366 protein-coding genes, 20 tRNA genes, 4 rRNA genes, 2 other RNA genes, 1 pseudogene and 1 riboswitch (2 of these 394 running past the window's edge) are annotated in these 461,373 nt (G+C 29.0%); of the genes and pseudogenes, 174 read left to right on the plus strand and 219 right to left on the minus strand.

Features of this window, described 5'->3' with window-relative positions:
* The 19 genes from H9M94_RS01030 to H9M94_RS01120 form a co-directional block, all read left to right on the plus strand.
* Positions 1 to 840: the 3' portion of a hypothetical protein gene (locus tag H9M94_RS01030; RefSeq protein WP_187469748.1), read on the plus strand. Its footprint begins 66 nt before the window's first position; 840 of the gene's 906 nt are visible here — the last part of the coding sequence; its start codon lies off the left edge, out of view; the stop codon is at positions 838 to 840.
* Positions 841 to 1,674, plus strand: a complete 834-nt coding sequence (gene fmt / locus H9M94_RS01035; protein ID WP_187469749.1) for a methionyl-tRNA formyltransferase — start codon at positions 841 to 843, stop codon at positions 1,672 to 1,674.
* Between the two features lie 221 nt (positions 1,675 to 1,895).
* A complete protein-coding gene (locus H9M94_RS01040; protein ID WP_187469750.1) occupies positions 1,896 to 2,108 on the plus strand; it encodes a TM2 domain-containing protein in 213 nt (70 codons plus the stop codon).
* Between the two features lie 423 nt (positions 2,109 to 2,531).
* Complete coding sequence (locus H9M94_RS01045; protein WP_187469658.1) at positions 2,532 to 3,434, plus strand: hypothetical protein; 903 nt, start codon at positions 2,532 to 2,534, stop codon at positions 3,432 to 3,434.
* A gap of 109 nt (positions 3,435 to 3,543) precedes the next feature.
* On the plus strand, positions 3,544 to 3,882 hold the full coding sequence (locus H9M94_RS01050; protein WP_187469659.1) for a hypothetical protein: 339 nt from the start codon (positions 3,544 to 3,546) through the stop codon (positions 3,880 to 3,882).
* A gap of 8 nt (positions 3,883 to 3,890) precedes the next feature.
* Complete coding sequence (locus H9M94_RS01055) at positions 3,891 to 4,796, plus strand: relaxase MobL (RefSeq protein ID WP_187469751.1); 906 nt, start codon at positions 3,891 to 3,893, stop codon at positions 4,794 to 4,796.
* Positions 4,797 to 4,836: 40 nt separating this feature from the next.
* Positions 4,837 to 5,739, plus strand: coding sequence for a hypothetical protein (locus tag H9M94_RS01060; protein ID WP_187469658.1), 903 nt, complete (start codon positions 4,837 to 4,839; stop codon positions 5,737 to 5,739).
* A gap of 109 nt (positions 5,740 to 5,848) precedes the next feature.
* Positions 5,849 to 6,187, plus strand: a complete 339-nt coding sequence (locus tag H9M94_RS01065) for a hypothetical protein (protein ID WP_187469659.1) — start codon at positions 5,849 to 5,851, stop codon at positions 6,185 to 6,187.
* Between the two features lie 8 nt (positions 6,188 to 6,195).
* A complete protein-coding gene (locus tag H9M94_RS01070) occupies positions 6,196 to 7,458 on the plus strand; it encodes a hypothetical protein (RefSeq protein ID WP_187469660.1) in 1,263 nt (420 codons plus the stop codon).
* A 419-nt stretch (positions 7,459 to 7,877) separates the two neighbouring features.
* The gene (locus H9M94_RS01075) at positions 7,878 to 9,554 is read left to right on the plus strand and encodes a type IV secretory system conjugative DNA transfer family protein (RefSeq protein ID WP_255483483.1); all 1,677 of its coding nucleotides are present in this window, start codon (positions 7,878 to 7,880) and stop codon (positions 9,552 to 9,554) included.
* On the plus strand, positions 9,547 to 10,374 hold the full coding sequence (locus H9M94_RS01080) for a hypothetical protein (protein ID WP_187469662.1): 828 nt from the start codon (positions 9,547 to 9,549) through the stop codon (positions 10,372 to 10,374). Before H9M94_RS01075 ends, H9M94_RS01080 begins: the two co-directional genes overlap by 8 nt.
* A 22-nt stretch (positions 10,375 to 10,396) precedes the next feature.
* Positions 10,397 to 10,969 (plus strand): Mbov_0392 family ICE element protein, encoded by a 573-nt coding sequence (locus tag H9M94_RS01085; protein WP_187469663.1) that lies wholly within the window; start codon positions 10,397 to 10,399, stop codon positions 10,967 to 10,969.
* A 10-nt stretch (positions 10,970 to 10,979) separates the two neighbouring features.
* Positions 10,980 to 11,630, plus strand: coding sequence for a hypothetical protein (locus tag H9M94_RS01090; protein WP_187469664.1), 651 nt, complete (start codon positions 10,980 to 10,982; stop codon positions 11,628 to 11,630).
* A gap of 2 nt (positions 11,631 to 11,632) precedes the next feature.
* Positions 11,633 to 12,022 (plus strand): hypothetical protein, encoded by a 390-nt coding sequence (locus H9M94_RS01095; protein WP_187469665.1) that lies wholly within the window; start codon positions 11,633 to 11,635, stop codon positions 12,020 to 12,022.
* Positions 12,015 to 14,345, plus strand: a complete 2,331-nt coding sequence (locus H9M94_RS01100; RefSeq protein WP_187469666.1) for a DNA topoisomerase — start codon at positions 12,015 to 12,017, stop codon at positions 14,343 to 14,345. Before H9M94_RS01095 ends, H9M94_RS01100 begins: the two co-directional genes overlap by 8 nt.
* Positions 14,346 to 14,996, plus strand: a complete 651-nt coding sequence (locus H9M94_RS01105) for an Mbov_0398 family ICE element protein (RefSeq protein ID WP_187469667.1) — start codon at positions 14,346 to 14,348, stop codon at positions 14,994 to 14,996. It abuts the gene before it with no gap.
* Positions 14,974 to 20,292: an Mbov_0399 family ICE element protein gene (locus tag H9M94_RS01110; RefSeq protein ID WP_187469668.1), complete on the plus strand. Its 5,319-nt coding sequence runs from the start codon at positions 14,974 to 14,976 to the stop codon at positions 20,290 to 20,292. The genes H9M94_RS01105 and H9M94_RS01110 overlap by 23 nt, the downstream gene beginning before the upstream one ends.
* A gap of 116 nt (positions 20,293 to 20,408) precedes the next feature.
* A complete protein-coding gene (locus H9M94_RS01115; protein ID WP_187469669.1) occupies positions 20,409 to 21,611 on the plus strand; it encodes an Mbov_0400 family ICE element protein in 1,203 nt (400 codons plus the stop codon).
* 150 nt (positions 21,612 to 21,761) lie between these two features.
* Entirely contained in the window at positions 21,762 to 23,012 is a 1,251-nt protein-coding gene (locus tag H9M94_RS01120; protein WP_187469670.1) for an Mbov_0401 family ICE element transposase-like protein, read from the plus strand.
* Between the two features lie 322 nt (positions 23,013 to 23,334).
* On the opposite strand, the gene H9M94_RS01125 is transcribed toward H9M94_RS01120, so the two are convergent.
* Both H9M94_RS01125 and H9M94_RS01130 read right to left on the minus strand, forming a co-directional pair.
* The gene (locus H9M94_RS01125) at positions 23,335 to 23,661 is read right to left on the minus strand and encodes a hypothetical protein (protein ID WP_187469752.1); all 327 of its coding nucleotides are present in this window, start codon (positions 23,659 to 23,661) and stop codon (positions 23,335 to 23,337) included.
* A 518-nt stretch (positions 23,662 to 24,179) separates the two neighbouring features.
* Positions 24,180 to 24,323, minus strand: a complete 144-nt coding sequence (locus H9M94_RS01130; RefSeq protein WP_187469753.1) for a hypothetical protein — start codon at positions 24,321 to 24,323, stop codon at positions 24,180 to 24,182.
* A 408-nt stretch (positions 24,324 to 24,731) separates the two neighbouring features.
* Here H9M94_RS01130 and H9M94_RS01135 point away from each other — a divergent pair, with 408 nt between their 5' ends.
* From H9M94_RS01135 to H9M94_RS01150, 4 genes are read left to right on the plus strand one after another with little or no spacing between them, the layout of a single operon-like run.
* Positions 24,732 to 25,928: an acetate/propionate family kinase gene (locus H9M94_RS01135; RefSeq protein ID WP_187469754.1), complete on the plus strand. Its 1,197-nt coding sequence runs from the start codon at positions 24,732 to 24,734 to the stop codon at positions 25,926 to 25,928.
* Positions 25,918 to 26,346 (plus strand): pantetheine-phosphate adenylyltransferase, encoded by a 429-nt coding sequence (coaD, locus tag H9M94_RS01140; protein WP_187469755.1) that lies wholly within the window; start codon positions 25,918 to 25,920, stop codon positions 26,344 to 26,346. The genes H9M94_RS01135 and coaD overlap by 11 nt, the downstream gene beginning before the upstream one ends.
* Position 26,347: 1 nt before the next feature.
* On the plus strand, positions 26,348 to 26,923 hold the full coding sequence (gene yihA, locus H9M94_RS01145) for a ribosome biogenesis GTP-binding protein YihA/YsxC (RefSeq protein ID WP_187469756.1): 576 nt from the start codon (positions 26,348 to 26,350) through the stop codon (positions 26,921 to 26,923).
* Between the two features lie 8 nt (positions 26,924 to 26,931).
* Positions 26,932 to 27,840: an MAG1430 family protein gene (locus tag H9M94_RS01150; RefSeq protein WP_187469757.1), complete on the plus strand. Its 909-nt coding sequence runs from the start codon at positions 26,932 to 26,934 to the stop codon at positions 27,838 to 27,840.
* Between the two features lie 119 nt (positions 27,841 to 27,959).
* Here H9M94_RS01150 and H9M94_RS01155 read toward each other — a convergent pair whose 3' ends face one another.
* Both H9M94_RS01155 and H9M94_RS01160 read right to left on the minus strand, forming a co-directional pair.
* Positions 27,960 to 28,634, minus strand: a complete 675-nt coding sequence (locus tag H9M94_RS01155; protein ID WP_187469758.1) for a LemA family protein — start codon at positions 28,632 to 28,634, stop codon at positions 27,960 to 27,962.
* 60 nt (positions 28,635 to 28,694) lie between these two features.
* Positions 28,695 to 30,560 carry an MAG1210 family protein gene (locus tag H9M94_RS01160; RefSeq protein ID WP_187469759.1) on the minus strand — a complete coding sequence of 622 codons (1,866 nt, stop codon included), beginning with the start codon at positions 30,558 to 30,560 and terminating at the stop codon, positions 28,695 to 28,697.
* Between the two features lie 393 nt (positions 30,561 to 30,953).
* On the opposite strand from H9M94_RS01160, the gene H9M94_RS01165 reads away from it, so the two are divergent.
* From H9M94_RS01165 to glyA, 5 genes are read left to right on the plus strand one after another with little or no spacing between them, the layout of a single operon-like run.
* On the plus strand, positions 30,954 to 32,165 hold the full coding sequence (locus H9M94_RS01165) for a replication-associated recombination protein A (RefSeq protein WP_187469760.1): 1,212 nt from the start codon (positions 30,954 to 30,956) through the stop codon (positions 32,163 to 32,165).
* Positions 32,166 to 32,175: 10 nt separating this feature from the next.
* Positions 32,176 to 33,129 carry a phenylalanine--tRNA ligase subunit alpha gene (gene pheS / locus H9M94_RS01170; RefSeq protein ID WP_187469761.1) on the plus strand — a complete coding sequence of 318 codons (954 nt, stop codon included), beginning with the start codon at positions 32,176 to 32,178 and terminating at the stop codon, positions 33,127 to 33,129.
* Positions 33,119 to 33,784: a uracil-DNA glycosylase gene (locus H9M94_RS01175; protein WP_187469762.1), complete on the plus strand. Its 666-nt coding sequence runs from the start codon at positions 33,119 to 33,121 to the stop codon at positions 33,782 to 33,784. The genes pheS and H9M94_RS01175 overlap by 11 nt, the downstream gene beginning before the upstream one ends.
* The gene (locus H9M94_RS01180) at positions 33,785 to 35,941 is read left to right on the plus strand and encodes a phenylalanine--tRNA ligase subunit beta (RefSeq protein WP_187469763.1); all 2,157 of its coding nucleotides are present in this window, start codon (positions 33,785 to 33,787) and stop codon (positions 35,939 to 35,941) included. It begins immediately after the preceding gene.
* Between the two features lie 7 nt (positions 35,942 to 35,948).
* A complete protein-coding gene (gene glyA, locus H9M94_RS01185; RefSeq protein ID WP_187469764.1) occupies positions 35,949 to 37,205 on the plus strand; it encodes a serine hydroxymethyltransferase in 1,257 nt (418 codons plus the stop codon).
* Between the two features lie 98 nt (positions 37,206 to 37,303).
* On the opposite strand, the gene H9M94_RS01190 is transcribed toward glyA, so the two are convergent.
* From H9M94_RS01190 to H9M94_RS01210, 5 genes are all read right to left on the minus strand, one after another.
* A complete protein-coding gene (locus H9M94_RS01190; protein ID WP_255483472.1) occupies positions 37,304 to 38,098 on the minus strand; it encodes a Nif3-like dinuclear metal center hexameric protein in 795 nt (264 codons plus the stop codon).
* 2 nt (positions 38,099 to 38,100) lie between these two features.
* Positions 38,101 to 39,549: an RNA polymerase sigma factor gene (locus tag H9M94_RS01195; protein ID WP_187469765.1), complete on the minus strand. Its 1,449-nt coding sequence runs from the start codon at positions 39,547 to 39,549 to the stop codon at positions 38,101 to 38,103.
* Positions 39,550 to 39,563: 14 nt separating this feature from the next.
* Positions 39,564 to 41,492, minus strand: a complete 1,929-nt coding sequence (gene dnaG, locus H9M94_RS01200) for a DNA primase (RefSeq protein WP_187469766.1) — start codon at positions 41,490 to 41,492, stop codon at positions 39,564 to 39,566.
* A gap of 27 nt (positions 41,493 to 41,519) precedes the next feature.
* On the minus strand, positions 41,520 to 42,893 hold the full coding sequence (locus tag H9M94_RS01205; RefSeq protein WP_370576689.1) for a glycine--tRNA ligase: 1,374 nt from the start codon (positions 42,891 to 42,893) through the stop codon (positions 41,520 to 41,522).
* 126 nt (positions 42,894 to 43,019) lie between these two features.
* Positions 43,020 to 44,402 carry an MAG3090 family protein gene (locus H9M94_RS01210; protein ID WP_187469767.1) on the minus strand — a complete coding sequence of 461 codons (1,383 nt, stop codon included), beginning with the start codon at positions 44,400 to 44,402 and terminating at the stop codon, positions 43,020 to 43,022.
* Positions 44,403 to 44,692: 290 nt separating this feature from the next.
* Between H9M94_RS01210 and H9M94_RS01215 the strand changes: the two genes are divergently transcribed.
* Both H9M94_RS01215 and H9M94_RS01220 read left to right on the plus strand, forming a co-directional pair.
* Positions 44,693 to 45,106 carry an RNA-binding protein gene (locus H9M94_RS01215; RefSeq protein WP_187469768.1) on the plus strand — a complete coding sequence of 138 codons (414 nt, stop codon included), beginning with the start codon at positions 44,693 to 44,695 and terminating at the stop codon, positions 45,104 to 45,106.
* 20 nt (positions 45,107 to 45,126) lie between these two features.
* Positions 45,127 to 46,389 carry a hypothetical protein gene (locus tag H9M94_RS01220; RefSeq protein ID WP_187469769.1) on the plus strand — a complete coding sequence of 421 codons (1,263 nt, stop codon included), beginning with the start codon at positions 45,127 to 45,129 and terminating at the stop codon, positions 46,387 to 46,389.
* A 27-nt stretch (positions 46,390 to 46,416) separates the two neighbouring features.
* Here H9M94_RS01220 and H9M94_RS01225 read toward each other — a convergent pair whose 3' ends face one another.
* From H9M94_RS01225 to H9M94_RS01245, 5 genes are read right to left on the minus strand one after another with little or no spacing between them, the layout of a single operon-like run.
* Positions 46,417 to 48,363 carry an ABC transporter ATP-binding protein gene (locus tag H9M94_RS01225; protein ID WP_187469770.1) on the minus strand — a complete coding sequence of 649 codons (1,947 nt, stop codon included), beginning with the start codon at positions 48,361 to 48,363 and terminating at the stop codon, positions 46,417 to 46,419.
* Positions 48,344 to 50,110 (minus strand): ABC transporter ATP-binding protein, encoded by a 1,767-nt coding sequence (locus H9M94_RS01230; RefSeq protein ID WP_187469771.1) that lies wholly within the window; start codon positions 50,108 to 50,110, stop codon positions 48,344 to 48,346. The genes H9M94_RS01225 and H9M94_RS01230 overlap by 20 nt, the downstream gene beginning before the upstream one ends.
* Before the next feature lie 35 nt (positions 50,111 to 50,145).
* A complete protein-coding gene (locus H9M94_RS01235) occupies positions 50,146 to 50,514 on the minus strand; it encodes a helix-turn-helix transcriptional regulator (protein WP_187469772.1) in 369 nt (122 codons plus the stop codon).
* 11 nt (positions 50,515 to 50,525) lie between these two features.
* A complete protein-coding gene (locus H9M94_RS01240; RefSeq protein WP_187469773.1) occupies positions 50,526 to 54,875 on the minus strand; it encodes an AAA domain-containing protein in 4,350 nt (1,449 codons plus the stop codon).
* A gap of 14 nt (positions 54,876 to 54,889) precedes the next feature.
* A complete protein-coding gene (locus H9M94_RS01245; protein ID WP_255483474.1) occupies positions 54,890 to 55,240 on the minus strand; it encodes a PTS sugar transporter subunit IIABC in 351 nt (116 codons plus the stop codon).
* Between the two features lie 257 nt (positions 55,241 to 55,497).
* Here H9M94_RS01245 and H9M94_RS01250 point away from each other — a divergent pair, with 257 nt between their 5' ends.
* Both H9M94_RS01250 and H9M94_RS01255 read left to right on the plus strand, forming a co-directional pair.
* Entirely contained in the window at positions 55,498 to 56,340 is an 843-nt protein-coding gene (locus H9M94_RS01250) for a DegV family protein (protein ID WP_187469775.1), read from the plus strand.
* A gap of 17 nt (positions 56,341 to 56,357) precedes the next feature.
* On the plus strand, positions 56,358 to 56,678 hold the full coding sequence (locus H9M94_RS01255; RefSeq protein WP_187469776.1) for a hypothetical protein: 321 nt from the start codon (positions 56,358 to 56,360) through the stop codon (positions 56,676 to 56,678).
* A gap of 7 nt (positions 56,679 to 56,685) precedes the next feature.
* Here H9M94_RS01255 and H9M94_RS01260 read toward each other — a convergent pair whose 3' ends face one another.
* The 10 genes from H9M94_RS01260 to H9M94_RS01305 form a co-directional block, all read right to left on the minus strand.
* Complete coding sequence (locus tag H9M94_RS01260) at positions 56,686 to 57,492, minus strand: hypothetical protein (RefSeq protein ID WP_187469777.1); 807 nt, start codon at positions 57,490 to 57,492, stop codon at positions 56,686 to 56,688.
* Between the two features lie 3 nt (positions 57,493 to 57,495).
* Positions 57,496 to 58,170 carry a CDP-diacylglycerol--glycerol-3-phosphate 3-phosphatidyltransferase gene (pgsA, locus tag H9M94_RS01265; RefSeq protein WP_187469778.1) on the minus strand — a complete coding sequence of 225 codons (675 nt, stop codon included), beginning with the start codon at positions 58,168 to 58,170 and terminating at the stop codon, positions 57,496 to 57,498.
* Entirely contained in the window at positions 58,136 to 58,771 is a 636-nt protein-coding gene (locus H9M94_RS01270; RefSeq protein ID WP_187469779.1) for an MHJ_0274 family protein, read from the minus strand. Before H9M94_RS01270 ends, pgsA begins: the two co-directional genes overlap by 35 nt.
* A 23-nt stretch (positions 58,772 to 58,794) precedes the next feature.
* The gene (locus H9M94_RS01275; protein WP_187469780.1) at positions 58,795 to 59,124 is read right to left on the minus strand and encodes a hypothetical protein; all 330 of its coding nucleotides are present in this window, start codon (positions 59,122 to 59,124) and stop codon (positions 58,795 to 58,797) included.
* A gap of 43 nt (positions 59,125 to 59,167) precedes the next feature.
* Positions 59,168 to 60,631 carry a magnesium transporter gene (mgtE, locus tag H9M94_RS01280; protein WP_187469781.1) on the minus strand — a complete coding sequence of 488 codons (1,464 nt, stop codon included), beginning with the start codon at positions 60,629 to 60,631 and terminating at the stop codon, positions 59,168 to 59,170.
* Between the two features lies 1 nt (position 60,632).
* Positions 60,633 to 61,214: a DNA integrity scanning protein DisA nucleotide-binding domain protein gene (locus tag H9M94_RS01285; protein WP_187469782.1), complete on the minus strand. Its 582-nt coding sequence runs from the start codon at positions 61,212 to 61,214 to the stop codon at positions 60,633 to 60,635.
* Positions 61,214 to 61,450: a hypothetical protein gene (locus H9M94_RS01290; RefSeq protein ID WP_187469783.1), complete on the minus strand. Its 237-nt coding sequence runs from the start codon at positions 61,448 to 61,450 to the stop codon at positions 61,214 to 61,216. Before H9M94_RS01290 ends, H9M94_RS01285 begins: the two co-directional genes overlap by 1 nt.
* Positions 61,451 to 61,588: 138 nt before the next feature.
* A complete protein-coding gene (locus tag H9M94_RS01295) occupies positions 61,589 to 67,591 on the minus strand; it encodes a hypothetical protein (protein WP_187469784.1) in 6,003 nt (2,000 codons plus the stop codon).
* 163 nt (positions 67,592 to 67,754) lie between these two features.
* On the minus strand, positions 67,755 to 78,692 hold the full coding sequence (locus tag H9M94_RS01300; RefSeq protein ID WP_187469785.1) for a hypothetical protein: 10,938 nt from the start codon (positions 78,690 to 78,692) through the stop codon (positions 67,755 to 67,757).
* Positions 78,693 to 78,921: 229 nt separating this feature from the next.
* Complete coding sequence (locus tag H9M94_RS01305) at positions 78,922 to 89,892, minus strand: hypothetical protein (RefSeq protein ID WP_187469786.1); 10,971 nt, start codon at positions 89,890 to 89,892, stop codon at positions 78,922 to 78,924.
* A 414-nt stretch (positions 89,893 to 90,306) separates the two neighbouring features.
* On the opposite strand from H9M94_RS01305, the gene H9M94_RS01310 reads away from it, so the two are divergent.
* Positions 90,307 to 91,272, plus strand: a complete 966-nt coding sequence (locus H9M94_RS01310) for a YwaF family protein (RefSeq protein ID WP_187469787.1) — start codon at positions 90,307 to 90,309, stop codon at positions 91,270 to 91,272.
* Positions 91,273 to 91,337: 65 nt separating this feature from the next.
* On the opposite strand, the gene H9M94_RS01315 is transcribed toward H9M94_RS01310, so the two are convergent.
* The 11 genes from H9M94_RS01315 to H9M94_RS01365 form a co-directional block, all read right to left on the minus strand.
* On the minus strand, positions 91,338 to 91,766 hold the full coding sequence (locus H9M94_RS01315) for an MscL family protein (RefSeq protein ID WP_255483475.1): 429 nt from the start codon (positions 91,764 to 91,766) through the stop codon (positions 91,338 to 91,340).
* 54 nt (positions 91,767 to 91,820) lie between these two features.
* Positions 91,821 to 94,454 carry a DNA gyrase subunit A gene (gene gyrA, locus H9M94_RS01320; protein ID WP_187469788.1) on the minus strand — a complete coding sequence of 878 codons (2,634 nt, stop codon included), beginning with the start codon at positions 94,452 to 94,454 and terminating at the stop codon, positions 91,821 to 91,823.
* A 197-nt stretch (positions 94,455 to 94,651) separates the two neighbouring features.
* A complete protein-coding gene (locus H9M94_RS01325) occupies positions 94,652 to 95,371 on the minus strand; it encodes a pseudouridine synthase (protein ID WP_187469789.1) in 720 nt (239 codons plus the stop codon).
* 2 nt (positions 95,372 to 95,373) lie between these two features.
* Complete coding sequence (locus tag H9M94_RS01330; protein ID WP_187469790.1) at positions 95,374 to 96,471, minus strand: nicotinate-nucleotide adenylyltransferase; 1,098 nt, start codon at positions 96,469 to 96,471, stop codon at positions 95,374 to 95,376.
* Between the two features lie 6 nt (positions 96,472 to 96,477).
* On the minus strand, positions 96,478 to 97,725 hold the full coding sequence (locus H9M94_RS01335) for a DNA polymerase IV (RefSeq protein WP_187469791.1): 1,248 nt from the start codon (positions 97,723 to 97,725) through the stop codon (positions 96,478 to 96,480).
* A 2-nt stretch (positions 97,726 to 97,727) separates the two neighbouring features.
* A complete protein-coding gene (locus tag H9M94_RS01340; protein ID WP_187469792.1) occupies positions 97,728 to 98,144 on the minus strand; it encodes an iron-sulfur cluster assembly scaffold protein in 417 nt (138 codons plus the stop codon).
* Complete coding sequence (locus H9M94_RS01345; protein WP_187469793.1) at positions 98,134 to 99,285, minus strand: aminotransferase class V-fold PLP-dependent enzyme; 1,152 nt, start codon at positions 99,283 to 99,285, stop codon at positions 98,134 to 98,136. The genes H9M94_RS01340 and H9M94_RS01345 overlap by 11 nt, the downstream gene beginning before the upstream one ends.
* A complete protein-coding gene (locus tag H9M94_RS01350; protein WP_187469794.1) occupies positions 99,285 to 99,788 on the minus strand; it encodes a hypothetical protein in 504 nt (167 codons plus the stop codon). Before H9M94_RS01350 ends, H9M94_RS01345 begins: the two co-directional genes overlap by 1 nt.
* Positions 99,772 to 100,242 (minus strand): transcription antitermination protein NusB, encoded by a 471-nt coding sequence (locus tag H9M94_RS01355; RefSeq protein ID WP_187469795.1) that lies wholly within the window; start codon positions 100,240 to 100,242, stop codon positions 99,772 to 99,774. The genes H9M94_RS01350 and H9M94_RS01355 overlap by 17 nt, the downstream gene beginning before the upstream one ends.
* Positions 100,243 to 100,343: 101 nt before the next feature.
* Complete coding sequence (locus H9M94_RS01360) at positions 100,344 to 101,708, minus strand: hypothetical protein (RefSeq protein ID WP_187469796.1); 1,365 nt, start codon at positions 101,706 to 101,708, stop codon at positions 100,344 to 100,346.
* A 78-nt stretch (positions 101,709 to 101,786) separates the two neighbouring features.
* A complete protein-coding gene (locus H9M94_RS01365; RefSeq protein WP_187469797.1) occupies positions 101,787 to 102,221 on the minus strand; it encodes a hypothetical protein in 435 nt (144 codons plus the stop codon).
* Between the two features lie 175 nt (positions 102,222 to 102,396).
* On the opposite strand from H9M94_RS01365, the gene efp reads away from it, so the two are divergent.
* The 11 genes from efp (at position 102,397) to H9M94_RS01420 (ending at position 109,020) form a co-directional block, all read left to right on the plus strand.
* A complete protein-coding gene (efp, locus tag H9M94_RS01370) occupies positions 102,397 to 102,960 on the plus strand; it encodes an elongation factor P (protein ID WP_187469798.1) in 564 nt (187 codons plus the stop codon).
* Positions 102,960 to 103,274 (plus strand): MMB_0454 family protein, encoded by a 315-nt coding sequence (locus tag H9M94_RS01375; protein WP_255483476.1) that lies wholly within the window; start codon positions 102,960 to 102,962, stop codon positions 103,272 to 103,274. The genes efp and H9M94_RS01375 overlap by 1 nt, the downstream gene beginning before the upstream one ends.
* Positions 103,275 to 103,276: 2 nt before the next feature.
* Positions 103,277 to 103,603, plus strand: a complete 327-nt coding sequence (locus H9M94_RS01380) for a hypothetical protein (protein ID WP_187469799.1) — start codon at positions 103,277 to 103,279, stop codon at positions 103,601 to 103,603.
* Between the two features lie 7 nt (positions 103,604 to 103,610).
* Positions 103,611 to 104,537 (plus strand): MAGa3780 family membrane protein, encoded by a 927-nt coding sequence (locus H9M94_RS01385; protein WP_187469800.1) that lies wholly within the window; start codon positions 103,611 to 103,613, stop codon positions 104,535 to 104,537.
* Positions 104,538 to 104,609: 72 nt separating this feature from the next.
* The gene (gene rbfA, locus H9M94_RS01390) at positions 104,610 to 104,948 is read left to right on the plus strand and encodes a 30S ribosome-binding factor RbfA (protein WP_187469801.1); all 339 of its coding nucleotides are present in this window, start codon (positions 104,610 to 104,612) and stop codon (positions 104,946 to 104,948) included.
* A 15-nt stretch (positions 104,949 to 104,963) separates the two neighbouring features.
* Positions 104,964 to 105,572: a hypothetical protein gene (locus tag H9M94_RS01395; protein ID WP_187469802.1), complete on the plus strand. Its 609-nt coding sequence runs from the start codon at positions 104,964 to 104,966 to the stop codon at positions 105,570 to 105,572.
* 220 nt (positions 105,573 to 105,792) lie between these two features.
* Entirely contained in the window at positions 105,793 to 107,043 is a 1,251-nt protein-coding gene (metK, locus tag H9M94_RS01400) for a methionine adenosyltransferase (protein WP_187469803.1), read from the plus strand.
* 26 nt (positions 107,044 to 107,069) lie between these two features.
* Positions 107,070 to 107,462 carry an NUDIX domain-containing protein gene (locus tag H9M94_RS01405; protein WP_255483485.1) on the plus strand — a complete coding sequence of 131 codons (393 nt, stop codon included), beginning with the start codon at positions 107,070 to 107,072 and terminating at the stop codon, positions 107,460 to 107,462.
* A gap of 97 nt (positions 107,463 to 107,559) precedes the next feature.
* Positions 107,560 to 108,069 (plus strand): hypothetical protein, encoded by a 510-nt coding sequence (locus H9M94_RS01410; RefSeq protein WP_187469804.1) that lies wholly within the window; start codon positions 107,560 to 107,562, stop codon positions 108,067 to 108,069.
* A complete protein-coding gene (locus tag H9M94_RS01415) occupies positions 108,069 to 108,626 on the plus strand; it encodes a DUF4231 domain-containing protein (RefSeq protein ID WP_187469805.1) in 558 nt (185 codons plus the stop codon). The genes H9M94_RS01410 and H9M94_RS01415 overlap by 1 nt, the downstream gene beginning before the upstream one ends.
* The gene (locus tag H9M94_RS01420) at positions 108,616 to 109,020 is read left to right on the plus strand and encodes a hypothetical protein (RefSeq protein WP_187469806.1); all 405 of its coding nucleotides are present in this window, start codon (positions 108,616 to 108,618) and stop codon (positions 109,018 to 109,020) included. The genes H9M94_RS01415 and H9M94_RS01420 overlap by 11 nt, the downstream gene beginning before the upstream one ends.
* 45 nt (positions 109,021 to 109,065) lie before the next feature.
* On the opposite strand, the gene H9M94_RS01425 is transcribed toward H9M94_RS01420, so the two are convergent.
* From H9M94_RS01425 to rpsD, 3 genes are all read right to left on the minus strand, one after another.
* Complete coding sequence (locus H9M94_RS01425) at positions 109,066 to 116,841, minus strand: lipoprotein 17-related variable surface protein (protein ID WP_187469807.1); 7,776 nt, start codon at positions 116,839 to 116,841, stop codon at positions 109,066 to 109,068.
* Between the two features lie 180 nt (positions 116,842 to 117,021).
* Complete coding sequence (gene rpmE / locus H9M94_RS01430) at positions 117,022 to 117,231, minus strand: 50S ribosomal protein L31 (protein WP_187469808.1); 210 nt, start codon at positions 117,229 to 117,231, stop codon at positions 117,022 to 117,024.
* Positions 117,232 to 117,256: 25 nt separating this feature from the next.
* Positions 117,257 to 117,856, minus strand: a complete 600-nt coding sequence (gene rpsD / locus H9M94_RS01435; RefSeq protein WP_187469809.1) for a 30S ribosomal protein S4 — start codon at positions 117,854 to 117,856, stop codon at positions 117,257 to 117,259.
* Positions 117,857 to 118,429: 573 nt separating this feature from the next.
* On the opposite strand from rpsD, the gene trpS reads away from it, so the two are divergent.
* From trpS to H9M94_RS01465, 6 genes are all read left to right on the plus strand, one after another.
* Positions 118,430 to 119,431, plus strand: a complete 1,002-nt coding sequence (trpS, locus tag H9M94_RS01440) for a tryptophan--tRNA ligase (protein WP_187469810.1) — start codon at positions 118,430 to 118,432, stop codon at positions 119,429 to 119,431.
* Between the two features lie 14 nt (positions 119,432 to 119,445).
* Positions 119,446 to 121,200 carry a threonine--tRNA ligase gene (gene thrS, locus H9M94_RS01445; protein WP_255483481.1) on the plus strand — a complete coding sequence of 585 codons (1,755 nt, stop codon included), beginning with the start codon at positions 119,446 to 119,448 and terminating at the stop codon, positions 121,198 to 121,200.
* Positions 121,193 to 121,750, plus strand: coding sequence for a hypothetical protein (locus H9M94_RS01450; RefSeq protein ID WP_187469811.1), 558 nt, complete (start codon positions 121,193 to 121,195; stop codon positions 121,748 to 121,750). The genes thrS and H9M94_RS01450 overlap by 8 nt, the downstream gene beginning before the upstream one ends.
* Before the next feature lie 223 nt (positions 121,751 to 121,973).
* Positions 121,974 to 123,047 (plus strand): DNA (cytosine-5-)-methyltransferase, encoded by a 1,074-nt coding sequence (gene dcm, locus H9M94_RS01455; RefSeq protein ID WP_370576693.1) that lies wholly within the window; start codon positions 121,974 to 121,976, stop codon positions 123,045 to 123,047.
* Entirely contained in the window at positions 123,035 to 124,222 is a 1,188-nt protein-coding gene (locus H9M94_RS01460) for an MAG4270 family putative restriction endonuclease (protein ID WP_187469812.1), read from the plus strand. The genes dcm and H9M94_RS01460 overlap by 13 nt, the downstream gene beginning before the upstream one ends.
* Before the next feature lie 84 nt (positions 124,223 to 124,306).
* Complete coding sequence (locus tag H9M94_RS01465) at positions 124,307 to 125,311, plus strand: nicotinate phosphoribosyltransferase (RefSeq protein WP_187469813.1); 1,005 nt, start codon at positions 124,307 to 124,309, stop codon at positions 125,309 to 125,311.
* A 748-nt stretch (positions 125,312 to 126,059) separates the two neighbouring features.
* On the opposite strand, the gene rplL is transcribed toward H9M94_RS01465, so the two are convergent.
* From rplL to H9M94_RS01480, 3 genes are all read right to left on the minus strand, one after another.
* Positions 126,060 to 126,431 carry a 50S ribosomal protein L7/L12 gene (gene rplL / locus H9M94_RS01470; RefSeq protein ID WP_187469814.1) on the minus strand — a complete coding sequence of 124 codons (372 nt, stop codon included), beginning with the start codon at positions 126,429 to 126,431 and terminating at the stop codon, positions 126,060 to 126,062.
* A gap of 29 nt (positions 126,432 to 126,460) precedes the next feature.
* A complete protein-coding gene (rplJ, locus tag H9M94_RS01475) occupies positions 126,461 to 126,958 on the minus strand; it encodes a 50S ribosomal protein L10 (protein ID WP_187469815.1) in 498 nt (165 codons plus the stop codon).
* A 213-nt stretch (positions 126,959 to 127,171) separates the two neighbouring features.
* On the minus strand, positions 127,172 to 137,737 hold the full coding sequence (locus H9M94_RS01480; RefSeq protein ID WP_187469816.1) for a GDSL-type esterase/lipase family protein: 10,566 nt from the start codon (positions 137,735 to 137,737) through the stop codon (positions 127,172 to 127,174).
* A gap of 345 nt (positions 137,738 to 138,082) precedes the next feature.
* Between H9M94_RS01480 and recO the strand changes: the two genes are divergently transcribed.
* Positions 138,083 to 138,772 (plus strand): DNA repair protein RecO, encoded by a 690-nt coding sequence (recO, locus tag H9M94_RS01485; RefSeq protein ID WP_187469817.1) that lies wholly within the window; start codon positions 138,083 to 138,085, stop codon positions 138,770 to 138,772.
* A 15-nt stretch (positions 138,773 to 138,787) separates the two neighbouring features.
* Here the strand turns inward: recO and H9M94_RS01490 are convergent, their stop codons facing one another.
* Positions 138,788 to 139,645, minus strand: coding sequence for an ABC transporter permease (locus H9M94_RS01490; RefSeq protein WP_187469818.1), 858 nt, complete (start codon positions 139,643 to 139,645; stop codon positions 138,788 to 138,790).
* The gene (locus H9M94_RS01495; RefSeq protein WP_187469819.1) at positions 139,645 to 140,604 is read right to left on the minus strand and encodes an ABC transporter ATP-binding protein; all 960 of its coding nucleotides are present in this window, start codon (positions 140,602 to 140,604) and stop codon (positions 139,645 to 139,647) included. Before H9M94_RS01495 ends, H9M94_RS01490 begins: the two co-directional genes overlap by 1 nt.
* 162 nt (positions 140,605 to 140,766) lie before the next feature.
* Between H9M94_RS01495 and H9M94_RS01500 the strand changes: the two genes are divergently transcribed.
* The 6 genes from H9M94_RS01500 to H9M94_RS01525 all read left to right on the plus strand — a co-directional run bounded on the left by H9M94_RS01500 (position 140,767) and on the right by H9M94_RS01525 (position 146,725).
* Positions 140,767 to 141,900, plus strand: coding sequence for a DnaJ domain-containing protein (locus H9M94_RS01500; RefSeq protein WP_187469820.1), 1,134 nt, complete (start codon positions 140,767 to 140,769; stop codon positions 141,898 to 141,900).
* 21 nt (positions 141,901 to 141,921) lie between these two features.
* Positions 141,922 to 142,302, plus strand: coding sequence for a YigZ family protein (locus H9M94_RS01505; RefSeq protein WP_187469821.1), 381 nt, complete (start codon positions 141,922 to 141,924; stop codon positions 142,300 to 142,302).
* Positions 142,295 to 143,686 carry a M17 family metallopeptidase gene (locus H9M94_RS01510; protein ID WP_187469822.1) on the plus strand — a complete coding sequence of 464 codons (1,392 nt, stop codon included), beginning with the start codon at positions 142,295 to 142,297 and terminating at the stop codon, positions 143,684 to 143,686. Before H9M94_RS01505 ends, H9M94_RS01510 begins: the two co-directional genes overlap by 8 nt.
* A 3-nt stretch (positions 143,687 to 143,689) precedes the next feature.
* Positions 143,690 to 144,379 (plus strand): PQ-loop domain-containing transporter, encoded by a 690-nt coding sequence (locus H9M94_RS01515; RefSeq protein WP_187469823.1) that lies wholly within the window; start codon positions 143,690 to 143,692, stop codon positions 144,377 to 144,379.
* A gap of 61 nt (positions 144,380 to 144,440) precedes the next feature.
* On the plus strand, positions 144,441 to 145,814 hold the full coding sequence (locus H9M94_RS01520; protein ID WP_187469824.1) for a M17 family metallopeptidase: 1,374 nt from the start codon (positions 144,441 to 144,443) through the stop codon (positions 145,812 to 145,814).
* Between the two features lie 170 nt (positions 145,815 to 145,984).
* The gene (locus H9M94_RS01525) at positions 145,985 to 146,725 is read left to right on the plus strand and encodes a hypothetical protein (protein WP_187469825.1); all 741 of its coding nucleotides are present in this window, start codon (positions 145,985 to 145,987) and stop codon (positions 146,723 to 146,725) included.
* A 95-nt stretch (positions 146,726 to 146,820) separates the two neighbouring features.
* On the opposite strand, the gene der is transcribed toward H9M94_RS01525, so the two are convergent.
* The 4 genes from der to H9M94_RS01545 form a co-directional block, all read right to left on the minus strand.
* Complete coding sequence (der, locus tag H9M94_RS01530) at positions 146,821 to 148,131, minus strand: ribosome biogenesis GTPase Der (protein WP_187469826.1); 1,311 nt, start codon at positions 148,129 to 148,131, stop codon at positions 146,821 to 146,823.
* Entirely contained in the window at positions 148,131 to 148,817 is a 687-nt protein-coding gene (gene cmk, locus H9M94_RS01535) for a (d)CMP kinase (RefSeq protein ID WP_187469827.1), read from the minus strand. The genes der and cmk overlap by 1 nt, the downstream gene beginning before the upstream one ends.
* A gap of 51 nt (positions 148,818 to 148,868) precedes the next feature.
* Positions 148,869 to 149,306 carry a hypothetical protein gene (locus tag H9M94_RS01540; RefSeq protein WP_187469828.1) on the minus strand — a complete coding sequence of 146 codons (438 nt, stop codon included), beginning with the start codon at positions 149,304 to 149,306 and terminating at the stop codon, positions 148,869 to 148,871.
* Positions 149,307 to 149,405: 99 nt separating this feature from the next.
* The gene (locus H9M94_RS01545) at positions 149,406 to 150,305 is read right to left on the minus strand and encodes a hypothetical protein (RefSeq protein ID WP_187469829.1); all 900 of its coding nucleotides are present in this window, start codon (positions 150,303 to 150,305) and stop codon (positions 149,406 to 149,408) included.
* Between the two features lie 115 nt (positions 150,306 to 150,420).
* Here H9M94_RS01545 and ftsY point away from each other — a divergent pair, with 115 nt between their 5' ends.
* The 7 genes from ftsY (at position 150,421) to H9M94_RS01580 (ending at position 158,441) form a co-directional block, all read left to right on the plus strand.
* The gene (ftsY, locus tag H9M94_RS01550; protein ID WP_187469830.1) at positions 150,421 to 151,467 is read left to right on the plus strand and encodes a signal recognition particle-docking protein FtsY; all 1,047 of its coding nucleotides are present in this window, start codon (positions 150,421 to 150,423) and stop codon (positions 151,465 to 151,467) included.
* The gene (locus H9M94_RS01555) at positions 151,460 to 151,687 is read left to right on the plus strand and encodes a sigma factor-like helix-turn-helix DNA-binding protein (protein ID WP_187469831.1); all 228 of its coding nucleotides are present in this window, start codon (positions 151,460 to 151,462) and stop codon (positions 151,685 to 151,687) included. The genes ftsY and H9M94_RS01555 overlap by 8 nt, the downstream gene beginning before the upstream one ends.
* Before the next feature lie 145 nt (positions 151,688 to 151,832).
* On the plus strand, positions 151,833 to 152,150 hold the full coding sequence (locus tag H9M94_RS01560; RefSeq protein WP_187469832.1) for a hypothetical protein: 318 nt from the start codon (positions 151,833 to 151,835) through the stop codon (positions 152,148 to 152,150).
* Positions 152,150 to 153,790 carry a DAK2 domain-containing protein gene (locus H9M94_RS01565; protein ID WP_187469833.1) on the plus strand — a complete coding sequence of 547 codons (1,641 nt, stop codon included), beginning with the start codon at positions 152,150 to 152,152 and terminating at the stop codon, positions 153,788 to 153,790. Before H9M94_RS01560 ends, H9M94_RS01565 begins: the two co-directional genes overlap by 1 nt.
* Positions 153,790 to 154,803, plus strand: a complete 1,014-nt coding sequence (plsX, locus tag H9M94_RS01570) for a phosphate acyltransferase PlsX (RefSeq protein ID WP_187469834.1) — start codon at positions 153,790 to 153,792, stop codon at positions 154,801 to 154,803. Before H9M94_RS01565 ends, plsX begins: the two co-directional genes overlap by 1 nt.
* A complete protein-coding gene (gene rnc, locus H9M94_RS01575) occupies positions 154,803 to 155,495 on the plus strand; it encodes a ribonuclease III (RefSeq protein WP_187469835.1) in 693 nt (230 codons plus the stop codon). Before plsX ends, rnc begins: the two co-directional genes overlap by 1 nt.
* Before the next feature lie 9 nt (positions 155,496 to 155,504).
* On the plus strand, positions 155,505 to 158,441 hold the full coding sequence (locus tag H9M94_RS01580; RefSeq protein WP_187469836.1) for an AAA family ATPase: 2,937 nt from the start codon (positions 155,505 to 155,507) through the stop codon (positions 158,439 to 158,441).
* Between the two features lie 52 nt (positions 158,442 to 158,493).
* Here H9M94_RS01580 and tsaD read toward each other — a convergent pair whose 3' ends face one another.
* From tsaD to H9M94_RS01600, 4 genes are read right to left on the minus strand one after another with little or no spacing between them, the layout of a single operon-like run.
* Positions 158,494 to 159,438, minus strand: a complete 945-nt coding sequence (gene tsaD / locus H9M94_RS01585) for a tRNA (adenosine(37)-N6)-threonylcarbamoyltransferase complex transferase subunit TsaD (protein WP_187469837.1) — start codon at positions 159,436 to 159,438, stop codon at positions 158,494 to 158,496.
* Positions 159,438 to 160,001 (minus strand): hypothetical protein, encoded by a 564-nt coding sequence (locus H9M94_RS01590; RefSeq protein ID WP_187469838.1) that lies wholly within the window; start codon positions 159,999 to 160,001, stop codon positions 159,438 to 159,440. The genes tsaD and H9M94_RS01590 overlap by 1 nt, the downstream gene beginning before the upstream one ends.
* A complete protein-coding gene (gene tsaE / locus H9M94_RS01595) occupies positions 160,001 to 160,393 on the minus strand; it encodes a tRNA (adenosine(37)-N6)-threonylcarbamoyltransferase complex ATPase subunit type 1 TsaE (RefSeq protein ID WP_187469839.1) in 393 nt (130 codons plus the stop codon). The genes H9M94_RS01590 and tsaE overlap by 1 nt, the downstream gene beginning before the upstream one ends.
* Positions 160,386 to 161,252, minus strand: a complete 867-nt coding sequence (locus tag H9M94_RS01600) for a DegV family protein (RefSeq protein WP_187469840.1) — start codon at positions 161,250 to 161,252, stop codon at positions 160,386 to 160,388. Before H9M94_RS01600 ends, tsaE begins: the two co-directional genes overlap by 8 nt.
* A 39-nt stretch (positions 161,253 to 161,291) precedes the next feature.
* Here H9M94_RS01600 and tapR point away from each other — a divergent pair, with 39 nt between their 5' ends.
* From tapR to H9M94_RS01630, 6 genes are all read left to right on the plus strand, one after another.
* On the plus strand, positions 161,292 to 161,870 hold the full coding sequence (gene tapR / locus H9M94_RS01605) for a TyrS-associated PheT N-terminal domain-related protein TapR (protein WP_187469841.1): 579 nt from the start codon (positions 161,292 to 161,294) through the stop codon (positions 161,868 to 161,870).
* Position 161,871: 1 nt separating this feature from the next.
* Positions 161,872 to 163,104, plus strand: coding sequence for a tyrosine--tRNA ligase (gene tyrS, locus H9M94_RS01610; protein WP_187469842.1), 1,233 nt, complete (start codon positions 161,872 to 161,874; stop codon positions 163,102 to 163,104).
* A gap of 363 nt (positions 163,105 to 163,467) precedes the next feature.
* On the plus strand, positions 163,468 to 163,965 hold the full coding sequence (locus tag H9M94_RS01615) for an MAG0490 family ComEA-like DNA-binding protein (RefSeq protein WP_187469236.1): 498 nt from the start codon (positions 163,468 to 163,470) through the stop codon (positions 163,963 to 163,965).
* A 242-nt stretch (positions 163,966 to 164,207) separates the two neighbouring features.
* Positions 164,208 to 165,260, plus strand: coding sequence for a ComEC/Rec2 family competence protein (locus tag H9M94_RS01620; RefSeq protein ID WP_187469237.1), 1,053 nt, complete (start codon positions 164,208 to 164,210; stop codon positions 165,258 to 165,260).
* The gene (holA, locus tag H9M94_RS01625) at positions 165,251 to 166,198 is read left to right on the plus strand and encodes a DNA polymerase III subunit delta (RefSeq protein ID WP_187469238.1); all 948 of its coding nucleotides are present in this window, start codon (positions 165,251 to 165,253) and stop codon (positions 166,196 to 166,198) included. Before H9M94_RS01620 ends, holA begins: the two co-directional genes overlap by 10 nt.
* Positions 166,146 to 167,402 (plus strand): hypothetical protein, encoded by a 1,257-nt coding sequence (locus H9M94_RS01630; RefSeq protein ID WP_187469239.1) that lies wholly within the window; start codon positions 166,146 to 166,148, stop codon positions 167,400 to 167,402. Before holA ends, H9M94_RS01630 begins: the two co-directional genes overlap by 53 nt.
* Here the strand turns inward: H9M94_RS01630 and H9M94_RS01635 are convergent.
* Positions 167,380 to 168,339, minus strand: coding sequence for a nucleotidyltransferase (locus H9M94_RS01635; RefSeq protein WP_187469240.1), 960 nt, complete (start codon positions 168,337 to 168,339; stop codon positions 167,380 to 167,382). The genes H9M94_RS01630 and H9M94_RS01635 overlap by 23 nt on opposite strands.
* Positions 168,340 to 168,523: 184 nt before the next feature.
* On the opposite strand from H9M94_RS01635, the gene rpmF reads away from it, so the two are divergent.
* The 13 genes from rpmF to H9M94_RS01700 all read left to right on the plus strand — a co-directional run bounded on the left by rpmF (position 168,524) and on the right by H9M94_RS01700 (position 184,131).
* The gene (rpmF, locus tag H9M94_RS01640; RefSeq protein WP_187469241.1) at positions 168,524 to 168,724 is read left to right on the plus strand and encodes a 50S ribosomal protein L32; all 201 of its coding nucleotides are present in this window, start codon (positions 168,524 to 168,526) and stop codon (positions 168,722 to 168,724) included.
* 103 nt (positions 168,725 to 168,827) lie between these two features.
* Complete coding sequence (gene ruvA, locus H9M94_RS01645; protein ID WP_187469242.1) at positions 168,828 to 169,430, plus strand: Holliday junction branch migration protein RuvA; 603 nt, start codon at positions 168,828 to 168,830, stop codon at positions 169,428 to 169,430.
* The gene (gene ruvB, locus H9M94_RS01650) at positions 169,402 to 170,358 is read left to right on the plus strand and encodes a Holliday junction branch migration DNA helicase RuvB (RefSeq protein ID WP_187469243.1); all 957 of its coding nucleotides are present in this window, start codon (positions 169,402 to 169,404) and stop codon (positions 170,356 to 170,358) included. The genes ruvA and ruvB overlap by 29 nt, the downstream gene beginning before the upstream one ends.
* Positions 170,359 to 170,585: 227 nt before the next feature.
* Positions 170,586 to 171,479, plus strand: coding sequence for a hypothetical protein (locus tag H9M94_RS01655; protein ID WP_187469244.1), 894 nt, complete (start codon positions 170,586 to 170,588; stop codon positions 171,477 to 171,479).
* 32 nt (positions 171,480 to 171,511) lie between these two features.
* A complete protein-coding gene (locus H9M94_RS01660; protein ID WP_187469245.1) occupies positions 171,512 to 171,877 on the plus strand; it encodes a hypothetical protein in 366 nt (121 codons plus the stop codon).
* Positions 171,878 to 171,913: 36 nt separating this feature from the next.
* Positions 171,914 to 173,173 (plus strand): Mbov_0396 family ICE element transmembrane protein, encoded by a 1,260-nt coding sequence (locus H9M94_RS01665; protein WP_187469246.1) that lies wholly within the window; start codon positions 171,914 to 171,916, stop codon positions 173,171 to 173,173.
* Positions 173,174 to 176,008, plus strand: a complete 2,835-nt coding sequence (locus H9M94_RS01670; protein ID WP_187469247.1) for an Mbov_0397 family ICE element conjugal transfer ATPase — start codon at positions 173,174 to 173,176, stop codon at positions 176,006 to 176,008.
* Between the two features lie 25 nt (positions 176,009 to 176,033).
* Positions 176,034 to 176,675 (plus strand): hypothetical protein, encoded by a 642-nt coding sequence (locus H9M94_RS01675; RefSeq protein WP_187469248.1) that lies wholly within the window; start codon positions 176,034 to 176,036, stop codon positions 176,673 to 176,675.
* Between the two features lie 21 nt (positions 176,676 to 176,696).
* A complete protein-coding gene (locus H9M94_RS01680) occupies positions 176,697 to 177,293 on the plus strand; it encodes a hypothetical protein (RefSeq protein ID WP_187469249.1) in 597 nt (198 codons plus the stop codon).
* Positions 177,275 to 177,883: a hypothetical protein gene (locus H9M94_RS01685; RefSeq protein WP_187469250.1), complete on the plus strand. Its 609-nt coding sequence runs from the start codon at positions 177,275 to 177,277 to the stop codon at positions 177,881 to 177,883. Before H9M94_RS01680 ends, H9M94_RS01685 begins: the two co-directional genes overlap by 19 nt.
* A 78-nt stretch (positions 177,884 to 177,961) precedes the next feature.
* Positions 177,962 to 183,304: a hypothetical protein gene (locus tag H9M94_RS01690; RefSeq protein ID WP_187469251.1), complete on the plus strand. Its 5,343-nt coding sequence runs from the start codon at positions 177,962 to 177,964 to the stop codon at positions 183,302 to 183,304.
* Complete coding sequence (locus H9M94_RS01695) at positions 183,304 to 183,648, plus strand: hypothetical protein (protein WP_187469252.1); 345 nt, start codon at positions 183,304 to 183,306, stop codon at positions 183,646 to 183,648. Before H9M94_RS01690 ends, H9M94_RS01695 begins: the two co-directional genes overlap by 1 nt.
* A 9-nt stretch (positions 183,649 to 183,657) precedes the next feature.
* Positions 183,658 to 184,131: a hypothetical protein gene (locus H9M94_RS01700; protein ID WP_187469253.1), complete on the plus strand. Its 474-nt coding sequence runs from the start codon at positions 183,658 to 183,660 to the stop codon at positions 184,129 to 184,131.
* Between the two features lie 654 nt (positions 184,132 to 184,785).
* On the opposite strand, the gene H9M94_RS01705 is transcribed toward H9M94_RS01700, so the two are convergent.
* Positions 184,786 to 184,941, minus strand: a complete 156-nt coding sequence (locus H9M94_RS01705) for a hypothetical protein (RefSeq protein ID WP_187469254.1) — start codon at positions 184,939 to 184,941, stop codon at positions 184,786 to 184,788.
* A gap of 192 nt (positions 184,942 to 185,133) precedes the next feature.
* On the opposite strand from H9M94_RS01705, the gene H9M94_RS01710 reads away from it, so the two are divergent.
* From H9M94_RS01710 to obgE, 5 genes are all read left to right on the plus strand, one after another.
* Positions 185,134 to 187,032, plus strand: coding sequence for a hypothetical protein (locus tag H9M94_RS01710; RefSeq protein ID WP_187469255.1), 1,899 nt, complete (start codon positions 185,134 to 185,136; stop codon positions 187,030 to 187,032).
* 121 nt (positions 187,033 to 187,153) lie between these two features.
* A complete protein-coding gene (locus H9M94_RS01715) occupies positions 187,154 to 188,377 on the plus strand; it encodes an Mbov_0401 family ICE element transposase-like protein (protein WP_187469256.1) in 1,224 nt (407 codons plus the stop codon).
* A 422-nt stretch (positions 188,378 to 188,799) separates the two neighbouring features.
* Positions 188,800 to 189,036 (plus strand): hypothetical protein, encoded by a 237-nt coding sequence (locus H9M94_RS01720; protein WP_187469257.1) that lies wholly within the window; start codon positions 188,800 to 188,802, stop codon positions 189,034 to 189,036.
* 74 nt (positions 189,037 to 189,110) lie between these two features.
* Positions 189,111 to 191,735, plus strand: coding sequence for a protein translocase subunit SecDF (gene secDF / locus H9M94_RS01725; RefSeq protein WP_187469258.1), 2,625 nt, complete (start codon positions 189,111 to 189,113; stop codon positions 191,733 to 191,735).
* 94 nt (positions 191,736 to 191,829) lie between these two features.
* Positions 191,830 to 193,098, plus strand: coding sequence for a GTPase ObgE (gene obgE, locus H9M94_RS01730; RefSeq protein ID WP_187469259.1), 1,269 nt, complete (start codon positions 191,830 to 191,832; stop codon positions 193,096 to 193,098).
* 82 nt (positions 193,099 to 193,180) lie between these two features.
* On the opposite strand, the gene H9M94_RS01735 is transcribed toward obgE, so the two are convergent.
* The 3 genes from H9M94_RS01735 to H9M94_RS01745 all read right to left on the minus strand — a co-directional run bounded on the left by H9M94_RS01735 (position 193,181) and on the right by H9M94_RS01745 (position 196,477).
* Positions 193,181 to 193,271: transfer RNA gene (locus tag H9M94_RS01735), tRNA-Ser, on the minus strand.
* A 99-nt stretch (positions 193,272 to 193,370) separates the two neighbouring features.
* Positions 193,371 to 194,123 carry a phosphotransferase gene (locus tag H9M94_RS01740; RefSeq protein ID WP_187469260.1) on the minus strand — a complete coding sequence of 251 codons (753 nt, stop codon included), beginning with the start codon at positions 194,121 to 194,123 and terminating at the stop codon, positions 193,371 to 193,373.
* A 107-nt stretch (positions 194,124 to 194,230) separates the two neighbouring features.
* Positions 194,231 to 196,477 carry an MIP family Ig-specific serine endopeptidase gene (locus H9M94_RS01745; protein WP_187469261.1) on the minus strand — a complete coding sequence of 749 codons (2,247 nt, stop codon included), beginning with the start codon at positions 196,475 to 196,477 and terminating at the stop codon, positions 194,231 to 194,233.
* 78 nt (positions 196,478 to 196,555) lie between these two features.
* Here H9M94_RS01745 and H9M94_RS01750 point away from each other — a divergent pair, with 78 nt between their 5' ends.
* A complete protein-coding gene (locus H9M94_RS01750) occupies positions 196,556 to 197,674 on the plus strand; it encodes a hypothetical protein (protein ID WP_187469262.1) in 1,119 nt (372 codons plus the stop codon).
* Positions 197,675 to 197,713: 39 nt separating this feature from the next.
* On the opposite strand, the gene mip is transcribed toward H9M94_RS01750, so the two are convergent.
* From mip to lepA, 12 genes are all read right to left on the minus strand, one after another.
* The gene (mip, locus tag H9M94_RS01755) at positions 197,714 to 200,098 is read right to left on the minus strand and encodes an Ig-specific serine endopeptidase MIP (protein ID WP_187469263.1); all 2,385 of its coding nucleotides are present in this window, start codon (positions 200,096 to 200,098) and stop codon (positions 197,714 to 197,716) included.
* A gap of 2 nt (positions 200,099 to 200,100) precedes the next feature.
* Positions 200,101 to 201,468: an MSC_0618 family F1-like ATPase beta subunit gene (locus H9M94_RS01760; RefSeq protein WP_187469264.1), complete on the minus strand. Its 1,368-nt coding sequence runs from the start codon at positions 201,466 to 201,468 to the stop codon at positions 200,101 to 200,103.
* On the minus strand, positions 201,468 to 203,009 hold the full coding sequence (locus tag H9M94_RS01765) for an MSC_0619 family F1-like ATPase alpha subunit (protein WP_187469265.1): 1,542 nt from the start codon (positions 203,007 to 203,009) through the stop codon (positions 201,468 to 201,470). Before H9M94_RS01765 ends, H9M94_RS01760 begins: the two co-directional genes overlap by 1 nt.
* Positions 203,009 to 205,288, minus strand: coding sequence for an MSC_0620 family F1-like ATPase-associated subunit (locus H9M94_RS01770; RefSeq protein WP_187469266.1), 2,280 nt, complete (start codon positions 205,286 to 205,288; stop codon positions 203,009 to 203,011). The genes H9M94_RS01765 and H9M94_RS01770 overlap by 1 nt, the downstream gene beginning before the upstream one ends.
* Positions 205,289 to 205,290: 2 nt before the next feature.
* A complete protein-coding gene (locus H9M94_RS01775) occupies positions 205,291 to 205,755 on the minus strand; it encodes an MSC_0621 family F1-like ATPase epsilon subunit (RefSeq protein WP_187469267.1) in 465 nt (154 codons plus the stop codon).
* Positions 205,756 to 205,764: 9 nt separating this feature from the next.
* Positions 205,765 to 206,679, minus strand: coding sequence for an MSC_0622 family F1-like ATPase gamma subunit (locus H9M94_RS01780; RefSeq protein ID WP_187469268.1), 915 nt, complete (start codon positions 206,677 to 206,679; stop codon positions 205,765 to 205,767).
* A gap of 2 nt (positions 206,680 to 206,681) precedes the next feature.
* Positions 206,682 to 207,242: an MSC_0623 family F1-like ATPase-associated protein gene (locus H9M94_RS01785; RefSeq protein WP_187469269.1), complete on the minus strand. Its 561-nt coding sequence runs from the start codon at positions 207,240 to 207,242 to the stop codon at positions 206,682 to 206,684.
* Position 207,243: 1 nt separating this feature from the next.
* Positions 207,244 to 208,680 (minus strand): MSC_0624 family F1-like ATPase-associated membrane protein, encoded by a 1,437-nt coding sequence (locus H9M94_RS01790; RefSeq protein ID WP_187469270.1) that lies wholly within the window; start codon positions 208,678 to 208,680, stop codon positions 207,244 to 207,246.
* A gap of 15 nt (positions 208,681 to 208,695) precedes the next feature.
* Positions 208,696 to 212,541: a putative immunoglobulin-blocking virulence protein gene (locus tag H9M94_RS01795; protein WP_187469271.1), complete on the minus strand. Its 3,846-nt coding sequence runs from the start codon at positions 212,539 to 212,541 to the stop codon at positions 208,696 to 208,698.
* A gap of 395 nt (positions 212,542 to 212,936) precedes the next feature.
* Positions 212,937 to 214,850 carry a M13 family metallopeptidase gene (locus H9M94_RS01800; RefSeq protein ID WP_187469272.1) on the minus strand — a complete coding sequence of 638 codons (1,914 nt, stop codon included), beginning with the start codon at positions 214,848 to 214,850 and terminating at the stop codon, positions 212,937 to 212,939.
* Between the two features lie 228 nt (positions 214,851 to 215,078).
* On the minus strand, positions 215,079 to 215,528 hold the full coding sequence (locus tag H9M94_RS01805) for a GAF domain-containing protein (protein ID WP_187469273.1): 450 nt from the start codon (positions 215,526 to 215,528) through the stop codon (positions 215,079 to 215,081).
* 102 nt (positions 215,529 to 215,630) lie between these two features.
* Positions 215,631 to 217,439: a translation elongation factor 4 gene (gene lepA / locus H9M94_RS01810; protein WP_187469274.1), complete on the minus strand. Its 1,809-nt coding sequence runs from the start codon at positions 217,437 to 217,439 to the stop codon at positions 215,631 to 215,633.
* A gap of 424 nt (positions 217,440 to 217,863) precedes the next feature.
* Between lepA and H9M94_RS01815 the strand changes: the two genes are divergently transcribed.
* The 6 genes from H9M94_RS01815 (at position 217,864) to pip (ending at position 223,283) form a co-directional block, all read left to right on the plus strand.
* Positions 217,864 to 218,841, plus strand: coding sequence for a LacI family DNA-binding transcriptional regulator (locus H9M94_RS01815; protein WP_187469275.1), 978 nt, complete (start codon positions 217,864 to 217,866; stop codon positions 218,839 to 218,841).
* Positions 218,842 to 218,928: 87 nt separating this feature from the next.
* Complete coding sequence (locus H9M94_RS01820; protein ID WP_222931573.1) at positions 218,929 to 220,128, plus strand: potassium channel family protein; 1,200 nt, start codon at positions 218,929 to 218,931, stop codon at positions 220,126 to 220,128.
* On the plus strand, positions 220,121 to 220,948 hold the full coding sequence (locus H9M94_RS01825; RefSeq protein WP_187469276.1) for a deoxyribonuclease IV: 828 nt from the start codon (positions 220,121 to 220,123) through the stop codon (positions 220,946 to 220,948). Before H9M94_RS01820 ends, H9M94_RS01825 begins: the two co-directional genes overlap by 8 nt.
* A gap of 92 nt (positions 220,949 to 221,040) precedes the next feature.
* Positions 221,041 to 221,193 (plus strand): 50S ribosomal protein L33, encoded by a 153-nt coding sequence (gene rpmG, locus H9M94_RS01830; protein WP_187469277.1) that lies wholly within the window; start codon positions 221,041 to 221,043, stop codon positions 221,191 to 221,193.
* Positions 221,194 to 221,298: 105 nt separating this feature from the next.
* Positions 221,299 to 222,342, plus strand: coding sequence for a M24 family metallopeptidase (locus H9M94_RS01835; protein ID WP_187469278.1), 1,044 nt, complete (start codon positions 221,299 to 221,301; stop codon positions 222,340 to 222,342).
* 5 nt (positions 222,343 to 222,347) lie between these two features.
* Positions 222,348 to 223,283 carry a prolyl aminopeptidase gene (pip, locus tag H9M94_RS01840; protein WP_187469279.1) on the plus strand — a complete coding sequence of 312 codons (936 nt, stop codon included), beginning with the start codon at positions 222,348 to 222,350 and terminating at the stop codon, positions 223,281 to 223,283.
* Between the two features lie 86 nt (positions 223,284 to 223,369).
* Here pip and nusG read toward each other — a convergent pair whose 3' ends face one another.
* The 6 genes from nusG to H9M94_RS01870 form a co-directional block, all read right to left on the minus strand.
* Positions 223,370 to 223,972 (minus strand): transcription termination/antitermination protein NusG, encoded by a 603-nt coding sequence (gene nusG / locus H9M94_RS01845; RefSeq protein WP_187469280.1) that lies wholly within the window; start codon positions 223,970 to 223,972, stop codon positions 223,370 to 223,372.
* A 24-nt stretch (positions 223,973 to 223,996) separates the two neighbouring features.
* Positions 223,997 to 224,239: a preprotein translocase subunit SecE gene (gene secE / locus H9M94_RS01850; protein WP_187469281.1), complete on the minus strand. Its 243-nt coding sequence runs from the start codon at positions 224,237 to 224,239 to the stop codon at positions 223,997 to 223,999.
* On the minus strand, positions 224,239 to 224,388 hold the full coding sequence (gene rpmG, locus H9M94_RS01855) for a 50S ribosomal protein L33 (RefSeq protein WP_187469282.1): 150 nt from the start codon (positions 224,386 to 224,388) through the stop codon (positions 224,239 to 224,241). The genes secE and rpmG (H9M94_RS01855) overlap by 1 nt, the downstream gene beginning before the upstream one ends.
* A gap of 67 nt (positions 224,389 to 224,455) precedes the next feature.
* Entirely contained in the window at positions 224,456 to 225,094 is a 639-nt protein-coding gene (locus H9M94_RS01860) for a hypothetical protein (protein WP_187469283.1), read from the minus strand.
* Positions 225,072 to 225,869, minus strand: a complete 798-nt coding sequence (gene rlmB, locus H9M94_RS01865; protein WP_187469284.1) for a 23S rRNA (guanosine(2251)-2'-O)-methyltransferase RlmB — start codon at positions 225,867 to 225,869, stop codon at positions 225,072 to 225,074. Before rlmB ends, H9M94_RS01860 begins: the two co-directional genes overlap by 23 nt.
* A gap of 7 nt (positions 225,870 to 225,876) precedes the next feature.
* Positions 225,877 to 227,100, minus strand: coding sequence for a class I tRNA ligase family protein (locus H9M94_RS01870; RefSeq protein ID WP_187469285.1), 1,224 nt, complete (start codon positions 227,098 to 227,100; stop codon positions 225,877 to 225,879).
* Between the two features lie 157 nt (positions 227,101 to 227,257).
* On the opposite strand from H9M94_RS01870, the gene argS reads away from it, so the two are divergent.
* The 5 genes from argS (at position 227,258) to H9M94_RS01895 (ending at position 233,482) form a co-directional block, all read left to right on the plus strand.
* Positions 227,258 to 228,910: an arginine--tRNA ligase gene (gene argS, locus H9M94_RS01875; RefSeq protein ID WP_187469286.1), complete on the plus strand. Its 1,653-nt coding sequence runs from the start codon at positions 227,258 to 227,260 to the stop codon at positions 228,908 to 228,910.
* Positions 228,911 to 228,959: 49 nt separating this feature from the next.
* Complete coding sequence (locus H9M94_RS01880; protein WP_255483436.1) at positions 228,960 to 229,238, plus strand: hypothetical protein; 279 nt, start codon at positions 228,960 to 228,962, stop codon at positions 229,236 to 229,238.
* Between the two features lie 11 nt (positions 229,239 to 229,249).
* A complete protein-coding gene (gene fba / locus H9M94_RS01885) occupies positions 229,250 to 230,119 on the plus strand; it encodes a class II fructose-1,6-bisphosphate aldolase (protein ID WP_187469287.1) in 870 nt (289 codons plus the stop codon).
* A 102-nt stretch (positions 230,120 to 230,221) separates the two neighbouring features.
* Positions 230,222 to 231,412 (plus strand): thermonuclease family protein, encoded by a 1,191-nt coding sequence (locus H9M94_RS01890; protein WP_187469288.1) that lies wholly within the window; start codon positions 230,222 to 230,224, stop codon positions 231,410 to 231,412.
* Between the two features lie 123 nt (positions 231,413 to 231,535).
* Positions 231,536 to 233,482 carry a DNA topoisomerase subunit B gene (locus H9M94_RS01895; RefSeq protein ID WP_187469289.1) on the plus strand — a complete coding sequence of 649 codons (1,947 nt, stop codon included), beginning with the start codon at positions 231,536 to 231,538 and terminating at the stop codon, positions 233,480 to 233,482.
* 91 nt (positions 233,483 to 233,573) lie between these two features.
* On the opposite strand, the gene H9M94_RS01900 is transcribed toward H9M94_RS01895, so the two are convergent.
* From H9M94_RS01900 to H9M94_RS01910, 3 genes are all read right to left on the minus strand, one after another.
* Positions 233,574 to 234,404, minus strand: coding sequence for a bifunctional 5,10-methylenetetrahydrofolate dehydrogenase/5,10-methenyltetrahydrofolate cyclohydrolase (locus H9M94_RS01900; protein WP_187469290.1), 831 nt, complete (start codon positions 234,402 to 234,404; stop codon positions 233,574 to 233,576).
* Complete coding sequence (locus tag H9M94_RS01905) at positions 234,392 to 236,878, minus strand: valine--tRNA ligase (RefSeq protein WP_187469291.1); 2,487 nt, start codon at positions 236,876 to 236,878, stop codon at positions 234,392 to 234,394. Before H9M94_RS01905 ends, H9M94_RS01900 begins: the two co-directional genes overlap by 13 nt.
* Positions 236,879 to 237,103: 225 nt before the next feature.
* A complete protein-coding gene (locus H9M94_RS01910) occupies positions 237,104 to 237,985 on the minus strand; it encodes a hypothetical protein (protein ID WP_187469292.1) in 882 nt (293 codons plus the stop codon).
* Between the two features lies 1 nt (position 237,986).
* On the opposite strand from H9M94_RS01910, the gene H9M94_RS01915 reads away from it, so the two are divergent.
* The 5 genes from H9M94_RS01915 to H9M94_RS01935 all read left to right on the plus strand — a co-directional run bounded on the left by H9M94_RS01915 (position 237,987) and on the right by H9M94_RS01935 (position 239,701).
* A complete protein-coding gene (locus H9M94_RS01915) occupies positions 237,987 to 238,154 on the plus strand; it encodes a hypothetical protein (RefSeq protein ID WP_187469293.1) in 168 nt (55 codons plus the stop codon).
* Positions 238,155 to 238,346: 192 nt separating this feature from the next.
* Positions 238,347 to 238,493 (plus strand): hypothetical protein, encoded by a 147-nt coding sequence (locus H9M94_RS01920; RefSeq protein ID WP_187469294.1) that lies wholly within the window; start codon positions 238,347 to 238,349, stop codon positions 238,491 to 238,493.
* Between the two features lie 312 nt (positions 238,494 to 238,805).
* Positions 238,806 to 239,243 (plus strand): SsrA-binding protein, encoded by a 438-nt coding sequence (gene smpB, locus H9M94_RS01925; protein WP_187469295.1) that lies wholly within the window; start codon positions 238,806 to 238,808, stop codon positions 239,241 to 239,243.
* Positions 239,243 to 239,624: a transfer-messenger RNA gene (gene ssrA, locus H9M94_RS01930) on the plus strand. The genes smpB and ssrA overlap by 1 nt, the downstream gene beginning before the upstream one ends.
* A gap of 2 nt (positions 239,625 to 239,626) precedes the next feature.
* Positions 239,627 to 239,701: transfer RNA gene (locus H9M94_RS01935), tRNA-Thr, on the plus strand.
* 104 nt (positions 239,702 to 239,805) lie between these two features.
* On the opposite strand, the gene H9M94_RS03615 is transcribed toward H9M94_RS01935, so the two are convergent.
* The 3 genes from H9M94_RS03615 to H9M94_RS01950 form a co-directional block, all read right to left on the minus strand.
* Positions 239,806 to 241,332 (minus strand): YitT family protein, encoded by a 1,527-nt coding sequence (locus H9M94_RS03615; RefSeq protein WP_255483437.1) that lies wholly within the window; start codon positions 241,330 to 241,332, stop codon positions 239,806 to 239,808.
* A gap of 179 nt (positions 241,333 to 241,511) precedes the next feature.
* Positions 241,512 to 242,828 (minus strand): amidohydrolase, encoded by a 1,317-nt coding sequence (locus tag H9M94_RS01945; RefSeq protein WP_187469296.1) that lies wholly within the window; start codon positions 242,826 to 242,828, stop codon positions 241,512 to 241,514.
* 60 nt (positions 242,829 to 242,888) lie between these two features.
* A tRNA-Lys gene (locus tag H9M94_RS01950) sits at positions 242,889 to 242,964 on the minus strand.
* Positions 242,965 to 243,054: 90 nt separating this feature from the next.
* Between H9M94_RS01950 and gltX the strand changes: the two genes are divergently transcribed.
* The gene (gene gltX, locus H9M94_RS01955; RefSeq protein ID WP_187469297.1) at positions 243,055 to 244,470 is read left to right on the plus strand and encodes a glutamate--tRNA ligase; all 1,416 of its coding nucleotides are present in this window, start codon (positions 243,055 to 243,057) and stop codon (positions 244,468 to 244,470) included.
* Positions 244,460 to 244,879 (plus strand): hypothetical protein, encoded by a 420-nt coding sequence (locus H9M94_RS01960; protein WP_187469298.1) that lies wholly within the window; start codon positions 244,460 to 244,462, stop codon positions 244,877 to 244,879. The genes gltX and H9M94_RS01960 overlap by 11 nt, the downstream gene beginning before the upstream one ends.
* A gap of 312 nt (positions 244,880 to 245,191) precedes the next feature.
* On the opposite strand, the gene H9M94_RS01965 is transcribed toward H9M94_RS01960, so the two are convergent.
* The 13 genes from H9M94_RS01965 to H9M94_RS02025 all read right to left on the minus strand — a co-directional run bounded on the left by H9M94_RS01965 (position 245,192) and on the right by H9M94_RS02025 (position 259,308).
* Positions 245,192 to 245,268, minus strand: a tRNA-Ile gene (locus H9M94_RS01965).
* Positions 245,269 to 245,328: 60 nt separating this feature from the next.
* A complete protein-coding gene (rpsI, locus tag H9M94_RS01970) occupies positions 245,329 to 245,721 on the minus strand; it encodes a 30S ribosomal protein S9 (protein ID WP_187469299.1) in 393 nt (130 codons plus the stop codon).
* Positions 245,722 to 245,723: 2 nt separating this feature from the next.
* The gene (gene rplM / locus H9M94_RS01975; RefSeq protein WP_187469300.1) at positions 245,724 to 246,158 is read right to left on the minus strand and encodes a 50S ribosomal protein L13; all 435 of its coding nucleotides are present in this window, start codon (positions 246,156 to 246,158) and stop codon (positions 245,724 to 245,726) included.
* Positions 246,159 to 246,320: 162 nt separating this feature from the next.
* The gene (locus tag H9M94_RS01980) at positions 246,321 to 247,001 is read right to left on the minus strand and encodes a 16S rRNA (uracil(1498)-N(3))-methyltransferase (RefSeq protein ID WP_187469301.1); all 681 of its coding nucleotides are present in this window, start codon (positions 246,999 to 247,001) and stop codon (positions 246,321 to 246,323) included.
* The gene (locus tag H9M94_RS01985) at positions 247,001 to 248,626 is read right to left on the minus strand and encodes an ABC-F family ATP-binding cassette domain-containing protein (protein WP_187469302.1); all 1,626 of its coding nucleotides are present in this window, start codon (positions 248,624 to 248,626) and stop codon (positions 247,001 to 247,003) included. Before H9M94_RS01985 ends, H9M94_RS01980 begins: the two co-directional genes overlap by 1 nt.
* Before the next feature lie 220 nt (positions 248,627 to 248,846).
* On the minus strand, positions 248,847 to 249,500 hold the full coding sequence (locus H9M94_RS01990) for a hypothetical protein (protein WP_187469303.1): 654 nt from the start codon (positions 249,498 to 249,500) through the stop codon (positions 248,847 to 248,849).
* A gap of 35 nt (positions 249,501 to 249,535) precedes the next feature.
* Complete coding sequence (secA, locus tag H9M94_RS01995; RefSeq protein ID WP_187469304.1) at positions 249,536 to 252,334, minus strand: preprotein translocase subunit SecA; 2,799 nt, start codon at positions 252,332 to 252,334, stop codon at positions 249,536 to 249,538.
* A 102-nt stretch (positions 252,335 to 252,436) separates the two neighbouring features.
* Positions 252,437 to 252,928: a transcription elongation factor GreA gene (gene greA, locus H9M94_RS02000; RefSeq protein ID WP_187469305.1), complete on the minus strand. Its 492-nt coding sequence runs from the start codon at positions 252,926 to 252,928 to the stop codon at positions 252,437 to 252,439.
* A gap of 32 nt (positions 252,929 to 252,960) precedes the next feature.
* Positions 252,961 to 253,704, minus strand: coding sequence for a BC85_0335 family putative methyltransferase (locus tag H9M94_RS02005; RefSeq protein WP_187469306.1), 744 nt, complete (start codon positions 253,702 to 253,704; stop codon positions 252,961 to 252,963).
* Positions 253,704 to 254,141, minus strand: coding sequence for a Holliday junction resolvase RuvX (gene ruvX, locus H9M94_RS02010; RefSeq protein WP_187469307.1), 438 nt, complete (start codon positions 254,139 to 254,141; stop codon positions 253,704 to 253,706). Before ruvX ends, H9M94_RS02005 begins: the two co-directional genes overlap by 1 nt.
* Positions 254,129 to 256,753 carry an alanine--tRNA ligase gene (gene alaS / locus H9M94_RS02015; protein WP_187469308.1) on the minus strand — a complete coding sequence of 875 codons (2,625 nt, stop codon included), beginning with the start codon at positions 256,751 to 256,753 and terminating at the stop codon, positions 254,129 to 254,131. Before alaS ends, ruvX begins: the two co-directional genes overlap by 13 nt.
* An 11-nt stretch (positions 256,754 to 256,764) precedes the next feature.
* A complete protein-coding gene (gene mnmA / locus H9M94_RS02020) occupies positions 256,765 to 257,880 on the minus strand; it encodes a tRNA 2-thiouridine(34) synthase MnmA (protein WP_187469309.1) in 1,116 nt (371 codons plus the stop codon).
* A gap of 114 nt (positions 257,881 to 257,994) precedes the next feature.
* The gene (locus H9M94_RS02025; RefSeq protein ID WP_187469310.1) at positions 257,995 to 259,308 is read right to left on the minus strand and encodes an aminopeptidase C; all 1,314 of its coding nucleotides are present in this window, start codon (positions 259,306 to 259,308) and stop codon (positions 257,995 to 257,997) included.
* Positions 259,309 to 259,422: 114 nt separating this feature from the next.
* Here H9M94_RS02025 and H9M94_RS02030 point away from each other — a divergent pair, with 114 nt between their 5' ends.
* Complete coding sequence (locus H9M94_RS02030; RefSeq protein WP_187469311.1) at positions 259,423 to 260,226, plus strand: MAG0110 family membrane protein; 804 nt, start codon at positions 259,423 to 259,425, stop codon at positions 260,224 to 260,226.
* A 31-nt stretch (positions 260,227 to 260,257) separates the two neighbouring features.
* Here H9M94_RS02030 and H9M94_RS02035 read toward each other — a convergent pair whose 3' ends face one another.
* From H9M94_RS02035 to H9M94_RS02055, 5 genes are all read right to left on the minus strand, one after another.
* Positions 260,258 to 260,794, minus strand: a complete 537-nt coding sequence (locus H9M94_RS02035; RefSeq protein ID WP_187469312.1) for an NUDIX hydrolase — start codon at positions 260,792 to 260,794, stop codon at positions 260,258 to 260,260.
* Positions 260,795 to 260,831: 37 nt separating this feature from the next.
* Positions 260,832 to 262,970, minus strand: a complete 2,139-nt coding sequence (locus H9M94_RS02040) for a Tex-like N-terminal domain-containing protein (RefSeq protein ID WP_187469313.1) — start codon at positions 262,968 to 262,970, stop codon at positions 260,832 to 260,834.
* A gap of 2 nt (positions 262,971 to 262,972) precedes the next feature.
* Entirely contained in the window at positions 262,973 to 263,668 is a 696-nt protein-coding gene (locus H9M94_RS02045; RefSeq protein WP_187469314.1) for a nuclease-related domain-containing protein, read from the minus strand.
* A gap of 100 nt (positions 263,669 to 263,768) precedes the next feature.
* Entirely contained in the window at positions 263,769 to 264,869 is a 1,101-nt protein-coding gene (locus H9M94_RS02050) for an aquaporin (RefSeq protein WP_187469315.1), read from the minus strand.
* Positions 264,862 to 265,899: an NAD(P)-dependent oxidoreductase gene (locus tag H9M94_RS02055; protein ID WP_187469316.1), complete on the minus strand. Its 1,038-nt coding sequence runs from the start codon at positions 265,897 to 265,899 to the stop codon at positions 264,862 to 264,864. Before H9M94_RS02055 ends, H9M94_RS02050 begins: the two co-directional genes overlap by 8 nt.
* A gap of 284 nt (positions 265,900 to 266,183) precedes the next feature.
* Here H9M94_RS02055 and H9M94_RS02060 point away from each other — a divergent pair, with 284 nt between their 5' ends.
* On the plus strand, positions 266,184 to 266,876 hold the full coding sequence (locus tag H9M94_RS02060) for a DNA-processing protein DprA (RefSeq protein WP_187469317.1): 693 nt from the start codon (positions 266,184 to 266,186) through the stop codon (positions 266,874 to 266,876).
* A 37-nt stretch (positions 266,877 to 266,913) separates the two neighbouring features.
* Here H9M94_RS02060 and rpmA read toward each other — a convergent pair whose 3' ends face one another.
* The 22 genes from rpmA to truB form a co-directional block, all read right to left on the minus strand.
* On the minus strand, positions 266,914 to 267,174 hold the full coding sequence (gene rpmA / locus H9M94_RS02065) for a 50S ribosomal protein L27 (RefSeq protein WP_187469318.1): 261 nt from the start codon (positions 267,172 to 267,174) through the stop codon (positions 266,914 to 266,916).
* Positions 267,175 to 267,181: 7 nt separating this feature from the next.
* Positions 267,182 to 267,481, minus strand: a complete 300-nt coding sequence (gene rplU, locus H9M94_RS02070; RefSeq protein ID WP_187469319.1) for a 50S ribosomal protein L21 — start codon at positions 267,479 to 267,481, stop codon at positions 267,182 to 267,184.
* 117 nt (positions 267,482 to 267,598) lie between these two features.
* Positions 267,599 to 267,850, minus strand: a complete 252-nt coding sequence (locus H9M94_RS02075) for a hypothetical protein (protein ID WP_187469320.1) — start codon at positions 267,848 to 267,850, stop codon at positions 267,599 to 267,601.
* A gap of 82 nt (positions 267,851 to 267,932) precedes the next feature.
* Entirely contained in the window at positions 267,933 to 269,351 is a 1,419-nt protein-coding gene (locus H9M94_RS02080) for a YitT family protein (RefSeq protein WP_187469321.1), read from the minus strand.
* Between the two features lie 132 nt (positions 269,352 to 269,483).
* Positions 269,484 to 270,170 (minus strand): signal peptidase II, encoded by a 687-nt coding sequence (locus H9M94_RS02085; RefSeq protein ID WP_187469322.1) that lies wholly within the window; start codon positions 270,168 to 270,170, stop codon positions 269,484 to 269,486.
* Positions 270,171 to 270,172: 2 nt separating this feature from the next.
* Positions 270,173 to 272,836: an isoleucine--tRNA ligase gene (gene ileS / locus H9M94_RS02090; RefSeq protein WP_187469323.1), complete on the minus strand. Its 2,664-nt coding sequence runs from the start codon at positions 272,834 to 272,836 to the stop codon at positions 270,173 to 270,175.
* A 93-nt stretch (positions 272,837 to 272,929) separates the two neighbouring features.
* Positions 272,930 to 273,005 (minus strand) — tRNA-Phe (locus tag H9M94_RS02095).
* 3 nt (positions 273,006 to 273,008) lie between these two features.
* Positions 273,009 to 273,085 (minus strand) — tRNA-Asp (locus tag H9M94_RS02100).
* Positions 273,086 to 273,087: 2 nt separating this feature from the next.
* A tRNA-Met gene (locus tag H9M94_RS02105) sits at positions 273,088 to 273,162 on the minus strand.
* A gap of 33 nt (positions 273,163 to 273,195) precedes the next feature.
* Positions 273,196 to 273,288, minus strand: a tRNA-Ser gene (locus H9M94_RS02110).
* 2 nt (positions 273,289 to 273,290) lie between these two features.
* A tRNA-Ile gene (locus H9M94_RS02115) sits at positions 273,291 to 273,366 on the minus strand.
* Positions 273,367 to 273,398: 32 nt separating this feature from the next.
* Positions 273,399 to 273,475 (minus strand) — tRNA-Met (locus tag H9M94_RS02120).
* Positions 273,476 to 273,480: 5 nt separating this feature from the next.
* Positions 273,481 to 273,557 (minus strand) — tRNA-Ala (locus tag H9M94_RS02125).
* A 6-nt stretch (positions 273,558 to 273,563) separates the two neighbouring features.
* Positions 273,564 to 273,640 (minus strand) — tRNA-Pro (locus H9M94_RS02130).
* Positions 273,641 to 273,765: 125 nt separating this feature from the next.
* Positions 273,766 to 276,655, minus strand: a 23S ribosomal RNA gene (locus tag H9M94_RS02135).
* Positions 276,656 to 276,957: 302 nt separating this feature from the next.
* Positions 276,958 to 278,465, minus strand: a 16S ribosomal RNA gene (locus tag H9M94_RS02140).
* The 16S and 23S rRNA genes sit together here with 8 tRNA genes alongside, the layout of an rRNA operon.
* Positions 278,466 to 278,749: 284 nt before the next feature.
* Positions 278,750 to 279,598 (minus strand): TIGR00282 family metallophosphoesterase, encoded by an 849-nt coding sequence (locus tag H9M94_RS02145; RefSeq protein ID WP_255483438.1) that lies wholly within the window; start codon positions 279,596 to 279,598, stop codon positions 278,750 to 278,752.
* A gap of 102 nt (positions 279,599 to 279,700) precedes the next feature.
* Complete coding sequence (gene recA, locus H9M94_RS02150; protein WP_370576694.1) at positions 279,701 to 280,717, minus strand: recombinase RecA; 1,017 nt, start codon at positions 280,715 to 280,717, stop codon at positions 279,701 to 279,703.
* Between the two features lie 191 nt (positions 280,718 to 280,908).
* Positions 280,909 to 281,175: a 30S ribosomal protein S15 gene (rpsO, locus tag H9M94_RS02155; RefSeq protein ID WP_187469325.1), complete on the minus strand. Its 267-nt coding sequence runs from the start codon at positions 281,173 to 281,175 to the stop codon at positions 280,909 to 280,911.
* A 121-nt stretch (positions 281,176 to 281,296) separates the two neighbouring features.
* Positions 281,297 to 282,139, minus strand: coding sequence for an FAD synthase (locus H9M94_RS02160; RefSeq protein WP_187469326.1), 843 nt, complete (start codon positions 282,137 to 282,139; stop codon positions 281,297 to 281,299).
* Positions 282,140 to 282,141: 2 nt separating this feature from the next.
* Positions 282,142 to 282,954 carry a YcsE-related riboflavin metabolism phosphatase gene (locus tag H9M94_RS02165; protein WP_187469327.1) on the minus strand — a complete coding sequence of 271 codons (813 nt, stop codon included), beginning with the start codon at positions 282,952 to 282,954 and terminating at the stop codon, positions 282,142 to 282,144.
* Positions 282,942 to 283,790 carry a tRNA pseudouridine(55) synthase TruB gene (gene truB / locus H9M94_RS02170; RefSeq protein WP_187469328.1) on the minus strand — a complete coding sequence of 283 codons (849 nt, stop codon included), beginning with the start codon at positions 283,788 to 283,790 and terminating at the stop codon, positions 282,942 to 282,944. The genes H9M94_RS02165 and truB overlap by 13 nt, the downstream gene beginning before the upstream one ends.
* Positions 283,791 to 283,975: 185 nt before the next feature.
* Between truB and gmk the strand changes: the two genes are divergently transcribed.
* The 17 genes from gmk (at position 283,976) to tig (ending at position 298,286) form a co-directional block, all read left to right on the plus strand.
* The gene (gmk, locus tag H9M94_RS02175) at positions 283,976 to 284,581 is read left to right on the plus strand and encodes a guanylate kinase (protein WP_187469329.1); all 606 of its coding nucleotides are present in this window, start codon (positions 283,976 to 283,978) and stop codon (positions 284,579 to 284,581) included.
* Entirely contained in the window at positions 284,574 to 285,341 is a 768-nt protein-coding gene (locus H9M94_RS02180) for a PP2C family serine/threonine-protein phosphatase (protein ID WP_187469330.1), read from the plus strand. The genes gmk and H9M94_RS02180 overlap by 8 nt, the downstream gene beginning before the upstream one ends.
* Complete coding sequence (locus H9M94_RS02185; RefSeq protein WP_255483439.1) at positions 285,334 to 286,329, plus strand: serine/threonine-protein kinase; 996 nt, start codon at positions 285,334 to 285,336, stop codon at positions 286,327 to 286,329. Before H9M94_RS02180 ends, H9M94_RS02185 begins: the two co-directional genes overlap by 8 nt.
* Positions 286,329 to 287,177 (plus strand): ribosome small subunit-dependent GTPase A, encoded by an 849-nt coding sequence (gene rsgA, locus H9M94_RS02190; protein ID WP_187469331.1) that lies wholly within the window; start codon positions 286,329 to 286,331, stop codon positions 287,175 to 287,177. Before H9M94_RS02185 ends, rsgA begins: the two co-directional genes overlap by 1 nt.
* Positions 287,178 to 287,192: 15 nt before the next feature.
* Complete coding sequence (locus H9M94_RS02195) at positions 287,193 to 287,858, plus strand: ribulose-phosphate 3-epimerase (protein WP_187469332.1); 666 nt, start codon at positions 287,193 to 287,195, stop codon at positions 287,856 to 287,858.
* Between the two features lie 106 nt (positions 287,859 to 287,964).
* Positions 287,965 to 288,048, plus strand: a tRNA-Tyr gene (locus tag H9M94_RS02200).
* Between the two features lie 4 nt (positions 288,049 to 288,052).
* Positions 288,053 to 288,127: transfer RNA gene (locus tag H9M94_RS02205), tRNA-Gln, on the plus strand.
* Positions 288,128 to 288,228: 101 nt separating this feature from the next.
* Positions 288,229 to 289,671, plus strand: coding sequence for a proline--tRNA ligase (gene proS / locus H9M94_RS02210; protein ID WP_187469333.1), 1,443 nt, complete (start codon positions 288,229 to 288,231; stop codon positions 289,669 to 289,671).
* A 298-nt stretch (positions 289,672 to 289,969) separates the two neighbouring features.
* Positions 289,970 to 290,362 (plus strand): MG284/MPN403 family protein, encoded by a 393-nt coding sequence (locus H9M94_RS02215; protein ID WP_187469334.1) that lies wholly within the window; start codon positions 289,970 to 289,972, stop codon positions 290,360 to 290,362.
* 9 nt (positions 290,363 to 290,371) lie between these two features.
* Complete coding sequence (locus H9M94_RS02220) at positions 290,372 to 291,646, plus strand: MHO_1580 family protein (RefSeq protein ID WP_187469335.1); 1,275 nt, start codon at positions 290,372 to 290,374, stop codon at positions 291,644 to 291,646.
* Entirely contained in the window at positions 291,615 to 292,064 is a 450-nt protein-coding gene (locus H9M94_RS02225; RefSeq protein WP_187469336.1) for an MHO_1590 family protein, read from the plus strand. Before H9M94_RS02220 ends, H9M94_RS02225 begins: the two co-directional genes overlap by 32 nt.
* 29 nt (positions 292,065 to 292,093) lie before the next feature.
* Complete coding sequence (locus H9M94_RS02230) at positions 292,094 to 292,309, plus strand: phosphopantetheine-binding protein (RefSeq protein ID WP_187469337.1); 216 nt, start codon at positions 292,094 to 292,096, stop codon at positions 292,307 to 292,309.
* A 116-nt stretch (positions 292,310 to 292,425) separates the two neighbouring features.
* Positions 292,426 to 292,500: transfer RNA gene (locus H9M94_RS02235), tRNA-Trp, on the plus strand.
* 88 nt (positions 292,501 to 292,588) lie between these two features.
* On the plus strand, positions 292,589 to 293,029 hold the full coding sequence (locus H9M94_RS02240) for a hypothetical protein (RefSeq protein ID WP_187469338.1): 441 nt from the start codon (positions 292,589 to 292,591) through the stop codon (positions 293,027 to 293,029).
* Positions 293,029 to 295,776, plus strand: coding sequence for an ATP-binding protein (locus H9M94_RS02245; protein ID WP_187469339.1), 2,748 nt, complete (start codon positions 293,029 to 293,031; stop codon positions 295,774 to 295,776). The genes H9M94_RS02240 and H9M94_RS02245 overlap by 1 nt, the downstream gene beginning before the upstream one ends.
* Before the next feature lie 95 nt (positions 295,777 to 295,871).
* Positions 295,872 to 296,879 (plus strand): NAD(P)H-dependent glycerol-3-phosphate dehydrogenase, encoded by a 1,008-nt coding sequence (locus tag H9M94_RS02250; RefSeq protein ID WP_187469340.1) that lies wholly within the window; start codon positions 295,872 to 295,874, stop codon positions 296,877 to 296,879.
* 87 nt (positions 296,880 to 296,966) lie between these two features.
* Complete coding sequence (gene tig / locus H9M94_RS02255) at positions 296,967 to 298,286, plus strand: trigger factor (RefSeq protein WP_187469341.1); 1,320 nt, start codon at positions 296,967 to 296,969, stop codon at positions 298,284 to 298,286.
* Positions 298,287 to 298,800: 514 nt separating this feature from the next.
* Here the strand turns inward: tig and rplO are convergent.
* From rplO to H9M94_RS02460, 41 genes and pseudogenes are all read right to left on the minus strand, one after another.
* Complete coding sequence (gene rplO / locus H9M94_RS02260) at positions 298,801 to 299,235, minus strand: 50S ribosomal protein L15 (protein WP_187469861.1); 435 nt, start codon at positions 299,233 to 299,235, stop codon at positions 298,801 to 298,803.
* Between the two features lie 7 nt (positions 299,236 to 299,242).
* Complete coding sequence (rpsE, locus tag H9M94_RS02265; protein WP_187469342.1) at positions 299,243 to 299,875, minus strand: 30S ribosomal protein S5; 633 nt, start codon at positions 299,873 to 299,875, stop codon at positions 299,243 to 299,245.
* 1 nt (position 299,876) lies between these two features.
* Complete coding sequence (rplR, locus tag H9M94_RS02270) at positions 299,877 to 300,230, minus strand: 50S ribosomal protein L18 (RefSeq protein WP_187469343.1); 354 nt, start codon at positions 300,228 to 300,230, stop codon at positions 299,877 to 299,879.
* Between the two features lie 27 nt (positions 300,231 to 300,257).
* Complete coding sequence (gene rplF / locus H9M94_RS02275) at positions 300,258 to 300,797, minus strand: 50S ribosomal protein L6 (protein WP_187469344.1); 540 nt, start codon at positions 300,795 to 300,797, stop codon at positions 300,258 to 300,260.
* Positions 300,798 to 300,807: 10 nt separating this feature from the next.
* The gene (gene rpsH, locus H9M94_RS02280; protein WP_187469345.1) at positions 300,808 to 301,203 is read right to left on the minus strand and encodes a 30S ribosomal protein S8; all 396 of its coding nucleotides are present in this window, start codon (positions 301,201 to 301,203) and stop codon (positions 300,808 to 300,810) included.
* 2 nt (positions 301,204 to 301,205) lie between these two features.
* Entirely contained in the window at positions 301,206 to 301,391 is a 186-nt protein-coding gene (locus H9M94_RS02285; RefSeq protein ID WP_187469346.1) for a type Z 30S ribosomal protein S14, read from the minus strand.
* Entirely contained in the window at positions 301,391 to 301,936 is a 546-nt protein-coding gene (gene rplE, locus H9M94_RS02290; RefSeq protein WP_187469347.1) for a 50S ribosomal protein L5, read from the minus strand. The genes H9M94_RS02285 and rplE overlap by 1 nt, the downstream gene beginning before the upstream one ends.
* Position 301,937: 1 nt before the next feature.
* Complete coding sequence (gene rplX, locus H9M94_RS02295) at positions 301,938 to 302,270, minus strand: 50S ribosomal protein L24 (RefSeq protein ID WP_222931575.1); 333 nt, start codon at positions 302,268 to 302,270, stop codon at positions 301,938 to 301,940.
* 17 nt (positions 302,271 to 302,287) lie between these two features.
* Positions 302,288 to 302,653, minus strand: a complete 366-nt coding sequence (rplN, locus tag H9M94_RS02300) for a 50S ribosomal protein L14 (protein ID WP_187469348.1) — start codon at positions 302,651 to 302,653, stop codon at positions 302,288 to 302,290.
* Between the two features lies 1 nt (position 302,654).
* Complete coding sequence (gene rpsQ, locus H9M94_RS02305; protein WP_370576695.1) at positions 302,655 to 302,927, minus strand: 30S ribosomal protein S17; 273 nt, start codon at positions 302,925 to 302,927, stop codon at positions 302,655 to 302,657.
* Complete coding sequence (gene rpmC, locus H9M94_RS02310; RefSeq protein ID WP_187469350.1) at positions 302,927 to 303,118, minus strand: 50S ribosomal protein L29; 192 nt, start codon at positions 303,116 to 303,118, stop codon at positions 302,927 to 302,929. The genes rpsQ and rpmC overlap by 1 nt, the downstream gene beginning before the upstream one ends.
* Positions 303,118 to 303,537, minus strand: coding sequence for a 50S ribosomal protein L16 (rplP, locus tag H9M94_RS02315; protein ID WP_187469351.1), 420 nt, complete (start codon positions 303,535 to 303,537; stop codon positions 303,118 to 303,120). The genes rpmC and rplP overlap by 1 nt, the downstream gene beginning before the upstream one ends.
* The gene (rpsC, locus tag H9M94_RS02320) at positions 303,537 to 304,190 is read right to left on the minus strand and encodes a 30S ribosomal protein S3 (RefSeq protein ID WP_187469352.1); all 654 of its coding nucleotides are present in this window, start codon (positions 304,188 to 304,190) and stop codon (positions 303,537 to 303,539) included. The genes rplP and rpsC overlap by 1 nt, the downstream gene beginning before the upstream one ends.
* Before the next feature lies 1 nt (position 304,191).
* Positions 304,192 to 304,536 (minus strand): 50S ribosomal protein L22, encoded by a 345-nt coding sequence (rplV, locus tag H9M94_RS02325; RefSeq protein WP_187469353.1) that lies wholly within the window; start codon positions 304,534 to 304,536, stop codon positions 304,192 to 304,194.
* Entirely contained in the window at positions 304,536 to 304,814 is a 279-nt protein-coding gene (gene rpsS, locus H9M94_RS02330) for a 30S ribosomal protein S19 (protein WP_187469354.1), read from the minus strand. Before rpsS ends, rplV begins: the two co-directional genes overlap by 1 nt.
* Positions 304,814 to 305,659, minus strand: coding sequence for a 50S ribosomal protein L2 (gene rplB, locus H9M94_RS02335; RefSeq protein WP_187469355.1), 846 nt, complete (start codon positions 305,657 to 305,659; stop codon positions 304,814 to 304,816). Before rplB ends, rpsS begins: the two co-directional genes overlap by 1 nt.
* Before the next feature lie 131 nt (positions 305,660 to 305,790).
* Positions 305,791 to 306,264 (minus strand): 50S ribosomal protein L23, encoded by a 474-nt coding sequence (gene rplW, locus H9M94_RS02340; RefSeq protein ID WP_187469356.1) that lies wholly within the window; start codon positions 306,262 to 306,264, stop codon positions 305,791 to 305,793.
* On the minus strand, positions 306,264 to 306,941 hold the full coding sequence (gene rplD / locus H9M94_RS02345; RefSeq protein ID WP_187469357.1) for a 50S ribosomal protein L4: 678 nt from the start codon (positions 306,939 to 306,941) through the stop codon (positions 306,264 to 306,266). Before rplD ends, rplW begins: the two co-directional genes overlap by 1 nt.
* Positions 306,942 to 307,111: 170 nt before the next feature.
* Positions 307,112 to 307,735, minus strand: a pseudogene (gene rplC, locus H9M94_RS02350) (50S ribosomal protein L3); the annotation flags it as partial.
* 29 nt (positions 307,736 to 307,764) lie between these two features.
* A complete protein-coding gene (gene rpsJ / locus H9M94_RS02355; RefSeq protein ID WP_187469863.1) occupies positions 307,765 to 308,079 on the minus strand; it encodes a 30S ribosomal protein S10 in 315 nt (104 codons plus the stop codon).
* A 203-nt stretch (positions 308,080 to 308,282) separates the two neighbouring features.
* Positions 308,283 to 308,624, minus strand: coding sequence for a thioredoxin family protein (locus H9M94_RS02360; RefSeq protein ID WP_187469359.1), 342 nt, complete (start codon positions 308,622 to 308,624; stop codon positions 308,283 to 308,285).
* Between the two features lie 30 nt (positions 308,625 to 308,654).
* Positions 308,655 to 309,572, minus strand: a complete 918-nt coding sequence (locus H9M94_RS02365) for a hypothetical protein (protein WP_187469360.1) — start codon at positions 309,570 to 309,572, stop codon at positions 308,655 to 308,657.
* A 2-nt stretch (positions 309,573 to 309,574) separates the two neighbouring features.
* Entirely contained in the window at positions 309,575 to 311,227 is a 1,653-nt protein-coding gene (locus H9M94_RS02370) for a ribonuclease J (protein ID WP_187469361.1), read from the minus strand.
* 165 nt (positions 311,228 to 311,392) lie between these two features.
* Complete coding sequence (gene pyk, locus H9M94_RS02375; RefSeq protein ID WP_187469362.1) at positions 311,393 to 312,826, minus strand: pyruvate kinase; 1,434 nt, start codon at positions 312,824 to 312,826, stop codon at positions 311,393 to 311,395.
* A gap of 194 nt (positions 312,827 to 313,020) precedes the next feature.
* Entirely contained in the window at positions 313,021 to 313,383 is a 363-nt protein-coding gene (rplQ, locus tag H9M94_RS02380) for a 50S ribosomal protein L17 (RefSeq protein WP_187469363.1), read from the minus strand.
* 1 nt (position 313,384) lies between these two features.
* The gene (locus tag H9M94_RS02385; protein ID WP_187469364.1) at positions 313,385 to 314,395 is read right to left on the minus strand and encodes a DNA-directed RNA polymerase subunit alpha; all 1,011 of its coding nucleotides are present in this window, start codon (positions 314,393 to 314,395) and stop codon (positions 313,385 to 313,387) included.
* Between the two features lie 23 nt (positions 314,396 to 314,418).
* Positions 314,419 to 314,808 (minus strand): 30S ribosomal protein S11, encoded by a 390-nt coding sequence (gene rpsK / locus H9M94_RS02390; RefSeq protein ID WP_187469365.1) that lies wholly within the window; start codon positions 314,806 to 314,808, stop codon positions 314,419 to 314,421.
* 2 nt (positions 314,809 to 314,810) lie between these two features.
* A complete protein-coding gene (rpsM, locus tag H9M94_RS02395; RefSeq protein WP_187469366.1) occupies positions 314,811 to 315,179 on the minus strand; it encodes a 30S ribosomal protein S13 in 369 nt (122 codons plus the stop codon).
* Between the two features lie 22 nt (positions 315,180 to 315,201).
* Positions 315,202 to 315,315 carry a 50S ribosomal protein L36 gene (gene rpmJ / locus H9M94_RS02400; RefSeq protein ID WP_187469367.1) on the minus strand — a complete coding sequence of 38 codons (114 nt, stop codon included), beginning with the start codon at positions 315,313 to 315,315 and terminating at the stop codon, positions 315,202 to 315,204.
* A 16-nt stretch (positions 315,316 to 315,331) separates the two neighbouring features.
* Complete coding sequence (gene infA / locus H9M94_RS02405; protein ID WP_370576696.1) at positions 315,332 to 315,532, minus strand: translation initiation factor IF-1; 201 nt, start codon at positions 315,530 to 315,532, stop codon at positions 315,332 to 315,334.
* Positions 315,533 to 315,547: 15 nt separating this feature from the next.
* Positions 315,548 to 316,294, minus strand: a complete 747-nt coding sequence (gene map / locus H9M94_RS02410) for a type I methionyl aminopeptidase (RefSeq protein ID WP_187469369.1) — start codon at positions 316,292 to 316,294, stop codon at positions 315,548 to 315,550.
* Positions 316,295 to 316,326: 32 nt separating this feature from the next.
* Positions 316,327 to 316,992: a nucleoside monophosphate kinase gene (locus tag H9M94_RS02415; protein ID WP_187469370.1), complete on the minus strand. Its 666-nt coding sequence runs from the start codon at positions 316,990 to 316,992 to the stop codon at positions 316,327 to 316,329.
* Complete coding sequence (gene secY, locus H9M94_RS02420) at positions 316,986 to 318,374, minus strand: preprotein translocase subunit SecY (RefSeq protein WP_255483441.1); 1,389 nt, start codon at positions 318,372 to 318,374, stop codon at positions 316,986 to 316,988. Before secY ends, H9M94_RS02415 begins: the two co-directional genes overlap by 7 nt.
* A 162-nt stretch (positions 318,375 to 318,536) precedes the next feature.
* Positions 318,537 to 321,426, minus strand: a 23S ribosomal RNA gene (locus tag H9M94_RS02425).
* Positions 321,427 to 321,728: 302 nt separating this feature from the next.
* Positions 321,729 to 323,236, minus strand: a 16S ribosomal RNA gene (locus H9M94_RS02430).
* Positions 323,237 to 323,558: 322 nt separating this feature from the next.
* Complete coding sequence (locus tag H9M94_RS02435) at positions 323,559 to 324,029, minus strand: hypothetical protein (protein ID WP_187469372.1); 471 nt, start codon at positions 324,027 to 324,029, stop codon at positions 323,559 to 323,561.
* 23 nt (positions 324,030 to 324,052) lie between these two features.
* The gene (locus tag H9M94_RS02440; protein ID WP_187469373.1) at positions 324,053 to 326,437 is read right to left on the minus strand and encodes an ATP-binding cassette domain-containing protein; all 2,385 of its coding nucleotides are present in this window, start codon (positions 326,435 to 326,437) and stop codon (positions 324,053 to 324,055) included.
* Positions 326,424 to 327,659 carry an ABC transporter ATP-binding protein gene (locus tag H9M94_RS02445; protein ID WP_255483442.1) on the minus strand — a complete coding sequence of 412 codons (1,236 nt, stop codon included), beginning with the start codon at positions 327,657 to 327,659 and terminating at the stop codon, positions 326,424 to 326,426. Before H9M94_RS02445 ends, H9M94_RS02440 begins: the two co-directional genes overlap by 14 nt.
* A 14-nt stretch (positions 327,660 to 327,673) precedes the next feature.
* Positions 327,674 to 329,017: an ABC transporter permease gene (locus H9M94_RS02450; protein ID WP_187469374.1), complete on the minus strand. Its 1,344-nt coding sequence runs from the start codon at positions 329,015 to 329,017 to the stop codon at positions 327,674 to 327,676.
* A gap of 2 nt (positions 329,018 to 329,019) precedes the next feature.
* The gene (locus tag H9M94_RS02455; protein ID WP_187469375.1) at positions 329,020 to 330,207 is read right to left on the minus strand and encodes an ABC transporter permease; all 1,188 of its coding nucleotides are present in this window, start codon (positions 330,205 to 330,207) and stop codon (positions 329,020 to 329,022) included.
* Positions 330,208 to 330,249: 42 nt separating this feature from the next.
* Positions 330,250 to 333,288 carry an OppA family ABC transporter substrate-binding lipoprotein gene (locus H9M94_RS02460; RefSeq protein WP_187469376.1) on the minus strand — a complete coding sequence of 1,013 codons (3,039 nt, stop codon included), beginning with the start codon at positions 333,286 to 333,288 and terminating at the stop codon, positions 330,250 to 330,252.
* 116 nt (positions 333,289 to 333,404) lie between these two features.
* Positions 333,405 to 333,569: riboswitch (Lysine riboswitch) on the minus strand.
* 267 nt (positions 333,570 to 333,836) lie between these two features.
* Here H9M94_RS02460 and H9M94_RS02465 point away from each other — a divergent pair.
* The gene (locus tag H9M94_RS02465) at positions 333,837 to 334,613 is read left to right on the plus strand and encodes a chromate transporter (protein ID WP_222931576.1); all 777 of its coding nucleotides are present in this window, start codon (positions 333,837 to 333,839) and stop codon (positions 334,611 to 334,613) included.
* Positions 334,613 to 335,302, plus strand: coding sequence for a chromate transporter (locus H9M94_RS02470; protein ID WP_187469377.1), 690 nt, complete (start codon positions 334,613 to 334,615; stop codon positions 335,300 to 335,302). The genes H9M94_RS02465 and H9M94_RS02470 overlap by 1 nt, the downstream gene beginning before the upstream one ends.
* Positions 335,303 to 335,334: 32 nt before the next feature.
* On the opposite strand, the gene thiI is transcribed toward H9M94_RS02470, so the two are convergent.
* From thiI to H9M94_RS02495, 5 genes are all read right to left on the minus strand, one after another.
* The gene (thiI, locus tag H9M94_RS02475) at positions 335,335 to 336,477 is read right to left on the minus strand and encodes a tRNA uracil 4-sulfurtransferase ThiI (RefSeq protein WP_187469378.1); all 1,143 of its coding nucleotides are present in this window, start codon (positions 336,475 to 336,477) and stop codon (positions 335,335 to 335,337) included.
* Positions 336,470 to 338,128: a hypothetical protein gene (locus H9M94_RS02480; protein ID WP_187469379.1), complete on the minus strand. Its 1,659-nt coding sequence runs from the start codon at positions 338,126 to 338,128 to the stop codon at positions 336,470 to 336,472. Before H9M94_RS02480 ends, thiI begins: the two co-directional genes overlap by 8 nt.
* A gap of 80 nt (positions 338,129 to 338,208) precedes the next feature.
* Positions 338,209 to 339,063 (minus strand): HAD family hydrolase, encoded by an 855-nt coding sequence (locus H9M94_RS02485; protein WP_187469380.1) that lies wholly within the window; start codon positions 339,061 to 339,063, stop codon positions 338,209 to 338,211.
* Between the two features lie 441 nt (positions 339,064 to 339,504).
* Positions 339,505 to 340,728 carry an Mbov_0401 family ICE element transposase-like protein gene (locus tag H9M94_RS02490; RefSeq protein ID WP_187469381.1) on the minus strand — a complete coding sequence of 408 codons (1,224 nt, stop codon included), beginning with the start codon at positions 340,726 to 340,728 and terminating at the stop codon, positions 339,505 to 339,507.
* Positions 340,729 to 340,850: 122 nt separating this feature from the next.
* Positions 340,851 to 342,743: a hypothetical protein gene (locus tag H9M94_RS02495; RefSeq protein WP_187469382.1), complete on the minus strand. Its 1,893-nt coding sequence runs from the start codon at positions 342,741 to 342,743 to the stop codon at positions 340,851 to 340,853.
* Between the two features lie 193 nt (positions 342,744 to 342,936).
* Between H9M94_RS02495 and H9M94_RS02500 the strand changes: the two genes are divergently transcribed.
* The gene (locus H9M94_RS02500; RefSeq protein ID WP_187469383.1) at positions 342,937 to 343,092 is read left to right on the plus strand and encodes a hypothetical protein; all 156 of its coding nucleotides are present in this window, start codon (positions 342,937 to 342,939) and stop codon (positions 343,090 to 343,092) included.
* 646 nt (positions 343,093 to 343,738) lie between these two features.
* Here the strand turns inward: H9M94_RS02500 and H9M94_RS02505 are convergent.
* From H9M94_RS02505 to H9M94_RS02575, 15 genes are all read right to left on the minus strand, one after another.
* The gene (locus H9M94_RS02505) at positions 343,739 to 344,212 is read right to left on the minus strand and encodes a hypothetical protein (RefSeq protein WP_187469253.1); all 474 of its coding nucleotides are present in this window, start codon (positions 344,210 to 344,212) and stop codon (positions 343,739 to 343,741) included.
* Positions 344,213 to 344,221: 9 nt separating this feature from the next.
* Positions 344,222 to 344,566 carry a hypothetical protein gene (locus H9M94_RS02510; RefSeq protein WP_187469252.1) on the minus strand — a complete coding sequence of 115 codons (345 nt, stop codon included), beginning with the start codon at positions 344,564 to 344,566 and terminating at the stop codon, positions 344,222 to 344,224.
* On the minus strand, positions 344,566 to 349,908 hold the full coding sequence (locus H9M94_RS02515; protein WP_187469384.1) for a hypothetical protein: 5,343 nt from the start codon (positions 349,906 to 349,908) through the stop codon (positions 344,566 to 344,568). Before H9M94_RS02515 ends, H9M94_RS02510 begins: the two co-directional genes overlap by 1 nt.
* 78 nt (positions 349,909 to 349,986) lie before the next feature.
* The gene (locus tag H9M94_RS02520; RefSeq protein ID WP_187469385.1) at positions 349,987 to 350,499 is read right to left on the minus strand and encodes a hypothetical protein; all 513 of its coding nucleotides are present in this window, start codon (positions 350,497 to 350,499) and stop codon (positions 349,987 to 349,989) included.
* A gap of 78 nt (positions 350,500 to 350,577) precedes the next feature.
* On the minus strand, positions 350,578 to 351,174 hold the full coding sequence (locus H9M94_RS02525; protein WP_187469386.1) for a hypothetical protein: 597 nt from the start codon (positions 351,172 to 351,174) through the stop codon (positions 350,578 to 350,580).
* A gap of 21 nt (positions 351,175 to 351,195) precedes the next feature.
* Entirely contained in the window at positions 351,196 to 351,837 is a 642-nt protein-coding gene (locus tag H9M94_RS02530; protein ID WP_187469387.1) for a hypothetical protein, read from the minus strand.
* A 25-nt stretch (positions 351,838 to 351,862) separates the two neighbouring features.
* On the minus strand, positions 351,863 to 354,697 hold the full coding sequence (locus H9M94_RS02535; RefSeq protein ID WP_187469388.1) for an Mbov_0397 family ICE element conjugal transfer ATPase: 2,835 nt from the start codon (positions 354,695 to 354,697) through the stop codon (positions 351,863 to 351,865).
* Positions 354,698 to 355,957, minus strand: coding sequence for an Mbov_0396 family ICE element transmembrane protein (locus H9M94_RS02540; RefSeq protein ID WP_187469246.1), 1,260 nt, complete (start codon positions 355,955 to 355,957; stop codon positions 354,698 to 354,700). It lies immediately after the preceding gene.
* Between the two features lie 36 nt (positions 355,958 to 355,993).
* Complete coding sequence (locus tag H9M94_RS02545; protein ID WP_187469245.1) at positions 355,994 to 356,359, minus strand: hypothetical protein; 366 nt, start codon at positions 356,357 to 356,359, stop codon at positions 355,994 to 355,996.
* A 32-nt stretch (positions 356,360 to 356,391) separates the two neighbouring features.
* Entirely contained in the window at positions 356,392 to 357,285 is an 894-nt protein-coding gene (locus tag H9M94_RS02550) for a hypothetical protein (RefSeq protein WP_187469244.1), read from the minus strand.
* 84 nt (positions 357,286 to 357,369) lie between these two features.
* Complete coding sequence (locus tag H9M94_RS03620; RefSeq protein ID WP_187469389.1) at positions 357,370 to 358,350, minus strand: DNA methyltransferase; 981 nt, start codon at positions 358,348 to 358,350, stop codon at positions 357,370 to 357,372.
* 11 nt (positions 358,351 to 358,361) lie between these two features.
* Positions 358,362 to 360,737 (minus strand): DEAD/DEAH box helicase family protein, encoded by a 2,376-nt coding sequence (locus H9M94_RS02560; RefSeq protein WP_187469390.1) that lies wholly within the window; start codon positions 360,735 to 360,737, stop codon positions 358,362 to 358,364.
* Positions 360,737 to 362,023 (minus strand): site-specific DNA-methyltransferase, encoded by a 1,287-nt coding sequence (locus tag H9M94_RS02565; RefSeq protein ID WP_222931581.1) that lies wholly within the window; start codon positions 362,021 to 362,023, stop codon positions 360,737 to 360,739. Before H9M94_RS02565 ends, H9M94_RS02560 begins: the two co-directional genes overlap by 1 nt.
* 22 nt (positions 362,024 to 362,045) lie before the next feature.
* On the minus strand, positions 362,046 to 362,426 hold the full coding sequence (locus H9M94_RS02570) for a type III restriction endonuclease subunit M (protein ID WP_187469392.1): 381 nt from the start codon (positions 362,424 to 362,426) through the stop codon (positions 362,046 to 362,048).
* Between the two features lie 153 nt (positions 362,427 to 362,579).
* Positions 362,580 to 363,296 (minus strand): AbiJ-NTD4 domain-containing protein, encoded by a 717-nt coding sequence (locus H9M94_RS02575; RefSeq protein WP_187469393.1) that lies wholly within the window; start codon positions 363,294 to 363,296, stop codon positions 362,580 to 362,582.
* Positions 363,297 to 363,870: 574 nt separating this feature from the next.
* Here H9M94_RS02575 and rpsT point away from each other — a divergent pair.
* Entirely contained in the window at positions 363,871 to 364,131 is a 261-nt protein-coding gene (gene rpsT, locus H9M94_RS02580) for a 30S ribosomal protein S20 (protein ID WP_187469394.1), read from the plus strand.
* A 77-nt stretch (positions 364,132 to 364,208) separates the two neighbouring features.
* Here the strand turns inward: rpsT and whiA are convergent, their stop codons facing one another.
* Positions 364,209 to 365,078 (minus strand): DNA-binding protein WhiA, encoded by an 870-nt coding sequence (whiA, locus tag H9M94_RS02585; RefSeq protein WP_187469395.1) that lies wholly within the window; start codon positions 365,076 to 365,078, stop codon positions 364,209 to 364,211.
* A 374-nt stretch (positions 365,079 to 365,452) separates the two neighbouring features.
* On the opposite strand from whiA, the gene infC reads away from it, so the two are divergent.
* From infC to rplT, 3 genes are all read left to right on the plus strand, one after another.
* Complete coding sequence (gene infC, locus H9M94_RS02590; RefSeq protein ID WP_370576697.1) at positions 365,453 to 366,034, plus strand: translation initiation factor IF-3; 582 nt, start codon at positions 365,453 to 365,455, stop codon at positions 366,032 to 366,034.
* Entirely contained in the window at positions 366,015 to 366,203 is a 189-nt protein-coding gene (gene rpmI, locus H9M94_RS02595; RefSeq protein ID WP_187469396.1) for a 50S ribosomal protein L35, read from the plus strand. The genes infC and rpmI overlap by 20 nt, the downstream gene beginning before the upstream one ends.
* Before the next feature lie 68 nt (positions 366,204 to 366,271).
* Positions 366,272 to 366,622 carry a 50S ribosomal protein L20 gene (gene rplT / locus H9M94_RS02600; RefSeq protein ID WP_187469397.1) on the plus strand — a complete coding sequence of 117 codons (351 nt, stop codon included), beginning with the start codon at positions 366,272 to 366,274 and terminating at the stop codon, positions 366,620 to 366,622.
* 98 nt (positions 366,623 to 366,720) lie between these two features.
* On the opposite strand, the gene H9M94_RS02605 is transcribed toward rplT, so the two are convergent.
* The 13 genes from H9M94_RS02605 to H9M94_RS02665 all read right to left on the minus strand — a co-directional run bounded on the left by H9M94_RS02605 (position 366,721) and on the right by H9M94_RS02665 (position 383,552).
* Positions 366,721 to 368,490 (minus strand): hypothetical protein, encoded by a 1,770-nt coding sequence (locus H9M94_RS02605; protein ID WP_187469398.1) that lies wholly within the window; start codon positions 368,488 to 368,490, stop codon positions 366,721 to 366,723.
* A 137-nt stretch (positions 368,491 to 368,627) separates the two neighbouring features.
* Complete coding sequence (locus H9M94_RS02610; protein WP_187469399.1) at positions 368,628 to 369,113, minus strand: hypothetical protein; 486 nt, start codon at positions 369,111 to 369,113, stop codon at positions 368,628 to 368,630.
* A 199-nt stretch (positions 369,114 to 369,312) separates the two neighbouring features.
* Entirely contained in the window at positions 369,313 to 370,239 is a 927-nt protein-coding gene (locus tag H9M94_RS02615) for an SPFH domain-containing protein (protein ID WP_187469400.1), read from the minus strand.
* Between the two features lie 105 nt (positions 370,240 to 370,344).
* Entirely contained in the window at positions 370,345 to 371,316 is a 972-nt protein-coding gene (locus tag H9M94_RS02620) for a bifunctional oligoribonuclease/PAP phosphatase NrnA (protein WP_187469401.1), read from the minus strand.
* 3 nt (positions 371,317 to 371,319) lie between these two features.
* Positions 371,320 to 372,285 (minus strand): bifunctional oligoribonuclease/PAP phosphatase NrnA, encoded by a 966-nt coding sequence (locus H9M94_RS02625; RefSeq protein ID WP_187469402.1) that lies wholly within the window; start codon positions 372,283 to 372,285, stop codon positions 371,320 to 371,322.
* A 53-nt stretch (positions 372,286 to 372,338) separates the two neighbouring features.
* A complete protein-coding gene (locus H9M94_RS02630; RefSeq protein ID WP_187469403.1) occupies positions 372,339 to 373,517 on the minus strand; it encodes a hypothetical protein in 1,179 nt (392 codons plus the stop codon).
* 158 nt (positions 373,518 to 373,675) lie between these two features.
* Positions 373,676 to 374,860 (minus strand): HAD family acid phosphatase, encoded by a 1,185-nt coding sequence (locus H9M94_RS02635; RefSeq protein ID WP_187469404.1) that lies wholly within the window; start codon positions 374,858 to 374,860, stop codon positions 373,676 to 373,678.
* A 144-nt stretch (positions 374,861 to 375,004) separates the two neighbouring features.
* Entirely contained in the window at positions 375,005 to 376,285 is a 1,281-nt protein-coding gene (locus tag H9M94_RS02640; protein WP_187469405.1) for an HAD family acid phosphatase, read from the minus strand.
* A 195-nt stretch (positions 376,286 to 376,480) separates the two neighbouring features.
* Entirely contained in the window at positions 376,481 to 377,461 is a 981-nt protein-coding gene (gene asnA, locus H9M94_RS02645; protein ID WP_187469406.1) for an aspartate--ammonia ligase, read from the minus strand.
* A gap of 11 nt (positions 377,462 to 377,472) precedes the next feature.
* On the minus strand, positions 377,473 to 377,778 hold the full coding sequence (locus H9M94_RS02650; RefSeq protein ID WP_187469407.1) for a Smr/MutS family protein: 306 nt from the start codon (positions 377,776 to 377,778) through the stop codon (positions 377,473 to 377,475).
* Positions 377,766 to 378,305 carry a cysteine hydrolase family protein gene (locus H9M94_RS02655; RefSeq protein ID WP_187469408.1) on the minus strand — a complete coding sequence of 180 codons (540 nt, stop codon included), beginning with the start codon at positions 378,303 to 378,305 and terminating at the stop codon, positions 377,766 to 377,768. Before H9M94_RS02655 ends, H9M94_RS02650 begins: the two co-directional genes overlap by 13 nt.
* The gene (gene mutM / locus H9M94_RS02660; protein ID WP_187469409.1) at positions 378,298 to 379,161 is read right to left on the minus strand and encodes a bifunctional DNA-formamidopyrimidine glycosylase/DNA-(apurinic or apyrimidinic site) lyase; all 864 of its coding nucleotides are present in this window, start codon (positions 379,159 to 379,161) and stop codon (positions 378,298 to 378,300) included. Before mutM ends, H9M94_RS02655 begins: the two co-directional genes overlap by 8 nt.
* Positions 379,162 to 379,169: 8 nt before the next feature.
* A complete protein-coding gene (locus H9M94_RS02665) occupies positions 379,170 to 383,552 on the minus strand; it encodes an AAA domain-containing protein (protein ID WP_187469410.1) in 4,383 nt (1,460 codons plus the stop codon).
* 70 nt (positions 383,553 to 383,622) lie between these two features.
* Here H9M94_RS02665 and H9M94_RS02670 point away from each other — a divergent pair, with 70 nt between their 5' ends.
* The 4 genes from H9M94_RS02670 (at position 383,623) to deoC (ending at position 386,984) form a co-directional block, all read left to right on the plus strand.
* Positions 383,623 to 384,087, plus strand: coding sequence for an L-threonylcarbamoyladenylate synthase (locus tag H9M94_RS02670; protein WP_187469411.1), 465 nt, complete (start codon positions 383,623 to 383,625; stop codon positions 384,085 to 384,087).
* A gap of 213 nt (positions 384,088 to 384,300) precedes the next feature.
* Positions 384,301 to 385,005: a purine-nucleoside phosphorylase gene (deoD, locus tag H9M94_RS02675; protein ID WP_187469412.1), complete on the plus strand. Its 705-nt coding sequence runs from the start codon at positions 384,301 to 384,303 to the stop codon at positions 385,003 to 385,005.
* 4 nt (positions 385,006 to 385,009) lie between these two features.
* A complete protein-coding gene (locus H9M94_RS02680; protein WP_187469413.1) occupies positions 385,010 to 386,305 on the plus strand; it encodes a pyrimidine-nucleoside phosphorylase in 1,296 nt (431 codons plus the stop codon).
* A gap of 16 nt (positions 386,306 to 386,321) precedes the next feature.
* Positions 386,322 to 386,984 (plus strand): deoxyribose-phosphate aldolase, encoded by a 663-nt coding sequence (gene deoC, locus H9M94_RS02685; RefSeq protein ID WP_187469414.1) that lies wholly within the window; start codon positions 386,322 to 386,324, stop codon positions 386,982 to 386,984.
* Between the two features lie 158 nt (positions 386,985 to 387,142).
* On the opposite strand, the gene H9M94_RS02690 is transcribed toward deoC, so the two are convergent.
* Both H9M94_RS02690 and ychF read right to left on the minus strand, forming a co-directional pair.
* Positions 387,143 to 387,216, minus strand: a tRNA-Trp gene (locus H9M94_RS02690).
* Positions 387,217 to 387,421: 205 nt separating this feature from the next.
* On the minus strand, positions 387,422 to 388,522 hold the full coding sequence (gene ychF, locus H9M94_RS02695) for a redox-regulated ATPase YchF (RefSeq protein WP_187469415.1): 1,101 nt from the start codon (positions 388,520 to 388,522) through the stop codon (positions 387,422 to 387,424).
* A 108-nt stretch (positions 388,523 to 388,630) separates the two neighbouring features.
* Here ychF and H9M94_RS02700 point away from each other — a divergent pair, with 108 nt between their 5' ends.
* The 4 genes from H9M94_RS02700 to H9M94_RS02715 all read left to right on the plus strand — a co-directional run bounded on the left by H9M94_RS02700 (position 388,631) and on the right by H9M94_RS02715 (position 395,288).
* Positions 388,631 to 390,262 (plus strand): MAG5620 family putative phospho-sugar mutase, encoded by a 1,632-nt coding sequence (locus H9M94_RS02700; RefSeq protein WP_187469416.1) that lies wholly within the window; start codon positions 388,631 to 388,633, stop codon positions 390,260 to 390,262.
* Positions 390,263 to 390,338: 76 nt separating this feature from the next.
* Entirely contained in the window at positions 390,339 to 391,691 is a 1,353-nt protein-coding gene (gene hisS / locus H9M94_RS02705) for a histidine--tRNA ligase (RefSeq protein WP_187469417.1), read from the plus strand.
* The gene (aspS, locus tag H9M94_RS02710; RefSeq protein WP_187469418.1) at positions 391,684 to 393,396 is read left to right on the plus strand and encodes an aspartate--tRNA ligase; all 1,713 of its coding nucleotides are present in this window, start codon (positions 391,684 to 391,686) and stop codon (positions 393,394 to 393,396) included. Before hisS ends, aspS begins: the two co-directional genes overlap by 8 nt.
* Positions 393,397 to 393,572: 176 nt before the next feature.
* The gene (locus H9M94_RS02715) at positions 393,573 to 395,288 is read left to right on the plus strand and encodes a hypothetical protein (protein ID WP_187469419.1); all 1,716 of its coding nucleotides are present in this window, start codon (positions 393,573 to 393,575) and stop codon (positions 395,286 to 395,288) included.
* A gap of 66 nt (positions 395,289 to 395,354) precedes the next feature.
* Here the strand turns inward: H9M94_RS02715 and H9M94_RS02720 are convergent, their stop codons facing one another.
* Positions 395,355 to 396,509, minus strand: coding sequence for a YitT family protein (locus H9M94_RS02720; protein ID WP_187469420.1), 1,155 nt, complete (start codon positions 396,507 to 396,509; stop codon positions 395,355 to 395,357).
* Between the two features lie 275 nt (positions 396,510 to 396,784).
* Between H9M94_RS02720 and H9M94_RS02725 the strand changes: the two genes are divergently transcribed.
* Complete coding sequence (locus tag H9M94_RS02725) at positions 396,785 to 400,186, plus strand: hypothetical protein (protein WP_187469421.1); 3,402 nt, start codon at positions 396,785 to 396,787, stop codon at positions 400,184 to 400,186.
* A gap of 43 nt (positions 400,187 to 400,229) precedes the next feature.
* Here the strand turns inward: H9M94_RS02725 and H9M94_RS02730 are convergent, their stop codons facing one another.
* The 6 genes from H9M94_RS02730 to H9M94_RS02755 all read right to left on the minus strand — a co-directional run bounded on the left by H9M94_RS02730 (position 400,230) and on the right by H9M94_RS02755 (position 407,114).
* A complete protein-coding gene (locus H9M94_RS02730) occupies positions 400,230 to 400,739 on the minus strand; it encodes an adenine phosphoribosyltransferase (protein WP_187469422.1) in 510 nt (169 codons plus the stop codon).
* Positions 400,740 to 400,746: 7 nt separating this feature from the next.
* On the minus strand, positions 400,747 to 402,552 hold the full coding sequence (gene infB / locus H9M94_RS02735) for a translation initiation factor IF-2 (protein WP_187469423.1): 1,806 nt from the start codon (positions 402,550 to 402,552) through the stop codon (positions 400,747 to 400,749).
* Positions 402,533 to 402,808: a YlxR family protein gene (locus H9M94_RS02740; protein ID WP_187469424.1), complete on the minus strand. Its 276-nt coding sequence runs from the start codon at positions 402,806 to 402,808 to the stop codon at positions 402,533 to 402,535. The genes infB and H9M94_RS02740 overlap by 20 nt, the downstream gene beginning before the upstream one ends.
* A 4-nt stretch (positions 402,809 to 402,812) precedes the next feature.
* Entirely contained in the window at positions 402,813 to 404,480 is a 1,668-nt protein-coding gene (locus H9M94_RS02745; RefSeq protein WP_187469425.1) for a NusA N-terminal domain-containing protein, read from the minus strand.
* A 236-nt stretch (positions 404,481 to 404,716) separates the two neighbouring features.
* Positions 404,717 to 405,019, minus strand: coding sequence for a hypothetical protein (locus H9M94_RS02750; RefSeq protein ID WP_187469426.1), 303 nt, complete (start codon positions 405,017 to 405,019; stop codon positions 404,717 to 404,719).
* Positions 405,020 to 405,089: 70 nt separating this feature from the next.
* On the minus strand, positions 405,090 to 407,114 hold the full coding sequence (locus tag H9M94_RS02755) for an Mbov_0121 family peptidase domain-containing ABC transporter (RefSeq protein WP_187469427.1): 2,025 nt from the start codon (positions 407,112 to 407,114) through the stop codon (positions 405,090 to 405,092).
* Between the two features lie 164 nt (positions 407,115 to 407,278).
* Between H9M94_RS02755 and H9M94_RS02760 the strand changes: the two genes are divergently transcribed.
* Positions 407,279 to 407,575 carry an HU family DNA-binding protein gene (locus tag H9M94_RS02760; protein ID WP_187469428.1) on the plus strand — a complete coding sequence of 99 codons (297 nt, stop codon included), beginning with the start codon at positions 407,279 to 407,281 and terminating at the stop codon, positions 407,573 to 407,575.
* Here H9M94_RS02760 and recU read toward each other — a convergent pair.
* Positions 407,572 to 408,069: a Holliday junction resolvase RecU gene (gene recU / locus H9M94_RS02765; RefSeq protein WP_187469429.1), complete on the minus strand. Its 498-nt coding sequence runs from the start codon at positions 408,067 to 408,069 to the stop codon at positions 407,572 to 407,574. The two genes, H9M94_RS02760 and recU, sit on opposite strands and share 4 nt — an antisense overlap.
* Positions 408,070 to 408,338: 269 nt before the next feature.
* Between recU and tpiA the strand changes: the two genes are divergently transcribed.
* The 14 genes from tpiA to H9M94_RS02835 all read left to right on the plus strand — a co-directional run bounded on the left by tpiA (position 408,339) and on the right by H9M94_RS02835 (position 425,313).
* Positions 408,339 to 409,076, plus strand: a complete 738-nt coding sequence (gene tpiA / locus H9M94_RS02770) for a triose-phosphate isomerase (RefSeq protein WP_187469430.1) — start codon at positions 408,339 to 408,341, stop codon at positions 409,074 to 409,076.
* Positions 409,076 to 410,074, plus strand: a complete 999-nt coding sequence (locus tag H9M94_RS02775) for a hypothetical protein (RefSeq protein WP_187469431.1) — start codon at positions 409,076 to 409,078, stop codon at positions 410,072 to 410,074. The genes tpiA and H9M94_RS02775 overlap by 1 nt, the downstream gene beginning before the upstream one ends.
* A 185-nt stretch (positions 410,075 to 410,259) precedes the next feature.
* Positions 410,260 to 410,853, plus strand: coding sequence for a 50S ribosomal protein L11 (gene rplK / locus H9M94_RS02780; protein WP_187469432.1), 594 nt, complete (start codon positions 410,260 to 410,262; stop codon positions 410,851 to 410,853).
* Between the two features lie 2 nt (positions 410,854 to 410,855).
* Complete coding sequence (gene rplA / locus H9M94_RS02785) at positions 410,856 to 411,551, plus strand: 50S ribosomal protein L1 (protein WP_187469433.1); 696 nt, start codon at positions 410,856 to 410,858, stop codon at positions 411,549 to 411,551.
* 216 nt (positions 411,552 to 411,767) lie between these two features.
* A complete protein-coding gene (locus tag H9M94_RS02790) occupies positions 411,768 to 412,661 on the plus strand; it encodes a hypothetical protein (RefSeq protein ID WP_187469434.1) in 894 nt (297 codons plus the stop codon).
* A 32-nt stretch (positions 412,662 to 412,693) separates the two neighbouring features.
* Complete coding sequence (locus H9M94_RS02795) at positions 412,694 to 413,059, plus strand: hypothetical protein (protein ID WP_187469245.1); 366 nt, start codon at positions 412,694 to 412,696, stop codon at positions 413,057 to 413,059.
* A 36-nt stretch (positions 413,060 to 413,095) separates the two neighbouring features.
* Complete coding sequence (locus H9M94_RS02800; protein ID WP_187469435.1) at positions 413,096 to 414,355, plus strand: Mbov_0396 family ICE element transmembrane protein; 1,260 nt, start codon at positions 413,096 to 413,098, stop codon at positions 414,353 to 414,355.
* Positions 414,356 to 417,190: an Mbov_0397 family ICE element conjugal transfer ATPase gene (locus H9M94_RS02805; RefSeq protein ID WP_187469388.1), complete on the plus strand. Its 2,835-nt coding sequence runs from the start codon at positions 414,356 to 414,358 to the stop codon at positions 417,188 to 417,190.
* A 25-nt stretch (positions 417,191 to 417,215) separates the two neighbouring features.
* Positions 417,216 to 417,857 carry a hypothetical protein gene (locus tag H9M94_RS02810; RefSeq protein WP_187469387.1) on the plus strand — a complete coding sequence of 214 codons (642 nt, stop codon included), beginning with the start codon at positions 417,216 to 417,218 and terminating at the stop codon, positions 417,855 to 417,857.
* Between the two features lie 21 nt (positions 417,858 to 417,878).
* Entirely contained in the window at positions 417,879 to 418,475 is a 597-nt protein-coding gene (locus tag H9M94_RS02815; protein WP_187469386.1) for a hypothetical protein, read from the plus strand.
* Complete coding sequence (locus tag H9M94_RS02820) at positions 418,457 to 419,065, plus strand: hypothetical protein (protein WP_187469436.1); 609 nt, start codon at positions 418,457 to 418,459, stop codon at positions 419,063 to 419,065. The genes H9M94_RS02815 and H9M94_RS02820 overlap by 19 nt, the downstream gene beginning before the upstream one ends.
* 78 nt (positions 419,066 to 419,143) lie before the next feature.
* Complete coding sequence (locus H9M94_RS02825) at positions 419,144 to 424,486, plus strand: hypothetical protein (protein WP_187469384.1); 5,343 nt, start codon at positions 419,144 to 419,146, stop codon at positions 424,484 to 424,486.
* On the plus strand, positions 424,486 to 424,830 hold the full coding sequence (locus H9M94_RS02830; RefSeq protein WP_187469437.1) for a hypothetical protein: 345 nt from the start codon (positions 424,486 to 424,488) through the stop codon (positions 424,828 to 424,830). Before H9M94_RS02825 ends, H9M94_RS02830 begins: the two co-directional genes overlap by 1 nt.
* A gap of 9 nt (positions 424,831 to 424,839) precedes the next feature.
* Complete coding sequence (locus H9M94_RS02835) at positions 424,840 to 425,313, plus strand: hypothetical protein (RefSeq protein WP_187469438.1); 474 nt, start codon at positions 424,840 to 424,842, stop codon at positions 425,311 to 425,313.
* A 650-nt stretch (positions 425,314 to 425,963) separates the two neighbouring features.
* On the opposite strand, the gene H9M94_RS02840 is transcribed toward H9M94_RS02835, so the two are convergent.
* Positions 425,964 to 426,119: a hypothetical protein gene (locus H9M94_RS02840; protein WP_187469439.1), complete on the minus strand. Its 156-nt coding sequence runs from the start codon at positions 426,117 to 426,119 to the stop codon at positions 425,964 to 425,966.
* A 41-nt stretch (positions 426,120 to 426,160) separates the two neighbouring features.
* Entirely contained in the window at positions 426,161 to 426,919 is a 759-nt protein-coding gene (locus tag H9M94_RS02845; protein ID WP_187469440.1) for a type II toxin-antitoxin system death-on-curing family toxin, read from the minus strand.
* Between the two features lie 255 nt (positions 426,920 to 427,174).
* Here H9M94_RS02845 and H9M94_RS02850 point away from each other — a divergent pair, with 255 nt between their 5' ends.
* The 9 genes from H9M94_RS02850 (at position 427,175) to H9M94_RS02890 (ending at position 440,754) form a co-directional block, all read left to right on the plus strand.
* Positions 427,175 to 429,067 carry a hypothetical protein gene (locus H9M94_RS02850; protein WP_187469441.1) on the plus strand — a complete coding sequence of 631 codons (1,893 nt, stop codon included), beginning with the start codon at positions 427,175 to 427,177 and terminating at the stop codon, positions 429,065 to 429,067.
* 122 nt (positions 429,068 to 429,189) lie between these two features.
* A complete protein-coding gene (locus H9M94_RS02855) occupies positions 429,190 to 430,413 on the plus strand; it encodes an Mbov_0401 family ICE element transposase-like protein (protein WP_187469442.1) in 1,224 nt (407 codons plus the stop codon).
* 712 nt (positions 430,414 to 431,125) lie between these two features.
* On the plus strand, positions 431,126 to 431,905 hold the full coding sequence (locus H9M94_RS02860) for a hypothetical protein (RefSeq protein ID WP_187469443.1): 780 nt from the start codon (positions 431,126 to 431,128) through the stop codon (positions 431,903 to 431,905).
* Positions 431,906 to 432,045: 140 nt separating this feature from the next.
* Positions 432,046 to 432,480, plus strand: coding sequence for a hypothetical protein (locus H9M94_RS02865; RefSeq protein WP_187469444.1), 435 nt, complete (start codon positions 432,046 to 432,048; stop codon positions 432,478 to 432,480).
* Between the two features lie 119 nt (positions 432,481 to 432,599).
* On the plus strand, positions 432,600 to 433,154 hold the full coding sequence (locus H9M94_RS02870) for an inorganic diphosphatase (RefSeq protein ID WP_187469445.1): 555 nt from the start codon (positions 432,600 to 432,602) through the stop codon (positions 433,152 to 433,154).
* A 264-nt stretch (positions 433,155 to 433,418) separates the two neighbouring features.
* Positions 433,419 to 434,783 carry a BMP family ABC transporter substrate-binding protein gene (locus H9M94_RS02875; RefSeq protein ID WP_187469446.1) on the plus strand — a complete coding sequence of 455 codons (1,365 nt, stop codon included), beginning with the start codon at positions 433,419 to 433,421 and terminating at the stop codon, positions 434,781 to 434,783.
* A gap of 460 nt (positions 434,784 to 435,243) precedes the next feature.
* On the plus strand, positions 435,244 to 437,580 hold the full coding sequence (locus tag H9M94_RS02880; RefSeq protein ID WP_187469447.1) for an ATP-binding cassette domain-containing protein: 2,337 nt from the start codon (positions 435,244 to 435,246) through the stop codon (positions 437,578 to 437,580).
* Entirely contained in the window at positions 437,580 to 439,766 is a 2,187-nt protein-coding gene (locus H9M94_RS02885) for an ABC transporter permease (protein ID WP_187469448.1), read from the plus strand. The genes H9M94_RS02880 and H9M94_RS02885 overlap by 1 nt, the downstream gene beginning before the upstream one ends.
* A 1-nt stretch (position 439,767) precedes the next feature.
* Entirely contained in the window at positions 439,768 to 440,754 is a 987-nt protein-coding gene (locus tag H9M94_RS02890) for an ABC transporter permease (RefSeq protein WP_187469449.1), read from the plus strand.
* Positions 440,755 to 440,973: 219 nt separating this feature from the next.
* Here H9M94_RS02890 and H9M94_RS02895 read toward each other — a convergent pair whose 3' ends face one another.
* The 5 genes from H9M94_RS02895 to H9M94_RS02915 are packed head-to-tail and all read right to left on the minus strand — an operon-like array spanning position 440,974 to position 444,502.
* Positions 440,974 to 441,330: a hypothetical protein gene (locus tag H9M94_RS02895; protein WP_187469450.1), complete on the minus strand. Its 357-nt coding sequence runs from the start codon at positions 441,328 to 441,330 to the stop codon at positions 440,974 to 440,976.
* Positions 441,314 to 442,264, minus strand: coding sequence for a hypothetical protein (locus tag H9M94_RS02900; protein ID WP_187469451.1), 951 nt, complete (start codon positions 442,262 to 442,264; stop codon positions 441,314 to 441,316). The genes H9M94_RS02895 and H9M94_RS02900 overlap by 17 nt, the downstream gene beginning before the upstream one ends.
* Before the next feature lie 20 nt (positions 442,265 to 442,284).
* Entirely contained in the window at positions 442,285 to 442,593 is a 309-nt protein-coding gene (locus H9M94_RS02905) for a hypothetical protein (protein WP_187469452.1), read from the minus strand.
* 24 nt (positions 442,594 to 442,617) lie between these two features.
* On the minus strand, positions 442,618 to 443,550 hold the full coding sequence (locus H9M94_RS02910; RefSeq protein ID WP_187469453.1) for a hypothetical protein: 933 nt from the start codon (positions 443,548 to 443,550) through the stop codon (positions 442,618 to 442,620).
* A 1-nt stretch (position 443,551) separates the two neighbouring features.
* Complete coding sequence (locus tag H9M94_RS02915; RefSeq protein WP_187469454.1) at positions 443,552 to 444,502, minus strand: hypothetical protein; 951 nt, start codon at positions 444,500 to 444,502, stop codon at positions 443,552 to 443,554.
* Between the two features lie 1,371 nt (positions 444,503 to 445,873).
* Between H9M94_RS02915 and H9M94_RS02920 the strand changes: the two genes are divergently transcribed.
* Complete coding sequence (locus H9M94_RS02920; RefSeq protein WP_187469455.1) at positions 445,874 to 447,229, plus strand: APC family permease; 1,356 nt, start codon at positions 445,874 to 445,876, stop codon at positions 447,227 to 447,229.
* 64 nt (positions 447,230 to 447,293) lie between these two features.
* On the opposite strand, the gene gpmI is transcribed toward H9M94_RS02920, so the two are convergent.
* A complete protein-coding gene (gene gpmI / locus H9M94_RS02925; RefSeq protein ID WP_187469456.1) occupies positions 447,294 to 448,799 on the minus strand; it encodes a 2,3-bisphosphoglycerate-independent phosphoglycerate mutase in 1,506 nt (501 codons plus the stop codon).
* Between the two features lie 138 nt (positions 448,800 to 448,937).
* Here gpmI and ffs point away from each other — a divergent pair.
* The 7 genes from ffs (at position 448,938) to H9M94_RS02960 (ending at position 453,428) form a co-directional block, all read left to right on the plus strand.
* An RNA gene (gene ffs, locus H9M94_RS02930) (signal recognition particle sRNA small type) lies at positions 448,938 to 449,022 on the plus strand.
* Positions 449,023 to 449,073: 51 nt separating this feature from the next.
* Positions 449,074 to 449,150: transfer RNA gene (locus H9M94_RS02935), tRNA-Arg, on the plus strand.
* A 108-nt stretch (positions 449,151 to 449,258) separates the two neighbouring features.
* Positions 449,259 to 451,076 carry an ABC transporter ATP-binding protein gene (locus H9M94_RS02940; RefSeq protein WP_187469457.1) on the plus strand — a complete coding sequence of 606 codons (1,818 nt, stop codon included), beginning with the start codon at positions 449,259 to 449,261 and terminating at the stop codon, positions 451,074 to 451,076.
* Positions 451,077 to 451,089: 13 nt separating this feature from the next.
* Positions 451,090 to 452,970, plus strand: a complete 1,881-nt coding sequence (locus tag H9M94_RS02945; RefSeq protein ID WP_187469458.1) for an ABC transporter ATP-binding protein — start codon at positions 451,090 to 451,092, stop codon at positions 452,968 to 452,970.
* A gap of 132 nt (positions 452,971 to 453,102) precedes the next feature.
* Positions 453,103 to 453,177: transfer RNA gene (locus H9M94_RS02950), tRNA-Cys, on the plus strand.
* A gap of 7 nt (positions 453,178 to 453,184) precedes the next feature.
* A tRNA-Arg gene (locus tag H9M94_RS02955) sits at positions 453,185 to 453,261 on the plus strand.
* 93 nt (positions 453,262 to 453,354) lie between these two features.
* A tRNA-Gly gene (locus tag H9M94_RS02960) sits at positions 453,355 to 453,428 on the plus strand.
* A gap of 149 nt (positions 453,429 to 453,577) precedes the next feature.
* Here H9M94_RS02960 and H9M94_RS02965 read toward each other — a convergent pair.
* From H9M94_RS02965 to H9M94_RS02990, 6 genes are all read right to left on the minus strand, one after another.
* Complete coding sequence (locus tag H9M94_RS02965; RefSeq protein WP_187469459.1) at positions 453,578 to 454,591, minus strand: ABC transporter permease; 1,014 nt, start codon at positions 454,589 to 454,591, stop codon at positions 453,578 to 453,580.
* A complete protein-coding gene (locus H9M94_RS02970) occupies positions 454,591 to 455,526 on the minus strand; it encodes an ABC transporter ATP-binding protein (RefSeq protein ID WP_187469460.1) in 936 nt (311 codons plus the stop codon). Before H9M94_RS02970 ends, H9M94_RS02965 begins: the two co-directional genes overlap by 1 nt.
* Positions 455,527 to 455,634: 108 nt before the next feature.
* Positions 455,635 to 458,385, minus strand: a complete 2,751-nt coding sequence (locus tag H9M94_RS02975; RefSeq protein WP_187469461.1) for a cation-translocating P-type ATPase — start codon at positions 458,383 to 458,385, stop codon at positions 455,635 to 455,637.
* Between the two features lie 150 nt (positions 458,386 to 458,535).
* On the minus strand, positions 458,536 to 459,249 hold the full coding sequence (gene prmC, locus H9M94_RS02980; RefSeq protein WP_187469462.1) for a peptide chain release factor N(5)-glutamine methyltransferase: 714 nt from the start codon (positions 459,247 to 459,249) through the stop codon (positions 458,536 to 458,538).
* 4 nt (positions 459,250 to 459,253) lie between these two features.
* Positions 459,254 to 460,330 (minus strand): peptide chain release factor 1, encoded by a 1,077-nt coding sequence (prfA, locus tag H9M94_RS02985; RefSeq protein WP_187469463.1) that lies wholly within the window; start codon positions 460,328 to 460,330, stop codon positions 459,254 to 459,256.
* 194 nt (positions 460,331 to 460,524) lie between these two features.
* Positions 460,525 to 461,373 carry the 3' portion of an APC family permease gene (locus H9M94_RS02990; protein WP_187469464.1) on the minus strand. 696 nt of this gene lie beyond the right edge of the window, so 849 of the gene's 1,545 nt are visible here — the last part of the coding sequence; the start codon falls outside the window, past its right edge; the stop codon is at positions 460,525 to 460,527.

Raw genomic sequence — 461,373 nt, forward strand, 5'->3', positions numbered from 1 at the left:
AACTCAATTAAAGAAGAAAAAATTATTAAACCATTAATTAAAAGTTTAAAAATCTCAGATGAAGAAATTTGAGATTCTTTTAATAACTTAATTGACTACAAAATTCACCGTGAAAAACCAGATGAATTCCCTTATCACTTGCATGCAAAACGTAATGAAGAAGGTAAATTAGTCTTTTGAAGCAAATTAGCAGATAATCAAAAAGCAAATCAACTTCGTTTAATGAATAATATGTTGCTTCAAGATGTATCAAGTCCAATTCATGATGAAACATTGAGAGACTACTTTATTGATGAAAACAAATATTATGAGCTCAACAGCATGCGTCAAGAAGTATTAAATGTAGTTGATAAAAAACTACCTTTAAGTGATTTATATGGTGTATTTTTCTATGGACCGGCAAATAGCGAACGTAGTGAATACTTATATCGTTTTGCAAATACACTTGCACTAACAGATAATAAAGTTGCATACATTAATATCAATGATTTAAACAATGAAGCTAAAAAAACAATCGAAAATAGTGAAACTTCTTTTGAATCAAGAAAGTATTTAATTGATACACTTTCAAATGTTGATATCTTAATCTTAGATGAAATCGGATTAAATAAATATACACAATGATTCCTTGAAACATTCATGATTAAAATATTAGAAAATAGAATTCGACTTAAAAAAATAACTTATTTTGGAAGTTACTACCCATTGAATATCTTAAAAAATAATTTAATTAATGAGCGTAAGTCTCAAAATGGTTCACAATTAACAAAACCATTAATTGATAAAATAATAAAACTTATTATTTCGCTTACTAAAGTCGAAGTCTTTATAGGAGAATAAATGAAAATAGTTTTAGCAGGTACTCCAGAATTTGCTGTTCCAGCATTTCGTGAAGTAATTGAAAACTTCGAAGTTGTTGCAATTATCTCACAACCAGATCGTCCAGCAAATCGTGGATATAAAGTAATACCAACACCAGTTAGTTTATTAGCAAAAGAATACAATATACCTTTATTCCAACCTAATAAAATTTCAGAAGTATATGATGAATTAGCAAAACTTGATTTTGGTATCTTTCTTACTTGTGCTTTTGGTCAATTCATTCCAAATAAAATTCTTGCATTACCTAAAAAAGCAGCAATTAATATTCATGGATCATTATTACCAAAATATCGTGGTGCAGCACCAATTCAATATTCATTATTAAATGGTGATAAACAAACAGGTTTATCACTTATCTATATGATTGATAAAATGGATGCAGGTAATATTTTAAAAACCGCAGCAATTGATATTGAAGAAACCGATACTTCAGATACATTATTTGCTAAACTTTCAGCGCTTGCTGCAAGTAAAATTACATCATGATTACATGATGTTGAAACTAACAACATTGACAATATTATTCAAGATGAAGAACAAGTTGTTTTATCACCTAAATTACTCAAAGAAAATGCTTTTTTAGACCCTAATTCAACACGTGAAGAAGCATTTAATAAAATTAGAGCATTTAGCTCTAATCCTGGCGCTTATACATTTGTTAATGACAAACGTTTAAAAGTATATTATGCAACAAAAAACGTTGTTAAAAATGGTATTAAATTAAGTTTTTCTGATGGGGATTTATATGCAATTGACTATCAGTTTGAAACTAAAAAAAGAGTAAAATTATAAAAAATGTATTGTTATGCATTCATAACAGCAAAACAAAATTAATGCTTTGCATTTTTATACCTTGCTTATTGTTTTTAATAACATTGAAGTTTGAGCATGCCTGGTTTTCCACATTATTGCACACTATTCCATAAAAAAGTAGAAATTATTTGACTAATATATATATATATATATATATATATATAATAAATTATCTAAATAATTAAATTTTAAGGAGAAACATGGAATCATCAAAAAGTAGAACAGTGTTAACACTTTTATCTTTCTTTTTTGGAGCATTAGGTGTTGATAGATTTTACGCAGGTAACGTAATGTTAGGTATTATAAAATTCTTAACATTTGGTGGATGAGGAATTTGAGCACTTGTAGACTTTATTTTAGCTGTTGCCGGAAAAATGAAAGATGGCAGTGGCGCAGTAATTTCTAAATGATAATATTTACAAAATAGTGTAATATCACATTGAAAGCACCCTTGATGGGTGTTTTTGATTCATAAAATAGTATTTTTAGTGTTTGCTTTATGCAGTAAACTTAATAGTTGTTTTTAAATTTTATAATTCATACTCTTAACTTGGATTTATTAATTGAAACTAATAAAGTGTGTCTTGTGATTGATATTAATAATATGTAGTCACTTAAACTTAGGTAATTATAAAAAAACACTCTTAATCGAGTGTCTTAAAATGCAATAAGCAAGTTGCTGTTTTACATTTTAGAATGTGCTAAAGACACATTTTTTTATAATGAGGGGGGTTAAGATGCTTTGTTTAAAATATTTTGGAACCGAGAAATGTTGGTGTGTAGCGATACACACTAACATTTTTTTATACTTGCTGCTTCTAAAAAAGGAGAAGGCAATGCAAGATAAATTGTGAGAAGCGTTAGCAACTGTTGATTTTAAAATTAGCAAACATTTAATGAAAAGAATTGGTAGAAGCAAAATAATGATTATTATGTTTGCTTTAATGCTCCATATGAAAGAGAAAGGTATCACCATAACTTTACAAGCATTTATGGAGTTCGGTTTAAAGTATGACAGTACACAAAAAAATATGAAGAAACTCGAAAAGATGAACTTTGTTAGAAAAACAAGAAGAGTTAAAAATCTTTACTGAGAATACAAGGTAGTTAGAGCATCAAGAATTAAAGGACAAACTAACGATTGACTAGAACTTAAAACTAAAACAGATTGAGTGCTATTTTTGCAAGGAAATCTAACTACTGTTAAACTGTATCAATTCATAATTTCAAGCGCTAAAAAATCTCACAATAAAATCACATTAAATCTCTCAAATAAAAAACTACAAAAATACACTGATGAAATCTCAAGAAAGACAATTTATAACCACTTGAAAATCATCGCTAAATTTGTTTTTAAAGATAAGTACAAAAATATTTTTAATATAAACAAAAAATCATTTTTAAAGAGAGCAAGAATAACAAAAAATTTCCTAACCTTACAAGAATATAAAAATGCAATTATTTCAAGAAGCACACCAACTTCACAAAGAAATTTATTATCGAATATTAGTTATTTAAATTGCATTAAATGTTCTTCAAAAAAACTTTCATTACAAAATAATCACTATCAACACTTTTTCTCAAGAGATGGTAAGTGCATTTGATGAACCAAAAATAAAAGTTGCAAAACATACATTCATCAACCATCAATGGAACACTACAACTACGAACCAAGTTCTATTCGTTGAACTAGAAAGCGTTCAATAGATGTAAATACTTTTTTAAATAGTGTTGCTTAGCAAATTATTACCCATTATAAATATATAAATATATTTATATAATACGTGCTTTGCACATATTATGCTTTGTTTTGTTGCGGAACCACTAAAAAAAGAAAGGAATTAGACTATGTTTGACATTTCAAATAGAAAAGATGATGTTTTTTGTTGAATAAATTTCGAAAAATTTAATTTCAATGCTTTTGATAAGGTTTTACCTCCTTGCGATGATATAGAATGCAAAATATCTGGTTTTCAACATTTATGCATCGAAAACAACATAGAACTTTTGGAAAATAGATTTGGAAACAATAACAAATCATTGCACTTAAAATTCAAAAATCAAAAAGATTTATCAAAACTATTAAAACTTTTTTACAAACTAGACAATAACACCATTTTGAATAGTGTTATTAAAGTTAATATGGTTAAGACTAAAGAATACACCTTATCTTGAAAAGATAATTAGACATTAAAATGAGTAATTCTAATGACGCTGTTTTTGTTCAATTTGAATTCACTAAATTTGGTGTTGATAAAAAACAAAAAGTAGGACAAAAAGGTGTTCACGACTTTGAATTTTATACATCTGGTAATTACCTAAATTACATTTCTCGTGAAGAAGCTGTTTATATTCAAGATAACAATTCATCAACAGAAGAATTGAAAAGAAATTACCTAACATCAAATTTAACTTTTGATGAATGATATAAATCAAAAACAAAAGCAGCAAGCAAGAGTGATAAAAGTGGTGTTTATAAACTGTTTAGCGATCGTGCTGATGATTTAAATGAAAAAGAAATTAAAGAATTAAATAATCACGTTAAAAAATTGAGCAAAGAACAAAATATCTGAGAAATGATAATCAACCTTGGAGATGTTGATGGCGAGAAATATTTCTTTGTAGATAAAAACCAATGAAATGATGTTTTGTCGAGAACATTAAGTGGTTTGTTAAAAAACAATGGACTTAAACCAAAAGACATTGATGGTTTTTACACTTTACACGCTAATACCGGTAAACCGCATCTACATTTGTGTTTTTATGAAAACAAACCATCATTTAGAAATGGCACATATCGTCCAAAAGGGGCATTTAAAAAAGAAAGCATTAGTCATTTTGCACAAATGTTTAAAGCTGAAGTTACTAACCCCACCGAGTTAGCGAAACTTCAAAATATTAAATCAACGATTTGAAATGATAAAAAAATGATTAAAGCTGATTTAAAAAATAGATTAAATGATTTCTCAAGCGACTTTAATGTTCTTAGCAAAATTAGACAAATTAAACACGAGTATTACAAAGAACAAGGAGAACATAAAACAAGTTATGATTGATTTTTATGGAACCGAGAAATGTTGGTGTGTAGCGATACACACTAACATTTTTTTATACTTGCTGCTTCTAAAAAAGGAGAAGGCAATGCAAGATAAATTGTGAGAAGCGTTAGCAACTGTTGATTTTAAAATTAGCAAACATTTAATGAAAAGAATTGGTAGAAGCAAAATAATGATTATTATGTTTGCTTTAATGCTCCATATGAAAGAGAAAGGTATCACCATAACTTTACAAGCATTTATGGAGTTCGGTTTAAAGTATGACAGTACACAAAAAAATATGAAGAAACTCGAAAAGATGAACTTTGTTAGAAAAACAAGAAGAGTTAAAAATCTTTACTGAGAATACAAGGTAGTTAGAGCATCAAGAATTAAAGGACAAACTAACGATTGACTAGAACTTAAAACTAAAACAGATTGAGTGCTATTTTTGCAAGGAAATCTAACTACTGTTAAACTGTATCAATTCATAATTTCAAGCGCTAAAAAATCTCACAATAAAATCACATTAAATCTCTCAAATAAAAAACTACAAAAATACACTGATGAAATCTCAAGAAAGACAATTTATAACCACTTGAAAATCATCGCTAAATTTGTTTTTAAAGATAAGTACAAAAATATTTTTAATATAAACAAAAAATCATTTTTAAAGAGAGCAAGAATAACAAAAAATTTCCTAACCTTACAAGAATATAAAAATGCAATTATTTCAAGAAGCACACCAACTTCACAAAGAAATTTATTATCGAATATTAGTTATTTAAATTGCATTAAATGTTCTTCAAAAAAACTTTCATTACAAAATAATCACTATCAACACTTTTTCTCAAGAGATGGTAAGTGCATTTGATGAACCAAAAATAAAAGTTGCAAAACATACATTCATCAACCATCAATGGAACACTACAACTACGAACCAAGTTCTATTCGTTGAACTAGAAAGCGTTCAATAGATGTAAATACTTTTTTAAATAGTGTTGCTTAGCAAATTATTACCCATTATAAATATATAAATATATTTATATAATACGTGCTTTGCACATATTATGCTTTGTTTTGTTGCGGAACCACTAAAAAAAGAAAGGAATTAGACTATGTTTGACATTTCAAATAGAAAAGATGATGTTTTTTGTTGAATAAATTTCGAAAAATTTAATTTCAATGCTTTTGATAAGGTTTTACCTCCTTGCGATGATATAGAATGCAAAATATCTGGTTTTCAACATTTATGCATCGAAAACAACATAGAACTTTTGGAAAATAGATTTGGAAACAATAACAAATCATTGCACTTAAAATTCAAAAATCAAAAAGATTTATCAAAACTATTAAAACTTTTTTACAAACTAGACAATAACACCATTTTGAATAGTGTTATTAAAGTTAATATGGTTAAGACTAAAGAATACACCTTATCTTGAAAAGATAATTAGACATTAAAATGAGTAATTCTAATGACGCTGTTTTTGTTCAATTTGAATTCACTAAATTTGGTGTTGATAAAAAACAAAAAGTAGGACAAAAAGGTGTTCACGACTTTGAATTTTATACATCTGGTAATTACCTAAATTACATTTCTCGTGAAGAAGCTGTTTATATTCAAGATAACAATTCATCAACAGAAGAATTGAAAAGAAATTACCTAACATCAAATTTAACTTTTGATGAATGATATAAATCAAAAACAAAAGCAGCAAGCAAGAGTGATAAAAGTGGTGTTTATAAACTGTTTAGCGATCGTGCTGATGATTTAAATGAAAAAGAAATTAAAGAATTAAATAATCACGTTAAAAAATTGAGCAAAGAACAAAATATCTGAGAAATGATAATCAACCTTGGAGATGTTGATGGCGAGAAATATTTCTTTGTAGATAAAAACCAATGAAATGATGTTTTGTCGAGAACATTAAGTGGTTTGTTAAAAAACAATGGACTTAAACCAAAAGACATTGATGGTTTTTACACTTTACACGCTAATACCGGTAAACCGCATCTACATTTGTGTTTTTATGAAAACAAACCATCATTTAGAAATGGCACATATCGTCCAAAAGGGGCATTTAAAAAAGAAAGCATTAGTCATTTTGCACAAATGTTTAAAGCTGAAGTTACTAACCCCACCGAGTTAGCGAAACTTCAAAATATTAAATCAACGATTTGAAATGATAAAAAAATGATTAAAGCTGATTTAAAAAATAGATTAAATGATTTCTCAAGCGACTTTAATGTTCTTAGCAAAATTAGACAAATTAAACACGAGTATTACAAAGAACAAGGAGAACATAAAACAAGTTATGGTTGATTAAATAAAAATCAATCATCTAATTCACAAAAACTTATCAAAGAACTTGCTTATTGACTTTTAGAAACTGATACTTCCCTTTCAAATAAATATAAAAGTTTCAAAAACCAAATCTTTCAGTTAATTAATTTAAAAACCAATAATCAGTTTTTAGAAAAGCAAAAACAAGATTTCTTAGAAAGTGAATTTAATGAGTTAGAAAGCGCTTTATGTAATCTAGTCTTGAATTTAGTTGTTAATACACCAACTCAACAATTATCAGACTGGTTTAACCCTAATAAACGCAAAAATACACTCGATTATTTAATTAAAAAATGAATTTATCAAGCAAACAGAGTTCTAGATGAGAAAGAATATCAAGCAAAACAAAATTATAAGCACAACATAGCACAAGGTAGATAAAGGAGTTATGAAATATGACGTTTAAAAAAGATTCGATACTTTGAATTGTATTAAAAGCACTTCTTTGTTTTATTATTCTTCCTACACTTGCTTTCATAATTGTCTCGTTGACTTTGCATATTGTTCATTTTGGTTCAAAAGTTTTATCTAATGTTCTTAATAAACACATTTCATTAAAATAAACTCATTTCATTTTATGAGAAACTGCTAAAAACCATTCTTATTATCGTTGATACCTTATCGGCATTCCATTAGCAATAGCAATCATTTCTTTCTTATATTTCTTTACAACTGGAAAAGGAAACAAAAAAACAAAAAGTAAATGTGGTTGATTATGAAATCAAGTTAAACATTTAGGTTCTTGAAAAAAATTCCACAAAACATTTAAAGAACCAACCGATAACTTTTGTTTTGGTGTATTAAATAAAAAATTCTATTCTGATAAAAAAGATAATCACGCAATTGTTCTTGGTACTTCAGGTAGTGGTAAGACACAAAAGGTTTTATTACCCAATATCGAGTATATGGCGACACATCATAAACCTAACTTAGTTTTAACCGACCCGAAAGGCGAAATTCTAAGTCTTAGTGGAAATATTTTAAAAGAAAACGGTTATGACATCAAGGTGCTTGATTTAATGAATATCAAAGATAGTATTCTCTGAAACCCTTTATTCCCCGCCTGAGAAGCAATTCATAAGTCGCCAAAAAATCTAAACCTAACTTTAAAAGAACAAGAAAATGAGAATGCTGATGAAGAAATTACAATGAAAGTATCTGAATGAGAAATTGCGGAAGCATTTAAAGAAATAGAAACTTTAGTTGATGCAATTGCAATCGGTATATCTGATGGTGGAAGTAAAAGAGATATTTGAGAACGTAATGGAAAGGTAACTGTAAATATTATTCTTAAATTTATGTTGCTCTACTCAATTCAAGAAGCAAGTTTTAAACTTGAAAACTTCAATTTATCATCAGTTCTTGAATTTTTAGAATTGCAACAATTTAAAAATGGTGCTTGAACAAAAATACTTCAACAAAATAAAGAACAACAATATTGAAAAAGTCTTTTTGATATATGAAAAACACAAGCATCAATCAATGATGATACATTGACTTCTACGTTATTTAATGCAACAGATATTATTGGGCCGTTTTCAAAAAACCCTGAACTAGTAACACTAACAAGTAGAAACAACTTTGTTTTATCGGAATTATTCAAAGAAAGTCCTGAGAAACCTTTTGCACTTTATATTCGTTATAACGATGCAGAAGCATCAACTAAATTCTTGATAACAATATTTGTTACTCAAGTTTATAATGCTGCAATTAAATTTACAAGAACAATTAAGAATAATCAATTACCAAGATCGCTTTATTTCTTATTGGAAGAATTTAACACTTTAGCAAATATAGATATTGCTGATTGAATGGCGATATCACGTTCAAGAAAAATATTCTTTATGTTAATCTTGCAAGATTTTGAACAATTAGCAAAATATGCAAATGGTCGCAAAGGAGATGAATTAATTAAAAATCAAGCACAAATACTTTATTACTTGCATACTAATTCAGTCGATTCGATGAATACAATTTCTAAACTTCTAGGAAAGGTTGAAGTTGAAAAAGTTTCAACAACCGCATCTAAGAATGGAACATCAGAAAGTACATCAATCATAGAAAAAGATTTAATGTCTGTTGATGAACTTAAAACAAAAGATACTGATGAGATGATAGTTTTTACTGCTGGTTATAAACCATTCTTATTTAAACCAAAACCCTTTTATAAGATGCACGATTTAAGCAAATTAGAAAAATATGTTGTTGAAAGACAATGAAATGAAAATAAAGATAATTCAATATTTAGTTTCGATTACTCATCAATGCTAAAAAAGAAAGTTAAAAAAGAATTACCAACTCAAGAAAATAAAAATTCCCCATCACATTATGATGAAGAAATCGCTAAAAACACTTCAGATAATCGAATTAAATTGCCAGAAGTTGCACTTCCAAAACAACAAGATACCCCACCTGAACTACTTGCACAACAAAATTATAGTTATGCAAAAGTTCTTTTAAGAAGCATTGATGAATAACGAACAATATAAATCATCTGAAGGTATCTTTAATACGATTATAGAAAATGCTGAATATGTTTTAAATACTTTTATTGCTTCAAATTTTATTTTCAATGCATTTATTCAATTTGTTAAACTGCAAGTTAATCAATTTGACTTATTCACTCTTTTACACTTATTCTACATATCACAAATTGTTAATAATAATCAAAATGAAGTATTTTTATATGAATGACAAGCAAAAGAAATTGGTTCAGAGTACGAAACTTCAACCAAAGAACAAATAATTGGTGTTTGTACATTGAAAAATAACACTACTAAGAAGTTTTACAAGTATCAAATAATAGGCGTGATACCTAAAAGAACTAGACAAAATTCATATCGTATGATAATGCAACAAGCAAAATTAAGAAATATTTGAGATGTACTAAAAGAACATTTATCAAAGTATTACAACTTTTTTGAGTGCTCGTCTCCCCAAAAACAAGCGATTGATTTAGACAATAGAAAAATTTACGTATTTGAAAAAACAAAAACTATAGAGCTGTTGCTTTTAGCTGAGATTGCATTAAATTTCAAAAATAATCAAGACTTTTGAAATGCTAATAATCAAGAAACAACTACCATGACATTAATTTGATTACATTCATTCTATAATGCGCACCTAAAAAATAGTGCAAAGTTATCAAAATTAACAAAATTATTAAATTTTTTAAATAATGATGAATTGAATTCCATCAAAATTGAAATCTTGCAAAAAACTTTTGATTTAGCATTGAAAATTTTTAACAAGATTGGACATAGTGATGAAACATTCAAGTTAATGACTGAAAAATAATAAATAAAACCAAGGAGATACTATGGAATTAACAAAAGAATTAAAAGATGCATTGTGACTTTATACTGGTTATTTACAATATGGCTTAGATGATGAAGTTTTATATGAAGCAATAGAAAATACAAATCAAGTAGCTGATATTAATTCATTCCTTAAATTACTTAATACTATGCGTGATACTTGTAGTGATTATACACTTACCGATTTTACATCATTGTGTTGCTCTGGTAAATTAACCGATGAAAACGTAAGTGATTTACTTGAAATCATTAATACTGAAGATAAAACCACCTTTGTTCTTGAACACGATGAAGACATTATTTCATATGATGGTTTATTAGAAATAGTTGATATTGATTTAAAAGAAAATGGACTAGAAAGTCAATATAGATATTTAATAAACCCATTAACAAGAAATGTTAGTGAAAACGTTGAGTATGTCAAAGTAAATGTTTATTTAAATGATTTAAAAGAAATTGATATTGATGAAGAATTTTGAAATTTAAGAGATGATGCAATATCTGATTATGTTAATGAAACTTTTAAAATCATAGAAGAAGCAAGACAAAAATCAAGTTCAACAACCAAAATATAAGGAGATTAATATGAATAATATTAACGAAAAACTAAACCCGAAATTTATTATTGAAGAATTAACTTCATTTATGGAAAAACTCAAAAATGCAGATGTAGATTTGATAATTGAAGCACTTAAACAGACACAACTAACAAATGATGTTGTTCCTAATTTAAAGAAAATATTTAAAAACTTTGAACAAGAAGAAGCAAAAGAAACAGCAAGAGAAGCGTTTATTAATGTTTTAAAAAATAAAGAACTCACAAACAATGACATAAATGAGATTTTAGAAGCAACAAATGTTTTTAATATTAGTGATACATATGAAAAATTTACTTATTTATCTGAACCTAAGAATGGAGGATGGTATGGTGCTGAATTTATTTTATGTGAAACACTAAAAGAAGTAATTGATGATGATTTTGCTAGAAACGGAATTAAATCTGAGTATGTGAATTTAGCATATCGCTTAAAAAACGAATTAACCGAATTAATTGAAGATGCTCACTATATTATGTTAAACGATGTAGATTGCAAAACTCTTGAAGGTATCGAACCCACTGCTCTAAGTGATGATGATGTTAACGATTACTTCCGAGAAGTAGCAAATTGAAATGTTGAGTACTTTCTTGAAAAATGAACTAAAAAACAAACATCAAGTTCAACATCAAAAATGTAGTAATGAAAAAACAAGTTAAAAAAGATGCATTAAATCACTATTTGCAATCAATGCAATGACCTGGTTATGATGATTTTATAAATTCTCACGACATAAAATACTCATTTGATAGCGAATGCAAGTTAATCAATAAAGTCAATTCAGATGTAGATGAATGAGTTAAGAGTTTAACCGCTCAGCAAATATATCAATTATTAGATACATATTGTAAAGAAGACTTATATCTAGCAAAATATCATCTAACAATCATCATCAAAAACGAAATTGTTAAAATCGCAAAACAACTAGAAAAAGAAAAAGAAATTAACAAATGAAATTTATTTAAACCTAATGAATTTGATGATTTCAGGAATGAAATTAAAAGACTAAAAAAGGAGATTAAAGATGAGTAAGAAACTTTTCATCATCGAAAGTCCGAACAAAATTAAAAAACTAAGAGAAATCTTGGGACCTGGTTATGATGTGAAAGCAACAGTTGGACACTTTAGAGAACTATCGAATAAAGGTGAAGCAAATATTGGAGTTGATGCAAGCTTTAACCCTGATTTTGTCATTAGCGACAACAAAAAAGAAAATTGAAACAACATTATTCAAAATGTAGATAAATGGTATGACGAAATTTTCATTGCTACTGACCCGGACCGTGAAGGTGAAGCAATTGCTTTTCACGTTTGATGATGCTTGCCAAAGAAAGTTAAAGATAAAGGAATTGTCAAAAGAATTACATTTAATGAAATTACTTCATCTGCTGTAGAAAGCGCGATTGCTAACCCTAGAGAATTAGATAAAAATCTTATAAATTCTCAATTTTTGAGACAAATAGGAGACAAACTTATTGGTTATAAAGGAAGTAGAGCTGTAAGAAAAGTTGCAAATGTGCCAAGCACTGGTAGAGTGCAAGGTGTTGCATTAAAATTGGTTATTGATCGAGAAAAAGAAATTAAAAACCACATTGAAATCATCAAAAAGAAATATCAAGCAATTTTCAAAGATGATATTTCAAATAATGTAACAGCATCACACGTAAATGATGATTTAAAGGAAATCATTTATGAATTGAATGAACAACCCTGTCCTGTCGGAATTAATCTTAAATTGATTAATCAAATTACAAAAGATGAGACTATCACAGAACCGCCTAAACCTTTCATTACAAGTACATTGCTTAAGAAAGGTATTTCATTAGGAATGAAGACTGATGAAACTCAAAAGGCAATGCAAGAGTTATACGAAAAAGGACTGTATGATTTGCATTTCCTAGTTATTAATCAAGCAGAAACAATAGAAGAATTAAAAGAAATAGAGAATAAAAACTATAGATTATGTAGAAAATATAAGATTAATCTTAACCCCTTACCGTTTAAACAATTTGATGCTTTTGCACAGATGTGTCTAATTACAACAAATAATTTAAAAGAACAACTTGAAATTAGTAGTTATAACCTAACACACGGTTGAGCATTTGATAATGCATTAAATAATGATGGTAATTTAAATTTACAAAGTTTAACTAAAGAAACTGGTGAACCATTAATCATTAATAGGTTCTTCAAAAATTCATCTAAGAGAAGTAATTACAATTCATTTACACTTGGTAGTTCAGGACGTGGTAAAAGTACGTTCTTAGGTAAAGAAATTTTAAGTTTACTTGCGGAAAACCAAAGAGTTTATGTAATTGATATTCAAGGTGAATATACAAAATTAGCATCACAATTTGGTGGTGATGTATTAGATTTAGGAAGTGGTAAAGAAACTACTGTAAACCCACTCCAAATTAGAGTGCAATTATATGATGAAGATGAAATTGATGAAACGAGTGTAAAACTCATCATAAATAAACACATTGAGTGATTAGAACAATACTTTAGATTAGTTGCTCCAGAATGGAATAATTCATACATTATGATGCTTATTAAGGTAATCAAAGCATTGTATAAAGAGTTTGGAATTTATAATTTCAAAACTATAAATGATGTTATTGATTTTGACTACCCAACAATTTCTGAACTGATTGCTTTCGCACATAATTATCAGATTGATGATGCTATAAATTCAAAAACAAAAGAAATAATGTTGGTTGATATTATCGAAACATTGGAATATTTATTTGAAAATAATGGTAAATATCAATATTTATATAATGGTAAAACAAATTTAGATTTAGATGGCGACTTCTTAGTCTTTAATATTTCTAAATTAGCAATTGCTGATGAAGAATTATCTGCTGTTGGTATCTTTGTTTTACTTAGTTATTTACAAACTAAAATATTTAACAATTTTATTCTTGATAAAGAAGTTAATACAACAATATTGGTAGATGAATTCCATAGATTTAAAGACAATAAATTAACACTAGATGCTTTATTCTTTATGACAAAAACAGTAAGAAAATATAATGCTGGAATGTTATTTGCTACACAAAATCCTTCAGATTTCTTATCAAGTGCTGATGCATCTAAAAAGTCTGAAGCAATTATGATGAACTCACAATATTCATATTTCTTTGGACTTAGAGCAAATGACTTAAATGCTGTACAAGAATTATTTAAAAACTCTGGTGGACTTAACAATTCAACAACAAGATTTTTAGCTGAAGCTGAAATAGGTGATTGCTTAGCATCACTTCACGAATTCTCTAAAATACAAGCTGAAGTTTATTACAATGAATTTGAAAAGTCAATCTTATTTAGACAAGGAAGTTTCGGAAAGGAATAGATGGAAAAAGAATTAAAAAATGAACTTGAGACAAGTTCGAAAATGAGCGAAACAATTCTTAATGACGCTATTAAAATTGAAAAAGCGAAAAAGAAGGTAGAAACTAAAAAGAAACGTAAGAAAACAAGTTTATCAACAACAGTTCGTTTCTATAATGCAAGTGATATTGTAAGACTTAAACAATTACAAATTGAACTTAAAAAGAAAGGTGAAACACTTTCTAACTTTATTTCCGAAGCTGCAATTAATGCGGTTGATGAAATAGATAAAGAAGCATTGTTAAAGACTTTTAAAAATGATATGTTTTACTCATTTAGAAAAGCATTTTATGCTTCATTGGTGCCTTTTTCCAAAAGTATTACACAACAAGTGTTTATCAATCAAGATAAACTAACGATTATTGAATCGAAACTAGACTTGATTTTAGATGCATTAACAGGTAAAGAAATTACATCAGATGCAATTCAAAATATCAATAACAAAGTTAATGAACTAAAAGAATTAAGAGAACAATTAGAAAAAAACGATAGCAAAGCAATCAAACAAGTAGAAACTAGATATCAAAAGTTTGTTGAATATGATAATAGTCAATCTAGTGATACCGAAACTTATAGAGACGAGGTAGACGATGAAATTATTGAATTTGAATAAAAAGAAAATCTTAACAACATTATTATTAGGTGGTACTCTTGTAGTACCACTTACTACTATATCTGCAACACTTTGAAGACAAGATCGCGACGGAGATGATGAAGCGTATAAATTTTCAACATATTATTATTTAGATTCTGAACATTTAAGCAGAAACTTATATTATGTTGGTGATTCTGCACCTTCCTATGATAAATTTGATAAATGAAGATATAATGGTTTTTCTCGTGAAAACTTTAATTATGAATTAAATAAAGATTTAAATGAATTAGATTATAGAATTCTTAACCCAAGTGACAATGGTGGTGTTTTGGTTGTTTCTGGTTCTGAGCAAATTAAATTACCAAGACTTACTGGTAGAAATAGCATCAAAACAACTAGACTACCCCAAACACTAGGAAGAGATTTTGAAAATAGTGCTAATTATGATTTTTTAAGAAAAAAAGCAATATACAAGATGTCTGATTTAATTCAAAATGAGACTGATAAAGAAAAATGAGTAAATTTACTCATAACATCTGCAAAAAATAATTATGGGAATATTTCTATTAGTTTAAACAATAGAAATGGTAGACGTATATCAACGAAATACTTAAAATTACCTAAGGTTTTTGTTTCAAAACTCTTACAAGAAGAAATAAAAGGTAATAAAGAGAAAATGAAAAGATTTTTTGATGTTTATTTCAGAGATTTAAGCATTGAACTATCATTCGATGCTGCAACATATGATGATGGTCGTTCTAGTGATTTAAACAGTATTGTTTTTTCTGGTGCTACATTTAAAACTGATTTTCAAATTCCAAGTAATGAGAAAATAACAAGAAAATATGATGAACAAGTGGTTCAATGAATTAGTGAATTAAAAGAACTAGAAACAAATAGAACTTTAATTCAAACAAATGGTTCTTCAAGTGTCCCAATTATTCAAAGGCAATCTGGTTCAAGAGATAGATATAGATTGAATTTAATTTCAGATACTGGCGGTGATTTAAACACAATAAATGATGGAACTTTATTTCAAAGTAATCGCGAAAAACTTGATAAATTATTTCAAAGTTTAAACACAATTCAAGCAAAAATTAAGTCAAACTTGAGCATTCAAAATGACGATGATATCTTAGAAGTTGTTTACAAAACCATTCCAAACAAAAATGACTTAATCGATATCTATCTACGTAGCAAAACAAACAATGAATATGAATTCCCGATTTATAGAATGATGTCTATAAACTTTATTGCATCAACAGCAGCATTAGATCAGGGAATGAACGAAAGAATTAACATTGAATATGGTAGATGAGTAGATTTTGAGAGCGGAACCACTGAATTAGTTGCTGATACACCTGTTCGTGTTCCAAATGATAAACCAATTGGAACAAAAGGAAAAGATGTTTATTTAGGTAAATGAGAAGTTCACACACCATTAAAAATATCATTCATTGGTAAACCTACTGAAAACGAAGTTTTGGTTATTAATGGTAAAAAGATCGATGTTTTAAATCAAAGATTTAATGAGATATTAACTGATAACAGAACAAGCGCAGATGATAATGAAAGAGTTTTTAATGAAGGTGTAAGCACTACTGATAGTGATGGTAATGAAGTTACAAAAACCGAAGAAAATTCACACCCTAAAAACCAATATACAATTGAAGTTTATGAATACAACAATAATGGTAAAGGGAATTTAGAATCTGATTTAGTGAAAAAATATACCAAAATTCTTGTTATCAACTCAAGAGCAATTCAAGAAGACTTTAAATGATATGCTTGAAAACCGGAAGAAAACTTCCATCAAAGAATTTTAATTGAACCATTTTTAATTGATGAACAAGGCAATGTCATTAAAGACGAAAATGGAAATAGCATTCCTAACCCAAAATACGATTCGAGCATTGACCCGAAAACAGGTACTAAAAAACAAGTTCTTTGATTGAATTTGAGTGGTTTTAGTACATTACAAGATTTTCTTGACATTTGAAAAACAAACCCAGGCAATCAAATTGAAAATATACCTGCAAGAGCAAGATGAAGTGATGACGAAGATAATTATTATTACAAAACATTTTTACCACAAGATACAAAAACACTTTTGGTACCATTCACCGAAATAAATGATGAAGTTGGAATTCCGGTTGAAGCTGTAGTTCTTGGTAAAGGTGGTTTAAGACAATTTGTAGGAAACATATCTAATGCGAAAATATTCAAAATAAGTGTAGGAGACCAGAGTTTAGATAGAATGCTTGAAGCAAAAGCTGATTATCTTGCTTATTTAGGTTCACCAATAAATTTAACAACTGTTAGTGGTGATTCGTCTTACTTTTCTGACGAAGGTTTATATTTATTTGCTATTAGCGGCGAAAAAACTATATCACAATATAAATTAGTTTATGTCACTCCAAACACTTCACCACAAACTTTATTCGCAGATGTTATACATAACACTAACTTAACGCCATTTTGAAAGACTTCAATTGGTGCTCAAGTTTATAATTTCATTATTGATAGATTTCATTTAAAAGAGCAAGATATTTATAACTTGTCATATGAAAATCTCAATGAATATTACAAACTATTTATGGACGCAATATGAAGAAATCATAAATTTGATAATAAAATCAATGCATCATTGAGATTGAAAGATAGATTTGGAAGATTAACAGAAAAAGAATTCAAGAGAAATTTCTTTAATCTGGAAACATCAAAATGAAATTTTGATGATATTAAAGAATACTATTTTGTAAAAAATAATTCTTACAAAATTATCGATGTTGAAAACGTTGAATTCATACACACAATAGAAGGTGTTGAAAGTGATTCAGATGTAGAACACGATACAGTTAAACTTACATTAGTTTTAAATTCATACAATATAAATCATAAATTGACTACAAATACCATTTATATTCCGCTTTCAAAATTAGATAGCAACGGAATACAAATTTATACTGCAAATTGAAATGAAGATTATTTTACATCAGTAGCAAAACAAACTAGAACTTATGATGAATTTATAGAACAAATTAATAGTAATCGTAATAATTGATTTATTGAACCTAGTGAAGAATTCTTGAATTCAATTCAAAGTGGCGATATTGAAGTTAATTTAAGTAGATTGAATGATACATTAACAATTCATTTAATTCCATCTAATACATGAATTAGAATATTTCCTACAACTATATTTAGATTTGATGTTTCATCATTTTGAAGACAACAAAACTCAAGAAATCACAAAAATACAAAGAACATTTTTGACGGAATTAAACCATTCGAGATACATATACCAGGTATCAAAGATAATGATGATTATGTAGAAGATGCTATAACTGAAGAATTAGAAAAGCATTTAGAAAACATTCCTAACCCACTTAGACTAGATGAAGACTACGAAATTAGCAACATTGAAGAAGTGTTGAAACAATTAAGGGAACCAGAATATATACTTTCTGAAAAATTTAAACCAACTAATAAAGCATATTTAATCTTAACTGCTAAATCACCTAATATTGGTGTTCTTCAAATTCCAGTTTTCAACTGAACAAAAACTCTTATCAAAGATAAAATAGATTTATCAACCATCACTATTCCACCAATTAAAATTGAAAATAGTGATGAAGCAACAATGCGTAATGCTATTTACACACACATTAATAATGAATTTTCAAGTAGAAATCTTGGTATTTCTATTCCCAAAGATGTTTTATTAAGAAATGATATTAATCTTCAAATTTCTATTTTAAAACGCAAAACAAAAGTTAAACTAACAGTTATTCCAAATAGAAATGGACAAATAGTTGGTGAAACAAGTTTTAATGTCGAAACTGATTTCGATGCAACGAAATTAGTAAGAATTCCATTGAATTTAATTAAAGATTGAACAACCACTAAGTTTAACGAAAACATCTTATCAATACTTAGACAAAAAGTAGTAGATAAAGCAGTTAAATTTTTAAGAGATGAATATCAATTAGATTTTCTATTAGATTACAATATTGATTTCAAAGATTTAAATGAGATTATTAGAGGAATTTCTATTTCTGATAATCTAGAACGCTTTGGTGCAATTAGAATTTTAGGAGATAATCGTACAACTGAAGGCACTAAAGAATTACCATTTAGTAATCAAACAGATAAACAAATAACTGATGATTTAGATACAACTGATTTAGTTGTTGATGGTATAAAAATTAGAAATTTAGCACTTATTCCTGATTGAGAAACAAGAGATTATACAGAAAATAGAATAAGCATAATTGAAACAAAAATAATCAATTCTGCTATTAGTTATATGACTGATAACAACTATGTTTTTGGTATTGATTATTTAATTGATAATCAAGAACTAAGAAACACTCTTAGAAATATTTCAAAAAATGATGGTTTAAAACACGAAGGTGTTATAACATTGATATCTGTTTTTGGTAAAACCATCGGGAAGAAACAACTAAAATTTACAAACACAATAAGTTCTGAATTGAATGTAATTGATGACTTAAAAGAACCTGTAGATTTATCTATTATTCCTGATTGAGAAAATGCAAATTATTCAGAAAATTCAAAACAAGAATTAAGAAACAAATTAATTCAAGCAATAACAACATATCTTGAAAAACATAATTTGACTTTATTCAAAGATTATAAATTCAATGCAAACGAAATCAATCAAGTAATAAATGAAGTAATGATTAGTGATAATCAAATACATAATGGTACAATAACCATTTACCCAATTCAAGGTAAGAGCATTAACACTAAAAGTTTTACTTTTACTAACCAAACCGATAAGCAAATAATTGATGATTTAGATGAAACAATAGATTATGGAAATAGTCTTAAAAAAGCAACTTTAAGTGCAATTAATGGTGATTTATTTGTGTTTAGAGAAAATGATAAGGAACGCATAAAAAGACTTTTCTTAGAGCGTTTATCATCTCATATTAAAAACATTTATAAACTAGATTTAAATGTGCATTATGAAGTTGATGATACACAATTAAACAATGCTATTGAAGCAATAGCAATACCTGATGATTTAGTTCATACAAGTAGAGTTATTTTACATTCAAAAGATAATAAAGCTGATGAAAATGGTTATGTATTAATTGCTAACAAAACAAGTATTCCATTTATTAATAAAAATAACATAACATCAACAGAAACAAATAGAGAAAAAGAAGCTTTCAAAAAAGCAGTTTCATATTTCCTTATACCTGTTGGAATTCTTAGTTTTATATCGTTAGCATTACTTGGTTGATTTGTATATATGAAAAAATATAAGAACAAAGTTCAATAAAATAAGTCTCAACGTAAAAGTTGAGATTTTATTTGCGGAACAAAATAACAATAATTATTTTTAATAATTATTGTTGTATAATATTTATAAGAAAATATGATTAAGGTGGTGAATATATGTTTAATTTATTAAAACGCAAAAATACATTAAAAGAATTTATATCTGGTAAAGATGATAAGGGAATGATATTCAATGTTCTTGGAGAAAAAATCTCTGAACACCCATTAGTGATTTATTACGATGTTGATTCGAGACAAGTTTTTTATTTAAAAATGCGTTCTAAGAAGTCGAATGAATTAAAAAGTCGTAATGCATTTGATTGAGAAGAAGAAATTAAAATTAACGGTACATCTAAATTTAGTTTTATTAAGCATACATCATATGTAGATTGTGCACAAATTTTTGTAATGTCTGAAGATGATTTTCAAAAATTACACCCTGATAATGATTATTTAGATTTAAATTCATTAGGTTTTCAAACATCAAAGAAAATTTTAGATAAGGTAATCAGCAATTTAAATCACACACCACCAAAAGTAAGTATTACAGAAGTTAGTGTTAAAGAAGAAAATAACGAACTTAAAACAGTTCCAAATATTTTATATTGTTGAGAAACATTAGAAAATATTGAATCTGTAGCAGCAACCAAAAATATAGACAATGAAAAAGATATAAAAACTAAAACAAAATTAATGAAGCAATATATAACAGCAATTGACAAAATAAACTTTATAAACAAAAATAAGAATTTTGTTAGTGTTGAAATGGTTTCTGCTTCATTACGAGAAGCGCAAAAGTATCTAAACGAAGACATTGATTTATATAAGACAGAGAAGAATAAGAATTTTGTTTTTGATGCATTAGAAAACAAAATTAAAGACACTACATTACCATATATTAGAACTGCAATTTATATAAGAAATTATAGAAGTCAAAACAAACAAAAAGATGATATATATGATGTTATGAAATATATCAAAAAGCATATGTACAATGAGAAGAAAAATGCTCTTAGAGTTGATATAGACAAAGCAGAAGAAAAATGAATGGAATATATAAGTTCAAGTGAAAGAGATGAAATTGTAAGTACATTCTATAAAACAAATCAAATCAAATTACCAGATTGTTTTAATAAACCTGAGTTTTTAAAACAACAAAAGAAACAAGTACAAGAATTAAAAGTGCAACAATATTGTGCAGAACAAAGGAAAACAGAAGCCGAAAATAAAATAGATGTAAATCTTTTTGATGAAGAATATCTAGATGAAACTAATCAAACCATTACTAGTCAAACAAAAAAATCTACTTCTATAATGTAGGAAATAGATTATAATATATGTACTGCTTTAGTGCTCCCAAAATTTAAGGAGCACTTTTTTTATGCAAAAATTTAATAAAAATGTGGAAAATTACTTGAAATGCGGAAATGTTTTTCTACTGAAAAAACACTAAAATATAATATTTTTGTTATGAGAAATATTATAGAAATCGAAGAAAATAAAAATCACATTAAACAAGCATTAGAAGAAAAGATTGCTAAAATCAATGAATTAGAAAAACATTTTAGAGAAGTAATTCGTAAAAAAGAACACCCAAATTGAAAAATTTGTAGATATAAGAAAAGAAAATATATCACTAAATTTGGTGTTTTTGAACTGAACATTACTATGTATGAAAAGAAACAAGAGAATGGAAAATTAAAGAGATTTGTTTATTATCATCACGATTTATTAAAGCAATTATCACGCCAAAAATATGATTTTACAATAATAGAAGAAACAATAGAAGCGATATTAAAAAATGATAGTTTGCCAACCGTTAATGGTAAAAGAATAGAACCAAGCACAGCAAGATTTTGAATGAAAAAATATGCAATAGAAGAAAAGATAATTAATGAAAATAACAAGTTAATCGAGCACTTTCAAAAGGAAAAAATCAATAAGAAAAACGAGCAAATTAACATTGAAATTGATGATACGTACCACAAGATAAATTATGGAAAATCAAAGGAAAAAGTACGCTTTAGAACGGCTGTTTTTCACACTGATTTTACCAATAAAGATATTAAGAAAAAAGGTGTCGTTTTACTTGAAATTAATGAGTTCATCAAAGGTAAAGAACACACTAAAAAATCATCACAATATTACGATATTTTAGCCGAAAAAACATCTGAATTTGTACACGAAGAATCGCAAATTTTAGTGAAAGGTGATGGCGCAAGATGAATAAAAAATTCGATTTTATTGTGAGAGAATTCATCATTTTACCTTGATAAATTTCATCTCATAAAGAAAATAAAAGGTGCAATCGGACACCAAAGAAATGTATCAAACCCATTCAAAAAAGTCTTTCAAAATCTCAAAGTTGAACATCATAATCAGTATTGATATGATGTATTTTTGTATGTTCTGGAAAACAAAAATAAAGATGATTTTATGAAATTGAAAGATGATTTTTTAGCTGTATTAGAAGAAAAATTCAATGATAAAAAATTGTTAAATCACGTAAAAGAATTATTTAGATACATCAAAAATAATGAAAACGGAATATGAGATTTAGATGGAAAAAGAAAAATTGTAAGATGTTATACTGAACATTTTATGTATTACAAATGCAAAAAGAACATCAAAAAATCACATAGTTTCTTTGGTTTAAATCTAACAAAATTAAAGATTATGTACAATAACTTGGTAAATGGTTTTGCAACTATTTTTGCATAGTGGTGCAAATTTGGTGCGCATTTTTAAGATATGTATATACATAGTATATAAAAAATGTGTTGGTGCAAAAGTGATGCAAATTTGATAATACTGATGCAAATTTCAAAAAGAAAAATCTTGAATTTTTTACCAAAGTAATTATTTATAAAATAAATAATTAAAAAACAAGATAATGCGCCATACAGTAAGTATGTGGTGCGCACCTTATCTTGCCTTTAAAGGACGCGCATATGCGTGCGCGTTATTTTTGCTGAAGCAAAAATGCGGAAAATTTTGTGGAAATTTTCAAAAAATAACGAAAAAAAGCGAAAATGATGTAACATTAGAATGAAGCAGGAAATATATACGTTCCTACACACCTTAATTTCACCCTTCCAATATTTTTATAAACCTCTTGAAGAGCTTCTTGTCTTAATATATATGAGGATTTTTTAGAAATAATGTCACCTTCTTCACAATTGATTAGATTTTGATTCTTTTTATTTATGTAAACTTTTCTAAATTTCTCTCAAGCTCCAGGAGTTCTTTTAAGTTCGTGAACAATATCAACCTTATTATTTGCACGAACTTTCTTAGAAAATATGTTTAATACAACATTATTATTTTTTAAAAAAGCAATGTAAGAATCTTTTTGCTTTCATGTGATCATAATATCAGCTTTAACAAATTGACTTGTATCATCATTTTTAATTCTTTTAACTGAAAAAACTTTATTACTACGAGATAAATTAAGTCTTTCATTCTTTATTTTTAGCTGATCGTTATAGTTGTTTAAGTTTTTTAAAATTTCTGATAATTGATTTTGACAAACATCAAAAATTGATTTTTGAATTTTTCGAATAATTTTTTTGTTTTCTTTATTTTTATCTAATAATGACTCATCTATAACATGAAAATTTATGTTGTAATCAATATCGAAAATATTATTTTTTTCTTTTTGGGTTACAATATTTAATTTAGCTGAACCAACTTTTTCAATATGATCAAATTTTAAATGGTGTTGTAAAAATTTGTCATTATTAAGTTTTTTTAATAAAGGTTGAATTATTTCATTAACAAAAAATTCATTATATTCTTTGACTTTACTGTATTATACAAATTTGTATTTGTTTTGTGACATATATTCCTTTCTTTAGCATTCTTAATTATTTAATATGTAAAATTATTTTACTTTTTATTATTTGGGTTCAATTGACTTCCACGGTTTCCATGAACTTGTGAATTTTGTCTATTTGAACCATTTGTCCCTTTGTTTGAATTCTTCATATTTGAAGAATTGTTTTTAGGACTAATTTTATTTTTATTAGACATTTTCCCTCCTTTCATTTTAAAATTATATATATATATATATATATATATATAAGTCAAGTGAATAGCTAAAGATTAGAAATCTTCTTTCAGATTTTTTTAGTTTGTTTTTCTGTTACAAATTCATATTTCATTATTTCCCCCTTTTTAAACAAAACACCCCCATCCAAATTTAAGCGCACTTAAAAAAGGGAGGGGGGTGTTATTTCATTTTTATGTTATTAATGTAGCACAGTTTTTTATCTTATGCAAAATTATAAATTCAAAAAACCTGATTTTGGGTTTGAAAATTAGTTCAATGTTTTGAATTTATTAGCTACATTTTTCAGTTATCAAACCCAACATTTTTATATTAAAAATGTATAATTTACATAATAATTAGAAAAACAAAATACTAGACTAGGAGACAAAATGAACAATCAAAAAGTTTTAGTTATTAATGCTGGAAGTAGTTCAATCAAATTAAGTCTTTTTGCTAAAGACACATTAGAATTACTTGCAAGTGGTATTGCTGAAAGAATCACTTTACCTATGGGAAATATTGCAATTAAATACCAAGGACAAAAACATGAAGTTGAAGTAGTAATGCCAAACCATGAAGTTGCAGTTCAAGAAGTTTATAAATTAATGCAACAAATTAACTTAGTTACTAAACCAGAAGAAATTGAATACATCGGATTTAGAGTTGTACAAGGTGGAACATACTTTGATAAAACAATTCAAGTAACAGATAAGGAAATTGCTTTAATTGACAAATGTTCAATTTATGCACCATTACACAATCCTGGAGCAGTACAAGCAATGCTTGGATTCAAAAAAGTTTTCCCTGCTGCTAAATTATCAGCAGATTTTGATACTGCATTCCACACAACAATCAACAGAGTTAACTCAACATATGCTATTCCAAAAGAATTAACCGAAAAATACCAAATCAAACGTTATGGAGCACACGGAATTAGCCACGATTTCATTACTGAAAAATTATCAGAAATCTTAAACAAAGACAAAGTTACATTTGTTAACTTACACCTTGGGAACGGTGGAAGTTTATGTGCTGTTAAAGATTCAAAATCATTTGATACAACAATGGGACTTACACCACTTGCTGGAATCATGATGGGGACACGTTCAGGAGATATCGATCCATCAATTCACCAATTTGTTATGAACCAAGAAAACATCTCAATTGATGAATTCACAAACATTTTAAACAAAGAAAGTGGATTATATGGTGTATCAGGAGTTTCATCAGATATGCGTGATGTAACTGCTGCTGCTAAAAACGGGAATGAAGATGCTGCATTTGCATTAGATTTATTTGCACAAAGAGTTGCAGATTACACAGCATTATATTCAAACAAAATCGGTGGAAATCCAGATGCAATCGTATTCACAGCTGGTATCGGTGAAAACGTAGCATTTATGCGTAAAATGATTATTGATAAATTATTCTTTAAAAACATTAAAATTGATGATTCAATTAATGAAGGTCAAATCGGTGATTACCAATTAATTTCAACACCAGATAGTGAAGTTAAAGTTTATGTAATCAGAACTAATGAAGAATTAGTTATCGCAAGAAATGCATTAAAAGTTTATGCAAAATAAAAAAAATGCACTTTATCCTGGTTCATTTAACCCAATACACAAGGGACATTTGTCAATCATTGATAAAGCAAGCAAATTATTTGATACTTTATATGTAGTTGTATCATTTAATCCAGATAAAAATAACTTAGAAGATATCGAAAAGAACTATGAGATAGTATTAAATCTTTTAAGTGATAAAGAAAATATTAAAGTTATAAAAAATAAAAATCAACTAACTGCAGAATTAGCAAAAGAGTTAAACGCAACTTATCTAATTCGTAGTGCCAGAAACATTCAAGACTATGAGTATGAATTAGAATTAGCAGCAGGTAATAAATACCTTAATGAAAATTTAGAAACAATTCTCATAATGCCAGACTATGAAAATATTGAATTTTCATCAACTTTACAAAGACACAAAGAAAGATTAAAATAATATGTTTAAATTTATAAAATCAGCAACCAAAAAAGAAAATTGATACGAACACAATAATAAAGAAGTTGCTTTTTGGGGACGTTCTAATGTTGGTAAAAGTTCATTAATCAATGCAATAGTTTCAAACGGAAAATTAGCACGTGTGTCAAAAACACCAGGTAGAACACAATTGCTTAACTTCTTTGAAAACGAACACAATGCAGTATTAGTTGACTTACCAGGTTATGGTTATGCTAAAATGTCTGAAACTAAACGTATTGAAATGATGAAAATGATTGAAGAATACTTACTTAACCGTAAAAATCTTGAATCATTATACTTACTAATTGATTCACGGCACGGAATAACTGGTACAGATTTTCCGATTCTAGAATTCTTGGTTGAAAACAAAATTCCATTTGCAATTGTTTTCACTAAGGCTGATAAATTAAAACAAAAAGACAAAGCACAATTAGCTAAAAAGATTAAACAATATTATCAAGAATTTGGTGAATTTGACTACTTCATAGTTTCAAGTGAAAGTAAAATGAATATCCATAAATTAATAGAAGACTTAAATGAAATCTTAGGTGAATAAGGAGAAATATGAAAGCAAAATTATTATCAATAGCATTTGCACTTGCTGGAGCAAGTACTGTAATTGGTTTATCAACAGGAATTGCTGTAATTGCTAATAAACAAAAAACACAAGTAACAAAAGAAGAAAAATTAGCGCAATATGAATTGATTGTCTCAAATAATTTTAAGAAAAACATGTTAAAACGTTTAGCTAGTGAATTTGCTACACAACCACTTGCTAGAATAAGTTCAGTCCCAACGCTTTGAAATAATGAAAAATGAAGTAAAGAAATCTTTTACAAAACTCAAATTACAAAACAAGAATTTGAAAGTGATAACAACTACAATCACGACTTCCTTCTAGTAAATAAAAATACAGGTGCATTATTTAATGTTGAAAGATCATCATTCCAAAGCATAACTTTCAAATCATTTGCTAATGATTTAACTGGTACTTTATACCTTCAAGTCACACTTGAAAACAAAGATGAAAAAGATCAAACTAAGAACGAACAAATTATTCATGTTTATGAACTTTCGGGATTTGCAACAATTAATCAAATCAACAAATATGACCAATTCATTGATGTTGAAGTTACAAAAATTAAAGATAAAGACGCATTTAAAAAAGAATTTACAAGATTCTCAGAATTCTATGCAGCATATAGTTCTTTAGGTGTTTCTGAAAGACCTGCATTTATTCAAAAATGATTTACTCTTCCATCAAACAACTTAGTTGAATATGATCTTTCAAATGCAACATTAACAACAGAAACAAATGAACAAAATCAAGATATTATTAAATTAGTAATTCCATATAAAATTAAAGTTCTTGCAGCAGAGAATAAACCTGATCAATTAAATAAAATTGATTTATATTCACCAAATGATCAAGAATTAGTTTCTTCAAACACAATTGTAATTAACTTCTATTAATACTAATTAGAAAAGTCTTATCGGCTTTTCTTTTTTTATATCTAGGAATAAGTTACAAAAGTCTAAAAAGTTAATAAGAAAACACAGTTTTAAAACTGTGTCTTTTATTCAAGTTATTCTTAGAAAAATACTTCTCTTGATCTTTGTTTAACTTCTTTTGAAGTTGTAAATGGAATTCTTGTTGTATATCCTGCTTTAGCAGCAACAATCATTTTTGTAGGTCATCTGAAAAGATCTTGGTTTCATTGAAGCACTCTATCATTGTAAATTTCACGAGCTGCTGTAATTTCTTTTTGTAGATATGAATTTTGTTGCATTGCTTGTGTTAATGATTCATGTGCTTTTAATTCTGGATATCTTTCTACTTGAACTTTAATATTTCCAAGTAATGCATCAACTTGTGAGTTGATTTCTGATCTAACTGCATCATTATTACCACCAGGAACAATTCCTGATCTTAATCCAGCTACACCAAGCATTACGTCTTTATCTAACTGAATTGATTGTCTTACGATTGCAGCAACATTTTCTAAAATAACAACTCTTTGTTCAATAAAGTTATCAATTTGTGATGCATTGTGCTGAATATTTTGTTGTAATCTTCTGAAGTGGTTTCTTGCCCCTATTTTCATAAATAAGAAAATAAGTCCTGGAATAATTAATGGGAATCATAAAAAGATTTGAAATACTAATGAACCCCTACCTACTTCAACTTTTAATTGCTTTTCAATAACATTGATGTCACGTCCATTTTCGTTTACTGTACCTGTTAATTCATCTAATTCGTTTGCCATGTTATCTCCTTTTTCTATATATAAATATTATAAAAGATTTTTAAACTTATGTATTAAGTATTAAATGTGACCTTCATCATCTTTGATATATAATGAGTCACTAAATAAATTAAATTTAAAATGATCAACTCATCTTGTTTGAAGTTCAGTTTCTGGTTTTTCTTCTTTTGCATCAAGTGTATCCAAAACATCATCAAAGTAATCTACAAATGAGTCATTAAACTCACCGTTAAAGTACTTAATATCAGTATCAGCAACACTTTCAAGGTTAGTCTTGAATGAACCGATAGTTGTTCTTGTAACTGGTAAATACTCAATTCAAGGAACAGGAATGGTGTGTATATTACCATCACCACCTTTTTGCATTATGTAATCAACTCTTTCTTCGGTACGATATCCATATGATTTTATTTGAACTAATTCATGACCATTATGTGATTTTATAGCATTAGTTTTATTAATTACTTCAGTTTGACACAATGGGTGCATAATAGTTCCTAAATGTGCGGCATTAACTATTTTTTCTGCCTCAAATTCAGAAACATATCTAAATGTTGAATCAAATTCATCATCAAATTTAGTTTGTGTGTAAATTGGAATTGATAAAAATGGTGCAAGTGAGAAATAAATTGTTTTAAAGTAATAAATTTGATATTTAATAAAGTCTTCTTTAAGTTTTTCAAAATCAAAGTGAGTTAAATATCTTAAAAATTCATTATCTAAAAACGGAAATTCAGATAATCTATCTGATTGTAAAATATTGGTTTTCTTTTGTTTAATTCAAGTGAAATCATCACCAAAACTTTCTGTTCTGTCCGTAATGATTTCTTGCATTTTACGTTGTGCCAAAGGCGTAAACATCATTCTGTATTCTGCTTCATTATCTCTATCAGTACAATTGAATAATGACTCAAACTCTAAATTACCTGAAATAGATTTAAAAGTAGAATTGTTTTTTAGTGCATGTTCATCTAAACTTATAAAGTGTTTTGAACGTTTTTTGATTAATTTCTTTAATTGGCTTTCTGTTTTTAAATGTGCATCAGAAGCTTGACGTGAGAATGATAAATTAGGTACAGCATTATTAAGATAAACTAAATCAATAGTTTTGTAATATTCTGGAAATGGTTTTGTTACTGATGCAGTAAGAACTTGTGATCTTTGTACCGTTTTAAAATGACCTTCACTATCTCTTACTGTTTCTGATCAAAAAATAGTAATTGAACCTGTATATGTTTTTTTACCCATAATGTGATTTTTAGAAACTTTGTAGATAAATGGTGATGAGTAAATTTCACCTGATTGTAAATATAATGTTGATGTTCTATCGTCAATTCCTTGAAGATAATCATATGCATTACCATCATCAACATTTATAAATTGATTTATTCTAGTCTGATTTGTAAATTTATCCAATGTAATTTGTGGAAAAGTTTTTTGCATTAAATTTTCTTTAATATCTAGACCAAAACGTCCAAAAATAGGGGAAAGTTGTTCTTTTGCTTCTGCTTTTATTTTTTCCATAACATTACGGAAACCTTTTGCAATTTTCTTGTATTTTAAATACTTAGGTAGCAATCATGCAAAAGATATAATTAGTAATAAAATTGCTAAAACCACCATAGGTATAAATGCTTCAAGTTGTTTATATACTAAAGGTGAAAACAATCCAAGTAGAACGGCTGCAACAAGTGTCACGATGAAACCTATCATATAACCCACTTCTACGGAGTGAGCGTCATTATACTTCTTTTCCTCTTTATAATATGATTTGCAAGTTGATCTATGTTGATCTAGATCTATTTCGGCTTTTTTAGCTAATTCATCAATAAAGTTAGAACAATTCTCAATGTGTAATGGTTTATATTTATTTTTGTAATCATTAATTAGTTCATAACTTGTATCAAATAATACTTTTTCTGACATAAATTCCTTATTTCTAGTTTAATTTGTTTTATTCTATTTAATATTTATATTAAATATCTAACTAATAAAATTATAAACTAATCGCAAAACTAGTGGATAAATTTCCGCATTTATAACCGTATAAATACCACAAGAATATTGAATATTTTTGAGTTTTATTTAAATCAAGCATGTGCTTAAAAAGTTGTTTAAAAATAAAACTCAGATAAAGTTGATATAATATTGAAAAATATTCAAAATTTCAGAATATTTATCCTTAATTACTAATTCATTTAAACCTTAAACATTGATGTTTTAGTCTTAAAATAATCAAATAAACTTCTGCATTTTAATGCAAGTTCAAAAAATAAAAAAATGTATAATTTAATAAAATATTAAAATATTTTATTTATTATGAAAAATTTAGCAAATTTAGTTAGACCGTCAACCCTAAATGATATCGTTGGTCAATATCATGTAATTAATTTACTGAAAGAAGTTGTTAAAAATAATGTAACAGCTAGTTTTTTGTTTTTTGGTGAAGCAGGAACAGGTAAAACATCAACAGCATTTTGCTTGGCTAACGATTTAGGTTTAAAAAGCGGTTACTTTAATGCATCAGTTGATTCAAAAGCAGATTTAACTAAATTACTTAAAGAATGTGAAGTAATTATCATTGATGAGATTCATCGACTTAATAAAGATAAACAAGATATTCTGCTCTCATATTTAGAGTTTGACAAAATTATTGTTTATGCAACTACTACTGAAAACCCATATTTTAGAGTTAACCCTGCTGTTAGAAGCAGAATGCAAATACTGCAATTTAACAAAATTTCAGAGCAAGATATCGTTAAAAAATTAAGACAAATAATTAATGATCATTATAAAAATCTAAATATTAGCGATAACTTATTGTTAGATTTATCACGTTTTTCATCAGGAGATCTAAGATCAAGTATTAACAATTTACAAATGTTAGCATTTTGTAAAAATGATAATGAACCAGTGACAAAAGATGATTTAAAAACCATTGTGCCAAATATCAATTTTTATAGTGATTTAAATTCATCAGCGCATTATAATAATCTCTCTGCATTCCACAAATCACTAAGAGGTTCAGATGTCGATGCGGCATTGTATTATGGTTTATTAATTTTAAAATCAGGTGATTATGATGGACTTTTTAGAAGAATGCAATGCGTTGCTTACGAAGATATCGGACATTCATCACCAAATGTTTCGTTAAGAGTTAATGCAGCAATTCAAGCATATGAAAGACTCGGAATGCCTGAAGGAGGCTTACCAATTGCATTTGCAATTATTGATTTAGCGCTAGCACCTAAGAGTAATTCGGTAATCGAAGCAATTGAGCGTACTAACTCATTACTTGATGCAGGGAAAATTTATGAAATACCAAAACATCTTCGTGATGCTCATTATGCATCTGCTGCAAAATTGGGTGATGGTAAGGGTTATAAATATCCACACGATTACAAAAACAATTGAGTTGAGCAACAATATTTACCAAGACAACTTAAAGATGTCAATTTATATCAACCTGGTGATAATGATAATGAACAAAAATACCAAAAATATTGAGAGATAATAAAACAATTTAAATAAGGAGTTAAATATGGAATTAAAATTAGAATTAATTAATAATTTAGAAGACCTAAAACAAGCAAAAGCTAAAGTGTTTTCTAATGAAGGTGAAATTTTTAAACTTCAACAAGAACTTAAAGCAGCACCCGTTGAACAAAAGAAAGAACTTGGACAAAAAATTACACAATTAAAAAATAAATATAATGAATTCTTTGCAGCAGCAGAAGCAAGAATTGCAAGATTAAAAATCGAAAATAAAATCAATTCAGAATTTATTGATGTTACAAAGCCGGTTTCTCAAGTTGGTTCATTGCACCCAATCACAATCGTTGAAGAAAGATTAAAAGATTGATTCATTCAACATGGATACTACCAACAAGAAGAAGGTGAAATTGTATCTGATATGTACAATTTTGAGCGCCTAAACATACCAAGTGACCACCCAGCAAGAGCAATGCACGACTCACTTTATTTAAATGCAACCACATTATTAAGAACACATAACACAGGTATTACAGCTAAAGTTCTTGAAGAAAATAAAAATCAAGAAATTTCAACATTTGCAATCGGTAAAGTCTACCGTAATGATGAAGATGATGCAACTCACTCACACCAATTTACACAAGTTGATTTCGTTTCAGTTGGTCATGTAAGTTTTTCTAACTTAATTTGAACACTTAAAAGTTTACTTAGTTATGTACTTGAAGAAGAAGTTGAAATCAGACTGCGTCCAAGTTATTTCCCATTCACTGAACCATCTGTAGAAGTTGATGTTTTCTACAAAAATCGTTGAATCGAGATCCTTGGAGCCGGAATGTTACATCCAAGAGTTTTAGAATTAGCAGGATATAACAATGATTTTAATGGTTTTGCAGCCGGAATTGGAATTGAAAGAATCACAATGATTAAATATGGATTTAACGACATTCGGGACTTATACCGTAATGATTTAAGAGTATTGGAGCAATTTAAAAATGAAAAATAGTTTTATTGAAATTTTACAAAGCGAGGGTAAAAAACCTTACTTTGACAACATTATTAACGGTTTAAGAGAAGAAGGTAAAAAAACAGTTATTTATCCAGAACAAGTCCAAATTTTCCGTCCATTTGACTACTTCCAAGTTGCAGAAACGAAAGTAATTATTCTTGGTCAAGATCCATACCACACATATGGTTATGCTGATGGTCTTGCATTTTCAACAGGTAATAATAAACTTTCACCATCATTAAGAAACATCTTTAAAGAACTTAAAAAAGATTATCCTAAAATAAAATTAGATTCAACAGACTTAACTCCATGAGCAAAACAAGGTGTTTTACTCTTAAATACAGTCCTAACAGTATCTCATGGTGAGCCAAACTCACATAAAAACTTTGGTTGACAATCATTTACCAAAAAAGTTATTCAAGAAGTTGTTAAAGTCAACCCTAATGTGATTTTAGTTCTCTTAGGTAAAGAAGCGCAAAAATTTGCTAAAGATATTGAAATCAACCCGGACAATGTTATTGCGACATCTCACCCAAGTCCATACTCTTACAAAAAAGGATTTGAAAACTCAGGTATTTTTAAATTAATCAACAAAAAACTTAAAAAACACAATGAGCAACCAATTGATTGAAATTTAGAAGGAGGTAAATAAATGTATTTATCATTAAATCACTTAAATACTTACTTTAAAAATAGGAAAGTCAGTGCCGAAGAAGTATCAAACGCTTTAAATGCACTTGGTTTAGAAGTTGAAGAAATTAAACAATTCAGCGATGTTAAAGGACTTTTATTTGCTGAAGTTTTAAAAGTTTGTGACAACCCAAAACAACCACGTCTTGATATTGTTGAAATTAAAACAAAAGACGGTAATAAAACCATCCAAACCAATAACAAAGTGTTAAAACCAGGTGATATTACAATTTGCTTCCCAGTTGGCGCTTCAAAAGGTGATATGGTATTTGGTGCGGTTGAATTACAAGGACATATTTCTGAAGGTATGTTCGCATCATGATCTGAAATCGGATATGATTGAACATTATTATCTGAAAAAGATCAAGTTTTAGTATTACCAAATGGTTTTGCAACAATCAATGATGATCCAATGCAAAAATTAGGTTTAGATGATACTATAATCGAAATCTCAACAACAGCAAACCGTAATGATGCAAACTCATATTATGTTATTGCACAAGAAATCGCTGCATACTATGGTGATTTAGGTTTAGCATTCCACATTAAAGATACTAAATCAACTTTTAATAGCGACGTCAAGGCAACAAACGGAATTGCTAAAGCATTAACTTTCACAGAAATTAAAGGTAAAAAAGCATCAACATTAGAAGATAAAATGCTTTTAGCAAAACATGGTATTGATGCAAAATTTGATTGAGCAGTAAACTTAACAAATTTAACATTATTAAACATTGGTGTGCCTGCACACGTTTATGATAGAACTAAAATTGCTAATAACTTAACTACTTCAACATACACTGGTAAATTAACAATCCTTGGTGAAAAAGAAGTTGAATTAAATAATGTACTAGTTGTAAACGATGATAAAGAACCTATTTCAATTGCATGTGCAATGGGGCTTGAAAAATCAAAAACAACATTAGAGACAAATGATTATCTTTTTGAAGTTGGAGTTTTTGATCATTCACAAGTACGTCATAGTGCTAAAGAATTAAAAATGATCTCTAATTCAGCATCACAAGGTTCAAGAGTTATCACACCACAATTAGCTAATTTAGCTATGCAATACATTCGTATGAACGCAGAAGGTTTAGAAATCTCTCAAATTATTAACCCTGTTGATTACCGCTCACATAAAAAGATTGCATTTGATGCAAGTAAATTACAAAAATATACAAACTCACACGATATTACTAAATTTGATGAAGCTAAATCACAATTATCAAACTTAGGTTACATTTTCGAAAACGACTATGTGCTAGTTCCAAACTATAGATATGATGTTAATATCTTTGAAGATATTATTGAAGAATTATTCAGATATTACTCATACGATAAATTTGAACCACAAGCAGTTAAATCTGTTCCATTAATCACACAAAATAGAGATATTTCAAAGAATTTAATTCAAGCACAAGGTTATTCAGAAGCAAGAACATTTACACTTGTTTCACGAGAAAAAGCTCAATTAAACCCATTTAATTTTGCAAACGATATTAACCTAATGACATTCGTTTCAAAAGAAAGAGAAACAATCAGAAATTCAATCATCACTTCATTATCTGAAGTTGTTGAATATAACCAAAAACGTAAAATTACAAACATTAATATTTTCGAAAAAGGAATGATTAATAATAATGTCTTAGTTTATGGTTTTGCAACTACAACAAAAGACTTTTACGCCTTAAAACAAGATATTTTAAACTTTACTAAACTTGATTTAGAATTCATTCCATTTAAAGATAATGAATTCATCCACCCTAATGTTTCAGCTAAAATCCTTTACGACGGCGAAATGATTGGATGAATTGGTAAATTACACCCAGGTTATGATCAAACTGATGCATTCTATGCTGAAATTCTTGTTAAAAATATCGAACCTGTTATCACATTTGAAGCAATTGATTCAGAACCTTTAAAAACAATTGACTTAACATTCGAATTAGACAAAAAAGACTATATCGCAGATAAAATTAATAAAATTAAAGCAACTGCAAAAGTATTTGATATTCAACAAATTGATGATTATCACAAAGAAACAACACACAATGTAACTTTAAGAGTTACTGCTACATCAGACAATATTGAATTAATCGACAAAGAATTCAATAAGTAGGAGGAATATGTATTCAAAAATTAAATTACATGACACAATTGTTCAAGATGCAATTAATAATGAATTACATCGTCAAGAAGATCACATCGAACTTATTGCTTCAGAAAACTATGTATCAGAAGATGTTTTAAAAGCACAAGGTAGTGTTCTAACAAACAAATATGGAGAAGGTTATCCAGGTAGAAGATACTACGGAAGCTGTGAAAACGTTGATATTGTTGAACAAGCAGCAATCGATCGTTTAAGAGAAATTTTCGGAGTTAAATATGCTAATGTTCAACCATATTCAGGTTCAGTGGCAAATGCAGCTGCTATTGCATCAGTTGTGCCTAGTGGCGGGAAAATCATGGGACTTGCTTTAAACTGTGGGGGTCACTTAACACACGGTTATAAAATTAGTTTTAGTGGTATTTTTTACCAATCAGTTTCATATGCCCTTTCTGAAGAAGGTGTTTTAGATTATGATACTATTGAGAAAATGGCAATGGAAGAAAAACCAGATTTAATTATTTGTGGTTATTCAGCTTACTCACGTACAATTGACTTCAAGCGTTTTAGAGAAATCGCCGATAAATGCGGTGCTAAATTAATGGCAGACATTGCTCACATTGCAGGTTTAATCGCAGGTGGACAACATCCATCGCCAGTTGGACACGCACACATTATTACATCTACCACACATAAAACACTACGTGGTGGGCGTGGTGGCATCATCATGACAGATGATGAAGAGATTGCTAAAAAAGTGGATCGTTGAGTATTCCCAGGATATCAAGGTGGTCCATTATTCCACGCTATTGCTGGTAAAGCAGTTGCTTTCTATGAAGTTTTACAACCAATGTGAAAAGAATATGCCAAAAACATTAAAGACAATGCAACAAAATTCTGTGACGCATTTAAAGCAAAAGGTGCAACCATTGTTTCAAACGGTACAGATAACCACTTATTCATGGTAGATGTCTTAAAAACTTACAATATTAATGGTAAACAAGCAGAAACCATTCTTGAAAAAATCAACATCACAATTAATAAAAATACAATTCCATTCGATACACTTTCACCTATGTTAGGTAGCGGTATTCGTCTTGGTACTGCAGCAATGACAAGTAGAGACTTTACAAAATGAGATGAACTTTGTGAAATTATTCACTATACACTTTCAAACCATGATAAATTAGTTGATAATCAAGAAGAATTACAAGAACTTAAAAACAAAGTTCTTGTTCTTACAAAAGAATTCCCAATTAAAAAATCATACTTATAATAAGTAGAACATCCTAACATCTAGGATGTTTTTAATATTTTTTGACTATGTGCAAGCATTAAAAAACGAACACCAATTGTTGTGTTCGTTAAATGTTATTATAAATTTTTATATGGAACAGGAATTTCTTTAAGTACAAATTTCTTGTCAGGTAATTCTTGAGTTAATCTTTCAAACATATGTCATGCAAAGACTTGTTCATCTAAGTGTGGTACTTCTAAAATGCTAATGTTGCATTGATCAAACACAATTCAATCACTTCAACGAAAATCACTACTTACAATAAGATCGATACTCTTTGATAAATCAACAATTTGTCCAATGTAACCCGAACCACTTAAGAAAGCAATAGTTGCTTGTTTCTTGTCTAATTGATCATCTTTAACATTAGTTCTAAATGAATCTAATTTTAAGTTTGATTTAAGTAATTGAGCTAATTCTCTAACTGATAAATTAGCATCAATTACTGCTGAATATTTTTGTGTTAATTCTTTGTTTAATTTATCTTGAATTCCTAAATATCTAGCAATTTGGTATGATGTTCCTTCTTCATTGCAATCGTAGTTTGTATGCATTGAATAAGATGTAATTTGGTGTTGACGTAATTTCTTTAAGATTTCACGTTTGTATGGTGCTTTGTAATCTTCTGTTTTTCACATTGCTTCAAACTTGAATGGATGGTGAGTTAAGATAACATTACATCCATTTTCAATTGCTTCATTTAATACTTCTTCTGTTAAGTCGATTGCAAGTACTGCACCAGTAAATTTTTTCGCTTGAACTGTTTTAACTGAGTATCCCGATGGATCTCAAATTTCTTTTAATTCATTTGGATATCATGAATTTACTAATTCAATAAAATCCTTAATTTTCATTGATCTTTTTACTGCCATAATTATGATTTAATAAAGTCCTTTAAATTTTTACCGTGTTTTGAGTTTGTTTTTAATTTACGTAAGATTTTATTTTCAATTTGACGAATACGTTCTTTTGAAACACCACCACGATCTTGCGCTAATTCATCTAATGAGTGCACTCTGTAACGTTCACCAAATTCATCTGTACCTACACCAAAACGTTTACAGATTAACTTACGGTCTTCTGGATCTAAAGTATCAATCATATCCATTAAAACTTCAGTTAATTCTTCTTGTGAAGCAAATTCAACTGGTGAAATGATATTGTCATCTTTAACAAAATCAGAGAATGCTGAATCGTTTTCTTTACCAACCTGTTTATCTAAAGAAATTGGGTCAATGTTGATTTTACGGATGTATCTAACTTTTTCAGCATTATATCCGTTTCCGTATTTTTCTGCGATTTCCTCGTCACTTGGTTCTCTACCTAATTCTTGTTGAAGTTCGCGTTCAATTTTTGAAATCTTGTTGATTGTTTCAACCATGTGAACTGGCACACGAATTGTTCTAGCTTGATCCGCTACAGCACGTGTAATTGCTTGACGAATTCATCATGTTGCATATGTTGAGAATTTAAATCCTTTATTAACGTCGTATTTTTGAACTGCTTTTAAAATACCTGAGTTACCTTCAGAAATTAAATCAATAAATGAAAGTCCTCTGTTTTTGTATTTTTTAGCATTATTAATAACTAAACGTAGGTTTCTTTGGATAAGTTTATCTCTTGCACGTTTTCCTCTGAAACCACCAAGTTCCATTTGTTCTGCAAGTTTCTTTTCTTCATCAACTGTAAGCAATTCACCATACTTACCAATTCAACGCATGTATCATTTAACAATATCGTTTGTTTCTGTAAGTTTGTTTGTAAGGTTAAGTTTTTTGTTTGTGTCTTCACCTAAGTCAACAGTATCATTGAAGTCAAATGAAAGTTTATCTAAGTCTAAATCTAAGTCGTCTTCATCAGAGTGATCAGCAAACATATCATCATCATCTGATTCTTCTTCATCTTCATCAGAATCATCTTCTTCTGTCTCATCATCTTTAGCTAAGTAGTGTTCATCTTCAATATCATCATCGATGAAATCGTCTTCGTCACTATCGTCATCATCAACTAATAATTCTTCATAATCTGGCTCTTCATCTTCATCAATAACTTCTTCAGTTTTCTTAGATTTTTTAGTAGATTTTTTTGAACCTGATAAATCAAAATCATCTTCGGTGTAATCATCATCGTCACCAAAGTCAACATCATCGACAATAATATCTGAGTCTTTTAACTCCAACATTAAGTCATCTGTACTATCTTCATCAACGAAAAAGTTCTTTTTCAAGATAATGTCAAAAACTTCTTCTTGTGTGAAGTGGTCTTTTTTGCTTTTATTTAATTCCTTTTTCAGGAAGTTAATTAAAGTTTCGAATTTTTGCATATTTCTTACTCCTTTTAAGGTTTTAATTTAATGGTTCTATTTTTTCAAAAGTCATTGATTTTTTTAATAATTTCATAACGATATGGCGGAACCACAATGTTTTTTGCTTGATTGTTTGTTGGATAGTTAATATCCAATCATTTTGCTCATTCTTGATTTAACTCATTGAGCATTGCTTTTACAGGAAGTGTTTTACCTGTCTCAAATGCTTGGTTAAATGATTCAATGGCATTGTTTATAAAGATATTAGTAAACTCTTCTTGAATTGCTTGGTTATTAATATCTGAGAAGTAATCACTTAATGCTTCACTTGATATTTCAAGAGCTTTATCAGGAGAAATTTGATTTTCATCCATAGCGACTAACTCATCAAAAAGTTTTTTAACATTCTCTGGATAGATAAATAAACTTTGAATATTTTCTATTTGTTTAAATAACTTTAATGCTTGTGGGTTAGATAAAATACCAATTAGAACATTAATTCTTGTGATCTTTTTATCAAATCAGAATTTATCATATGCACGTTGATATGCTACTGGTTCTTGAGTTTGATAAGTCGGTGTGTCAATTTGAGTTTCAAAATCATAACTCGGAATATAACTTGGTTCATAATTTTGAAATTCATTTTCATAACTTGTTTTTGTGTATTGTTTATTTTTTGCTTGTGCTAATTTAAGAATTGAATCAATTTTGAGTTTATAGTTAAAATCTTTTTCGAGACGAAGCGCAATATATTGAATTTGTTCTTCAGTCATAAGAACTAAATATTGATCTAATTCTTTAATAAAATCATTTAAATGTTGAAAGTCAACGTTTGTGTTTAAATTATGAATTTTCTTAAGTTGTTCATAAACAAAATCGACAGATGATTGTGTGCTTTGAGTAACAAGATTTTGTAATGTCTCTGCACCATATTCTTTTAAGATTTCATCAGCATCTTTAAGGAATTTGTTAAGCACAACAACAGTTTCAACATTGTTTTCTAAAAGAGTTTTAATGCTACGTAACGATGCATTAATACCTGCATTATCATTATCTAAGAATAATGTAACTTTATTATTTCTAATCAATTGAACATGATCTTTAGTTAATGCAGTACCCATAATAGCAACTGTATTGGTGATATTTGCTTTATAGCAAGCAATAACGTCCATGTAACCTTCAACAATTACTACTTCTTTTTTATTAGCAATGCTTTCTTTAGCATTGTGGTAGTTGTATAAAATTTTAGACTTATGGAACAACTCTGTTTCAGGTGAGTTGATGTATTTGGCTTGTGTATCTTTAGTTAAAGCACGTGCTGAGAAAGCAACTAATTCACCTTTTGCATTTTTGATACCAAAAGTAATCCGATCTCAAAACATTTCATTATGATCTTGGTTTAATAAACCTGCTTTTACAAGAATGTTATTGTCAGCGGTTAATGCTTTAAGAGCATCTTTTAATCTACCCTTTGGAGCAAAACCGATATCAAACATATCACGGATATCTGGATCATCTAAACCACGTTGTTTAATATAATCACTTGCAGCTTGATTTGCTCAGATTTGAGTTTTATAGTAAGCATTAACGAGCTCTAGTGAGTCTAAAATTTGAATTTCTTCTTCTGTATAGTTATTTATTTCTTGGTTTTGATGTTGACTAAAATCGTAGTCAATGTTTTGTTTTTGAGCTAAATATTCAATTGCTTGAATAAAATTAAGATTTTTAAATCTTCTAATGAAACTAGCAACATTTCCACCAGCACCACAAGGAAAACATTTGAAAATTTGTTTTATTGGTGAGACTGTAAAACTTGGTGTTGAGTCTTGGTGAAACGGACAAAGGCCAACATAGTTGTTACCCTTTTTGTTTAAATTAACAAATTCAGATATTATCTCAACTATGTCGGCTTGTTTTATTATTTGTTCGGATAGTTCTATTGGAAAATGTTTTTTTACCATTTAACTCTCCTTGCGTGAATTAAAAAATTATTTGTGTGTTGCTAAAAAATGCGGAACTTCTTCAATTGGAATTCTAACTTGTTCCATTGTATCTCTATGACGTAATGTTACATTACCATCTTCTAATGTGTCATAATCAACTGTTAAACATCAGAATGTACCAATAGCATCTTGACGACGGTAACGTTTACCAATTGTACCTGCTTCATCGTAAGTTGTTGCAATACCTAAATCTAATAATTTATTAAACACTTCACGAGATTTCTCTGAAAGTTTTTTAACCAATGGAAGTACAGCAACTTTATATGGAGCAACGTCATAAGGGAATGAAAGAACGATTCTTTGATCATTTTCTGCTAATTGTTCTTCTTTGTAACAATCAGCGATTACAGCTAACATTAAACGATCAAGTCCAATTGATGGTTCGATAACATATGGAACAATCTTTTTGTTTGTCTCGGGATCTAAGTAATCAAGAGATTCTCCAGTGGCAGCCATATGTGATTTTAAATCGTAATCTGTACGATTAGCAATCCCAAGAAGTTCACCTCATCCAAATGGGAATTGGAATTCGATGTCGCTTGTACCCGCAGAGTAGTGTGCTAATTCTTCTTGATCATGTGCTCTGATTCTAATGCTATCTTTTTGAATACCTAAAGCTTGAACGAAATTATAAGCTTTATCAACGTAGTAGTCAAATCATTGGTTTGCTTCTTCTGGTTTTGTAAAGAATTCTAATTCCATTTGTTCGAATTCTCTAGTTCTAAAAATAAAATTACCAGGTGTTACTTCATTACGGAAACTTTTACCAACTTGTGCAATACCAAATGGTAATTTAGCACGTGTTGCACGGTGTACATTTTTGAAGTTAACAAAAATACCTTGTGCAGTTTCTGGACGAAGATAAACTTTTGATTTAGCTCCTTCAACAACACCTTGACTTGTTTCAAACATTAAATTGAATTGTTTGATTTCTGATCAATCTGTTTTATCACCTTCATACTTAGTAACATGGTCTCTTAAAAATTGAGCCATTTCTGCATGAGTCATTTTTTCGGGGATGATTGTTTCATCGTATTCTTGAATAAGTTTGTCAGCACGATATCTTTTTCCATTAACTTTGTTTTCGATTAATGGGTCTGAAAAATTAGAAACGTGACCACTTGTTACTCAAACTTGAGGGTTCATTAAAATTTTTGAATCAATTAAAAAATTATTTCCTTCTTTTGTTACAAATTCTCTTTTTCATAAATTTTCGATATTGTCTTTAAGTAAAGCTCCAACAGGCCCATAATCTCATGTGTTTGATAAACCACCATAGATTTCGCTTCCTGCGAAAACAAAACCACTTACTTTTAAATGGTTAACAATATTTTGCATTTTTTCTTTGTTATTTAGCATATTGCTATTTTACTACTTTTTACTTTTTTAAAAAATATTATTTTTTAATGATGGAAAAATTCATGAAAACAAAAACGCACTTGAAAATAAGTGCATTTTTTGAGTGGTCAAATTTTAGTTAAATTCTTATTTAATTGGGTCGATAATTCCGAATGCAAATAAGATTACAAGTGCTACTAAAATTCCATATGCAAGTGCTAATAAGAACACTGCTAATCAGCTAATTGGAGTTGCTTCTTTAACAACAACTGGTTGTGTTTCAGCTGGTACTTCTTTTTCAACTGTTACAACTTCTTTATCGAATGGTGTATCAAATACTAAGAAGTGTTGTCTACGTGCATCGTATCCTAAGAAAATTGCATATATGTATGCTTCTTGTGGAACAAATCCAACATGCATGTGGTTGAATAATACGTATGATGTTCTTTGTGAAACTTTGATGTTTCCAACTAAACAACATTCTGAATATAATGCTGTTTCTGCAGAATATTCAATGTCTTTTTTACCAATAATTCTTTCTGATAATTCACCAATTGATTTTGTTAATGAATATGTAATTCCTGCAAGTAATTTTGAGTAGTAAACATCATCTTTGAACTCTTCTCTTAAGTATTTTGCTTCTTCTAATACGTGTTCAAAGTTAGCTTCGATATCTTTAACATCTTGTACTGATGTAAATGTTTCTTCAGTGATTTTTGTTGTTAATTTTTCAAGTTTTCTTGCATAAATTGCTAATACTTTAATTTGTTCTAATAATGGTAATTCACGAACATATTTATATTCTGTAATTTTGTCTTCAACAACAACTGGAATAACTTCTGGTTGAACTTCTTCAACCACTTCAACAACTGGTTGTTCTACAACTTCTTCTACCACAACTGGTTGTTCTTGTGATCTTCTCTTAAGTTCTTCAATTTCTTTAAGTAATTCTTCTTTATCTGAGTTTGAATCTTGTAATTTTTGGTAGAGTTGTTGAATTTCTTGTGAATAATCTTGGTCTGTTCTGTCTTTTAATAATGTTGTTAATTCAAGAATTTGTGCATTTAATTTTTCAATTAATAAGTCTTTGGCAGATTTTTTTCTTTCAATTTTGAAATCATCTTCTACTGGGAAGTATGTTTCGTGATCTCTTAAGATTTTAAAGTCAACAACTGCTTTTAAATCTTTGTTTGCTTGTTTTGTTTTTCTTAATCCTGTTTCTGGGTCGATGTTTAATTCTTCTGCAGTTTCGTTGTGATCTAAGTTTCCGTCGAATTTATCAACGTTGAATTCATAAACTCTAACTTCTTTTCCGTCTCTTACTTCTGCTTCATCAATTAAAAGTCCACCTCAGATTTTCTTATCTGTTTGGAATCATGTTGCACAATCATAACCAAGTGATAAGAATCATGTCATTGCATCTTTACGTGTTTTGAATAATGCAAGAGGACTGTCTACCTTAGGGTGTTTTAAAGCTCAAGGATAGTTCTTGTCTTTATTAGGTCTGTATAAACATTGTAAACGTTTCATAATTTTAATTCCTCTTTCAGTTAATGTAACTATCTAATAGGCTCAAATAGTTATTTTTAGATATATATACATAATTATAAATTATTTAATGACATTTTTATTATATGTAGTGTAAAAAAACCTTTTTTAACTACTGTGTAGGCATAAAAATATGTGAAATAATATAAAAACGACTGAAAAAAATGATGTTTTTTACCTTTTAATTCCTAAAATAAGGAATAAAAATATTCAGAGCTATTGGTTATTTACTTGATAATACAAATATTTGTAAAATGATTTATAATAAATATATGATAAAAAACATTAACTATAAACAAGGTGATGTAGCAACTGGAAAGGTTATTAAAACCGGTTTAAAATTCATCGTAGTTCAAGATAGATTTAGTAATGAATTTATAATTTATAAAAAAGAAGTTACAGATTATATTAAAAACAAGTTAACAGACATTTTCACTCAAGGTGAAATAATTAACTTTATAGTACTATCATATAATCCTAAAAAATCTCAAGGACAAGGATCATTTAAACGTAATCACCCAAATCACGTTAAACGTGATGTTATCTGCAATATTAAAAAATGTGCAGAACTTAAAGAAACATCTAGTGGATTTGCTAATTTGTACACTCATATGATGAGTTCATTAGAAGAAAATAACGAATCAAACAATAAAATAGAACTAGAAATATCAAACGAAGTAGAATAAAATAATTAAAATGGAGCAAAATGTCATTAATAACTCTAAGAAAGAATTACTTTCAAAATAATGCTGAAAAAGAAAAAGAATCAAATAAAGCTAATGAAATAATCGAGCAAATTAAATCATTAAATTTCAAAGGTTCTTCTTTTTTGGGTTTCGATGATATTGCAATCAACTTCACCTTAAATGGTGTTGATCAAATATTAAGCTTCGTTGATAAACTTTATAAAAGAAATATTGACATCTTAATAATCTGAACTAAAAAAGAAATTCAAATTGGAATTGAAGCAGCATTAGAATTTATTTTTGGTAAATACGACTATAATCAAGATAAAAAAATCCAATTAGTGTTTATCAATGAACAACAAACACCTGAGTATATTGATAAAGAAATAACATATCAATTAAATAAAAATCAAGACAAAAATATCTCATTATTATTTTTAGATAGTTTTGGGAACAATGAATCACAAAAATATTCTATTGAAACATTTATCTCAAAATTCAATCATCAAGCGAGTGAGTTCTTAATTCAAAAATCAATTTACTACATCGGAAGCAGAAAAACATACACAAGCATAACAAATGTAAATGTTCCATATGAAAACATCTTCTTTGTCTCAGATGATATTCATAGTGAATATTCGCTTGTATCTGAACTTAGTATGATTTTATTAGCAACTCAAGGCGTAAATATTCAAAACATGATCGATGGATATGCAAATATGAGTCAAAAGATTCTTAATCCAGATATTTACTTCAACGTTGCACTTGATTTAGCAATGGTATTCAATGCTAATTTAAGCAAAAAAGAACATCATGGAGTTAATAATATTTTTATTGCATATGATGTCTTTGCTAAAAAACTTGCAAAACTTTTCTCATATATGTTTAATAAAACAACCTTAGAACTAGGTGTATTAAATTCAGCTCTAGATTTTCCAACACAAATTTCAACCTATGGCCAAACACTATTGACTAGTGATGATTCAATTTTTGTTAACTTTATTACAATTAAAGAAAAACTATTTGATTATCAAACTTCATCGAACTTAGAAAATGATGATTTAATTGATCAATTAAAACCATTAACAATTAATCAATTTAATGCTGAGAGTTTCACAACGTTTAATAACTACTTAACAAGTTATAATAGTGACTTAAAATCAATACAAATCGAAATCCAAAACAACTCTGAACAGGCATTAGGTGAATTAATTTCATTGTTATATTGAAGCAGAATTTTCTATTGTGTTTTAAACGATTTAGATTCATTCAAAATCAATTAAAAAATCCACGATAACGTGGATTTTATTTTACTTTTGTTTATTGTTTTCTCAAAGTTTTCAATATGCACCTTTTGAATTCATTAATTCATCATGTGAACCATTTTCAATGATTTCACCTTCTTTTAAAACTAGAATTTTATCAGCATGAACAATTGTGCTCAAACGGTGTGCAATAATGAATGAAGTACGATTTTCAATTAATCTATTCATTGCATTATTCACGATATGTTCTGTGTGCGTATCGATATTTGATGTCGCTTCATCAAGAATTAAAACAGGTGGGTTCTTGTAATTTGCTCTTGCTATTGCAACAAGTTGTTTTTGACCTTGAGATAGGTTCGAACCTGAATTTACTAATATTGTTTCATATTCATCTTGCATCTTGTTGATGTGTGTGTTTAAATTAGCTGCTTCAGTTACATTTTTAAGTAAATAATCATCAATTCCTTCTGTACCATAGATAATGTTGTTTTTAACGGTATCAGTGAATAAATGTGCTTCTTGAAGTATATAACCAATTGATTTTCTTAATGATGCTTTTTCAATATCTTTGATATTGATATCATCATAGAAAATATCTCCTTTAGAGACCTCATAAAAACGAGTTATTAAGTTAACGATTGTTGTTTTACCAGCACCGGTTGCTCCAACAAGTGCAACTTTTTCACCAGCGTTTGCAATAAATGAAATATCTCTTAAGGTTCAATGATCTTGATATTTAAATCAAACATTTCTAAATTCAATTTTACCTTCAACAAATTTATATTGACATTTTCTATCACTCGATTTAGGGAATTTTCATGCATATTTACCATAATTTTCGCTCATTGGTATTTCAATGTAATGATTATTTGCTTCTTCAACTTTTACAAGTTTAATCTTACCTTCATCAATTTCAACTGGTACATCAAGTAAGTCAAAAACACGTTTTGTTCCAGCAAGAGCAAGAATAATGATATTTGCATTTTGCGTCATGGTTGAAATTGGACCTGAGAAACTTTTAGCAAATTGTGTGAATGAAATAATTGTCCCAATTGTTAATCCAATAATGCTTCATAAATTAGCTTGTGCAGTTGGTGAGACATAAATCGTTATTAATGCACCAACTAAAACCACTATGGCATAGGCAATATTACCTATATTTTGTGCAACTGGGAAAATAATATTTGAGAAGAATTCTGAACGGAAGTTTTGTTTCGCTAGTTCAGCATTATGGTTCTGATATTGTTGAATAGCGTCATTTTCTTGATTAAACATTTTAATAGTTTTTAAACCAGCAATATTTTCATCTGCAAAACCAGTGATTTCACCAATTTTTTGTTGTTTATTTCTAAATGCTTTTGATGATTGTTTACCAATGAAATAAGCTGATAAAAATATAAATATAACTGATACTAACATAATCAATGCTAATATTCAACTAAATACAAACATAACAATTACAGCTACAAAAATAACTATTGAAGACTGTATCATAGATGGAAATGATTTTGACAAGAATTGTTTCAGTGTATCAATATCCGAAGTGAAATGAGCTAAAAGTTTTCCTTTTGCAGTTCCATCAAAAGTTTGAACTGCTAAGTTTTGAACATGTTTATATAAGTCATTACGAAGCTTTGTGATAACTTTATATGTCACATTGATCATTATTCTATTGGCAGCAAAACCAGAGAGTACAGCAACTAAAAATAGTGTTGCAGATCCAAAGATAATCAATTGGAATTTTTGATAATCAAAGGCGCTAGTGCGATCTGCTGCATCATTAACTTTTACTAATAAACCTTGGTAGATGATTTGACCTATAAATACTTGATTGTATAACATACCGCTAGTACTCAAAATAATTAAGAATCCAACAAGCAATAAACTTAATTTGTGTTCTGCTCAAATGATCCTAAAAAGTCTTTTAAAAGTGCTTTTTTTGTCTTTGCTAGAGAGTTGTTCAAACTTAGCATTAGTCGATTGTATTCTCATCTAAACCTCCCGCATTTTGTTGGATTTCATATAACTCTTTGTAGAATTCGTTAGTTTCAAATAATTGGCTATGCGTTCCTATTTGTTCAATTTTTCCATCTTTAAAAATTACAATTCTGTCACAATTTTTAATTGATGAAACCTTTTGAGCGATGATAATTTTTGTACATGAATTAATTTTATTTAATGCTTGTTTTATTTCTGCTTCGGTTTTAAAATCAACTGCCGAAGTAGCGTCATCTAAAATTAAGATTTTAGGCTGTTTGATTAAAGCACGTGCAATACATAATCTTTGACGTTGTCCACCCGAGAAGTTTGAACCTTTTTGTGTAACGACAGAATCAAGCTTTTCTGGAAGGTTTATTACATAATCATAGATGTTTGCGTATTTTAATGCTTGATAAATTTCTTCATCTGTTGCATCAGGTTTACCAAATTTCATATTGCTTCTAATTGTTCCAGAGAATAAAATATTATCTTGGAAAACAGTTGCTATTTGAGAAGTTGTGTTTTGGATATCAAGATCTTTGAGATCAATATCATTGAATAATACTGTTCCATTATCAGGATCATAAAATCTATTGATTAAATTGATAAATGTTGTCTTACCAGAACCAGTTTCACCAATAATTCCAATTGTTTCACTTGGTAAGATATCAATATTGATATCATTTAAAGCCTTTGCAGTTGTATTATGATATGAAAAATTAACGTTTTTAAATTCAATACTTCCATCTAAATCTACCACTAAGGCATTTTCATTATTTTTAATACTTGGGTCACGTTTGATAATTTCATCAATTCTTTTCTTAGTAGGTATTGCCATTAAGACAAATCCCATAACATTCATTAACCCCATTAATGAACCCGAAACCATTCAAATGTATGAACTAAAAGCAATAATTGAACCAATTTGAATTTTTTTAGATAAATATAAATTAGTACCAATTACAGCAAGCGCAATAACACTCATGAAAATTGCTCCCATAATTACTAATGTACTTCATGTAATGTTTTTTTCTGCTTCAGTATTTGTATCTCTTAGCTTGTTTGTAATTTCTTTCATACGTTTGAATTCAAACTCTTCTGTAACATATGATTTAATCGTTCTAATTCCATAAAGGTTTTCTTGAACTTTTTGGTTATATTTGTCATATTGTCTATAAAGACGCTTAAATTTAGGGTTAGTTGTTTTTCATATGAAAAGTGTTGATATAGCAATAAATGGTATTGTAACTAAGAATATACCAGACAATTCTACCGATTCGTGAATTGAGAAAACAAGTGCAACAACAAACATAATTGGTAGTCTTATAAGTGTTCTAATGAGTAAGTTAAAAGACATCTGAATGTTGTTTACATCATTATTTAAGCGGTTTAAGATTGCGCCACTGCTAAAATAATCTATGTCATTAAATGAAAAAATCTGAACTTTTGCAAAAATATGATTCCTAATGTTTTGTGCATATCTCGACGAGGCTTTTGCCGACATAAATGAACTTAATATACCTGTGGTTAAGGCGCCAAAGGCAAAAACAATTAATAAAATTGCATTTTTTCAAATGTGTTTCATCACAATTTGGTCAGATGGTTTTCGTATTTCATCAATAATTTGACCTGCTAAACCAGGCATAGCAACTTGTGAAATAACTTCAATGATTCCAATGATAATAGTTATTGCCGCAAATAATCTAACACCTTTAGTTAGCGTCCAAAATGAGACTTCCTTATTTTTAGTTGTTTTCATTTTTATTCCTTTTTAATTTAGAAAAAAGAAAGTAATTATTTATTACCTTCTATGTTACATTTATTTTCATGCACATGCGTTTGTTGCTCATGTCCATCATTAATACATTTACACAATATTTTATCAAATGATTCAAGATCAATTATTTCTTCAATTAAGACACCATATTTTTTTACGAATTCTGGTGAAATATAGTAATAACTAAATAAACCATCTTTTTTAACAGCTACTATACCTTCTGTTCTTAAATTTGATAAGTGTTTTGAAATATTAGCTTGTTTTCCACCAATTAGCTCAACTAATTCATGAACATCACATTCACGTTCGTGACATGTATATAGGTGAATTATTAATTTAAGTTTTATTGGTGATGATAATATTTTTAATAATTTACTTAATTTCATATTTTCCTCCATTAAAACTCGTCATCAAGTGATGAGTCAAAGATTCATTCTTTTGTTGCATCACTCATTGATGGCACATTTTGGTTAACTGTTTGTTTTGAATTTTTAACATTTAATTTTTCTAAAACTTCTTGTTCTTTTTGTGCATCTATTTCAGTTGTTTCTTTGTTGGTTTGAATTTCTTTTGTACTTTTACCTCAATTTAAGACAAATTCATCATCTGCTTCATCTTCTTCATCATTGAATAGAATTTCTTCTTGTCCTTCATTTTGCTCTTGATTTTCTTCACTAGATTCTTCATCTGAATCTGGAGCAACTAACTCATCATCAACCACAAATTGTTCTTCATTTTCAGCAATAACAGTTTCTTTGTCTAATTCAGTTTCTAATGAAGTAGTTTGATTTTGATTATCTAATTCATCAATGTTTTTAGTTCTGCCTTCTTCGTCTTCATAAGCACTAAAACCAAAGATATTTTCTGAAGTATTTAAGATTTCATCATCAAATCAATTATCAATATTTTGTTCTTCTTGAACTTTGCTTGATTCAGGATTTTCAACGTTATCAATTTCAACTTCTTTTTCATATACTTCAATGTTGTTTGTTTCATCCATTTCTAATGGTGTTTCCATGTTTTCGTTTTCATTAAAATTATTAATTAACTCTTCAATACCATCAGTGCTGTCTAAATGATCTTCAACGAATTCATCTTGCTCATTAATTTGTTCATCATTTTCTACATCTAAATTTTCTTGAGTTGGAGCAATCGTTGTTTGATCTACTAAAAATTCTTCTTCAATAAGTTTTTCTTCACTATTTTCAAAAAATTCAGGTGTTTCTTGGACTTCTGCGCCTTTGTCTAAGTCTGATAAGTCAAATTCATTAAATAAATGAGTTTCAATAGTTTTATCATTAATTTCAATTTCAGAAGTTTCAACTAATTCAGCTTGTTTTTCAATTTCTTGAGTAGTTTCATGAGTGACTTCTTTAGTTTCAATTGGATTGAAAACATTATCTAAAGTATCAGCTGCATCGTTATGATTTGTTTCTTTTGTGAATTCTAATTCTGTTGAATCATCAGCGAAGTGACTTGAAAAGAATTTATCATCTTGTTTTACAAGTTCAATTTGACTTGTGATTTCTGCAGTTGCATCTTGAATTGTTTCTGTTTGTTCATACTTGTTAATAATGTATGTATGTGTTTTATTATTGATTGAATCCTCTTGGAATCTAACAAGATTATCAACATTAAATCATTCTTTAACATCGTTTTGAATATCGATTCAATTTAATGGGTTAACAATAACTAAATCGTACTGCTTAGATTTTAAGAACTTCATTGCATCATATAATTTCGCATATTGTTCAATTGAATTTGCGTAATTAAATGTATCAAAACAAATACATTTAAATGGGATTTTGTTGAATGTAACAACTAAATCAATATCGTTTGAACCAACAGTGTAGTTTTTAAAGATTTCAAAACGAATATCATCTTGAATTCTTTCTTTAATTTTGTTGAAAACAAGATCTTTAAATCATTCATCTTTTGCAATTGTGTTAGAGATAACATTATGATTATTAGCAAATGATTTTTGTAATAATTTCATTCTATCTAATGTAGTCATTTCTAAATATTCAAGTCATTTTTTGAATATTTTCATATCATCTGACATATCTCCATTTGATGTTACGTCATCCGACATAATTGTTTTGACAATAATCATCTTGTCTTTTGCTCTTGATATCGTTACGTTTAAGGCGTTTTTACCACCTGGACGACAAACGTATGTTGAATTTAATTTTGTATCTTTATCATATGCGACAGTAGCAACAACTAAATCAGCTTCATCACCTTGAATATTTTCGATATTTCTGATTAAAAGTTTTTTATCATGAATTGCTTCTTCAAGTTGTGGATGGTGACGATAAATTAAATTAGTTATATATTCTGCTTGTTTGGAGTTGAATGATAAAAGAATAATTTTGTTGTATTTATCTAAGTTTTCAATTACTTTATCAATTGCTAATTTAGCTTCAGCGATATTTTGTGTATTTTCTCACTTACCATCAACTTGGAAAACTTCAATTGGTTCATCATTTCAAACTGATGCAGAATCAAGCACATCTAATTTACCATCGTAGAAGTATTTGCTTGAATAAGTCATTAATGCAGCATGATTTGAACGATAGTTTTTATCAAGCATAACATTATGTACACCTAATGAAAGCGCATAATCTAAGACAGATTCAACTTGACCAAAGATAGAATCATCAGTATATCTGATTCCAAATCAGTTACTTGGCTTCATTTGTTCAGTATCACCAGCAAGAATCTTGATTTTTGCTAAGTATAAAATTGGTAAAGCATTTTCAATGAAAATTTGACTTGATTCATCAAGGATCGCATAATCAAATTCATTTTTTGATCAACCTGATAAATCAGTATTTGGAGTTGCAATAATAATTGGATAAATTAATTTAATAATCTGTGAGTACTTTTTAACAAAACGATATGGTTCAAGATTGTTAATACGAACAGATTGTGCAAACTCACGGTAAAGTCTCTTTTGCTCTTCATTAAAATTGTTAATTCTTTCGAAAATCATTTCAGTGATAATTAAACGAAGGTTTTCTTGGTTTGAAACAATTGGTTTGTGTGCTAATTCTTTATTTAACTTAATTAAATTATTAAGTTTTTTGAATGGACTATATTCTGAATCAACATTATTGAATCCAATTGTTTTAATAAAGTTCATTAAGTCCGCAAATGATCCATCGAAATTAGGCATTTCGTGATCGATTTGTTGACCGATTTTTTTGATTTCATAATACTTCTTAATAAATGGGAAAAATTGCAATTTAGCAAGTCTTAACATTTCTTTTGAAGTGTTTGTTGTAGGTTTGTCTGGATATTTTAAATCACGTGGTAATTTAAGTAAAAAGTCCATTTGTTTTTGTAAATCAAAGTTTGGTTGGTGTTCTTTGATATAGAAGTATGCTTTTAAAACATTTTGCGAAAGTGAATCATTAAGATATTCTGATGCTTTTGAGATGAATTCGATTTCTTTCTTAGAAACAATTCCAAATGTTTCGATTTTACGTTGATCATTGAAGTTTTCAAGCATATCTAAGTATTCTTTGATTGGTTTATAGAATGTCTTACGTTTCATTTCTTTAGAGTTTAAAATGAATAAACAAAATGGAGCAAGTGATTCCATACGATGACGAATAACTTCTAATGCTGCTTTCTTTTGCGATGCAACAATAGCTGTTTTTCCATAGAATAAAATGTTTGTAAGAATATTAACAATTGTTTGTGATTTTCCAGTTCCGGGTGGACCTCAAATAACTGTGTTTTGATTAAGTGCAGATAAAATTGCCTTATCTTGTGAAAGGTTTGATGGGGTAATTCTAAATAATTTTAAATCTGGATTAAAGACTAATGAATTAACAACATTTTTATAAACATTCTTATTGAATTCAACTTTGATAATATCATCCATTTCATCATTTAAGATGATATCTTTCATACGATTACGTGAGTAACCACCTCATGGTTGATAAATACCTAAAACTGAACCAGGGTAGAAACGAAGGTTTTCATTTTGAATTTCGTCAATTGTTAAACTATTAAATGGTTCAGCAAGTGTTTTTGGAAGTTCATAAAGGTTTTCTCAATCTTCTTTAAGTTTTGACATTAAACTCTCGATTTTATAATCTTTGAAGTCTGTGTCTATGTTGATATTGAATTCGTTATTGTTAAGGAAGAATAATAATTTTTCATTAACTTTAATATCACCTTCTGATTTAATATTTGGTTTACCATTTGAAAATGTGATTGTAGCTTCTTTTAAGAATAATGGTGCATAAATTGCTTTATCATCTTTTCTAAAGCTTACAAATAAGAAACCAATGTGTAATGGTCAAATATTTGTTTCATCTAAAATGTTTGTTACTTTATCATTTAATAATTTTCATTTTAAAAGTGACTTTTGAAGTTTGAGTTCAAGTTGATTAAGAATCTTTTCACGGTTATATTCATAATCTTCTCTAATATTTTCAGCATTATATTTAATTCCTAATGCTTTAGCAACTTCATCGTTCTTTTCCATGTATAAAGCAAGATTCTCACCATTTGTAATATTCTTAACTCTCTTGATGAATTCAACAATTCTATTATCAAGAGCAGAAATTTCAAATGTGTCTGATTTATACATTTTCTCAAAATTATTCTCGCCAACTAATGAGTATAAATCGATAAAGTATTTGTTGTTAATCTTAGTGAAAATCGATGAATCATTTTGTGATACATCAAGTAAGTTATCTAGGATTACTTTGTATTTTGAATTTTCATTCATTTTATCCACCTTTCTTAAAGCGTTTTTATTAACGCATTATTAATCGCTTCAGTATATTCACCAAAAATGATTGATACTGAATTTGATTTAGCAAAAACTCCTTTTACTCCATTGAGTGTTTTTAAAGAATCTAATTTCACTTTTTTAATCTCTTTAACAAAAACTGTTAAGCGGTTTAATTTCACTTCTGTTTTTTCAATGTTATCTTTCTCAAAAATGCTAATTAATTCTGAGATGTTAAAAGGTAACTTATCGATTTGATAAATTGTGTTCTTTTGTTTTTGGGTTTGTTTATTTCACTTAATTCAAATAAGTCCGAATGTAATTATCGTTAAAAAAACAATTGTAAATCTATTTCTCTTCATATGTAAATTATACTTTTTTACTAAAATCTGTCCTTGATTTTTTAAAGTTTTATTCATAGAATAAAAAAATATTGATTTTTTGCCTAAAAAAGAGTTTTTTGCTGATGAAACACATTTTTCAAGCAGCTAATTGAATAAAATGCTTTTTACGACTTGGAGATAGTGATAAAAGGTTAAATTTATTCTTCAAAAACAAGGTAGGGAAATAATGGCATATTAAAGCATATATTTTATAAACTTTTGTTTATAATTCTAATATGAAAAAATTAGGAATTATTATCGACTCATTTTCAGGTTATACTGAAAAACAAGCTAAAGAAGAAGGGTTTAAATTCTTACCACTACAAGTTGAAATTGATGGTGTGGTTTACCAAGACGGAATTGACAACCACAAAGAAATTTTAGAAAAATTAAGTAGTTCAACAAACTTTAAATCTTCATCTCCAAGATTAGAAATTATCAATGAAGTAGTTAGACAAGCAGCAGAAGAATTCGAAGAAGTTATTTTTCTTGGAATTAGTTCAAAACTTTCATCAACTTCAAACCACGTAAGAACTGTTGCAAGTGATTTTAAAAATGTTTTTGTTTTTGAAAATCACTTTAGTGGAATTCAATTAATCAATGCAGCAAAATATGCACGTAGATTATATGAAGAAGATGGTTTAAGCATGAGAGAAGTATTTGAATTACTTGAAAAACTTAACTCTGAATCAGCTACATTTTTAGTACCAAAAACATTAAACTACATGATTAAAGGTGGGCGTTTAACAGGTATTAAAAAATTCTTAATGTCTAAAATCTCAATGCTTCCAGTGCTTGAATACTCAGTTGATGGAAGTGTTTCATCAACAGGATTAAAAAGAACAGTCCCTGGAGCAGTTGCTAAGGCAGTTGAAAAAGCTTGTTACTTTACAGAAGATATTGATAAATATGAATTTAATTGAATGCATGGTATCGATAAAGAAATTAATGAAATGGTTTTAGAAAACGCTAATTCATTTGATATCTCATTTAACACAGAACAAATTACATCAAGTGTTATTGCTATACATACGGGACCAGAAGCTTTTGCTGTGACCGTTATGCCTAAATTAAAATAATTAATTGTGAGGTAAATATGGCTACTACAACTAATAAAAAAACTACGAAAAAGAAAAAAACGACAACCACAACTAAAAGAAAAACAAAAAAATCTGCACCATTAGAAATGGATGCTAATCTTGGAACATTATCAGATAAAAGATTTACAAAATTAATTGATAACATCATCTTAGAAAATGAGCAAGATAAAATGATAGTAAAAAAATATCGCACGAATAAATTAGCTTATATCCTTGCGATAATTGTAATTATTTTAATAATCGCTGCAATTAGCATCCTTATTGTAGGTTTAGTTGATAATTGATTTGGCACAACTGTCGAATCAACCACAACATAAACTAGCACTAGTTCACAATAACCGAACTATATATCCCAACTGCAACTAATGCAGTTATCACATATGTAAATACAGTATATCCTAGGAGTACTGTATTATTTTTTCAACTTTTACGATTGTGATATAGAACTGTTAAATATGAGCCAAAAGTGACAAAAATATTTGTTGGAAAATTCATATCTCCCAATCATCTAGTAGTTAATAGTAACGTTAATGTGATCAAAGCACCTGAGGCACTGATAAAAATAAAGTTTTGTGTTAGGTTATCATTATAGATCACAAATTGTGTAATGAATAATAATGAAACTAAGATGATAATACCTATGTTATTGATTGATATGTTTTTAAGTGTTGTTGTTTTGCAATTAACATAATAATTGTTGAAGTGTGGTCATTTTTTATTGATAAAGATAAATAATACAACAGCACTAAATGCACCTAATAAATGTGCGAATAACACTAGGAATAAGTTTCCAACGTAAAAACTGTTTGTTACTTCTGTGTTACTAAAACCTCATTGCAATAAATAAAATATTGTTCCAAGTGGATTGACAACGGGTGGTAGATCAGTGTTTACTTTTTGATATAAATTGTTTGATTCAAATAAGAAAACTAGCAACCTTAGGACCGCGAAAGAAACTAATGCTGATCCAAAAATTGCTAGTGAATATATTAATGCATAAATGTATTTAATACGAGGTTTTTTATTTGCAACATATGTCGATACAAATGACATTGATACTAAGAAGAAAACTGCTAAGTATTCTGCTATAAAAAACTCTCATAAAAAATTATTATGTAAAACAAATTGCATTTGTTATTTTTTATCAACTACTTTGATGTATCCACGTGAGATAATGTAGTATTGAATTCCAGAAATAACTGCTAACACTCCAGCTGCAATAATTGGTGCATCGACGATTAATACTCAGTATCTAATTCCTGATTGAAAGTTGCTTGATATTTTTGCTAAAAGCGGAACAAGAATTAATGCTATTAAAATACCAATTGATAAAAGAAGTGTTTTTATTTTTCCTAATTTGTTTGCTGCAATAACTTGTCCGTTACTTGAAGCTGTTGCTCTTAATGAGCTTACTGTAATGTCTCTTAAAATGAATAATGCTGTAAGTCAAAATGGAACAATTTCAACTGATGCTGCATAAATTAATACTAAGTTTGTCATTAATTTATCAGCTGTTTGGTCTCAAATTTTACCTCATTTTGAAACTGTGTTTGTTTGACGAGCAATTTTGCCATCAAAATAATCTGTTGCCATTGCTAATCCAAATAGTAAAGCAATTGCAAGGTTTAATCCAAAGAAAGCTCAACCAAAGTCTGTGCTACCACTTCATCCGTGGTAGTAGTATGTTGCTCCTGTTAAAAAGATCATTGGAATAATTAAGATTAATCTAAATAAAGTTAAAGTATTTGCGGAAACAAATCCTTTTCTTTGTTTTCTAACCTTCTTGGTTTTTTGTGAATTGTTTTTCATATGAATTCCTCATTTCGTTTTTTAATTGTTCTTCATCATTATAAAGGTTTTCAATTGTAATGTCTTGATATTTTTTAAGATCATCATTTGCTTTTTGAATATTTTTGTCAAAAAACTCAATAACCATAGGTGCTTTAGTATCTCATAAGTTTGCATTTAAATCTTTAAGTGCAATTAAATTAGTAACTAATTCACCATATTTTGGATTTTCATGTAAATATGAACGATATTGTGGGCTTTTAAGTATTTCAACAATAATTGCTTTTGTATTTTGATTAATTTCAGACATTTTATACTCACCAATACTTGGAACAAACTTTTCTAATTGTTCTCTATTTAAAACGAATAACTCGTTGATTTTAATTGTTAAATCACGAACAAATACTGCTGCATCACGTGCTAATTCAAGTGCCGCTTGCTTAGAACGTTTGTGTGCAAGTTTATCTTTAATGTACTGGTATAAAATAAATACACTAAATGCTAAGACAATTACACCGAATAAAATTCAAACAATAACACTCGAATTAATACCAGTTCCAATTGAACTAGATGCTTGTGCGTTGTTCTCGGCAAATAATTTTGTAACTTTGACTGTTGTCATTCTTAAAACCTCCTTTCCATTGCTTATTTAGTAATTTTTAAAACTCATTTAGGTTCTTTTTGAACAATGAATTCTTCCATGATTTGGACTAATTCATCTTCTGTATAACTAATATTTTTAACCACTGCAGTTTGAAGGTATGCACTATACCCTTTAAAATCCATACGTGGTTTTGGAGCAACTTGTGTATAAGATAATTTTCCACCTTCACTAAGTGCCTCTGATACTGATACTGTTGTGTCAGCAAATTCCTCTTTAATCATTTTTAATAATTCTTGAGATTCTTTTTTGTGATGTAAATAACTTTCTGCAAGTAATTTTACTTTTTCTAAATCTACTGCTTTATTATTCATTAATTCCTTTCCAACACAACAAAAATAAATTTGACATGTTTATTTAAATTCAGCCAAAGTGGCTTGCTAGTGTTAAAACTCCAATATTTAATGCAAAGAATATCAATGTTGATAAAGCATCAGAAAGTGTAGTTAATATCGGAGCAGACATAACTGCCGGATCTTTTTTCATTCTAATAGCAACAATCGGGATAATTGTACCTAAGAATTTCGAGAATATAACAACTATAAATAATGAAAACGAACTTGCTATAATCACGAATGATAATGGGCCTCATTCAGTATCACCATCTTTAAATGATGGTATTGCAAAGTATATATATAACCTTGCTATGTTGATGATAAACATAATAACACCAATTATAGTTCCAACTGATATCTCCTTGAAAATAACTTTCTTAACATCTTTTCTTTCTATCTCACCTAGTGCAGCTGCACGAGTGATTGTTGTGGAACTTTGCGATCCCGCATTACCTGCAGAACCAGAGATAATCGGAATAAGAGAAACAATAATTGCAGTTGAAATTGTAACTCCTAAACCTTTAATAACATCTTCGCTGATGTCTGTAAATTTTTGAATAACGAACTGCGACATTGTTGCAGATAACATAAGAATAATTAATCATAAAACACGACTTTTAACAATCGACATAATTGTTGTTTTAAGATAATTTTCTTCTGCAGCATCAGGGTTAATTCCGGCCATTTTATACATATCTTCTGTTGCTTCTTCTTGAATAACGTCAATAACATCATCGGCAGTAATCATACCAATTAAACGTTTTTCTTTCGAAACAACTGGTAATGACGATCTATCGTGATCAGCAAAAACTCTTGCTGCTTCTTCTTTATCATCAACTGTATATACAGAGGCAACCACGTTATAAATTTCTTCTAATTTAGCATCTTCATCATTAGCGAATATAAGTTCTTCTAATGTGATATCTCCTAATAAGATACCATTTTCATCTACGATATAGAAGTTATGAGCTAATTCAATTTTTTTCTGATAATCTCGTTTGATTTTTGCTATCGCTTTTTTAGTTGTTCATTTTCCATGCAATGTTGAAATATCAACACTCATAATGCTTCCAACTTGATCGTCATTGTAAGCAAGTAAACTGTTGATTTTATCTCTTTTTTCAACTGGTGTTTCAGAGATAATGCGTTTCATAATGTTGACAGGTAATTCTTCAAGCACATCTACAAGTTCATCTGTTTGTAGATTTTGAAGGATATTCATAATATCTTCATCATTACTTAAACTTTCAACTAATTTTGTTTTAACATCATCTTCAAAGTATGAGAATACCTCTGCAGCTTCAGCAGTTTTAAGTACACGTAGAACATAAATTTGTTCAGTAGTACTTAAAGTTTCAATTGCTTCTGCAAAGTCTGCAACCGGGTATTCTTCTTGCAATTCACGAACTGCAATAATTTTTTGTTGACCAATTAAATCACGTAATTTTGAAATTAAATCATCTTTAATTTTTTCTGTAAATTCCATCTTAATCCCTTAAGTATTTAATTAATTGTTCTTGGAATTGATCTAATTTAACTGGTTGAATGATGCTTCCTTTGAGAATTTTGATGCTTCCATCTTCTTCTGAAACAACTACTGTTGTTGCATCACATTGCTCACTAATTCCCATAGCGGCACGGTGACGTGAACCAAATTTTGAATCGACACTTTTACGAGTTATTTTGTAGAAAGTAGCTGCGTAATAGATTTTATTATCTCTAATCACTACAGCTCCATCATGTAAAGGTGATGTTTTATTAAAGATAGCAATAAGTAAACTACTTGAAATATTTGCGTTTAAGACAACTCCATCAGTACGTAAGTTGTCAATATTATCATTGTTTTCAATTGTTATTAATGCGCCTATCTTGTGTTTCGATAAATATTCAACACTTTCACGTAATTGGTTAATTAAACGAATTTGTGAACTTTTACCTAATTTTTCATACTTATTCTTTTTAAATTTGTTTGAGATAAATCCAGAAAGAATAGGTCATAATATATAAATAGATAATAAAATAAGTGCAAATAATGTAATTGATGAAATCACAATAATTGCTTGAATCATTATTGGTTTCCAACTAAAAATGCGACTAAAATTATTAATCCCATAATTAATAGTGAAAATACTGTTCCAAAAATATTTCTTGTAAGTTCTCTTTTAAATCAAGGAAGATTACTTTGTTCTTCTTTGAATTCTGCTTTTTTAACTTTTATTTCATAATTAACTCTAGCTCTGGCTATTTCTTCTTGTCTAAATTTAATTAAATCAATAAATGGTTTTTTTTCTGATTCTTTTGCCATAAGCCCTCCATTTGTTTTATTTATGTCTATATTTTAATTTTTTTTAACAAAAACTTAATTAATTAAATTAAATAAATTTAATTAGTTCGAATTTTTTCAGAAAAAAACACCAATTTTAAAATTGGCGTTTTATAAAATTTACTTATGAATATCAATTTCTTTATTGAAGAAATCAACTAATGTTTCATTTATTGTATCGTAATCATTAAATATAAAAGATGTTTCGGAATATATTTTATATTGTTGATCATTTTTTACATATTCACCAACAGCATAGTAAATTCCAGGTTCATTAGCATTAATATCTATAGTTCCTAATTTTGTTATCGTTGAGGAAATATTATTTATTGAAGCTATTTCTTTTACTTCCATTGGGTTAGCAAATGATCTAAATAATATTTTATAGTTAAATGATGAAACCCCTTCCTCATCAAGGACAACTGTTGGTTTGAATGCAACAGATCTGGTTTCGACTGAGTTAATAAATTCATTCGGAACTTCTTGGCGAACCTTAATACTATCTCTTTGAATATTAGTAACGAAAACACCTTCTCTCTCTCCGTTGAGCGCAACTTTTAATGAATTAAGGTGTGACTCATTAGCATATAATCCATTGGTACTATAAACATATGCAATATTAGATTTAACTTTTTGATCTTCTTTTCCTTGCTTATAGACTTCAATGTAATAATATCCCTCTGGATCATCCTTCCCAAGTTCATCTCTTGAGATTTTAAGACTATCAAAGAATACATTTCTTTTAATGAGTTTATAGTTAGGATTTTCCTTTGTTTCTGAATAATAAATATCATATTTAAAAGTTTCATTTTTGGTTAATAAATTATCAGCATTTTCTAAAACATTAAATGATGTAAGTGAGGTAAGACCATATTTTTTGAAATTATCCAATGTAATACCATATCTATCATCTAGATCTTTTGATATGAAAAACTTATTATCATCTCGAATTATATTATTCATTATCATTGAATTATATTTATTTATTACCTCATTAATAAGTTCTTTATTATCATCTGAGGTTTTTGATAAACTAATTCTTGCTCTTATATCATCTAACACTTTATAGTAACTCTCTTTATATGAAGGTTTTTCATGAGTTGGGGATGGTAAATTATCACGTGAATTATCTTCTAATAAAACTCCTATAATAGCACTATATTTATTAATTACATTTTCAACATCTTGTTGATTATAAAGTCTACTATTAATAAATTCTTGTTGCTCTGAAGTTAAACTAATTTTTTCATGCCTATCTGTTTCATCATAAAATACTCATAATTCATTATTATGATCAAGATAAAAATTAGATATCAACTTACGCTTTGTACTGTTTTGAGGTAATGGAAGTTTTATTTCTAATGGGTCTTTATCTAAATTATCTAAGTCAAATACAAATATACTTGGTGTTGGTTTATTTGTTGAGTCTCACTCAGAGAAATTATATGTTGGTATAAATAGTTTATTGTTGCGTTCAAAAATATTTGGATTAGAATAAGCACTGTTATTTTGCGCACTAATCAATCATTCATATTTTGTAAGCACTTGATACAATTTGTATAATTTAGATTTTTGATTTAAAGGTGGATTAAATTTCAATGATTTAGGTTCATTTGAATCAATGAATTTACGATATTTAAATTTAAACTCAATTGGACCAAGTAAACCACTACTTTTTGTCTCTCTTTCATTCTCGACATAAAGTCAATATCCGTCAAAGAAGATTGGAGTAGAAACACTCTTTTTCTCTTTATTAATATAATTTTGTAAATATAAAAATAAATTGTCATTATTATCAAAACCAAGCTCAGTTTTATTCTCATCGTATAAACCACGTATTTCGCTATCATCTAAAATTGGTTCGGTATATGGTAAACCTCAAAAGTTATTTCAATTATATTGTGTTCTTTCTGAATATGAATTATCTCTTGGTTCAAATTTATTTTTACCAAGAACTTCAAAAAAGTTATTTTTCATATCCCACCTACCAATGTAATGTGAATATGGATATTTCTTTCATTGTGTTGCTAAATCATCTGCTCAAGTTGGATCAAACTTCATTCAATAATACTTTCCACTAGTTGCTTTAATTTTAACTCAAGCAATCTCATGAAGCTCAGCATTTGCTTCACTCTTAATATCGTCTTGATTGCCTTCTTCTTTATTATCACTATCAGTAATATTTGTTTTGATTGTTCTTTTGCTTTCAAAACCAACACTCATTGGAAGCGCCTCAAGACCAGCTATGTTGCATATTAATGCAAAAAATGAACCATAGTCAGCACAAACACCACCATAATTAAAGTAAGCTAAATCCGATGACATATTTGCTTTAAATGTATATGAATAATGTTGTAATGTAAACATAAACAATGCGGCCGCTTTTTCGTAATCAGTCATTCCCTCTTTAATTAAAGAGGTTACTTTTTCTGTTAAATCTTTAAAATTTTCGCGGAAAATAGTGTCCTTTAGTCATGAATTTGCATATCTACCATTTTCAAGTTTATCAACATATAATGGCTTTCCATTTAAAAGATATTCTGCTGTATTAGGGAAAATAATTTGTTCATTACCTTTAATACTAAAAATGAATAAACCATTAGTCATGCTTAAGTATGGATATTTAACTCAATGTGTTCTAAATCAAATCCCATAAGCTTTACCCAAGGCATCTGCTCGAACTTTTGCATTACCAAATGTAATTGGTCCAATTATTCGGTTCGAGACAATATAATCAAAGAATTTAACAAGTTCTCTAACATCTTCTTCGTTACTTGCTACATATTCTTTATCTTCGAGTTTATAAGGTAAAGTATCATTTGTAATTATTTTTTGAAGTTGTTGAACAATTATTTTGGCTTTTTTATAATAATTTCTTAAGTAAGTAAGCGATTCTCGTTTAGCCTCTTCGGTAGTTGCATTATTATATATGTTCATTTCATTATTTATATTGTGCGAAATGATCATTTTGGCAGTTTGGTAATCTCTTAAATACTCTGGATGTAATTCCATTTCTTTATCAATAGTTTTTTCAAGAATTGTTTTATTTATGACTATAGCGTTATGTTTCTCTTCTAAACTTGCAGACTCTGAAACAACAACTTCTTCATCAATAATTGGTGTTTTGATATATTTGTTGTCAATCTGTTTTTTTAACTCTTCACATTCTTGTAAACCATTTGTAATTCCTATTTTAGCACTTCTTAATTCGTTAATTGTAGAATTACCATTAATTGTGTTGATTGATTTAATTTCAGTAGCTTTTTCGATTACTTCTTGATATTTAGATGTTTCCAAATTAATATAAGTTTGTAATTGCGTAATCAATTCATTAACTTCTTCAAAAACTTTTTGTTTTTCCACTCTTAATCGTTCATTAATTTGATTAACTTTTTGTCTTAACTCATTTTCACGCATTCTAATAAATTCTAAATTATTTTCCAATGTTGCAATTGTATCAGTATCTGAAATATTAATCTTAGCTAAGGCGTTTTCAATTTCATCTTTAACATTAGAATATGCATTATCCTTATCTAATGAGGACTTCAAATTATCTAATTCATCAACAATCGAAACTATTGCATTTAAAATTTGTTGCTTCTTAGCGTGATCTTTTATTTCCTTTTCTTCTTGCATATAATTTGGTAACGCCATAATTAAAGCATTATTAATTGCTTCTAACTCTTGTTTAGTTAAATCTAATGAGGGTTCTGTTATAGACTTTAAATATTGTTCTATTTTTTCTTTAAGTTGATCAAAATCAAAATCTGTTAAATTATTCTTATAGACATTAATCGCATTTTTATTCTTTGCTATTTCATTGATTAATTGATTTTTTTCTTTAACTTCAAAATCAATATCTATTTTTTGATTTTTTAGAATACTTAACTCGCTAACAAATGTTTTATTGATAGCATCCAACACATCAAATTCATCTGTATTTTTAAATATATTTGCTGCTAAAACAGATTCTGCCCTAGATATTAGTGATCGATAATATAATTCTGTTAATCTTGTATAGTAACTGATTTTTTCTTTATTTCTTTTTACTTCGGCTAATTTGAGTTGTCTTGCTGATTCCATTTCATTTAATTGGAGCTTAATATTCTGAATCATTAAATTTGCTATTTCAATAATTTCATCAAATGCCGCTTTTGTGTCATTTAATTTTTCAACAGTATCAGTATTTAAATATGTGTGTTTTTCTTTTTCGTTTCTTAAGAATTCTTTAACACTTTCATATTTAGAGTCATAAGTTTGAATTATATTTGTAATTATTGATTCTTTAGTTTGGATTTCGTTAATTATTTGATTCTTTTGTGTTTCAAGGTGATCAATATTACTTATGGCAAGTAGTATATTTGTTTTTTTATTATCAATTGATGTTAAAACTATCTTTAATTCAGTTAATGGTTTAGTATCGTCATAACTTATTCCATTAATAAATATCTTTGAGTCTTCAACAATTGTTTGATATTCTGGTTTTATAAGTGTAGCAATATATTGATTAAATTCAGCAATTTTGTCTTTTATACTTGAAATAGTTGCAATTATGCTTGTTGTTATGCTGCTAATTTCACGATTTATATTAGTTGACTCTGCTTCAATTTGATTTAATTTAGAATTTAATTCATTAATTGATGTAGTTAAATTTAAATTAGCAAATGTGATTTCAATTTGTGTTTTTCTTTGTCTAATAGACTCATAATCGGGATTTGAATTTAAATTAGAAATGAAAGTTATTATTTCACTTTTCTTTTTATTAATAGTGTTAATAATTTGATTTTTTCTTGAAAGTTCATCTGTTGTTCTAATTCTTTCCACTTCTGTTTTAAAATCTGTTAACTTTTTATCTAACTCATTTTTCATAATTTCTAAACGTTCTTTAGTGTTAGATAAAACAGGATTGATTAAAGATAGATATGTATCGATGTTTCTTTTAACTTCATCAAAAACAGAATTTGTTAATGTTTCTTTATAAAATTGAATTAAAGTCTTTTTAGAATTAATTTCATTAAGAATATTTTCTTTCTCTTTTATTTCAATATCAATAACTTTTTTATCTTTTTCCAATTCATCTAGTTTCGAATCAAAATTGACTTCAATTACTTTTAAGGTTGAAAGTGGTGTTTTGGTTTCGAAAAAATTCATATTCAAAGTTTCTTGGGCTTTTCTTTTAAGATTTGAATACTTTTTCTCTGTTTTATCTGCAAAATCTTTAATTTTATCTTTTTTAATTTTTACTATTTGCAATTTAAGTAATCTTTGTGCCTCTGCAAGATCATTAGTTTCATCTACGATTCTAATACCTTCAGTAATACTTTGTTGCAATATGTTAAGTTGTTTCTGGATTGCACTTAATTCATCAATAGACAATTTTTTTAAATATGAATATTTGCTTAATTCTGTATTTATATATTTCTTTATATCATCATACTTGCTTGATAATTGATTAGCATTCTTTTGAACTTCTTTGAAGTTTTCATCAACCTGTCTAAATAGTGTCTCTTTTTTTAGAATTTCTTTATCAATTTTATCTACTTCTTCTTTTGTGGAATTATATTTTGTTTCAATTAAATTTAAAAACACATTCAAATCATTTTTTGACATAGTATTATTAAAATTTAAATTTGATACAAATATTTGTGCATTATCAATAATGTTTTTATATTCAATTTTATCTAAAGTCGCTATATATCTCTTGAAACTTTGCATTTTATTATTTACTTCATCAAATTCTTTTTCATTTAAAACAATAATAGGAGTTGTAATTGAAGGCTCTTTATCAATGTTTTGTTTCATTTGAGATAAATGTGCTAAAAATGACTTGAGTTCTTCAAGAACTTGAGTTAATTTTTGTTTTTTGTCAAAAATTGAATATTCAATAACTTTATTAATTGCTAACTTTTTAATATCTTTATACTTTGCATCATTTAGAGTTTTATAATTGTTAATTTTATTTTTGTAGTTATTTATTTGAGTAATTAATGCTTCTTTTTCTTTTGGATCATCTTTATCCATATTTTTAACATTGGGTTCCGAGCAACTCATTGCTAAAAAAGTTAAAGACGACGTTAAAATTAATGGTGATAACCATATTTTCTTTTTTGTTTTTTTGTTCATATTAGTTCCTTGTTTTCTTTGCTCATATAAATTATAAAAAATATTTTTATAAATGTTAGAAAGGAACTAAAAAAGAACAAAACATGTCTTTCGATTATTCACAAACAAAAAACCAACATTTTCATGTTGATTTTTTGTTAATTATTATTAAATTTTGGGTTGATTATTTTCTTTTGAAAACAAGAATAGCCATACCAATAATTCATAAAATACCTGAGGCAATCATTGCTCATGCTCATCATGGTAGTAATGAAGTATCTGTTACTTCAACTGTTTCAACAACAGCTGATTTAAGAACGCTTGGAAGGTTATTAATGCTATTGATTGATCTAAAGGCATCATCAATTGCTTTTTTGTCTTCTTCAGTTACAACTTGATCTTCTTTTCCAACTTTATTTAAGATTTCAAAATATCTATTGTTGTTTAATGCATCTTTGAATTCTGTAATATCGTCAAGATATTTAGCAAGTTGGTTTGCGTCATTATCAAAGTTTGCTTGGTCTTTGTTTTGAATTGCTTCAACAAGTGATTTTAATGACATTGCTTTTTCAGTTAATTTATCAACTGCTTGGTTGAATTTAGCTTCATTTGAATCTGCTGTTGTAGCATTTTCAAATTTAGCATCTTTAGCAGCTTGAATAGCGTTGTCCAATGCTTCTTTGATATCGTCGTAATTTGCATCTTTTACATTAGCATTTGAGTAGTTTTCTAATGCTTTGTTTAAGTCAAATAATTTATCCATTTTGTCTGTAATTGCTTTTGCTTCAAGAAGTTTAGCATTTTCAGTGTTTGCACCTTTGTTTGTGATTTCATCAACTTTTGCTTTGTTTGCAACATTGTCTTTTTGTGTTGTATCACTAAAGTCTAAGTTAAGTGCTTTATTAACTTCTTTTGTAATTTCATTTGATAAGTTAACAATATCATTTGCAATTTCTGCATTTAAGTTTTCAGCAGCTTTTTCAATTTCTTTAGCAACTACTGGTTCAGTAGCATTATTAAAGTTTTGACGTACTTCATTAATTTTTTCTGGACTTAAGTTTCCTAAATCATTGTTTGTAAAGTTATCGATGAATGGTACTTGGTTATCTTGAGCATCTTTGTACTCTTGATCTTTGAATTGATCGATTTTATCTTTTAATTCTTTAAGTTTAGCTAAGTTTGGTGCTACTTTAGCCTTTTCTTCATCTGTAACTGCTTGGTTATTGTTAATTTTGTCAAGGATTGCTTGTGTTTCATCAAATGTTCTTGTGAAGTCATCTTTAATTGCAGTAGGTGAGTTAATGAATTTATTTGTATCTTTAACATCTTTGAATTGGTCTAATGTGCCAGCATTTTCTAATGCTGTTACAGCATCTTGTAATTCTTTAAGTGCGGCTTCTGGTGTAGTTGTTGTATCTGTACCATTGTACACATTGTTTGCTTTTTCTAATGCAGCTTCTAAGTTTGGTGATTTAGGATCAATTGCTTTATCTTTATTAATTTCTTTTAATAATTCTTTTTTATCTAAAGCATTTTGAATTTTTGCAGCAGCAGCGTTGTAATCAGCGATTGATTTATCGTTGTTTGCAGCAGTTTCTTTAGCCGGAGTTAATGTATTAGCGATAAAGTCTGGATCAGATGCAATCTCTGGAGCTTCTGTTTCTAATTTAGTAATTAAATTATTAAGATCATTTTGAGCGATTGCTTTGTCTAATTCATCTTTTGCGGCATTTATTTCGGTTAATTTGTTATTTGTATCCTTATCTTTAGCGGCTGTAATAGCGTCTTGTAATCTTTGTGTTTGTGGTGTGACATCTTCTTGAGTTGCAACTGTCTTATCTAATTCGCTAAGAGCGTTTGCAACAACATCATTTCCATTATCAACGGCATTGTTAAGTGCTTCTGTTAATAGATTAATTAATTCATCTTTTTCAGCTTTTGTACCTTTGTTGTAAGCTTCTTTTAATCCATTTTCAAGGTTTGTGATTGCTTCATTGATTGCATCTTTAGCTATGTTTGCAGCATCAGAGTTATCATCTAATTGAGTAACAACTGCTTTAGCATTTGTGATTGCTTTGTAATCATCTTGTGCAGCTAATGCATCTTCTAATTTAGCAAGTTCATCTTTGTAATCTTGTGTTGTAGAATCTACGTCATCTTTAACTGCTTCAGCAGCATCTAAAGCAACTTCTTTGAATAATGGGTTTTCAGCAATTTCAGTGTTGTTTGCTTTAATATCGGCAATTTTGTTTGCTAAGTTATCTTTTGCTGTTGCTTTTTCAATAGCAGCAATAGCAGCATCAAGTTCTGATACTTTCTTATCATCAGCAGCATCTTTAACTTCTTGTGCAGCAGTAATAGCGGCAGTAAGTTCTTGTGATTTAGGTGTTACAGCATTTGCTGCGGCAATGGCATCATCAAGTTTTGCTTTAGTAGCATCAAGAACTGTGTTTCCTTGAGTTGTAGCATTTGTTAATGCTTGAGCTTTATCAGCAAGATCATCTGCATTATCTGCTAATGCAGGTTTAAGAGCGGCAATAGCATTATCGATAGTTTCTTTTGCTCCAGCAACATTTGTTGCTTGAGTATCTAATTTATCGGCTAATGCTTGTGCATCTTTGATTTGGTTATAGATTGCTTCATTTGCAACTTGTTTCTTAATCTTATCAATTGCATTGTTGTAGTCTTCTAATGATGCAGCATCATCATTTGATGTTGTTTCAGCATCAGTTAAGACATTTTCTTTGAATAATGGATCATTTGATAAATCTTCATGATCTGTTTTTGTACTTGCAATTAAGTTTTTAAGCTCATTTTGTGCAATAGCTTTCTTCAAGTCAGCAATATTATTTCTAATTGTTTCGACATCGTTGTTGTCTGGATTGTCAATAATTGCTTTTGCAGCTTCAATAGCTTTTGTTAATCTATCTGATTTAGGATCAACATTTTCTTGTGATTTAACTAATGCATCAAGAGCATCTACTTCACCGTTAACTAATTCGTTTACAGCTTCAATAGCTTTATCTAATGCTGTTTTCTTAGGTTCTAAGATTTCAGGTTTTCTAGCTTTATCAGTTTCTGCAGCAGCATCTGTTAATGCTTGTTTCATATCGTTGATTGCTTGTTCAAGGTTTTGTTTTGCAGTTGTAACTGCAACATCATCTAAATTATCTAACTTTTCTAATGCTTCATTACCTTTTGCAATTGCATCATAGATTTCTTTGTTTGCAAGTTGTTCATTTAACTTATCAAGTGCATCTTTGTAATCATCAGTAGTTTTATCTGCGCCGTTAAGTACATCTTCTGCTGGTGTTAATGCATTTGTGTTGAATAAGTCATTTTTTGCTAATTCAGGGTGTTTTGCTTTAATATCGTCAATTGCATTTTTAAGAGCATTTTTAGCAATGGCTTTTTGTAATTCTGCCATTTTTACTTCGTATTCACTTACTTTTGAAGTTGGACTAGCAATTGCTGTTTTAGCAGCTTCAATTGCAGCAGTTAACTCAGCAGATTTAGGATTAATATCATCTGTATTTGTTACAAGTTCTTGTAATTCATTTTTCTTAGCATCAATTGCAGCGTTAGCAGCAGCAATTTGTTCTACTAATGCAGCATCTTTAACACTTAATCTATTTGTTGTGTCTGTTTTGTTTAAGATTGCTTCAACTTCATTAATTGCTGTGTTAAGTGATTCTTTAGTATCTGATACTGAATTTGCATCAAGTCTTGCAAGTAAGTCTTTTGCTTTTGGAACTTCTAAGTATACATTTTTGTTTGCAACATCTTCTTTAAGTGCATTTAATGTATCTCTGTATTGTTCTCTTGTAGCATCATTTTTATTTGACATTGCTTCAGCAGGTGCTAATGCATTTGTGCTAAATAATTCATTTGCAACTAAATCTGGTTCATTAGTTTTCAATGTACTGATGTAGTTTTTAAGTTCATTTTGTGCAATAGTTTTTCTAAGTGCATCTGTAGCAGATTGAATTTCTGAAGTTGTTGCTGTTGCTTCTTTGGCAATAACATCATTTGCAGCTTGGATTGCGGCTTCTAATTCTGGTGATTTAGGATTTACATCTTGTTGTGATTCAACTAATTCTTTAAGTGCATCCATACCTTGTGAAATTAAGTCTTTAGCCGCTTCAATAGATGTTTCTAATTGATTATTGAATGGTTTAAGAAGTTCATTTCTTTCTGTAGTTGATTTGTCTTTAGAATTTTCTAACTCATCTTTTGCAGCATCAACTGTAGTTTGAAGTTGGTTTTTAGATTCTTCAATTTGTTTTTTGATTTCTTCTGCTAATTTAGCAACTTCTGGTGAGTTAGCGTCCATTTTTTCAAGAAGTTTTTCAGCTTCATCAATGTTTTTATAGATATCTTTAACTTCATATTCTTTAGTTAATCTATCTAATGCATTGTTGTAGTCATCAAGAGTTCCAGCAGCATCACCAGCAGCTGTTTCAGCCGGATCTAATGCTTTTTCTTTGAATAATTTGTTTGTTTCTAAATCTGGATCTTTTTGTTTGATTTCAGCAATCTTGTTAATAAGGTTGTTTTGTGCTTCAGCTAATTTAACTTCATTTAATGCAGCATCTAATTCTGATGCTTTTGCATCTTGATTAACAACAAGTTGCTCCGCTTTAGTAATTGCAGTTTCTAATCTTTGCGATTTTGTTGTAGCAGTTTTTGCTTGATCAGCTGCTTCATTTAATTTTGCTTTTTTATCAGTAAGTGCTTTATTACCTTTTGCAATTTCAACATCTAATTCAGCGATTTTTGTTGCCAATGTATCAGCATCAGTGTTTTCGCCTTTTAATATTGGTTCAATTGCTGATTTTAATGATTCTAATGCTGTTTTTATTGGTTCAACATCTGTTGTATCTAATTTATCAACAAGTGGTTTAATGCTTGCATATTTATCATAATCATCTTTGTGTGCGATAGCAAAGTCAACTAATGCTTTTTTATCATTGAATGTTGTCGGATTATTGCTAATTGGGTTAGCAACAACAACTGCTTCAGCACCAGCGAGAATATTATCTTTGAAAATCGGATTTTCATCTAATTTAACATTATCTGCTTTTGCTTTTGCTATGGCAGCAACTAATTCATTACGAGCATCATTTGCAGCTTTGTTTTTAGCAATAGCTGTTTCTAATACAATAATGTCTGCAGGATAATCTGTTACTGTATTACTATCTAAATCTTCTTTGGCAGCAGCAACTGCATCTTTTAATTCTTGTGTAGGTGTTACATCTTGCATTGCAAGATATGTTTCTTGCTCATTAACAAGAGTTTGAAGTTTTGCTTTATTACTTGCGTTTTGTAATTTAGTAATCATTGCATTTTGCTTATCTATTGTTCAATCATCTGAATTTAATAAGTTTTGTGCTTCGTTTTTAACTGATTCTAAAACATTTGTGTAAAAAGAATTATCTGGATTTGCTTTTATTTCTGTGTTTGCAGTATTTATTGCTCTTTGAAGCGGATCTCTTGCAATTGCTTTCTCAAGTTCATTCTTTGCGTTTGTTAATTCTTCAACAGTTGCATTCGGTTTGTCTAATAATCTTTTTCCTCTTGCTTTAAGAATTCTAAGTTGAGGTGAAACATCTGAACCGATTGATTCTAATTTTGCTTCAAGCTCTGCTCTAACAGAGTCTTTAATGAATTCAGTAATTGCATTTTCTAATGCTTCGGCTTTAGATGTAATTGTTGTAGCATCTGCAATACCGGCATCTGATGAATTAACTTTTCCAATTGTTTTAATATTATTTGCTTCTGCTAATAAATTATCTAGATTTGTTTTTGCGTCAGATGTACCACTTGTTGTGTAAAGTGGTGTTTCTTTTAATGCGTTTGCTTTTGTTATAGCAGTATCTAATTTTGTATCTGCAGTTGTTATATCACCTAACTTATTAATTACACCAATAGCAGATGTTTGTGCTTCTACAAAATTATCTGCAGTAGCATTAATGTTAGTGATTTCCGCTTTTAATTGAGCTTTTTGTGCTTGGTTTAAGGTTGGTGCTGAATCGATCTTAGTTTTAATTGCTTCTAATACTTTTGCAAGTAATTGAGCTTTCTTAGTATTAAATTCTTGTTCTGTTCTAATTAATGGTGATTTTGCTTCATTAGCGATTGTTGTTAATGTATCAGGTGTAATGAAGTTTTTAATTACATCATTCATTCCATTAATTTCAGATACCAATTTATTATTGAATCCTAATTTATCGTATGCAGCTTTAATTGCATTGTATTTTGCTTCAATGCTTGTTGGAACAATATCATTGAATGTTGTAGCAAATGTTGCTGAACCAGGAACTGCAGCAATTGCAGTTTTTAATTCATTTTGAATTGCTTCTTGTGAGTATTTGAATAAATCAGATTCATTTGTTTTTCCAATGTTAAGTGGATCAATTGTTGATGAAATGTAATCTTTAAGTTTCTTAGTTACTGTTGCAACTGATGTAACGTCTGTTGCAATGAAGTTAGTAGTCGGGTTAGAAACTGTACCGTCAGCAGCAAAGTGGTTTAATGTTTTAACTTTATTTGCTAATAATGTTTTTTGAGGTGTAGCAAGATCTGTATTAGAATTGATTCTTGAAATTACATCACCATTTTGTGTATTTGCTTCTTCTAAGTTTGATTTAAGTGTTGCAAGTTGTGCAAGGTTTTGTAACTTGTTATTTCTAAATGTTGCAACCTTACCTTTTGCATAAGCTTTATCTGAATCTGATAAATTTGAATATTGATCAACATTAATTGCAGGAACTACAACTTCATCAAATGCTTTTTGGTAGTATTCATCAAGTTTTGCAGGGTTATAATTTGTATTAAGTGAATTTACAAATTTTTCAATATTTGCATCTGTAACACTTGGAATTACATTTTTAAGTGCTTTAACATCTGCAATTAATTTATTCTTTTCACCATCTAATGCATTGTATGTTGTTTCAAGATTTGCTTTTAAAGCATCAATAGCTACGGCATTTAAGAACTTATTACTTAATGATGTTTGATTATTGTATTTCGCTTTATCCTTTTCACGAGTAGTTCTAGCTGCCACAATCGCTTGGACAACACTTTGTGGAATTTTATTTTCAGCAGTAGGAGTTGCAAGTGAAACATTAAGTGCTTCAGCTGCTTTTTCTATAGCTTGATTAAAGTTATTTTGTGCTGGTGTTGAAGCAAATTGATATTTATCACGACTATATGCAAAACTTGAGCCTGATGGCGATGCATATTTATCTAAAGTAGTTTTAAGATTGCTCATCGCAGTCTTAAGAGTTCTTTCTTCATTTAAAATCTCTTGAGCCTTATCATTTACATTTGTTGTTTTATTGCTAATAAATGTTTTAACAAGTGAATCTAATTTATCAATAAAAGTTGCATATTGAGCATAGTTAATTGAACCTTCTGATAAATCATTTTCTAAGATAGTTGTTTTAGGGGCAATGTTATTTATAATTTGTTCTCAAGGAACGTTTACATTTGTATTAAATGAAGAATCGGTTTGATTTCTTTCAAGATCCGTTTTAAATCCTTCAATAATTGTATTTTTAAGATTTACAACTTGAGTAGTAATTGAACCATTATTATTGTATTTTTTATGATCTTTCTTAGATAATTCACCAATTCTTGTATTAACTTTAACAGTAAACATTAAAAGACGATCTATATCTTGAACTCTTTTCTTTCTTGTTGAGTAATTTTGAATTAATGTAAGATTTGGGTTTCCTGTATCATTTAAAACTTGATCAGCAGCATCAATTAACGATTCAATTTCCTCATCTGTAAGATGTTCTTCATTATCATTAATTGCTGTAACTAATTTATTAATGTCGGTATCTAATTTCGAATATGTGCTAATAATAGTTTTTTTCTTAGAATTAAGATCAGCTATATTGGTGTCTAATGATGTATTTTTAACATTATTAGGGTTTACACCAGTATTAGAACCATAAATCGTATTTTTTAATGAATTTAATAAGTTTTCGGTAGAATTTAATGAATCTTTGAATTTTGTATATTTTTCGTCATCTTCTGTAGGTCTTAGAGCGGCATATGTTGCATTATTTGTATCTATAACTAATTTATGTTGATCATATACATCTTTTGTAGCTTTATAATCTTCAACTAATTTACGTAATTTTGTAATATATGCTTCTACTTCTGCACGTGATGACATTTTAAGAATATTTTCTTTAATAAATGTTTTATTTGTATCACTAAAAAGTTCTAATTTATCAACCATTCTAAATCTATTATCAACAAAATCTGTTGCTGATTCATCCCCATTATATAAAGAACCTTGTTCTCTAAAAGCACGATTGATACGCAAGTCTGAAGAAGTAATTGCATTTGTAATCGTTTGATATCTATCAGTAACTTTTCTAGTTGATCCTTGATAATCAGTATTTGAATATGTAGGTATTACATGATTTTCTCAACCATTAAGGTTATTAACATTTGTTCTAATACTTTGTAATTCTGTTTTAACACCAAATGCACCTTTAATTGTTGCTTCAACTTTTGGATAATCTTGTGAACGACGATTTTTATAATTTTCTAATGTCATGAAATCAAGATTATTTTGTGGATTATCAATAATAGGTTTATAGTTTTTTCCTACAATAAGACTTGTGTTGATTTTGTAGTTTGTTTCTAATAATTCATTAACGATTTTACCTCATACAGGATTATCATATGAGAAATTATTAATATTGAAATCATTATTTATAGCATTTTTAACTGCTGTTTTTTGCGCTTCTAAAAGATTAGTTGGAGTTCTAAAAAATCCACTTCCTGTAATTGTATCTTCACCTCATGGCATAGTGTTGTATGTAAAACCACTTCCTGTTGTAACTTTGTCAAGAATTTGGAATTTTCTATAAAGATTTTTAAGTGTTCTTTCATCTGTTTTATAATTAAAGTTTGTCGCAAAAGTGAGGATACCACTATATCTAGTTTTATTTAAATCAACATATTTATTATTTGGTCCTGATGGTGTTGCGGCATATCAATTTTCTAATCCATTTGAAAGTTTAGGTATGAATTTTAATTCATTACCATTTTCATTAAATAAAATGTTTGGGTCTGATAATTTTGAGGCATCATTATTTACTCAATCAGATACTACTGTATTTCATAAGTAATCAATTGTAATGTTCTTTGTACCTTTTCCGATTTCACCAGTAATAACCTTACTAATAACTTCTTTTGGAATTGTTCCAAGGACTTTATTACCACGCTTGATTTCAAAATCTGTTAATGGTAATGCCCCATATTTTTCATATAAATCATTAAAACCACTAAGTGCAGTGTTACCAACTCTATTATTTGTAACCTCAATAGGTTTTGACATTGAAATTTTATTTGTTGTATGAATATTGTTTTTGTTTGTTTTTTTGAAAACCATCGAATCAACAGCTAATGTTGTATCTTTGTTTGGATTACGGCTTCCCACTAAAATATTATTTGCATCATAAAATGATGTAATGGCAGTAATAGCAGAATCTTTATTTTTGTATTGTGAGAATGGGAAGTATTTACCGCCATTATCACCTGATCTACCTCAATAGTTATCAATAACATCGAATTGAAGAACAACCATAGGTCTTCTAAGTGATGATCCGTAACCACCAAGTTTATCTAAACCACCAACGTTTGGTTTTGGACCACCAACGTACACTTCAAAGTAAAGTAGTGAACCAACATCATTTTTAATCGGATTAAGTCCGCCCCTTTGATTTTGAGGTAGCTTATCGTTTAAAACACTAATATCAAGTGTATTACCAAACCTTGAACCATCGATACTATTAAAATCACCACGATTTCCTAGTACTGGTCCTCCGTTTAATCTAAATTCATTAAAAATTTTACTTTTAATTTTATCCTTAGTAATTGAGTCATTATTTGTTGTTAAGTAAACAAATCTATTGAATTCTTGATTATCAACTCCTGCTTTAGGTTGAACAAAATTTCAAAATGCATTATAACCAAAACCTGGATTTAATTTTCTTGATGTTAAACCAACTTGTAGCATATTAAACTTATTACCTCATGCATATGAGTAATAATTTTTTGTGTCAATTCAAGAATTATCGGTTCCTGAAGGAACTGAAGTTGCTAATGGTTGATTAACAGAACTTAAACTTCTTGAATTACCTTGTCATGTTCTATGATCTCTAATGAGATTTGTGTCTGGAACGATAAATCTATTTTTATCACCTTGGAATTTGTTTATAAAGAAATTATCTGGTAAAACTGTATAGTTTTTACCTGCTTCACCATGTATATCATTTGAATTTCAACTTTGTGAGTTGTAGAAATAGAATTGATTTCCGGCTTTTCCAGATCACCATTGGAAAGTATCATCATCTCTAAAAACAATTGTGGCTTTTAAAGTGTCAGGCTTAATAAGTAAATCTTCTGTTAAGGCTAAACCAAAACGAAGATATCCATCCGATGGCGGTATATATAAGTTTCCATAGTTTCCTCTTCCTCACTTATCTTTTTGAAGTCATGAGGCATTGTTATTGGCATCACCTGGATAAAGTTGAGGAAGAGATGCATTATAAACAACAGCAATACGTCTTGCTTTAGCCTTTGATGCATCGTATGCATATCCATTGTTATCTTCTCCAGGATTTTGATATGAACCATATTGTTGTCCTGTAAGATCATAAATACCAACTAAGTTATCTTTGTATTGACTTTTAAATGTTGCACTATTGGGATCTTTTGAATTTCAATAGTACGCAATACGGTCATTTTCGCTAGAGTGAGCATATCCAGCTGCACGTCTATCTCATCTATGTGCTTCATCAGCAACTGCATTATTTACGTTTGAGTAAATATACTTATATTTTCTAAAATCATTGTATTGGAATGAATTCACATCACTTCGGTTGAAAATGCTGTTTGTCGCAGAATCATGTCCATTACCTGTTTTACTAAACGAAATTGTATGTGTTGCTGCATCAAATGAACCTGAGTAATTGTAATCACTCAAGTTATCGAAACTTGTGCTTGTAGCAACGGTTGCAACAGCCGCTGTTGAAGCGATTGATGTAATACCTGCTACTGGGAGCACAAATCTCTTAATATTTTTTTTGGGCATTTTATCTCCTTTGAGTTTCATTTAATATTGCTATTAAATTTTCACTTATCCATATAACTCGGCTTTATGTACATAAATAAGTTATCTAATATTGTATCAGAAAAATCAAAATAACAAAATTTGCATTTTTATCAGATTTTTTGCATTGATTTAATTTTTTTGAAAAATGGATAAAACAAAAAGCCAAGATTATAAATCTTGACTCTTTGAAATTCTATTAAATTTGGAATTATTTTCTCTTACGTTTCAACATAAGAATGAACATTCCAAAAACTCATAAACCGCCTGAAGCAGTTAATGCTCATGCTCATCATGGCATTAATTCTGTATTAGTTACAGCAACAGTATTTGCTACTGATGTTTTAATAATTTCAGGAATTGTTGTGTCATTATTAATTACTTTGAATGCTTTTTCAATGTCTTGTTTATCTTGTTCTGTAATAGGACCTTTTTCTGGGTTTTTGTTAAGAATATCGAAGTAGTGATTATTAATTAATGCATCTTTAACTGTCTCAAGACCAGGTAATGAATCTTTAAGTTCATTAAGTGCATTTTCAAATTCTTGTTTATCTTTGTTTGTGATTGCATCAACAAGTTTTTTAGCACTTGTTGCTTTATCAACTAATTTATCAATTGCATTATTAAATTTACTTTGGTTAGAGCTATCTGCAACTTCACCTTTGAATTTAGCAGCTTGTGCAGCATTAATTGCAACATCTAAGTTTGCTTTATTTACATCAAGTGTTGCTGTATCTTTAGCATTTGCATCTAAGAAATTATTAAGTGCTTTGTTTAATGTATCTAACTCGTTAAATTTGTTTGTAATATCTTGTGCTTCGATAACTTTGTCGTTTGTTGGGTTTCCACCTTTATCAATAATCTTTTGCACAGCATCTTTATTAGCTTTGTTATCAATATTTGTTAAAGGTTGGTTGTTGTTAATTGCATCAATGATTGCATTAACTTCAGCATCGATATTTGTATTTAATTTAACTATATCACTTGCAATTTGATCATTTAATATCTTAGCGTCTGTAACAACTTTGTTTGCATCAATTGGAATTGTTGCATCATTATATGCTTTAACAATTTCTTGTTTCTTAGCATCACTTAAGTTTGCTAATTCATTTCCTGTTACATTATCAATGAATGGAATTTGTTTTCCATTTTCAGTGAATTTTTGGTTAGAGAATTGATCAATCTTGTCTTTAATATTTGCAAGTTTTTCAAGTTCAGCTACTGCTTTTGCTTTATCAACATCTGTAACAGTTTCACCATTATTGATTTTATCAATAATTGGTTTTGCAATATTTAATGCATCATTAAATTCATTTTGGATTGCTGTTGGCGAGTTAATGAAGCTATTTGTATCTTTAACCGCTTCCATTGCTTTAAGAGTTTCACCTTGTTGATTTGCTAAAACAGCATCTTCTAATTCTTTAAGTGCTTCTGCTGGTTTAGTTGTTGTATCTGTACCATTGTATACATTATTTGCTTTTGCTAATGTATTAGTTAAGTTTTCTGATTTAGGTGTGATTTTTTCTACATTTTGAATTGCTTTTAATAAATCTTTCTTATCTAAAGCATTTTGGATTTTTGCAGCTTGATCATTGTAATTTGCAACTGTTTCATCATTGTTTGCAGCAACTTCTTCAGCAGGATCTAATGTACTTGTTTTAAATTCAGGGTTATTTGCAATTGTAGGTGCTTCTGTTTTTAACTTATTAATTAAATTGTTAAGGTTATTTTGTGCAATGGCTTTACTTAATTCTTCATCAGCAGCTTTAATTGCTGATAAATCATTATCTGCACCTTTAGCAACAATTGCATTTGCTGCAGTAATTGCATCTTGTAATCTTTGTGATTTTGGATCAATGTTATTTTGACCTTGAACTTTATCTTTTAAGTTTTCAACTTGTGCACTAATATATTTATTTGCACTTGAGATCTTATCATCAAGTAAGTTAGATGGTGCTGTAAGATTATCTTTTGTACCATCTTTAACTGCTTCTTTTAATGCATTTGTGTATTGTGTAACTTGCTCTGTGATGTTTGTTTTTATTTCTTTTGCAACTTCATCACCTGGAACATTTAATCTATCTTTAACGGCGTTTGCATTTTTAATTAAATCAAATCCATCTTTTAGATTTTCTGCATTAGTTAATTTAGCAAGTGCATCATTGTAGTTTGCAGTTGTAGATGCAGGATCGTTTGCAACTGTTTCAGCAGGTGTTAATCCAATTTCTTTGAATAATGGATCATTTGCTGAATCAGTATTGTTTGCTTTGATATCTGCAATTTTGTTTTCAAGCCTAGCTTTTGCAATTGCTTTATTAAGTGTATCAATTGCATCATCAATTTTTGATACTTTCTTGTTATCAATATCTGTATTAACTGCTTCAGCAGCAGTAATAGCATCTGTAAGATCACTTGAAGCAGGTGTGATTGCTTTTGCTGTAGCAACAGCATCAGTAAGTTTTGCCTTAACAGCATCAATTGCATTATCTGCTTGTTTTGTTGCATTTGTTAATTCTTGTGCTTTTGTTGCAAGGTCATCAGCATTATTTGCTAATGCAGGTTTAAGTGCATTAATTGCATTATCAATTGCTTCTTTTGCTGATGTAACATCTGGTGTTGATGTATCTAATTTACTTGCTAAATCTTGAGCATCTTTGATTTGATTGTAAATATATTTATTAGCAACTTGTTTATTGATTTTATTGATTGCATTGTTGAAGTCTTGTATTGAAGCATCATCATTATTTGCAACTGTTTCAGCAGGTGTTAAAGCATTTTCTTTGAATAATGGATCATTTGATAACTCTGGTTCATTTGCTTTAGTGTCAGTGATTGCGTTCTTAAGATTGTTTTGAACAATCGCTTTCATAAGTTCATCAAGAGTTTTCTTAAGTTCGGTTGCATCAATTGCAGTTGGATCATTTAATGCATTTTCTGCATCAACAAGAGCATTTTCTAATCTTGTTGTTTTAGCTGCGATATTTTCTTGTGATTTAACTAAAGCTTTAAGCATATCAATATCATTTGCAATAAGATCTTTTGCTCCAACAATTGCTTTATCTAAAGCATCTTTAAGTGGATCTAACACTTTTGCTTTTTCTTCAGGTGTTGTTAAAGCATTTGCATCTTTAAGACCTTGTTTCATTGCTGAAACAGCATCTTCAATAACTTTTTTAGCTGCAACAACTTTAGGATCTGTTGAGTTTAATTTAGGAATTACATTATCTTCAGCATTCTTAATTGCATCATAAATTGGCTTGTTCTTAATTTGTTCATTAAGTTTGTTTAATGCATTGTTGTAATCTTCTGTTGAAGCAGTATCATTTGCTGCAGTTGTTTCTGCTGGTGTTAATCCAAGTTCTTTGAATAATGGATCATTTGCTAATTCAGGGTTTTTAGCCTTAACATCAGCAATTTTGTTTACAAGATCATTTTGTGCTTTAATGTTTTCTAAGAATGATAATCCTGATTCATAATCGTATGAAGTTGAATTTGGATTTGCGACAACATTTTTAAGACGTGGAAGCATATCTTGCATTCTTGTTGTTTGAGGTGTAATTGCTTCTGCTGCCGTAATAGCATTTTGTAATACAACTTTTTCATCATCAAGGAAATCATTTGCATCAACAATTTTTTCACTTAATGTAGCTAATTTTCTACTGTAATCTTCTGTTGAAGTTGGGTTAGCAAGATTTTCTTTTAATGCTGCAACTGCTTCGCTAAGTGCTTGTTTATCTGGTGTTGCATTTGCTGTGTTAAGTTTGAATGCAACACGAGCAGCTTCTTCAATATCTTCATATGCTTTTGCTTTTGAAACTTGTTTGTTAAGTGCGTTTAAAGCATTTGTATAGTCAATAGCAGGTTTTGTATCATCATTTGCAATTGTTTCAGTTGGAGTTAAAACATTTGTGTTGAATAAAGTATTGTTTACTAATTCAGTATTATCTGTTTTAAGTGCAGAAATTGCATTTTGAAGTTCATTTTGTGCAATTGCATTTTTAAGGTTTTGAATTGCTGTTTCAATTTCAGCAGCAGATACCGTTGATTCATTTGCTACAACACCATTACCAGCGCTAATTGCATCTTGTAATCTTTGTGTTTTGTCAGCAACATTTTCTTGAGATTTAATTAATTCCTTAAGTTTATCAATTCCAGAAGTTAATAAGTTGTTTGCTGCTTCTGTTGATATATTAAGTGCATCATTAAATGGTTTAAGTTCCCTAATTCTTTCTCCAATTGGTTTTCCAATTGAGTTATTTAATGCATCTGTAGTTGCTGTAACTTGATTTTGAAGGTTTTCTTTAGCAGTTTGAATTTTTTCTCTTAATTCTTTTGCTAATTTTTGAACTTCAGGTGAGTTAGCATCCATTTTTTCAAGTGCTTTTTCAGCATCTGAAATAGCATCATATGTATCTTTTAAGTCTTGTTCATCACTTAATGCTTTTTCTGCATTATTGTAATCTTCAACTGTAGCATCAGGTTTATTGAATGCTGTTTCAGCTGGTGTTAATGCATTTTTCTCGAATAATAGGTTATTTGCTAATTTTGTATCGGTTTTAACTTCATTAATCTTATTATTAAGTGCATTTTGTGCTTTAGCTAAGGCAAGTTCATTTTTAGTTGCATCTAAGTCGCTTAAAGTAGATGTTGGACTTGCAATAAGATCTTCAGCATTTGTGATTGCAGTTTGTAATCTTTGCATCTTAGGTGTAGCAGTTTTAGCATTTGCAACCGCTGTTTCTAAACCATCAATTGCTTCAGCAACTTTTGCTTCACCTTGTGTAATTGCAGTTGTTAAGTTTTGAATATTTGTATTAAATGTTGTATCAGCTGGTGTTGTACCTTTTAATACTGGTTCAATAGCAGTTTTAATTGTTGCTAATTCATTCTGAATTGTTGAGACATCATTTGTATCTAATCTATCAATAAGTGGTTGAATTTTGCTGTATTTAGCATAATCATCTTTGTGTGCAATAGCAAAGTCAACTAATGCTTTAGGTGTGTTGTACGTTGCTACATCTGAACTTACTGGCATTGTTTTAATTACTTCTTCTGCTTTAGCAAGAATGTTATCTCTGAAAATTGGGTTTTCATCAAGGTTAACATCATCTGCTTTTGCATTGTTTACTGCTGCAATTAAAGCATCACGTGCACTATTTGCTGCTTGATTTCTTGAAATAGCGGTTTTTAACGCTTCGATGTCTGAAACATAATTGTCTTTATTATCACTTGTTAAATCTGCTTCAGCTTTTGCTACAGCTGCTGTTAATTCACTTGTTGGTGTTGAATTTGCTGCTGTAATATATTCTTTTTGTTCATTAACAAGAGTTTGAAGTTTTGCTTTATTACTTGCATTTTGCAACTTAGCAATCATTGCATTTTGCTTATCCATTGTTCAATCAGCTGAATTTAATAAGTTTTGTGCTTCATTCTTTACTGGATCTAAAACATTTGGGTAAACAGAATTATCTGGGTTAGCTTTTATTTCCATTCTTGCAGCATTTATCGCTTTTTGAAGTGGATCTCTTGTAATTGCTTTTTCAAGTTCATTCTTAGCATTTGTTAATTGTTCAACTGTTGCACTTGGATTGTCTAATAATCTTTTTTCTCTTGCTTTAAGAGTTTTAAGTTGAGGTGAAACATCTGAACCAATTGAATCTAATTTGGCTTTAAGTTCTGCTCTAACTGTATCTTTAGTGAATTCAGCAATTGCATTTTCTAATGCTGCAGCTTTAGATGTAATTGTTGCAGCATCTGCAATAGCGGTATCTGATGAATTAACTTTTCCAGTTGTTTTAATATTATTTGCTTCTGCTAATAAATTATCTAGATTTGTCTTTGCATCAGATGTACTGCTTGTTGTATAAAGCGGTGTTTCTTTTAATGCATTTGCCTTTGTTATTGCAGTATCTAATTTTGTATCTGCGGTTGTTATATCACCTAACTTATTAATTACACCAATAGCAGATGTTTGTGCTCCTGCAAAATTATCTGTAGTAGTACTAATGTTAGTAATTTCTGCCTTTAATTGATCTTTTTGTGCTTGGTTTAAGGTTGGTGCAGAATCAATCTTAGTTTTAATTGCTTCTAATACTTTTGCAAGTAATTGAGCTTTCTTAGTATTGAATTCTTGTTCTGTTCTAATTAATGGTGATTTTGCTTCATTAGCAATTGTTGTTAATGTATCAGGTGTAATGAAGTTTTTAATTGCTTCATTCATTCCATTAATTTCAGATACTAATTTATTGTTGAATCCTAATTTATCGTATGCAGCTTTAATTGCATTGTATTTTGCTTCAATGCTTGTTGGAACAATATCATTGAATGTTGTTGCAAATGTTACTGAACTAGGAACTGCTGCAATTGCAGTTTTTAATTCATTTTGAATTGCTTCTTGTGAGTATTTGAATAAATCGGATTCATTTGTTTTTCCAATGTTAAGTGGATCAATTGTTGATATAATGTAATCTTTAAGTTTCTTAGTTACTGTTGCAACTGGTGTAACTTCTGTCGCAATGAAGTTAGTAGTTGGGTTAGAAACTGCACCATTAGCAGCAAAGTGGTTTAATGTTTTAACTTTATTTGCTAATAATGTTTTTTGAGGTGTAGCAAGATCTGCATTAGAGTTGATTGTTGAAATCACATCACCATTTTGTGTATTTGCTGTATCTAAGTTTGATTTAAGAGTTGCAAGTTGTGCAAGATTTTGTAATTTTCCATTTACTAATGAATCAATCTTGTTAGTTGCATATTGTATATCATCATTAGATAAGTATTGGTATGAATTTAAGTTAAATGCAGGTTTAACAATTTGGTTATACGCATTTTCATAATATCTATCTAAATCATTTACACTAAATGGATCAATTGTTTCTAAGAATGCTGTAATTTTGTTTTCATCAACAAATGGTAATGTTGTTTTAATTGCTTTAACATCAGCAATTAATTTGTTTTTATCACCATCTAAAGCATTGTATGCATTTACTAATGTATCTTTTAATGCATTAACTGCTTGAGCATCAAGGAATTTATTACTTAATGTTGTTTGGTTATGGTGATTTGCTTTATCAGCTTCACGTGCTGCGATTGCATCATTAATACTTGATCTAAGAGCATTTGGTAATGATGAATCAGCAAGCATTGCTTTAACATTGCTACTGCTCGATATTGCTTCTGCAACATTTGCAATAGCATTATCAAATGCTGTTTTATTTGTTTGTGTAGCATAAGAGTATTTATTTGTTGAAAACACATCTTTTTCTGATCCTAATGCTCCATTTAATGCTGTCATTGCAGCAATAATGCCGTCAAGTTCTGTTTTAATAGAATCTAATTTTGCATTATTTGGCATTTCACTTTCAAATGCACCATTAAGTTCTGCAATTATATGAGCATATTGAGCATAGTTAATTGGGTTTGTTGCAACACCAAGTTTATCTTCTGCTGCTTGTGCAATATCTGCAACTTTTTTAATTACATCATTGATGTTATTGTATGCATCGTTGTATCATCTTCAGTTGATATTGTTATCAGTTATAAGGTTAGATGAAAGATATTTCTTAAATGTGTTAAGCATTGATGCTCTTAAATCAACAACAGGATTTGCTGTAGAAATTGTTCCATCTGCATTATAAACTTTGTGTGCTTCTTTTGCTAATAATGGTAATGAACCATTAATATTATTGTTAACAAGTGCAGTAGTTGAAATTGTAGTTAATGCCGCAGATCTAAGTGTGTAGTTGCTTAATTTTTTGTAATCTGGTTCATTGGATGTAAGAATAGCGTTTGCTTCTTCAACATATTTATCAATTTCTTCTGAACTAAGGTGATTTGATGTATCAGGTTTTTCAATTTCATCAATTGTTTTAATAATGTCGTAATCTAAGAATGCGTATGCTTCATAAACTGCATTTGTTTTATCTGTTAAAATTTGGATTTCTTTATTTAAACCATCAAGAGATACATTTGTTGGATCTGCAGATGGTGTATTATTGAAATATTTTGATTTAGCAGAATTAATTGCAGATAAATCATTTGCTAATGCAGTTTTGTATGCATTTCAGTTATCCATATCAGAATCAGCAACAGGTTGAATATCTGAATAACCACCAGGGTTTGCCACAACTTCATTATATGCATTATAGACTTTCAATGCTTCGTTGTAAGTTTTTTCTAATTCTTTGATCTTAGAAATGTATGTTTCAACTTCAGCACGGCTAGCCATCTTAAGAATTGCATTCTTCATGAAAACTTTTTGTTTTTCCGAGAAGAAAGCAGGATTAAGATCATTAATCATATTAAATCTGTTTGTTACAAAGTCTGGAGCACTTTCAGCAAGAGTATTAAGTGAATTTTCATGTTTGTATTCTTCTTTCATACGTCCAGGAGCAACGCCAATTGCATGAATGTGTGGTTGAACCGTTGTAATAAGGTTGTCTACTATACCGTTAATATTATTTGATGTAAAGTTTGGTACAAATGTTGTTTTTCAATTTGCTAATGCATTTTTAGCATTTTTCATTGGCATAACAGCTTCTGGTTTACCGAATACAACATTAATTGTTGCTTCGACTTTTCCATGATCTACTGCTTTGTTATTGTTGTAGTTATCTAAAGTCATGAAATCAAGATTATTTACACGTGTTTCTTGACTTAAGATAGGTTCATAATCTGCCGCAATATCTAAATGTTGTTCGATACGGAAGTTTGTACCAAGAATTTTATTAATATTTGTAGCTCAAACAGGTTGATTTCCGGTAAAGTTTGATTTAGTGAAATCTGCATACATTTTGTTTGAAAATACTGTTTTTTGAGCTTGAGTTAATTTTGTGTTTCTAATGATTTGACCACTATCAAAACCTCAAGGCATTCTGTTTTCATTGTATGCTTGATCTTTTAGAACTTCATCAATGTATTTCAATTTATTGTAAAGCGCTTGTTTTGTTGTGTCATCATTTTTATAATCAAGATTTGCATTAAAATTAAGAATACCAGTATATCTAGTCTTATTTAAATCAACATATTTATTATTCGGTGAAGCCGGAACAATGTCAAATCATGAACTTAAATCACCATCTAAAACAGGGACAAATTTTAATTCTTGACCATCTTCATTAAATAATAATGTTGGATTAGATAATTTTCTATTATCATTGCTTACTCAATCTGATACTACAGTATTTCATAAGTAATCAATTGAAATATTTTTTGTACCACGACCAATTTCTTGACTTACAATTTTTCCAATTATATTACTTGGAATTGTTCCTAATTCTTTGGTTCCGCGGTAGATTTTATAATCAGTTAATGGTAATGAACCATATTTATTAAATAATGATTCAAAGTCTGATTGTGATAAATTAGGTTTGCTTAATTTAATATTAGTAGTTGTATTAATATTATTATTTGATGTTCTATCAAACATAAGTGTATCAACTGCTACAGTTGAATCGTAATCATAGTGGTGGTCTGTAGCAATATTATTTGGATCACCATATGAAGCGAATGCTGAAATAGCAGATTTTTTGTTCTTGAATTGAGAAAATGGGAAGTAATTATCTCTACGACCACTTTCAATTGTGTCATCATTTTTACTTCAAAAGTTATCAATTACCTCGAATTCTGCAACAATTAGAGGTCTACGTTTCGTTTTATTATAAGTACCAAAACCTCTATAATCACCGGCATTTGGTGCTTCCCCACCTAGATACATTTCTAAATATAACAATGAACCCACATTGTCACTAATAGCATTAAGACCATCACGTGCGTATCCTTCTGGTATATATTGTCTTAGTACATCTAAATTCAGTGTAGAACCTATTACATTACCATTTAAACTGTTATTATCGTTGTGATTACCGATATTTCCGCTACTTCTTGAAAAAGGTTCAAATATTTTTTTATTAATATTTTGTTTGCTTGTTGAGTTATTATTTGTAGTTAAATAAACAACTCTATTTCATTCTTGACTACCTTGGGTAGGTTGTTCTTGATTTCAAAAAGCATTGTAACCAAAACCTGGATTCTTTCTATTAGCATATGGTGTTAATCCAAAGGTTCTTTGATTGAATTTATTAGTTCATGCATATACATAATGATTTCTTGTATCAAAAAGAAATGGTGATCTATTATTAAAGTCTGGATTTGTTGGGTCCTTAGGTAAATCACTAACTTTGGTTAAGGAGCTACTTATTAAATCTGATTTATTACCAGTTGGCGTTCCATTTCCTTTAAGTGATATATCATCACTCAAAATAGTAAAACTATATTTATCACCTTGGAAACGATCCAAGAGTTCATCCTTAAGCAATGAGTTAGCAATCGCAGAAGGACTAGGTATTAAATCCGATTCTGTTCAACTTCCAGAATTTAAAAATTCTGTAACATGACCAGTAAATTGATCTTTTTTATATCAATCGAATTTTTCATCACGGTAAATTGTGGTAAGTTTTAACGTGTCTGGCTTAATTAATAAATCTTGTGTTAACGCAATACCAAATTTAAGATAATTTGTTGCAGTTGGAACATATACATCTCGGTAAGCATATTTATTAGTACCTGGTGTCCGTGTAGATGTTGAATCAGGTCCTCCTGGATAAATTTGTGGCAAGAATTCATTAAATACTATCTTAATTTTTCTGCTTTTTGCCTTTGTTGCATCATATGCATAACCATTTGCATTGTTTGGGTTACTATAAGTACCAAATTGTTGGCCAGTTGTGTCGAAAATAGCAACCAAATTATCTTTGTACTTACTTTTGTATGTTGATTCATCTTTATGTTTTGAATCATAAAAGTAACCTCTACGACGTCGTGTATTATCTCCTCAACCTGGAGCATATGCGATTGTAGGATTTCCTTGAGCTTCAGCCGCTACTTGACCGTTAACATGAGAATAGAAATATTTAAATCTTCTGAAATTATTGTATTGAAATGTTTCTGGGTTATTTTGATTTAAAAAGTTATTTGTAGAACTATTATTTCCATTGCCCGTTTTACTAAATGAAATCTTGAAAGCATTAGCATCAAAAGATCCTGAATACTGATAAGAACTTTCATTAGTGAAGTTCGTGCTTGTTGCAACAAGTGCTATAGCGGAACCGGAAGTGATCGATACAACACCTGTTACAGGCAAGACAAACCTTTTAATTGTCTTTCTAGGCATAATTATTCCTTTCATAACATTAGTTTTTAATTTTATATTTTATAATATCTACTTTCATTACACTTATGCATAAAGTAACTTATACATAAGTTATCTTTATTTTACATCTTTTATTTTTACGATTTTTGCCAGATCAATTTATGTTAGATTTACTGTGAAAATTGTGAAAATTAAGAACCTTTAAAAACCATTATCACAACCATATAGTGATAAAAAAATGTACGATTTTGTATGAAATTAATACCAAAAATCGCTAAAAAATAGTAATTTTGAGCTAAAATTTTCAAAATTTTTCAAAAAGAGAAAGTTTTTAAGCAAAATTATTGCAAAAATTAAGCAGTCAAAAATCACGAAAACTCTGGATTTTTAAGAGAGTTTAGCATTAATTATTTGTATAATTAAACATATAAATTAAACGAAAGGAGCGTTATGAAATTTGGTTTTTTTAGATGAATTGGAACTAATGAAAAAGCTATTTATGATAATAAAGATCTAGTACCATCAACCACAAATATTATTTTTATTGTTACATTATCACTCGTACTTTTAACATCATTATTACTATGAATATTCAAAAGACAAATACATCAAATTTTTGTTAAAAGAAACTTGAGTTTAAAAACTCAAGCTATTATTACTAGATCAATAGGTGCCTTTATGGTTACACTAATGATTATCAGAATTGTTATGTTGGGTATCACAGATTACCCAAGACCATGAGAGTTGATTCCATTGCATTTTTGTAGGTTAATCGCATTATTTGTTGGAGTTATTCTATTAATGAATAAACCACAATGATTGAAATACTTTGTGGCAATGGCATTCCTTGGAGCAATTATTGCGTTTGGAACACCTGATACAAAAATAGCATTTGTACCAAAAGAAAATATTACTTTAAGTGATCAAACACTTCAAGCAGGTAAAACATACTATGCATGAATTTCATATAATAACTTTTCGTTCTGAGACTTTATTATAATTCACTCATTAATCATATTAATACCAGTTATCTTTGGTATCTTATATCCATATAATATAACATTTAAAGACTCACTCATTACAATTGCAATTTTCTCAGGATTATTAATTTTCACATTTATTATTAACTGAACAACAGATAGCATTGCAACTGATGGTGATTTCACATGAAAAACAAACTTCTTCTACACAGCAAGAGACACAAATGTAAATGCTTTTGTAATTAAACCATGACCAATTGTGTTATTAATATCAATTATCTTTGGTGCACTTTATGTCTTTCTTGCAAGTGGAATCTTCTATGTACAAGATAAACTTGTTTTTGGTAAATGATTTGTAAGAAAACAAGAATCAAGCAAAGTATTTAGAGATGATTTATACGAAAGGCTTGTTGTTAAGTTCAAAAAACAAAAATAATAAAATTGTAAGAAAAAAATATCCACTCCTAAGCGAATGGATATTTTTCATAATCTAAAAATGAATTATTTTAATCTGTTTGAATTAAATTCATTCATTTTACGTAATTCAGCAAGAATAAGTTCTTCTGTTGTAGGCGCAGCTGGTGCTGGCGCAGGTGTAGGGTTTTTCTTTTCTTTGTATTGTTTAATTAAGTTTCTAATTAAGAAGTAACCAAATAATAATACAAATACAAATGTTGTTGTAATAACGAAGTCGATAATTGCAGCAATGAAGTTTCCAATTTTAATTCCATTTGATAAAACTCATTCTTTATCTGTTCCATTTGTAAAGTTATGTGCAATGTACGCTCCAATAACGTCTTTCGCTAATGAACCTACTAAAGCACCAAATACAGCACCTAATAAAAGTCCAATAGCTAACATTAACATATTACCCTTTTTAATTGAAGAACCAGCATCTTTAGCTGATTTAGCAAAAATATTATTTTTCATATGTGAACCTTTCTTCTAATTAATAGGTTCATTATATCATAAATTGATATCTTACTATAATTTAATAATATCGGCAGCAACGATGTAATCGTTATCCTTTAAATTGATAATTTTAACACCTTTAGTTTTACGGCTTGCTTCTGAAATTTGATCAATGCGTGTACGAATTGTTGTACCTGATGATGTAATAACAAGTAACTCATCATCTAAATCAACATAACGTGCAAAGATTAAGTCTCCAGCTTTAGTATTTTCAATACCAGCAACTCCTTTTGCGCCACGTCTTGTAAGTCTGAATAAATCTTCTTTAGTGAGTTTACCAAAACCTTTGTTTCCTAAGGTTAAGACGTATTCACCTTCATTGCTTGCTGATGCTGAGATAACTTCTTGTCCGTCTTGAAGTGAAATACCTTTAACTCCAAGTGATGAACGACCCAATGGACGAACATCATCTGATTTGAATAAAACAACATTTTTCTTGTTATTTGCAATTAATACAGTGTCATTATTATTAATAATAAATGCACGAACTAATTGATCATCATCACGTAATTTAAAGGCTTTAAGGCCATTTTTACGGATGCTTTGGAATAATGAAAGATCAGTCTTTTTAAATAAACCTTGTTTTGTAACTGTAACAAGATATTGATCTTCTTGATATTCATCTACATTAAGAATTGAAACAATTTTTTCACCATTTTCGATATCAAGACCACTAATTATATTGATAATAGGAAGTCCTTTTGATTGTTTTGAACCAGATGGAATTTGGTGTCCACGTAATGTATATGCTTTACCTAAATTTGAGAATAATAATAAATCTGTATGTGTTGATGCTTGTAAAATGATGTTAATATCATCGTCATCATATGTTTTCATTGAGACCGAACCTGTACCACCACGACGTTGTGTGTTGTATTCTTCTAAATCAACACGTTTTACATAACCATTTGAGCTCATTGTGATAACAATTGGACGTTCTGGGATTAAATCTTCATCTGTGATTTCTCCAACACCAGATTCATCAATTACAGTTCTACGAGGATCGTTATATTTATTCTTGATTTCTTCAAGTTCTAAAATGATTTGGTTAATTAATTTTTCTTCTGATGAAAGAATTTCTTTGTAATGAGCAATTTCAACTTGTAAGTCTTTGATTTCATTGTCCATTTTTTCAATGCTTAATCCAGTTAAACGTGATAAACGCATTTCTAAAATAGCTTTTGTTTGTCTTTCAGTTAAATTAAATCTTGTAGATAATTTTTCTTGAGCTTCTGCATCATTTTTAGATTTTTTAATGATAGCAACAACTTCATCAATATTTGAAACAGCGATTTTTAAACCATCTAAAATATGTGCACGTTCTTCTGCTTTGTTTAAATCGAATTTTAATCTACGTGTAACAACTTCTTTTTGGTGCTCAATAAATACTTCTAAAGCACTCTTTAAGTTAAGTTTACGTGGTTCATTATTAACGATTGCAATAAGGTTAAAGTTGAATTGTGATTGTAAGTTTGACTTTTGGTATAACTTGTTTAATAAAATGTGTGGGTTTACACCTTTTTTAACATCAATTACAAGTCTAATACCTTCCCGGTTAGACTCGTCACGTAAATCTGTAATTCCTTCAATAACTTTTGCTTTATGTAATTCAGCAATTTTTTCAATGATTGTTGTTTTCTTAATCGCATAAGGAATTTCTCTAACAATGATTTTTGATTTTCCATTTGGTTGTTCAATAACTTCACACTTAGAACGAACAGGAATGCTTCCACGTCCTGTTTCATATGCTTCTAAAATACCTTTTGTACCAAGAATGATTGCACCAGTTGGGAAATCAGGTCCTTTAATGTGTTGCATTAATTCTCTAACTGTAATTTCAGGATTTCTTGCAAGCGCTATTGTTGCATCAATAGTTTCGCCAAGGTTATGTGGTGGAATTTCAGTTGCCATACCAACAGCAATCCCTGAAGCACCAGAAACAAGTAAGTTAGGGAAACGACAAGGTAAAACAGTTGGTTCTTGTTCTGAACCATCGTAGTTATCTACAAAGTCGACTGTATCCTTTTTAATACCTTCAATCATCTCAGCAGAAATCTTAGACATTCTCGCTTCAGTATAACGCATAGCAGCAGCTCCATCACCATCGATAGAACCAAAGTTACCATGACCATCAACAAGTGGATAACGCATTGAGAAATCTTGCGCCATTCTAACCATCGCTTCATAAACAGATGAATCACCATGTGGGTGGTACTTCCCAAGTACATCCCCAACAATACGTGCTGATTTACGGTGTTGTGAACTTGGTGTAATACCTAATTCTGACATATCGTAAATAATTCTACGGTGAACTGGTTTTAACCCATCACGAGCATCAGGTAATGCACGAGAGATGATAACACTCATTGAATATTCTAAGAATGATGTTTTCATTTCATTGTCAATAACAACTGGATATAAACCACCAACTGGTTCATCAATTAATTGAGATTGAATTACATACTCATCACTATCTTGTGGAACAACTTCTTCATCGTCTTCTTCTTTAGTTGCTAGAATATCTTTCTTTCTAAAAATCATTGTGTTTTCTTCTTCATACTCATACTGAGCATCTTCAGAATCCAACATGACATCGATTTTTTTATCATCTTCTAATATTTTTTCTTTTTTGTCTTTTTCAATCATTACAAGCCTTTCTAAATAAAATTATATTTTATTTAATTATACAATATTCCACATTTTATACTAGTTTTGAGCAGTAAAACCAAGGATTATGAAAAAATACTTTTACACCATTGTCCTAGGTATAAAAGTATAAAAACATCATTTATATGACAAAAATATTAAAAAACATTCACAAAGCGTGAATGTAATTAGAAAAATTATTGATTTTCTGGTTTTTTAGGCTCTTTAACTCATTGACGTAATGTTTTAATTTCTTTAAGTGTTAAAGGACGGTATTTACCCACTGGGATGTTATTAACTGTAACACCACCATACTCAACACGTTTAAGGTTAATAACTTCTTTATTAACAGCTTTAAATAACTCTTTAACATGGTGATAAGTACCTTGTGTTAAAACAACAAAATAACTCTTTGTATCGGCTGGAATAACAGTTTGATTTGATCATTTTTTATTAACCATAACAGGTTTGTTTAACTTAGCTAATTCACGCGTTGCTAAAGGCTCATTTAAACGTGCACGGTAGACACGAACAACTTGATATGATGGGTGCATTAACTTGTTAGCTAAATCACCATCATTAGTTAAAATAAGCACTCCTGTTGTATCATAATCTAGTCTTCCAACAGGGAAAATTTTATATGGTGTGTCAATTAAATCTGTCACTATTGTACGGTTAAAGTTATCTTTTAATGTACATACTGTTTTAGGTGGTTTGTTTAAAACAAAATAAACTTTGTTTTCTTCTTCAATTGGGATATTGTCAACTAAAATGTCATCACTAAATGTTGCTTTATCACCTAGTGTCGCAACCTTTCCGTTTACTTTAACTCTACCTTGTTTAATAATGTTTTCTGCTTCACGTCTTGAAGCAATACCTGCTTGTGAAAGGATTTTTTGTAGTCTTTCTTTTTGCATAATTATTCTCCTTCCTTACGGTATTTATTGTATAACTCTAATTGATCTGGTGTGAATTTTACACCTTTGTCAATGTTGTATTCGTATGTTTTTTGCACTACTGTTGCAAAACCTTTTTCTAAGTCTTCAAAGCATAATTCTCTAACTTTTTGGATTCCAGGAAATCTACGACCATCACAAATTTTATCTGCAATAAATAAAATTTTATCAAGTGGTTGCATTTCAGAGTCCATTGATGTATGAATTGAAATCGCTCTAAGAACATCTTGGTCTTGTAATTTATATAAGTTTTTTAATCATAAATATGCTGCTGTTTGATGATATTTATAATGTGGTAATGGATTATTTGAATCTAATAATTCTGGTTGATATTTTTCAAATAATCATTGATATTCAATTTCATTGAATTCCTTACAAATATCATGGAAGATACCTGCTACGTATGCTTGACGAGCACTATATCCATGTTTTTTAGCTAATTCTGCTGCAAAATTACCTGTTGACATACAGTGTTTTGCACGTTTAGCAGATAACATATTATGAATTAATTCTTTTGCATAAAAAGTATGCTCTTGAATATAATTTTGAACTTTTTCATCTACGATTAAGACATTTCCTTGTTTGTATGCAGTTGATGATGCATCAAATAATGGGTTGTTTAATAAAATTCCATTGAATTTCTTAATATTAGTTTTGTTGATTTTTTCACTACGTCTAAAAACAACTATTTTAGCAAGTTCCGCAATCTCGCTTATACCTTCTCATTTATGTAATGTAGGTAAGTTATCACTTCCTAAGATGAAAAATAACTCATCATTAGGGTATTTATGTGCAAAATATTTGATTGTATCAATTGTGTAACTAACACCATTGCGTTTAATTTCAAAATCTGATACTTCCATTTTGTCTTCTAAAACCAATTTAATCATATTGTAACGATCAATACCAGAAACATATTGTTTTGCTGATTTAAATGGATTTATGTTTGCTGGTACAAAAATCAATTTATCAAGATCTAATTCTTTAATTGCAAATCTTGCAATTTTCAAATGCGCCTTGTGAATCGGGTTAAATGAACCACCGAAAATTCCTATTTTCATAATTCTCTACTTTCTATAAACAGCATGTGCTACTGAATATTTACCTTTTATTTTTTCTTTTTTCTGTTTTTGAGCATATTCGCTCAGTGTCATAACTGAGTTATTATGCATTTTTTGATTAATCTTAGTTATTAATTTGTCTACTCTGGAAATTTCTTTCTTTGAATTTGTTTCAAACAATGAGATAGGCCTAAAAATATCAAAAACACTTTTAAGTCCTGATAATCTCACTCCAACGCCAATAAAATTGCGTTCATCAAACTGGTTTTCATTAAATATTTTTAATGCTATTTTAGTTATTGAACCAACATCATTGATATAGTCGGATATTTTATGTTGTTTACTAATTCATCTTTTGTCTCTAAATCTAATAGTTAAAGTTACTACATTACCTGCTAAATTATCTACATCAGCACGTAAGGCGACTTTTTTGCACATTTCTTTTAATTTATTAATCTTTTCATTCATATCTAGATCATAGTCATCAAAAGTTATCTCATTACCAATTCCTGCTGGTTGAGTTTCTTTGAAAACTACATGCTCATAGATATTTGGATCTAACTTAGATAAGTATTCTCTTGTTGTGCGTCCAAAAATAGCATTAAGTTGCATATCAGTTTGATCTCTTAGCGATAAATCACCAATCGTATTAATATTAACTTCACGCAGTTTCTTTGCTATTTTTTTACCAATTCCGTGAAATTGCTCTATGTCTAAGTTAAAAAAGTGCTCTTTGTAATTTTTCTCATCTGTATAACCAATACCAAATGGTTTTGATATATTAGTTGTCATTTTAGCTAAAAATCTATTGTGTGAAATACCAATTGTAATAGGAATGCTAAAAATATTAAGTATTTGACTTTGAACAATTGCGGCTAGTTTTCTAGGTTCAATGTTTTGTGTGTATACAATTTCTGATACATCTAAAAAACACTCATCAATTGATGAAATTGAAATATTACCCGAAAACTCACTCGCAATATATGTAAAAATTTGATTCGATAATTGTACATAATAATCCATATCTGAATTAACAAAGATTGTGCGTGGTTCAATTGAGCGAATCTCATAAACTTTCATCCCCGCTTTAACTCCGGATCTTTTAAGTTCATAAGAAACAGAAACAGCAATAGCATGGGCACTTGAACGTGCTATTGCAATTGGTTTATTGTTTAAATTAGGATCTTTTGCACGCGAAGCGCTAACAAAATAACTATCAAAATCAATGTGAAAAATTACTGGTTTTTGTTGCATAACTAGTTGTTTTTAATTGCATTTGTCGCTAATAAAGCACATGCAACTCTATTTAAATGTGTTTTTACATTGTAAAAAGCTTGTAAATCACCTAATGAAGCTATTTCATCATCAGTTAAAGTTGAATCTTGATTTACGAAACGTTCAAATAAATTAATTAAGTTAATTGCTTCGTCTTTGCTTTTTTGGTTGATTTCTTGTAAAAGAATATCGGTTGAAGCAATAAAGACAGCGCAACCATGACCGTCAAACTCTGGATTTTGATAAATTCCATCAATATAATTTAAATTTAATTTTAAATCATCTGAACAAACGTCACTATAAAATGTTTTTTCAATTGCACCCAAATCCACTTTGTGTGTTGGTTTAGTGTAGTGATTCATAATTAATTCTCTTGATACGTCACGATTAAAATGCATAAAAATCCCCGCCTTCTTTTAATTCTTTTACTAATTTATCAATATCTTCATATGTGTTGTAAATACCTAATGAAATTCTTAGGAATGAATGATGTGGTTGAATATTTCTAAGATATGGAGCACAGAAAATACCTGCAATTGTGTAAATATTTTTTGAACCTAAATATGTTGCAACATCTTGTGCATTAATTCCTTTAACATTGATTAAAGCAATATAATCACCTGCTTTTGATGAAACTTCAATATTATCTAACTCACTTAATTTTGCGTGTAAGTAATTTGATAGGTCATCTAAAATTTCTTGAGTTTTTTCATAACCAATTTGATTAAAGAAATCTAATGAAGCATTGAACATATATATTCCAGCTAAATTCGGAGTTCCTGGTTCATGAATTCCAATGTTGTTTCTAGGACTTCAGGTGTTATCGGTATTAATAGCACTAACTGATCCCCCACCAAAACGAACTGGTTTGATATCTTTTAGAATTGATTCTTTAACGGCTAAAACACCTAAACCAGTTGGTCCATAAAATTTATTAGTACTAAAGACAATTACATCTGCCTGCTTTAAAGATACTTTTTGATGTGCAATAGCTTGTGCTGCATCATCAACTAAAATTGCTCCAACTTCATGTGCCTTTTGAGCAATTGCTTTGATATCAAAAGATTGATTAAAATTATTTGTTTCATGACTAAGTGAAACAATTTTTACACCTGGTTTAATATCTTGCATGATATCAAGTGAAATCACCAATTCTGATTTTGTTGCTTCAACAATTTCCATTCAAGGAATAATGTTTGATGAATGATTGTGTGCACTTAACAAAATAACATCACCCGGCTTTAAAATTTGTTTAGCCATTTCAGCAAAAATATTCAATGATTCTGTTGTGCCACTTGTAAAAATAATCTCATTATCTTGAGCATCAATAAGATGTGCAACTTTATGACGAAGTTGTTTAATAGTTTGATTAATATGATTACCTAAAGGAGTATCGGCTGTACGACTTGAAATTGATTTGTATGTATAAAAATCTGTAACTGCATCAATTGCGCTTTGAGGTTTTAAAACTAATGCAGCAGAATCAAAATATGTAATGTTCTGTAAAATTGGAAATTGTTGTTTAATACTTTTTTCCATTATAAAACCTCCTTAAGTAATCTTTTAAGAATTGGATTGTATCCTTCTATTTTTTGAAATTCATCTAAGAAATCATAATAATAACTTCTTTTTACGTTGTTTAAGTTAATATCACAAATAAGTTGATTATTTTTTCTTGGATTACAAAGTACTTGCTCACTGTTGTTGATAATTTTGAAATCCAATTCAAATTCAGTGTCATTGTAATATTTAGCAAATAGATTGTAAAAAAAGAAATAGTAAAAATCATAAAGCATTTGTTTTTGCTCTACGCTTACGTTTTCAGTGAAAAGTAATTTTGAGTTGAAGTATTGAATAAAACACTTAATACTCTCATTACGAACTGAATATTCTTTCGATAATTCATTTGATAACGTTGGTTGTTGTAAAAGACCTAAATTATAAAATTCTCTAATTGTAAAATTAATTTTTCTTTCAATATAAGTTTTATATCCTGAACGATATGTTAACCCTTTTCAAAAGATATTAATCTTGTTTTTCATTATTTGTTCTTTCGTTAATTACATCTAATGTTTTAATTAACTTGAAGTAGTTTTCTAATAATGCATTAACGAATCTGTAAAACTTACTATCATTTGTTGGTGTTTCATCAACTCCTGGTTTTGGAAAGTAAATTTTAGTAATTTCGATTGACTCGTTAATTACAATTTTTGGATCAACACTATAAAGCTCAAAAGCACCATTTAATAAAATTGCTCTTAGTAATGGTGAAATTCTTTTTCAGCTTCAGTCCTTGTTTAATAATGAAGAAATTGTTTTAACTAAGAATTTATAGTTCTTAGCAATAAGTTCTAATTTCTTTAATTGTTCTTTGTTTAAATGTGGGTATTCATCGAAAATTTGAGAAACGTCAATTTGACGATCTAATAACTCAAATTTATATAAAACTTCGATAATTTCAATTCTCGCTTGTCTTCTTGATTTATTGTTTTTCATACAGCCTCCATATGTTTTTTAAATTATATAATAATTTACCAATTTCCTCTCTGGTACTTCATAGATAAAGAAAAAACATCTAGATGTATGTGCTAGATGTTTTAGTACGTTGTGTATTTTTTATGACTTAAAAAATGATCTTTTATTTTATTTAACACACCATTTAGTGATGATAATACAAGTGTGTAGATTGGTATTGAAATTAATGATCTCATGACAATTGGAATCATGATTGTAGTGTAGTTATTAGAAATTGTATAGTTTCTCTTTAGGTATAAATTAGCATATTTAATAAATACATATGGTCCATAAATTCAACGTCCAATAACGATTGTAATTACAACTAAAGCAAATGATGTGAGAATTGTGTAATATGCTTTTTGTTTTTTTGAAGTTAGAATATCTTGATCATTATTTTTTCATATTACTAATGATATAAAACTAAATATTAGCAATGTTAAGAAACCAATAGATGAGAGTGAAATTACAACTGATAAATCAAGCCTGCTTAACCCGAAAGTTTTAGTAATTCTAATTCCTGTTTTTTCATTAAATAATCTAGTATTTCCAGATTGCACAACTAAGAATATCGCTATGATTAAGGCAACAAAAGATAAAAAGATTGCTAAATTACTAAACAATAAACCTTTTGAATATTTTCTTCTGATTAAGAAAAGAAAAGCTTTTGTTATAATCACAACTCCAATTGGTACAATTGCATACATTCAGAATCATGATCATAATTTTCCTGAAAATAATAACGAAACAAAGTCAGCAATAATCCCTAAAACACTGGCTTTAAAGGTTGAAAAGAAAATTGCAAAAACAATATAAAATACATATTCAAAATTTAAACCAGCATATTTAAGACCAGTGTATCTTGCAAATAAATTAATTATTAAGAATAATCCAATAATAATTCCTGCACTCGAGATTTCTGTGATGTTAAATCTAAAAACTTTATCATTAAAATCACCAATTCGTGAGTCAGTGTGAATATTTACAAACTTTCTCATTCCAAATTCATCATAATCTAAGACATATTCATATTTTTTATTCAATTCATGTTGACTAAAAATAACTATTTTGTAAACCATGCTTAATAAAGCAAATGGAGAAGTTAGTCAAAATAAAATATTTATCATTTTACTATGACTAAATAAAAAGTATTTTTTCGTTTGATACTTGTATCTAAGTGTTTTGATTGTTTGATATGTTTCGGCAAATGCTCAATATAACGTTAATAAAAGTATTGCTAATGCCATAATGAAATAAATAATTATATCATTCCAAGTAGTTTTATCATCTGGATTAGCTGTCTCAACATTAACATTAAAACTAAAGACAATTCCTAAAGTTAAAAAAGTAATAAATATCAATTCATAAAAGAATTGGTTTATACCAAATGAAATGCTTTTATGTTTTAAAATACGTTTAAAAGTATTTGTTTTGTTTGCGATTTCCATTTAACCTCCTTATTTTGTATAAAAATAATAATGGAAAAATGAAAATTTGTATGTTTTTTATTAACTATTTTAATCTTTTTAGGTAAATGATGTAGATATAATTGGTTTTTTAGCTATATGAATTAACTTAATATTCTCATCTTTAATCTCAATACATTTATGTAATTTAGATAAAATCACAATTTTATAAATATCATTTATGGAGTTAAATTTCTCATTTTTGACCAATAATGCATGATCTAAAAATATTGATTGATTTGTTTCGAAAATTTCATTTAAATCAACCACATGGTTTTGAATGGTGTTATCTATTTTGATTTCAATACAATTTAAATCATCAATAAATAAATCTGATTGCAATTTAAATGATGCAAAAAACACTTTATCTCTGATTTTTAAAATTGGCATTGCTAAATACGGTGGTTTAAGAATATCTTTTCATAATAAATCACCTAAAATTGCATTGATTTGATATATTTTAAAAATTTGAATTTCATTATTTGTTGTACTCATTTTTATCTCCTAACTATTAAATAAAATAGTCGTGAAATGAACCTAAAATAAACTTAAAATGATGAATTTTTAAAATGTCTTTTCTATAAGAAAAGGAGAATATAAATATCAAAATTTGTAATATAATTTAAACACAAATAAATAACATTAGAAAAGTTAAAAAAGGAGAGCAATTATGATTAATGTTAACGAATTTAAACCAGGTATCACATTCCAAGATGAAGGAGATATCTTTGTTGTTTTAGAAGCAGTTCACTCAAAACAAGGACGTGGACAAGCTAACGTTAAAGCAAAAGTTAAGAACTTACGTACAGGTTCAACTACAATCAAATCTTACACAGGAGGAGATAAAGTTAAACCAGCTCACATTGATAAGAGAAAAATGAACTACTTATACTCAGATGGAGAAAACATTATTTTAATGGACAACGAAACATACGAACAAATCGAAATTCCAGTTCAAAATGTAACATGAGAATTAAACTTCTTAAAAGAAGGTAGAGATGTTCAAATTAGAATGTTCCAAAGTGAAGTGTTAGACGTTGAATTACCAGCTAACGTGGAATTAACTGTTACAGAAGCACCAGATGCTGTTAAAGGTAACACAACAACAAACCCTCAAAAGAAAGTTATTGTTGAAACAGGTTTTGAACTTGAAACACCAATGTTCATTAAAGAAGGAGACGTAATTTCAGTTTCAACAGAAACAGGAAAATACGTTGGAAAAGCTAACAAATAATGAATTGAATTAATGTCTCATATAATTCAAACCAAAATTACATCGTACAAGAAAGTGCTATTCTTGATGTAATTAACAACTCTATTTCAACAATTAAATCTGTTAAATTAGCAAATGCACCAAGATTAAGTTTTGATGAAAAACACTCAAATGTGCATATTTACATTGATATTAAAATTAAAAATTCTAATTCTAATAAAGTGCAACCAACTAACATTATTAAAGAACTTGTTGGTTTAATCGAAGAAGACGTTCGTGCTTTAATCGATAAAAAACCTAAAAACGTTCAAGTTGTACTACTTGATTTCTACTAGTGATGAAAAAAAGTAATTTTAATTATGGTGTTTACCGTCAAATGTTTATTAATGATGTTAAAAAACAAATTAATAAGTTTTCAAAACCAAGAAAATTGACAGGTAAAATACCAAAAGAAACACAAGATTACTTGGTAAAAATTAAAAAACTACTAAATCAACTAGAAAATCACAAAATTAAAAACGAAGACTTGCCAGAACACAAACAAATCTTTGTTAATATGAGATCAAGACACCAATTCTATCGTATGGGATGAATGAGTGCCGGTTTAATATTAGCAACTATTGCATTTATTGTTGCGGTTTGTTTAGTAGTTTTTCTAAACTAAGGAATAAATGTTTGCAAAAGGTAAAAATAGATTTAGTGGTTTCACTTGAAAAGAATGAATTACATTTATTATTGGTCTAACACTACTTATAACTTACATTGTTGTAACACTTTTAGAATGACATTTTAGAAGTAACAAAGTATATAAAGTTTTCACAGAAGTTCAAAATCAACTTGATAAGACAAATATCTTAAGAGATCATCCAGATTGACAAAAAGTAATTTATCCTAATGCTACTTTAATTTTCTGAGGTGGGTCAACATACTGATTTACATTCATGACTAATGTACTTATGGGTGTAACATTATTCTTATTCCCATTCTATAGAAAATCAAATCGTGCTCAAAGATTTTACTTTGCATCTATGGCATACATAATTATTGTAGTTGCAGCTTATTGATCTGGAGTGGGTTTAGATCCAAAAATATTCACTGATAGTGATAAATTTGAATTTAGTAAAACATTAATCATGCATGGTGTAGCACCATTTCTTGGTTTAATCACATTATTCTGAGAACGTAAAAATATCCGTATTAGTAATAAGGCAGTTTGATCATTCTCAATTTATCCAATGGTATATCTTCTCTTTACTGTAGCTATTTATACATTTGGACATAAATTTATTAAATTTGGTGGTACTGAATTAGATCGTGGGATTGTGATTTATGAAGTTGTATCATTCCTACAACCACTTGGTTACAAAGGTGGTGATACATTCCTTATCGTCTTATTTGACATCATTTTAGTTTTAATGGCATTCTTGTCTGCACCAGTAATTGGATTTACATTACGTAAATTCTTTAGAATTTTAAAACCAGGTCAAAGAAAATTAAAACCAATTTACTTTATTCACCCTACAATCAAGCATGAAAAAGAGAAACAACAAAAACAAAAAATAAAATCTAAAATAGAATTAGTTAAAGAAGAAAAATAAAATTATTGTTGAAAATGGTAACTTTTTTATATCGTTATTAATATTTAATAATAAAACGTTTATAATAGATATATGAATAATATAAACTTAAAACGGAAAGAAGCACAAATTCACAGATTAATTGCAGATATTGTTACAAACGATATCACAAACGCCAATGTAATTGATCCCGTAGTTATGGATGTACAATTATCATCCGATTTATCACACGTAAAAGTATTTGTATCATTAAGCAATAACGAACACAAGGGTATTGAAGCTTTAAACGCAACAAGCGGTTTTGTTCGTTCAGTACTATCAAGATCATTAAATTGAAGAAAAGTACCAGCAGTTCACTTTTACATTGATGAAGTTTCAAAAACAGGTCATCGTATTGATGAAATATTACAACAAATAAAAACAGAAAAATAAAGTGAGGAAATATATATGTCAAAAATTGGTAGATTTCTTTTAGTAGTAGTTGGTGGTCTTGCCCTTGGTGGTGGATTAGTTGCTGCTCCTGCATTCTTAATCAACTCACGTCAACAAGTTAAAGACGAAGCAAACCAAAGTTTAGCTAACTATGAAAATGCACTTGATTCACAAGAATTCAAACAAATGTTAGAAACTGAAGATCAAAAATTTGAAGTATTAAATTATGTAAAAACAAAATTCGTAGTAATGTCAAGAGTTCTTGGAAGAGGACAAGAAGTTTCACAAGAAATGAAACAAGAAGTTATGACAAAATTAGGTATTGATCAATGAAATTGAACATTAATCAAAGATAAATTAGAAACACTTATTAATGAAATGGTTAGCGCATTTATGCCTTACTACAAATTAGCATCAAAAACTGCTCAATACCTTGATTTAAAAAGACTTGAAGCAACAGATAACTTAAAAGCATATAGAAATGTTTTAGAAGGTAAATTTGCTGACTTAGGAATCAAATTATCAGATAAATTAAACCCTGAAACAGATTCTTATGATCTTGTAAATACAGATGAAATTTTATACAACAAATACGAAAAAGTTCTTCAACCAGCTTTTAAATAATATAATAATGAACGCCAGAAAAATGGCGTTTTTTATATTCAACAGCATATGCTGTTATGTTATAATAATAGCGCTTATTTGCATCAAGAGTATGGTAGCTTGACAGCTGTGACCATTGCCAACCTGCGCTAGGACGCAAGGTGGATAGTTAGGGTATAACCAACATGCAAAATACCTTAATATCAATCTCCTAAGTAAATAAGCAAAAGGAGATTTTTTTATGAAAAAAGAGAATAGTAAAATTTTATTTTCAAGTGAATCAGTAGGTAGAGGTCACCCAGATAAAGTATGTGACCAGATATCAGACGCAATTTTAGATGCCTACTTAAACTTAGATCCACAATCAAAAGTTGCCATTGAAACAATGGCAAGCGGACACAATATAATTATTGCTGGTGAAGTAAAATCAAAAGCTAATGTTGATGTGCTCGAAATTGCAAGAAACATCCTAAAAGAATTAGGATACTACACAACAGAAACAAACTTCATCACAGATATTAGACGTCAAAGTGATGATATTGCTATGGGAGTTGAACTATCTGATGGACAAATCGGTGCAGGTGACCAAGGTATAATGTTTGGTTTTGCAACTGATGAAACACCAGAATATATGCCATTAGCAATTACACTTGCAAATGAATTAGTTAAATTAGCTGAAAAATTAAGAATATCAAAAGAATTTAAATGAGCTAAAGCTGATATGAAATCTCAAGTTACTGTTGATTACACAAATGAAAAAACAAAAATCGATACAGTTTTAATGAGCATTCAACACTCTGCAAGCTACAATGAAGAAGAATTCAAAACATTTATCAAAAACGATATCATCAAACCAGTTTTAAGCAAATATGGTTTTGAAATGCCTGAAAGAATTTTAATTAACCCAACTGGTCAATTTGTTTTAGGTGGTCCATTATGTGATACTGGATTAACAGGCAGAAAAATAATTGTAGATACATATGGTGGTTATGCAAGACATGGTGGCGGGGCTTTTAGCGGTAAAGATGCTACTAAAGTTGACCGTTCTGCAGCATATGCAGCTAGATGAATTGCTAAAAACCTTGTAGCAGCAGGAGTTGCTAAAAAAGTTGAAGTACAAATTGCTTACGCAATTGGTGTAGCAGAACCTGTTTCAATTAACGTTGAAACATTTGCTACACACTTAGATAAAATTGGTGGTATTTCAGGATCTGATTTAGTTGATATAATCAAAGTTATTTTTGATTTAACACCAAAAGGAATTATCAATGATCTTGGATTAACAAAACCAATTTTCCAACAAACAGCATTTTTTGGACACTTTGGTCGTAATGATTTAGACTTACCATGAGAAAAATTAAACAAAGTTGACGCAATTAAAGATCTTGTTTACCAAGTAAACAAGTGATGTAGCGATAAAAAACAATCAATGCCAATTGAAATTATTGAAGAAATTTACACAACAAATCACAAAAACGCAACAAAAAAGTAATTCGTGAATATTCAGCCGGGGCCATTATTTTTAAAAAATTCAAGAAACAAACTAAAGTCCTTTTAGTTAAACAAATAAATAATGTCTGAGTTTTTCCAAAAGGTCATCTTGAAGCTGGTGAAACACCATTAGAAGCAGCTTATCGTGAAATTCTTGAAGAAACATCATTATCAAATGTTTCTATTGATAAAAAGCATTTTTGAGAGACACATTACAACTTATTTAATGGCAACCATAAAAGTGTGAGATTCTATCTTGCAAGAACAAATACAACAGAAATTCCAAAAAAACAAAATGCGGAATTACAAAAATTAGGTTGGTTCCCCATTAAAAGAGCAATGAATATTCTAACAAATAATGAAACAAAACAATTTCTTAAAGAGGCATTTAAGAAATACAACAACATTAACAAGGCATAGTCCTTGTTTTTTGATTCAAGTATTATTAAACCAAGAATTTAAGAAATTTAATTTAACGATCAAGTAAACTAAATTTATATATTGGTAAAATTGTTATATGAACGAAATTAAATCAATTATTAATAAACTAGACGAGAAAATGTCTAAAGATAAAAAAACATTAAAAATATATAACTGAGTTGATAATATATTTTCAATTTTAATAATGTTATTGAACATAGCTACAATTGCAATTGCAATCACTGCATTAGTAATTTTAGTAGAACTAAGAAACAATAATATTGATATACCAAAAAGCAGTTCAGAAAAGATATCTGATAAATTTATATCAAGTGCTTTTGACTTGGTTGTAGCACTAACGGTATTTATTTTACTGTCATTCTGTTTGAATATATCTTTAGCAATTTGAAAAGCTAATAGTAAACAAAATTTATACAAAAAAATAAGCAACACACTGAATTATATTCAATACAAATATGAAGCAGGTTTAATCTCAGATGAACAACTTGAACAATTATTAGAAGTGATTGCTAATAAGTCTAAAATTAAGTCAAAAATAGTTATTTTGGATATTGTAAAAAATGAATTAAGTAAGAAAGGAAAATAATGTTTATAACTAAGAAAAAATATGATTCATACATTGGTTTATATCAAAAACTCGCAAAAGAAACTAAAACTAAAATGTATATCTTTGGTTCATTGTTTTACTTCTTTAATTCACTAATCTTATTAACAACATTTTTTAATGGTCTAATCGCAGTTTTATTCCTTGCTGGTACATTAAAAGGCGAATATTTTGACAGTGGAATTAACCCGTATAAAACAGCACTTAACGAAAGCAGTATGTACGTTATTATCACCACAATCTTAAACTCATTTATTACTTTCTTATCTGCTTTATTATCACTCTTTGTATTTAATAAGAAATACGCTTTTTACAAAACTAAATTACAAGTTATGGAATTTGAATATGCATACTTTCAAAACAAACTTTACTTATACAAAGACAAAAACGACTTTAATGCAGAGTTTTTATTGTATGCTCGCATTATTAAAATTTTAGAAGTTGAAAGATTTAGAACAATCGAATTAATTCAACCTGAAGAAAAACTTGAAACTGAAAATAACGAATTAACAAACGAAGGAGAGAAAAATGGAAAATAAAGAAAAAACAAAAAACATCCCTTCGAGATCTAATTTAATTAAAATCAAAAATGCTAGTGTTGATTTCTTTAGAAAATATATTTTCAGTAAAGCATTCTTTATATTCTTTAATATCCTTGCAATTTTAATTAGTTCATCAATAATTATTCTTAACTTGTTCTCCATTCGTTTTAACCCATTTCCAAAGGAAACTTTAACCTTATTTGTCTTAATTGCAGTGTTTTCCGTATTTATTACACTACTCATTGGTATCAATACATTACTTGCAATTCAAGACAAAAAATCAATTTTAAACAATAACATTCAAAGAGCACAAGAAATCATTGATACTATTTCAGAAAAAGATGATTTGGATAATGAAGATGTTGAAGCAATAAATGAAATACTAAATTAAAACAAAAAAATTCAAGTACACAATACTTGAATTTTTGTTTTGCTGTTATTTAGCTGATTTACGACGTTTTAATATAAAGAAGTAAATTGCAGCTCCAATTACTGGGATTAATAATAGAAGTGATAAGTAACCTAAACCACTTGATGAATCATCTTTATGATCATTGATTAAGTTTCTTTTTTCTTGAATTTCTTTGTCAAGTAAAGATAATGAAGCGCGCAATTGTGAGATTTCATCAGGATTTTTAGCCGCTTTTAATTTTGCATATAATGATTGGTATTCATTATTATAAAGATTCTTAATATCGTGAATATATGATGTGATGTTTGTGTTATTTTCATCATATTGATCAGCGTCATTAAGACCTTCTTTAATTGATGAATCAATTTGTTTTTTAAGATCATCTTTATCTTGCACAAAGTGGATTTCATCTTTAATTTTTTGGATTTCTTGATCTAAATGAGTAGTTTGATCAAGGTTATCTTCGTTAAGATTTGAAATAATTTTCTTCATTGATCAAATATGATCATTAATTGATTTTGTTTCTTTTCATTCTAAAAGATTTTCACGAAGAGTTTGTGATAACTCTTCAAGTTGATTGTTGTAGTTATCTTTAAGATCTTGCATTTCTTTTTCTTTTGATTCAGTTGCGAGACGTTCTTTAATTACTCTAATGTTATTTACAATTGTTTGAAGTTTAGATTTTAATGAATCTAATCCACTATTATAACCTTGAATTTCTGTATCATCATTTGCATTTGATACTTTTGTTTTTAATGCTGAGATTTCTTTATATAAGGCATCAATGTTATGCACTTGAACTAAGAAACCTTCTTGGTTAGGAATTTGATCATGAACTTCATTTACTTCATTTTCAAATTGATTAATTTTAGCATTCATTTCTTGCTTAATTTGTGAATTTGTATTAAGAGTAAATGTTTTTTCAACTTCTCTTCTTAATGAATCTGCATTTGGGTCAGTTACAGTTAAAGTAAGTGTAATATTTCCGTTTGCATCATCTGCTGCTTTATTTGTAATAGCAACATTATATTTATCACTTGGTGGTGTGATTTGGAAGTCTTGATCAGTTAATGTAGAAGCTTTTTTATTAAGAGTATCAATTAATTCAACATTAATATTATTTGCATAATCACTAAAGTTTTGAACATTTGTATCAATTTCTTGTTTTTTGGTTTTTGCTTGAGTAATTAATGTTGTGATATCTGCAATGGCTTTTTGATATGCAGAGATAGTTGCATCATTGTTTGAACTTGCTTTAGCTGCATCAACTTTTTTAGTGATTTGAGATAAATTAAATGGTAATGAAACACGTAACATTGAGTAGTGATCTTCATTTAAGTTTTCTCTTATATATGAAGTTAACTCTTTTTGTTTTGCATTATATTCTCTATTTAATTGGTTGATTTGTGTTAATTTAGCATTGTCGGTTGGATTGATAAAATCAGTAATTGTTTTTGAATATTCCTTACTTACTCCTTGATATGTAAGTGTGAAACGAACAACTAATGATAAATCAATATCATTTGGTTCAAGAGTAACATTTGAATATACCACTGTGCTAGGGATATTTGTAATATTTAGTTGATTTTCTAAAACATGAGAAGGCATTTGAACTTTATTTGCAACATCAACATTCGCATCTGCCGCATAGGCATCTAATGCTTTTGTGTTTTGGTCATTTAAGATAATTTGTTGCGCTTCATTATCAATTAGTTCTAATCTTTCAGATAATAATCTGATTTTTTCATCTTTATTACCTAAATCGGTAATTTGTGAAGCATTTGTTATTGCTAATTTAAGGTTAGTAATTTCATCTCTGAGACCTTTAATTAAACCTAATTGTGCTGATATTAAGTTATTATCTTGATATTTAGCAATAACTGCAGCAACATGTCTTTCAAGTGGTTTTACTTTTTCTAGTAATGGCGTTTTTGCTTGCACTAATTCCGTGTACTGTTGTATTTTTATTTCAATTATAGTGTTTTGCATTCCAACTAATGTTCTGATATTACTATATTGTTCTTCCGTTGTAACATTATTTAATTCACTTAATTTCTCTGATAATGTATTTTTATATGTTTGAATATCTGTAAAAATACCAGGATAATTTCAAGTATTTGCTATCGTAATTTTTTGATTAATTTCAGTTTTGAGTAAATTAATTTGATCTTGTAAAGCTACTTTAGAATTATTTTCTTCAATTGCTTGTGCAATTTCTTGTTTAATGGCTTGTAATTCAGATGTGTAAGTATTGAGTTTTTCTCTTGATGCAGGTAATAAACTATCATCATGGAATGGTGTAATTTCATCATTAATTAATACTTCTATTTTAGACGATAATGAATTTAATTTTGATTTTTCTGCTTCTAAGAATGAGTGTGATTGGTATTTAAGAATTGTGTTTAATACATCATTTTTAAGAGTATCAACATCATTTAATAAAGCAGTTTTTAAAGCAGAATCAGGAATATTGAATCCTGTGATTGTTTTAACAATAGTTCTTTGTTTATTATATATTGGTGCAGTAATTACAAGATTGAATGTAACTGTACCAGTTTGATTATTTGCGTGATAACTATTAATCGTATATGTGTAATTCTCGTTTTTAGGTGAAATTACAACATCATTTTTAGTTGTAGTATTTGCAAATCTTGCTTTGTTTTCAATATCTGCCATGATTGCCATATTTTCTAATTCAGCAACTGCAGCATCAATTTCTTGACGTTGGTATGGAATTAATTCAATTAAAGTGTCTAAATTTAAATTAATTGATGTTAAAGTTGAGATTGCCTCATCTTTTTCTTCTTCATTAATTGCAGATTTTTCAAGTGCAAGATCAACAAGAACTTGTTGATTTGCAAGAGAAGCACTTTTGTAAGTTTCACCTCCAAGATATTGGGTGATTAATTCATTTACTTTAGCAACTTTTGCTTCATAATCTGTTTTAAGAGTTTTAATTTTATTATTTTTTTTATCAATAGTAAGACTAATAAAACCATCAATTCTTTGTGTAAGACGTCTTGATAAATTTTTGTATGAAATTGTATAAGAAACTTCAATGTACATTTCAGAGTCATGTGGAACAATATCAACTTGACTAAGTGTTGCATTGTTTGATAAGTTATTAAATGTAAGGAATGATAATCTAACCTCTGATGGTAAAACTGATTTATTTGTAACTGTTAATGATATTCCGTCAATAATTTTATTTAATTCAACTTTATCTTTTTCGGTTTGGATTTTTGCATTTAAATCAGCTATTTTGGTATCTACATCAGAACTAATTGTTGCAATTTCTTCTCTAGTTAATTGATCATTATTTAATGAATTTTTGTATGCAGTAAATTGAGTTTGTAATAATTCGATATCTGAAAGAATATTTGGATAACTAATTGTGCTGATTTCATTTAAATAATCAGTGATTTTTTGAATTGTATTATTTTTAGCCTTAGTTGCTTCAAGATCAATTGTTGATTTAGCGATATTTGTACTTGTAATTAATGCTTTTAATTTTTCATTAATACCTGTAATATCATCAAGACTTGATGACGCAGAAATGCTATTAGCTTCATTAATTTTGCTTTGTAATTCTGTAGCAAGTTCTAAATAATCATTATTATTTTGAAGTGTTAAAAGTAATTCTTTTGCTTTATTAACTGTTGAAGAAAGTTCTAAATTAGCATTTAGAATTGCAAGTTGATTTGCAGTTGCTAAGCCTTCAATAACTTGGTTTTTATTTTTTGATAAACCAGCCTTATTATATGTATAAGAAATAGTTAATGTACCAGTTTCATCATTTGGTGTAAATGTTAAATTAGTAATTTCTTTATCTGTTATAGGGCGTAAATCTGTACCAACTGAAATTGTATTTGTAATAAGGTTGATATGATCTTTTATTCCTTCTAATAAGTCTGATTTTTGAACCATTGAAGGTGAGTGAGTGAAACCGAATGTTATTGGTAAGAAGTAAACAAATTTTTCAGCATCTTCTTCAAAATTATGAACATTAATTTCATGAAGTCTTGATTTTTCATCATATGGTTGTGCTAGGTTATCTAAATTATTAACGAAACTTGTAATATCGTCTAATGCAACTTGTAATTGTTCATTAGTTGAATTATCATCAGAAATAACTGCATCATTTGTAAGAATTTTGCTATCAATTTGGGAGATTAATTCGCTATATATTAGAGTTGTTCCGCTTTTTCTCATATATTTTGCTTTAGCAGCAGTTAATGTTTGTTTTTGATTATTATATGCGCTAATAATACGTTGTCTTGCAGATTCTAATTGATACTCACTACTTGATTGTTTTGCTTTTTCAATAGCATCATTAAATGCTAAATTTGCCTTAGCAATTGTATCTGGATCAACGCTTGTGTTGATTACATTTGTGAAAGCAGTTAAAGCATTATCAATTTTAGTTTGTTCTTCTGTTGAATTATTTACATAGAAGTCACGAGTAATAAGATTGTTATATTGATTTAATACAGTTTTTGCATTTGCAATTGCTGTTTTTAAACTATCAAATTTGGTTTTTAATGCTGAATATGCATCTCTTGTGGTTGATGATTCTAATTGAGTTGAAACATTTATTCTTTGTGTTTCGGTAAAATCTGAATATAAATTAGCATCGCTTGTTTTAATTGAGGTAGTAATTGCGTCTAAGATTTTAGTATCAAGAGCATTTCTTTCTTCTTCTGTTGATGCATTAGCAATTTCTGCAAATAGTTCATTCTTTTCGAATGTATATAACTTGTCAGAAGATGCAACTAAATTATTTAATTTATTTTTTGAAACAACGAATAAGTCAACATATTGATCAAGTGTAACTTTAGCCGCATTTACTTGTTCTGTTGATGCGCCTAAATTAGTTAAAACATTATTTGCGTTTTCATAAGCGCTCATAATATTTGCTTGCATTTCTTGTGTTTGAACTAAGAATGCTGGGTTACTTGAATAATTTGCAAAGACTTCAAAAGTTTGTTTTAATTCTTGCATTGCGGAATTTGTTTCTTTGAAGTCATTTATAATTTGCGACATTTCTTCAACATTAATTGTTGTATCTATTTGTTCAATTAATAATGCTTTTTGTTGTTGGTTTAATTCAGTTAATAATTCGACTTTTGCTTTTGGTTCATAAGCATCAGCAATTTGAATATTATTAACTAATTCAGTTACTTTGTCAGCACTTAATAGTAATGGGTGTTTTAAAATATCTTTAACATTTTCTTTTTGTTTATCATAAAGATGTGTTGCGTTATTTAAAACATTTTCAATTTGTAAAGTTCAATCAGTAATATTGGGAACAATATCGTTAAGAGCACGATCAAAATCATCAACCGCTCGTTCAATAGAATCAATATATCCGTCTTCAACAGGTTCAGTGCTTTTTGAGAATTTCTCCAACTCATCATGTAATTTTTCTACTTCAGTTCAAAGATACCCTTGTTGATTTGAACTTCTTCTAAATCTATGATATGCTCTTGAAATAGGTTTTCTTCGGTTAAGAATTTCATTTTTAACCTTAGAAATGAGGCCATTATATGTTTGAATTGTTTCAAATAATGCATCAGTATTTTCTAAGTTTACAACATAATATGCAATTTCTTTACTAAATACGGTTGCAGTTATAACATTGATATCTTTAATATTTTCAAGAATTTCTAATAACCTAGGTAGTTGATCTTTTAATTCTTCTGTTTCAGCGGTATAGGTTGTAATACTTTGTTGTGTGGTTGTTTCTAAGTCATCCAAATCAGTTGCATTAAATATTTTGTTAATGATATTAGAAGGAAATTCAACATTATCTACTATTCTTTTTCTTCAATATCTTTTTGCATTATCATCATTAACATTTGGCATTGCAGCAATTGCACCATCTGCTGCTAACTGAATTATTTGGTTATAAGCTGGATTAATATCATAACTTTTTAAAGTAGAAAATAATGATGGCAATGCACCAAGAACTAATTTAACTTTGATTGTATCAGTTATTAATTCATCAAGTTTTATTGAACTAAGGTTATCATAAGTAATTGTTGTAAATGCATTTGTCGCATTTGTTATAGTATTAGTTTTTAAACTCTTAACTTTATCAACAAGTGCTGTATTTGTCTTAAAAAGACTATATAACTCATTGTCGCTATCAAATGATGGTTCTTGTGCTTTTTCAAGGAATGCTTGATATTCGGCTGATAATTTAACAAGTTTGTTTGAACTATCATTATATTTATCGATTAATGCAGTTAATTTTGCATTTCCTTCTGGATCTGTATCGGCAATTGCGTTTGTTTTATTAATTAAATCTGTTACATAATTTTGAATAAAGTTAGTTTGTGACACTAAACCTAATAATGCATTTAATTTAATTAAGAATTGTTGCTTTTTGAAATAAATACCACGATATGTTACACGTACATCGTTAAAGTTGTGTTCATCATAATTACGTGAAACATAAAATTGATTAGATGGTGTTGTTTTATGAGTTTCAATTCTAAATACTTCATTATCTGAAATTTCTTTCGAACCTGTGTAAAGTGGAATTGTATACGTATTATTTGAATAATTACTTGGAATGGTTAATGTTTTAATTAAAACGTTATTTGAGAATACTTTAACATACAAGTTTTTTAATTGGTTTTGACCATTCGTTATTAGTGTAATACCTTTATCACCTGTTGAGATAGGTTCAATTCTAAGATTTTGTGTCAATGGACCCAAACCACCAGATTGTAAGTATGGTTCTGAATAGTAGTAATTTCTTTTGTAAATATTTTGAATTAAAGTGGGACCCGGAAAATCCATATACACAATCCCTAATTTAGTAAACTGTGGATTATCTTGAAGGTATTTGTGAATTTTTGCGTTTACCTCTGGCGAATTTAAATATGGTTTACTTTTTCAAGATTGAAAAAGATCATAACTATTGCTTCATGATAAAAAATTTACATAAAATGCTTGAGAATTATATGGACTAGCGTTTGTTTTTTGAATCATTTCTTTTACAAGTTCAGCTTTGTGACTTGTGCTATTAATACTATTAAATTGATCTTGTTCAGTCGCTCCTGAAGTAATGAAATCATAATATAAGAAACCACCTTTTCTACTATTATTAATACGTGAATTCATCTTATTAAGAATTATGATTTTCCCTCTAAATTCACCAACAGTAAAATTATTAAATGCTCAACGACTTCTACCATCAGGGTTATAAATTGAATCTCTATATTTGTCTAAAATACTGAAATATTTTTTATTAGCCTTTTTAATTTGGTTTGCATCAGAAAGATTTCAATTTTCTGTTTCATCTTTAATCCGCATAATTACGAATTCAGATGGATTTTCTTTAAGGAATTTAGATGTTTCAGCCAAAACTTTGTCTAAATCACCATCTCCGTATGTTGGACCGTGTCTGATAATCATGTCAGAATCAACGCGAATATCATAAGCTCTAATCCCTAGTTTTAATTGATTGTAATAACTAAATGCTTGTGTTCTTGCATAATTACCTGGAGCACCACCAACAGATTGAGTCCCTGTGTCGTGTGTCGCAGGAATACTTAATGAAAATATGCTTCTGTTATCTGGTAGATCTCTCATCCATTTTGCAGCGCTATAATAATCAGAATTAATTTCTGAAGGATTAATGATAGTTATCTTATCATTTCTTTTTCATAAATTCGGATTACCACTATTTGTTCCTTGTGTATCTGCCGAGCTTCTTGTACCACTAACAGCGGCAAGTGCAACTACTGAGAAAGCAGGTAAAAAAAGTAGTTTTTTATTGTTTTTTTTCATAGCAAATTATCTCCCTCTTTCTATGTACTTTATTTTACTCTTATATTGAATTTATATATTTATATAAATTCTAGCAAATAAAGTTTAATTCTAGTGTTAAAAGTAATTCTTTGAATTAAATTTAAACTAAAATTGTAAAAAGTTCGCGGTTTTTCGCGAACTTTTTTAGCTTTAAAATTATTATTTTTGAGCTTTTTCAAGTCTTCTGTTAAATCTGTCGATTCTTCCTGTTGCTTTAACTTGTGCTCTGTTTCCTGTGTAAACAGGGTGACATCCTGAACATACGTCTACTGAAAATGAAGGTTTAACTGATTTAAATGAAAATTCTTTTTGACATGTTGAACAAACTGCTTTAACTGTGTGGTACTCAGGGTGAATATTTTTTTTCATAATTTAATTCTCCTTTTAACTCTTACTATTTTGAGTAGAACTCAACTACTAAAGCGTCTTTGATTTCTGAGTGTACTTCGTTACGTTCTGGTAAACGGTCGTATTTAACAGTAAAGTCTTTTCTTGTTAATCATGCTGATGCAGCTTTTTCTTGCATAGCGTCTAAAATTTGTTTGTTTTGTCTTGATTTTTCTTTTAAAGTAATTTCTGATCCTAAAGTAATTGACATAGATGGAATGTTTGCTTTTTTACCATTAACTGTAAAGTGTCCGTGGTTAACTAATTGACGTGCTTGTCTTCTTGTTGTAGCAAATCCAGCTCTATAAACTAAGTTATCTAAACGTGATTCAAGTAATTGAAGCATGTTTGTACCAGTAATTCCTTTAATTTTAAGTGCTTTTTGGAACACTTTTTGTAATTGTTTTTCATTTATACCGAATAAGTGTTTAACTTTTTGTTTTTCGTATAAGTGTAAACCATATTCTGAAAGTTTAACTCTTTTGTTTCCGTGTTGTCCTGGAGCATATGTTCTCTTTTTACCTTTAGAAAATTCTTTTCCTGTTTCAAGAATAGAAAATCCTAAACGACGTGATTTTTTAAATACAGGTCCTGTATATCTTGACATGTTTTTTCCTCTTTTCCGCATAATCAGAGGGTTTATTTCTATTTAGGTAAATTTAACTTAATGTGTTCGATATTAAGCAGCTAATCTACTAACAAATTGTTATGCGCAAGTTAAATTTAAAATCTCAATATAATAAACTGCTGTTTTTTATGCATTTATATTTTATCAAAGATTGCAAGTTGTTACACTTTGGATCAAATATTTTTTTGAACCTTAAACATAGTAAAAAATGGAAAAATTAGTTGAAAAAAGTTTTTTATCATTTTTTAATCAAGAAAATATTAATCTTTTAACAATTCCATTTTCATTAAAAATGTTTTTTAGTTGTAAAAATTCAAAAATCATCAATAAATAATGAAACTGCAATTGTTTTGTTCTTACAAATTTAATCATTCAAAATCTATTATTTAAACATTAAAAAAGTGACAAAATCGGTGATATTAAGACATTTAAAAGATGTTTAATTATTAAAACTAAATCCTTATTTTAAATTGCAAAAATATGTATTTTTTAAGGGGTATATAACAATAAAAAAGTATTATAATTTTTAAAATTATAAAAATAGGAGGTTCAATGAAAAAGAGACTATTAAGTGGGATTAAACCAACTGGAGATTTAACATTAGGAAATTATATTGGTGCAATTCGTAATTTTGTTGAGTTACAAGATAATTATGAATCGTTCTTATTTGTTGCTGATTTACATGCGTTATCAACAGGAGCAGTTAATGCAACAGAATTAAGAAAAGCGCGTAAAACAATTGTTGCATTATACCTTGCATGTGGTTTAAATCCTGAAAATACAACCATTTTCTACCAATCACAAGTTGCCGCACACGGTCAAATGCAATGATTATGTACTTGTGAGACTACAACTGGTGAGTTACAAAGAATGACTCAATTTAAAGATAAAGCAACAAAATTAAAACAAGCTAATGGAACAAGTAAAATTCCAAGTGGTTTATTAATGTATCCAACTCTTATGGCGGGAGATATCTTACTTTATAATCCAGATATCGTTCCAATTGGAGAAGATCAAAAGCAACACCTTGAACTTACAAGAAATATTGCACAAAGATTCAACGCTAGATACAATATGAATTTCCAAATCCCAGAAGGTTTTGTACCACCCGTTGGTGCAAGAATTAAATCTTTAACAGACCCAACTGTCAAAATGTCAAAAAGTGAACACGGAACTAAATCTACTATCTATTTATTAGAAGATCCAAAACAAGCTTATAACAAGATTCTTAAAGCAGTCACTGATTCTGAAGGTAAAATTTACATCTCAAATGAGAAACCAGGTATCTTAAACTTACTTAACATTTATGCTGCATTAACAAATATTTCACTTGAAGATGCTGCGGAAAAATTCAAAGATACAAATTACAAAGAATTCAAAGAAGCAGTTGCAACTGAAGTAATGAACCTACTTATTAAAATTCAATCTAACTATAAAAAAGCACTTGAGATTGCTGATCAAATTACAGATGCAGGGGCTGAAAAAGCATCAAAAGTTGCTGATTATCATTTAAATAAACTCATGAAAAAAATGGGTTTATATGCTAAAAAATAATTCAGGAGATAATTATGAACATAATAAAAGCAAATAAAGCATTAAATCATACAACAAGCCATTTACTTGGTGCTGCTGTTGAAAAATTATATCCAAATGTAAAATTAGGATTTGGACCAGCAACAGATGAAGGATTCTACTATGATTTTGAATTCGAAACACCATTAAGTGATACAGAATTACCAAAGATTGAAAGAATGATGAAAAAACTTGCTTCAAGAAACTTAGTTATGAAACGAGTATCAATTAATGAATATGATTTTACAAACAAACCTTATAAACAAGAGTTATATGATGAATTAGTTTCTCAAGGTAAAGAAATCACTTTCTATGCACTTGTTGATCCACTTAGCAATGAAACAATTTTTGTTGACTTATGTGCTGGTGGTCACGTTGATGATACAAAACACATTAAAAATTTCAAACTTTTAAACCTTGCAGGTGCATACTGAAGAGGAAACTCAGATAATATTCAATTAACTAGAATCTATGGAACTTCATGAGAAACAAAAGAAGAATTAGATAACTACCTTGAAATCTTAAAAGAACGTAAAGAAAGAGATCACCGTAAAATTGGTAAAGAATTAAAATTATTCACATTCAATAGATTAGGTGGTCAAGGTATGCCATTCTGATTAGAAGATGGAATGTACATTCACAACGAAATTCGTAACCTTGTACTTAAAATGGACCGTAAATATGGTTTCACAGAAGTTTTAACACCACACTTTGGAGAAGAAGAACTTTACAAAATTTCAGGTCACTTAGCTCACTACCAAGAAGATATGTTTAGACCAATTATTGTGGAAAATGAGCGCTTAATTCCACGTCCTATGACATGTCCACACCACATTTTATGCTACAACACAGAAAAACGTTCATACCGTGATTTACCAATTCGTTATTCTGAACAATCACAACTTTACCGTTATGAAAAATCAGGAGCATTAACTGGTTTAGAACGTGTTAGAGGAATGCTTTTAACTGAAGGCCACTTATTTGTTAGAAAAGATCAAATTGCTGAAGAATTCAAATCAATGTACAAATTAATTAAAGAAACTTTAGAAATTTTCAAAATTCAAATTAGTTATGTTTCATTATCATTACGTGATCCAGAAAACAAAGAAAAATACTATGACAATGATGTAATGTGAAACGAAGCTGAAGCACAACTTAGAGACGTTTTAGATGAACTTGGTGTTAAATATGAAGAAAAAACAGGTGAAGCTGCATTCTATGGACCTAAAATGGACATCCAAATCTTTACAGCTTTAGGTCATGAAGTCACAGTTTCAACATTACAACTTGATTTCTTATTACCAGAACGTTTTGATATCACATTTACTAACCAAAACAATGAAGAAGAACGTCCAGTTATGATTCACCGTGGTCTTATCGGAACATATGAACGTTTTGTTGCTATTATGTTAGAACAAACAAAAGGTGTTTTACCATTCTGACTTGCACCAAAACAATTTACAGTAATTCCTGCAACAAATCATGAAGATGATATTGAATATGCAAAATCAGTAAATAAAATTCTTTTTGATGCAGACTTTAGGTCTAAAGTTGACTTACGTGATGAACGTTTAGGAAAAAAAGTTCGTGAAGCACAAATGTCAAAATCAAAAATTCAAATTATTTTAGGTGAAAAAGAAAGATTAACAGAAACTGTTTCATATCGTGAATATGGTTCACAAGAAACAACAACAATGCCATTAGCAGAGTTTATTCTTAAAATGCTTAGATTGAGAGATTCACGTGAATAATTCAAATCAAGACACTTCAATTGAAAAAACAAAAATGACTATGAAAAAGAAGAAAAAGAATCCTTATTACTTAGTATTCAACATTTCTTTTTGATTAATAACAATCGCATTAGTGCTTATAAGTAGCACTATAATTCCATGAGATAAAGTTGTTCCGGGAAGCGAATATAACTTTCCATTATGATTAAGAATTACTTTATCAGCTTTATACCCAATTATCATTTTAGGACTAGCATCATTATTCTTATTCTATAAGCAAATATCAATCTATTATTTCACAATGTATATCTTTTTAGTGGGTTTAGGTGCAACACTTATGTGACTACCACAATACATTGATAATGAAGTAAAATGACTACTTTTCCCTGGTGATGTTGCTGTTGTCTTTGGTATTTATGCAACAATGTACTTTATTGCTACTTTTACACTTACAAACGTTCGTGTTCAAACTATTCGTAATTACTTTTTAAATAAAAAAATACAAAAAAACCACCTTACACAAAACAATGAAGCAATTCAAAATATCCCAGAAGATGATCAAATACTTTAACCATGCAACCGCATGGTTATTTTATTGCCTTTTACTTACTAGTAAGTAAAACGCGCTATAATAAATTCACTATGAAAAACATTAAACTTTTTGAAGCTTTTGCTGGTATTGGTTCACAATATAAAGCATTAAAAAACATTATAAAAATAGAGCAGAGAGAGAGAGAGAGAGAAACTTATCCACAATAACTAGTCTTGGAAGCGTTGATTGATACATTGACGCAATCATCTCATATCAACTTATTCATTACGGCAAGATAAAACCCGAAACAAAACTCACAATTAAACAAATGTGTGATTTACTTAATCAATACACCTTTAGTACAGACTCAAAAGTTCCTGTTTCAAGTAATTATTTTGTTAGAATGAAGGAAGAAAAATTAAGACAGATTTTTCCTTATCTTTATTCATATGTAAATAATGATTATTTCAATCAAACACATAAAACACAAAAAGATCCAAATTCAATTAGTTCAACAGATATCACAAAATTTACAACATTACCAAACAATATAGATATCTTTACTTATTCATTCCCTTGTCAAGATTTATCTCAACAAGGAAAACAAAAAGGACTTGCAATAGGAACTAGAAGTGGTTTATTGTATGAAATCGAAAGAATCTTAAAAACAAATAAAGATAGATTACCAAAAGTTTTATTACTTGAAAATGTCAAAGCATTAACAACTAAAAAATTTATTGAATCATTTAATCAATGAATTCAAACATTAGAATCACTTGGTTATAAATCATATACAAAAGTTTTAAACTCAAGTGACTATGGATCGGCACAAAATAGAGAAAGAGTATTTTGTGTCTCGATTTTAAAAGACTCATTACTTAAAGATTTTGAATGAAACAACCTAGAAATAAGACATAATCGTAAATTAGAAAATATAATTAAACTTGATGAAGAATCAAAATATCTTGATTTAAATAAGAAATACAAATTTGATGCATTTAAAACGACATCAAACAATATATCTAAAAGTAAGTTGATAAACTATACAAATTTCAATTCAGAAGCTTATATTTATCTTCCAAAGGGAACTGGTCCAACATTAACTGCATCAGGTGCTAATTCTAGAATTAAATTCTATTTTGAAGCAGAAGATAAACTAAAAGCAATTAATTCAAAAGAAGCATACTTGTATATGGGTTTTGAAAAGAATGATTGAAAAGCAGTTAAAGAAACAGAAATAGTAACTGAAACTAAAATGATTTACACATGCGGTAATTCTATAAGTGTAGAAGTATTAGAAGCAATATTTAAAGAGATATTAAAATGTCTAAAATAAATATCTATAAAATACCATTTACTACAAAGAATTACCAATCAAATTCAAATTCTGCAAAACTTAAATTTGACTTATATATTGCTATGGCAAGTGATAAATCATACATTAGAGATATTTATTTTGACTTTAGCGAAATACATGTTGATTTAATGCAAACCGCAAGTCACTTTAAAGGAAAACATAAATTCTTAATTCAAAGACAAGAACTATTTGAAAAAGAAATGAATTTAAAAATTGAAAAAAGACCCGAAAGATCAGCGCATAAAATTCATAATTTAAATGAAGAACAAATAAGACTAGTTGAAAATTATGTTAATGTTTCGTATTTCCAAGATGGTTATACTTTTAAAGGTTTAATCAGTCTATTTAAGGGTAATAATCCTGGTGGATCAATGTCAAAACCAAGTAGTTCTGAAATCATAATTGATAAAGCAAAAAATAATGGTTCAACATGTTTCAATTTACCATTATTAATTGATTCAATTTATTTACGTACAGTTAATGGAAACTCATCCCTTAGTGATTTTTTGATACAAAATAACTATAACAAAGATGAAAAAGCTTTTTATTCATTGAATGATTTTATTAAAAATATTAAAAATCGAGATGGTAAAATTTACAAATTGTTTCTAGAATTAGAGAGATCATCAAATAAAAATGATGAACATAAGAGTAACCTATTAAAAGAAATTAGAAACCTAAGAGATAATTACAAAGAAGAAACATACATAATTAACAGAATCAATGCCTACACTCAAAAAATGAGAAATCAGTTTAGAAAAAATATTAAACAAAAACGTATTGAGATTTTTAAAATTCCAAAATACTCAAATGAAGAAAAAGCACATATTTATGCAGTTGAATGAATAAAAGATGAAGCTATGAAATCCTGAAAGATCAATAAAGAAATCCTAACTCAAAAGGAAATTGATGATCAGGTAAGTATAATCTTAAAGCAAATAAGTGATGTAAATAATTATTTAAACCTTGAACCAAATTGTCATACAATATTTGACAAAAAACTTTTTACTTATAACAAAAATGGTGAATTAGTTGTTCTAAAACAAGAAGTAAATATTCCTGAATATTATTGACAAATTCCAAAGGATAAACTTAACAGTGAAATGGTTGAATATATTCAAAAACGAAATAAAGTTTTAGAACATCATAATTAAGAAGTCAAATGATTTAAACTCCTTAAATATAGCAAAATACAAACTTTTTAAATTTGTTATAATTTAATAACTTTAAGGAGAGAAATGCTAGAAAAAGAAAAATATATCGCATCATACTTTGGTAAATGCAAAGAAATATTAGCAACAAAATTACCAAATAACAAAATTGTACTTCAATTCTTTCAACGTAAAGATGATTCAATTCTTTGTGGGATGAATGAAGTTTTAAAATTACTTGAAGAAGTTACTGATACATCAAAATATACTATTAGATATTTACCAGAAGGATCAAAAATTAATGCATTAGATATTTGTTTAGAATTAGAAGGTCATTATCAAGATTTTGGTATCTGAGAAGGTATGATTGATGGAATTTTAGCTCGTTCAACATCAATTGCAACTAATGCTTATCATTGCGTACATGCAGCTAATGGTAAGGAAGTGATTTTTATGGGGGATCGCGCAGATCACTATATTAATCAAGAAATAGATGGGCATGCTGCTAGAGTTGGTGAAATTAAAAGTATGTCAACACAAGCACAAAAAGATCCAAATGACACTGATGAAGCAATCTTCGGAAGTATGCCGCATATTTTAATCCAAGGTTTTAATGGTGATGTCGTAGCAGCAACAAAAGCATATCATGAGTTATTTCCTAATAACAAATTAATTGCATTAGTTGATTATCACAATAATATCATTCGTGAATCATTAAGTGTTTGAGAAGTACTAGGAGATAAAGTTTGAGGTATTAGAATTGATACTTCAAAGAATATGGTTGATCATATGTTTGATGGTGAAGAACCACAATATGGTGTTAATCCAGAGCAAATTATTCGTCTTAGAAATGCACTTGATCAAGCAGGTGCAACAAATTATAAAATCGTTGTCTCAAGCGGATTTAATGCAGATAAAATCAAGTTATTTGAAGACTTAAAAGTGCCAGTTGATTATTATGGTGTCGGACAAAGTATCTTTAAATTAAACAACTCTTTTTCAGCAGATGCAACTATATTAAATGGCAAACCACAAGCTAAAGAGGGTCGTGGTTACCGTCATAATCCAAATTTAATTGAATACAAGAAATAATGAAAAAGAAAGTAGTCAACCAAGCCGATGGATTGACTACTTTTTTCATTTTTTAAAACTAATCATTGTAATCTTCAAACTGTCAACATTATTCTATAGCAGTTTAAGATTTTACCTTTTTCACCACAAAACTAAAATGGTGAAAACTTATATTCATGTACATATTAAGGGCTGTGTGTTGTGTTTAACCATAATATAAAATAAGATATAAATATATAAATAAAGGATTATTTTATGTATAAAACATGAACAACACATTATAGAAAGCGTATTTGTATAATCTAATGATCAAAATGTATTTATACCAAAAATAAATTTTAGTACCAAAATGAGTTTGATTTTAGAATAATAAATAAACTATATAAAAGAATGATATTTAAATAGAATTTATAAGAATATGAGATTTTTCTAACCGTACTTATATTCATGACTTGGTTTGTTTCTGACTAATATTTAAAGCATAAATGTCATACTATAAAAAATTATCTAATAATGAGTGAAAGATTTATTTTAAATTTGTCTTTTGTGTTTTTGAGTTTGAGTTTTCTAATTGATTTTAATGAATAATTCTAGAGGTTCCTTGTAACCAAACTACTTAAAAATAATCTGATTACACACATATTCTAATATTTATTCACTCACAGTTTATAAAAATTTTGAATTTTTTTCAGAAATTTCCACATTTACAAAAAATATGAAAAAATCCGCATTTTTGAATACGGATTTTCTTTATTATAATGTTATGAAATTATTCAATTGTAACTTCAGCACCAGCTTCAACAAGTTGTGATTTAAGTTGTTCTGCTTCTTCTGGTTTGATGTTTTCTTTAATAACAGCTGGTAATGCATCAACGATTTTTTTAGCGTCCATTAATGAAAGACCTAAAATGTCTTTAACTACTTTGATAATAGCAACTTTTTTACCATTGTCTGATTTTAATACTACTTTAACGCTTGATTTTTCTTCTGATCCACCTTCTGCAGGAGCAGCAGCAACTGCAACAGCGGCTGTTGGGTCGATTCCGAATTCTTCTTTCATTGCGTCTACAAGTTCCATAACTTCTTTAATTGTCATTTCTTTTAATGATTCGATGAATGTTTCTTTTGTTAATTTTGCCATAATATTTTTTCCTTTCTAATTATGTTTAATTATTCTGATTTACCTTCACTTACAAGTTTAAGTGATAATGAGATTTGTTGTAATGGTGCCATCATTGAACGAGCAAGAATTCCAAGTGCTTCTTCGTATGTAGGAAGAGCAGCAACTTCTTTAACACCTTGTGCATCAATAGCTTTACCTTCAAATGTTCCGGCTTTAATAACCATTAATTTGTGAGCTTTGGCGAATTTTACTAATAATTTAGCTGCTGACATATCGTCATTGTTTGAGAATGCGAAAATGTTAGGTCCAACTAAGTGGTCTGCTAAATCAGCGTATCCTAATTCGTTTGCTGCTAATTTGAATAAACGATTTTTGTAAACTTTGATTTCAACACCAAGTTTTTTAGCTTCTTTTCTGAATTCTTGTAATTCAGCAACTGTTAATCCACGGTATTCAGCAAATGCCACAGCGTGTGAATTTTTGATTTTGTCAACGATTTCTAAAACAACTTCTTTTTTAGCTGCTTTAAATTTTGATTCTGACATAAATATGCCTCCTTTCAAAATTATTGCAATACAATTGAACTTAAAGTGATACACTCGGTAACTTGATTAAGCTAAGTGCCGTTACTGTCTTTATGTATTGCTTATGTATTATAATATAAATTTTCAATTTATGAAATTAATTTTTAACTTATAAAAATTGGTGTAAAACAAAATATCTCGAAGTAAATTCCGAGATATTTTTGATTAAATTAACTATCTTCTTGGGGCCATTCCATCTACCAACATATCAAGCAATACATCTGTTTTTGTTTTTGCTGTATGTCTATCCTGTGGACGAGATTTTCTATAGTAAAGATATGCGAGAACTTGGTCCCTTCAATAGTTGTTGTTGTTTGTTGAATTTGATCTATTTCCAGTAAGGAATTCATAGTTATATCAATCACCACCGTCTGATCCCATTGCTCTCTTTTGTTGAGAATTGAATCTAGCAAATTGCCCCCCAATTCTTCAATCATCTCTAACTTCAGTAAATGCTCCTGATGTACCATCGAGGAAGAGGTTTTCGGCTTCTAGTGTTGAACCATTTCAAAATAAGAAATCACTAATTCCAGCCTTATCCTTAAGAATTCAAAGCATCACTGTTGTAATTCTAAACATTGCTTTATATTCATCATTTTGACGATAATCATTAATGTTATAGTCGTTATTTCTAATCTTACGTTTCATTTCGCTAAAGATTGGCTTGTAAATAATTCTAACAATGTCTTTAAATTGCGAAACAACGTCGAAAATGTTTGTCCCTAATTCAAAACCATGGTTAAGAAGTTTCTTCTCTGCAGGATTATTAGCATCACTATCAGTTGTACGTACTGGAATTGTATGTGTTTTTAAATCTGATTGTTGAATATCAAACGCACTAATAATTACATCATAAATACCGGTTACATTTTCAATACTACTTGCAGTGAATAAACGGTTGATGAATTTTACATAAGATTCATCTCCCATAGTTGCAATTCATGTTTGAAGCAATCCTTTTTTAGCAAGGATTTTTGCAAATGAAATGTTTTTCTTATTATCTGAAAGAATAATGCTTAATGAACCATCTACGATTGCTTTAAGCGCAGAGTGAATACGGTTTTCTGTAGTTTCGAAGTCAATTGCTTTTAAGTTATCATAAACTGCATTAATAATATCTGATAAGACATTTTGAGATGTTGCAGCAGCTAAAAGCCCTTTAATTACATTATTTAACATTGGTAAATCTTCATTTGTAAATGCAAAACCAAGATTGTTGAATGTTTTCTTAGCAATTAAAGCAACTCCTTGTGAGATTTCATCATCTTTGTTTTGGAATACCGAAACAAGTCATTGTCTTAAACTGTTTTTAATTGCGTCTGAGTTTGGTGATCTAAATAACTCATTCATTGCAGATAAGTAAGTTGTTTTGCTTGCAAATGCTTCGGTTCTAGAAATACCATCATCAACAATTGTATTAAGTAATGATCTTAAGTTTTCACTATTTAAAATACCTAAAACCATTTTGTTGAATTTCTCAGGATCATTATCATTACCAAGAACTAAATATCCTGGGTTTAATGTTGTAACAATTTCACTAATTTTATCTTTTTTAGATAATAAAGCATTAATTATATCTTTAAGAAGTTGTGAAATTGTGTCTTTATTTTCTGTAAAGACTGGATCACGAAGGATTGCAGCAATAGTTCTTCATTCATCAAGTTGAACCGATTTGAATGCAGTTGCACCTAATTGTGAGAAGAATTGTGTATCATTTTCTGATTTTTCAATTAAACCAATAACAGCATCTAATATTCAATCAAATACACCAATACGATCTGCAACTTCTGCAAGTTTAGTCGACATAACTCCAATGAATTTTTCCATTGCTGTAGTTTTTTCAATTTCAAGGAATTTTAAGAACTTATTAACCGCAGTTGATACAAGTGTATTTCCTTCATCTGAGACAAAAGCTGATTTAATTGTATCTTTAATAAGTTGTTTCATCTTTGTTTTGTTTGCAGGCACTTTAATGTAAGTTTGCACAAGTCCAAAGAAACTTGTTACATTATCAAGATCAGTTGGGTGTGCAATGTAATAGTCAACTACTGCTCCAACAATTGAAGAAATGTTTGGATCTTGAATAACTCTATTTACAAATGCTGCAAATTGATCTGCAGAGAATAAGTTTTTCTCAATTCAATTTTGTGTTTTTTCAGGCAAGAAGTTTCAAGCAATATTACCTGGATTTTTATGTTGCGCAAAGTAATTAATTGCATTAACAATAAACTGAACTAAGTTATTTCTTTGATTATCTGCAATTGTATTTTGTGTGTTAAGTTTAAGAACTGTAATGATCTTAGATTGGAAATCATCTTGTTTAAATAAGTTTACAAATAATTCTTTAAGTTTTGGAAGAATAACATCTGCTTGTGGTTTAAGACCATTGATTGCCATGTCATTGATTACAATATCAAGAATTCCTGTAATAACATCAAAGTTTTGATCAAGGTTTAAGAATAATCTTGAAAGATGTTTGAATAATAATTCTGGTTGATCAATGTCTTTTAATAATGAACTATATTCACTATTTTTAAGGAATGCAGTTGCTAATTTACCAAATGTAGTTCTAAATTGTTCTGATTGTAATACTTTATGAGCTACACCCTTAACTGTTTGGAATCATTTTGTTCTAAATGCATTGTCTTCAAATGCTTTTCTAAAGAATTGTGAGTATCTATATGGTTCTTTAAGTGCATCTCAATTATCAAAGATGTGATCTAATAATTGAATTACAACATCTTTTGTTTCAGGAACGTTTGCAATGAATTTAACTAAACCAATTACATCATCTTTCTCTATACCGTAGGTCTTAAATGTTTCATCAAGTCCAATTAGGTTATAAAGGTTGTTGTAGAAGTCGTCATTATTTTTAAATGCATCTAATAAACTTGAGAACAATTTGTAAATTGTGTCACGGTTTTGTGGTATTGCATCACCCTTAACAATTAATGCTCTAAAGATCTTGTAATCATATCTAAAGATTGCTTTCTTAAGAATATTTACAAAGCTTGTAGGGAATTGTGCAATACCATCAGTTACTAATGTATTTGCTGAATTTACAACTAAATCATTGTATAGCTCTGATGATTTTAATCATGGAACAATCATTGATAATACAGCTTTTGTAAGACCTGCGCGGTCAATTCCGGTCATATCAAGTGATAATGATTCAATAAAGTAATTTGTTACATCTAAAACAATGTTTGTAGCAGCATCCGATTTAAGAAATTCATCCATAATTGTAAGGATGTTATCTTTTTGATCTGTTAAGAACATTGTTGATTTTAAGAATTTATCAATTAATAATAATGGATTATCAATATCTTCAACTCATGCATGTCTTTCAACGAAGTATGGAACAATTTCTTTTACTAATTCATCCATTTCTGGACGACTTAAAATGAAGATAAGTCCATCATTTAAGTGTTTTCTTGTTACATATTTAAGAATTGGTGATTCATCTTTAATTACAGCATCAGTAACTAATTTAACTAATCCTGCTAGATCACCTGTTGTTCTTAATCCAGAGTAAAGTTTCTTAACAATTTTTGAAATTGCTGCTGAATTATTTTGGATCGCAGGAACATTAATAATCTTTTTAATAAATGCTTTTGGGTTTGAAGTAATCTTATCTGAAAGAATTGTTTTAACAACATCTGGAATTTCTTGGATTTTTGCAAGAATTTCTTCATCTGGTAATTTTGATGCTTCGATAAGTTTATCAAACACAGCGCCAATAATGTCATTTCCAACTTCAACTGCATCAAAAATACGTTTAAGTCCACCAGATAGATCTGTAATTGCTCTAGCAACATCTTCATCTTCAATATCAATACCATATTTAGCCAATGTACTACTTAATAAGTCTTTGATAAATTGGTTTGTATCGTTTGATGTAAGAATATCTTCAATTAATCCTACGACATGAGCTTTTATGGTTTCTGGATTATTTATTTTAAATGCAATTTTGATAATATCAGCATATTTCTCAACTGAATTAAATTCATCTAAATGATTAAGTGAGTTTTTAACTGATTCAACAAAGATACTGTTGAAATGTCGGTTTCTAAGGATGAATGTAGCAACTTTTTTAATCGTATCAATAGAGGTGAATTCATTAATTTTTGCAGTTTGTTCAGCACTTAATGAACTGAATATTTGATCAACTAATGAATCTACCGGAACGTTTTGGAAGACATTATCAATAAGTGTAATAATATCTTGTTTATTAGTTGTGAATAATGGTGATTGGATTAAATCTTTGAATGTAGCAATAAATTTCTTTTCAAATTCAGTTGCATCATCACCAACTGTAAGTTTAAATGCTTTACCAATTGATGAAATAATCCCTGAAGTATTAATTATTGTACCATTTTCAGCTAAATAGTTAACAAGCCCATTGAATAATACTTCTGAAATATTAAAGTGTTTATCAACTATGTTATAGATACCAACGATATTTGTAGCAAATGATTCTACATCTGCAATACCTTGGAAGTAAGGTGCAAGAGTTTCTTTTTTCATTACTTCAATTAGCAATGATTTAGCAAGTGAGATAACACCTGATTTTGAAAGTGCTTGGTTGATTAAGTTAATGAATTTTGGACGAACTTCATCAACAAAAACTTTATTCTTAGCAAATACTTTAACTAAATCACTGTAACTTGTTGCACTTGCAAATGATTCATGATTATTAACAACAAATTTTGAAATTGTTTTAATAATTGCTTTAAGATCATCTGAAGTTACTAATTCAGTGATTGAATTACGTAATTCATCTTCAGTTAAATGAAGTTTTGCAGCGATATTTGCTAATGAAACTTTGTCTTGTAATAATTTATTAATATTGTCTAAAATTAAGAATTTGTTTAAAAGATTTGTAACTAATTCTTCGAATGCTTCACGATCATTTTCGAGTAAGTTTGCACTTATTGCAGCTTTAAGATATTTGAAATCTGTAAAGTCAATAATTGTTGTAATTTTAGCAACAAACTTAGTAATAAATTCTGTATTATTTTGTGCCTCTTTTGCAGCTTCATTTGCAATGTTAACGAATTTGCTAATTAAGTCAATTTGTGGATCGATTGAAATTACTTTCTTAGCAACGTCTATAAGTTTGTTGTAGAAGTTTTGACTAAATCCATTTTGTAATAATAAGTTATCTTTAAGAACTGCATCAATTGCTGTTTTAAGGATTTTTGGTGTTTCTTGGTTATATAAAACAGTTGATGTGAATCTTACTAATTCAAAACGTTTGCTTTCTAAAACGTTTGATGACTTGATTAATTGGAAAATAGTTTCAACAGGGTTATTGATTAAATCAGGTAATTTATCTTGTTCAATTACTTGGTCTAAAACCGGTTTTAAAATTAATGGTAAGTATGTGTTAGATAATAATGAATTTACTAACGATTTAAGTGCATCCTTATTAAGATATTTACTTACATTTTCATCACTAATTCCATCAATTTGGTTTGCAATGAATGCTTTAACTTGTTCATTGTCTACTAAACTAGTAATTGCAAAGTTTAATGCAAATTTAAGATATTCTTTGTTGTTTGCGTAAATTAGTGAAGCAATGATTTTATTAATGAAAGCAACTTTATCTTTGTTGAATTCATTTTTAATTAACTCAAGAATTCCATCGCCAATTCCATTTAAAACTTCAAGTGAGTTTTGTGCAGTTTTTGCTTTTTCAATGTATCCTGAAACAACATCAATCACTTGTGGGTAGATGTTTAATGACTTAGCAAGCGGAATAATATTATTTACAAAATCAGTAATGAATTGATCTGTTATTTCACCATTGTAAAGTCCGTTAACATGTAATAAGATAGCATTTTTAATCACTTCAATAATTGATGTAGTTGTTTCAGAGTCTGATGTAACTTCTGTAATTAAACCATCAATTTGATTTTTGATACTTTGTAAGTCAATTTTTGATAAGTAAAGTTTTAATAAATCATTAAATGAATTTACGTTTTGAATTTCACTAATTGAACCTAAAATTGCATCAACTTGTGTCGAGAACATTTCTCTAAAGTTATTTGAATTTAAGATAAAACTAAATGCTTTTTGAAGTTTATCTTTACTTGTGTAATGTAAGATTTGTGTATTTAAATCACTTGTTACAACTGCATCATAAATACTATTGAATAACTCAGGTGTTGATGAAAGTTTATTGTAAATATTAAAGATAATTGTTTTAATATTTACTGCTTCATCATTAATTAAATTGCTTGAAGCTAATTTAAGAAGTTGAATTACATTAGTTTCTAAATTAGCACCACTAAAGTCTTGTTTAAATTCATTACCAATAATTGAGATGATATCCGTAATGTTTGTGTAGTTTCCATTTTGTGCATAAGCATTTAATGAATTAATAAGTTTTTGAATTATGTTGAATTGATCAATATTTGCATCAACAAGATCAAATACTCTTGAAATAAATTGATCTAAGTTTGTAACATTTTCAAATACTCAGCTAATATTTTCATTATTTTTAATTAAAGTTGTAACTCCCTTAACAAGAATTGCCTTAAATGTAGGGTTACTAATTACACTTGAAAGAATTATCTTAAGTTGTGGTGTTACATTTGTGATGAATTCACTATCTTTAAGCACTTTATTAATGAAGTCAAGAACTGATGTGGATGATGCTAAAAGATTACGTTTTGTTGTGATTAAATCTAATGCATTTCCAACTAAAGTATCAAAGTCCGGTGTAGATATAACTGTTTTAATTAATGTAATTACATCACTATTTTCAACACCAAATTCTTGTGCCTTATCGCCTAAGTTGATTTTGTTGATTAAGAAATCAAAAACTTGTTCATTTTTAAGTGTTTGATATGTATTTTTTGCAAGTTCTTTTAATAATTCAAGGTGTTGTTCAGGAATTTCAACTGCAAAAATCTTTTTAACAAAGTCTCAACGAGCAAGATCAAATGAAGCTTTGAGTTTTGTTGGGATATCTTGAACAAATTTATCAAGTGTTGTAAATCCAACTAATGCATTTGTTATAAAGTCGTCAATACCATTAACAACATCAGCATCAACTTTAAGTGCATTAAACACTGCACCTAATGAACTTTCTAATGCTTGATCATATTTATTTGTTGTTATTGGTGCATTTAATTCTGATGCAGCAAATTTAACAACTTTAACTAATGTTTTAGCTAATCTTGCTTGTGGTATGCTTCTTAAAATTATTGGTTTTATTGTATTAGTTACTAAATTTTTAACTTCATCTTTTGCAAAGAAATATTCAGCAAGTGCTTTTGGTTGTGCAATTAAATCAATTCAACCTAGATCATTTGAAAGAATCGGAACTAGAGCAGGAATAATCTCATTAAATGTTTCATCTGAGGCAATAGTATTTATAAGTGCTTTAATTTCGTTTTTATCAACGAATTGTTCAATTGCAGTATTACCATCAACTAAGTTGATTAAAGCATTTTTAACTAAGTTACTAATTGTATGAGTTTTTTCTAATTCATTAATTGCATAAACCGCAATTTGAGCAATGATGTTTTTATGGTTTGTAACTACTGGTTTATTGATTAATGAACCAATTAAACCTGTTATATCATTGTTGAATGTGTCTAATAAAACAGTTTTAAGTGATGTAGGAATCTTAGTGATAAGAACACTTGGATCACTTGCTGCTTTAGCTTCATTAAATACTTCAATTACTTTGTCTATTAAATTATTTAATAGGTTGTTTTCTGTTAAAAGCGAACGCATTGCTACAACAAAATCATCAGCAAAACTATCAATGTCATCATTTGTTGCATTTAAGTTAATTTCTTTAACAATTGCAAGAACTACATTTTTAAGAATATCTTTAGTTTGTTCTGAAGTTAAAAGATCATTTGCAAGTTTTTTAAGTGATGCAGAAATTGAATCGGCGTCAAAAATACTAAATAATTTTTCAAATAGTTCTCTAAATGTTGTAAGACCTTCAAACTCATTTAAATAATTTACTAAATTATTAAATACAGAATTGAAAATGTCTTGTGTATTTTGATTTACTAAAATGTGGTTTACAAGTTTTGCTAATTGCTTTTTAGGAATAATTCCTTCGACTTTTGCAAGAGTATCTGCTGGAATTGCATTAATTATTCCACCACCAATGTTCAATCTATCTGCTGCTGCAAAAATATTTTTAATTAATTGAACAATAAAATCACTATTATCTTGAATAATATTTGTTTTAACAAAAATGTTTAATAATGTAAATGCAACCGGATTATCTTGTGCAGTTGGAGCAGGTGTACTTGATGTTGGGTTTGACTCATCACCAGATGGTGCAGCTGTACCTTCAAGAATTGCAGTAGCTTCATCAGGATTCATTGTTGATTCAGATGAAATACCTGCTTTTGCTTTTTTGTATTTGTCTAATGCTTTTTCAAATGCGTCTGTAGCACTTAATTGTGGGTTTGAAGTACCATTTTGATTAATATTTTTGATGAATTCTTTAATAAATGATGTGATAAAGTCATTTGCTTCATCTGTTTTTAATAATGAAATTTTTCCTATGATTGAATCAATTAACTTATCTGATTGATCTTTAGTTAAATTAGTTTGAAGCTCATTTGTAGTAATGATGTTTCATAATAAGTTTTTAAGTGCATTTTTAACTGCTGGTTTTTCAACAATATCTCAGAAGAATTTGGCAACAGTTTGTGCAATTGTATCAATTGCATTTTCATCATGGAAAAATACAGAAATTAAATCGTCAATTGTTTGAAGATCTTGCAATTGTTCTGAATTATTAATGAAAGCACTAACTAATGAATTTACCAATTCACTAAAGTTTGAATTTTTAAGTATGCTTGTAATTAAATCTTTTGCATCTTCAGGTGAAATGCTTAAGAAATCTAATTTTTTCACTAAATATGAACTTAGTTGTCCTGAAATAATTTCAGCATTATTTTTAAATAAGTTTGTGAAAACTGTGTTTAATGCGTCAATTAATTTCGCTTTATTATGGTTAATGAAATTTGATTTAGCAATTGCTGAGATGAATTTTAATAAGTTTTCAGTTGTTAAGAATTTTTCTTTAATAATTTGTGGAATATCTTCTAATTTAAGAATTCCTTCTTGTTGTCTACGAGATAATTCCATTTGGAAATCATAGATTCCTTGTTGGATAATCTCAGAATCAATAACAGATGAAATAATTGAGTAAATTCCATTTTGACCATTATTTTCAGTGTCTAAAATTAATTCTTTTAATTTACCTTCTGGGTCAATTTGATTATAAAATTCGTTATTTGTTGCAAAGTTAATAACTTCTTTTACAACATGTTGGAATGTTTTAGAAAGTTCTAAAAGACGTCTTCCATAGTGCATTGGTGTTCTTAATTTATCAACTTCATCAACAAAAGGTATATGTTTTTCTAAATATGCTTGTGTTGAATCTCCTAATACATCTTCGTTTGAACTAAGTGGTTCAATTTGGTATGTAGATTTACCGTCGCTTAATAAGTATTTTTGTGTAAAGTTATACTTTTCAGGATTGTAGTCAGCTACATTAAATGTTGGAGTTGTAAGTTTTAAATAAATGTCCATTGCCATTTTCTTGTATCCTGACATGTTTGGGTGAATGTCAAAATATACATCAGAAAGTGCTGGTGCATTATTTTTTCAGTATTGTGGGTTGTATGGGTTGATAATGTTTATACGACCAGTGTATTGATTAGCAACATCGTAAAGTCCTTTGTTTACATAATCTAAAACAAGATCTAATGGTTCAATTCCAAGGTTACCAAGTTTGTTTTTAAAGTAGTTTGAAAACACTTGAATGAAACCAGTCATTGCCATTGGGTATGCAACAATATCAATATTTGCTTCAGGTGCTAATGTTGAAATTGCAGCAATTAAAGTTGTTAATCTATCTTTGATTACTGGAATTGTGTTGTTGAGTACATTAGTAATGAACTCAATTGTTTTTTCATAATTTGGATTATCTGAATTTAAATTTTTAAGTTGTGCAAAGATGTTTTGTCTTGAAATTGCTTTGAATGCTAAAAAGAAGAAATCATTTGCACCTAATGTTAAAGTAACAAGGTTTGATTTTGCAAGTCTTGCCTTAAATTCATTTCTAAATGCTTCATGATCTTCACCAAACATTTTGTTTAATGTCGCTTCATTTGCATCATCTCCATAAGTGTTGTTGTAGTCAATGTCTAAAATCTTAATTCAGTCAATAATTCTTGAACCAGAATAAGCATAGTTTTTGAAACTTTCAACACGGTTATTATCATCAAGTAATCTTGCTAGGAAAGCAGGTCATGATGCACCAGTAATTTCACCATCAGGTGTTTTTTCACCTAGATAGTCTTTTGGTAATGCTGCATCAAAACCAGCTGAAATCGAATCACCAAATGCAACATAGTTAATTTTCATTGATTTATCAATGAATTTCGGTGATACCTTTCTTGTTAAACTTTTATCTAAATCATCTTTAAATGATGTTTCAGAATTTTTCTCTTTTGAACCATCAAGAATAGATGTATTAACATTTTCATCAACTTTAATTTCACTATCATCAACGTTTTTATTAATTTGAACGTTTGAAGTAGTTCTTGTTTTTGTAGATGTAATGTCTTTTTCGTCACCAGATTCAATTGGTTTTGAAGAACCAGGTGCTCTAAATGAACACGAAGCTAAAAACGCAGTTGAACCTACGAATGCTAATATACTAGCTAATATCTGTTTTGGTTTTTTCATAAAAACCTCCATTTTTTGCATATTTAGTTTGTATGTTTTATATAAATTATTTATATAAAAAAATACTACCATAATTTCTTTCAATGAAACCATTTGCCAGTTACGTCCCGTATTTAAGGGATTTTTTATCATTTTTATGCGTTTATATCTATTTTATAGATATAAAAGAATTTTGCAATGTGGAATGAAAAATCTAAATCATTTAATTTTGAAAACTTTTTTTATTTATTTTTCAAATAAATACCTTATTTTTGAATTTTTCACATTTTTTAACTGGTGCGAATTTTGCGTGGTTTTTGTATGTTTTTATTTAGATCTGGAATGCAAAAATATTACAATTAAATTATGGCTGAAAGCATTACAAGAGCATTAGTTTTGGATATTAAAAAACATGAAGAAAATGAATTTATTGTCACTTTTTTTAATCAAAAAGGTGTATTTTCATTGTTTGCTAAAGGCTTAGAAAAACCAACTTCTAAGAACAAAAGTAATTTAATTTTGGGTGGAATTGTAGATATTGAATATTTCGCTGCACGTTCAAAAGAAAAAGTGGGAAGACTCAAAAAAGCAACATTAGAAACTGCATTAGATATTACAAATCGAAGTAATTCAACTTTATTCATTGAGTTAAGAAAATTATTTTTAAGAATCCAAAATAACAACCATTTATTTTTAGAATATCAAAGATACATGGATGATTTCAATGAGAAAAATAATCAATATGTTTTGACTTATTTTTATGCCCAAGTAATGCCGCACTTTGGTATTTCACCTTCATTCAACAAATGTTTTGCGTGCGGATCAACTAGAAATTTTGTAAACTTCGAAATTAACAATGGTGGGTTTATTTGCAACCAACATGGTCAAAAAAGTTTTTTAAGTCCATACGTTTTACATAGTATTTGAGCATCTTTTCACAATCTACTTTCATACATCGAAATCACAGATATAAAACTTAATTATGAATTACAAATGTTATACAAAAACACCTTGCAGGAAGCGGGAATCGTAAATTTAAAAGCCGGAACTTTATAATTCCGACTTTTTTATTTATCTTGATTCTTTAGCATTATATCTTAGTGTTATTGTTAAAATTCCCACTATGCTTGCAAATGATAATGCATAAATTAAGGAACCATATCATGGCATATCAAGTGATGCTCATGTAATATTGAATTGTGATGCAAAACCGTTAAATTGACTAATATCACTAAATACTAGATATCTAAGTAATGAAGTAGTTTGTGTAGCAGGAATAATTGTTGCAAAACCTTGAATAGCAACAGGTAAAACTGTTAATGGTATAAATGCACCAATGAAAAATCCTGAAATTGATGACAATGCACCTGATAATGCTGAGAAAATTGAAACATTTTTAATATAACTAAATACGAAACCGAAAAAGATTGAATTCATCATTGCAGCAAGAACAATTATTGCAAAAATTTCTAAACCTTTTAACGCTGAAATAATCGAAACAGTTCCTCTAATTGCCATATAAATTAAAACCAAAAAGTACAATAGTGTAGTTATAAAAATATTCAAAAGCACATTAACAATTAAGTAACTTGCACGAATTAAAGAAGGTTTGATTGGTGTTGTAATTAAATCGTTAAAAATTTTCTTTTCAGCATCTTTGACCATAAAAATTGAAAGTGATATCGCACTTGTTAAAGTTGTAATACCTAATAAACCAACTAGTAACGAACCATCAATAAATTGATTTTTAATTTCTCTTAAATTAGGTGTGTCTGATGGTAAATTTACTTGATTTTCAAATAAATAGTAGCCAAATAAAACGAATAAAAAAATTGTAATAATTGGTGAGAAAAAAGTTGTAACCATACTTCTTTTATCTTTTAAAAAGAGTTTGATATTTCTCTTGACTAATCAACATAATTCAAACATTATTTACTTACCTCAACATTTCTTTTTAACTCGGTTACATTGAGAAAAACATCATCCATTGTACCTTTTACTAATTCAAAATCACCTAAAATTCTTGAATGTTTTAAAGCAAAATTTATTGCTGTTTCATAATTAGTAAATTTAAGTGTGTAACAATTATCTTCATAGCAATAATTAATTCTTTCTTGCTCTAAAAATAAGCTATTTTCTTGTGTTTTTGATTTGAATCAATATATCTTACCGAAGCTGTATTTTGTTTTTAATTCACTTGGAGTTCCTTGAACTAATTTATTACCTTTGTCAATAATAATTACATAATTGCAATTATTTGCTTCTTCCATGTAATGTGTAGTTAATAATATTGTTAATTTACGTTCCTTCTGAATTTTATGCAATGTTTCTCAAACTAGTTTTCTAGCTGATGGATCAAGTCCAGTAGTAGGTTCATCTAGAAACAAAATTTCTGGTTTATGAATTAAAGCACGAGCTATATCAACACGTCTACGTTGACCACCCGATAAGCTCGCATAACTTTGGTTTAAGATGTCTTGTAATTTAAAATCATCAACAACACTTTTAACTAATGCTTCTGGTTTTGAATCACTAAAATACCTATGATATAGTGCTGCACGTGTTAAAAGATTATCATAGACTGATAATTTATCATCAAGAATTGATTCTTGAAAAACTATTCCAATCTTTCTTTTGATTAAATTAATATCTTTTATCTGATCAATATCAGCTCCATAAATTTTAAGAAGCCCCGAGTCCTTTTTAACAAGATCTAAAATAATATTTAATGTTGTTGTTTTACCAGCCCCATTAACTCCTAAAAAACCAAAAAGTTCACCTTTTTTCACCTTAAAACTAAGGTTATTAAGTGCTTTTTTGTCTTTAAAACTTTTATTTAAATTTTCAATTTCAATGACATATTCATTGTTTTGTTCTATTGTCTTCATGTTTTATCCTTTTATACAATAATTTTATACTTTTTAACTCACTGCATGAATAATTAAAAAATTAACAAAATACCTTATATTATTGTGATGTAGGTCTATAAAATCAATATTAATATTTTTTAATATTTAGCAAATTAACTATAAATATGCTAAAATTTAAATATGTCTAAAAAAAGAGATTATTATGAGGTTTTAGGAGTGCCTAAAACTGCTACAGAAAAAGAAATAAAAACAGCATATCGTTCACTTGCTAAAAAATATCACCCAGATGTTGTAAAAGATGGAAGTAGCGATGAAAAAATGCGTGAAATAAATGAGGCATATGATATTTTATCTGATGCTCAAAAACGTAAAATATATGACACACACGGACATGATGCAGCCAACAATATGGGAGGGGGTTACTCAGCATCAGACGGACAAGGCTTTGAAGGTTTTGGTGGATTTGGAGGTGGCTTCAATTTCCACGATATCTTTGATTCGATTTTTAGTGGCATGGGTGGCGGATCGTCAAGATCAGGTTATTCTACCGAAGACTTCAATATCGTTGAAAACATCGAAATTAAATTTATGGACGGTGTAAATGGTATTGACATCACTAAAAAATTAAATAAATATGAAGCATGTTTAGATTGTCATGCAAAAGGTGCTAAAACCGGAGATTACATTCAGTGTTCTTCATGTAAGGGACAAGGTTATGTACTTCAACAAGCCAGAACATTCTTTGGTGTATCACAACAACAAGTATTATGTCCGAGCTGTAAAGGCAGTGGAATTACTATTGTTAAAAAATGTACAACATGTGATGGACAAAGATTTAATAAAGTTCAAAAGAATGTTTTATTAAAGGTTCCAAAAGGTACAAACACAGATGGTGTAACACTTAGACTTAAAGGTTTTGGTAGACCAATTCCAAACACTAACAAAGTTGGTGATTACAAATGCCACATTATTGTAAGACCACATAAATATTGAAAATATGTTTCAAGTGTTGATTTAGCAATGGAATATCAAGTTTCTATATTTGACATTATTAAAGAAGCAAATATTGAAATCCCTACACCACTTGGTCGAAAAACAATCAAACTTAAAAGTAGTTACAAAACCGGAACAAAAATTAAGATTCGTGGGGGTGGTGTAGATAACAGTTATAGACAAGGTGATTTATACCTTCATTTAGACGTTATTGTTCCACACCTTTCAAGAGCAGATAAGAAAACAATTTTAACTGCAGCAGAATCGATTACAGATGAAACAAATAATGAATTCATAAAAGAGATTGAAAAAGCAAAATAAATAATAAAATTATTTAAATATATGATTAAACAAGAATTAATAATTAAAAAATCAACATTCGTTTCATACGTATACGAGATCAATGATAAAAAAGAAGTAAAACATATCATTGAAAAACTCAGAAAAGAACATAAAAAAGCACGGCATGTTTGTTACGGATACCTAATCAATAATGGTTCAGAAACAGCAGGTTTTTCTGATGATGGTGAACCAAAAAACACAGCAGGTAGACCAATCTATGAAATTATTAAATTAAAAAACCAAACTAACATTTTAGTTGTAGTTGTTAGATATTTTGGTGGTATTCTACTTGGAGCTGGTGGTTTAATTAGAGCATATCGCCAAGGAGCAGCTGATGCAATTAATTCTTATATATTAGAAAAGGAAAAACAAAATGATTAAAGTTTTATTTAAAGAAAGAAATGCACATGCACTTTTAAAAGCAGCATACGAAAACACAGCATTTCCAAACTATGTAGCAAGAAAAAATGGAAAAATCACAGATAACTTATCAGAAAATGTTTCATACATTTATATTGATAAAAAACATCAATCACTTGATGAATTAAAAAGTATTTTTGAAGATTTACCTTCAAGATTGAACCGTTCATACCAAATTGATGTTGAATCATTTGCAGAAGTATTTGATTTTGAAAAAGAAGAAGTTTTAAGAGTGATCTTATCAAAACTTATCTTTGGTAGTGCACAATTATTCAAAAAATCAATTGATGATACAAAAAGCAAAAAAGATAGCAAAGAAAAAGAAAATGAAATTTCATTATTAGTAAACAATGATGATAATGAAACAAAAGAATTAGTTAATAAAATCACTTTAATTGCTGAAGCAGTTAATAAAACAAGAGATTTCCAAATTAGACCAGAAAACTTCTTAAATTCAGAAATGTTAGCCGCAGAAGTTGCAGAAGATTTTTCAGGAATTAAAAACTTAACAGTAAAAACATTAACTAAAAAAGAAATTAAAGAACTTGGTATGGGACTTCTTTTATCAGTTAACCAAGGAAGCACACACGAACCAAGAGTTGTTGTAATTTCATATAATGGTGATAAACGTTCTAAAGAACACATTTCAATCGTTGGTAAAGGTATTACATTTGATACTGGTGGTGTTAATACAAAAGGTTACCACATGGAAGGTATGAAATACGATATGTCAGGTTCTGTAATTGCTGCTTATGCAATTAAGGTACTTGCAGAATTAAAAGCAAAAGTAAATGTTTCAGCAGTTATGTGTATTACAGATAACAGAATCAATGCTGATGCTTCATTACCGGAAAACATTTACCAATCAATGTCAGGTAAATGAGTTGAAGTAGTTGATACTGATGCTGAAGGTCGTTTAGTACTTGCTGATGGAATTTACTATGCAGCAGATAAATTAAAAGCAACAACAATTATTGATGTTGCAACATTAACAGGTTCAATGCTTGTGGCTTTAGGAAACACATTCACAGGTATTTGATCAACAAATGATGAAAAATGAGAAACATTCAACAAAGCCGCTAACACAGCGCAAGAAAAAGTTTGAAGAATGCCAATGCACGAAGTTTACAACAAAGGTAATAAATCTTCAAAAGTTGCCGATTTAGCTAACTGATCTTCAAAAGTTAGACCAGATTCTTCACAAGCAGCTATGTTCTTAAAAGAATTTACAAAAGATGTTGATTTTATTCACTGTGATGTTGCTGGAACAGCAGATGTTCAAGGTGAACCACAAGGTGCTCTTATTGCAACATTAGTTGAATTCGCATTATTAAATCAAAAATAGTTTATGCTCTACTACGCCTTAATCTTAGGGATATTAGCACCATTCCCAACTATTTTTGGTATTTGAAAATTACTAAAAAATAAAAATGTCGATGGATTTTCAGTTCAATCAATCATGATTGCTGAATGAGGTTCTGTCTTTTTCACAATATTTGGTTTCAATGACAAAGCATCAGGTTTTGACTTACTAGCATTAAAAATAGCTGGTGCAACAGTATATTTTGCCAATGTAATTTTAATGAGTGTTTATTTCTATTATTCAAAGAAAGAAATATTAGGTTTAAGTAATTATGCCCAACTCATTATTAATGCATTGTTTTGAACAATCTTATACATTGGAATTGTTGTTGGATTTTCATTATCACCAGAAATTGAAAACCAAATTTTCAAATCAATCGTTTCATTCCTTGCGCCAATGTTTATTGTGGTTGCAATATCGCCTCAAATTTATAAAACATTAAAAACAAGGGATGTAGCAAACTTATCACTAATTATGTTCTTATTTAGCCAAGGACTATGCGCCGGATGAATGGTATATTGAGCAATTCTATTTTCAAAAGAATTAGGTGCACCAACTGCAATTGGTTTATCAGCACAAATACTATTCTTTATTATTAATCTTATTCAAATAATTTTAATAATTTGACAAAGATACTTTGCTCACAACGAAAGAAGAACAAACAATATTAAATAACTTAAAATAAAAAAGAGTAAAATACATGTATTAAATTACTATATTAAAGAAAGAAGGTAATATGTTTATTAAAAATATTGATAAAACAAGAAATCAATCAATGCTTTTAAAAGCAGTATTCAAAGGTGATGAATACCCAAAAACATTAATTGAAAAAAATAATGTTGTAACTGAATACTTTGACAAAAACGAAGCATTAGTTTACTTAGGAGAAGCAGATAAATTAAAATACAACTCAGTATTTGGATTTGCAAAATCATTCTTTGCTTCACAAGGTAGAGATGTACAAATCGACCTTGATACATTTGTTAAAAACGACTTAACAATCGCTGATGTTGTACGTGCATTTGTTGATGCATACAACTATGTAAATGCTGATATTTACTCAGCTAAAACAGCTAAAAAAGATGAAAAATTCGCAGTTTCATTATTCACAACAAAAGATGAAAACGAATATGCTGAAGCTTTAAAAGAAGCAGTGGTTCTTTCTGAAGCAGTTAACTTCGCAAGAAACTTACAAGTTACACCACCTAACATTTGTAACTCAGAATGACTTGCAGATAAAATCGTTGAAGATTTAGCACAATACGATAACTTAAAAGTTACAGTATTAAACAAAAAACAAATCGAAGAACAAAAAATGGGACTTCTTTTATCAGTTAACCGTGGAAGTATGTTTGAACCTAGAGTTGTTGTTATTGAATACAACGGAAACCCAGATTCAACAGAAAAAACAGTTTATGTTGGTAAAGGTATCACATTTGACTCAGGTGGATACAGCCTTAAACCAGGTCGTTCAATGTTAGGAATGAAATACGATATGTCAGGTTCAGCATTTGTTGCTGCATCATTAAAAGCTATCGCACAATTAAAACCAAAAGCTAATGTTGCTGCAATTATGTGTGTTACAGATAACCGTGTAAATGGTGATGCATCATTACCTGATTCAGTATGAACAAGTATGAATGGTAAAACAGTTGAAATCAACAACACAGATGCTGAAGGTCGTTTAGTTATGGCAGATGGACTTACATATGCTGTAAGAAACTTAAAAGCTACAAGACTTGTTGATGTTGCTACATTAACTGGTGCTATCTTAGTTGCATTAGGACACACATACACAGGTGTTTGAGCAACAACAGAAGAAGCATGAAAAGACTTATCAGATGCTGCTAAATCAGCAAATGAATTAGTATGAAGAATGCCATTAGATGAAGCATTTGCTAAAGAAATCCGTAACTCAGTAGTTGCTGACTTAAAAAACACTGATTTATCAGGTGTTGGTGGTGGATCATCATCAGCTGCTATGTTCTTAAAGGAATTTACAGAAGATGTTGAATACATTCACTTAGATGTTGCCGGAACAGCAGATGTTGCCGCTAGACCAACAGGTGTTATGGTTAAAACATTAACACACCTTGCAATGAAAAAATAATAATTCAAATTAAATTGGGGTATATTCCTCAATTTTTTTGTTCTTAAAATGTGGATAATTTGTGGAAAATAATGGAAATTTTATCAATTTCTTTGGTTATTTAACCAACTTGTAGTAATCTAAAAATAGAAAGTGATAGGAAATTTACACTTTAACCAAGGAGAAAATTTATGAAATTAAAGAAATGACTTATGTTATTACCAACAGGATTTGCAGCATCATTATTACCATTAGCTGCAATTTCATGTGGAACAAAAACAGAAGAGAAAACTGATAATAAAAACAAAGAAGGAGAAAAAACAACAGAAGTTGTAACAACTCCAGGAACAGATGCAACAAAGCCTGTAACTGAAACTACAAATCCAGAAACACCAACCGTTGATGAAGCTGAAAGAGATAGAGCAGCAAAAGAAGCTGAACTTGATTTATTAGTTGATGATTTAAAAGCTGCTAAAAACTTTGGATTTGAACTTTTAGGTGAAGATTACTACTCATCTCAAGAAGGAACATATGGAATTTTAGTTGGTGACTTAGAACATCGTAAAAATGTATCATATGATTTCAAAAATTACTCAATTACTACACAATGAAGCAGTAAAAGAAACATGTTAAACTGAACAGGTGAAAACAGTTTATTAAAACAAGGTAGTGCACAACTTGCGCCTGCAGATGATAATAATGCATGATACAACGAGAATCCTAACGGACGAATTCCTGCAACATTTGATAAAGCAACAAACACATTAACATTAGAAGTAAAACTTGTTGCGAAAGTTGCAAAAGATTCAAAATACACAACACACAAAGGATTCGTTCGTTCATCTAAAGCATTAACAATTAAATTAGTAATTCCTACATTCGAAGGTTTCGATAAAGAAGCACAAGAATACAAACCAACACAAAACAAATAATATAATTAACTTTACAATACTGCACGTTATAATCGTGTGGTATTTTTAATTACAGAAAACAAAAAAACCACTTTGTGCAAGTGATTTTAGTAATATTATTCCATAGTACCTTGTTTATTTTTAAAATTCATTTTAATTGGACAACCACGGAAATCAAATGTTTGACGTAGTTGATTTTCAAGGAATCTTTGGTATGAAAAGTGAAGTCATTTTTTGTTATTAACAAAGAAAGTAAATGTTGGAATTTTTGCTTTTTCTTGACGTGCAAAATAAATATGTAATCTACCACCATTACATGACTGTGCTGGTTGAATTAACTGCGTTTCCATAATTAAACTTGAAAGAAGGGATGGTTTAATTTCACGTTCAAGATTTTGTCTTACAAGGTTAATTGCGTCATATAACTTTTGAAGTCTTTGATTGTACTTAGCAGATATAAAAATAATTGGAACTCAAGGAACAAAGTGGAATTTGTTTCTAAGTTTCTTTTCATAATCTGACATTGTATTTGTCGATTTTTCAATTAAGTCTCATTTGTTTACTACTATAATAACTGGTTTTTCATTTTCTAAAGCGTAACCAATGATACGTGAATCAAAGTGTGAAACTTCTTCTTGTGTGGCATCTAAAACAATTAATGATAAATCTGCTTCTGCAAGTGAGTTCATAGCTCTCATTAATGCATAATGATCAACAGACTCAACAAGTTTTGATTTCTTTGTAATACCAGCAGTATCCACAACATTATAAATACGATCATCAATTTGAATTAATGATTTAACACTATCTCTAGTTGTTCCTGCTAAATCAGAAACAATAGAACGCTCTTCTTTAGCCAAGTTATTTAAAAGAGATGATTTACCAGCGTTTGGTCTACCGATGATAGCTAAATTAAATTGATCTTCATCAGCTTGACTTGAAAAATCAAGATATTCTAAACAACAATTTAAAACATCTCCAATTCCTTCTCCGTGTAATGCCGAAATAGGAAAAATATGATCAACTCCTAATGAGTATCATGAATAATCAAATTGTTGCGTACCTTCAAGTTTATTAGCTACAGCAATAACAGGTTTTCCTGAACGACGAAGAATATTCATAATGAATAAATCGTCATTTGTAATTTCGCTAGTTCCATCAAATAAAAAGATAATTACATCAGCTTCTTCAATAGCAACTTTTGCTTGAATTTGAATTTGTTCTTGAAAAGGACGGTTTTCAATTTCAATACCACCAGTATCGATGATTTTCATTTCTTTACCAAGTCATTTAATTTTTTCGTATAAACGATCACGAGTTACTCCAGGTTCATCATGAACAATAGAAACTTTTTTACCAATTAATTTATTGAAAAAAGTTGATTTACCAACATTTGGTTTTCCGATAATTGCAACTGTATTATGCATTATTCCTCCTTAATAGAATGGATTTGCTTAACAGTATCATCAACAAGTTTTAAAATGTGATCTACCACTTCTTCAAATTCCATATTTGTACAATCGATATATGTTGAGTCTTCTGTTTTATGTAATGGATCAACTTTACGATTCATATCTTGTGCATCTCTGAGCTTAACTTCATATAAAACTTCATCAAAGTCAGTGTTATAACCTAAAGCGTGATTTTGTTCAAGTCTTCTACGTGCTCTTTCTTCTTCGCTTGCTCATAAGAAAATTTTAACTTCAGCATGTGGCATGATTTTAAAAGTTGTATCACGTCCATCAATAATGTAACCTTTGTTTTTTAGTGTCATATGTTGAATTAAATCAACTACATAGTTTCTAACTTCAGGTATTTTAGCAATTGTAGGTGTAATTTTTGAGATGTAATCTGCACGAATTTCATGTGAGATATCTTGACCTCTAAGTAATGTAACATCTCCAAGTAATAATTTAATCATTCCAATTTCGAGGCTATCGATAATCTTTTCAGTTTCATGTGATTCAATACCTTTTTTATTGGCATTATAAGCAATAGCACGATAAACACTACCTGAGTTAATAAACATATAACCTAAGCGCTTTGCAATCTCTTTTGAGATTGTTGATTTTCCTGCCCCACTTGGGCCGTCAATAGCAATATTTACTTTCATAATAACCTTCCTTTTCTAAATTAAAATAATAAACAAAAAAGCAAACACCAATTAAATGTCTATCTTATTGATAATAACCCTGGTGGTTTGCGACATATCTATAATTTCATCATCATTAGTTTCTTTTTCTTCAAGTTGAAAAGCCGACACAAAACGAGTCAAAAACTTGTTTTGCTCTGTAATTTCAAATAAGTTATATTGGTCAATAAAGTAACTATTAAGTTCTAATGCATCTAAATTCAAGGCTTTTAAGTTCTTTTCTAATTGGTTGATTTGTTCAAAGTTAGATGTTGAAAAATCACCTTCATATCATTCTTGTGGTGCCTTGGTTTCAAACTTTGTGTATTTAAAGTCTTTGTCTCTAAAAGTTTTATCAAGTCAATTTAATTCTTTTTGAATTTCTTTATCTGAATTTAGAGCTAAAAACTTTAATCTGTCAAATGTTGCATTTTGCATTGTTTCATTCAACTTTATTGCCTTTTTACTCATAGTTAAATTTTAACAAGAAAACTCATATTTTTTATTAAAAAATATAATTTAGATAAATTGATAAAAATAAGCAAAAGAAAAAGCCATTAGATGACTTTTTTAATTAAAATATTGTTCGAATTTTCTTTCGAATAAACCTTTGTCATAGTTATAAAGAGTTGAAATGTTAGTTTGCATTGAAGCAATAACAAACATCATATATTCTTTATTATTACTAAATTTTGAAGCCAAAGTTACATTATCAGAAACCATCATTTTAGATTTATCATCATTAAAGATAATTTCAGAGAATTGTGGTGAGTTATAAACATATGTAAAAGCTCTTAAAAATATTCTTTTAATAAAGAAACCATCACCAAATCTTTTGTATGACATAACTCCATTTACATAATCTTTATATTGAATTGTAACTCCAGCAGTTAAATTCTTTTTAGTTATATAAGTTTTAGAAATATCAATGTCTAATTTTAAGTCTTCAAAACGAGTTTCAACAAACTCTTTATATTCTTTGTAAGAAATAGTTAATGTATCATGTTTTTTATAATTTAATAAGATATTAACCACTGAAATTAAGGCAATTATAAATGGTAATAAACCAAAACAAAACATGATAAATGGTAATGATGTGTATCATTCCGTTACTTCAACATATTTAGGTTCTTTTTTATCTGCAATTGGTTCTAAATTTGAAGAATTTTCCATATGGAATGTTGCAACTGAAGTGATTTCATTTTTTGAAACCATTTCTTGATTGTTTGCATTGTTATTTTCGGGAATTAGCAATTTTATTACTCCTGTTTGAAAAAGAATAAATGCAATCATTACAATCATTAATAAAACAAAGATGATAGCGATGTTTTTGTAACTACTTTTTAATCCTATTTTTAAGGTAAAACCTGATTTACTCATTTTCCGAAACTTTTCTAATTTGAACATTAAGACTCAAATGAAAATAAGTTCTGGAATAATGAAAAATCCATAATAAACTATTTGATTCATATAAAAATTATACATTTTTGTGCCTATATGACTTAATTAAATGTTGGATTATCAACACAATCATCCCGGTTAAATAAAAAATACTATATTTTAGTTATTAAAGTAAAATATAAGTATGGGATTTTTTAAGAAATTAGTAAATAAAGTCTTTAACAAAAAAGACAATGAAGACGTAAAAGAACTAGAAGCAAAACTAGACGAAAAAGAGACAAAAGAAATTGTTAAATCTGAAAAATTCAAGAAATATGAAACAGGTTTAAATGCATCTTCTTCATTTGGAAAACAGCTTTTAGAAATTCAAAATAGACATAAAAAAATTGATGAAGAATTCTTTGATGAATTTGAAGAACTTTTAATTATGTCAGACATTAACACCTCACTTGTAGATGTAATGATCGAAAAAATCAAACAAGAAGTAAGAACAAATAATATCGATGATCCAAAATTAATTGGTGAATTAGTTGCAGATCAAATGTTTGCAATTTATACAAATAACTCAATCGTTAATACAAATTTAAACTTTGAAGATAGTAGAGTTAACGTATTTGTTTTTGTTGGTGTAAATGGTTCTGGTAAAACAACATCAATTGCTAAAATTGCTCATAAATACATTAAGCAAGGTAAAAAAGTTTTAATTGCTGCTGCTGACACATTCCGTGCTGGTGCAGTAAATCAACTTGGAGTATGAGCTGAACGTATTGGCGCAGAAATTGTTAAACCAGACAAAGAAGGAGCAGATCCTTCAAGTGTTGTTTATAAAGCAATAGCAAAAGCAACCGAAGAAAACTATGATTTAGTTATCATTGATACTGCAGGTAGATTACAAAATAAAATTAACTTAATGAAAGAACTTGAAAAAATGATTGGTGTTATTCATAAATTCATTGATGATGCACCACATGAATCATTACTTGTTCTTGATGCAACTACTGGTCAAAACGGTTTATCACAAGCACGTAGCTTTAAAGAGATTGCAAACCTTACCGGAATCATTCTTACAAAAATGGATGGTACATCAAAAGGTGGTATCGTGCTTTCAATTAAAGATGAATATGATATCGATGTTAAATATGTTGGTTTAGGCGAAAAACTTGATGACTTACAAGAATTTGATCTAGAATTATTCATCTACCAAATGACAAAGGATTTAATTAATGAATAAGAAAAACATTGAAAATGTTGATAAATACATCTCACTTTATGAGAAATATGGGAGTTTATTGACACAAAATCAATCTCAAGTTTTTCAACTTTACTTCTATCAAGATCTTTCATATGCTGAAGTAGCAGAAATAATGGCAACAACTCGTGCTGCTGCTTATGACGCAGTTAATAAAGCTTGTTCAAATCTTGAAAAATATGAAGCAAAACTTAAAATTTAACGCCAAAAATTTGGCGTTTTTTTATGCACTTTTACAAATCAAAACCAAATGTGAAACTTATAAATATATATATTTATAAATATCGTTAAAATGTTAAAATATATACACTATACACTAAAATAACTTTTTATTGCAAGAAGGTACTATGACAATACAAGAAATTAAAACAATTTTTATTGACACATTATCAGCTACTACAGGTATCGTTAAGTTAGAAAATCCTGTTTTAGATATAGATATTGACAAAGTGTCAAAAGATAATGAAGAAAAACCATTAGAAGATTATATTTCTGTAACAGAAATGAATGGTGGTTACAGTTTCGTTATTGCAGTTACATTACTTGAAGGAGTATCTGCTAAATTTATCAGTTCACAATTGTTTAAGCAATTATCTCTTGTGTTACGTAAGAAAAAAATCAAATTGATTAATTTAACAATTATATTTAAAGGAGTAACTAAATAATGAAGCAAACAGTAATTTTAGATTCCAAGACGTTAGCGAAAGCATTCTTATCAGGAGCTAATGCTTTAATTAATGCAAAAAATAAAATTGATGCGCTTAACGTTTTCCCAGTTCCAGATGGAGACACAGGAACAAACATGGCGTCTACAATAGCCGCAACAATTACAAACTTACAAAAACCAGAAACTGAAACTAAAACCGTCGCTCAATTAACTGCTACAATGTCACACGACATGATTTATGAAGCAAGAGGAAATTCAGGTGTTATTTTGTCACAAATTTTCAAAGGATTCGCAATTGGTTGTGATGGTAAAAATACTCTTGATACCGCTGGATTAATTTTAGCATTCCAAAAAGCAACAGAAAGAGCTTATAAATCAGTTTTCAAACCAGTTGAAGGAACAATTCTTACAGTTATTCGTGAAACTTCTGAAAATTTAACAAAAGAATTTGACGGCAAAGAAGTTCCATATTTAGAATTTTGAGCAAAGGTAGTTGAATTTGCGCGTAAAAGTTGTGATGAAACACCAAACAAATTAAAAACACTTCGTGAAGTTGGTGTAACTGACAGTGGGGGTGAAGGACTTTACAATATTCTTTGAGGAATCAATGAAGCACTTAATGGACGTTTTGTTGAGGAAAATAAAGATCTTCAAGAAATTGACACTTTCATTAGTGATGGTGAAGTTTACGAAGGTGAATTCGGTTATTGTACAGAAGTTTTAATTGATTTAGCAAATCCAGAAGAATTTAATAAAGATAAATTTACACAAAGACTTATGAAAATCGCAAACTCACTTGTGGTTGTATCAGATGAAAATATCGTTAAGGTTCATGGTCACGCAATTAAACCAGGTAAATTACTTAACCTTGCACAAGAATATGGTGAATTTATCAAAATCAAATCAGAGAACATGACACTTCAAGCTAATAACTCAAAAGCAAATGCAGAAAAATTAAAAGCAAATAGCGAAACTAAGAAAACACCTTGTGGGGTTGTTTCATGTAACTTAGGTCCTGGAATTATTCAACGAATGAAAGATCTTGGATGTGACTTCATTGTTGAATCAGGACAAACACAAAACCCATCAGCACAAGACTTAATTAACGCAGTTAATAACGTTAATGCTGACACAGTATTTATTCTTACAAATAATAAAAATATTATTTTAGTTGCACAACAAGTAGCACAAGTTATTGATGATAAAAACATCATTGTAATTCCAACAAAATCACAAATTCAAGGTATTACAGCAATGCTTAACTTTAACCACGAATCAAGTGCAGAAGAAAACAAAGAAATGATTCTTGAATGTGTTGCAGATGTACAAACCGGAGAAGTTACAAAAGCAGTAAGAAACACAAAATTAAACAATGTATCAATCAAAGAAGGACAATTCTTATCAATTTTAGACGGTAAGATTATCGCTGCTGAAGATGATGTTTTAGATGCTGCAAAACAAATTTGTGCCAAAGCTATTAAACCAGGCAAAGAGATTGTTTCAATTTACTATGGAGATGAATCGGATTTATCTACCGCAGAAGAATTAAGCAATTACATTAATGCTACTTATGACATTGAAGTAGAAATCATTGAAGGAAACCAACCTTCATACCACTTCATTATAGGAGTTGAATAATGGATTTTAAACACACAATTGTTTTTGATGTTAACGGAAATGATAAAGGTGTACTTGAATGTTTTTTAGCAGCACAAGAATTCGCAAATAATAATCCAACTTACAAAATCAAACTTGTTGGTGATGTTGCAGAATTAAAAGAACTTAATAATTTTGCAAATATCGAATTAATTGAAAATAAAAATAAACCAACTGATCCAAAAAACATCAGAAAAACTTTGCAAGAAAACACTTCAATGAATCAAGCAATTGAAATCCTTAAAAACAATGAAGCGGACGGAATCATTTCAAGTGGGGATAGTGGAAGTTACTTATCTGCTTTAACACTTAAAATGAAGCGTCTTCAAAATGTATCACGTCCAGCGTTTATGCCCGTTGCAAATGCAATTAACGGACAAAAATTTGTTTTTATGGATGTTGGAGCAAATTTAGAAACAAAACCAGAATACTTAATTGAATGAGCAAAATTGGCTTCAGCATTTTATCAAACAATGTTTGCTACAAATTATCCAAGAGTAGCATTATTAAACATTGGAACCGAAGATTACAAAGGACCTGAAGCAACAAAAAAAGCACATCAATATTTAACAAATGATAAGTCAATTAATTATGTTGGTTTTCACGAAACTAGAGATGTTTTTAGAGGACACTATGATGTAGCTATTATCGATGGTTATGCCGGTAATATTATGCTTAAAAGTTATGAAGGTGCAATCTCTACTTTTAAAGACACTTTAAAAACTTCAATTATGTCTAAATTAAAATATAAACTTGGTGCACTTTTATTAAAAGGAGCATTTAAAGAAGTTGCTGCAACACTTGACTATCGTTCAGTTGGTTCTGCATGAGTAGTTGGAGTTAATGCGCTTGCTGTTAAAACCCACGGAGCAAGTGATAAAAAAGCATATTTAAGTGGTTTAAACTCACTTAAAAATGCAATTGAAAACAACTTACTTAATAAACTCCAAAAAGCAACTGAAAATCTAGAAATCAACCTAGAGGAAAGTGAATAATGTCAAACACAAATCATCATTTAACATTAAAATCTTTTCTTGAGCAACATGATATTGAACCTAACAACATTGATATATATTTCACTGCAGTTAAGCACTCATCATATACAAGAATCGAAAGAGATAACTATGAGCAACTTGAATTTTTAGGTGATGCAATCCTACAATTTTTAAGTTCTTCATATATATTTAAAAAATACCCAACTTTAACACAAGGTTACCAAACAAGACTTAGATCTAAAGCGGTTTGTACAAAAACTCTAAGTGAAATCACCAATCAATTAGGGTTACTTGATTTACTCAAAACAGGACCAGGTAAAATGCGTGATACAGTAATTAGTTCACAAAAAGTTCAAGCCGACTTATTTGAATCACTTACTGGTGCAATTTATATTGATCAAGGTTTACAAAAAACATATGATTTTGTCAAACAATACGTTTTTCCATTAATTGACGATGTTCATAATGAAGAAAACAAAGACCCAAAAGGAAGATTACAAGAATACTTCCAAAGCATCTCGAAAGAAAACATCACCTATGTTACTGAATGAGATGAAAAGAGAGAACAATTTTATTCCAAAGCAAAACATGATAATCAATTCTACGGCCAAGGTTTTGGACTAAGCAAAAAAGAAGCCGAAGTTAATGCAGCAACCGATGCATTAGAAAAATTAAAGGTTAATGAACAATAGGAGGATAAAATGAAACTAATTAAGATTGAAGCACATGGTTTTAAATCATTTGCCGAACCCATCGTTTTACGTTTTGATGGTGGTGTAGCAGGAATTATCGGACCTAATGGTTCAGGTAAAAGTAATATTAACGATGCCATCAAATGAGTATTAGGAGAACAAAGTTCAAAGGAAATGCGTGGGGATACTATGCAAGACCTTATTTTTGCAGGATCTAAAACTGTTAAACCAATGGACTTCGCCAAAGTAACTTTAACATTTGACAACAAAGGTGCAGACAACTCAATTGATAGTGATACTGTTGAAATCACACGTATGATTGAACGTGGAAAGGGAATGAATAGTTACTTTTTAAATGGTCAACCATGTCGTTATAAAGACATTAAATCAATTGCAATGGAAACTGGTATTGGTAAAAGTTCACTTGCTATTATCTCTCAAGGTACTGTTTCAGATATTGCAGAATCAAGTGACGATGACCGTCGTGGAATTTTTGAAGAAGCAGCCGGTGTTTCTAAATTCAAATTCAAAAAGACTGAATCACTCAGATTATTAGAAAGCACATCAAACTCATTAAAACAATTAGAACCAACAATTAATGAGCTTGAAAAACAACTTGTTCCATTAAGAAAACAAGCTGAAAAAGCGTTAATCTATAGAGATAAAGCAAAAGCATTAAAAGAAGTTGAAGTCGCTTTCTTAGCACACGAAATCAGAAAATACGAAAAGCTTTATGATGAGCTTTCAGAAGAACTTAATGGTGTTGAAGAAACAAAAAACAACTACGAAACTCAAATTGGTAAAATCAAAACACAAATTAATGAAAAAAATCTTGAAAAAAGAACTGTTGATAATGAAATTGCATCATTACGTGGTAAATTAGGTTCAATCAAAGAAAAACTTGATGCCATTACAGTTACCCTTGCTAGAGAAAATGAACGTTTAAACCTTATTGCAAGTGGGGAATTAGCAGTTAATGATGAAGAAAAAACTCGTGCATATGCACTTAAAGTTCTTGAACTTGAACAAAACATTTCATATACAAAACAATCATTAGAAATTATTAATAACACTGTTGCACAGGAGCAAAACTTATTATCTGAAACTTCTTCAAAAGTTAATAAATTACGTTTCGAAGTTCAAGCAGCTATTAATAAACGTACTGAAGTAAACACAAATTTACAAATCTTACTTGAAACAAAGAACAAACGTACAAACTTATTTAAAGGTACAAAAACAATCCTTGAAAATAAATCACACTTTAGAGGATTTAAAGGACTTGTTCGTGACTTAATTCACGTGCAACCTGATTACATTAGAGCGATTGAAACTATTCTTTCAAATGCATCACAACACATTGTTGTTGATATTCCTAATACAGCTGTTAAAGCAGTTGAATTCCTTAAGAAAAACAATGGTGGTCGTGCAACTTTCATTCCATTAACATCTATTAAAGAAAAATTTGTTAGAGATGATTATTTACTTGTTGCATCTAACCACGTTGGATTTATCGGAATTGCCTCAGACTTAGTAGAATTCGATCCACAATATGAAGTTTTAGCTAAATTCTTATTAGGTAATGTTGTTGTAGTTGATAACATCGATGCAGCAAACCAAATTTCTAATATTTTAGAAAGAAAATACATGGTTGTGACACTTGATGGTGACGTTATCCGTGTTGGTGGGGTTATCGTTGGTGGTACTGCACAAGATACAGATAACATTATTGGACTTGATGATAAAATCAAGAAACTTCAAGATGTTATTCCAGGACTTAATTCAATTATTCAAAATAATGAAGCTTTAATTACAAAATATGAAACTGAAATTTCAAGAATTAACACTTCATTACAAGAACACATTTATGAACAACGTATTACAGGATCTCAAATCTCTCGTACAGAGCAAGAGTTAATTGAATACAAATCAAAAGCAGATATTAACAATCAAAACAGTGAAAATCAAGGTTCTCCTTCATCTATGAATGCAAGAAGAAATGAATTATTCAATGATTACAAAATTCTTAAAAACGAATTAACAATTAAATCTCAAATCAAGGAAGCACTTGATGCTGAGTTATATCATTTAAATGAAACATGACAACAAACACAAACTAATTTAAATGAGTTAAATAATTCATTTACAAACAAAATTGGTTTACATAAAACGGCAGAAAATAAACTTGCTAACTACCGTGAAAGACTTTCAAGTCACTATAATTTCACTGTAGAATATGCTGAACAAAATTTCAAGTTAAATATGCCACCTGAAAAAGCATCAGAATATGTTGCTGAACTTAGAGAGCAAATTAATGAACTTGGTAATGTTAACCACGAATCAATTGAACAACTTGAATTAGTGGAAACACGTTACGATAGATATGTTGCTGATCGTGATGAATTACAAGAAGCATACAACCTTTTAATGCAAGGTATTGCTGAATTAGATAAAATCATCATCACAAGAATGACAAATGTTGTAAATGATGTTAACGATCAATTTAGCAATGTTTTCCGTTCAATGTTCGGTGGTGGTAGCGCAGAAGTTAAATTTGTTGATCCTAATAATGTTTTAGAATCAGGAATTACAATTTATGCACAACCTCCTGGTAAAAGTGTTAAAAATCTTAGATTATTCTCAGGTGGTGAAAAAGCACTTATTGCTATCTCATTATTATTTGCAATCCTACGTGCTAGACCTTTACCATTATGTATCCTTGATGAGGTTGAAGCAGCACTTGATGAAGCTAACGTTATTAGATATGCTGAATACTTACAAGAACTTAAAAAACAAACTCAATTCCTTGTTATCACACACCGTACAGGTACAATGACAAGACTTGATGCATTATTCGGTGCAACAATGCAAACAAGAGGGGTTACAAGTTTCTTTAGTGTTCAACATAAAGATGCTGAAAAATACATTCAAGAGCCTGAAACAAATTAATAATTTAAAAATCCTTCCACGCCTATGTGAAAGGATTTTTTATATACTTTTATTATTTATTATCTTCTTCAAATTTTAACTTAAGATATGCAGCTTGCGCAATCATTGCACCATTATCTGTTGCATATTTCAATGAAGGCACTATTGTGTTTGGATGTAATTTAACAAACTCATTTCGGAGCATTGTATTTGCACTAACACCCCCACCAAGCACAAGTGTTTTAATGTTTGGATATTGTTCTAAAGCTAACTTAGTTTTATCAATTAAATATTCAACTGCAGTACTTTGGAAACTAACAGCAAGTTTAATTGGGTCAATTGTTTCATTTTTCATAGCAGCTTTATTTACTCGATTTAAAACTTGTGTTTTTAATCCTGAAAAAGAAAAATCAAGTAAATTAGTGGTATGTGGTTTTGTGAAAGTTTCATAATCACCTTGGTAAGTTTGTGACAACTTATCAATCAATGGACCACCCGGGAAACCTAAACCTAATCTAGAAGAAACTTTATCAAATGCCTCACCAACTGCATCGTCTAGAGTTTCACCAATTATTTCTAAATCCGCTACATTTTTAGCATAAATAAGTTGTGTGTGGCCACCAGAAACAAGTAAACACAATGCTGGAAACTCAATGTTTTCTGTTAATGTCGAAGATAAAAAATGTCCAACTAAATGATTAACAGGAATTAATGGTTTTTTGCAAACTTTTGAAATTGCGTATGCAAATAAATACCCAACTTGAAGTGTTCCTATTAAACCTGGTTCAGTTGTATATGCAATATAATCAAAATCATCCTTGTTATATTTAGAAAAAACCATTTCTTGAATAATAGCAATGTTCTTAACGTGTTCACGTGAAGAGATTTCAGGAATAGTTCCACCATATTTTTTAAAAATATCAATTTGACTTATAGTCCATAAATCAAGCACTTTTCCATCTAGAACCACTGCTATTGATGTATCATCATGTGATGTTTCAATTCCTAAGATTGTCATTATTTTTGACCTCCTATTTGTGGTTCTTTAATGTAAAGCGGTTCAATTTCCATTGATGGCATTTCGATAAAACAATTTTTGTAGTTAGCAAAATTATTAATTACTTCTTGATAATCAACTTTATCTAAAGCAATTTCATCACTTGCATGAATAACTTTTATAGCTTCTGCATAGTTGTTCTCATCAAAAATATCTAAATTATATTCATAGATTTTTTTACCTTGAGCATCAGTGTGAAATTTACTATTACTTGGGTATTGTTGTCTTAATAAATCCAATGTGGTAGTGATGAACATCTTGTTGTGATTAACTAATGCAATAGTTCTTAAAAATACAAGAGAACTTCTAACTCCAGTAAAAAAACCAGGACCAATATTTGTGTACAATGAACCCAATTTATCTATGTCTAAGTTATTTTTATCTAAAATCTTGCTAAACTCTGCAGTTATTAAATTGACTTTTTTCTTATAACCTTGAAGCAAAATATAATCAACGACTTTGAAATTATTATCAAATAAAACTAATACAAAATCTTCATATGATGTATCTAAATATAAATTCATTATTTCACCTCTTCAATTTCAAAACAGTGTTGATCATTTTCATTGATATAAGCTTTGATTTTGATGAAATTATCTAAATCTAAATTATGCTTTGAAGGTCATTCTATAGCAACTATATTGTCATCAAAATAATCCTCAAATTCTTCGATGCTTCCCTTGTAATTGTAAAGGTCAATATGAATTAAACCAGGATAGTCTTTCATATATAAAAAACTAGGAGAAGTAATATTTTCACTTATCCCAATAAATTTTGCAAGTCTTTTAACAAAAGTTGTCTTACCAGCTCCTAATTCACCTTCTAATAAAACAAATTGTTTTTCTTTAAATAAATTTAAATTCGCTTCAATAAATTTATCTAAATCATCAATTGAATTGCAATTAATTTTAAGCATTAATAACCTTCTTAAGACTGTCGTGTAATTTCTTAGTTGATTTAATTATTACTATTGCTTCTGGACCAGTATGAATTGAAATACAGTTAGGTAGATTGCTTGTGTAAACATCATTTGGAAAATTACTTTCAACAAATGACTTAATTGTTGCATAATCAGGAGAATCATTGTGAAGGATAATGATATCACTTGTATTGTTGTCGTTTTCTAACTTAGCAGTGATATTGTTGCAAATTGCTTTTGTAAATATTCTTCCTTTTCCTTCTTTTTCTAACTTACCTTTATCAAACGCAATAATAGGTACAATTTTAAGAAGTTTAGCAACTGTTGCAGCTGAAGGTGATAATCTACCACCTTTAACTAAATAATCATTATATTTTGGTACTAATGAAACTGATAATTCACCTGTTCATTCAGCAGATTTTTCCAATGCTTGATCAATGCTAAAACCTTCTTTTTCAACTAAATCAATGAAGTAGAAAATTCTCATTAATGTAAGAATTGAAATGTATTGTGAATCAAAAACCTTAAGTTTTGCAAAAACACTTTCCATAACTTTTAAATTTTGATATTGACTTGATAAGTGTTTTGAAATTGGAAATACAACTATATTTTCATATTCTGCAGATAATTTTTCAATCATTTCTTCAACATGACCAATTGGAGTACATGATGTTTTATATGTCTTTGTATCTAGACTAAAATGATTAAATAATTCTGTAGATAATAAGTTATCTCCATCATCATAAATTTTTCCATCTAATTCTATTTTTAAGGGTAAAAAGTATCACCCTAATTCCTCAATTTGTTTCCTTGATAACCCACATGATGAGTCAACTACAATAGCCATTTTTTTCATATGCTAATTATATATTAAATTATGTATAATTTTACTAATATGATAGTATTCAATAATTTAAATAATGCATTCAAAAATACATCAATTATTTTTATAGATGCACAAGTAAAAACAACTAAATTTGTAGGTAATAATGACCTTTTATTTTTAGTTGATGATAACAATAAAGTTGGTTCAGTAAATGTTTTAAATAACGAAATTTTCAACATTGATCCAAACTCTAAATATGGAGCATTAAATCAATTGCAAAAAGATATTTTAACTCAACGTGCAAGTGATTTAGGTCTTACAATAAGTGATGAACCCAAATTTATTTATGGAAAAATAATCGCTCGTGATAATCACCCAAAATCAGAAAAACTTTTTGTTCTACAAATTGAGATAGCTCAAGATAAAGCGATTCAACTTGTAACTAATACACTTGATTCAGAGGTTAATAAGGTGGTTGTGCTAGCTCTGCCTGGATCAACAACTTTTGCTGGGACAAATGTTTTATCAGGTGAATTATTAGGTGTAAAAAGTTTTGGTATGTTAACGGGACATCGTACACTTGATTTTGACAAAGATGGCTTAATCTTTGGTACAGATGACAAAATTGGAAAGGATTTTGAATTTTAAAATGAATATATTAGACGAATTAAGATCTCGTGGGATCTTAAAACAAATTAGTAATGAGGAAAAATTCTTAGCTTTACCTGAAGGAGCGGGAGTATACTGTGGTTTTGATCCAACTGCTACATCTTTACACTTAGGAAACTACATTCAAATAGCAAACTTATTAAGATTTAAAGAAAAAGGTTTCAATGCGTTTGCAATTTTAGGCGGTGCAACAGGGATGATTGGTGATCCATCTTTCAAGGATTCTGAAAGACAACTTTTAGATGATGAAACAGTTAAAGAAAATAAGTCAAAAATTAGAAAGCAATTAGAATCATTTGGTTTAACAGTTATTGACAACTATGACTTCTACAAAGACATGAACGTTTTAATGTTCCTTCGTGATGTTGGTAAATTAGTTAACATTTCATACATGCTTGCAAAAGATTCAGTTGCTTCAAGAATTCAAAACGGTTTAAGTTTTACTGAGTTCACATATCAATTAATTCAAGGTTGAGACTTCTTATCACTTTATAAAAATAATGGTGTTAGAGTTCAATTTGGTGGTTCAGATCAATGAGGAAACATCACAACTGGACTTGACATGATTTCAACCGTTATTGGAAATGAACACCAAGCAGTTGCTATTACAGCTGATTTATTAACAGACTCAAATGGTAATAAATTCGGAAAATCAACAGGTGGTGGTAGTTTATGACTTGATAAGTACAAAACAACACCATATCAAATGTATCAATTCCTTTTAAACCAACCAGATAACGAAATTGAGAAATTATTAAAATGATTAACATTCATTGAAGTTGATGAAATAAATGAAATAATTAAGCAACACAACGAAAATCCTGCAGCTAGATATGCACAAAAAAGATTAGCAAAGCAAATCATTAAACAAGTTCACTCTGAAAGAGATGCTGAACAAGCAAAATTAATATCTAACATATTATTCAATAAAAAGTTTGATGTAACTACAGTTTCATACACAGAAATTGCAGAAATCCAAAATGACCTACCTTCAATTGAAATAACCGAAAAAGAAAACATTATTACAACATTAATCGAACAAAAAATAATTAAATCAAAAAGAGAAGCAAGAGAATTTATTGAAAAAGGTGCTCTTAAATGAAACTTACAACCAATTAATGAAGAAACAACTGCAGTTAGTGCATTATTCAACGGTAAATTTGCTTTATTAAACATTGGTAAAAAAACCTTCTATCTTGCAAAAATTAAATAGTCACTATGACTATTTTTTTATGCTTTTTAATTAAAAAAGTAGGAATTCTCGAAAAAAATGTAAAATATGAAACGGGACATGAAAAATGTCCCAGTTCATATAAAAGTATTGTTTATGTTATTAGATAGTGGTAACATAAAATGTATATTAAATTAACTTGTTTTTTATTTCTTATAAAGCATTATTATGCTTAATTCTTACAAATATATTGCTATTAACAATTTTTGTTTTTATTTAACCTTGTTAACAAAGGTTAGTTACCGAGTATAAAAATTTATAATAAATAATATGGCTCTCGTTCCCCGCGGGAGCTTCTTTTTTGTTTATTTTTAGTTCACTGAACAATATTTTTATTTAATAGATGTGAAGAAGGCATTTTTATTAAAAATTTTAGCAATAGCATCACTGCTTACAATTGGAGGTTACTATGTTTTTCTTAACATTAATAAAACAACTCAGAATCCGGAGATTAAGAATTTAGAAAATCAAATAAATACATATTATCTAACTGGTGCAGTTTTAAATCCGTATCCAGTGGAAACAGAGAGAAAACTCACATATCAAGAATTATTTTTCATTGTTGGAGTAAAATCTGAAGCAGATTTAAGTGCATTTAATCTTAAAAGCAAACCAAAACCAGATCAGGAAATTTTTGTACCATACAAACAAGCAATGTTGAAATGAAGTGATTTAAATAATACTGACCAATTAACACAACTAAGTTTATCTAAAAAAGATGCAAGAAAAATACTTGCATATAGACGCAAACACAAAACAATATCATGAGATGACTTATATGAAATAAAAAATTTATCTGAGATAAGTTACGTGAAGCTAAAAAACATTTTAATATTGATTTAGTTTGATTCAATAACTTCTTAATCATAGGAGTATTTGGTTGATTTAATCACACTTTTAATTTTGTTTATTTGTTAATAATTGTCCTACTTATATCTTTCAATCTATATATTGATTGAAAAAGATCTAGTGTGGTAGTTTTTGCAATATGATTTTATTTAATATTTCTATACATTAATCAATACATTCATTTCGTTGCATGACACGACAAGACAAAGATAAATTCACATTTTCAAATTGTCGGTATGAATGATAAAACCATTGTTGCTGAAGACTGATTACTAAGAAAAGTAACAATACACCGAAAGAATATAAATTTCAATCCTGTATTTTTCCAATGAATCAATCTCAAAGGAATATTATCAAGATCAACTGGTTTTGATGAAGGTTCATATTTAGTCAATTTACCCTATTTTGTCAATTCACCAAATGTAACGGTTAGTTCAATAAGTAATTATGATTTAAGAGTTTTATTTTTCTCACATTATTGAAATAAAACTCCAGAATATCACAAACTTGTAATTCCTTTAATTTTTGGTTTTGCAGAAAATAGTAGTAATGCTCTTGCTATGAAATTATCAGAAATGGGTGTTGTTCATCTAATCGTTGTTAGTTCATTACACTTTATGACTATTTTTACCATTATATACATGTTGTTTTCTAAAATTGATAAACGTTGTTTCCTTGTTTTTATATTTATTACAATTTACTTTTTATTCACTAAAAAAGGAATATCAGTAATTAGGAGTTATTTCATGCTGACATTATTACTTTTTCCAAAAATGATAAATAAACCAATCAAAATAAATTTTCAAATGTGATTGTTTATCTTTGGAGTGGTTTACTTGTGCGCTTTTCCATATGCTTTTATGTCACTGGGTTTTTGAATTTCAGTTGTTTTATCCTTTATTACAAAAAAATACTTCTCAGGGACACCTGATAAAAAACCAAAGATTCAAATATTTAAGGATTACCTCTTTATTTGATTTATCACAAGTTCTTTAATTTATATTTTGAAGCAACAAATAAGTTTATTATCTTTATTATTCAATATTGTTTTTATCCCTTATTTTGAGGTACTAATTGTATTAATGTTGCTATTCTTTCCTTTCGTAGAAATAAACAATCTCTTAACAAATTTAACAATACATATTATTGATTTCGCATATAATGGAAACATTTTATTGATGTTCGATGTCAAAATATTTTCGGTAATTTTAGGTTTATTTTCATACAGATGAATCATTAGTATTTATAAGAAAAAAACCAATTATTGTATAATTAAATTATGAAATTAATATACGGTGATGAACAATACTTTATCAAAGCAGAACTAGATAAAATTAAAGAACATTTTGATGATGAAAATGTCTATGTAATAGACGCAGAAGCAAAATATGAAGAATTAGAGCAATTACTTTTAGAACAAAGTTTATTTGCTAAAACAAAATTAATTATCATCAATAATTTACCTTTCTTAGTTCAAGAAAAACAAAACAAGAATAATAAAGCAAAATATAGCAACTTTTTAGAGATTTTGCAAAGTAATCAAATCAATGAAATTGTCTTTGTGGTAAATAAAACTACACTTCCTAAAAATGATGTTTCAGACTTTATTGTTAAGAATTCAGAGATTGTTGAAGTGCAAAAAATCTCTAAAAAAGATATGGTTAGTTTTGTTTCAGATAGACTTAATAAATCACAAGTAAGTCATAACTATAACGAATTAATCTATCTATTAGATAAATTGCCCGATAATCTAGAAATAATTATGAATGAATTAGATAAGTTATCTATCTTAAAACAACCATTGACTATTGATTTGATCGACACTTTTATTACATCTTGTCCCGCTGATGATCCTTTTTCATTTTCAAATGCGATATCAAAAAACGATTTCACTTTAATATATAAAAAGTATTTAGAAAAAAAACTCAGTGGTTTTGATGCTTTAAGTTTAATTCACCAAATATCATCAACATTTTGTTTAGTTAATCAAATATATTGATATAAACAATTAGGTTTAACCTACACAAAAATTGCTCAAATGTTAAATATGAATGAAAAACGTATTAAAGTTCATGTTTGAATTTTAGACAAATATGGCTATGGTAGAGTTAAAAAAATAATCCAAAATCTTGCTAAAGCAGATAAAGAATGTAAAAGTTTAGGAGTTGACAATTATGATATTTTCGAGACGTTCTTGGTCACAAACTTCGCCAGAGATAAAGAATAATTATATTTTTATCGATGAAAAAATAATTTCTGACACAAACCTAAATAACACAATTAAATATTACGAATCAATTTTAAAAAACCTTTATCAAATTAAAGACTTTGGATACCAAATTTATATTGTTCTTCCTGATTTATATCACTTATACAACTATAATTTACTATTAAATGATCAAACAGATGAAACATTAGCTAGAAAGAGAATTTCTAATTTAGGTTTTTTTGCCAAAAAAGCCAACAAGCTAGGTGCTTCAATAATAACAACATTAAATTTTAATAACATTTCTTCTTTATCACAACTTCTTAGACATGAAAATGAAACAAATTCTAATGAAGAGAATTATCACGAAACCGATAAACAGATAACTTATAACGACTTACTTTATACACAAAATGTTATTTTATTTCCCGATGACAACGGAGATAACGCTTTATTAGAGGATTTGAAAGCTCTAGAATCATTCTTTCAAAAAGAATTAAATTCAACAGGTATTTTTATCGAAGCATTATCATCGTATTTATCTAATGAACAAAATATGATTAATGATGAAAAAATTAAGTTTTTAAAAGAAACATTAAACTCATTTAAAGAACAAAAAGGGTTTGAAATTAAGTTTTACGAAACTAACGAAAGATACTTGCCTATAATTAAAAAAATAATTTCACCTGATAAAGTATTTGTAAAATTTTGAATCGATAAGCAATTTAAAAAAATAACAAAAAAGGTTGTCGACTTATCTTCTCAAAATTACAATGTAGTTGTTGATACAAATATTTTTATTAAAAAAGATACTAATACAAAGTTATTTAAACTAACTCAATTTAAAAACTTAATGGATCATTTATCTTTTGAAACTACAGCATTGTCATTTAAGTATTGTTTTTCAAATGAAACACACCATTTTACCGATGTTGAATATGCTGATTTATTTAACAATTATATTCATGGAATTATGTACAGAAGAAATGGTTTAATAAAACTTTCAAGCCTTGATTTAAGCAAAATTAAAAAACACAAAATTAAGTTATTTAATAATGTTGAGATAATAAAATTCAATTATGAAGCACAACAATACATTATGCTTTTTAACAATTCAAACAGAGTGAAGAAAAATTATATTATCAATAAAATAAACAAAAAAAATGATCTCAACATTGATGATCATTTAATGCCATATCAATCTATTTTCAAGAAAGTCGCTTAGACTTTTCTTTTTTATTCTTGGTAAGAATACTTAAATATGCACGTTTTATTCGACTAGATGTGTAACGTCTACTTGTACAATTTTGGATAAAATCTTCATAATTTTCAGACAACATAACTTGTTTTTTAAATAAGTTTTCCATACCTTCATCAACCATTTTATATCTAGCAATTTTATCTGAAGTTGATTTAAGTATAAATTTTTTAAATTTTGGGTAAGTGTTAGCAATATCATTTTTATCACTATACTCTAGTTTCATTGGTGTATATTTAGAAACATCTTCATTATTTTTAACCATATTTCTAATTTTTGTTGCACTGGCAAAGTTGTTTTCAGTTTCTTGTGAGTGAAATGGAATTGTTCTTTGTATTGAAACTGGAATGATATCTAATTCATTATTTACAATTGTTTTCACATACTCTAAACCTAAAATATCATTTGGAAGCGAAATATCTTCACCGAGTAAATCCTGTAATGCAAGATTAGTTGCTCTCGGAAAACTGTTAGCACCTTTTTTAAGATATTGTTTAACTAATTTATTATATTCACTTGGATTGTTTTTAATTGTTTGAGCAATTTTAATAAATAAATCCACATTATTAGTTTCAGAACCAAAAACAAGGTGTGTTATTTTATGTTTATTTAATTCAATTACACCATGATTTGCAAAAATATGAGCTGCTTGTGTAGCTATTTTATCATCTAGTTTAATAACCTTTGACACACCATATTTTTTAGCTATTCTTTTTCTTTCTTTAAACGTCGTAATATGTTTTTCACCACGCTGTGTGTAGTTATTGGTTAAAGCAACGATAATATATGGATTATTAAAATTCTCTTTAATTCAATTTAATTGATATATATGTCCATTATGGAATGGATTATATTCGGCAATAATGCCGATAATATTCTTTGTTTTTTGATTTTCTTTTTTCATAAATTACAATATAATACTAACATTAATTAATAGAATGTGTTTAAAATAAATTTTAATTCAATTTTCTAAATAGTTAATTTTTGAGAATTATGTTTTTTGTATTATAATTTATAAGCATTATAATATTTATAAAAACGCGTTTAAAATAAAAATATATAACATTCAGAAAGTAAAGGGGTAGATTATGGCTATTGTTCCAAAACGTAAAACGTCTAAACAACGTAAACACAAAAGAAACACACACGCTGCTTTAGATATGCCTAACCTTGTTTCATGTTCAAATTGCAGTAATAAAATTGAACAACACGTTGCATGTAGATTCTGTGGTTTCTACAAAGGCAAAAAAGTTCAAGGCTTTAAAGCATTACAAGACCAAAACAAATAATTTAAGTTATTACAATCAGTATTTACTGGTTGTATTTTTTATGCCTTTTGTTTATTTTTAGTTCACTCACATCAAAAATGTATTTATTAGATGGAGGAATAAAATGAAAATTTACATAATAGGTGAAATAGTATATAAAAACAAAAATAACATTATCCTCGAATCGAAAGGCGAGGGTTATTGATTAACTGTTGCTGACGATTGAAGATATCAAGTAAATCAAAAAGCTAAAATCTTTATTTATGAACATCAAACTGATTATCAAAAAAATACATATGGTTTTAAAGATTTTAAAGAAAGATTACTTTTCATTGATTTAGTATCGATTGAAAAAATAGGTCCAAGAATAGCTATGAATATTCTTAATAAAGGTTGAGAATACATTGCAAGATTAATTGCAACAAATAATACAACTGAATTATCAACAATTCCGTTTGTAACTGAAAAAGTCGCAAACATAATTTGTGTACAGTTGAATACTAAATGATCAAAAATTTTAACAAACTCAGACAATAAAAAAGCTGAAACAGCACAAATCAGAGATGAAGTTGCTAAAACATTGCAAACTCTTGGATTTAAAAAGGCACAAATTGACTATGCCTTAAAACAAATTAAATATACAAATAACATGGACGAGATGATTGAAAATAGTATTCAATTAATCGCAGCACAACAAAATGAACAACAAAGATCTACGGCCAACTAGTTTTAAAGATTTCATTGGTCAAACAAAGTTAACTAAAACATTGCAAATAATGATTGAAAGTGCTAAAAATCAAAATAAGGTACTTGATCACATTTTGTTTTACGGTATGCCGGGTATGGGTAAAACAACTTTAGCAACCGTGATAGCAAACAGTTTAGACACTAGAATTCACTACGTACAAGGTTCAAACATCGAAAAGAAGGCAGATCTAATAAGCATTTTATCTGTAATAAACGAAAATGATATTGTATTTATAGATGAAATTCATAGTGTAAACAAAAATGTAGTTGAGTTTCTTTATAGTGCAATGGAAGATTTTGTTTTCGACTTAATCATAGGTGTAGATGGCAATGCGCGTGCTATGAGAATGAAATTAAAACCATTCACATTAATTGGAGCTACAACTAAATTAAGTGAAATATCACAACCATTAATTGATAGATTTGGATACGTTGCAAGGCTAGTTAATTATACTAATGAAGACATTTTTAAAATCCTTAAAATAAGTGCTAAAAAAATGAATTTAGAAATTGAGGATGAATTATTAAAATACATTGCATCATATTCTAGATCAACTCCCAGATTATCGAATCATTTACTAAACAGAGTTAATGACTTTGCCATCGCAAATAAGACTTTTATATCTAAACCATTGATAAAAAAGACTTTTAAATATTTAGATTTATATCAATTTGGTTTAACAAAAGATCACATTGAATATTTACAAGTTCTAAAAGAAGGTTTTGAAGAAAAATGCGTATCACTTGATGTTATTTGCGGCTTACTTTTACACACAAAAGAAAGCATAGTTAATGAAATCGAACCACCGTTATTACTATTAAAATTGATCGAAAAAACTTCGAGAGGAAGAAGAATTTCTTCCTTAGGAATTGATTACTTAATTAGACAAAAAATTAAAGATATTTAGGAGATAAAATGAAACCAGATTCCCACATATTTGATGGTTACAATTTTAAATTAGAATTTATTTTCTTAACTAAAAACTTAACCCCACTTTTTAAAAAATTTGTCACACAATATCTTGTTTATGATTGGAGGATAGAAAATTAAATAGGTTGATACCTATTTTTTATTTTTAGCACTTTTGCTTTTTTGGAAAAATAACAAAACAAAATGAATTAAAGGTGGTTAGTTATGCTTTACAGAATGTGAGATCAAGATAAATATTGTTCTAATTTCTTTATCTTCTACAAAAGACATAATTCAAAACCATCAGCTTATCATGCTTCAAAAATGAATGGTTTATTTCATAAAACTGTTATAGAACAAGATAAGAAACTGCAAACAATGAAAATTTCATCATTGATAGATGCAATTTCTCAAAATAAAAGTTATATTTGCTCTACTGGTACAACAACAAGATTTATCAATATTGATATTGATGAAAAAGCAAATAGAATTTTTTCAACTCTTTTGAAGTACAACAATAAATTTTTCACAAAAAGTGATTTAAACAACAAAAATGATAAAGAAATGTTGTTTTTAAGGTATTTTTTACCTACTTTTTACTATGAAACTAATTCATCAACTGATACAAAAGCAAGAATTAGATTAGTTTATGCATTAGATCAAAATGTAAGTAAAGAATTAGCAACAAAAATTGTTGAAAAATTAATAATTGTGATTGAAAGCATTTTTAATTCAAAAATTGATACAGCATCTAAAAACATTAAGCAAATATTCTATGGTACATTGAAAAATGTCTTTTCAAACAAGAATATTAGAGTGTATAGTGCAGAAAAGTTATTAGAAATTTTGAATTATGTATTCAAACTTTTAAATTTAAGTGAAAAACACAGAAATTCTAGTTTTGGAATTACATATGATTTCAATAATTCTTTTGTATCTAACAACTATGATGAAGCATTATGAATTTATGTTGCATTATCAAAGCACAATAAAGAACATTTATTGATAACAAAGAAAAAATGAATAAAGAAATTTGAAGATACAATGAATCGCAGACCATACTTTAAAGTAAAACATAATACAAAAGGTTATGAATTATTAAATACTTACAAGAAATAAATTTAAAACAAAACAATTAAAGGAGATAAAGAGTGGAAATAACAAAAATAACACAATTTTTTGCAGAAAATGTTTCAGCAAGTGCTTCTGCAGTAAATGATAATCTTGCTTCTTCTATTTCATCATCTGTTTCAGGTGGGTTTAAGTCCTTACTTTCTGCAATTACAATACCTGTAATTATTGCATTAGTGGTATTTATTCTTTCTGGTGCTGTTTTATTGGCTAAAAAATTTATGAGAATATCCAAAACAGATCCAGAAAATTATAAAATGGAAATCAAAAAACTTTATTGATATATTGGTGGAATAATGGCTCTTTTCTTTTCACTAATATTCTTTATAGTAATGCAATCTAACAATTGATCAATTTTAGCAGATTACACTCCAAAAGCATTGTAAGTAATTTAACAAAACATCTTATTTTAGGTATAAAAAGTGTTTGCCTGACTAATTAATTCCATTGGTTATGCGATTTTCTCAGGATTGTGATACATACTTGTATTTCTTCCTGGTTGAATTCTTCATATCATTTACACAACACTAGAATTTGTTGCTTTAAAACTACCAATTTACATTTTATTTGGTGGTTATGAAATAAACTTCTCAACTGGTTTCTTTATAAGGTTCTTTGGTATTGCACTGATATGTCTTTTCTTTGTAGTTGGTATAGTCTTTTATAGATTTATACAAGCAAGAAAAGATGTAGAAAACCAACAATTATTCAAAGAATCAATAAAGCGTGGGACATTATCATTTTTAATGGTAGTTGGAATACCAATATTAATGTGATTAATGATGATCTTTTTTGTAATTATTTATCAGTTAGTTAAAAATTCAATCTTTAACCAAGATACATCTCTATCACAATACATATTTAAAGTATTAGAACCAAAATGAACTGAAACATCAGAAGGACACAAAGCATGAATTCAAGTGCAAAATACATTTCAACCTTTAAGTTATAATGAATGATTTTACATAGATGGTAGTGGTATTTTACTTATCATCAAACTTGCAATTGCAATTTTTGCAATTGTAGTTGTGATCTTTGGACTTTTTATACGTGTTATCAAAGCAATTGCTTATGAATTTGTTTATTTCTTATGATTACCAGTTGCTATAACACAAGGGACTAATGATGCAGGAGAAACATTAAAGAAATGATTTGCTAAATTCACAGAGAGTGTATTAAGTATTTTCATTATATTAATTTGTCTTCTCTTATACATTATGTTGCTTCAAACTACTTTTGAACAAGTACCATCATTGATTGATGAGATTTTAGGTGATAATTCAACAGCACTTTCTGGTGAATGAACTACATCAATTTTATCAATTGCAATCATCTTAGGTATGACTTATGGAATTAATGGTATGATAACCAGATTAATGTATTTCTTTAATCTAGATCAGTTTGCTGAATCATCAATCAGACTAAGACGCAACAAGAACAAAACAGCAAATAACACAGCAAATACAAAAGAAACCAAAGCTGAAGCTAACAAAACAATTAGCTATGAAAAAAACACATTAAAAAGAAATAATGATTTAGGTGTAAGAGCAAAAACAAGTGCTAGAAATGCTAAAAACACTATGAGTAAGGAAAAAACAGCAGAACAAGCAATTAACAATGCTCTTAAACCTTGATTTATTAAGATATTTAACAAGTTGCAAGAAGGAGATAAGGTGAAATAGATGCTACAAGCAAAACCACTAAAAAGAAACCAATTCAAAATTTTTAGAAATATGTCTTGGTTTGATATGATTGTATTTCTGATTTTTGCTTTATCTGACTTTATAATTTGTTTCTTTGGTTTCCCACATTTAAACATTGCATATAGAGTATTAATTTCAGTAATGTTTATACCACTGATTATGTCGTTGTTTTTAACAGTTAAAGATACATCATATAAGGTTTATCAAATGCTTTGAATTTGAATTAAGTATGAATCATCTAAAAAGAAATTTAAAGATGATGAGATAAATGACTTAATGGTATTCACTGAAATAGATAATGATGGAGTTCTTGCTACAAACAAACTAAGCAAAAATAAAGAATTTTATGCTAGATTATTGAAATTGCATGGTAATTCCATTTTTAAATATGATAAATACAACCAAGAACAACTTTTAGAAGAGCTAACAAAAGGCATTAGTACTATCAAAACGCCAATTAACATCATTAAAATTAACAGTAAAAATGATTTTAAGGAAAATATATTCTATGCTGATGAAGCACTTAAAAAATTCAAAGACAAGAAATCACAAATTTATTTAAATGCTTTAAAAAGTGATTTAGAGTTGTTTGAAAACCAAAAATACCAAGTCTATTACATTTTAGTTTATGGTGAAAGTGAAACTGCATTAATTGAAAACACCCAAAATGTTAAAACTGCTTTTGAGAATGTTAATTTCTTAATTGAAGAACAAGATCAAATTCAAACATTGCTTTTTTATAGTAATTTCTATGATCTTGATAAATCACAACCAGAAATTGAATTAAAAACATTAAATGCAAGAACAGATAGAGTAAATATTAGAGAAATATTAGACATAAACTCTATTGAGTTTTCTTCAAATAACTTTAAGGTAAATGATAAATACCACTCTATGCAAGGAATAAAAGAATTTGATTATGAAGTAGATAATGGTTGACTTAATACTATTTATGATAGTGATTCAAATGTTTTTATCAGCATTAGTCCTTTATCACAAACTGTTGCAGAAAAACTTCTTGAAAGTTCCAACAGAAAAATTGGAGCACAAGCTTATGAAAGAACACAACACTTTTTAAGAGATAAGAAAAACCAGTATGAGTATGAAATTTTTAATCAATTGACTGAAAACATTGTTAAAAATCAAACAAAACCACTATTAGATGTTGGGGTTTATCTATTAAATACAGCATTAAAAGAAAATGATTTAAATGAAATTGAAAAAGTAAATGAATCAAATGCTAAAAAAGAAAACATTAAGTTGGGAAAATTTAATTTCGAACAGTTTAAATGTTGAAATCAATCACAAATTCCCCCAACAGATTTCTTAAACACCTCAATTCAAGCATTACCAGAATTAATTGCTTTTGGTTGACCTTGAAATTTAGAATTATTGAATGATCATAATAACTTTATTTTAGGAACCCAAAAGAATGATGGTTCCCCAGTATTCTTTGATCTATTCCATAGAGATGGGTACAGGAGAAATAGTAATGCAATTATTATTGGAACATCAGGTAGTGGTAAATCCACTTTCAGTATGAAACTTTTAAATTATATGCATTATGCAAAATCACAAATTATCATCATTGATCCACAAGATGAATATGTTGATTTATGTAAAAATGTTTCAGGTCAGTATATTGATATAAAAAATGACTCTAAAACAATTATTAATCCACTTGAAATCCAAATAAACAAAGTAAATAGTGATAATACCACTGTATTTAACATAATTGATAATCACATTGACTTTGTTTCAAAATGATTCCAAATTCTTTTTGAGAGCATTTCTAATACAGAGAAAATTCTAATCAAAACTGCTTTAAAAACTCTTTATATTAAATGAAATTTTTATCACCAAAAAACAATTAAAGATCTTAAAAGACAGAAAAATTGACCTATTATTGATGACTTTATTAAAGAACTGGAAAACACTCAATTCAACAATGAATTAGAGAAAGAAATTTACCAAAAACCATTAATTAAACTTGTTAAAGAGTTTAAATTCTTTTTCCAAGAACAAATTTCTAATAAAAACATCTTTAATAAACCATCAAACATCAATTTAGACAACAAGTTTATTGTATTTAATGTTAAAAAACTGCTAGCACAACAAAATCAAGGTTCAGCACAAGCACAAATTTATTTACTATTGAATATCATTAACACAAAAATTTATATGAACTCAATCAATAATTCAAAAAATAATACAATTCTTTTTATTGATGAAGCACACTTTGCTTTAAAAGATAACACACCAGTAATTAGAGAGTTTATTATTGATACAACCAAAACAATTCGTAAATATAATGGTTCTATTGTTTTAGCAACTCAAAATGTAAATGATATTTCACAAAATGCAGCAAAAATACTTGGAAATATTCAATATTCATTTTTCTTTAATTGTAAGCAACTTGATATTGATTCAATTAAAGCATTATATGAAACCAACCAAACTTTAACAGATCAAGATCTAAAATTCATTTCAAATGCTAAAACAGGTGAATGTTTAATGCTTTTAACTGAAAAGAAACACTACCAGATTAAAGCAAATTACAACAATTTAGAAAAAGACTTATTCTTTAAAGATTTCACAATTATAGAGAAATACACTAAGTCTCTTAAATTTGAAATAACAGCTTTATTTAAAAAGTTATCTGATTCAGAGTTGAAAGATGAATTATTAACAGAATACAACAAGGAAATAGCAATGTTTGAATCTAATTTATCTTTATATTCTAAAAATCAGGAATTTTTAAGTTTCCTAGTTGCATTTAAAGAAAACTTAATTAAAGTAATCAGAAACATTTAATTTAAATATTTTAAAAGGAGAATGAATGAATTCAGAAACATTTTTTTACAGTTTGAGATTACTAAATGGTGAAAGAGTGGAAAACTTACCTTATGATAAAAAAGTAGATCATATTTATTATCAAAACAAAATTAAAACAGGTGAATGATACTTTTCATTAGATAGAGAAACTAACTATTATCATTTAAAGAACAAAAATGGTGATTGAATTAAAACTGATCACTCACCTGATAGATCAGATTTTGAAATAAATAGATTTAAACTTTTAGAACACCTTTTAACAAAAGATACCAAATATTATGATAGTAGATATGGATACACAAGATCAGTTAAAAAAGAAACATTGCAGGTTGAAAAAGCATATCTAGCAAAAAGAATGTGTTTTATTGAAATGCAAGGAAAAATGCTTAATAATGGTGAATATGATGTTTATCAAATTAATCAAATATATCATTCAACATATGGAGAACCAAGAATTACAAAAATTAACAAAGAACAAGTCTCACATATTTATACGTATGATGATATAAAACTAGGTTATTACTTTATTAAAAAGGGAGTAAATAGTAATCCTTTTGCAAAAGAAGTAGTTGAAAAAGTTTTATCAGATGTTAAAGAACTTATAGAATTTGAAGATGATTTTGAAGACGAAAGTGAAACTGATTAAAAATCAGTTCAAGGAGTAAATGTGGAATTAGAAAAAGAATTAAAAGATGAACTAAAAACCTTTATAAAACATTTCAAAATAAATATGAATGAAAATGCTGTTTTTGAAGCAATAGAGAACAATATTGATACAAGTGATAGAAAATTATTACTCAATGTTTTAAGTTTCTTTAAAAGCAATTTTAAAGGTCATTCAAATGAAAATATTGCAAATTTATTATGACCTTCTATAAATAATCCTGAAAAGTTAAGAGAAATTTATCAAGAAATCTGAAAATATTCAATATTTTTGAAAAAACAAGATGATGATTGAAAACTTGCTTATTTAGAAAACAAAGCACAAGATATTTCAGAGAGAGTATTTACATTTGATGAATTACAAAGTTTAATAAATATTGATCTGAAAGAAAAAGGTTTAGAAAGTCAATATATTAACTTAGTTAGTGAAATTAAAGATCTTTCTACAAATGATTTTCTTTCAATTAATGATTCAATAAACAAAATTGAGATTATTAATTCAAAAAAATTAGATGAATTATTTAAAGAGAAACTTAATGAAATTACTGAAGATTACATTATTAGCATATTAGATAGAAAAAAATGAGTAAAACAAGTTTAAAAAAAGATACTGAAACATGAATTAAAAACCAGCAAATTCCATGTTGTAATCATAGAAAACATAATATTTATCAAACAATGAAGTATGCTAGAAAACATAATAAAGTTGTTTTTGATACTGTATATTGATTATTGAATACACAAAAAGTGAATTTAACACATAAAAATTTAGCAATAGTTTGTAAAACTTTATGTACGCCACTCAAAAAACTTAAAAAAGTGAGAATAGTCAATTTTTACAATAAATTATTCCATAGCACAACTAGCAAATATATTGTATTCACAAAACCAGAGTATAAAGAAACTATCTGAAACTTAATTGATAAAGATATCAAAAGAAAAGGTAAAAGTTCTGAGTTATTAGAATATAAAAACACATTATTCAAAGAATACACAGATGAAATACTTAAAAATAACTATTTAGCAGTTTGTGTAATTACTGATGGTATTGATGAAGCAATTTATACACTCTTTGAAAATTTTGATGAAATCAAAAACTCACTTAGATTTGCTATTGAAAAGGATTTATTAGATTGCTGATATAGAGAATTTAAGGATAATCCTAAAAATATCCAAGGAAAGCGTTTTTAAAAGGTAAGAAAATAAGAAACTATGCAAGTAGTTTTTTATTTAAAAATAAAAGAAATTTACTAATTTTAAGGAGTAAAAATGAAAAACAAAAAGTTAATTTTAACTTCATTATTACAAATTCCTATAATAACAGCTATCAGTACAATTTCATATGTTCCAACTGATACATTTAGTCCTAAAACACCTGATGATATAGAATTTACAAAAGATTTTACTTATGATAGTTTGTTAAAAATGTTTCATGATGCTTTTCCTGAAAATGTTATTTTAGGACCAAGAGAAAATGAATATAAGTTAATTAATGAAAATCATATTTCAACTGAAAACACAGATGCTACACCATACATTAATACAAGTAATGAGATTGACTTTGTAAATCCAAGGTATTTTGATTTAGATGAAGAAAGAGACAAAATATATTCATTATTGAATGATAATGCAGAAGTATTATCTTTTGATAGTTTTTGACTTAATTTCAAAGGAAACTTAAAGTTTTATGATGTTTCCAACCAAGACATTTTCAATGTTGCTAATAATAAACTTAAAAAAGCATTAAATTTAAGTAATATTCCAGAATTATCTGAAAAAATAAGATCAGAACAAATCAGAGCAACAGCATTTAGTGTAAATTTCAATGAGACAAACAACAAATTCACTTCATCATATATACCAAAATACCTAACATATAGTTATAAACAAAATTCCGCAAATAATCAATGAAAGTTATTTTCAAAGCAAACAAACCCAGATTGAAGCAGAAATAATACACCAGAAAATGCAACAATTACCATTCAAAACAATGAGTTTTGACCTTCAATAAGACCTTTTTATCCATCAGGTGGATTAGTAATTACTTCTGATGGATCTGAAAATTTTAGTTTTCTACAAAATGATGAAGTACATGATTTAAAAGATGCTATGCTTAATAGTTTCTACAAATTAAACTTATACAATAATCTAAAAACAGCATACAGACATAAACAAAATCAATATTTAGTGCAATCTAATAATCCTATAACAATGAAGGTTGAAAGACCTTTACCTAATAGTTTATGAATTACACCTAGTGCAAGAGAAAGAAAACTTAGAAACCTAGAATTCACTACAACAATAAACTACATTGATGAAGCAGATATGAAAGAATATGCATTTAATCAATTCTTTAATGCAAGGGGACTTAATAAAATCAATAATGAATGATACTTTCAGGTAGATTATGATGCATTTGTTGATTATGTTTCTAATTTTGGTAAAAATGTTAATCAATTAAAAATATATGAAATTCTAAAAGAGACTTTTGGAACAGCAAATTTTGAATTCAAGTTCCAGAAGGAACCAGAAGTTATTGTTAAATACAATTATTACAATAATGAAAGTGGTGTAAGAGTTCATTTAGTACCTAATTACTCATACTATGATACCAATTGATGAGAAAGATTAACTATTAATGTACCAAAAATAGTGAATAATGAAACATCATTACAAAAGATATTTTCACTGAATGTTCTTGCTCCTAAAAGTGATGATCAAGTTTCAGGTGGTGAAAAACCATCAGATCAATATCAAATCTCACAGTTAGAACAACCATCAATAACATTTTTCTCACAAGCAGTTATAAACCTACCATTAAGTGTTAAAAGAAATGAAGAATTGCTTATCAATGATAAAGTAATACCAGTTTCATTAACAGGTTTTACATATAATGTTTTACCAAATGATAAGAAATTAAAGATACAAGTTAAGGTATATCATAGAGAAGAGAATGGTGAAATTAATAGAGATAATTTTAAAATTTACACCATTACTGAAGACTTGTTTAAATCAGCAAAAGTAAATACAGTTTTTGATGAGATTGAATTTAAATTGCATAGTTGAGATCCAGCAGTTAATTTAAATCAAGCACAAAAGATAAATCCATACATAATTGATGCTAATTTCAAGGAAATTCAAGATGTAGATGGTAATTTAATACCAAACCCTGATTATGACCCTAAAATTAATGCTAAAACAGGTACATACGAACAAATCTGGACTTTAAATAGTTCTTTTTACAAACACATTCAAGACCTAAATTTATGACCTACAATTACAAAATTAGAAGAAAACAAACTTTCAGAATACTTTGCAGAAGAAAGGAATTCCATCATAGCAAAAACAATCTTTGCTGATAATGGTTTAGTTCTCAATTTTGGAGAAGGTTTTGATAGAATTGATGGTTTTTACTTAGGGAATAATTTAAGTGAATTAAATGATAGTAAAATAAGGAATTCTAAATTTTCATTACCTAATGAAAGTGAAAAGATATTATATTTTACAAGTCCAAGAGCAAATGGTTGATATCTTTTAAGTGCAACACAAAAAACAGGACTAACTAAATATTATTTAATTTACCAAACAAACCAAAAATTCAAGCAAAGAGAACAGCAAAACATTCTAGATAAAGCATTTAATGAATTAAGAAATGCAAAATTAGTAAATAATTTAGCAAATTCAAAATTCCTTACTCCTTTTAGAGAATATACAAAAAATAAGTCATTAGATATTGAAAGTATGAGTTATTCAGACTTAGTAATTGAATATGAAAACTTCTTATTCTACAATAATGTAGTCTTTAATGTTAATTTTAAAGAGTTAAACACATCAGAATTATTAAGAGAATTCTTCTTTGATGAGTTGATTAAAAACAATAAGCTTATTTTAAGAGATCAGCCATTATTCAAGGAGCAAACAAATAGTGAATTACCAATAGATAATTGAAATTTATCTACTCCTTTAAGGAGTGTTTTAAGGAATTTAACACCTAATAACTTATCATCAAAACCAGAACTTAATGAATTTTTAGAATTATTTAAGCAATTTCTAGAAACAAAAATTCAAAACAACAAGGAAGTTAAGAATATTTATAGTTATTTTTCATCTGAACCTATTTCAAATGAAATATTAAAACCAGAAACTTTTGAATATTTAAATAATGTTAATGATAAAAATATTGAAGTAAGACAACCAAATGAAAGCATTTATACATATGACTTTTCATTCAAATATAATCTAGATCCAAACCAAACTGTTATTAGATTTAATATGAATAGAAATAATCATACTGTTGATTTAACACCATTCCTTTCAGCACTTGGTTATAAGGTTAAATGACCTATAAAAGTAGAAATTGATAAAGGTAAAATTAAAGAGTTTTTGGAAAACAAAACTTTTAATGATTGAAACAATGAAACTGGTTTGAAGGAAATTGTTGATTATATTAAAGAGAACATCTTAAACATAACAATTAATGGTGAAACATATCAACAAAATGCATTTGATACAACAGAAATACACCTTGGAACCAAGGACATTCAACTTAGAGATATTATTAATGCATTAAAACCAGAAATTAATTTAACAGCAAAGAGTATTTATATTTATCTTAATAATGAAATTGAAGTAGAAAATGAAAATATGGTGTTTTATCAATCTGATTCAAGAATTGATTTAGAACTACCAAACTTCTCAAACCCATTTGCATTTTTAAAAAGCATTAAGAACTTATCATATGATAATTTAACCAGAGATGAACTTGTTGCAAAATTGAATGATCCTGCATTGTTTAATAACTTTGTAATGAATACATATATTGATAACAAGTCATATAACTTTAACCTTAACTATTTAAGAGACTTTTACATACAAAATATCAATGATAATTTAAGTCTTTTAACAACTGATGAATACACAAAATATTTATCAGATGATGAAATAAAAGATGAAGGGGTTAAAACATTGCTTAAAAACCTTGTTTTAAGGCCTTTAAATGCAATAAACAGAGATGATATATTAATAGAACAACTTAAATATATCTTTGCTAATAAGAGCAAAATAAATGCTAATAGTAATAAAACCAATTTACCTAACTTTAATTTACCTAAACCTGAATTAATCAACCAATTCAAAACACCTGAATTCAAAGTTGAATATCAAGAAGCAATGAAAAATTATGAAGTATTAGAAAGAATTTTTAAGTACTGAGTACCAAAAGCAAGAAAGAGTTTCACTATTTCTAACCATAGAAAGACAATTTATGATGGAACATTATCAGAATTACTTTCTGATATGAAACCATTTAAGATTATTTTAAGTGATGAAAATAATTTATTTACCTGAGAAAAAATAAATGATTTCTTTCGTGCAAAAATAAGAGAATACAACAAAATTTCACTGCAACCAGATAAATTTAGGTTTTTAAATAATTCATTAGACAAATTTAAAGAGTGATTAGAATATGCTAAAAAACTTAAAAATAGTCATAGAAAGAAAATTTTATATTACTTATGAAGTTTTTTAGATCAACAAGCATTAAAAATAAGCAAAAATAAAGTTGAAAGCATAAAACTATTTTCACACTTTTTCCCAAATGCTACCATTGATAACATAATACAAGGTATTTATGATGGTTTAAAACTCACAAATAAATATCAGGGACAAGATAGAGAAACATTAAAAGAAGGTATTTTTAATAAGGAAACAAGTTTAAATGAAAGTTTCTACCTATTAAAAACATCAACCAACTTTGTTTCACCATTTAGATCAATAACTGGTACTTGTAATTTACCAATTTATGTTTTTAGTAATATTGATCCAGAAAGTTTAAATGATAACACATTTAAAACTGCACCAGATGATGATTTTACAGATGATTCTAGTACAACAAATACCAATGGTGATGATGAAGAAGATGAAGAAACAGCTAATGGAAATTCAGGAAAAAATGGTGATAGTGGAATAAATAATGGTGATGATAATCACTCAAACACCAATAATAATGACGCTGGAAACGGCAATGAAAATAACCAAAACCCCAATGATAAAGGGACAAAAGAAAAAAACAATGATGCGGAAACACCAAATGGTGGTGATAAAGACCCGATTCATTTAGCTAACAAAATTGACTTATCAAAATATAAGTTTAAAAATATTCAGTTTTTTATAAATAATGAATATTTAGATGATATTAAAGTTGAAATTGTTAAAGAAATTGTGAAAAATATTGTTGAAGTATTTAATTTTGATGAAAAAATAAAGTCAGAAATTATCAATCAAATTGAACTACCTAAATTTGATGATGAGTTTTTCAAAGTTATCATCAAAAAAGAGAAACATAAATTAATTAATGGTAAAGATTACTATGAAAATACCAAACTAATTAATTTTAGAGCAAAGAAAAACTCAACTATATTAACAGGTGGGAATAACTTTACAATAGATTTTTACACTAGCAAAGATTTTAATCCATTCAAAAAGCAGGAAGAAGCAGCAAAAGAAAGGATTATATGAATTTCATCTGTTGTACTTGGAATAATAATGCTATCAGGTGGAATAGCAACAGTATTTACACTAAATAAAAGACAAAGAAAGGTAAAGGTATTCTAATGAATAAATGAAAAAAACCTATGAGAATGAAATTCTTTTGGTTATGAATTGTAGGTGCAATTTTTATGATGTTTATACCATATTCAATCATTGACTTAGTTAATAGTTGATACCTATTTGATACAGCACAAATTGTTATTGTGATAAGTATTATTACAATTGCTACAATCTTTTCTTTTGTATCAATAATCTATTTATTCTTACAATTGAAAATAATCAAAAAGAAACGTAAATTAACAAAGAAATTAATTGCAATTCAAAAGGAAAATAACCCAGAAAATGCAAAAACAATTAAACAAATTGAAAATGAAATTGAAGTTTTAAATAAAACCTACTTTAAATAAAGGAAAAACATGAAAATATACTACAAAGGAACAGTATTTCCATCAAAACACAACAAAATTACAATGGATGTTAATAATGTTGGTTATGTAATTAATGTAATTAATTCAGAACATTTTATACCATGAGAGAAACAAAAAGTATATATTACTGAAATTCAAAAGGACATATATGGTTTCAGAACATTTAATGAAAACATAATGTTTCAGCAATTAACTCAACCAAAAGACATCTCACCATACAAAGCACTAACAATACTTAGAGATAATGATTTAATTGATTTATGCAAAGCAATAGTAAATGAAGACTATAATAAATTACTTGAATTAAAACTAAGTGAGATGACCTTAAATAGAATTTTTAGAACAATGAAAAAGACAGCATTATATGTTCTGGATTCATTAAGAGAAAAAACACCAATTCAAAATTTTGATGGAATAATTCAAGCAGAAACAGAAACCATTCAAAATGATGAAAAACTCTAAGAAATAGCATTAAAAATAAACTCACTACACATTTATGTAGTGAGTATTCTTTTATATATTTAAATTTATATCTTAATATATTATAAAAAATGATGAGTGTATATTGCTAACAACAGCACCCCATACTTGATGCAATGCAACCTTATTTTATTAATGTGTGGCGATGCTTGCAAACAGGTTGTTCCATTTAATTTTCATGTTTTAAAACACTACTAATTCACACATAAATATTGTATCATTATTTTTATATCTTGATTTATTAATTTCTGATATCATTTCCACAAAAACATCTCAGTTATATAAATTAAAAAGGTTTTTAAATTAAGGAATTATCAAATAAGACAAATGCAACATTAAAATGTTGTTTTTTTAATCTAAATTCAGTTTGTAATTTCCAAAATTTTATAAAAAAAATGATGGGTTATGGTTCACAATAACCCCCCCCACCTTAAAATATAGCAACCTTATTTTATTAATGTGTGGCGATGCTAGCAAGTATAATGTGCTACTTATTGATTTCTCAATCACACATAAGTATTGTAGCATAAAAGACATTTATTGTTTATATTAAAAATTCATAAAAAAAAGATGGATTATGCTTAGTGAAAAAGGATCCATCTTATATTAAATACTTAGTTAAATAATTATTTTAAATTACATTTTTGATAATCTTTGCATTAAATCAACAAATGCAGCATATTCTTCTGGTCTTTCTCTTTTTTCTCTTTCTAATCTTTCATCTAATTCTTCAGGTGTAGTTCAACCTGAATTAATAGTGATGATAATTTTGTTTTTCATCTTTGGTTTCATATTAACTTCTTTCTTATAAATAAATTTTATCTTTTTATAATTAATAACCAAAAAATATGGAAAACATAAAGTCAAAGCTTATGCAAAATGTAAAATGAAATCTATGTAATTTGTAAAGTGAATGATGTTTAAAATGTGGAAATTGAAACTGGAAAAACTCACAATTCCTTTGAATTTAATATAATTTATATTATGAAAAGAAATAAAAAATGATTAAAATTTATCAGTTTAGGAGCACCTGTTGTGCTTCTTCCATTGATATCAGTGTCTTGTGAAACACTTAATAAGTACTTTTTAAAATATAGAAAAGAACCAAAAGATAAACAAGACCCCAAATCACCTTCAACACCCCCAGAAACAAAAAAGGAGACACCTTCAACACCACCTGAACCAAATTCAAACACAACAAATCAGGTAAACCCAATTGATGTAATTAACAATTTCAATAGTATTTATACATCAGCAAATCAATTTGATGTAAATCCTCAAGCATTTCATGCTGCTGGTACATTTTTAGCACATATTATACCCGCTGAACCCCCAACACCACAAGAAACATGGAAGTTCATCTTAAAACATGCACCTACTATTTGATATTATTCAGGAATTAGCAAATATTATGATTACATATTACAAGCAGATAACTTACCAAATAGTGTTGAAACCATTCAAAAAAGATTACTTAAATTAAAATCAGGACAAAGTAGTTATGAAACTATAAACATTGAACCACCAAGAACTAGATTAGGTATAGAATGAGTTAATGCTAGAACATATGACTTAGACACAATTATTCAAGTATTTGGTGATTTCTATACATTTACTTCAGCTTATGCTTCAATGTATCATGGAATTGTTCCATTAGAACGTGATAGCAAAGAGACAGAAATCAAAAAAGATGTCTCAGATCGTGCTGCAAACTGACATAAATATAGAGATGCTGACTTAACAGAAGAAGAAGGAAGTTATAAAAGAATTTCATATTATGATATGTATAAAGTTTCAAGAAACTTCTATGAAAGACAAGATAGACACTTCATACAAGATAGAGTTAAAATAAGTCCAAGTGATAGTTCAAGAGAAAGAAGATTACTTTCACTTGATCCAGTTCCAGGAGTTGCACCTTCTGATTATCTTTATGTTAATAAATGATACAACTATAAATACCCTTATTCATCATTAACAAAAATAGATAACAGAAATTATATTGGTGTATTCCCACAGGAATATCAAACAGAAACAAAAGAATGATCTCCAATGCTATTTTACAATTCAACACTTGTTTTAGCACCATTTAAGGCCATTTTAAACTCAAATGTAATGAGTAAAGGTCTTACACTATTAAAACACTATGTAGACTTCAAAATAGTGCTCTCAATGCTTAAAAAAGACCAAACAAAAACCTTTATTGAGTTATTAGATGATCAAACAAACACAAAATTACAAGAATTCTATGCTAAAAACAATTATACAAGAGGTTTCAGATCGCTTTTATCAGCATTAATTGGAGCAGTTTCTAATGTAATTGACCCAACTATCTATTTAAACTACATTAATGAAGATGGTAAAAAATACTTCTTCTATGATGAATGACCTGATTCATATGAAATAGCATTACATGGTCGTAAAGACTACTTACAACCTTCAAATCAGCGTGCAATTTATACTTTTGGTATAAATCTATACAACAAGTTTTTAATGCCTTTAAATTACATTTTAAATGGTAAAGATGAATTTAAATTCATTAACTCTAAACTATATTCAACACAAGATGAAGCAGAAACTGCACTAGAATTTAAAACAGCATTATTTAATGAATTCTATAAACCAGTATTTGGAGCAATTGAAACACTACCGAAAGATGCAAATGATGATGCTAAATTAATGGTGGCAAGACAAAAAGTTAAAAACTTCCTTGAAAATTCTATTGTTAAAATTGTTTCAGCAGCACCAGATTCTAATGAAAATAACCATAAATATATTCAAAAAGATAAGAATTTACTTTTAATTTACAATATTACATCAAAAGATATTGAATCAAATCACTTCAACAGACTTTGATTAAAACCTGAAACAACAACAGGAGAATAACTTAATATCACATGCATAAGATTATTAATTCTTATGCATTTTTTAATCTTATTTATGTGAAAATAGTTTCACAAAATGTGGAACAGCACTTATTTTAAGGTTTATTTAGTAAAATTTGAATATGAATGAAAGAAATATAAAAGAAATAGAATACATTAACAAATTATCTTGTGATGAGATAACAGAATTATCTGAAAAGTTCAAAAACTCAGATGAAAGAAGGGAACAAAAACTAAATATTAACAAAAGAATAGTAAGAAAGATAATAGGACAAAATAACAATGTATATGAATTTGTAATTTATGAGTATTACTACTATATTAATGGTAAAAAGCACTTCAAGAGATATTATCCAGAAAAATATATACATCTATTTCATAGAACTTATGATACCAAACTAGTTATTGATAGTTTTTATCAATACTGTGGTTTAATCAGAAACAAATTTGTTAAGATCAGTTGAAATTTATGTAAATATTATGCAAACAAATATGACTTATTTAACCAAACAAGCAATATAGAGATAAAAAAACAATATGCAAATACAATTTATATCTCAATTGATGATTGTTATGGTAAAGCAAGGGGAAATAATAAGATCAGCAAAACAAATAGTAAGATCATAAAAATATTCTCTGATAAAAATGAAAGTCCAATTTATACATATGAAACATACACTTCACAAGACAAAGAGAAGCTTACAAACAAATCAAGAGCAGAATTAATAATGACTATTATTCAAAAGTACTATGTTATAGACACAAACACCAAATTATACCTTTTAAGTGATGGTGCAGTTTACTTCAAAAATTTAGCAAAATTATTGAATGCAGAACATATTTATGATCACTTTCACTTTATTAAACATTTCAATTTCATATTCAAAAAACCAATATTTATCATTAAGAATGATGTTAAAGAAAAACTCTTAATTGATAATCAACCAGTATGGAAATGATTGCAAAATTCAATTGAAAACAAAGATGAATTCATAGACAAATTGCTACAACTATTAACTTATGAATTTAACAATAAGAACACAAAAAATAACATAAAAGCATTCTTGAAATTCATAAATAACAATTGCAAAGACTTAAAATTCAATGTAAATAACATTACAGCACAGTCAGAATCATCTGTGAGTTTATTTAAATCATTATACAAAAAGAGATATTCAACATTTTCATTAAATACAATATTTAATTTAATCAATATCAATAAAAGTGATAAATGCAACTTCTTGAATTTTAAATCACTAGTTAATGAAATCAGGGAAACAGCAGAAATCACTTATGAACCAATTCTTTGAAATGAGATAAATTACAATCATTATTGAAATAATTAATTTGAATATTTAAGGAATTGTGGTATCACGCGTGCATTATGCGCGATAAATATATTTAGAATAAATATATTGCTCTTGTCTTTAATATCATCCCTGATTATTTCAAATTAGGGGGTTAGCAATAAATAGCAGGTATTGCTTTATATAACAGAGTATATTCAATTAGTCATAGTAAATGACGCACTAATGAATAGAATATATTCAATACAACATGTAGTACATGACGCATTAAAGAGTAAATAAGAAAATACACATCATTTATAATGATGTGTAGGTTTAATTACAACCTTTAATAAAGTATGTTCCACATTCTAGTTAATTTTGCATTTTTTGCAAACAGGTGCTAATTTTGATATAATATTTAAAAATGTAAAACCTACATTATTTTCCTTCCCCCTTATGATTTTGTTTATGAGAATAAATTGTTACGTTCTATTTTAGAACAAAAATACTCAAAATCATACACTGATACTATTTTTAAAACTATGAGAGAGACTCAAAAGGAATTTTATTCGTTAAAGAACGATAAAATTTGAGATGAAAATGAAATGATTAGAAGTTTTTATGAAAGCTTAAGCAATGCAAATAAAAACCTATTTATTGAAGAGTTTCTCACTATTTCGAAAAATAATAATTCACAAAGTCATTTAACACAATAATCAAGTCTAATATGTAAATATTAGAGTTTCTCGTTTTCCTTTACTTTTAATTGTATTTTGTTAAAATTGTTTATATGAAAAATAAGATAGCACAGTTTTTTAAATTAAATAATTGAAAACGAGCAATAATCAGTTTCATAACTATAATTTCTGCTTTATTAGCAATTGTTTTTGGTAGTGTCTACTACATTGGAAACAACGTTAATAAATCAATCGATTATGGTGGTGGGATTGAAGTTCTATTACAAGTTAAAAAAGACGGAAAGGTAGCAGATCCAAAACTCACTGAGATAGTTAACAAATCTTTAACTGAGCGTTTAACTGGTGGGGTTTCTATTAACGGAATCTCGGTCTCAAGTGAGGGTGATGGAAAAATTCGTATTACCAAAAGTGGAAAGATATCTGAAAAAGAGAAAAATGAGTTTATTGACACAATTACAAATAAACCAATCTTAACACTCACTAATACAAATATTCAACCAATCTTCTATGATGGAAAATTCGTAGCAGATGGAAGTTTAGAAAAAGGTAATGCTTCAAATTGAATACCACCAATCGAGATAGATTCAGCCAATGTTATAACAAATCCTTCAAACGGACAACCAGCAGTTGAATTATCACTTAAACCAGGTGGTGCAGTTCAATGAACAGAAGCTACAAAATATATTTCTGAACAACCACAAGGACAAAATAGAATTTTAATGTGATTAAACATTGAAAAACTATTAGAACTTGCCAAAACAAAATATACAACTGATTGAGATGCATCAGGACAAAACTTATGAAATTTCATTCACGTTGGGAATAAAGCATTTGTTCAAACAACTAATGCACTAGGTCAACCAGAATTTAAACCAAGTGTATTAAAAGAAAAAGAATTTAACGCATCTAATTACTTAATTAGTGATGCACAAGTAAATGGAGCCTTAACAGGTGATAAAATTCAAATTTCTGGTAATTTCACACCTGCTAAAGCAGCAGAATTAGCCGGAAAAATTAACTATGGTATTAGTAATTATGATCTTGACATCATTTCTAGTGCATACATTGATCAATCATTACAAAACGATGCATTCTACTATGCAATGATCGCAGGTATTGTAATCTTTAGTTTAATTTCATTATTCATGATCGTTAACTATGGATTATTAGGTGCATTAAGTACAATTTCAATTGCACTTTATGTATTCTTAACATTACTTATCTTTACAGCGCTTAGAGGTGAATACTCACCAGCAACTATAGCCGCATTAATCATTGGAATTGGTATTTCGGTTGATGCTAACGTTATTACATATGAACGTCTAAAAAGACACATATACGAAGGAGAAGCACTTAAGAAATCATACAGAAATGCCAATAGATTATCACTATCATCCATCATCGATGCCAATTTAACAACAATTATTGTTGGTTTCATACTTTTCTACTTTGGCACAAAAGATGTAAGAGGATTTAGTGTTACTTTAGTTTTATCAGTTCTATTTACATTACTAGTAATGTTAGTATTTTCAAGATTCTTAGCAACTTTATTAGTTAGTTCGGGATTATTTGAAAATAGACTTTGATTACTAGGAATTAGAAAAAGATATATAAATCACAAAACAAAATTAGGAATTTTAGTTGATAAAAACAACTATCTAAAACAAGCAAAATGATTTGCTTTAGGGTCGATAATTTTCATTCTTATTGGAATTATTGTCTTTACATCAATATCTGCTTCAAATAAAGAATTATGAGCAGGATTTAATCGTTCAATTGAATTTTCAGGTGGTATTAATATTGCTATTAGACCAGACGCAATATCTAATATGACAAAAGCTCAAGCAAGTGAAATACTACAAGCACTTGAAAAAGCAAATAACAACGGTCAATTACCGATTAAAATAGAAAACTTTAATGATGTTGTTTACCTTGTTTCATTAAGTTCTGGTGAAGCAACATTAGAGAATTGATCAGTTGTTATTAGAACACAACAAGACTTCTCTGTTCAAGCAAAAGCTCAAATGGAAGCAATTAAACAAATTGCAGAAACAACTGCTCCATCATTAAGTTTAAACATTATCGATTACTTAGTTTCAACATCAGAAGCTCACAAATTAGTATTAAATGCAATTATAGCTACTTCAATTAGTTTTATTGGAATTGTTCTATACTTACTTGTTAGAATGAATTGAACATACTCAATTGCGGCAATCATTGGTTTATTACACGACTTCTTAATGGTTATTGCATTCATTGTAATCAGCAGATTACAAGTCTCACCAATCATAGTTGCAGCATTACTTTCAATCCTTGGATTAAGTATTAATGATACAGTTGTTACATTTGACAAAATCAGAGAAACAATTCATACAAAATATCCAGCAAAAATACTTTCAAAAGATGATATTACTCACATAGTTAATTCATCTATTGCTGAAACATTAAAACGTAGTTTATATACATCAGGAACTACAATTACAGCTATCTTAGTTTTACTTTCATTCCACAATGCAACAAACTTTACATTTAATGTAGTTATGTTATTCGGAATAACAATCGGAGTTTATTCATCAATTTTTATCTGTTCATGAATATGAGCAAAAATTGAATACAAACGTCAAAGAAGCATTGAACGTAAAATTAACTCAGGTTATTGAAATATAAACAATCCAGATGAACAAACATTTTCTGGTGTTAATGATTACTTATTCTAAAATAGAGCTTATGCTCTATTTTATTTTGCAAAAATAGTGCTTTTTTATGGTAAGATTATGAAAATTAAATATTACATATTTAAAAGGAGGAATTATGGCAAAATTCATAGATGAAGTAAAAGTAAGCATTCAAGCCGGTAAGGGTGGTGACGGAATGATTTCATTCCGTAGAGAAGCTCACGTTGATAAAGGTGGTCCCGATGGTGGCGATGGTGGACGTGGTGGAAACATCTATTTCGTTGGAGACGAAGGTAAAAATACACTTCTTGCATTTTACAAAAACAAACACATCGTTGCTGCAGACGGAGTCAAAGGTGGTCCAAAAAACCTTTATGGTGCAAATGCCGCAGATACAATCATCAAAGTACCCGTAGGAACACTTGTATACAATGATAAAAAATTAATCGCCGATGTTATCGAACCAAACATTCCATACTTAATTGCTAAAGGTGGAAAAGGTGGCCGTGGAAATAATAAATTCAAAACATCTAAAAACACTGCGCCAAGAATTTGCGAAAACGGTATGCCTGGTGAAAAATTTGAAGCTCACATTGTGCTTAAAATTCTTTCAGATGTCGGCGTTGTTGGTAAACCTTCTGCAGGTAAATCTACATTCTTAAATGCAGTTTCAAATGCTAAAGCAAAAGTCGCTGAATATGAATTCACCACATTAGTTCCTCAATTAGGAATGGTTGAGTATCATGATAATTCATTCACAGTTGCAGATTTACCTGGTTTAATTAAGGGGGCAGCTTTAGGAAAAGGTCTTGGAATTCAATTCTTAAAACACATTGAACGTTGTCGTGTTATTGCTCACATAATTGACTTTGGTTCAGAAGAAAAAAATCCAATTGAAGATTATGAAGTTATTAACAATGAACTTAAATCTTACAACCTTAAATTAGAAAATAAACCACAAATTGTTATTGCAAATAAATCAGATTTAGAATCTTTTGATAATCATTTCAAAGAGTTTAAAGCAAAATACCCAGATATTGAAGTTATTCCAATTTGTGCTGTATTAAGAGAAAACTTAGACCCTGTTAAAGCAGCATTATGAAAAGCAATTGAAACAAACGATATTCAAACAATTGATGATGATGACAAAGATGAAGTAAAAGTTATTGAATATGAACCAGATTATATAATTGATAATCCATATAAAGGTTATTGAGAAATTCATGGAAAGAAAATTGAAGAGTTATATAACAAAATTCCAATTAATACTTTTGACAATTTAGTTCGTTTTAATAACATTCTTAAGAAAATGGGCGTGTGAGAAGAACTTGTTCGTAGAGGTATTGAAGTTGGAGATGAAGTTTCAATTTATGGTTTCCAATTTGAATGAACAGATCAAAATTAATAGCATTAAATTGCTATTTTTTTATTAAAGTTGAACAAAAAAACTTACTCATTTAGAGTAAGCTTGGTGATATTAAATCAAATGGCGTGGCAGAGAGGATTTGAACCTCCGCGGGAGTTGCCTCCCCTATCGCCTTAGCAGGGCGACCTCTTCAGCCTCTTGAGTACTGCCACAAGTCAAAAATATTATACCATCAATTCAATGCCACCATAACAAAAAATAGCCACTAAGTGCTATTTTTTTATTTTTTCTATTATTTAATCATTGAGCAATTAATCACGGAATGTTTTTGTTTCTTTTTTGTAATTAAATAATTCAATTGTTTCATTTAATTTTTGAATCAATGGAGCATCATCGAAGTGTTTAACATCTTGTGCATTAACTCAAAGAATTGTTAAATAGTAAACAAGAATTTTTTGTTGAATTAAATATTCTTCTCAATAAGTATCATATCTATCTAAAAAGATTTTTTCTTGTTTTGGTGTTAAAAATGAACCACAAATAAAGTAGGCGAGATCAAAGTGCTTATCACCCATTGATGCATATTCTCAATCAATAAAGAACACCTTACCATTCTTATCTAAAAGAATATTATCTTTGTATAAATCATTGTGTAAGGGTCTATTATTTTCAGAATTTTTAAGAATTGAATTAATACGTTTAAAGTTATCATTAATTGCGTCTATTTTAATTCCTTTATCTTGTAAAACTTTTCTATATTCTCTAACTCTTGCTGCAACATTCGTTGGTGGAAATTTCAATTTAGAATCATGGAGAGTTTTAAAATTATCAGCAATTTGAATTAAAACATCTTCAGAGAACTCAAGTGGTTTTGTATCGATTCATTGATATTCTAATGTGTTTTCTGTTTCATTAATTAATTCAGGTACAAAATCAAAATTTTCAAGCAATGTATAATCAATTTTATGATTAAATTTATTGAATATCTTTTCTTGAAACATATGATTCTTATCAGTTTTGTAAGTTTTATTTGTAAAACCAATTTTTACTAATTCTTTCTTCATAAGGCTCCTTTTTGTTTTAAATGAAGTTTAATTTTGATTAAAACAATTATATTTTATTTGCAAATTTATTTAAATAAAATGAATTGGTAGAAAAAAACAGCAAGCTGTTAAAACCCATTAGGGAATAGTGCTGTTTTTCTGTTTCCGTTACCATCAAAACCATTAGGATATAAAATTGAAAGGTTTGAACGGTATGAATGTGTTTGATGTGTAAATCCTGTTTTATCAATTAAATTGTAGCCATAGATTTTCTTACTTGGATCAAATATTACATTAATATCTGCTGTTTGAAGTAAAGGAGTAAATCCTGATACATCTAATAAATCACCAAAACTTGCATTTGATCTAATTAAGCTATAAATACCAATAATTTCTCCGAATTCATTGTAGACTACTGAACCACTTGCTCCATAGAAAAGAGATGAAAATTTAATATTATAGTTAAAACCATAGTTATCAATGAAAGGTCTATTTCATAAACTACTATAAATACTTAAGTTTCCATTATCCATTCTACTTTCAACATCATTTGTTGAATATCCAAAATATTGACTATTTGGTACTTTAGTTCCTCTTCTATTGTAGAAAGGAGTAACTATATCTTGATCACGTTCTATTGGATTGTTTTGCATGAATACAGTGCGTTTTGAGCCATTGTTTTGACTTGGATAACCAGCAACATAAACATTCTTTGCGTTTGATAAACCAAATTCATATGCTGGATTGTTTTGAGATAATTCTTTACCTTTTGAAAGCATATCAAGTGTAGGGAACATTGAATTAGTTGAATTTGTGTAATTTGGTAATTTCGCGTCACGGTTAGACATTCTTGCAACATATTTATCAACCGCATGTATTGCATCTAAAATTCAACCACGTAAAGTATCATCAGCGTTCGCTAAATTAACATCCATTTCTAAAACTCCAAAATCTGTATAGAATGGAATTTTATCATATTGAGTGTTAATAAATGTTTCTATTTCACTAGCTGCTTCAGTTTCTCTTAATCTCTTTAATCTTTCGATTTCTTCTCTTTGTCTTTGTTTATATGATTCTCATACTTCATTGATATTATCTTTATATTGATTGTATGTTTCATCATCCATAAAATCTACACCGGCAAATATAACTCTTGGTGTTGAAAATGCCTGTGTCATAGTTGTAATAGCACCATTTCTATAATCACGGCTTGTTAGTCTTTGATTATTAGCATAGTATTTTACACCTGCACCACGTGCATTTGGTTGTACATAATTATAGTTATTAGGCAATGGTGAGAAATCAGTTGGTTTTATTGCTTTCCCCAAAGCAAAACCACTTGCAACTGTATTGTTTTGATTTACATAACCAAGTGTGTTTAATTTTTCATCACTTGAATCATTACCATATTGTCCAATTATGTGCATGTTTGTAGCGATAAACAATTTATAGTTATTGTCATCAACTTTATGATAGTCTAACAATCATCCTGTCCCTTGGAAAGCTAATAATGATTGCGGATCATTGGCATAAGCGTTTGCTGGAATAATTGAGAATGTACGGTCATAAATTTCACTATAAAGATCATTTGGATTCACTACAGAATCATTGTACATACTTGCATATGATGCGTATGAATTGTTCTTTTTAATTATTTCATTTTGATCCGGTATCATAGGTATAAAAGGTATTCTCGGTGGTTGAATTGTAGGTAGTTGTGGTTGTTCGGTATTGCCCCCCCCTGGATTAGAATCCGGGTCTGGTTGTGGTTGCATTGCATCATTTCCTGATGTAGAACTTGAACCTTGATCTGAATTACTTGTTCCAAAGTTTGAATCTGGTTGTGGTTCACTTGTGTCTGTTCCTGAAGCATTATCAGTTCCACTTGGATTTGGTTCTGGTTGAGGTTCGGGTTCTACAGGATTAGTCGGAGTCTTTGGTTCAGTTTCTTTACCGTTATTGATTTTTGGAATCTCTGTTGGTATATAACCGATTGGTTTGCTTGTAGAAACACTATTATTTTCTAATTGTTGCTGTAACTCTTGAAATTTATTTTTTATTAAATAAATAGCATATTCTACGTAATCACTTGTTTTTTCAATCTCATTATTTGAAAGCTCAAAATAATAACGAGTAATTAATTGATCAAACACTTTTTCTGCATCTAAATTTTCTGGTGTTTGAGGATAGTTGTTTTTAAGTTGATTAAATTTTTGTTCATATTTTTTTATCTCATCTGAAAGTTTAGCTTTGTTGTTCATTTCAACTTCATCATTTGTTTCATTTAATCGAGCACATGAAGTTAAAATACCAACTGAAAGCGAAATTGGAACGATCATAGATGGTAAAATAACTGTTTTTATTTTTCTTTTCATACTTAAATTATATTTTATTTTTTCATATAAATAAATTTATATGAAAATTGTATATAATATCAATAACAGGAGCATAAAATGTTAAAAACAATCAAAAAATACTCAATATTTTTAGCAGTTAGTGCATTTAGTGCAACAACTTTTTTTGCAGTATCATGTAATCAAAATTTTGATTATTCAAAAAATGACAAAAATGATACAACAAATCCAAACCAAAGAAAGTTACAAGAACTAGCTGCGAAATTAAAGCAAATTGATAGCAAAATAGAAAAAACACTTAATGAAACAGCAAGATTAACAAAAGAAAACAAGTCAATTGAAGAACAAATTAAAACACTTCAACCACAAATTGAAGCAGCAAAGACAAAAGAACAAGAAACAAGAACCGCATTTGAAGAAATATCATCACGTTTAGAAATTTTACGGGGAAAAAAGGATAAATTAGTTGATGGTTTAAAACAAGAAAGAATTCAAATTGAAGCTCAAAAAATCAGTTCTGAAAAACGTATAACCACACTTGAAGAAGAAACAAAAACAAAAGAAACACAAATTCAAGCGCTTAGACCTGAAGTTTCAGGTTATGAAGGAAGCATTGAAAATTACGGTTATGTAATTGCAAATAAAACACAAGAATCACAGCGTCTTGAAGCGAATATTGTAGATCTTGAGGATGAGATTAGAACGCTAAAATCACAAGGTAAAGATGATTCTGATTCAGAAGTTCATGCTAAACAATTAGAATTAAATGATTTAACACGTGAAAAAGACGAATTACTTTCTTTCATCAGAGATGTTGAAACCAAAAAACAACAGCTTCAAGAAACTAAAAAACAAAAAGAAGCGCAAATCAAACAACTAGAACAAGAAATCACCGATTCAGGTAGAGAAATTTTTGATCTCAAAAATTCTCTTGAAGAAATCACAAACAAAATTGAAGCATTAAAAAACCCAAACACTTACGAAGATGTTGTTGCTGTGGATAATGAAATCAAACAATTTAACGATGAATTCAATACAAAAGAAGAAGCACACAAGCATGCTACTTTAGATTACAGAAATCTTAATGTTCAATACGAACAACTAAGAAGACAATACAATGGTAATACAACTCAAATAACCGTTATTTCTAATGACCAAATGAAAGAATTAACTTTAGAAAAAAACAAAATTAAACAAGAAATTAGTGAACTACAATAATTAAAAAACCTTTAAGCTTTAAACTTAAAGGTTTTAATTTTATGAATTTTTGAATCTGTATTCTTCAGGAATATTTTCAGGTCCGTTAGGAAATAATTTTGTCTTATATGTATTTCCATAAATTCTTTGTAATGCTTGACGATATGAAGTTCTTTGGTTTCTTCCGCCTCCATAAATCAAGTCATATTGTTCAAGATTATAGTCACCATATAATCCATTATAGTTATATCCAGGACTACGTAATGCTTGTGAAAGTGAAATAAGTGATGTTAAACCTGAATCTGCTGCAGCAAATGTGATTCCAAGAATATTTCCATCAATATCTCTAACTGATGAACCAGAAGCTCCTTGACCAGGTTGTCATGCTTCTAATACATATGCAAGTCCATAGTTTAAGTAACGTTTACCAGAATATGTTCCATCTTTTTCACTTAAGTGTTCAAATGGGAATCCTTGTTTTTCTGCTGTATAGATTAATGGGTTTGAAATCATTAAATCAGTTACACCAGGCTTATCAATAAATGTTCTAAGTCCAAGGTTTTTTGATAAACCATATCCATATTCAGAAGCATTAAGACCATTATCTCTATAAATGCTTGGTTTATTAACTCATAATGAAGCATAAAGTTTTAATGCATCTTTATCAATTGCAGATTTTTCATTATCAACTAATTCTGGATCTGTATATGAATTAGGGAATCCCAATGCAATAAAGTCATAGTTAATTTTACTTGTTTCTTTACCTTCAACAGTAAGTGCTTCATCGCTAATTTTTTGATAATCGCTTAATAAATCAAATGATGCGGGTTGTGATTTCAATTCAGAATCTTTATTTGCAAAACCAGATGTAAATGCAATTGAATATGCACTAGCATAATCTGCAGGATTTAAGTTAGTATTGTCTTTGATATAAGTGTATTTGTATTTTGTTTCATCTGTATAATCAGTTGAATAATACATATAATCATCTACATTGTTTTTAGTTAAATCAACTTCTAAAATTGCAAAATCAGCCATTTCTTGTAGATCTTTATATGGCGAGTTTTCTGTTAAGTATTCGCTTGGTGATGTAGTTAAGAAGTCAGTAGCCGCATAAACTAATTTAATTTTTGATAAATCATTAATACTGAATATTTGACCATTAGGATCTTTAATTGTTTGTTTTAATTCAGTCTTAAGTGGTGTGTCTCAATCAAAGTGGATAAAGTCAATAGCTGTTGTATATCCTTTAATTTTGTCTTCAGCTTGATTGTAGGCTTTTTTATCTGAATTGTATTTTGGTAATACTTCATAGTATTTTGCAAGCACTTCTTTAGCTTTTGGATCATTTTCACCAAATTGGTTTTTAAGATCAATGTATTCTGATTCATACTTCATTTTTTCAGCTTCACTTGCTTTAAATGCATCAAATTTTTCAATTAAGTTTTGCGCATTTGTTCGCATTTCAGCTTCAGTTATTACATTGGTATAAACTGAATCATCTGCTTGTTTTTTAAGAATAGCAGCCGCAACGTGTAAGTTTGTTGCTAAATAGAATTTAGTTGGGTAACCTGTATCACTTAATTGATAATCAATAATTCATGCAGTACCTTGATCAAGGCGTAAATCAGTGATTGAACGGGTACCACGTAAACTTTTTATGAATGGGTTTTCATTTCTAATTCTAAGTGAATATGTTTGTAATAAAGTATTTTTGTACAACTGGTTTGGCAATTGTCTTGCTGTTCCACGATCACCGTTTGGTGTATCTCAGTATCATGTTCTACGTGTAGCACCAATTGTTTGAGTTTTTGCTTCATCGGTATAAATTTCACCAAATGGGTTAACAATTAATTTATTGTTTTCATTAACTAATGTGAAGTTTTTAACTAATGAATCACGGTATTCTGGTTGATTAAGCTCTTTTGCTCTTGCATCAAAGTTAACGATGAATTCTGAACTAACACCAATGTATTTTTTAATGTCATTATTTAGATCATTTGCATCGGCAAATAAGTTTCTAGATAATGAGTCATAATATGGTTTTTCATCTATGTAGTAACGCTCTGTGATACTTTTTGCATTATATGCATCAATATCATCAATCGCTTCTTTGGGTTTTGTACCATTTTGAATTCTTGTGTTACCACCTGATGTTGAACCTGGGAATGATGGTGTTCTCCCTCCATCATCTACATCAACATTACCTTCTTTTGGTTTATTACCTTCAGTTGGTGGTTGTTGTGGGTTTGTTACAGGTGGTTTTTCAGGTTGAGTTTTATTATCATTTTCTTTTTTATCTTTGTTTTCTGTATCATCTTTTGGTTTTTCTTTTTCAGGTTCATCCTTTTTAATATTTACAAATGATGGATGTAAACATGAAACAGTAGAAAATGGAATTAATAATGAAACTGCACCTAATATAATGTTTTTAAATTTTCTCATGATTAATCAATCTTAAGATCGTTTACTGAACCAATGTATAAGAATTTGTATGGTGGAACATCAATAAATTCATCATTAACAATTCTTTCAACTGATTCAACTGTGTCTTCTAATGGTACAAAAACTCCTTTTTCTTGTGTAAAGTGTTCTGTTGTGTGGAAGTATTGTGAGAAGAAGTTTTGAAGTTGTAAAGCTTTTTTAACAACATTTTTAGATTCATCATCTAATTCATCAACCCCAAGGATTAAGATAACATCTTCAAGTTCTTTGTGTCTTTGAAGAATCTTTTTAACTTGTAGGATTGCATTATAGTGACGTTCACCAATGATCTTTGGATCAACAGTTGATGAAGAAGATGCAAGTGGATCAAAAGCAGGATAAATATTTTTAGCTGTAATTTCACGAGATAAAACAAGTGATGAGTTTAAGTGGTTAAATACTGCAACAGCAGATGGATCTGATAAATCATCCATTGGTAAGAAAACTGTTTGGAATGATGTAATTGAACCATTTTCATTACTGAATAAACGGTTTTCAATTGCAGAAATATCTGTGTTTAAAGTTGCTTGATATCCACCAAGAGATGGTTTTTTATCGAGTGAAGCAGAAATCTCATTTCCAGCTTGAAGGAAACGGAAAATGTTATCGATGAATAAAAGAACATTTTCTTTTTCTTTATCTCTTAAGTACTCAGCTGCAGTAATTCCAACAGGAACAATACTCATTCTAGCTCCAGCACTTTCATTCATTTTTGAAATGTACATAATTGAATCTTTCATTAAGTTAGAAACTTTAAGATCATTATATAATTCAACCCCTTCACGAGAACGTTCTCCAGCACCAATGAAGATTGATGATGTTTTCTTTTCACGTTTTGATAAGTTGAAGATCATTTCTTTCATAACCACAGTTTTTCCAACTCCGGCTCCACCAAAAATCCCAACTTTTGAACCTTTAAGAATTGGAATAAAGAAGTCAATTGCTTTAATTCCTGTTTGCATAAGAACTGGTTCAGAAGAGTAATCTGTATTTTGAATAATCGTTGAATCCATTTCAACCTTAATTTGTGGGTGAGTTGGATTGTTTAATGAAGTTCCCATAACATCAAAAATGTTATTTTTAGCTGCTTGACCAATTGGAACCATAAATGATGAACCAGTATCAAAAACGATTTGATCAATTGCGATTTTTTCTGTTGAAGCAATGATGATTGCATAAACAGTTCTTTCATCAACAATCTTTTTAACTAGGAATTTTGAATCTTTTGTTTCAGAAATTAAAACGTTATTCATTTTTGGTAATGATTTTGAATCGAAGTTAATTTCTACAACATCAGTTCAAATTTTAGTAATTCTACCTGTTCCGTTCATTATTTTTCCTCCGTAATGTAGTCTAAGTATTTAAGTTCGTCAGCGCTAAATGGAACGAATTTTGAGTTATCTTTAATTTTTCAATCTAAACCTTTGTATGTCGCATATTGTTTTAATGCAAATCCAAAGAAATCTTTAACTAATTCATCATCTGTATTTGTTTGTGTTGTTAAACGTTTAAATAAAGATTGAGCAAGTTCATTTTTCTCAATTAAAACATTAATGAATTTTAATGCTAATTGAATGTTATCTACACCTTTAAGTAATCCTCATGCGATTAATTTTGAAGTCATGAACATAACTTCTTCAGTGTATACTGAGATACCTTTTTGAATAAACATGTTTTCAACAATGGCACCATTATTAATTAATTCACTAATTTCATCATTTAAGTCATATTTAAGTGATGAAAGTTTCATTTGACGTCTATATAATTTATAAATTTTTGCAATTTCACCAGCAACTTTTGAAATGAATGGTTTTTGAACTGAACCACCAATACGTGAAACTGATAAATCGATATCGATTGCAGGGATTTTACCTGATGCAAAAAGTTCTGAGTTTGTAACAATTTGACCATCTGTAATAGAAATATCGTTTGATGATACTAATGAAGTCATATCATTTTCAACTGTTTGTAAGATTGGTAAAGCTGTAATTGATTTTCTTCCAACAAATTTACCACTACGTTCAAGGAGTTTTGAGTGAGCAAAGAACATGTCTCCTGGGAACGCTTCTTTTCCAACTGGTTTATTTGTTAATAATGCAATTTCACGATAAATGTTTGCGTGTGCTGATAAATCATCAAAAATAATTAATACATCATATAAATGTGAAAGGTTTTCTGCATGTGCCATACCAATGTATGGTGCTAAATATTGATCAAAAGGTTTATCTGATGGAGCATTAATAATCATTGTGTAATCTAATGCACCATTATCTTGTAAGGTTTTATAAACATTTGCAACTTGTGAGTGTTGTTGTCCAATTGCTACATAAATACATTTTACATTTTTACCTTTTTGGTTAATGATTGTATTTAATGCAATATGAGTTTTACCTGTTTTTCTATCACCGATAATTAATTCACGTTGACCTTTACCAATTGGAACAAGTAAGTCAATAGAAATGTATCCTGTGCTTAATTGTTCTTCAAGTGGTAAGTAGTCTAATAATGCATTTGGTTTATTAAATGCTTGTGATTCGTATGATAAGAATGTATCACTAGTTGCAACATGACGTTGTGGGAATAAAATCTTGTTGTTAATATCAATGATTTTTCGAAAGAATGCATTTGAAGTTTTAACGATTTGTTTGTCGTTAATTGGTGTAACTTCAGTACCTACAAGAAACTCACCAATTCCACCATCTGTTAAGCAATATGCCTTATTTGTAGATGCAGAAATTAAAAGTAATTGTAAATCTTTTTTGTCTTCGTTTTCAATCTTGAAAAGTTGATTTAAATGGTAATCAAATTCTCCAGATATTTCAACCACATAGTCGAATATGGCTGTTATTTTAGGTTTTTTTGTAATTGGCATTATAATAATCCTCCTAATCCTAGAATAAATAAAGCTATTGCAGCAATAATTGATACTGCTGAGATAATTGAAATTGTAATTGTTTTATTTTTAATATTTGTGAGTTTTCACTTCTTGCGCATTGATATAAATATTCCAACAATAGCAGCAAGTATTATTCCTCAAATCGAGAATATTGAACCAAGAATATAAAGTAGTTTTTGACTGGTTTGTGGTTGTCTATATGGTGTGTATTCAAGATTGTTAAATGAATCTCTTAAAACATTTTTATATTCTTCTAATTTTGCTGGTTCTGATTCTTTAATTTGGTCTAATGAATCCATTTTTAGAATGTTAAATAGATTTCTTATTTGTCTTGTGACATCACTTAAAACTTCATTGTATGTTATATATCTACCATAAACATCTGAAGTAGGTACATTTACAAGTCCTAAAAGATAGTTTATGTTTGTTCTAAGTGTTTCTAATGCTTTATCTAAGGCTAATAAGCTAATTGGCGAAACTTCATTATCTTTAAGTTTGCTAATTTCATCATTAAAGAAAGCAATATTTGATTTAATAATTTCTAATTTATTTTTGAAACCGGTTACTAAATCATCATTGTAGTAGGTAGATAATGTGTTTGGTATTACTGTAAAGTAAGGTATTTCATTAATTGTTGCACCTCAAAGTGTTTTTTCTAAAATAAGGTTTGCAATTGAAAGACCTAAATTAGTTGAAACCTTTTCATTATTTAATTTTTCATCTGTAGCACCGTTTGTTTCATCATTTGCAGGTTGTGCACTAGAGTTAGAAACATTGCTTAATGGGTCATATGCAGATGAAACTGTGTTTTGATCTCTTTGAATAATTTCTGAAAACATTTTTTGGAATTCTTCAGAGTTATCAAAGATGTATACAGTTCTTGAAACAATATTAAACAATGAATTTGCAATTCTTTGACTTGGTAATAATTTGTAATTAATGTGTTTACCAACTCCCATTGCAATATAGAATTGTTCAAATAATTTTCTAGAAGTATTTACGGCTGCATTAGTTGCTAATGCAAGTTGTTTTGATTCTGCTTTTACAACTTTTTCAGTGTAAACTTTTGTTTTATCTGGGTTGAGAACATCTTGAATTTGCACTTGCGCTTGCAATTCGTTATTAGGTGTTAAAGTCAATTTAAGAACACTATATTTAAATCTTGTATTAACTAGGTTTTTAAAAAAGAAATAAGTGTCTGATGTTCCTTTTGTTGCTACGTTATTGTTATATTCGGAAGCAAATGCATTTAAATCAGAATTATATCTATCATAAACTGTAGCAGTGATGTATGGTTTTAAGTTTGGAATAAGTTGAATTTCTTCATTTTGAACTGAAGGATCAACAATATCCGGTAATAATGGTGGGAAGATTGGGTTTTTAGGTTGATCTTCCTTCTCTTCATCAGGTTTTGAGTTTTGAGTTAAATCAAAATATAAAACACGTGAGGCAATTTTTGATTTAATGTACTGTTCTCAACTATCAAAACCTGATGGAACTGTCATTGATAATGTACGAGTTTCTGAGTTGTAATCATATTGTGTTGACTTATTATTAGGTGTGTCTTCATTGTTGATAACTATATCTTCAAAGTTAACATTGAATTCATCATAGTATTTTTCAACAAGTTTAACAAGTTCATCTTTAGTGATTTTGTTTACTTCTGGTTTTTCACCATCAATCTCTTCTTTTGTTGATGTAACTTCAATTTTATCTGTGATATCTTTTGGATAATCTTTTGCATAAATTGTTGTTCCATCGTTGGCATCAGATGATAAAACTTTTACTTCATCAAATGTTCTATCTAAGAAATTAATTGAGACATTTTTTAATGTTTTATCAGTTGAAGCAATTCTTGGGTAGAAAAATGGTAAACCAAATTTAATAGGGTTTTTAATGATTTCAGCTTTATTGTCTTCAAGGAAAGCAGCTACCTTGTGATAATAGTTTGCTTTAATGATATTATTCGTATCATTTGTCGTTGAGTCTAAATAACTTTTAGCTCTTTGACGTAGTTTTTTAATTCTTTCATCTAAAATTTCTTTTAATTTTTCTGATTGAACTTTATCAACAAGTTTTTTGAATGAATCAAAATCTGGAGCATTTATTTCAACAACATCTGTGTCACTGCCATTTCCATCAGGTTGAGCATTTGTTTCTTCAGATGTTGTAGATGCTGAGATTAAACTTAAAGGAGCGACTGTACTAGTTGCAGCTAGAGTAAGAAATAAGTGTTTAAATTTTCATTTTTTCATTTTTATTCCTCACCATTAAAAGTTGAAGGCATAAGAGAGAATAATGTGATTGCTTTTAACTCAAACAAATCATTCTCCAAACCTTTAATTTTTGCTTTCTTAGTAATATCTACATCTAATGAATCCATTAATTTTAAATATGTAATTTCTTTCATTAGATCTTTATATTCATTTTCTTTAAGTTTTAAAAACTCATTGTCGTATGTTTGTTGTTTGTAGAAATTAAGTAATTGACCACTATGTTTAATTGAAACAGTGTTATTTTTATAACTGAAAAATGCGTTTTCAATTATGACATAGATATAATCGCTATTTGGAAGTTGATATCTGAAAAATACTTTTTTGAAACTAGCCACAGAATTAGGAATGAATTCTATTCAACTGTCACGAAAATTATCATTTAATTCACAGTTTAAAACTTCAATTTTAGTTTCAGTTCCAAGACCGTCTGAAAATTTTATTCTCATGGTATCTCCTTAATCTTTTTTAGTGTGTAAAAGTATTTTCTTTTTAGAAAGAATTGAAATTTCTTCAACTTCTCTTTCTCTTTTAGCTCTTAAAATTTCTAGTCTTAATTTTCTACCTTTTTTCTCTAGGTCATTGATCTTTTTGTTTTCTGCAACTAATTTATACTTTTGGTAAATTAATCCAGATTCACTAAGTAATGTTAATGTGATGTATGTTAAATAACTTCTAATTTCTGAGTCAATAAATGTATCAACATCAGGATAAATTTTTAACTTATCAATATCAACAAATTCTTCATATTTAGATTTCTTAATATTTAAGTTGAAATTCATTTTTTGCAATGGAATAACATCCAAATATTCTTGTTTGATTTTTGATGAGTTAATAACGAATTTAACATTATGATAACCATTAAAGTTAATAAAGTTCTCAATAAAGTTAACTATTTCTTGTGCTGTTGAAATAATTTCATTTTGCATTGATGAATACACAACATTAAAGTTATTTTCTTGACAGAATTTATTTGCTGATTCACCTATTGCAATGAAATAATCATCTTTGTCAGCATTTTTTAAAATATTCTTTTCATGCTTTGAATATGAGTTAGTTTCATATTGTTCTGTTTCTGTAACATAAACTCATATTGTTTTACTTAATAATTTTTGAGTTGTTTTTGATTTAAATAATTTATTTAAAATCGAAAAATTAATATCTAATTCAGGTTGAATTAATGGGTTTGAAATCGCATATTTTGCTTCAAGTGTTTCAATGAATTTTTTAGATTGATTAGCACGCTCAAAGTAGAATGCAATTTGTTTTGATAATTTAAGAATATTAATTAAAGTAATATTCTTTTTAGATTCAACTATTGTAGTGATCTTAGATAAACTCTCAGATTTTTCTTTAATCTTTTTGATGTGCATTTTTACTTACTTCCATCTGTTGTGTTATTAAGTAACTTATCAGAAAAGTAAAGTTTGAATAAGCGATTTAATTTATCAAATGAAATAACGATTCCAGGCATTATCTCAACTGGTTTTTCTTGTGTCATAAGTAATTTTTCAACTAATGCATTGAATGCTGTAAGCATTTTCTCAATTCTTGGATCTTCACTTTTGACAAAGCTAAATGTTTGAATATTTGGATCATTATTTAATTTAATTGTTGGAATTAAATCAGTTGTGCTAAAACGTGTATTCATTGTAAAAGTAATTACAAAACGTGGGAAAAGAATTTGATTTTTATCTGCAAAATTCTTATCTCTTTGAACTGTAACTTTATTTCACAATGGGTTAGATTTAGAAATGTTGTTATCAATAAAGAATTGATTGCTTAAAACATCGTATGAAATGAAGTCCGGACCACTAGTAATGTCTTTGTAATTTTTAAATACTTGTTGTTTAAACTTCATCTTATTTAAAATCATTTGGTCTAATTCACTAGTATTACGTTGAAATTTTGACTTTAATAAAGAAAGTAATTTCATATTAAGCCTCGCTTTCGTTATTTTGTTTATTTGTTTCTTGCATTTGATATTTTGAGCCTAATTTATAAACAATTACGGTTTCAAGTAATCATTTAATAAAGATGTAACTTAAGTTTAAAACAGTTGTTACAACAGCTAATATTAAGAAGATATCTGAGAATTTAAATGTAAATGGAAATGCTTGTAAGTGATAATTGTTTGTTTGTGTTAAATATGCATCGAATACTTCGAAGTAAATTGAAGCAATTAACATCGAATAAACCACAACCATAGTGATATTTGAAAATACATTGTATTTATTAACTTGTAATTTTCAAATCACTGAAATTATCATGATTGAAAGCACTGTTCCCATAATTAACATATAGTTATTGAATTTGTCCACATTTGGAATACGTAAAATTAATGTTGTCACTAAGATAAATAATATTGAGACAATTAATGTTAAAGATTTTGTTGAATTGTTAATCTTTTTGACATTTTTAAGTCTATTAATAAATCCATAAACAACAATGACTAAGGCAAATCCAACAAATGATAATGCTCAATAAATATGTGCTGGTTCACGGTAGTTTAAAATACCATCTTTAGTTTGAATTAAGAACATATTAATGAACATTCAAGCCATAAAGATACTTAAACTTACAATGTTAAATGTTTTAGCATTATTAAATAATGTTTTTAAGTAGTCTTTTCTATTAGGAATTAATGTCAACATTGAAATGCGACCATATGCATAAATGATTAATAGTGTTAAAGCAATTATTAATAGGAAAATTGATAGTGCTGTATTTTCCTCGAAGAAGTGCTTAACGTTGTTCATATTATTATTATTATTATTATTGAACAGGTCATTTGTATCAATGTTATTAACGAATAGAATCAATACAATATATGATCCAATCAATAAGATTAGTTTTGCTAAATCACTGATTATTAAATCACGACTGAATTTACGACTATTTGAATTAATTTTTCTAAAGAAAATTAAATATTTAACATCGTATAAGACATTTCATAAAACTAATACTAAAAACGGAATTGTCTTATATACAAGTGATATTGGTGTTAAAGTTTGTGTACTTAATAATAAATAAGTAGATGTTGCTACAATTGCTAAGTAACCAACATATCAGAGTGTCGATCATGCTTGATTTTGTTGATACCTATTTAAATTTCGATAAGCAAAATAGCTACTAAAGACAATTGGAAGAATCAGAATTATGAAGTTATAAATAACTACAAAATTTTGACCTTGCAATGAAATTGTTGTTGTATCAAATATTTTTGCATAACCTAAATCACTAGCACCAATTATGCTTTCCATGTTGAATAACACAAGAAGAAGCATAACAGTCAATGAAATGAAATTAATAAAAACTTTGATATTTTTAATGGCCATTTGCGATAACTTAAAAGTTGATTTTGTTATTTTCATATTAACCTTTTTCTCCTATTTTTTGACTATTATTCTTCCACCATAGCTTGATCCGAATCTTCCTCAAGCTTGTGTTCTACTTAAGAAATCAGCGTCTTCTTGTGAATCTACAATAATAGAATTGAATGTTTCTCTACCTGCTTCAAGTAATCCATAAAGACTTAAACCGAAGTTGTCTCCAATATCTCTAAAGCTACCTGTAAGGTGTAAAATGTTTGTGTCGTCATTATCAAATACTAATTTTGCACGATCTGGACCCCTTAGAACTAATGCCCCAAATTGACCAGGAACGATTTCTCCAAATGGTAATTGGAATTCTTGACCATCGTTGTGTAATTTAAGTTCACGGAAAACACGACGGTTTAATGGAATATCTTTAAGTGATTTTAAAGTTGGATTAAGACTTAAGTCAATGTATTTTGGTCATCCTTGATCACCTCATGAACCGTTGAATACTTTTCAATCTTGGTGAACTCTTAAGATAATGTCAAATCCTTCTTTAATATCTTCAAAATTATCATGTCTTGAAGGTCTAATTGTATCAAATTGAATTGATGCACCACGTTTAGCTGGCGATGTATCTTCTCAACCTTTATTTAAACCACCTTCGTAAGGTACGAATGCTGTATTTTTGAATCCAACACCATCAATTCCTCAACGTTGTCTTCCTCTTATATCTGTATTTTGCATTGTTGTATAAACAGCAACTTCTTGTAAGTGAATATCTTTTAATCCCGCAATCGCAGAAGTATCTGTTGTTTCAAAGAACAATGTTACTTGTTGAATATTGCTTGGTATTTGAGATAAAAGATTTCTTAATGATTCGTTTTTGTCTCTAAGACCAATGTTGTTTACTCTAAGAATTGTAACTTCTGGGTGTGCTTTAAGGATTTCAATAAATTTGTTGTATCCTTTTAAGTTTGAAGCATCTACTTCAAGTAAGAATTGATCTGGTTGACCCCTTGAAACATCATCTTTACCATTTGGTACATATTGGTAAACTCTTAAACCATCATCTTTTGAAGTTTGACGTCCTGTTCTAGGATCAAACTCATTTTGATTACGTTCATAACTCTTAGTGATTTCATTAAATGTATCTGAGGCATCATATTTATTTCATCCAGGGAAATTGTTTTTAAGAATTTGTTCTGGATTACGGTCTCATTTTGAGTTGAATTTAAGAACACGTTTTTTGTTATTTGAAATTGTACGGTTAAAGACTGGGTTGTCACCTTCATTTATGTAAGTGAAATGGAAACCAATATCAAATCCTCATCCATTTCCGCTTACTTCGAAACTGATTTTTCTACCTTTTTGAGCTTCACTCTTAGCGATTTCTAATGCAGCTTCCATTTGTCTTTTCATAATTTCTCTAAGTTGTTCTCTAGTGTATTGTGGTCCATCAAATTTAATTGTTGATTTACCATTTAATCATTTAGCGAACACTTCAAGTCATTCTGGATTACGTTTATAAACTTCTTTATAAACATCTTTTAAGTTTTCTGCAGTGAAATCAACATTAGAATCAATTAATTTATTTAATTTATCAAATCTTTCTTGTTGATCTTGAAGAATGAATTCTGATGGATTTACATCTTTTGGTTCTGGATATGAAGATTTCTTATCTGGAATATCTAGTGTGTCAGGATTAACATATGCACCTTGTTGACGTAAAACTTCAGAAACAGTTTTTTCATCTTTAGGTGTAACAGGTTCAGGTGTTACTTCAGGTTGTTTTGGTTTTTCAACTTGTTTTGGAACAACTTGAATAATAGCACTTGAATCAATTGGGAATGTTTGTGCTTGACTTTTTGAACGTAATACATATCCATTTGGTACTAATTCTTGGATTTTTGGAACATTATTGTCTGCAAAAGTACCATTTTTTGTTTCAACAACTTTTCCATCATACATAAATGTAATGCTATAGTAGTGAATTACACTATCTTTTTCAACAATAATATCAATTGTTTTACCCAATTCAATAAGTGGTAATCCCCCACTTACATGGTAGCCTTTAGGTAGAAAATCTCTTCACTTAATTTCTTCAGTTGAGTTTTCTACAGTTCTAAAGGTATGGCTTGCAATTTCGGTTCCATTGATAGTTTTAAAGATAATTTTTGTATCAACATATTTAACAATTTTTGAAACTAAAATTTTAGTAGTTTCACCTGGATTGTAAACAAATGGTCTGTCAGGATAAGCTAATTGATATCCTTTAGGTAAAATTGCAATTATGTCTTCTTTTGTAATTGTTTCATTGCTTAGTTTTGCAATAGAACGGTCTTGACCAACTTTTTCATTTGTTGCTACGTTAATGAACTCAAAAGTTGAAACAATGTTTAATTTATTAACATTAATTTGATATGTATGATTGTTTTCATCTAATGTAATTACAGTATCTTGTGCTTGTGCGCCATCTTCAGGTTCAGCAATCACATATCCAGCTGGTAATAATGTTCTTTTAGCAGCGTCAATAGTTTGTCCTTTTTCCCCTGTAACTTGTCTTGTTGAAACGATTCTACCATTTCATAAGTAGTTAATTGTAATTGAAATAGGTTCTGAAATTTGAATTACAAATATCTTATTTGTCTTACCTGGTTGAATTGTTGGATTTTCTTTTGAAGCTAATTTATAACCTTTAGGAAGTCAATCTGGATCATAATCAATTGCATCACCTTCATATGATTCAAAATTAACTGGTGTTCCAACCGATTGAGCTGTAACTTTATCAATAAATTCAATAAATGTTCTAACTAACTTTTTAATTGGTTTAACATAAATATCTGTGACACCACCAAGCGTTACTGTTACTTGTGAGTCTGGATCAGCTAATTCATAATTATCAGGCATGTAATTTGTATAATCAATTGTTGCACCTTCTTCAGTAATAACTTTTTGACTTTTTACAATAACTTTTTCATTTGATTGTTTAATTTCAATAAAGTTAATTGTTGATGTAACTTTTTGTTTGATTTTTTCAATAGTTATTTCTATATTTTTTGAATCTTCAGCAATTGGATATTCAAATTGTGCACCATCAGGTAATTTGTAACCTTCTGGTATATATTTAATAATATTAAGGTTTTCACCTTCTTTAGTTTTAACTTCAACTGGTTTATCAATAATTGCACCGCTTGAATCTTTAAAACTTAAAGTTACATTTACTTCTTTATGAACTTTAGCTACAAAGTATCTATTTGTAAAACCAATTTTGATACTTGTGTTTTGAGAATCTACCATTTCATAACCTTCTGGCACGATAGCAGATAAATCAAATGTTGATGTAATTTCTGAATTTTGTTTTGTAACAGTCCCAACAACTGTTTCATCTGAATTGTTACCACTTAAATCAGTTGTAAAGAATACAAAACTAGTTTCACTATTTTGTTTCTCTGGTACAACTCAGATAATATTTTCTGGTGATCCTAATTGAGCATCTATTTTTTGACCATTTGGATATCTTTCAGGGTCAAAATTATAACCATTTGGAATTAGGTTTTGAATTTGCATTTGTAGCGCTTCATCAGATTGTGAATAAAACTCAATTTTCTTAACAACTTCTTTTGTCCCCGAGTTTTTAAAAATTAAAGTTGTTTTAACTTGAGAATCATCTTTTTTCGCTTTACCCTTATCCGCATTAACGTCAGTGTTCGATGAATAAGACGGTTGAAACGTTACAACTACTTTGCTAATTGTAGATTGCTTGTTGTCATTGTCATCAAGAACCTTCGTGTTATTTCTTTGTATATATTTATTCTTGATACTATACACAGTCAATCCGGCAGCAGCAAGCGCAAGAATTCCACCAGATATTATGATAGCAGTTTTGATATATTTGAGTTTCTTAGCCTTAATCATATTATTGCTCTCCTTGTATTGTGTAGTTTGGTCTAATGTATATTAGATTACCTTGTTATTTATTTCTTTGAATTCTTACATAATTATTTTACTTAATACAAAAAAGAATTTTTTTCTTTATTATTAAAATTTAATATATATACTTTAAGTATATATATTAACATTTAAAACATTTTAATTTTGAATATCTTTAAAAAGTTGTATATATATACTTAAAGTATATATATACAAAGAATATAAGAAAGATGGTGTGGTTTCTTATTAGTTATGGGTATTTATAAGTTAAAGAAAAACTTTTGTATCTATTTTGTAGGGTTAAACAGAATATGTTCTTTTCAATAAATCTGGATAATAAAAAAACAACATCTTTTACAATGTTGTTTAAAAATTCTAAATTATCAAATTTTAATTCTTTTATCTTTCGGTAAGAACATCTTATCTTCTTCTTGGATTTCGTATGTTTCTTGGAATAAATCTGAGTTCATTAATAATACATTTGCACGTTCTTTAGCAGGTGCATGAACATCTTGCTCTAATTGAATTTTAGCTGATGAATCTGACTGAATTTGTCTTCAGCATGTTGCTCAGTTTTCAAAGAAATCTTTTGGATTGAAATCTTTTTCTCTTGAAGCCGCTTCTAATGCACATGAGAACCCACCAATATCAGCAATGTTTTCTGAAACAGTTAATGTACCATTTACTTTTCCGTTTGGTGTAATTCTTGAATCATATAATGCAATAACGTCTTTTGTTTTTTCTTCAAATCTTGCTCTATCTTCATCTGTTCATCAATTGTTTAAACTTCCATTTTCATCAAATTGTGAACCATTGTTATCAAATGCGTGAGAAATCTCATGAGCGATAACTGCTCCAATTGCTCCATAGTTAGCTGATGATGATTGATTTAAGCTATAGAATGGTTTTTGTAAGATTGCTGCTGGGAAAACAATGTGATTTGCGAATGGATGGAAGTATGCATTAACCATAGCAGGTGACATACCTCAGAATTTAGGATTTGTTTCTTTTAAGTATAATGAGAAATTATATTCAGTCATAATACGACCAAAGTTTTTAACATTTTCAAATAAGTTTGAACCATCTTCGTATGTTTTAACAATTAATTTTTCGTAGTATGGTCTGATTTCTTCAGGGTAACCAACCATTACACCTAATTTATTAAGTTTTGTAATTGCTTTTTGTTTTGTTGCTGGTGAAAGTCATGTATTTTCTTGTAAACGTTCTCTGTAAATGTCAATCATGCTATAAATCATGTGTTCAACATCTTTTTTAGCTTCTTCACCGAAGTATGTGTGAGCATAGTAAAGACCTAATGGCATACCATAGTAACGTTCTGCAACATCATATGCATATAAATCTAATTTACGTGCTTCTTTAATTTCATATAAAGCTTGTCTATATTTGAAAGCAGTTAATCTAATATCTTCAGATAAGTAACCTGTAAGTGCTAACATGTTTTTAATAAAGCATAATGCTTTGTATCCTTCAAAGTTTTCATCACTATAAAGTTTATCTACCGCTTCAATATATCTTACATTTGTACATGCAATTTGTTTAACATCATCTTTAACTAATGAATTGGCAATTTCTGAGATGTTAAATTGTTTTACAGTGTCTTTGTATCACTCGATGTCTTTTAAGTTGTATAAAGCCACGTAATCGGCCTTCTCAACGCTTGAAAGAACATATTCAACCACCTTAGCATCAAATTTGATTGCTTTTTTAATTAAATCTTGTGCTTCAGCTTGAGTTTTTCCGTATGAAACAAGTAATTCTTCAACTACATCACTTCAAACTTTTAATAATTTTTCTTTTTGTTCTTGATCTTGATATTTTTCTTTACTTGGAAGGATTAATGATTGATCATCTAATCATAAAATTTTAATTTTGTTGTTTACAAAATCTTCATCACATCCAAAAGATAAAGGCAAGTATGTATAACCTTCTTCAATTTCATATTTGTAGTAATTTTCTGAAATGTTTTTGAATGATGGAATTGCTAAAATATTATCTAAGAATTTTCTAACTGGTTCTCATCCAAGTTTTTTTCTAGTACCAGCATCTGCAACCATTTGATATAACTTTACATATTCATGAATAAGTTTATCTTTTGGTAATTCTCTTTTACCTGATGCTCATTCAATAGTTAATGTTTTAAGTAATTTTTCTGTGTGTAAATCTATTTCACCAAATGCAGAAATACCTGAACGATCAGCAGGAATTTTTGTTGTTTGTAATCAATCATGATTTATGTAATCATGAAAGTCATCTTGTAATCTTGGTTTATTCATATTTCTCCTTGTTTAAGTTTAATAATTAAATTATATTAGAAAAGCTATAACATTGCATAAAAGTAATAAATGTGGAATGAAATCCGAGCAATCATATCTATAATTGTTTTTTATACTTTTGAAATTAACCTTTTATAACTTGAGCATAGTTTTATAAGTATCCGCAAACAACAAAAAACACATCACTTAATAACTAAAGCAATGTGTTAATATTTTTCTCATTTTAGATTATTTGTTTAATAAACTTGCAAGTTTATTTTCTAATCATTCTACTAATTCTTTTAGATCATTTGTGAGTTGCTCATCAAATCTACTTAAAACTGGGGCATCAATATCTAAAACACCAAAAACTTGATCATTAATAATGATTGGTAAAACTATTTCTGATTTACTATTTGCATCACATGCAATATGATCACTAAATGTGTGCACATCATCAACAACTACTGTTTTTCTAGTTGTAGCAGCATATCCGCAAACACCACGTGAAAATGGAATCATTGAGCAAGCAATTTTACCTTGGAATGTGTGTAGATATAATGTTTCTCCTTCTGCTAAATAAAATCCAACTCAATTTAAGTTATCTACTGTATCGTTTATGTATGCAGTTGTATTTGATAAAAGAGCATTAACTCTATTTTCTGCATCTAATAAGCTAATATATTCTTGTTTTTTCATGCAAATATTATAATTAAAAACTCACTTTTTCAATTTTAAAAAAGTTTAAATATTAACTTTTGCATCAAAAAACACATTTAAGATAAATGTGCCTTTTAGTAATTATTTTTTAGGTTCAATATTGGTTTTTAAAACTGATAAAAATGCTTCTTGTGGGACTTCGATTGAACCAAGTTTTTTCATTCTTTTCTTACCTTCTTTTTGTTTTTTAAGAAGTTTTTGTCTACGTGTAGGGTCCCCACCATAAAGTTTCGCAGTAACATCTTTACGGAAAGCTTTAATTGTTTCACGTGCAATAATTTTTCCACCAATTGCTGCTTGCACAGGGACTTCGAAATTTTGACGAGGAATTGCATCTTTTAATTTAATACATAATTCACGTGATTGTTCTTGTGCTTTATCACGGTGACAAATAATTGAGAAAGCATCAACTTTATCTCCATTTAAGAGAATATCAACTTTTACTAAATCACTTTCTCTGTATCCGATTCATTCATACTCAAATGACGCATATCCCTTTGTGGTAGATTTTAAACGATCGAAGAAGTCAAATACAGTTTCTGCTAATGGTAATTCATAAACAACCATTGTACGTTTTTGATCAACTGCTTCAAGTGTTTTGTAAATTCCACGTTTATTTTGACAAAGTTCCATAACATTACCAATAAATTCATTTGGAACAAAGATTGATGCTTCAACATAAGGTTCTTCAATTTTCTCGATAAATGTTCTATCTGGGAATAATGTTGGATTTGAAATCATTTCAATTGGTCCCTTTGTTGTAGTAACTTTGTACTCAACAGAAGGTGAAGTTGCAATGATACCAACTTTATACTCACGGTCTAATCTTTCTTGAAGAATTTCCATGTGTAACATTCCTAAGAATCCAACACGGAAACCAAAACCTAATGCTTTTGATGTTTCTTGTTCTCAAACAATTGATGAATCACTAAGTGAAATCTTTTCAAGACTTTCTTTTAGATCCATATAATCACGTGTGTCAATTGGATAAAATCCTGTAAAGACAACTGGCTTCATCTTTTTGTAACCAGGTAATGCTTTGTCAGTTGGTTTTTCAATTAAAGTAATTGTATCCCCAACATTAACCTCTTTAGCATCTCTGATTGCTGCAGAAACTCATCCAACTTCACCAGCAACTAATTTATCTTTCTTGGTTTCATGTGGGTTTCTTACCCCTAAATCAATTACGTGGTAGTGGTTATCTTCATCAGTACGTGACATGAATTTGAAACGATCTCCAGTTTTTAATTCACCTTCAAAAACACGAATCAACATAACAACACCACGATATGGATCAAAGTAACTATCAAAGATTAATGCTTTTAATGGTTTTGTATCATCTGCATCCTTTGGAGCAGGAATATATTCAACAATAGCATCAAGCAACTCTGGAACCCCTAATCCTGTTTTAGCCGATACTAAAATAGCATTATCAGTTGGAATACCAATAACTTCTTCGATATCTGCTTTTACTCTTTCGACATCAGCACTTGGTAAGTCGATTTTATTAATAACAGGTAAAATCTCTAAATTGTTTTCTAAAGCTAAATAAACATTAGCTAAAGTTTGTGCTTCAATACCTTGAGTTGCATCTACTAATAATAATGCACCTTCAGAAGCAGCAAGTGAACGAGATACCTCATATGTAAAGTCGACGTGACCAGGAGTGTCAATTAAGTGAAAAATATAATCCTTGTACTTAATTTGTACTGCATTTAATTTAATTGTAATTCCACGCTCTTGTTCTAAATCCATTGAATCAAGGAACTGAGCCTTAAGATCTCTATTCGCAACTGTGTTTGTAAGTTCCAAAATACGATCTGCTAATGTACTCTTTCCGTGATCGATGTGAGCGATAATTGAAAAGTTTCTAATCTTTGATTTATTCATGATTTAAATTATATATAAAAAAATTTTGCATTCTTTAAAAATGTCTTATAATGTTATCAGTGCTTTAGGAAACTAAAGAATGAGATATCTACAAGATATCGCTGCTTGCGGAATATAAAATCGCCTTTCACGTAATAATTTAAAAGCTCTTCGGAGCTTTTTCTTTTATTTTGAAATTAAGGTGTAATTTGTCGTTTTTTGCTTAAAAAGCATTTTTTGAGAAAAAATGTGGAAATCAAAAACATCTATTATTATGGTTTTTTGGTTAAAATGTGGAATTTTTATGTTAATTTTTCAACGTTATTTGTAGCACAAAATAATATTTTTTGTTGCATTTCCATAATAAAAAATGAATAAAAAAATATTAAAAAACTTTTTTGACTATGTGCAAAACGTTTTTGCATAAATTTAATATAATTAAATTATGAAAAAACCAATATCATACAAAGATATTTCAGTTCTTGCTGGAGTTTCTATATCGACAATTAGTCGTTTCTACAATAATGGTTACGTTTCTAAAAAAACTAGACAAAAAATCAGCGCCATTATTGATCAAAACGAATATGTTCCTAACCATGGTGCTCGTATCATCAAAGGTAAGGATACTTCAGTTTTTGTTATTTCACCAATTTATGGACATAATTACTATAACCAAATCATCAACGGTATTATCGCTGCATGTATGAAATCAGGTCGTAGAGTGACTACAACCTACACAAAGGACGAAACAAGAGATTATATAGAAACTGTTAGGTACGTTTTATCATGAAAACCAACATCTATCGTGTTGTTTGTTAATAAATATGATCGTGAATTATTCACATATTTACGTAATGTTACAGATGTTTCAATTGTTGTATATGGACATGAAGTTCCTGGAGTTTCATGAATCACAACAGATGAAAAGAAAGCATTCTATGAGTTAACTAAGACTTTCATTGCTAAAACACCTATGGATCAAAAAGAAAAGAAATATATCTTTTTAGAAGATCAAAAGTTAACCGATATTCAAAAAACAGAACGTTACGAAGGGTTTGAACAAGCTTGTCGTGATTTACAAGTTAATCATGCTAAATGTCAAGTTCATCCAAAAAGAAAACCAGAAGATATTAGTAACATTATTACTTATGCAAAAAACAACAAATATTGAAATGTAGTGTGTTCATCACATGAAACATTTGTTTCTTTATCAAACCGTTCAACTAAAAATACTTTACGTTTAACTGACATCGGTTATCAGTCAATTTATGACAATCTTAAAACATATGCAAGTAAAATTTTTATCGATTATCCACTAATCGGATTAGAAATTGAAAGAATGATTGAAACACAATTAAAAGATAATGAAGTTCAAACCAAAGTTGTTGAACTTGAATTAATTGATGGTGAGCAATCAAAATAGTGAGAAAGAACCAAAAGCGCTTAATCCAAGCGTTTTTTGTTTTGATAAAACTATAAAATCTACCTTAGAATTAAATATAATATAGTTATGAAGAAATTTTTTAATAAAAACGATGCAATTAATGACATTTTTTTAAACAGAAAAAACTTTTTAACTGCTTTGTCATTGGTTGTTTGATCAAAACGGGATGTGCCTAGTGATCTTGAAAAACATAAAAGAGGGATTACATTTTGAACATTTGCATATGCTATTGCAGTTTCAATTGCATGTTTTGCTTCATTTGTTTTCTTGATTGAAATACCTACTACTGCACTAGGTTACATTCACTGAGAACGCTTTATTGTAGCGTTACAAATCATTACACTACTATTATTTATTATTGACTATGGACTACATATGGCAACATATAAATATCGCCATACTGAAATACAAAAACCACTGTGAAAAATGACTTTAAAATACATTTTTTCATTCAAAGGTATCATTATACTTTTATGTATTTTATCTTCATTAAATGCTGTGACTTATTTCTTAAGCAATAATGAATTAGATAATTATAGAAAGACACCAATTTACAATTTCTTTAATGGTTTTAAAACTCTTAATGCCTTAAAGGTAGTTAGATTCTTCTTTATATTAACCTTATTCACACCATTCAAAATCATTTCAGGTGTCTTTGAAAAACAAAAATCAACTTTATCTTATATCTTTCTTTTAATTGTTGTTGTTATCTTCATTTTTGCATTATTAATTTGAAATAATGAATTAGAATATCTTAAACAACAACAAGTTTCATGAATTAAAGAAAACATCGCTCCAGCGACAATTTTAAATGATCCAAATTATAGTTCATATACTAAAGTTGCTGACTGAAACAAAATTCAAAATAATAATATTGACATCATCAAAGCATTTAATGATTTCATGAATAATTGAAAACCTGCTGATAATGATGTTCAAGCATGAACTCAAAAAACTAATTGAGAAAATGAATTTAACTCAATTTCAAATGGATACGTACAAAGTTTCATGGATTCAATTTACTTTGCTACAATTACACTAACAACAATTGGATATGGTGATTATGTACCACATGCACCAATAGCACGTGCTTTAGTGGCTTTAATGTCATTGTTAGGTATCGCAATTATTGCCATTCCTTCTGGGGTTATTGCTGGGTCTTTCTTAACACAAATCCAAAAACAAGTTTCAGATAAAAAACAATCTAAAAATAAAGCTAAAAATATAAACAATAATGACACAATTTCAAAGGAGGAAAATGATTAAATTAGGTTCACACGTTTCATTTAAAGCTCCAAATTATCTAGTTGGCGCAGTTGAAGAATCACTTTCATATAATGCTAATGCTATGATGATTTATTTAGGAGCACCACAAAACGCAAGACGTGTTGATGTATCGAAATATAAATTAGAAGAATATTTATCAAAATATCAAGACAAAATGCCACTTGAAAACATTGTTGTGCATGCTCCATACATTATTAACCCATCTAATCCTGATAAAGCAAGATTTGCAATTGATTTCTTAATCGAAGAAATTAATAGAATGAATTATATTGGGTTAAAGTGATTAGTTCTACACCCTGGTGCATCAGTTGGTTATGAAACTGAAGAAGCATTAGACACATTAGTTGATAGTCTAAATGAAGTATTGGCAAACACCAAAGATGTTGTGATTTGTATTGAAACAATGTCTGGTAAAGGTACAGAAGTTGGAATTAATTTAGAGCAAATTTCTCATATTCTTAAATGAACAAACTCAGATCGTATTAAAGTTTGTCTTGATACATGTCACATTTGAGATGCAGGATATGATATTAAAGATTATGAGAATTTTAAAAACGAATTGAAGCAATGAGATTTACTAAAAGAAATTAAAGTTATTCACTTGAATGATTCTAAAAACGAAATTATGTCGCACAAAGATAGACACGCAAATATTGGTACAGGATGTATTGGTACAGAAGCTTTAAAAAGATTTGTTCATGATCCAGATTTTGAAAACATGCCAATAATTCTTGAAACACCAGTTCCGGAAACTGGTCCAATCTACAAAGAAGAAATTGAACTTTTATTAAACAAATAGACTGCACTAAAAAAATTTAGAAAAATGCATTTTTTGTTTATAATATAAAAGACTTATTTAAATATATTTAAAAATCAAGTAAAGGAGCTATTATGGCAAGAGAAGGTTACACATTAGTTTGTGCTGAATGCAAAATGGAAAACTACATTTCTAAGAAAAACAAAAAGAACCACCCAGAAAAAGTGGAACTTAACAAATACTGCGCTAAATGCAACGCACACACAAACCATAAAGAAAAGAAATAAGCATAGCTCTTTTCAATAAAATTAATAATAATATTAACTTAGGCATTTGTCTAGGTTTTTTTATAAAGGTTTATAATATATATAAATTTATTTATAGGAGACGAAATGAACAGAATTAAATTAGATGAAATGTTTGAAAAAACAGGAGTAGAAGTTTTAATTTCTGAAGCCCCTCAAACTAGATTATGATATGCTGATGTTCAAACATCAGATGGTTTTATTGCCATTGAAAAAGACAAAGCAACATTATTTGTTGATGGACGTTACATTGAATACGCACAAAACAATGCCAAAAATGTTGATATCGTTTTAATCAAAGGCAATTCACTTGCTGAATGATTTAAAAATAAAGGATTCAAAAAAATCGCTTTAGAAAAAAACTACTTAACAAAAGAAGTCGAAAATAGAATTGTTAAAATGGTAAACCCAGAGCACATTGAATGAGTTGATGCACAAGCATTAAGAGTTCTTAAATCAGAAAAAGAAATCGAAACATTACAAAAAGCTATTGATATCTCACTTACAGCATTAGCAGAATTTAAAGAATGAGTTAAACCTGGCATTACTGAAAAAGAAGCAGGTGCATGACTTAACTATTTAATGAAGAAACATGGTGCTGAAAAAGAAGGTTTTGATGAAATTATTGCAACTGCAGCTTCATCAGCAGAGCCACACCACCACACAACAGATAAAAAACTTGTTGCAGGTTCATTATTAAAAGTTGATTTTGGAGCACAATATCACGGATACACAGCAGACATCACAAGAACATTTATTTTAGGTGATGAAAAAGATGCCGATCCTAAAATGCTTGAAATTTTAAACATTGTAAAAGAAGCAGCTGCTGAAGGAAGAAAAATTGTTCGTCCTGGAATTAAAGCTTCAGAAGTTGATAAAGCTTGTCGTGATTACATTAAAGCAAAAGGTTATGGTGAATATTTTGTTCACTCAACAGGTCATGGACTTGGTATTGATGTTCATGAATGACCTTCTATCTCACCTATGTCAGAGTGAGTGTTAGAACCAGGAATGGTATTAACTGTTGAACCAGGAATTTACATCGAAGGATTCGGTGGAGCAAGAATCGAAGATGATGTTTTAGTTACAGAAGACGGACACATTGTTTTATCAAGAAGAAACGAAAAATAATAAATATGAAACTTTATAATGAAATTGAACCTTATGTTCAAGATTATTTAAAAGTTGATTCACTACATCAAATATATTATGAAGTTAGCGGTAACCCAAATGGTGTTCCCGTTTTCTTTATACATGGTGGCCCAGGTGGATCAACAAACCCAAAGTGCCGTCGTTTCTTTGATCCTAATTATTACAAAATTATACTTTTAGATCAACGTGGTTGTGGTAAAAGTTTACCAACAGCAGAATTAACAAATAATACTACTTGAGATTTAGTAGAAGATATTGAAAAATTAAGAAAACATTTAAACCTTAATAAAATCATTTTATTTGGTGGTAGTTGAGGTACAACATTATCTTTATGTTACGCCATCAAATATCCACAAAATGTCTTACATTTAGTGTTGAGAGGTATTTTCTTAGCTCGTCAAGAGGATGTTGACTTTTTATATGAAAAAGGTGCTAGTTTCTTTTATCCAGAAGCATTTGAAAAATATGCAAATTATATTAAAGGTTTCCCTGGTAATTCAATACTAGAAAAATACTATAATGTTCTAATTAAAAGAGATGAAAATGCCTATGTTGCAGCTAAATACTTCTCTGAATGGGAGTCATCACTAGTTAGTGTTCATAAACCTAAACCTTTTAAATCTGATAAAATTGCAGATTATCAAATCGCCATTATGGAATCGCATTACTTTATAAATAAATCATTCTTACCTGAAGATAATTTTATTTTAAACAATGCACACATAATTAAAGATATTCCTACTCACATTGTGCACGGTCGTTGCGATGTTGATACACGTCCGGTTGGAGCATATTTATTAGCTAAACAATTAAATAATTGCAAGCTTAATTTTGTTGCCACAGCAGGTCACACACAATGAGACAGGTATAATCAATCTAAACTTATTTCAGTCATGGAAGAAATTAAAAAATTATATTAAAATCAAACCTTATACATCTATGGTATAGGGTTTTTTCTTTTGCATAAAAAAATCATGCTTTGCAACATGATTATCATTATTTAATATTAATATTCATCAGTTTGTTTTAAAACGTCTAAACTTAATTCAATTGGTGTTTTCTTACCGAATGATTCGATTTCAACAACTGCTTCGTTCTTTTCAACATCTAAAACTTTAATAACACCGATTTCACCTTTGAATGGTCCATCAATAATTTCAACAAGATCATTAATTTTAAGACCAAGTAAGTTTTTACCAAGGTTGAATAATTCTAATGCTTCTTCTTCAGTTCTAATCATTTTCTTGATTTCACGTAATGAAACTGGTGTTGGTTTAGCTCCCTTACCTGATGATCCGATGATCCCTGTAACATTTTGTGTGTTACGTACAACATATCAAGCTTCATCTGTAATATCCATATTTGCGAAAATATATCCTGGGTAGATATTTACATATTTAATTTTGTATGGTTCACCTAAACGTTTTTTCTCAATTTCTTTAGCTGTTAATGTAGGTTTTTTAAAGATTTTAAAAGCACCTGTTTCACATGCTTCTGCATTAAAACAATCTGCAACATTTTCAGCAATAATACGGTTGTTTAAAGCTTCTAAAACTTGATCTTCTTTTCCTCTAACAGTTGAGATCATATATCATTTAAAATTAGTCATATTTAATCCTTTCAGAATTTAAATTTAATTTGTTGGCGTTGATCCTAAAATAGATCATAAGTGAGTGAAACCAATTGAAACACCATAAACAAATAAAGTAAATAAGATTGTAAAAACAATTATTTTAATCATATTATGTCAGTTAGTCTTAGCAGATGGTCATCTAACACGTTTGATATCTTTAACCACTTTACGGAAGAAGTATATTTTCTTACGAGGTGGTTTTTGTGAATTATTTTGTAACTGTGTATTTGAATTTTGAGACATTAAATTTCCTCTTTGTGTAATGTATGTTCCTTACAATGTGGACAGAACTTTTTAATTTCAATTCTAGCCATATTTCCATTAGATTTATTTGTTGAATAATTCTTTTTTCTGCACATTTCACATGCTATTGCAATCTTATTTTTTTTCATAGTTAAATTTTAACACATTCAACTAAAAATGAGCCTACTTTAATAAATAAAGTAGACCCATTGATTTTTATGATATTGCATAACTTTTAAGTAGTTGGTTAGTCTCATTTAAAAATTTTATTTTCTTATTTAATTTTTCAATATTATCTTTTGCTGCTTGTATTTGAATTTCATCTATTAAAGTTTTATCTTTAGAAACTTTTGCACCTTTATCATAGGTTTCAATGTTAAAATGAGTGCGTAAATTAATAATATTCCTAAATGATTCACCTTTATTTTTTAATGAATTTTCAAAGGTATATTGAGAATTATTTAAACAATTAAAGTAGTTTAAAGTTTTTATTTTAATCAAATATCAGAAGATATTTTTGAAAGAGTTAAATGAGTTGATTTTTTGATTATTCAATGAACTTAAATGAACTATTTTGCGATTTTTTCTATCTAGTTCACAAGAATATAAATCACATATAACGGTTTCAAATTGACTTCAAATTTGATTAATAATTTCATCAATTTCAAATTCACCACTACCTGTCATTCACTGAATTTTATGAGCTAAATTCTTAATATTTTGTTCATGTATATTAGTGAATGCAAATAGTAATTTTTCAAACCTAACAATTAAAATATTTGTACTTAAAAGTAAGAATGAATAAAGATACTCTTTTGAAGCGGTATTATCTTTAGTCAAGTTTATTGATTGCATCAAAAAGCACAATACCAGTTGCTACAGAAACATTTAATGACTGGACTGAACCAAATTGTTCGATATAAACACTTTGATCAGTAACTGATAAAACACTTTTTGAAACTCCATCTCCTTCATTTCCTACCACTATTATTAAAGGTGTGTTGTATGTAACTTTTATGTGTGGGAGTGCTTGCGGATTTAATGTTGTTGCATATACTCAATATCCTGATTTCTTAAGTTTTGTCAATGTTGCAGATAAACTATTAACTTTGTAGAAGTTCATTCCAACAAAACCGCCTGATGAAATCTTGATTGCTGTAGCATTTAAATCAGCGCAATTATCTTTTGGTAAAATGATATGTTTTACACCGGCTGCATTGGCAGTACGGATAATTGCACCTAAATTATGAGGGTCTTGAATATGATCAAGTACTAAAATAACTTTAGGGTTGTGTTTAATTAAGTACTCAACGCCTTGATAGTTTATTGAACTAGGTTTGGTATATGCTACAAAACCTTGATGATTTTCTCTTGTTTCTGAATCTAAGAAACTTTTATCGACAATCTCTATTTTGATATCATCGTTAAAATATTTTTTATTATCACTATGTGCTAGTCTTATAAGATCAAATTTAAATCCATTATTATATGCATCTAAAACAGAATTCTTACCGCAAATTTTAATTATGTTATCTACTTTAGATTCTTGTCTAAACTTTGTTTGATTGCTTTTTTTGTTATCAAATGAGTTGTTTTTATTTTTTGGTTTTTTATTATAGTTTTTATTCATTTTCTTCCTAAATTAAGTGATTTTCCATTAATATTGCTCTAACTTTATCTGCTGTTTCATAATCTTTTTCAGCAAGCAATTCACGTCATTGATTATAAATTTCGATAAACTTATCAAAGTCAAAATCCTTAAAACCAAATCCAAGAGTGTTGAAAATTGCAATTAATGAAGCAATATATTTTGAATCTTTTTGTGTATTGATTAATTTAATAATGTCATTAACACTTTTATTGAAGTCACTAAATTTTCCTTCAAAGACTGAATAAAGTGTTTTTTCAACTAAGAAAACATCATAATCATCTAAATCAACATTTTGTAATTTTGCATTAAAGTAAACTCTTTTAATTTTTCTAAATATTGCTTCTACATTGGCAAAAGCGTCATCATTAACATCAATAATACTTGTCAAACCATTTAATAAAAATATCATTTTTAAAACATCAGGATTGTGTTCTTCAAGAAAACCCTTTGCTAAAACAACATTTTGCAATGACTTAGACATTTTAATTCCATTTAGATTAATTTGACCAGTACGTAATCATTTTTTGGCTAACTGATGTTTTGTTAATGCAAAATATTGAATTGCTTCGTTTTCATGGTGTGGAAATGTTAAATCCATCCCACCACCATGGATATCAACACCTTCTACTCCGAAATTCTTTAAGATCAATGCGCAACATTCAGTATGTCATCCAGGTCTACCGGCACCAAAAGGTGATTCATATTTAATTCCATGTGTAGTATTTTTTCAAAGCGCGAAATCAGCATTATAACGTTTTTTGTGATCATGATCTTCAAAATTCATCTTATCTAAATCTTGATTAGATACTACACCATAGTGTCTTTTGTATTTTTTTACATCAAATCAAACATTTCCGTCATCATCTGTATAAGCCGCTTTATGGTGTATTAAATCACCAATGAAACGAGTGATAACATTAAGGTTTTTAGTAACATATTCAACCTTAGAAATAGTGTCAATATTAAAATTTTTAAGCAACTCTAAATATTGTTTTGAATACTTTTCAGCAATCACTTCTTCTGAAACTCCCAATTCAGAAGCTTTATTAATAATTTTGTCATCTATATCTGTGATATTGTGTATAAAGTTAAACTCAATACCCAAAAATCTAGCAGATTTTAACATTAAGTCCATTGTTATAATTGGACGCAAATTCCCGATATGTACATCATTGTACACGGTCGGACCGCAAACATATACTTTAAGCATATTTAAATTATACATTAATTGCAGTTGCTAAATTAGTTCAATTTTAGTTCAATATCCCCCAAAATAAACGATAAAAGTTTCACTTTAAATACTAAGAAAAAATGCGAATTTTTATATAATATAAAAAATATTTAATAAGTCTATAAAAAGGAGCAAAATGTCACTAAAACAATTAGTTAAAAATGCGATTGTCAATGTTTTGAATAATTTTCATAATGAAGGTTTTTTAAGTAGTGAATTTAATGCAGAAAATTTAAAATTCAATATTACAGAACCAAATATTCCTGAAAAAATGAACCAAGATCAAGTTGTTTATAATTACTCAACAAATATAGCTTTCTTATTAAAACAATACGTTAAAGCAGCGCCATTTACAATTGCTGAAAAAGTAGCAAGTGAATTAGCTAAAGATGATTTATTTGTAAGAGTAGATGTTTCAATGCCTGGGTTTATTAACATTGTTTTAAGTCCAAAAGCATTTGAATTTGTTTTATTAGAAATTGCAAAAAATAAACATCTTTATGGTGGAAGTTATATTAACAAAACTCCAATTAATGTTGAGTTTGTTTCTGCTAATCCAACAGGTTTCTTACACGTTGGGCATGCACGTGGTGCAGCATTTGGTGATTCACTAGTTAGAGTTTTAAGACATGCTGGTTATGATGTTGAAGCAGAATATTATGTAAATGATGCAGGAAATCAAATTAATATTTTAGAAGCATCAGCAAGAGTTAGATATCTTGAATTATTTGGTATTCAAACCGAAATGCCAGAAGACTGCTACAGAGGAAATGATATTATTTGAGCAGCACAACAAATTAAAGATCAATATGGTGATTACTTTGTTGAATACAACGAAACAAAACGTGAAGAATTCAAAACTATTGCAACTAAAATTCTTTTAGATAAAATCAAATCAGACTTAAATGATTTCAATGTAAGTTTTAATACTTTCTCATCTGAGAAAAAACTCAAAGATGATGGTTTAATTCAACCAGTTATTGAAAAACTTAAACCAAATTGTTATACACAAGATGGAGCATTATTCCTTAAAACAACCGAATATGGCGATGACAAAGATCGTGTTCTAATTAAGAGTGACGGTTCATATACTTACTTAACACCCGATATCGCTTACCACAAAACAAAATTTGATAAATGTGACAAATTAATCAACATTTGAGGAGCGGATCACTCTGGGTACATTGCAAGAATGAAAATAGCAATGCAATGTTTAGGATACAATCCTGATAACCTTGATGTATTAACAATTCAATTAGTTAGACTTATTAAGGATGGACAAGAATTTAAAATGTCAAAAAGAGCAGGTACATCAGTTACACTTGCTGACTTGTTAGATGTATCTAATTCTGATGTAATTAGATTTATGATGTTAACAAGAGAAATCAACAATAAATTTGATTTTGATATTGATTTTGCTAACTCACACGATTCAAACAACCCAGTTTACATTGTGCAATATGCACACTCAAGAACAGTATCATTACTTGAAAAACTTAAAGAACCAAAATTCGATGAAAATGTTCAATTAACTGAAAAAGCCAAAAAAGTCATTTTACATTTAGATGAATTTGTTGAAATTATTAAAACAATCGTGAATACATCAAAAGTTAACCTAATGACACAATACTTAATCGACTTAGCTAAAGTATTTAATAGTTTTTATGCTGAGACAAAGTTAATTGGAAACGAATTTGAAGCCGCTTATGCTTTACTAGTTAAAGATGTTCAAACAGTTTTAAGACTAGGACTTAGTTTAATTGGTGTTAGTGCACCAGATTCAATGTAATAACTTTTTAAAGTTATATAATTTAGAAAAGAAATAATAGGAGATTATCATGACAGATACAAACAAAAAAATAACAACAAAAACAATGCTTGATATTGCAATTGCAACAGTTTCACAAGACCCTTCAAAAGAATATTCATTCTACGATATCTTTGACAAAGTTGAAGAAGAATTAAAAGATTCATGAGTAGAAAAATTTGTTACACCAACAACTACATATGACAAAATTCGTGAAACAAAAATGGGTGAATTACACCGTCTTTTAACAGTAGATAAAAGATTCGAATGAGTACCTGCTCAAAACAAATGAGTTGCTAGAAATATCTAATAGGAGGCATTATGGCTTTAGTAAATGCAAAAGACATGCTCAAAAGAGCACGTAAAAACAAATATGCTGTGCCTCACTTTAATATCAATAACTTAGAATGAGCAAAAGCAATTTTATTAACATGTGAAGAAATGAACTCTCCTGTTATTTTAGGAGTTAGTGAAGGTGCATTAAAATACATGGGTGGTTTTAACACTGTGTCAGGAATGATTTTAGGTCTATTAAAAGATTTAAAAATTAAAATTCCAGTTGCGCTTCACTTAGACCATGGAACTTATGATGGATGTGTAGAAGCTATTAAATCAGAAGGTTTCACATCAATTATGTTTGATGGATCATCATTACCATTTGAAGAAAATTATGAATTAACAAATCAACTTGTTCACTTAACAAAACAAAAAAATATGTCAATTGAAGCAGAAGTTGGATCAATTGGCGGTGAAGAGGATGGAGTGATTGGTGCTGGCGAAATTGCTGATGTTAAACAATCACGTAAAATGGCTAAATTAGGTATTACAGTTCTTGCTGCTGGTATCGGAAATATCCATGGCCCATATCCTAAAAATTGACAAGGACTTAATTTTGATGCACTAAGTGAACTTTCACAAAATACAGGTTTAGGAATTGTATTACATGGTGGTAGTGGTATTCCTAAAGAACAAATTCAAAAAGCTATTTCAATGGGAGTTACAAAAATTAATGTTAATACTGAATTGCAACAAGCTAACCATAAAGCAATTAGAGAATTCATTATTGATGGAAATGACTTAAAAGGTAAAAATTATGATCCACGTAAACTATACAAACCTGGTTTCGAGGCAATGTGCCAAGTGGTAAAAGAAAAAATTATTGAATTCGGTTCAAACGATAGAGCACAATAAAATTAACTAAATAATATGGAAGGAATATGGAAAATTCCTTCTTTTTTGTTCATTATTTGTAAAACTAAGCAATATATTTACAATATAGATATAAGGAGTTTAATGAAATTAAAATGATTTAGTCGAATAATGATTGGTTCCTTAGCAACACTCTCACAAGTGGCGCTAATCACATCGTGCAAAACAAACAATTCAGTTATTGCAGAAAATGACAATCCAACAAAAACTGAAACACCAGATAAAACAAATGATAACCCAATAAAAGAATATAAAAATGAGTTGAATAATATTATTCTACAAAACAAAGAAAATGATTTATTAAATGATTTATTGCAAACAAAAATCAGAGATATCGAACTAATAGAAGAAAACCAAAACAACAATGATATAGATTTAAAAGTTTTAGAAAATAAAGATACATTCATTCAGAATGTAAATTTAATATTAAATAAAACTGATAATAAACTACAAAAAATCCAAAATGAATTCTCAGAACTAAATATTGATTATTCAGCTATTAATAAGATGAATAATTACTTGATCTCAAAAAATCAAGATCTTGCTGAAAATCAATTTATAACATTTAAGAATAACGTTTTATCAAAAGCACTTGACGAACTCGGAAATTACTTGGATATAACAAAAAACGGTAATTTAAGTTTTATTAGCAAACAAAGAGAAATAGTAACAAAATGAAGAAATTTCATTCGAGATAATTTACCACAAGGTTATGCATTGGTTAATAGAATTGCAGACGGTGATACTATTTATGGTCCTTTCTATAATAATCCTTCTAATGGTGTAAAATTTGGATCAAAATTATTGATCTCGATTGTTGAAGATGATTCAGGAGAAACAAGAGAAAAATCAACCGGAGTGCGTTTCAGAGGCGTTGACACACCTGAAACGCTTAAAAATAATCCTGAAAAAGATAGACATTTAGCAAAATACGAAGCAGAATGAGGAGAAAAAGCTAAAATTTACTTTACAGAATTAATTAGAAAAAATGCCGGTTTAATTTACTTATACAAAAGCACTGAAGATCATTATGGTCGTTGAATAGCATTATTTTTCACTAATCAAGATATGAATAATGAAACAGAACTTTCTGTACAAATGGTTAGAGATGGTTATGCACGTGTTGCATATATAAGTAATTCAGGTAAATTTAAAGCTAAAGGTGAAATCGAAAAAGCTTTTTATAAAACAATTTTAGAAGCACAAACATATGCAAGAGAAAATCATTTAGGTTTTTGAAACATTGGACTTAAAGAAGTTTTCGGAAAATCTTAATAAAAAACTCTTTTCACTATGAGATAGAGTTAAAAAACACACCCCTTGAGTGTGTTTTTTTCTAATAAAATTATATAATTTAATAAATATAAATATTTATTAAATATTTTAAAAAGGAGTAATATGCCAACTGATAAAAATCAAACATATAATGCGAGTAATATTCAGTTCTTAGAAGGACTTGAACACGTTCGTAAAAGACCAGGTATGTACATTGGGTCAACATCTAAAACAGGACTTCACCACTTAGTGTGAGAGATTGTTGATAACTCTGTTGATGAATGTATGGCAGGTTTCGCATCTAGAATTGATATAACAATAACACCTGATAACTCAATTATTGTTGAAGATAACGGTCGTGGTATCCCTGTTGATACACATGAAAGATTTAAAATTAGTGCACTTGAAGTTGTTTTAACAAAGCTTAATGCCGGTGGTAAATTTGAATCAAATGCCTACAAAGTAAGTGGTGGGCTTCACGGGGTTGGAGCTAGTGTTGTTAATGCGTTATCAGATTCGTTTAAAGCATGAGTTAAGCGTAATGGAAAAGTTCACTATGCTGAATTTGCAAATGGTGGAAAAACAATTCAATCAACACACGTAATTGGTGAATGTGCACTTGAAGAAACTGGTACAAAAATTCAATTCCATCCTGATTACCTTGTAATGGAAAAACTTCCATTTGACAAAGAATTAATAATTGACCATGCAAAACAAATAGCACACTTAAACAAAGGTTTATATGTCTCTGTTACTGATTTAAGAGATAATACAACAGTTGATTTCCAATACGACAATGGTATTATTGATTATGTACATGAATTAAATGAAGGTTATAAACCGGTTACAGATGTTATTTATGCTGAAGGTGAATATTCTACAAAAAACCAAAAAGATGAAGAAGTAGTCATTGGTGTTGAAGTTGCTTTACAATATCTTTCAGACTTATATCGTGGAAACATTATTTCATATACAAACAATATTTCAACACATGAAGGTGGATCACACGTATCAGGTTTCTATGATGCTTTAATGCGTCTTGTAAACAACTATGCAATAGAAAAAGGTGTAATCAAATCTGATAGTGAAAAATTCACTCGTGACGACTTAATCGAAGGTGTTACTGCTGTTATTTCAATTAAACACCCTGATCCTGAATTCGAAGGACAAACAAAAGGTAAATTAGGTTCAAAAGATGCTCGTCAAGCAGTTAATAAAGTTTTAAGTCCTATTTATGAACGTTTCTTAAATGAAAACCCAGAAGTTGCTAAAAAAGTACTTGATATTGCTGTAACTGCAAGAAAAGGGCGTTTAGCTTCAAATGCAGCACGTGAAAATGCTCGTAGAAAAAATGTATTTGAATCAGGTGGTTTACCAGGAAAATTATCAGATTGTACATCTAAAAACGCTGAAATCTCAGAACTTTACATAGTCGAAGGGAACTCGGCTGGTGGATCGGCTAAAATGGGTAGAGATAGAAAAACTCAAGCAATCTTACCATTACGTGGAAAAATCATTAATGTTGAAAAATCACGTCAAGAAAAAGTTTTAGCTAATGAAGAAATTCTTTCATTAATTACTGCTCTTGGAACAGGTTTAGGTGATAACTTCAATATTAACAAATTAAGATATCACAAAATTGTCATTATGACTGATGCCGATGTCGATGGTGCTCACATTAGAACATTACTCCTTACATTCTTCTATAGATACTTTAAGTCATTAATTGAAAACGGATTTATCTATATTGCTCAACCACCTCTTTACAAAATCCAACAAGGTAAGATAGTTGAATATGCTTACAACGATGAGCAAAAAGATGAAATTATGGCAAAATTAAATCCAGCTAATAAAATTACTATTCAACGTTACAAAGGACTTGGGGAAATGGATCCAGAGCAACTTTGAGAGACAACAATGGACCCTGAAAAACGTAAAATGTTACAAGTACAAGTTGAAGATGCATATCGTGCAGATTTAATCTTTGAAACATTAATGGGTGAAAGAGTTGAACCAAGACGTGAGTTTATTCAAACACACGCTAAATATGTTAAAAACATTGATTTATAATAAATAATTAGATGATCAAGAGGCACAAGTTATTTAACTTGTGTTTTATTTTGCGACTTGAATTAAGGCAAATAAAAAATAGTCTCAAGGACTATTTAAGTATATCAATTAAGTTTTTCATAAGTGCCATAACAGTCATTGGACCAACACCACCAGGCACTGGTGTGATAGCAGATACTTTGTCTTTTACATCTTCAAAGTCTACATCACCACATAATTCTTTTGTTAATTGGTTGTCTAAGTTTGTACCAACGTCGATAACAATTGCATCTTTTTTAAGATTATGTGCTTTTACGAATTTTGCAACACCGATAGCCACAATAACAATATCACCTGTTTCAACACCTTTGATACCAGTGTCTTCATTGTATGTTGCAACTGTTGCGCCTTGACGTTTAATAATGTGAGCTAATGGTTTTCCAACTACATGTGAACGACCAACAACACAAACTTTTTTATTTTTAACATCAATATTGTAATGTTTCATTAATTCTAAAACACCTCTTGCTGTTGCAGGAACAAAGTGTTTATCTTTAGAATCATTGTAAAGTCTGAATTCGTTTTTTGTTGATAAACCATCAATATCTTTATTATATGGTACTGCATCTAAAATAACTTGTGTAGGTAAATGTTTAGGTAATGGCAATTGAATGATAATACCATCATTTTTATCGTTAATACGATCCATTTTCTTCAATAATTTATCTTGTTCAATATTTTCATCAAATTTATATAATGTTGCTTCAATTCCTAAATCTTCAGCAACTGCGATTTTACGAGCAACATATTTATTTGAAGCTTCATTGTCTCCTACTTGGACAATAGCAAGACGAATTTTACGATCTAAATCAAAGCTTTCTAATTCTTGTTTTAATTTTGCTAATTCGCTTTTAGCAAGTTCTTTTCCACTTAATATTTGCATTTTAATTCCTCCAAGTATTGTTGTAATTCTTCCTTATACTTTTCTAACTTATCTTGTTCTGCTTTTACTTTGTCAGCAGGCGCTTTGGCAACGAAATTAGGATTTTGAAGTATTTGAGAAGCTCTTTTAATTTCAAATTCAACCTTAGCAATTTTTTGTATTAATAATTGTTTATTAGTTTCTTTTGTTTCAGCAGATTGTTCAATGTATAAATTGTTTTCTGATAAAGCAACTAAGTAATCGTTGTTATCTTTGTATTCTGCATTTGTCATTTTGTTAATTGTTTCAATTGCTACTGCAGGAACCTTATTTTCTAAACTATAGCATAGTGATTCTTTCTTAGAAATCTTATTCTCTTCACGATATTTTCTTAACTCAGATACAACTTCTGTGATTAAGTCAATATATTTAACATTGTAATCATCATTAAATTTAGGTCATTCTTGTTCTAATAGTTCTTGTCCAAAAACATCTGTGTATATTCTATCTGTAATAAATGGCATAAATGGATGTAATACCACTAATGTTTTAGCAAGCACATCAAGTGCTGCTTGTTTAGAATATGCACTCTTTAAAAACTCAATATATCAACCACTTAAATCATCAAATAAGTAGTGGTAAATATCATTGGCAACAACGGTAAACTCATAAGTTTCCATCATTTGGTTAATTCTTTCACTAAGTTTACTTAACTTATCTAAAATTCATTTATCAGCATCTGTTTGCTCGATATCATTGTTTGGTAAATCGTTGATGTATTTTGCAACGTTTCAAAGTTTATTATTAACTCTTCATGCAGCTTCAACTTTTTCAGTTGAGAAACGAATATCTAATCCAGGTGTTGTATTTGTGATTAAGAATCATCTTAAAGCATCAGAACCATATTCATCAATTAAATCCATTGGATCAACACCATTGTTAAGTGATTTAGACATTTTACGGCCTTGTGCATCACGAATAAGTCCATGAAGCAGCACATTATCAAATGGTTTTTTGTCCATGAATTCTAAACCGAAGAAATACATACGAGCTACTCAGAAAAAGATAATGTCATAACCAGTTACTAATAAACTAGTCGGATAATAACGATCTAATTTAGCATCATTTTCAGGTCAACCAAGGAAACTGAATGGAGCTAAACCAGATGAAAATCATGTATCAAGTACATCGGGATCTTGTGTTCATCCTTCTCCAGGTGATTCTACTTGAACTTTAACATTGCCTTGTTCATCATATCATGCAGGAATTTGATGACCCCATCATAATTGACGCGAAATTGTTCAGTCATGAACATTTTCCATTCATTGGCGCATTGTTAATTCGAATCTTTTAGGTAAGAAACCAACTCCATGACCTGAGTCTAAATCGTTTAAAATTAAATCTCTAAAATGATCCATTTTAACAAATCATTGTGGTAAGACCAATACTTCTACCGATGTTTTTGAACGATCTGAAATACCAACATTTGAGTTTACTTCTTCAACTTTTTCTAAATAATTGTTTTCTACAAGATATTGCGCAATTGCTTCTCTTGCTTCAAAACGTTCTAATTTATCAAATTGTGAATCAGGAGCATTAATAAATCCTTTTTTATCGATTGTTTCAATTATTTCTAAACCAATCTTTTTAATAATGTCAATATCAACTTCAGCATGAGCTGAAAGTTTCATTAAACCAGTACCAAATGCGGGATCAACATATTCATCTGCAATAATCGGTAATTCTTTCTTAGTAACTGGGTGAATTACAGATTTTCCAAGTAATGATTGATAACGTTCGTCATTTGGATTGAACACTACGGCAACGTCAGATAATAATGTCTCTGTTCTAACTGTTGCAATAACTAAATCTTGATCTGTATCTTTAACACGGTATTTAATGTAGTACATTTTTTGTTGTGTTGGTTCATTGTTTACTTCAATGTTAGAAAGCGCTGTTTGTAACTTAACGTCTCAATTAATTGCTCTAACACCTTTGTAGATTAAGCCTTTATTGTAAAGATCAATGAAAACCTTGTTAACAGCATCATTAGCTTTCTGATCTAAAGTGAAACGTTCATTTTGATAATCAAGTGCTAATCCAACTGCTGCTCATTGTTTTCTAAATAATTCAGCATATTCTTTCTTTCAATCTCAAACACGCTCAATAAATTTCTCTCTACCTAAATCAAGACGAGTTAATCCTTCATTTTTGTAAAGTACATCTTCAACTTTAGATTGTGTCGCAATTCCGGCATGATCCATCCCTGGTAATCATAAAACATCATAACCAGTTAGTTTTTTGTGTCTAATGATTGTGTCAGCAATAAATACATCAAGAGCATGACCAAGGTGTAATTTTCCAGTCACATTCGGTGGGGGTAAAATAACAGTAAATGGTCTTTTTGCTTCATCGTGTGTTTGGAAATATTTCTTATCTTGTCATTTCTTTTCTATGCCTTTTACAACATCTTTGTGATTGTAAATTTTCTCCATAATTACTCCTGAAAATATAAGGTTTAATATTACATATTAAGTTATCATAATTATACCACTTTTGCTTGTGTTTTATTGGCTTATATTAAGGTTGCAAAGCAAAAACTAAAAACACTTGGACATAGTTATAAACAATCAAAACCGCAATAATAAAAGGCAAACAATTCACATCATTTGCCTAAACAAAAAACATTAAATCAATTTGCGATTAATTGGTTTTATTCTTTAATTGTTTTTTATAGCCTTTTTCAATTCAATTAATAATTCGTTTGATACTTCACCAGGTGTTTTAACATTATATATTCACACTATTTTCTTCGAGATTTTTTTAGCTATTTTGTATCATTCTTCATTTTGATTATATTTGTTATAAAACTTTTCGTATAAATCAATGTGTTGATTTTCAAGTGAACGTCTTTGATCACCGTTTTTTGCTGAATTAATTCTTCTTTCTCTTATTTTTGCGTAATTATCTACAGTAAAAATAATTAATAAATCCAACTTTGGTTTGGTTAATAAAAACCACTTATTTCAAAACTTTAATCTCTTTCATAATTTAATTTCTTTTGAATCTGTGATTGCTTTTTCTTCAATTAAAACGTCACCATATAAGAAACTATCGACCATGTGTCGATCTAAAATAACATTTTTGCCAACATACTTATCTAAAACTTCCATATCATTGATAAATTTGGCTTGATTTGTGAAAAACATTTTTTGAGACTCAATGAAAGGTAATTCTCCTTTCAAACTTTTAATGTAGTTGTTTTCGCCTTCGATATAGTCTCTTTCATCAATTAATTCAAAATTATTGTTTTTTATAAATTCTTGAAGCTGGGTCTTTTTTAAAATTGTTGTTTTACCAACACAACCCGGCCCTGTAATTGCGATATGTACGTTTTTATTAGTGATTTTAATTACAAAAATATACATTGAAAGTAATAAGAAACAAATATTGATTATTACAACACTTCAATTTATTACACCTAAACTAGAGAAGAAAATGATTGATAATATGTTTTTGAATTGTCACATAATTCATGATTCAGTAAAACCTAAAATCATCATTAATGCGCAAATAACAAGTAGAACATCTATTGAAATCACTATGATCTTTCCTCATGTTTTATTCACAAAATCTGAACCAAAAGTTGCTGTAGATCCAATGTTTGATAAATATATATCTGTTATTTTAGGAATTGCAAATCAGAATATTGCAAATAATATTCCAAATAAAATGACAATAAATACTCAAACAATTCAATTAGTTCTATAAACTTTTATCTTATTTTTGTATTTTTCTTTTATTCACAAGAATATGAATAATAAAATGTAAATAATGTACAAAATAAAGTCACCTAGCAAGTTTATTGACAATACATATGCACCAAAAAATCCAGCATTAAGTATTGCTAATAAAAATGCTCAATGAATCCTTTTATAAAATCAATATGTTCCTAAAAAACCTGTGATAGCAGATATCCCTACACATATTGCTAATATTTTGGATGTTAAACTCATTGTCTCTGTTCAAATGAAACTAGATGTATTTAATGAAAAGAATGTAAAAAATGTTGTAATCAATGATAATGTAATTACCAATGAAATATCATAAAATCTTCTTTTATTCACTGTGTCCTTTCTATAATAAATTAATAAATATAAGTAAATAGTTAAAAATTTTAAACCTATGTCTTAGGTATATTTGACAATATGGTTTTAAAAAATAAGGCAATAATATTTGATTAAGAAATCAAAAAATATAAAAAACATTATCATATCATTATAACACCTAGTCAAACATCATAGAAACAACTGAAACAAAAAGTGAAATTTAATGAAAAATATTTCACATTTTTTCATAAATCAAACATCTATTATAAAAATGATCAATCTAATTTAAAAGTAAATATAGTACAATATGTATATGAAAATTATTACTAGTAATAAAGTTGCTCATAGAGATTATGAAATCATAGATAAATATGAAGCAGGTATTTCTCTTATGGGTTGAGAAGTTAAGACAGCAAGAAACAACTCAGTTGATTTATCAAATGCTTACTGCTCAATTTATAAAGATGAAATTTATTTGAAAGAAGCGTATTTTAAACAATATATGCAAGTAAAATGCGATGAAACAAGAGATCGTAAATTACTTATGCATAAGTCTGAAATTAGAAAACTTCAATTCAAATCACAATCTCAGGGATTAACAATTATTCCATTAAAACTTTATTTTACAAATAGTTCTCATATCAAACTTGAATTAGCACTAGCTAAAGGTTTAAAAAAATACGATAAACGTGACAAAATAGCTAAAGAAGAAACTAATCGTCGCATAGCTAAGACATTAAAATTCTACTAGGGGATATAATGGTTTCGACACATTCTTGGTTATTGGCATTGCAGTAGTGTGGCAGACTATAATTGCTACTAGGCTTTTCTAAATGGAAAAGAAGAAAAACAAGTTTCAAACTACAACATGTTTGCAAACAGAAACTTTTTCGCATTCGCTTAATATATAGAAGCATGCAGCATTCTTTAAACTTGCCTTAGGTTTCTAGAGTGTAGTCTTATAAGGATGGTTATTGATTTGACGAGTCAATGATGAAATTTAGTCAAGTTTGTCTGATAACTTTTTGTTTGTTTCAGTATCTTATGAGCTTTATTTAAAAACAAAATAAACTGTAGACGTGTCAATGTTCTAAGTGTGTGGACAGGGGTTCGACTCCCCTTATCTCCACCAATGCCGCTTTAGTTTTAGTGGTAAAACAGTTGACTCGTAACCAACCATCATGAGTTCGATTCTCATAAGCGGCACCAAATCGTATATTTTAGTTCCATTCGGAACTTTTTTTATTAACTTTTAACCCTTGGACATAATAAAAAACTAGATATTGCTACCTAGTTTTACTATTTATTAATTATTAGAATTTATCTTGTGGTAGATATACATTTCCATCAACGCTTCTTACGTTTGAAACTGCGATAAAGGCATCTTGATCAATATCACGAACATCTTTAATAATACGTAATAATTGTCTGAATAATCCTATTGATGTAATTACATTTACATCTTCGCCTTTAAATCCACCTTTTGCTTGGAAAATTGTCATACCTTGAACAATTTTATTATCTGAATTAATTCTGTTTTGAATTTCGCTTGATTTTGCTGAGAAAATTTCAACACGAACAAGTTTAAATTTAGGGAATAATTTATCTAATACTGAGATATAGAATACGTTAGATAAAATTGTAGCAATGAAGTTTGGTGATAAGTATAATTCAAATCCATATGCATATTTATGAAGTGTATCAATAAGTTTTTGTCTTTCGCCAATAACTCCAGCTCATTCTACTTGTAATTTAGTTACATCTGCTGAACCAACAATTGGACTTACAACAGAATCATTGAAGAATGTTGCTGTGAATGTGTTGTTTGCAATATTTGCAGCAACATTATCTTTGTTAACTAAGTCGTTTAAGTGTTTAATTACAGTTTCATCTTCGATATTAAAGTGTTTTATAAATAATTCAACATTTCATGTACCAATCATTGTGGCTTCATAAGCATCTTTTTGTGCTGTATTAAGTAAGATTGAACCAGGTAATCACGATCCAATTAAAACAGCAATTAACACAATAATAATATTCATGTATCCTGAAATTGAACCAAATGATTTTTGTTTTTCATTAGCATATCATTCACCAATAACTCCAGTAACACCGGCTGTACCACCAATGATTTGGATAATAGCAAATACATAAGCTAAGAAAATACCATAAACACTAGCATATAGCATTAAAGCAATAATATTACCTGCATTACTTTGTGTTCATAATAATGGAACAAGACCACTTAATGGCTTATTAAAATTGCTAAGTGCTTCTTTAACTGTACTATTTGAGAAGTCTCCAATAATAAAGACATTATTTGCCCCTGGAATTAAACCAATTCCGAATGAAACAAATGATGAAACAACTAAAAATAAAATTGTTAAGTTTGTGAATACTTTTCCTACCCTTTTATAACCAAAGTAGAATATCGGAATACTTAAGATGATATATGCAATTCAGAAAATAAATTGCTCAATTAAGTTTCTCATACCTTCATCTACTTGATTTGGTCCTAATTCAACTACTGTAATTTTTGCAGCTGATTGACCGAAAGCAGCTAAACCAAAGTTATAAATACCAACGTTTTTAACGAAGAACACTGATACAACCCCGAAAACAACAGCTGTAAGTGAAGTAATTAAAATTAATTTCCATGTTGATAAATGTTGATAGAAATAATTAAGTTTTAAACCAACATTAGACATTTTTGTTCTTTTGTACACTGTGTTACGTTTTTTAATTTCAGCACAATGTTGATCAATGTCTTCGATAATTTCTTTGACTTCATCTAAAACAAGTTTGGAATCTTCAGTTTCACTTGTTTGTTTTTTAAACATATCGTTCCTTTCCTATATATAAAAAAATAAATTTAGTGCTTTGGCACTAATCTCTTTTTATATTTTACTACTTTTTAAGGGGTTTTTCATCATTTTTTCAAAAATGGAACGCAAAATTACCATAAATTGTGCAAAAATATGAAAAAAGAATATGTTAATAAACATACTCTTAATTTCTTTTATCTTGCAATTAAAGCACTGATTGCTTTTTCTGCTGCTGCTTGTGTTTTCTTTCCAAATGCTTTTCAAGTTTTTGAATAACGTAAAACTCCATTTGTGTAAGTTTGAAGCACATCTCTACCACTTGTTGAATATACTAATGAGTTAATAATATTATTTTTTGGTGAGTGGAAAATATTATTAATATCAACTACGATAAAGTCAGCAATGTAACCTACTTTAATTTTTCCAAGTTCATTAGATTTGTGTAATGCTTTCGCACCATTTACTGTAAGCATTTCAAGGATTTGATACGCTGGTAATACTGCTGCGTCTTTTTCGTTGTTTTTAGCAAGAATTGAAGCGTATTTCGCAGTTTCAAACATATCTAAACCATTATTTGATGCAGGTCCATCTGTTCCTAATGTAATGTTGATTCCTCATTTAACATATTTGTCAATTGGTGCAATACCAGAAGCAATTTTAAGGTTTGAAACTGGGTTATGTGCAATTGTAGAATTTGTTGCTTTAATGATTTCCAAGTCTTTGTCAGTGGTATGAACAACGTGAGCTAAAATTGTAGTATCTGTTAAAATTCCATAGTCATTTAATAATTGAATTGGTGTTTTACCATGTTTTTCTAAACAATTTCTTACTTCTGTTTCTGATTCATTGGCATGAACTGTTAGAAGTGTACCAAAATCATCATGTAATCTTTTGGCTAATTTTAATGACTCATCATCATTTGTATAAACTGCATGAGGTGAAGCAATAATATTTAATAATCCATCTAGTGTATTGTTGTATTTGTTAAATAAATATTTATTTTCTTTTTCTCTACGTGCAGTTTGACCGTCTCCAACTAAACCAGAACCGATGAATGCTCTAATACCTGTTTCTTTTACTGCTTTAACTGTGTTTTCTTGTAACATGTACATATCAACATATGATGTAGTTCCAGATGCAAGCATTTCTTCTTGTGCTAATTTTGAACCAATGTAGACATCACTATCAATAAGTTTATCTTCAAGTGGGAATATTTTTGTGTAAAGTCAACTTTCTAATTCTAAGTCATCAGCAAAGTTTCTAAAAATAGTCATAGCACCGTGGTTGTGGCAGTTAATTAAACCAGGCATAATTAAATTTCCTTGAATATCTTTTTCAATAATTTTATCAACTTGAACATTGAATGTTTTGAGTTTTTTTTCACTTATTGCAAGGAATTTTCCATCATAAACATAGACAAATTGATTGTGTAACACCTCTTCTTTTTCCATTGTTACAACTATTGCATTTTTAAGTATTAATAATTCATTTTTTGTTTGTGTACTTTTCATATATTTACTCCAATTCATAAATAAAGCGTGCATAGCACGCATGGTCATTTTTCAATGATTTGGTACATCGTACAGGGTTCGAACCTGCGACCCGCTGGTTAAGAGCCAGCTGCTCTACCGACTGAGCTAACGATGCATATATATTATAAAACTTTTTAATTAATGTAATCAATTAAAAATATATAATTAAATAAATTTAATTATAGAACAAAAAAAGAGGGTTATTATGAAAAAAAATAGAACACGTTATGCACCTAGCCCAACAGGTTATTTACATATTGGTGGTGCAAGAACAGCTTTATTTTGCTACTTATATGCAAAACACTTTAATGGTGACTTTGTATTTCGTTTAGAAGATACAGATGTTAAACGTAATGTGGAAGGTGGGGAAGCATCACAACTTGATAACTTAGCGTGATTAGGTATTATTCCAGATGAATCACCATCAAACCCAAACCCAGAATGCGGTAGATATCGTCAAAGCGAAAAACTTGATAGATATAATGAAGTTTTACAAATTTTACTTGAACAAGGTTTAGCATACAAAGCATATGACACAACAGAAGAACTTGATGCACAAAAAGCGGAAAGTGATGCTAAAGGAATTCCTAGCTTCAGATATGATCGTAATTGATTAAAAATCTCTGATGAAGAAAAAGCAATCAGAGATGCAAAAGGTGAATATTCATATCGTTTAGTGATGCCAAAAAACAAAGAATTAAAATGAGACGATATTGTACGTGGCGAAATCGTTTATAACTCAGATGAAATTGCCGATTGAGTTATCTTCAAGTCAGATGGTTACCCAACATATAACTTTGCTGTAGTAGTTGATGATCATGATATGTTTATTACTGACGTGCTTCGTGGTGAAGAACACATTGGTAATACACCAAAACAACTTGTAATTTATGATTACTTAGGATGAAAACCACCTCGTTTTGGTCACATGACAATTATTACAAATATGGAAGGTAAAAAACTTTCTAAACGTGATTTAACATTAAAACAATTTATTGAGGACTATAAAAATGAAGGTTACATTCCGGAAGCAATTTTTAACTTCTTAGCATTACTTGGTTGAACTGCAGCAGATGCATCTGAAATCATGACAAAAGATGAATTAATTGCAAAATTTGATCCGGCTCGTCTTTCAAAGAGTCCATCAAAATTTGACGTTTCAAAAATGAATTGATTCTCAAAACAATACCTTAAAAACATGGACAATGATGCATTAATTAAATTAATGAACTTATCAAATGATTTTGATAAAGAATGACTTAATTTATATGTAGAAACTTTCAAACAAAATGCAGTTACAATTACAGATCTTAAACAAAACTTAGAACAATACCTTAATCCTTCAAACGAAGAAATTGCATTATCAGATGAAGAAGGCAAAGTTGTGCAATGCTTTGCAAAACTTATTAAAGACGACTTAGATCAAAATATCTTTAGTATTGAATCAATCCAAAACAACATTAATGAAACACAACAAATCATGCAAGTTAAAGGTAAAAAATTATTTATGCCAATTCGTTTAGCAACAACATTAATCGAACATGGTCCAGAACTTGCTAAAGCTATTTATTTATTTGGTGCTGAGTTAATTGCAAAGAGATTAAATAAATATGAAAATTAAATTCCACTCTCACTTTACTCATTCACTTGAAGACAAAGAAGGACAAGTAATCGAATTCACTGCACCATTAGATTTAGAAATAAGTGAAAATGCTTATGTATTTGATTTTTATGAACCAAAAGAAAATCAAAGAAATAAGATTGAAGTTTTACTTAATAAAAATATTGTTTCAATCTTTAACAATACAGCAACAGTTAATTTACAACTTGAGAAATACAGTGATGTGTGAATTAACTTCTTAAATCCACAAACAAATAAAGTATCTGAATTATTTTTACAAAGTTTTTGTACAGAGTTTAATAAAAACATTGCTGACAATAACTTTAACTTTAAATATAAGTTATACAATGAAAATGATTTAGAAAATCCAATTGGATACTTCAACATTACATTAACATGATTTGAATAATATAATTTATCATTCACAGTTTGTGAATGATTTTTTTGTTAATTAATATAAAGTTAAAAACTAGCTAAATATGATTTGGAGTTTTGAATAAAAATATTTAATTGCAAACACTTAAAAAACCATGTTTTATTTCATTTCTAAGCAAGGTTTTATCTTTATTATAATTAATTATTTTGATGCGTTTTAAATGCTTGAATTACGCTTAAAATGATGTATCTGAATATTTATTTAAATGGACGTTTAATTCTTGTGCCAAGAGATAAAAAATAAATCAGAAATGAATTCTGATTTATTTTGGTCAAATTAATGATATGGTGCGAACGAATGGACTCGAACCATCGACCTCACGATTATCAGTCGTGTGCTCTAACCAGCTGAGCTACGCTCGCATATATGCACGAGTATTATAACATAAAATAAATAACTCGTACAAAAAATTATTAAATTTATTAACGTTTTGAGAATTGTCTTGCACGACGTGCTGCACGTAAACCTGGTTTTTTACGTTCTTTAGCACGAGCATCTCTTGTAAGCATTCCTGCTACTTTAAGAGCTGCACGGTAATCTTGACTAGCTTCTAATAAAGCACGAGCAATACCTAATCTAATAGCTCCGGCTTGTCCGCTAAGTCCCCCACCTTTTACATTTACACTAACATCGAATGTACCTAATGTTTCTGTTAAAACAAATGGTTGGTTTGCATCTTGTAAATAAATATCAGATGTTAAGTAATCACGAGCGTCACGGTTGTTGATAACAAATTTTCCTGTACCTGGTGCAAGTCTTACACGAGCTACTGAAGATTTTCTTCTACCTAAACCTGCGTATATAACTTTTTCCATAATTATTTAACCTCTAATCTTTCTGGATTTTGTGCTGCATGTTTGTGTTCTGGTCCAGCATAAACGAATAAATTACGACGTTGTCTGTTTCCTAATTTTGTGTGAGGAATCATACCACTTACTGCTTTTTCAATTAAAGCTGTTGGTCTTTTCACTCTTAATTTTGCAGCAGTGATGCTTTTAAGTCCACCTGGGTATCCTGAGTGTGAGTAGTAAATTTTATTTTCTTCTTTTTTAGCTGTTAAAACAACTTTTTCAGCGTTGATGATAATAACGTTATCACCCATATCTGCGTTTGGTGTAAATGTTGGTTTATTTTTTCCTCTTAAAACTGATGCTACTTGAGCTGCTAAACGACCTAAAACTTGTCCTTCAGCATCAATAACGTATCATTTTTTATCAGCTTGTTGAGTGTTTACAATAGTAGTTTGTCTCATGCTATCCTCCTACGTTAATAATGTATATATTGTATATTAATTTGATTTCAAATTTATTCGGTTCTATAAATTGCTTTTTAATTATATCACACAAAAATGTAATAAAACAGGAATTTTATTTTTTTATTCTGAGGATTTATCTAATTATTTTATAAATAATTATTAATTAATTTTAACCTGTGAAAGTAAGAAAATTCCAGCAGTTTCAGCTCTCAAAATTCTTGATCCTAGTGAAACTATTTTTACATCTTTCGAACTAGCTAATTCCACTTCTTCGCCACTGAAACCACCTTCAGGTCCAACAAAGAAAATAACATCTTGGTTGATTGGTTGTGGTAATGATGATGAGATATCAATCTTTTCATGTGCTAAATATTTTTCTTTAACATCTAAATCAATTGCTTGTTCAAAAGTCATTGGTTTTGATAATTCGGGAATTTTATTTCTAAATGATTGTTCTGCTGCATTTTGTAAGATTGTTTTAAAACGATCATATTTCTTTTCAAATTTATCCATTTTGAATAATGCATGATTTGTGTATTGAGTTTTTAATGGAATTATTTTTGTTGCACCCAATTCAACAGCTTTTTCTAATGCTCATTCAAAACGATCTAATTTAATAATACTTAATGCTAGAACAACTTCATGTTTTGGTTCATGATTTAATTCTAATTGTTTAATTATTTTGGCTTTATTGAATTCTAGAATACATTCATAAAATTCATTTTCATAGACGCATATGAATGGTTTTGTACCTATTCTGATAACGTCTAAATGTTTCAATGTTTCTTTTGAAAGTAAAAAGCAATCACCTTCTTTATCAAATACAAAGAAACGATTCATTATTTGTTCATATCCATCATAATGTCATCATACTCTTCAAGAGTACCACGGAATAAGAAACTTTTAGTTGGTGATTGAAGTTCTAAAATAACATCAGCACATTGATTAATAAATGCTCTGTTATATGTTGTAAAAATTGCTCCACCTTTGAAGTTTTTAACACCTTCAATAACTGAGTCAATGCTTTCTGCATCAAGGTGGTCTAATGGTTGGTCTAAGATAATAAAGTTAGATTCAAGTAACATCATTCTTGAGAACATTAATCTAGCTTTTTCACCCCCACTAGTTACTTTAACTTTTTTGAAAACTGAATCATTACTGAATAACATTCTTCCTAAGAAACCACGCATTCTAGCATCATCGTTTTCTCTATTTTCTTTTTCTTTGTTTTCTAATGGTCATTTTGAAATTCATTCTAAGATGTTTTCATCTGTTTCAAAGTATTTTGAGTTTTCATTAGGGAAGTATGAAGGAGTAATTGTTTGACCTCATTCCACTGTACCTGCAGTTGGAGTTGCGATACCAAGTAAACATTCTAAAAGTCTTGTTTTAGCGATGTCATCATCCCCAACAATAACCATTTTTTCACCCGGGTTTAATGAGAATGAAACGTTTTCAAATAATGTTTCACCTTTGTCATTTACATATGTTAATCCATCAACATTTAAAATTTGTTTCCCATGGTCACGGTTCATTTCTCAACGTACATATGGATATTTACGGTTTGATGGTTTAATTTCGTCAAGTGAGATTTTTTCAAGTGCTTTCTTTCTAGATGTTGCTTGTCTTGATTTTGATGCATTAGCACTGAAACGTGCGATGAATTCTTTAAGTTTTTCAATTTGAGCTTCTTTTTTAAGGTTTGATTGTTTCATCATTTCTCTTGCTAATTCTGAACTTTGTTTTCAGAATGAGTAGTTACCTGTGTAAATTTTTGCTTCATTGTAATCAATATCAACAATGTGTGTACAAATTGCATCTAAGAAATCACTATCGTGGCTAACTACAATAACAACGTTTGGATAATCAATTAAAAAGTTTTCAAGTCATTTAATACTTCTTAAATCTAAGTGGTTAGTAGGCTCATCCATAATTAAAATATCTGGGTTACCAAATAATGCTTTAGCTAATAAAACCTTGATTTTTTGGTTCGCAGTTAATTCACTCATTTTAGCATCTCATTTTTCTTTTGGGATGCTTAAATTACTTAATAACTCTTGTGCATCGTTTTCAGCAGTTCATCCACCTAACATACCGTATTTTTCTTCTAAGTCAGCTGCTCTTTCATAGTCTTTATCTGTTGCTTCAGGGTTCATATAAATTGCATCTTTTTCTTCTTTGATTTGGAATAAATCTGTATTACCCATAATTACAACTTCCGTTACATTGTAATCATCGTATGCACTATGATCCTGTGAAAGCACTGAGATACGTTTGTTTTTTTCAACAACAATTTGACCACTTGATGGTTCGATTTGACCAGCAATTATTTTTAAAAATGTAGATTTACCGGCTCCATTAGCACCGATAATTCCGTATGTATTTCCTTCTGTAAATCTTAAATTTACATTTTCAAATAATTTTTTATCACTAAAAATTTTACTTAAATTTTGCGCTTCAATCATGATACCTCTTTTCTTTTTGCTATTATATTTTAATTTATTAAAATTAAAAGCATTCAAATTATTTTATACTATTTGATTAAAAAAACCTTCTTACGAAGGCTGTTGACATTAAAGCTTACGCTCGATGTCGGCTCGATATGATTATAACACAATAATGATAAATAAAAATAAATAAACAAAAGCACCATAGTTGGTGCTTGTTATATATTAATTCAATGTACTATAATGAGTTTTTGATTTCTTCTAAGAAGCTAACGAATTTTTCAAATACTGGAACTAATGTATAGTCTCCTTCACATTTGCATTTTTCTTGACATTTACATACTGTTTCACATCCGCATGCCATTACTTCTTCTTGAACTGGTTCTTCAACCACTTCTTCAACAACTGGTGTAGTTAATAATTCTTTTTCTTCGTAAAGTTTAACTACGTCAGCTTCAATAGCATTGTGGTTTCCTTTACAATTTCCACCACAACGTGCTCCACCAATTGGTTCAAAAACTTTTTCTTCACGTGTTTCCATTGATAAGTATTCTGTTGTAGGTGCTTCCACAACTTCTTCTTGAACCGGTTCTTCAACCACTACTGTTTCTTCTACTAGAACTTCTTCTTGAACTGGTTCTTCAACCACTTCTTCTACAACTTCAACAGTTTCTTCTTTTGGACATACACACTCATCTTTACCGATGCAGCATTCTTGACCACAAGCAGGCATATCAATAGCAACTGTTTCTACCACTTCTTCTACAACTTCTTTTTTAGGTTCTGGAAGTGGTAATGTGTTAATAACTACGAATTCTTCGTATGTCATGTTTGTTTCTTTAACGTGTCTACAGTTTCTATAATTTCTTTTACATCTTAAACATTTTTTCATATTTTATTCTCCGTCTTTCATCATAATGATAATGATTAATTGTTGATTCTTACATCAATAAATTTTCTTGGTCTTTGAGGATGTCTCCGATTTGGATAAAGTGTATCTGATCTCAGAAATCTGTGTTGATTATCTTTTCCTAGTCGTTCTATCTTGTTTAAATTATAATATTTTTCACTATTTTTATTAATATCATTTACTACTTTTTTATTTTTTGTGCTTGCGATTTCTTCATTTTCTTCATTTTTGTCATTATTATTTGCACTTTCAGAACTTGTAGCATGTTCTGAATGGATTTCTTGGTTCATCTTGTCTTCTGTTTGTGTTTCGTTAGCTAATTCTTCTAAACGACGTTTAACTGAGTTATAAATTTCAACAATTTGTTTTTCTTGTTCTTCTAAACTCTTGTATGGATCAAGTGTTAAATTGTTGATAATTTGTTGGAAAACAACATCTGAACGCATTTCTTTTGTAATTAATGATTTAACACCAACTCTGTTAGAAAAGACTCTTAATAACACTCCATAAGCAATATCGTCTAACATTGCTTGGAATAATTTTGAACCTCTCTCAGTGTAAGCTTGGTAAGGGTTTTTTTGTGAATATTGAACTAAATTAATATTTGAACGTAGTTGATCCATTCTATTAATATGTCTTTGTCATTTTTCATCAAGTGTTTGAAGAATTGTGTCTCTTAATAATGAAATAACTTGACCTTCACCGGCATTTTCGAATGCATTACTTTCTCATTGTGCATACACTGTTAAAATGACGTTTGCAATATAGTCTGGTAAATCAGTTTCATGAACTTTAGATATTTCATCTAAATCAAAGTGGAATTTGATTAATGAACCTATGTTCTTGTTTAAAAAATCAACTAATGCTTCATAATTATATGATTTGTTATGTAAGTAATATTCACCACTACGAACAATTGTTCTAGCTGCAGAAGCAATCATACGTTGAACAATAAACACTATGTCTTGGCTATATAAGATTAAGTCTCTTTGTGAATAAATTAAATCACGCTGTTGACGAATAACGTCATCATAATTAAGAACTGATTTACGTGAATCATAGTTAAATCCTTCAATTTTCTTTTGTGCATTATTGAAGGCAAATCTTAATGATTTGTTTGTAATTTCTTTTCCGAGTGAATCACTATATGCTTCTTTAAAACTTTCATAGTTTGCGAATCTTTGCATTAATTGGTCGTCAATTGAAACATAGAATTTACTTGTTCCAACATCACCTTGACGACCTGAACGTCCACGTAACTGATTATCAATTCTACGTGATTCTGCTTTATCAGTTCCAAGAACATATAAACCACCCAATTGAATTCCCTCTTTTGAAGGTTTAATATCTGTTCCACGACCAGCCATATTTGTTGCAATTGTAACTGATTTAACTTCACCAGCATGAGAAATAATCTCTGCTTCAGAAGCATTTTGCTTAGCATTTAAAACTGTATGTGGAATTCCTTTTTCAAGCAACATTTTATGAACAATTTCAGAATCTTCAATTTGTGCTGTACCAACTAAAACTGGTTGTCCTTTTTTGTATAACTCTTGAATTTTTTCAACTACTGCTTTTCATTTATCATCTGCACTTGCAAAAATTGCATCTGGTTCATCAACACGAGCAATTGGTCTATTTGTTGGAACAACGTTTACACGCATGTTATAGATATCAATAAATTCTTGCTCTTCTGTTTTACCTGTACCAGTCATACCACAAAGCTTTTTAAACATTCTAAAGAAGTTTTGATATGTAATGGTAGCCAATGTTTTTGTTTCAGGTTCAACATCAACCATTTCTTTTGCTTGTAATGCTTGTTGTAAACCTTCTGAATAACTACGACCATCCATAATACGACCTGTGAATGAGTCAACAAGTTCAATTTTTCCTGATCTAACAATATACTCAACATCACAACGCATAATCTTATGTGCTCTTAAAGCATTTTGAACAAGGTGAATTGTTTCTGAATTTTCATAGTTATGGAAATTATTTGTACGGTAGAAAGCATTTGCTTTTTCAATTCCTGAGTGAGTTAATGCTACTGCTTTTGTTTCTTCGTCAATGATATAATCACCAGTACCAAGTGTTCTAACAAATTGATCTGCGGCAAAGTAAGATGAAACATCTTCAGCTTCCCCACCAGAAATAATAAGAGGTGTTTTAGCCTCGTCAATTAAAATCGAATCAACCTCATCGATTAAACAAAATTGTAATCCTCTTTGAACTTTTTCAGCACCATTAGAAACCATGTTATCACGTAAATAATCAAATCCTAATTCAGAGTGAACTGAATAAGTAATATCTGCTGCATATGCTGCTCTTTTAGCTGTTGGATTCATTTGTGCTTTATTGATACCAACTGTTAAACCAAGGAAATTAAATACTTCACCCATTTCAATAGCATCACGTTCTGAAAGATATTCGTTAACTGTTGAAACAATTGCTCCTTTTCCTAAAAGCGCATTTAAATAAACAGGCGCGATTGAGGTAATTGTTTTACCTTCACCAGTCTTCATTTCCGCAACTGAACCTAAATCAAGCAAGATACCACCTAAAATTTGAACATCATAGGGTCTTTTACCTAAAACTCTTTTTGTAGCTTCACGAGCAACAGCAAATGCATCATTTCTGATTTCATCTAGTGTATGCCCATCTGCAATTAATTTTCTAAAATAAACGGTTTGTGCTTTAAGTTCATCGTTTGTGAATTTTGATACGATTTTTTCTAATTGGTTGATTTTCTTTAAACTTTTTTCAGCAACACGCATTTCTGCGGTTTTGAAATCGAATAATTGACTAATACTTTTCATGTTTTAAATTATACCAATCTCACAAAATAATAAAAATACATTATAAATGTATAACTCGCTTTAGGGTTTCTCAGTTTTTTCAAGATTACAAAAAAATACAACTTACCCGTTGTATTTAATTGAAAGAATTTTAATATTATATTTTTTAATTGCATCAACTTCGTTTTCATCACCTTCAGCAGATCCTAACATAGCAACTGCAAGTGGGCTTTTGTTTGAAATTTTACCTTCAAATGGGTTTGTATCGTGTGTACCCATGATTGTAACAGTTTTTACTTCACCAGTTTCTAAAACTTTAAATTCAACTGTTGAACCAATTCCAACTGTTCTAACGTTTGTTGAAGATGAACCAATAATTACTGCATTATCTAAAATTTGTTCAAGTTCTGAAATACGCCCTTCAACAGCACCTTGTTTATCTCTGGCTGCATCATACTCAGCGTTTTCTGAAAGGTCCCCTTGAGCTCTAGCTTCTTTTAAGGCCGCTTGAACCGCAGGACGTTCAACATTAATTAAATATTCGTATTCTTTTTTATATTTTTCTAAGGTTTCAGATGATAGGTAAATCTTACCTTGTAATTCGTCTTTTGACATACAACCTTCTTTCTAAAATTTATATTTATATTTTATATTGTTTTTGCATTATTGACAACAAAAAGGTATTTCGAACTCAAGAATGAAACTTCATGAGTTTTTCCTGTTAATTTTAAATGACCTAAAAGTTTTTTTAATTCAGTTGTTTTATTTTGTTTTCAATCAACAATAAACATTCCATTTTCTGCAAGTTTTGGAAGTACTTGATCATATAACTCATTAATGTTGTTTGAAGTGTTTACCACTACGACAAAGTCAATTTGGTTTCCGCTATATGGCAAAATAATGTTTTCGGTTTCATCCGGAAATTCATTTTGAATTTCACGATATTTATCAACATCAAATGAACCATATTGATAATAAAATTGTGTTTCTGGACATTTTGAAGCAACCGCAACATTTGGGAATAAATCGTTTTCACTTATGATTAAGACATTTTTGTATTTATTTTGATAAATTGTATTAATTATACCTTCAACATCAAGATCAACCGCTTTAGATTTTAAGTGATCCTTAATTTGAAATGGCAATTCCCCAATTCCATTACGTAGTTGTTGTAATTGAATCATAGATTCTTCTTGGCTTTTCTTTAAATATTTATTACGTATCTTACGTGCGTAGATGTTTACACCTATGTAGATGAGGATTCCGAGTGCAAATACTACATATGCAGAAATTGCTAATCCGCTACTTCAGACACTTGTTTGAGGTTCTGATTGTACTGCAATTGTTGAATTTTCTGCACTTTCGGAAAAGAATTTTAATACTTGTGACATTATTTACCTCACTTGTACTTGTAATATTCTAAATAATCTTGCAAAATGATAAGAGCAGCTAATTTATCTTTGTGTTGTTTACGTTTTTGACGTGTTAAACCAGCTGAAATCATTGTTTCTTGTGCTCTTTTAGTTGAATATTGCTCATTCACTAATAACACAGGTAGATTAAATTCATTTTCAAGTTTAATTTTGAATTCCTCTACCATTAAGGTTCTATCGCTTTTATCACCACTAATTTTGAGTGGATAACCAAGTACAAAACCATCAATTTTATTTTTATATTCTATTAAATATTTTTTTATTCGTTCAATAACATGATCAAATTCTAACTCAGGAAACATAAAGTTCTCAAGTCCAGTTGCAATAATTTCACTTTCATCTGTAATCGCGAAACCACAACTTTTAGTACCTAAATCTAGTCCTAATTTTCTCATGTTAAATCGTTTTCTATAAATGAAAGTAATTCGTTTGTATTGCTTACTTTACCCATTGATAAAATAGCATTTCCACCACCACGTCCATTTAATTTTGCAAATAACTGTTGCGCTACTTGATTTGAATTGTATTTTTTACTTGCTACTACAAGCATTGGATTAGAATCTTCTGTTGTTAAAACAATAAGTAATTCTGGATATTTTTCACGCAATGTTGATGCAACAGTTTTAATGTTTTTTGGATTTAAAGTTTGATCAATGTATAAACTACCTTTTGATGTTTCAACAACTTCGATATTGTCATAATCAAACTCAAAATTATTAGCTAAATCTTTGTTAATTTGTTTATTATCTTCTCTTAATTTTTCGATTACATCTTTTAAATAATCAATTGCTTGTTCTTTGTTTTCAGGGATTTCTAAATCAAATTGATATTTTGAATCTAATTTTTGATTTCTTTCGATTGATTTTTCTGCTTCAACGATTAATTTATCAACTTCTTCTTCAAGATATTCATCAACTAAAACATTTGAAGAAATAGCTCTAACACGATATACACCAGCTGCTTTTTTATCTACGTTTGTGATCTTAAAGTTTTCTAATTTCGCTGTATTTGAAAGGTGAGTTCCACCACATAAATCGGCAGTAATTCCATCAAACTTAACAATACGAACATTTTTGGGGTTCATATATTCTGATTCTTCAAGAGTCATAATAGCACCCATTTTATTAGCTTCATCAGTTGTCATCTTTAAGTACTCACGTTTTGCATCACGAGCAATGTACTCACGAACAAGGTTTTCAATTTGACGAATTTGTTCATCAGTAGGTTTTGTATCTGCAGGCATATCGAATGTTAAACGTTCTTCGTTATTATCTGAACCAAGTTGTTTGATATGTGGTCCTAAAATAGTTCTTAATGCACAGAATAATAAGTGTGTACCAGAGTGGTTACGTTCTAGACCTAAACGAATTGTTGTATCAACAAAACACTCTACTGGGTCTTTTGCATTAATCTTACCCTCAAGTTTATGAATATGGTTCCCAAATTTATCTTTAAATACATCGATAATGATAATTTTGTGACCATTTTGAATAATGTATCCTCTGTCATGTTTTTGACCACCACTAGTTGCATAGAATGGTGTTTGTTTTAAGATTGCAAATGAAATTCCATTTGAATTTTCGATTTCTTTTTCTGTGTCTAATAAGTGTAAAATTTCTGTTTTGTTTTCTGTGTGTGTGTAACCAATAAATTCATCGATTTTACCTTTAATTAAGGCTAATGAGTTGATAACTTTATCCATTCCTGAGTGTTTTGCAGTTCTTGAAGCATCAGCATGTTTTTGTTTTGCGGCTTCATAACCTTCAAAATCAATTTGAATATCTTTTGCTTGCAATATCTCTGCAGTTAATTCAACTGGGAATCCATATGTTTCAAATAATTTGAAAGCAATATCACCTGGAAACACTTTAGTTGAATCAGAAATATATTCATCAAGAATTGCTCTACCATTTTCAATTGTTTTTGAGAAAGTGATTTCTTCATCTTTGATAATTTGAGCAATTGGTTGAATATCATATTCAAATGGTAAACAATCTTTTACTATTTGCACTAAGTTGAATAAGAATGGTTCATAAATTTTTAATTGCATTGCTTTGTATACACTTCTACGAATTAAACGGCGTAAAATGTATCCACGACCAACGTTTGAAGGTTTAGCGCCATCAGCAATAGCATTTACAACTGTACGCATGTGGTCTACAATAACTTTAAAGCATGAGTTAATGAATTCTTGTTGTTCATCTTTGATGAAATAGTTTTCAGTTTTATATTCAAAATCTGTGTATTCTGAAATTTTAGCAATGATTGGCAAAAATAAGTCAGTATCAAAGTTTGTTGGTGCATCTTGCATAATTGAAACAATTCTTTCAAGACCTGCTCCAGTATCGATGTTCTTTTGTTTTAATTCTGTATATTCACCTTCACCGTTTGAGTTATATGTTGAGAAAACGATGTTTCAAATCTCAATGTAACGATCATTTTCTTCATCATTTTTAAGTAACTCAATTCCTCTTGAATCATATTTTTCACCACGATCATAGAAAATTTCTGTATTAGGTCCACATGGTCCAGAACCAACTTCTCAGAAGTTAGTATCTTTTGTACCGGGTATCATGTGGTCTTCAGCAAAACCTTGATCCATTCAAATTTGTTTTGTTTCTAAATCTTCGTAGTAGTAAGTGAAATAAAGTTTTTCTTTATCAAGTTTTAAAACATTAAGTAAAAATTCTGCAGCAAATTCAATTGCTTCTTTTTTGAAATAATCACCAATTGAGAAGTTACCAAGCATTTCAAAGAATGTGTGGTGTCTTGCAGTAATTCCAACGTTTTCAATATCATTAGTTCTAATTGCTTTTTGTGAGTTAACTAATCTTTTAGCAGGTGCAATTTTTTTACCAGAAAAATAATCTTTTAATGTTGCAACCCCACTGTTTATTCATAAAAGTGATGGGTCGTTTTGTGGAACTAAACTTTTTGAAGGTACGATAAAGTGACCTTTTGATTCAAAAAATTCAAGTCATTTTTGTCTAATTTCTTTTGAGTTCATAAAACCTTCTTTTAAATGTAATCTAATTTTTTATCATCCATAAATATTTCATCGATAGTTGCCCCACCAATGCATTTATCTCCATCATATAAAACTACTTGTTGACCAGGAGTTACAGCACTTGAAGTCTCAGGATAAAATACTTTTACTTTGTTATTTGGAAGTAATTCAATTGAAACTTTAATATCTTTTTGACGATATCTAAATTTAGCAGATAAGTTATTTGAATCATAATCTGTGTTATTAAGTGTTAAATTACTTGCAATTAAGTTATTCGAAATTAAGTATTCCGGTCTTGATAATGGTGCTACAAATAAAATATTTTGATGTACATCATGACCACAAACATAATATGGTTCTGCCATTCCACCGAGATTTAAACCTTTACGTTGCCCGATTGTGTAATAGAAACATCCAACATGACGTCCGATAACTTTACCAGTTGTGATATCGACAGTGTCTCCATCTTGTGCAGGGATGTAATTTTGTAAGAATAAACCAAAGTTTCTTTCACCAATAAAACAAATTCCTGTTGAATCTTTTTTATCAGCGGTAATTAATCCTAATTTTGTAGCTATTTCACGAATTTCAGGTTTGGTTAATTTCGCTAATGGCATAATAACTTTTTCTAATTGTTCATGTGTTAATTGGGCTAAAAAGTATGTCTGATCTTTGTCTTGATCTTTAGCACGATATAAGTGACCTTCACGAACATCAGCATAATGTCCCATAGCAATAAAATCTGCCTTTAATTCATTAAATGCATATTTTGCAAAAGCATTAAATTTAATGTACTTATTACAAAGAATATCTGGGTTAGGAGTTCTTGCTTTTTTGTATTCTTCAATAAAGTTTTCAAAAACATTATCTCAGTACTCTTTAACAAAATCAACTCTATGAAGCGGAATATCCAATGCTTTTGCAACTGATAAAGCATCTTGATAATCTTTTTCTTGTGGACAGATATCTTGTGTAATGTCTTCATTACCTAAAACATCATTGTTGACAATGCTATCTCAGTTACGCATGAATAATCCAACTACTTCATAACCTTGTTGTTTAAGTAAGTATGCTGCCACAGATGAATCAACACCCCCACTCATTCCAATTACAACTCTTTTCGCCATTCTTACCTCCTTTTCAAGTAGTTATATAATGATTTTTTTAATTTTACAACATTCTAATATTTTTAAATATTAGTTTTTAAAAAAGTAATAAAAAAGCCCCTAAGGACTTTCTTATTAAGCTAATGGTTCTCAAAGTTCTAATTTAACTACGTCATTGTTGTTTTCATCTAAATATTTAGCGTCAACATATTTTTTATCAACGATAACTGTGAAGTTGTATTCATCAAATCATGTATCTGACATTGAGAAAATACCTTTTTTACCGTATTTATCACCTCAGCTGTTTTCAACTTTTCAAGCTACAGGTAAACCATTTTCAGTTTTAACACCCACAAAAGCCATTGCATGTGTTAATGTTGAATTGAAGATATTAATACGATCACTTTTTGTTAATGAAAGTTTATTGAAAACTTCATCGTATTGATATAACTCAGGGTCTAAAATTCCTGATTTATCATCACGGAAGGCATCAATGTCACAACCGAATCAAACTGGTACATTATCTTTTAATGAATTAATAACCACTTCTTTAATTTCTTTTAAAGGCACATTGATCATAACAACGTCTTGATCATCATAAACTGATTTTTGGTGTTTTAATACATAGTGTGTACCTGCTTTAAATTCAGGACGTGGATCATGTAATAAGTTAACTTTTTGATCAAAGTCTGTTCCAACATATTTGTTGAAAAAGTCAATAGGTGTGATGTTTTCGATTTTGTTGTATTTATTGTCTTTGTCTCTATATTCAAATGTAAATTCTGTTGGTGGTGTACCTAAACATTTTGAAACAATGTCGTAAACTTCATATAAAACTTCTTCTTTGATGTTGTTTAATTCTTCTAATGATGCACCTGCTTCAAATGCTTTTCTTAAGTTTAAAACACCTTGTTTAAGACGTAAATCGATTTGTTCATTCATTGCAGTTGTATTACCTGAGTGGAAAGTTTCGGGCATAATAGATTTTGGAACTGCACCATATTTATTTAATAAACTTGCAAATCATTCTCAGTAACCACCATCTGATGCTGATGAACCATGCATAAATGTATAGATTAATCTATCATTCATTGGTAATTCAATGTTGTTGATCATTTTTGTTAAGAATGTATTTGCTTTTTCCATTTTGTCATAGAAAGCAAAGTAATTTTGTGAGAATTCGAAATTTGCAACATTTAAGTTTTTCATCACTGCAACTCTAGCCATGTTTAATGAAGCAAAAATTCAACATCTACCACTATTGCTTTGCATTGTGATTTCTCCAAGATCTGTTTCAATATCAAAAACAAAATCATGTTTAATTAATGTTTTGTGGTTAATACATGTGTTTTTGATACCATTATGAATAACGCTATTTTGGATTAAATCATTTTTGTTTTGCTCAAATCTTTTAGCAAATAAATTTAAGGTTTCTTTTTGTAATTTCATAAATTCCTTCTTTCTTTATTAATATTTTAAAGCATAAAATAATAAATTTAAATTATTATACATTACTTATTAGTAATATAAAGAATTTAAAATAAATAGTGATAAAATAGATATATGGAATTTAATAGACAAGAAAAACAAAAATTTGCTACAGTAGCAGTATCCAAATCAGCCAAAAAATTCTATGGTATTGTTTTATTAGTATTTGCTATCGCAGTTTTAGCAGCTATACTCGGTGCCATTGGTTTTGGTGCTATGTTTGATGTGAAGGTTGATGCAACAACTATATCAAGAGAAGGTGTACCAGTTGAAACACAAATACCATTATTCAATAAACACATTTACTTATTCTCTGGTATTTTCGCGGTATCGACATTAATATTAATGTTCGCAAATATATACTTATCAAGACGTGAAAATAATAGAAAATTACAATTATTTACATTGCCATTTTATTTAGCATATTTTGCTTTCTCAATTGCATTCATCTTTAGATTAGCGATTTGACAATTTGGCGCAACTAGTTCTTTAGATAATACAAAATTATTATTATCATTAGCACTTATTCCTGCAGTAGTATTAATAATTACTGCAATTTTAGGAATATTTAACCTAGTTAATATTAGAGCAATTGGTATTTTAGTTTCTGCTCTAACAATTGGAATGATTATAGCCTTGATAGTATCGATCTTTGTATTCGAAGCAGCATGATGACTACCATGATTAGGAGTTATAGCAATTTCATTAACAACTATAATTGAGTGATGAATGATTAGAAAAATAGCTGATCAATCAGCAAATATGGATAGTGAAACAGCCACAACATTAGCAATTAGTTGCGGTATTCAAATGTTTATCTCATATTCAATTATGTTAATTTATGTTATTCAAATTTTCGGAGGAAGTTATCGTGACTAAAAATATCTCGCTTGCGCGGGATATTTTTTTATTATTTTTGATGTTTAAAACTTAGATATAGTGATAAAAGCGAATTTAAAACCAACTTATCACCAAATATAATGTCTTCAACTTCACTCTCTAAAACTCATTTATTTTGACTAATACTTTCGAATAAACTACCATCGTTTTTAGGAGTTTCTTGATTTAAGCCTGTGACATTAAAAACATAGTTATGTACAATCTCACTACTTTGTGTACTTGCAACATTGTCAATTGAATAAACTAGATGTCGTAAACCAACATTAATTCCTGCTTCTTCAAAAACTTCTTTTATAGCTGTGTCTAAGGGTTTTTCATCTACTTCACAACTTCCTGTAATTGGACAAGCATACAACTCATTGTTGTTTTTAATCACAGGTAATGGTTGATATCTAATTAAATATTCTTTTTGATTATTTGAGTTTATTCTAAAGCATAAAACTGCTACAGAATTGGTGTTTTTACGTTCAGAATAAACAAAACCATCAGGTGTTTGATACATTGAAACTCATTTGTTTAAAAAGAGTAATTTGTCACCTTTGTTCATAAATTTTCCTTAAATGAAAAAGCAATATTACTATTGCCTAATCATTAATAATTTCACCAGAAATTCTATTTCTATTTAAATCAATTTCTTTGATTTTGGCTTCAATAATCATTCCTGGGTAGTAAGTGTCAAAAATTGTGCTTTCTTTATCTATTTTTAAATCTGAAACGTGAATAAATAAACTTTGTTTAATTCCTATGTAAACGAATAATCCAAAGTCTGTGATGTTTTCAACTGTTCCTTGAACTTTGTCACCAACTTTTAAGTCTTCTACATTGGTTAATGTGTCTTTAAGGATGAAACCTTGTTTATCTGAATCGATACGTTTTGTAGGTTGACTTAATGCTTCTAAAATAAGTTTAATTGTATAAATATCTTGATGATATTTTTCAGCTAATTCTGCTGCATTTAAATTTGAAAGATCAACTCCATTATCATTTGGTTCAATATCATAATCGTGAATGATTCTATTTGCTAAATCATATGATTCTGGGTGAATAATTGTTTTATCTAAGAAATTATCTGAAGTGAAGATACGAAGGAAACCAATACATTGTTCAAATGTTTTAGCACCAATACCTTTTACTTTTTTAACTTCAAAACGTGATTCAAATGATTTGTTATTTTTATCATTTCTGTATTCAATAATATTTTCTGCATTTTTCGGAGATAAACCTGCTATGTGAGTAAGAATTTGTTTTGTTGCAGTGTTAATATCAACACCGACTTTATTAACAACTTTTGAAACCTTAAAGTTTAAGTAGTGTTCTAATTCTTTTTGATTTAAATCATGTTGATATTGACCAACACCAATTGATTTTGGATCAATTTTAACTAACTCATTTAAAGGATCAAGGAATTTTCTACCAATATTAATTGCACTTCTTTCCTCAACACTTAAATCTGGAAATTCTTCAATCGCAATTTTTGAAGCCGAATAAACAGATGCACCAACTTCTGAAACGATGGCATATTTAATTCCTAAATTATTATCTTTTATTAAGTTTGCAATAAATGCTTCCGTTTCTCTTGAGGCCGTTCCATTTCCAATTACAACAATGTCAATTGCATGTTTTCTAAGCATATCTAACACAATTCTTGCTGCATCTTTTGTTTTATTTAAAGGTGGGTTGGGGTAAATTTTATTAATTTCTAATACATCACCATTTTCGTTTAATGCTGCTAATTTACATCCGTTAACAAAAGCAGGGTCAATTGCAAGTATTGTGTGACCAGATGTAGCAGGAGCTTGAAGTAATTTTTCAACTGAATCAGAGAAAATTTGAATTGCTGATTTTTCTGCTTTATCAAATAAGTCATTAAAAATTTCTCTTTCAACACTAGGTAATATAAGTCTCTTTAATGAATCTTTGATTGCATCGATAATATTTTCTTTATTGTTTCTTGTTTTATTAAATCTTTTAAGAATGATTCTTTCTAAATATGAGTCATTGTAGTTAAATTTAACCTTAATAATTCCAAGTTTATCGGCTCTGTTTATTGCAAGCACATTGTGGTTTTTGATATATTTAACTGGAATTTTGTATTCATAATAATTCTTAAATTTTTGCCCTTCATCGAGTTCATCTGCTTTTTTAGACTTAGATGTTTCGATTGCACCAAAAGTAAGAATGTTATTTTTGATTTGTTCTCTGACGTCTACGTCTTGTGAAATTCATTGTGCAATAATGTAATTTGCTTGCTCTAAGGCAAATTCAACATTTGGAACATTTTCATTAAGATATTTTTTAGCTTCAATTTCACGTTTGAAATCTCTACTTTTATTTTCAAAAATTCTTTTAGCAAGTGATTCTAACCCTAATTCAATGGCTTTTGTTGCTTTCGTAGTTTTACCAACTTTAAATGGTTCATAAATAGCTTCTAATTCACTTTTAACGCTTGTAGCAAGTATTTTTGATTCTAATTCTGGAGTTAATAAATCTTTTTCAGCAAGAATTTTTATAATTGCTTGTTGTCTTTCTAATAATTCATTTTTATATTTGAAAAGTGATTCTATTTTATAGATTTGTTCTTCGTTTAATCCACCTGTTTTATCTTGACGATAACGTGAAATAAATGGAACAGTATCACCTTGTTGTAACATTTCGATTACAATGTCGACTTGTTTTTCTGAAACGTTTAGTTCTTTTGCAACTAATTTATAAGCTTTTTCCATTTTTATCTCCTATTTTTATTTTTTATATTCTTTTTAAATTGTATTTTTTCTTTGCTAGTAGCAATTTTGTAAATGTCAAATGCATTTACTATATCTGATTTTTTAATGCTCTGTGGTAGCGCTTTTGCTTGTTCATTTAACATTTCAATGCACTTAGAAACTTTATTTTCTAGCACTAATAAAACATGATCTGGTTTGTTTTCTATTTTAATGCTCAACTCATTTGGAAAAACAATTACGCTTGCTATCGGAACATTCTTACCAATGATTTTTAGCACATGATTTAAGTGTTTTTCGTTTTGTACAATAGGATTAAAAATAGTTTTTCTTTTGCGTTTATTTGATGATAACAATAATTCATCAGACGCAGCATCCCCTTCAAGTTTTCCAAGATAATATTTATACTCGATTACAACCACTAATGAATTGCTAATTAGCATCGAATCTAATTCATACATTTTATTATTTATGCGATATACACCGCCTTTTACAAAACTAAATTCGGTTTTCTTAACTAATTCATTAATTTGATTATTTAAATAATTCTCAAATTTAAAACCTATTTTATTTTTAGTATTTACGTTTATAACTTTGTGGTAGATATAAACGAATAATATAACAGCTCAAATTATAGAAATAACTGTAATAGTTATTATTGTGTTAGTTTGGTGGTTGGTATCAATTAATTTTTCGTCCATAAGTTACTACTTTCAAATCATTTTTATTATTTTAACACATTCAACGACAATGTGTTCGAGATTGAAAAAATCAACGATAAACGTTGATTTTTTCATGAAATTATTTATTAGTTTGTTCTGGTGTTTCTATATGTTTTGCTCTATTGTTTTTGAATTTAATAATTTTTACTACAGTTGGATTTACTACAGTTTTTGTTAATCCTTGAACAAATAAGTAGAATACTGGTGCAAAGATATCACCTAAAAGCATTGCTGCTGTACCATAAACGATTGAATCGTACATAATTTTACTTTTTAGTTGATTAATATCTGAGAAACCAAGATCTGATGCACTATATCCTAATTGTTCAAATGTAGTTATATCTTTGAACGCAGGGTGTCCAACTACGTGTGATGTTGAAGCAAACACTTGGCTTGCTGAACCTTTTTCAAATAATAATGTTGGTAATTGTTGTGTTAATCCACGAGCAGGGTTAATAGCTGCTGATCCACCTAAAAGTCCCATTCAAACTGATAATGAAATGATAAACATAATCATTAAATCACGATATTTTTCATTAATGTTTGGTGAGAAAATAGGGAAAAGTAGGATTGCTGTCATTACTAATTCAACAAAGAAAATTCATGTTGTACCATCCACTAACATTGTTTTTTGATTAAACACTGTTGGGAATGCTTTTTTAGCTGCTGTAATTGATGAAATAGGAGCATTTGGAAGTCCGTGTTGAGGATCTGTTGTTGCGTGTCCAATTGCATAAATAATTGCACCTGCTACAAATGCTCCGATAAATTGAATGATAATTTTATATGCTGCAAATCATCCGTTGTTTCTACCGCTTAAATAACGATAAATTGTAACGGCTGGGTTTAAATCACAACTTCAACGTAGGAATACAAATAAACAAATTCCTACAATGATGAATCCAGCAAAGAAACCAACGATAATTGGGTGAAGTAAATATTCTTCAATAACATATTTACCATCAGCAACATAAATACTTAAACCAGCAAGCCCAAGTGAAATAAAGATTGTTCCGACAAATTCTGAAAGACCAAAAATGAATCATGATAATAAATCTTTTGGTTTTTCAGCCTTTGAACGCTCACTTGATTTTAATTTATAGAAACTAAATAATTCTCTTATAAAAGTTTTAAATGTGTGTTTAGAGTCACTTTTTACTATCGATTTCTGATTATCCATTTTGTATTTTTCCGTTTTCTAATAATTTTAATGCATTAGTAAAATCACCACGTTGTGCTGCGTCAGCGTTATCTAATGTTGCTTTAGCAATTTGTGTCAATGCTAAGTCTGTTAAAAATGCTTGGTGTGATGTGATTAATGTGTTTGGCATTTCAATAAGTTCTTTTCATTCTGGGTCCATTGCTTTTAATTCATTAATTCTTGAAGAAACATCTTCATAGAATCTTCCTTCTTCACGTTCAAGTACGTCAGTTGCAAAACCACGTACTTTACCTGTTTTAAGTCCATTTAACATTGCTTTAATATCAACAATTTCGCCTCTAGCTGTATTAACAACAATAACACCTGGTTTCATTGCTTCAATTGCAGCATCATCAATTAAATATCTTGTTGATGGAAGTAATGGACAGTGAATTGAAATAAAATCACTTTGGTTTAATAATTCAGTTAATGATGCTCATTCGAAACCGAATTGTTCTGCTAATGTAGGGAAGTTATCTTGTGCAAAAGCATCAAATACTAATACACGTGCACCCGTTGCTTTAGCAATTTTAATGAATGTTTGACCAATTTTACCTGAACCAATAACTCCAATTGTTGAGTTACCAACACATAAACCATCTAAACCATTTAAAGAGAAGTTGTATTTTTCAACTCTTTGGTTGGCAATAATTAAATTTCTATTTAATGCTAATAATCCTGCAAACGCAAATTCTCCGATACTTTCAGCTGAATAGTTAAAAATTCTAAATACATTAATTCCTAACTCATTAGCCTTAGCAATATCAATTTTGTTGTATCCCATTGATCTTTGGAATCAGTATTTGATACCCATTTTTGAAAGTACTTCTAAGATTACTTTATCACCATATGTGTTAACAAAGCCACATACTGCGTCATAACCTTTTGCAAGTTTTACAGTGTCAAGATTAAGATTTTCTTTAAAAAATGTGATTTCATGTCTGTTGTCATTATATTTTTCAAAATATTTAACATCATAATCTTTAGCATCGAAAAAAGCTATTTTCATAATATCTCCTATGTTGTAAACGTATAGTTTAATTTAAAAATATTATAATATTTTTTAAAAAAATACCAAAAAACCAAAACAACTTAAAATAAGGTATAAAAGTTATGATTAAACTATCAGAAAATACTAAAATAAAGCATTAAAATTAACTCATTTTGTTTATTTTTAGTTCATTAAAAAACAAACTTTATTTTAAATATGAGGTGAAAAAATGATGAAGCAAATTTTATTCTATTTATCAAACAAATTCAAAGGCGATAATTACCTTGTGCATAGAGAAACTTGTGCATAGAGAAATCGGTCGAATTACAAATGTTGATAATTTTGAATTAGCATCGTATTATAAAAACTATATTGATACAAAAGTTAAGTTTGTGACTTTACTTGATACTCATTATTATCAACCACTTTTTGTTGCACAACACCCACCATATGTAATTTATTATTGAGGAAACTATCATTTATTAAATTCTCAAAATAAAATTTATGTTATTAATGAAGTAGAGAATGAACAAACAAGTAGTTGAATAACTGATAACATTGATGTTTTGGTTCAAAAAGCAGTTTTAGTTACTAACGATTACCCAAATTCTGAAAGTAAATTGGTTGAATTATTTAGAGAAAAGGGCGGAAAAATTATTCACATTGCTAAAACAGGAATTGATATGTTTGAAAAGAATAATTTAAACGCAGAAAAAGAGTTAATATTATCCATTTATCCTAATAAAGCACATGCTAAAAGAGTTTATTTTAAACAATCAAATTATCTAGCATCATTAATTGCAGATAAGTTTATTAGTTTCTCAATGAAGGAAAATTCTAAAGCATTAAATTTAATTAATTGTTTCTTGGACGTAGGGAAAGAAGTCAATTGCTTTCCGGGTATTGACATCAATGATAGCAATAATATGTTGATTAAAAATGGAGCTAAATTAGTCACAATGATTTCTGATTTCATCCCAACGCAAGGCGCATAAGAAAACACACCTATGTTCTAGGTGTGTTTAATATAACTTAATTTTGTCTTTCAGGGTATACTGAAACATACTTTCTGTTTCTTCTGCTTTCGTATTTTACATAACCATCGATTTTTGTAAATAATGTGTCATCTCCACCACGTCCAACATTTAATCCTGGGAAAATTTTTGTTCCACGTTGACGGTAAATAATTGAACCTGCTGTTGCGAATTGTCCATCACCTAATTTAGCACCTAAACGTTTTGAGTGTGAATCACGACCATTACGTGTCGATCCACCGGCTTTGGTATGTGCCATTTTCTAATTAACCTTCTATTCCTGTAATTTTAACACGTGTATAAGGTTGACGGTGTCCAAGTTTTCTTTTGTGAGTAGATTTCGCATTGTGACGGTAAACAACGATTTTTTTCGCTTTACCTTGTTTTTCGATAGTTCCTATTACTTTAGCATTTTCTAAGTATGGTCTCCCGATTTTGTCGTTTACAAGTAAAACTTTATCAAAAGTTACTTGTGAACCTTCTTCACCTTCGATTTTTTCGATGAAGATTGTTTGACCTTCTTTAACAATAAGTTGTTTCCCACCTGTTTCGATAATTGCTAACATGCAATACCTCCATTTAGTGGCTCGTCTGTAAGGTGGTTAAAATAACGCTTGTAAACCTTTTTAGAACGGTTACATGAAGTAACGTGTATATTATACAACTATCTAATATTTTTCAGCCTAAAATAATATGTAATTTTCAATGATTCGAGTAGTGGATTTTACTGATGAATTTCCCTGTGATTTAGATGAATCTCACTTAACTTCGTAATCTTTTGACTTTACAGAACCATTAGACGAAAATAAACTTCTAAGAAAACCGATACCAGAAATAACCGCTGGAATTGCACTAAATAATGTACCTCATGCAAAACCGGGTTTGATATTTTCTAGCTCTTTTGAATCTAACTTTTTCAACTCATTTAATTGCATTCTACCTCCTTTCCATTATTAAGATAATTTTGGGGAATTAATGCACAAAAAAAGAACAGCTTTTGCTGCCTGCTCTTAATAATTATTGTTCAACATATTGTGTATTAAATTTACCGATAATATTATGAATTGAATTAATTGAAATTCAGATATTTGGATCAATTGTTTTTAGATCTTCAATAATATTTTTCGATTCAAGAAGTAATGTAACAGTTTCAATTTTATAGTTAATTCTACCTGTGTAACCTGATTTAAAACGAACTAATCTATAACTATGTCAATAGTTTATTATTTTAAAGTAAGCAATTACTTTTTCAGGTTCAGCTGAAATAATTGTTAATTTAACTTTTTTATACTTTGGATAAAGGATATTAATAACAACATTAGTAAGAATTAAGTAAACAAATGTAGATAATTCTCTCATACCAAAAATCTCACCATTAACGTTAGGAATAATAATTCCATATGCTACTAAGAATGTAATTGCAGTTACAAAACCAACTGTAGCCAACATATTAGCAACATTCTTTTTAGACTTAGTTGAGAAATAGTATGCAATGATGTCAGTACCGCCAGTTGAACCACCAGCTTTTCATGATAATGAAATCCCGATACCAATAAAGAAAGCTCCAATACATCCGTAAAGAACAATTGCTCAAGTATCACCAGTTGAATATCAAATTAATTGATTTACTCTTTCAATTGTTAATGTTCTAAAAATTTCAGGAATTACTGTACTTTCATTGTCTTTAATGTACTTTGCAATATCTGAAGCTAAAACTTGGTTTGTTGTATCAATTACAACTCCTTCAAAAGCTCTAAAACCTCTATCAGCATGCTCTATAACGAAATTTTTATAATCATTGTGTACAAAGCTAATTTTTTCAAATAAAAATTGATGAATTGCCTTTTGTGTAAAAACTAAGTTTGTAAGCATTAAAGCAAACATGAATAATAATGATAAATATAAAAAACTCGGTTTTAATTTTCGTCAAAAAATCACGAATAATGGAATGTTGCAAGCTAAATAAATCAACGCAAAGTATTTACTTAATTGTGGGAATACGTATTGTAATATTGTTGGAATACCAGCAATACCAGAAGGAATAGTATCTGATTTAGATAAAAATACTTGTACACCAAAACTGAATGCAACTGCAGCTAAGAAAATTAAAACAACTTTAAATCAATATCTTTTAATAAATTGTTGGAAAGTTAATTTAACTTTTTTGTTGTTAATTAAATATTGACCCATCTTATATTTAATGCATTCAATTTCTCTATCTATTTCGCTTTCGCTAATTAAATTTTGTGAATTTGCCTCATTGTGATTTTGATATGAAATTGTGTTTGAGCCTTTGTCAAAGTTCTTTTTGAAGTTTTTTCAAACTTTTTCTCTTAATGTGTGACTCTTAAATGTTTTTAAATTAGACTTTTGTGAAACCGATGAAGTCTCAGGTTCATCTGAACTAAAAACTTTTTCTTCTTGATTTTTTTGCATAGAATAATTTTAATATTTTTTTAGAAAATAAATTTCATATTTTCACTTATTTTTATAGGGTTTTTGATCTAAATTTTTATTTCTTATAAGAGTATTTAAGCTTTAAATACAAAAACAAATAAGTTAAAAAACTTATTTGTCATTATTATCATTTGTTGAAGATGTTTCACTTGCTTTTAATTTATCTTGTTGCTTTTTATGTTTCTCTGTTAAATATGAATCTACAAAATAAATAAGATAAATCATAAACAAGTATCCAATACTAAAGAATATTAGTACATCAGCGAAATTGAAAGTCCCTCTATCATGTCAAGGAATAAAGAAAACATCTTTTACATAGCCATTAAATACAATTCTATCTGTGGCATTACCTAAGTCACCAGCAAGTAGGAAACCAAATCCTACAATATATGCATAGGCATATTTACCGGTTACAAATAGCGGTAATAATAAAATGATTGCAATTATAATAAAACTAATAACTTGAATTCAGAATACATTACCATGTGTTTCAACAAATGTAACACCTTTGTGTCATATGCTTCTTGTTCCAAAGAAACCGTTTCAATATTCAATAGGACTTGTTGGTGTTTCCGGATTTATTCATCTGCCATTAAATTCAACTTGTCCATTACCGTTCATTTTAAAGACATCACCATGATTAAAAAGAACTTGTTTTGTAACTTGATCAATTGCATAAACAATAATAAACGCAATGATTAAAGTTAAATAAAGTGTAAGTATTTTAATTTTGTTCTTTTTAAGATGATTAACAAATTCACTTGTTTTAGTAGAAAAATAGGTTTTTAATTTATCCATGATTATTCACTTAATTTAGAAATAATTGCAAAACATGTTGGACATAATTCATTTTGAATTTCAGATGATTTAAAATGATTTCAACATCTTTGACATTTTTCAGATTCGAATTTTGTTACATTTAACTCTGAACCTTCGTTAATTTCACCAACCATTAATAAAGTTTTTAAGTCAAGTGATTTTAAGAATTCACTTAATGAAGAAACTGTAACAGAGGCTTCATTAGAACGCTTAAATACACCTGCTTTAACTTGATTATCAATCTCGATGTTAATTTGGTTTCTTAACTCAAAGAATTCATTGAATTTATCGATAAGCGTTTGATTAACTTCAAGTTTTGTAACATCATTAAATGTTTCAAACATCACTGATTCGAATTTGTTTGCTTTGTCGAAGTTTTTATATGCTTCTTCTGCTGTTGTAGGTAAAATTGGAGCAATAGCTTTAATAATAAAGTCTAAGATATGATACATATTATAAAGTACCATTAAACGTTCTGGATCATTGAATTCACGAACATATAAAATATCTTTTGTAACTGATAAATAGAACGCTGATAGATCAACAATATAGTTGTTTAATAACTTAACAACATTTAAGAATTTATACTCATCATATGCAGCAATAATATTCTTTTGAATTTGTTTAAATTCTTCAAAAACATATTCATGAATACCGGTTAATTTTGTTTCATGATATTCATATTCATTTAGGTTCCCTAATAAGAATTTGATTGTATTACGGATCTTACGGTAAATTTCAGAATTTTGATCAAGAATGTCATTTGAAATATTAACATCATTAGAATATTCACTATTAGCAGCTCATAAACGTAAAATATCGGCACCACGTGATGAAACTATTTCTTGAGGTGTAATAATATTTCCTTTTGATTTAGACATTTTTTCACCTTTACCATCAAGAACAAAACCATGTGAGACTAAGTCTTTGTATGATGCAAGTCCTTTGTATGCAACTGATGAAATAATTGATGAGTTAAATCATCCACGATATTGATCAATTCCCTCAAGATAAAGGTCATATGGTGACTCAAGTCCATCAGCTATATTTACAGCAATTGATGAAACACCAGAATCGAATCAAACATCCATGATATCCATTTCTCTTGTTCAATTTCTACCTCTATAAGCTTCAGGTAATAATTCATCTGTTGTTTTTTCTCATCAAATATCGGCACCATCTTTTGATACTAAATCAATTACGTAATCAAATAATTCTTCTTCGAAAACTGGTTCATTATTTTCGTTGTAAAAGATAATAATTGGAACTCCTCATGTTCTTTGACGTGAGATAGTTCAATCATGACGGTTTGTAATCATTTGTGATAAACGTTTTTTAGCTCAATCAGGATATGTATTAACATTTGTTTCAATTTGATTAAGAATTTGATCTCTAATCTTATCAATTGAAACAAATCATTGAGGTGTACCACGGAAAATAATTGGTTGATGAGTTCTTCAATCATGTGGATATGAGTGTTTTAATCATGCAAAATTTAAAACTCTTGAACCTAAAAATTCAGAAATAAGCTTATTAGCATCTTGATAAAACATTCCATCAAATTGTGTACCAGTATTTTCAATGTGACCTGTATCTGAAATGTGCATAATTTTATTTAAATTAAATTTTTGCCCAATCATAAAGTCATCTTCACCAAACATTGGAGCAATATGAACAAGACCAGTACCAGAATCAGCAGTAACATGGTGTCCTAAAACGACTGGTGCAATTTCTTTTAGAATTGGTGTTAAATATTTAACATCTGCTAATTCTGAACCCATAAATGTTTCAACAACATCAAATGTTTCTCAATTCATTTTATTAGTGAAATCAGTAACTAATTCTGATGCAACAACGTAACGTTGATTATCTTTTGAAATTACACTATATTCAATGTTTTCACCTAATGTGACTCCGGCATTAGCAATTAATGTTCATGGAGTTGTTGTTCAGATAACTAAGAAATCACCTTCTTTGATTTTGTTGAAGTTTGAACTAATTACTTCGCATGCAACAGAAATTGAAGGACTTTTAACATCCTGATATTCAACTTCAGCTTCAGCTAATGCACTTTGTGATGATGGTGATCAATAAACTGGTTTAAGTCCTTTATATACTAAACCATCCATTACCATTTTTTTAAAGACTTCAAGTTGTTTTGTTTCATAGCTTTTATCTAAAGTTACATAAATATCTTCTAAATCACTAAATAATTGTAAAGTTTTGAATTGTTTACGTTGATTTTCTACTTGTTTTAAGGCATATTTAGCTGCTTTTTTACGTAAAATAATTGGATCAATACTTTCTTTATTAAGACTTGATTCTTTAAGCATTTTATGTTCAATTGGTAAACCATGTGTATCTCAACCAGGTTTAAATGGTGAATAAAATCCTTGAAGTGTTTTATATCTAACAACAATATCCTTTAATATTTTATTTAAGGCATGTCCTACGTGAAGATCTCCATTAGCATAAGGTGGACCGTCATGAAGAATGAATTTAGGACCATTTGATCTTGATTTTAAAACTTTTTGGTATATTTCATTATCTAACCATTCTTTACGATATAATGGTTCTTTTTGCACTAAATTTGCACGCATATCAAACTTAGTTTGTGGCATATTTAAGGTTTTTTTGTAATCCATTTTAATACCTTTCTTCTACTATTTTAATATAAATCAATTATATAAAAATTCCTCTATTTTATTAACAAAAGTGCTAACAAAATAGAGGAATTTTGGTGGCCCCGGCAGGAATCGAACCAGCGACACACAGAGCTTCAATCTGTTGCTCTACCAACTGAGCTACAGGGCCAAATGGCGGTCCAGACGGGGATCGAACCCGCGATCTCCTCCGTGACAGGGAGGCGTATTAAACCACTTTACCACTGGACCATTGGTTGCAGAGGAAAGAATTGAACTTTCGACCTTCGGGTTATGAGCCCGACGAGCTACCACTGCTCCACTCTGCTATATGAACTTTATTGTTACCTGTTGAAATTTAATGGCGGGTGATGAGGGATTTGAACCCCCGCGGGCCGTGAAGCCCCTGCTAGTTTTCAAGACTAGTCCCTTCAGCCGGACTTGGGTAATCACCCATTGGTGGACCCAACAGGATTCGAACCTGTAACCAACCGGTTATGAGCCGGTTGCTCTAACCGTTGAGCTATAGGTCCGCTCTAACAACAAAGTTTTAAATTTTAAAAAATGGTAGCACCGATGAGATTCGAACTCATGACCTTCCGGGTATGAACCGGATGCTCTAACCAACTGAGCTACAGTGCCATAAATGGTGGAGAGTATGGGATTCGAACCCACCACCTCCTGCGTGCAAGGCAGGCGCTCTAGCCAAATGAGCTAACCCCCCATAAAATGGTGAAGAAGACAGGATTTGAACCTGCGACCACTACAGCCCAAATGTAGTGCTCTACCAAACTGAGCTACTTCTCCGTTTTGCAAAAGAATTATACACTAATATTGTAACTATAGTGAAATATTTTTCGTTTTTCAAAGATTTGTTCTTTGAAAACTGAACAGTAATTAATAATTCATTAAAATGCCTTGAATACATTCTAACTTTTAAACCTATCAATTTATTAGTAATGGTCAGCTGAATGTGTTACCACACTTACACTTCCATCCTATCAACCTCGTAGTCTACAAGGAATTTCAAGGGAATACTTATCTCTGAGGGGGCTTCCCACTTAGATGCTTTCAGCGGTTATCCCTTCCGTACTTAGCTACCCAGCTATGCTCCTGGCGGAACAACTGGAACACCAGCGGTACGTCCACTCCGGTCCTCTCGTACTAAGAGCAGCTCTCATCAATATTCCAACGCCCACATCAGATAGGGACCGAACTGTCTCACGACGTTCTGAACCCAGCTCGCGTACCGCTTTAATTGGCGAACAGCCAAACCCTTGGAACCGACTCCAGCTCCAGGATGCGATGAGCCGACATCGAGGTGCCAAACCTTGCCGTCGATATGATCTCTTGGGCAAGATAAGCCTGTTATCCCCAGGGTAACTTTTATCCGTTGAGCGACTGCCGTTCCATGACGTACAGCCGGATCACTAAGTCCTGCTTTCGCACCTGCTCGACTTGTAGGTCTCGCAGTCAAGCACACTTCTACCTTTGCGCTCTACATACGGTTTCTGACCGTATTGAGTGTACCTTTGAACGCCTCCGTTACCTTTTAGGAGGCGACCGCCCCAGTCAAACTACCCACCACGCACTGTCTCCCCGCCGGATTACGGCGGCAGGTTAGAAACTCAACATACCAAGGGTGGTATTTCAAGGTCGACTCCTCTAAGGCTAGCGCCTTAGTCTCACCGTCTCCCACCTATCCTACACATGTTAGGCCAAGTTCCAATACGAAGTTGTAGTAAAGCTCCATGGGGTCTTTTCGTCTTGATGCGGGTACCCAGCGTTTTCACTGGGACCATAATTTCACCGAGTCCAATGTTGAGACAGTTGAGAGATCATTGCGCCTTTCGTGCAGGTCAGTATTTAGCCGACAAGGAATTTCGCTACCTTAGGACCGTTATAGTTACGGCCGCCGTTCACCCGGGCTTCACTTCAATGCTTCGCTTAAAGCTAACAAATCCGCTTAACCTTCGGGCACTGGGCAGGCTTCACCCCCTATACATCATCTTGCGATTTAGCAGAGAGCTGTGTTTTTGATAAACAGTTGCCCCTCACAATTTACTGTGGCCAACCATAGGTTGGCACCCCTTCTCGCGAACTTACGGGGTTAATTTGCAGAGTTCCTTAACATTGGTTTTCTCGCTCGCCTTAGAATACTCATCTTGGGAACGTGTGTCCGTTCTCGGTACAGGTACCTACAACGTTATAACGTTTAGAAGCTTTTCTTGGAAGCATGAAATCACACAATTCAGCGATTAAGCCTATGCATCATAACTCCCGGTTATAGAGACCGCATTTTACTAATCTCACCAGTTGTTATTTACCCCCAAATCCAATAATGGGTAGTGTTATCCTTCTCCGTCACTCCATCACTTGTTGCAGGTAGTACAGGAATATTAACCTGTTGTCCATCGGATACGCATTTCTGCCTCTCCTTAGGTCCTGACTAACCCTGGGTGGACGAACCTTCCCCAGGAAACCTTTCCCAATAGGCGTTGAGGATTCTCACCTCAAATCGTTACTCATACCGGCATTCTCACTTCTTAGCGCTCCACCAGTCCTCACGGTCTGACTTCGCCGCACTAAGAACGCTCCTCTAACGTACTAAATTGTACCCGTGGCTTCGGTATTGTGTTTTACTCCCGTTACATTATCGGCGCAAGATCTCTTGACTAGTGAGCTATTACGCACTCTTTAAAGGATGGCTGCTTCTAAGCCAACCTCCTAGTTGTTTATGAAATCTCACAACCTTTCTGACTTAACACAATTTTGGGACCTTAGCCGACGATCTGGGTTGTTGCCCTCGCGAGCCGGGACGTTAGCACCCCGGTTCCGACTGCATGATAATACACAATGATATTCGGAGTTTGATTATAGTCAGTACCGCTAGGCGCGGCCATTCCATATTCAGTGCTCTACCATCAAAGCTTAACATCACACGCTAGCCCTAAAGCTATTTCGAGGAGAACCAGCTATCTCCAAGTTCGATTGGAATTTCTCCGCTATTCACAAGTCATCCGGGCACTTTTCAGCGTACTACGGTTCGGTCCTCCACTTAGGGTTAGCTAAGCTTCAACCTGCTCATGAATAGATCACATGGTTTCGGGTATATGACAACATACTAAACGCCCTATTCAGACTCGATTTCTCTACGGCTCCGCTTTTTCTCTGCTTAACCTCGCATGTTATCATAACTCGCCGGTCCATACTGCAAGATGTACGCCATCACCCATTAACGGGCTCTGACTAATTGTAAGTAAGTGGTTTCAGATTCTATTTCACTCCCCTCCCGGGGTTCTTTTCACCTTTCCCTCACGGTACTAGTTCACTATCGGTGTCTGGTTAGTATTTAGCCTTACCGGATGGTCCCGGCAGATTCAGACAGGGTTTCACGTGCCCCGCCCTACTCAGGATACTATCAGAAGACATTGCCATTTCACATACGGGAGTATCACCCTCTATGCTTAGACTTCCCATTCTATTCTGTTATAGCAATGTTTTGTAACTTCGTGTAGATAGTCCTACAACCCCAATTTAAAATTGGTTTGGGCTCTTTCATGTTCGCTCGCCGCTACTGATGAAATCATTTTTATTTTCTTTTCCTGTAGCTACTAAGATGTTTCAGTTCACTACGTGTCTCGCCAACGGAACTATGTATTCATTCCGCGGCAACTAGACATTACTCTAGTTAGGTTCCCCCATTCGGAAATCCCCGTTTCGTAGCTTATATCCAGCTCCACGAGGCTTATCGCAGGTAATCACGTCCTTCATCGACTTCCAGACCCAAGGCATCCACCACAAACTCTTACTTATTTAAAAGTCGTTATCAATATTTACCTATTGTTTGTTGATGTATTCAAAGACATTTTAATAAATTATTATTTTAAATAATAATTAACTCGGTAATCCAAAACAAATTGACTAATTTATTTTTGATGTCGTTGTTATATTAATTTATCTTTACTATTCAGTTTTCAAAGAACAAAGAGAGAAAGTTCTCTCAAAACTAGATATATCTAATGGACTATTAACATTAGAACATGACCGTTCATTTATTATTAAAATAAAATAGTCATAATGTGTAAGGTAATAACTTTTAAAGTTATTTATGTACTCCGTAGAAAGGAGGTGATCCATCCCCACGTTCTCGTAGGGATACCTTGTTACGACTTCACCCCAGTCACCAGTCCTGCCTTAGGCGGTTGTCTCCGTAGTTAACGAACCGACTTCGGGCATTACCAGCTCCCATGGTGTGACGGGCGGTGTGTACAAGACCCGAGAACGTATTCACCGTAGCGTAGCTGATCTACGATTACTAGCGATTCCGACTTCATGTAGTCGAGTTGCAGACTACAATCCGAACTGAGAACGGTTTTTTGAGATTTGCTCCACGTCGCCGTATTGCTTCTCTTTGTACCGTCCATTGTAGCACGTGTGTTGCCCCACTCGTAAGAGGCATGATGATTTGACGTCGTCCCCACCTTCCTCCCGGTTACCCGGGCAGTCTCCCTAGATCATCTAACTAAGGATAAGGGTTGCGCTCGTTGCAGGACTTAACCGAACATCTCACGACACGAGCTGACGACAACCATGCACCATCTGTCATTCCGTTAACCTCAACTATATCTCTATAGCGTTGCGGAAGATGTCAAGAGTGGGTAAGGTTCTACGCGTATCTTCAAATTAAACCACATGCTCCACCGCTTGTGCGGATCCCCGTCAATTCCTTTAAGTTTCACTCTTGCGAGCATACTACTCAGGCGGATGATTTAATGCGTTAGCTGTGCCAATGGTTCCCATTAGCTAATCATCATCGTTTACGGCGTGGACTACCAGGGTATCTAATCCTGTTTGCTCCCCACGCTTTCGTCTCTCAGTGTCAATATGTACCCAGTTAACTGCCTTCGCCAGTTGGTGTTCTTCCTTATATCTACGCATTTCACCGCTTCACAAGGAATTCCGTTAACCTCTATACAATTCTAGTTTGCCAGTATCCAACGCGATTTGGGGTTGAGCCCCAAGTTTTGACGCCAGACTTAACAAACAACCTACAGACGCTTTACGCCCAATAATTCCGGATAACGCTTGCAACCTATGTATTACCGCGGCTGCTGGCACATAGTTAGCCGTTGCTTTCTGATAAGGTACTGTCAAGGTAATAGCATTTCCTCTACTACTTTTTCATCCCAAATAACAGCGGTTTACAACCCGAAGGCCTTCTTCCCGCACGCTGTGTCGCTCCATCAGGCTTTCGCCCATTGTGGAAAATTCCCTACTGCTGCCTCCCGTAGGAGTCTGGGCCGTATCTCAGTCCCAGTGTGGCGGATCAGTCTCTCAACCCCGCTAAGCATCATCGCCTTGGTAAGCCATTACCTTACCAACTAGCTAATGCTACGCACCCCAATCCTTTAGCAGAGCTTTAAAGGCTCCTTTTTTATTTTGATCATGCGATCTAAATAATTATCCGGCATTAGCGATAATTTCTCATCGTTATTCCAATCTAAAGGGCATGTTAAGTACGTGTTACTCACCCATTCGCCGCTAAGTTCCTGAAGGAACTCCGCTCGACATGCATGTATTAGGCACACAGCCAGCGTTCATCCTGAGCCAGGATCAAACTCTCGAAAAAATTGACTGTCATGTCTTGTATATATCTAGTTTTAAAAGAACTTTATTGTTGCTTTCCAATCAAGCAAAACTATTATAACTCTGTTTTAAATAAAAACCAAATAAATTTTAAAAAATATTTAATTTTATTTTGAACAAGTTTTGTTGTTGAAATTAAGAACGAAATTAGTATACCATAAAAGAAAAACCCAAGCATAGATTTTTTATATTTTTTACTAAAAACATATCAGCAACAAAGTGGAATAAAAAAGACAGAAATTAACCTGCCTTATATTATATATATAGTTATTTTTTAATTACATTGCTAATATTTATTGATTCAATTGAATTTCCATTTATTTTATCCAATGTAATTAATGCAGCATTAAATTGTGTGCTATTAGGACTTACAACAAATCTATCTTTTGAATTGAAACGCATTTTTCTATAAACTTCTTCAAAATTTGCTCCAATTGCACAATCCATTGGACCAACCATTCCTAAATCGGTTACATATGCAGTTCCATTAGGCAAGATATGTGCATCATTAGTTTGAACATGTGTATGAGTTCCTCAAATTGCATCGACTTTTCCGTCTAAATATAATGAGAAGACATATTTTTCACTGGTTGTTTCTGCATGAAAGTCAATTAAGTGATAATCAATAACTTCATCATTGTTGTCAAAATCAGAATTTATTATTTTATCTGCTGCATCAAAGAAATTATTTGCACTTTGTTCTGTTCATGGGCGATTTAATTCATTAAAAACAATCCCCATCATTGAAGTAACACGAACTTTTGTTCCTTTAACATCAAAAACAATTGTTCCTTTTCCGGGGTATGTTTCATTAATGTTGTATGGACGAATTACAGGCTCATTATCAATGAAATCATATATTTCTTGTTGAGCTCAAACATGATTTCCCATTGTAAACGCATTGATTCCGACTTTTTTAAGTCTATCTAAATCTTCTTTCCCAAGACCTTTTCTACCTGTCGCATTTTCTGCTTGAGCAATAACAAAGTCAATATTTTTATCTTTAATTAATTCTGGAAGAATTTTTTCAACAGTTTCAACTCCTGGGGCTCCAAAAATGTCACCTATAGCTAAAACTTTTAATTTTTTTGGATTATTCATTTTAGTTTGTGTCATACTAACTCATTTCTACTTTTAATTACATATATTTTAATATTAAAAAATGATTTTGTTTTATTTAAATGAAAAATACCTCCTTTTTGAGGGGTATTATGGAAATTAAAGAACTTTTGATTTTATTTCTTCAAAAATTTCTTTGTTATTTAATAAGTAGTCTTTAAGTTTAATTTTACCTTGTGCAATATTTTCACCTTTATAGCTATATCATGCACCTTTTTTCTCAATTAAATTGGTTAAAACAGCCAGTTCAATAATTTCACCGATTTTATCAATTCCTTCACTAAAGATTAGTTCTGATGTAGCGGTTTTATATGGTGCTGCTAATTTATTTTTTACAACTTTAAACTTAATTTCATTACCTTTGATATCTTTGCTTTCACCAAGTGCTTGGCCTTTTCTAACTTCTACTCTAATACTTGAATAGAATTTTAGCGCTCTACCACCCGGTGTAGTTTCAGGGTTACCAAAAATAATTCCTACTTTTTCTCTAATTTGATTAATAAATATAATAGTTGTTTTATTTTTATTTAAATTACCTGTAATTTTACGTAATGCTTTTGACATTAATCTTGCTTGTGCACCGATTTGTTGATCAGACATTTCACCATTTAATTCAGCTTCCGGAACAAGCGCAGCAACACTATCTACCGCTATTAAATCAATTTGGCCGCTTTTTGCAAGGATATCAACTATATCCATTGCTTGTTCTCCGGAATCAGGTTGAGATAAAATTAATTTATCAGTGTCCACGCCTAATTTTGCAGCATAAACCGCATCTATTGAATGTTCGGCATCAATAAAAGCAGCAATTCCACCTAACTTCTGAATTTCTGCAATAGCGTGCAATGCTAGAGTAGTTTTTCCACAACTTTCTGGACCATAAATTTCAATAATTTTCCCACGTGGAAAACCATTTATCCCAAGAGCTTTGTCTAAACAATAACTACCACTATGAAATGTTTCAACACTAATGTCTGGAATATCGCCTAAAAACATAATTGATTCTGAACCAAATTTTTTTTCAATTTCTTTGATTGCATCGTCAATAATCTTTTTATACTCTTTTTCAGTTTTTTTATTTGTTTCATCTTTTTCGTTCGATTTTTTTGTTTCAATTGCATTTAAAGTTTGATCTTCTACAGGATCTGTTTTTTTGTTTGTTGATATCTTTTTATTTTCGTTAGTCATTTTATATCTCCTTCATGCAATTAATAAATATTAAAAAATCAATTTGAACTAAAAAAATACTGAAAATGTGTGCGTATAAAAAGACATCAAATAATTGATGTCTCTTGTAAAAGAAGTTATTATTTACGAATGTTTAATTCAGCAATAACTTTGTTGTATTCTTCAACGTTTGTTTCTTTTAAGTGTTTTAATAATGTTTTACGTTGAACGATTTTTGCTAAGAATCCACGTTTTGAGTGGTTGTCTTTAGGGTTGTTTAAAAAGTGTGGTTTTAATGATTCGATATCTTCTGTTAAAATAGCGATTTGAACTGAAGCATTTCCTGTATCTTTTTCATTTTTACCGAACTTTTTAACAAGTTCTAATTTTCTTTCTTTTGAAACCATATTAATCTCCTTCTAATATGTTTTAAACGTAGCAAATAACTCATTTGTTATTAACCAAGCTTAAAATTTACGTTTTTAATTGTTAAATGTGGTTATATTATACCACTTAAATATTTAATATTTATTTACTAGCAAATATTTGTTTTGCATTATCTATATCTATATTTTGGACATAATCATCAACATTTGAAATAATTAATCTAATTTCTTTTTCCACTTCAAGTCAAATCTTCTTATTAATTAATGAATTTTCTTGGTTAACATCTATTACTTTAAAAAAGTATTTTTGTTCTTGGTTAACATGTAATATTGCATAAAAAATTATATTTTCAATGTGTAAATATGCAGCATAAATACCAGGATGCATGTTGACTAATTTTTCATTTACTTTAACTTCATTGTCATTTGCAACCATGCCACTAAAAGCATATGAATATACAAGCAGTGAATTGACAAAAGAAATTTTTCCAAACTCAACATTTTCTTTTAACATACTTGTCGAAATTTTAACGTTTTGAACTTTTAAAGTATCAACAGGAAAAATAGAAATGTTTTTATCTCCAAATTCTTGTAAACCACTTAAATCCATTGCTTGATTTTTTCCAAATTTAAAATCAGTTCCTGCAATAATATTACATTTTTTACCTTGTGTTAACTTTTGAATAAAATCTAACGGATCTAAATTTGATACTTGATTATAGTCTAACTCAATTATCGAATCAAAAGATAATCTTGCAAGTTGTGAATATCTAGCATAATTATCCATAAAGATTTTATTTTGAAATTTTGGCATACCAGCATCATTACTAAATAAAACAAGAATAATTCTCCCTCCAACTTCTAATGCTTTCTTATAGAGTTGAAAGTGACCAAGGTGAAACGATTCAAATGCACCAATTATAAAAGTGTCATTATCATCGGTTTTAAATTGGTCCAAATTATAGATAACTAATTCATCATTCATTATTAAATAAGTCCTAATTCTTTAAGTTTTAAGTATGCTCCATCATATTCACAATCTAAAGCAACTGTGTTTGCAACACTTTTGATTCTTTCATTCGCTCTTTCCATAGCAACACCAATTCCAGCTTCACGAAGCATTTCATAGTCATTACTACTATCTCCAAAAGCAATTAAGTTTTCCATTTTGTAACCTAATTTTTCAGCCAAAATACCTAGAGTATAGCTCTTTTCTATATTTTTAGGTCCGATAAAGAAACCATGTGTTCATCTAGCCGAGATCACCATATCTAAATTATTATCATTAATAAATTTTTCAACCATATTTGAAGTTGTTCTCGGATCATCTGAATTAATTGTAATTACATATAAATCATCTGAACCAAGTTGTGATTCATCAAAATCATAGTAGTTGTGACCGAATGGACGTACAAATCAACTTGTTAATTGCATTGAAGGTGTTTTAAATACTTTGTCATAGTCACAAACAGAAAAAGCATTAACTTTATCAACGAATTCATTGTATAACATTACAACTTGTTCTTTCTTTAAAGTGTTTTTGTAGATGAATTCTTTTTTATTTACATCTCAAATAAAAGCACCATTAGCTCCAATAAAGTAATCTGGTTCTAACTGTTCTAAAAAATCTCCAATTGTTGCAAATTCTCTAGCTGTTGCAACAACACTAGTAATTCCATTTAATTTAAGTAATGGAAAAATCTTTTTAGTGTTTGTTGAGAACTGCATGTGCCCATTTGGTAAGATTGTTCCATCAACATCAAATGCAGCCATTTTAATAATTTCATTTATTTTTTTCATACTAACCTCTCATGTGAAATTTTACTTGGTTTAAAATAACCATTTTCAACTTGCCCAATGGCACAAACTAAATTTAAATGTGGATTTTTAATAAAGCATAATCCATCATTTGCATTAACTTTAACTTTGGCTCCATTGCTTAATGATGAAACCATTTTTTCTTCAAGCGGAATAATCTGATTATCAAATAAATCTTCATAGTTTATTTGTTCAATTTGTCCAGATTCTAAATTTCCAAGTTCTATATTCCCAACTTTTACCCGTTTTAAATCAGTCATTATTGCATGTGTATTGCATAATTTTGCAATATCAACTAAAACTGTTCTTATATATGTTCCTTCAGAGACATCCATTAAGAATTCTGCAGTTTGTTTTAATGAATTAAAATTCAATAAATCACATTTGTTTATTTTGATTTTTTGAACTCTCATTTCTACTTGTTTATTTTCACGTGCATATTCATAAGCTTTTTTACCATTTATCTTTTTAGCACTATAAATAGGTGGTATTTGTTCAGTGCAATCTAGCATTTTATTTGAAGCATCTTTTAATTGTTCAAATTGTACAGTTGCATCATTTGTATTTTGAATTTCGCCAGTAACATCATATGTGTCTGACATAAAACCAAAATCACAATTAGCAATATATATTTTATTTTTATTTGGAATATATTGCAACATTTTTGTCTCAAAATCACTTGCAACAAGCATTAAACCTGACGCCAACGGATCTAATATACCGGTGTGTCCGATCTTTCTTGTATTCAACTGCTTCGAAAGTCGTCTAACCGACTGATTTGCAAAATCACCTTTTGGTTTATTGTATTTATAAAACATTCCACCACCCTTCCAGTATTATTATTTTACTTAAATTAGTTTTTTATTTACATGATAATTTAAATAAATTTCTTGCAAATATGAAATATATTTTTTCTCACAAAAACCACATTTTTCACTAAATATGTGAGTTATAAATTTTATTTATAAAAATAATTCTGAAAGTGTTATAATAACTCATAACTATGAATAAGAAAAGTCCAATTATTATTTTTACAGGTCCTAGTGGAGTCGGTAAAGGTACAGTAGAAAGATTACTATTTGAATATGACGAGCTTAATCTCTCGTTATCTTGTTCTGCGACCACAAGAAAACCTCGTGAGGGAGAACTTGATGGTGTTCACTATTATTTCATTGAAATTGATAGATTCAGAGACAAGATTAAAAGTCGTAAATTTATTGAATTTTCATATCACTTATCAAACTACTATGGAACACTATATTCCGAATTAGACAAGATTCATAAAAAAAATAAAGTGCCAATGTTAGAAATTGAAACTAATGGTGCTAAACAAATCATTAAAAAATTCACTAATCCAGATTCAAAAGAATCAGAAAAATATAATCTAATCACAATCTTCCTTGCACCACCATCAGTAGAAGACCTACGTACAAGAATTTTAAAAAGAGGTTCTGAAAATAGCGAAACTCTAAAACAAAGACTTAAAAAAGCCGAAGATGAAATAGCAGATTCACATTTATTCAAATATATTATTGTTAATGATATACCTGAAGTTGCTGCTGAAAAAATTAGAGCTATATTACACAAGGAGTTAGGCCTTAATGATTAATTACTTTTCAAAATCATTACAAGGTGTTAGACAAAAAAATGATGATCGAGCAAGTGTTTATCAAAATGATAATGCAACACTTGCTATTTTATGCGATGGAATGGGCGGGCATGCTTTTGGTGACCTCGCTGCATCTATAGTTGTTAATACCTTTGCATTACAATTTAATAATAATTTCAAAGCAAATGATCTATTCTCACTTAAAAAGTGAGTATTTCAGTCTTTTGATAAAGCAAAAATAGAGTTAAGAAAATTGGCATCAGATGATAAACGCAAGCACCAAATGGGGACTACTGCCGTTGGTGTGATTATTTTACACAAAGAAAAATGCATTCTTGTTTTCAATGCCGGAGATAGTCGATGTTACGTGCATAAAACACAAGGAGAATTAATCCAAATAACTAAAGATCATAATTTTAAAAATCAGTTGATTTCAGAAGGTAAAAATATTTCTGATTATGATGATCGTCATATGAATTATCTAACAAGTGCCGTTGCTCCAGAGTTTCATACCTTAATTGAAGTATTCGAAATTCAACCAAAGGGTTTTGATAATATTGACAAAATTCTTCTAACATCAGATGGTATTCATGGTTTTGTTGAGAATTATGAAATGGAATATTACATAAGAACATCAGAAACCCTTGAAAAAGCCGCAAATAAAATTATCGACCAAGCATGAATTGGAGAAACTACTGACAACATGACATTAGTACTTTTAGACATTAAACATGACAAAAAAGGCGGTGAGCATGTCTAGTACAGCAAAAATAACACCAAGTTCAAAAATTCATGAAAAATATATTGTTGGTAAAGTAGTTGGTTTCGGTGGGATGGGAACTGTATTTCTTGTTACTCCTAAAGATGATAAAAGCAAAAGATATGCAGCTAAATATATGCAAAATGTTTTTGATGAAACTGCATACTCACGTTTTAAGGAAGAAGCAAAATTATTAAAAAAATTAAATTCACAATATTTACCAAAATTCATTGAATATTATGGAGATTCAATGGAACAATTCTACATTATGGAATATATTGAAGGAACAGTTTTATATAACTTAATTCGTGCTGAGGGTTCATTATCTGTGAAACGTGCAAAAGGATATATTACCAAAATAGCCGAAGGAATCGGTGAGTTACATGCAAATGGAATTATTCACCGTGACATTAAAACTCAGAATATTATTGTAGATAACACACATAATATTAAAATCATTGACTTAGGAATTTCACTTACAGATGATTCACAACGCTTAACACGTGCTAATGCAGTGATTTGTAGCCCATATTACGCTGCTCCAGAATATTCAATCAAAGGTGCAGAAATAACAAAGGCTGTAGATATTTATGCCTTGGGTATAGTTTTATTTGAAATGTTGACAGGTCAATATCCATATAAAGCAGAACGTGAACAAGACACAATCATGATGCACTACAAGAGTTCCTTCCCATCACCTAATCAATTCAAACAAATACCACAAGCAATGTGTAATGTAGTGATTAAAGCAACTGCAAAAAATCCTGGTGATAGATATAAAAATGTTTATGAATTTATCAAAGATACTAAAACATGTTTGGATGCATCTCGTAGGTTTGAACAACCGTTAAATAAAAAAACATTAAAACCTAAGAAAAAATTATCAGAACGTTTAAATAGTAATGGTTTTTTAATTGGTGCAATCATATTTATCATACTTATAATTGGTGCAATTGCTTTAACACTATACTTTAAAGGACTTTTATAATGCAAAATTCAAATACATACAAAATTCTTTCTGTAAATGCAGGGATTTTTACAGTTAGAAATGAAAATGAAGAATTAAAAATTCCGGCAGCTGGAAAATTACGTTTTAGAGATGAAAAACCAATCGTTGGAGACAATGTCATAGTTACAAACGGTCAAATAACTGAAATTTTAGATAGAAGAAATTTCTTCATTCGTCCAAAAGTGGCCAACATTGATCAAATGATTGTTTTTATGTCTTCTACCGAACCTGCTTTTAGTTCATTTTTAGTTGATAAATACTTTGCTATAGTGGAAAACAAAAATATCGAACCAATCTTATTTATTACAAAAGTTGATTTAGATAATCCAACCGCCATTGAAATGCACAATTTATACTCTGAAATGGGTTATAAAGTCTTTTTGATTAATAATGAACAAGATAATTTTTCTTTCGAAAATATCAAACACATCTTTAAAAATAAATATTCTGTTTTTATGGGTCAAACTGGAGTTGGAAAAACAACTACATTAAACAAATTAAGTAATAATAATTTTGAAACTCAAGCAATTTCTAAAGCATTAGGACGTGGTAAACACACCACTAGAATAGTGCAAATTATTTATTTTAATGAAGGATTTTTAATTGACACACCTGGTTTTTCTTCTTTAGCATTAGATATGAATAAAGTTGAATTAGCGCAGAGTTTTAAAACTTTTAATACTTTGTCTAAGCAATGTAAGTTTAGAAATTGTCTCCATCTTAATGAGAGCAATAATGATTGTGCAGTAAAACAAAAAGTTGGTACACCTGAAATACCAACCATTAGATATAATAATTATGTAAAATTATTATCTGAATTAGATTAAATTAGGAGAAATATTATGAACAAATACGTTACACCAAGTTTATTAAACGTTGACGCTGATAAAAGATTAGATTTGGCTAATACTTTAGTTGAAAATGGTATTAAATGAATCCACTATGATGTTATGGATGGTAAATTTGTACCAAACACAGCTATTCAAGTTGATGAAATTGCAAACATTAATGCAAATGGTGCAAAACACATTAAAGATGCACACTTAATGGTCGTGAACCCTTACGACTATGTGCAAGAAGTAAAAGATATTGTTGATATCATTACATTCCATTTTGAAGCAATTGAAAATGACTTAGATAAATTTGATGAATTCTTAACAAATAACTACCACGAATTAAAAATTGGTTTAGCTATTAAACCAGACACACAAGTAGAAACAATTAAACCATTTTTAGACAGATTAGCACTTGTATTAGTAATGTCTGTTGAACCAGGTAAAGGTGGTCAAAAATTCATGCCAATGGCATTAGATAAAATTGCTAAATTAAAAGAATTAAGAGTTCAAAATCAATATGATTACTTAATTCAAGTTGATGGTGGAATTAATCAAACAACTGGACCTGAATGTTTTGAAGCAGGTGCTGATGCATGTGTTGCTGGAACATATATAGTTGTTGAACCAACAAAAGAAAGAATTGCAACAGTTTTAGGTAAATTTGCTAAATAATAATTTGAAATCCATTTTGGGTTTCATTTTTAATTTTGAGACCGAAAAAAATAATTAAAAAATATTTCTATGTTATCTCCGTTTTTGTTATAATATTTTTGCGTTTGGGGGGATAGCAAAGCGGCCAAATGCGGGTGGCTGTAACCCACTTTCTTAGGATTCGGGGGTTCGAATCCCTCTCCCCCCACCATTGTTGCCCCATAGCCAAGCGGTAAGGCATCGGGTTTTGGTTCCGACATGCGTTAGTTCGAATCTAACTGGGGCAGCCATATCACCTTGAAAAAGGTGTTTTTTTATGCCATTTTTTGCACTTTTTATATTATTTTAACAAATATATACATATAAAAAATTTGCTATAATTCAACTAATTATGAAAAAGGAACTAGATAAAATTACTCCATTAGAACAAGATTTTGCACAATGGTATACAGATGTTGTTCAAAATGGAAAATTAATGATGTATGGACCTTCAAAAGGTTCGATGATATTACTTCCAAATGCTTTCGGAATTTGAGAATTAATCCAAGAACAATTAAATAAAATGTTCAAGGAAAAAGGTGTACAAAACGTTAACTTACCTTTACTAATTCCAGAAGCGTTATTTAACAAAGAAAGGGAACATATTGCGGGCTTTAACCCAGAGTTAGCCACAGTTACAAGAGTAGGAGATAAAGAATTAGATGAAAAACTTTATGTACGTCCTACTTCTGAAGTTTTATTCGCTTATCTATATAAAAACGTAATCAATTCTTACAAAGACTTGCCACTTATTTACAACCAATGAGTAAACGTTGTTCGTTGAGAGAAAACTACTAGACCATTTTTACGTTCAAGAGAATTTTTATGACAAGAAGGTCACACAGTTCACTCTGATCCAAAAGAAGCAAGACAACTTACTAAAGAAATGATTAAACTTTATGCTAAATTCTTACGTAAATATTTAGCTATCCCAACAATAGTTGGTAAGAAAACACCAAACGAAAAATTTGCTGGTGCATGTACTACATATACAATTGAAGCAATGATGAAAGATGGTTTAGCCTTACAAGCAGGTACAAGTCACTACTTAGCTCAAAACTTTTCTAAACCATATGATATTACATTCAAAAATGAAAATAATGAACTTGAATATGTATATCAAACATCGTGAGGTGTAACAACAAGATTAATTGGTGCATTAATTATGACACATGGTGATAATAGAGGTATTATTATTCCACCATTTGTAGCACCTGTTCAAATAGACATTATCGAATTATTTGCAAATAAAGAACCTAAAGTTCATGAAATTGCTTCTGAATTAGAAAAAACATTAGGTCGTAAATTTAGAGTAAGACTTGATGCAAGCGATAAAAACCCTGGTTTCAAAGCTTCAAACTCAGAAATTCAAGGTGTACCAATTAGAATTGAAATTGGTCCACGTGATGCACAAAACGGAACTGTTACAATCGTACGTCGTGATACTTTAGAAAAAGAAGTTATCGCTTTAGACACAGTTAAAAAATATGTTGGTGAATTATTACAAACAATTCATGACAACTTATTATCTCAAGCTGAAGAAAGATTAAACGCAAATAAAATAATGGCTACCGATTATGAAGACTTTAAAAAATTAATCGCACAAAACAAATTTGTTATCGCTCCATTCTGTTGTGGTGAAAAGGCAGAAAAATTCATTAAAGAAGAAACAGGAGCAACTGCTAGATGTGTTCCTTTAACATTTACAAAACCAAATAAATCTGATGGTTGTTTCTTCCCTAAATGTGATAACAAAGACACAAATCGTTATGTAATTTTTGCAAAAGCATACTAATTAGTGTGCTTTTTCTTATATTTTTTTATTTTCTTGAAAAATTAAATTTTTTATCAATTTTTTAGCACTTTTTAACTAGTTGAAAAAACAGTCATAAAACACTGATTCTATGACCTAAAAGTAACGTGAAAAAGTTTTTTTTAAAATTTTGAGTTGCGAAAATATATGATTATAATGGTCAAGTGCGAAAGGAGGAAATATTAAAGACTCACAGGTAACAAGTCACTTTGATGCATATCTGACAAAATTTGTAAAAAATATCAAGAAGTCACTTATTTGTCCGCCAAAAATTTTGAATTTGAAAGTTAATAAGGATGAAGATGAAGAACTTTTTGAAAGACAAAAAGAAGTGTTAGACAAAATATTTGAACTTGAAAAAAAGTACAAAAATTTGTTAAAGAATCAAACGATGATGTTGCTAGCTAAATCGTCCAAAACGGGCAATTCTTCCTTATTAGAACAAGTAGAAATGATCCAAGACCGAATAAATGGAAAGGGCTCGCTTATTTATTTAGCCCTCGCGATGATGAGTGTAGAAAACTCTTGAATGCTTACGCATCTTTATCTAGACGAAGCATCACAACTCGATAAAAAATGATATGAAAAATACTTCTCTAAAACCACTTTTTACAAAAGAAAAAAGGAAGCAATACGAGAATTTATTAATATATATTTTAACTGTCCAATCTAGATTATCACTATGCTAACTTTTTCTCCGGCCATAGTTGATAATGTACGTATTGTAAATGAACGGAAAATCAAAGTAAATACAATCTATCAACTTCCATCAAGCAGTGAAATTTCTAGCAATACTAAAAAACCTGATTTCTATTTAGCTATTGATAGAATTGCAACTGCTGGTTTGGTAGATATAACCTTTGGTTTATTCTCACAACCACTTTATAAATATTCTGAATACAAAAATAATCCACCTATTGCAGTGGATGGCGTCACTAATGTAAATGAATATTTATCGCATAACTATAGAAATATAATTCCTGCTAAATGCTACATATTTGTGAATAGAGAATTAGTTTATACCTATCACAAAGTGTATTTCGATGGCATTATGCATGCTAGAATTCCGTTTAATGATTTAAAACTATCATTTAATAAACTTAATAACATTGTTATTAAATTTCAATTTGATACTCCTGGTAACGAACAACCTCCGATAAAGCTTTACAAAGAATATCAGGTTGTTTTTGCTGAACCCGAAAAAGAATTCCTATCACTTAAAACAGAGGGTTACAGTACACAAATTAAAGTTCCATATTCATATCGTTTTACATTCTATTCGGATAAAACATATAAAAAAGAAGTTTATAACACAAATATTTACTTCAGATTCCCACAGATTAATAATTTTAACTATAATCAAAAATTATTAGATATAACCTATAAAAATGATTACAAAGTGCAAAAGGCACCGATAGAGATTAGACACACTGAATACCCACCTCTTAAGGTGCAAGAAGCATTTTTAGAACCATTCATTGAGAAAGAAAAGCTTTCTGCTGAATTAATAGATAAACATTATTCATCTAATGTTTACATAAATAATGATGTAGATATGGTTTCGAAAACTGCTGCAGTTTACTTAAACGACTACTTAACAACTAATGAGAAAGAAATCTCGATTTCAAAAAGCTCAGCTACAAATTCTCAAAAATCATTAAAAATTCCATTTAAATATAACGGTGAATTTAATCTTGGTTTCAAATTTGTTTCACCCTATTTTGATTTGATGTTGTCTAAATCGTATAAAGTTGAAGGAAGTTCTAAAAACTTCAACTCAAAGAATAAGACACTGCAAATAATAGAGAAAAATCAAAATGAATTTAACTATGAAAATCTACGTTTTATGATTAAACTTAATACTGCGCTTGACTTCCTTAAGAAATCAGAATTCGACTTTTTAGACTATGCTGTAGATTTAAACTATGGTCTCAGAAACAAAGAAGAAGAAAATTAAACTTCTTGCGATAATTGCTTCTATTATCATTCTATGCTTTAGTACATTTTTCTTGGTAAGTAATACTTTAAGCATACAAAAATCAGATAACACCACTATTATTGAACGTGAAAAACTACCAAGTGAAAAAATTAAACCTAAAAATGACGATATTCCTAAAAAGATTGGAACAGTATTTCCTATTCTTGATCATTCCTATTTTGAGCAATTTGTCAAGAAAGATTCATCTGAAAGAAAATATCTAGATGATGACATAATAAAAGAAATTCTTAAGGACATTGTACGTAGATTAAAAAGTTATGAAGGCAACTTATTGTTTGACTATAACAAAATTAACGACCAGCACTATATTTTGTACATGAGATATGTAAATGGTGCTAACTCAGAAGAGAAAAATTATGAGATTTTTCTTGAATAATTATTGAAAAAGTTTAATATAAAAACACTATGAATAATAATCAAGAAACAATCTTAAACGAATTAAAAAAGATTTCTAAAAAGAAAAACTTAAGTCTTGATGATAAGGTCAGAGAGCTTGGAATTGACTCGCTAGATATGGCAGAGCTATTATTCGAAGCCGAAGAAAAATTCGGTGTCACAATTTCAGATGAACAACTTACATCAATTAATACAATTTCAGACGTTTTAGAAATTTTTAAATAATTAAAGCCATTCACTATGTGGATGGTTTCTTTTAGCACTTAACCATAGTGTTATAAGTATAAAAATTATTTTATCATTCACTCTATTTTATAGTATAATAATTTCATAAATGCGATAGGAGTATAGTTCAACGGTAGAACAACGGGCTTCAACCCCGTGTGTTGTGGGTTCGAATCCTGCTACTCCTGCCATTTTTTTATACACTTTTTTATCAATTACAAACTATTGTCTACTTGTTTTTGCATCTGTATGATTATTAATATTGATAAAATATACTATATGAATAATAAAAATGATAAAAATATAGAAATATTGAAATATTTTCGTTTAATTACTAAAAAAATGGAAGATATAACGAATTTATCAAACTTAAAAAAAGAAAGAGATCAAAAGGATAAAGAAGAAAAAGAGAGAGAAGAAAAAGAAAAAGACTTTTCACACCATTATTTTCAATATAATGAAATCTTCATTAAGAATAATTTAAAAATATCAAAAAATACCATTGAAAAATTACAATTTATTACAAAAGGATGCAAAAAAGATGAACATGAATTAGTAGCAGCTTTAGCACTAAAAAGAAATATTAAGAATGATGAACAGAATGAAGATATTTCTTTTTGAAAAAACGATATTACTTCACCTGACCTAGATCTAGTTTATAATAATATAACTGCTAGTGTATTTTTGGTTTCACATTTAAAAATAATGAGGAAACACTAATGCTTAATGACGAAAATAACCCATATTATAAATATATTTGGTTCGGTAAAAATAAATTGTTAGATGAAAATATTAATCCATATGATTTTGAGTTTAATCAAATGTGGGAATGAAATAAAGAAATAAGTATTTTTGCTAGTAATCAGAGAAAATGAAAGGAATACAGCGAAAAACTAAAAGAAATATTTTTCAAGATAACTAAAGAAGATTTAGAAAAAGTTGTTAATGCACATAGAGAATATAACGAGCCATTAATTAACTATGACATTTTGATTGTTGATATTTGTTCGCATACTGGAACGAATATGCATTTAAATGTTGCATACAATGAAAGTGTGAATGACAATAAGAAACACCTATACAATAGAGGTTTACTTCAAAATATTTTATCTGCCAATAAAAATCATAACCCCAAAATATATAAAGTATATGGTGAGCCGAAAGATTTTGATAGTTATATTGAGGATTACAAAAAACACGTAGGAACTTTTCTGCCACATAATGGAGAAACAAATATAAGTCTTTCCGACTCACAAAAAGAAGCAATTTTAGTAACTTCGCAAATGGAAAAAGAAGTTCTCGCAATTAGTGGGCCGCCAGGAACTGGAAAAACAACTCTTCTGAAATCAATTATTGCCAATGAGATTGTTAGTTCAATTATCAATAATGATAAACCAAAACCTCCTTTTATCGTTTGTACTTCCACAAACAATGAGGCTGTAAAAAATATCATCAGGTCCTTAAAATTAAGTGATAACAATGGATGACAAAAGAAATTTATTTTAAATAGCACAAATGAGTTGGGAATTAATTTATTCAAGAATACTTTTGCGTTTTATTTTGCATCAGCTGAATATTTACCAGAAAATGATCCAATACTCGAAATTGCCCAAACATTTGAAGAATCAGGCATAATACCTAGTGTTTTATTTGAGTTAAATCAAAAATTAAATGCAGATGAAGTTGAAAAAATAGAAAAAAATATACGAGAATATCTAATGAATATCGGTTATAGTCAAAAGGATATTAATTTTGGTAGGGGTAAAGACTTACAAAATCTCATAAAAAATGTAATGATCAATTTAATAGATTTAATGAACAAAATATTTGACTTACTAAAAAATATTAATAAATTCAACGATTTCAATGTTCTGAATGATGAGATGAATAAAATTTCTCTAAAACTCAAAAAGATCGATTCACTTGATATTAATAAAAAAAGTATTAAAGATTTTAAATTCTCTAAAATCAAATCAATGTTTTCAAAAAAATATAGATTACATAAAATAGAAGAATTTAACAAAATATTATCTAATGATGCAAAATTAAAGGGTGTTGATATTGCATATATTAAACACTCTAATTCTATTAAGAAAAATCTTTCGAATTGATTTGATTTCTTTACCTATGAAAAAGAAAAATATTTAAATGAGTTTAAAAATAAATCATTTAAAAAAGAAAAGATAAAAGAAGAATTAATTGAATTAGAAAAAATAATTAACTATGTAGAAGAACATTGATATAACTACGGAAAATTAAAAGAAGAAATTAGCAAATTGCGTTATATAGACTTTGATACTCAAAACAAAGTTAATATTGTGAAAAATATTGATAAGGTTCTTGATTATTCAATTAGAAACGAATGTTTTTGACTTGGTGTTCATTATTATGAATTAGGTTTTATTAGGGAACTAAAATATTTTAACGAATATGTTTTAGGTAGCGATGCAAGTAAATATGATTGACAAAATGAAACAAAAAGAACTAAAATAATAGAATTATTGTGTCATTTATTTCCAGTATTCACTACAACATGCCATAAATTACCGAAACTTTTTAAAATTAAGAAAAAGAATGGTACATATTACATGAAAAAGAATGCTGATCTATTAATAGTAGACGAAGCAGGTCAAATTTCTAATAATATTGGATTACTATCATTTGCTTTTGCTGATAAAGCAGTTGTGGTTGGTGATGAAAAACAAATATCGCCCGTTTATGATATTGATAATGAATATGAGGAAAAAATATTCGAATTGCTCAGACCTCTTTCTGAATTCGATAATGATTTTTACACATTAAGCAAGAACAACATAATGTCTCTTGCTAAGAATGTAAGTAATTATTCTTTTGATGAAAATGAAAAAGGAATGATGTTACGTGAACACAGACGTTGTGTTAACGAAATCATCGAGATTTGTAATGAATTATGTTATGAGGGTAAATTAAAAGCATTTAGAGGCGATTTTAATACTAAATGTAAGAATAATCCTATCAATTATGCTTTAAAGTTTATTGATAGAGGAAACTCTAATGCCGAAAAGAAAAAACAAAGTAAAATAAATACTTTCGAAGCTTATGCTATTTCAGAATGAATTAAAAATAACATGCAAAATTTCAATGATATTAAAGAAGAATTGTGCATAATCACACCTTTTAAAGAGCAAGAGAAACTTATTAAGAAAAAATTAGAAAACATCGTCGGATCAAATGCATTAAATATAGGAACGGTACATAAATTTCAAGGTGGTGAGAAAAAAATAGTTATTTTCAGTACTGTTTATGGACCTAATGACAAAGGGGCATTTTTAAAAACTAATATTGATTTAATAAATGTCGCAATTAGTAGAGCAAAGGATACTTTTATTGTTTTTGGTTCAAGAGAATTTATGGAAAAACAAAATCCTAATAGTCCATTAGGAATAATTTATAAACATATTATTGAATATGAAAATAATCACAAATAACAATTATTAAACCTATGTTTGTACCTTACACATAGGTTTTTTAGTTATATTTTTTAACAGAAAAAGAATATAAAATTTAGTAAAATTATATTAATATGAATAACAATCAGAAAACATGGGGTGTTCTTGGTACAGGAGCATTCGGGAGCGCATTAGCTAATGTACTTACAAAAAACGGACATGAAGTTTTAATGTATGGAATCGCACAAGATGAAATAGATGATATTAACTCAGGATGCAATAGAAAATTCTTTAATGAAACCAAATTTGCAAACGAGCATTTAATTAGTGCAACAAATAACTTAGAAACTTTCTTAAATAAAGTAAATACTGTTATTTTAGCAGTTCCATCTATAGCTGTAGAACCATTATTAAAACAAGTTTGTCAAATATTAGGAGATAGACAAATTGATTTAGTTAATTTATCTAAAGGTTTAGAACCAAAAACTAAAGAATTCTTTTCTAAATATATTAATTCTAATTTTGGTAAAAACATTTCAAATTTTGCTTCAATTATGGGACCGTCATTCGCTATTGAAGTATTTAATCAAAAATTAACAATGGTTAATATTGTGGGTAGAAACTTAGAATTTAATCAATCAATTGCAAAAGACTTAAATAATGAGTTTTTCTACGTTAAACCATATAGCGATATTTCCGGAGCAGAATTATTCTCAGCTTTAAAAAATGTTTTAGCAATTGGAATGGGTATTTGTTCTATATTATATCCAGGACAAAATTCACATGCTGGACTTTTAACACTTGGAACAAGTGAAATATATCAAGTTTATAAATCTATTTATCCAGAAGGTGAATGTACAATTGGTTACCATTTTTCATCAATTGGAGATATTTTCTTAACTTGTTCATCAACTACAAGTAGAAACTTTACATTTGGTACACAGATTGCCAAATTAGGTATAGATCAAGCATTAAAAGAGCAAAAATTAACAATTGAAGGTTATGACACTGCTAAAACTTTAGTTAAATTAATTAACGAATTCAACATCCAAGACATACCATTTTTAAGAAACATAACTGAGATTCTTTTCGATCATAAAGATCACAATTTGATTTTAGATATGTTTAAAAAATCAATATAAAAAACAATAAAAACAATGTAAAATATTAATAATAAATTTTATATATAAGAGTTTGTTTAATAAAAACAAGTTCTGAAAGGTTGTAAAATGCAAAAAATTAAACACACAGTAAACAATGAAAAAGCTGAATTAACAGTTAGCTACTTAGTTGAAAAGGAAGTTTTTGATAAAAAACTTGAAGAAAACTTAGAAGCACTTGCTAAAAATGTAAAAATCAAAGGTTACAGAGCTGGTACAGCACCAATCGAAAAACGTAAACAAGCTGTAAACCCAGATAAATTATTTGAAGTAACAGCAAGATACTTTAACGATATTCACTCAAAAGATATTTTTGAATACATTAAAAACGAAAAAATCGAAATTAGTTCATACCCATTTGTATCATTCGACTTGAAAGAAGAAGGTTTCATGATTGAATTCAAATTCATCATTCAACCTAAATTTGATGAAGCAGATATGTCAAAATTCACATACGAATATAAAGACATTAAAGCAACAGAAAAAGATATCGAAGATGCTATTAAAGAACTTGAAACAAACCTTTCTACTGAATTAGAAATCAAAGAAGGAACAACATTAGAAGGAGATAAAGTAATTATCGACTTTAAAGGTTTCATTGATGATGAAGCATTCGAAGGTGGGGAAGCAAAAGGATACGCTTTAACATTAGGATCTAAAACATTTATTAATGGTTTTGAAGATCAATTAGTTAACAAAGAAATTGGTTGAGAAGGTGACGTGGTTGTTACATTCCCACAAGATTACTTTGTAAAAGAATACAGAGGAAAAGAAGCAGTATTCCAAGTTAAAATCAACTCAGTAAGAAGAGCAAACCCTGTTAAATTAACTGATGAAGTTATTAAAGGATTTAATGATCCAAAAATTTCTTCAGTTGAAGAATTTAAAGCAACACTTGCTGAAAACATTAAAGTTAGAAAATTCATTGAAAACAATGTTGAATTCTACACATCAGTTGTTGATCAATTAATCGAAAACGCTAATCCAGTTGTTCATGAAAAATTACTTGAACCATTCAAAGCAGAAAGCAAAAAACAATTCGAAAACTCATTAAAACAATATGGTATTAAAAAACAAGAATACTTACACTTAATCAAATCAACAGAAGATGATTTAGATAAAGAATTCGAAAAAGAAGCTTTAAAACAAGTATTAAAAATGGAAGCTCACAAATTCTTAACACGTACATTCAAAGTTGAAGCAACAGAAGATCAAATTAAAACATTTACAGATGAATTTGTTAAATTTGGTTTTGGAGCAAATGAAGCAGCTAACTTTGTAAACTCATCATTAAGAATGTCATTAATCCTTGCTAAATTCAAACCAGAATTAGCTGAAAAATTAGAAAAAGATTTTGTTGAACTTACACAATCAAAAGAAGAAAAATAATTCATATAAGAGAATTGCGAAAGCAATTCTTTTTTTATGTCTTTCAATCATTTTAGGGAGATAGAAAATTAAATAGGTTAACACCTATTTTTAGTACTTTTACTTTTAAAACAAAACAAGACAAATTAAAGATGATCAGTTATAAATTGTAGACTAATGTTAAATTAGATTTAGATTATCATGCTTTAAAATGAATAGTTTATTACAAAAGAATAACTAGGAACATTAAGAGGTTAAGAAACACTAATAACACATGCTTATAGGCATTGAACAAAGTAAGTAATGATAATCTACATCTTTGTGATTTTAGTCTCTATAAAGCGACTTAATGATATATTTATCAACTTCTAACTAGTTAAATTAAGCTTGGTTTATCATGTGAATGGAGAAATTAAAAAAAACTACTTCAATTATTACGTTGTTGAAGTAGTTATTAAGATCTATATCCCTTTATAAAGGCATAAAAAAATAAAGACATTTATTATGCATGTCTTTATTTTGAAGTTATTAGTTATTATAATTCTACTACTTGTCCACCAGCTGCTTCAACTGCTGCTTTAGCTGTTGCAGATGCTTTGTGTACGTAAATAGTAACATTTTTTGTAAGTGTTCCGTTTCCTAAAAGTTTAACTGGTGTAGTTTTCTTAATAAGACCTGAATCAAATAAGTTTTCAAAAGTAATTGTGTCTCCAGCATTGAAACGAGCTTCGATATCTTTTAAGTTAACAACTTGGTATTCGATGTGGTTTACATTTGTAAATCCACGTTTACCAATTCTACGGAATCAAGGAGTTTGTCCCCCTTCGAATCCTAATCTGTGTCCTTTACGTTTGTTTTGACCTGATTGTCCCTTACCTGCTTGTTTTCCTTTACCTGCTGCGTGTCCACGACCTTTACGGTGTTTTTCTGGTCTTGAACCTTCTGCGTATGATAATGTGTGTAATTTAATAGCCATATTATTCAAAGTCCTTTACTTGTTTATCTCTGATGTCAGCGATTTCTTCAACTGTTCTAAGTTGTTGTAAAGCTTTAACTGTTGCTTTAACAACGTTAGCTTTTGAACGTGATCCGTATGTTTTTGTAACAATGTCGGTGTAACCTGCTAATTCAACAACGGCACGAACTGTACCAGAAGCGATAAGTCCTTTTCCTTTTGGAGCTGGTTTTAATAATACACGTGATGCAAGGAATTTAGCTTTGATTTCGTGAGGGATTGTTCCATTTACAAGCGGTACGTTAACAAGGTTGTTTTGAGCGTCTTTAATAGCTTTTTTAATTGCATCTGGAACTTCGTTTGCTTTACCGTGTCCAAATCCAACGCTACCTTTTTTGTTTCCTACAACAACGAATGCTGAGAAACTAAATCTTCTTCCACCTTTAACAACTTTTGTAACACGTGCAATGTCAACAACTTTTTCTGAGTATTCAGATTCAAATTTTTGGTTACGTGATCTTCTTGGACCACCATTACGTCTTGGACGGTTGTTGTTATCTGATTTATCGTGAGGTTTTCTAACTGTTCTAACAGCTTTTTTAGCTGTAACTTCTTGTGTACCTGTTACAGTAACTTTTTCTTGTTGTTTTTCCATATTAGAATTTAACTCCTTCTGCTCTTACTGCTTCTGCAAATGCTTTAACACGTCCGTGGTAAATGTATCCACCACGATCGAATACTACTTCTGTAACTCCAAGAGCTTTGATTTTTTGTCCCATTACTTTACCTAATTCTGCTGCAGCTGCTACGTTACCTGCGTATTTTCCACCTTTAACAAGTGTTGTAACGCTAGCTAATGTAACACCTTTTGTGTCGTCGATTAATTGTGCATAAAAGTTTTGGTGTGATTTGAAAACGTTTAAACGTGGTTTTGATGCTGTACCAAAAATGTTTTGACGAAGACGTGTGTGTTTAATTTTTCTAGCTTGATTTCTTGATTTAGCTTTCATATTTTTCACCTAATAGCATCTAAATTATTATTTAGAAGCCGTTTTCCCTTCTTTACGTCTGATTTGTTCACCTTTGTATGCAATACCTTTACCTGAGTAAACGTTAGGTTTTCTAATTGCACGAACGACTGCTGCAAAATGTCCAACTTTTTCTTTGTCGATTCCGAAAACTGAAACTTCTGTTGGTTTAGCAACTGTAACTGTAACTTCTGCTGGAACTTGTTTTGATACTGGGTGGCTATATCCAGCGTTAACTACAAGAGTTTCACCTCTTAATTCAGCTTTGTACCCAACCCCTTTGATTTCAAGGTCGATACGGAAACCTTCTGATACACCTTTGATCATGTTTGCTAAAAGTGCATTAGTTGTTCCGTGTAATTGTTTTGTGTGCTTTTCTTCGTTAGCACGAGTTGTTGTAACTTGGTCATTTTCTACTGTAATTGTAATTAAAGGATTGAAGGTTCTTGTTAATGTTCCATGTTTTCCTGAAACTGTTGCTGTGTTTCCTTCTAAAGTAACTGTTGTACCTTGAGGGATTGTAATAACACGATTTCCAACACGTGACATATATACCTACCTATCAAATGTAAGCGATGATTTCACCACCCACATTTTCCTTCTTGGCGTTTGAACCTGTCATAAGACCTTTTGATGTAGAAATAATAACTGTACCAAATCCTGATAAAACTGTAGGAATTTCATCTGCTTTAACGTAAACTCTAAGACCTGGTTTTGAAACTCTCTTGAAGTCAACGATTGCTGATTTGTTCTTTTTGTATTTTAATGTAACAACAATAGCTTTTTCGACACCTTCTCCTGTTACAGAGTAAGATGCAATGTACCCTTCTTCTAAAATAAGCTTAACAATTGCTTCTTTTTTAGCAGAATAAGGAATTGAAACTGTTTTATGTTTTCTAATGTTAGCGTTCTTAATACGAACAACTAAGTCTGAAATTGGATCTGTAATAAACATAATTATCAACTCGCTTTCTTAATACCTGGAATTTTACCTTCGTGTGCAAGGTTTCTGAAACAAATACGGCATACTTTGTATTTTCTTAAAACTGAATGTGGACGTCCACATAATTCACAACGTGTGTAAGCACGTGTAGAAAACTTAGGTTGACGTTTTGCTTTTTCGATTAATGCTTTTCTCGCCATTATTTAGCTCCTTTTTTTTCAAATGGTACACCTAAAGATTCAAGTAATGTTCTTGCTTCTTCATTTGTTTTAGCTGTTGTTACAATAATAACGTCAAGTCCTTTAATTCTACGAATTTTATCGAACTCGATTTCTGGGAAGATGATTTCTTCTTTAATTCCTAAGTTGTAGTTTCCTCTTCCGTCGAATGCTTTAGGATTTGCACCACGGAAATCACGGATACGTGGCATTGCCACATTGATTAATTTATCTAAGAATTCTCACATTCTTTCTCTACGAAGAGTAACTTTACCCCCCATAGGCATTCCTTCACGAAGTTTTCATGAAGCGTTTGATTTCTTAGCTTTTGTTTGGAAAGGTTTTTGAGATGAAATAAGTGTTAACTCATTTAAAACTTCTTCGATTGCTTTAGAGTTGTTGATTTCTTTACCAGCTGTCATGTTTAAAACAACTTTTTCGATTCTTGGAACTTCCATTGATGATTTGTATTGGTATTTTTCTTTTAAAGCAGGTACTGCTTTTTCTAAATAAACGTTTTTGAGCATATTAAATTTCCTTTTCAGTCTTTCTAGCAACTCTTACTTTGTTACCTTTATCATCAAATTTGAATCCAATTTTTGATCTTTGAGCAGCTTTGTCTTTTGAAGCTTTCTTAACTAAGAAAGCGATGTTTGATACGTGGATTGGAGCTTCTTTTTCTGTAATTGAACCATCTTGGTTTTGTTGTGTAGGCTTGTTGTGTTTTTTAATAATGTTAAGGTCTTTAACGATAACTCTGTTTTCTTTACGTAACACTCTTTCGATTGTTCCGATTCTTCCCTTTTCTTTTCCTGCGATTACAATAACTTCGTCGTTTTTCTTGAATTTAATTTTGTTCATAATTTCTAACTCCTTGATTAAAGTACTTCCGGTGCAAGTGAAACGATTTTAGGGAATTTTTCACGTAATTCACGTGCTACTGGACCGAACACACGTGTTCCACGTGGTGTAAGATCTTCTTTAATAATAACAACTGCGTTATCGTCGAAACGGATGTATGAACCATTGTTACGGTGAACACCGTATGATGATCTAACAACAACCGCTTTAACAACTTGACCTTCTTTTACCATTCCGTTTGGAATAGCTTTTTTAACTGAACATACAATGATATCACCGATATTTGCCACTTTTTTCTTTGAACCACCTAAAATACGGATAACACCGATTTCTTTAGCACCTGAGTTATCTGCAACGGTTGCACGTGATAATTCGTGTAACATATTAGTTTTGTCCTTCTCTTGCAGCTTGTTTTACTGAAACAAGTCTGAAACGTTTTGTTTTTGAAAGTGGTCTTGTTTCCATAATAACAACAAAGTCATTTAATTTTGCAACTTCGTTTTCATCATGAACGGCAAATCTTTTTGTTGATTTGTAACGTTTTGAGTATAATGGGTGTTTTTTGTATGTATCTACAGCAACGATGATAGTTTTTGCTGTTTTACCAGCAGAAACAACTGTACCTACTAATGTTTTTCTTGTGTTTCTTTCCATAATTATTTAGCTCCTTTTTCATTTAAAGCTGTTAAAACTTTAGCAATATCTTTTCTGATACTTGCGATTTTATGTGTTTCTTTTAAATCACCTGTTACATTTCTATATCTTAAAGTAAATAATTCAGCTTTTAAATCAGCAACTAATTGTAATAATTCATCAACTGATTTGTTTTTTAAATCTTTATAAAGCATTATTTATCTCCTTCTCTTTTAACGATTCTTCATTTAACAGGTAATTTGTGTCCAGCTAAACGTAAAGCATCACGTGCTACGTCTTCTGGAACTCCTCCAACTTCAAACATCATTGTGTTTACTTTAACTGCTGCGTATCATACATCAGGTGTTCCTTTCCCTGATCCCATACGAACTCCAATTGGTTTAGAAGTTTTTGAATGGTGAGGGAAAATACGGATAATAACGTCCCCTTCACGACCCATTCTACGTGTAGCAGCAATACGAGCTGATTCAATTTGACGTGATGTAATTCAAGCTGATGTTGTAGCTTGAAGTCCAAACTCACCAAATGCTACTGTATTACCTTTTGTAGCTTTACGTTTGTCGTGTCTTACAAGGAATGGTTTTCTATATTTAGTTCTTTTTGGTTGAAGCATTATTTATTTTCTCCTTCCAAAATTTCACCTAATGATACTCAAACTTTAACTCCGATAGCTCCGTAAGTTGTTCTAGCTGTAGCTGTAGCGTAATCAACATTTTGTCTAAGTGTATGAAGTTTCATTTCACCTTCTGAGTAACCTTCTGTACGAGCCATGTCAACTCCGTTAAGACGTCCAGAAACTGCTGTTTTAATTCCTGTAGCCCCAGCACGCATTGCGCTTCTAATAGCGATTTTTTGTGCTGAACGGAAGCTTTCACGGTTCTCTAATTTTGTTGCAATCATTTCTGCAAGTAATCTTGCATTTAAATCAGGTTTTTTAAGTTCTAAAACTTGAATGTTTAAGTTTATGTTGCTGTTTTTGATGAATTTTTGTAATTTTACTGTTAATTCTTGAATGTTTTTACCTTCTTGACCTAAGATGGCTGCTGGTTTAGCTGTGTGAACTAAAACTGTAACTTTGTTTTCTCTGTTACGTTTTACTTCAACTTTTCCAATTTGGTATTGACGTACTAACTTATCGAAAAATTTGTAGATTTTTTGGTCTTCAACTAAATATGTACCAAATTTATCTTTATCAGCAAATCATGTTGTGTTATGTGCTTTTGTAACTCCGTAACGGAATCCATTAGGATTAACTTTTTGTCCCATATTAATTTCTCTCCTCTAATACTACTGATAAGTTTGATGTACGTTTTAAGATTGAGTATGCACGACCTTGACTTCTAGGTTGGAATCTCTTAAGAGTTGGACCTTCATTTACATATACTTCTTTAACAAATAATTTAGTTGCTTCCATACCGTGGTTGTTTGTAGCGTTAGCAACTGCAGAGTTTAATAACTTGATGAAAATAGGAGCAGATTTTTTAGAAGTATTGTGTAAAATCCCTAAAGCGATTGTTACATCTTTACCTCTGAATAAGTTAGCAACTAATTTAGCTTTTGAAACACTAACTCTTTGTAATTTTACGTGTGCTTTTGCTTGTCTATTTGCCATTATTTTTTCTTCCCTTTATCTGCACCATGACCTGTGTAAGTTCTTGTAGGTGCAAATTCTCCTAATTTGTGTCCAACCATATCATCTGTTACGTAAACTTCGATAAATTGTTTACCGTTGTGAACAGCGAATGTTAATCCCACGAATGATGGGAAAATTGTTGAACGTCTTGATCAAGTTTTAATTGGTTTTTTAGGTGCTTTTCCTTCAACGATAGCATCTACTTTTTTAAGTAAGTGATCGTCTGCGAATGGACCTTTTTTAAGACTACGTGCCATTATTTAGCATCCTTTCTTCTTCTGATGATTAATTTGTTAGAAGATTTCTTAGTTTTTCTTGTCTTAACTCCAAGAGCTTTCTTACCTCATGGAGTAAGAGGGGCTTTACGACCAACTGGTTGTTTCCCTTCCCCTCCCCCATGTGGGTGGTCTACAGGGTTCATAACTGATCCACGTACTGTAGGTCTAATACCTTTGTGTCTGTTAATTCCAGCTTTTCCAACATTAACAAGTAAGTGTTCTTCGTTACCTACAACACCAATTGTTGCACGACAACGAGCTAAGATACGACGTGTTTCACCTGATTTTAATCTTAACACTACGTATTTTCCGTTTTCATCTTTACCTAAGATTTGTGCTGATGTCCCTGCACTACGTGCAATGATACCACCACCTCCAGGTTGCATTTCAATATTGTGTACGAATGTACCTTCAGGAATATTAGCAAGTGGTAAAGCGTTACCAACAATGATATCTGCTTCCGGTCCTGAAATAACTGTTTGTCCTAATTTAATACCTTTAGGAGCAAGGATGTATCTTTTTTCTCCATCTGCGTATGCTAATAAACAAATGTTTGCTGATCTGTTTGGATCATATTCAATTGTTTTTACTAACGCAGGGATGTTATCTTTATTACGTTTAAAGTCTACAAGTCTGTAGAATCTTTTAACACGCCCTCCGTGATGTCTAACTGTAATCTTACCTTGGTTGTTACGTCCAGCGTGGTTTTTTAAATTCACTAAAAGTGATTTTTCTGGAGCGTGACCTGATAAGTTTTGTCTAAAATCAAGAGAAGACATGTTTCTACGACCATTTGTAGTTGGCTTATAATGTTTAATTGCCATATTGTCTTTTCTCCTTTGCTTAAAAATAGTTGCGGTTCTTTCTTTTAAGCAAGCTATGCCGCATTTATATTTAATTTAATTTATTTTCATTAATTTGATTTGATTAATTTGACCTTAAAGTTCATCGGAGATTATTCTCCACCAACTTTACGTTTTGTTGTAGTTTTTCTAGTTGTTGTTTTAGCAGTTTTTGTAGCTGTAGATTTTTTAGCAGCCATTTTTGCAGCAGCTTTTTTCTCAACTTCAGCAGCTTTTTTAGCTTTTGTTACTTTAGCTTCTTCTGCCTTTGCTTTTGTTTCTTCTAAAACAGCAGCTTCTTCTGCCTCACCTGGGATAAAGTTAAGTTTGTCCCCATCAACGATTGTAACCATTGCTTTTTTGTAACGGTTTGTAAATCCGTGGAAGCGACCTACGTTTTTAGGTTTTTTATCAACTTTAATTGTGTTAACTTTAGCAACTTTAACTTGGAAGATTGCTTCAACAGCTTCAGCGATTTGGTGTTTGTTAGCGTGGAAGTCTACTTTAAAAGTGAAAACTCCTTTTGCTCTAGCAATGTCTGATTTTTCTGTTAAAACTGGAGCTTTAATAATTCTTGTTAATTCCATTATTTAACTTTCCCTTCTAGAAGTTTTAATGATTCTTCTGAGATGATCATAACATCAGCACCAATAATACTTTCAACTGTTAATGAGTTTGCTCTAGTTGCAAAAACATTTTGTAAGTTGCTTGCTGATTTGTAAACTGTTTCGCTTTCTGTAACGATTAAAATGTGTTTTAAGTTGTATACATTTAAATCTGTTAATTGTGCTACTAATTCTTTTGTAGAATATTTGTCAACTGGTAAGTTGTTAACGATAACTGCATTATCTCTAGCTAATAATGTTAAACCTGATACGAATGCTGCAAGTTTAACTTTTCTGTTAACTTTAAGTGAGTAGTTTTTGTTTGATTGAGGACCAAATGCTCTACCACCACCTACGAACACTGGTGTTCTAAGTGAGCTAGTTCTAGCACGTCCTGTACCTTTTTGTCTTCAAGGTTTTTTACCGCTACCTGAAACTTCAGCACGGTTTTTAACTTGGTGTGTTCCTTGTCTTCTTGATGCTCTTTCTGAAAGAATTGAGTCGAAGATTGCTTGTTCATAAATTTTTTCGCTTGCAAATAATTTTGCAGGTAATTCAGCTTTGAATGCTGGTTTTTTAACATTCTTTTCTTTTGCTACTGTTACTTTTTGAGATTTTGGAGCAGCTTTTTTAGCTGTTGTTTTCTTTGTTTCAGCCATAACTATTTGTCTCCTTTTTCTTCAGCTTCTTTAATTAAAGCAGCAAGTTCATTTGAATGCATTCCAACTGTTACTTCGATGTTGAATTTTTTAGCTTTTTCGATTAATTCGTTCATTAAGATAACTTCGTGCATATCAACAAGTTTTACACCTTCGTGGTTTGGAAGCCCTTTAACAGCTTCTTTAACTACAACGAATGATTTTTTAGGTCCAGGAATTGACCCTTTGATTAAAAGTAAGTTATTTTCTATATCAACTTTAATAACTTCTAAGTTTTGAACTGTTGTTTTAACATGTCCAAGGTGCCCAGGCATTGTCATACCTTTGAAAACTCTGTTTCCGGCGATGTCCCCAAGTGACCCTGTTTGTCTAACAGGTTGAGAACCTCCCCCTCCACCGTGAGATTTTGGCCCAATGTGTTGATTGTGTCTTTTAATTGTTCCGGCAAAACCTTTACCTTTTGATGTTCCTGTTACATCAACAAGTTCTCCGGCTGTAAAAATGTCAGCTTTAATTTCACTTCCAAGTTCGTAACCTGACATTCCACGAACTTCTTTAACGAAGCGCTTAGGTGTTGTGTTAGCTTTAGCAAAGTGACCTGTTTCAGGTTTGTTGAAACGGCTTTGTTTCTTGTCAAATACTGCAAGTTGTAAAGCTTCGTAACCGTTTTTGTCATTAGTTAAAACTTTTGACACAACATTTGGTTGTACTTCTATTACTGTAACTGGGATGCTTTGTCCTGTTTCAGTAAAAATTTGAGTCATACCAACTTTACGTCCTAAGATTCCTTTCATATGTTCTCCTTAATAAAATGGTACTAAATTTATTTTTGTTTAACTTGAATGTCTACACCAGCTGGCATTTCAAGTCTTTGTAATTTATCTGTTGTTTCAGCAGAAGGATCGGTAATTACAACTAATCTTTGGTGTGTTCTGCTTTCAAATTGTTCACGAGATTTTTTGTTAACGTGAACTGATCTTAAAATGGTAATTTCGTCTCTTTTTGTAGGTAAAGGAATTGGTCCACTAACTTTAGCAGCACCTGTTGATTCAGCTAATACTACAATTTTCTTAGCAGCATTATCAACAAGGTTGTGATCAAAACCTTTAACTTTGACGTTTAATGTCATTTTGCTCATTTGTTGTCTCCTTTGTTCTTTTTGTTTGAACATAGCTCCTCATAAAAACCTAAAATGTCCTCAACAACATTAATTGGCATTTTAGCAACCTTATGATTCATTGCTATAGTTGCTTACATATTATAATGTAAAACAAGAAAAACGGAAAGGTTTTTTCCGTCTATTTATTTTAACAACTGCTGTCGGTGTATCGACACTATTTTTTACTGCATTCTTTTGTTAATTCAACTGCTTAAAACTTGGCTAGGAATATACTCATAACCCTTCTCAATTATCTCGTCACCTTGAAGTAAAATCATCGTTGGTACTCTTAATACTTTTCATTTTGTATCAGGGTTTCTGAATAATTTTGCTTCCTCTGCATCAACGTTTATAAAACGGATATTTCTATTTTCTGCAAACTCATTTGAAATACCTTCGATAATAGGTTTCATCATCTTGCAATCCCCACATCATTCTGTTGTGAAATTAAGAAAAATTAATTCCTTCGATGGGTTTTGCTCAATAATTTTTTGAGCGTCTTTTCAAGTCATTTTTTCAATCATATTTTGCTCCTTTATTGCTATATTTTAATTTTAAAATGATTTCTGTTGTTTTTGTGTTTCATAGTTATAAAAATCTTTAATGTGTTCATCTGTTGCAAATGCTTTAACACTATTAAAATTTTTCTTGTATGGTGTTTTAGTGTAGTCAATTTGAATCTTACGTGAGATAAAAAATATAAAGTTCATTAAGCTTTTTATGTTGTCTGTGAGTAACATATCTGACTTATGTTTTATTAATGTTATCCTTAAATCGTTAAGCGATTCTTTGTTTAAAACTTTATTAAGTCAAACATATTTTGATTTCAAAATCACAGCTACAAAAGCGGCTATTAAACATAAAGATAAAACAATATTTAAAATTGATGATACAGCAATTAATTGTGTGATATTCAATATTGTATCTCAAATAAAACCAACATGATAATACATGATTTTTTGTTCTTGGTTAAATTGTTTTCATCAACTATTGACAAAGATATTTTTCATTTCAGAAATATTAAATTCATTATTAGGATTGTAAAATCATTGCAAAACTAAGTAGTCTCAAATGATTATCATCGCGCTCAATAATAATGCTAATTTAATTAGCTTTTTCTTAAAAGTATACCAATGGTATTTAATGATTGGATTGACAAATTTAATTGCATAATTATGATATTTTCAATCAAGAGCATTGAGTATTAAGATTAATAACGTTAAAGGTAAGATTATAAAAATTGTGTTACCTAATCATGAATCAACTGCATAGACATAAAATACTTTTAGACCATAATTTAAGTGATTAAAAGCGAATAAGATTGTTAAAGTTGTAATTAGGATCCATAATGCAAAAAGAACAAACAAGATAACTTTGTTTGCTTTTTTATAATAGTTTTTAAACTCAGTTGTCTCAAGTTTTTCAACTAATTTAATATTTAGTTTCTTTAATAGTTCTTTTTGTTTTAGCATAATTAAATTGAAGTTAAAGTTAAAGTAACCATTGGGTCCTTGTCTGTAGACTTAAAGATTCTTTTTCTAACTGTTTTACGAATTCTCTCATTAAGTTCACGCATATTAGGGAATGTTTTGGTTTTTAAGATATCAATGATTGTTTCTTTGATTAAATTATCTATTGCATCTTGCTCGTGCTTGTCAATAACACCTAAATAATCAATATGAATTTGACCAACAATTCTTTTTGTTTTAGGTGAGTAAACAGCATTAATAACTATAACACCTTCACGCCCTAAAGCTTCACGTTCTGCAATAACTTCTTGCGAAATATCTCCAACACCAAATCCATCAATAATTGTGTTACCAACTTCTTTTATTTTACCATTGTGGCTAAAAATCTTACCATCAACAAAGTGTGCTATTTTACCATTTTGTAAAACTAATGGTGATGTTGTAAATTGTTTGTTTGATTCCTCAACGATATAGTTTGATGCATCTACTAAATAACGATAAAGGCCTTGTGTAGGAATAAAAATATCTGGATTAATAGTTTTACATAATTGGAATAAATCTTCACGTGTTGGACGCACATAGAAATAATCCTTATCTTGGACATCATAAAGATGAGGTGTGATTCTAGCTATTTCGTCCATCATGTAAGCATATTGTGATTCTAAACCATTAACAGGTGGTGCCATTAAAATAACTGAATCATTATTGTTTATTTTTAAATAAACATCCTTGTTATCTGTGATTCTAAGGAAACGTGAGTATAAACGTTCTGTTGTAGCTGTAACTAAAACAACTGCATTTGGGGCCTTTTGAATTTGTTTATGATCGATAATTTCAGGTAAGTCTAAGTTTGGTGAAATTTTACGTACTAAATAAAGTAATTCAGCATAATTTTTACCATATGCAACAACTGGACGGTTGTATTTTTTAGCTAAGTTTAAAACGTGTTGGATAGATACCATTTCTTCGCCATATGCACCTACGATTATGCGATTTTCATCACTTGTTGATGCAAAAACTTTTTGGATTAATTCTGTGTTGTTAAACTTATCTAATGCACGTCCTGATGTATGACTTTTACCTGCATCAGTAACTAAAGCAGAGACCTTACGATTGTTGAAAAATTTTAATAATGTTTTAAAGTTTGTCTTACCGTAAATACCTAAATCACCTTCTATGTAGTTAAACATGAAAACATAATCACCTGAATTGGTTTGAAAATTAAAACCAACATTACCAGGCATTGATCCTGTAAGTGTAAAAGATAATACATCAACAGAGCCAATTTGTGTTTTGTGTTTCAATGCTACTACTTCATAGTGTTCATTATCAATACCATATTTAGCAATTCTTTCAAGAATCATAACTTTATTGAATGCTGATGTATAAACTTTGAGATTAGGTATTCTCATTAAAAGTCATGGTAAGGCGCTGAATGATTCGTTTTTAATATCTGTGATAAAAATCCCTTTGATACGATCTTTGTTTTTTTCTAAGTAAGAAAAGTCAGGTATTAATGTATCTACACCATTGTTAGATTCAATTGGTACTTTTACCCCTGCGTTAATTACATAAATGTCATTATTGTGTTCGAAAACATAACAATTCTTACCGTTCTCGTCTTGTCCACCTAATGCAAAAATATTCACATTTTCCATATGTTTCTCCTTGTTAAATAAATTGATTATTATTAATGAATTTTAAATTTAAAAAAGTGTTAATTAAATACTTTAATTAATTTAGTTAATTATATAACAAATAGAAAAAAGTGCTTAAAATTAGATACAAAAAAAAGCGCCTTAACGGCACTTCTTGTAAGAATATTATTTAACTTCGTGCTCAGTCATGTTGTCGTTTTCAACAACTAAGTATTTGTCACCTTTTTGAATTCCGTAAGGTTCTAATGCTGAAACTGCGTTTTCGTGATCTTTTTTGATTAATGGGAATAATGCTTCTGAGTCAACTGATGCTCAAACACTTGAGTAAGCACCAAATGCATTAATTAATAATGGATCATTTACAACACCGATAATTGTTGAGTTAGGTCTAAATTTAGCAACTTCTTTAAGTAATGCTCCTGTTCTTGAAAGAACAACAACAAATTTGTAGTTTCCATCTTTAGCTTTTTCAGCAATTTTGTGCGCTAATTCTGAACGTTTGTTTGTTTGATCTGAATTTGCTCAAACTTTTTCAAGTTGAATATCGTAGTAGTTTCTTGCGTAGAATTCTTTTTCTGCTCTTCTTGAGATAGCTGACATTGTTTTAACTGCTTCTAATGGGAATAATCCGTTTGCTGATTCTCCTGAAAGCATTGTTGAATCTGCACCTAATTCTACTGCGTAGTAAACATCTGTTACTTCTGCACGTGTTGGGTGAGGTGTGTTTTCCATTGAGTCAAGCATTTGTGTAGCAACGATAACTGGTTTACCAGCTTCACGACATTTTCTGATCATAATTTTTTCATAGTATGGAACGTCGTAGTAAGGGATTTCTAATCCTAAGTCCCCACGAGCAACCATGATTCCATCTGATGCTTCGATGATTTCATCAATATTTACACAACCAAGGTGTGATTCAATTTTTGAAATAATTTGTACGTGTGATCCGCCGTTGTCATCAAGTAATTTTCTAAGTTCTTTAACGTTTCTTGCTGAGTTAACGAATGATGCAGCAACATAGTTAATTCCTGATTTAATTCCGAAAATAACGTCGTTAATGTCTTTTTCTGCTAAGAATGGAAGTGAGAAGTCAACACCTGGTAAGTTAACACGTTTGTTTGTTTTTAATTTGTGTGTGTTTTCTGCTCTTACTTTAACGTATCCTTCACCAACTTCTGTAACAACTGTTGATAATTTACCGTCGTCGATTAATACTTGGTTACCAACTGATAAATCTTGTGCCATATCGTAAGCAACAGTAATTTCTGTTGGTGTACCTTCGAATGATGTGTATTTTTCTGTTGTTGTGTGGATTAAAACTTCAGAACCTGATGTAACTACTTGAGCTCCATCTTTCATTTTTCCAATACGAATTTCAGGACCTTTTGTATCAAGCATTAATGATACTGGTACTTTAAGTTCTTGTGAAACTCTTTTTCCTAATTTAAATTTATTTAATTGTTCTTCATGTGAACCGTGACTAAAGTTAGCTCTAATTGTTGTAACACCGTTTTCAACTAATGATAATAATGTTTCGTAGTTATCACTAGATGGACCAATAGTAGCAACTAATTTTGTTCTTTTTTCAGTAATTTTCATAAAAACTCCTAGTTTGTTTTTTATATTCTTATTTTATCACTTTTTGTTAGACTTTAATGCATTGATTTTTGAACTATTTCATCTATGGTGTGGTTGTTTTGGTGGTTAATACAATAAGTTTTTCTTGTTTGAAAAAAGTTAATAAAAAATACTCACAAATTATTGATGTGAGTATTTAAGTATGTGAGTTTGAATTATACTAATTCAATAACTGCCATACGTGTTGCGTCACCTTGTCTACGAGGTAACTTGATAATTCTTGTGTATCCACCGTTTCTGTCTTTGTATTTTGGTGCAATATCACTAAATAAGTATGATAAAACTTCTTGTCCATCTTTTGTTTTGATTGGACGTACAAAGCTTGCAACTGCACGTCTGTTAGCTAAAGTAGGGTTTTTAGCTTTTTGAATCATTCTTTCAGCGTGTCTTCTTACTTCTTTTGCTCTTGTTAAAGTTGTTACGATTCTTCCGTTTACATATAATTCACTAACAAGTGAACGCATTACACCATTTCTTCATTTAGTATCACGTGAATAAATTTGTGTTGGATTTGCCATTTTATTCATCTCCTTCTTTTAATTCATAACCATATTCTTTAAGTTTATCTACAATTTCTTGAATTGATTTTTTACCTAAATTTTTAGTTTGTTCAAGTTGTTGCATGCTTAAGCTTGCTATTTCAGATAATTTTGTTTTCTTAATTCTCTTAAGTGCGTTAGCTGAACGAACTGAAAGATTTAATTGTGAAATATCAATATCATCTTCTTGTTTTGCTTCTTCTTTAACTTCTTCGACTTCAAAAATATCTACATTCATACGATCTACATCACCAATAACTTCAAATAAACCAATTAAAATTTCTGATGCCGATTTAATTGCATCTTTAGCTTTAATTGTTCCATCTGTTGTAACAATAAGATCAAGTTTTTCTTCAATTTTAGGTGAAGCTGAGTTCATCTCTGTAACTGTATAACTAACTTTTTTGATTGGTGAGAATTTAGAATCAACAGCAATGAATTCTGCTTTTTTATCAGAAATGTTTGTGTCTAATTCTGCTCTACGTTTTTGTAAATATGATTTGTTTTGATCGAATGTCATAAACCCACGTCCTGGACGTAAGTAAATTTCAAGTTTTAAAGCACGATCTGACATAACTTCAGCAATGTGAACATTACGGTCAACAATTTCTACACCTGGGTGTGAAACAACTTGCATTGAAGCTGATGTAACTGGTCCCATTACGTCTGATTGTAATGTTACTTTAACGATTTCATCATCTCCAACAATTTCAGGGTTGTATGTAAAACGAACATCCCTTAGGTTCATTAATAAACTAGGTACATCTTCCACTACATCTTTAATTACTTGGAACTCATGGTTAACACCTTCAATTCTTACACAGAAAGGTGCTAATCCAGTAATGCTTGAAAGAAGAACTCTTCTTAAAGCAACACCTAAAGTGTTAGCAAAACCTCTTTCAAGTCCTTGTAATGAAAATTCTGTAACGAAATCACTAGTTTCTTTAATTTGTGGTTTTTCTAGGTAAACCAATTTTTTCATTCTTTCCATTTGTACCTACTTTCGATTACGAATTATTTTCTTGCACGTTCACGTTTTAAAATACGTTTTGGTGGACGTGTTCCGTTGTGAGGAACTGGTGTAACATCTTTAATTTCTGTAACTGTAATTCCAGAAACTTCGATTTGTTTTCTTGCAGCATCTTTACCTGCTCCAAGACCTTTTAATTCAACTTTAACTGATTTGATTCCGTGTTCTTTAGCAGCTTCTGCAGCAGCTTGAGCAGCTAAACCAGCTGCATATGGAGTTTTCTTCTTAGTACCTTTGTATCCGATTGCTCCAGCTGAAGATCAAGCAATAACATTACCGTTTTCATCAGCGAAAGTAACAATTGTATTTTGGTTTGTTGAGTGAATATGAACAACCCCATTAGTAATGTTCTTTTTCTTTGATTTACGTGCCATTATTATTTACCTTTCTTTCCAGCTACAGTCTTTCTTGGACCTTTACGTGTACGAGCATTCTTTTGAGTACATTGTCCACGTACTGGTAACCCTTTACGGTGTCTCATTCCACGGTAGCATTTAATTTCCATTAAACGTTTAATGTTTAAGCTAACTTCTCTACGAAGATCTCCTTCTGTTGTGTAATCCTTAGCAGCTTCACGAATTCTTGATAATTCTTCTTCTGATAAATCTTTAACACGTGCATCTTCGCTAACATTTGCTTTTGCACAAATTTCTTTTGCGAGTGAATTCCCAATACCAAAAATGTATGTTAATGAAATAACAACACGTTTATTGTTAGGAATTTCGACGTTTAAAATTCTAGCCATTTAATATCCTTTCCTACTTAAATTATCCTTGTCTTTGTTTGTGTTTTGGTAATACACAAATTACACGGATAATTCCTTTACGTTTAATAATTTTGCAGTCTTTGCACATTTTTTTAACACTTGCTCTAACTTTCATATAAGTTTCTCCTTAACTATTTGTGTCTGTATGTAATACGCCCTTGTGTTAAGTCATATGGGCTTACTTCTACATCCACAGTATCACCAGGTAAGATTCTAATGTGATTTACTCTCATTCTACCTGATATATGAGCTTTGATAATTGCGCCGTTTTCTAATTCTACTGAATAATCATCCATACTGAATGCTTCTTTGACAACAGCGGTGAATTTGATTGCATCTTTAGCCAATTAAATTCCTTTCGTAAGCACAATACCTTTGTTATTTTTGATTAAGATTGTGTGTTCGTAATGAGCTGTATTCTTTTTATCAGCGCTAATGACAGTTCAACCATCTCTTAGTGTTCTTACACCGGGAGATTGTGTAATCATAGGCTCAATACAAATTACCATCCCATCTTTTAATAATGGTCCTGTGTCTTTTCTTCCATCATTTGGGACATTTGGATCTTCATGTAGTGCTCTACCGATTCCATGTCCACAAAATTCTGACGGAGTGTATAAATTATGTTTTTTAATATACTGACCAATAGCATAAGAGATATCTCCGACTCTTGCGCCTTTTTTAATTGCATTAAGTCCCGCTTTGAAAGAACCTTTTGCAACTTCAATTAATTTTAGGTCAGTTGCTGAGACGTTACCAACAGGTTTAGTGAATGCACTATCACTGTTGTACCCTTCTCAAATACATCCGAGATCAACTTTTACTAAGTCTCCATCTTTTACGATGTAATCTGAAGGTATCCCATGGATCAATTGTTCGTTGACAGATATACATGCTGTCGCTGGGAAACCATATAAACCTTTGAAAGCAGGTTTGGCTCCACGTTTAATAATTTCGTTAAAAGCTAATTGATCAATCTCTTTTAAAGAAACCCCTGGACTTACAAAGTCTCAAACAACTTGTTTAACTTCTGCCAAGATTTGACATGATTTTGTGATTTTTTCAATCTCGTTTTGATTTTTAATTGTGATCATTTTTTGATTAAATACTATGTATTTAAAAGTGTTTAAATTTTATCACTTTTTGTGACAATTGAAAGAACTTTTTGCGCCACTTCTTCAGGTGTTACAGAAGCATCGACAACATATAACTCGTTTTGTGCTTTGTAGTAATCTAAAAGTGGTTTTGTTTGTTCTTTATAAATGTCTAAACGATGTGTAATACGTTCAGGTGTATCATCTGGACGCTGTACTAATGAAGCACCACATAAATCACATACATTTTCTTGTTTTGGAGATTGGAATTTAACATGATATCCTGCTCCACATTGTGAGCAAGTTCTACGACCTGATAAACGTTCTAAAATAACTGATTCATCAACTTGTAGTTCTACAACAACAAATTCAAATCCTTCAAGGCTTTTAAGGAATTTAGCTTGTGCTGTTGTTCTTGGAAAACCATCAAGTATGAAAAATTTATTTTCGTCTCTTAATCTTTCAATTGCGTTTTTAACAATTGCATTTGTAATTTCATCTGGTACATATCCACCAGTTGTTACAATATTTTGAACCTTTAAACCAAGTTCTGTTTTATTAGCGATTTCGCTTCTAAAAATATTACCTGTTGATAAATGAACCAAATTACTTTCATGAGAAATAAGACCGGCTACAGTTCCTTTTCCTGCTCCGGGCTGACCCATAAAAATAATGTTTTTATCAATATTTTTTATCATAATAGCCCTTCAACACTTGATACAGTGTTACTTTCAATATTCTTTTGAGACTCTCTTTTAGCTTTTGAGAGTTTATTTGTTTTTAATCTAGCTTGTAATTGACTTACAGTTTCTAACGATACAGATACTAAAATCATAAGTCCTGTACCACCAAATGAGAATGCAGCAGGTAAAATACCAGCCATAATTTCCACGAATTGCATACTTCCTAAAATAAGTAAATAAATTGAAGAGAAAACACTTAAACGGAACACAATTCCAATTAAATAATCTTGTGTTTCTTCTCCAGGACGAACTCCGGGAATGAATGTTGAATTTTTAGCAAAATCCTCAGCAATTTTATCAACTTTAGATTGCTGAATACCCATAACCAAAGAAAACGCAAAGATGATAACCATTAATAAGGTAAATCCAATTGGTCTTGTAAATTGTAAGTTTTGATTAATTCAATTTTTAGACACGTTATCGTCTGGTAATAAATTAGCAATCATTGTAGGGAATGATAAAACCATCATTGCAAAAATAATCGGCATAATACCAGCTGGGTTAAGTTTAATTGGTAATTTACCCATTTCTTTTAGAGATTTTGAACGACCAGCTCCAACTTGTTGAATTGGTATATGACGCTCAGCAACATAAACTATAGCAACAATTAAAACAACTACAAGATAGACTATTAAATATGTTGAAAAGTTTACTATACCTACTAAAATACCACTTGGATTGTTCGCAGGATCAGCACCAATGTAATGCTCAAATGCACTTTTGAATTGGAAAGGTAATCTTGCTGCAATACCAGTGAAAATAATTAAACTTGTACCATTTCCTACACCTTTATTTGTAATTTCTTCAGAAATAAATAAAGCAAGTAATGATGCTGCAGTTAAAATTGTTGGAATCACAAAATAAGCAATAGAAGGTGATGTATTAGTAAGAGTTATAAATGCACCTCTTGTACCTGCTGAAAGTGACTTAACTAAGAAAATCGCTTGTGGATAAGCGATTGCCACAGTCACAAATCTTGTAATTACATTAATTTTTCTCCGTCCTTGCGGTCCACTTTGACTCAATTTATGTATAGGCGGGAATAATTTAGATTGTAAAAGCATCATTATTAAGGATGCATTAATGAAAGGACTAATACCTAAAGCGAATAACGAAAATTGGCGAAGTCCCCCTCCACCTATTAAATTTAGTGTATTTAGGAATGAGTTTTCTCCAATTACATTTTCGTTTCCGACTTTAATGTAAGGAGAAGTAATCGTTGTACCCATGATATAAACCATAAGTAAAAAACTTGTAAAAAGTATTTTCTTTAATAATTGCTTATTGGTTCAAAAATCACGTCATGAGTTGTGCAAGCGATAGAGTAAATTTCGCAATGTTTATACCTCATTTTCTTTGTTATTAATTTTCAAATGTATTATATTAGATTTTCTTATTTTTTAATGCAAAAAAGCAAATAAAAAAGCCCTTTTGGGCGTTTATTCTTTGAAAACTGAACAGTAATTAATAATTCATTAAAATGCCTTGAATACATTCTAACTTTTAAACCTATCAATTTATTAGTAATGGTCAGCTGAATGTGTTACCACACTTACACTTCCATCCTATCAACCTCGTAGTCTACAAGGAATTTCAAGGGAATACTTATCTCTGAGGGGGCTTCCCACTTAGATGCTTTCAGCGGTTATCCCTTCCGTACTTAGCTACCCAGCTATGCTCCTGGCGGAACAACTGGAACACCAGCGGTACGTCCACTCCGGTCCTCTCGTACTAAGAGCAGCTCTCATCAATATTCCAACGCCCACATCAGATAGGGACCGAACTGTCTCACGACGTTCTGAACCCAGCTCGCGTACCGCTTTAATTGGCGAACAGCCAAACCCTTGGAACCGACTCCAGCTCCAGGATGCGATGAGCCGACATCGAGGTGCCAAACCTTGCCGTCGATATGATCTCTTGGGCAAGATAAGCCTGTTATCCCCAGGGTAACTTTTATCCGTTGAGCGACTGCCGTTCCATGACGTACAGCCGGATCACTAAGTCCTGCTTTCGCACCTGCTCGACTTGTAGGTCTCGCAGTCAAGCACACTTCTACCTTTGCGCTCTACATACGGTTTCTGACCGTATTGAGTGTACCTTTGAACGCCTCCGTTACCTTTTAGGAGGCGACCGCCCCAGTCAAACTACCCACCACGCACTGTCTCCCCGCCGGATTACGGCGGCAGGTTAGAAACTCAACATACCAAGGGTGGTATTTCAAGGTCGACTCCTCTAAGGCTAGCGCCTTAGTCTCACCGTCTCCCACCTATCCTACACATGTTAGGCCAAGTTCCAATACGAAGTTGTAGTAAAGCTCCATGGGGTCTTTTCGTCTTGATGCGGGTACCCAGCGTTTTCACTGGGACCATAATTTCACCGAGTCCAATGTTGAGACAGTTGAGAGATCATTGCGCCTTTCGTGCAGGTCAGTATTTAGCCGACAAGGAATTTCGCTACCTTAGGACCGTTATAGTTACGGCCGCCGTTCACCCGGGCTTCACTTCAATGCTTCGCTTAAAGCTAACAAATCCGCTTAACCTTCGGGCACTGGGCAGGCTTCACCCCCTATACATCATCTTGCGATTTAGCAGAGAGCTGTGTTTTTGATAAACAGTTGCCCCTCACAATTTACTGTGGCCAACCATAGGTTGGCACCCCTTCTCGCGAACTTACGGGGTTAATTTGCAGAGTTCCTTAACATTGGTTTTCTCGCTCGCCTTAGAATACTCATCTTGGGAACGTGTGTCCGTTCTCGGTACAGGTACCTACAACGTTATAACGTTTAGAAGCTTTTCTTGGAAGCATGAAATCACACAATTCAGCGATTAAGCCTATGCATCATAACTCCCGGTTATAGAGACCGCATTTTACTAATCTCACCAGTTGTTATTTACCCCCAAATCCAATAATGGGTAGTGTTATCCTTCTCCGTCACTCCATCACTTGTTGCAGGTAGTACAGGAATATTAACCTGTTGTCCATCGGATACGCATTTCTGCCTCTCCTTAGGTCCTGACTAACCCTGGGTGGACGAACCTTCCCCAGGAAACCTTTCCCAATAGGCGTTGAGGATTCTCACCTCAAATCGTTACTCATACCGGCATTCTCACTTCTTAGCGCTCCACCAGTCCTCACGGTCTGACTTCGCCGCACTAAGAACGCTCCTCTAACGTACTAAATTGTACCCGTGGCTTCGGTATTGTGTTTTACTCCCGTTACATTATCGGCGCAAGATCTCTTGACTAGTGAGCTATTACGCACTCTTTAAAGGATGGCTGCTTCTAAGCCAACCTCCTAGTTGTTTATGAAATCTCACAACCTTTCTGACTTAACACAATTTTGGGACCTTAGCCGACGATCTGGGTTGTTGCCCTCGCGAGCCGGGACGTTAGCACCCCGGTTCCGACTGCATGATAATACACAATGATATTCGGAGTTTGATTATAGTCAGTACCGCTAGGCGCGGCCATTCCATATTCAGTGCTCTACCATCAAAGCTTAACATCACACGCTAGCCCTAAAGCTATTTCGAGGAGAACCAGCTATCTCCAAGTTCGATTGGAATTTCTCCGCTATTCACAAGTCATCCGGGCACTTTTCAGCGTACTACGGTTCGGTCCTCCACTTAGGGTTAGCTAAGCTTCAACCTGCTCATGAATAGATCACATGGTTTCGGGTATATGACAACATACTAAACGCCCTATTCAGACTCGATTTCTCTACGGCTCCGCTTTTTCTCTGCTTAACCTCGCATGTTATCATAACTCGCCGGTCCATACTGCAAGATGTACGCCATCACCCATTAACGGGCTCTGACTAATTGTAAGTAAGTGGTTTCAGATTCTATTTCACTCCCCTCCCGGGGTTCTTTTCACCTTTCCCTCACGGTACTAGTTCACTATCGGTGTCTGGTTAGTATTTAGCCTTACCGGATGGTCCCGGCAGATTCAGACAGGGTTTCACGTGCCCCGCCCTACTCAGGATACTATCAGAAGACATTGCCATTTCACATACGGGAGTATCACCCTCTATGCTTAGACTTCCCATTCTATTCTGTTATAGCAATGTTTTGTAACTTCGTGTAGATAGTCCTACAACCCCAATTTAAAATTGGTTTGGGCTCTTTCATGTTCGCTCGCCGCTACTGATGAAATCATTTTTATTTTCTTTTCCTGTAGCTACTAAGATGTTTCAGTTCACTACGTGTCTCGCCAACGGAACTATGTATTCATTCCGCGGCAACTAGACATTACTCTAGTTAGGTTCCCCCATTCGGAAATCCCCGTTTCGTAGCTTATATCCAGCTCCACGAGGCTTATCGCAGGTAATCACGTCCTTCATCGACTTCCAGACCCAAGGCATCCACCACAAACTCTTACTTATTTAAAAGTTGTTATCAATATTTACCTATTGTTTGTTGATGTATTCAAAGACATTTTAATAAATTATTATTTTAAATAATAATTAACTCGGTAATCCAAAACAAATTGACTAATTTATTTTTGATGTCGTTGTTATATTAATTTATCTTTACTATTCAGTTTTCAAAGAACAAAGAGAGAAAGTTCTCTCAAAACTAGATATATCTAATGGACTATTAACATTAGAACATGACCGTTCATTTATTATTAAAATAAAATAGTCATAATGTGTAAGGTAATAACTTTTAAAGTTATTTATGTACTCCGTAGAAAGGAGGTGATCCATCCCCACGTTCTCGTAGGGATACCTTGTTACGACTTCACCCCAGTCACCAGTCCTGCCTTAGGCGGTTGTCTCCGTAGTTAACGAACCGACTTCGGGCATTACCAGCTCCCATGGTGTGACGGGCGGTGTGTACAAGACCCGAGAACGTATTCACCGTAGCGTAGCTGATCTACGATTACTAGCGATTCCGACTTCATGTAGTCGAGTTGCAGACTACAATCCGAACTGAGAACGGTTTTTTGAGATTTGCTCCACGTCGCCGTATTGCTTCTCTTTGTACCGTCCATTGTAGCACGTGTGTTGCCCCACTCGTAAGAGGCATGATGATTTGACGTCGTCCCCACCTTCCTCCCGGTTACCCGGGCAGTCTCCCTAGATCATCTAACTAAGGATAAGGGTTGCGCTCGTTGCAGGACTTAACCGAACATCTCACGACACGAGCTGACGACAACCATGCACCATCTGTCGTTCCGTTAACCTCAACTATATCTCTATAGCGTTGCGGAAGATGTCAAGAGTGGGTAAGGTTCTACGCGTATCTTCAAATTAAACCACATGCTCCACCGCTTGTGCGGATCCCCGTCAATTCCTTTAAGTTTCACTCTTGCGAGCATACTACTCAGGCGGATGATTTAATGCGTTAGCTGTGCCAATGGTTCCCATTAGCTAATCATCATCGTTTACGGCGTGGACTACCAGGGTATCTAATCCTGTTTGCTCCCCACGCTTTCGTCTCTCAGTGTCAATATGTACCCAGTTAACTGCCTTCGCCAGTTGGTGTTCTTCCTTATATCTACGCATTTCACCGCTTCACAAGGAATTCCGTTAACCTCTATACAATTCTAGTTTGCCAGTATCCAACGCGATTTGGGGTTGAGCCCCAAGTTTTGACGCCAGACTTAACAAACAACCTACAGACGCTTTACGCCCAATAATTCCGGATAACGCTTGCAACCTATGTATTACCGCGGCTGCTGGCACATAGTTAGCCGTTGCTTTCTGATAAGGTACTGTCAAGGTAATAGCATTTCCTCTACTACTTTTTCATCCCAAATAACAGCGGTTTACAACCCGAAGGCCTTCTTCCCGCACGCTGTGTCGCTCCATCAGGCTTTCGCCCATTGTGGAAAATTCCCTACTGCTGCCTCCCGTAGGAGTCTGGGCCGTATCTCAGTCCCAGTGTGGCGGATCAGTCTCTCAACCCCGCTAAGCATCATCGCCTTGGTAAGCCATTACCTTACCAACTAGCTAATGCTACGCACCCCAATCCTTTAGCAGAGCTTTAAAGGCTCCTTTTTTATTTTGATCATGCGATCTAAATAAGTATCCGGCATTAGCGATAATTTCTCATCGTTATTCCAATCTAAAGGGCATGTTAAGTACGTGTTACTCACCCATTCGCCGCTAAGTTCCCGAAGGAACTCCGCTCGACATGCATGTATTAGGCACACAGCCAGCGTTCATCCTGAGCCAGGATCAAACTCTCGAAAAAATTGACTGTCATGTCTTGTATATATCTAGTTTTAAAAGAACTTTAAGTGCTTCTTTATCAAGCAAGCAAAACTATTATACATATAATTTATTAATTCAACAAGAAAAATAAAATTAATTTTTAAATATTATTTGCTCATTTAAGAAAAGCAAGATTATTATAATACAATTTTTTGAACCCAACTAGAAAATATTGTAAATATTTAATTTATTTCCCCCTTCACGCGTGTACGTGTATGTACATGTATGTGCGCATTATTAAATTTACTTTGCTTAGTAAGATGAATTAAACAAAGAAAAAACAAAAAAAGCCAAGCAAATGCTTAGCTTCATTGAATAGTAAACGTGAGTATGAGTAATACTATTGATGGTATTGCTCATAAGATCGAACTAAAAATGAATGGAAATTTAGTTTTTGGTTTGATGTTTTTATTTTTAATGGCATGTTGTTCTTTTTCTTTTACCAAAAAGTATGCTCTTTTTTCATCTGGTGACATTTTATTTAAACTTCTTTGCTCTCTAGAATCTTTAACACTAAACATGGCTTCTTTTAATTTTGTGAATGTTTTTTCTAAGAAACCTAATTTTAGAATTAAAGAAAGTAAAGAGATTAGAAATGTAACAAATGTTGCGGTTGAGAATAAATCGAATAATACTTTTGATGTAAAAACTTGATCTGAATACGTTGCATAATATGCAATTGAAATTGTTGCAAATATAACAAGATAAACTAAGTTAATTAACCAAAAGCGCAAACTACGGAATTCATAATTTAATTTATTTTTAATTTTCATATTATCAATTCCTTTTTTGCGGTTTATTCTTTATTTTTTAAATTTTGGATTCATTTATCTCTTTGTGCTTCAGTTCCATAGATGTAATGAATACCATCTTCAATTTCATAAATATTTGATACATTTGGGAATGCTTGTTCTTCTAAGTATGATAATTCGAATTTAACATCTTGGAATTTTTCGTTTGCATTTGAGATTTTAGGTATTGCTTTAAATAAATTAAGGGTGTAAGGGTGAACTGGGTTAGCATAAATTGCTTCTGTTTTACCTGATTCAACAATTTTACCTAAGTGCATAATTTGTACACTATCAGCAACATATTCGATCATCGATAAATCGTGGGCAATAAATACCATACCGATATTATTTGTTTTACATAAATCTTTAAGCAAGTTAACAACTTGAGCTTGGATTGAGATATCTAATGAAGCAATTGGTTCATCAGCAACAATAACTTTAGGTTCACTAATTAAAGCACGTGCGATAACAATTCTTTGACGTTGTCCACCAGAGAATTCATGTGGATAACGATAAGCAAATTGTTTTAATAAACCAACATCTTCTAATGATTTATAAATTTTGGCTTGAGTGTAAAGTTCACCAATTCTTTTCATTCTAAACGGAATAGTTAAACCTGAAATGAAATTAGCTAATTTCTTTGGTGCTTTACTTATAAATAAATCAAATTTTGAAATTCCTAATAATAAGTAAATATTATGTAAGTTTTTATTTAAATATTTAAGTTCAATTTGGAATGATTTAATTCCATTTAATCTATCATGAACATTTGTTTGGAACACTTTTCCATCAATTTTGGCTTGTTTTAATTTATCTGGTGTTTTTGCTTGTGCAATAAAAGTGTTTTTGTAATATTGATTAAATTTAGAATTATTCTCTTTAAAATGAATCATTAATTTTGCATCAATTGCTTGTAAACGTTTTTGTTCTTCAAGTTCTTGATTGATTTTTTCATTAATGCTTTCAATGCGTTTTTGATACTCAATAATGTATTTTTCTGCTTCTATATCAAAGTTCTTTTGTGCTTTTTTGAACTCATTTTTAGCTTTAACACGTTCTTCATGGTAATCTGGTGCTAATTTAAAGAATTCATTAAATACTTTAAATGCACCTTTGAAATATCTTTTACGTGATTTTTTAAGTTTATCTGCTAATTCGAATTTTAATTCATCTGATTTTTGGATGTATTTTGTTAAATCAAAACTAAATTTTTCATCAACAATTGTTTTAACTTTCTTAATATCAGCTTTTGATTTTAATTCGAAGTTTAATTCTTGTTTATAGAAGTTTTGTGAATATGCTCTAAATTCATCACCTAATTGTTTTAAATCCTCAAAATCTAAGAAATATAATCTACGAATATTTTTACTGATTAAACGATATAAGTATTTGTTTAAATATTTTAATTTTGTTTCATGGAAGTAGAAATCTAAATAATATGTACTTCTCGCATCATTTTTATGCATTTTGAATTCATTATAAATTTCAGACTTAAAGTTCTTAATTGAAGTTTTAGAAATCATTAATTTATCATGATAGTTTGAATAATCTTCTTTAAATTGAAGCTTATTATTTGCACTTGCTTCTTTAGCATCGAAGTACTCTTGAGTAAAGAAGAATAATCTTTTTTGATGTTTGTAGTTATTACGTGCATTTTCAAGTTCAACTTCATCTAAATCAATGTTTTTATTTCTAAAATCTTGTTGTTTTTGTTCATATAAATTAATTAATTTTTCTGAATTTTTATATAAGTTATTAATTACAATTGTGTTGATTCTTGTTTTTTCTTCTAAATATGAAAAGTATTTGTTAAATTCATCATCGATATTACCTTCGTTTCCAAAAGTAATATCATAAGCATTTTTGTCTCATTTTTCAACAAATGGTTTATAAAGTTTGTTTGAAATTCTTAAGTTTTCTAATTTAAGAGTTAATGATTTTTCTAAGAATGTATATTTAAAGTTGTTTTTAACTTTAGTTCAGTCTTTTTTGATGTCTCTTTTCTTTTCTTTAATGATTCCATTTACAACTAAAGGTTCTTTTAAAATACTGTAAATTGTATTTTGTCCATTAAGTGCTGCCATTGGGTCTTGGAAAATCATTTGAATATTCTTACGCATAAACTTTCTTCTCTTACGAGAGATTTTTTTACCAGAGATTATTCTACCATCTAAGCGTACAAAACCGTTGAAGTCTTCATATAGACGTAATAATGAACGACCAACAGTTGTTTTTCCTGAACCAGATTCACCTATAAGCCCAACAATTTCACCTTCTTTAACTGTAAAACTAACATCATCTACAGCTTTATTAACAGAATTTCTTCCTGTGAAATATTTTTTAAGGTTGATTATTTCTAAAATAGTTTTCTTTTCATTATTTTTTTGCATAGAATACCTTCTTGAAACTTTCTAATCTGGTTAATAATTCATTTGATAATTGTACTTTTGGTGCTTCAGGGTGAAGAAGTCATGTTGCAGCATAATGAGTAGGCGAAACTTCGAAGAGAGGCGGTTCTTTGATGAAGTCAATTTCTAATGCATACTCATTTCTAGGTGCAAATGCATCTCCAAGTGGTAAGTTGTTCATATCAGGTGGTGTTCCACTGATTGAATATAAACGATCTTCTTTATTTTCTGGGATAGCCGAAATTAAAGCTCATGTGTAAGGGTGTTTTGGATCTGTAAATATTTCTGATTTAAGACCTCTTTCAACTATTTTTCCTGCGTACATAACATAAATATAGTCACAGAATTTAGCAACAACTGAAATGTTATGGCTAATTAAAATAATTGTAATGTTTAATTCTTTTCTAATTTGTTCGAATAATGCTAGCACTGAGGCTTGAACGGTTGGATCAAGTGCAGTAGTTGGTTCGTCAGCAATAATTAAACTTGGACGAAGAGCAACAACCATCGCAATAATAACGCGCTGTTTCATACCCCCTGATAATGTATGAGGATACATATCGAATACTTCTTCAGCACGTCTAATTCCAAAACGTTCAAGTAAACCAACAAGGTGTTTACGTTTTTCAACGTATGTTTTAGTTTTTCAGTCTTGATTTTTATTTAAAGCATCTAAAAGTTGTTTTCCAATTTTTCTAGTTGGATTAAGTGATGTCAATGGATCTTGTGGCACATAACCAATTACGTGTCCACGGATTTTTTGTCAGAATTTATCTTTATTTGATTGTAAAAGATCAATACCATTGATTTCCATTTGATCTGCAGTCATAAAAGCATTTTCATTAATATTTAACAATGACTTAGATGTAACAGATTTTCCTGAACCAGATTCACCAACAAGTCCGATGATTTGTCCTTTATCAATTGATAAATCAATTCCACGAACAATTGTGATGAATTTATTTCTTGAGATCTTAAATGATACTTTTAAATTTTTAACTCTTAATAAACTTTGATCTTGAGGTTTAGCATATTGAAGAATTGCATTGTGGTTACCTTGACAATTTCCACCACAACGTGCACCTCCAATAGGTTGACAAACATTATCTTCACGCGTTTCCATTGATAAAAATTCTTTAACTTCTTGATTTTCAGGTAATGCTACTACTTCTTCATGGATTAATTCTTTATTTTCTAATTCCATAAAAATCTCCTTTATTATTTAGATTTGATTACTTTTGGATCTAGAGCATCATGAACTCCAAGTGCAACGAAGTGTAATGATACTGAGATAAGAAGTAAGATTGTAGCAGGTAATGCAAGAATTCATACGTTTGTACTTGCTTGTGAGGCAGCCGAAGATAAGATAGCCCCAAGGTTAGCTTGATCTGATTTGAAGAACCCAAGGAATGCAAGTGATGACACTGACATAATAATTGATGGGATTGAAGCAACATATGATGTAGCAATTTTTCCAACGATTCCTGGAAGTGCATGTTTATAGATAAGTCTTGCTTTTGATGCTCCAACCGATTTTGAAGCAGTGATGAATTCTGAATCTTTAACTGTGATGATGAACATTCTTGTTCTACCAACAGAACCAACTCATCCAACGAACACTAAGGCAAATCCTAATGTTAAATCTGTTGTACCGAATGTAGTCGCAAAGATTAAAAGTCAAATAAGTGTAGGAGGTGCAACAAAGATATCAATTAAACGCATCATAACTGTATCAATTCATGAACCAACGTGGAAACCAAGGTATGCACCAACTGTTACACCGATGATTGTTTGAATTGTAGCAACAATGATTGCAAGTCTAATAGCTTGTCATGTTCCAACTCATGAAGTTGTTCAGATGTCAAGACCTTTGTCATTTGTTCCTAATATTGTGGCTAAGTTTAATTGTGGGTTGTTTTGGATAATGAATCCAGCTAATTTAATTGCGTCTGCTTTTGATGTTGTAGCAGGATTAAATCCAGCGTTATCAAGTGCAGCAGAAATGTTAAGCATTTTTAAAAAGTTGTAAATATCAATGTAAAGTGTTTTGTTTTCATCGATTCTAAATGTTTTGTCTTTAATTAAACCAATTCCTGCATGGTTGAATAAGTCCATGTCATTAACTTTGAATGCACCACCATAGAAATTAGAGTTATTAAAGATTGATATCTCTTGGCTGTAAGGGCTTGCGATAACGAAAGGTTCAAATGTTGGCGGCAAGCTTATTACTTTTGCTGTTGAAGCAACGCCTGATTTAATTAAGTTACCATCTAAATCATAGACATTGATTTTGATATCATCATAAATTGGGTTTGTTGAACTATAAAATGATGTAGATGTAATGATGATAGAAGCAAGTAAAACTCCTAAAAATACTATTAAACCAACAACAGCTGATCAACTTGAGAAGAATCTTTTGAAGATTTCAATTACTATTTTTTTAGGTTTACCGGCAATGTTATTTAAATTCGCATCATCTTTAGCAGCGAAAGAACTAATAGTTGAACGTAATGAACCATTAAGATTTAAATTATATTTTTTCTCGAATTCTTTGGCGTTCATACTTATTCTCCTTCCGCTACTTGTATTGTTGTTTCTTCTTTGGTTAATTCATTAAATTGTCTTTCTCTTGCTAAATATGCTTTAAAGAAGCGTGAGTAGCTGTATTGACTTGATGAAGAGTACTTAATTCTAGGGTCAAGCAATGCAAATGAAATATCAACAATTATTGTAGTTACTAAACTTAATAATGTAAAGAATGAAGTTGAGAACATAATAATGTTAATTTCACCATTAGGGAATGCTTGTGCAATTACTTGTGATGTCCCTGGTACTTTTCAATAAGTTTCAATAACAATTCCCCCACTAAGAAGTCCAATATATGATGGAATAAGCATTGCTGCAAGTGGGATTGAAATATTTCTTAAGACATATTTAAAGAAGATTTGTTTTCTTGAAAGTCCTTTTGATTTAGCTATTAAAATGTAATTTGATGTAAGTACACTAATAACTTGGTTTCTAGTATATGTAATGTAACCTGATAATGAACCTAAAACAATGATTGAGATTGGTGGAATTCATGAAAGAATAATTTTTCCTCAACCTTGAGTTTTTACAACTGCTTCATCATTGAAGTTTAGGAATACGGGTGGTACATTGATAGAAAATAGAATTGATATTAAAATCGGCGCGATAACGAAACTTGGTAATGCCACAAAGATTAAGGCAAATAAGTTAATTCCGGCATCAGAAGCTGATCCACGTTTATATCCAGCAACAATTCCTAATGCGATTCCAATAATTGCTGAAATCACGAATGCTGGAAGTGTAATAATAATTGAGTATTTTAAGAATTTGAAGAAGAAACCACTAATTGTTGTAGCTCCTGCTGTTGTTAAAATTCCTTCATTATAAGGTACTCCAAATGGATTTTGTTTATTAGTAAATAAGTTTTGAACTCAATAACCAAAACGTACAATTGGACTGACTTTTATGTTTGCTCATGTACCGTTTGGATAATCACTAAGATTTAAATCACTTGGTACAAGGTGAAACTTGACGGATTGTTCAAAGGCTTCTTTAAATAATTTTTGTGAAGCCTCTGAAGAATCACCACTATTAAGCCCCTTACTTAAAGCAGCTTTAAGAAAAGGGTTTTCAGTAAATTGTGCCACTAATAAATAAACCACAAGGATGATGATGACTAATGTTATCAATGCAAAACCTAAACGTTTTAAAATATATCTTAACATTAAATCTCCTTTCAGTTTATATAGATCTTTTTTGTTTGTTTACTATTTTGCTTGTGCTGTTTTAATTGTTGTTAAATCATCGAAGTCTGAGTAATTTGCAGGAATTACATAGTTAGGGTTCGATAATGTTTCTGTGAATGTTTTAACTGAAACAGCCATTGCAACATCTGGATATGCTCCATAGATATTTGAAATTTCTTGTGCTAATTCAACTAATTGTAATTTTGTTACGCTTGAATTACTTGTTGTGTATGTTAATCAGAATGTTGACATTAATAATTCTAATGAAATGTATTGACTTGTTTCTTCTGCTGGGATATCAACTAATTCATTGTTTTCATTAAATCTTTTAACACCAAGGATGTTTCCTAATGTTGAGAGTTGTTTTGTTGTTAAACCAGAAATTTGTTGTGGTGTTAATGATAATTTTTGTTTTGATCCATCAGCATTTAATGTATCAACTAATTTTTTGAATGCTTTAGACGCTGCCACAAGTCTTGGATATAATGCTTCCATTTTTTGTGCATAAGCATCATCTGAAATTAATTTGAATAATGCTGTGTTTAAAACTGCATTACTGTGTGAGTAACCGTCGATTCCTGATCCGATTCCATCGTAATCGTATCCTCATCCAACAAATCCAACTGGAGAAGCTCCGTTTAATCAGAATGATTGTCATTCATCTCTATCTTTTGGACGTCTAATTGAAAATTCAAATCTTGAATCTAATGAATTCAATACTGCTTGAATTAATTCATATGTGTTTGTCATTGTACCAGGTAAATTATTGAACCGATATAATACATTAATTCTAATTTTATCATTTGCATTTGTTTCTGGTTGTAATTCAGGGTTTGCAGCATAGAATCTATCAAGTAATGCTTTGAATTTTGTTTTAACTTGTTCAAATACTGGTGATTGTAATAATGTATCTGAATTTTTAATTGCAACAGATTGACCAGGTTGGATTAATGTTCCTTGAACACCGTCAAATTGAACTCTTGTTCCGTTTGCAGAATCAACTGCAAAGAATGAGTTAATTAATTTACTGTTTTCTCTAAGTGTGTTTGCAGCTGTTTTATCTTCATCATTTCCGGCAACAATAAGACTATCTGGTGAGAATGCTGTTACTCATGCATTTTTTTGTTGAGATGGACCATATTGGTTTTGTGCATATGCAGCTCAGTCAATTGCTGTTGAAATTAATGAGTTAAATTCAGCGCCCATTCCTAATGTAATGTTTTCAATGTTATTTGCAAGTGTTCCATTTGATAATTGATCTCTAGTTCCACCATACATTAATTTGATGTATGCATCACTTACAGAACTATTATCTGCACCACTATCAGGAATTAAGTTTCATGTTTGGTATCTTGTAAATTTATTTTTTGAAAGAACTTTTGAATATGATAATCCGTAAGGATTATTTGTTGCGCTAGATTTATCAGAAACTTTTGTACGTTCAGCTTCAGATAATGTTGATCATGCAAAACGATATTCTGTACCTGAAAGGTAATTTTTTCATGATTGGTCATCGAATGTTTTTTCTTCGATTGTTGTAGTTGTATATTTATTTCTAAATTCTTTAATTGTACGTGGATCGTTAACAAAGTTTTGGTCTGCGTAGTGTGTATTTAATTTTGTTGCAACGATTTGTGTATCTGGGTTATATGCTACAGCATAGTATTTTCCAGAAAATAATGTTTGATCTAAGCTAGCACCATATCAGTAAATTCCAGCTTCTTTTGCTAAACCATTTACATTTTTTAATCCATTGAACAAGTCTTCTTCTTGTTTAAATGTTGTTGTTGTAGGTTTAAAGATCTCTTTAACTTTTTCTGCAGTTGATGATGTATCGTTTGATACTTCTTCATTTTTAGCATTAATATATGCTGATGGAGCAGGAACAAAGTCATATGATGTTGCGACTAAGTCATCAATTAATTTTGTAAATTGAGCAGATAAACCTGGTTCAACTTTACCAACTGAGAAGTATGTATTGCCTTGATCATCAGTTGAAAGTGCTTTTGATTCATCAAGCATGTTGTCAAAATTTATATTAAATAAGTTGTATAAGTATTTGTTGTTGTATCTAGAATCATCATCAAATCTTCCTTTTGAAAGGTTAAGAAGTGCCGCAGTAACTAAATCGTCAACTTGTTTTGATCCCCCATTTTTTCTTCTGAAATCAACATCAATGAATTGAGTTCTTAAAAGTCCAACAAGGAAGTCTTTAGCAGTAATTTCATATGGTGTTTTTTGTCCATTTTGGTCAACTCAGAAGTTACCTTTTTTAACTCTAAATTTTACTGATTGTGCTTGTTTTAACATTGCATTGAAGTTTTCGGAGTTAATTGATTTAGGATCATTTGATGATCTTTCAATTGATGTGAAAGCATAGTATTTTCCATCAATTGTTGGAGCAGGCACTAATGAAGCATCATCAGAATCAAATACGTGTTCTTGTCCATCGCTTGTAATAATGATAATTGCATCAGCTAATTCGAATTTTCTACGGCTTACTGATGGTCTTAAGATATGTTCTACTGTTGTTTCTGATAATGTTGTTTCATCAAGAGTTTTTTCTGTTTCAATAATTGGTGTACCTGTGTGTTGAATCGAAATAAATGATGATACTGTTGTATCGTAAAGTGGTTGTTGTCTTCCACCTGAACTAGATGAATTATCATACAATCATGGTAAATTTGTGAATATTGAGTTATATTCATGTTGTAAGTAACCATCTTTTGCATAGCTATCTGAAACAATTGAATTGTCAAAATAAACTACTGGGTTAATTACGTTATATGCATCTCTAGGTTGTAAGTAACCTTCTTTTGTTGCATTTGTGTCGTTAAATCCATAAGATGGTTCAACGCTATTTAAGTCTCTTTGCACGATTGATTGAAGCTTTTCCCATGCTAAGTGACCTTCTCCTGAGTTTGTAACAGGTGTTTCTCCAGTCCCTGGGTTAGATGTGTCGTTATTTGTTGTAGTACCACATGCCACTAAAGCTAAAGCAGGAGTTGTAGAAACTGCGGTAATTGATAAATTAAGAAATATTTTTAATTTTTTTGTCATTTTATTCTCCTTTGTATTAGTTTGAAAATGGTATGTAAAAAACAAAGCTTTGTAGACTACAAATCTACAAAACTTTTTTGACTATCAATATATAATTATTAATTCAAAAAGTTATGTAAATCTATAGCACCAATGGTTCACCAAAGAGTAGAAATCTTTTATGCTTTTCTACCAATACTTGTGTTGCCACACATAATATTTCGGCTTTTATATCCTTTCGGTAATTTCATTGCTTGCCAGCTCCATTACTTACTCTTATTAAAAGCTCCTCTATAGTTTCATAAGCAATAACAGATTTCTCTTATTCTAAATCTGTTATTGTTAGTATACATTAACAGATTACAACTAAATAATAACGTTCATAATAATAGATGTACGTCATGTATTAATATTAATTGTTGTAATCATGTATCTTTGTTTAAACATGTCTATATTATATAGTTATTTTGATAATTTGAATTATTTTTTTAATTTAATGGTGAATTTTTTCACAATTATTGAAATTTGAACAAGATATGCTATTTAAAATAATGTATTATTTTATTAATATGAAAACAAAAGTAAAACAAACAAGTTCACAAAGTAAATTCAAATTATTTTGAGAAGTCTTCTTTTTCATTATTAAAGTAACTTTCCTTGGGTTTGGAGGTGGTAACGCATTGCTGCCAGTTATTAAAAACCAAGCGGTTGACAAGAAAAAATGACTTACTCAAGACGAATTTGATGATGTAGTTATTGTCACAAATATGTTGCCTGGTGCATCAGTTATCCAAACTGTTAGTTACATTTGTATTAAACTACTCGGAAAATTATGAGGAACTATTTTAACATTAGTAGCTATTTTGCCCCATGTGCTAGTTGCATTCGGAATTCTTGTGCTATTTTCTAATTTAGATCCAAGATGATTAAAAATAATTTCAGTGGGAGTGTTAGTCTCAATCATTGCATTTTTAATCAATTTTGCTTCTAGATACTTAAAACAAGCAAAAAATACTATGAAACTACCATTTTGAATTACAATATTATTTTTCACAATTGCATATTCATTATTTGTACCTGCTCCATATAATCTACCAGTTGTTGCAATTTTTACAGTTATCCTTGTATATACAATAATTTACCTTGTAGTAAGAAATAAACGTAAAAATCAAATTAAAGAAATACAAGAAATTAAGCAAATTTCAGAAGCAGAAATTGAAGTTCTTGAAAATGCTAATTTAATAAAACAATCCGAAATTGAAAAAGTTAAAAACAAAATCTATCGTCATAATTTATGTTCAATACATAACAAATATTGTAGTGTCATAGAAGAGGATGGTGAATAATGCTTGCTATCGGTTTATTAATTTCTATTCCATTAATTATCATTATTTCATTATCGGTATTTGGTGGCGGGCAAGTATTTATGCCAATCTTCAGTTGATTATGAACTCTTATGCACAATAACTTTGGGGCAAGTCAATTAACTCAAGATAAAATAGATTCAGTTTTTACAATTGCCAACACAACTCCTGGAGTTGTTTCAACTAAATTTGCTTTTTTCACCGGATATTTAGTTGCAAACGGTGAATGATGAGGATATTTAGCGGTATTCTTAACCTACTTAATTTTCTGTTTACCAGCCATATTTGTTATGGCATTAGCAATGAAATACGTTAAAAAATTTAAAACTAATAAATACATTGCAAATATGCTTATTGTTATGAAACCAATTGTTGCCGGAATTATGATTGCATTATCATTACAACTATTAATATCAATTTTATTCCCAGAAGTTATTTTCAACAAAAGCATTGATGAATATGCTAAGTTATCAAAACCTGGTGCAAGTGGATACGATGTTTTTATAGCACATGGACACGGTTACTATCGTAATATTCTTTTAAAGATTTATGTCCCAGTTGGAATTTTTGGTTCTTATTTCTTGGCGAAAAAGAAATTCTCATTATTTATAATAATACTTATTAATATCGCTGTTTCAATTCTATTGTTTGCGCCTTATAATGGTTGATAATATAAAAATATGATCGATGACCGATCATATTTTTATATTTCTTTCTTAAGTTTAACAAGTTCAATTTTATTATTAATTAAATCTGCTTCATATTCGAAAATAGAGTTAAGTTCTGTTTCTAAACGAATTGCTTCATCTAAATTCGGCTTTGTCACAGGTTCTTTAGGAGCAAATAACTCACATGTTTCATTAGCTTGTATGATTGAGATATCATATGTACCAATTTCTTTAGCAATATCAATAATTTCATTTTTATCAAAAGTTAATAATGGACGTAAAATTTGCATTTTAGTCGCTGCACCAATAACTGAAAGCGACTCAATTGTTTGTGATGCCACTTGACCTAAGTTATCTCCATTCGAGATTGCTTGTTGACCATATTTTTGACAAACTGCTTCAGCTATACGGTAGAAACTACGACGCATTAATGTGATTTTGTATGATTCTTTTGAGACGAATGAAATGTAATTCATTAAATGTGCATAGTTTGCAATTAAAAGATTTGAAGTAACTTGATATTGATTTAAAACTTTAACTAAATTTGTAATCTTTTGGATTGTTCTTTCGTCAGTTTGAGGTGGTGTAATGAAAGTTAAGAAATCAACTTTTAAACCTCTTTTCATCATTTTTAATGCTGCGATTGGTGAATCGAAACCACCAGAAATTAAGTGTAATACTTTTCCACTTACACCTACAGGTAAGCCACCAAGTCCTTTAATATATTCAGAGAAAATATATGTACGACCATTTCTTACTTCTACATAAAATGTTTGATCAGGATTATGAACATCAACTTTTAAGTGTGTGTTTTTTAATACATGTCCACCAAGCGCATGATTAATTTTATCTGATGAAAGTTGAAACTTTTTGTAGTTTCTTCTCGCTTGAATTTTAAATGTTCTTGCATTTGGATTAACTAATTTAAGTACTGTTTCTTTGAATAATTCAATATCATTATCAACAACTGCTACCGGTGAGTAAGAACTAATACCAAAAACATAATTAAGTTTTTTAATATTTTCTTCACTATATGGTAGGTACATTCTATCAAATTCAACTTGAGGAGCAACACCCACAATGTGCTTAACATTATTTGTTAAGTGGTTAATGAATGTTTTACGGTTTTTCTTTTTTAGAACTAATTCACCGTATCTAATTAAAATTTTACTATACATATTTTTCCTTCTTTAAGTAGTCTTTGATTGCGTGGTAGGCTTTTTTGTAATCATTGTCCTGCGCAACTACTAATCTAATATTTGCTAATGTTTCTTTATATTTAGTTAAGTTATCTTCTTTTAATAAGAAAATCTGATCTTGCGAAATAATTAAGCACAATTTGTCAAACATTTCTTTATATTTTTCATTTAAAGCTATACCTTTTGTTAAAAAAGAAATATTTGAGACAAAATCATTTCAAATTGGTTGTAACTTGTTTCAACTTTTTTGTTTCTTGAAGTATTTATTATAAATATCAATTAATTCCATTGTTTTTGTATTTATTGCATTGCTTTTTGGCAACATTTCATTATTAATCACTTCGAAATACATTTCTTTGGTTTTGTTAATATTAATTGTTTGATATTTTTCTTCAGACTCTTTAACTTTGTTTTTAAATGTAAATTCACGATATAAATTTATATAACCATGATATATGATTAAAAACTCTTCTGTAATTTGTTTTCAAAGACTAAACTTTTTACAATTTAATCATTCATTTGTTTTTAATTCTAATTTTAAGAATTGTTTATCTAATGTTGCATTTTCACCGTTAATTTTCTTATGCATTTTTTGAACTTTCATGAAACTTTGTTCAATGATTTTTTTGTTTTTATTAACAAAATTTGCAATTCTTTGTGATAACTTTGTGGCATGATGTGTAACTAAAAATTGACGGTAAATAAACTTAATATTCTTTTCCAATGATTCAGAAGAGATTTTGTCTCAATTGTTAATTAACTGAGCTAATTTTAATTCTAGGTCTTTGTAAATTTTTAGTGTTTGTGGATTTTTATCTTTTTCTACTTTGTTACCGATTTCAAGTGGTAATACATAGAATAAAATGTGCTCAATTCTGTTGGCTCCTGAAACCAATTTAAATAAGTCAAGTAGTTGACCTTTTAATTTCTTCATTTTAACATCAGCTTCATTAAATTCGCCTTTATATTTTGAATTTTGCATTTCAGTTAAACTTTTGTTAAATGAAGTTATTTTTCTTTCGAGCGGTTTAGCAACGTGTGGAATGATTTTTTGTGATTTTTCAATAATGCTTGAAAACTCATCTGTTAATTCAAGATAATTTGAAAATGCATCTTCAATATTTTGTCAAGCAATAAGGAACTTATCAGTGATAATATTAAATTTATTTAAGTTTTCATTATATTCATTTAAGAGAGATTTGACTTGTTTCTTAAATTTTAATGTTTCTCTTAATTTACGATTTGCAACTGAATCATCTAAAAGTTTTAGAATTTTAAAAATTTGATCTTTTTGCTTAACTATTTCTTTATTAATATCTCTAAGGTTCCAAACAATTGAAATATATTCATCTTGACTACGACTTAAGATTTCGCACTTTTGAATTGCGTCTTTATTTTCTGTTGCTTTGTGTTGCAAAATTCGTTTTGTGTCATCAGAATATTTAACTGTTTTAGAAAAATGTCGATTTCTAATTACAAGTAGAAGTAAAAATAAAACAAGCAATGCACCAAGTACCACTATTGTTATAAAAATTGGATACCAAACATCAGAACCTTTTGTTTCTTGAGTTCCTGTAATTGGTGTAATAGGTTTTTCTTCTAAAACTCTTATCATTTCATTAAACTTCATATTTCGACCTTAGTTATAATTATTTTTAATAATTATAAAACATTTAAAAGTAGAGTGAAAGAAAAACCTCTCGACGAGGTTTATTTATGATTTGGTTTAATTTTACCTTGTGAAATAGCTCTTTTTAAGTCTACGTCAGTGCGGTATAAGTAGTCATCGATAGCTTCTGCAAGACCATCTTGTTCAACTGCTGAAGTGTAGTATTTTGCAACTGATTTTGTATATGCATCAGCATTGTCCATTGCATATGAATATCCAACTGCTTTGAACATTTCAACATCATTTTTGCTATCACCAATAGCCATAACTTCTTCCGGTTTTGCATCAAAAACGTTTGCACATAGTCATTTTAGTCCTGAAGCCTTTGAAACTCCATGATTTGTAATTTCGACGTACTTATCTAAAATATTTACTACTTCAAAATCTAAATTCGCTTCCTTACATTGTTTGTAAAATTCAGCAACTTGTTCAGGCTCACCGTATGCTTCGATTTTGTGTAAGTCATCATTAATTCTTCCATCATCAATTCAGTCATTATACTCATTGAATGTTGTTAAGAATTCACGATATTTTGGATAATCACCATGAAGGTAATATTGATCTGTTCCCATGTAGTAGAGTAAAACGCCGGTACGTTCAGCGATTGGTCATACTTTTTTAGCTTCTTCAGTATTCATATATTCAATATGAATTGGTTTTGATTCTTCAACATCATAAATCATAGCACCATTTGAACAACAAATATATCTAGCATTTAATTCTTTGGCTAAACGTTTGATTTTTTCTAATGGTGGATTACCAGTATTGATAACAAAATCAACACCTTTTGTTTTAAGTTCGACTACTTTATTTTTGTTAACATCTGATAATGTTTTATCAGGGAATGGGTAGATTGTACCATCTACGTCACTAAAAATTACTCATTTACTGTTCATATGTCTATATTATAAAGAATAAATGCTATATGTAAAATATTATGGGGGAAGGAAAATAATGTAGGTTTTACATTTTTAAATATTATATCAACATTAACATCTGTTTGCAAAAAAATGCAAAATTAACTGGAATGTGGAACATGTTTTATTAAAGGTTGTAATTAAATCTACACATCATTATAAATGATGTGTATTTTCTTATTTACTCTTTAATGCGTCATGTACTACATGTTGTATTGAATATATTCTATTCATTAGTGCGTCATTTACTATGGCTAATTGAATATACTCTGTTATATAAAGCAATACCTGCTATTTAATGCTAACCCCCCAATTTGAAATAATCAGGGATGATATTAAAGACAAGAGCAATATATTTATTCTAAATATATTTATCGCGCATAATGCACGCGTGATACCACAATTCCTTAAATATTCAAATTAATTATTTCAATAATGATTGTAATTTATCTCATTTCAAAGAATTGGTTCATAAGTAATTTCTGCTGTTTCCCTGATTTCATTAACTAGTGATTTAAAATTCAAGAAGTTGCATTTTTCACTTTTATTGATACTGATTAAATTGAATATTGTATTTAATGAAAATGTTGAATATCTCTTTTTGTATAATGATTTAAATAAACTTACAGATGATTCAGACTGTGCTGTAATGTTATTTACATTGAATTTTAAGTCTTTGCAATTGTTATTTATGAATTTCAAGAATGCTTTTATGTTATTTTTTGTGTACTTATTGTTAAATTCATAAGTTAATAGTTGTAGTAATTTGTCTATGAATTCATCTTTGTTTTCAATTGAATTTTGCAGTCATTTCCATACTGGTTGATTATCAATTAAGAGTTTTTCTTTAACATCATTCTTAATGATAAATATTGGTTTTTTGAATATGAAATTGAAATGTTTAATAAAGTGAAAGTGATCATAAATATGTTCTGCATTCAATAATTTTGCTAAATTTTTGAAGTAAACTGCACCATCACTTAAAAGGTATAATTTGGTGTTTGTGTCTATAACATAATACTTTTGAATAATAGTCATTATTAATTCTGCTCTTGATTTGTTTGTAAGCTTCTCTTTGTCTTGTGAAGTGTATGTTTCATATGTATAAATTGGACTTTCATTTTTATCTGAGAATATTTTTATGATCTTACTATTTGTTTTGCTGACCTTATTATTTCCCCTTGCTTTACCATAACAATCATCAATTGAGATATAAATTGTATTTGCATATTGTTTCTTTATCTCTATATTGCTTGTTTGGTTAAATAAGTCATATTTGTTTGCATAATATTTACATAAATTTCAACTGATCTTAACAAATTTGTTTCTGATTAAACCACAGTATTGATAAAAACTATCAATAACTAGTTTGGTATCATAAGTTCTATGAAATAGATGTATATATTTTTCTGGATAATATCTCTTGAAGTGCTTTTTACCATTAACATAGTAGTAATACTCATAAATTACAAATTCATATACATTGTTGTTTTGTCCTATTATCTTTCTTACTATTCTTTTGTTAATATTTAGTTTTTGTTCCCTTCTTTCATCTGAGTTTTTGAACTTTTCAGATAATGCTGTTATCTCATCACAAGATAATTTGTTAATGTATTCTATTTCTTTTATATTTCTTTCATTCATATTCAAATTTTACTAAATAAACCTTAAAATAAGTGCTGTTCCACATTTTGTGAAACTATTTTCACATAAATAAGAATAAAAAAATACATAAGAATTAATAATCTTATGTATGTGATATTAAGTTATTCTCCTGTTGTTGTTTCAGGTTTTAATCAAAGTCTGTTGAAGTGATTTGATTCAATATCTTTTGATGTAATATTGTAAATTAAAAGTAAATTCTTATCTTTTTGAATATATTTATGGTTATTTTCATTAGAATCTGGTGCTGCTGAAACTATTTTAACAATAGAATTTTCAAGGAAGTTCTTAACTTTTTGTCTTGCTACCATTAATTTAGCATCATCATTTGCATCTTTTGGTAGTGTTTCAATTGCTCCAAATACTGGTTTATAGAATTCATTAAATAATGCTGTTTTAAATTTTGCTTCTTTTTTGTTTTCTGCACTAAATCTACCTGATGTAGGAAATACAAACTCATCTTCTTCATTTAAAATGTAATTTAAAGGCATTAAAAACTTGTTGTATAGATTTATACCAAAAGTATAAATTGCACGCTGATTTGAAGGTTGTAAGTAGTCTTTACGACCATGTAATGCTATTTCATATGAATCAGGTCATTCATCATAGAAGAAGTATTTTTTACCATCTTCATTAATGTAGTTTAAATAGATAGTTGGGTCAATCACACTAGAAACTGCTCCAATTAATGCTGATAAAAGTGTTCTAAAACCATTTTCATAATTGTTTTTAGCATAGAATTCTTGTAATTTTGTGTTTGTTTTATCATCTAATAACTCAATAAAGGTTTTTGTTGGGTCTTTTTTAAGCATTGAGAGCACTATTTTGAAATCTACATAGTGTTTTAATAGTGTAAGACCTTTACTCATTACATTTGAGTTTAAAATAGCCTTAAATGGTGCTAAAACAAGTGTTGAATTGTAAAATAGCATTGGAGATCATTCTTTTGTTTCTGTTTGATATTCCTGTGGGAATACACCAATATAATTTCTGTTATCTATTTTTGTTAATGATGAATAAGGGTATTTATAGTTGTATCATTTATTAACATAAAGATAATCAGAAGGTGAAACTCCTGGAACAGGATCAAGTGAAAGCATTCTTCTTTCTCTTGAACTATCATTTGGACTTATTTTAACTCTATCTTGTATGAAGTGTCTATCTTGTCTTTCATAGAAGTTTCTTGAAACTTTATACATATCACGATATGAAATTCTTTTATAGCTTCCTTCTTCTTCTGTTAAGTCAGCATCTCTATATTTATGTCAGTTTGCATCACGATCTGAAACAGACTTTTTAATCTCTGTTTCTTTGCTATCACGTTCTAATGGAACAATTCCATGATACATTGAAGCATAACCAGAAGTAAAAGTATAGAAATCACCAAATACTTGAATAATTGTGTCTAAGTCATATGTTCTAGCATTAACTCATTCTATACCTAATCTAGTTCTTGGTGGTTCAATGTTTATAGTTTCATAACTACTTTGCCCTGATTTTAATTTAAGCAATCTTTTTTGAATGGTTTCAACACTATTTGGTAAGTTATCTGCTTGTAATATGTAATCATAATATTTGCTAATTCCTGAGTAATATCAGATAGTAGGTGCATGTTTTAAGATGAACTTCCATGTTTCTTGTGGTGTTGAAGGTTTAGCAGGTATAATATGTGCTAAAAATGTACCAGCAGCATGAAATGCTTGCGGATTTACATCAAATTGATTTGCTGATGTATAAATACTATTGAAATTGTTAATTACATCAATTGGGTTTACCTGATTTGTTGTGTTTGAATTTGGTTCAGGTGGTGTTGAAGGTGTCTCCTTTTTTGTTTCTGGGGGTGTTGAAGGTGATTTAGGATCTTGTTTATCTTTTGGTTCTTTTCTATATTTTAAAAAGTACTTATTAAGTGTTTCACAAGACACTGATATCAATGGAAGAAGCACAACAGGTGCTCCTAAACTGATAAATTTTAATCATTTTTTATTTCTTTTCATAATATAAATTATATTAAATTCAAAGGAATTGTGAGTTTTTCCAGTTTCAATTTCCACATTTTAAACATCATTCACTTTACAAATTACATAGATTTCATTTTACATTTTGCATAAGCTTTGACTTTATGTTTTCCATATTTTTTGGTTATTAATGATAAAAAGATAAAATTTATTCATAAAGAAAGAAGTTAATATGGAACCAAAGATGAAAAATAAAATTATCATCAATGTTAATTCTGGTTGAAATACACCTGAAGAATTAGATGAAATATTGGAAAGAGAAAAAAGAGAAAGACCAGAAGAATATGCTGCATTTGTTGATTTAATGCAAAGATTATCAAAAATGTAATTTAAAATAATTATTTAACTAAGTATTTAATATAAGATAGATCCTTTCAGTAAGCATAATCCATCTTTTTTATGAGTTTTTTAATATAAATAATAAATGTCTTTTATGCTACAATATTTATGTGTGATTGAGAAATCAATAAGCAGCACATTATGCTTGCGAGCATTGCCACACATTAATAAAATAAGGTTGCTATGTTTTAAGGTGGGGGTTATTGTGAACCATAACCCATCATTTTTTTATAAAATTTTGGAAATTACAAACTGAATTCAAATTAAAAAACAACATTTTAATGTTGCATTTGTCTTATTTGATAATTTCTTAATTTAAAAACCTTTTTAATTTATATAACTGAGATGTTTTTGTGGAAATGATATCAGAAATTAATAAATCAAGATATAAAAATAATGATACAATATTTATGTGTGAATTAGTAGTGTTTTAAAACATGAAAATTAAATGGAACAACCTGTTTGCAAGCATCGCCACACATTAATAAAATAAGGTTGCATTGCATCAAGTATGGGGTGCTGTTGTTAGCAATATACACTCATCATTTTTTATAATATATTAAGATATAAATTTAAATATATAAAAGAATACTCACTACATAAATGTGTAGTGAGTTTATTTTTAATGCTATTTCTTAGAGTTTTTCATCATTTTGAATGGTTTCTGTTTCTGCTTGAATTATTCCATCAAAATTTTGAATTGGTGTTTTTTCTCTTAATGAATCCAGAACATATAATGCTGTCTTTTTCATTGTTCTAAAAATTCTATTTAAGGTCATCTCACTTAGTTTTAATTCAAGTAATTTATTATAGTCTTCATTTACTATTGCTTTGCATAAATCAATTAAATCATTATCTCTAAGTATTGTTAGTGCTTTGTATGGTGAGATGTCTTTTGGTTGAGTTAATTGCTGAAACATTATGTTTTCATTAAATGTTCTGAAACCATATATGTCCTTTTGAATTTCAGTAATATATACTTTTTGTTTCTCTCATGGTATAAAATGTTCTGAATTAATTACATTAATTACATAACCAACATTATTAACATCCATTGTAATTTTGTTGTGTTTTGATGGAAATACTGTTCCTTTGTAGTATATTTTCATGTTTTTCCTTTATTTAAAGTAGGTTTTATTTAAAACTTCAATTTCATTTTCAATTTGTTTAATTGTTTTTGCATTTTCTGGGTTATTTTCCTTTTGAATTGCAATTAATTTCTTTGTTAATTTACGTTTCTTTTTGATTATTTTCAATTGTAAGAATAAATAGATTATTGATACAAAAGAAAAGATTGTAGCAATTGTAATAATACTTATCACAATAACAATTTGTGCTGTATCAAATAGGTATCAACTATTAACTAAGTCAATGATTGAATATGGTATAAACATCATAAAAATTGCACCTACAATTCATAACCAAAAGAATTTCATTCTCATAGGTTTTTTTCATTTATTCATTAGAATACCTTTACCTTTCTTTGTCTTTTATTTAGTGTAAATACTGTTGCTATTCCACCTGATAGTATTATTATTCCAAGTACAACAGATGAAATTCATATAATCCTTTCTTTTGCTGCTTCTTCCTGCTTTTTGAATGGATTAAAATCTTTGCTAGTGTAAAAATCTATTGTAAAGTTATTTCCACCTGTTAATATAGTTGAGTTTTTCTTTGCTCTAAAATTAAGTAGTTTGGTATTTTCATAGTAATCTTTACCATTAATTAATTTTTGTTTCTCTTTTTTGTTGATAACTTTAAAAAACTCATCATCAAATTCAGGTAGTTCAATTTGATTGATAATTTCTGACTTTATTTTTTCATCAAAATTAAATACTTCAACAATATTTTTCACAATTTCTTTAACAATTTCAACTTTAATATCATCTAAATATTCATTATTTATAAAAAACTGAATATTTTTAAACTTATATTTTGATAAGTCAATTTTGTTAGCTAAATGAATTGGGTTTTTATCACCACCATTTGGCGTTTCCGCATCATTGTTTTTTTCTTTTGTCCCTTTATCATTGGGTTTTTGGTTATTTTCATTGCCGTTTCCAGCGTCATTATTATTGGTGTTTGAGTGATTATCATCACCATTATTTATTCCACTATCACCATTTTTTCCTGGATTTCCATTAGCTGTTTCTTCATCTCCTTCATCATCACCATTGGTATTTGTTGTACCAGAATCATCTGTAAAATCATCATCTGGTGTAGTTTTGAATGTGTTATCATTTAAATTTTCTGGATCAATATTACTAAAAACATAAATTGGTAAATTATAAGTACCAGTTATAGATCTAAATGGTGAAACAAAGTTGGTTGATGTTTTTAATAGGTAGAAACTTTCATTTAAACTTGTTTCCTTATTGAAAATACCTTCTTTTAATGTTTCAGTATCTTGTCCCTGATATTTATTTGTGAGTTTTAAACCATCATAAATACCTTGTATTAGGTTATCAATGGTAGCATTTGGGAAAAAGTGTGAAAACAGTTTTATGGTTTCAACTTTATTTTTGCTTATTTTTAATGCTTGTTGATCTAAAAAACTTCATAAGTAATATAAAATTTTCTTTCTATGACTATTTTTAAGTTTTTTAGCATATTCTAATCACTCTTTAAATTTGTCTAATGAATTATTTAAAAACCTAAATTTATCTGGTTGCAGTGAAATTTTGTTGTACTCTCTTATTTTTGAACGAAAGAAATCATTTATTTTTTCTCAGGTAAATAAATTATTTTCATCACTTAAAATAATCTTAAATGGTTCCATATCAGAAAGTAATTCTGATAATGTTCCATCATAAATTGTCTTTCTATGGTTAGAAATAGTGAAACTCTTTCTTGCTTTTGGTACTCAGTACTTAAAAATTCTTTCTAATACTTCATAATTTTTCATTGCTTCTTGATATTCAACTTTGAATTCAGGTGTTTTGAATTGGTTGATTAATTCAGGTTTAGGTAAATTAAAGTTAGGTAAATTGGTTTTATCACTATTAGCATTTATTTTGCTCTTATTAGCAAAGATATATTTAAGTTGTTCTATTAATATATCATCTCTGTTTAATGCATTTAAAGGCCTTAAAACAAGGTTTTTAAGCAATGTTTTAACTCCTTCATCTTTTATTTCATCATCTGATAAATATTTTGTGTATTCATCAGTTGTTAAAAGACTTAAATTATCATTGATATTTTGTATGTAAAAGTCTCTTAAATAGTTAAGGTTAAAGTTATATGACTTGTTATCAATATATGTATTCATTACAAAGTTATTAAACAATGCAGGATCATTCAATTTTGCAACAAGTTCATCTCTGGTTAAATTATCATATGATAAGTTCTTAATGCTTTTTAAAAATGCAAATGGGTTTGAGAAGTTTGGTAGTTCTAAATCAATTCTTGAATCAGATTGATAGAACACCATATTTTCATTTTCTACTTCAATTTCATTATTAAGATAAATATAAATGCTCTTTGCTGTTAAATTAATTTCTGGTTTTAATGCATTGATAATATCTCTAAGTTGAATTTCCTTGGTTCCAAGGTGTATTTCTGTTGTATCAAATGCATTTTGTTGATATGTTTCACCATTAATTGTTATGTTTAAGATATTCTCTTTAATATAATCAATAATTTCCTTCAAACCAGTTTCATTGTTTCAATCATTAAAAGTTTTGTTTTCTAAAAACTCTTTAATTTTGCCCTTATCAATTTCTGCTTTTATAGGTCATTTAACCTTATAACCAAGTGCTGAAAGGAATGGTGTTAAATCAACAGTATGATTATTTCTATTCATATTAAATCTAATAACGGTTTGGTTTGGATCTAGATTATATTTGAATGAAAAGTCATATGTATAAATGCTTTCATTTGGTTGTCTTACTTCAATATTTTTATCATTAACATTATTTAAATATTCAAAAGTTTCTGGTTTTAATATTTCATTTGAAATAGGTTCAGATGAAAAATAACTATAAATATTCTTAACTTCTTTGTTGTTTTGAATTTTTGTTTCTAGAAATTGCTTAAATAATTCTAAAAATTCATTAAGTTCTGGTTTTGATGATAAGTTATTAGGTGTTAAATTCCCTAAAACACTCCTTAAAGGAGTAGATAAATTTCAATTATCTATTGGTAATTCACTATTTGTTTGTTCCTTGAATAATGGCTGATCTCTTAAAATAAGCTTATTGTTTTTAATCAACTCATCAAAAAAGAATTCTCTTAATAATTCTGATGTATTTAACTCTTTAAAATTAACATTAAAGACTACATTATTGTAGAATAAGAAGTTTTCATATTCAATTACTAAGTCTGAATAACTCATACTTTCAATATCTAATGACTTATTTTTTGTATATTCTCTAAAAGGAGTAAGGAATTTTGAATTTGCTAAATTATTTACTAATTTTGCATTTCTTAATTCATTAAATGCCTTATCCAGAATGTTTTGCTGTTCTCTTTGCTTGAATTTTTGGTTTGTTTGGTAAATTAAATAATACTTAGTTAATCCTGTTTTTTGTGTTGCACTTAAAAGATATCAACCATTTGCTCTTGGACTTGTAAAATATAATATCTTTTCACTTTCATTAGGTAATGAAAACTTAGAATTCCTTATTTTACTATCATTTAATTCGCTTAAATTATTCCCTAAGTAAAAACCATCAATTCTATCAAAACCTTCTCCAAAATTGAGAACTAAACCATTATCAGCAAAGATTGTTTTTGCTATGATGGAATTCCTTTCTTCTGCAAAGTATTCTGAAAGTTTGTTTTCTTCTAATTTTGTAATTGTAGGTCATAAATTTAGATCTTGAATGTGTTTGTAAAAAGAACTGTTTAAAGTCCAGATTTGCTCGTATGTACCTGTTTTAGCATTAATTTTAGGGTCATAATCAGGGTTTGGTATTAAATTACCATCTACATCTTGAATTTCCTTAAAATTAGTATCAATTATGTATGGATTTATCTTTTGTGCTTGATTTAAATTAACTGTTGGGTCTCAACTATGCAATTTAAATTCAATTTCATCAAAAACTGTATTTACTTTTGCTGATTTAAACAAGTCTTCAGTAATGGTGTAAATTTTAAAATTATCTCTATTAATTTCACCATTCTCTTCTCTATGATATACCTTAACTTGTATCTTTAATTTCTTATCATTGGGTAAAACATTATATGTAAAACCTGTTAATGAAACTGGTATTACTTTATCATTGATAAGCAATTCTTCATTTCTTTTAACACTTAATGGTAGGTTTATAACTGCTTGTGAGAAAAATGTTATTGATGGTTGTTCTAACTGTGAAATTTGATATTGATCTGATGGTTTTTCACCACCTGAAACTTGATCATCACTTTTAGGTGCAAGAACATTCAGTGAAAATATCTTTTGTAATGATGTTTCATTATTCACTATTTTTGGTACATTAATAGTTAATCTTTCTCATCAATTGGTATCATAGTATGAGTAATTAGGTACTAAATGAACTCTTACACCACTTTCATTATTGTAATAATTGTATTTAACAATAACTTCTGGTTCCTTCTGGAACTTGAATTCAAAATTTGCTGTTCCAAAAGTCTCTTTTAGAATTTCATATATCTTTAATTGATTAACATTTTTACCAAAATTAGAAACATAATCAACAAATGCATCATAATCTACCTGAAAGTATCATTCATTATTGATTTTATTAAGTCCCCTTGCATTAAAGAATTGATTAAATGCATATTCTTTCATATCTGCTTCATCAATGTAGTTTATTGTTGTAGTGAATTCTAAGTTTCTAAGGTTTCTTTCTCTTGCACTAGGTGTAATTCATAAACTATTAGGCAAGGGTCTTTCCACCTTCATTGTTATAGGGTTATTAGATTGCACTAAATATTGATTTTGTTTATGTCTGTATGCTGTTTTTAGATCATTGTATAAGTTTAATTTGTAGAAACTATTAAGCATAGCATCTTTTAAATCATGTACTTCATCATTTTGAAGAAAACTAAAATTTTCAGATCCATCAGAAGTAATTATTAATCCACCTGATGGGTAAAAAGGTCTTATAGAAGTTCAAAACTCATTATTTTGAATGGTAATTGTTGCATTTTCTGGTGTGTTATTTCTGCTTCAATCAGGGTTTGTTTGCTTTGAAAATAACTTTCATTGATTATTTGCGGAATTTTGTTTATAACTATATGTTAGGTATTTTGGTATATATGATGAAGTAAATTTGTTGTTTGTCTCATTGAAATTTACACCAAATACTGTTGCTCTGATTTGTTCTGATCTTATTTTTTCAGATAATTCTGGAATATTACTTAAATTTAATGCTTTTTTAGGTTTATTATTAGCAACATTGAAAATGTCTTGGTTAGAAACATCATAAAACTTTAAGTTTCCTTTGAAATTAAGTCAAAAACTATCAAAAGATAATACTTCTACATTATCATTCAATAATGAATATATTTTGTCTCTTTCTTCATCTAAATCAAAATACCTTGGATTTACAAAGTCAATCTCATTACCTGTGTTAATGTATGGTGTAGCATCTGTATTTTCAGTTGAAATGTGATTTTCATTAATTAACTTATATTCATTTTCTCTTGGCCCTAAAATAACATTTTCAGGAAAAGCATCATGAAACATTTTTAACAAACTATCATAAGTAAAATCTTTTGTAAATTCTATATCATCAGGTGTTTCAGGACTAAATGTATCAGTTGGAACATATGAAATTGTACTGATAGCTGTTATTATAGGAATTTGTAATAATGAAGTTAAAATTAACTTTTTATTTTTCATTTTTACTCCTTAAAATTAGTAAATTTCTTTTATTTTTAAATAAAAAACTACTTGCATAGTTTCTTATTTTCTTATCTTTTAAAAACACTTTCCTTGGATATTTTTAGGATTATCCTTAAATTCTCTATATCAGCAATCTAATAATTCCTTTTCAATAGCAAATCTAAGTGAGTTTTTGATTTCATCAAAATTTTCAAAGAGTGTATAAATTGCTTCATCAATACCATCAGTAATTACACAAACTGCTAAATAGTTATTTTTAAGTGTTTCATCTGTGTATTCTTTGAATAATGTGTTTTTATATTCTAATAACTCAGAACTTTTACCTTTTCTTTTGATATCTTTATCAATTAAGTTTCAGATAGTTTCCTTATATTCTGGTTTTGTGAATGCAATATATTTGCTAGTTTTGCTATGGAATAATTTATTGTAAAAATTGACTATTCTCACTTTTTTAAGTTTTTTGAGTGGCGTACATAAAGTTTTACAAACTATTGCTAAATTTTTATGTGTTAAATTCACTTTTTGTGTATTCAATAATCAATATACAGTATCAAAAACAACTTTATTATGTTTTCTAGCATACTTCATTGTTTGATAAATATTATGTTTTCTATGATTACAACATGGAATTTGCTGGTTTTTAATTCATGTTTCAGCATCTTTTTTTTAAACTTGTTTTACTCATTTTTTTCTCTCTAATATGCTAATAATGTAATCTTCAGTACTTTCATTGAGTTTCTCTTTAAATAATTCATCTAATTTTTTTGAATTAATAATCTCAATTTTGTTTCTTGAATCATTAATTGAAAGAAAATCATTTGTAGAAAGATCTTTAATTTCACTAACTAAGTAAATATATTCACTTTCTAAACCGTTTTCTTTTAGATCAATATTTATTAAACTTTGTAATTCATCAAATCTAAATACTCTCTCTGAAATATCTTGTGCTTTGCTTTCTAAATAAGCAAGTTTTCAATCATCATCTTGTTTTTTCAAAAATATTGAATGTTTTCAGATTTCTTGATAAATTTCCCTTAACTTTTCAGGGTTATTTATAGAAGGCCATAATAAATTTGCAATGTTTTCATTTGAATAACCTTTAAAATTGCTTTTAAAGAAACTTAAAACATTGAGTAATAATTTTCTATCACTTGTATCAATATTGTTCTCTATTGCTTCAAAAACAGCATTTTCATTCATATTTATTTTGAAATGTTTTATAAAGTATTTTAGTTCATCTTTTAATTCTTTTTCTAATTCCATATTTACTCCTTGAACTGATTTTTAATCAGTTTCACTTTCATCATAAAAATCATCTTCAAATTCTATAAGTTCTTTAACATCTGATAAAACTTTTTCAACTACTTCTTTTGCAAAAGGATCGCTATTTACTCCCTTTTTAATAAAGTAATAACCTAGTTTTATATCATCATACGTATAAATATGTGAGACTTGTTCTTTGTTAATTTTTGTAATTCTTGGTTCTCCATATGTTGAATGATATATTTGATTAATTTGATAAACATCATATTCACCATTATTAAGCATTTTTCCTTGCATTTCAATAAAACACATTCTTTTTGCTAGATATGCTTTTTCAACCTGCAATGTTTCTTTTTTAACTGATCTTGTGTACCCATATCTACTATCATAATATTTGGTATCTTTTGTTAAAAGGTGTTCTAAAAGTTTAAATCTATTTATTTCAAAATCTGCTCTATCAGGTGAGTAATCAGTTTTAATTCAATCACCATTTTTGTTCTTTAAATGATAATAGTTAGTTTCTCTATCTAATGAAAAGTATCATTCACCTGTTTTAATTTTGTTTTGATAATAAATATGATCTACTTTTTTATCATAAGGTAAGTTTTCAACTCTTTCACCATTTACTAATCTCAAACTGTAAAAAAATGTTTCTGAATTCATTCATTCTCCTTTTAAAATATTTAAACTAAATATTTCTGATTACTTTAATTAAGTTTTCTTTAAATGAAACTAGGAAACTTAAAAATTCCTGATTTTTAGAATATAAAGATAAATTAGATTCAAACATTGCTATTTCCTTGTTATATTCTGTTAATAATTCATCTTTCAACTCTGAATCAGATAACTTTTTAAATAAAGCTGTTATTTCAAATTTAAGAGACTTAGTGTATTTCTCTATAATTGTGAAATCTTTAAAGAATAAGTCTTTTTCTAAATTGTTGTAATTTGCTTTAATCTGGTAGTGTTTCTTTTCAGTTAAAAGCATTAAACATTCACCTGTTTTAGCATTTGAAATGAATTTTAGATCTTGATCTGTTAAAGTTTGGTTGGTTTCATATAATGCTTTAATTGAATCAATATCAAGTTGCTTACAGTTAAAGAAAAATGAGTATTGAATATTTCCAAGTATTTTTGCTGCATTTTGTGAAATATCATTTACATTTTGAGTTGCTAAAACAATAGAACCATTATATTTACGAATTGTTTTGGTTGTATCAATAATAAACTCTCTAATTACTGGTGTGTTATCTTTTAAAGCAAAGTGTGCTTCATCAATAAAAAGAATTGTCTTATTTTTTGAATTATTGATTGAGTTCATATAAATTTTTGTGTTAATGATATTCAATAGTAAATAAATTTGTGCTTGTGCTGAACCTTGATTTTGTTGTGCTAGCAGTTTTTTAACATTAAATACAATAAACTTGTTGTCTAAATTGATGTTTGATGGTTTATTAAAGATGTTTTTATTAGAAATTTGTTCTTGGAAAAAGAATTTAAACTCTTTAACAAGTTTAATTAATGGTTTTTGGTAAATTTCTTTCTCTAATTCATTATTGAATTGAGTGTTTTCTAGTTCTTTAATAAAGTCATCAATAATAGGTCAATTTTTCTGTCTTTTAAGATCTTTAATTGTTTTTTGGTGATAAAAATTTCATTTAATATAAAGAGTTTTTAAAGCAGTTTTGATTAGAATTTTCTCTGTATTAGAAATGCTTTCAAAAAGAATTTGGAATCATTTTGAAACAAAGTCAATGTGATTATCAATTATGTTAAATACAGTGGTATTATCACTATTTACTTTGTTTATTTGGATTTCAAGTGGATTAATAATTGTTTTAGAGTCATTTTTTATATCAATATATTGACCTGAAATATTTTTGCATAAATCAACATATTCATCTTGTGGATCAATGATGATAATTTGTGATTTTGCATAATGCATATAATTTAAAAGTTTCATACTGAAAGTGGATTTACCACTACCTGATGTTCCAATAATAATTGCATTACTATTTCTCCTGTACCCATCTCTATGGAATAGATCAAAGAACACTGGGGAACCATCATTCTTTTGAGTTCCTAAAATAAAGTTATTATGATCATTCAATAATTCTAAATTTCAAGGTCAACCAAAAGCAATTAATTCTGGTAATGCTTGAATTGAGGTGTTTAAGAAATCTGTTGGTGGAATTTGTGATTGATTTCAACATTTAAACTGTTCGAAATTAAATTTTCCCAACTTAATGTTTTCTTTTTTAGCATTTGATTCATTTACTTTTTCGATTTCATTTAAATCATTTTCTTTTAATGCTGTATTTAATAGATAAACTCCAACATCTAATAGTGGTTTTGTTTGGTTTTTAACAATGTTTTCAGTCAATTGATTAAAAATTTCATACTCATACTGGTTTTTCTTATCTCTTAAAAAGTGTTGTGTTTTTTCATAAGCTTGTGCTCCAATTTTTCTGTTGGAACTTTCAAGAAGTTTCTCTGCAACAGTTTGTGATAAAGGACTAATACTGATAAAAACATTTGAATCACTATCATAAATAGTATTAAGTCAACCATTATCTACTTCATAATCAAATTCTTTTATTCCTTGCATAGAGTGGTATTTATCATTTACCTTAAAGTTATTTGAAGAAAACTCAATAGAGTTTATGTCTAATATTTCTCTAATATTTACTCTATCTGTTCTTGCATTTAATGTTTTTAATTCAATTTCTGGTTGTGATTTATCAAGATCATAGAAATTACTATAAAAAAGCAATGTTTGAATTTGATCTTGCTCTTCAATTAAGAAATTAACATTCTCAAAAGCAGTTTTAACATTTTGGGTGTTTTCAATTAATGCAGTTTCACTTTCACCATAAACTAAAATGTAATAGACTTGGTATTTTTGGTTTTCAAACAACTCTAAATCACTTTTTAAAGCATTTAAATAAATTTGTGATTTCTTGTCTTTAAATTTTTTAAGTGCTTCATCAGCATAGAATATATTTTCCTTAAAATCATTTTTACTGTTAATTTTAATGATGTTAATTGGTGTTTTGATAGTACTAATTCCTTTTGTTAGTTCTTCTAAAAGTTGTTCTTGGTTGTATTTATCATATTTAAAAATGGAATTACCATGCAACTTCAATAATCTTGCATAAAATTCTTTATTTTTGCTTAGTTTGTTTGTAGCAAGAACTCCATCATTATCTATTTCAGTGAATACCATTAAGTCATTTATCTCATCATCTTTAAATTTCTTTTTAGATGATTCATACTTAATTCAAATTCAAAGCATTTGATAAACCTTATATGATGTATCTTTAACTGTTAAAAATAACGACATAATCAGTGGTATAAACATTACTGAAATTAATACTCTATATGCAATATTTAAATGTGGGAAACCAAAGAAACAAATTATAAAGTCAGATAAAGCAAAAATCAGAAATACAATCATATCAAACCAAGACATATTTCTAAAAATTTTGAATTGGTTTCTTTTTAGTGGTTTTGCTTGTAGCATCTATTTCACCTTATCTCCTTCTTGCAACTTGTTAAATATCTTAATAAATCAAGGTTTAAGAGCATTGTTAATTGCTTGTTCTGCTGTTTTTTCCTTACTCATAGTGTTTTTAGCATTTCTAGCACTTGTTTTTGCTCTTACACCTAAATCATTATTTCTTTTTAATGTGTTTTTTTCATAGCTAATTGTTTTGTTAGCTTCAGCTTTGGTTTCTTTTGTATTTGCTGTGTTATTTGCTGTTTTGTTCTTGTTGCGTCTTAGTCTGATTGATGATTCAGCAAACTGATCTAGATTAAAGAAATACATTAATCTGGTTATCATACCATTAATTCCATAAGTCATACCTAAGATGATTGCAATTGATAAAATTGATGTAGTTCATTCACCAGAAAGTGCTGTTGAATTATCACCTAAAATCTCATCAATCAATGATGGTACTTGTTCAAAAGTAGTTTGAAGCAACATAATGTATAAGAGAAGACAAATTAATATAATGAAAATACTTAATACACTCTCTGTGAATTTAGCAAATCATTTCTTTAATGTTTCTCCTGCATCATTAGTCCCTTGTGTTATAGCAACTGGTAATCATAAGAAATAAACAAATTCATAAGCAATTGCTTTGATAACACGTATAAAAAGTCCAAAGATCACAACTACAATTGCAAAAATTGCAATTGCAAGTTTGATGATAAGTAAAATACCACTACCATCTATGTAAAATCATTCATTATAACTTAAAGGTTGAAATGTATTTTGCACTTGAATTCATGCTTTGTGTCCTTCTGATGTTTCAGTTCATTTTGGTTCTAATACTTTAAATATGTATTGTGATAGAGATGTATCTTGGTTAAAGATTGAATTTTTAACTAACTGATAAATAATTACAAAAAAGATCATCATTAATCACATTAATATTGGTATTCCAACTACCATTAAAAATGATAATGTCCCACGCTTTATTGATTCTTTGAATAATTGTTGGTTTTCTACATCTTTTCTTGCTTGTATAAATCTATAAAAGACTATACCAACTACAAAGAAAAGACATATCAGTGCAATACCAAAGAACCTTATAAAGAAACCAGTTGAGAAGTTTATTTCATAACCACCAAATAAAATGTAAATTGGTAGTTTTAAAGCAACAAATTCTAGTGTTGTGTAAATGATATGAAGAATTCAACCAGGAAGAAATACAAGTATGTATCACAATCCTGAGAAAATCGCATAACCAATGGAATTAATTAGTCAGGCAAACACTTTTTATACCTAAAATAAGATGTTTTGTTAAATTACTTACAATGCTTTTGGAGTGTAATCTGCTAAAATTGATCAATTGTTAGATTGCATTACTATAAAGAATATTAGTGAAAAGAAAAGAGCCATTATTCCACCAATATATCAATAAAGTTTTTTGATTTCCATTTTATAATTTTCTGGATCTGTTTTGGATATTCTCATAAATTTTTTAGCCAATAAAACAGCACCAGAAAGAATAAATACCACTAATGCAATAATTACAGGTATTGTAATTGCAGAAAGTAAGGACTTAAACCCACCTGAAACAGATGATGAAATAGAAGAAGCAAGATTATCATTTACTGCAGAAGCACTTGCTGAAACATTTTCTGCAAAAAATTGTGTTATTTTTGTTATTTCCACTCTTTATCTCCTTTAATTGTTTTGTTTTAAATTTATTTCTTGTAAGTATTTAATAATTCATAACCTTTTGTATTATGTTTTACTTTAAAGTATGGTCTGCGATTCATTGTATCTTCAAATTTCTTTATTCATTTTTTCTTTGTTATCAATAAATGTTCTTTATTGTGCTTTGATAATGCAACATAAATTCATAATGCTTCATCATAGTTGTTAGATACAAAAGAATTATTGAAATCATATGTAATTCCAAAACTAGAATTTCTGTGTTTTTCACTTAAATTTAAAAGTTTGAATACATAATTCAAAATTTCTAATAACTTTTCTGCACTATACACTCTAATATTCTTGTTTGAAAAGACATTTTTCAATGTACCATAGAATATTTGCTTAATGTTTTTAGATGCTGTATCAATTTTTGAATTAAAAATGCTTTCAATCACAATTATTAATTTTTCAACAATTTTTGTTGCTAATTCTTTACTTACATTTTGATCTAATGCATAAACTAATCTAATTCTTGCTTTTGTATCAGTTGATGAATTAGTTTCATAGTAAAAAGTAGGTAAAAAATACCTTAAAAACAACATTTCTTTATCATTTTTGTTGTTTAAATCACTTTTTGTGAAAAATTTATTGTTGTACTTCAAAAGAGTTGAAAAAATTCTATTTGCTTTTTCATCAATATCAATATTGATAAATCTTGTTGTTGTACCAGTAGAGCAAATATAACTTTTATTTTGAGAAATTGCATCTATCAATGATGAAATTTTCATTGTTTGCAGTTTCTTATCTTGTTCTATAACAGTTTTATGAAATAAACCATTCATTTTTGAAGCATGATAAGCTGATGGTTTTGAATTATGTCTTTTGTAGAAGATAAAGAAATTAGAACAATATTTATCTTGATCTCACATTCTGTAAAGCATAACTAACCACCTTTAATTCATTTTGTTTTGTTATTTTTCCAAAAAAGCAAAAGTGCTAAAAATAAAAAATAGGCATCAACCTATTTAATTTTCTATCGCCCTAATATATGTAGTTCCATTTAAAAATTCAGAATTAATTTTTTCTTGGTTTCATCTAGATTTAAACTCAATCACTATTTCTTCATTATTCCATGCATCATCTTGTTTATAGTAAACAGAATTAATTGGGAATTTTAATTTCTTTAATGAATTTGAATGATTTTTTAATGGAGCATCACAAAAGTTTGTTTTCTCTCCTTCGTTAAAAAACTTTATAGAATCTGAGTTTTTTGAGTAAACATGAATATATTCTGCGTTTCTAAAAATTTTCTTTCCATTGTTGTTTTTATTTGAATGAAAGGTTCTTTGTCAAATAAAACTTGTAATAAAGTTTTCTTCACCAAAAATCCCATCCATTAAAACTTTTAAATAAGCTTGTTCTGTATCGTCGATTGAAACGAAAATAACACCATCTTTTTTTAAGAGATCACGAGCTAGTATCAGTCTATCATTCATCATGTTTAGCCAACCGTTTTGAGTAAATTTATCTTTGTAGACAAATTTACCTGTGTTTTCATAATCTCTACCGTTTCCGTCTTCTTTTGTTGCTTCAGTGTTGTATGGTGGATCTATATAGATTACATCATATTTAGGATTTTGACTTTTATGTTTTGTATCTTCAATTAAGTTTAATGCTTTTAGGGCATCATAGTTTTCGCCAATGATAAGTTGGTTTTGAGGTTTTTGATTATCAAGTTTAAATGAGCGTGTTTTATCTTTTTCTAAGATAATAACTTTATCTTTATTTGGTACATCAGGAGCTGCGTCAAATCTAAAACCTAATTTAATTCTATTGATTAGGAATTGATATGCATTTTGTAAGTTGCTTGGTTGTTCTTTATTTACTAATTCCAAGATTAATTTAACTAATTCTTTTTGACCATCATTGAATTCACATGGTAGTAAGTTATCTACTTTGTTTAAATAGTCATTTAATAAAATTTCTTGTCTGTTTTTATTCTTCATTTTACCTTTCCTTAGTTCTTTTCAATGTATTCGAAAAGATCAGTTATACCATCACGGAAGAATGCTTCACGTTCAAGAACTTGGTGTATAACCGGGTGCTGTGAAACACCTTGAAGAAATAAATCTTGTGTTTTTATATCAACTTTGCAAACTATTAATGTGATGGATTCATTTTCTTTATAATCTTGCTCTTTGATGTATTTTTTATAACCATCAATGATGTTTGATGTTTTCTCTGCATTAATATCATTTCTTGATTTAACTTCAACATATAAAGTGTGAGAGATATCTTTATTCTTTAAATATTTAATAATGAAATCAGGATAAGATTTCTTAATATTATTTTCTTTATCTAAATATTCAAATCAAACACCATCAAATACTGGGTTTTTAGTGTAGAAGTTTATTTTGTTTGAATATTTCTTCTCTACTTTCAACACTTTACTTACAAAAATATCTTCTGGTTTTGAATCTAAATATAAATCAAATTGTTTGCCTTCAACAATTGCCTCATAGGCATATTTTTCTAGTTTCTTTAATTTTTTGGCATATTCTGTTTTAACTTGTGCAAAGAACTCTGGTAATCCTTTGGTGTTTTCTGATAAACAGAAAACAGAGTCAAATTCAATCTTGCTATGCACTTCTGCAACGATTTTTTGGTAAATTTCTTTCAATTTACTTAAGAAAACTTTTATGATTATAAATTTACTAATTAATTGATATTTTTTAGACATCTCATTTAATTTTTCAAAAATTAAATTTATTATTTCGTTACTTAAAAACTTCTTATTTTTAGCTATTCTATTATTAATAAAAAGTTGCATTGAAACTATGTCATAGATGTATTCTTCAATTATTTCTTTATCATTAGTTACTTTTTTAGTACTTCCAATAAAATATTGAAACTCTCCATTTTTGAAGTAAAAATGATCATCTTTGTTTATTCTATTTTTAAAGTTTTCAATTTGACGATCAACGTATTCAACGTATTTGCATAATTGACTATTTTTGTCTTCTAATTCTTCTTGGATTTTAGAAATATATTCTTGATAAATATTGTTATCATCAATTTTCTCTGATTTATTGGTATCAATAAAACCATATTTGAATTTTTCTTTTTTGATTTTATCTTTGATTACTAATTTGTCTCTATCAATGAATTTTTCGTCAATATTTGAGTAAATATAATAATCAAAAGCAGCTGATTTTGTATTAGTGATTTCCGGGTTTGGATTACGTTTGATTCTACCCAAGGTTTGAATTGTTAGATTTTGACTTGATACATTTCTAAGTTGTACAAGCATACATGCTCGAGGTATATTTCAACCTACTGATGGTCCTATTTTAAAGATAATTACATCGACTTCAGAGTTATCTCTTGAAATTTGATCAAGTGAATTTTCACCTAGTATATTAGATGTGTTGTCTTCATTTTTTTCACCAAAATAAGTCACATAAGTTAAATTATGCTCTTCTAATTTTTTGATAATAACTTTTAAGTTTTCTTTGAATTTTGCTTCTTTATTTTTATTCATTTTGCTGCTATTATCAACTTGGATTAACATGGCTGGGTTAATTTTGACAAGTCCTGGTTCTTTTTCTTTATCAAAATAGATATCTTTAATTTTCTTGAATTCTCTGCATGCTACATCTAAAAGATCTTCGTTTCCAATTAGGTCATTAGATAATTCATCATCTAAACCTAAATTGAATTTTTTGTTACATTTTAAAAGTTTTACATCATCTTCTGATAATTCTTTTTCAGTAATCACAACGGGATCATCTGTTTCGAATTCTTCTAATGTTGCAGACATTTTTAAAACATAATCTGCTTCTTTTTGAATCATATTTTCAAATGTTAATTCATCTTTTTTAAGACCATCTGCTTTTCCTGTATCTCCGATATGTGCCTCATCACGAATGTAAATAAGTTTGTAACCAGCATTCTTAACTTGTGCAATAAATTTATCAATGATATGGAATTTTGTAAAAATTGCACTTTTACCAAAAGATGATTTACCAAAAATTATGACATCGTTAGTTTTGAAGCCTATGTCATAGTCTCTATCGGAATCATTTTTGTTTTTACTGCTTACTGAAGGTGATTCAATATGTCTAATATTAAGATTGTTTTGTAAGTAGAACTTATATTTTTCCATGTTACGTTTAAATTGTGCTGGTAATGCGGCACTTGATATTGTTGCAATAACAAAAATAAGTTTCTCATTACGTGAATAACTATGGGTAATCATGTTATCAATGAATTTAGTTATCATAAATGTTTTACCACTACCTGTTGGCGCAATAAATGATGAAATACCAAAATCATTATGGTATTGGCTTAAAAGTTTATTAACAGCTTGTTCTTGAATCTTTGTTAATGTCATTATTTCACCACCTTTAGTGGGTTTAATTTATATAAGATTTCTTCATTGGTTGGAATATCTGTTAAACCAAAATCTTCGAGCATTCGTTTAACATCATTTAAAACATTGCTTAAAAGTTCTTCTTGGTTAGAAGTTAATGGCGAAATATCATCGTATTTAATTTTGAAAACATCTAAATTAGAATTATATGGTTCATTTTTGTCTGTTCATTTAATTGTTTCTTTTTTAGTTCCAAAACCATGGCTTATTCTAAAAAGTCTTTCATAAGTTATGTTGTCAGCGATCTGGTTTTCGTTATTTGTTACAAGAGTATATGTTCTGTTTCCGTTGTCTTCGCGATTTAGTTTTTCAATTGCATGTCCAGTTGTACCGCTGCCTGCAAAGAAATCGAGGATACGTGCATTTTTATTTTGGTGTAGGTTTATTAAAAAAGTAATTAGATCAATTGGTTTAGCAGTCTTAAATTTTTTATCATTTTCTTCTTGGATTAATGATTCTAATAAATCATTGCCGTTTTTATTATTTAATGTTTGACCAAGAATTGTAGATTTAATTATTCAATCTAAAGTTCGTTTTTTAGTTTTTAAAATATATTTTTGATTATTGTAAAAGACCTCTAGATTGTATTTTTCTTTTTCTACTTTTTCTTTTGATCATCTTCAAACGCCTTGAACTTTTTTAATAATTGGTGGAAATAGTTCGTGTCAATCTTTTTGATATTTGGTACTTATTGAAAAATCTTCAGGGTTTATATAGATTGGAAAATATAGGTTAGGTCTTGTTTCTTTGTTGAAAATACTATTTGAGTTTTCTAAATTATTTTGTGTTATATATTCACCGAATTGATCTTTTTTAATTTCTGCCGTTCTTTCTTTATATATATTGGGCATTAATTTTGTGATTTCATTGTTGTTTAAGAGATCAAACTCAAAAGCATCACTTTTTTTATAACAAATTATGTATTCGTGGGTTAGTGCAAAATTCGTGTTTGCTTGTCTACCCTTTAAATTGGATACTCATGGCATTGAAGAAATAAAATTGTCTTCACCAAAAATACCATCCATTAAAACCTTTAAATAAGCTTGTTCTGTATCATCAATTGAAACAAAAATAACACCATCTTCCTTTAAAAGATCGCGTGCTAGTATCAATCTATCGTTCATCATGTTTAGTCAACCATTTTGAGTAAATTTATCTTTGTAGACAAATTTACCTGTATTTTCATAATCTTGACTATTTCCGTCTTCTTTGGTTGCTTCGGTATTATAAGGAGGATCGATGTAAATTACATCATAGCGAGGAGCATGACTATGCTCTCTCTCTCTCTCTCTCTCTCTCTCATTCTATTAAGTTTAATGCTTTTAGAGCATCATAGTTTTCACCAATAATAAGTTGGTTTTGAGGTTTTTGGTCATTTAATTTAAATGAACGTGTTTTATCTTTTTCTAAGATAACAACTTTATCTTTGTTTGGCACATCTGGTGCAGCATCAAATCTAAAACCTAATTTAATTCTATTGATTAGGAATTGATATGCATTTTGTAAATTGTTTGGTTGTTTTTCGTTAACTAACTCTAACATTAATTTAACTAATTCTTTTTGATCATTGTTAAATTCTGTTGGAAGTAATTTATCAACTTTATCCAAGTAGTCTTTTAATAAGACTTCTTGTGTATTTTTATTATTCATTTTTAAATCCTCCTTATAAGATTTATGTATATAAATTTTAGCAAAATCAAGAATGAGATATAACAAACATGGAAATTATCAATCAAATATTCCATCTTTTGTTGCAATAAAAATGCAACACATATAATGCGTTGAATTTTACAAAGTTAAGTTCTATTCTTTATTGTTGAGTTGTTGTAAGTAATTTATGAAGGCCGAGCATGATACAATCATATATAATGCTTCTTCATAGGTTGCTGATTTTCTATTTTTTAAACTTCCAGCGTGTCTTATACCATTGGCATCACTTGTTCAACCATATAAGGATACATATCCATCTTCTAAAGCGGGATGTATTTCTAAGTTTCTTTTTTTCTTTTTAAGTTTCGCAAAAAAGTCCTTTAAACCAGAAATACTTTCATTCACAATTTTTGAACAACATAATTCAACGTCTGTTATTGATTCTTTAATTGAATTTTCAAAATCTTGTTTTTTCAAATGTCTTAATGCTTTAGAAATGTGAGTACTAATATCATCGATTTTTAAAGTATTTTCTATTGATTGTATTTGATTTTCATCAATTATGGAATTAATAGTTAAATTGTTAAACACCCTATAACCAATACTATTTTCTTTAAATGTATTATTTGTTCGTTCAACTGTCCCGTCTCTTTTAAAATTTTCACAAATTTCGGTAGGCTCATCGTAAGGTGGTTCTGGTTTTCGACAATTTGCGTAATCCTTGTTTAGTTTTTTTAATAAAAATTCTAAGAAGTCTAAAACTCATACATAATCCTGATTTAGAATAAATGCTTGAATAAAGTTGTAAAAGTTGATTGATTCAGTATCTCCTTTTCTTGGATTATATTCCTTATGATTATTTGTTTTCATTTCTTCTATATCACTTATTCTTATTGGCGGTATTTTTCTAAAGTATTTTGCTATTTTGTCATAATCTATTGAATCAAAAACATCTAGGTGTGATTTTATTTCATTAAATAATGAAACTCTACATTTAATGTCTAACTCTGCTCTGATATTTTTAAATTCTTATTCATATTTGCTCTTATATCAGGGTGCTTTCTATCTAAAAAACCACCTTCTATCGGTATTACTTTTTCATTGTTAAATATCATATTTTGCTCTTCTTTGTTTTTTATATTTACCTCCTAATCTCCAATTTTTATTCATGGAGTTTTTAAAAATATTATTAGATATTATTATTTTATCAAAGTCGCTTTGTTAAGGCTTTATGAAACATTCTGAATGTAAAATGTTATTTGATTCACTTTTTTATTTAGTTAAAAAACAACAAAATGAGATATTTTTGTGCAAAAATTCGTTTTTATCTATGACATAGGTGAATAATTCTTTTCATTCACTTGATGTGAATTATCTAAAACTAATAAATTAGTTTATAATATATACGATTTTTCAAAATATAAAGAAAAAGGGAGGTCATATTATGGCTAACATTAAATCTAAAATTAAAAGTATTGCTAAAATGGAAGCAGCACGTCAAAGAAACGCAGCAATGAAATCACGTGTAAAAACAGCTATCCGTAAAGCAAGAGAAGCAGTTTTAGCTAAGAATGAAAAAGCAGCTGAATTAGTTGCATTCGCTCACAAAACAATTTCTAAAGCTGTATCAAAAGGTGTTTTCCACGCTAACAAAGGTCAAAGAAAACACTCACGTTTAGATGCATTTGTAAACAAAAACAAATAGTCTATAACAATGTATGCATACAAGTCGTTATTATGACTTGTTTTTTTAATAAAAATCACTAGTTACAATTACGCAAACTAGTGATTTTCTTTATGTTTTAAAACTGTTTTTTCAAGTTTTCTAAATCAGTGGTTAACACCGCTTTTGGTTATAGGTATGGCATATTCTGAATTTAGAATATACACTAATTCAGTAAATGAAAGACCTTCATTTCTAAGTTTAAGTTCAAATAATTTAAGTTGATTCTCATTGAATTGATCCTTGAGGTTATTCTCAAAAATGTATTCAATGTTTTCATTGTGCTTTAAAGTACTTTTGGCAATTTTATTTAAGTTACTTACATCAATATTATTGATCCGATTAGTCACATTTTTAAAATCTCTCTCAATGATAAGGTTTTGTAATTTATATCATGAGTTTTTAGCTCCAATAGCAGAAAGAAAATCGATTAATTTGTCTTTGTGCTTGATATAAATGATTGATTTATTTTTTCTTTTTAACATATGAAAACCAAATTCATACTGATTAAGTTTTTCTTGAATTTTTTGTAAATGTTGTGTATTATGTGAAGAAATTTCAAGGTGATATGATGTTGATTCTTTACCAGAGATACTTCCACTACCACAAAAAACACCAGCAAAGAATGAAGTTAAATAATCTTTGTATTCAATGTTTTCAGATAATTTAAAGTCTTTAACCTTAACTGCAAGTTTTGTTTTTCAATTACTTTTTGAGATGATATTAACTTTAATTTTCTTAAACTTTCGAATAACTTTATCAAGAATATATTCATTTTTAATCATAAATACATAAGCATCATCGACTATTTCAGCGCTAGAGTAAAGAAGACCGCTAATAAAAGCGATAATTTCTTGATTTTTAGTAACATTATTAATTACTTCTTTTTTTACTTCTCAACTAAATGAATTCCTATGTATTTTTTTCATATGTAAATTATAAAATAATGCTAAAAATTAACTATTTTTAATAAATATTTTTTTCTTTTTTTGAATTATTTTTTCTAAAAAACTAAAACTCCTATGCTATAGAGTTATTGAAATGCGTTTTTTGCCACTCTAGCTACTTCCTAGACTTTGAAACTGCGTTAATTTTGTTAAAATATAAAAGCAATCACAGTTTATATTGCAGAAAGTAGAATTCACTTCTCACCTGATGGCCATAGCCTTGGGTTTAGCTACAATTAAACGTATCATAATTCTGATACCTTTTTTAGTAGAGAAGTGGTAAAACCACTCAAAAAGAGTTATTTAAAGGAGTTATTATTCAACCAAGAGGAAAAAAACCAGCTTCAGAGCACTACATCAACGAATTAATTCCATTCAAACAAGTATTTGTTATTGGACCCGATGGTGAAAAAATTGGTGTTAAATATACAAAAGAAGCAATTGAATTAGCTAAAAGCTACAAAATGGACTTAGTTTTAATTAGCGTTGATCCTAAACCTATTTGTCGTATTTTAGATTACGGTAAATTCAAATATGACCGTAAGAAGAAAAAGAAAGAACAAAAAGAGAAACAAACAATCATTCAAAACCGTGAAGTTCGTTTAACAGCAATGATTGGGGAAAACGATCTTATGACAAAAAGTCGTAAGGCTAGAGAGTTCTTATTAAAAGGTGACCGTATCAAAGTCTCATTAAAATTAAGAGGACGTGAAATTGGTAGAAAAGATTTAGGTCATGCTACATTAGAAAAATTCTATTCTACATTAGCAGATATCGCAGATATCACTACAGAACCTAAATTAATTAACGATCGTTTCCTTGACATGAATCTCCAACCAAATAAACAAAAAGTTACTAAATATCTTAAAGAAAAGACTCTAGATCAACAAAATCAAGAGACTAAAGAAGGAGAATTAAATGCCAAAAATGAAAACTAAAAGTGCGTTAAAAAAACGTATTAAAGTTACAGGAACAGGTAAGATCATGAGAGAACAAGCTTACCGTTCACACTTAGCACAAAACAAAACAACAAAACAAAAACGTCAATCAAGAAAATCTGTTCAAATGTCAAAAAGCGACCTTAAAAGATTTAAAGCATTGATCTAATCTTGTTATTAATATCGATTTTATAATTTCAAGACAAACCATTTTAAAATTAGAAAGGACATATAAATATGGCAAGAGTTAAAGGCGGAACAGTTACAAGAGCAAGACGTAAAAAATGATTAAAATTAGCTAAGGGATACTTTGGACACAAATCAATCGGTTATAAAGTTGCTAAACAAGCAGTTGTTAAATCATGAACATACGCATTCAGAGACCGTAAACAAGTTAAAAGAAACTTCCGTAAATTATGAATCGCTCGTATCAATGCTGCTACTAGAGCAGAAGGAATGAGCTACTCAAGATTTATTAATGGTCTTAAAAGAGCAAACGTTACAATTAACCGTAAAATGCTTTCAGAATTAGCTATTAATGAACCAAAAACATTCTCAATGTTAGTTCAAATTGCAAAAGAAGCTTAATTAATTAGCATATGCAGATAAGCAAGTAAAAACTTGCTTATTTTTTATATATTTTTGTACAAAAAAACCAACGTTTAATACGTTGGTGTAGTTTTTGATTATTCTTTAATTGTGTATACAACTGATGATTCAATTGGGATGATCACAGTTTTATATTCTAAGTTTGTTTCTGTGGAATTATTGATTCCAATGTTAATATTAAGTTTTAATGTTACATCGATTTTGTTAGTTGTTTGATCATAGTTATTTATCTTGATTGCAATATTAGATAAACTCATTCCAGAGATACCTAAGAAATCACGTTCAGAACTAAATCCAATCACTGATGAACGTGGATCATAAATACCATCTCCTAAGAGATCTTGATATTCGCTATCTTGATCAAATCTTCAAAAAACGTTAATGTTTGAATTTGGTCTTTCATTATTTGATTCATCAACAGAATTGGATGGATCAAATGGTCTGATAATTGTGATTTCAAAGTTAGCATCATCATTTGTTAAATGCGTTTTGAATAATTTTGCAACTTCTTGTGGTGATGTGAATTCAGTAACTGATGTATGGCTTTGGTAAACTCTTGATAAATTCTTAATAAAACTATCACTAAGTAAAACATTAACATGTGATGCTAATTCTGACTCTGATAATTGTTTAAAGCCTTGAATTGTATATTCTTTACCTTCAGATTCTGCTTCAATTTGGTTGCTTGAATCTTTTCATATAAGTTTTTGTGAGATATATAATTTACCTTCTAGATCATTTGGTTTAAGTTTATAGATAACAGGTTCTATAGTGGTTTTTTGTGAGTTTGTTTCAGGATTGTCATTAAAATCATATCATTGAGTTCATTCTGGATCAATTTGATAAAAATCAATTCCAACTTGTTGATTGTCTTTGTAGAAAATATTGGTTCAAAATGACGCAAAGATATTTTCTTTATTTTGTGCCTCATTATTAAGACCGGAAATCATTTTATTATCTGCAACATAATTTAAGATATCCATTTTAGAATATGATGGACTATAATCTAATGTTTTGTTTAATAAACTTGTAAATGAATATGTGATATTTTCTTCATTAACTTGCATAAGTCTTTGACGAATATCAACATGTAATTTACCGTCAATAAAAGAAATATTCTCAACATGAATTTCATCACTGTTTGATTTAATTAAGTCTAATAAATCATAAGATAGTATTCCATTATTATTTGGATCAATAAGGGTCGATCCTTCAAATGTGGTTAATGAATCAATAATTTGTTGTTGTGTCATTTTTGATAAGTCAGATTTAAGAATTTTATTTTCAATGTAGTAATTTTTATCAAATACCACATTTGTTGTAAATATTCTTGCAGGTTTTGAAAAACCTGTAACTGCAATATCGCTAGCTTCAAAAGGCATTTGATCAATTGTTCCAGACATTTTTAATATTAATGTTCCTTCTGAATCATCTAAAGATGTTATTTTAATATTAGTTACATTAATGTTATCTTTTTGGAAAGGTTTTAAAATACCATAAGCACTATGTGCTAGACCTTTATTATGTCAATCATATATTTTAAGTACATCAGCATATTTGGTGCTTTTTAAGAAACCGTCTATATCTTGAGTATTTTTGTATTGCTCTAAAATATTATTTGACGGTGTCGTTGGTTCTTTGTTTTCTATATTTTTATCTGTTGTTTCAGGTTTTTCTGGTTGTTTATCATCTTTAATTTCAACTTTATCTTTCTTGGGATCTTTTATTGTATCCTTGTTGTCTTTTTTGTTATCTGAATTTGTGATAGTATTACATCCAACTATAGCAACCGAAGTTAATATTGAACTAGATAAAACTAAAGTAAATAAAATGTTTCTTATTTTCATTTATTCTCCTATTTATTAAAATGTTATCTAATTTTACTATGTTTATGTGATATTGCTAAAATTTAATGTATAAAACAAAAAGTACAGAACCAGATTTTAAATCTTGACCGTACTTTTTAATTTATAAAATTTATTTATTAATTATCTAAATTTGCGTTTGGAAAATTTATACCAGATTCTTTGTATAAATTTTGAATAGCTTTTTCTGCCTCTGATTTGTTTTTAAATTCTTTAGACATTTTTTTCGCTAATTTAGTAATTTCTGTTGTTAATTTAGCTGTTTTTAGAGCAGTACTTGCTATGTTTGTATATTTTTCTGGGTTTGCTAAGATATCATCTTTTAAGTTTTTTAATTGAATTAATTTTTCTTTTAATTCTCTTTTTAATGTTTCTAATTTAGTATTTGTTACTGGTTGTTTAACTTCTGGTTGTCCTGTTTCTGGTTTGGGATTATTATTTAAATTATCATTAGTTTCTAAATTATTTTTTGAATCTGAATTCTTACCATTAATATCAGGGTTATTTTCTGTTTCAGAACTAGAACATGAAATTGCAACTAATGGTAAAACTATAGGTGATGTTGCTAATGCCATGCTTGTTAATAATGTTTTAATTTTTTTCATTTCTTTCCTTTTAAATTGTATGTGTGTTTCAGTGTTGATTCAAGATTAAAACTTCATTAATCAACTGCTTTTATTCTAAAAAAAAAAAAAAAAACAAAACAAAAGATAATTCAAAAAAATGTAATTTTAAGAAAAATTCTCTTATTTTTTTGCAAAACAAAGCAAAACACCACTTAATAGTGGTGCTCATAGTAATTATTTAATTCTTAGGTTTGTTAGTAACTTCTTCGAAAATTGAAGCTCCAGCTGCAATAACTTTCGTAACATCTGCTAAGTTTGGTGGGATGATAATTTTCGTTGCTTTACCATTGGCAAGTTCTTTAAGTTGTTGAATTGCTTTAAGTTGTAAAATGTATGGATTTAATTTTGAGTTATTAATTAAATCTATTGCTTCACGTTCTCCTTCAGCTTCAAGAATGAATTTTTCTTTTTTCGCTTCTGCCTCAAGAATTGTTTCTTTCTTTTTAGCTTCAGCATTTAAGATGGTACTTTCTTTTTCCCCGCTTGCTTTAAGGATTAAACTTTGTTTAATACCTTCAGCTTCAAGAATTTTAGCTCTTTTATCTCTTTCGGCTTGCATTTGACGAATCATTGCTTCTTGAACTTCTTTTGGTGGTGTGATATTTTGAATTTCAACTCTGTTTACTTTAATTCCTCAACTATCACTAGCTTCATCAAGGATTCTTGTTAATTTAGCATTGATTATTTCTCTAGATGTAAGAGATTCATCAAGTTCTAATTCACCAATTAAGTTTCTTAAAGTAGTAGCTGTAAGCATTTCGATAGCGAAAATAGGTTTTTCAACTCCATATGCATAAAGTTTTGGATCTACTATTTTAAGATATACAACTGTATCAACTTTGATTGTAGCATTATCACGAGTAATTACACTTTGTGCCGGGAAGTCAAAAACTTTTTCCTTGCAATTGTCTCTGACGGCAATTTTTTCAATAACTGGAATAATCATGTGAAATCCTCTTTCAAGGATTTTTGTAAATTTACCAAATTTTTGAATTACGACAAACTGTGTTTCAGGTACAATTACGATTGATTTTGCAATTAAGAAAATAGCAAATATTAGTAATAGCACTCCGAAAATAATTAATATTATTTGTCATGCTTCCATATTTATCTCCTTTTAATATATTTGATAATAATATTATAAAACTTTTGTGCCTTTATAGTAGGTGTTCCATATTTTTTCACATTAAAAAATAAGTTGCATTGCAACCTATTTTTCTTCTTTTCAACGTTTTACTTCTGCGATACAGTCATCAATAACATTTTCGACTAAATCCATTGAATCAATCATAGCACCTGAGGCTCTTTCATGGCCCCCGCCACCTCATTTAACGGCAACGTTTCTAACGATTGGTCCATTTGATCTAAATTCTACACGTACACGTCCATCGTTTTCTTCTGTGAACTGTACTCAGAATGGATAACCATCGATGTTAGCGATTGAGTTAACACGAACTGATTCTTGTGGTGTTTTACCCATTTTCAATGTATCTTGAAGTGAATTTTGGATGTATGCTACACCATCACGTGTTTTAAGACTTGAAAGAAGTCATGAATTATATTTTAAATCATCTAATGTAACTTTAGCAAGGTTTCTGTGAACAAAATCAGCGTCTAATCCTGCTTCATAAAGTTCAGCGGCTAATTTTAAAGTTCTTGCTGTAGTGTTATTAAATAAGAATCTTCCTGAGTCTGTGTTAATTCCTAAGTAAAGTAAATTTGCTGCTCTAGGTGTAATTTTTCAATCATTAACAACAGCAATTTCTGTAACCATTTCATCTGCAGCTGAGTATGATGAATCAACTCAACGTACACAATCATCACCTAAATCATCATCATTTGGGTGGTGGTCAATACGGATAACTTGCTTAAAGATGTTTTTATCTAAAACTTCTCTACATTCGATTCTTTCTTTAAAGTTGGCATCAACAATAACACCAAGAGAGTTTTTAAGAACTTCATCACCTGGGATTTCATCCATTTTTAAATCTAAGAATGAAAATGAGCCTTTAGAATCACCGATTGTGTAAACTTTTTTATTTGGGAAGTTTGTTCTTAATAATTCTGCAAGTCCAAATTGTGAACCTAAACAATCACCATCTGGGCGAATGTGGTGGAAAATTACAATGCTGTCATATTTAAGTAATTCATCAGTAACTAATTTTAAATTTCCAATAACCATATATTATTTACTTTCTCATTTAACGATTTCTTCGTTTAATGCTTTAAGAACATCTTTTACTTGGTCTCATGATTGTAATGTTGCACCAGCGGCATTGTCGTGACCCCCACCGTTGTATAATCTTGCAACGTTGTTTACTAATGGTCCGTTTGAACGTAATCTAGCACGAATTGAACCATCTTCTAATTGGATGAATAATGCTCAACATGAGTTGTCTTCAATATTAGCTAATTCATTAACATATTGTGAAGCTTCAAATGAATCCATTCCATATTTAGCAAGAGTTTCTGAAGTAATTTCGTAGTATAAAACTCTTCCTTCTTTTTTGAATCCTGAAAGAATTTCTCCAACGATTTTAATTCCTTTGAATGTACGTTTTGATAATTCTCTTAAAATTTCAGATGGGTGGAATCCATTTTCCATTAAAAACGCAACTAATTTGTGTGTTCTAGCAGATGTATCAGGGTATAAGAATCTTCCTGAGTCTGTGTTAATTCCCAAGTAAATGTGTGCTGAAGCTTTTTGAGTAACTTTTCATTTAGCGTCATAAGCAATTTGTGCCACCATTTCTGCTGCCGCAACATAGTGTTCATCGATTCAGTTGTAATCGTAATCGATATCAGCTGAGTTAGGGTGGTGATCAATTCTAAGTTTTGCTGTTGTTCTGTTTTCATATAATAAATCTGAACATTCAATTCTGTCACCACTTGAAGCATCTAAAACGATTGCAAGTGAGTTTGTGAAGTCGATTTCATCGTATGAAACGAATTCGTATCCCATAAAGTCAAATAAACCATTGTTATTTCCAACTGTATAAACTTTTTTCTCTGGGTAGTTTGTTCTAATTAATTCAGCAAGTCCGAATTGTGATCCCATACAGTCACCATCTGGACGAATGTGGTGGAAGATAACAATGTTATCGTATTTTTCAATTGCATCAATTGCAACTCTTGAGTTTCCTATAAGCATAATATTTTCTCCTTTTTTATAATATAACTTGTATTTCACTAAGCATAAACATCTTATATTGTTTTGTGCTTTTCTTGGTTAATTTTAGTAATAGTTTCATCAAAATTCCTTTGGAATTCCTCTGAAAAAGTATTACTAATTATTATATAACTATTTATGTCATTACTTAATAAATCAATTTTTTGAAGTTCTTCATCACTAAGTGTTTCATTAGATGTTACTTGATCTAAAAAGTCTTGTACTTTTCTATAACTTGAATTATAGAAACTAATAAATTGTTTAATCTCGCTACTATTGTTGTAAATTAATCTCTTGGCAAAAGCTTCTGGCATATCTTTAAATTCTTCGGTTTGGTAGAAAATTGTTAATCACTTTAATAAAACGTTATTTCTAAAGTAGATATATATTTCTTTGAATTTTTCGGATAATTCAACAGTTGAATTAAATAAGGTTTTAATTACTGTTATTTTTTTAATATAGAACATATTATTTTCATTATTTGCTTTTTTCATTACATCAACTATTTGATTAATTAATTGATCAAACTTAGTAGGATCAGATTCTGTTGCATCTATTTCTTTTAAGACTTGGGCTAAGGCGTTTTGGTATTCTTTGTTCTTCTTAATGAATTCTTCAACTAGATCAGTGATATATCTTTTTGATTGTTGAAAAATAAATGAGTAATTTTTATTAATTGTTGATTTATCTTTTTCATTAGAAAGTCTACTAGACAACTCTTCATTAACATATTTGTAAAGTGAATTGTAGTTTGACATATTACGTTCATTAGCACCATAGATTATTCTATATGCTTCTAAGATATCGAAACGCTCTAGATTGTATAAAGATGGATCGGAATCTAATATTTTTTTAAATTCTAATGATCCTTGATATCTTGATTCTAAAATAGCTGAATAATCTAGATATTTTGAACCTAAACTTTCATTTTCAGAATCAACTGTTTTGTTAACATTTGAAATCTGATTTACAGTATTTTGGAATGCTGCTTTTAAATACTTGTAATAAGGTTTGTAATCGTTTTTATTATTCTCATTTAAATTATTATCTAGTTGTTTTAAGAACTCTTTTGAAGTCTCTAATCATGAATCAAATCTACCTTTTGGTGATTGTAAACATGAAACAGACATAGCTGGTAAGGTGATTATCGAACTAACTAAACCTAGTTTTAATAGGCTTTTTTTAATTTTATATTTATAAGTTTTATATGACATACGTAATTATTTTACCATATTTATTTTTTATATTAAAGTTTGTGGTTTCATTGATTAAATGATTCAATCTTGTTTTACTAAAACATCTATGTCCTAGTGTTATAAGTTCAGTATCAATATTAATAGAAAAAAATGCCCGTGGGCATTTCTTTTGTTTATTATTCACCGTCTCACATGAATGTTTTAGCGACTTCAACTGCTTTAGGATAATCTAGACTGTGACCACCATAAACGATTGTATTTCATGAACCATGTGTAGCATTTCCTGGGATGAAAATGTATGATTCTGAGTGATCTTCTTGTGTTCATGAAGGTGTTTCTGATGTTTTGTTAAATTTAACACCTTTTACATTTGTGTCCATGTTGAAGAATAATTTACCAAATTCATCTTGTTTTTCAATTGACTTTGTTAAATCTTCTAATTTGATTTTGTATGGACTTTTTGATTTTGTAAAGTCATCATTGAAATCTGAGATATCATCTCCAACTCTCATAACAACTTTGAATTGAATTTGTTTTCCATTAATATTGATTTTATTTTCGTTAATAAAGTTCATTCTTGTTTCTTTAGAATTTCTTTCTCTAGTTGGTGCTAAATATGGTTTTTCAGCAGATAAATCTACACCTCTCATTCATCATGAGAAATCGTTAATATATTTATCTTCTAAACCGATATTTTTAAGGTTTTGAATAGTACCTTCTAATTGCGTTAATTGTGTTCTGTTTGAGTTGAACATTACAACCCCACCTTTATTAAACACGTGTCTAATAAAGTCTAAAGCACCTTGTACTTCAGTTGAGATAGCTTTTGCTGTATATTTTTCAAATATTTTTTGACTATGTGTTTTTTGATTTACAAAAAGGTAGTTTTGGTATTTGAAATTATTAAGAACTGTTTCATCAATATCCATAAATGCAACAGGGATAAATTCGTCACCTTCTGTTTGATCAATTGTTACATTATTGTCATTTACATGCACTTTGTTTGTAACTGCATTAGGTTGTGTAATCATTTTATCGAAAGATATTTTTGCTAATTCATATGCTTGTCTTGTTGCGATGTGTTTATCTGCACTTAAAGAGTTTCAAATATTTGATGATGCAGTTGAGCCATATTTTGATGCTGGAGCACTTTCTGCTGCTCTCTTTTTGATACTTTCAATTGCAATATCTTTTTTGCTACTTTCTTTTTCTAATTCAGTAATTTTATCTTGTAACTCTTTTATTTTTGCTTTATCATCGTCAGATGTTTTTGAGACTTGACATGAAACTGCTGCTGTTAAAGCGAATAATGAGCTACCTGCTAATGCTGCAGGTAATAAGAATTTGTTGATTTTTTTCATTTCTCTCCTTAAATATTCTTGTATTAAATATTATAAAAGAAAGTTTTACGTTGTTGTTATTGTTTCCACATTTTCCACAAAAAACCACTCACAATATGCAAGTGGTTATATTTTTAAATAGAACTTTTATTAGTTTAGTAAAAATTATTGTGCTGGTGTTGCATCAGTAGCAGGTTTTGGAGCTGGACCTTCTCACATTCAAGTTTTCATTTTTTCAATTGCTCCATCGTATGATACGTAAGCATCAAGAACGTTTTTAACTCATGTTCCATAACTTTCGTTTCCTGCAATTAAAATGTATGATTCTGCGTGATCTTCAGCTTCTCATGTTTTGCTTGTTGGGTTGTAGTAAACACCCATTAATGCCGGGTCTAAGTTTCCAAATAATTTACCATAGTTGTTTGAATCTTTGTTTAATTCAGCAATAATATCTTCTGCAGAAATTGCTTTCTTTCTACCTTCTGGTTTGCTTTTTGAGAAGTTGTCATTGAAGTCAGAAATATCGTCTCCAATTCTCATTACAACTTTGAATTGAATTGGTGTGCTATTATTGTTAATATCAATTTTTGTTGTATTAACTCTTTTCATTCTTTCTTCTTTAGAAGATTTTCCATTTGTTGTGTCTCATGGTTTTTCAGCAGATGCATCTACACCTTTCATTCATCATACTCATGATGGCATGTATTTTTCATCATAACCGAATTTTTTAAGATTTTCAATTGTACCTTGTTTTTCAGTAGCTTGTTGACGGTTTGAGTTGAACATTACAACCCCACCTTTCGATCATACGTATTTCATAAAGTCTACTGCGCCGGCAATGATTTTTGATGAAGCAGATTCAACAAATTCTGTTCATTCTTTTGGATCAAATCCTACATTTTTAACAACATTGTAGTTTTGGAAGTTGAAGTTGTTTAATACTGTATCATCAATATCCATGAATACAACAGGAATGAATTTTCCTTCTGTTGGAGCTGTAACAGTAATTGTATCTCCAACTTGTACTTTATCTAATTCAGCATTAGTTTGTGTAATCATTTTGTCAAATGCATCTTTAGCGAATCTGTATGTTTGTAATCCCATAACAGTTTTTTCACTTGAGAATGAGTTCCATAAATCAGAAGTGATTTCTGTTGCGAATCCTCTTTCTGTTGTTAATCTTGCTTTATCAGCTTCAAGTGTAGCTTTTTCAGAAGTTAATGTAGCAACTTGGCCTTCAAGAGTTGTTTTTTCACCACTAAGTGTTGCGATTTTTCCTTCAAGTTCAGCGATTTTTGCGTCTTTTGCACCATCTGTTATTGGAGTAGTTGGTTCAACTTTTTCAGTTTTAGTTGTTTCAGTGTTTCCACAAGCAACCATTGATAATGGCATAATAACTGAAGTTGCACCTGCAACTGGTAAAATGTATTTAATAATTTTTTTCATTTATAGTTCTTCCCTTTAATTTTTGATGTTTGTGGTAACTTTTCCACACCTTTATATTATTCTTATTTTTGAGATTATTTAATATTTTCACAATATTTATGAAAAAAATTCCACAATTGAAACAAAAGAGTATTTTTTGAACTTTTTTATAGGGTAAAAGTTAGGAAAAAACACCTGAATGTTAGGTGTTTGCTATTATAATAATTCAATTCCTTTTTCAAGCATCTCTTCACGGTACTCTTCAGGCCAGTGACTTGCTTGAACTTCGCCAATATGTGCTTTTTCAAGTAGAAACATACTTACGCGACTTTGACCAATTCCCCCACCAATTGTGAGTGGTAATTTGTTTGTAATAATGTTCTTATGATATGGTGATAACTCAATTACTTGATCTTTGGTTAAACCGCTTTGTGAAACAATTGAATTTTGATCAACTCTGATTCCCATTGAAGATAATTCAATTGCATCATCTAAAACTTTTGAGTAAACAATTAAATCACCATTAAGGTTTCAATCATCATAATCAAATGCACGTTGTGAGTGAATTAAACCAGAATCTAATTTATGACCAATTTGGTAAATGAACACTGCACCGTGTTCTTTTGCAATGAGTCTTTCTCTTTCTGAAATTGTTTTATTTGGATATAAGTTTTCTAATTCTTGTGCACTAATAAAGAAAATATCTTCTGGTAATTCATCTTCAAGTTGATAATATGTTTCTTTTAAGATTCTTTTTGTATCTTTCAGAACTTGATAAATTTTTCTAACAGTTTTCTTAAGGTAATCTAAGTTTCTATCTTTTGCTAAAATTACTTGTTCTCAATCTCATTGATCAACATAATATGAGTGAAGTGCATCTAAATTTTCCATTTTACGAATGGCATTCATATCTGTATATAAGCCTTCATAAGGAAGAAAGTTATATTTTTTAAGTGCATCACGTTTTCATTTAGCTAATGAATGAACTACTTCTAATCTTTCTTGATTTTGGTGATCTAAGAATCAAACCGGTTCTTCACCACATAAACCGTCATTTAAACCTGTTTTTTGCGCCACAAATAATGGAGCAGTTGCACGAGTTAAATTAAGGTGTTTTTTAAGTTCTTCTTGGAAAATTAATTTTAAATCTTGAATAGCACTTTGTGTTTGTCTAATGTTTAATTTCGAATGGTACATAATATTCTCTCTTATATTTCTATATCGTTAAATATGTCTTCGATATCTTCATCATCAATTACACCTTCATCTTCGATATAGTAATTATTTTGTGTTTCTTTTAGTGTAACTATATAAGCCCCACCATTGTTGAAGATACTATAATTATAATTATTTTTTTCTAGTAATGATTCAAGTGCGGCTTTTAAGGCACCCGTTCCATTTCCTGTAATAAAGGTAATTGAAGATATTTTATGATTATCTAATTCATATAATTGATTAACTACTTCAATCATTGCTTCTTCGGTTCTTAGACCGTGTAAATCTACTGTTCTCATCTTTGAATTTTAACTCCTGATGATTTCATAATTTCTAATGCACTTAAATGTGCTTTTTTAGCTGGATGTTCTTTAGTATCAAATGTTGCAACGGCATCATCTAATACAATAACTTGTTTATCTGAATTAATTTTATTTAAGAATGTTTTTAATGTTATTGCAAGGTTTAAAATGCATATATCAGTGCAACAACCTACAATAATAAATTCATTGTATTGTTCTCATAGAGATGAAGGTAAATCTCAAAAGGCATTTGTTGTGTTTTTATAGTAAATTTTATGTGCGAATTGTTTAAGTTCATCTACAATTTCAGATTCATCTGTTCCTGCTAGACAATGTTCTGGATAATATTTCATTTCTAAATCATTTTCTGAATGATGATCTGAAACGAATATTGTATCATCGTGATTTTCAATAACGTTTTTAATTGTTGGAATAATTTCACCAATATTTTTAGATGCTAATGGACCGTGTTTTATAAATCCATTTAACATGTCTACTACTATAACTAAGGGTTTATTATTCATTAACTTCCCTTTGACAATTTGGACAATAACTTGTACCACGACCATTTGGTGCATTGTCTAATCTCACTTTAACAATTTCTGCACGTTTACATGTACGACATGTTTTACCTTGACGATTATATACATTTAAGTAATGTTGATATGAACCCACAACACCGTTCACTGAAGTGTAAGTTTGAACGCTACTTCCACCTAGTTCGATGCTCTTGTCCATTATTTTTTGAGCTATGTTCAAGAGTTCTTTGAGTTGCTCTTTAGATATTAAATTACATTTTGTCATTGGATATATTTTAGCTAAATGTAAAGTTTCATCAGCATAAATGTTCCCTATTCCAAGTACTAAAGATTGATCAAGTAATATTTTTTTAATGCTTACTCTTTTCTTTTGTGTTTTGGCATATAAAGCATCAACATCAACTTCACCCGGAAGATGTGCTAGGTTTTTTATAGTATATAAATCTCTAGTGTCGTCTTTTTCAATAATATCAAACGCACCAAACATACGAGCATCATTATAAATCATTACTTTATCATTATTTAAATATCAAAATACATAATCATGTAATAATGGATTTTTTCTACGTTCTTTAACTTGTGCATAGTTATAAATGAAATATTTACCTGACATTCTTAAGTGTGAAATCACTCTAATTTCTGTATCTAAGTAAAAAACTATGTATTTACCAATGTTTTCTATTTTTGTAATTGTTGTATCTTCAAAAATTTCTTTGAAGTGTTCAACTGTTGTATTTTTAATTAATTTGTCTTTTAAAACTTCAACTGTTATCACTTTTGAACCTGGAATAATTTTATTCAATGTGTTAGTAACAGTTGTGACTTCTGGATATTCTGGCATTTTACCCCTTATGCATTCTTAATTGATTTAATTATTTCTATAACATTTTTAATACTTGTTGACATTATTTGCTTATATCCAAGCATTTTTAGTGCTTCACGTGCTAATTCTTCATCATTGTTAAAAAGATTTAGTCTTTGTGATTTAGAACATAAATCAATTCATTCTTTTATGTGTAAATTGTTGTAATCACGTTTAAATCCTAATGGCGATTTTTTAAATGTGATTTTTGAATTTTCTTGATCTTTTTTAATGTAGAAATTATTTTCAAGTTCAAATCTATTTGTTTTTTCAATATTTTCATGAGCAGATGGAAATGGTTTATTTAAGATGAATTCAACTAATTTTTGGAATTCTTTCTTATCAATTACGTTCAATTCATCTGCTAAAATTTCGAATTTTTCATTATATGCTCTATGACTTTTAATTCTTGAAATATCTACAAGAAAGTCAAATTCGTCTTCAAAATTTGTTTCATTATTATTTGATAAATCTTTTTCAATAACCACTGTATTATTTAACATGTTTGATTCAATGTTATTGTTTTTTAAAAAATTCATTAAATTATCAAGAACTATTTGTTTGTTTTTAATTCATTCAGTTGTTCAAATTCTGAATATTTTTCAACCTCTATTTTTAAGTACTTCATTTTTTGAGTAGTCACTATCTCTAAGAATTGGTGATTCAATAAATGTGTTTCCATCTATTTCAATACCGATTGAATCTTGGTTTAAATTTTCACTAATTAAAGCAAGGTTAATTTTTAGGTTAGAATTACCTACATTAGCAATTGGACTGTAGTTTTTGCTTATAAGGTAGTTATAAACTTCTTTTTGAATGTTAGATGTAAATAAATTTACATCATGTAATTTTTGTTTATCCGATTTATTATTTTCAGCTAAGTAAAGAAGATTTTGCATGAAATATAAACCTTTTGAAGAATTTGATTTGATATTAATATCATTATGTTTTAGTGATGAAACTACAAAAAGAGTTTCCTTGGCACGAGACATTGCGACATTAATACGTTTATAACCATTTTTTTGGTTAATTGCTCCAAAGTTCATTGAAACTTTTTTAGTTGTTGGATTTGGACCAAATCCCACTACAAGAATAATGATATCTCTCTCATCACCTTGAACGTTTTCAATGTTTTTGATAAAGAATTTTGTTGGTGAATCATGTGAGACAAATTCTTTCATAGAGTTTTGATTTGCAACAAATTGTCTAAGTTTTGTATCTAAGTAGTTTGCCATTTTGATGTTCATTGTAATAACACCAACTGTTTTTGATGTTCCAAATTTCTTTTGAATTTGTTTTAACTTTTTAAGTACAGTATCAACATCAATGTCATTTTTGCCATCTTCATAATATCCTTTTGAGTAAACTAAATGTAATCCAGAATAATCATCATTAAGTCTAGATTCTGGGAATGAAATTAAGTTATTGTTATAAACATTGATATTAGATGGTTGGATTAAAGACTCGTATTTAGAACGATAGTGTCATTCTAAATTTATATTTTTCATAAATGATGCAGCAGAATTTAAAACTGAATCATAGGCATCGATGTCATAAATTGTTGCTTCTTCTTCGTTTTCATCATCAAAAATTTGTTCTTCAAAGAAGTTTGTAGGTGGCAATTGTTCTGAGTCCCCACAGATGATGTATTGTTTTGCTCTAAGAATTGAAGTTAAAGCATTTTCTGTTTTTATTTGTGAAGCTTCATCAATTATTAAAACATCAAAATCTTGTTCTAAGTCGCTTAAGTAGGTTGAAACTGATAGCGGTGACATCATTCAACATTTTTTAATACCTAAAATAACATTACCTGCTTCAGAAATAATTTGTTTAATTGACTTGTGTTTTCTTGATTTAGCTGCTTCAGCACGAAGAACTAAAATACCATTTTCATCACCTTTAAAATTAGGCAATGATTGAGCACATGCATCAAGTGCATTAGTAATTGAGAGCGTAATTAATTTTCTTAGATCAGTTTGAAAATGTTTATGAATTTCATTAAGACTTGATAAGTCTTGATTCAAGTTGTTTTCTTTTAGAATGTTAGTAATTTGTCAATTTAAATAACTTGATTTAAACGTATTGACAAACTTATCTTTATAACCTTTTGTCTCTAAGGCATTGATGAATTCGGTTAATTGATATTCACTTAATTTATTGTACGTAATTGTTTTGTTTAATAAGACAAAGCCATTTTTCTCATTTGCAATTAAATCATCAATGAATGCTAAAACTTCATAATAATTTTTGTGAGCAAAATCATAGTTGAAATTATTTTTTAAGAACTCTAAATTTTCATTAATTAAATTTAATAAATTTATCGATTCATGAAGTGAATTATTTGAAATTGGAGCTGTATCTTTTGTATAGTTAATTGCATAAATAAATTCACTATTATTAAATTTTTCACTTAAATGTTTAAGGTTTGAAACTAAGTTTGAAATTATTGTAATTTTATCTAGATCAAAACTAAATGTCAATTTGTCTAAAATAGGTTGACAATTTTCGAAATATGAATTTACTTTTTTAAGTTTTTTAAGTGTCTTTTTAACTTTTTTGTAACTATCCAATTTGAAGTACTGACTAATTTCAAAACCTTTAAGTGACTTAAGTTGATGCTTAAATTTCTTATTGAACAATCTTTTGAATTTACCTGGTGCATTTTTAATAAAGTTACTTAAAGTCTTAATATTGCTTTGATTTTGATGATATGTAACATCATTATTTTTGTAGATTGATTTAATCTTGTTGTAATTTTTTTCAACTTGTTTTAAGTATGAGAGTTCATTTATAAAACTAAATTCGTTTTTCTTTAATCATTCAGTCTCATTAAGTAAAATTAATACATTTTCGACTTTTGTAATTTCACTGAATAAGTCGTTGTTTTTATCGAGTATTAAATCATTATTACCTAATAAATAATTCATTTGTGCAATTGCTGTTTTTAACTGTGATATAGATGTAAAAACATCAGAGAATTGTTTATCAGAAGAGTAATTATACTTGTGTCAATTATTCTCTTGAATTTTATTTGGATAATTTTTAAGGTTTTGATATTTCTTGATTAAGTCAGTGATTTCAATGAATTCTGTATTGTTATAAACACGCTTAAAGTGGAAGTTATTAAAACCTTGATTAAAATCTGTGATTTCAAGATACATATTTACAAGATCAAATAAAGTAATGCTTTGGTCATTATTATTAACTAATATGTTTTTGTATTTTTCAATTTTGTCTGTGTAATTTTTAATACTTTGACTAATTTGAGTTTTTTCAACTTCATTGATAAAACGAAGGTTTTTCGCTATCTCATAGTCATGTAAGATATTTGAAGAAAAGTTTGAATAATTAATTTCGGTAGAATGTAATCTTAAAAGAAATTTATCTAGTTCTTTTGATTTTAAAGTGTTGTAAACTACATCAACAGCTGCATTTTTTTCTGCAACAAATAAAACCTTTTTACCACTAGATATAAGCTCAGAAATAATGTTTGAAATGGTTTGAGATTTACCGGTTCCAGGAGGACCTTGCAATACAAAACTATTACCTTTAATTGCTGCTTGAATCGCTTTTTCTTGTGTACTATCTGATTCTAAACAATGGAAATAATTAAAATAATCAATGTTATTAATTTCATCATTTGTAGGTAAATCAAAGTCAAAGTTATTGATTTGTTTACCAATAATTTGTGAGTAAAATGGCGATTTAGTTAACTTGTTTTTATTTTTAATTAAATCATTGTACATTGAGATTCTTGAAAAAGTGAATATTCCTAAATATCAGTTGTTTTTGATATTTAACTCAAGTTTGGTTTTATTAATTTTTGTTAAATGTTTAAGTAAAACATCAAGTGCTATTTTTAGATTATCTAAGTTTTTTACATCATTTAATAATTCAGTTGCATATGAAGTTGCATCAATATTTCATTCATTTTTTAATTTATAAAATAGTGATTGATTGATTTCAATATTATTAAAATCAACATGCAATAAGGTGTGGTCGTATCTATCATCTTCAAAATGTACTGGTAATAAGAAAATAGGTGAATTAATTTCATTATTTTCACGGTCTTTTCATTCTAAAATTCCAAATGAAATATTTAAAATGTTTACACCAGTATCTTCAAGTGAAAGACGATTGCTTTTTGAAAATTTATCAATTAATTTTGCAAAATCCTTTTGTGGAATTTTTGATGTGAAAATTGTATTGTGATCTATTTTGTTTTTTGCTTTATATTCTTTTAAATCATAAGAGAATGATTCGTCTTTTGTGACTATGTCATAGATATTTAAGTATTTTTCGCTTTTTAAGTTAATTAGGTTATTTTTTAAACTTGTATCAAGTAGTTTATTAAGTATTTTTTCAAACATATTTCTCCTTCTATATTATTTTATAGTTTTTCATTGATTAATTTCAAAATTAATGGAGTAAAATTCAAACATGAAAAAGTATGATGATATTTTCATTTGCACAACCGATACTGTTCCAGGTATCGGTGGCCCTGTAAATAATGAAACTTTAGAATTAATTTATACATTAAAAAAACGTCCATTAAATAAGAAAGTTATTATCCTAGTTGGTTCAATTGAGCAAGCTCAAAAATTTGCTCAATGAACTAATGAAGCTACCGAATTAGCAAAACAAAAATGACCCGGAGCTGCGTCAATTATTGTTAATGACCAAGGCTTTAGAATGCCTAATAATCAACTTCTAATAGACTACTTATTAAAAAATGGACCAATATATATGTCATCTGCAAACATCTCAGGAGAAAGTGTTATTGATATTAAAAATGCTCATTTAGTCTTTCCTGAAGTTACAAAAATTTATGATTTCGGTCCTGGATCAGGACAACCAAGCACAATTTATAACCTAGATACTAATGAAATAATTACTAGAAAATAGTCTTTTTCAGTTTTAAATCACAAAAAAGCATTATTTTTCTAAATATTCAGACCAAGTTGGCTACTTGGTCTGATTTTATTTTTATTATTAATAATAAAAGGTAGTTTTTAATATATTAAGTAGTAAAATATAATTGACTATTCTAAAAGTCCAATTGTCATATATTTGTGATAATTCAAATAAACTAAAATTTAATTTTAAAAAGGAGAAATTATGACACCACACATTAGTGCAAAACAAGGCGAAATTGCTAAAACAGTTATTATGCCTGGTGACCCATTAAGAGCGAAATTTATCGCTGAAACATACTTAGACCCAGGATTCAAACTTGTTAATACAGTTAGAAACATGTTTATGTTTACAGGAACATACAAAGGAAAACCAGTTACAATCGCAGGAAGCGGTATGGGATGTCCATCAATCGGAATTTACTCATACGAATTATTCAAATTCTACGATGTAGATAGAATTATCCGTATCGGATCAGCAGGATCATACTTAAAAGATCTTGGATTATATGAAGTTGTATTAGCTTCAGAAGCTATTGCTGACGGAGATGCATTCAGAAGATTAGCATTAGGTAAAGAAGGAAACATTGCTTTACCATCAGCAAAATTAAACGAAGAAATTAAAGCTATTGCAGCAGAAAACGGAACACCATTAACAGTTGGTAGAGTTCACTCATCAGACGTATTCTACTCAGCAGTTCCTCGTGATGAAAGAATTGCTTCAACAGAAGCTCTTTGTGTTGAAATGGAATCATACGCATTATTTACAAATGCTGAAGCAACAGGTAAAGAAGCTGCTTGTTTATTAACAATTAGTGATAACTTAATTACAGAAGAATTAACTACAGCAGAAGAACGTCAATTCGCATTCACAAAAATGATGGAGATTGCTCTTAAATTAGCTAGATAATATTATGCGTGTAGTAGATATTATTGAGAAAAAACGTTTAAATAAAGAATTAACAAATGAAGAAATTAAATTCTTAATTAATTCATACGTTAAAAACGAAACACCAGATTATCAAATGAGTGCGTTTTTAATGGCTGTTATGTTTAATGGAATGAACTCTAGAGAAATTGCAACAATGACAAAATACATGATGCACTCTGGAGAAGTTATGGATCTTTCTGCTATTCCAGGTATCAAAGTTGACAAACACTCAACAGGTGGAATTGGGGATAAAACTACATTAGCAGTAGCACCAATCGTTGCTGCATGTGGGGCTCCAGTTGCTAAAATGAGTGGTCGTGGACTTGGACACACAGGTGGAACAATTGATAAACTTGAATCAATCCCAGGTTTCACAGTGGAATTAACAGAAGAACAATTCATTGACCAAGTTACAAAACACAACATTGCAGTTATTGGACAAAGTGCACAACTTGTGCCAGCTGATAAAAAACTTTATGCTTTAAGAGACGTTACAAGCACTGTTGAATCAATTCCTCTTATTGCATCATCAATTATGTCTAAGAAATTAGCAACAGGTTCAAATGCTATTTTATTAGATGTTAAATGTGGTAATGGTGCTTTCATGAAAAACATTGATAGCGCTAGAGACCTTGCTCGTACAATGATTAGCATTGGAAAAGAATTAAATGTTGATGTTAGAGCAGAAATTACAAATATGTCAAGACCAATTGGTCGTGAAATTGGAAATAAAAATGAAGTTCTTGAAGCTATGTGAACATTACAAGGCAAAGGACCTCAAGATTTCAATGAATTAGTATATTCATCATGTGCAACAATTTTAGAACAAGCTCAAATTGCACAAAACCATGAAGAAGCTTTAGCTATGGTTGATGAAGCTGTTAAATCAGGACGTGCTTTAAATAAATTCTTCGAATTTGTTAAAGTTCAACACGGAGATGTTGAAGCACTTAAATCACCTTCATTCTGAAATCCAAAATATAAATTAGAAGTTATTGCTGAAGAAGAAGGGTTCTTAGAAATCTTTGGCGCATTAACATTCGGTATTGTTTCAATGAAACTTGGAGCAGGTAGAAAAACAAAAGAAGATTCAATTGATTTTGAAGCAGGTATTACACTTAACAAAAAAACAAATGAATCAGTTGTTAAAGGTGATGTATTATTCACATTATACTCATCAAACCCAATTGATCCTGAACTTGTAGACGAGTTAAAACAAGGATACAAATTCAACCCACAACCAGTCGAAAACCAAATTATTTTAGATAAATTAAAATAAAATAAGGAGTTATTAAATGAACTACAACAAAATGATTGACCACACATATTTAAAACCAGAAGCAACAAAAAAAGACATTGATAAATTAATCGATGAAGCTATTAAATATGATTTCAAAACAGTTTGTGTAAACTCATCATGAGTTAAATATGCAGCAGAAAAATTACAAGGAACAGGAATTGGTGTTACATCAGTTGTTGGTTTCCCTCTTGGTGCAATGATCACACAAGCAAAAGCACACGAAACAAAATTAGCTATTGAACACGGTGCTGAAGAAATCGATATGGTTATTAACATTGGTCGTTTTAAACAAGGTGACTACGAATATGTTCTTAACGACATTAAAAAAGTTAAAGAAGCATGTGGATCACACGTATTAAAAGTAATTATCGAAACAGCTTTATTATCAAAAGATGAAATTGAAGAGGCAACAAGAATCGTTATGAAATCTGGCGCTGAATTCATTAAAACATCAACAGGTTTCAGCTTTAGAGGTGCTAACTTAGATGATGTTAAAACAATGAAAGCAATCTGTGGTGATACATTATTAATCAAAGCAGCTGGTGGAATTTCTAACATGGATGATTTAATTAATATGTACAATGCAGGAGCAACACGTTTCGGAACATCACGTTCAGTTGCTATCGTTGAAGGTAAAGAATCAAAAGGTGGATACTAATTCTTTAAATAATTAAAATGCCTTCGGGCATTTTTCTTATAACCTTTTTACTGCAAAAATTGCAAAATAAAAAAGATAACACACTCAAACTGTTGTGTTACCTATCAAGCATTTTTATCTTGTTTTATTTATTTGTATTCGTATTTTTTATTAGCGGTTGGCGGGGGTTAAAGGAATCGAACCCTTATTCTCAGTTTTGGAGACTGCTGCATTGCCATTATACTAAACCCCCGGCTCCAACCTTTATTATTATACAACAATAGCGAATTTTTATGTGAATTTATAGGGTTATTTTATGGAAACTTTCCACATTGAAATAAATACCCTATTTTTTGCAAAAATGCTCTAAAAAATAAGGTTTTTAGGATTTTTTATTACAAAAAACTCTCATTATTAAAATGAAAGTTTGAATTTAATTATTTCTCAGAAAAAATTTTTTATTTTCCAAATTTAAAATGACAAATATCTCCATCTTTCATGATGTAGTTTTTACCTTCTGAACGAAGTTTACCTGCATTTTTAGCACCTTGCTCACCACCGAATTCGATAAAGTCATCATATGAAATTACATCTGCTTTAATAAATTTCTTTTCAAAATCAGTATGAATTACACCAGCACATCTTGGCGCAGCTCAACCTTTGTGGTAAACTCAAGCTCTTGCTTCAATTTTACCTGCTGTAAAGTATGTTTCAAGGTTAAGTAAGTCAAATGCTTCACGTGTTAAAACATCAAGACCGCTAACTTCAATACCATACATATTTAATAATTCCATTTTTTCTGCTTCATCTTCAACTGCTACAAGTTCAGATTCAAGTTGCACACAAATTGGAATGATTTTTTCATTATCTTTAAGTGAATCTTTAAGTGCTTTGAAATTTTTATCATTTTGATAATCTGCAAATTGTTCATTACTTAAATTTGCTACATAAATAATTGGTTTAAAAGTTAATAGATGGCAACCCTTAATGAATTTTTGTTCTTTCTCATCTAATTCAACATCTCTAACTGGTTGATTTGCTTCTAATGCTTTTTGAACTTTTTGTGCAGCATTATACTCAATAATTCCATCTTTATCACCACTTTTAGCTTTTTTAGCAACACGATTAATAACGTTAGTAATTGTTTCTAAATCTGCAAGCATTAATTCGTAGTTAATAACATCTTTATCTCTAACTGGATCTACGGAATTAGCTACGTGCATGATGTTTTTATCTTCAAAACAACGCACAACATGGATAATTGCATCAACTTCACGAATATTTGCAAGGAACTTATTACCAAGTCCTTCACCTTTTGAAGCACCTTGCACAAGTCCGGCAATATCAACGAAATCAAATGTTGCTCAAACAATTTTATCTGGGTTGATAATTTTAGCAATTTCAACTAAACGTTTATCAATTAATGGTACTGATGAAATATTTGGTTCAATTGTTGTGAAAGCATAGTTACTTGCTTCTACTTGTTTTTTAGTGATAGCACTAAATAATGTACTTTTACCAACATTAGGTAATCCTACTATTCCTGCTTTTAATGACATATAAACTCCTTAAGGTATTTATTTATTAATAAATAAATGACTATATGAATTTTACCAAAACAATAGTTTAAATTTGTTAAAATATTTACAAGATTGAGGAGCATAGAAATGGAATTAAAAAATCATAAATTAAGTGGTTGATATAACCTATATTCAAGTGAAAAAATAGTAAATATCGACTTCGATGATTTCATTAGAAATATTGACAACGAATTTCCGGGTGGAAGTTTTTATAATTTACCTCAAACAGATTATAAATCACTAATTTTTAAGTCTCAAAATAGCTATGGTTATGAGAATTTAAACATTTACACACTACTTTCAATAATTAATATTTTAATGAAGCAAGAAAAACGTGGATTATTTGGTACTAGACGTAAAAAGATTCTTTTTGTTGTTTCAGATCAAAGTATTTTCGATGAAAGAACTAAAAATGCAGTAATCAGATTTCTAAACTTAAAACATCATGTTTATAGTTTTACTAATAAGTGTGTAAATGAATTTATCATTGATTCAACTATTGATAGTATGCATTTAGATTATGGGTTTTATTTAAGTTATGATCAAGTAAATGGAACTTATCATTTAAAGATATATCGTGACAAAAACATCATTGAGCAAGATGAATTAGAAAAAATCAAACATGAATTATTAAAACATCAAAAGAATTTTATGCTCTCACTAAAAAATGATTTTATTTCGCTAAATGTGGATAAAGTTATTGACGTAGCTTTAACTAAGTCTTTAAAGCGCTTTGAAAATAAAACTTATCAATTCAAAAACGAAAACAACTTTAATGTTTATACAATGATTGATGATAATTTAACAGAATACATTTTGAATCGTTTTTTTACAAGAAGTAATATTAAATATTTAAAACTAAGTCCTTTATTGAATAAAGATTTACTTGGTAATTCAAAACTTGCTTTCTTAAAGTGGTTAAGACGCACAAACTATAAAGCAGATATCATTTTAATTATTGATAAAATAAACAACATTAAACTTATTGTAAGAACTAAAAAGACTTATTTAACACTTAATGAAGATCAAATAGCTTACTTGTACATTAATAGTGAATATTTACATTGAAAACAAAGTGGTCAATTAGAAAATACTAACTTCATTATTCCGGTTGATGCAAGTGAGATAGTGATTAATTTACTTAAGATTTTTAAAATCGATTATTCCTATGAGAATGATCCAAAAGACATAAATAATGTTATTTTCAGTTACAACAGAAGCAGTTTTTCAAACTCTACAGATCATAAGTTAAACTATGAGAATTTCAACTTCTTATTTAACTTGCTTTTTGCTTTAAGAAACTATAAAGACAATAATAACTTATTTACCTACAAGATATCTAAAATGGAAGAAACTATTAAAAATTTATATACAGAAATCAGTTATATAAACCGTGATTTAGACCTAACTCAAGAATGATTAAAAACACTATATGGTAGAGACAAATATTCAAGAAAACTTTTAATCAGTAGCATTGAAGATATTAATTTTGATAATGGGAAAATGTTATATTTAGCAAAATTCAAAATTAAGTCTAAATTTGCTGAGACAACCATTTTTGTTTCATATAACAAAATGACTAAGAATATTGAATTTAAATATGAAAGTCGTATAAAACAAAAAACAGGACTTTGATTAATTCAATACTTCTATTTCCTAACTCTAAAAAACAAAATTGAACGTATTTATAAGCGTGAATTAGCTAGATTAAAGAAGTAACAAAAACAAGATAACTAAAAAAAACAATGGAGTATAATTTACAATATAAATTATAACTACACAAAAGAAGGTAAAAATGATTAATAAAATTAAAGGAACTAAAGACTTTTCAACTATTGAATATATGATTAAAGACTTTGTTACTAATGCATTTGAATCAGTTATTGCAAGACATGAATATAAAATGATTGAAACACCAATTTTAGAACAAAGTTCATTATTCAAACGTTCAGTTGGTGATTCTGAAATTGCTAAAAAAGAAATGTATGAATTTGTTGATAAAGGTGAACGTGAAATTGCACTTCGTCCAGAAGGAACTGCAAGCTTTGTACGTGCTTTAATTGAAAACAAATGATATACACAAGATAATCTTAGATTTGCTTATTGTGGTCCAATGTTTAGATATGAACAACCACAAAAGGGTCGTTATAGACAATTTTATCAAGCAGGTATTGAATTTGTTGGTGAAAAAAATTATTTACATGACGTTGATGTAATTTTAACTGCAGCAGATTTACTTGATGTATTTAACGTTGAATATGAGCTCCAAATTAATTCAATTGGTGATGAAACATCAAGAAAGAACTATGAGCATGCGTTAAAAGAATATTTATTACCATTTAAAGATCAATTATCATCAATTTCACAAGAAAGATTAGAAAGCGGTAGAGTGCTTAGAATTCTTGATGATAAAGTTGATTCAAAACATGACTTTATTAAAAATGCTCCAAAAATTCATGATTATTTATCAGATTCATCTAGAGAATATTTTGAATCAATTTTAAAAATGCTTGATAAATTTGAAGTATCATACAAAGTTTCTGATGAACTTGTACGTGGTTTAGACTATTATGATGAAGTTGTATTTGAATTTGTTTCAACTGATAAAAATGTTGGTTCTCAATCAACATTAATCGGTGGGGGAAGATACTCAAACTTAATCTCTGAATTAGATGGTCCAAAAATTTCAAGTGTTGGATTTGGATTTGGTGTTGATCGTTTCATTGATTTAATTAGAGAAAACTTCGTGGAACAAACAAATGTTGAAGAAGAATTACGTCAAGTTGATGTGTATATTGCGATGAGCAATGATCAAGAAAATGTTGATTATGCATTTTATTTAACAAATCAACACTTAAGAACATTTTTCTCAGCAGATTGCGAATTTGACTTAATCAAAAGTAAAAAAGTATTTGACAAAGCTCAAAAACGTGGTGCAAAAGTTTTAATTTATGATGATAAATTCCTTGACAAAAACCTTCTTTGTGCAAAATCATTAAAAACAAAAGATAAAATTATCTTTTCTAAAAATACACAAGGTATTGCAGATTTATTTGAATTCATTTTAGATAATTGTGCAGATGACTTAGATGTTGAAATTGAAGAAATCGAAGAATATATTGATGAATTGGCAGGTGCAAATGAATAAAACAATTAACAATAATCAACTTAGATTAAGTGACGAAGGTAGAACTGTTACTTTATATGGTTGAGTAGCTAATAAACGTCGTTTTGGTGAATTGAACTTTGTTGATTTACGTGACAAATACGGAATTACACAATTAGTTTTCAATACACCAATTCACTTTACAAAGGAATCGGTATTAGAAGTAGTTGGTAAAGTTGTAAAACGTAAAGACATCAACCCTGATTTACCTACTGGAGAAATTGAAATTGCTGTTGATGAATACAAAGTTTTATCAACTTCAAAAGATCAATTACCATTCCAAATTAGAGATGATATTGAAGTTAAAGAAGAATTACGTTTAGATTATAAATTCCTTGATTTACGTAGACCAATAATGCAAAAAACACTTAAATTAAGAAATGATATTTTATTTGCAATTAGAGAATACTTACAATCAGAAGATTTCACAGAAATTGAAACACCTATTTTATCAAAAGCAACACCAGAAGGAGCTAGAGACTTTTTAGTACCTACTCGTAATGGTAAAGATATGTTCTTTGCACTTCCACAAAGCCCACAACTATTCAAACAATTATTAATGATTTCAGGATTTGAAAGATATTATCAAATTGCTAGATGTTTTAGAGATGAAGATTCAAGAAAAGATCGTCAACCTGAATTTACTCAATTAGATATTGAAGTAAGTTTTATGGAAGTTGAACAATTCCAAAGTTATATTGAAGGTTTATTCAAACACTTTATGAAAAAAGTTATGAATGTAGATCTTCAAGTTCCATTTGAAAGAGTAAAATACGATGACTGTATTCGTGATTATGGAACAGATAAACCTGACTTTAGATATGAAAATAAAATTACTACAATTGAAGACTTTTTAAACAATAGTGACTTTAACATAATTAAAAACGCTCCATCAAAACGTTTATTAAAAATTGATGAAACAATTACTAAAAAAGAATTTAAAAAACTTGAAGAGATTGCTAAGAAAAATAAAGTTAAAGCATTATTCTACTTTGTAGTATCTGATAACGAAATTACAGAAAGCAATTTTGCTTCAAAAGTTCCTGCTGAAGAACTTCAAAAATTAATTAACGCACAAAATAATGCAAATGGTACATATTTAATTTGTGCAGATAAATATAACAATGATTCACAAGCACTTGGAGCCTTACGTGTTGAATTAAATTCATGATACCAATGAGCAAGAGATGAATACAACTTCAAATGAATCGTTGATTGACCAATGTTTGAGTATGATGATGAAAATGATACATGAGCAGCAGCTCATCACCCATTCACCCAATTTGATAATTCACTTGAAGAATTAGATAATTTATCAAAAGATCAAGTTCGTGCTCGTAGCTATGACCTAGTCTTAAACGGATATGAATTAGGTTCTGGATCAGCTCGTATTTACGATGAAGCAACCCAACAAAAGATGTTTGATATGATTGGTTTATCTAAAGAACAACAAGAATCAAAATTTGGTTTCTTCTTAAAAGCATTCGAATACGGAGTACCGCCTCACTTAGGAATTGGATTAGGAATCGACCGTTTAGTTATGGTATTATCTAACCAAAATACAATCCGTGATTGTATCGCTTTCCCTAAAAACTCTAAGAGTGAGGATGTATTTACAAAAGCTCCTTCATCTGTTGATGCATCACAATTAAATGATTTATTTATTCAAACAGTTGATAAAAAATAATGATATTTTAAAACAATGGACATAAAAATCCGTTGTTTTTTCAATCACAAAATTTATGCTAATTGATTAAAAAATGGTCTATATTCTTTTAAAACTCCTTAAATATAGTATTTTTTATAATTTGTTATAATTTATTGGAAAGAATAAAATATAAAAGAAAGGAAGTGAATTAATAAATGAGATTTAAAAAATTATCATTATTAATCCCACTTGGATTAACAAGTTCATTATTGCCACTTGCAGCAATTTCTTGTGGTACACAAGAAAGCACTACAAATAACAACGACAATACTGACAAAACAACAACAACAAATCCTACTGATGGTGGAAACACTAACACAACAACACCAACAGATGGAAATACACCTACTACGCCAGTAGGTGGGGGCACAACATCTACAACAGATGAAAAAGAAACCGGTAACACAACAATCAGCCCAGAAGCTAAAAAAATGGCCGATGCCTATTTAGAAGCAATCACAGTAAACACAAGAATGTTAGATCAATTCTACGCATTCAATACTAGAGTTCAAGAAAAACTTCAAAAACCTAATGCAGCAATGAAAAATGGTTTAAATGCACAAATTTATGTTGATAAAAGAGGCGAAGAAACTACAACATTCATCGGATTCTCTGGATTAGGAAACACAATCTACAACCAAATTTTCTTAATCGATACAACTAAATTAGAATTAAGTAATTTATTAGCTTATGGAACTAAAAAAGAAAATCCAAAACCACAAAGCAAATCAAATAAATACTTAGAAGCAACATATGATTCTGAAGCAAGAAAATTCATAGTTACATTACACTTCAATATTGAAGGTGCTAGCGAAACACCATTTACAAAAGAAATTGTATTCAACGCAGCAGCAGACAATGCTCAAGAAGTTTATGAAGCATTTATAGCAACGGTTGAAGCAGAAAAAGTAAAATTAGAAGTTTTAGGTAAAGACGCAAGTAGAGAACTTAAAAAAGAATTAGATCAAGCTTTATCTGACGCAGAATTAAACACTATTAAAGAAAAAATCATAACAGCAGTTGAAGAAGCTAAAAAACAAATTGAATCATTACGTGCTGAAATTGCAACTGAATTAGAAAAAATTACTTCAGCAGACGAAAAAGACAAATTCAGCAAATTCTTAGAAAGTGCTAAAGGAGTTGATTCATTTGAAAGAACTCTTGAAGAAATTAAAAAATACATAGCAACACAGCCAGCAACTGAAGAAATGGTGCCTAGCTCAGGATCAGAAGATACAATGGTTCCGGGTAGTGATGATTCATCATCAACATCAGATACAGGAACAATGCAACCAGAAGCACCAGCTGAAGGTGGGGACGATTCATCATCAACTTCTCAACCAGCAATGCCAGGAACTGAAAAAGGTGATTCAACAGTTCCAGTAGAATCTAATCCATCATCAGATGCAAATGGTTCAGAAAAACCAGAAACTTCACCAGAAGGCGATGCATCTACATCATCAGAAGCGGCAACTCCTGCAGCTGGTAATGAAAATGAATCATCAGTGGAAACAACTACAGAAGGTAACGAAGAATCAATATCTGAAAGTGCATCAGAAGAAGAAAATAATCAAGCAGATGCACCTGCTGCCGAAGGAGCTTCTACAACTCCAACAACATCAGGTGAAGAAACTTCAACAGTAAGCGATTCTGAAACTTCAGATGAAGGGATACCTGATCCAGCTGCAGAAAAAAATGATATGGAATCAGAACCAGCTAAACCAGAAGCAGCAGCTGAGCCAATGGCTGAAGACACAAGTATGTCAACACAACCTTCAAGTGAAGAAACAACAGAAACACAACCAGAACCTGCTGCAAGTGTTGAAGAATCACACTCAGAAGAAGCACCAGTAGCTGAACCAGCAGAATAATTCTAGAGACTTGTACATTTAATGTGCAAGTTTTTCTAATACAAAAAATGCCCTAGATGGGCATTCTTATTGTTCGATAAACATATATCCATCACCTTTTTTAAGGTCAAGAATCGATATAAATAAGTCTTTATTAATTGATTTGGTAACTAAGAATAAATCGGCAGCATCTAAGTATTGTGTATTAGTAGTGATCATATATTTCTTGGTTCTTGAATATGCACCAATAACAGGTGTGATTGAGAATGTATAAGTTCTATGTGATATCTTATTAATTTGTGAAATTAATTCAAATGGACGATCACAATAAATTTGTGTTTGCACCAATTTGTTCTTTGGGTATGTAAAGTTAACAATAAAAGCATTAATTAGTAACATAAAGAAACTTGAAACATAGTTAGGGTTAAAGAAAATATCTAATGCTCATGGTCTATTAGTGCTAACCAATTGTGTATTAGATGAATCTTGTGCAAGTGACAATGAAGCAGGTATATATGAACCAATAATGTTTGCTATTGTTAGTGCAATAAAGTTTAAGAATAAGAAAATTGTTCCAATTTCTTTAAGTTTCTTTTTAGAAATATACATTCCAACAATATCAAAACCACCTGTTGATGAACCGATGATAATACATGATACTGCAGCTAATCCTTGTAGCATACCTCAACATAATGAGTAAAGGAATATTGCCATGTGTTTCAATGAATCTTTATCATAGTTTCATAAAACAACTTGCACTTCATTTTGGGTAAAAATAGATGGTGAATTTGCGGTTAAATTAGTAAATAAATATACATTACTAATTCCAGGAACAAAACCGAATGAAACCCCAGAGATCGTAAAGACAGCTAAGTAATACATTGTGTATAAAGTAAAACTACGTGAAATTCGTTTTCATGACAAGATTAATAATGGAATATTCAGAATAAAGTAAATTAATCAGAAACATAAGTTATATATAACGTATCCTAGGTATTTATTATTACTTGTTGTGCTAATTAAAAATAGAAAGTAACTACCAATTCCTTGACCAAATGATTCTAAACCTAGAGCATATAAACCAGTGTTTTGTAATAATAAAACTCCAAGTAGTCCCATAATCAATCCGATTATGGTCATTGTTAGTAGTTTTTGTCACGTTTTTTTGATTCTATATAAGAAACCAAAAACTAGTAAAGTACCCTTAATTTTTTGTCTTGTATATTCTTTTCTTGTTTCCATTTGATCCTCATTTACTTAAAACTTAATTTTTATTTAAGTTTATCAAAAATTTATATCTAAAATAAATGTTTTCATCAAATTTCATTAAAAAAACATCAAAAATAAGGTTTTTTAACTAAATGAAATAATTTCCATTTTGTAAAAAAACAGGCAAAAATGTGAAAAATATATGAAAACAGTATAATTTTTTCTTAAAAGTAGTATTTTATAATTGACATATAATGCTAGTAATATTATATGTTTAACTAGTTTAACAAACTATTGGATGAGGTTATATGAAACTTAAAAAAATTTTAATATTATCCGCAGTAGCATCATCAACTACATTAGTGCCGACTTTATTGGTAGCATGTGGTAATACAGATGATTCTAAAGGAGAAAAACCATCACCAGATCCTGGAAATCCAGGCGATGGTGATAAGCCTGGTACAGGTGGAAAAGATGGCGAAACACCTGAACCTATTAAACCCACAACTCCAGAAACAGGTACAGAAAATCCTAAGCCTGATGACGGCGATAAGGATCCAAATACAGAACCAGAAAAGCCAACAACACCAGAGGTTTCTGATGATGAAAAAATAATTGCGTCTCTTAATGAATATGCAGATGAAATTAGTAAGGATGGGAACTTCCTTACAGTTCAAAGTGATTTAACACCAGAACAAATTAAGATAATTTATTCATCATTTGAAGGTGGTAAAAATTACAATCCAAAATATGGCGAGCAAGTATTTATTACTTCAAAAAATGGATCATTAGAAATTCAAAACTCAGCAAAAGATCCATCTGAACGTGGAATTGTAATTGCTAAATTAACAAACCCAGAAGCATTTGTAGCAAAAGGATACGAAGCTGTCGGATTTAAAAAATCAAAAGTATTAGCTAACAAAGTTGAAGGAAAATTCAAATTCTTCCCATTTGCTCCAGCATCATTTGATAAAACAACAAGAGTATTAACAGTTGAATATCAACTTGTTTACAAACAATCTGAAGATGTAACATTCTATTCAAAAGTTATATCATCACAAATCACGCTTCCTGAATTACCAACAGAATCTGGTACAGATGGCGAAAAACCAGGAACAACTAATCCAGACCCTGCAACACCGACAGTAAGTGAAGATGATAAAGTTCTTAGTGCACTTAATGAATATGCAGATCAAATTCAAGGTGATTCAACATTCTTTAATGTAAGAACTGACTTAACACAAGATCAAATTAGAAATATCTATGCATCATTCCAAGGTGGATCAGAATTCAATTCTAGATTTGGTGAACAAGTTATGATTAGTCAAAACTCAACAAGCGTTGAACTTAAATCAAATAACACAAGAAGAGAACACAGTGTTGAATTCGCTTCAGTACGTGACTTAGCAACATTCCTTGAAAAAGGTTACCAAATTAATGGTATTAAAAATGGTGCAACAGTTACAACGGGAAAAATGGAAGGTAGATACAAGAGAAATAGTTATGCAGGTGCAACATTTGATAAAGCATCAAGATTATTAACATTTAAATTCCAACTTGTAAAAATCTTTAATGGTGCAGCATTCTATTCAAAAGAAATTACATTCAGTTTAACATTACCTGAATTTGTAGTTCCAACTCTTACACCTGAACAAGAAGCAAAACTTGCTGAATTAAAAGCACAAGCAACTAAATTATTAGAAGGTATTACAGATCAAACTGTAAAAACAGAATTCCAAACTAAAATTACAGCAGCAGTTGATCCAACTGCGGCACAAGATATTATTGTTTCAATTAACAGAGCAATTAAGAAACAAGAACTTAATGCCAAAATAGCTGAAGCTAAAACAGAAATTGCTAATTTAACACTTCCTGATGGAATCAAAGCTAAATTTGACGCATCAATCGAAAAACAAACAAGCGCTACTACAATTGCCCCAATTATTGCAGATGCAAAACAATACGAAGTTCAAAATAAACTTTACTTATCAAAATTAGAAGAAGTTCAACCAGAAATTTCTGCATCAGTAGTTGGTAAATTCTTCAATGACGTAAATGAGAAATTTACTAAGATTAAAGAAAGTTATGCAAAATTAGTTGACTTCAAAAAACCTAAATCAACTCAATTTGATGCCATTTTTGGTCAATTTACAAGATTAAACGAAGAAATTGCAGTTGGTAAAGAAAGTTTAAAACTTCAAAATAAATTATTTGAACTTAACTTACCAAATGTAGTACTTAACAAACTTTACCAAGATAAATTCTTACCAGCAGTTAATACTCAAGAAGAAGAAAAAGTGTTAGCTAATGCTCAAACATATGTTGATGCATATCAAGGACTTAATGATGCATATGCAAAATCTTTAGAATTATTAAAGAACCCATTATTAAATGAAGCATTAGGTTTAACAGCAAACCAAGAATCATTCAAAATTAGAAATAGCATTTATGATAACCCTGAAAAGGCATTCAATTTAGAAGATGTTAAAGATGCTGGAGTTAGATTAGGACAATTAAATGCTACATTAGAAGCAAACATTAAAGAAAATGAACCAAAAGCAGGACAATCAACACCAGATGCCGAAGGAAACATTACATTTGATGGTAAAAAATACTTAAATATTGACAATATACTTGGTACAGGTTACTCAATGTTAGGTCAACAAATTGGATTTAAAGATGATTTAGCACAACCTGTAAACGTATATATTCCACCTAAATACAACTCATTAACTGTATACTTCCCAATAAACGTTGAAATGAATGTTTATGCACCTGATGTTACAAATATTGGTGATTATGTATTTAGCTATACAAGATTAATGAATATTTACGCTCCTAAATTACAAATAATAGGAACAGACGCATTTAAGAACACTCCATATGATGGAAAAACTGCTCAAGAAATAGCAAATTCTAGTGCTAATACTGGAAACAGTGAAGAAGTTGTAGTTCCACAACCAGAAGTTGGAAGTTCAGATAGTTCAACATCATCAGGATCTTCAACTGATGCAACTACAACTCCTGCTCAACCAGAATCAGGAACAGATGAAAACACATCTACAACTCCAGAAACTACACAACCATCAGAAGGATCAGATTCTACAACATCTACACCAGGTGACACAAATGCTAATAATCCATCACAGCCTGAATCAGGAACTGAAGGAACAACATCGGGATCAGGTGAAACTGACACTACTCCAGTTCAACCACAACCCGGAACAGAAGAAAATACATCTGTAGCCCCAGAAACTACACAACCAGAAACTGCAAATTCAGATGAACCAACACCACCACAACCAGCTGGCCCATCTATAACTCCAGAGGAAACAAACTCAACTGAAGAAGCATCTAAATTTGCAAACGCATTTGTTTTAGGCGATAATAATGGTGAAAAGCCAGTGTTTGAAGATGTTAAAAAACATTTTTTAAGTAAAAGTGGTAAAAAAACTGAAAAAGAAAATTTCTTACAATTTTACAAAAGAAGTCAAACATTCGCTGTTTTCGGATCAGGCGGTAAAGATGGTAATATTGAATACTTATTTAAATTGAAAGATGGAATTGAAATAAGCGAAATCAAATTATACAAAAACAAATTTATTGAAGGTAATGTGATAATGAATGTTGAAAACAAATCATTCACAATTACATATATAATCGTTTCTGAAGGAAAAAAATACACACAAACAATTACATTAGAAAACTAATGCATACAAAAAAACAAGAGTCTATAGCTCTTGTTTTTTTGTATTATTCAGAAATTAATGAAATAATTTCAATATCTTTTGGAAGTTTTTCTCTACCATTAAGTGCTTTTAATTCATATAAAACAATTAATTTAGTTACTTTAATACCTTGAGAGTTGAGTAAATCAATAATTGCTTTTACTGTCCCTCCAGTTGCTAAAACATCATCAACAATAACAGCATTTGTTCCTGGCTTTAATACATTAACTTGAATTTCTAATGAATTAGTACCATATTCTAAATCGTAGTTTTGTTTTACTGTTTGACCAGGTAATTTACCTGGTTTTCTTACCATTATAAATGGTTTGTGTGTAGCATAAGCAACTGGTGTTCCAAAGATAAATCCACGTGCATCTGGCGCAACAACCATATTTGCGTCTTTTGCATGTTCACTCATTAAATCTATAACATGTTTAAATGCTTCCGGTTGATTTAATAATGGTGAAATATCTTTGAAAGTAATTCCTGGTTTTGGGAAATTAGGAACATCAATAATATAGTCTTTTAAATTCATAATTTAATTAGTTAACACGAACATCTTGGTAGAACTCAAGAACATCATCTTCTTTAATATCATTGAAATTTTTGATGTGTGTTCCAAAATCTTTTCCTGTTTGAACTTCTTTAGCATCATTTTGATCACGTTTAAGTGAGTCAATTACACCTTCATGGATTAATTTTCCAGCACGGTAAACTTTAACTTTAGCATTTGTTCTAACAACACCTGAGTCAAGCATACATCCTGCGATATTTCCAACTTTTGAGTAGAAGAATACTTTAATAATGTGTGCTTGTCCAATTTTTTGTTCTTCATAAACTGGTGCTTTTTCACCATCAAGCATTGTTTGACAATCTTCAATAATTTTATAAATAACATTATGTGCAATAACATCTACATTAGCTGTTTTTGCATTTTGTCTAATGTTTGATGAAACTTTTAAGTTAAATACAAAGATTGTTGCATTTGAAGCTTGTGCAAGAAGTAAATCATTACCATTTACATCTCCTGCTCCAGCAGCAATAACTTTAATAACTGCTTCATCATTTCCTAAGTGATTTAATTGATCTTTAATTGCTTGTGATGTACCGTAAACGTCAGATTTAATAATAACATTGATAATTTTCTTACCTTCAGCATCTGATTCGATACCTGTTTTACCAAATAACATTTCTTTTTTGTCAGCATTTTCTTTTTCTTGCGCTAATTTTTTAGCGAATTTTTCATCGCTGAATCCGATAAATCTGTCACCAGCATCAGGTGCATAGTTAAGACCTGAAATTGTAGCAGGTGCACCTGGCACAACTTTGTCGATTTGATTGTTATTTGAATCAAAGATCATTCTTACACGACCGTATTTTGAACCAGCAACTAAGAAATCACCTTTGTAAAGTGTTCCATTTTCAACGATAATTGTTGAAACAGCACCAATTCCTTTATCGATACGTGATTCAATAATTGTACCGATTGGGTAACGGTTTGGGTTTGCTTTTAAATCTAAAATTTCACTTAAAAGCATAATTGAATCAAATAAATCTGATAATCCTTCACCTTTTAAGGCTGAACCATAGACGATTTGTGTATCCCCACCGTATTCTTCAATTAATACATCATTTTCAGCTAATTCACCTTTAAGACGATCTAAGTCTTTATTTGACCTATCCATTTTATTAACAAAAACAATAAGTGGAACACCAGCTGCTTTAGCATGTTCGATTGCTTCTTTGGTTTGTGGCATAACACCATCATCAGCTGCAACTACTAAAATAACGATATCAGTTACTTTAGCACCTCTAGCACGCATTTGTGTAAAGGCTTCATGACCTGGTGTATCTAAGAACGTAATTTTGTGACCTTTGTGAGTGATTTGGTATGCTCCAGTATGTTGAGTAATACCACTGCTTTCAGTTGAAACAATATCAGAGTGACGGATTTTGTCAATTAATGTTGTTTTACCGTGGTCAACGTGTCCCATAACTGTAATAATTGGGCTACGTCTAATTAAATCTTTTTCGTTATCTGTAAAGTTTACTTCATCAAGGAAGTTAGAACCATCGATGTTTGTTTCTTTCTTAAAGTCGTGACCGTAATCTAAACAAATTTCTGCAATTTGTTCTTCATCAAGGATTGTGTTTAAGTTACACATTTTACCTTGAAGGAATAATTTTTTAATAATTTCTGTTGCTGGTACTTTAATTTTTGCAGCAAAGTCTGATATAGACATTTTTTCTGTGAAGATAAAAACACCATCTTTTAATTCTGTTTTTGTATTTGATAATTGTTCTTTAATTTCTTCAACGTTTGAAATTCTATTTGTTTTCTTGCTCATAAAGAACCTCCTTCAGTTGTAAAGCTAAATTTTGGTATGTTTCAGCAGGAACATTTGTTCTAAATGCTCTATTTAAGCATCTAGTTTTAACTAATTTTTCTCAATTTTGGATAGATGGAGCAAAGTAAGCACCACGTCCTTTGAGATTTTTATTTAAATCAAGACTAACTGTGTTTGTCTTTTTGTTGTAATCAAATCGTATTAGTTCGTCAACAGGAAGAATTTGTTGTGTAACAATACATTTTCTAGTGTGCATTTAATTATTCTCATCCATCTTCAAAATCGCTTACGTCGATGTCTGAATCACCTAAACCATAGTGTGCTAAGTCATCATCAACTTTAAAGTCTTTAAGTTGCTCTTTAGAATTAATGAATTCTTTAATAACTTTTTTGGTTTTAGCTTTTTGTTTAGTTACAACATCTTCTTCTGATGTTTGAGAGTCTAAATCATTGTCATTTTCATCTTCATATTTATCAATTTCATCAATAAAGTCGTATTCATTGATTGATTCAATAAAGTTATTTGCTTCATTGATTTCTTGTTCGAATAATGAATCAACTTCTGACATATTAACTGTTTTAGCTTTTGCAGCTGTTGATTTCGTTGATTTAGTTTTTGGTTTATCTGCATTTGATTCTTCTTGAATATCTGCAGCAATTTCTGAAAAGTCAATTGAAGCAAATAATTCATCGTTATCAAAGTATAAGTCAAGATCTTTTAATGCAGCACTTGATTTAGATGATTTGTGTTTTGAAGACTTGCTTGTAGATCTAAAGTAATGTCTATCATCGAATTCAACTTCATTTTTAAATGTAATATTTTTATCAAGCGCTTCATTAGCAGACATAACTTGAATTTTTGTACCTGTTAATTTTGCTGCAAGTTCAATGTTAATTCCTTTTTTACCAATAGCAACCATTAATTCTCTATCTGTAACAATTGCATTGTATCTTCTATTTTCAGGATCATTGCTATCTGCAACTACATCAATAACTCTAGCAGGAGCTAATGCGTTTTTAATGTATTCTGTAATATCATCTGAATATCTGATGATGTCTAATTTTTCACCACCAAGCATTGCAGAAACCGCAGAAATACGTGAACCACTTTCTCCTAAGATTGAACCGATTAAATCAATATCAAAGTTAGAAACTTGTTTAATAGCAATTTTACTTCTGATACCAGCTGAACGTTGAATGGCAACGATTTCAATATCGCCATTTGCGATTTCTGGAATTTCTTTTGTAAGTAAATCTGCAATTTCAGTTGGTGAGTTAGTAGCAACTTGAAGAATGCTTAATTTGCTTTCTAAATCAATGTTATCTAAGTAAACTGTAAGGAATTTACCAGGTTGTAATTCGATATTTGCATTAATTTTATTAACTGGTAAATATGCAGTAACTTGATCTTCTAATGCAACGTTGTATGAACCGTTTTTGTTACGTGTTAAAATTTTTGCATTTAATTTTGATCCGATTAAGTTTGTATATTTATCAATTATTTTTTGTTTTTCTAATGCTTTGATTGCTTGTTTATAACCATTGAAAATAGCAGTTTTAATTTTCTTAGGTAATAATTCAAGACTAAATTCAATAACAGTTTGATCGCCTTCTTCGACTTGATCATTTAAGATTTTTGCATCACTCATTGTGATGAAAATTAATTTTTCTGAATCATCTGTGAACTCGAAATCATCAGCAACTACTTCACCATTAAGATTGAACATTCTGATGATGTGATTATCGTGATCAGCTTTTAATTCAATTAAAGCATCTTTATCGATGTCTCTTGTGATTGCACGTTCGATTTCTTCTTTAAAGATGTTTAAAATTGCATCGAAATCTGTTTTTTCATTAACTGCAACATTTTCGATTAATGTATATCACTGTTGTTCTAATGTGATAACTTGTGCTTGTTTTTTAGCCATAATACCTCTGTATTTTTTGAATAATTTTTAACAAATTTAAGTGATTTAGATTAATAAGAAAGAGTTGCGGGAGCAACTCTTTTGAAATCACTATGATAAATTGTTAAACTGATTCCTCAGCTCTCAGATTAACATTCATATTATAAAACATTTTGCTCTAAATGGGAATTTATTTTACAGCAATATATGGAAAATGTGAAAAGTTTTGTTTTTAGATGTTTGAATGCTAAAATGAGTTATTTTGAGTTAAAAATGAAGTTTAAAATATTTGACATTTTTGTATTTATTGTGATTGGTAAATAAAAAATGTTCTGTTTTTCCATAAAAATCTTAAGTTGATTATTGACAAGAATAACCTTATTTGTTTCAATATTTTGATCAATTTGACAATCAAAAGAATAGTATTTATCTAAAAATTCAAAATTGATTTTAATCTGTTTTACAGATTTATCAGGTATGTAATTTTTTAACTCAATTTCATCATCATAAAAGGTAATAATGCCTTTTTCATAGTTATTAATTTGTATGTTTAATATCATTCAAATCAAAATACATAATAATGTAAATAACAAGACAACAATTCCTATCTCAAATTTATATTGGTAAATCTTATTTTTCAATGTTTATGACCTTTGAGTCTTGGAAGATATATTTTTGATTATGTGAGATTTCAATTGTTAAATTGTTTGAAAGATTTTCTTGTATAAAGGGTTTGATTTTACTAAAGATGTTAGGATCGATATTTTCAAATGCTTCATCAAAAATCACTGCATCATAGTCTTTTATGAAAATATTGAGTATATTAATTAATTGATATTGACCATTAGATAATTCATTTATATTGGTGAATTCAGTTATATTTAGATTGATTGCGTTTAAATGGTCTAAGAGATCTAATTTCTCAACAATTTTCATTAACTCATCTATATTATTCAAGTTTAAGAAATCAATAATTCTGATATTTGTTAAAACATTTTTATTACCTAAATACAAAACTCTTTCTTTAAACTTTGGATTTATAAAAGGATTTATCTTGATTTTATTGATCAATATTTCTCCTTCATCGATTTGCTTATTGCCGCTAATTATTGCAGAAATAGTGGTTTTACCACATCCATTACTACCATTTAGTCTTGAATGTTTTTCAAATTTAATATTAGGTAAATTGATTACAAAATTTTTTGCATTTGATGCATATGAATATCTACAATTTTTGAATTCAATTGTTTTGACTTTTTCAAAGAAATTATTGTTAGATAAGACTAGCTGTTCAAGATTAAAAATAGTAAGAAGTTTTGAGTATTTTGAAAACTCATAGTAATTTTCATAAATACCTATCATACTTTTAATTGGCTTGGTAAATAATGAGGCACCAGTTAAAAAGAATATCAAATTCACTATTGTTAATTGATTTTGTCAAATTTGATAAGCACCGATAAACAATATTAATAATGGTGCTATTAAATCTAAAGTAGCTAAAACACTATGAAGTGCAATGTTTTTCATTTTAAACTGCATCATTTCATTGTTTAGTTCTAAATATTTATTAATAGTGTTTTGTTGGATTTTGCATTCTAGATCATAATTACCTGACAATTTACTATATTCAAAGAAATTACTAAATGATTCTTCAAACGACAAGTTTGCTTCAATAATCCTACTGAAATGTTTAGTGTAATTATTCTTAACAAGCAATGTGATTATGAAATTCAAAATCGAATAAATTAATATAGCTAATAACAAAATTGTGTTTATGTGTCACAAAAGATATATTGCTAAACCAAAAGTTAATATTGAAGAGATGATATCTGGTAAAAATGTCACTTGCAAATTACAAATCATATTTATTGCTGAAATTCTATTTTTTGCTTCTCCTACCGTTAAGTTATTTATTAATTTGTGGTTGTTTATTTTCATTATGGAAATGAAATGATTAATAAAATTTTGCTGTTTTAAGATTAAAATTTTCTCTAAAAGTTTTGATGAAATAACTTTAATTAAGAAAGAAATACAAATAATTATTCCCACAATCACTGCAAGATACATTAAATGATATGAAAGTTTATTAGGTACAATTGAGTTCAAAACAAGCTTATTGAAATAAGGAAAAATAAACATTATTGTAGTTTCAATTAATAATGAAATTAAGTATAAAGCAGAAAATTTATCAAACTGATAAATGCTAAAGTTTATTGATTTTTTATCGTTTATTTTGGTATTTTCTAAACTTTTTGTCTTAGTAAATGAAACTAAAATATTAGCATATATTTTTGTTAACTCATCGTTGCTTAATGTGATATTACCTTTTGCAGGATCATATAAATAAAAAATATTATTCTTAACTTTTTCAACTATGACAATGTGCTGTAAGTTATTTTGATTCACTATAATTGCGATAGGAAAAATACTATTATCTAGATTTTTAAGTTGATCAAAACTACAACTATAAGTATCTAGTTTAATATTGAAATTTAATGCAATTTTAGATAACTCGCTTAATTTAATTCCTGATTTTGTATATACTGCTGATTGCTTTAATTCGTTTATTCCGATCTTTTTTGAATGCAAAAAATTAATGAAATATCTAAGAACATAAAGTGAGCAGTCTCGTTGATCATATTGTATTTCTTTCATATTTAGTAAATAACTTTTTTAAATAATGAACTAAAAAATTACTTTATTATGGAAATATTTTTTTATTTTTTCATAATTTTTTAAATTTTTATTTTCATTATGTCTATTGTGTACTTTTTATACTATAATTTAGGTACAAAAATAAAAATTCACTAGGAGATATAATGACAAAAAAAGAATATATCAGTGAAGTTGCTGAAAGAGCAGAAATTTCACCTAAAGATGTAGAAAAAGTATTTGATGCAATGGTATTCGTTCTTAAAGAACAATTAATTATGGAAGAAAAAGTTAGATTATCACACTTAGGAATCTTTTCAACAACAATTAAACCAGCACGTACAATGACAAACAAATTCAGAAAATCTGACGATGAACCACAATTCATCGAAGTTCCACAAAGACGTGTTGTTAAATATACACCATCAAAATACTTACGTGAACTTATCGATTTTAAAGCTTAATTTAAATCGAATATTAAAATATTTAAATATCCCGGAAACTCAAGAGTTAATAATCTTGAGTTTTCTTTTATTTCTTTATACTTAATGCTTTTGACCTGCTTATATTTCTCTATTATGTAATTTGTATTAACAAGATAAAACTCGTTATATAAACTGAAATAAATTATCACAAAGGAAATACCATTATTGCTTTCTATAAGTTCCAAATATCTAAGTTGATGTTTTGCAAAGTTCTTAATTGATAAATATTTTTCATTAGTGGTTTTTGCTTCAAAAGCGATAAATTTACCATTAAAACAACCTATATAATCAACTGTTGATTTATAGATTTTAACCTTTGAAGATATTATTTGTCCATCATCGTTTTTTGTGATCTTTTTTACCTTAATAGGAGTTGTTTTCTTCTCAATGTAAGCAATTTTGTTACTTCATAAATAAGTTATTGTTTTGTTTAAAACTTCTTCTAAAAACATACCTTTATTTTTGTTATTCATATTTATTAAATAAAAAATCTGTTCAGTGAACAAAATATGTACAAACAAAACTAAAGATCTCATTTTGTTTTAGATGTCTTTCTTTTATTTCGTTTATGCCTACTACATTGTTGTAAAAGTATTAGTTAAGTGCAAAAAATTAGCATTAAAAAAGTTATTGATCATATTTGTGCTGCGCAATAACACTCAAATGAGTAATATTTCAAAAATGACTGTTTTAACTTTGTTATAATTACATTAGTAATTATTAGGTGTAAAAAGGAGAGAAAATGCAAAACAGAAAATTAGTAATTGGTAATTGAAAAATGAATAAAAATCTTTCTGAAACAGTAGCGTTTCTTGAAGAATTTAAAACAAAATTAGAATCTAAAAAAACTAACATTGCATCAAATGTTGATTTTGGTATTGCAGCACCATTTATTAGTCTTGCAGCATTTAAAGATTTAATTGATATTCCAAACTTTTATTTATGTGCACAAAATGTTTCTTTCTATGAGAAAGGTGCATTCACCGGAGAAGTATCTGCTGATATGCTTAAAGATTTAGATGTTAAGTATGTTATTGTTGGACACAACGAACGTCGTAGATACTATGGAGAAAACTGCAAAATCATTAACACAAAGGCTAAATTAGCTATCGAAGCTGGTTTAACACCGATTATTTGTGTTGGAGAAACATATGAAGCATATGAAAGCGGTCAATCTAAAAATGTTATTTATAACCAAGTTATGGATTCAACACAAGGAATTGATTTAAACAAAGTTATTATTGCATATGAACCAATTTGAGCAACTGGAACCGGATATTGTTCATCTGCTGAATGAGCTCAAGACATTTGTAAATACATTCATGAACTTGTGGGAAAAGATGTTTTAATTCAATACGGTGGATCTGTAACATCATCAAATGTTAAGAAACTTGCTGCACAACCTGATATTGATGGTTTCTTAATTGGTAAGGCATCATTAAAGGTTGAAGACTTTATTAAAATAATCGAGGAATTTTAATGAAAGAAAAATTAAAGGTCTATATTGATTTCGAATCAATTACTCATAACTTTTTACGTAGATGTTACTTAAATAGTAAAATCGGATTTTTACCTTATTTATACACCGTTGGTTTACACAGAAATAATGATTTAAGTCAAAAATTTGTGCACAAAAGTTCATTAATGACATTTAAGAACTTTAACTTTAAAAATTATTATGAAAAATTAGCAGAAAATTTATTGAACGACATTTCAATAATTTCTGGTGAAGATATTAATCGTGAAAATTATTTAGACAAAATTGAATTTTATGGATGAAATCCGGGTATGGAAAACACTGTTTTAAATCGTATTTTAAATGTTGGATGTAAAAATATTATTCATGATCACGAATTTAAAACATCAATTTCACTTAAGTTAGTAATTCCTAATGATGAATCAGTATATTTTGAAGAAACTGCAAAAATTGATGCATTAAACAAACCAGATTCACCTTTTATGAAACATGATGATCCAGGTTTTAGATCTTCCTTCCTTGGATATCAAAGATTTATAAACTTTAATAATATTAATACTTATGACAGAATTATTCTTTCAAATGAAGATTTAATAATTATTGATAAAGAATTAATTAATTACAACAAAGATGATGTTCTTAAACTTGATTTTTGTGTTCGTAATAAACAATTAATCAAACAAAGAGCTAGAAAACTTGCTAAATATAATGAAGAAATTGCGAAAAAATCTAAAAAATTATATCTTGCAGAAACAAATTTAAGCAATCTTGAATACATCATTGGTCTTGAACGTAATGAACACAAAAGAGTTAATGATTTAGTGAGTCTCGAAGAATATATTGCTGAAAAACATTCATTATATAACCGTGCATTAAAATATGTTAGAGCAGCTGAAAACAATTTAATGACTGTTGATGAATTTTTACATAGTGAAAAAGAATTAATTAAAGAATTAGAGAAACAAATTCAGCAAATTCGAGAAAATAAAAATCAAATTTAATATGAGTTAACAAGTGTTAACTTTTATTTTTTACCTTTTTTACCTTAATTTAAGATGCGAAAAAAATTAAATATATTTATATATTTATAACGCCATGCTTTATAATATATAAGCAATATAAATATTGCCGAAGTGGGAGATGAAAAATCATCGTTGGACCACAATATCGAAAGGATACATTTACAATGGCAAAAAAAGAAATTCAACGTATAGCTAAGTTGCAATTCCCTGCTGGTAAAGCTAAACCAGGTCCATCACTTGCTGGTGTTGGGGTAAACATGCCTGAATTCACAAAGGCATTCAACGACGCTACAAGAGATAGAGGGGACGAACCAGTTCCTGTATTAATTACAGTTTACAAAGACAAATCATTCGAATTCAAATTATTCACAGCACCAGCTTCATACAAAATTAAGCAAGCTGCAAAAATTCAATCAGGTGCTGCTAACGCTAAAACAACAATCGTTGCAACAATTACAAAAGAACAATTAAGAGAAATTGCTGAATACAAAATGCCTGACTTAAACACAGATGACGTTTTCGCTGCTATGGCTACAGTTGCTGGAACAGCAAAACAAATGGGTGTTTTAATCGAAGGATACGACGACATCTTCAAAGCTAAAGCAGAAGCTAAAGCTGCTGCTAAAGCTGCTAAAGAAGCTGCTGCTAAAGAAGCTGCCCTTGAAAGCGACTTAGAAAACTTAGTTGCTACAAAAGGACAAGCAATTGAAGTTAACGTAATCTCAGACGAAGAAAAAGAAGAGGGAGATGCTGAATAATTATGGCAAAAAGAGTATCAAAAAACTTAAAAGCAGCTCGTGCATCATTTGATAGAACAGTTGCTTACGATTTAAAAGAAGCTATTGAATTAGCTAAGAAAACTTCATACGCAAAATTCGATGCTTCAATCGATTTAGCATTCAACTTAAACTTAGACGTTCGTAAAGCAGATCAACAACTTCGTGGTGCAGTATTACTTCCAAACGGAACAGGTAAATCAGTAAGAGTATTAGTTGCTACAAACAATGTTGAAAAACAAAAATTAGCTACAGAAGCTGGAGCAGATATCGTTGTTGACGGTGCTGCTTTAGAACAAAGAATTAAAGAAGATAACTTTGACTTTGACGTAATGGTTGCTGACCCAGCTATGATGCCTTTATTAGGTAAATATGGTAAAAAACTTGGGCCTAAAGGTCTTATGCCAAACCCTAAAACAGGTACAGTTACACCAACTCCAGAAAAAGCAGTAGAAGAACTTAAAAAAGGTAAAGCAAACTACCGTACAGATAAAGCAGGTATTGTTCACTCGTTAATCGGTAAAGCATCTATGTCAACAGACGCTTTAGCTGAAAATGCTCAAACATTAATTCAATTAATTAAAAAATTAAAACCAGCTGCTGTTAAAGGTACATACATGTTAAACTTAACAGTTTCTGCTTCAATGGGACCAAGTGTTAAAATTAAAATTGAAAAATAATTCAATTTAAATTTAATTAATATAAGCATTCACATTTTGTGAATGTTTTTATTTTGTTTTTATAACCTTTTAAAACTTACTCCAAGTGATAAAAGGAATGCTATTAAATAATATTGGGGGATAGAAAATTAAATAGGTTGATACCTATTTTTTATTTTTAGCACTTTTGCTTTTTTGGAAAAATAACAAAACAAAATGAATTAAAGGTGGTTAGTTATGCTTTACAGAATGTGAGATCAAGATAAATATTGTTCTAATTTCTTTATCTTCTACAAAAGACATAATTCAAAACCATCAGCTTATCATGCTTCAAAAATGAATGGTTTATTTCATAAAACCGTTATAGAGCAAGATAAGAAACTGCAAACAATGAAAATTTCATCATTGATAGATGCAATTTCTCAAAATAAAAGTTATATTTGCTCTACTGGTACAACAACAAGATTTATCAATATTGATATTGATGAAAAAGCAAATAGAATTTTTTCAACTCTTTTGAAGTACAACAATAAATTTTTCACAAAAAGTGATTTAAACAACAAAAATGATAAAGAAATGTTGTTTTTAAAGTATTTTTTACCTACTTTTTACTATGAAACTAATTCATCAACTGATACAAAAGCAAGAATTAGATTAGTTTATGCATTAGACCAAAATGTAAGTAAAGAATTAGCAACAAAAATTGTTGAAAAATTAATAATTGTTATTGAAAGCATTTTTAATTCAAAAATTGATACAGCATCTAAAAACATTAAACAAATATTCTATGGTACATTGAAAAATGTCTTTTCAAACAAGAATATTAGAGTGTATAGTGCAGAAAAGTTATTAGAAATTTTGAATTATGTATTCAAACTTTTAAATTTAAGTGAAAAACACAGAAATTCTAGTTTTGGAATTACATATGATTTCAATAATTCTTTTGTATCTAACAACTATGATGAAGCATTATGAATTTATGTTGCATTATCAAAGCACAATAAAGAACATTTATTGATAACAAAGAAAAAATGAATAAAGAAATTTGAAGATACAATGAATCGCAGACCATACTTTAAAGTAAAACATAATACAAAAGGTTATGAATTATTAAATACTTACAAGAAATAAATTAAAAACAAAACAATTAAAGGAGATAAAGAGTGGAAATAACAAAAATAACACAATTTTTTGCAGAAAATGTTTCAGCAAGTGCTTCTGCAGTAAATGATAATCTTGCTTCTTCTATTTCATCATCTGTTTCAGGTGGCTTTAAGTCCTTACTTTCTGCAATTACAATACCTGTAATTATTGCATTAGTGGTATTTATTCTTTCTGGTGCTGTTCTATTGGCTAAAAAATTCATGAGAATATCTAAAACAGATCCAGAAAATTATAAAATGGAAATCAAAAAACTTTATTGATATATTGGTGGAATAATGGCTCTTTTCTTTTCACTAATATTCTTTATAGTAATGCAATCTAACAATTGATCAATTTTAGCAGATTACACTCCAAAAGCATTGTAAGTAATTTAACAAAACATCTTATTTTAGGTATAAAAAGTGTTTGCCTGACTAATTAATTCCATTGGTTATGCGATTTTCTCAGGATTGTGATACATACTTGTATTTCTTCCTGGTTGAATTCTTCATATCATTTACACAACACTAGAATTTGTTGCTTTTAAACTACCAATTTACATTTTATTTGGTGGTTATGAAATAAACTTCTCAACTGGTTTCTTCATAAGATTCTTTGGTATTGCACTGATATGTCTTTTCTTTGTAGTTGGTATAGTCTTTTATAGATTTATACAAGCAAGAAAAGATGTAGAAAACCAACAATTATTCAAAGAATCAATAAAGCGTGGGGCATTATCATTTTTAATGGTAGTTGGAATACCAATATTAATGTGATTAATGATGATCTTTTTTGTAATTATTTATCAGTTAGTTAAAAATTCAATCTTTAACCAAGATACATCTCTATCACAATACATATTTAAAGTATTAGAACCAAAATGAACTGAAACATCAGAAGGACACAAAGCATGAATTCAAGTGCAAAATACATTTCAACCTTTAAGTTATAATGAATGATTTTACATAGATGGTAGTGGTATTTTACTTATCATCAAACTTGCAATTGCAATTTTTGCAATTGTAGTTGTGATCTTTGGACTTTTTATACGTGTTATCAAAGCAATTGCTTATGAATTTGTTTATTTCTTATGATTACCAGTTGCTATAACACAAGGGACTAATGATGCGGGAGAAACATTAAAGAAATGATTTGCTAAATTCACAGAGAGTGTATTAAGTATTTTCATTATATTAATTTGTCTTCTCTTATACATTATGTTGCTTCAAACTACTTTTGAACAAGTACCATCATTGATTGATGAGATTTTAGGTGATAATTCAACAGCACTTTCTGGTGAATGAACTACATCAATTTTATCAATTGCAATCATCTTAGGTATGACTTATGGAATTAATGGTATGATAACCAGATTAATGTATTTCTTTAATCTAGATCAGTTTGCAGAATCATCAATCAGACTAAGGCGCAACAAGAACAAAACAGCAAATAACACAGCAAATACAAAAGAAACCAAAGCTGAAGCTAACAAAACAATTAGCTATGAAAAAAACACATTAAAAAGAAATAATGATTTAGGTGTAAGAGCAAAAACAAGTGCTAGAAATGCTAAAAACACTATGAGTAAGGAAAAAACAGCAGAACAAGCAATTAACAATGCTCTTAAACCTTGATTTATTAAGATATTTAACAAGTTGCAAGAAGGAGATAAGGTGAAATAGATGCTACAAGCAAAACCACTAAAAAGAAACCAATTCAAAATTTTTAGAAATATGTCTTGGTTTGATATGATTGTATTTCTGATTTTTGCTTTATCTGACTTTATAATTTGTTTCTTTGGTTTCCCACATTTAAACATTGCATATAGAGTATTAATTTCAGTAATGTTTATACCACTGATTATGTCGTTGTTTTTAACAGTTAAAGATACATCATATAAGGTTTATCAAATGCTTTGAATTTGAATTAAGTATGAATCATCTAAAAAGAAATTTAAAGATGATGAGATAAATGACTTAATGGTATTCACTGAAATAGATAATGATGGAGTTCTTGCTACAAACAAACTAAGCAAAAATAAAGAATTTTATGCTAGATTATTGAAATTGCATGGTAATTCCATTTTTAAATATGATAAATACAACCAAGAACAACTTTTAGAAGAGCTAACAAAAGGCATTAGTACTATCAAAACGCCAATTAACATCATTAAAATTAACAGTAAAAATGATTTTAAGGAAAATATATTCTATGCTGATGAAGCACTTAAAAAATTCAAAGACAAGAAATCACAAATTTATTTAAATGCTTTAAAAAGTGATTTAGAGTTGTTTGAAAACCAAAAATACCAAGTCTATTACATTTTAGTTTATGGTGAAAGTGAAACTGCATTAATTGAAAACACCCAAAATGTTAAAACTGCTTTTGAGAATGTTAATTTCTTAATTGAAGAGCAAGATCAAATTCAAACATTGCTTTTTTATAGTAATTTCTATGATCTTGATAAATCACAACCAGAAATTGAATTAAAAACATTAAATGCAAGAACAGATAGAGTAAATATTAGAGAAATATTAGACATAAACTCTATTGAGTTTTCTTCAAATAACTTTAAGGTAAATGATAAATACCACTCTATGCAAGGAATAAAAGAATTTGATTATGAAGTAGATAATGGTTGACTTAATACTATTTATGATAGTGATTCAAATGTTTTTATCAGTATTAGTCCTTTATCACAAACTGTTGCAGAGAAACTTCTTGAAAGTTCCAACAGAAAAATTGGAGCACAAGCTTATGAAAAAACACAACACTTTTTAAGAGATAAGAAAAACCAGTATGAGTATGAAATTTTTAATCAATTGACTGAAAACATTGTTAAAAACCAAACAAAACCACTATTAGATGTTGGAGTTTATCTATTAAATACAGCATTAAAAGAAAATGATTTAAATGAAATCGAAAAAGTAAATGAATCAAATGCTAAAAAAGAAAACATTAAGTTGGGAAAATTTAATTTCGAACAGTTTAAATGTTGAAATCAATCACAAATTCCACCAACAGATTTCTTAAACACCTCAATTCAAGCATTACCAGAATTAATTGCTTTTGGTTGACCTTGAAATTTAGAATTATTGAATGATCATAATAACTTTATTTTAGGAACTCAAAAGAATGATGGTTCCCCAGTGTTCTTTGATCTATTCCATAGAGATGGGTACAGGAGAAATAGTAATGCAATTATTATTGGAACATCAGGTAGTGGTAAATCCACTTTCAGTATGAAACTTTTAAATTATATGCATTATGCAAAATCACAAATTATCATCATTGATCCACAAGATGAATATGTTGATTTATGCAAAAATATTTCAGGTCAATATATTGATATAAAAAATGACTCTAAAACAATTATTAATCCACTTGAAATCCAAATAAACAAAGTAAATAGTGATAATACCACTGTATTTAACATAATTGATAATCACATTGACTTTGTTTCAAAATGATTCCAAATTCTTTTTGAAAGCATTTCTAATACAGAGAAAATTCTAATCAAAACTGCTTTAAAAACTCTTTATATTAAATGAAATTTTTATCACCAAAAAACAATTAAAGATCTTAAAAGACAGAAAAATTGACCTATTATTGATGACTTTATTAAAGAACTAGAAAACACTCAATTCAATAATGAATTAGAGAAAGAAATTTACCAAAAACCATTAATTAAACTTGTTAAAGAGTTTAAATTCTTTTTCCAAGAACAAATTTCTAATAAAAACATCTTTAATAAACCATCAAACATCAATTTAGACAACAAGTTTATTGTATTTAATGTTAAAAAACTGCTAGCACAACAAAATCAAGGTTCAGCACAAGCACAAATTTATTTACTATTGAATATCATTAACACAAAAATTTATATGAACTCAATCAATAATTCAAAAAATAAGACAATTCTTTTTATTGATGAAGCACACTTTGCTTTAAAAGATAACACACCAGTAATTAGAGAGTTTATTATTGATACAACCAAAACAATTCGTAAATATAATGGTTCTATTGTTTTAGCAACTCAAAATGTAAATGATATTTCACAAAATGCAGCAAAAATACTTGGAAATATTCAATACTCATTTTTCTTTAACTGTAAGCAACTTGATATTGATTCAATTAAAGCATTATATGAAACCAACCAAACTTTAACAGATCAAGATCTAAAATTCATTTCAAATGCTAAAACAGGTGAATGTTTAATGCTTTTAACTGAAAAGAAACACTACCAGATTAAAGCAAATTACAACAATTTAGAAAAAGACTTATTCTTTAAAGATTTCACAATTATAGAGAAATACACTAAGTCTCTTAAATTTGAAATAACAGCTTTATTTAAAAAGTTATCTGATTCAGAGTTGAAAGATGAATTATTAACAGAATATAACAAGGAAATAGCAATGTTTGAATCTAATTTATCTTTATATTCTAAAAATCAGGAATTTTTAAGTTTCCTAGTTTCATTTAAAGAAAACTTAATTAAAGTAATCAGAAATATTTAGTTTAAATATTTTAAAAGGAGAATGAATGAATTCAGAAACATTTTTTTACAGTTTGAGATTAGTAAATGGTGAAAGAGTTGAAAACTTACCTTATGATAAAAAAGTAGATCATATTTATTATCAAAACAAAATTAAAACAGGTGAATGATACTTTTCATTAGATAGAGAAACTAACTATTATCATTTAAAGAACAAAAATGGTGATTGAATTAAAACTGATTACTCACCTGATAGAGCAGATTTTGAAATAAATAGATTTAAACTTTTAGAACACCTTTTAACAAAAGATACCAAATATTATGATAGTAGATATGGGTACACAAGATCAGTTAAAAAAGAAACATTGCAGGTTGAAAAAGCATATCTAGCAAAAAGAATGTGTTTTATTGAAATGCAAGGAAAAATGCTTAATAATGGTGAATATGATGTTTATCAAATTAATCAAATATATCATTCAACATATGGAGAACCAAGAATTACAAAAATTAACAAAGAACAAGTCTCACATATTTATACGTATGATGATATAAAACTAGGTTATTACTTTATTAAAAAGGGAGTAAATAGCGATCCTTTTGCAAAAGAAGTAGTTGAAAAAGTTTTATCAGATGTTAAAGAACTTATAGAATTTGAAGATGATTTTTATGATGAAAGTGAAACTGATTAAAAATCAGTTCAAGGAGTAAATATGGAATTAGAAAAAGAATTAAAAGATGAACTAAAATACTTTATAAAACATTTCAAAATAAATATGAATGAAAATGCTGTTTTTGAAGCAATAGAGAACAATATTGATACAAGTGATAGAAAATTATTACTCAATGTTTTAAGTTTCTTTAAAAGCAATTTTAAAGGTTATTCAAATGAAAACATTGCAAATTTATTATGGCCTTCTATAAATAACCCTGAAAAGTTAAGGGAAATTTATCAAGAAATCTGAAAACATTCAATATTTTTGAAAAAACAAGATGATGATTGAAAACTTGCTTATTTAGAAAGCAAAGCACAAGATATTTCAGAGAGAGTATTTAGATTTGATGAATTACAAAGTTTAATAAATATTGATCTAAAAGAAAACGGTTTAGAAAGTGAATATATTTACTTAGTTAGTGAAATTAAAGATCTTTCTACAAATGATTTTCTTTCAATTAATGATTCAAGAAACAAAATTGAGATTATTAATTCAAAAAAATTAGATGAATTATTTAAAGAGAAACTCAATGAAAGTACTGAAGATTACATTATTAGCATATTAGAGAGAAAAAAATGAGTAAAACAAGTTTAAAAAAAGATGCTGAAACATGAATTAAAAACCAGCAAATTCCATGTTGTAATCATAGAAAACATAATATTTATCAAACAATGAAGTATGCTAGAAAACATAATAAAGTTGTTTTTGATACTGTATATTGATTATTGAATACACAAAAAGTGAATTTAACACATAAAAATTTAGCAATAGTTTGTAAAACTTTATGTACGCCACTCAAAAAACTTAAAAAAGTGAGAATAGTCAATTTTTACAATAAATTATTCCATAGCAAAACTAGCAAATATATTGCATTCACAAAACCAGAATATAAGGAAACTATCTGAAACTTAATTGATAAAGATATCAAAAGAAAAGGTAAAAGTTCTGAGTTATTAGAATATAAAAACACATTATTCAAAGAATACACAGATGAAACACTTAAAAATAACTATTTAGCAGTTTGTGTAATTACTGATGGTATTGATGAAGCAATTTATACACTCTTTGAAAATTTTGATGAAATCAAAAACTCACTTAGATTTGCTATTGAAAAGGAATTATTAGATTGCTGATATAGAGAATTTAAGGATAATCCTAAAAATATCCAAGGAAAGTGTTTTTAAAAGATAAGAAAATAAGAAACTATGCAAGTAGTTTTTTATTTAAAAATAAAAGAAATTTACTAATTTTAAGGAGTAAAAATGAAAAATAAAAAGTTAATTTTAACTTCATTATTACAAATTCCTATAATAACAGCTATCAGTACAATTTCATATGTTCCAACTGATACATTTAGTCCTGAAACACCTGATGATATAGAATTTACAAAAGATTTTACTTATGATAGTTTGTTAAAAATGTTTCATGATGCTTTTCCTGAAAATGTTATTTTAGGGCCAAGAGAAAATGAATATAAGTTAATTAATGAAAATCACATTTCAACTGAAAATACAGATGCTACACCATACATTAACACAGGTAATGAGATTGACTTTGTAAATCCAAGGTATTTTGATTTAGATGAAGAAAGAGACAAAATATATTCATTATTGAATGATAATGTAGAAGTATTATCTTTTGATAGTTTTTGACTTAATTTCAAAGGAAACTTAAAGTTTTATGATGTTTCTAACCAAGACATTTTCAATGTTGCTAATAATAAACCTAAAAAAGCATTAAATTTAAGTAATATTCCAGAATTATCTGAAAAAATAAGATCAGAACAAATCAGAGCAACAGTATTTGGTGTAAATTTCAATGAGACAAACAACAAATTTACTTCATCATATATACCAAAATACCTAACATATAGTTATAAACAAAATTCCGCAAATAATCAATGAAAGTTATTTTCAAAGCAAACAAACCCTGATTGAAGCAGAAATAACACACCAGAAAATGCAACAATTACCATTCAAAATAATGAGTTTTGAACTTCTATAAGACCTTTTTACCCATCAGGTGGATTAATAATTACTTCTGATGGATCTGAAAATTTTAGTTTTCTTCAAAATGATGAAGTACATGATTTAAAAGATGCTATGCTTAATAGTTTCTACAAATTAAACTTATACAATGATCTAAAAACAGCATACAGACATAAACAAAATCAATATTTAGTGCAATCTAATAACCCTATAACAATGAAGGTGGAAAGACCCTTGCCTAATAGTTTATGAATTACACCTAGTGCAAGAGAAAGAAACCTTAGAAACTTAGAATTCACTACAACAATAAACTACATTGATGAAGCAGATATGAAAGAATATGCATTTAATCAATTCTTTAATGCAAGGGGACTTAATAAAATCAATAATGAATGATACTTTCAGGTAGATTATGATGCATTTGTTGATTATGTTTCTAATTTTGGTAAAAATGTTAATCAATTAAAGATATATGAAATTCTAAAAGAGACTTTTGGAACAGCAAATTTTGAATTCAAGTTCCAGAAGGAACCAGAAGTTATTGTTAAATACAATTATTACAATAATGAAAGTGGTGTAAGAGTTCATTTAGTACCTAATTACTCATACTATGATACCAATTGATGAGAAAGATTAACTATTAATGTACCAAAAATAGTGAATAATGAAACATCATTACAAAAGATATTTTCACTGAATGTTCTTGCACCTAAAAGTGATGATCAAGTTTCAGGTGGTGAAAAACCATCAGATCAATATCAAATTTCACAGTTAGAACAACCATCAATAACATTTTTCTCACAAGCAGTTATAAACCTACCATTAAGTGTTAAAAGAAATGAAGAATTGCTTATCAATGATAAAGTAATACCAGTTTCATTAACAGGTTTTACATATAATGTTTTACCCAATGATAAGAAATTAAAGATACAAGTTAAGGTATATCATAGAGAAGAGAATGGTGAAATTAATAGAGATAATTTTAAAATTTACACCATTACTGAAGACTTGTTTAAATCAGCAAAAGTAAATACAGTTTTTGATGAAATTGAATTTAAATTGCATAGTTGAGACCCAACAGTTAATTTAAATCAAGCACAAAAGATAAATCCATACATAATTGATACTAATTTTAAGGAAATTCAAGATGTAGATGGTAATTTAATACCAAACCCTGATTATGACCCTAAAATTAATGCTAAAACAGGTACATACGAGCAAATCTGGACTTTAAACAGTTCTTTTTACAAACACATTCAAGATCTAAATTTATGACCTACAATTACAAAATTAGAAGAAAACAAACTTTCAGAATACTTTGCAGAAGAAAGGAATTCCATCATAGCAAAAACAATCTTTGCTGATAATGGTTTAGTTCTCAATTTTGGAGAAGGTTTTGATAGAATTGATGGTTTTTACTTAGGGAATAATTTAAGCGAATTAAATGATAGTAAAATAAGGAATTCTAAGTTTTCATTACCTAATGAAAGTGAAAAGATATTATATTTTACAAGTCCAAGAGCAAATGGTTGATATCTTTTAAGTGCAACACAAAAAACAGGATTAACTAAGTATTATTTAATTTACCAAACAAACCAAAAATTCAAGCAAAGAGAACAGCAAAACATTCTGGATAAGGCATTTAATGAATTAAGAAATGCAAAATTAGTAAATAATTTAGCAAATTCAAAATTCCTTACTCCTTTTAGAGAATATACAAAAAATAAGTCATTAGATATTGAAAGTATGAGTTATTCAGACTTAGTAATTGAATATGAAAACTTCTTATTCTACAATAATGTAGTCTTTAATGTTAATTTTAAAGAGTTAAATACATCAGAATTATTAAGAGAATTCTTTTTTGATGAGTTGATTAAAAACAATAAGCTTATTTTAAGAGATCAGCCATTATTCAAGGAACAAACAAATAGTGAATTACCAATAGATAATTGAAATTTATCTACTCCTTTAAGGAGTGTTTTAGGGAATTTAACACCTAATAACTTATCATCAAAACCAGAACTTAATGAATTTTTAGAATTATTTAAGCAATTTCTAGAAACAAAAATTCAAAACAACAAAGAAGTTAAGAATATTTATAGTTATTTTTCATCTGAACCTATTTCAAATGAAATATTAAAACCAGAAACTTTTGAATATTTAAATAATGTTAATGATAAAAATATTGAAGTAAGACAACCAAATGAAAGCATTTATACATATGACTTTTCATTCAAATATAATCTAGATCCAAACCAAACCGTTATTAGATTTAATATGAATAGAAATAATCATACTGTTGATTTAACACCATTCCTTTCAGCACTTGGTTATAAGGTTAAATGACCTATAAAAGCAGAAATTGATAAGGGCAAAATTAAAGAGTTTTTAGAAAACAAAACTTTTAATGATTGAAACAATGAAACTGGTTTGAAGGAAATTATTGATTATATTAAAGAGAATATCTTAAACATAACAATTAATGGTGAAACATATCAACAAAATGCATTTGATACAACAGAAATACACCTTGGAACCAAGGAAATTCAACTTAGAGATATTATCAATGCATTAAAACCAGAAATTAATTTAACAGCAAAGAGCATTTATATTTATCTTAATAATGAAATTGAAGTAGAAAATGAAAATATGGTGTTCTATCAATCTGATTCAAGAATTGATTTAGAACTACCAAACTTCTCAAACCCATTTGCATTTTTAAAAAGCATTAAGAACTTATCATATGATAATTTAACCAGAGATGAACTTGTTGCAAAATTGAATGATCCTGCATTGTTTAATAACTTTGTAATGAATACATATATTGATAACAAGTCATATAACTTTAACCTTAACTATTTAAGAGACTTTTACATACAAAATATCAATGATAATTTAAGTCTTTTAACAACTGATGAATACACAAAATATTTATCAGATGATGAAATAAAAGATGAAGGAGTTAAAACATTGCTTAAAAACCTTGTTTTAAGGCCTTTAAATGCATTAAACAGAGATGATATATTAATAGAACAACTTAAATATATCTTTGCTAATAAGAGCAAAATAAATGCTAATAGTGATAAAACCAATTTACCTAACTTTAATTTACCTAAACCTGAATTAATCAACCAATTCAAAACACCTGAATTCAAAGTTGAATATCAAGAAGCAATGAAAAATTATGAAGTATTAGAAAGAATTTTTAAGTACTGAGTACCAAAAGCAAGAAAGAGTTTCACTATTTCTAACCATAGAAAGACAATTTATGATGGAACATTATCAGAATTACTTTCTGATATGGAACCATTTAAGATTATTTTAAGTGATGAAAATAATTTATTTACCTGAGAAAAAATAAATGATTTCTTTCGTTCAAAAATAAGAGAGTACAACAAAATTTCACTGCAACCAGATAAATTTAGGTTTTTAAATAATTCATTAGACAAATTTAAAGAGTGATTAGAATATGCTAAAAAACTTAAAAATAGTCATAGAAAGAAAATTTTATATTACTTATGAAGTTTTTTAGATCAACAAGCATTAAAAATAAGCAAAAATAAAGTTGAAACCATAAAACTGTTTTCACACTTTTTCCCAAATGCTACCATTGATAACCTAATACAAGGTATTTATGATGGTTTAAAACTCACAAATAAATATCAGGGACAAGATACTGAAACATTAAAAGAAGGTATTTTCAATAAGGAAACAAGTTTAAATGAAAGTTTCTACCTATTAAAAACATCAACCAACTTTGTTTCACCATTTAGATCTATAACTGGTACTTATAATTTACCAATTTATGTTTTTAGTAATATTGATCCAGAAAATTTAAATGATAACACATTCAAAACTACACCAGATGATGATTTTACAGATGATTCTGGTACAACAAATACCAATGGTGATGATGAAGGAGATGAAGAAACAGCTAATGGAAATCCAGGAAAAAATGGTGATAGTGGAATAAATAATGGTGATGATAATCACTCAAACACCAATAATAATGACGCTGGAAACGGCAATGAAAATAACCAAAAACCCAATGATAAAGGGACAAAAGAAAAAAACAATGATGCGGAAACGCCAAATGGTGGTGATAAAAACCCAATTCATTTAGCTAACAAAATTGACTTATCAAAATATAAGTTTAAAAATATTCAGTTTTTTATAAATAATGAATATTTAGATGATATTAAAGTTGAAATTGTTAAAGAAATTGTGAAAAATATTGTTGAAGTATTTAATTTTGATGAAAAAATAAAGTCAGAAATTATCAATCAAATTGAACTACCTGAATTTGATGATGAGTTTTTTAAAGTTATCAACAAAAAAGAGAAACAAAAATTAATTAATGGTAAAGATTACTATGAAAATACCAAACTACTTAATTTTAGAGCAAAGAAAAACTCAACTATATTAACAGGTGGAAATAACTTTACAATAGATTTTTACACTAGCAAAGATTTTAATCCATTCAAAAAGCAGGAAGAAGCAGCAAAAGAAAGGATTATATGAATTTCATCTGTTGTACTTGGAATAATAATACTATCAGGTGGAATAGCAACAGTATTTACACTAAATAAAAGACAAAGAAAGGTAAAGGTATTCTAATGAATAAATGAAAAAAACCTATGAGAATGAAATTCTTTTGGTTATGAATTGTAGGTGCAATTTTTATTATGTTTATACCATATGCAATCATTGACTTAGTTAATAGTTGATACCTATTTGATACAGCACAAATTGTTATTGTGATAACTATTATTACAATTGCTACAATCTTTTCTTTTGTATCAATAATCTATTTATTCTTACAATTGAAAATAATCAAAAAGAAACGTAAATTAACAAAGAAATTAATTGCAATTCAAAAGCAAAATAACCCAGAAAATACAAAAACAATTAAACAAATTGAAAATGAAATTGAAGTTTTAAATAAAACCTACTTTAAATAAAGGAAAAACATGAAAATATACTACAAAGGAACAGTGTTTCCATCAAAACACAACAAAATTACAATGGATGTTAATAATGTTGGTTATGTAATTAATGTAATTAATTCAGAACATTTTATACCATGAGAGAAACAAAAAGTATATATTACTGAAATTCAAAAGGACATATATGGTTTCAGAACATTTAATGAAAATATAATGTTTCAGCAATTAACTCAACCAAAAGACATCTCACCATACAAAGCACTAACAATACTTAGAGATAATGATTTAATTGATTTATGCAAAGCAATAGTAAATGAAGACTATAATAAATTACTTGAATTAAAACTAAGTGAGATGACCTTAAATAGAATTTTTAGAACAATGAAAAAGACAGCATTATATGTTCTTGATTCATTAAGAGATAAAACACCAATTCAAAATTTTGATGGAATAATTCAAGCAGAAACAGAAACCATTCAAAATGATGAAAAACTCTAAGAAATAGCATTAAAAAATAAACTCACTACACATTTATGTAGTGAGTATTCTTTTATATATTTAAATTTATATCTTAATATATTATAAAAAATGATGAGTGTATATTGCTAACAACAGCACCCCATACTTGATGCAATGAAACCTTATTTTATTAATGTGTGGCGATGCTTGCAAACAGGTTGTTCCATTTAATTTTCATGTTTTAAAACACTACTAATTCACACATAAATATTGTATCATTATTTTTTTATCTTGATTTATTAATTTCTGATATCATTTCCATAAAAACATCTCAGTTATATAAAATAAAAAGGTTTTTAAATTAAGAAATTATCAAATAAGACAAAGGCAACATTTAAATGTTGTTTTTTAATTTGAATTCAGTTTGGAATTTCCAAAATTTTATAAAAAAAATGATGGGTTATGGTTCACAATAACCCCCACCTTAAGACATAGCAACCTTATTTTATTAATGTGTGGCGATGCTAGCAAGTATAATGTGCTACTTATTGATTTCTCAATCACACATAAATATTCTAGCATAAAAGACATTTATTGTTTATATTAAAAAATTCATAAAAAAAGATGGATTATGCTTACTGAAAAGGATCCATCTTACATTAAATACTTAGTTAAATAATTATTTTAAATTACATTTTTGATAATCTTTGCATTAAATCAACAAATGCAGCATATTCTTCTGGTCTTTCTCTTTTTTCTCTTTCTAATCTTTCATCTAATTCTTCAGGTGTAGTTCAACCAGAATCAACACTTATAATAACTTTGTTCTTGCTCTTTGGAATCATATTAACTTCTTTCTTTGTAAATAAATTTTATCTTTTTCTCATTAATAACCAATAATTATTTTATTAAGTAATCATTTTTTGATTTCAGTTCGTGTTTTTTCTTGTCTTTCTTTAATATCTAATTCTTTTTCTTTAGATAATTTTTTGAAACATGTAGGGTTTTGATTTTTAAAATCTTGACTATTTTCAAATAGATCTGCTATTTTAGCATTTGATAATTGAAATTCAAAACAAGCTATTTCATTTTCTATATTTTTATTATATTCTTCAAGAAAACTTGAATTCTTAACATTAGAACTTCACTTAAAATAAAAACCAAAATCAAAAAGCATTACTTTTAATAATGAAAATGAAAATCTTTTATTCCCATTTTTTAGCAAATGAGAGTTTAAAACTGATATAAATATGTCTGTAACAAAATCAAAAACACTTCATTGCTCCTTGTATGAATATATATTTACAACCTGTTTTACTTTATCTATTATTTTTGCATTTGGATCTACATATTGAAAATCATTTGGATCTTTTGATATTGCTTTAACTGCTTTTGCAGCAGCAAATGCTTTTGGTATTATATTGTCTTCAAAACTCTTTTTTATGTAATTTTCAACATTTTTCATTTCATTGAACTGTATACTGTGTATTTTAAATAAAATTTCTGCTGGTTGATAGAATTTACTATGAAATTCTCAATTGCATGTTTCACTATTAAAATTTATCAATGAACTTTTATATATATTAACAAATTCATCAATATTCTGAAAATCTGCTCTTGCAAGTGTAATATTTATTTTTTTCATTAATTTCTCCGATTATTTTATTTTTCTCTTTATTATAGTTATATCAAATTAATGATTGTTTTTATGAATGCATAAGAATTTGCATTGTTTTTTTATGGTTTTCACAATAAATAACATTTTGTGAAAATATAAAGTCAAAGCTTATGCAAAATGTAAAATGAAATCTATGTAATTTGTAAAATGAATGATGTTTAAAATGTGGAAATTGAAACTGGAAAAACTCACAATTCCTTTGAATTTAATATAATTTATATTATGAAAAGAAATAAAAAATGATTAAAATTTATCAGTTTAGGAGCACCTGTTGTGCTTCTTCCATTGATATCAGTGTCTTGTGAAACACTTAATAAGTACTTTTTAAAATATAGAAAAGAACCAAAAGATAAACAAGACCCCAAATCACCTTCAACACCCCCAGAAACAAAAAAGGAGACACCTTCAACACCACCTGAACCAAATTCAAACACAACAAATCAGGTAAACCCAATTGATGTAATTAACAATTTCAATAGTATTTATACATCAGCAAATCAATTTGATGTAAATCCTCAAGCATTTCATGCTGCTGGTACATTTTTAGCACATATTATACCCGCTGAACCCCCAACACCACAAGAAACATGGAAGTTCATCTTAAAACATGCACCTACTATTTGATATTATTCAGGAATTAGCAAATATTATGATTACATATTACAAGCAGATAACTTACCAAATAGTGTTGAAACCATTCAAAAAAGATTACTTAAATTAAAATCAGGACAAAGTAGTTATGAAACTATAAACATTGAACCACCAAGAACTAGATTAGGTATAGAATGAGTTAATGCTAGAACATATGACTTAGACACAATTATTCAAGTATTTGGTGATTTCTATACATTTACTTCAGCTTATGCTTCAATGTATCATGGAATTGTTCCATTAGAACGTGATAGCAAAGAGACAGAAATCAAAAAAGATGTCTCAGATCGTGCTGCAAACTGACATAAATATAGAGATGCTGACTTAACAGAAGAAGAAGGAAGTTATAAAAGAATTTCATATTATGATATGTATAAAGTTTCAAGAAACTTCTATGAAAGACAAGATAGACACTTCATACAAGATAGAGTTAAAATAAGTCCAAGTGATAGTTCAAGAGAAAGAAGATTACTTTCACTTGATCCAGTTCCAGGAGTTGCACCTTCTGATTATCTTTATGTTAATAAATGATACAACTATAAATACCCTTATTCATCATTAACAAAAATAGATAACAGAAATTATATTGGTGTATTCCCACAGGAATATCAAACAGAAACAAAAGAATGATCTCCAATGCTATTTTACAATTCAACACTTGTTTTAGCACCATTTAAGGCTATTTTAAACTCAAATGTAATGAGTAAAGGTCTTACACTATTAAAACACTATGTAGATTTCAAAATAGTGCTCTCAATGCTTAAAAAAGACCCAACAAAAACCTTTATTGAGTTATTAGATGATAAAACAAACACAAAATTACAAGAATTCTATGCTAAAAACAATTATGAAAATGGTTTTAGAACACTTTTATCAGCATTAATTGGAGCAGTTTCTAGTGTGATTGACCCAACTATCTATTTAAACTACATTAATGAAGATGGTAAAAAATACTTCTTCTATGATGAATGACCTGATTCATATGAAATAGCATTACATGGTCGTAAAGACTACTTACAACCTTCAAATCAGCGTGCAATTTATACTTTTGGTATAAATCTATACAACAAGTTTTTAATGCCTTTAAATTACATTTTAAATGAAGAAGATGAGTTTGTATTTCCTACATCAGGTAGATTTAGTGCAGAAAACAAAAAAGAAGCAAAATTTAAAACAGCATTATTTAATGAATTCTATAAACCAGTATTTGGAGCAATTGAAACACTACCAAAAGATGCAAATGATGATGCTAAATTAATGGTAGCAAGACAAAAAGTTAAGAACTTCCTTGAAAATTCTATTGTTAAAATAGTTTCAGCAGCACCAGATTCTAATGAAAATAACCATAAATATATTCAAAAAGATAAGAATTTACTTTTAATTTACAATATTACATCAAAAGATATTGAATCAAATCACTTCAACAGACTTTGATTAAAACCTGAAACAACAACAGGAGAATAACTTAATATCACATACATAAGATTATTAATTCTTATGTATTTTTTTATTCTTATTTATGTGAAAATAGTTTCACAAAATGTGGAACAGCACTTATTTTAAGGTTTATTTAGTAAAATTTGAATATGAATGAAAGAAATATAAAAGAAATAGAATACATTAACAAATTATCTTGTGATGAGATAACAGCATTATCTGAAAAGTTCAAAAACTCAGATGAAAGAAGGGAACAAAAACTAAATATTAACAAAAGAATAGTAAGAAAGATAATAGGACAAAACAACAATGTATATGAATTTGTAATTTATGAGTATTACTACTATGTTAATGGTAAAAAGCACTTCAAGAGATATTATCCAGAAAAATATATACATCTATTTCATAGAACTTATGATACCAAACTAGTTATTGATAGTTTTTATCAATACTGTGGTTTAATCAGAAACAAATTTGTTAAGATCAGTTGAAATTTATGTAAATATTATGCAAACAAATATGACTTATTTAACCAAACAAGCAATATAGAGATAAAGAAACAATATGCAAATACAATTTATATCTCAATTGATGATTGTTATGGTAAAGCAAGGGGAAATAATAAGGTCAGCAAAACAAATAGTAAGATCATAAAAATATTCTCAGATAAAAATGAAAGTCCAATTTATACATATGAAACATACACTTCACAAGACAAAGAGAAGCTTACAAACAAATCAAGAGCAGAATTAATAATGACTATTATTCAAAAGTATTATGTTATAGACACAAACACCAAATTATACCTTTTAAGTGATGGTGCAGTTTACTTCAAAAATTTAGCAAAATTATTGAATGCAGAACATATTTATGATCACTTTCACTTTATTAAACATTTCAATTTCATATTCAAAAAACCAATATTTATCATTAAGAATGATGTTAAAGAAAAACTCTTAATTGATAATCAACCAGTATGGAAATGACTGCAAAATTCAATTGAAAACAAAGATGAATTCATAGACAAATTACTACAACTATTAACTTATGAATTTAACAATAAGAACACAAAAAATAACATAAAAGCATTCTTGAAATTCATAAATAACAATTGCAAAGACTTAAAATTCAATGTAAATAACATTACAGCACAGTCTGAATCATCTGTAAGTTTATTTAAATCATTATACAAAAAGAGATATTCAACATTTTCATTAAATACAATATTCAATTTAATCAGTATCAATAAAAGTGAAAAATGCAACTTCTTGAATTTTAAATCACTAGTTAATGAAATCAGGGAAACAGCAGAAATTACTTATGAACCAATTCTTTGAAATGAGATAAATTACAATCATTATTGAAATAATTAATTTGAATATTTAAGGAATTGTGGTATCACGCGTGCATTATGCGCGATAAATATATTTAGAATAAATATATTGCTCTTGTCTTTAATATCATCCCTGATTATTTCAAATTGGGGGGTTAGCATTAAATAGCAGGTATTGCTTTATATAACAGAGTATATTCAATTAGCCATAGTAAATGACGCACTAATGAATAGAATATATTCAATACAACATGTAGTACATGACGCATTAAAGAGTAAATAAGAAAATACACATCATTTATAATGATGTGTAGGTTTAATTACAACCTTTAATAAAACATGTTCCACATTCCAGTTAATTTTGCATTTTTTTGCAAACAGATGTTAATGTTGATATAATATTTAAAAATGTAAAACCTACATTATTTTCCTTCCCCCTTATAATTTTAACTTCTATCACTGTTATAACAATGCCGATCACAACAATTTGAACCTTGTCATTATGATCTGCAAATGCTGCTTATATTCTCTTAGGTCTGGTATTTATTGTGATAAGTGTATATGTAGCGTATGGAATAACTAAGGTTTCCACTATATTATTTTCAGATGACCCAAATCATAATCAATATAAGGAACAAATCGATAAATACAAAAGATCATTTCTTATTAATTTAATTTTGAATATTGTCAAACCCAGATATAACACAATAATGGAAACATCCCAAGATATGAAAGGAAGATTTTAAAAAATTATGGATAAAAAAGATTACGGACCCAAACATAAGAAATTTATAGTTTATATAGCTATCTCATTAATATTTGGAACTTTAGCATTAATAACATCTGATGCGTTTCTTACTCATTGATTACTTTCGTTTCGTAATAATAAAATAGAAAAAATTAGTTCAATATCTCTAGTTTGATCTACTTCTTTTATGCTTATTGCGTTATTATGGGTAATTCTAGTATTAAGATTTTTAACAAGACTATATTTTAGAAACAATGATAAATATGATCGAATAAGATCATATTATCTTAGTTTAGAAAAATCATGATTTAAGGATAAAATTCAAAAACATGCCATTATATCTTCTGCTGATGAAATTGATATTGAAAAACAAGGTAAAGAAATCGTTTCAAAATATAATAACTTTACCAAATGAATTTTAATTCCAATGTTTGTTGTAACAGGTGTTATATGAGTTTCAGGTCTTATTACTTTTGTAATTGTAATATTAAAATATGGCACAGAAAAAAATTATATATTATGATTCTTGCTTTCTGCTCTTTGAGTGGTATATATTGTGGTATTTGTAATAATTGGCCTTTACACTTTAAAAAGATATTCATTCATTGCATTAAGTAAGAAACCTGCATATCAATATGCAAATAATGTCATTTCTAAAAAAACCAAAGTAAGTCTTTGAATATTAAATAACTTTTTATACAGAGCATTTATCATTACTTCGATAGAATCGCCAAAACTAAGAAAACAACGCCTTAATATAGATGAACAAAAAGAAAACAACTAAAATATAGAATTATTCACAAAAAATACAAGTTTATCTTGTGTTTTTATATAATTTTTTATGTATAAAATCAGAATTTAGATTTTATAAGAAGTGAATAATAATTAATATTCCAAAATAATTTTTATTAAAGGAGTTATTTTATGCAAGACATAGAAAAAATGAATCAATATAAATTTAATTTAAATAAATTAAAAATCTTAACATTAGTAGATATATTTATTTTAGTTCCATACATACTCATCTATATTTTATTTTCGTTTATTGAAGGTATTTATGCATATTATGCTACGGTAATATCACTTTTAGTTATTTCACTTTTAGCATTTGCAAGCTTTATAGTTGTAAAAATAATGGTTATAGTAAACTTAATTCAAGTATTAAGAATGAAAAATCTTAATTTCAATAACATGACAAATACTCGAATGATATTTACCTTAATGATAGTAGGAATTATTAGTTCAATAGTACTATTAATTGGTGTTTTCATGGAGTTAGATAATGTTGAGAAAATTTCAAACGGAGCAAAAACAACACAACCAGAAGATACACACGAAACTTATTCAATTAAAGAATAAGCATAGTGTTGTGGTAAGAATAATAGACAAGGAATTTCTCCTTGTTTTTAATTTTCATTGCACAAACTGTGCTAGTTTTTTTGTATCTTAAAATAATTTAAATTTGTTATCATATTTATATGAAAAAAGAGATTCAAGTAAAAATAGAAATTCAAAAAAATTCAAAAATCAAATACGAATATAATAGAAAAACAAACCAAATTGAAGTTGACAGAATTTTAAGAGGTGATTTTGTTTACCCATGCAACTATGGTTTTGTACCAAACGCATTAGACTGAGATGGAGATGAATTAGATGTTCTTTTATACTCAGAAGAAACATTTATGCCAGGAGTTGCTTTAAATGCTCGTATCATTGGAGCAATGAAAATGATCGATGATGGTGAAACAGATACTAAATTAATCGCTGTACATGCAGATGATTATCGTTTAGATCACATTAATTCATTAAAAGATTTACCACTTCCATTCTTAGACACAGTTAAAACATTCTTTAGCACATACAAAAACTGAAAACGTGAAGGCATCACATCAGTTGAAGGATTTGAAGACATTGAATGAGCATTAGCTGAGTATGATGAATGTGTAGAATTAATGGAAAAATATGGAGAAATAGATAAAAAAGAATTCATCAAATTAATGATGGAAAAACATCCTGAAAAGTACACATTTTAAGTAAAAAATGATTATTAAGCACATCCTTGAGTGTGCTTTTTCTTATTTTTTTCTTCGTCTTTCTCTAAAAAAGCAAGAAAAATATTTTATAAGCCTTGTAGACAGCTATTTTGCGTTTAAAAAATGCAAAATATGCAGAAAAACTTAAAATGTGGAAATTTTCACAAATTCTTATATAAAAATCTTTTTATACCTAAAAAACTTTATAATAAGAGTGCTTGAAAATAGATTTTCAAGATATTAAACAATAATTATTGGAGATATATGAAACTTAAAAAATTCTTATTAGGATCAATGCCAGTTTTAGCTGCATCATCATTATTTGCAGCTTCAGCTGGATGTTCATCTACAGAAGAAAAAAACACAAATAATCCAGAAACACCAGCACCAGGTACAGGTGCAACTGACCCAAACAAAGATTTACCATACTATGTAGCACCTAATGATCGTATTGCTAACATTAGAAAAGATGATTCAGTTTCTGTTTCATCTATTCAAGAAGGTCAAACATTACCAACTGTTACAGTTGTTTCTGAAACAGGGAAAATGCTTGATAAATCATTTAACCAATCATCAATGGAAACATTATGAACATTACGTGAACAATTAGGTAATAAACTTGATGTTACAGGGGTTGAATCAACAACACAAAACTTAAACTCAACATATGAAGCTTTACTTTCTAAACCTGCTAACCAAGTTTGAGTATTATCAGGTTTTGGTCACGGTTCAGTAATTGAATCATTTATTCCTCAACATTTAGAAGAATTAAAAGCTAAAAATGTTAAGATCATTGTTATTGATGCAGGATTATCATCAAACGCATCACAAGATGTTAAAAATTATTCAGATTTATACTTCTTAACATATAAAGTAAACCAATCAGCATATATTGTTGGTCAAGCAATTAACAATTTCCTTAAAGATAAACCAGAAGCAGAAAGATCAACATACGTATTTGGAGGTGGTCCATACGATGGTGTAACAGACTTCATCGTTGGTTATCTTAAAGGTATTTACACTGCAGGTAAAAACATTGAAATTAAAACAGATGACGGAAAAGTTAACTTAGACTCAGGATTCCAAGCTGACGATAAGATGAATGCGGCTATTGCAAAAATGCTTAGCACACACGCAAAAATTGACTTACCAGTTGCTGGAACTGCAACATCTCTTTTAGTTGATAAATTAGAAACAACAAAAGATAATTCAACAAAAATTATCGGAGTTGATGTTAACCAAGCTGCTGCTTTCAAATCAAACGCAGATAAATTTATTACATCAATTACTAAAAATATTTCACAATCTGTTTACGATACATTACTTTACATATTATTCAGAAAAGATGAAAAAGATATCTTCGTTACTAAAGAAGAAGGTAAAGTATTTGACCACGCAGGAACATTTAAAGAAGATTGAGTTGGATATGCACCAAGTACACTTGGAGATGAAGCAGATAAAGCTGCTATGAACACAGCATTAGAAAATGCTAAAACTGCATTCCTTGCTTTAACAGGAGACAACTTAACATACGTGGATAACAGAAAAGTAATGCCAACATCTGAAACAGAAGCACCTAATGTGCAAGAATTAATCGCTGGAATTGTTGCTCAAATTAATGCAAAATAATTAGATTAATCTTTATAAAAAATGCACCTTAAGTGCATTTTTTCTATTTTGTTTATTAGATTAGTATTAATTATTTTCGAGTTTCTGTATTCAAAAGTTTCAATCAAATATTATTCATTTTGTAACTTTTGTTGATTGGGTTATTACGATTAATTCTAGAATTAAGTTAAAAAACTTAAAAGTATGAATAATATTAAGTACTTAAATCACTAATAATTATCTAAAACACAAATCCAAAGTTATCTCATAAAACATGCTTTTAAATATTGATATTTTGATATTAAATTGAAATAGACATCATTGACTGTTGAATCACTAAATTTTAAGATATAAAAAGTAGTAAAACTCATGATATTTTATAATATTTGATATTTTTAAGTTCATTTACTTAGTTATTACTATTTACCTATATAATATAGGTAATAGTATATATACTATTATTTATTTAGAAAAGGAAAAAATGGAAAGAACTAATGCTATTGAGTTTATAAATATTTCTAAGTCATTCGGTTCTATTAAAGCCAACCGTGAAATTTCTTTTGCGGTAGAAAAAGGAACAATCCATGCTTTAATCGGTGAAAACGGTGCCGGTAAAAGTACATTGATGTCAATTCTTTTTGGTCTTTATGAACCTGATGAAGGAATTATTAAAGTAAACGACAAAGAAGTTTTAATTAAAGGTCCAAACGATGCCAACAAACTTGGTATTGGTATGGTTCACCAACACTTTAAACTTGTTGATGTTTATTCTAACCTAGAAAACGTTGTTTTAGGTGATGAAACATACAACAATGTGACAAGAGTTATTAACTATGGTCCTGCAATTGAAAAAATCAAAACTATTCAAAAAATGTTCAATCTCCACTTCGATCTCAACAAAAAGACAGGTACTGAATCTGTTGCGACTCAACAAAAAGTCGAAATTATGAAGATGCTTTACCGTGACTCAGAGATTCTTATTTTCGATGAGCCAACTGCTGTTTTAACAGACCAAGAAATTCAAGGTCTTTTAAACACATTTAAACTTTTTAGAGAACAAGGAAAAACCATTTTATTTATTTCCCACAAACTTGCGGAAATTAAAGAAGTTGCAAACAACGCAACTGTTTTAAGACACGGTCAAATTAAAGGTAATTTCCGTGTTGCAGACGTTTCAATTGAAGAAATGGCTGAACGTATGGTTGGAGGTGAAGTAGAAATAGCTAGAAACGAATACAGCGACACATCTAAAAATGAAGTTGTATTAAGTCTTAAAAATGTTTCTACAGATGGTGAAAAACCATTACGGAATGTTTCATTAGATGTTAGAAAAGGTGAAATTGTTGCTATTGCCGGAGTTGAAGGTAATGGGCAAACAGACCTTGAATACGTTATCTCAGGTATGATAAAACCTGTTTCAGGTGAGGTTACACTTAAGAAAACAAAATTCACAAAAGAAAGAGAAAACTTAGTTTCAAAAGAAAGTAAGAAGAAAAATGTTATATTAACAATTTCATCATTAATTTCACTTTATTTTGGGATAATTCTCTTATATTTACCATCTATAACAAAAGATATCGAAACTTTATTCCGTGTTTTAGGTGGTTCATTAGTTATGTTTGGATTCACTCTCATCATTGTTTTATTATTAAAAATTTATGGTGCTAAATTAAGAGTTGTTAAAAACATTGCTAACTTAACCATTAAAAAGCAAACCACAAATAAAGAGTTTCGTCTTTATAAAGCACTTACAATATTCACATTTATTGTTGGAGTTTTAAGCTTAATCGTTGCCTTTTTAGGTATCGGAGTAAATCCTCAAGATTCAACTATAAGTGTGCAATCCTTCTATATTGTTTTTGGATTCACAATTGCATTTGCTTTATTATTCTTAATCATTGTAAGCTTGTCACTTACAACAAAAACATTCTTTAACCAAAAAAGCGACAACACTACTCAAACAGACATGATAATTCAAAAAACAAAACAACGTCGTAACGTTGTATCATCGATTTTATCTGTTGTATCTATTTTGACAGCATTTGCTTCTGTAGTTATATTAATTGTATTATTAGTATCTGCACAAAGTGTAGATTCAAGTTATGTAATTAATGCTACAAACTCAGTATTATTTATTCCATTCGTTGCATTAGTAGCAACATCATTCGTATTTTATTTATTAGCAGTTATCACATTCTTCGTATTAAGTGCAGATGCAAACGCTGCCGCAGAAAAAGAAAGTGATTATATTACAATTAGTGACTTAACAGTTACTGAAATTTCAAAACTTGGTCTTTCATTTATCCCAAGTGATAGACATAAACATGGTCTCGCATTAGACTATAACATTAGAAATAACACAATTTTACGTAGACTTTGAGATAAAAGATATCAAAAAGCAACAGTTCTTAATGCTAAAAACATTACTACTGATACAGCTGATATCATTGATCAATTCGACGTACGTGGAGCAAGAAATGGTTACTCTATTTCACGTTCTCTTTCAGGGGGTAACCAACAAAAATTCATTGTTGGACGTGAAATGCTTACACCTCATGACTTTATTTTAATTCTTCAACCTACTCGTGGATTAGACGTTGGAGCTATTAAAAATATTCATGAAAAAATTATTGCTGAGAAAAAAGCAGGAAAAGCAATTTTACTTATTTCATATGAGCTTGATGAAGTATTAGCATTAGCTGATAAGATTGCTGTTATGAACACAGGAGAAATCCTTGCTGTTAAACCTGCAAACCAACTTACAAGAACAGAAATTGGTATGTACATGGCTCATAAAAATGAAGGAGGTGCACAATAATGGTTAAAGATCAAACAAGTACTAAACCATCTTTAGTCTCAAAAACAATTCTTGCTTTTGACGGATTAAAAAGATTCTTAATGTTTGAAGATAAGAAAACATCAAGAAGAAAATTATATGCATCACTTTGGGCTGTTGTATTTGGATTATTATTCGCTTCTGTTTTATATTACTTACTTGGATTACCAAAATCATCAGCACAAAACCCTATCCACATTTGAAGTTTTATTGAAAACTTAATTTCATTCTCAACAGCTAAACAAGTTTTCCAACGTACAACAATATACTTCATTATTTTTGGATTCTCTGGGTTAGCCGTTGCCGTAGCATTTAAATCAGGATTATTCAACATTGGTGTTCCTGGTCAAATGTTATTACCTGGTATTGTGTTCTTTGCAATTATTATATCTGCACGTGTTCCAATATCAAACGTTGACCCTAAATTTATCGTTGGTATGTTCGTAACATTTATTATTATTGGTGCTTTAACAGGTGCTGTATCAGGTGCCTTAAAAGCTTTCTTTAATGTTCACGAAGTTATTTCAACAATCTTCTTAAACTGAATTATTACTTATATTTCAGTTTGATTATTCAATATTAACAACCACATTTTCTTTGGTCCAGAAACTCCTTCAGAATACGTTTTCACATTCTTAGGGGAACAAGGTGGAACTAAGATTTTACAAATTCCAACAGAAATTGTTTGAAATTTCATTTACTTTGGTCTTGCATTACTTGGAGTATTTGTTATTGGTGCATGATTTGTTTATTCAAAAACAACTCTTGGTTACAAAATCAAGATGATTGGTATTAACAAATCAAACGCTAAATATGTTGGAATTAATGAAAAAATTACAACTATTACAATAATGGCTGTATCAGGTGGTTTAGCTGGTATTAGTGGTTTCTACTACATTGTTATGGGTATAAATAGAATTCCTAGTGCTAATGCACCACTTAATATTGGTTTTGAATCTATTGCTATTGCATTGATTGCTTTAAATAACCCAGTCGGTGTAGTTGGTTCATCACTTTTATATGCATTAATTTATGGATCACAAAGTAGATTCGCAGTTGCATCACCACAATATCAAATTAGTCAAGATTTCTTCCCAATCATTACTGGGGTAATCATCTTTATGGCTGCAACATCAATTATGCTTGAAAAATTTAGACCAATAAATGCTCTTAGAAAGGCCCTTGTTTTACTATTCTCAAAAGAATACTGAATGAACTTTAAAACATATCATAAAATAGGTTCACATTCATTTAAACATAAAGCTTACTTAAAAGCATTAGCTCAATACAAAGCAGAATTCTTAAAACGTAATAATTTAACTGAAATTGATGAGAAAAATGCTGACGCATTTGAAAGATCAAAAATGTTATTCAAAATTAAATTCTTTAAAGAATTCGAAAATGGTCTTAAAGCATCTAATAAAGAATTAAAACAACTTGCATTACGTAAACAAATTCTTATTCAAGATGTAAAAGCACAACACCAAAAAGAACTTAATGATTTCTTAACACACCAAAAAGATATTGCTATCTTAGAACAAAAATTAAGAGAAATCAAAGCTGCATTTGCTTCTGCTATCAAAGCAGCAAAATCAGATGAAGAAAAAATCAAATTACATGAAGAACTTAAGGTAAGAACTCAAGGTATTCATGAAATGATTGCATCTGCAAGACACGATATTTCTAACAAAGAATCACAACTTAAGAAAGAACTTCTTGATAGAATTAACAAAATTAATAATGATTATGTTGATGATTATATTGCTGAATACAAGAAATATCACTATTTAACACATAAACATGAACTTGCATTAATCAAAAACGGTAATAAAGATCGTATGATTGAGTACAAATACCATGAAAAAGAATATGAAAACTTTGTTGCTAAACTTATTGCAAGTAAAAAGAAAGCATCTACAGAAGAAAAAATGGCTATGTATGATGAAATTTCTAAACGTAAATTTGAGTTATTAAGATTTAAAGAAGAATTAGGTCTTAATAAACACAATGACATTATCGAAATCTTTAAAGCTGAGAAAAAAGCACGTAAAAATGTTTTCAAAGCTGTAAAAGAAAAAATTTATCAAGATTTTAATGCAAAACACTTTACAAAACCTTATGATAAATTTGTAGCCAAACATGAAGTTGCACCAAAAGGAGGGGAATAGAATGGAAATAGTTGTTTCATATGCTGTTTTCTACTTTTGTATCTTAATTTTAGGAACAATTTCTGGAATCTTCTCTGAAAGAGGGGGAATTGTTAACATCGCAATTAATGGTTTCATTCTTTTCGGTGCTATTATGTATATGCTATTTAGTGCTATACTAAATAACATATTCTATGATAAAGTAGGTAATGGATATACACCTCAAACAATCAGTGATTACTGACAAATTCCTGTGACATTAATTTCGATAGGAGCAACAATTTTATTTACATTATTATTTGGTTTCACAACAATTAAACTTAAATCAGACCAAACAATTTCAGGGTTTGCTATTAATATTTTAGCTCTTGGAATTGCGTCAATCTTAATTCTTGTTATTACAACAAATAAAAATTTATTCCCAATGCAAGATGCTACTGTTTCTATTAAAGGAAGAAATGAGTTAGCATATGACACAAGTATTGGTACATACGGAAATATTCTTTCATTCAAATCGATTGTAACAATTGTTGTTGTAGCTATATCATGATTTACATTAAACAAAACACGTTGAGGTCTTAGATTCCGTGCAATTGGGGAAAACCCACAAGCAGCCGATGTTGCTGGAGTTAATGTTAATAAACTTAAATGACAAGGTATTATTATTGCTGGTGCAATTGCTGGTCTTGCTGGAACATTCTTTGCTCAAGGTTTTGCATCAACAATTTCATCAACAAAAGACGTTGCTGGATTAGGATACTTAGCACTTGCTATTATGATTACATCTAGATGAAAAATTGCAATTAGTGTTGTGGTATCTGCATTCTTTGCGTTCTTATATTCATTATCATTCTATGCAAGTGGAATTTTACCAAGTAAAATTCTTCCATACTTCGACTTGTTCAAAGCGTTCCCTTACTTTATAACACTTCTTATTATGGTGTTTACATCAAAAACAGCTGTGGGACCTGCTGCAGCCGGAATACCATACGACAAGTCAAAAAGATAGAAAACTACAAAACGAGCTTCCGGCTCGTTTTTCTTGCACTTCTTATTAATTTATTCTTGATAAAGAAATTAATTTAACTTAATTAACAATAACCTCCGTTAAGAAATTTTCTATGCCTAAAATAAAAAAACCAGGCATTAAAATGCTTGGCAAATAAATGTTCTAGATGTTACAATTAAAGTTGCAACATTTCAATTTATTTAAATTTAATTAATGTTTTTATTTTTTAATAAAAGCAAATATAGACATATAGTTATAAATGCCTTTTATATGTGAATTTTTTAAATATTCTCTAGATTCTTTATACTCTTTTTTCTCACTGTAAAAAATATATCTAGCTTGAAATATGTAATACATCATAACTGTTAAAACAATTGATAACATTGGAATATAAACTAAAAATAATATAAATGCATTATTATAAAATAAAGTTCCAATTAAATTAATTTTGTCTATTAAAAATCCCATTGTTATGTAATAACCTAGAATAATTAAAGGTAATAAAAATACATAAAAGAAAAACCCTAAAACTATGAATTTAGCTTTTTTTGATAATTCTTTAGTATCTTGTGTCATAGAAATCTATAACCTCATTTTGTCCAACTAATTTTTGTAATAAATCAGCATATAGACTTAAGGTTTTATATGCTCCATTGTTTAAAATACTTGTATGATTCGATAATTCTTTTTTGAATTTTATTGCATCAGATTTTAAATTATTTAGAATGGTTTGTAATTTAAATTGGGCGTCTGGATCTTCTTTGCTTTTTTCATTATAAGCAATAATTTGAGTGAAATAACTAGATAATTTTATTTGATAATTATTTAAAAAGATTATGCTATCTTTATATTTTTTCGATGTATTTTCTTTTAATATAATTGCTTCATCTCTTTCTTGTTTTTTTCAATCAGCATCTAAACCTGTCACAGTTGCATTCGCAATTGCAGCAGGAGCACTAATTCCAAATGTTATTGGAATAGTTAAACCTAAGGCTGTAGAAGTTAATATAGATGCTAATTTTAATTTTTCATATTGAGCAGATAAAGCATCTATTTTTTTCGTCATTTGTTTTTCAAATACTTCTAATTCCTCATTTTTAACTTTTGCAATTGATGTCAAGTGTTCTAAATATTTTTGAGCGAACTCAATTGAATCAACTGGTAAAAACCTTTCACTTTTTGGAGAATAAAAGGAGTTTATGCTATTTAAAACATCATAATAATGGTTGTCTAATTTATACTTATTAATGAAGTTTGATCTTTGTTTTTTATTTTCGATTTTGATATTGAATATTTTATATATTTGATCATTTGATAAAATTTGAATTTTATCTACTGCATCTAAATATATTAATTTTGTTCTCTCGTCTATTAATTCTAGATTTTCTTTTTTAAATACATCTTTATAAATATCTGTAGTTGGTTGCTCTGCTACCACTACATTATTTGGTGTTACAGTAGTAGATATTGTTCCAATACTGCTTACTAAGTTTAAAATATTCATTTTCATTATTTACCTCTTTTTAAATATTAATTTAGATTGTGTTTTAATATCTTTTTCTTGAGAAAACTTTTATCTTTTGATAAAAAATAATCTCTTAGTTGTATATATTTTTCATTCTTACTAAATAACAAGTTTGTCAACATTATATTGTTGTAAATAAATAATGTGATCGCAAATAGTATTAATGATATTGCAAATATAACTATTCAAATATTATTATTTTCATTTTGTGCAAATTTAATCAAGGGTGAAAAAGCAGCGATTAAAAAAGTTAAAATAGATATTACGAATAATATAAGCATTTTTATTTGAAATTTTTTAGCTATTTTTTTCATATCTATATTTTATTTTTCTCCTTTTTAATAGTGTACGTAGTTAAAGTAAATATATGTATTCTTTTTAAGAATATCATTTAACTGTTCGGTAATTTCTTTCACTGCAGTTATTTGTTCTGGTGTGATGAATTCTTTTTGCATTTTAAGAAAATTTAAATAGTTTTTGGAAATGTTTCTTAATTCGATAATTAGTGAAACGTGCTTTTCTTGAAATTCTTGATTTAATTTACTTTTTTCGTTATTTATAATAATTTCAAAAATTTTATTTTGTACATCTATAATATATTTTTGTGTTTCATACAAAATCTTATAGGCTGCGAAAGAATTTTTTGAATTTTCCTTATATTTTTTAATTTCATCATACATTTTTATAATTTCATAAATGTTAATAGCCGTTGAAGCTAAATTTAAAGCTTTTGCTGTGTTTGGCAAAATTTTAAGTCCAAGTGCACGCCAAAATGTTAAACTTGTATCTCCTAATTTTATAGCATCAAATAAAATAGGATTTTTTGCATAAATATAATCATCCAAGAATTTTTTCATATTGTCGTTAGCTATAACGTATTTTTCGTTAAATATATTTAATATATGAAGCAACATTTCTTGAAAATCAGATAACCTTTCAATATCACTTTGATAAAGAAATCTTGATGAATATAAAGGTGTTTTTAAGGATTGTTTAACTTCATCATAAAAAACTTTTTCTTTTATAGTTTTTATGAATCTCTCTTTTTCTTCGGTATTTTTAAAATCTATTTCAGTGATTTGAGATAAGGTTTTATCTGAAAGACTTAAATATGTATTTATCATAGATAAAAATATTTTTTTAGTATTATCGTCACTGCTTAATATAAATTTTTTAAATTCTTCATTGTTAATATTATTTGTATTATCGTTTAAATTCGTCGAAACTATTGATATTGGGGTAGTTATAATATTAATTAATTCTAATTTCATATTATTCCTTTGATAAGATTTTTATATATTTATTAATAAATATTTTTAAATAATGGAATATATTAATAATTTTTATTTCTTTGTTTTCTGAAAGATGGACATCTACCTCATTAATATTTTCATCTAAATAAATATATCAATATTGATTTAGAATATTTAAAAATTGCTCAACTTGATAATTATTTAAACTAAAATAAAAACCAAAAACATCATCCTTTTTTATTTGTAGGTCATCAATAATTTTACTTTTAAGGTTAAATGTAATTTCCAATGCTTTTAGTAAAATTTGTAATTTTTGGTTTCTAAAAATACTTGTCATTAATTTAGTTGCCAAGACATGTGGTTCGATTTTTGGTTTAATATTTTTTAATTCATTTTCTATTTTATTTAGACGTGAATAAGGATTATAGGGAAACATAAATAAATCTGAAAATAAGTTTATTAAAATGTTCTTATACATAACATTTTGTAACTCAGATATTTTGTAATTGGTCATTAAAAATTCAATATCTTTAAAAGCATTTTCTATTTTTTTAGATCTATTTTCATTGAAGAAAAAATAAATTTCGATCGAGGTTATTATGTGACAAATTTTAGATGTAATGTTATATTCTGTATTAACCATTCAAAAACCATTTTCTCTTTTAATTAAGCTATTAGGTATACTTTTTGCTAAATTAAATTCAATAATATATTTAGATCCATTGATTTCAGTCTCAAAAGTCTTTATGATATCGTTATCATTTATGTATTTCAAATTATTATCAAAGTATTTAACGACTTTGTTAAATAATTGATGATTTCTTATAAAGGAATCGTTTTTATTATTGTCATCTTCTAAAAACAAAAAATCGTAGTCATTGCATTTTCTATAAAAATTATTATTTGAAATTTTAATTGAATTACTTCCTTGTAAAACTAGTTTTATACCAGTTTCTTTGTATATTTCCATTACTTTATTATGTAGTTTTTTGTCTTTAATATCTTCAAAATGTTTAATTATTATCTCCTTCCTTAGTTGTATTCTACTACTTACGAATATCACATTTATTTTTTCCACAAAATTTCCATATTAAAATAAAGTAATAAAAATCGAATATTTTGATTTCTTTATTGCAGGGTGCAAGTTACCAACTTGCTACTTTTGAAAGATTTATAATAAAAAAAGAATCCTTTCACAAGGACCCTATAAGAACATAATCTTTAGCAAGTGAAGTTGCAATTAGCAGAATAAACTAGCACTAAATTACTATGAAATATCATGTATTTTGTCACTTTCTTATTTATTCACTAACATTTAATGTGATATTTCTTAATTTTAATTTAACTTATCTAGCATTTTTTGTTTTCAGTTTTACAACTTTAATACTTACAGGAATGTAAGTATTAAAAATATAATTTTAACTAGAAATATATTTCAATTCAAAACGTGAGAATTGTGATATTTTTGTTTTAGTAAAAGAGCAATACTATGTAATTCTGCACCTCTTGAATACAAAATAATTTCCATATTAGGTTTTTTGCTACATAAGTTTTTTTCAGTATTGCATACCTAAAAAGTGCTGAATATACTCTTGTTTTAAATTAAATTAGTACAGTTTTTTCTTTGGGATTATAAATTCACAATATGAATTTAGTCTACTTCTTTTCTTTTCCTAATGTTTCATTATTCATAAAAAAATATAAAAAAATGATGGGTGTATATTGCTAACAACAGCTACCCATGCTTGATACAACGCAAACTTATTTTATTAATGTGTGGCAATGCTCGCAAACAGGTTGTTCCATTTAACTTTCATGTTTCTAAAAACATTACTCATTCACATATTGATATTATAATAGATTACTAATTATTTTTAGAAAACCGAGTAGTGATTATTGAAATGTCATTTAGTTCCGGAAATAAGACTTAAACGGTATTAAATTATATTTTTCTAAAAATAAATTGAATAAGAAAAGTGAATAAATTCCTGTTGATAGAACAATTAATTTAATGATATTACAAAGGAATTCTATGTTTATTAGAGTTTAAAGAATATTTTTGTGTATTTTTTAAATTAGATAAATCTTCTACTATTAAAAATATCCAGTAGTAATTATTCATCATAAAATATACTATTTTTAAATTGTTTTTCGCGTGATGAATGAAGGAACAAAATTTTGGTAATAATGGAATAAGAAAATACGATAAATTGTTACTTTTTTTCATGATTTATTTTTTTAAATGAAAAATGATAGTAGAATAATATAAGAAAGCAAAAAGTTGCATTTCAAAAGAAAAATAAACACTTTTTAGACTTTTTAAAAAATCGGGGGAAATTACATGAATAAAACAATGAGCGATAAAACCTTTGTTTTGTTATCCATTAATTACATTATTGGTTTTGGTTTTATTGCAACAATTATTGACATAGTTAAATTGGGTTATCTTGGATTATTAGTTATATTCGCGAGTGCATTTATTGCACTTGTTACAACTTTGGTTTTTGCAAGATTATCTAATGAATATAAAGATGAATATGGTGGTTCATTTATCTATGCTCAAAAAACAGGTTTTAAGAAATTTGCGTTTTTCACTGGATGAAATCAGTGAATCCAAATACCGCTATTTTCAGCAGCCGGACCGTTATTTTTAGAGCGTATTGCTAATGTTTTCACTGATGACACAACAATATTATGAATTGTTAGATTAGTGTCAGTTATATTCTTTATTATTTTAATTTTATTCTCAACATATGGGTTTAAGTTTTCGAGATGAGCAATATTGATAACCGCTACTGTTAAATGAGTTATCTTATTATTAGGAATTGGGATTTTAGGTTACTTAACAATTGCAAATAATGGATTTGCAAATAACTTTGCCCAAGCTAAAAACACTAAAATTGATACTTATTTAATTTTCAGCAACATATTATTCTTTATGTTTGCATTTGGTGGTATTGAAACAATACCAAATATTGCTAAAGATGTTAAAACAAACAATATTAAAAGATTGATAATAATAGTATTTTTAGCTATTTTCACATTCTATATTATTGGTTACATTTTATTTTTAGATACAAATTTAGTTCAAATTGATAATAATTTTATTGGTATCTACCGTGTGGTTTTTGGAGCAGCAAGTATCTTTATTTTTGGAGCATATTTATTAACCTACAATATTGCTTCAACATTGACTAGTGCAAATGTTTATTCAAGAAACATTGTAGCGTTAGCAGAGCAAGGTTACTTACCTATGCAACTTGCTAAAACTAACAAAAACAATGAATATAAAAATGCAATTTGATTTAATACTATATTGATCATAATTGCAATGATATTATTTAATATTCTGCCCAATCTTTTTCCAAAGATTAGCCTATTCAAAGAAGTTATTAACCTGGGTACGATCTCGTTCCTATTCCAATATTTAATAGCTTACATCACTGCTTTTATATTAGAACGTCAAAATAAGATTTCTAGAATACCAATTTACGAAAAGATATTATATGTACTATCATCAATGTTAATTATTAGCGTAATATTAGTTTATGAATTACCATTTATTGTTGGTGCAGAATGAACTACTGGAAACACAGTTTCAATTGTTTCATACTTTATTTTCTTACTTCTAGGGGTTGGTTTATATTTATGAACAGTAAAAAGAAATAAAAAAGATGTAAATGTAGTTACAAATTAAAATTAGTCTAGGTTGATCCTAGACTTTTTTAATTAAAATAGTGCCTAAATTGGCACTACTTAAATTATTTAACTAATAATGAATTTTCATCCATTTCAACTGGTTTTTGAACATGAATGTAGTCTAAAACTGTTGGAGCAACATTTGCTAATTTTCCGTCGTTTAATTTAACTGTTTTATCTGAACAAATTAACATAACTGGACTTGAAGTGTGTTTTGTTGCTGGTTTGCCGTTAGCATCTTCTGTGATTTCTGCATTACCATGGTCTGCTGTAATGAATACAGTAACATCATTTGCTTCTGCTCAATCAATTACACGTTTAATTTGTGTATCTAAGAATTCTACAGCTTTAATAGCAGCTGGTAAAACCCCTGTGTGACCAACCATATCTGGGTTAGCATAGTTCATAATTGTTACATCAAAATCAAGTGCATTAGCAAGTAATTCATCTGTAATACCTTGTGCAGACATTTGTGGTGCATCTGCATACGATTCAACCTTTAATGAATCAACCATAATACGTTTTGAATTTTTAAATTCAATGTCATTTCCACCATCCATAAAGTATGTAACGTGTGCATATTTTTGTGTTTCAGCAATTCTTAATTGTTTTAATCCTGCTTGCTCTAAAACCCGACCAATTGGCATAGAAATAATCATTTCATCAAATGCAATAATTGTATTAATTCCTTCATATTTCATCATTGAAACAAATTTGTCAACTTTAACTGGATTTTGTGGTTTATTAGGATATAAAGGAGATCCAATAAATAAGTGAGTTAATTGTCTTGCTCTATCAGGTCTAAAGTTAAAGAAGATGATGCTATCACCATCTTTTGCAAAAGCATCTTTTCCTAAGTTTTCATTGATCGCAGGAACAAAGAATTCATCAGTGATGCCTTGAGCATATTGTGATTCAACAAATTCTTTTGCATTGTTAAATTTAAGATCTGAATTTCCTAAAATAGCATCGTATGCTTTTTCAACTCTATCAAACATACTGTCTCTATCCATGGCATAAAATCTACCAGAAATAGAAGCAATGTTGTAGTTGTATTTATCAACTAGTGCTTGTAATTTTTCAAATGACTCTTGAATTGATTTTGGCGCAACATCACGTCCATCCCCAAAGCAGTGTACTGAAAGATTTTTAACACCATGTGCATGTGCTGAATCTAATAATTTAAATAAATGATTTTCAAGTGAGTGAACACCACCAGGTGATAAAAGTCCCATAACATGAAGTGTTGCATTATTTTTCTTAACTGCTTCAAACGCTTCTAAGAATGCTTTGTTTTCACCATATGTATTATCATCAAGTGCTTTTTGAATTAATGATAACCCTGTATAAACAACTGTACCAGCACCAATGTTTAAGTGACCAACTTCAGAGTTACCCATTTGTCCTTTTGGTAATCCAACATATTCACCAGATGCTTGAATAATACTGTTTGGATAATTTGCAAATAAGTTATCAAATGTAGGTGTATTAGCTAACGCAAAAGCATTACCTTGTGTCTCTTTTCTAATACCTAAACCATCGATAACTATTAAAACTGTTTTTTTCATATCTCTCCTACTGTGTTTAATATTTTTCATATTATACTATTTTAAATATTAATATTTAAAGTTTGATTAATTAATGTGCTAGGGATAAAAAATATTTTGATGAAGCGTTATAAAATTCGGCAATGTGATATAATAATTTTGCCATTGAAACAATAACCCACTAACCTGGTCAGGACGGAAACGAAGCAGCCAAATGAGGAAGTGTTGTGTTCAGTGGTTTTTTGTATAAAAAATGCTTTGTATTTTTGTATGAAGTGCTAAAATATATTTGCGTGGTCGCGTAGCTCAGCTGGATAGAGCACGAGCCTTCTAAGCTTGTGGTCGGAGGTTCGAATCCTCTCGTGATCGCCATTTTTTTATGCCCTTTTTCTAAAAATGGGTATTTTTTAACGCTTTTTGCATGATATTTTAAGTTTAAAAATGATATAATCACGCTACTAAAAATAAGGAGGAAAACTTATGCTGACAATGTTTAAAATTTTGCCTAGAAAAATTAAATGATTGTTTGCTTCGGGAATTTTTTTAGTATTACTAAATGTTGCCTTTACAATGTTATTACCAATTGCATTAAGTCAATTTTTACCATTGTTATTTAAAGATGCAACTGATCCAAAGTTTACTATTGAAATTTTTAAAAGAGAAGTTTATAGTAGCACTGATCAACAAACTGTTTTTCATGTCTTGATTGTAGCGACAATCATTTTAATTGTTTTAGCGACATTAACTTCTGTTATAAGCACTATGATAATTGTTTGAGCGGGTGAGCGGGCTTCAAACTTTTATCGTGATAGATTATTTGCCAAATATCAAAAATTAAGTTTAAAAGATATTTCTCAATTAACACCAGAGAGCATGATTACAAGAATTAATGATGATGTTGCTGTGTTTTGAGACTTTCTGGTTGGAGCGTCTACCGCTTTGATTAAGGCTCCGTTGTTCTTTATAGTTGGATTAATATTTGCGTTTTCAACTGATATTAATTTAACTTGATCAATTATTGCGGTTATTCCATTCTTATTATTTGTAGTTGGATATATTTTTATTAAAGTTAACCCACTTTTAAGTAAGAATAGAAAAAATCTTGACCGTATTACAAAAGAAGTTCAAGAAACTATTGGTGGAACAAGATTTATTAAAGCAAACAACTTACAGGAAAGTCAATTTCAAAAATTTGACAATGCCAATAAGACTTGATTAAAGACAGAAAAAAATATTTTCAAATATTTCGCTTTAGGAACACCTACATTCTTTGTTATTATCAACCTAGTTATTATTTTCATTTATGCAATGGCACAACATCAATTAAATGGTTTATTTGATGCTGGTGCAACACACGATCAAAAAACACAAATGATGTCTAATATTAACTTATTTATAGAGTTCGAAGTATTAATTGCATTAGGAATCATTATGTTTTCGCAATTCTTAGGGAACTACTTTAGAGCTCGTGTCTCATCTAAACGTATCGTTGAAGTATTTGACTATAAGTATGATGAATTGCAAGTTGAAGATGGTTTATCATTTATTGACTCAGATGAATCGATTCATTATGGTGTTGAGTTCAAAAACGTTAACTTCAAATACTTCGAACACGCCGATGAGTATGCTTTAAAAGATATTAATTTCAAAATTGATGGTGGTAAAACACTCGGTATTATTGGACCAACGGGTTCTGGTAAATCTACAATTGCCAACTTAATTGTTAATAATATGAAATATACCGAAGGAAACATTTTGATCAACAACAAAGAAGTAAAAGATGTTAATTCGGTTGAATTACATAAAAGAGTGGCAATTGTTTACCAAGAAGCCTTATTATATTCAGGAACAATTAAATCAAATATGTTGTTTGCTAAACCTGATGCAACAGATGAAGAAATTAAAGAAGCACTTGATGCATCTTGTTCATATAACTTTATTATTCAATTCCCTGAAAGAGAAAATAGAGTCGTTGCACAAAGAGGAAAAAACCTATCTGGTGGTCAAAAACAACGTTTATCAATTGCGCGTAGTTTATTATTAAAACCAAAAGTATTAGTTTTAGATGATTCAACATCAGCACTTGATAATTTAACAACAAATAGATTAATAAAAAATATCAAACAAAATTATGACTGTACAACAATAATTATTTCTCAAAAAATTAATTCAATTAAACATGCAGATAAAATCTTAGTTATGAATAATGGTGAAATTCTTGCACAAGGTACTCATGATGAACTTATCAAGAATTGTCAATGATATCACGATATCAATGCTAACCAGTTAGAACAATAAGAAGGGAGTTTATATGGATCAATTACAAGAAGCACGTGATTTAGGTACTGAACTTAAAAAAGAGCATAAACAAAAAACAAAAATAAACTACTTTCAAACATTCAAACAATTAGTTAAATACTTATCTGCAGATAAATTAAAACTATCATTAGCTTTAACCTTTTCTTTCTTAAACTCAGCATGTTATGTTATTGGTAGTTTTATAATTGGAACTATTGCACAACTTTATTTCCAAACACCAATTGAAACTGGAGTTCCTTTAAATGATGCACAACATAACCAATTTATCTGAATGTTAGTTGGTTTAGCATTATCATTTATTGCTTATGGTTTTATTAGATACTACGAACAAAAATTATACATTTCAATTGCATTCAATGCTGGTGCAAGGCTCAGAACCGAATTAATGACAAAGCTTTACAAATTGCCTGTGAGTTTTTACGACAAAAACAAGTCTGGTAATTTACTTTCTACCTTAATCGTAGATATAAACAACATTTCTAACTCATCATTCCAAATGTTGACACAAACTTGAACTAGTTTCTTTAATATTCTTATTTCAATCATTGTGATGTCAATTGTTTCTGGATTATTAACAATTATTGTTTTACCAATTTCGATTTTATTATTTGGATTTGTATTCTTATTTATGAAAAAATCACAGCCATATTTTGTGCGTGTTCAAGATGCTTTTGGGCGTCTTAATGCCTTTGTAGAAGAGATGGTTGCAAATACTAAAGTAACAAATGCATTTAACCAACGTGAAAAAGTTTACAAAGAATTAGAAGAAATTACTTTAAACATTAGAAACTCAGCATATAAGGGTGATTCAATTGCAAAATTATTCGATACATGATATGGTTTAATTTCAAACACCGTTATCTTGTTAATTACAGTTTTAGCAGCACAATTTGCGTTAAATGGTACAAATATTTGAACATCAGTACCATTTTTCCAAACCGGATCAGGTGGTCGAGCAAATAGTGCGGTAATAATCTTATATGTTTCATTAAACTGAAACTTTATGGGACCATTCCAAAATATACTTTCAAGTTTATTTAATGCACAAGTTGGTATTGCATCAACAAGCCGTGTATTTAAACTCATCAGTATACAAGAACCTTCAAGAGATCATGAAACAATTATTATTGATAATATTAAAGGTGAAGTTGAATTTAAAGATGTTTACTTTAAGTACAATCCTGAAGCCTTAGAATATCAATTAAAGGCAGCATCATTCAAAGTAAAAGCAGGTCAAACAGTTGCCATTGTTGGACCTACTGGTGCTGGTAAAACCACAATTATCAACTTATTAAGTAAATATTATGACTATGAGCGTGGTTCAATTACAATTGATGGAAACGAAATTAGAAACATTAATACAAAATCATTACGTGATAATATGACAATTGTTTTACAAGATTCATTCTTATTTAATGAAACAATTTTAGAAAACCTTAAAATGAGTAATAAAAATGCTACTTTTGAAGAAGTTGAAAAAGCTGCAAAAATGACCAATGTGCACCACTTTATTATGTCGCTTCCAAATGGATATGACACTGTGGTAGAAAATAATGGTTCTAATATTTCTCAAGGTCAAAGACAATTATTATCATTAACAAGAGCTATTTTAAGTAATAAAAGTTTATTAATTCTTGATGAAGCAACATCAAATATTGATTCAAGCACTGAACAAATTGTTCAAGCTTCAATGTTAGAATTAATGAAAAATAAAACATCATTTGTTATAGCTCACAGATTAAGTACAATCAAAAATGCTGACTTAATTATAGTTGTAAATAATGGTTTAATTCTTGAGCAAGGAACACACAAATCATTATTAGAAAAACAAGGTTTTTACTACAATTTATACACTTCACAATTTGATTTATAATCGTCATTTATGGCGATTTTTTATTGCAAAATTTTAATTTTAATATAAATTAAAGACATCAAAATTGCATTAAAAAAAGTTAAAAAAATATTTGGGATATTAGTTCTCTTGTATTATAATAATTAAGCACAAGGCACCATAGCCAAATGGCCAAGGCATGAGTCTGCAAAACTTTGATTACGGGTTCGAATCCCGTTGGTGCCTCCATTTATATGCGCCCGTAGCTCAATTGGACAGAGTGTTAGGTTACGGCCCTAAAGGTTGCGGGTTCGACTCCTGCCGGGCGCGCCAAAATAAAATGGTGACTTGTGCAAATAAAAAAATTATTATTTTTATTTGTTAAATATATTATTTAGTGTTATAATATATACGCAAATAAGAAATGCGGGTGTAGTTTAATGGTAGAACTTCAGCCTTCCAAGCTGACTGTGAGGGTTCGATTCCCTTCACCCGCTCCATAACATCGAAAGATGATCAATTTTAAAATTTTTGGTTGGCAAATATCAAAATATGTGGGAAACAGCTTCGGCTGTTTTTTTGTTTTGAACTCGAATTGTGTGGATAATTAAATATAACTCCAAATGTAATTGGAGTTATATTTTTGAGTTTAACGTTTTTGTTTTGGTAGAATGATGAAGTTCAATGCAATAGCTATAGCCGCAAAACCACCTGCATAAATTGCTGAATAGTAGTTTTGAATTGTTTGTCCAAATAACACTGCTGAATCTGCTGCTTGCCCTTCTTTAAATATTACGGGCCCATTTTCAAGCGCTAATGAACGAATTAAGTTACTGATTTGTGTTGACGGTATAACTGAAGCAAATTCTTTTACTCCGTTTGATAAGTTTCTTAAAGGTATAAATGCACCTAAAACAAACCCTGAAATAACTACAAGCCCAATTAGTGCCGCTACAAATACATGCGTTGATTTAACATAGCTAAAGATAAATACAAAGATTGCTGAATTAAGCACACAGCCCAATAGTATAGCACCTCAGATCCCTAATGCATCAAATATACTAAAACTATAAACACCATCTATTGCTAATAAAGATAATGCTATACCGTAGATAAATGTAGAAACTACAATATTAATTAGGATGTTATAAATTAAGTAACTAAAACGAATAATACTGCTTGATGTTGATGTGATGTATAAATCATTTAATACTTTACGCTCACGGTCCACAACAATGTTGCTACACAATGTTATAGCAGTTGTAAATGTTGTTAATGATACTAGTCCGATTAATAAAAATGTGTCTGCATATTGAGTTTGAGTATTAGCTACATCTTTAATATTAAATAATGCTTTAATATTCTCTTGCGTTAAGATTGATGGATTAATAATATTAAAATCACCTGGTTTAGGATAGAATGCATTAACATCTATCTGCGAGTTTGTATCACTCACAAAGGCATAAACAGCATCTTTTACAGTTTGTGGAAGTAGTGCATAATCTTGAAAAAATGATTCTTTAAATTGATCTTTATAAATACCACGTGCAAATAAGAAAAATGCACAAAAGATAATTAATGGTGATAAGAAAGTAAAGAAAATTTGTTTTGGATCTCGAAGGAACATTTTAATGTTTCTGCGGAATAGTTGTCAAAGTTTCATTATTTTTCCTCCTTACCTGTTACTTTTAGAAATACTTGGTCCATAGTTCCTTTGATTAGTTCAAAATCATCAAGAATATAATTGTGTTTTCTAACGAATTTCAATGCGTCATTATATTCTTTAAAGTCTAGGATATAGACATTTCCATCTTTTGTGTAGTTTGGATATTGTTCAAAAACCTTTTCTAACATCACGTTTTTATCATCATAAATTTTAACTCTAGCAGGTGCATAGATACGTTTAAGTTCTGCAGGTGTTCCTTCTACTAATTTATTACCTTTTTCAATTATAATTGCATAATCACATTCATTTGCTTCTTCCATATAGTGTGTAGTTAACAAAATAGTTAAGTTACGTGTTTTTCTAATTTTGTTCAAGATATCTCAAACAAGTACTCTAGAATTGGGATCTAAACCTGTTGTTGGTTCATCTAAGAAAAGTATTTCAGGTTTATGTACAAGCGCTCTAGCAATATCTACACGTCTACGTTGACCACCTGATAAACTTCCATAAGTTCTTTTCTTTAAATCAGTTAGTTCAAATTCTTCAATGATATCATTCACAATTTGCTTGATATCTTTTTTATTAATGTGATTGTATAATGATGCTCTACAATAAATGTTGTCATAAACACTTAATGTTGGATCCATTAGCGAATCTTGAAATACAATACCTATTTTATTGCGAACTTTGTTGATATTGTGCTTAATATCTAAACCATCAATGGTGATTTCGCCTTTGTTCTTTGAAAGCAGTCCCATAATGATGTTTAAAGTGGTTGTTTTACCTGCTCCATTAAGTCCTAAGAAACCAAAAAGTTCACCTTTTTTAACTTTAAATGATAAATCGTTGATTGCAACCTTTTTACCAAAGGTTTTACGCAAGTTATTTATTACTATGATGTAGTCATTTAAGTTTTTTTCTTCCTTGCTCATTACTCCTCCTTTTTTCTCTTTTTTTAATTCTATATAAAAAAATGAAAAAGTTTTCATATTTCATAAATATGAAAAAAACCACTTGCAGAACAAGTGATTTTATTTAAATTAATTTTCTTTTAATGATTGTTTATTAGCATTTTTTGCTTTGTAGTAGTTAAATCATTTAACTGATTCTTCATAAATTAAAAGTCCAAAACTAAAGATAATTGGAACGAATCAATAAGCAAATTTATATCCACCTGCAACAGAACCATATTCAACGTTTCCAAATACTCTATTAATTCCTGGCACAAATGCTGAGATTAACATACAAATTAATGAGAAAGCAGAAGCTAAGTAAACAAGTTTGAATTCCATTACATTACATTTTAGAATGCTATTATCTGACATTAAGTTAATTGAGTTAATACTTGCACCAACACCTAATGTGATAAAGGCTGCACTTGATGTTAATTGAATGAAATTTTCTCCTTTGATTTGATTGCTTGTAGCTACTAAGGCAACTACTAGATAAGATAATAAAGCAAAGAAGCTAAGAATTAAACTTTGTATAATAAGTCTTTTACCCATACCATAGGCAAAAATGGAATCGTTTTTATTAAATGGTTTACGCAACATCACATTGTTTTGGTTTGGAACCATACCAAGTGCTATTGCTGGCAGTCCATGTGTTAATAAGTTAATTCATAATAATTGTGACGCAGATAAGATGATAAACTCACCTGTTGCATTATCAAATTGATTTCTAAAAATTCATCTAAATGCAAACATCCCAACTAACATAACAATGATTTCTGAAACAGATGAAACTAAAAGGTTTAAAATAACTGTTTTAATTCTATCAAATGTTTCTCTACCAGTTTTTACTGCATGTACAATGGTGTTGAAGTTATCATCTGTCAAGATAACATCTGCTGCTTGTTTAGATACATCAGTACCTGTAATACCCATTGCACAACCAATATCACTTGCTTTAAGAGCTGGAGCATCATTAACTCCATCTCCAGTCATCGCAACTACTTGTTGGTGTGATTGTCATGCTTTAACTATTCTGAGTTTGTCAGATGGATTTACACGTGCATAAACTGTGATGTGTTCAACTTTATTTTTGAGTTCTTCATCACTCATATTTGCTAATGCAACCCCGTCAATTGCTAAGTCACCTTTTTCAGGATCATAAATTGTCAATGATTTTCCAATTGCTGTAGCGGTATTTAAATGATCTCCTGTGATCATTATTGTTTTAATACCTGCTTTTCTAGCTTGGATAATACTTTCTTTAACATTTTCACGAGGTGGATCGATCATCCCTATTAATCCCGCAAATGTTAAATGATTTTCATCGTCATGTGTTATTTCAGTAGTTTCATTTGGCATTCTTTTGTATGCCACTGCAATAACTCTAATTGCGTCATTAGATCATTGATGATTGAGTTCAATATCTGATTGGTCTATCTTGTTAGATTTATTAAAAATAACATCAGGAGCACCTTTAGTAATCATAATTTTAGAACCATCTGGTGCAGATACTAAAACAGACATTGTTTTTCTATCACTATCAAAAGGTAGTGAGTAAAGTTTGTTGAATCTTGTATAGAACTTCTCTTTTGAATTATTGTTTTCTAAACCATATCTTAAAATTGCTGTTTCAGTTGGATCACCAACTTCAACATAATTACCATTTTCATCAATAGTAACTTGTGCATCACAACATGCCACAAGTGAACCTAATGCTTGTGAGTTGGTCAATTCAACATCATTATGGATTTTGTCAAAGAACTTAACAACAGTCATTTTATTTTGTGTTAATGTCCCTGTTTTATCGGTACAGATAATATTTGTTGATCCAAGCGTTTCAACTGCTGGGATTGCTTTAATAATAGCGTGTGCTTTAGTCATTCTAGAAACACCAATTGCAAGCAATACAGTTGTAAAGGTGATTAAACCTTCAGGTATAGCCGCAACCGCTAATGAAATACCGATTAATAATGCATTTGAGTATACTGCTGGTTGTTGTCAATTACCAGTAATTGTATTTGTTAATACTATTTGAAGTATTGTGGTTACGAATAATAAGACAACTCCTGAGATACCGAAAATTTTACTTAACTTGTTAAGTTTAATTTGTAATGGTGAAAGTGGTATTTCTTGTTCTTGTAAAGATTTATTGATCTTTCCAATTTCAGTAGTCTCACCAATTCCGGTTACCACTGCAATACCTCTACCATTTGTTACATATGTTCCTGAGAAAATATGATTATATCTATCTCCAAGTGGTAAAGATTCTATGTTTTCAATCTCACCTACCCTTTTTTCAACTGGCAATGATTCACCAGTTAATGCAGATTCGACAACTGATAAATTAAAAGCTTCAATTAATTTAGCATCAGCAGGAATTGAATCTCCTGCTTCTAAAACGATTAAATCACCAATTGTCACATCAACTGCTGGAATATTTACTAAAATACCATCACGAATAACTTTACATATAAGTTCATTATTTGCCTCTAGAGCACGGACGGCTTGGTCTGATTTCACTTCTTGGTAGACACCAAGCATTGCATTTAAAGCAACTACCACAAGGATGATATTTGGTTCAATAAATGCTAATGTTAAATTAGTTTGATGCGTTGGATTTACTGCTTGATAAATCGCAACCCCCATACTAAAAGCTCATGCTATAAGAAGTAAAATGATCATGAAGTCTGCGAACTGTTTTAAAAACAAGATAAAAATATTAGGTCTTTTTCTTGTTTTAAGTACGTTTTTTCCATACTTTTCAGTATTTTGTTTAACTTGTTCTTGAGTTAGACCGAAAAGAGTTTCATTTGACTTTTTATCAATATTTTTTTCCACTTTGGTCCTTTCTAGTACTACGATATTTATTCTGTTATCTATGTACTTATTAATTTTATCATTTTCGTAAGTTTATAATTCTGCTTAAAATAATAATTTTAAGCATTATTCCAAGCATAAAATGTATTTTTGCAATAAAAAAGCTTTGTGCTATTTAAAATAAATAGTCACAAAGCGATCTTTACCGCAGATATCTTTGGTAATTGTTAAGTTATATGTTTCTTTAAGTTTATTCCAGAAGTCAATGTGAAATGGATTAATTTCAAAATAAAGAACACCACTTGGTTTAAGGTGTTTTGGTGCTTCTTCAATTATTTTTTTATAAAAATATAGTCCATCATCTTTGGCATAAAGTGCATGTAGTGGTTCAAAATCGGTTACTGATTTTGATAATTTTTCAGATGGTTGAATGTATGGTGGATTTGAAACAATAATGTCATACTTCTTGTTAATATTTTGGAATACATCTGATTGAATTATATTAACATCTAGATGATTAATTTCTTTATTTACTCTAGTTTGCTCAATTGCTTCTAAGTCTATGTCACTGGCATCGATGTTTCAAGTTGGTTGTTTTTTCTTAAGGCCGAGAGCAATATATCCTGAACCAGTGCATAAATCTAAAACATCTAGTTTTTCTCGGTTTTTATTTTCTTCTGAAACTTGAATTATAAGTTCTTCTGTTTCATATCTTGGTATAAGAACTTTTCTTGATAAATCTAAATGAACATCTGCTAATTCTACATAACCCATAATTTTTTGGATTGGCATACCTTTATTTAGTTGTTCTATTTCAAAAGAAGATACAGATTCTTCTAATCCATATCTTCTTTTTTCTAATAATAATTCCCTGATAGTAGGCATTAAATTAAATACCAGCTTCTTTGATTTTTTCGTTTTGTTCTTCAACTAATAAAGCATCAATTATTGGGTTTAATTTACCTTCCATTACAGGAAGTAAACTTGTTGAGAAGGAAATTCTATGATCTGTAACTCTATCTTGTGGGTAGTTGTATGTTCTAATTTTTTCACTTCTAGCACCACTACCAGCTAATTTACGATAACCTGATTCTTCAGCTTGTTTCTTTTGTAATTCAAGGTCATAAAGTTTTGATTTTAAAACTCTAAATGCAATGTCTTTGTTTTGAATTTGATTTTTACCTTCTTGACATGTTACGACAATACCTGTAGGGTAGTGTGTAAGTCTAACAGCTGAATCAGTTGTATTAACTGATTGACCACCATTACCACTTGAACGGTAAACGTCGATTCTAACATCTTCATTTTTAATTTCGATTTGAATATCGTCATCAATTTCCGGCATAACTGTAACAGTTGCTGTTGATGTATGAACTCTACCTTTTGTTTCGGTTACTGGGATTCTTTGCACACGGTGCACACCACTTTCGAATTTTAATTTTGAGTATGGTTTTTCACCTTTAACTGCAAATGTTACTAATGTAAATCCACCTGCTTCAGCTCCCGATGATTCAAGAAGTGTGATTTTCATATCATTTTGAGATGCTCATTTGCTATACATTCTAAATAAGTCACCAGCAAAAATATTTGCTTCATCACCACCGGCTGCCCCACGGATTTCAACAATAACGTCTTTGTCATCGTTTTCATCTTTAGGTAAAATAAGAATTTTTAATTCATCTGCAAGTTTAGACATTTTTGATTCAGCTTCTTGGATTTCAACTTTTGCAAGTTGCACAAGTTCTTCATCTTTTTCACCTAACATTTCTTTAGCATTTTTTAAGTTTGCTTCTGCTTCTAAATATTGGTCAAATGCTTCAGTAATGTCTTTGATTGAGTTAATTTCCTTTGTAAGTTTTGTGTATTTTTTAATATCCGAAATAATATTTGGATCTTGTAAAGATTTTTCTAATTCTTCTGATTTATGCTTAATTTGCATAAGTGAGTTGTACATAGTTGTTTCCATATTTCATTATTTTAACATATTTTAGTTAAATTTAAGGGGCTAAAAGCACTATTGCACGCTAATTTTCATTATTGTGTAGTTCTTTTAATACGGTTGATAAAAATTGCGTTTTATTGTTGGTTTGCATTGCGAAAAAAGCTATATAAATTTAGGTCAAAAAAACTCATCCCGAGCAAGGTTGAGTTTTAATTTTGTTAATTATTTGGTACTTTATCTGAAGCATCAAAATCATCTGGTTTTTCATGATAGTTTTTGTATTTTTCTCTTCTACGTTCTACAAATTTGGTCAATCTGAATCATTTGATTAATTTGTCTTGATGTTCATGCATGAGTTTTAATGCAAATCCAATTAGAACGAATGTAAAGTAAATAAGAATTGAGTATGTATTTGTACTTTCTCAATTTGACCCTAGAATTCAAGGAACAAAGAAACTTAACACAATAAATGAAATGAATGTCATAACTATTGCATAAATAGTTTTTTCTCAAATTGGAATTTTAGGTACTAAACGTTTTTTAGAGAGAATAAATGCATTTGAAAATGTGATTAAGTCTTCGATTAAAAGAGCAATAGATGATGCGATAATTGTTGAATTAAAGAAATCACCTAGTTTCTCTTCTTCTTTGTCAAAAAGAATGGTTGGTATTAATCATAAAGTAAGCATTGAGATAATTACAATGATTGTTGAGAAAACAATAGCATTTTTAAATTCACCATGCTTATTACGGTATTTTAAACTTTCAAAAAGATAATCATCTTGCGCAAGTGGAACAACCTTTCTTGCTGTTGATACACTTTGAAAAAGTTTATAACCTAAATCATTTGCCATGAAACCAATGATAAAGATTGCTAATCCAAATGAACCTAAACCATAGTTATAAATACTATAGAAACCTTCAGTAAGTGATTTGCCATTTATATTTTCTGGTAAGAATAAATACACTGAGAAAAAGATTAAGTAGAAGGTAAATATAAAACCAAATGCTACAAATAAAATCTTTTTAAAGTTAGTGAATTTAACATCTTTTACCATTGATGCTGC

The sequence above is a fragment of the Mycoplasma sp. Pen4 genome (assembly GCF_014352955.1).
Taxonomy (GTDB): Bacteria; Bacillota_I; Bacilli_A; order Mycoplasmatales; family Metamycoplasmataceae; genus Mycoplasmopsis.